Raw genomic sequence first — 388,318 nt, 5'->3', positions numbered from 1 at the left:
TGCGATTTTTATAATTTATTGGTTTACAGTACCGATTCGAATTAAAAGGATGGTCCGTTTCGGGACTACGAATATTGAGAAAATTATCAACATTTTAAACAAAAATCTCAAATAAATCGTAACGTACTGATAAGGAATATGGTAGACTGCTTAATCTCAATTTTTTGTGTTGATAACTATTTATTAACATCGGTTTTCCACATTTCCCTCCATTTAACCCCAATATTCTACCTCGTTTAAATCTCCCTTACAAAAGCAAAATCCAAGCCACTATACCAGATTGTTGGGCTATTTGTTATAGTTTTTGTTTTGGAAAAACCAAAAAGCTGACTATCAAAGCAATTATTTTAAAGTAAATAAATTGACATTAAATTTGCCAGCTGAAACGGAATAAATTGTGGTAATATTTCGCTTTTTACAACATTAGCAAAGTAGATTTCTATTTAATATCCGATGCCAGTTTAGTCATAGAATACGTAGTTCCATTTGTAGCGTTATAGCTGTATAATCGAAAACATACAACCAGACCGAAAGCGCTGACTATATAAAAAGCTCTGGTTTAAAAATGAAGCATCTATTGTTAATACTCTCCAAATACTTTGCGCAAGACATTGGCAATTTCTCCTAATGTTGCATATTTTTCAACGGCATCAATAATGAGCGGCATCAAATTTTTCGTACCGCTCGCTGTTTCTTCCAATGCATTCAATGCTTCAGCTACCACATCGTTGTTACGCTCGCTTTTTAAGCGGTGCAGTTTTTCAGTTTGCAACACGCGAATAGAATCATCAATATTAAAAACCTCTGTTAAACCCTCCTCTTGTTGGGTAAATTTATTTACCCCCACCGAAATCCGCTCACCTGTTTCAATTTCTTTTTGATATTGATAAGATGCACTGGCAATCTCATTCTGCATGTAATCACTTTCTATGGCATTTACCGAGCCACCCATCGCATCGATCTTATCAACGTAACTCCAGGCCGCAGCTTCAACTTCATCAGTCAGATTTTCGATAAAGAATGAGCCCGCTAAAGGGTCGACTGTATCGGTTACGCCACTTTCAAATGCTATTATTTGCTGTGTACGCAAAGCGATTTTTGCTGCGGCTTCGGTGGGTAATGAAAGTGCCTCATCATAGCCATTGGTATGAAGCGACTGTGTTCCGCCTAATACCGCAGCCATGGCTTGGTTGGTTACTCTGATTACATTGTTAAGTGGTTGCTGCGCAGTTAACGTTGAGCCACCCGTTTGAGTATGGAAACGCAACATTTGAGCCTTTTCATCGGTAGCGCCCAGGTCTTTCGTTATCTTTGCCCACATTCTTCGGGCTGCCCTAAACTTGGCAATCTCTTCAAAGAAGTTGTTGTGGCAATTAAAGAAAAACGACAAACGTTTTGCAAATACATTAATATCTAAACTCTTATCTATCGCAGCTTTCAAATAGGTTTTGCCATTGGCTAGCGTAAATGCCAATTCTTGTACTGCAGAAGATCCCGCTTCGCGGATATGGTAACCAGAAATAGATATCGTGTTCCATTTTGGCACTTCCTTACTGCAAAACTCAAAAATATCAGTAATTAACCTCATCGATGGCTTTGGAGGATAGATATATGTTCCTCGTGCAGCGTACTCTTTTAAAATATCGTTTTGGATGGTACCAGATATCTGTTTCAAATCTGCTCCCTGTTTTTTAGCTAATGCAATGTACATGGCCAATAAAATTGATGCAGTCGCATTGATCGTCATCGAAGTGGTAATGTTTTTTAATTCAATACCATCGAAAAGAATCTCTATATCTTTAAGTGAATCGATGGCAACACCAACTTTTCCAACCTCTCCATCTGACATTTCATGATCAGAATCGTAACCGATTTGAGTAGGTAAATCGAATGCTACCGACAACCCGGTAGTTCCCTGGGCTAATAAATAATGGTAACGTCTATTTGATTCTTCTGCAGTTGAAAACCCCGCGTATTGACGCATGGTCCATAACCTTCCGCGATACATATCTTTCTGAATTCCTCGGGTAAATGGAAATTCACCAGCCTTTTCTTCCATCGGCTTTGCCGAAGTATAAATCTCCTTAATTTCGATGCCGGAAGTGGTTGTATGTTTGTTATCGCTCATATTCGGTTAGTTCAATAGCCACTTGTTCATTGTTTAACTGATAGCTACTTGTAATATCACTAAATCAATTAATACTTTTTTTAAAATTGATCAACTTCGCAGCTAATCGCTTATCATCAATTTAAAATAGCTTCTGAATATCTTTTTTGACCAACTCTATCGTCAAATCATAGGGATTTTCATCAATGCTGGTCATGTGCTGCAAAATTGCTTTGCTTAGCTCAATACCATTTGCATCAGCAGGTAATCCATGCACAGCATTATTAATCATGGCAATGGTATCATCCTTAAGTTTTCGTACTACATTCCAGGTTACGCTATCTACATAGAGCTGCTGCGAAATGTTGTGTTGATACTCAGACCGTACCTCATTTAAAATTCCGGCTTGCAATGTTCCAATGCCTATCCCCTGCTGGTGGAGGCGTATCAATAAATTAGCAGGATTAATGCGGTCAGTAAAAATGATTAATCGTTCGTGCGCCTGTAAGCGCAACGGTAACAAATGTGCTCTACTTTCCTTATTAAGTTCAATATTTTTTAAGTCGAAAAAACGCTGTATATCGTTCTTTAAAATATAATAAACTCCCATCAAGGCTAAAAAGATACCTGCAAAGAGAATCACTATATCTGTTAAAATCTGTTGAATATTCATACTATTGTTTAAATACGGTAATATTAGCCTACCATTAAAAGCAAAAATGTGCATTATTATTTATATTTGTAACAGATAAAATTTAAATAACATGAGCACAACAGTTGATACATCATTTGCACCAGTTACTTTTTCAGAAGGTGCAGCAAAAGAGTTATATAAATTAAAAGATCAGCAGGAGATTAGTGAGGATTATGGTTTACGTGTAGGCGTTGAAGGTGGTGGCTGCGCTGGAATGAATTACGTTTTAGGCTTCGACCAGAAAAAAGAAGGCGATCAGGAATTTTTTATTGATGGCATTAAGGTTTTTATGAACAAAGCACATCAAATGTACCTCATGGGTATGATGATTGACTGGCAAGATGGTTTAAATTCTCGCGGTTTTACATTTGTTAACCCGAATGCAACAAGTACTTGCGGTTGCGGAACGAGTTTCTCGGCATAAATAAAATATTATTGTAACATATAGTGCGGTCCCTTTGTCTAAACATCGGGACTTTTTTTATTTTTACAGGCTTTGTCCGCCAAACGCTTATCGCAATACTAAATGAACTACAGAGAAAACATCAGACTGGCATTAGAATCTATCAAGGGCAATCGCTTACGCACCATGCTTACTGCCCTAATTATTGCCATAGGTTTAATGGCTCTAGTAGGTATTTTAACCACGCTTGATGCTGTAAAGAAAAGTATGACTGATGCCTTTAGTAGCATGGGCGCTAATTCTTTTACGATTAGAAACCGCGGAACAGGAATTAGAATTGGAAACGGAAAAAGACCAAAACCTTTTAAATCTATCCGTTACGAAGATGCTGTTAAATTTAAAAATGGCCTGAATGCCCCGGCAACAGTTGCTGTAAGTGTTTTTGCAAGCGGTGGCTCAACGGTAAAGTATGGTACATTAAAAACAAATCCGAACATTAACGTTCAGGGTATAGATGAGAATGGCTTAGCTTCTCAAGGCTTGAGTTTATCAGAAGGTAGAAATTTCGGACTTTCAGAAGTCGCCATGGGAAGCAATGTGTGCATTGTTGGAGGAGAAGTTGTAGAACGACTTTTTAAAGATTCTGATCCGATTGATAAGTTGATCAACGTTGGAAACAATCGTTTCAAAATTATCGGCGTTTTAGCAAAAAAAGGTTCTAGCATGGGTTTTAGTGGAGATAGGGCTGTATATGTACCCCTGCTAAAGGCCAAACAGATTAATGCAAATGCTAATCCATCTTACACCATCACCGTTATGGTATCTGATAATAATGATCAGGAAAATGTAATTGGCGAATCGACCGCGTTATTTAGAAATATCCGTAAAGTAAAAATTGGGGAAGGGAATAATTTTGAAATTACCAAGAGCGACGCCGTTGCGCAAACCTTGTTCGAAAACCTAGCTTTTGTTGCCGTTGGCGGCGTAGCTATTGGTATTATCACTTTACTAGGTGCTTCTATTGGTTTGATGAATATTATGCTAGTAAGTGTAACAGAGCGTACACGGGAAATTGGAATTAGAAAAGCCATTGGTGCCAATCCTCAGGTTATTCGTAGACAGTTTTTGATTGAGGCTGTGGTAATTTGCTTAATGGGTGGGGTATTAGGAATATTCTTAGGCATCGTTTTAGGAAATGTGATCTCTTTAGCCATGGGTGGCGCTTTTATTATTCCATGGTTTTTTATTATCGGAGGCTTTGCCCTTTGTGTATTGGTAGGAATCGTTTCCGGATATTATCCAGCAAAAAAAGCCTCAAAATTAGATCCTGTTGAGGCATTGCGATATGAATAAGCCCCAATTTCGGGAGCTGGCTGATTAAATCAACACATTATTTAGCTGATGCTCGCTCAGTAGGCGCTGCATTATTGGAGTATTCAAACTTTCTTCGAGCGCAGCGGCATGTTTTAAATGATGCATGTCGCTTCCAATAAAATCTACCCAATGGTTTTCTGCCATTTCTTCAGCAACTTTTTTGGCTCCAGAACCATAATATCCTGTTAAGGCAATTGAATTCATTTGCAACAAACAACCAGTTTCTTTGATCTGGCTATAATTTTCTAAACTGACGTAGTAGTATGGATACCGCTCGGGATGAGCAAGCACCGGCTTATAGCCTGCATCTTGCATCATTTTTATAGTGTCGAAAAGATTTTGAGGCGCATTGATATAAGAAAGTTCGAAGAGCAAGTAATTACTACCAAAAGTGAGAACTTCTTTTTGCTTAACTTTCTTTTCTAAAGTTTCATCCAGATAATATTCGGCGGCGGCATCAATTTCTAAATCAAGCTGAATTTCTTGTATACCTTTCCTCAAAAGATCTAAATTGCGATTGATGGTATCAGGCGTATTGCGAAAATAATCGGCCATGATATGCGGGGTGGCAATCAGTTTTTTAAATCCTAATGATTTGAATTTTTTAGCCAATAGAATCGAATCGTTTATGGTTTGTGCACCATCATCTATCCCAGGAATAATATGAGAGTGCATATCAGTTCCAATATTTGAAAAGTTAAATTCGGGAACTATTTTTTTCTTCTTAAACAATCCGAACATAGCGATAGATCATGACTTTAACTTAATTCTTTTGGCAAATTCGATGCTTCGGCTGCCGATGCTAATTTAGAAGAATAGATTCTATCGAGCAAATTATTTAAGTTTTCCCTCAAATCAAACTGCAAATCTTCATGCAATTTATTGTACTTGTTAAAGGTTATTGTAACTGTTTTAATGTAAAACGATGAAAACAAAATCATGTAATCTCTATAGCCAAAAATAGATTTACGGTAATCGAAAGGAATGATATTTAAAATGAAAAGCTTGAGTTCTACTTCTCCAATAGGATCTTTTGTAACCTTGTAAAAATGGTTAACCGATGTGATCATTTTCCGCACTTTAACTAAAGCCTCTTTTGCATTCAGTATTTTAAGTTCAGAAACTTGTTCGGTCGCATCGGTTTTGATTTTTTCTTTGCGGTCTTCCAGATCACTTTCGCTTTCTAAAAGTTTGTAGTGGAGATGTTCTGTGAGCACTTTATCTTTGGCTATTAAACGCAATAAGAGCTTATCTTTTTCTTTGATAGGCAAATCTGTAATGGCCGTTTTTAATTCTTTGTGCTCTGATAATTTCATTTAAAAAAGATTAGCCATAATGTATTTTTCCCACTTCCAAGCCGAACGCATCATTTCATTGATATCAAGATTCACTTTCCAGCCTGATTCATTATTTGATTTTTGCACATCGCCAAAAATCTGTACAATATCACCAGCTCTTCTTGGGCCGATTTTATAGTTAAGCTTTTCACTGGTAACATTTTCAAAGGCTGAATAATTTTCCAAACACATCGTTTGCTGTCTAGGATAAAAATGTTCCGGTAACCAACCCTACATATCCGCTACCAATAACGGCTATCTTGATATATTTTTAAGCTTTTTAAATATATTCGTTTTATCTTGGCCACGAAGATAGGAATTTACAACAATGCTTTTGCTTTACAGATTAGGAATTAGAGTTTACCAGGTGATTATTTTGATTTTTTCGCTATTTAATAGCAAAGCGAAATTATTTATAAAAGGCCGTAAAAACCTTTTTAATGAAATAAAAAAACAGGTGGATGCCGGAGAAAAACATGTTTGGTTTCACTTTGCTTCATTGGGAGAATTTGAACAAGGAAGGCCGGTATTAGAAAAACTTTTGGCCCTTTTTCCAGCAAAAAAGATTGTAGTGACGTTTTTTTCTCCTTCGGGATATGAGATTAGAAAAAACTATCCGCTCGCAGATGTTTTTTACCTTCCAATTGACACCGCTCAAAACTCCAAGCGATTCCTGGAATTGATCAATCCAGAGATGGTTATCTTTACCAAATATGAATTCTGGTATTTTTATTTCGAAGAATTAAGAAATCGCAATATTCCACTCTATGTAATCTCGGGAATTTTTAGACCAAACCAAGTTTTTTTCAAATGGTATGGAGGTTTTTATCGCCAGATTTTAAAAGCAGTTTCCTATTTCTTTGTTCAGAATGAGGAAAGTAAAAGACTTTTGATCTCGATTGGATTGGTTAATGCAGTAGTGAGTGGCGATACGCGTTTCGATCGGGTGTATGAAAACGCTAAATCTCCTAAAAAGCTTACTGAAGTAGAAGCTTTCATCGGCGGTTCGCCAACATTAATTTGCGGAAGTACGTGGCTCGAAGACGAAAAATTATTATCGGCTTTACCTGAAAATTATCCTGATTGGAAATTTATTATTGCACCGCATGAAATTCATGAAAGCCATATCGAAAGTATCGAGAAGCAGTTTCCTGTGGGCAGTGTGCGGTTTTCGGTTCTCAATTCCAATAATCGAAGGCCAACCGCCGAATACCAAACGCTAATCGTAGACAACATTGGCATGCTTTCTTCTTTGTATCATTATGGGAAACTGGCTTATATTGGTGGCGGCTTTGGAGCTGGAATACATAATACACTCGAAGCTGCGGCATTTGGTCTACCTGTAATTTTCGGCCCGAAGTATGATAAATTCCAGGAAGCTAAAGATTTGATTGTACTCGGTGCGGCAAAAAGTATTTCTTCTGGTGAAGAGTTACTAACTGCATTCGAATTGTTTGCAGCAAACGAAACTGCTTCGATTGCTGCTAAAAAATATGTAGATGATCAAAAAGGAGCTACAGAAATTATCATTCAGCACATTTTATGAAAACCAAATTTATTGCATTTATCGGGCTTCTATTTGTCTTTCACACCAGCTTCGCTCAACGAATCGAATACACAAAAATTGCACTTGACAGCGTAATGATCGTCACGCCAATAGTGGATGCAGCTAAAAGGGACTATAGTGATTCTAACGTATTTATGCCGAATTAAGTTCAAAAATATCTAAAATGTTGTTCAATGTCATAAGAGAAAAACTTCCAAATACACGGTATGAGCAGGTATCTCATCTTGAAACACTTCCACAGAAAGAATATGTCAACATTACTCATAATTATCTCGCCTGGGCCAGATTGAAAAAAGCAAAAGATTTTTTCGATGCTCCAGCAAGTTTAATTCAACCCAATAGTAGGCATACACTTCACATCGCTTTCTCGGGCTACTATGGACCATCTTCGGAAAATGAAATTTTCGCCAATCTCTTCATATTAGATAACAAAATGAGGAAAATAATCTACTGTGACCTACTAAGCAGGAGCTTTACCGAAATCACAGATCAAAAAGCCGTGACGAAAGCAACCATTGAACTTATTGATAAGTACCTCGCTTATAAGGAAAACTAAACCAAATCAGCCTGAACAATATCATCCACAATTTCTGAAATTTCCTTATCTATAGAGACAATAAACACATCCTTTTCATCGGCTTGCGGTTCTTCCAAAGTATCAAACTGGCTTTGCAGTAAACTACTAGGCATATATTGGTGTGAGCGTTTTGAAATCCTATCAAAGATTAGCTCATAACTTCCCTTCAAATAGATGAAACCCATTTTCGGATTGGTTGTTCTTAGAATATCACGGTATTTACGTTTCAATGCCGAGCACGCAATAATACAAGTGGTTCCATGTTCGGCATGATCATGACCAACCTTTGCGATAAGATCTAACCAATCCAACCGATCTTCATCAGTAAGCGGAATGCCGGCAGCCATTTTATCTACATTTCGTTGAGTATGCAAATTATCACCGTCAATAAATTCAGCGTTGAGGTTTGGGGCAAGGGATTTACCAATAACCGTTTTGCCACTACCAGAAACCCCCATTAAAATGATAAATCTTGCCATTCTTAATTTATTTAATCATCCCGGCAAGTGCCTCAATAAATACCGGACTATCATTTAAACTTTCTACCAACTGAACATGTTCGCCACCTAAAGCTTTAAATTCTTCCTGGTATTCCACTGTAATCTCGTAGAGTGTTTCTAAGCAATCGGCTACAAAAGCAGGACTGAAAACAAGTAAACGTTTTTTTCCCTCAGCGGCTAATTTCTTTAAAACATCGGTTGTGTAAGGCTGCACCCAAGGTTCTTTACCTAAACGAGATTGAAAACAAACAGTATATTTTTCTTTTGGCAAGTTCAATTCGGCCGCAATTAATCGCGCGGTATCATGGCCTTGTGCTGAGTAACAAAATTTATTTGTATCGTTTAATGTCTTGCAGCAATCATCGCTTTTTAAGCAATAGTTTCCGGTATGATCACATTTAAGCAATTGTCTTTCCGGTAGTCCATGAAAACTAAATAATACATGATCATAATTTGCTACTCCATGACTACGGGCATTTTCTGCGAAAAGTTTAATCATCAGCTCATTATCGTGAAATGAATTAACAAAAGATATTGGTGGTACAGTTTGCCACTTGCTTACCAGCTCCATCACCAGTTGGATAACGGAACCAGAACTCGCTGAAGCATATTGAGGAAACATTGGGATCACTTGAATGCTTTCTACCAAACCCGCCTTCAAGTTTCCCAGCGCCGAAGATATGGAAGGACTTTGATAACGCATGGCTAACTCCACATGGTAATCATCACCTAATCTATCTTGCAACATTTTTGCCTGCAAGCGACTATAATACAACAGTGGGGAACCATTTTCATTCCAAATTTCCTTGTATAATTTGGCTGTTTTAGGGCTACGGAACGGAACAATAATGCCTTTCACCAATAATGTTCTATTCAACTTAGGAATATCAATTACCCTTTCGTCCATCAAAAATTGATCGAGATATTTTCTAACATCTGCGGTTTGTGGACTATCAGGCGTTCCTAAATTTACCAGTAAAATTCCCTTCTTGCTCATTTAATTATAGAATATGTTTTGTGCCGCAAATATCGCTTTTTTAGCGTCAAATATGGTGTTGTAAGTATCAAGATTTGGTAAAAACCTTTGCTGAATTTATTTGGTTTTGTACAATTGCCACCAAGGCAAATGCGGCTTCTGATGATGTTCTAAATGATAACCGAAAAAATAGCAGGTAATAAAAGCTATAGAATGATTTTTTTGCAAGGTTGATGCATGATGCTCGTTGTCATGTTCACCTTTATGAGGTACGTAAGTACCGAAATAGAAAAGTTGAAAGGTGCTGAGTAACGATGGCAATACCCAAAAAAGCAGCAAATTTTCTTGTTTCACCCAGATTTGAAGAACATTGAAAGCAACAGCCATGATAACCAATTGAATAATGGTAACGTAGTTCATCATGAAGCTAAAATACCATTTCCAAAAACCATGAGGTGCAAAATCAGGATCATTGACCGTGTGAACGTGATTATGATGATTGTGGTGTTTTGAGTAGAGTCTATTGTAGAAAAAACCTGCGTAAAGAAATACCGATAAATAGCCGAAAAAATTATTGATGTTTTTATTTGCAGATATAGTACCATGCATTGCATCATGAGCCGTGATAAACAAACCGGTGTATAAGTGCATTTGTGCAAAAATCATTATATAGACTAATGGATTGTTCCAATTGAAATCCCACCTCAAAAGAAAACACAACGAAATAAACCAGCATAAAATTACGATAGAAGCTACTATTACACCAAGAAACGAGCTTTGATTTTTTCCCACGAGGATACCTTTAGTATGATTTATAGCTGAACTGCAATAATTTAAACAGTTAACATTCAAAAAGGTTATCTAAAAATTTGAATTAGTAGTGCTCCAATGCAACCTTTACCTTTTCCATTAACCACATTGGAGTTGATGTAGCGCCACAAATCCCCACTTTATTATTTGCTGCAAACCAGTTTTGATCCACCTCCTCTACATTGGAAACGAAATAGGAATTATCATTATACTTTTTGCAAACATCATAAAGCACCTTTCCGTTGGATGATTTTTTACCCGAAACAAAAACGATTTTATCATAATTACTTACAAAATTTTCCAACTCTTCGTAACGGTTAGATACTTGTCTGCAAATGGTATCATTTGCTTTAACTTCATAACCTCTGGATATGAGTTCATCTTTAATATGATAGAACTTATCAGTACTCTTTGTAGTTTGGCTATAAAGGGTAAATTTTGAAGGCAGATCTACCTGATCAAGTTCTGCTAAATCCTGGAAAACAATTGCTTTTCCATCCGTCTGGCCTTGCAGACCAATCACTTCAGCATGACCGTGTTTCCCAAAAATCAAAACTTGTTCGTCATCATCATGAGAGTTTTTAATCCTGTTTTGTAGTTTTAATACAACCGGACAAGAAGCATCGATAAGGGTCAGGTTATTTTCTAAAGCCAATTGGTACGTTGAAGGTGCCTCGCCATGCGCCCTAATTAAAACTTTCTCATTTTTAAGGTTTTTCAAAACATCATGATCGATGATTTTCAACCCTTTTTTAGTTAACCTTTCAACTTCTTCGTCGTTATGGACAATATCGCCAAGGCAATACAGATAGCCTTCACTTTCTAAAATATCTTCGGCCATTTCTATGGCGTAAACCACGCCGAAGCAAAAGCCTGATGATTTATCGATATTGACCTGTAAGTTTAAATTGCTCATTTTATCTCAGGATTAGTTATTTATCGTGGTAATGTCCTCTAGCAGAAATTACAAATACAGTAATAATCTCTTCATCGATTCTATAGACTAACCTATCTTTTTATTTATTTGTCTTGACCAATAGCCAGAAACTTCAAATTTTAATTTTTCAGGTTTATCTACACCTGATGCTGGATGAATACTTAATTCTATAAAAATTTTCTGGATTTTTTAATGGCAGCTTTATCTCCTTATTTAAGTATCTCAGTTAATTGCTTTTAGCTTGATCTGTAATGTCTACAAAATACTTTCCCATATATTTTGAACATTCTTAACCCTGGTTAGACGTCCATTTTTTATATCCTCTTCCCCTTTGGCTATTTCAATTATAAATTCAGGACTATAGCTGTTCTCTTTTTTAAAAGTTACATTCAATGCTTGTAACACGCCTCAATAGCCAAAAGCTGCTTTTTATTCTTAGGCTGTACGATTAGTGTTTCCATAATATAAAATTACTTAAATAACTTCACAAAATTAAGCAAAAATATTTGTTCCGGTTGTCATGTATAAAACAACAAAAAAAATTAATTGCGAAGCAAACATAGTAACACCAATATATTTCTGTTGTTTTAAACCTAAGGCATAGTAAAACTTAAGCAATATCACCGAAACGATAAACCAAGCCACAAAGTTCTGTCCCGGAATTTCGTGCAGGTCCCAGTGCCAATAATCAAATTTCATGGCTACGGGTTCAATAAAATAATCGAGTGTTACCAGCGCCACAGCACCAAGTAATGATGCGATAATGGTATTTCTAACCTTAAAGTTTTTCATCATCTGGCCGATGCTGAAAATTAAAATCACCCAGTTAACTCCCATCAATAGTGGAACTGCTGCAATTTTATAGCCTAATGTATCTCCGTAATAGTAGCTTCCGAAAATTTTACCCGTGTGTACGCCTAAAACTTCTACTAAATAGCCACTGAGGAAAACGCCTGAAACGAATAGCAGTAAACGTTTGACATCTGCATTGTAAGAAAAAATAATCACAGCAAACATCAACAACAAATGGAACGGAACCAATCGAGTAAAATAGGGTTGGGTAGCTGGAATCAGAAAGCCAATCATCCCTACCAAATGGAATATAACAATAATAGCAACTGCAATTCTTTTAATTTTTAAATCGCTTTGATCGTTCTGCCCTTCCATGTGCCTTGTTTAAGAATGTGTTTTTTTATAGAGATTAGTGATATTACCAAAAACAATAACATCTGTAAAGGATGTAAAATCAAATTTATAAAAACATTTTGTCCTGATAAATAAGAGATCATCATTCTACTTAAAATGATTAATGTTATTGGCAAGGCAAGCAGATCAAAGTTAAAGTTAAACAACAATATGATTGGCCCTACAATTACCAAAAGCTGGTAAATTAATAATATTAAAATGTTATTACCAAAACCTGCAAGCAAATTTTTACTAAAGCCGGAAAGGCACTCAGCAAGGTTTTTATACATGCGGCAATGAATCAGCTGGTTACCTAAGAGTGCTTCTGCTGTGTAATTTGATTGTTTCACCAATTTTATGATCTCTACATCCTCTACAACCTGTTTCTTTACCTTTTCATGCCACTGATTTTCGTGGTAGTTTTTAGCATTGAAAAACATGCATTGTCCACTTGCCGCGGCAAAAGCCGGATTGGCAGAGAATTTAACCAGCCGCAGTGGGAGTAAGTTTAACAGGATAAAATGCATTAATGGAACGGTTAGTTTTTCGCCAAGTGTTTTCATTACCTGATTGGTAAAAACACTCAGCAATGCTAGTTGGCCAACCTCCATTCGTTCAATTAAGCTATTGATCAATCCACGTTTTATTGATTCATCTGCATCGAGGAAAAAAAAATATTTTCCAGTAGCTAATTCAGCCAACTGATAGCAAGCGTAGTTTTTTCCCAGCCATCCCGTTGGAAGCACTTTGCCCTTAACAACCCTGAAATTTTGATTCTTATTGGCGAAGTTTTCAACTAAGTTGTAGGTATCGTCGGTACTATCGTCATCAAGAACAATTACCTCATAATTTTTATAATCCTGGTTGCGAATAGATTCTAGCAAAAGAACTATATTTTCAGCTTCATTTCTTGCAGGAATGAGCATCGAAACCTTATCGTGATAGTGCTTAACTGTTCGTTGCAGCTTCGGATTAGACAAAAAGTTGAATACCGTGACCGAAAACCTAATCACCAGGAAAATTAAAACTGCGTAAATAAAAATTGTCATTCAGTAATTTGTGTTTGTTTAACAAGCGACTGATAGTAATGTTTATTGTATTCGCTTTTTAATAACTGCAAGCTTACATACTCTTCGTTAGTCCAATTTTGCAGATAAGTATAAGCAGAAGGTTTTCGTTTTGAAAAATAGTCAATAAATGTTGCGGCGAACACAACGTTAAGCTTCTTTTTACTGGCATTGATTACCTGCATCACTCCTTTTTCAAATTTGACAGTCTTTTCATGATTCGAATGTAATTTCCCCTGCGGAAAAATAAGAACCAAATTCTGTGGATCATCTAGCAGTTTACCAGCATAATCAAGTGTGGCCAATACATCTTTACCCCTCGTTTCTGGCGCAAAGGCTCCGAGGTATTTTAAAAACCCAACTTTTTTATAGTTATCAGCATTAACCAACACATAAAATTGTTTCTTGAAAACTTTCTTATTGAGATAAAATATAAAAAAACCATCCCACCAACTGAAATGATTACTCAGAATTAGAATAGAAGACGCTGTATCCAATGCTGCTTCATCATATTTAAATGCGGCAAAATCTTTCCTGATGATGAATTGAATATACCAGGAAAAAAAATTAAAAATGATTGTATTCTTTTTGGGCTGATACATGCATGAAAGTTGCAAAAAATTGAGGTGAATTGCAAACTGGAGTGTGAGATATTAATGATTAAAGAGAATATGAAAGGGATAAAGATTAACTTAAGTAAACCCGATCCTCTTCGCCTTCTACATCCATTACCACATCTACATGTTCTTTTAAAATCGTAGCTAATTCTAAGCCAACAAAATCAGTTGCTATCGGGAAAATTTTATGACTTCTATCTACTAAAACTACCGTACGAATTTTTTTATGTGGCGTATTGAGGAATACACCAAGGCCATAGGCCAGTGTTTTACCACTATTGAGCACATCATCAACAATAATTACCACCTTATTTTTCCAATAACTTTCATCCAAATCGGTACTGGCAATTAGCCTACTGCTCTCTTTCTGTAAATCAATACGTAACAAAGTCAGCTTAAAAGGGGAAATTTTCTTCAAAACCTTTTCTAAACGAAGCGCAAGTTTATATCCCCGATCCCAAATTCCAGCCAGTACAATCTCTTTTTCGTTCAAATTATCTTCTAAAATTTGGTAAGCGATACGATCTATCTTTTGTTGGATTTGTTTTTTATTAAGAATAAGTAGTTGCGATGCCATTGTATAAAAAGGTTGAATACAAAAAGAACGATTTTAAGGCTGAAATTCAAACTATTTGAAAAATAATTTCGATTGCTTGCAACGTTTTGGCTATGGATGCGTCTAATCAATAACCAAAAACAAAACCCATGAAGTCATTAATTAAATCATCCGCCTTTTTGTTCATTATAGTGATGAGCTATATGGCAAAGGCACAAGAGTCAAAAAATTATCCCGTAAAAAACTTTAACAGTGTCAGAGTAAGTAGTGGCATAGATTTGTATTTAACTCAAGGCGGTAGTGAAGCAGTTACCATAAAATCGGATGCAGAAACCCTGAAAGATCTTATTGTTGAACAAAACGGCAGTAACATTTCTATCAAATTTAAGGATGGGATTAACTGGAGCGGGATGTTTAAAAACCGAATAATTAAGGCTTATGTGAATTATAAAACCTTAAACGCTTTAGCGGCTTCAGGTGGATCTGATGTTTTCACTCAAAATCAGCTAAAAACCGATAAGTTGGCTATCCAATCTTCTGGCGGATCAGATTTGAAGCTGAATGTAGTTTGTAAGGATTTAACCATCCAATCTAGCGGTGGTAGCGATATCGATTTAACAGGAAAAGCTGAAAATATGAGCATTCAATCAAGCGGCGGAAGCGACATTGATGCTTACGAATTTGTTACGGATTATGCCAAGGTACAAGCCTCAGGGGGTTCTGACGTAAACTTATATGTAAATAAAGGTTTAGAAGCTTCAGCCAGCGGCGGTGGCGATGTGAGTTATAAAGGAAATGCTTCTTTGAAGAAAACCTCAAAGTCAAAAAGTGGCGATGTACACCACGTCAATTAAGAACTTAGTTTAGTTAATGATAAAATTAGCCGCTTTGTGGATGCAAAGCGGCTCTTTTTTAAAACTGATTTTAGATTTTAATTCAACACATCTATAATAATCCTTACACCTTAACCCTCTACCCCTTTTTATAAGGATAATAGATAAAATTAGCGCCTTCGGGTACCACTACAAATACGCACATAAAATCTTCAGGCTTTTTGTAAACCTTTAAAAAAGCTTCCTTTTTATCTTTCTTAATGATCCCTTTTTCTACGAATTCTTCCAAAGTAGAGGCTTGTATTGTCCAATCTGTATTCAACTCTTCTTTATTTAGAATTAACTCTCCAATATTAACCTCATGTTGATGTGCAATAAAAATTGGATGCGCAGAAATTCCCTCCACCATAATTTCTATTGAAACTTCTTTAATGGCATCAGCATAAAATTCAAGGTCCTTTTCTAAACTTACCAGAGGACTCTCCTGCTTTTTCTGCGGTTGTCCACTATCTTCTGGTGTTGCACTTAATAATTCTTCTCTATCCATTTTTAATGTTGAATTTTGAATGTTTGATTGAATGAATTTTAACAAGCAATCTTCACATTCAGTCATTTATCATACACCAATTCTATCCTTTTAATTTCAACAGAACTACATTTTCTACGTGTTGCGTATGTGGAAACATATCAACGGGCTTGATTCGGGCAACGTCATATTTAGCGCTTAACAGCTCCAAATCTCGGGCCTGGGTTGCTGCATTGCAACTTACATATACAATTTTTTCCGATTCCATCTCCAGCAAGCGCTGCACCACATCTGCATGCATCCCTGCCCTTGGCGGATCGGTAATCACTACATCAGGTTTACCATGAGTCAAGATAAATTCTGAAGTTAAAATGTCTTTCATATCGCCAGCGTAAAAAATGCTATTATCAATTCCATTCAATTGCGCATTGAATTTAGCATCCTCGATGGCTGTTGGCACATATTCTACCCCAACCACTTGTTTTACATGTTTAGCAATGAAGTTAGCAATGGTTCCGGCTCCGGTATATAAATCGTAAACCAGTTCATCGCCTTTAAACCCTGCAAAATCTCTTGTAATCTTATACAATTCGAAAGCTTGTTCCGAGTTGGTCTGGTAAAAAGATTTCACCCCAATTTTGAAGCGGATAGCTTCCTCTCCTGGCAAACCAGAAGGCATTTCTTCGAAAATATGATCGCGACCAGCAAAAACATTGACGTTCTGATCAAAAATAGTATCATTTTTCTTCTGGTTGATGATATACAGAAGTGAGGTAATTTGAGGAAATTCTGTTTTCAGGAAGTTCATTAAGCCATCAATCTGCTCTTGTTCAGGATAAGCAAATACCACTGCAACCATCACCTCTCCTGTGCTAGAAGTACGAATGATCAGATTTCTTAAAACCCCTTCATGATTACGTAAATCATAAAACGATAATCCTTTTTCTAAAGCAAATTTACGTACGGAATTCCTGATGGAATTTGATGGTTCATCTTGCAGATAACAATGTTGAATATCCAAAATTTTATCAAACCGCAAAGGAACGTGAAAACCCAGTGCATTCATATCAAAATCTTCATCCCGCTCCACATCGGTTCTTTCTAACCAACGTTTATTTGAAAAAGTAAATTCTAACTTATTGCGGTAATATCTATTTTTAACAGAACCTAAAATAGGCTCAGCATTGGAAGTATCTATCTTACCAAGTCGCTGTAAAGCTGCCTCCACATTTTTCTGCTTAAACTTCAATTGCGAATCGTAACCCATGTGTTGCCATTTGCAACCGCCGCAAGTTCCGAAATGAGGACAAAAAGGATCGGTGCGCAATGCTGATTTCTCATGCAATTGATCAATAACTGCTTCAGCAAAATTCTTTTTCTTTTTAGTTAAACGAACGTCGACCACATCGCCTGGAACGGCTTTATCAACAAATATAACCAACTCATCGGCTTTGCCTACACCTTTTCCTTCTTCAGCAATATCAATTATATGTACGTTTGGAACTATTGTTACCGTACCTGGTTTTCTTCTACTCATTATTTTGCAAAGATAGAAAAAAGAGGCTAAAGGTTGAAGATAGAAAGGTCAAAGCCAGAAAAACCTAGACACAGGGGTGCAACATTCCACTTGAACAGGAACTGTTACTTTAGAAAATTTGATTTGAAAAAATTATTTCCCAAAAATTTTAAATGCGGTTTCCCAGAAACCTTCAAGCCAATTAAATTTTAGGTCGAACTTTTCATCTACCAATACAGAAAACTCTAATATTTCTTTGCTCATGATAAAAAACCTATCTATTTACACAATAATACAAAATTCATACCGAAAACCATAACGGTATTAGTTAACTTTATGTTAATTTTACATCAGTTGGTTAAAAGTTTATTTGTGCTTCAGATTTTATTCATGTGGCAGGCCTTTAGCTGCAAAGCGGAGAACAATTTAGTCACAACTGAATATTCTTAGTATATTTCACCTTTTAATTCGAAATGAAAATAAGGATACTTTTCGCTCTTCTTCTTGCGGGATTGGCAGGATTTGCTCAAAATACTACTGACGGCTATTTCATATTAACCAGAAATGGTTTCAAAGAAAAAAACGCTTACGAAACTACAGCTTTTATTGATAAATATTTTCGCGTTCCTGGAAATAGCGGCTTCAATGCAAGTATTTATTATGTAGAGAACATTCTTAAAAAAGCGGGATTTGTTGCAGAAACACAAAACGAATTAGAGGCACCCCTGACCTACCGAATTGAAAAGCGACCGCTCAAAAACAATACCTGGGAACCTATAGATGCGAGTGTAGAAATTGTTGGAGAACAGCAGCCGTTAATTTCTTTTAAAACCAACCGGAACATGATTCCTATAAACTGCAAATCTACATCTCTTGGTGGCGTTACGGCAGATGTGATATTGGTAAATAATTTAAAACCGGCTGAGTTAGAAAAGCTGGATCTTCAAGGGAAAATTATTTTTTCTGAGAATCATCCAGGGCGATTATTGGCTATTGCAACAAAAGCAGGCGCAATTGGTGTTCTTGGCTATTCCATGCCGAAATATACGCAACCAGAAGTACATCAAACCTCCATACAATTTGGGAGTATGAAGGCCGATAGTGAAGTTTGGACTTTACTTTTATCTTATGCTGCCAAAGAGAAACTTAAGGCGGCTTGTTTAAAAGGTTCGACAAAGTTGAAAGTTAATATTCAAACCAAAATCTATCCTTCGGAAGAATTAACAATTGTAGCAAATGTAAGAGGCGCAGTGAAAGCTAATGAACGATTCGTTTTCAGTGCGCATGTGCAAGAACCTGGTGCTAACGACAATGCGAGTGGCGTAGGCACATTAGCCGAAATGGCCAGACTAACAGCCGAACTTTATCAAACGAAAAAACTTATACCACAACGAACCCTAACTTTTTTATGGGGCGATGAAATTGTATCGACAAAGCGATACATTGTTGAAGATACCACCCGGGCAAAAGGCATTATGTGGGGAATGAGTTTAGATATGGTTGGCGAGGATACCAAAAAAACAGGCGGATCATTCTTGATCGAAAAAATGCCTGACCCATCAGCCATTTGGACGAGAGGAGTAGATAAACATACTGAATGGGGCGCTGGCGAAGTTTCGGAGAAGAACCTGTTTCCACATTATTTCAACGATTTTATTTTTGATATCTGCAAAGCTCAAGGAAAATTTGCCAACTGGACGGTAAATTACAATCCTTTTGAAGGAGGAAGTGATCACACCCCATTTCTTCAAAACAAAATTCCAGGATTGCTGATGTGGCACTTCACCGATGTATTTTACCATACAGATAATGACCGATTAGACAAAGTTTCTCCAACGGAAATGAAAAACGTAGGCATTAGCGGATTAACCGCAGCTTACACCCTAATTTCTGCAGATGAAAATACCGCTCTAACCACCGTTAAACAAGTTAAATCTGATGCATTGATTCGTTTAAAAACGGAATTCGAACTCAGTAAAAAAGCAATAACTGAAGGAAAATCGGCAGCCGATGAAAAACACATTTTAGAAGTATGGAGCAAATGGTACGTTGACGCCTTGGCCACTATTAATAAAATGCCAGTTAAAGCTGAAACCACCCGTGTAGGTTCGACAATAAAGTTTGCAACGAATGAAATTGAGAACCAAACAAAAGTTTATCTCGAAGAGTTGAAGTAAGATGCCTGAGCAAAAAGCCATTGTTATTGGAGCAGGAATTGCAGGAATAGCTTCTGCAATTAGATATGCTGTAAAAGGTTTTGATGTAGAGGTTTTCGAAGCCAATGCTTATGCTGGTGGAAAACTCGCTGAAATCAATTTTCAAGGTTTTAGGTTTGATGCCGGTCCGAGTTTGTTTACCATGCCACAATATGTGGATGAACTTTTCCAGCTGGCCGGGAAAAACCCGAAAGATTATTTTGAATACGAACGCCTGGATGAAGTTTGCAGATATTTTTATGAAGATGGTTTACGGCTAACTGCGCATACTGACGCAAATAAATTCGCCGCGGAAATTGAAGCGAAAACAAAATCTGATGCCAAAGAAATCCATCAGTTTCTTAGAAAAAGTAAAACCATTTATGAAGTCACGAATAAAGTATTTTTACAAAGATCACTTCATAAGATCAAAAGTTATTTGCACTGGGATACGCTTAAATCGGTTTTTCGTTTCGGACAAATCGATGCTTTTAGAACCCAGGCAAAGGCAAACCAAAGCTTTTTTAAAGATGAGCGAATTGTACAGCTTTTTAACAGATACGCTACTTACAACGGTTCAAACCCGTATCGGGCACCTGCGACTTTAAATGTGATACCGCATTTCGAATATCATTTCGGCGCTTTTATTCCAAAAAAAGGAATGTACAGCATTACGACTTCATTGGTAAAGCTAGCAGAAGATCTGGGTGTTAAATTTCATTTTAACTCCAAAGTAAGCGAAGTTGTTTATACCAAAAAGAATGGAACGTTAGTGGTTGAAGGCATCATTTGCAACGAACAAAAAAGTGCTGCGAGAGTGGTTATTTCTAACCTCGACGTTTGGTTTACCTATCGGAACTTACTAAAGAATTTTCCAGCGCCGGAAAAATTATTAATTCAGGAACGGAGCAGTTCTGCCTTAATTTTTTACTTGGGAGTTAAAGGGAGTTACCCAGAACTGGATTTGCACAATATCCTTTTCGCGGGAGACTACAAAGCTGAGTTTGATACCATTTGGAAAGACAAGACCATTTACGCTGACCCAACAATTTACATCAATATCACTTCAAAATACATTAAAACGGATGCTCCTGATGGCTGTGAAAATTGGTTTGTGATGATTAATGTTCCTGCAAACGTTGGCCAAAACTGGGAGGAGTTGATCGCTACTGCCAGGCGAAATATCACCGATAAAATAAAGAGGATTTTAAAAGTTGATATTGGTGAGCTCATCGTAGCTGAGCAAATCCTGGACCCAAGAAGCATAGAATCCAAAACCGGATCTTATCAGGGATCTTTATATGGAAATAGCTCAAATAACCAGTTTGCTGCATTTCTGCGGCATGCAAATTTTAGTTCTACAATAAAGGGGCTTTATTTTTGCGGCGGTAGTGTTCACCCAGGAGGTGGAATTCCGTTGGCACTACTTTCGGCTAAAATAATAGATCAGGATTTAACGAATTAGCTAATTAATAAATAAGCCAATTAGCTAATTTTATTTTTTATTGTTTCTTCCAATTGCTCAGCATCCAGATCAAAAGCATCGACAATTATTCTAGCCTTCATGTAAAAAGGGTTGCGCTCTTCTAATTTTACTTCAATAAAAGCTAAAAGCTCTTCATCGTTCAAATCTTTAATCAATGGTCGTTTTTGGCGGTTATGTAGTCGTGAAACCAGAGCTGCAGGTTCCATTTGGAGGTAAACCGTTGTTCCGTTGGCATTCATCCAATCCATATTATCGAAAAAGCAAGGCAAGCCGCCACCTGTTGCAACCACACAAGTCTTAGGATAATCAAAAGTTTTAAGCATCTCACTTTCAAAATTCCTAAACCCACTTTCGCCAAATTCTATAAAATATTCGGCGATCGTTTTGCCTGATTTGCTTACAATTTCAGCATCCAGATCAACAACAGGACATTCTAACCGATGCGCCAACTGTTTTGCTTTGGTACTTTTACCGCAACCCATATATCCAATGAGGAAAATTAATCCCTCAGCCCTTAAATGGGAATTTGAATTGCTAAGCACTAAATCCCCTAAAGGGGACTTCTCCTTTTTATCGTACCCTGAATTTTCATCAGCCATATATAATGTTTAATTTTTTATTTCTTTTTTATGTTGTCGCTATTTCCATCTCGCCTGCGGTCCCCCTTCGGGGGGTTGGGCGCTAAGCCAATTTTACTCTTGGATCAACGTAAGCATAAAGTATATCTACCAGAATATTGATTACCACAAACACAAAAGCGATAAATAAGATAGAGCCCATGACTACTGGAAAATCTGACATTTCTAACGCAGTTACAGTAGTTCTGCCTAAACCATTATAGCCAAAAATATATTCTACAAAGAAAGAACCGGCAAGCAATGAAGCAAACCAACCCGAAATCGCGGTAATTACCGGATTCATAGCATTCTTTAAAGCATGTTTGTAAATGATTGCGTTTTTACTTAGTCCTTTGGCTCTTGCTGTTCTGATATAATCCTGTGCTAAAACATCAAGCATAGCGCTTCTGGTAAGCTGTACAATGATGGCAAGTGGCCTCAAACCCAGCGTAATCATTGGTAACCAAAGATTTCTTAGTGTTAAAATTTCTCCACTAAAAGGATCGTAAGAATACAGGCTTCCGCTCATTTTCAAACCCGTATAGTCGCTTAATACGAAACCAAAAAGCCAGGCTATGATGATTCCGGCAAAGAAAGAGGGTGCCGAAATACCCAGAATGGCGAAAGCATTGGCAGCTTTATCAATCCATGAATCTTTGTAAACGGCAGACAATACGCCTAAAAACACACCAATAATGGTCGCAAAAATCATTGCGGTAAGCGCTAATACAAAGGTATTTGGAACGGTTTCTGATAAAATTGCCGTTACATCGCGTTTAGTCTGGTAAGAGCTTCGCAGATAAGGCCACTTTAATACCATTGCTTTTTGATCGAATCCGATTAATTTGGCGTAATGATATTTGGCTTGAGTTACACTATCATTGTCCAAAATGCTTATCGGTGAAAGATCATTTACATAAAGTACAAATTGCATGGGTTTTGAACGATCTAAACCAAATTCCTTTCTCACTGCTTCCAGCGATTGAACATCAGCTCGCTGACCCATCGTCATCCGGGCCGGATCGCCCGGCAAAATATTAAAGAGTACAAAAACAACCAATACTACGCCCGCCATTACCAGCAAGCCATACATCAGTTTTTTTATAGCATATGCAATCATTATCTATCGAAATATTTTCGGCTCAGTTGATCAAAGGTAGGCACATTGTGATAGTGCCATTTGTTAATCACTACGCCATTTTTGAGTAACAGAATTCCTGGGTTTGCCCGCACCATGCTTTTCAATGGAACAGCATCAGCGTAAAAAACCTCTGAGAAAAGGTTATTCTTTTTAATAAACGCTTCTGCATCCTGAGCTGAATTTGCCGTTAATAAAACCGTGCGAATATTAAACTGTTGCGTCGCATTTATTGCCAGTGCATTGAGCTTTCCAACTGCAGCCTGGTTGGCATTTTTTAAATCATAAGCAACGAAAATCAAAGTATAGTATGGATTTTCAATGAGCTCTTTTGTATAATCGGTGCCGGAAGCATCAGTAATTTTTAAATCTTTTATCTTCGGCTCATAGCCTTTTTTAACCAGGCGCTGCACCGGCTCACCAACGATTTCCCAATTATTATCTTTCCAAATTTCGGTTTTTAGATAGGCTTTATCGCTCATATCCTTCTCTTCTTTGGTTTTCTTATTTACCAGATGATACATAATTTCATACTCATCTGGTTTTTCGCCTGGCGGAATAATCATTTGAGACGGGATGTGCACTCCCACTTTATACGGCAAAAAATCTATTATCGGTAAAACGTTATAAGTGAAAATTCCAAAACCTAAAGCCACGAGCATGATGAGGATCGCAATATTTCGCTGAATAGCTGGCTTGGTAAAAACTGGTTTAATTTGGTGTTTATTGAAGAAAATAACCAATATCAAAGCGAGCAAAATTAAATCTTTACTGAACGACTGCCACGGTGTAAGCGGTATGGCATCGCCAAAGCAACCGCAACTGGTAACCACCTTAAATGCAGCTGATACGAAAGTAAGTAAGGTAAAAAAAATGATAAGGACAAGTAAACCCCAGGCCACTTTTCTGCTCCAGAAACCTAAAAGAAGCAGTGCGCCAAGTATAATCTCAAGTGTGCAGAGCAAAATCGCAATCCCTGTTGCTGCACCACTCAAAAAATTTAGATGGAAAACTTCAAAATACTCCTGCAACTTATAGCCGAAACCCAATGGATCGTTAGCCTTTATTAGACCTGAAAATATAAAGAGAACACCAACGAAAATTCTTGAAATATTTAAGATTATATTCTTCATCTACTTTACGCCTAGTTTAATTAATGCAAACACGGAGTAGTTTAGCATATCCTGATAGTTTGCTTTTACACCTTCTGAAGCAAGTGTTTGGCCTTCGTTGTCTTCAATTTGCTTTACGCGAAAAACCTTCATCAATATTAAATCAGTTAAAGAACTGATCCGCATGTCTCTCCAGGCTTCGCCATAATCATGGTTTTTTGCAAACATCAGGTTTTTGGTTTCCTCAATCTTTGCATCGAATTGGAGTTCAACCTCGCCGTAAGGCATTTCATTTGGGTCAGTTTCCGATAACTCCATTTGCATCATCGCAATAACGCAATAATTTACAATTCCAATATATTCAGAGATGATGCCTTCGCCTACCAGACTAACTTTTTTCTCCTCTAAAGTGCGGATGCGTTGTGCTTTGATAAAAATCTGATCAGTGATTGAACTTAACCTTAAAATACGCCAGGCCGTTCCATAATCCTTTGTTTTTTTTAGAAATAAAGATCTGCAAACCGCGATCACTTCATCAAATTCTTCAGCAGTATTTGTTTGTATCAAAATCAATAAATTATTAGTTTTAGTGTATTTTTGTCTAGATTGAACAAAAGCTAAAGATACATTTTTATAGCGAAACCCAAATCCCGAAAGGGTTTATTATGTCAGAAAAAAACTTTTTAGAAGCCCAGCAAAGTATAAACGCTAAGGGACGAATAATTGATTTAAGTGAGCCTAAAGTGATGGGGATACTAAACATTACCCCAGATTCTTTTTTCGGTGAAAGCAGAACCAAATCAATTCATGAAGCGCTTTCCAAAGCAGAAAAATTTTTGAAAGAAGGCGCTACGTTTATTGATATTGGCGGATATTCATCGAGACCCGGAGCTGCTGATGTATCAATTGAAGAAGAGTTATATCGCACTGTTTCAGTAGTTGAGGCCATTTCAACCATGCTTCCGGAAGCAGTTATTTCTATCGATACTTTTAGAGCCAAAGTGGCCGAAGAAACTGTTTATGCTGGGGCACACATTGTCAATGATATTTCTGCTGGCGATCTGGACGAGGGAATGTTCGAAATGGTAGCCACGCTAAAAGTTCCATACATGATGATGCATATGCAGGGCACACCACAAACCATGCATCAAAACCCTCATTACGAAAATGTAACCTTAGAAGTCGTAGATTATCTGGCTAAGAAAGTGGCCCAACTTCGAGCACTTAAGATACACGACGTAATTATTGACCCAGGTTTTGGTTTTGGAAAAACACTCGAACACAATTATCAATTGCTTAAGGAAATGGAAGCTTTCAAACTATTTAAACTCCCGGTTTTAGTTGGTTTCTCAAGGAAGGGTATGATTCATAAAGTATTGGGGACAACTGCAGCGGATGCATTAAACGGCACCACGGTTTTAAATACCATTGCTTTGCAAAAAGGAGCTAAAATATTAAGGGTTCATGATGTAAAGGAAGCTGTTGAATGTGTGAAATTGGTCGAAAGGCTTCAGGGTTAATCTCACATATCATACTGAAAATTGTAAACTGATAACTGTTTTAGTATCTTGTGACTGATGAAAGGTTTTGATTTTGATTTTCTTAAGGTATCGCCAACAGATGTAGTAGACATTGTACTTGTTGCAATATTGATTTACTACGTTTACACACTGATACGCAATACGTTGGCGGTAAACTTATTGGTCGGCATGTTTATTATCACAGTTTTTTACTGGATAGTAAAGGCCCTTCACATGGAATTACTCACTACCATCATAGAGAAATTTATGAGCGTTGGGATCATTGCGCTGATTGTTATTTTTCACCCTGAAATCAGACGTTTTCTTTTGCTTATCGGCAAAAATGCATTTCTGCAAAAAAATAAAGCTTGGTGGGGTTACTTATTTGGCCGCAAGGAAATTGAGCGGAATAATTTAACCCGGATAAAACCCATTATCGATGCCTGTAAAACAATGAAAAAAACTCGTACAGGGGCGTTGATTGTGTTTGTAAAATTTTACGACGAACAATTTTTTGCCAATAGCTGTGAGGTTGTTGATGCGAAAATTTCGAAAAGGCTCCTGGAAAGTATTTTCCAAAAAAACAGTCCGTTGCATGATGGCGCTGTTGTGATTTCGGAAAATAAAATTAAAAGTGCCAGTTGTATTTTGCCTTTAACAGATAACGACCAACTGCCTTCTCAATTTGGGTTAAGACACCGGGCTGGTATTGGTGTGTCTGAAACTACTGACGCAGTAGCGGTAATTATTTCAGAGGAGACAGGAGAAATTTCTTATGCCAAACAAGGACGAGTGAGAATGAATGTTTCTTTCGGAGAGCTGGAGAAATTGCTTAATAAAGATTTTTAAGAGAAAAGAACAAAAATTAAAGAGCAAGGAACAAAGAACAAAGATCCAAAAGCTAAAAAAGCTGGTAAAATAAAAGAGCAAGGATTTATAGACATTGAATCTTTAATCCTTACTCTTTTATCCTTGTTCCTAACTAGCAATATCGTTCAAAAGCGCCAATCAGGTTATCTGCAATCATTTGTGCAGGGCGACCTTCAATTTGATGACGCTCGATCATATGAACCAATTTACCATCTTTAAATAAGGCCATTGCAGGAGATGACGGAGGAAAAGGCATCATGTAATTTCTAGCCTGATCTACAGCTTCTTTTTCCATTCCGGCAAAAACTGTTACCAATTTATCTGGATGTTTTTCGTGAGCTGCTGCTGCTCTTGCTGCAGGCCGGGCATTAGCCGCGGCACAACCGCAAACCGAATTCACTACAACCAACACAGTGCCCTCGCCTTTAATGGCTTGGTCAACATCTTCTGCGTTTTTTAACTCTTGAAAACCTACGTTAGTTAATTCCTTACGCATTGGTTCTACTAAATATTCTGGATACATTATCGTTAGTTTTTATTTACAATTTGAATGGTACAAAAATAAGAAAATCGGATGGTATGCACCATCCAATTTATATTTTTAAGGTAAAATTAGCACCTAGTTAAATCCTTTGAAAAATCTATCGTAAGCCTCTGGGTGGGTAATGGCACCAGCTATAATTAACACGAAGAAGATAATAAAAAGTAAACTCAATATCGTCGCAATCATCCCGCAGATTTTACCTGCTTTAGCATTTTTAAATGATGATTCAGTATACATGGTTGGGTTTAAATGATATTTTTTTACATCGCTACCACCAAGTGCCCAGGCAATGATACCAAATATTAGACCGAAAATGCCATAGAAACAACATGCCGGAAGCGCCAAAATCCCTAAAACTAAAGCTACCGTAGCATTTGGAAGATTTTGCTGACCGCCCATTCCACCAAATTGACCAAATGGAGGTGGTTGCTGAAAAGGTGGTGGAGTTATTGGTCCAAAACCAGAAGGAGGAGTGTTAGGTTGTTCTGGTTTATTTAAATCAATTGGATTATTTTGTGGCCGATTTTGCTGTTCGTCTGACATAGTTAAGCGATAAGTTGATGGGTATATATTTTGTAAATGTAGTTGATAAACACAATTGCTGCAATACCTAAAAATGCGAATTTTATTACAGAAGCCCCCAATTTAAAATCGAATTTTAAATGAAATGCGGTAAAAATGATGATGAAAATTAAAGGAATGGTGGCCGGATAATACTTAAATGAAGCAAGGAAATCGCCTTCCAGAAGTGAAACTATAGACCGCTGCAAACCACAACCCGGGCAATCATAACCGAAATAGCTTTTGAAAGGGCAAGCTAAAAGATGGTGGCTTAGCCAATCGATAAAACTAAGTTGTTGAAGGATCATCTAATTTGCCGATAACTTTCAGTTGAGCATCTTTCCATATTTTGTACTTTTCCAGGTCTTTTAAAACTTGTTTATATACTAAATTAAGTACAAAAATATCGTCCATAAAACCTAAAAGTGGAACAAAATCCGGAACGATATCCAAAGGAGAAAGAAAATATATAATTCCTCCCAAAATAGCAACGATAGATCTTTTTGGGATTTCGGTATAGTCGCCGTTTACATAATCTTTTGCCACGCCAAATAGCAAAACCATTTTAGTCCAAACCCCATCAAGATCGCTTTTATTATTTATGGCTTTGCCCAAAGCATCTTTAATTGTGCCACTTGCTTTAGATTTGTCGTTCAAAATCAACGTTGCTCTGTTTTCAGATTTCTTAAAAAAATCTAAAACTCTCTTCCTGTTAAATCTCATAAATAATGCTTTACAAATTAACGTCCAAAAAAGTTAAACCATATGCTATTTAAATAAATAGTCAGCTTCAATTATTTTTGATCAAACAAAAAAAGCAATTTTTTATCGAAGGAAATCGGCACCAGCTTATCATTTGCAGTGTCTTCCTCAAATAACTGCCTTTTTACAGGATCAAAGATGAATCTGGCAATGATGGGCATCCGGTCACGATAGCTTTCGTGTAAGTTAAAATCATAGGTTTTGGAATAGCTTTGGGAAGGATCTGTTTTAGGATTTGGGCTAGATTCTAACATTACACCATAAGATGTTCCTCCATTTTTCTTTATCCTTTCGAACAAGCCTTTAGTAAGTTGTTTACATCTGGGCGAGGTTTCTACAATTTTATAAGCGACTTTTGCTTTCTTACTCTCACTAATCTGGGCAAATGTTTTTAAACCTAAAGAGGCCAGAAAAAACAAACTCAATATCAGTTGTTTAGCACTCATCATATTTTAAGCTGCTGATGCGTTCATCATCTCAAGAATATCATCAATATATTTTCGCTCATTGGCCAAACGCGGAACCTTATGCTGGCCGCCCAATTTATCCCGGCTTTTTAACCAATTGTAAAAGGTGTTGGCTGGTGCGTTATGCACTGTAGGCCTACACAAAGCCATATCTTTAAATCGTTTGGCATCATAATCAGAATTTACCTCACGCAAAGTACTATCCATTACATCGATAAACTTTTCAAAGTCGCTTGGTTGTTTGTCAAACTCGATAATCCATTCATGTCCTCCGGCTTTCTCACCTTCAAAATAAATCGGACCGGCAGTGTAATCCTTAATTTCGGCACCAGTGGCAAGGCAAGCCTTTGTTAAGGCCTGTTCAGCATTATCTATAATTACTTCTTCGCCAAAAGCATTTATAAAATGTTTCGTACGACCAGTAATTTTTATCCGATAAGGAGAAAGTGAGGTGAACTGAATAGTGTCGCCAATCATATAGCGCCATAAACCACCATTCGTTGAGATTATAATCGCGTAATTTTTATGCAATTCAACTTCACCCAATAAAAGTGCTTTTGGATTATCTTCTCCAATGTTTTCCAGCGGAACAAACTCATAGAAAATACCATAATCAAGCATTAATAGCATTTCATCAGAATCATCCTGATCCTGGATTCCAAAAAATCCTTCAGAAGCATTGTAGGTTTCCAGGTAGTACATTTCGTTGGATGGAATGAGCTGTTTAAACTGCTCACGATATGGGGCAAAATTTACGGCGCCGTGGATATAAACTTCCAGATTTGGCCATACTTCCAATAAATTATTTTTGCCGGTAAGTTCTAAAACCTTCTTTGCCAAAACAATGGTCCAGGTTGGTACGCCTGAAATACTGGTTACATTTTCATGAATAGTAGCCTCTGCCATCCTATCCATTTTTACTTCATAGTTATCCATCAATGCGATAGACATATCGGGAGTGCGGTAAAACTCAGCCCAGATGGGCAGGTTTTTAATCAATACTGCTGATAAATCGCCATAAAAACAGTCTTCATTGAGTTGATTCACCTGATGGCTACCACCAAGCACTAAACCTTTTCCGGTAAACATTTGATTGTCTGGGCGATTATTGCAGTAGATGGAAAGCATGTCTTTACCACCTTTGAAGTGGCACTCTTCCAAACTTTCTGCCGAAACCGGAATGAATTTACTTCTATCGCTTGTAGTTCCTGATGACTTGGCAAACCATTTGATATCTGATGGCCACAAAATATTTTGTTCGCCAGCCAGCATTCTTTCAATAAATGGCTTTAATGTATCATAGTTTTGAATGGGAACCCGTTCCTGGTATTGTTGCGGGGTTAAAATAGATTTGTAATCATATAACTTACCCCATTCTGTATTTTCTGCACTATCAATTAAAGTATGAAACCACTCTTGTTGAACATCGTGTGGATATTTCATAAAAAGCTCGATCTGATGGATCCGCTTTTTCATTAACCAGGTAAAAATTGAATTTACGATTGCCATGCTTTATTTTTTTCCACAGATAAACACAGATCTGGCAATGAACCAGATTTATCATCAATTCTCAAAATACTCCTATTTACGTTCATTTTTTTTTCAATGGGATTTCAAATATTAAAAATGTGTCTATCCTATATCTCTGCAGTTAATATTTAAACATCAAATTTCTTGCGTTTCAATACGAAGTTAGATCCTAAATATACTTTCCTTACCATTTCGTTTTCTGCCAAAACCTCCGGAACACCTTGCTCTAAAATTTTTCCTTCGAAAAGCAAATAAGCCCTATCAGTAATGGAAAGCGTTTCCTGTACATTATGGTCGGTTATTAGTATACCAATATTTTTATGTTTTAGTTTTGCAACAATGCTTTGAATTTCTTCCACAGCAATTGGATCTACCCCGGCAAATGGTTCATCTAAGAGAATAAAGTTCGGGTTTGCCGCTAAAGCACGGGCAATTTCGGTTCTTCTACGCTCTCCGCCTGATAATAAATCGCCTCGGTTTTTCCGAACCTTGTGTAAGCTAAACTCATTGATCAATTCTTCAAGCTTGTCTCTCTGTTCTTCTTTGGTCAGGTTACTCATTTCTAGAATGGCAAGAATATTATCCTCAACGGTTAGCTTTCTAAAAACAGAAGCTTCCTGGGCCAAATAGCCGATACCTTTCTGTGCCCTGCGGTACATGGCATCTTCCGTAATATCTTCATCCTCCAAGAAAATGCGACCTTCATTTGGCTTAATCAAACCTACAATCATGTAAAAAGAAGTCGTTTTACCGGCGCCATTCGGGCCAAGCAAACCCACAATTTCCCCTTGACTCACATTAAATGAAACATCGTTTACAACAGTGCGTTGCTTATATTTTTTTACCAGATTTTCGGCTCTTAATATCATTCTTTATCAATTTTTAGATAAAAGAACAAAGATCAATGAATAAAGATTGGGCTGTTCATTCCTCAGTCTTAAGTCTTGTCTTTTCTCTTTGATCTTTACTTTTTATTCTTTACGCTTTGCTCCTTTGTCCTTGCTCTTTTATCCTTGTTCTTTCATCCCTGCTCCTTTATCTTTATCCCTTTAATATTGAGCTGCAATCGCTTTTTATCTCGCCACACATTTTCTTCAATAGTATAACAAACAGAAAATGGCACTTTTGGTTGTAAGAGATTTTGAAATTCAGCCAGACCAAAACCAATGCCTTCAAAAATAAGTGAATTTTGTTGCTTTATATTTATTTTAAGGTGGTTTGCACCTACTGCCATTGCGGCCCGATCTAAGTATACGTTATGTGTAATAAAAATCGGAGCCATGTTTTCAGGTCCGAATGGACCCATTTGCGCCAATACGCGATAAAATTTACCATCAATTTGAGCAAGATCTATTTCTGCATCAATTTTTATCATCGGTGTTAACAATTCATCAGTGATACTTGAAGAAACAATTTCCTCAAATTTATCGGCAAAAGCATTAACGTTTTGCTCCTGCATGGTTAAACCAGCCGCAAATTTATGACCGCCATATTGGTCGAGTAAATCAGCGCAGCCACTTAACGCTTCATACAAATCGAAGCCTACAACTGATCGGCAAGAACCTGCCACATGACCGTTTGATTTAGTCAAAACGATTGTTGGGCGGTAATATTTTTCTGTTAACCGCGAAGCTACAATGCCAATAACACCCTTGTGCCAATTTTCGTTAAATACAACAGTGGTTTTTCGGTGAATAAGCACTTCGCTTTCCCCTATTAAAGCCAATGCTTCCCGGGTAATATCCTGATCGTATGTTTTGCGCTCTGTATTTTTCAGGTTAATTAGTTCACTCTGCTCTGAAGAATTTCCATCTACCTGGCAAAGCAACATCGCTACGGCATGTTTTGCATGGTCTATACGGCCTGCGGCATTTATCCGCGGACCCAAAGTAAAAACCACATCCGTGATGGTGTAATTTTCAGTTTTACCCGAAACCTCCATTAAAGCCCTTAAGCCCTCACATGGATTGGTATTTAATTTTTTTAACCCATAATAAGCTAAAATTCTATTTTCGCCAACTACCGGAACAATATCTGCGGCAATGCTTACCATTACCAAATCGAGATACTGCAGGTAGGTTTCTGTTGGAAGATGATGTTTTTGAGCATAGGCTTGTGCCAGTTTGAAGCCTATTCCGCAGCCTGCCAATTCTTTAAACGGATACTCACAATCCAATCTTTTTGGATCTAAAACCGCTATTGCCTTTGGCAATTCATCACCAGGTAAATGGTGATCACAAATGATAAAATCGATTCCTAAGCCATTTGCATAATCAACCTTATCGATGGATTTTATACCACAATCTAAAGCAATAATCAGAGAAAATCCGTTCTCATTTGCATAATCGATACCCGCGGTAGAAATTCCATATCCTTCCTGGTACCTATCCGGAATATAGTATTCGATGTTTTTTGTAAGTTGAGAAAAAAAACTAAAAGCCAATGCTACCGATGTGGTTCCATCAACATCATAATCACCGTAGATCAGAATTTTTTCGTGAGTTGCTAATGCATTTTCGATTCTTTCTATGGCTTTATCCATATCTTTCATCAAGAATGGATCGTGAAGATGATTTAAATCAGGCCTGAAAAAATACTTTGCCTGGTCAAAATCACAAACATTGCGTTGAACTAAAATTTGTGAAAGCGATTGATCTATATTGAGTTGTTCTGCTAATTTCTTTACCGTGTCATCATTACAATTTGATGTCAGCACCCATCTTTTTTCCATTATATTTGTTTCCGAACAGTAAATATACTTTTTTAATTTAAATCTCTACATTTTGCAAGTTCATACCTTATTCGAAGGCACCTATTCTGTAGATGCCTCAAAAAAATTCATACCGTTTGATTCATCCATTCACAACTATAAAGATCGCCCGGCTTCGTTGTTTATCAACGTCCAACCTTTTCTGGTAGAACTTAAGAATGATTTAGTCCTTTTTGATACTGGTTTAGGTTTCAGTGATGACCATGGCGAACTGATTTTACACAAAAACATCCGGAATGCTGGGTTTGACCCAACAGATGTTACCAAGGTTTTGATGTCGCATTTGCACTACGATCACTCTGGTGGAATGATTCACAAATTAGGCGATCAAACAGAGCTCAGTTTCCCGGATGCAGAATATGTAATCAATCGTGGCGAATGGGAAACGGCATTTAGCAGTACATCAAGCTCTTACCACACCGATATTTTCGAATACCTGCAACGTAATGCACAGCTGAAATTTGTAGAAGGCGATGGAAATCTGGATGAAACCATTGCATTTGAATTTACAGGTGCCCATTGCCCAAACCACCAGGTTTTTCTATTAACTGAGGGGAATCAGAAAGTTTTTTTTGGAGGCGATGTATTGCCAGAACCTGGAGAACTGATTAAAAACTTCATTGCCAAATACGATTTCGATGGCCGCAAAGCAATGGAATTACGAAAGGAATTTGGAAAAAGAGCTGCTGCTGAAAACTGGGAATGTTTATTTTACCACAGCAAAGATCAGGCTACGGGTTTTGTTGATGAAATTGACGGCGGGTTTAGAATAAGATAATTGAATTGTTATCCGTTGGCTGAAGCCAACGGCAATGAAATGCAAGTCGAAAAAACTAGTCACAGGAAAAGCTTAAAGACCAAAGCTGAAAGCTTAAAAGCTAAAGTAAAAGGATTAAAGCCGGCAAAACCGCTTGGCAATAATTCATTGCCGTCAGTTTCAACTGACGGAAAATAAACAAAGCAAGCAAGGCTTTAGCCAAATCCTGCAATTTGAAAATCTTTGTTTCTTGTAGCTCATTAAGTACCTAAACCCGACAGCAGCGAAAATACTTTTGATTAAACCTATAAGGTTTTAAAAAGATTGTAGCGAATGGCGGGAATAAACTTTAATAATTATACCGCAATTGCTTTCCAGAACCAAGATAGAATTCATAAAAAGTCTACTACAGGCGTGCAAGGATTGCTTCGTAACTCGCTATGAGGATACAAAAAAAGGTCCCGATAAGATCGAGACCTTTCTTTTTAAAGTCCTCACTTTCAGAGGAGGTTTGGGAGGTTTTATTTCTTAGCTACTAATTTCACGCCGATTTCGAAGTTATCATCAATTGCTTTGTCGCCAATGCTATCGAAGAAAGATTTTGAACCGTAACGAATGTCATATTTAGTTCTATCCACTAAGATTTTACCAGCTAAAGCAGAAACAGTTCCATCTGCATTTACAGAAATAGTTGCAGGGAAAGTTACTGGTTTGGTAATACCTTTAATGGTTAAGTTACCTGTTACATTGTTTCCAGCAACTTTGGTAATTACGAAAGTTGAAGTTGGATATTTCGCCGTTCCGAAGAAATCGTCTGCTTTTAAGTGACCTTCTAATTTCGCACTGCCATCAGCATCTTTAATAGAATTCATATCGATTGTGAAAGTACCACCTGTTACTTTTTTGCCATCAACATTTAAAGTTCCTGATTGCAAAGCGATAGTTCCGTTGTGAGAACCTGTTACTTTTTTACCAATCCAGGTGATGGTTGATTTTGCTGCATCTACAGTGTAAGTAACTGGTTTAATAGTTGTAAAAGCTGATAATGACACAACTGCAACTAACAAAAGGATGGAAGAGATTTTTAATTTCATGTTTGATTTTTTAATTTATTTTGCAAATATAAGTTTAAGATAGATTGTTTGTTATTGATGTATGTTAACTTTTTCAAAAACGATCGATTTATCTGAAAGCACTCTATTGACTAAGGATTGCACTCGAGGTTTAATTAGTTTATTTTAATTTAAAGTTTTTATGGGATAATAATTTAAAAAAATATTGTATTCGGCTTAAAACACATAAGAAAGAAATTTTTCCCTATATAAAAAGAAATAATTCCGTATATTTAAAACAAACATTTGCATATATGTCGATCGCAACTTTAGATAAAAGACAACAGAAAATTTTAGAGGAGATTCCGACTTTAAATGATTTTTCAAAAATTTATTTCTACACCGTACAAAGTAAATTTGATAATGATTTTGTCAAAACTTTAGATAGTATGATCGGACTTAATGATACTATCTTATCTGATTGGTTAAGCATTACACCAAGAACATTTAGGAATTATAAAAAAAATACCGATTTAATACTAAAAGGCAATATTAAAGAACACATTGTATTAATTATTTCATTATATAAACACGGCATAGAGGTATTTGGAGATACCGATAATTTCGAGAAGTGGCTCTCTATGAAAAACCACTTATTGGATAATAAAGCTCCAACTTCATTTCTAGATACTGTTTCAGGGATAAAATTTATTGATAACAGATTGTCGGCTCTTGAATATGGTGAAAATGTTTAACTATGTTAATTTATAACATTAGAAAAGAAAAATACGCCAATAGGTTGGTTGCGTCTGGTATTGCAAACAGATGGAATAGAGATGATGAGTTTATAATCTATACAGGCAGTTCCATAGCATTATCTGCATTAGAATTGATTGCTCATCGAAGCGCAATTAATATTGATCATCAATACAAACTCTTATCGATTAAGGTAAATGCAGATAAAAGTGATGTTTCAGAAATCCAATTAAAGAATTTACCCACAGATTGGAAGAGCGTGAAATCTTATCCTCGACTACAGGAGATTGGGTCTGATTGGTACAAAAATAATAAGAGCTTATTATTGAAAGTTCCATCCGCATTGGTTCAAAACGAGTACAATTATTTAATAAATACCAAACACCCTGATTTTTCAAATAAGGTAGCTATATATTCAATTGAAAATTTTGAATGGGATAATATATTACTTTAGTTTAAACTTCGTTTGAGGCCGTCAATTAAATATCAAAATAAAACCATGAATCACAGCGCAAAATCACTTCGACCATTTATTGGAGCTAAAAATTTCGAAACGTCAAGAAAATTCTACCGCGATCTTGGTTTTGAAGAAGTAACTCTGGGCGAAAGCATGTCGGTTTTCAAAAGCGGCAACCTCGCTTTTTATCTACAAAATGCCTACGTTAAAGATTGGATAGATAACACCATGATTTTTATGGAGGTGGATAACGTGAATCAGTTTTACAATGAACTTTCAGCGCTTGATTTACCTGCGAAATATGAAAATGTAAAGCTAAGTCCAATCAGAATTGAAAGCTGGGGAAGTGAATGTTTCCTCCACGATCCATCGGGGATTCTTTGGCATTTTGGGGAGTTTAGTTAACTTTTTTATTTCACAATCAAAAGTCGTCTTTTCGACTGAACGTAGTGAAATGGAGAAATCTTTTCACATAGGTTTAATTACAAAGATTTCTCGCCTTCACTCGAAATGACGGGCAAAAAAAAATCTGCAAGCTGTATGAAAATAAATTCATAAAACTTGCAGATGATTTATCTAATTAGATTGCCACGTCGGCTGAAAAAGCCTCCTCGCAATGACGAATAGTGAGCGTTACGGCACTATTTCTTCCAAATAACTTTCTACCGGTGGGCACGCACAAATTAATGATCTATCGCCATGGCTATCATTTACACGACCAACTGATGGCCAGAACTTGCGTTCCAACACATAAGGAAGTGGAAAAGCTGCTGTTTGGCGGCTGTAAGCGTGTCCCCAATCGTTGGCGGTAATTATAGCAACAGTATGAGGTGCGTTTTTCAATGGATTATCAACCTTATCAAAAGTTAAATTTTCAACCTGATCTATTTCTTTTTTAATCGCGATCAGTGCATCACAAAAACGATCTAATTCATGTTTAGGCTCCGATTCTGTAGGTTCAACCATTAACGTACCTGCAACCGGGAATGAAACCGTTGGGGCGTGGAAACCATAATCCATTAAACGTTTGGCGATATCAGTAACTTCAATTCCGAAAGCTTTGAATGAACGACAATCTAAAATCATCTCGTGTGCACAACGACCCTGAGCACCTGAATAAAGTACTGGGTAGTGTTGCTCTAAACGAGCTTTCATGTAATTGGCGTTTAAAATCGCATATTTAGTCGCATTGGTTAATCCCTCAGCACCCATCATAGCGATGTAAGCATGAGAAATAATCAAGATCGAAGCTGAACCCCAAGGTGCAGAAGAAACCGCAGAAATCGATTTTCCTTTGTCGATATCAACCACAGCATGACCAGGAAGATAAGGAACCAAGTGTTTCGCCACACCAATTGGGCCCATACCTGGACCGCCACCACCGTGAGGGATACAGAAAGTTTTGTGCAAGTTTAAATGGCAAACATCGGCACCAATATTAGCTGGGCTAGTTAAACCAACCTGTGCATTCATGTTTGCACCATCCATATAAACTTGTCCGCCGTTAGCGTGGATCGTTTCACAAATTTCGATGATGCTCTCTTCGAATACACCATGAGTTGATGGATAAGTCACCATCAAACAAGATAAATTGTCTTTATGTAACTCTGCTTTTGCTTTTAAATCTTCAACATCAATGTTACCATTTTCTAAAGATTTCACAACAACGATTTTCATATCAGCCATTGCTGCAGAAGCAGGATTTGTACCGTGAGCAGATGCAGGAATTAGCGCAACGTTACGGTGGAAATCGCCTCTATCGTGGTGATAAGCACGAATAACCATTAAACCTGCATATTCACCTTGAGCACCAGCGTTTGGCTGTAAACTCATCGCAGCAAAACCGGTAATCTCACTTAACCATTTATCAAGCTCGTTAAAAACCGAATAGTAACCCAAAACCTGATCTGCTGGAGCGAATGGGTGAATACGACCAAAGTGAGACCAGGTTACCGGAATCATTTCTGCAGTAGCATTCAATTTCATGGTACAACTTCCCAAAGCAATCATCGAGTGGCAAAGCGATAAATCTTTCGCCTCTAATGATTTGATGTAACGCAACATTTCATGCTCTGAATGGTGCGAATTGAAAATTGGGTGACTTAAGTACGCTGAAGTACGTTGTAAAGCTGATGGAATTACGGATTCAACATTTTCTACTACCTCAACCTGATCAGCAGCAACTGCTTTTACTTTAGCGAAAATTTTAGCAATTAATGCAACATCTTCAAAAGCAGTGGTTTCATCGATAGAGATGGTAGCCACGTTACCCACATAATTCAAGTTGATTTCGTTATCTAAACAACCTGAATGAATGCCACCTTTTAAGTCGCCTAAATCGAAACGAATGGTATCGAAATAAGCTGAATTTAATTGCTCGTAACCTAAACTTTTTAACGTTGATGCTAAACTAACCGCCAAACCATGCGTACGTTCTGCAATGGCTTTTAATCCTTTCGGGCCGTGATAAGCTGCATAGAAGCCAGCCATAATCGCCAATAATGCTTGCGCCGTACAAATGTTCGAAGTTGCTTTATCTCTACGGATGTGTTGCTCGCGGGTTTGCAAAGCCATACGTAAAGCATAATCGCCGTGGCTATCGATGGTTACACCAATAATACGACCTGGGATTGAGCGTTTATATTCTTCTTTAGTTGCGAAAAATGCTGCGTGTGGACCGCCAAAACCCATCGGAATACCGAAACGTTGCGTTGTACCTACCACGATATCAGCACCCCATTCGCCTGGAGGCGCTAATAAGGTTAAGCTTAAAATATCAGCTGCAACCGTTAATTTAATATTTTTATTGTGTAATTCAGAAGCAAAGTTTTTGTAATCGAAAACTTCTCCATTACCTGCGGGATATTGAACAATCGCACCAAAGAAATCTTCGGTAGCTACGAAATCCAAATGATGGCCGATGACTAATTCAATACCGTAAGGATTAGCTCGGGTTTTTAAAATATCTATCGTTTGAGGAAAAACTAAATCTGAAACGAAATACTTCTTTGCAGCTTGATTTTTACGCGTACTGTATTGCATAAACATCGCCTCTGCCGCAGCCGTACCTTCGTCTAAAAGTGACGCATTGGCAATTTCCATTCCGGTTAAATCGATTACCATCGTTTGGAAATTTAATAACGCCTGTAAACGACCTTGTGCAATTTCGGCCTGGTATGGTGTATATTGCGTATACCATCCTGGATTTTCAAATACGTTACGTAAAATTACACCCGGGGTAATGGTATCATAATAACCCTGTCCAATAAAGCTCTTGAAAACTTTATTTAACAATGAGGTTTGTTTTAAAGCACCCAAATATTCAGTTTCTGACTTCGCCGCAGGCAGATTTAATGGTTGTTTTAACCTAATTGCCGTAGGAACAGTTTGTTCAATCAGTTCATCAATAGAATTTACGCCAACAGCTTGCAACATTTCAGCAGTATCTGCCTCATTTGGTGCAATATGACGATTTTGAAAATCTTCCTTGTAGTGGATATTTAAGCTCATGCAGGTATGAATAATAATTTGCTGCAAAGGTAGGAAAAACGATATTGTATTTTGCTATATATCAGTGTAAAAAAGGTGTCTTATTTACGCTTAAAGGCGACAAAATTGGTAGATTTTAAATTTGTATTTAAAGACAAACGTTTGTTCATTCAAGAAGAAATTTCATTTAGTTGGAAAGCAGTAACGCTACAAAATTAAAGCTTGTTGCCGCCATTTGCTACAATCTTTTTTCAGGTTTTCTGTTATGCTGAGGCACGAAGCATCCCTGCCTACCGCAAGCAGGTGTTTCATCGCTTGCAGATGCTTCGTACCTGCCATTGACGTTTTTAACTTTCCGTCTTTGATTGCCTGCGGCAGGCAGGCGATCCCGATTCTTTATCGGGAGAAGCTCCCGAGGAATGCCTTTGGCACAATCTAATTTCTGGAGTTATTTTCTTAAATGAGATTGCTTCGTGCCTCGCAAGGACGACCGTCAGCAAGTCCGGAAAGCTCGCGAGCCGAGTTTATCAGGCAAAACAGAGGCTGAAATAAATTCAGCATGACGACTTATAATTCATTTCCTTACTTCTGCACTTTCCAACCTTCATCTTTACTCAACTTCAACTTGTAAGTCTTCGTAATGAAGTTGCTGTTTTTATTGGCGTCTTTATCAAAAGGTTCAAAATCGGTAGTCACCATTTTTAAGGAAACGGTAACCTTAGCTGTGCTCGAATTTACCTGTTCAAAATTTACCGGCTTTTCATCTGCTAAAACATAGGTAACGGCTTTAACAGTAGCTTTATCGGCATCTTGTTTCAAAACCAGCGGACTAGCTTTATCAGTTAAAGTTATTTGATATACGAAACTGCTATCTTTAGAAAGGAACTTCTTTTTCGCTTCTTTTAAATTCAAAGTTACCAATCCTTTACTTGCTAATGATTTGTATTTCCCTAACTCAAACATGTCATTCGTGCTGTTAAACTTAATTTGTCCAAAGTTGAAACGAATGGTTTTATACTCAGGGTTGGCTTTTAAGTAATCTGTAATCACTTCTCCCGCCTCATCCTGATTGATGGTTGTTTTAGTTTTACATCCGGCGAAGCCGATAATTAGAAAAGAGAGAATATAAAGAATTTGCTTTTTCATGTTTTTGTTTTTGCTTTTTAAAGGTATTTATTTTTTATTCTAACCGCAAAGAACACTAAGTTTTTCGCAAAGGAAGAGAAGTAAAAATTTGAGCACCCAGATTTGTAATCTTTGCACCTTGTCTTTGCGTCCTTTACGGTAAAACATCAACGTCTCTTCAAATACTTCAAATTGGGCAACACCATTGCCGACAAGATGACACACACGCCTACCCAACGGAATAATGAAACCTGTTCTTGCAGCACAAAGCCAGCCATCATTACCGCAACAGGCAATTCTGCTGCACTTAAAATTGAGCTCAACGCTGTTCCAATGCGGGGAACACCTTCAGCATAAAATAACGGTGGAATTACTGTTCCGAAAACGGCAATAATTAGCCCCCATTGAAGCAGAGTTCCGTTTAATGCGCCATTAAACAGAAACGCAGGTGGAAACAGGATAAAGATCAAAATACATGCTCCAGTAATCATTAATGCACTTTTCTGCAGTGGTGGATACTCGTTTCCGATTCTTCCGCTTAACATTAAAAAGCCCGCATAACATACTGCAGCGAGCAAACCAAAGCCGATACCTTTGTAGCTCAAACTTGAAATAGTTGTTTCTAACATACCACTTGCTAAAACTGTTCCACCCAAAACCAAAAGGATCGCTAAAAACTGTAATCCCGTCGGCTTCTTTTTGTAGATGATAAACTCCAGTAAAATACTCATCCAAATAAATTGCATAAGCAAAATGATAGCCACTGAGTTTGGCACAAGTTTAACTGACTGATAATAGAAAATACTTACCAAACCTGTACAAGTTCCAGCTAGAATCATCTTCCATTTAGGTGTAATTAGCTTTATTTCTTGTGCCTTATACTTTGAAGTCCTGCTTTGAAAGAAAAATAAAACCCAAAGAATTACTGCACCAAAAAATGCCTGCGCACCGGTAACATCTCCGAGAGAATATCCATCGTGATAGGCCAATTTTACAAAAGTAGAAAGGATACCGAAACTGCAGGCACCAAAAAAAACAAGGAGAATTCCTTTTAACATGTTACGGGTTTAGAAATAATTTTGAGTGAAGGTTTAATTTGTCAGGTGTTTTTTTTTGCCAAGCCAGCCAACTCAAAACCTTTAACTCGTAACTAAGCGAGTTGTTGTAAATATTTTTGAACTGTAGTTTCTAAACCCAAATAAAGCGCATCGCTAATTAAAGCGTGACCAATGGAAACTTCCAATAAACCAGGAATGCTTTGGGCAAAGTAATGAAGGTTGTGCAAATCTAAATCATGACCAGCATTTATTCCTAAACCTAATCTATTTGCGTGGTGTGCAGCGGCAATGTAGTTAACAATTGCTTTTTCTCTATCAGCGTAATAATTATGAGCATAAGCCTCGGTGTATAATTCGATTCGATCTGTACCTGTTTCTGCAGCTCCCTCAACCATTTCAACTACCGGATCAACAAAAATGGAAACCCGAATGCCTTCTTTTTGAAAAACCGAAACCATCTCTTTTAAATACTCTCTATGTTTTATCGTATCCCAACCGTGGTTAGAAGTAATTTGTCCTTCGGCATCGGGCACTAATGTAACTTGTGCCGGTTTATTAGCCAAAACAAGATCAACAAATTTATCTTCACGGCAATTGCCTTCAATATTAAATTCAGTGGCAATAACGGCTTTCAAATCGTAAACATCCTGGTAACGAATATGGCGTTCATCTGGGCGTGGATGCACCGTAATTCCTTGTGCACCGAAACGTTCACAATCTAAGGCAACTTTCACTAAGTCAGGATTATTACCTCCACGACTGTTCCTTAAGGTAGCAATTTTATTGATGTTTACCGATAACTTTGTCATGCAACAAAGATAAGGCTTTGGCTTTGTTAATCTTTAAAGGTTCAAAAAAATTGACTTATTTTTACTCATATTTGCTTTCAGTAAATGAAATCGAAAGACATCACTCTATATAAAATTCTAATCGGAATTATTACTGTAATCAGTTCGCTGGCACTCTTTGGTGGGATTATGGAACCGGATTCTGCGCTATATGCATCAATAGCCAAAAATATGGTTTTGCGTGATGATTGGATTAACATCTACGTTCGTGGTGCAGATTGGCTTGACAAACCGCATTTAACTTTTTGGCTGGCAGCAGCCTCTTTCAAAATTTTCGGCATCAATGCCTTTGCTTATAAACTGCCTTCGTTTTTGTTTGGGTTGCTCGGAGCAGGTTATCTCTATAAGTTGGCGAAAGACATTTATAACCATAAAACGGGCTTGATAAGTGCGGTAATCTTTCTAAGTTCATTACACATCTTAATATCAACTTTTGATGTAAGGGCCGAAGTTTACATTACAACATTTACTTTGGCAGCGATTTACCATTACTACAAAGCACATTTAGGGTCTTTCTGGCATATCGTTTTTGGTTCACTCTTCGCTGCATGCGCCATCATGATCAAAGGAATCTTTGTTTTGATTCCGGTTTTTGGTGGTTTTATCCTTTATTGGCTCATCACCAAACAATATAAAGAGTTATTAAAACTGAAATGGTGGCTTGCGATAGTGCTAATTCTAGTTTTCATCATTCCCGAACTTTACACCTTGTATGTGCAGTTTGATTTACATCCAGAAAAAATTGTATTTGGAAAAACGGGAGTTTCGGGATTAAAATTCTTTTTCTGGGACAGTCAGTTTGGTCGCTTTTTTAATAACGGACCAATAAAAGGCAAAGGCGATATCTCATTTTTCTTACACACCACCATTTGGGCTTTTTTACCTTGGTCTATCTTACTTTATACTGCGGTAATTAATCTTTTCAAAAAGAAAAACAGAGTTTCTTTGCCCCCCGAAAGTATTATAATCTGGACAAGTGCCGCCATCACTTTTCTGCTTTTTTCACTGTCCAAATTTCAATTGCCACATTATATATTGATTGTTTTGCCACAATTTGCCATGATCACGGCCTTGTATTTACAGAAACTAGAAGGAAAGAGTCTGAAAATATTTCTCGCCGCTCAAACGGTTTTGGCAGTTTTAATTGTAGCGATATTAATCTGCGTTTCGATATTTTTCAAATTCGATTACTTCTTCGTTGCAAACGCCCTGCTAGTCGTTTTGCTATTTTTATCTGTATTGTTTTTTCGAGGATTAAAAATTGAAACCATCATTGCCAGAAGTAGCGTGATCTCCATTGGCTTGATGATTTTTCTTTCAGGTTTTTTTTATCCTGCTTTACTCAAATATGAATCTGGAATGGAAGCAGGCATTTGGTTAAAGGAAAACTACCCGAATGCTAAACCTGCAGTATTGATGTATCCTGATGCTTATTCTTTTGATTTCTATGCAAATGGAGAACCTCAGTATTTTTGGGATTTTGAGACATTGAACAAACATAGGACAGATAAGAACATGGTCATTTATGTTTGGGAGCCGGAAATGGAGCGATTGAAAAAGGATTACAATACGCAAATCCTCAAATCATTTGAATACTTTCACATCACAAAACTGACGGGAAAGTTTATTAATTCTAAAACACGCCCTCAGGTTTTAGAACGTTTTTATCTGGTAAGAATACAATAGCATGGAGTTATTTTTTCGCATTCTGAAATTTGGTATAACGGGCTTGCTTGGAATGGCAATTGATTTCGGCGTGACCTGGCTTTGCAAAGAGAAAATTAAAATAAATAAATACGTGGCCAATGCGCTAGGCTTCATTTTCGCTGTCACTAACAATTATCTAATTAATCGCGTTTGGACTTTTCAAAGCACCAACATCCACTGGGGAACCGAGTTTAGCAAATTTATTGTGGTAAGTGTAATTGGATTGGCATTAAACACCGTTATTATATATCTTTTCCACCAACGTAAAAACGGCACAAACTTTTATGTGGCTAAGTTTTTTGCTATCGCGATTGTTTTTGTTTGGAACTTTATCGCCAACCTGATGTTTACTTTTAGGTAACGTTTTTGCCGATAAAATAGAATACCACCAACCAGATTAATCCTTTTATCAGGAAGAATAAAAACCCGATTAAGCCCACACGCTTAAACCATAATTTTAGTTTTTCTTTGTTCATGGCGATGTGGTAAAGATAAAATTTTTGCCTTAAATTAGAAAGATTTTAAATAAGCAAAAGATGAAATGCTCCAGGTTCTTTTATTTTATTATTTCTATTCTTCTTCTCAGTACCAGTTCGAGTTTGGGTCAAACTTTTAAATCTATTAAGAAATACAAGATGGAATATTTTGTAGCGAATAAGGGTACTGAAAAACTAATCGGTATTCGAAGTTTCGCGAATGATGGGCGACGATATTTATTGCTTATTAATCCGCAGACGCTTGATAGCAAAGTTGACCTCGCTTCAAATTATGTTATAAGTAAAACATCATGGACACAGATCTTAACCGAATTTAAAACCAGCCCATACATAAAATCTTTAACTGCAGCTGCCGCAAAAGATTTTCAAATACAAGATGCAGGCATCGATAATGCTATACCAGAAGAACAAGGAATAACATTAACGATTGATCTTTGCCCCTCTCACAAACCCTTAGAAAGAATTATTTTTCAATCGGTATTCGATGAATTTAAAAAGATAGAGCAGCCAGCGCCTCTAGCCATTTCGCTTTCGGGAAAATGGATGCTTAAACACCAGAACGACCTAAATTGGCTAAAAAGTTTGGTCAACAAAAAAGACTTAGATATCACCTGGATAAATCATTCTTATAATCATGAGGTAAACAATCTGCCTCTGGCCGAAAATTTTTTACTAGCACCTGGCACCAACCTGGATACAGAGGTTTTAGAAAACGAAAAACTAATGCTCAAAAATGGGCTGACACCTTCTATTTTTTTCCGTTTTCCAGGTTTAGTTTCCGATAGAAGTATTGTGCAAAAAATTGAAGCTTATGGCTTAATCCCAATTGGAAGCGATGCCTGGTTAGCAAAAGGACAACAAGCAAATAATGGAAGTATTGTGCTTATCCATGGTAATGGAAATGAAGAGCTTGGTGTTAAAGACTTTCTGGAGTTATTGAAAACGAAAAAGGAAGAAGTTATCAGCAAACAATGGCTGTTGTTTGATTTGAGAAAAGGATTGCAAAAAGTATATGAGTAAACGCTATTTATGAAAAGTATCTAAAAACAAATCTTCAACTTTTTTACGAGCCCAAGGCATTCTACGCAAAAAGTTGAGGCTTGATTTAATGCTTTGATTGTTGTTAAAACAGTCGATTCTAATTAGCGACCCTAACTGCTCCCACCCATAATGCGCTTGCAAATCAGTAACGATTTTCTCAAGAGTGATTCCATGAAGAGGATTATTTTTCTGTTGATCGGCCATGCACAAAGCTAAATAAATTATAAAACTATTGCGGATTAAATTGTGAGAGCCAAACCGTTGCATTGCCGCACGAAGGATCATTTACGGTTTGATTTAAAATTTTAAATTGGTTTTTAACCAGCAAGTTGTGGTATTCGTCGGTATCAAGCGAAGCATGGAAAAGATTTTCGCCACCATTTATTCCCCACGCCTCTCCTCTTTTGGTGCCCGAGGTAAATAAAATTATTCCATTTGGAAGGAGATGATTGGCAAATATCTCAAACATTTTCGGCTGATCCTCCGTGGGTAAATGAAAAAAACTATGCCAGGCAATGATTGCATTAAATTTGGTTTCAAGTTTAAGCTTGCGCATATCTTGCAAGAGAAATTCTTCTGACGGAAAATTTTGTTTAGCCAGTGTCAACATTTTTTCACTTGCATCAACACCTGTTACCATAAACCCTGATTGCAGGAAATATTCCATAATAGGTTTTCCGTTCCCACAGCCTAAATCTAACAGGCTTGCACCCTTTGGTATTAACTCAATAACTGTATCCAAATAACGTTTCTCCATTAAATTACGAGGCCTGTTTTCCGCAAACCAATCGGCAATTTCATTATAAACTTGAAAAACGTTCTTTTTTTCATTCATCACCATAAAAATAAAAGCCCTTAAATTTGCATTTAAGGGCTTTGAAAAACTGAATATTACTTTCCTGCGATCCAGGTATTATTGTCAGGATTCGAATCTGGTAAAACCTTATTTGGATCTAAGGTAACTGATACTATTTCTTCAGTGGTTGGGAAACGCACCAACCAGGAGGTATTTTTCATCCAAACATCAACAGGTACTTTTACAATACTTTTTTTACCACTTTTAGTTTCTACCTGAAGGATAATTGGCATTGGCATTTTTTCCAAATTATTTACACGGATAGAATATCCTGATAAGTTTCCATCTTGTCTAATTTCCTCAACCGAACCAATGGCCTGATCCATTTTCCAGCTATTTAAAAACCAACTTCTCCAAAACCACGCTAAATCCTCACCTGCTGCATTTTCCATCGAGCGGAAAAAATCATAAGGAGTTGGGTGTTTGTAAGCCCAGTTTTTGATGTATTGACGAAACGCATAATCGAATCGGTCCTCACCTAAAATTTCATTTCTCAAAATATCTAGTCCCCAGCCTGGTTTAGAGTATAAGTTAATGCCAATATTTGCCTCCGTCATTCCATCAGGCATTTGCATAATGTTTTCATACTTAGGATTACCGATATAGTTTTTGCCTATAAAGTTCATGTTGGTTGGGCGACCAATATATTCTCCATTATTGAAGTTTTTAGCCGAAATGCCGTTGATAAATGTATTGAAACCTTCATCCATCCAACCGAATTTGCGTTCGTTCGAACCCACAATCATTGGGAACCAGGTGTGACCAAATTCGTGATCGATCACGCCCCAGGCACTGCCTTTTTTAGCCTTCCAACCACAAAAAACAATCCCTGGATACTCCATACCACCAATATTTGTAGCAACGTTAACTGCCATTGGATAAGGATATTCGAACCATTGTTTGGAATAATGTTCGATACTGGCTTTAACATATTCTACCCCGCGGCCATAACCATCAGCTCCATTACTTTCTACAGGTTGCGCAGAAACCGCTAATGATTTTTTTCCACTTGGTAAGTTGATGCGAGCAGCATCTAAAACAAAAGCTTTCGATGAAGCCCAAGCCGCATCGCGGGCATTTAAAATTTTAAACTTCCAGGTTAATTTATCTTTCGCCGGACGAGATTTAGGATCGGTAACCTCCGCCTCAGAACGGATGTGAACTGTTGCATCGCTATTTTTAGCAGCATTCCATCTTTGCAATTGTTGTGCAGTAAAAACTTCTTGTGGGTTTAAGAGTTCTCCAGAGGCCATTAAAATATGGGTTGCTGGTGCTGTTAAAGCCATAGTAATATCGCCATATTCGCAGTAAAACTCTCCACCGCCCCAATACGGTAAAGTATTCCAGCCAATTACATCATCGTAAACACACATGCGTGGAAACCATTGTGCAATGGCATAAATTTCGCCGTTTTTAGTAGTTAAATGACCAGTTCTATCCGATCCTTCTTTAGGAACAGTATAAGAATAGTCGATTTTAATAGTTACTACATCGCCATTGGCAGCCATCGGCTGATCCAAACGAATCTGCATACGGGTGTCTTCAACAATAGAAGTGAATTTTACTGCCGCAGCTTTTTGAGATACACTTACATTTTGAATTTTGTAACCTCCATCAAATTTTTCGCCTTGCGCACCATAACGACTGCGGGCTGGAGTAACTTGTTTGCCACGAGAATCTTCCTTAAATGTATTTTGATCTAGTTGTAACCATAAATACGGTAACTTATCCGGGCTGTTATTTTTATAGGTTATGGTAACTGTTCCGGTAACCAAACTTTTTGCTTCATCCAAATTGGCTGTAATGTTATAATCAACACGATTTTGCCAATACTTTGGCCCTGGGATTCCCATTGCTGAACGAAACTCGTTTCCGTTTTGAGTGTAAAACAAAGGCCCGAAAGCTTCAGCAGGATTGTAATTTGTAGCAGGAGCGGTTTGCTGAGCATTTGCCGAAATAACAAAAGCGCAACAAACAACACACAAAGTGAATAATTTATTAATTTTCATGAGTTTAATAAGTTGTTATTTGATCGTAAAGATAAAAAATAACCACATATAGCGCTATATGTGGTTACAATATTGATACATGAAAGTTTTAGTTACCTAATTTGGCTTTAACTTCGGCAAATCTTGTAGTTTTCTTTGCTGAGGAGTTAATTTTTGCCAAGCAACAAAGGCTTTTGAGATGTGATAATCATATCTGAAAGGTCTTTCTGCTTTGACCGACTCTATTGACGGCCTATAAATGATCATAAAATGTTTGAGATCTTCGCCTTTAAGCTTTGTTAAATCGATAATAGTTTTCTCACTAAAACCAGCGTCAATTTCTTCCTGGTACATTTCTTTTTCTTCTAGCTCGGCTTCTTTTCTTTGCTCCCGCTTGTATTTTCCGTAACCAAGATTCAGGTTTAAACCACCAACTTTATCTTTCATGCGCTTTCTACCTAAATTACCGCCGGTATTAAGTAGCGTGTATTTTTCTGCCAATGGGTCTTTTGCATCTGTAATCTGGCTATTCATTCTCACCCCTTTTACATCAACATCCATCAGGCTGGTCGATTTTACCGGAAGATAAATGCTTCTATTCAATAAGCTGGTTAAGTAAAGCGTATCGGTATGGTAACCAACGGCAGAAAACTCAATTAAATCTCCTACAGAAGCAGGAATGGTGTACTTACCTGTACTTGAGGTGGTGGTTACCTTTTTGCTATTTAAATTTCTGACAGAGACACCTGGTAACGTGAGCGATTTTTTATTGTAATCGAATACAGTACCAGTGGTAACTGTTTGCGCAAAAACACCAACAGGAAGGGCAATTAAAAGAAAAATAATCAGCTTATACATAAATCAAAAGTAAGTATTAAAATGTTCCAAAGCTGTAATTAACAAACTTTAACACTATAACAACTGGATCAGCCAAGTGTTTGCGTATAGCGATCCTCATCAAAAGAAATTAATATTGCTTTACCATCTTTCTCTATAATCGGGCGTTTAATTGCGCTGGTATTTTCCATCAGATAGGCGATCGCCTTATCTTGTGTATCAATCGCAGCTTGTTCTTCTTTCGACAATTTTTTCCAGGTTAATCCTTTTCTATTCAACACCGTTTCCCAACCGAAAACTTTGCTCCAAGAGTTTAGCTTTTCGGCAGTGATTCCTTTCTTTTTGAAATCATGAAATTCGAAATCAATTTGATGAGCCTTTAACCAATCGAGTGATTTTTTTACTGTATTACAATTTGGGATTCCGTAAACGATCATTTGTGTTCTAAATTTTAAGTGAAGTTGGAATGCCGAAGATAATAAAGTGTTGTAAGTTGTACATAATAAGTTTTAGGTTTAAGAGCCAAGTCGCCCAACTTAAAACGTATAACGTATAACTTTCCAAGTAAAAAGTACAACATAAATAGTTCATCACATTTTTACCCCCATCCATCACATTTTAAAAAATTGAAGTGAGAAGAGTTAGTAACATTGTGGTATAAACTACAACACATTATGATTATTCTTTCTGGCGAAGACCCGACAATGAAAACTAAAAGCATCAATCAACTGGAATTTTGGATTTCGACAGCACTTTACGTTCTGGCACTAATTGGCATATGTACGTCTACGAGTTATGGCACCGCAAACGCTTATCGTTTTATCGAAAATCATTTAGAATACAGCAGATTAACTAATTTCTTTCTGCCAGAAATTTTTAAAATAAGCATTCTTTATATCAGCTTCTTACTGATTAACTTTTGCTTTATGCCACAGCTAGCGAGAAAGAACAATGTAGTTTTAAATATCATTCTTACTGTAATGGTCACCGGAGTTTCCGTAATCATTTGGATGGTTGCAAATACCTATTCTCAAGCCGATCGATTGATTGAAGAGGCCGATATTAATCATGCTTACGCTATTTTATTTGGAGAAGCTTTCACCTATATTTTTTTACTCTATTTACTGTTCAACATTTATGCTTATTTCAACGAGAGAGGAATATCATTATTGGAGAAGATTCCATTTTTGAAACGTTTCAAGACAGATATTCTGCTGGAAATTTTCACATCGGCTAAGATATGGCTAATTACGCTAATGGTGTTTGCGGTTGTTTTTTCTCCAACACGCGATTATGAATTTGTGGTGATCTGGCTAATTGCTCCGCCTGTAAATATCTTATTGGCCTTCTATTCAATTTATGAGATCATTCCAGGCCTCCGGAAAAAGGGAAAAAGATTTGGCCGATATTTTTGGGGGAATGTTGTTCTTTCCATACTAATCGTTTTATTACTCTTGATCATGCTTGCAGCCTTCATGAGAAATGGCGATGCATTACCTATAGCACTAATTTTTACTTCTATTAGTCTTGTCTGCATTACTACGCCATTGGCATGGTACATTTATAAACATAAATTTGAGAAACAAACGGAAATCCAAATGCTCAAAACTGAGCTAGGAAAATCGGATGCAAGTTTAAATTTTCTTAAATCACAGATTAACCCACACTTTCTATTTAATGCATTAAATACGCTATTCGGTACGGCACTTCAAGAAAATGCAGAAAGAACGGGTGAAGGCATTCAAAAACTGGGCGACATGATGCGGTTTATGTTGCATGAAAATACACAAGATAAAATTTCATTGACCAGGGAAGTTGAATACCTGAACAACTACATCGACTTGCAAAAACTCAGAACATCGCGTTCTGGCGATATAAGAATTGAAGCGCATATTGAAGAACAACTGAATAGTTTGCAGATTACACCGATGTTATTAATTCCATTTATCGAGAATGCTTTTAAACACGGCATTAGTTTACAGCAACCATCATACATCAAAATGACTTTGCAAACAAAAGAGAGAACGTTATTTTTCGATGTGAGCAACAGCATTTACATTAAGGCAGACAACGATCCGGAAAAATTGAAAAGTGGCATCGGTTTAGAAAACGTAAAGCAGCGATTGGCTTTGCTGTATCCAGAAAAACACGAATTAATTATCCGCGAAAGTGCAAATGAGTTCTTTGTGCATTTAACTTTGCACTTGGATTGATCCTTCGACTACGCTCAAGATGATTTAAAGGTTAAATCGAGAATATGTTTTGATTTGTTTTTTCGTACGGAGGTCACCCTGAGCGTAGTCGAAGCGCCTTTTCTTTAATCAACAAACAGAAACTATAGCAATTATTATTTCAATAAAGGTTTGTATCTTCATTACCAAACAACTCTAAAAGTGGAGCAATACACCGTATATATTTTAGCTTGTTCTGACAAATCGTATTACACTGGCGTTACCAATGATGTCGATAGAAGACTCTATGAACACCAAAATGCAATCAATCCTGAAAGTTACACTGCTAAAAGAAGACCACTAATTTTAGTATTTTGCGAACATTTTAAGGATATAAACGACCCAATAGCTTTTGAAAAACAAATAAAAGGCTGGTCAAGAAAAAAGAAGGAAACGCTCATTAGTTCAAATTGGGAACAATTAAAAGAATTATCCCATTGCACAAATATGAGCAGCCATAAAAACTACCAAAAACATTAGGCTTCGACTAAGCTCCGCCTGACAAACGCAAAAACTATGATTGCCATTGCTATAGATGATGAACCCATTGCACTTGAGATTATAAGCTCCCATGCATCAAAAGTTCCTTTTGTAGACTTACAGCAAACTTTTACTGATGCTTTTGAGGCAATTGGATATCTCCAAAAAAACAAAGTCGATTTAATTTTTCTGGATATTAAAATGCCCGACATCAGCGGGATAGATTTTTTGAAGAGTTTGAGCAATCCGCCGATGGTTATTTTTACAACCGCCTACACGGAACATGCGATCCAGAGTTTTGAACTTGATGCTGTTGATTATTTGTTAAAACCTTTTTCTCTTTCGAGGTTTTTAAAGGCCTGCAACAAGGCACATGAATTATATAATCTGCGTGGACAGAAACAGGGAGCAAAAAATGAATATATTTTTGTGAAGGATGGTTATGAACAAATTAAAGTTGAACTAGATGAAATCCTGTATGTGGAAGCTTCAGGAAATTACACCCAGATTCAATTAAAAGACAAGCTTTTGAGCTCAAGGATTACCATTAATGATTTGGCAGAGCTACTTCCAAAAACTGATTTCATTCGTTGCCATCGGGCATTCATTGTAGCTAAAAACAAAATATCCAAATTTGACCGCAGCCAAATTTGGATAGGAGAAAAAATCATCCCGATTGGGGCAACTTACTCCGGTATTCAACTGCTGTAGTTAAGGTTCAACTGTTACCCTAATCCCTGCAGAATGCGTAGTAAATTCTGGTGCATACATGCTTTGCAACGTCGTAATTCCGTTAGAAAAGTTGCCGGCATGCGTAACCCTGAGTGGGTATTCAAAAACATAAGTTCCTTTGCGTAAATAACTGATAAAGAAATTGGTTGAAGCATCTTTCGTACTTTCATAATAACCTAAACCATCCTGATATTTGAATTGAGAAATCACATTAACCGGCTCAAAACCAGATGATCGCATATCTTTTAGATGAACATATTCCATATCTCTATCACAAAAAATTTCAATCCTCACTTTTAATAAATCGCCTGGAGCTAATTTATTTGAATTTGTTAGTGGGGTAAGCAAATTTCCTTTATCGGTTTGTTTTTGGAGGAATAATTGTTTATTTATTTTCACCCCCGTTGCAGCGGATGTGATTTTATCCAACTGCTCGAAATATTGCCAATAATATGCACCCCAGGCCATACTTTTATTGTTGTTTGTAATTTCTACCTTAGCCATTTCGGGTTTAACATTTTGCCCGGCAATGGTTATTTTTTGATAGCCTGTTCCTGCTTCTCTTTCGGAGTCTGCAATGCCCATTTCGGGGAATGATTTACCGCCGATCACAATCTCCGGTGCTGCTGATTCATTTAATAAATCGTATCCCCGCATCAGTAAAGCATAACTTGCAGCAGCCGTTGCTTTTGTAGTTTTCCAGTCATTGGTCTGCTTATTTTTTAGCAACCAAATTTTCATTTCTTCCACGGAGTGCGTATCTTTTGCCACCTCGTCGAAGGCTTCTATTAACAAAGCTTGCGTTTCAATGGCACTTTGATACCAAAAATATCCGTTGCTATTATCTGCCCAATACATACCCAGTTCATCATGATGCTGTGCCGTTTGTTTGAGTAGTCCTATCACTTTTAGTGCCTCAGCTTCACGCCCATTTCTATAGAGAACTATGGCTGCCTGTGCTTGCTGATAGGGATCTAAATATTTCCATTTCGAAGTAAGTATTTTTAAGAAATAGTTAACTGATCTAATATAACTAGGATCATCATTTTTCTGCTTTGCATAACTGCGGGCATATAAATAGTGCAGGGTTAAATAATTAAATCCTTGTCTTTTAAGCTTAAGATCTAAAGTATAATCTTCAATCAATTTAGCATCCAAATAGCCGATAACTTTCGAAAGCATCTGATTCAATTTTGGAAAAGCTTTTTCATCGATTAATTTAAGGTGTTTCAGTTGCCCCATACCCATTGCAATGTGTTGGGTGATGTATCGATCTTCCTGCATTCCTGTAAACCATGGAAATGCACCATTGCTAAACTGCATGCTCTCCAATTTCTCGAAATTCGCTTTAAGCTCATAAGTCATCCTGTTCAAATCAAACAAAGTAGCTAAGCGTTTCTTCCGCTCGGTTTCATTACTAGCTTGTCGCACCCATGGCGTTTCTTCCAATAAAATTGATTTTAAAGCTGGGTTTTTCTCCAAATTGAATACTAAAGCTTCGCCATTGTTGATTTGTTGCCAGGATTGGAAAACCGTCTTTATTTTGGGCGATGAATTGATGATGCCTGTTGCAAAACTGTTGGCGTAAAACCTGCTGAATGTTTGCTCGGCACATTCATAAGGATATTCCATTAGATATGGTAGAGCCTGCACCGCATACCAGATCGGATTTGAAGTAAACTCAAAAGTTAAGGCTTGGTTTCTTAATGTTTTCGAATCTCCCGCATGCAGTAATTTATCCATAGTGAAGGTTTTTTTAACACCCCCACGAACGTTTATCTGCATACTTTCAGTTACCAACATAGAATTTGGTAAAACCGGGATGGTCATTTCTTCTCCATCAGCATAATTTTCTGATTGAGCGGTAAGTTTATAAGTAATCGCTCCAATGCCTGGAGGAATGATCAGTGACCATTTTAATGCCTGGTTCCCGTTATTTTTCAATTGAAATTTTTGCTGAACCGCATCCTTATTGCTTACAATCGAGATCTTTTTCCCTGTAATGGCATCTGTCAAATCTAGAATGGCAAAACCACCAATCGGTTTACCAGAGAGGTTATTGAGCTTAGCGCTAAACAAAATAGTATCTCCTTCACGAAAAAAACGTGGTGTATTTGCCGAAATGGAAAGCTTTTTCTGCGTAACCAATTCTTTGGTAATGATTTTTGTTTTGAAATCTTTGGTATGCGCAAAACCCATCATTTTATACCGCGTTAACGATTGTGGAATTGTAAATTCTACTTCAATTTGCCCTGACTGATCGGTTTTCAACTGCGGATAAAAGAAAGCGGTTTCAGTAAAATTGGTACGTGGAATAACTTTAGGCTTTTTAACAGGCTTACCATTAACGATGTAGGTATCCGTCTTCGGATCGTAGCCTTCGATACTCACAAAATCGTAAACTTTATTATCATCAACAGCAATGGCCACTCTCAGCATTTCAGGGGCGGGAGCTCCAGCCCGATCATACGCCACGCTGGTTGTTCCCCGTAATTTGATCGTTGTTACAGGGCCGCTTCCGGCCAACACTTCAACCTCTTCCCTTAAACTGGATACACTACCGGTTACATTTTTCTTTTGTTGGGCTCCGTAGCCTGTAACAACAATCTCATTTAATCCTTGTCTATCCTCCATCAATTTAAAGTCGATTCTTTTAGCTGTTTTAACTATCGCTGTTGCTCGGTGATATCCAATATAACTCACAGTTAATTCATCTCCGCTTTTAGCATCAACACTATAAATGCCATAGGCATCAGTAATTACCCCTTTTTTACCAACTCTTACGGCAACTCCGGGCACGCCATAACCATACTGATCGGTTACAATACCATATACCAAACCAGATACCTTTAACGAAGCAAGTTTTTTGGTTGCCACTTCGCTGTTAGATTTTCGATTATTAGCCTCTACTCCAGCCAAATATTGCGTGTAATTATATTTTAAATTGTAGCTATTGAAATCGAAGCCGTAATAATTTATCGCTTCGTATTCTCGCTTCCTTATGTCGTAATAACCACGATATCGGTCTTTGTGCCAGATCTCATTCCCCATTTGTATCGCAGTGAGATTATAGCCCCAGCTGTAAATATTGTAGTTGTATTTAGGCGAAACGATTTTATTCCAGCTCATGGTTTTTAAATCATCCAACGATGCATCATATAAAGACACCACCATTTCAGCCATTTGTTTCTCGCCCTTTTTATCAGTGATTTTTAATTTCCATATATCCTTTTCACCTGGCTGTAGTTTATCTCTGAAACTTGTAAAATTAATATCTAACTCTTTACTTTCATCCACAATGGTGATTACATTCATAGATTGGAATATTCTACCATTTTGAATTAAGGTAAATTGAACAGCGAAGCCTTCTACAAATTGAGCTTCTGGCTTGATATTTATTACTTCCTGTTTATGGGTTAAATTAAACCAAACCTTCTTTATAACCTGGTCTTTGTAATACACTTCATAGTAAGCCCTGGCATTTGGCAAAATACTGGCAAACCTAAAAACAGCTGATTCATCAGGTGTCACAACGGTCTTCTCCGCTACAAGCCACTCTTTTGCCAGTAAAATTTTCTCGCTTGGACTTTCGTAAATTCGTACAATTTTCTCAACAATGATAGAATCCAGATTCTCATTAAGTGCTTTAAACTTCACCTTATAATATCCCGAAGGAAGTTTAACGCCCTTCATTTCTAAAGTACCAGTACCCTGTTCTACTTTTTGATGCTGGACAAAACTGGTTTTACCTGTCATCCAACTTTCAGGAGTTCCATCATTCTCATATTCATCGTAAGGAAATTGCTTAACAAATTCGGCCCTGCTCAGGTTGTATTTTTCTACTTTACCTAAGGTATTTGGATAAACCACTCTACCCGGATATTCCAGTTTGTACCACTCTACAGTTAATTTGCCATTAATTGGCGCCTTATTTAAATTGGTAATTTCGAAAGCTAGGTTATCCCTCCAGTTGGCAGTAAAGATATTTGCAGGCATATCCACGTTAAGTAAAATATCACTTTTGCCAGCATTAATAAACTGTGATTTGCTTCTTGTTTCGCCATTCACATCAGTGATATCGACATTGATTTGATAGGAATATGCATTAATGCTGGTATTCTCTGCCGCAGCAAAAAAGCGAATGTCAAAAACACCCCCGGCTTTCGTTTCAGTTGTGCCAATAGCTATTTGCTTACTCGGACTGTAACCATAAACACGATCATTGGACGAGAGGATATTTCTGGTAATAACATACTTAACTTTTGCACCAGAAACGGCATAACCCGTAAAACCAATTGCCTTTCCCTGTACAAGTATCGAATCGTTCAACTTGTATTTTTCATTCAATGGATTAAATGATACCTCGAAAGTAGGTCGCTTATACTCCTCTACCTGAACATCAACATTACCATAAGCTGTATTTATGCTCATCCTGCCGTTTAATTTACCCATTGGAATAGTAAACGAACCGTGGAAAGTGCCAAACTCATTCGTAATTTTTGAAGTTTTTTCAATCTCCTTTCTGTTGGCATCATTAAAGGTGATTTCGATAGTTGATTCTTTTAAGATCCGGTTCTTGTCATCCTCAAATTCAAAATAAATTCCTTTATAATAAACGGTTTGTCCTGGCCGGTAAATTGGCCGATCGGTAAATAAAACCACTTTCGACTTAGCAGACATATATTTATAAAAACGCTGGTTAATATCCATTATAACCGTATCATTGCCATAGATGGTTTCAATACGGTTTACCGATGCATTTAGCGAACTCTCTGCAAATCCATTTTTATCTGTGTTTAAAGTTCCCCTGGGTTTATATACATATTTTCCATCCTCATATTCATTATTTTCCTCATTTATAATTGCATTTATTATAGCCTCTCCCGTGGAGCTATTGGAAACAAAATATTGATGATTAAGGATTTCTGTGATTCGATTGGTTACAGCCAGATCGGTAACTTGAAAGGTTAGGTAGTTAAAAACCGCATTATTGCCGGTAGTATTGGCGATGATAACATATTGGCCTTTCTCCAAACCATCCAATTTGTCTATTAAAGTGTGCTCCTGATAATCATCAGTTTCAGGCAAGCTTACCATCCATTCTTTTTGGATTTTATTTGTAGCGATGAATTTCTCATAATCTTCCAGATTGCCAAGGTGAAAACGGTTGGTAATTCTGCTTACCTTAAAAAGCTGTAATGAAATTGCATTCGTATTTTTATACCTAAAACGTATCTGTGCTGGTTTTTTTGGGACTAGAAATTGACTCATCTTAATTTCCAGCATTTTACTTTTTATATCAGCAGTTAACTTTTCGAAGTTTTTGGCACCAGTACTTTTCGGGTAGGCTTTAATAGCCAGGTTGCCCATCGCTAGCAACTCCTTTAAATCTATATCCTGTTTTGGAATTTGAAGATTTCGCATCTCGTATTTTTTCGATGCAAGTTCAAAAAGTACATCGGCATACAGTTCTGATGATTTGGAGAAATTGGCAAGTTTTTGGATCGCTGCATCATAAAGCGCCATTTTATCTTCGCGGGTGCTTCTGGAATAAACGTAATTTAACCGTTTCAGATCCACATCAACTAAAGCACCGATATTATTACTTTCTTGATGGCTGCGGATAAGTTTTTGGAAAATGGCTAATGCCATTGATGCGAATGAAGTCGAATCGTTAGTTGGAAGCTCAATTTTTAAAAATGCCTTATCATCGTCAAACCATTTCACATCATTAAAATCGATTGCATCATCATTTTTGGTAATTTCTATTTGTGCATTTACCAAAACATCTATAGCTCTATGTGCCAGCAAATCATAAAGTGTAGGCCTTAAAAACCTATTTTGTTCATTGCCAATCATCATTTCGCTCAGACTATCAATTTTTGTGTTTTGCAAAATTTTACTTTCTGCAATTGATGCTAAATAATTTTTAGCAGTTTCCTCTAAAAATTTACTGGCTGGCCAGGTTTTTATATCATCACTCAGTTTTAATTCGACATTGGTGCGATTAAGCAGCTGGAATCGATTCTGATCGTAATATTTCCAATAACTTTCGGCTAGTAATGATTGTAAAATACTTTTGGCGGGCTGGTGGGCAGTAAGAACATCCTGTTGTAGCTCTTTATTTATTTTTCCAAACGCATTTTCTTCCAGGTAACCCTGAAATAACATTCGATACATGGTTGCCTTAATGATGACAGCTGTTTCTTGATCTTTTCGGGCTTTTTCGATTAACTTATTTAAGATTGGGATGGCTTCCTTCGGCTTTGTTGCGAGAGCGAGAGAATCTATAGTTTTAAAAGCTGACTGATAATAAGTTTGCTTCTTTTGGGAAAAAACGGATTCGGAATAAAAGCAAAAAGAAATGATTAGCAATAAGATTGGTAGCGTTTTTTTCATAACCGGGGATTTAGACCTTAGATGGAATATTAAAATGGATTCCATAAATTATTTAAACATATATCTGATGAGTTACTAAACTAAACAATTTTGCACTTCCCACTTGACCAAGTTTCGCCGAAAAGCGTAAAGAGAATTTTGAACAAGCACTTGAAAATATTTAAGCGAAACTTTGGCAGTTTGCTTTCGAAGGCTTAAATAGTAGCAAAGCATTAAGCATTTTAAACCTGATCGTAGTGAACACGAAACCCGATTTTTCTATCGGGTGAGTAAAACGGAGAGCGGGACGAACATTTAATTGAAATACTGGTTTTGCTTTCCAAATCAATCAAAATATTTCTTTCTCTGCTTTAAAATGATTTCACGTAGCTCCTTAACGAAAAATCTAGGTTTAAAATCAACTTGCCTTAAATTAAAGTTACAACATTTAAACATTAAGCGCTTTCAACATTAAACGCTTAGCATTATATTTGCCACATGTCTACACAACTAAAAAATCTTTCTGATTTCTCTCATACCACTGTTCCGAATGGAGCGAACTATAAATTTGGAATCATCGTTGCAGAGTGGAATGCCGAAATTACTGGCGCTTTGTACAATGGTGCATTAAAAACTTTGTTGGATAACGGCGTAGCCGAAGAAAACATTGTTTCGTTACCAGTGCCTGGGAGTTTTGAATTAACTGGCGGAGCGGAAATTCTGCTAAGCAAAAGAAGCGATATTGATGCCGTAATTTGCTTGGGTTGTGTTATTCAAGGGGATACAAAACATTTCGATTTTATTTGCGATGCTGTTGCACAGGGCGTGACTAATGTGGGCATTAAATATAGCAAACCTGTTATTTTTGGTGTTTTAACTACCAATAATTTGGAGCAGGCACAAGATCGTGCTGGAGGGAAACATGGTAATAAAGGCGATGAAGCGGCCATTACTGCAATTAAAATGGCCGACTTTTCTGCCAATATTTAAAATTGTGTTTTAATAAACTATTTGTACCTTAGCGCTTTAATCTCCCTATCTAATGAAAAAAGTTGCCATCTTATTATTGGCGGTGTTTTGCACCATTACCATTTTAGAGTCATGCTCTTCAAAACTTTGTCCTGCTTACAGCTCTTACCCTGAAGGTAAACGCAGAAGAAACTAAGATTAAAACATCAAAATTTCATTTTACAGTCATCTGCAGAACTTTATTTAGCTGCCTGTGTTTACGTATAAAACAATATTATTATGACTTGGGTTAACTTAACTTCGATAGATCAGCTTAATGAAATAAAATCAGCAAGCGGATACAGCCTTATTTTTAAGCACAGTACACGGTGCTCAATTAGTTCGATGGCCAAAAGAAATTTTGAATTTAGCTGGGATGTTATCCCGGAGGATACCAAACTTTATTTTCTGGATTTAATCGCCTACCGGGAAATTTCTGCTGAGGTTGCCCATCTTTTTCAGGTTACACACCAGTCGCCACAAATTTTATTAATTAAAGATGGAGATTGTGTTTTGGAAGCCTCACACAGTGATATCTCTGCAGAAGAAGTAGCTGAGGTAATTGTTGCAGCATAATCAAAAAATATTTAGCAAAAAGGGGCGCAACTTTAAAATTTGCGCCCCTTTTTTATTGTTTCCTATCTTAAAAATGTGTTATTTCCAATTTAGAAAGGATAACAAATTTTAGCTAGCTTTTTCTATTTCTAAAACTCTTGATGTTCTCGCTCTGGTTTCTTTGCAAAGTTGAGGATTGTTAGCCAGCTCTTTACCGAAAGTAGGGATCATTTCTTTCATTTTAGCCTGCCATTCATCAGTTGCCAAATCGTCTTTGAAACAACGACTCAGTAATTCGATCATAATTGATACCGCCGTTGATGCTCCTGGAGAAGCGCCCAGTAATGCCGCTATAGAACCATCGCCAGCACTTACTACTTCAGTACCAAATTCTAAAATACCCCCTTGTTTTTCATCCTTTTTGATTACCTGAACACGTTGGCCAGCATATTCCAGTTCCCAATCTTTCAATTGGGCTGTTGGTAAATATTCTTTTAAAGCTTCTAATCTATCTTCAGGAGATTGCCTTACCTGTTCAATTAAATATTTAGTTAAATCGAGATTGTGCAAACCTGCAGATAACATCGGGCGGATGTTATTGAATTTGATCGATTTTGGTAAATCTAAAAACGATCCATTTTTTAAAAATTTGGTAGAAAAACCAGCGTAAGGACCGAACAACAAGGCCTGTTTACCATTAATCATCCTGGTATCTAAATGCGGTACCGACATTGGTGGAGCGCCAACTGCGGCTTTACCATATACTTTAGCATGATGTTGTTTAATGATCTTTTCGTTAGTACATTTTAACCATTGGCCACTTACCGGGAAACCACCAAACCCCTTTCCTTCCGGGATATCAGATTTTTCGAGCAATGGCAATGAACCGCCACCAGCACCAATGAAAACAAATTTAGCAACGCGTTTGCGTTTCTCTTTTGTTTCTAAATCCTTAACTTTTATAACCCAGTTACCTTCTTTGTTCTTCTGCAAATCACGAATCTCATGATTGAAATAAAGACTCACATTGGATTGCTCTTTAAGATGATTAAACATGTCGCGGGTTAGTGAGCCGAAATTAACGTCGGTACCTAAATCCATTTTTGTGGCGGCAATTTTATCACTCTTTTTACGGCCATCCATAATTAATGGTGCCCAATTTTTCACCACTTCCGGATCTTCGGTATATTCCATGTCGCTAAACAAATCACATTGCTGCAAAGCGTCGTAGCGTTTCTTTAAATAATCTACATTCTTTTTGCCCCATACAAAACTCATGTGTGGAATTTTCCGGATAAAATTCTCGGGGTTGGAGATTAATCCTTTTTCGATAAGATAAGACCAGAATTGTTTTGAAACCTCAAAATGTTCGGCAATTTGAACCGCCTTTTTAGTTTCAACCGTTCCATCTTTTTTTTCAGGCGTATAATTTAGTTCGCAAAAGGCAGAATGTCCGGTACCGGCATTATTCCAGGCATCCGAGCTCTCTGCTGCTGCAATATCCAATCTTTCATATATTTCAATACTTAAATTGGGTTCTAATTCTTTTAATAAAACACCAAGTGTTGCGCTCATAATTCCAGCGCCAATTAAAATCACATCTGCGTCAGTTTTACCAACTGTCTTTATCTTTTTTGTCATCTTATTTTAAAGGAGTTACAAATTTAGGATCATTTTAAACATGAAACGAATTTTCGCATATGAAAACTAAAAAATTGCTAAAAAATGTATTTTTATTTGAAACCGGTAGCATTAATTAGCATAATTAAATTGAAACGTAAATTTTTATAGCTAAATTATTAAATCTTCATTAGGATTATATTAGAAATCATAACCCGATAAACAATTGATTTGTTTTTGCCCATCAAACAATGGGTTCTGCATCTATCACACACGAATAATAAAATAAATGCAGCAGAAATTTAGATATTGTAGGCGAATAGTCATCCGAAAAAAACATCCCACTTCAAAAGTATATTTTTATTTAGTTGAAGCGTTTGCTTCTTTTAACGGAGTGTTTAAGATGAAAAATTTAATTCTACTGATTTGCATCATTGTATTTACCGGCTGTTCCGGAGAAAAAACCGACGAGGTTTTACTTCAATTGGATAAAGAAAAGCTTAAGGAAAATATCAATTACGACAAGATCGTGTTTTACAAGTTTGCCAAAATAGCGGTACGTTCAAATGCCGTACTCGATACCAATATGGTGGAATACCAAAAGTTTTCATCACAAACCCGAAACATTTTAAAAACGATGGATCAGCTCGATACCAATAAAAAAAGTATCTCTGTGATGGAGGCGCTGCGACTTTATAATGATTATCGTAAAGTAAAAAAACTGGTCAAAAATACCGACGAAGATGTATTTCCTAGCCTAGTACAAGGTTTTAACATAATGTATGGAGCACCAAAAGTTGACATGAATACTGTTGATCCCAAAGAGAAAACACGCGTTCAGAATATCGAACACGCGATTCTAAGCATGGCGGTTTTAACCACAAGAGACTTAGGTCAGCCGTTTGCCTTGTATGAATGTTCAAAAACACAACCAGAGCTTTTGGACGATTCGGAGATTAAAACGCTTTTAGAGTTTGTTCGAGGCTTCCTTTTCTTTGGCAACAACCTTTATTACTTATCCGAAGATGGTTTATCTCGCAATATTAAATGGCTTGATAAAAATGAAACTATTCCCATGCCATATACTAAAGCTTTTTTTGGCTGGAGAAATTTGAGCGATGCACAAGCACATACCGCTTTCCATGGAATGAACTACCTTTTTAGAGGGTTTGATAGAATGCGAATGGAAAGAAAAGTTGATGAAGAAAGATCTTTGGAGGATTTTGACTCTTTCGTTAAGGATATGAACAAACTTGGCTTAGAAACTGAATTAGTTTGGTTGGTGGATGCCTATCTGAATTTGAAAAGAGAAAAGCCGGAGAAGGCAATTCCGGCTTTAGAAAAATTAAAAACGAGTCCTTTATTTTCTGACAGTGAACGTGAGGCCATCCAAAAAACCATCGATTATGTTAAAGATCGTGAGCCGGATGCTGCTTTGAAAGGCGTTTATGACAAAGCATTTATGGCCAGGCTGGCTTCAAAGTATATGATTTCAGTATTAGCGAAAATTAATTGGGAGAAAGTGATGAGAGAAAACAATGTTCCACACACAAAAGAAATCTTTGCAAACATCAATAAATTCAAAGAAATGTCTAATGCGGTAAGCCAATATACTCAACCCTCTACTATTGAAAACGGCAAAAAGGAAATCACTAAAAAGGGCAGCGAGTTATTGGATAAGGCAAAGTCCGTATGGTAAAACAATTTTTAAAAGGACGTTTTCAAGTGCTGAATTCTAAAAATTTAATTATCAACAGCTAAACCTTTCCTGAATTGCTCGCTTTGCAACCAAACATTACAACAGAACAACATTTCGATATTACAACATTTCAATCCTAATCCTTAACTTTGCGATATGATTGATTTACCGGTAGTACCTGCTGTAACTGAAGTTAAACGTAAACCCGATTGGTTGCGTGTAAAATTGCCTGTTGGAAAAGAATATGCACAAGTTCGCAGTTTGGTAGATACACATAAGTTGCACACCATTTGCGAAAGCGGAAATTGTCCTAATATGGGTGAGTGTTGGGGAGCTGGCACAGCAACTTTCATGATTTTAGGTAACATTTGTACCCGAAGCTGCTCGTTTTGCGCAGTTGCAACCGGCCGTCCTTTAGCGGTTGATGTTGATGAACCTAACCGTGTAGCCAATTCTGTAAAACTAATGGGCGTAAAACATTGCGTTATCACATCAGTAGATCGCGATGATTTAAAAGATGGTGGCTCAATTATCTGGGCAGAAACATTACAGGCCATCCGTGAGGAAAGCCCGATTACAACGCTAGAAACATTAATTCCTGATTTTAAAGGTCAGTGGGATAATTTATACCGGGTATTGGAAGAACGCCCTGAAGTGGTGTCGCACAATATGGAAACTGTAAAGCGCTTAACGCGACAAGTGCGTATTCAAGCGAAATATGATAGAAGTTTAGAAGCACTGAAACGAATTTCAGAATTCGGTTTAAGAACAAAAACAGGCATCATGCTTGGGCTAGGTGAAACTGAGGAAGACATCTTTGAGGCCATGGATGATTTAGTTGCTAATGGTGTTCATATTTTAACACTAGGTCAATATTTGCAACCAACCCGCAACCATCACCCGGTTGTTGATTGGATTCACCCTGATACTTTTGCCATGTATAAAGAAGTTGGTTTATCTAAAGGTTTAAAGTATGTAGAAAGCGGCCCGTTGGTACGTTCATCATATCATGCTGAAAAACATCTTTTCCCAATTGAAGGAATTGCTTAGTATCCAGTTTTTGCCAGGCTCAAAAATGTTTCCAAAATAGCATTCCTTGCGGGAATTGATTATAAAAACATTTTTTTGGTTTTGCTGTTGTGTATTGTATCTTAGTAACCAATAGTGACTGCATATAAAAAATTAACCCTAACCGAGCCTGAACTTGTTCTCGCCCTGCATTCGAAAGATCCTGCGGTGTTGAAGACCTTGTATAGCATGTATTCCTCTGCACTTTACGGTGTTATTTCACGCATTATTACCCATACTGAGTTAGCGGAAGATGTTTTACAAGAAACTTTTGTGAAGATATGGCAATCTGCAGCACACTACGACAATACCAAAGGACGTTTGTTTACCTGGATGATGAATATCGCCAGAAATTTATCTATTGATAAACTCCGTTCTAAAGACTTTAAGAATTCACTTAAAAACCAAGATATAGAAAATAACGTAAGTTTCGTTGATGAGCAAAACAAGGTGACTTTTAACCCGGACATACTTGGAGTAAAGCAACTTGTAGAGAACCTGAAACCAGACTTACAAGCAGTTCTCAATTTAGTTTATTATAAAGGCTACACGCATGTGGAAGCCGCAGAAAAGTTAAATTTGCCATTAGGTACGGTGAAAACCCGTATTCGCCTGGCTATTATTGAATTGAGAAGGAGTTTTAATTGAACGTGGAAAATTTAAAAGCATATATCGAATCTGGAGTACTTGAATTGTACGTTTTAGGTGATTTATCGCCTGAGGAAGCGTTACAGGTAGAGGAAATGGCAGCTCAATATCCTGAGGTTAAAAGTGAGTTAACCGCCATTGAGATTGCCATGGAAAGTTATGCTATGGAAAATGCTGTAGCGCCATCTGCAGATATAGAAACCAAACTATTTGAAAAATTAGGATTAGGAAAAAATGAAGGAGTAGAGGCAATGTCTACAATCCCAGCCTACACTGAAGAAGCCAAAGTAGTTAAATTGGATAACAGTGATAGTAAAGTTAGAACATTACGTTTTGCATTGGTTGCTTGTGTTGCGTTATTGATTATTAGCACTGGAGCACTTTTCATCACCTATAATAAATTAAATGCTGCTCACGATCAAATAGCCAGCTTAAATCTCGATAAAGAAAAATTTGCCGGGGTAGTGAGTAAGCTTGAGTTTGAGAACAAAGGTTTGGATAATATGGTGGCCATGAACGACAGTAAAGAATGGGCAATCATTCGAATGTCTGGACAGGCTTTTAGTCCTAAATCTAAAATGAATGTTTATTGGAACAAAAAGGATAAAAGTGTATTGATAAACTATGTTGCTATGGATTTACCAAAAGCCGACGCTGAACACGAATATCAGCTTTGGGCATTAGTAAATGGCAAGCCAGTTAGCTTAGGCGTATTTGGAAAAACAGATTCTACTTCAACAGAAGCCTTAAAGAAAATGCAGGCCATACAAGAAGCTCAAGCCTTTGCTGTAACACTTGAACCAATGGGCGGAAGCGTTAACCCAACTATGGAAAAACTAGCCGTAATGGGTGGAGTATAAGTAAATCTGGTTACAAAATATATAAATCCCGGCAATCAAAAATTGTCGGGATTTTTTTTATTACTTACGATTTTTGAGCATACTTTACTTCTTCGTAAGGCTGTACCAAAACCCAACCTTCACCAAAAAATTCTAGCTGAAACGATTCTCCACTTCCCCTCCCGATAAAAGAACCAAAAGTTAAATTCGTTTTAATATTAGGTGATAAATTTTCTGACCAAGCTACCGTTGCATTCGGATCGGTGTATACAGGTTGATTAGCACTTACACGCAACAAAATTGGTTCGCCATGTGTGGTAATTGCAATATAACCACTTCCAGATAATTTGACCTGGAAAAGGCCTCCACTCATCATCCCTGCCACACTTTTCAGCATTTTAATCTCATTTTTGATGGTATCTTCCAAGGCTAAAACATCGTTGCCATTCACAAAAATCGACTCGTTTTGAAGTTTAATGATCTTCACTTTTTTGCCCTCATCAGCCAAATAAAGTTTGCCTGTACCGGCTGCATGCATCAATGATGTACCTTCTCCAGAAATGGCTTTCTTTAATAATCCACCAAGCCCTTTACTTAACAAACCTTCGCGTTTAAAATCTACATTCCCAATATAGGCCACCATGGAGCCTGCCTTGGCCATAATTTTTTGATTTTTTAAGTTTACCTCCAGCATTGCTGGCTTTTCCAATTCGAAAAAATCATTTTCATTTGGGTTCTCTGCTGATTCTTGTATAAGTTCATTAAGGGTGTATTCTCTTTTTTCCATTGGTGATTAGATTTATTTATTTTGATCATTCGGTTATTTTTAGAATTAGTCAATTCTTAAGCCAAAGGATGATAATTATAACAGCAGCGATTTTATTTCTTTAGGCACTTGCATGGCCACCTGCGAGGCGGTAACTACAATCCTTGAATGAGCTAAACTGCTTCCCGCCAAACCGTGAACGTAGCAGGCCAAAACTGCGGCATCGGCAGATGTGTATTTTTGAGAAATAAAAGCTACAGTAATCCCTGTTAAAATATCGCCCATACCACCTTGTGCCATAGCAGAATCGCCGGTTGGATTAATATAAATTTTGCCATCGGGAAGGCAAATAAATGTAAACTGATTTTTGAGTACGATGATTATCTTACCTTTTTGCGCTCTATTTTTAGCTGCTTCTATACGTTCCCACCAAGTTTCGTGATCTCCAAATAGCCGATCGAACTCTTTCATATGAGGAGTCAAAATACTATTTTCAGGCAGCTTTTCTATCAAATCAGGCCTTTCACCTAAAATATTCAAGGCATCAGCATCTATAACTAAAGGCTGATTACTGGCCATTAAACTTTCCAGCAGCCGTTCGTTTTCTGTAGAAATACCTAAGCCTGGTCCAATTGCAATGGCCTGGTATTTAGCCGGGTTTTCAATTCGTGTATATTCATCTCTTGGCAAAGCCATTACTTCTGGCAATACCGTATTAAGGGCTATCAATCCGCTTTGCGGAATACATGCAGTAGTTAAACCCGCTCCGGCATACAAACAAGCCATTGATGAAAGTATGGCTGCACCCATTGTGTTAACATTCCCGGCAATAATTAGCGCATGTCCGTAAGTGCCTTTATGACTGAATGATTTCCTTGGCTTAACAATTGCCCGGATATCTTTCTCTTCCAACAAATGTAAATCAGAATCTTGGCCCTGAATAAAACCCTCATCCAACCCAATATCAACAACCTCATATTTTTCTGTAGCTAAAGCCGATTCTGGGAAAAAGAAATTGATTTTTGGCCGCTGAAAACAAATGGTTTTATAAGCCTTGATCCCCCGGTAATCGGCTGAAATTTTCCCCTCTGCCGGAAAGCCTGTAGGAACATCAACAGCATAGATTTTTTTATTAAGTTTATTAATACTCTTAGCCAGTTCGGCATATTCTCCCTCCAAAGGTTTGTTTAAGCCAGAACCTAAAATGGCATCAACGATAATATCAGCTTTCACATTTCCTAGACCGCCCGCAGTGTTGATGATTGTTTTCCTACATTTCGATTCATCTAAACGCTGTAGGTTGATTGCATAATCATGGCTTTGCTTACTGCTAAAGTTAACAATATAAACACGCACATTTTCGCAGCCGTTGTTGCAAAGCAAATGGGCTATCGCCAGTCCATCACCTCCATTATTACCCTTACCACAAAATACGGCGATACTTTTATTGGCATCAAACTCGTCCCTTAAAAAGGTTTGAACGAAAGCACGAGCAGCTTTCTCCATTAAATCAATCGATGCTATTGGCAACTTGGCAATGGTGAATTCATCAGCCTTGCGCATTTGGGCAGAAGTAAGCAGTGTTTGCATATGACTAATATACCATTATAAGCGCTAATGAAAAAGTTTAAGCTTTGATTGATTATTTAAAAACATGGCGAAAAGATAATTACAGGCTCATATACCTTTTATCAAACTTTAGCGTTTTCCATTGAATTAAATTAAACTCTAATCAAATGAATCAAAAACCATCGAATGCATTTGTGGCTGCGGCCTGGATTGCATTGGGCATTGGAATGATAGGCTTTATTGTTGGCCTATGGCGTTCTGACATGCTTCTTAATGAAAAAGGATATTATTTTACTGTCTTGATGTTTGGTCTTTTCGCCGTAATCTCATTACAAAAAGCTGTTCGCGATAAATTGGAAGGTATTCCGGTAACGGAAATCTACTATGGTTTAAGCTGGTTTTCAACATTATTAACCATTACCTTATTGGTAATTGGATTATGGAATGCCACACTTTTACCCAGCGAGAAAGGATTTTATGCCTTTGCCTTTCTACTTTCGCTATTTGGTGCCATCACGGTACAGAAAAACACGAGAGATAGCCAAATTTTTAACAAAAGTCAGGATTTGCATTAACTCATTAACAGCGCCGATACCTGAAAAGATCGGCGCTTTTTAATTTAAGTTAAAACCGGAGCACCCAATTGGCCTTCAAATTCCAACAGCTTCTTTTTCGCCTTAAACTGAATGTCGGTAATCACGTCAGCATAATCAGCCATCGCCTGGAATAGTACTTTGAGCTCCTCGTCGAAATATAAATCTGCACCAAAATACTTGTAATCATACTTCAAATATTCTTCAAAGCGAAGTTTCACTTCCTCACTTAAACCTTCATAATCTTCATCAGCAAGAATGGAAAGTATGCTCTCCTTAAATTTCTTTTCTTCTTTTTTTACCACAACCATATTTTTTTTAATCACATTAAACGGTGTGGTGCTGTGCATAAATGAGGTTGCATTTACCAAATCAGCATAAACAACTTGTTGGAGTTTGAACTTTTCGGCTATTCTTTGATAGCACATTGCTAAAACCTGGAATTCAGGAGCGAGCTTTTGCCTAAAAGACGCATGGCGGAAAAACTCGAAAATTTTCATATCCAAATTCTCTAGTTCTATCTTCTTATTTTCAATCTCCGAATTCAAATAATCAATCATAGCCCTACAATCAGCTTTCGAATATTTTTGGCCATTGTAATTGAAGGTCTTTATATCAATCAAACCAGAATCTATTCTATCAATTGTATTCCAATCAGCTTCAAGGGCATTCAATTCATAAATTAAAGTCAAACTCTTATCTCCAAACAGGAGATCAAAGCCTAAATCAGTATCAGGTATTGATTTTTCAAAATCACTTTCGGTGTACTTTATATAGGGATTTCTATAATCGAAGTACTCATTAAATAAATCTGGGAAAGAATTTTGTTTGGTTTGGCTTATAAAATCTTGCTCAAAATCTTCCTTTTCCTGATCAATAGGCTCTTCCAAATAATTCACATTAACAAACATTTTATCGGTTAGCTGAGCCGATATCTGGTCTTTGTTTACCAGCAAATTTATCGCAAGGCCAGTTTGGCTATTCTTTAACTGACCGTTAATTTGTGCCAGTTTAACTACTCGGTCTTCAGTTTCTGGATGCGACGAATACAAGTGACTAAAACTGAGTTTTGATTTATTAAACCTATTGTAGTAACGAAGATTTACTTCTGGGAATTCGTTTTTAACGGGCAATTTATTCACTTTCGCCAAAAAATTCATTGCAAGTATTTGCTGCGGAAATACATTAGTTGTTTTAATATTTGCCTCGATTTTTCTATCATAGTAACTTAATACCATATCCAGCGCTTGATTGGCCAACTGCATACGCAACAATGAATCAATTAAGGGTTTCGAACCCACAACATGAGCGGCTATGGCATCTGCGTGATATTCCATCTCATGAGAAAGTTTAGAGTAATTTGCGTTAAGTACGCCATAAACCCAAACTAAAATTTGCTGCATTAAGCCAACAATTTTATCAGATAGCAAAACAAATATCCCAAAATACGAGGTTGAATCAGCTATCCTTCTGGCCACCTGGTTATAACTTTCATTGTCATATAAGATATCATGAATAATGCGATTCACATTATAAACATAGCTTCCAATCTTTAGACTTTTTTGCGAAAAATGACCAAACTCGTGTGCTAATATAGCCCTCAATTCATCTACAGTTGTTGTATTAATTAAACCGACACCGATTTGCAGGTTTTTTCGAATTGGAAAAAACATGCTCCAGAAGTTAGAGTCGTAGAAAACTGCTGCATTTACTTCGCTTGATAGATATACCTTTTTCGGAAAATCAGTATGGACATCCTCTACTATTTCATCAATCATTTTAAATAACTGCGGCTCTTCATCTCGAGTGATTTCCACCAAATGCGATCGATCCATTTTATTGCTCTTAAACATAAATTTGATTAAGAAAAACAATATTAAGAAGCCAAAACCAATCATGCCTAATCCTAACATTAGCGTAAAGATATTTACATAAAACTCAATCAATTTTACCCCTAAATAACCGCAAACTATGGTGAGCGCTATAGAAATAAAAATTAAGAAAGCATAGGTAAATACAAATAAGGCGATTGCCCAAACTGATCTTACAGCTGATTTTCTGAAATTTTCAGAGGGTTTGAGTGCGTATTCCAACATGAAATATATTTTGATGCCTGCAATATAATCAATTGAAATAAATGCTAAAATTTCTTTAACTGCATAGTGCTTTGTCTTTATTAAACGGATATCTCTTTAAACAAACACTGATATATTCTGAACCTTTTTTTTGAGTCCAATCTTGATTTTAAAAAATAAAAATTGCTACATTAACCGATTCCACTATTGATTATTATTCCCTTTATTTTGTGGTAAAAAAATATTTATGTCTGATAAAATAATTATAGGCGTTACAGATTGTAGCAAATTCGATATTTACAGCGACTGGGTTTTATCCTACAATGAAAATGTTCAAGTCATCCAGCTGGGTTATAAATTGAATAATTTTGAGGAAATAGAAAAATGCCACGGCATTGTACTAACCGGCGGTGAAGATGTTCATCCGAGGTTTTACAACATGCCAGAGTATTTCCCGTATTGTTACGAAGATGATATTGATGAGAAACGCGATGAGTTTGAATTTAAGGTTTTGGAATACACCGAAAAAAACGGTATTCCAGTTCTAGGAATTTGCCGCGGAATGCAGGTTGGAAACGTATTTTTTGGCGGAAATTTAATTCCGGATATCCCAACGTGGGGAAAATTTAACCATTCGAAAATGCCTGATAAAAGCGACCGTTATCATGAAGTCATCGTTAACCCCTCCTCATGGTTAAGTGGCATTATAAATACTGATAAAGGTTTGGTAAATAGCAATCACCACCAAAGTACCGATCGCACAGGAAAGGGCTTAGTTGTTAGCGCGATATCTCCTGATGGTGTTACAGAAGCCATGGAAAGATTTGATCCCGAAGCAAAATCATTTCTTCTCTTTGTACAATGGCATCCCGAAAGATTAAAAGATCAGCAAAGTCCTTTCAGCAAAAATTTACATGAGGCATTCATTAATGCGATTAGAATAAATATTAACCACAAATAACCAAAAGGGTACCATTTGAGAGGACAGCGTATAAATTGTATTAAATAATACTGCTTGTAAAAATCTTTTTTAATAAATTGCGGATTAACACTTATTCGGTTAAACTGCAATTTAATATTAATGAAAAAGATATTCCTTATCGTTTCCGCCATCGTTTTTGCAACAAATATATACGCTCAGAGTATTATAGGTGAACCTGAGGTTTCTGAGGGCGATAGTCCGATTTTACAGGCTCAAATCGCCATTATTCCTGAACCAGTTTCTTTGATGAAAAAGGCAGGAACCTTTACACTACCGGAAAACGTCAGCATTTTAGCATCAAAAAGCGAAGGTTTGCAACAATCTATTGCTTTATTATCAAAAAGAATTGAAACTGCTACCGGCAAGTTTGTCAGCAATGTCACCACGGCAAATCATCCTACCATTAAGTTAATTCTAAATACCGAAAATGAAAATCAACTCGGAACTGAAGGCTATAAGCTGAATGTTAATCCAACTCAAATTGTGATTACGGCCAATAAACCTGCGGGTATATTTTGGGGTGTTCAATCTCTAATTCAACTTTTCCCTGTTGAAATTGAAAGCAAGGAATTGACGAAAAATATAAAGTGGAAACTACCCTGTGTTGATGTTGTTGACTATCCAAAATTAGGCTGGCGAGGCCTGATGTTTGATGTAGCCCGTCACTTTTTCACCAAAGATGAAGTGAAGCAGTTTATCGATCAAATGGTTCGTTATAAATTCAATTTGCTGCATTTTCATTTAACGGATGATGAGGGCTGGAGAATCGAAATTAAGGGTTTACCAAAATTAACAGAAATTGGGGCCTGGAGTGTTCAGAAAACTGGCACTTTTGGCGATTTCATTCCACCAGCGGCAAATGAACCGCGAACTTATGGTGGCTTCTACACCCAGGAAGATATTAAAGAACTGGTTCAATATGCACAAGATCGATTTGTAAATATTATGCCCGAAATAGATGTTCCAGGGCACAGTTTAGCAGCAATTGCTTCTTATCCTGACCTTTCTTGCACGCCTGATGCAGTGAATTATAAAGTGCGATCCGGAGAAAAAATAATGGATTGGAGTCGCGGCGCACCCCCAACGGCTTTAGTAGACAATACACTTTGCCCTGCAAACGAAAAAGTTTATGTTTTTCTCGATTCGGTGATTACGCAAATTGCAAAACTTTTCCCCTTTGAATATATCCACTTGGGAGGAGACGAAGCCCCTCATAATTTTTGGGAAAAGAACGACCAGGTGAAAGCATTAATGCAGCGTGAAGGCTTAAAAACCATTCCACAAGTTCAGGCGTATTTTGAAAAACGAGTAGAGCAAATTGTAGTTTCAAAAGGCAAAAAATTTATGGGCTGGGATGAAATTTTAGAGGGTGGTGTTTCGCCAACAGCCTCGGTTATGAGCTGGAGAGGCTTAAAATATGGTATAGAAGCCTCAAAAGATAAACACAATGTAGTGATGAGCCCAACAGATTTTGCTTATCTGGATTACATGCAGGCAGATCAAATTACCGAACCGAAAGTTTATGCTTCTTTAAGGTTAAACAAGGCTTACCAATTCAACCCTATTCCTGCCGGAGCCGATCCTAAATACATTATTGGTGGGCAAGCAAACCTGTGGACGGAACAGATTTTTAATTTCCGCCAAGTGCAGTATATGCTGTGGCCACGTGCTTTTGCAATCTCAGAATCAATTTGGAGCCCGATTGAAAAGAAAAACTGGACAAATTTCATCTACCGTACTGAAGAACACTTCAAGCGCCTTGATCTTGCAGAAATCAAATACTCTCCTGCCATTTATGATCCTGCCTTTACAGTGAAACGAAGTGCTGATAAACAACTGATTATTGAGCTTACCCCAGAAATCGACGGTCTGGACATTTACTACAGTTTTGATAACTCGAGCCCCGATCGCTTCTATCCAAAATACACTGGAGCTTTAACCCCACCAAAAGATGCCAGTATGCTTCGAATTATTACCTACAAAGGTAAGGAGCCAGTGGGTAGGTTAATTAGCATGCCAATCGCCGAATTGCAAAAAAGGAGCAGATAATGGGCAGAGAAATTGAAAGAAAATTCCTGATTAAGGCGTCTGAATGGGCCAAGCTTGACAAGCCAGGTGGGAAACATTTGAGACAAGGCTATTTGGTTAGCGCTCCCAATAAAACCATTCGGGTACGTACCACTGACGACAAAGCGTGGATAACTATTAAGGGCATTTCTGTCGGTGCCTCCAGATTAGAATACGAATACGAAATTCCATTAGGTGAAGGATTGGAACTACTGGATAATTTCGCCGAAGCAGAACTTGAAAAAATAAGATATGAAATTCATCACCAGGCCAAACTTTGGGAAGTTGATGTATTTTTAGGCGACAACAATGGATTAATTGTGGCGGAGATCGAATTAGATTCAGAAGACGAGAAATTCGAATTACCAGAATGGGTAGCTGAAGAAGTTACCGAGGAAAAAAAATATTACAATTCAAATCTAACTAAACACCCATTTAAACTCTGGAAAATTAATGTTCAAAAATAAAATCCATAATTCCTCTTTCAATTAAACGCTATTCCTATATTCGTTTTTACAAAATCATCCTTGTTTAATTTCAGAAGCCGGACATCCCAAATTTCCGGTTTCAACGGTAAAAAATATTAAACATAATAATAAAAAAAGGATGAAAACAACTAAATTTTTTGATGAGTATGGTTATCGCCGCTACATTGTTTTTTGTAGCGTGTAAGCCAAAAGATGCAGATTTACAGGCTGAAATTCAAGCCAAAGAAGCTGCCGGCATCATTGTGACTGTAGCAAAAGGCGATGTAACTTTAACAGGCGAGGTTGCTGATGATGCTGCAAAAGCAGAAGAGATTGCCAAAGTAGAAAAGGTATTAAATCGGTAATCAATAGCTTAACAATTAAACAAGAAAAGCCTGTTATAATTGGTGAAGATCCAATTTTAACTAAAATTGTTGCTGATGCCACAAAAGATTTTCCAACAGTTAAAGATGGCGTGGTTTTGCTTACAGGCGAAATCAAAAAGGCTTCACTTATTACATTAATGCAGCACCTAAGCGCATTAAAGCCTAAAAAACGACAAAAAATTAACTGTAAAATAATTCTACCATCGGCATTAGAAGATAAATATAAAGCATTAACCGACGCTGCAACTGCAGCTGGTATAACTGATTTGGCTGTTCGCGAACAAGATGGAATCTTATGCATCAATGGAACAGCAGCTGATGGCGCTACAAAAGATCATTTATGGGAAGTGTACAACGAAATCAATCCTAATTTTACATCCGGTGATTTGGTTTTGAACGTAAATGTCAGCATAGATGCAGCAGTTACGCATGCAAAAGTGATCACACAGATTAGCAATTTAAATATACGCAAAGAGCCTGAAACAAACCAACCAATTGTTGAAAAGCGGCACATGATGAAATTATTACAATTGTTAAACATAAGTAAGGATTTGTGGTGGCTTGTACGAACCAAAAATGGTGAAGAAGGCTATTGTTACGCACAATATTTAGAAGCTCAGACCTAAATTTCAAGTTTAAAAAGAAAATCCGCAGCATGTAAATGTTGCGGATTTTTTCGTTTTATCTCGTAATAGATTCAAACGATCTTGATGCATGATCTATCTGGAAAGTGGCACCGATGAAATTCCATTATTAGGCTTAATTATTGATTTTAACTCTACATCAAAAACTAATGGTGTAAAGGGATTTATAGACCCGCCTCCGTTTTCGCCATAGCCTAATTTAGATGGGATAATTAACTTTATTTTACCGCCCACGCCAATTAGCTTAATACCTTCAGCGAAACCAACAGGTAATTGATGTAGCACCAAAGGCCGAGCAGCATATTGTGCCGAAGGAGAATAAATTCCAGCATCTTTCGCAATTCTAGCATTCGAAGTATCAAAAACATTGAGTTTACCATCTGCTTTTTTATTTGTAAACTCACCGGTATAATCTACTAAAATAGTATCAGATGGCGCTGCCCTTTCTGCATTTCCAGGTCTCTCAATCAGATAGCTTAATCCAGACGGCGTTGTGTTCATTTTCAAATCATTATCTGCAATATATGTTGCAATTTTTGCTGATTCATTTTCTTTATTTCGCTTAACCAAGCCTTCGTATTCCGCTTTGTAAAACGCTCTTTTTTTATCTTCAAAAACCGAATCAGTTTCATTAGCAACCTTATGCAAAACCTTTTCAATTTTCACCGTAATGGTTGCATAATTGTTTTGAGCTGCTAATGGCTTGGGTTGGTCGTTGTATTTGGCTAATGAATCTAAATTTAATTTAAACGAAGCACTATCTCCTTCGCCCAAAAGCTTTAGCGCAGCTACTAAATCTCCCTTAAATTTAGATTTTGTGACCGTAAAAAACGGCGGACGCTCATTATCATAAGTATTTACCAAAGTAGAATCGCCATCCTTCGTATCAATCATTTGGATAACGTTGAACTTTACTAAATCCCCTTCCTCAATTTTGGGCTTTCCTTCATTTTTATAAATTTTATAGGTCATGTCACCCTCGCCCTTTTCAAATTTATTGCAAGCAGACAAAGCTAAAACGGCTGCAAATAAAATCACTAATCCTTTTTTCATTGCTATATTAAATTGATGTTGCCAATGCAACCTTCCCTTAGTTTTGATATCGCGTTTAAACACAAAAATCTTGCCCAATATCATGAGCAAGATTTTTATGAATAATAAATTTTATAAATTCTTATTGAGCTGCAGGCATTGCTGGTGCACTTGGTGCCGGAGCGGTACCTTTTTTAATATCAGTAATTTCGATTTCGAAAACAATTGGGCTGTAAGGCATAATACCAACTTGTGGTGCACCTTGTTCGCCATAACCTAATTTCGAAGGAATGATAGCCATGATTTTTCCACCTTTACCAATCAATTGAATCGCTTCAGTAAAACCTGGAATTGTGGATCCGATAGCCATTTTAGTTGGACCATATGGTCTACCTGCCTGGAATTTACCTTCTTCTTTAGCTGTTTTTTCGTCACTTGTATCGAAGATTGGATATTTACCTTTGCTATTTTTCTTTGTTACTCTACCAGTATAGTTTAAGGTAACAGTATCCCCTAGAGCAGCTCTTTCAGCGTTTCCTGGTGCTTTGATAATATATTGCAGGCCACTTGCAGATGTAGTAGTTTTTAAGTTATTATCAGCGATGTAAGATTTTAATTTACCTTCCTCAGCATTTTTCTTTCTATCAGCATTTGCTTTGAAGTCAGCCTGAAAAAATTCACCAGCTCTTTTGTTGAAAGTAGAATCAGCTTCACCAGCTTTTTTAGCAAATACTTTTTCGATTTTTACTGTAAAAGTAAGGTATTTATCATTTTTGAATTGTTCTGGCTTAGGCTGTTTGCTATAAAAAGCCATAGTATCCAAATTCACTTTAAACGTTGCGCTATCACCTTCACCGAACATGGTTAAAACATCATTCATGTCACCCGCGTACATTTTTTTCTGTACAGGAAAAACCTGAGGATTCTCCATGTCATAAGTACTACCTAAAACTGAATCTTTATCGTTTTTCTGAATAAAATTCATTTTAACGATATCACCTTCCTTAATTTTTTCTTTTCCTTCAGAATCGTGAATAGTGTATAATAAACCACCCGCACCCTTTTTTTCTTTGTTACAAGCCGCTAAACCTAGAGTTGCTGCTAAAAGAACAATTATTCCTTTTTTCATTTTTATAATTAAACTTGTTTTTATTTGGTTTCTTGCTTTATGCAATTAATTGATTTTTATATTCTTCTAATATCGACTTGAACTCATTTACCACTTCGTTCAAAGGTTTTTCTGAAGCACCGCCAGCAGCATTTCTATGTCCGCCGCCATTGAAATATTTCTTGCAAATTTCATTGGCCGGAAAATCGCCGGTTGATCTTACTGACAATTTTACCTTATCTGATCTTTCAACTATTAAAGCAGCCAGGCGAACGCCATTTATCGATAACGCATAATTTACTACGCCTTCCGTATCGCCAGTTTCGCTTTTAAAACGCGACAACTCTTCTTTAGTAACCGAGATGATTGCGGTATTGTATTCTCTAATTACTTCTAATTTATTTGATAAGCAATAACCCAGAAAACGTAAGCGATCTTCACTTGCATTATCATATACTGCCTGATGAATTTTCCAATGTTCGGCCCCAAGGTCGATCAGATCTGCTGCAATGCGATAAACATTTGATGTTGCCGATTCAAAACGAAATGAACCAGAATCTGTCATTATGCCTGTGTATAAACACGAAGCCACATCTTTATTAATCCCCGCTTTATCTTCCAGTTGATTGACGATAAAATCGTAAACCAGTTGTGCAGCAGCGCAAGCATTGATATCCCAATGACGGTAATCGTCGAAATCTTCAGGCTCTAAGTGATGATCAATCATTACCTTTTTAGCTCCTGCAGCCCGAACTAATTCGCCAAGTTCGTTAATGCGACTTAACGTATTAAAGTCAAGACAAAAAATGATGGAAGCTTCATCTACCAATTTAGCGGCCTTTTCCTGCTCTTCGGTAAAAATAATTACATCGCCATTATTTGGCATCCAATGCAAAAAAGTTGGATAATCTGTTGGAGTAATTACTGTAACATGGTGTCCTTTTTGAATCAAATATCCATATAAACCTAATGATGAGCCCATCGCATCGCCGTCAGGTTTGTGATGTGTTGTAATCACAATTCGTTGTGGCGTAGCCAACAGGGATTTTACTTCAGTTAATGTTAACATATATTTTTTGCGATGCAAAGCTAAGTAAAAATTAATATTAATATCGGGTATTTAACGTTATCCTTTTAATATTCATCAATTAAAACGTATTTTTGCAGAAAATTTCATATCAATACAATGAGCACTAACAGAACTTTTACAATGATCAAGCCTGATGCTGTTGCTAACGGCCACATCGGATCGATCATAAATGACATTACCAATGCAGGTTTCAAAATCATCGCATTAAAATATACTAAGTTAACTGATGAAACTGCTGGCCAGTTTTATGCCGTTCACGCTGAACGTCCGTTTTACAAAGATTTGGTAACCTTTATGTCTTCAGGCCCTATCGTTGCTGCTATTTTAGAAAAAGATAATGCAATTGAAGATTTTAGAAAGTTAATTGGCGCTACTAATCCAGCTGAAGCGGCTGAAGGAACTATCCGTCAAAAATATGCTAAATCAATTGATGCAAATGCAGTTCATGGGTCGGATTCTGATGAGAACGCAGAAATTGAAGGTAACTTCTTCTTCAAGGCAGACGAGCGTTTCTAGTCTTTAAAAAAAAGAAAACTATAATGAAACCTCGATTTTCGGGGTTTTATTGTTTTATCTATTTTGTATCTTTCAGCCTTAAAATAATCCATCCAACTCAGCGTTGGGATATTAACACTATTTTCATAATGAAAAAATTTTTATTGGCGGTATGTATTTCTGGTATCGCTATTTCGGCAAATGCGCAAACCAAAGCTGTAGCAAAGAAGCCTGTAGCTAAAAAAACCATAGCCACTTCGAAAACCCTTCCAGGTACAATAGCATTAAAATCTGGTTTAGATTCTACCAGTTATGCTTTTGGAACATCAATGGGCACTAGTTTAAAATCTACCGGTTTGTCAACCCTAAACTACGAAGCCTTGTTAAAAGGTTTGAAAGACGCTTTTGCAGGCGGCAAAGTGGCATTAACGCAACAACAAGCGCAGCAATGTATTAATGATGCGATCACAAGAGCATCAGCAGTAAAAACAAAGGCAGAAAATGAAGCTAACAAAATTAAATTTGCACCCATGATAAAAGAAGGACAAGAGTTTTTAGAAGAAAACAAGAAACGTGCTGGCGTTCAAACAACTGCCAGTGGTTTACAGTACGAAGTTTTAACTGCCGGAACCGGCGTAAAACCTACAGCTACCGATTCAGTTTTAGTTCATTATAAAGGAACCTTATTAAACGGTAAACAATTTGATAGTTCTTACGATAGAGGTGAACCAATTAGCTTTCCTTTAAACAGAGTTATCCCGGGGTGGACTGAAGGTGTTCAATTAATGCCTGCTGGTTCGAAATATAAGTTCTTCATTCCTTATCACCTGGCTTATGGCGAACGTGGTGCAGGAGCCGATATCCCACCTTATAGCGCTTTAATTTTTGAGGTAGAGTTGTTAAAAGTTAATGGTAAATAGCCTTAATTAAAACTTTATGTAATGATTGATGTTAGGATATACATAATTAACATCAATATGAAAAAGATATTACCTATAGCACTAATCGCATTTTTATGCACTACCTTAAGCAGTTGTGAACTTGTTGGAGGTATATTTAAAGCCGGCGTTTGGTCGGGTGTCATTATAGTTGTAGTAGTTGTTGCACTACTCATCTGGATACTTGCCAAAATATTTGGCGGCGGAAGGAGCTAGTTTTCAGTCTTGAGTCTGAAGTCCAGAGGCCTAAGTCAAAGCTTAATAATGAGGGCTGGTAAATTAAATTTGCCAGCCCTTTTTGCTACATTGTGATTATGAAAATTTTCGATCTCCAACCTATTACCATTACAGAGTATATTTTTAATGAGCAACATTTAGCAGATAGCTACAATAGCCAAAGCGGCTCCTACGGATTTGATTTTCAATGTATGGTTGTTGATTCTCAAAAAAAAATGATTATTACTTTTGAAATTCTTCATTCGATAGGTGATGTTGAATATGAAGAAGAAATTTTCCTGACGGATGACCCAAACGAGCTCCTTATTGTGGGATCCTCAACTGTTGGAGAGGGTGCAGGAGAAGTGTTAATGTCATACAAGAGCTCCTGTCAGTTTAACCTTGAAAATGAGGGTTATGATGCAGACGTGTTATCATTAACAGAACTTTTAACCGAGTATTATGCACATACTCAAAAATTCCTAGACGAGTATGGCTTCAAATCCCTGAGATTACAGAGAGAGGCTTTATTGCCTCATGATATAGAATCGAACGCTAGGTGCGCAATTGAAAATTTAAAGGGAAATAATATGTATGAATTTTGATGTAGTAAGTTCTCCAATAAAAGTGGCAATATTTATTAATTGCTGTTCCTATAGAAAAACCATTTCGGTAATCACTTGACTACCTGCATGCTCGTTCAATTTTTGAATTATTCCTTGGCGCACCATTACCAACTCATTTTTGATTACCGATGATTCGATTCTAATAAAAAGTTTCTTATCATGAATATAAATCTGAGTAGTTCTATTGGCAATAGCAGTTCCCATAATTTCAGGCCAAATAGCTAAAATAGAGGTTTCGTCAAACTTACGGCGTAAGCGATACACGTCGAGCATTTTGCTAACGGCATCTTTCATAGTTAAATCATTAGGTTTACGCATTTTTTATTTGTCCCTCCTCCACTTCAAACAAAGTTACATCAACATCTATGTTTTCAAAAATCGATTTTACCCTTTCTTTACCCGTATCGGTAATAAATATTTGACCAAAATCGTGGTGAGAAACCATTTGCATCAATTTTTGTACCCGGCTATCATCCAATTTATCAAAGATATCGTCCAGCAGAAGCAAAGGTTTAAAACCTTTATTTTTTGCCAGATAAGCGTATTGTGCAAGCTTTAAAGCAATCAAAAAAGATTTCTGCTGCCCTTGCGAACCGAATTTTTTCAGGGGCATCCCGCTGATTACGAAAGCCAATTCATCTTTATGAATTCCAGTAGTAGTTCTTTCTAAAACCCGATCTTTTTCTACTGATTTTGCCAACAACTCGTTAAAACTGGAATCGTTTAGTTGCGACTGATAATTAAGTTCTACAGTTTCCTTATTTTCTGTAAGGTAGATATAATATTGATTAAATAGCGGAATAAACTGATCCATAAATGCTTTACGGATAGCAAAAATTTTATTGCCTGCCATTACCAGTTGTTCGTCTAAAATCTCCAACAAAGCTGGATCGTACTTGCGGCTGATGGCTATCTGCTTTAAAAATGCATTCCGATTTAAAAGAATTCGATTATAAGAGATAAGCTGATCCAAATAATGTGAATCGGTTTGAGAAATTACATTGTCGATAAATTTCCTCCGTTCCTCGCTCCCTTCCATAATCAGGTTTACATCATAAGGTGATACCATCACCACTGGAAAAAGGCCAATGTGATCAGCTAGCTTATCATATTCCTTTTTATTACGTTTAAACTGCTTTTTCTGATTGCGTTTTACTCCGCAAGAAATCTTTTCATTTTTGCTGCTTCGATCAAAATCTCCCTGAATCATGAAAATTTCCTGGCCAGTTTTGATCTGTTGCCCATCAATTGGATTAAAGTAGCTTTTGCATAGGCACAGATAATGAATTGCATCGAGCATATTCGTTTTGCCTGAGCCATTGTTACCTGTGAAAACGTTTACCGTATCCGAAAATTGGATATCGGCATCGTTATAGTTTTTAAAATTTAGAAGCGTAATATTCTTTAACCACATAAATATAGCGCAATTTACCGTTTTTTACCCTCTAAATAACTAATGTTTAATTAAATACTTCAAAATAAAGATTGATTCTTTGATTGAAAAATGTATTTTTGCAATCTTAAATTTTTTAAACAAACATGTCTACAACAGATAACCAGACAATTCAACCTATTAAAAAAGGTTCATTTTTACAGGAAAACACTAAGAGCTTATTATTTATAGCAGGTGCTGTAGTTTTATTAATCTTAGTATATCTTTGGTACCAAGGTGTGTATTTAAAAGACCGTGCTGAAGAAGCTGCAAGCAAAATGTTTAAAGCTGAACAATTTATCGGTGTAGATTCTTTATCAAACAAAGCGATTAAAGGTGAAGGTGGATATCCAGGTTTAGAACAAATCGCAAAAGAATACGACAACACAAAATCGGCTAATTTAGCCAATTTATACCTAGGTGGAATTTATTTGCGCAAAGGCGATTACAAACAAGCTATTGAATCGTTAAGCAAATATAGCTCTACTGGCAGCCCAGTTGCAGATCCATTGGCTTTAGGATTACTTGGAGATGCTTATAGCGAATTGAAAGATTATAAACAGGCTACTACTTACTATAAGAAGGCTTCAGATAAAGCAAGCAAGTTTACTTCTCCAATGTTCCTTAAAAAATTAGGACTGGTTTCAGAAAATCAAAAAGACTTTAAGGGTGCTATTGATGCTTACACAAAAATCAAAACACAATATCCTGAAAGCGCTGAATCACAAATGATTGACGCTTATATTGCCAGAGCTCAGGGACAAGTGAAGTAATCATTCACCAAAAACATATCAAAAAGACCATCTTTCGATGGTCTTTTTTTTTTAGGAAAAATCCGCCTTCATCCTCATAATAACTATAGAGCAATACTATTACTGGAATCTGGCCAGAGAAATTATTTAAGGAATCGGGTAACTAATTGATTCCATTCCTCTTCCAAAGAGATATCTGGACGAGTTTCTTTGGCTCGTGCATACCAGTAATCTGCATTCCAGATGTCACCTTCTTTTCGATGCAAATATGCGTGTACCAAAGATGCTGAAGCACTATTAAGATGATCTACTTGTTTATGTGCATTATCCCAATCTCCCTTCCCATCGTACCAGAGTGCTTTCAACTCAACATTAAGTTGCGCTGGCGGCTGACCGGTTTTTAGAGATTGTTTAAATTCAGAAAGCGTCATAAGAATTTTTTATTCTATTTATTAAAAGCAGTCATCGTGTGAGCAGGCCCAATAGTAACAAAACTCTTAATCAAGTCTACACTTTTATCTATTAAGGCTGGGAGTTCGAGCTGCTCATTTTTATCGAACAAACCCAGCACAAAATCAACCTGGCGACCCTTTGGGTAATCGCTACCGATTCCAAACCGAAGGCGGGCATAATTTTGTCCGCCACAAACTTCTTCAATACTTTTTAGCCCATTGTGGCCAGCACTCGAACCTTGAAGTTTAAGTCGTAATTTTCCTAACGGAAGCGCAAGATCATCCACGATCACCAAAACATTTTCTGGAGTAATCTTCAACTCTTTCATCCAATAGTTTACAGCCTTCCCACTCAAATTCATAAACGTAGTGGGTTTGATTACATAAAGTTTTTTTCCTTTGAAACTTACTTCCGAATAATAAGCTAAACGGATGTTGTCAAAGCTACCATTTAAGCTCTTCACCAATTCATCGGCAATATCAAAACCTATATTGTGACGAGTATGAGCATATTCTGGTCCGATATTTCCTAAGCCAACGATGAGATATTTCATGTGTGCAAATGTAAAAGCTTAAAGCTGAAAGACCAAAGATAAATACAGGATGTATGATATTTAGCGGAATAAAGGAAATGGACAGTGGGAAATGGAGAATAGAGGCAACAAAATAGCAGCATATTTAAAAATTTTGAATAAAAAAAACGGCTCGATTTGCATCGAGCCGTTTCTTAAAATCAAGAGAACTTGATTATTTTTTACCTTTAGCAGCTTCAGTTTCTGCTTGTTTTAATGCTCTAGACATTGCAACAGAAACGATAGTATCTTCAGGAGTGTTAGTAATTACGAATCCGTCAACTTTTAAGTCGCGAACACGGAATAAACTACCAACTTCTAATTTATCTAAGCTTACTTCAACGTTTTGTGGCATGTTAGCTGGTAAAGCTTTAACGCGAAGTTTACGTAATTTCTGAATTAATTTACCCCCCATTTTAACACCTGGAGAAGTTCCTGTTAATTTAACTGGAATTTCCATCACGATTTCTTTCTCGTCGAATAACTGAAGAAAATCGATGTGCATTAACACGTCGGTAAGTGGGTGGTATTGAGTGTCTTTAACGATAGCTTTAGTTTTAGCACCGTTCACATCAATTTCCACAAAATTTACTTCCGGGGTATAAATAACATCTCTTAAATCAGCAATAACTACAGCTAAGTGTTGTTGCTCTTTTCCACCATACAATACCGCCGGAACCTTACCTTCGTAACGAAGTTCCTTGGCATCGCGTTTCCCTACGTTCTCTCTTGGAGAACCGCTAATTGCGATTGTTTTCATTTTATTTATTTAATTAGTAGTAAGTATTTAGTATCAAGTATCAAGACCTTAAGCCTTCAACCCTCTACCTTTTTATTAATTAGTATAGGTATCGAGTATTAAAACTTAAGCCTTAAACCCTCTCTACCTTTTACCTATTTTTAAACTCTAAACAAGTCACTAATCGAGCCATGTTCGTTTACATTAGCAATTGCTCTTGCAAATAAACTTGCTGTACTTAGCACTCTAATTTTCGGACTTTCAATTCTTAAAGGAATAGTATCCGTAACAATTAATTCAGTTAACACCGAATTTTCAACCGTTTCTACTGCTTTGCCTGAAAGTACAGCATGTGTACAAACCGCTCTCACACTTGCAGCACCATTTTCCATAATCAAAGCCGCAGCTTTTGATAAGGTTCCGGCGGTATCGCAAATATCATCAATCAACACTACATCCTGCCCGGTTACATCTCCAATAATCGACATTGATTCGATCTCATTGGCACGTTTACGGCGTTTATCGCAAATAATTACCTCTGCATTAAAAAACTTTGCAAAAGTACGGGCCCGGTAGGAACCACCCATATCTGGCGACGCAATAGTTAAATTAGGTAGATTTAAACTTTTGATATAAGGAACAAAAATTACCGATCCATCCAGGTGATCCACCGGAATATCGAAGAAGCCTTGTATTTGTGCCGCATGTAAATCCATCGTCATGATGCGGTGGATACCTGCAGATTTTAATAAGTTAGCTACCAATTTCGCACCGATTGCTACACGAGGTTTATCCTTTCTATCCTGACGGGCTAAACCATAATAAGGAACAACTGCAGTAATATAATGTGCTGAAGCTCTTTTAGCGGCATCAACCATTAGCAAAAGTTCCATTAAATTATCGCTGGGCTGATAAGTAGATTGGATTAAAAAAACATCGCAGCCGCGGATAGATTCATCAAAAGAAGGTTGAAATTCGCCATCACTGAATTTGTGAATGGTAACATCACCAAGTGGTTTGCCGTAACTTTCAGCAATTTTAAGTGATAGTCCTCTTGAACCTGTTCCGGAAAATAACTTTACCGGGTTAAACTGCAATGGCATGATCCGTGTAGTTTACGGTTAAAAAAAATCGGATCATGTCATTTTACAAACACGATCCGACATTAAAATTTTCGTTGTCCGACCTGGATTCGAACCAAGACAAACGGTACCAAAAACCGTTGTACTACCCTTATACTATCGGACAATCTTTCTCGAGAACGAATCCTCGAAAGGGAATGCAAATGTAGGAACCTTATTTTAATTTTGCAAGAGTGATTTTAAAATATTTTTAATTTCTCTCCTACTGTTCCTTCTTGCGTTGCAAAGATAAAAAAATCATCATATCGCATGCAACATTTTATTTTTTTATACGACTTTTTTTAAGTGAGGACCACTTAAATCATTTATTATCAAAGACTAAATTTTACTATGAACTACGCTAAAATTAACACCATTACGGGTTGGCTATGCTTTTTAGTTGCCGCTACAGCCTACATTCTAACTTTAGATCAATCGGTAAGCTTTTGGGATTGTGGCGAATTCATCGCCTCTGCCTTCCGGATGCAGGTGGTTCATCAACCTGGCGCTCCTCTCGTTTCCATGGTTCAACGGCTATTTTCTACTCTCGCTTTCGGCGATAAAACGATGGTTGCATACTTCATGAATTTAGCATCTGCATTAGCAAGCGCTGGCACCATTTTATTTTTATTCTGGACAATTACTGCCTTGGCCAAAAAAACCATCATGAAAAACGGCGAAGAAATCAATACATCAAAAACCATCAGCATTATTGGCGCTGGCTTAGTTGGCGCTTTAGCCTATGCATTTTCAGATAGTTTCTGGTTTTCGGCAGTAGAGGCTGAGGTTTATGCCATGTCATCGCTATGCACAGCGATAGTTTTTTGGGGAATTCTGAAATGGGAATCGCAAGCCCAGGACGCCAAAGCAGATAGGTGGTTGCTTTTCGTGGCGTATATCATGGGCCTATCTATTGGTGTGCACTTGTTAAATCTATTAGCCATTCCGGCTTTAATCTTCGCGTATTACTTCAAGAAATATCCAAAACCAAGCTGGCAAGGCATTCTCAAAGTTTTCATGATATCAATTGGTACTTTGGCCTTTGTTCAGTTCGGAATTATTCAATACCTGATCTCCTCTGCTGCAAACTTCGATTATTTCTTTGTGAACAACCTCGGTTTAGGTTTTGGAACAGGTATTTTGTTTTTCGCTATTTTGGTTATTGGTAGTTTAAGCTATGGGATAATTTACTCTATCCGCAAGCATAAAAGAGCAATGAACTTAATTGTGCTTTTTACCACGCTGTTGATTTTTGGCTACAGTTCATTTGCCATTTTAATCATTAGAGCACATGCGAAACCAAACCTTAACAACACCAATCCAGAAAATGCTTTTAACTTTTTGAGTTATGTAAACCGATCCCAATACGGCGATCGTCCGCTACTTTACGGCGAAAATTACAACTCTGAGAAAATCGACATCAAAGAAACTGGGCAGCTTTACAGAAAAGGAAAAGATAAATATGAATCTGCCGGCACTAAATCAGAATATGTTTTTGCTGATAAAACATTGGCTCCGCGGATGTATAGCGATAAAGCTGAACATGCTAATTTCTACAAAAACTACATGGGTTTTGATGATTCCCATAAGCCAACTTTGAGCGATAACTTAAGTTATATGTTCTCTTTTCAAACCGGCCAAATGTACATGCGTTATTTTATGTGGAATTTTGTGGGTAGACAAGATAATGAAGACGGACAGTTGGGCGGGCGAAACGGTGCCTGGTTAAGCGGCGTTAAACCACTCGATGCATTAAGATTGGGTAATCAAACCAATTTGCCACCATCTATTACCGAAAACAAAGCCTACAACAGGTTTTTCTTTTTACCATTGATTATTGGTTTAATCGGAGCCATTTGGCATTTCAAACGTAACCAGAAAGATGCAGGTATTATCGGATTGCTTTTCGTTTTCACAGGCGTGGCCATTGTAATTTACCTCAACTCGGTGCCTATCGAACCACGTGAAAGAGATTATGCCTATGTAGGCTCATTCTACGCTTTCGCAATTTGGATCGGACTCGGCGTATTTGGTTTGAAAGATTGGGTTTTCCAGAAGCTTTCCCCAACCAAGGCAAGCATTTTCGCTTCTTTAATTGCCCTTTTATCCGTTCCTGTACTCATGGCCTCACAAGGCTGGGACGACCACGATCGTTCTGAAAGCCACCTAGCACATGATATGGCTGTGAATTACTTAAAATCATGTGCTCCAAACGCTATTCTTTTTACCTATGGCGATAACGATACCTATCCAGTTTGGTATGCTCAGGAAGTCGAAAATGTTCGTCCCGATGTACGGGTAGTAAATTTAAGTTTGTTTACTGCCGACTGGTATATCGATGGAATGAAACGGAAGCAAAACCAATCTGCACCGCTGCCGTTAACTATAAAACCTGAACAATATGTAGCCGGAACGCGGGATGTGATGTATTACCAAGATTATAAAATTGCACAACCAGTAGAACTGAAAGATATTTTGGAAGTTTTGCTCTCTGATAATGATCAAGACAAGGCAACCATGAGCGACGGTTCGAAATACAATATATTGCCTACAAAAAACTTAAAACTAACTGTTAATCCGAAGCAGGTTTTAGATACTGGAACAGTGCCAAAAGAAGATGCGGGTAGAATCGCGAGCGCCATGGAGTGGACTTATGAGGGTAATTATGTAAGTAAAGGCACTTTGGCTCTATTCGATCTTTTAACGCACAACAATTGGAAACGGCCGATTTATTTTACAAGTGCCATGCCGAAAGATCAATACCTTGGTTTAGACAAATACCTTTACACCGAAGGGCTCAATAAGCGATTGCTTCCGTTAAAACCAGATCATTTGGAAACTGAAAATGATGAATTAATCAATCCAAAGCCAATGTTTCATAATTTAATGAGCGTTTATGGCTATGGAAACATTAAACACGCCAACCACCTGGATAGACAATCGGCAGATGATGTTACTTATGTTTCGAATATGTTTGGTGGATTAGCAAGCACACTGATTAATCAAGGCAAAACCATCGAAGGCAAACAAGTGGTGAACAAATATTTTGAGGTCATTCCAGAAAAATTTTATACCATGCGCCAGGTAGTAAGTTCATTTTATATTACTGAAAGCCTTTATCGATTAAACGATTTGAACAGAGCTAACCAAATGATAAATAAATCAGCAAGCCACATTGATAAGGAGCTTACTTATTTGGCTGATGTTTCTGAAAGCAAAAGCCAACTAGTATCTGAGCAAAATGTCCGCATTTACCTTACCTATCTTGCCCAGATGGTGCGGTTGACAGAAACATTTAAACAAAAAGAATTAAGCAAAAAACTGGAAGATCAATATAATAATCTAATCGGTCGCTTCAGTCCATTTGCTTCAAGTTAGGTTATCATCTTTCAAAAATGAACTCCGTAAACAAGATTTTCAATCTAGTTTACGGGGTTTTGTATTTATTGAAATTAAAAGTTGATTAAAATAGTGAATGCAAATGATAGTTAAGCCGTTGAAATTTGTTAAATCAATCCAATAATTTACCTGTTTTATCGACTAGAATAGTTAATTTCGGCAGCATTTTTATGTGAAAACATTTTTTAATATCATCAAACAACCCAATGAATTATTCAAAAGTCAATAATATAGTCGGCTGGATCTGCTTTTTAATTGCCACAATAACTTACGTTTTAACTCTTGAACCATCAGCAAGTTTCTGGGATTGCGGCGAATTTATCGCCTCAGCATTTAGAATGCAGGTTGTTCACCAACCAGGAGCACCATTATTTTTGATGATTCAACGCTTCTTTTCTGTTTTCGCCGCAGGAGATTTAACCAGAATTGCTTACTGGATGAATATTGGCTCGGCTATTTCCAGTGCCGCCACCATCCTATTCTTATTCTGGACCATCACCGCTTTGGCCAAAAAAACAGTTTTCAAGGCTGGAGATGAACTGACCACTGGGAAACTGATCAGTATTATGGGTGCTGGTGCTGTAGGGGCCTTGGCTTATACGTTTTCTGATAGTTTTTGGTTTTCAGCAGTTGAATCTGAAGTTTACGCGCAATCTTCATTGTTTACAGCAATCGTTTTTTGGGCAATTTTGAAGTGGGAAGCCCATGCAGATGAACCAAAAGCCGACCGTTGGCTACTTTTCATAGCCTATATCATGGGTTTATCAATCGGAATTCACTTACTAAACTTACTTACCATACCAGCCTTAGCTTTTATTTATTACTTTAAAAGAACAGGCAAAGCCACAACTTCGGGAATTGTAAAAACTCTAGCAGCTGGTATTTTAATTTTGGCGGTGATCCAATACGGAATTATCCAGTACCTGGTTTCATTTGGTGCTTACTTCGATTTGTTCTTTGTGAATACTTTAGGATTAGGCTTCGGAACCGGTGTTTTATTTTTCGCTGTTCTAGTGATTTCAGCCTTGGTTTGGGGGATTCGTTACTCCATTAAACACCAAAAGAAGTTATTAAACTTAGGCTTAATTTCTACTGTATTAATCATTTTCGGTTACGCTTCTTTCTCAATGATTATCATCAGAGCCAAGGCAGACCCGAACTTAAATAACAGTGCTCCGAAAGATGCATTCTCCTTTTTGAGTTATCTAAATCGTGAGCAATATGGCGAAAGACCTTTAGCTTATGGTCCAAATTATAATTCGGAACGCACTGGAATTAAAGAAGGTGGAAAGACAATCTGGAGAAAAGGAAACGAAAAATACGAGAAAGCTGGAGTAAAAACCGATTACGAGTACAATAACAACACTTTATTGCCGCGTATGTATAGCGACGATGCTAGACATGCTGCCTTTTATAAAGAATGGATGCGTTTAGATGATGCCAAAGTTCCAAACTTGGTTGATAACGTAGGCTTTTTATTCAGTTATCAAATTGGTTATATGTATATGCGTTATTTCATGTGGAATTTCGCTGGTCGCCAAAACGATGAACAAGGCCAAGGCAGTGGCCACGAAGGAACCTGGATTAGTGGGATTAAGCCAATTGATGCCATCTTGAGGGGCGATCAAACTAATTTGCCACCATCTACAGTGGATAACAATGCTTATAACCGTTTCTTCTTTTTACCATTAATTATGGGAATTATTGGAGCATTATGGCACTTCAAACGCAACCAAAAGGATGCTGGCGTAGTGGCATTATTGTTCTTCTTTACAGGCATTGCCATTGTTTTATATCTAAATCAGAAACCTTTAGAACCTCGTGAACGCGATTACGCCTACGTAGGATCGTTCTATGCTTTTGCCATTTGGATCGGTTTGGGTGCCTTGGCCATAAAAGAATGGGTATTTAAAAAGCTATCAGCAACAAATGGCGCTGTGGCGGCAACCGTAATTGGGTTATTGGCCGCTCCGGTAATTATGGCGCAACAAGGTTGGGATGATCATGATCGTTCTACCAAGATGGTTCCGCATGATATTGCCTTAGATTACTTAGAATCTTGCGCACCAAATGCCATCCTGTTTACTTATGGCGATAATGATACTTATCCGCTTTGGTATATTCAGGAAGTAGAAAATGTGCGCCCGGATATTCGTATAGTTAACTTAAGTTTGTTTGATACCGATTGGTACATCAATGGAGCCAGAAAGAAACAAAATGAATCTGCACCGCTTCCAATTACAATGAAACCAGAGCAATATGTTCAAGGTGAGCGTGATGTAATGCCATACGATGACTATAAAATTGCTGGTGCGGTAGAATTGAAAAACATTGTGGATCTATTATTATCAAATGATGATAATGATAAGGTTGCCATGCAGGATGGCACTAAATCAAATTTCTTGCCTACTAAAAACTTCAAAATTACAATTGATCCTAAACAAGTGTTAAGAACAGGTACAGTTAGCGCAGCCAATGCTTCGAAAATTGTTCCTGAAATGACCTGGACTTTCAACAAAGGTTACGTTACAAAAGGTACACTGGCGATGCTTGATATTTTGGCGCATAATGATTGGAAACGTCCAATTTATTTTGCTTCAACCGTTCCTTCTGAACAATACAATGGTTTAGATAAATACTTGTATAGTGAAGGTTTAGCATTACGTTTAATGCCTTTACAACCTGATACAACAACATCTGAAGAGAGAGCAGAACAATTAAATACACCTGTATTGTACAACAACGTAATGACTAAATTTAAATGGGGTAACATGAAAAATGCTACTTATTTAGATCCACAATCATCTGACGACACCTTTATCTTCACTAATATTTTCAGTAACCTAGCCGGAAGTTTGATTAAAGAAGGTAAAACTACTGAAGCTAAAAAAGTGGTAGATAAGTATTACGAAGTAATGCCTCAAAAATTTTATGGCATTCGTACGGTGGTTGTTAAATTCTACATGGCTGAAAACTTGTACAAGCTTGGTGAAACCGCAAGGGCCAATGAAATCCTAACTCAATCTGGCGATTATATCAATAAAGAGTTGACCTATCTGGCGGATCTTTCTGCATCGAAAGGTTTGACAGGATCACAAAATGTGCAAACTGGACTGTACTATCTGGATAGAATGATTCGAACGGCTAAAGCGAATGGGCAAACCAAAGTAAGCACACAGCTGGAGAAAATATTTACTGGTTTAGAGGCAAAGTTCTCAGCCTATTATTCGCAGCAAGGGCCACAGTAAATTAGTTTACAAAATACACTCAAGCAGCTGCATTTCTTTGTAGCTGCTTTTTTATGGATTATCGAGTGGTTTCGAGGCCTGCGTTCATTTCTAATGAGCGCATTATAGCTTTACGATTCTATCGTAAAATACGATTAGCTATTTACACGCTGGTTTGGAAACGAGCGTAGGAGTGTATGAACGGGGCAAACAAAACGAAGGTGTCCATGAAACCAATAATCCAAAAAAAATCCCGTTGAGCGATGCCAAACGGGATTTAAAATTTATTTTTTAATGATTATTCATTAACAACGCCCATTTCACAGAATTTTTCAATTCTTTGCTCAATCATTTTATCGGTTTTCAACTTACCTAAAGCAGCCAAATCTTTTATAAGGTATTCTTTCAGCGTTTGCCCCATTAATTCAGGATCTTGATGAGCACCTCCAAGTGGTTCTGGAATAATTCCGTCGATTAATTTGTTGCCAAACATATCATCAGAAGTTAACTTCAAACATTCAGCAGCTTTTTCTTTAAAATCCCAGCTTCTCCAAAGAATTGATGAGCAAGACTCTGGTGAAATAACCGAATACCAGGTATGCTCAAGCATATAAACTCTATCGCCAATACCAATACCTAAAGCGCCGCCAGATGCACCTTCGCCAACAACAATACAAATAATGGGCACACGAAGCACCGACATTTCTAATAAGTTGCGGGCAATTGCTTCACCCTGACCACGTTCTTCAGCTTCCAAACCAGGATATGCACCCATCGTATCGATAAAAGAAACTACAGGTTTGTTAAACTTCTCTGCCAGGCGCATTAAACGTAGAGCTTTGCGGTAGCCTTCGGGGTTAGCCATACCGAAATTACGAAACTGGCGTTCTTTGGTGTTTTTACCCTTTTGGTGCCCGATAACCATCACGGTTTGACCGTTTATGGTAGCAAAACCCCCGATAATGGCCTTATCATCTTTAACTGTCCTATCTCCATGTAGCTCAATAAAATCATCACAAATCATACTGATGTAATCGAGTGTTTGCGGACGATCGGGATGGCGGCTCATTTGAACCTTATTCCAACCAGTTAAATTTTTATATAAATTATTCGTCGTTTCTTCTAATTTGCCATCAAGCTCGTCTAACGTGGCAGACATGTCTACCTTAGTTTTATCGGCAACTTGTTTAACCTTTTCTATCTGCTGAACTAAATCGGCAATAGGTTTCTCAAAATCGAATGATGTTTTTATTTGCTGCATAATTGAACCACAAAAATAAGTAATTATTTTTAGTTTGCGGTCAACAGTTTTTCTTTACCATTCAATGGGTCTAGAAAACGAGTATAAACAATTGAATTGATTTGAAAAGCAAGGGCGCCAAAGAATAGCAGAGGTCCCGCCCTGCTCTATCTTCTACCCATAAAGAATCGATATCTGGCCGATCGGGTTGAGGTTGCAACACCTGAATAAAGATTGACGAAGATCATAAAACGTTCCTAACGGAACAAAATAATTATCACACCTAATTTGCGGTCCATAGACTTAGCGTTAAAACAAGAAAAAAAGTGAATTGGTTATCTAATTTGTAAGCCATCTTTGGTAAGATTGATAATTAATATCGCTGGGTTCTATTCCTGGAATCTGGACAATTATTGCTCAAACTTTCTTAGGCTTGATTGCAGCGAAAATACTTTTTTGATGATTTCTGATTTTCCACAACAATTACACAAAAAAGATTGAAGCGCAAAGCAGGACCAACATGAATAGCTATACTGGCTTGGTGCTTCAAATAATTTTATTGTAGACCGATTAAACCCCTGCACATTGATCTTAAAATCCCTAAATCCTAAAAAATCCCGGTTAAAACTTTGCCGCTTCACCTGCTTTTGGTAATGCTTTTTTGATGAACTCCCGAATGTGATTATTGGAATTTTTCAAGTCCTCTTTACGCAGGTACATCATGTGTCCGCTACGGTAGCCTTCCCAACTCATGCGATCTTGAAATTTGCCTGCAGCATCTAATTGCCACATGCTGTATTTTGCATTGAAATAGTCGCAAGCACCATCGTAATAACCCGATTGCACCAATAAATGTAAATAAGGGTTTTGCGCCATCGCCTGACGAAGGTTGTCACCGGTTTGGTCGCCACTTCGATCCCATGGATAAACCGAGCCAAACATGTTATACTTTAAATCGGTTTTGTAATTCAGCTCGTTGCGGATGTACATGTTAATTGCAGGCGTGAAAGAATGTAGCCACGAAGTAAGCTCAGCATTATAATCCGGACCCTCACCTGCACTCATTTTATCGATTCCGCGATAGCGCGAATCTAAACGGCCAACAGTAAAACCCTTGTCTCTCATCAGTTCTTTCCAGAAAAAATTTGTTGGCACATTTAAGTTATAGTCTATTATTACTTTTTCTGATAAGCCAGAATAGCGAGCCATTTTCGCTGCTATAGCTTTCTTTTTTTCAGCACTCAACATGCTGCCTTGAGAAATTGCGGGAATCACCTCATTAATAGTGAAGCTTTCTACTTCGGGTAACATGGCTGTTAAATCTTTTGATTGCAAATCCTGAGGCAACAATTTGTGGTACCAGGCGGTCGCCGCGAAGTAAGGCAAACGTAAAGCCGCTTCAACTGGCCCGCCACGCTCTATTCCCAGTTCTGTTGGAGAAACCAAAACTACCCCATTTAGATACATCCACTGGTTATTTTGAAGCTCTAGAGCCAAACCTGAAACACGGGTGGTTCCGTAGCTTTCACCAATTAAGAATTTCGGAGATGCCCAGCGGTTGTTTCTGGTTACAAAAGTATTGATCCATTCTGCCAGATATTTGATATCGGCTTTTACACCAAAAAATTTATTGGTTGGAATATCCTTACTTACTGCTCGAGAGTAACCCGTGTTTACCGGATCGATGTAAACGATATCTGCAACATCCAAAATAGAGTAAGGATTTTCCTTGTAGCCATATGGCTGAACCGGGTAACCTTCATCATCGATGTTTAACACCACTGGGCCAGTGTAAGCAATGTGCATCCAAACTGAAGCAGAGCCTGGACCACCATTGAAGGAGATTACCAGCGGTCTTTTATCGCGGTTAGAAACATCACTTCTTTCGTAATAGGTATAAAATAAGCCAGCTATGGGTTTTCCATCCTCATCCCAAACAGGAAGGGTGCCAGTAGTTGCTTTGTAGGGAACTGCCTTCCCATCGATATTTACAGAATGATTGGTAATCACCGAACTTTCGACCTTTATAGTCCGTTCACTAGCTATTGATTTCGGCTCTTCTTTTACGGTAACCTGGGTTGAGGTAATGGTTTCTTTTGACTGGTTTCTTTTTGGGTTTTGCTGAGCATAAGTAGCTATGCCTGCAAGTAAAAACATGCTTAGTAAAAATCTGGATTTCATTTAGTTGAGTTTGGTTCATAAATATCAAGTTAAACTGCCGTTAATCAAAAACCTCATTAGAAATGTTACTCAAAAAAAAACCGGTGCCAAAATAAATGACACCGGTTTTCAAAGCTTTAAGTCTGTTTATTTATCCCACCAAACTCTTCCAACCAATTTATCGCCACCCGGAACCGCTGCTGACGCTGTTTTGTAATTCGCAGCATTAGATACGCCTTCTATTAAAGGATAAGGGAACCTTCGTGGAATTGAGCCGCCTGTATTGGTGTTTGGGTAAACAATTGGAACCAGTGCAGGTAATCCAGTTCTTCTCCAGTTCGACCACGTTTCGTAAAAATCCAACATGGTAATGGTGTGCGCCCAATATTGCGTTGAAATCATTTCTAAGCCATTAGCTGCAACATAGGGATGAGCATTTAAATAGGTAGCAGCATCGCCGGCAGTTAAAGCCATCGATGGATCAAACTGAGATAGATAAGTCATTGCGGCGGTAACGCCAGCATTATAGTGTGCAGCTGCCGAGCCACCAATATTGAAGCGTTGTGCGGCTTCTGCCCAAAGTAATTCAGTTTCGGCATAGGTAAGAATAATGGTATTTCCATCTCTTTTTAACATGCCTGGATTAGGAGAAGAATAATCGGTAAAATCGGTATAAGAAGCATCCTGACGGACATCTCTGCCTGCAATACCACTTAAATCTTTACCATTTGGCATCCCTTTTTGAACCGATGCAGTTGTAATAAAAGCAGGATTCATGTTTGGCTCTCCCTTTAAATCATCTCTTAAAAATAATTTTGTAACAGCTACCTTGCTTAGCCTAGGATCGTTATTAGTTTTTAAGTAATTGATAAAAGTACTGCTCCATCGAGTATAATAGTGCTCCTGACCACCATCGCCCAACAACACCTGTGCAGCTCTATTTTGAGTTACCCGGCCACCGTTAGCATCATGTTTAAATAAGGCGTTATCGGCATCGCCAGTCATGGTTTTACCAACAGCTTTTGTAATATAGCTTTGTGCTAAAGTTGCATCAGCTTTCGTTAACCTCATCGCCATGCGCAACATTAAACTGGCAGCAAAACGCTTCCATTTGTTTACATCACCACCATAAACCAAATCGCCCGTTACTGCATCACCACCAACTGTAAGCGCTGTTCCTGCTTCATCAACTTCTTTTAAAAGATCGGCATAAATAGCCTGCTGTGAATCATATTTTGGATATAAATTTCCGGTGTAATATCCTTTCCCAGCATCGAAATACGGTATATCGCCATACAAATCTGTCAACCGTTGAAACATTAGCGCTTTCCAGATTCTACCAATTTGATGTACGTTGTTGTACTGCGCTTTCCCTTTGGTAAACTCAACCAAGTCTGCTGCATATTTTATTTGATCAGGATAAGCTTTTTCCCAATAGGCGGCGGTGTAGCCCTCATTCAGCATGTATTTATCACCAGCCCAGTACCCAATTACTGATGACATGCCCTGCATCATTGTTGAGGCATAAATCAGGTTGCCACGCCAGGTTTCATAAGCAAAATCTACACTGCCCGTATAATTCAATTGGGCTGTTGATAATAAATAATTTGGGTTAAACTGTTCTTGATTTACCGATAAAGGGTCGGTATTAATTTTCTCGAAGTTTTTAGTACAGCTTGTTATTAGCGCCAGGCCTGATAAAAGAAGTGGTACGTATAATTTTATGATCGTTTTCATTTTCAATTCTTTTTAAAGATTATAACTTAACACTTAAATTTAAACCATAGGTACGCACCGGCGGAACGCCCCCGAGTTCCATCCCAGGAATGGTTGCGTTATAGCTGGATTCGGGATCGATATTATCGGTTTTCTTCATTAAGATGAACAGATTACGCCCTACAAAACTTACGTTTAAGCCTTTAATTCTGTTATTAAAAACCTTTGCTGGAAAGTTATATCCCAATATAAATTGACGGAACTTGATGAAACTGGCATCTTGCACAAACTGTTTGGAAACATTGTTGGCGTAAGTGCTGTAATAATTTGCTGCACCAATACCCAATTGATCACGGTTTTCCAATGTGGCTTGGTGTAAACCAAAAACATAGCCATAATAATCTGTTGCTGAGAAGATTTTACCACCCCATTTCCCATCGATTAAGAAAGAAAGATTTACGCCTTTATAATTAAATTCGTTATTCCAGCCGGCAGTCCATTTATGATATGCAGAACCATAGTCTTTTAATTCTCCTCGTTGTGGAACACCATTAGTATCTCTTACAATGTTTCCATTTGCATCGTACTGAAAATCGTAAGCCATGATTTGTGCAATAGGCTTACCTTCTAGATTTTGAAGAAAACCCACGTTACTCCGTGACGTTGCCAAACCCTGCGATGCCGTTCCAGGAGCAAGCGTGAGTACCATATTATTATTACGAGATCCGTTGATGCTTGATGTCCAGCTAAAATCCTGATTTTTTAATATCACCCCAGAAACCAATGCTTCAATACCCCGATTTCTTAACTGACCAATGTTTAATACCGCCCCATTGTATCCTGTTGTGGTAGAAGTGGGCACATCGATAATTTCATCTTTTGATTTTTTGTTGTACCAGGTGAAATCAACATTTAACCGATCTCCGAAAAATCTCAACTCCGTTCCAACTTCTAACTCGGTTGCACTTGATGCAAATAAAGAAGCGTTCGGAATTGCGCCGTTGACAATATTACCCAGTGGATTATTGTTGATGGACTCGCTACGTAAATTGTAATACAATTGCGTTTGGAAAGGACTAGTAGCCTGACCAACTCCAGCGTATCCTGCTCTCAACTTACCAAAGCTTAAGAAAGATGGTTTCCACAATTCTGAGAAAACAAATGATCCGCTAACTGCAGGATAGATTGTATATAATTTATTGTCTCTTCCAGGAGTTGCCAATGTAGAAAACCAATCACTGCGGGCACTTCCTGTTAAGTATAAAATATCCTTATAAGTAACTTCCAGAGTACCATAGATGGATTGTGTTTCCTGATCTTGTTTATAGGCAGAAACAGATTTTCCACCCGTATTGGCCAAAGTATAAATTCCGAAAAGCTGGAAATTCGCACCACTATTGGTTATCCCTTCACTATGTGTTCTACGGTAACTAGCGCCAATATTGGGCGTGATAGAGATATCATCAATTTTGAATGATTTACCCATTAACCCATCCACATTGATATCAGAAAATTTACTGCTCTGTTCGGTATATCCTCCGTCAGCATCATAGGCGGTGCCAGATGGCGTAACTGCAATGTACGTATCCTTATAAGAATCTCTTCCGGCTCTGGCTTGCAAAAACAATCCATTATCAAAAGTATATTTAGCACTTACCGAACTTAACAAACGTTCTCTATTGGTATCATGAATAAAATCGTTTGCAGCGAACCAAGGATTTGTAGCATACGGATTGCCTGTATTGTAAGAAAGTTCATTTCCATCGGGCTTTTTGCCTGGCTGTAATGTGGCTATGTTTACACTCGTTGGCAAAAATGCTGCATTATAATTGGCGTTACCTGCCCCATCTGATAACATCGGGCGGTTTTTTGCCTGCTCCAAAATGTAGTTGACACGGGCATCAATCACCAGGTTTTTAATCGGATCGAATGTGCTCGACAACGTAAAGTTTTGTCTGTTTAAGCCTGAATTTGGCACCACCGAACGATTCGTTAAATCACTTGCAGATAAACGAATTACTCCACCTGTAAACGATTTGTTCAAAGCCAAAGTGTTTGTCCAGCTGCCACCAGTTCTGTAAAAGTCTTCGATATTATCTTGCTGTGCTGAATACGGCCTGCTTACCCCATCAAACTGAATTACGCTTGATCCATCAAGAGGTGCACCCCAACTCGAACTTCCTGTAGAAGCCGCAGCCAATTGTGTGGTAGGTTTCTGTCCGTTTACCCCCTGACCGTAAACATATTGCCAGTTGGTTCTGTCCATTACCTGCTCTGCAACATAATTACTGCTAAACTCAATGCTGTTTCCTTTACCACTTTTCGTGGTGATCAAGATTACCCCTGCTTTCGCCCGGTTGCCATATAACGCTGATGCTGCAGCTCCTTTTAATACTGAAATGCTCTCGATATCGTCAGGATTGATGTTGCTAATGGCATCTCCCAAATCTGGTGCGTTATCGTATTGTCCCCCATTGTTTCCAATACCGATGGTACTTTTATATCCTACCGGCGAGTTTTCCATCGGTATCCCGTTAACCACATAAAGCGGCTGACTTGATGGACCCATGCTTGAAACGCCACGAATAGTGACATTGGTAGCTGCTCCCGCTCCTCCTGAAGTTCCGGCAATATCTAAACCCGCAACTTTGCCTACTAACGAATTGGTGATGTTATTTTCTCTGGCTTGTGTTAAAGTTTCGCCGGAAAGCTGCGTAACCGAATAACCAAGTGCCCTTCTTTCTTTCTTAATACCCAGTGCAGTTACCACTACATCAGTAAGTTGTTTGGTATCTTCAACCAATGTAATACTGATCGTCGTCTGGCTTCCGATAGAAACTTCTTTGGTTTGAAAACCCGCATAAGAAACGACTAAAACAGCGTTTTCTGGTGCATTTAAAGCAAATTTGCCATTAATATCGGTAGAGGTTCCAATTCCTGTTCCTTTAACGCGAACGCTTGCACCCGGCAATGCACCTCCTGAGGCATCTTTGATTGTGCCAGTAATTGGTACTTCTTTATTCCTGCTAATGACGATCAAACCACCATCAGAAACAGAATATTTCAGGTTCGTTCTGTTTAAAATAGCGGCTAAAACATCAGTAACCAAAGTATTGGTTACGGTAATGCTTACATCTTTATTTACCGGGACATAAGAAGCGCTATACACAAAGTGGTAGCTGCTCTGCTGTTCGATAATCTGTAAAACCTTACCTAATTTCGTTTTCTTTACATCAAGTGATATTTTTTCCTGGGAAAACACCGATGCAGAAACATTCAGGCAAGTAATGAAAACCATAATACAGGCCAATTTCATTAGCAAAATGAATTTTAAGAGCTTCCGGCGAAGCGGATGCTCTTGCAGTAAGTAATAATAAATCATATTTTTGTTTTTTTGGTTGCATAAGTTCTTGGCAGCAATCTGTTTGCGCATAAACTGCCATTAATTAATCAAAGAAGAAATATTAAGGGCGGTGCTCCAACACCGTCCTTTTTTATCCTTATTTTGAGATGACCACCTCATTTCCTTTTATCTCATATTTAAAATATTCTACGTTTTGTAATGCTGAAAGAACTTGTTGAATGGTTTCGTTGCTGAATGTAGCAGTGAAACGATATTTTTCAACTTCGTTGTTGGTAAACTTGATTTTGACATTGTACCATTTTTCCAAAACAGCTTTGATTTCCTCAAAATCCTGATCGTAAATTTCAATGCGATTTTTAGTCCAGGCGGTTTCTACAATTGTGCTGTCTTTTATAACGGTATAATGGTTTATTGCGATTTCTGGTCGTGCCAGCGACGGCTTTGATAACTTGGCTTTTTTTATCGATGGTTGGGTTTTGTAAAACGTTACCTTTTGGCTTGGTTTCAAAGTAATTGTACCTCCATTGCCATTTGCGGCTTCCATTGTAATCAACCCGCGGATCAAAGTCGCTTCGGAGGTGATTTCATCTGGATAAGATTTAACGTTAAATGCTGTACCCAAAACATTGATATCAAAATCGGAAGTATGTACTTTAAAAGGTTTTTCTTTATTATGAACGACATCAAAAAAAGCTTCGCCAACAAGGTTTACTTCTCTTTTATCATGATTAAATCCTTTAAGAATTGAAAGTGTACTTTTTGCATTTAGCAGAACTACCGTTCCATCCTGTAGCTTGATTTTTTTTCTTTCGCCGCTTTTTGTTGCCCAGGTGAACACTTCCTGTGTGGATTCGCCGCTCTTAAAATTAAGATAGCTTAAATAAAGTAAAGTGGCAGCTAAAGCTACCACAATGGCCGATGCAATTTTTAGCCATAAAAAAGACCTTATTTTAGCACTCGTCTCCTGTTGTGGAAACATCTCTTGCTTAAAAGACTCTACTTTTAAATTTAACTGGCGTTTGTTTCCGCTCAAAATCACATATAATTTCTTCGCTTCGGCAATTACTTCCGCCTGCTCCGGGTGGGCATTAATGTACTTCTCCCAATATCCAACACAAAGTTTGTCGGTTCCAGCGCAATATTGCTGAAATGTAGAATCGACAAGAAAATCTTCTGCGTTGAATTTACTTCTATCAACCATTGTTGTTTGCCTTTTATATATCAGTGCCTAAAAGTTTAATTTTTTCCTAAAGAAATTTTAACTTTTTTATAAAATTCAGAATAATTGGCCTCTGCAGGCTTGAAAACAGGAAATAAAATTGCGGGATAAAGTGATTCTTCGATAATTTTTATTATTATCAAACGATGAAATCTTGGAACGCTGTGAAATGATCAGAAAAGTTCTCTCCACTACGTTGCGCTTCGGTCGAGATGACGGACAGAGGAATACCTGTCGAGATGATGGACGGTTGAGCGCTTCTTGAGAAGACCAGCGGCGGGCTTTCATTGAAATGCAGCAGGTTAATCTTTGGTTGAGGAACTGCGACGAAGCTAAGCTTGGCTTAATATGCGAAGTAGCAATCTTATTTATCCCTTAAACTCTTTCCTCAATATTTTTAGCGCATCATAAATGGTGTTGTAAGCCGTTTTAATACTTTGGCTCGTTTGTTCAGCAATCTGCTCGTAGCTTAAACCCTCAAAAAACTTTAAATGAATCAGTTGTTTCTGACGAAAAGTGAGTTTCTCAAGCGCGTTTTTGAGTTGGTGTTTAACCAGTTCATCGCTTTGCATCTTTACCATAAACTCCTCATAACTCATTTCCATCCAATCTCCATCGGCACCAGCGTTCGAAAGTGCGTCGTTAATTTTACGTTTTCGCTCGAGGATTCGCAAGAGTTTGCGTTTTAAAAAGGTTCGAAGATATGCCTCTACATTATCTACCCGATTGAGTGTTTCATGCTTTTCCCAAATGGTGGTAAAAACCAGATCCGTAGCTTCGCTGGAAGTATCTGCATCGGCACAAACCCGAATTCCAAAATTTACGAGTGGATAATAAAGAGTTCGGTAAAGATCAAAAAACGCATCTCTGTCGCCAGAACGAAGTCGTTCCCATAACAGGTGATGCGTTAATTTTTCGTTCATTTAGGATGAGTTGTTGTTAAAACAATATTAACTAAAAACATCAAGATTATTAAGACAGAAGCCGCAGATTTACAGATATAATCGAATTAAAGTGCAAAACGGCAGCTTCGAAATGAAATTATAAAAGCGCTATTTCAACACACTTTTACTGAAAATATGATATTCGCCTGGAGCCAAAGTCGCCGTGTAAGCGTTAGAAGACAAGTTAATGTTGCTACCAACTGCATCAAACCACGATCCGGAAGATCCGAAATCAATGTTTGCAGTTTGATTAACTACATCAAAGTTGCCAACAACAATTACCGTATTCGAATCCTCTATAAGCTTGATATATTTAGTCCCTCCAGCTAAACTATAACTTGAATTTGCCGTATTAAAAATAGAATTGTTCTGTTTCAAACGTATAAATTTTGCATAGGCATCAAACAGCGTCTTCCGGCTAGGATCGGCGAAATATTCCCATCTAATGGGTTTTTCGCCAGTTCTTCCATTGAAATCGATACTGACATCGTAGCCCAATTCACCGAATTGCCACACCATTTTGGGCCCGGGAATAGCCAATAGAAAAGCTGCCGCCATTTCTTCTCTTTTTAAAGAGATAGCTAAATTGCCTTTGATTGAATAAGCACCAGCGGCATTTCCATAGGTGAAATTTTTAAAATTTAAGCGCTCTTCATCGTGACTTTCACCATAGGTAACCAGGTTCTCTGATTTTGAAAAACCATGATTGGCATAAAATCCCCATTGGAAATTGGAATTCCCTAACCAGCCCATGGTGGCTTCATTTATGTTGTAGTTTATGTTGTTCCAAAGCATCATCCCATCGTCAGCCAACACTTTTTCTTCTGTCGCATCAGCAAAATGTTCCAAAATAACATAGAAATTATTGGGGTCGATGCTTTTGATATAGTTATTGTATTCTTTCCAAATCGCAATTCTGCTTGCATCATAAGCACTCATGTTAGCATCATCTGTAGAAATTTTTTGGGTGAAGCCTTTTGACAAATCAAATCTAAATCCATCAATTTTGTATTGCTGCATCCAGAATTTCATCACATCTTTCGAAAACTTTTTGGTTGCTGCACTTTCATGATTAAAGTCGTACCCTACATTATACGGATGTTTCGCATCAACATTAAACCATGGGCTATTTAAAGTAGGTTTCGAATTATCAAAATACATTTGTACCATTGGCGATTGACCAAAAGAATGATTCAAAACGAGGTCTAAAATCACAGCAATTCCTTTTCCATGACACTCGTCGATAAAGTTTTGCAATGCCGTTTTGCTTCCATAATATTTATCCGCAGCAAAGTAAAACGAAGGATTGTAACCCCAGCTTAAATTTCCTTCGAACTCGTTTACCGGCATTAATTCGATGGCATTGATGCCTAAAGTTAATAAGTAGTCGAGTTTGGTTAACGTAGAAGCATAGCTGTGATCAGTTGTAAAATCGCGGATCAGCAGTTCATAAATAACCAAATTGTTTTTTTCGGGTCTAGAAAAGCTTGCGTTTTTCCAGGTGTAAACCGGTTGATTAGCCTGCATCACACTCACAATTCCCGTAGTTTTTCCTACCGGATAAGCTTTCAGATTTGGATAAACAGTTGCAGATATATACTTGTCATTATCCGGATCAAGCACTTTTTCGCTGTAAGGATCGGCAACCTTTAATTTGCCATCAATAAAAAATTGATAAGCATACTCGGTATTCGGATTTAGGTTGTCTACCTGAATCCACCAGGTGTTACCATCTGCAGTTTTTTTCATCACCGAAGCCGTTGCAGACCAATCATTAAATTCACCAATAAGTGAAACTGAATTTTTCCCAGGCGCATAAAGCGTTACAATTGCCGAAGTTCCGTTGTTAATGAAAGCGGCACCATCTTTTGCGCCCGCAGGTAAATCTACCGAGGGTTGGGTCGGAATTTCTGTTCCGCTCTCTGTTGAAGATTTTTTGCACGAGGTATTAAATGCTGTAACCAGCAGTAACAGGTAAATAATTTTTTTCATTTGGTTAGGGATTAAGGGAGTTTTACCATCGAGCACACAGAGCGTTTAACAGAGTAAACAGAGCAAAATATTCAACTCTGCTTACTTTGTGAATTTTCTTTTTGTTCTCTGTGGTTACAAATTATTTGCAGAGTTATTAGACCGATCTATTTTCTTCAATAGCCAGTTCTGAAGCTAATGTTTCATCTGTTTTCTTAGGCTCTCTGATAAATAGATAACAAATAATAGCGGCTAAAATCATTAATACGCCACCCAACTGAACCGCTAAAAGCCTATCATTATTTAAAACATTACGCATTAACCAGCCGAAACCCAGTGATGCAATGATCTCAGGCAAAACGATGAAGAAATTAAAGATCCCCATGTAAATACCGATTTTATCTTTTGGTAAAGAACCACTGAGCATGGCATAAGGCATTGAAAGAATACTTGCCCAAGCGATACCAACACCAGTCATACATAGGTAAAGCATATTTTTATCATGTACCCAAGCCACGCTGATTAGTCCAAGTGCGCCACAAAGCAAACAAATGGCATGAGTTGTTTTTCTGCCCAATGCATCAGCAATTTTAGGTAACACCAATGCAAAGAGGAAGGTAATAACGCTGTAATAGGCAAGGGTTAAACTACCAAAATCTGCTCCCTGGGCATATACAGGATCGGCAGCATCTTTGCCACCAAAAACATTTACCGCCACTGCTGTAGTGTAATAAAACCACATTAGAAATAAGCCTGGCCAGGTAAAAAATTGTACAAGAGAAACAATTTGCATACGCTTAGGCATGTTGCTTAACGCATGAAAGATCTCTTTTGCACCACCTAAAAAACCACTGCTGTTTTCCTTCAACTTCTCTTTAAAATCGGGATCTCGTGGTGGATATTCTTTGGTGGTAAAAACCGTCCACAATACTGCGGCGAAAAAGAAAAACGCACCGATATAAAAAGAGAATTTTACATTCTCGGGAATCTGACCTTGAGCCGCTGTATTCTGTAAATCAAAAACATTGTTCATCAACCAAGGTAAGGCCGAAGCTACACTTCCACCTAAACCGATCATCATGCTTTGCATAATAAAACCGCGATTTACCTGGCTATCTGGCAATTTATCGGTAACAAAAGCACGGAAAGGTTCCATCGCAATATTGCCAAATACATCTAAAACCCAAAGTAAGCCCGCAGCCATCCACAAAGCGCTGCTGTGTGGCATAAAAATTAAAGCGATACTGCTTACAATTGCCCCAATCATAAAATAAGGCCTTCTTCTCCCCCATTTCGGGTGCCAGGTTCTATCACTTAGATAACCAATTATAGGCTGAACCAACAAACCCGTTAACGGGGCAGCTAAAAATAATAGCGGAACCTGATCGGGGTTTGCGCCCAGGTTTTCGTAAATACGCCCCATGTTGGCACGCTGCAAATCCCAGCCAAACTGAATTCCGAAAAACCCGACACTCATATTGATAATTTGTGCAAGCGTTAGTTTCGGGTTCTCGAATATTGTTTTTAAGCTCATTATATTTGGTTTTTATTTAACCGCAAAGTACGCTAAGTGAATAACGCAAAGGCGCAAATTTTTTTATTGCAATTCCTCGGTATGCGTCCTCACAGACCGAAATGTAAATTTACAATGGTCTGTGAGACATGGTCCATCAAACTCATCATTCTAAAATTCTATTACTTGTGACGAAACTGGTGCAAGTTTAACGGGTATAGTTGTTCCTGCTGGTATGTTCAGTTTTGTATCCGTTAATAATTCCGTAACCGGAGAGGAATTCTTAACTTTCAATACCTCTTCAGGGATTTGGATATTGGTCTCCAACGTTAAATTTCTATCGAAATTTGCCACTACCAACAAACGTTGCCTACCAGAGTAACGAATGAAAGCATACATCCGGTTATTCATGTTTCCGCTTTGAGGAATCTCATAGATTTCGCCGTTCAATACTGCATCACTTGCCGATGTGACTTTCAAAAGCTGTTTGTAATAAGCTCTTAAATGTTGCTGGGCAGCATTAAGTTTATGTCCATCAAACAAGCCACCATTCATCCATTTTTGATGATTTGGAACACCCCAATAATCAAAGATAGTGGTGCGGTTGTCATCTCCGCCATAACCTTCTTTACCTTTTCCCGGTTCTCCAACTTCCTGTCCGAAATACAACATTACCGGACCAGCACCTAAGGTAGCCGAAACCACCATTGCAGGTAGCGCAAGTTCGGCCTTGCCCGCAAAGCCTGTAGATGCAATCCGTTCTTCATCGTGGTTCTCTAAAAAGCGCAACATTTTTTTTCCAAAGCCAGCGCTTTCTTTCTGCCACACGTAACGAATAGCCGACACATCTGCCTCGGGTTCATTTCTAATCAGCTTTTTTAAGCCATCGTATAAACCCACTTTATCGTATAGGTAATCAAATTTTCCTTCGTCTAAATATTGTTTATAAACCTGAGGATTGTAAGCTTCACCTAAGAAAATCAAATTAGGATTAACTTTTTTAACCTGTGGAATAACCCAATTCCAAAATGCAATAGGAATCATTTCGGCCATATCGCACCTGAATCCGTCAACACCTTTATCCGTCCAAAAAACTAAGATATCTCGCATCTTCGTCCAAACCGGAGGGATGGGATTAAAATATTCTTTTCTTCCGTTTAAATAATCCACGCCATAGTTCAGCTTAACGGTTTCGTACCAATCGTCGTATTTTGGAGCAGCAGTAAACGCATCATTGCCAGTAGCCTTTGCCGGGTTTTCGTCGAATTTTCCATCTTGAAGAATAGAAAGCGGCGTCTCTTGTCCGTTCGTAGGCACTACAAGTGGCTGACCAGGGATGTAATAAAAATCATTTTTTGTGCTGAAAGCTTTAGTTACCTCGTCATTAGCGCCAAAGTCGATAACTTTTTCTGGTTTGGAATAAGAATGGTAACCTCTGGCTACATGGTTTGGAACAAAGTCGATAATGACCTTTAAATTCTTTGCATGTGTTCTTTTCACCAACGCTTCAAATTCCTGCATCCGGTTTTTTACATCCACCGCTAAATCAGGATTTACATCATAATAATCGCGGATTGCATAAGGCGAACCAGCTCTTCCTTTCACCACGTCAGCATCATCAACCTTAATTCCATAATTCGAATAATCGGTTAGGCTTGCATGTGCAATAATGCCCGTGTACCAAACGTAATTTACATGCAACTCTTTGATCCCATCTAGCGCCCTATCTGTGATATCTTTAAACTTGCCAGAACCATTTTGCTCAATGGTTCCGTATGGGATGTTGGTGGTATTCTTGTTTCCGAATAAACGGGGCAATAACTGATATATAACGATTTGCTTATCGTTCATACTTTTACTCTTTTTTTGTGCAAAGGATGATTGTGAAATTAATAAAAGGGAAACCGCAATTATACAAGCTATCGCATTAAGATTGCTTCGTTCCTCACAATAACGAGGAGTCGAAAACAATTTCAATACATTTTCCATTTTATATTTTACCTCTACAATCATACCAACTCCGCATTATTTACTTCGATTTTTGCGTTTCCAGACAGTTTATAAAACTGATTTCTGATTCCGATTTCTAAATCAACAGCGTTATTATTTTTAATATTGATGCCGTTTTCAGTGATATTTATTTTTAAAGTTGCTCCTCTGAAACCAATGGTAAACGAGAACGATTTCCACTGCTTTGGTAAGAAAGGATTAAACTGCAATTTGCCATCGCGAACACGCATACCGGCGAAACCTTCTACTACACTCATCCAGGTTCCGGCCATCGATGTAATGTGTAAGCCATCTTCCGTATCGTTGTTGTAATCGTCCAAATCTAAACGGGCAGTACGTAAGTAGAATTCGTAAGCACGAGCTTCATCATTTAATTTAGCGGCCAAAATACTGTGTACGCAAGGCGATAATGAACTTTCGTGAACGGTACGTGGCTCATAAAAATCGAAGTTTCTTCTGATAGTTTCCAGGTCGTAATCCTCTTCGAAGAAATACAGTCCTTGCAAAACATCTGCTTGTTTAATAAATGGAGAACGCAAAATCCTATCCCAACTCCATTTCTGGTTAATTGGTCGTTCACTTGCTGGTAAATCCTTAACTAAAGTTTGCTCTTTGTCCAAATAACCATCTTGCTGCAAGAAAATGCCTGAATTTTTATCCTCCGGATAATACATTTTCTCGATGATATCTGCCCAATCAGCAAATTCCTGAGCATCGAAATTTAAGCTTTTTAATAAGCTGTTATATTTTTCTGGTTGCTGATTTTTCACAATTTCCGAAGCTTGTGTTGCATACTTCATGCACCAGGTTGCTAATAAATTGGTATACCAGTTGTTGTTTACGTTGTTCTCATACTCGTTCGGACCAGTAACACCAAGCATTACATATTGCTGTTTTTCGCCGCTCCAGTTAACACGCTGTCTCCAGAAACGGGCGATGCCGATGAGCACTTCCAAGCCAAAATCTGATAAATAACTTTCATCTCCAGTATAGCGGATGTAGTTGTAAATTGCGAATGCAATAGCTCCATTGCGGTGGATTTCCTCGAAAGTGATTTCCCACTCATTGTGGCATTCTTCGCCATTCATGGTAACCATCGGATACAATGCAGCGCCATCTTTAAAACCCAATTTCGCCGCATTTTCAATGGCTTTGCCCAATTGTTTGTGGCGATAAACCAATAGGTTTTTGCTTACTTCTTGCGGAGCAGTGGCTAAGTAAAAAGGTACACAATACGCTTCGGTATCCCAATAAGTAGAACCGCCGTATTTCTCACCGGTAAAACCCTTCGGACCAATATTCAACCGATCATCTTTACCTGTATAGGTTTGGAACAACTGGAAAATATTAAAACGAATGGCCTGTTGCGCCGAAACATCACCTTCAATAATGATATCGCTTTCCTCCCATTTCGTGGCCCAGGCTTCAGTTTGTTCTTTTAATAACGTATCGAAACCTTTAGCTGCAGCTTTTGCAACAACTGCTTTCGCCTCTTTCAAAAGCGATTCTTTTGCATAATTTTCTGAAGATAAATTCGCTGCGATCTTAATCAAAGTGATTTCCTCATTCGCTTTTACCTGAACAGAAAAAGTTTGCCCAACGAATTTTTCTTTCCGAACAGCTTCCGGATTGATTGCCACTTTTTCAGCATTCTTATACAATTCAATATGGCTTCCGGTGCAAACTTCAAATTCAGTTTTCTTTGTTCTTAGTTTGATATAGGCCTCTGAGTCGGTAATTTCATCAGAAACCAAAGTCCAGAATTTCTCATCATAGTTGCTGTCCTGATTTTTGATATCGCCATCGATGAAAGGCATTAACGTGATTTTGCCCTCAAAGTTTACAGGCGTAATGCTGTAACGGATCGCTCCGACTTCATCATCGGCAATGCTACAGAAACGAGTTGATTTCACTTTAACAATTTTTCCACTTTTAAGTTTTGCTGTGAAAGTACGCTCCAAAACCCCGGCATGCATATTCAAAACACGTTTGAACTCGCTTACTTCGGCTGTTGCTAAATCCAAAATTTCATCATCTAATTTCACTTCGATACCTACCCAATTTGCCGCATTTAAAACTTTAGCAAAATATTCTGGATAGCCATTTTTCCACCAACCCACGCGGGTTTTATCAGGATAATAAACGCCTGCAACGTAATTCCCCAAAAGAGTTTCTCCAGAATAAGTTTCTTCAAAATTGGCACGCTGGCCCATACGACCATTACCCAAGCTGAAAATACTTTCTGAAATTTTATTTAAATGTGGATCAAAGCCTTCTTCGATAATACTCCACTCGTCTGCTTTAATGTAATTCTTCATCTTTTATACTTTCATCATTGCGAGGCAAGAAGCAATCTCCTATAGAGTGTACGTCCTCACAATTTTATTGAATTCCTTTATAGAGATTGCTTCGTGCCTTGCAATGACGGCACTTGCCATTTTATAACTTTTCTAAATCTTCAACCGTTAATTTATCTAACCCACTTACTACAAGGTCTGCCTCTGTAAGCACGCTTTTTTCGCCAATTCCTATGGCCTTCATTCCGCCACGTTTTGCAGCCTCAACGCCTGCAACAGCATCTTCAAAAACCACGCATTCATCAGGTTTGAAACCTAAAAGTTCTGCTCCTTTCAAAAATACCTCTGGATCTGGTTTTGATTTAGTAACCATATTTCCATCTACAATTTCATCAAAGAAATGAGCAAGATTGGTACGTTCTAAAATGATTCCTGAATTTTTACTGGCTGAACCCAAAGCCAGTTTATAGCCCGCCTGGTGAATAGCCGTTAAAAAATCAACCGTTCCAGGCAACACTTCAGCAGGATTCATTTTGGTAATCATATCTACATACCAGCTATTTTTCAAACTGGCAAGTTCTTCCTTCTCCGCATCGGTTTTTTGTACGCTACCCCAGGCCAAAATTTTATTTAAACTTTCTACACGACTTACGCCCTTAAGCTGCTCATTTTGTTCTTCTGTAAAATCGAAACCCATGGTATTGGCCAGGCGTTTCCAGGCTTGGTAATGGTAAACTGCTGTATCTACCAATACACCATCCAAATCAAAGAGACAGGCTTTAATTGAGGTTGAGGGTAGTATGTTTGATGTGTTTTGCATTGCTATTATAAAAATCCGTTGGCTAAAGCCGAACGGCAATGAATGAATATTAATTTAATTCTAAAACTAAGGTTGTTTTTGCTGGCATTTTAATTTCTTTGATTTGGATGCTTTCTCCCGAAATCACATTTTTGGCAGTAGTAATTCCAGTTGTTCTTTCTGCAAATCTCTCTGTATTGAGCGTTTTCTCTTTATCTGTATTATTCACGATAACCATTACCGTACCTTTTGCAGTAGCATTGTATCTAAAATAAACATACATATCATCTTCAGGTACAAACTGCATTAATTTACCAGTTTGTAAAGCTGGGCTATTTTTGCGGTAGTTGGCCAAAGTCTTCACAAAATTGAAAGCTTCGTTTTCTTTGTTTGTTCTACCATCGGCGATAAACTTATCTTTTTTATCCCCTTGCCATCCGCCAGGAAAATCAGAACGAACCAGACCATCAGGGGCAGAGAAATTTTTCATCAAAATTTCTGTCCCATAATACATCTGAGGGATACCACGCATAGTCAAAAGCATGGCTAAACCCATTTTATATTTATCAAAATCTTCATTCACTACAGAATAAAAACGACTCATGTCATGATTATCTAAAGCGATACAATTTAATGTGGGGTCTTTGTAAAGAAAATCATGGGCTACCACATCATACAATCGGTTAATACCATCTGTCCAGCCGTTTTTGCCATTCAAAGCCTCGTAAATCCCTTCTTTAACGGCCATGTCGGTAATGCCCGGCAAGTGCGTATCGAAACCACGATTAACGGTATTTCCACCCGTGAAGTAAGCTTGGTTGGCTACACCTGAAACAAATGTTTCGCCAAAAATGGATAAAGTCGGAAACTCAGCTCTCAGTTTAATTGCCCAATCAGCCATGTATGCCGGATCGTTATAGGGATAAGTATCTAAACGTAAACCGTCAATTCCCGCATATTCAATCCACCAAATATGGTTTTGCGTTAAATAATTTTGAACATAAGGATTGGTCTGATCAAGATCGGGCATGGATGGAACAAACCAACCATCTAACATTTTTTTACGATCAGCAGCAGATGCGTGAGTATCCATCACGGTTTGATCGCGATAACTGGTTTGTGTATATTTTGGCCATTGGTGTACCCAGCTTTTCATGGGCAAATCTTTGAAAAACCAATGACCCGTACCGATGTGATTATGGACCACATCTTTAATTACCTTCATGCCTTTTGCATGAGCAGCTTCTACATATTTTTTGTAAAGTTCGTTTGTTCCGTAACGGGGATCAATTTTGTAATGATCTGTTACCGCGTAACCATGATAAGAAGCCTTTTCCATATCATTTTCGATTTCTGGAGTCATCCAAACCGTGGTGATTCCTAAATCCTTAAGGTAGTCTAAATGATTAATTACTCCTTGAATATCTCCCCCATGGCGATAATACATACTATCACGGTTGAGTGCTGTTTCTGCTAAGCCTTTAACAACGTCATTACTTTCGTCGCCATTCGAAAAACGATCTGGCATTAATAAGTAAATAAAATCTTTTTGCGATACCCCCTGAATTCTGTCTGCGTTTTTATTGCGGTTCTTTAATTCGTAGTTGTAACTTAATATTTTTTTTCCTTTAACTGTGAAATTAATCGGGAACGTTCCCGATTTTACTGCTGAAGAAAGTTCTAAATCCAAAAATAGATAATTTGGATTTTCAACTTTGTTTACCTTAACCAGCTTTACACCTGGGTAAGTTAATGAGATCGTACTGGCAGCAATGTTTTCTCCATGAACAAGCAGTTGGAGTTTCGGATTGTGCATTCCTGCATACCAGAACAATGGTTCTATGCGCTCTACTTTTTGAGCAAAGAGGTTTGCACTTGAAAGAATTAAAAAAGAAAGTGCTATTAATTTTATTCTGGCAAAACGCCAATTATTGGAACGAGCATTAGAAAAGATAGGACGCTGAAGGATAGGTTGGGTTTTGATCATGCTAAAACTTTGAAAGATTGAAAAAGTCCCGTGGCGTTTACCACGGGACAAATTTTATAGATTAGTTTTTAACAATAGTGTAAATACCACCAGTTACTTTATCTCCTGTTTTAATAACAGTAAGCGTAATGGTGTAGTTACCAGCAGCGGTAACTTTGATGTTATCGCCACCTGTAGTAAGTGTTGCGCCACCACCTAAATTCACATCCCATGCATGACCGAAGCGGAATTTAAACTCGCCTACGCCTAATGTGGTTTTGATAGAATAAACTGTAAATTTCCCATCGTTCACACCTTTCATATCGGTATCGTTGTTCCATCCACCTGGTGTAGCATCACCTATAATTGACCACTCATTTGGTGTACCAAAAACGATTGTGTTTTTATTTAAGTCAACAGTTACCTGTTTCACAATTGCATCAGGAGATTTTAGGTTATCGCCGGCGCTTGAGCTAATTTTACCGCCACCAGCATCTCCATAAGCTACATCCCATTTCTTTGCAGGAGTAATTTTGAATTCTAAATTACCAGTAGTATAAGCGATCATACCAGTATAAACACCATTGCTTGACAGAGAAATTAAACTATCTGCAGTTGATGGATTCCAACCCTGGTAAGCGCCCGGAGCATAAATCCATGCAGATGCCAAATAAGGCGTAGCCGTTAATGTTACCACATTAGAGTATGTCAAATCGTTTACCGCAGCTCCTGATTTTAATCTCACCTCAACTTCTGCAGGTTTACCCACTAACCCGCCAAAAGCAAGGATCATATTATTCACTTCTGTAATAGTTGGGGCATAGCTTTTGGTGGTTACTACCACCTCTTTAGGCGTAGCAAAATTAGTTCCTTTTAAAGCGAACTGTAGCGTTGTATTTACTGGAACCACATAACCAGAAGAGGTAGCCAAGGGATAAGTTAATGTTGTTGCCGGTAACGCTCCGTTAGCTTGAATTAAATTTAATGCGATAGTTGAAGCGGTAAGCGTACCCGCCGCTGTAACATTAGAAACCGTTCTGGTTTCTTCTTTTTTACACGACCAAAGCGATACTGCAATTAAGCCTAAAGCTAAGGTTTTGAATAATTTTGATTTCATATCTTTCTATCGATAAAGATTAATAGCCTGGGTTTTGAACCAAATTCGGATTGGCAATCAAATCTGCATTTGGAATTGGGTATAAGTTGCGATAAGCAGGCACACTCGTTCCAGCTTTTACGCCGCCTTTAAATGGCCACAGGTAAGTAGAACCTGTAAATTTGCCATAACGTATTAAATCTGTACGGCGATGACCTTCCCAATATAATTCGCGACCACGCTCATCTAAATAAAAATCAGTAGTAAGGGCAGCGGCACTCACATTTCCTGAGGTATTGCCATAAGCCCTAGATCGTAAAGCGTTTACATAAGTTAAAGCTTGTGCAACGCTACCGCCAGAACCACCACGGGCAACTGCTTCCCCGTAAATTAAATATTGTTCAGCCAAACGAAATAGCGCAAAATCTAATGAACTGAACGTTCCATTTAAAGATGGTGGAGTGGTGTTAGTTGAAGTTATATTTTTAAATTTAGTAACTTTCAAGCCATCATTTGGTGCATCAATTGCATCGATTACGGCTTTAGTTCCGGCAAAAATTCCACGTTTATCTAAAGTACCATTTGGATCAGGGAATAAAGCCGGAAGATTTTGACGTGTACGATTACCTGCCCATCCGCCGTTAGGAACGCCGTAAGCAGTTGAAACCATACCAGCAGCATCTGGCGCTGTGTAAACCATTGCATTAATTAAAAAAGTTGTTCCGCCATAGTTTGTTCCATTAACCCCATCATAATTAATAGTTAAGATGTTTTCCGTATTGTTAATATTGTTATCAGCTAAAAACAAATCTCTATAGTTTGGTTTTAAAGAATAACTTGACGCAATTACCTTACTCGAGTAAGTAATGGCTTCCGTATATTTCGCAGTTCCGGTGTAAACTTGTGCATTTAAATATAATCTTGCTAATAATGCCCAATCCGCACCTTTATTTGCCCGTCCGTATTCACTTTCGGCACTTCCTGGATTGGCTAAATCACCTTCAATAGCTTTTAATTCAGATTCTACATATGCAAATAATGCAGCTTTGGTAGTTTGCTTAGGATTTACCTTTCCAATTAAATCATTTTCAGTTAAAAAAGGTGGGTTACCAAAAGCATCTAATAAAACCCAGTATTGAAAAGCACGTAAAAAACGGGCTTCAGCACGATAGCGTACAACATTTGTAGCATCTGCACCTGTAATGTTGCGACTAGCCAATTGTTCTGGTGTACTTTGACGAAGATATTCGTTAACTAAAGTAATTTGCGAAATACTTCTTGAGTATAATCCCCTTAAAAACTGGTTATCGGTTGACCAGGTAGAGTTATCCAGTTCAGGAATACCAGTATCGCCCCAATTACAAATTGCTTCATCCGTGGTTAACTCTTGACTGGTCCAGAATAGCCTTAAAAAATCTGCAAATCCTGCGTTTAAACCACCAACATCGCTGTTATCAGACCCTGAAGGACTAGTTAAAGCATAATTTGCATATAATCTAGCCAACCCTTGTTTGTATCCTGCTGGTGTAGCATAAACTACACTTTCTGTTACATCATTAGTTGGAAGTACGTTTAATGACTCTTTTTTACAAGAGTTTAACGACAGCAATACTACTGCCGAGGTTAATATTGTTTTAAATGAGTTTTTCATTTTTATATCTTAATTAAAAGCCAACGTTTAAGCCTAAAGTATATGTTCTTGGTCTAGGATAAAGATTATAATCAATACCTGTTACTAACTCTGGATCAAGCCCTTTGTATTGAGATACGACAAAAACATTTTGGCAGTTTGCTGAAATACGCATTGTGGTATTTCCGTTTTTAGATAATTTACCAACATTATACGCCAGCCCCAAATTATCCATTTTAAGAAACGATGCGTTTCTAATATAATAATCACTTAGAAATTGCGTAGCAGTGAAACCTGTATTTAACAAATCGGTGCTTGCATTATTTATTACACCTACCGAAGTAAGAATATTAGATCTCACACCATAATTTGATGCCACGTTATCATAAACATAATTACCAATATTAGCTCTTAACACGGTATTGATTGTCCATTTTTTATAACTAAACGAAGTATTGAAGCCAAAGGTAAAATCTGGATTAGGGGATTTATAAAAATACTGATCATCTGGTGTAATTGCGCCATCACCATTCAAATCTTCAAAAACACCTTCCAGTGGTTTTCCGTTGGCATTATAAACTTGTTTGTAAACAAAATATGAACCCGGAATTTGATTAACTGCGTTGTATTTTAAGTGAACACCAGTACCTCCAGTAATATCTCCTGCATCGATTTTAAAACCAGAATTTGGATTTAAAGTTAAGTTAGTAACCTTTCTTCTGTTATAAGCAGCGTTAATTCCAAAATCCCAATTGATATCATCAGATTTAATTGCTACAAAGTTTAAACTAGCTTCAGCACCTCTTACATCCATATTTCCAACATTCGTTGTTAATACATTGCTAAAGTTTGTTCCCACAGGTATAGTTACTGTGCTTAATAAGTCTTTGGTTTTTTTGTAGTAAACATCTACACTACCGTACAATCTTCCTTGTAAAAAACCATAATCTAAGCCAGCATTATAGGTGGTTGTTGATTCCCATTTCAAATCTGGATCATAACCTGCAGGTGCGTAATAGTTATAAAAAGTGTTGCCAATTTGGTATTGACCAGTATTGGTATTGGCATAATATTTAGATAGGTAATCGTAGTTACCGATCCCATCTTTGTTACCCGTTTCACCGTAACTTAATCTTAGTTTTAAATCAGATATTACTTTGCTATCCTTTAAGAAATTTTCACCAATAATTCTCCAGGTAAAACCTGCTGATGGGAAATAACCCCAACGGTTATTTTCAGCAAATTTTGAAGATGCATCAGCTCTCATTGTACCAGAAAGAATATATTTATCAGCTAAGGTATAAACTAACCTTCCATAGTAGGAAAGTAGCTTGTTTCGTTCAACAGAAAAGGGAAATACTGGAGTTACAAGCGGAACACCTGTGCCTGTATAATTTGTAAAATTGTAGCCTGTAGTTGAGATATCATAATACCCATAACCAGCAGTTGCGTCGAATCTACTTTTAATGCTTTCTACAGTATGAGCATAGTTTAAATAAAACTCAGAAAACTTATCGTTCCCAGTTCTTAATGCCCGAGAGAAAGATCCTTGAGTTGAAGCACTTTGAGCAGCAAATGTTGGAACTCTGATTGAGCCATAACCTTTAGATACATCATAACCTAAGTTTAAGTTGGCATGCAATTCTGGCAAGAAATGGAAAGAATAATCAAACTTAACATTACCAACACTTCTAGCGGCATGGCCATTGTTGTCCTGTAATCTGATTAAACCAACAGGGTTACGAGGTGAATTTGGATTTGGAACCATATCAGCACCCGTACCTTGTGTCCACTCGTAGTAATTGCCGTAGCTGTTATTCACATTTACAGGCTGCGTTGGATCAAATTGAATGGCGTTCGCAATTGCACCGCCATTTGCAAAATGAGAATCAGTTAATGAACCTTTCACGTTCAAGTCGATTTTTAAATGATCGTTAAACAATCTCGGTGACAAAGTAATTGAACCTGTTCCACGCTTAAGTTTATCGGTAATTAACAATCCATCCTGATCTAAATATCCAGCCGAAACACGATAAGGAACACCCTTGAATGAACCTGCAATACTTAAATTGTTATCAGTTGTAAAGGCTCTTTGATAAATTTCATCTTGCCAATTTGTGTTTGCAGTGCCCAATAATGCTTTTTGAGAGGCACTACCATTGGCATTTACATAAGCACGGACTTGATCAGCAGAAAGTACATCAACATTTTTAATTACTGTCGCAATAGAATTGTTGGTACTAAAATTAATTACCGGAGCACCAGCACTACCTTTTTTAGTGGTAATTAAAATAACTCCATTTGATGCTCTTGAACCATAAATAGCCGTCGCATTTGCATCTTTTAATACTGTAAATGTTTCAATATCATTAGGATTAATTAATGATAAAGGACTTGGCGCATTGTCGATTGTGTTTCCACTGAATGGAACTCCATCGATCACTACTAACGGATCATTACTGGCGTTAAGTGATGCCCCGCCACGGATACGAATTGTACTTCCAACACCAGGCTGACCGCTGTTTGAGATTACATTTACACCTGCAACTTTACCTTGAATTAATTGTTCTGGTGTAGTAATTGCACCCTTTTGGAAGTCTTTTGAACTTACTGTAGTGATTGAACCAGTCAAGTTTTTCTTTTCGGCAGTACCGTAACCGATTACAACAACCTCATTCAATTTTTGTGCATCGGGCACCAATTGGAAATTAACAGTGGCATTAGCTGAAACAGTAACTGGCTTATCAAGCGTTTGATAGCCAATGAAGCTTGCAGATAAAGTTACAGCACCATTGCTTAAGCCTGCTAATTTAAAAACACCATTAACATCGGTTGAGGTACTTCTTGTTGTTCCTTTTACAACAATAGAAGCACCGGGTAAAGGTTGGCCGGTTTCATCAAGCACCTTTCCGGATACCGATCCGGTTTGTGCTTTTACGATTAATGCTGAAAAAACTAACAGCACTAAAAGCCCCTGTTTTAACAGGTAAAATACTTTCATATTCGAAGCTCTTTTAAGTATATAATTTGGTTAAATATTATAGTGATTTACACATAGGCCTAATTTACAGCACTTAATGAGATTTCAAAATTTATTTAAAAAATATATTTTAAGCGATAAAAAATAAAGGGAAAACTTAACATAAATTTTATTTTTGATTAATAAACGAACACAAATTATCGCGATTTATAAAATTTAAACGTCTATAAATCAAATGTTTAAAAAATTAATTTGATAAATTTTAGTGTACTTTTTACACTAAGTTGTTTTCAAGAGGTTTTTCGGGAACGTTCCCGAAAATGAAGGAGAAAAACACTGGTCGTTTTCGGGAACGTTCCCGAAAATCATGCCGAATTCTGCTTATTTTACACTAAGTGAAGAAAAAAATTGAAAATTTCAGACCAAAATTAAGCGCTGTTTTTTAGCTTTTTTTGCTCCCAATTGCTGTAGAATTTCTTTTGATAATTTTCGATTCCAAAACAACTTCTGTAAAGAGATTTTTATCCTGGTTATCATCCAATATTTTGAAAAGCAACTTGGCCGCCTGCTCCCCTATTTCTGTTGCAGGTTGTGTAATCGTTGTTAAAGATGGGTTTAGTAATGGTGCGATTTCCAGACTAGAAAAGCTGATTACTTTTAAATCGTTTGGGATACTAATATTCAAATCGTAACAAGCATAGTAGGTAGCAAATGCTAAACGCTCTACCGAGGTAAAAACACCATCTGGTTGCAATTGCTGCAACGCATTTTTGATGATCACACTGTTTTCTTCGTAGCTGTTGCTACAATCTACAATCAAATTTTCTTCAAACGGAATTTGGTATCTGGCAAGGGCGTCAATGTAGCCCTGCATCCTGGTTTTTCCGATAGACAAACTTTTGTTTACCACCAAATAGGCAATCCGTTTGCAACCTTGCTCAATTAAATGCTCAGTAGCCAAAAAGCTACTGTTATAATCGTTGGTGATTACTCTTGGCGTTTCGATATCTTCATAAATTCTATCAAAGAAAACCAGAGGTAGCCTTTGCGCACCGAATTTATTGAGGTAATTATGATCGTTGGCTTCACCAGAAACCGACATCACTATGCCATCTGCCCGGCCATTATGTAGGTGGCGAATAAAATTGACTTCTTTTTTATAATCATCATCGGTAACATAAATTAAGATATGATAACCGTTTTCCCTAGCCACCCGCTCAATACCATGTATGGCTTGAGAGAAATAATTATTAGCTAATTCGGGAACAATTACTGCAATGGTTTTGCTTCTTTGCTCTCTTAGATTGCTTGCATAATGGTTAGGTTGATAATTCAGTTCTTTGGCTTTTGCCAAAATACGTTCTTTGGTAGCAATGCTGATGTCACTATTATCTCTAAACGCCCTAGAAATAGTCGAAGTAGATAAATTTAAAGCCTCAGCTAACTTCTTAATATTAATGCTATCCATTTTGGCTACTCACCTATGTAATTGAATTTTCGTTGTAAATATAATCTATAATATATCGAAATAGATAAATGAAACTGCTCAAAACTTCTAGTTTCTTATTCTGATAAGCGTATAAAAACATTTGAGCAATAAAAAACCAATTTGTTACGATGTGGGTGAACTAATCTAAAATTATCGATAACCAGGCTAATCTATATCAAAATAAATTGCGATTTTTGAAAACAAAAACCTCTAATTCAGTATTAATACTATACTTAATTATCATCTTTATCCTCACATTTAAATAAATCACTATAGCAAAAATTTACGTCAATGGGAACTAAGAAAATACTCATCGCCGATGATGATGAAGGGATTGTAGATGCAGTGACGATGATATTAGAAGTAATGGGTTATGAGGTAGAATTTACTTACGATGGCGGAGCAGTTTTCGAGGCCGTTAAAAATAAACCAGACTTAATTCTGTTGGATATTTGGATGAGTGGACATGATGGCCGCGATATCTGCAAATTGCTTAAAAGTGATCCTCAATATCAAAAAATACCCATTTTAATGATTTCAGCAAGTAGAGACATCCGTCAATCTGCTTTGGATGCCGGCGCCAACGATTTCATGGAAAAACCGTTTGAAATGGATTCGCTGCTCAATAAGGTTGACTTCCTATTGAACTAAAGTCATACCTTAAGGTGAACTAGAATTGCCAGATTACGCGCTCCAGAAATATGCTGTTATCAAGTTTAAATTTCCGAAATTTAGGCATTACATGTCTGATCAAAATCTATCTCTTTTAAGAAAAATAATCCATATTGATATGGATGCATTTTATGCTTCCGTAGAGCAACGAGATGTTCCGGAATATAGAGGCAAGCCTATTGTGGTGGGCGGCAAACCCGACAGCCGTGGCGTTGTTGCAACTGCCAGTTACGAAGCTCGTCAGTTCGGAATTAAATCTGCTATGTCTTGCAGCAAAGCCTATCAGCTTTGTCCTACTGCGATTTTTGTGTACCCCCGTTTTGATGCTTATGCAGCCGCATCGAAAGCCATCCGAGAAATATTTAGCCGATACACCGACATTATTGAGCCTTTATCTTTAGATGAAGCCTATCTTGATGTTACCGAAGATAAGCTCGGAATAGGCTCTGCAATTGACATTGCAAAATCAATAAAAGACGCCATAAAAAATGAATTGAATTTAACCGCATCGGCGGGTGTTTCGGTAAGTAAATTTGTGGCGAAGGTTGCTTCAGACATGAACAAACCAGATGGATTGACTTTTATCGGTCCGTCGAAAATTAAAGCTTTTATGGAGAAGTTACCTGTAGAAAAGTTTTTTGGCGTGGGTAAAGTAACGGCTGCTAAGATGAAAGCAATGCAAATCAATATCGGTGCTGATTTAAAAAAGCTAAGTGAGGCGCAACTAATAGCCCAATTTGGGAAATCGGGCAGGTTCTATTATAAAATTGTAAGGGGAATTGATGATCGTCCGGTAAGAGCAAATCGGGAAACAAAGTCTGTAGGTGCCGAAGATACTTTATCTGAAGATACCAATGATGATGCGGTAATGCATGATTTACTTCGACAGATTAGCGAAACCGTAGCGAAGCGATTAGAAAAATATCAGCTAAAAGGCAAAACTGTTACACTAAAAATTAAGTTTGAAGACTTTAAAATTATTACCAGAAGCAGGTCTTTTCCTGCCTCAATTAATAAAGCGGAAACCATTTACAACGAAGCCATCAACTTATTAAATGAGGCCAATATTGGCTTTGCAAAGATAAGACTCCTGGGAATTACGCTATCTCGATTTTATGATGACATGGCGGAAGAAAAACTAGAAAATAGTCAGCTAGAATTCGATTTCTAATTATTTCTCCCTAGCGATTTTATAACGAGGATCATCGATGATGTTGACTTCAATAATATCTTCAGCATTTTTAAGTAACCGTTTACAATCTTCGCTTAAAAACTGCAAATGAAGTTTTTTATTTGCATTCCGATATTTTTCAGTCAGTTTGTTTAATGCGTCGATTCCAGACATATCATAAATTCTACTGCCTTTAAAATCGATTACTACATACTCAGGATCATTAGACACTTCAAAGAGATCGTTAAAATTTGCTACGGAACCAAAAAATAAAGGACCATAAATTTCATAATGTTTAACACCATCTTCATCTTTAAATTGATTAGCCCTTATCCGTTTTGCACTCTGCCAGGCAAATACCAAAGCAGAAATAATAACGCCAATTAATACGGCCAAGGCTAAATTGTGGAGCCAAACCGTAATCACTGCCACAGAGATTCCTATAAAAATATCTTGTTTTGGCATTTTATTGATCACCTTAAAGCTCATCCACTCAAATGTGCCAATGGCAACCATCATCATTACGCCAACCAATGCTGCCATTGGTACTCGCTCAATAACCGGCGCACCGATAAGAATAATAAGTAAAATCGTTAATGCTGCAATAGTGCCCGAAAGTCTTGCCCTTGCTCCGGCAGATAGATTTACAAGCGTTTGTGCAATCATCGGGCATCCGCCCATACCTGTAAAAAAGCCATTGGTAATGTTAGCAATTCCCTGAGCAATACTTTCCCTGTTTCCATTGCCTTTGGTTTCCGTAATTTCATCAACTAAATTTAGAGTCAGCAAACCTTCTGTTAAACCTACACCAGCCATAATTAATCCGTAAGGAAAGATGATTTTCAAAGTATCTAAATCAAAAGGGATTTTAGGAATGTGAAAAGGTGGAACCCCCCCGCTTACCGAAGCAATATTTTTAACCAGTTTGGTATCTATATTGAAAACGAGAACGATAACAAATACAACAATAATAGCGACTAGCGAGGATGGAACTGCCTTAGTAAATTTTGGCAAGACAATAACAATAAGCACCGTTAGGGCAACTAAACCCAACATGGTGTAAAGTGCCGGTCCGCTCAACCAAGTAGTGTTGCCGCCGACAATTGTTTTAAACTGCTCTAGCTGCGACATAAAAATAATTACGGCCAGCCCATTTACGAAGCCAAACATTACAGGCTGAGGAACGAGTCTTACAAATTTACCAAGTTTAAAAAGGCCAACCAAGATCTGTACTACTCCCGCAAAAGCAACAGCAGCAAATACATATTCTATGCCATGGGTCTTCATTAAAGCTATGAGTACAATTACGGTTGCTCCGGCCCCTCCTGATACCAAGCCCGGCCTACCGCCAAAAACTGCGGTAACTAGCCCCATAATAAAGGCTGCATACAAGCCTGTTAAAGGTGGGAAACCTGCTAAGATGGCGAATGACAAAGATTCGGGAATCATCGTCATCGCAACAGTAAGTCCTGCTAAAATCTCTGTTTTATAATTTATTTTTTTAGAGAAGTCGAATAGCTGCAGGTAGGGTTTCATTGCTGTTTTTTGAAGCTACAAATATCAGCTTTTATCTTGAAATCGATAATAATAAATGATATTGCTTAATTGATTTGCTTCAACCCTTCCTTGCAAATCCTTTTCGAACGCGACCAGAAGAAAGTACTATAAATTATCCCGATATGGCCCCAAACAAAAAGATTGTAAATACCGTTAATACAACTTTGCGTTGATTTTAAGCCTCTAAACTTATGTAGTGGGCTGTAAACAAATGTTTATCATCACCTATTATTAATGATTTTTTAACCATCCAAGTCGTCTCTGATCTGGCAAATGTTTAACCTTAAACGCTTCAAATTTTGCTTCAAAACCATTGCCATCCGGGCTGGCAGCCATTAATCCAACCATAACAGGGGTGTTATCTTGTAATGGTGCATTTCTGGTCATGATATAATTTTTATCATCAAGGGAGTAAAAAATCTCAACAGCATCGAGCCTTCTTACTGCCTTAACCCAAATAAATGGAGGTACTTTTTCAAGTGGTAGAACACTCCAGTCGCTTTTTTGGTGAGTGACTACAGTGCTCACGTTAAACTTTCCATCTACAAACTCCACTCCTGTTTTGATATAATTTTGATGATCAATGCGAATCATTAAACCCATCTGATCAAAACGAGCTTTATAATCTCCCGTTAATTTTACTTTTACCTCAAATTCACCACCATAAGTGCCGTAGTAGAACGGAGCATCATCTACAGTGAAACCATAATGCGAAATGCGCCAATAATCGCTTTGAGGAGTTACCTGCATCATTAAGCTATTATCTTTCACTGACCACTTCTCAGGCTCATTAAACCATTGCATATTATTTAAATTTTGGGCTTGTAATTTATTTAGGCTTACCAACATACAGATGGCTAATAGTATCTTTTTCATTCTTAATCTTATCATTTTTAAGGTTGCATCTAAACCTGAGTCTATCCAACCGGAAGCTCAAAGTTATCTATGATTTCCCTATCGCTCAATGGTGAAAAATAACCATTACCTTTGAGAAGCAATGAGAAATTTACTTGACATAAAACTGTTAGGGCAAACCTTTAAAGGTAATGCAAGTGAGAATTTACAAATTGAGCAGGCTAAGGCAATTGCTGAAATGTACAGTAAACTTGAGAACGGGATTAGCGTATTAAGCGATTTGAAGAGCAGGAAAAGTTATATTTTTTATAATTCCATTGCTAAAGACCTCGGCCTTTCCGAGCAAAAAGATGAAATCAATTCCATTTGGGAAGATGAACTATTAAGCAAAGTTCATCCGGAAGATTTGACTAAAAAATACCAGTTAGAATTTCAATTCTTTAGGATGATTCAGTCCGTTAGCCTGGACGAAAGGCACCATTATGAAGTAATTACCAGGTTAAGAGCAAAAAATAGGGAGGGAAAATATGTGATGCTGAAGCACCGGCTAATTTATATCGCAAACGCCACTGATGGTAATGTTTGGCTGGCGCTATGTCTTTACAACTTAATATATGACCATCCGGAATGTAGTATTCCGAGTGGTTTAATCGTGAATAAACAAACGGGAAAAGTGATAGACAACGAGATCAGGAATCTTTCCAACCTACTCTCCAGCAGGGAGCAGGAAATTCTAAAATTGATTAAACACGGAAAACGAAGTAAAGAAATTGCCGATAAACTTTCATTGAGCATTAATACGATAAACCGCCACCGCCAAAATATTTTTCAAAAACTAAACGTGACGAGTGCCTTGGAAGCTTGCAGAGTTGCAGAAACGCTTGAATTATTTTGAGACTGCTGGCTTTTTACTGAACAGACCGATTAGCTTTTTGCCCACCATCATTACAGGAACAGCAATTAAACCACCCACTATCCCCGCTCCAAATTCTTTTATCGTAGATTGAAGGTTTGGCAGAACATGGTGCATAAATTCAATATTATGAACAAAAATCCCTCCTGCAACCAGAATCAAAGCAATGGTACCCACTACAGCTAACGTTTTTATAATGATTGGCAAAGCTTTAACCAATAAATGCCCCAGAGATGCCCAAAAACCTTTATCGTTGGAGCGTTTTATTAATTTATGGCCAGCATCATCCATGCGGACGATTAAAGCAACAATGCCATAAACTCCAATGGTTGCCAATATCGCTACAACTGACACCGTCAGAATTTGTATCGCCAATGATTTATCTAAAACACTTCCAAGCGCAATAATCACGATTTCTATCGAAAGGATAAAATCTGTTAATACCGCCGATTTAACCTTCGCCTTTTCTGCTTCAGCATCGTTTTGTCTAACTTCAGCAGCAGCCACCGGTGCTGGCTTTGATCGATGAAAAAAGAATTCGATAATTTTTTCTACTCCTTCATAAGCTAAGTAAAAGCCACCTAAAACCAAGATCACTTTGATGGCAACCGGAAAAAATGCCTGAAGCAATAACGCAATAGGAACAATGATCAGCTTATTCAAAAATGATCCTTTTGTAATGGCCCACAGTACCGGAATTTCTCTCGACGCCAAGAAACCAGTGGCTTTTTCAGCGTTAACAGCCAAATCATCCCCTAATATGCCTGCGGTTTTGCGGGTTGCCAACTTGCTAGCCATGGCCACATCATCCATTAAAGCACCTATATCATCTAAAATTGCAAAAAAACCTGAAGCCATTTGTATCTAATAATTATGCCGCAAAATAGAAATTCGTTTCGGAATTGAGCGAATATACTGTACAACATTAATCCGAATACTTAAACTAAATTATGGAGCGATAGTTTTATAATCTTTCGTAATACATCTAAATTTATGTCATCAAGCTTATTAATGTAAAGGCAACCTGCTCCGGCTTTGTGCTTTCCAAGTTCTTTCATCAGATCCAAATGTTTTTCATAATTCACAGTAAGGTACAACGATAAATTTGCCTTACGTGGCGAAAACCCAATCCGCAGCCAGTTTACTGTTCTTCCCGTTGCCGCACTGGTAACTTGTTTATTCCCAAACCCAATAATCGCACTGCTCCACAATACCGGCTCTTCACCACTGGCATCCTTCATCATTTGCGAAATAGTAAAGCTGTCTTCACGTTTTTGCTCATCATCGATGCTGTTAATAAATTCATCCACACTGGCTTGTGTTGGTTTTGTTTTAATTTCTGCAAGCTTTTTTTTCCGAGCCATGTTTATATTTACAGGTAATAGTTTCCAAAAGTATTGTAAAAGAAATGGGGCAATTTATTCGCCCCATTCTAATGCTAAAATAACTTTTCGGCAGGCGGAGTTGCACCAGCCAAACGAATGTAAACAGTTCCCTGTCCTCTGTGATGCGTTTGGTGCTCGAAACATTTGTTCAGTGCATCTTCCCGGGTCATTTCGAATTTCCCAAAAAGTTTTACTTTTTCTGATAGCTTCTCGGCGGACATTTTTTTAATACCAGCAATGACGAAGTCGTAGCTTGCTAAAACATCTTTTGTTACCGTTGCTTTCGATTTATCGGTGCCTTTCTCTAAACCACCCATCGCTACCGGACTCTTTTCATCCGTAGCTGCCGATGCGAATGCGTAGTTTGCATCAGCAAGGTGAAAAAACTGATCGGCAAAAGACCGCATTTGAGGCGTGGGTTTCAAAGAAAAAGAGCCTTCAGGCATGGCATCTAAATATTCTTTTGTGTAAGTTTTGGCTCGTTCCCAATCGGCAACGGTTTTTTCAAGAGCAGTTTGCGCTTTAGCTGTTACGATGGAAAACATCAACAGCACTAGCAAAGAGGATTGTTTAATTATTTTCATTTTGTCGAATTTATACTCAAACATATGGAGTATTGATGGAATAAAAGAATTAAATCAATGAGCCAACTGATGCTGCTTAAACAATTCCCTTGTGATCAACTTCACATTGGTCGCGAGTTGATCATAGGTGCAATGTTTGGCATTAATCGGAAAAGGGATGCCTCTTTCCCATTTAATAAAATCAATTAACATAATAGACTCTTTTGTGATGTTTTCGGTTCCTTCCAACATGTTAAACAATTCCTTTGCAAAAAGCTCATTGGCACCAACCTGAAAGCATCCGTATTCTTCAATACCTTTACACAGTTTGAACTTTAATGATATTTCGAACTTAGTTTCCATATCAAAATAAAAGAGCCGCCATTACAGGCAGCTCTAAACTGATTATTAAGTGCTAATTATTGAATTTCGATTTTTCTGGTAACCATTTTAGCTTCTTCTCTTTTTGGAATATCAATATTTAAAATTCCGCTATCGTATTTCGCCTGAATCTGATCAGCGTTTGCACTTTCTGGTAAGGTGAAGCTTCTCACAAACGAACTATAGCTATACTCCCGCTTTGCATAACTTCTTTCCTGCCTTTGATCTTGGTGACTTTGCTCTACCGAGATAGACAAAACATCGCCTTCAAGTTTCAGTTTGAAATCTTCTTTGGCGAGGCCAGGCACAGCAAGTTCGATGTGAAAGTGATCTGCAGACTCGCTAACATTTGCAGCAGGCACTCTTGTAACCATTCGATCAGAGAAGAATGTATCGTTAAAGATCGAATCAAAAACATTGTTAAAGGCCGGCATTGAATTGGTCTTTTTGTTGTTTTCCGAATTAAATTTAACCAGTGTCATAGGTTTTTCCTCCTTAAATTTATTAATGACTAAAAAACTAAATAATTAATTAAACTCTTGAGCTAAATGCTCAGACTACATTAAACAACTCAAATGCCAAACCTTTTCTGCCCGGGTTTAGCTGAAAAATTTTCATAAAAAGTGAAAAATTTTCAGTCGCAATGCCAAAAATGCATTTAGGCTAGCTATTAAAAGGCATATCGAGTCTCTTCGCTCAATAATATAGAGTGGTACTAAAACGCAGAAGCCTCTTCTAAAGAAAAGGCTTCTGCAACAAATTTTAAATAGTGATTTTTGAAACTTAAGCTTCGATGGTAAATGCGCTCAACTCCACAAACTGTTGTATTCTTGCTGCCACTTCTTCTTCTGTTAAATTCAATAATTTTTCGGTACCAAATTTTTCTACACAAAATGATGCAAGGGCAGAGCCATAAATAATAGCATTTTTCATATTGTTGAAATTGATGGTACCAACTTTAGCGAGATAGCCAATAAAACCGCCTGCAAATGTATCTCCCGCACCTGTTGGATCGAATACTTCTGCCAATGGTAATGCAGGTGCAGAGAAAATCTGATCTTCATGGAATAATAATGCACCATGCTCTCCTTTTTTAATAATCAGGTACTTTGGACCCATAGCCAAAATTTTCTTGGCAGCCTTAACCAGAGAATATTCTCCAGACAATTGACGGGCTTCTGCATCATTAATCGTTAGAACATCAACTAATTTAATGGTTTCCAGCAAGTCATCCATCATAATATCCATCCAAAAGTTCATGGTGTCCATCACGATTAATTTCGGGCGATTCCTTAAACGTTTGATTACCGTTTGCTGAACTTGCGGCGTTAAATTGCCCAACATTAGGTAGTCGCAATCCTGATAACTCTCCGGAATAATTGGATCGAAATTTTCCAATACGTTCAGCTCAGTAATTAAGGTATCCCTGCTGTTCATATCGTTATGATATTTTCCAGACCAGAAAAACGACTTTTCACCCGCTTTTACCTGTAAGCCTTCGGTATCAATACCATGTTCCTTGAAACTATCTATATCAGATTGTGGAAAGTCATTACCTACTACTGCAACAATTTTCGCCTTATTATAGAAGTAAGATGCAGCTAAACTTGCGTACGTTGCGGCGCCACCAACAATTTTATCTGTTTTTCCAAATGGAGTTTCAATAGCATCGAAAGCTACAGTACCTATGATTATCAGGCTCATATATTTTATTTTGAATTTTTTTAAAAATTTTTCACTGCAAATATTGCATAAATAATTTAAAAGCCCTAATATTGCATTCCCAAAACGAACAAGGCCTGATAAGCTGCAAAGCATAAAGAACCTCGTTTTAGGAAACAACCAGCACTCCTTCTTAGCTCAGCTGGTTAGAGCATCTGACTGTTAATCAGAGGGTCGCTGGTTCGAGCCCAGCAGAGGGAGCCAACATCCTCACAGCAATGTGGGGATTTTTTATGAAATGATTGCCAAAGGATTTTGGCAAATTGAATACAAAAAGAATAATATTCCTTCTTAGCTCAGCTGGTTAGAGCATCTGACTGTTAATCAGAGGGTCGCTGGTTCGAGCCCAGCAGAGGGAGCCAATATCAAGAACAAGCCTTACCATGCCCGGTGAGGCTTTCTTGTTTTAGAAATTCTAATAATCAAGCGGCTGTTGAAGGCGCTTGAAATAAGTTAATATTGGCAATAAATATTTCTATGAAAAAAATAGGACTGGTTGGCGGAATAAGCTGGGTATCAACAATGGATTATTACAAACTCATTAACGAGGGGGTAAATGCCAGGCTTGGCCGCTTGAACTTTGCAGAATGCATCATCTATTCCTTGAATTTTGGCGACATTCAATCCGCAGGCTGGGATAATTCTTATGAATTATTAATAGGTGCCTGCAAAAGCTTAAAAAATACCGGGGTGGAAAGTATTGTTTTATGTGCAAATACGGCCCATCTTTTTGCAGATAAACTTCAGGATACAATCGGACTGCCTATCATCCACATTGGAGAAGAAACTGCAAAAGCGATTAATAAAACTGGGTACAAAAAAGTAGGCCTATTGGCTACAAAGTTCACAATGGAAATGAACTTCTACAGAGACAAACTAGAAACGTATGGACTGGAGGTTCTCATACCTAAAAAGCAGGAAACCAGAGATTACATTCAACGAACCTTAAAAGAAGAGTTAGGGATAGGTTTTATCAATCCGGAAACAAAAATCAATTACATCTCTATTATAAAAGAACTTGTAGACAGTGGCGCTGAATGTATCATATTAGGGTGTACAGAAATCCCTATGCTTATCAATCAGGACGACTTTGATATCCCCATGTTTGATACTACAAAAATACATTCGCAAGCAATTGTTGATTATATCGTTTCGTAAAACCATAAGGCTGTCGGTTTTGATATCAATCAGCCTTCTCTTGTTCAGATCGAGGTTTGGTAGCTTTTGCTTTCGTTGAGTATTCGGTATTGTAGCATTTACCAAAATTGTTTTGAAGATTTTTTTGAAATGGAGAACATGTACCCTGAATGGAATTGAGCCTTTTTGGCCTCATTTGCATATCCACTGATAACATCATAAGATCTGAAATTACACAAACCAATCTGCCAGGCGTAGCTTTTGCAATTATGGTAGAACTATTCTTTACTTCCACTAAACTGATATCCATGGTTAGAATATAGATAGGCCGCAAGTTGATAATTTGCAATTGCTTCTTCTGTCAACCAGTTTTCTGAAGGAATAGATATAGCATTTCCAGTTCTAAAATCAGGAATAAATGTGGTTACTTTTTTATTGGGATCTAAAATTACAAGCTTATTATTTTTGATGTAACCTAAACTCTGATATGTACTTATAAACGCTCTTTGTTGATCATCTTTCATTTTGAAAACATCCTGCCCGAAAAATTTGCTGTGATAGTTGAAGTTTAATAACCCAAGGATGGATGGACCAATATCAATTTGAGCCGTCAATTTCTCAAACTTACCAGGTTTAATAATCGCCGGAGAGAACATGATCATCGGGATATGATATTTATCTACCGGAAGCTCTACCTTGCCCGCACTTGATGCACAATGATCTGCAACGATAACAAATAACGTATTTTTGAACCAGGGTTTAAGTTTTGCCTCATTGATAAATTTCCCGATTGCATAATCTGTATATTTAACTGCACCTTCCCTTCCTGTATGCGATGGAATATCTATTTTTCCGCCTGGATATGTATATGGCCGATGGTTTGAAACGGTCATAATGTGTGCAAAGAAATGTTTTCCGCTCCTATAATCTTTGTCCAATTCATGCATGGAAAGCGTAAATAAATCTTCATCGGCTACGCCCCAGGTATTTTCATAATGGATTTCTTCTTTACGCAACGCATTTCTATCAGAAACCTCATAGCCATCCTGAGAGAAAAACTCGTTCATGTTATCAAAATAACCATAACCGCCATAAATAAACCTGCTGCTATAGCCCTTCGATTTAAATAGACTTCCGAGTGTGAAAAGATTTTTATTATTTGGCCGTTTAATAATAGATTGCCCGGGAGTTGGTGGAATACAAAGTGATAATGCCTCTAAGCCACGTACAGTTCGTGTTCCGGAAGCATAAAGATTGGTAAATAAAAGTCCGTGTTTGGCTATTGAATCGAGATTTGGTGTAATACCTTGCGTATTGCCAAAACAGCCTAGAAACTCGGCGCTTAAACTCTCTACGCTGATTAAAACCACATTCATCTTTTTTTCTGCGGAAAAAGATTTTATAGCTCTCGACGTATTAAGCTCTCTTGTACTTACTGGTATAAATGCCAGGTCTTTGCCAACAATGTTTAACGCCTTTTTAATAGAAACTGTTTTGTAAAAAGTATTGTATTCTAATTGATTATGCCAGAAAGCAAACCCAAACTCATACATGCCATTTCCCGAAAGTTCATTAACATATTGATTACGACTTTGATTTTTCCAATTATGACTAACTAGAAAATAAGCAGAGAGTGGCGCTATCAAAAATAAAAGGAGAAATTTCGAACGCTTTGCAAAACGCATTGGAACATTTGTCGAAGCCCATATTTTTGTTCTTAAAAGATAGGTTACGGCTAAAGATAGAATTAAAAGTACAGCGACGATGGTGTTTATTGGATACGATTGCCTGATGTTTCCGATCACTTCGGTAGTGTATACCAAATAATCAACGGCAATAAAGTTATAACGCACAGAAAATTCTTCCCAAAAGAACCATTCCGAAATGGCATTGAAAAACAGTGTTGTCACCACAATAAAAAAATAGCTGATCAGCAATACGCGATTCAACCCTTTGCTATACCAGCGAGATGGAAATAGCCATAGATAAAGCACCAACGGAATAATTGCATAAGATCCGGCAGCCAAATCGTAGAGTAGGCCAATTACAAACACTTTTATCAGATTGAATGCGGTCCACTCAAAAGATGCCGCGGAAGCTACTAAAAGAACAAGTCTCGTCAGTAGTGAAGCAGCGCAAAGCATAATAAGGGATATTAGTATGGGTCCATAGCGGTATTGAAATAAGGTATTTATTTTTTTAAAAATAGTCGGCTTTGGGGGCATTTGTTTGGTTATTTAACCAAAGCTAACTTTAAAGTGTGAAGAAATACTGAATTTTAATTTAGCCAACTTTTCCAATAGGAGTAAATTTTTCGAAGACGGCATCGGTATGTGGTGCATCAGGTAATTCGTCGGTTAAATCTTGCCCAGCCCAATGCTCGTAATGTTTACCGTTTCGCCATAACCGACTGTCAGTCATGTCGTAAATCAAACCTTTGTATGCAACCCAAATCTGCGGCTTATCTTGCCCGTTCTTTAACGCTAATTGTTGTTTCGTATAAATCGGTAGCTCCATCAATTTGTGTACATTTCGAGGTTGTCTGTAGTTTTGTTCTTGCACAAGCCCTTGTTTTTTAACCCGACAAAAGCGTCAGCCTCCGGCCTTCCCGGAGCTATAGCGTATGGAGGGACGATCTGACCCAAGATGTAAAAAAATTTCATTTCCTAAACGTATCATCCCGTTTGTAAGGCTTTACTTTTAAATCGCTCGTATAAATAAATGTTCATTAACAACAAACCCATTAAATAAAAATGATCTTCAAAAGGAATAGTGCCAACGCGGAAATTTAAATTTTCATTGTTATTATAAATCACCACCGGGATGGATGTTAAAAAACCGTTCACAATATAAAAAGGGATCAGCGCAACTAAATAGGCCCGATAAAATTTGAACATGAACCTGTATTTTTGGTTGACGTACTCTACTGCGAACAATAAAACGAATAGAAAACCGAAATTGATTAACGTATACCATTTGGTGTAACCGAAAAATAAAAATGCAAAGCAGATACCCAACACGGCATGGCTTACCGCCAAACTATATTTTTGCAGGTTGTTATTAGGAAAATACGCGTTAAGGCATTCGTAGATAAATACGCAGGCGTAAGGAACGGTGAGAAAGAACAATATTTCTTCCAGTGGCAGGCCCCATAAATAAATACCCACGAGGTAATCTGGATTGAAAGACCAAACATCAAGCTTCACAAACAACAGATCCCAGATTAAAAAAACAACCCCGGTAATGAGGATAGCGGGTATGATAAATTTCCATTTGCTATAGAAATGAACCTTTTTATCAAAAGACAAGGCAAGGGGAAATAAAATTACTCCGATATTGATGAGTAGGTAAACGTAATTCATTATATGTATTTCTGTAATGTTTTAACTTCTTCGGCGGTACAACGCTTACTATCAATCATAAACCGGGCTACATTTTTTATTAAGGCGTCATCTGCAACACCAAAATTACGATTCTGGTAATGCTTAACAATTTCTTTCCTATCGGTGTTTAGATTTTTACTAAGCCCTAAAAAGCCTGGGGTGAAGTGCTCAATCGAAAAGCGCATAAAACGGATTTCCAGATTTTCTTTGTCCATATTTACTGCTTTTTGCATGGTTTTCAGGGAACCTTTAACATATTTAATTTTATTATAGGGGTTCCAGGTATGTTTAGCTTTCAACGCTTCTAAAGTACCCGCATAGGCAACGGTTAACGCGGTTTTATTCGGTAACCGGTTGAGTTTTTTAAACAGCGAATCCGTTAATGCTTCATTCTCTACTGCTTTAACCAAATCGGTTTTTAAAACTGCAATCTCTTTTGGAGAAAGCTGTGCTTTTGCAACGTTTATCAATGCAAAACAGGTTAGAAAAAAAAATCGCAGTTTTATCATGTATAAGCAAAGGTAAGAAAAGCGAATGGTTTTATACTTTCGTATTTTTGTTGACTATCGACAAGGGAAAAGCATGCTGATCAAAACAAAATCATTAAAAATCGCTTTATTTACACCATGGATAAAAAACCAAAGGTAACCGTGATCGGTGCCGGTTTCGCAGGAATATCTGCCGCAGCATTATTGGCTAAAGATGGTTGCGATGTTACTGTTATTGAAAAAAATGAAATGGCCGGGGGCCGAGCCAGAACCTGGAGTAAAGATGGTTTCTTATTTGACATGGGGCCTAGCTGGTACTGGATGCCTGACGTTTTTGAAAATTTCTATCAAATATTCGGCAAGAAAACTGACGATTTCTATGAGCTTAAAAGGCTGAATCCATCTTACCGCATCTATTTTGGCAAAGAAGAAACTATAGATGTACCTGCTACTCTTGAAGAGTTATATGAGCTTTTTGAAAAATTCGAACCTGGGAGTTCTAAAAACCTCGATTCTTTTTTAGCACAGGCCAAGTACAAATATGATGTAGGAATGAATGAATATGTATTCAAACCTTCACACAGTGTGATGGAATATTTTGATCCGCGTTTGGCAATTAGCGGGATTAAACTGCAGCTTTTAGGTAATATGCGCAAACACGTGCATCAGCTTTTTAAAAATGAGCAGCTTCGGAAGCTTTTGGAGTTTCCTGTACTATTTTTAGGTGCTACTCCACAAAACACTCCAGCATTGTATAGTTTAATGAACTACGCTGATTTAGTTTTGGGTACCTGGTATCCAATTGGTGGCATGCATAAAATTGTTGAAGCAATGCAAAGCATAGCGGAGCAACAAGGTGTGAAATTCCTGTTCAATACCGAAGTAAATAAAATTAGCGTAGAGAATGGAATTGCAAAGGAACTTTTAACCAATCAAGGCAACTTTACTACTGATTTTGTAGTTGGCAACGCTGATTATCATCATATAGATCAAAAATTATTGGACAAGGCTTATCGCAACTATGATGAAAAATATTGGCAATCGAGAACAATGGCTCCTTCTTGCCTGCTTTTTTATATTGGCTTAAATAAGAAATTAAACAATATCGTTCACCATAATTTATTTTTCGATGAGGATTTTGATGCACATGCTGAAGAAATTTATACGAAACCAAAGTGGCCCGCAAAACCTTTGTTTTATGCTTGTTGTCCTTCGATAACTGATGCAAGCGTTGCTCCTACTGACTTTGAGAATCTATTTTTCCTTATCCCCATTGCACCCGACCTGGAAGACAGTGACAATAAGCGTGAGGAGTATTTTAATTTATTGTTAGAACGATTTAAGGTTTTAACAGGTAATGACATCAAAGAAAACATCTTGTTTAAGCGAAGTTATGCCATGAATGATTTTGTTGAAGATTACCACGCATTTAAAGGCAACGCTTATGGCTTAGCAAACACTTTGAAACAAACAGCATTTTTAAAACCTAAAATGAAGAGCAAAGTAACAAACATGTTATACACCGGGCAATTGACGGTTCCAGGCCCTGGAGTGCCACCTGCAATCATATCTGGCCAAGTGGCAGCAAAAGAAATAATAAAAAAGTTAAAAAAAGCTTGACAAACTTAAAATTTCCCTTATCTTTATATCCACAAAACAAAAACACTGCAAATAACCTTTTAAACGCAATATTGTTTGAGGTTTGCATTTGTTTCGAATAGAGAGAGAAGGCAAATTGTTGAAAGCAACCATAAGAATCAACTAACCAAATATATGATAAGCAATAAGGCCTGGATATTTTCCGGGCCTTTTGCTTTTACAAAAAATCGTTCGAACAGCAATAATTTCTACACTTTTAACGTCTGCAACTCCTGCCAATAGCAGTTCATTTTAAACATTAACCCCTGTTGTAAGAGAAGCTCAGAGCTGTGCTTGTGACGGTGTAGTGGAAAAAGCGAGGACTTGTACGGAAAGCGGGGACTCACTTACAAAAGAGTTCTAATTGTTGCGCTCCAAAAAACTGGACAAAAAAAAGTCTCAGCTTTCGGTGAGACTTGTAATTCTTTTCAGAAAAATATCAGTTATGCCATTTCTGCAATAGCAATATTTTTAGAATACGTTTTTAAATATTTTTTCAAAATTCCTCTCGCCACGTGAATACGGGTTTTTACAGTACCAATCGGAATCTGCAACATATCGGCAATTTCGTGGTATTTGTAACCTTCGAAATAACGAATGAAAGGAACGTAATATTCTTCTGGTAATTGAGCAAGTGCTTTATCAATATCACCAAGTACGAATTTACTTTCTGCCTGGTTTTTGGTTGCGCTATAAGAAAGGTTAGCCGAAGAAATATCTTCACTTTGTGTAATTAAAGTATTTGTTTTTACTAAACGACGATAGTTGTTAATGAAAGTATTTTTCATGATCGTAAACAACCATCCTTTTAAATTTGTTCCTTCTTTAAACTTGTTGTAGTAAGTGATGGCTTTGAGCATCGTATCTTGAACAAGATCATTTGCATCTTCGGCATCTTTGGTAAAATTTAAAGCATAAGATCTAAGTGAAACTGAGTGATGGTTAACCAGATGATTGAATTCAAATTTTGTCATGATATTTAGCTTTAGGTAAGATTTAAAACAAATGAATTGATGTTCATTGTTTTTTACTAAACAAACTTAATACCAAGTTTTTTTGGCACGGAACTAAAACAGCAAAACCGTGCTAAAGGTTGCTTCCGTCACAGAATATTTACTTCTCTTTCCAGAGTGACTCCAAAAGTAGACTTTACACTGTCTATTATTTGTTCAGAAAAATTATACACTTCCGAACCTGTTGCATTTCCATGATTAACCAATACCAGGGCCTGATTTTTCCAGGTGCCGGTTTGGCCAACTACTTTGCCTCTCCAGCCACATTGCTCTATCAACCAGCCCGCAGCAAGTTTGATTTTGTTATCGGGTGTTGGATAGTGCACCACATCCGGATGTCTGGCCACCACATCGGCAAATTCATACTTCTCAATTACCGGGTTTTTAAAAAAGCTACCGGCATTGCCAATCGTAGACGGATCGGGAAGTTTACTAACCCGAATATGTGAAACCGCTGAAGAAACATCGGCAATGGTTGGATTTTCTATCGCCCTCTTTTGAAGCTCAACCTTGATAGCGCCATAAGAGGTATTTATTTTTGGTTGTGCAGATAAGCGGAAAGTTACTGAGGTAATAATAAACTGACCTTTTAACTCCGCCTTGAAAATACTTTCGCGATAACCGAAATGGCAATCACTGAAATTAAAGGTTTTGATTTCGCCGGTTTTGATTTCGAATGCGGTACAACTTTCAAAAACATCCTTAAGTTCTACCCCATAAGCGCCAATATTCTGAATGGGCGAAGCGCCAACCGTTCCAGGAATTAAGCTTAGGTTCTCTACTCCTGCAAAGTTATTTTCTATGCAATAGTTTACAAAATCGTTCCATACTTCGCCAGCACCAGCAGTAACGAGTATATTATCGCCATCGGCTGTTGATTCGATTCCTTTAATGCTGATCTTGATCACTAAACCCAGATAATCTTGCGTGAAAAGCACATTGCTCCCACCACCGATGATTAATAATTTCTGCAATTTACTAAGCTCGTTCTCGAATAAGGCTTTTAAATCTGCTTCAGAAAAAATCTCCGCAAAATAGTCTGCCTTAACATCGATACTGAAAGAGTTGTATGGCTTAAGCGAAATATTTTCTTGAATGTGAAGCATATCTAATTTGTATTTGCCACAAAAGTAAAATAAAAAGGGATGAAATTTTAAAATGGATTAAAAGCAGTTTTTTTTACTCCACGATGTGAGTGATCGCTTTATCAAAATTGAAACTGATGCTTTCTCTGTCTAAACCTTCGATTTTTACACGCGATAGCGTCCAGCCTAGAAACTTTGGTTTATTTTTTGCCAATTCGAGCAACCGATAACGTTGTTTTGTCAGCGCTGCACTTACTAAACCCACGCTATCTGACTCGGCTTGAGGTAAATGCTCAATCTCAGTTTCCAAAACTGCCAATGTGGAATCTAATTGATGGCCTTTACTTAGGCTATCAGCGTAAGCTTTTGGCGAGATATTGTAAAGGCTATCTAGCTTTGCATTTTTAAAATTCAGTTTCTGTTCAGCGTTTTCATATTTTGATTCAACCAAATCTATGGCTCGATCTTTATCTGTTTTTTTTGTACAGGAAAATATTAGTATTGAAATTGCAAAGAGGCGGAATATATTTTTCATAAAAGAAGTTTACAAGTTGGAAACAAGCACCTTGCCAAAATTTATCAGCTATTTAATAGCCCCTTCCTCACAAACAGTAGCCCAAAGGCTCTGCTTTTTTCTTTGCCTTGATTTTTGTGATGAATTTTATGCGCTTTTCTTACTGCTTTTAGATAGCCATTATCACTCTTAAACGTTTTAAATCTTCTATGTACAAACCAATCGTGGATGATAAAATAGATTACGCCGTACACACTAATTCCTAACCCAATAAAGAAACGATAGCCAAAAACATCTTTATCAATAAACATTAAGTAAAGTGACAGGCCCGCAAAAAGCAAGGCAAATAAATCGTTCCATTCGAAAAATGAGTGTGATTTTTGGTGATGACTTTTATGCACAAACCATAGCGGACCGTGAAATAGGTATTTATGGATGCACCACGAAACACATTCCATTACAACGATGGTACAGATTACTATCAAGATGCTTAAAAATACAGTCATTCTAAAGCTTAGCTAAGAATTGCAAATTATCCAATAAATCATTTAAAAACACTTTTAAGTGTCATAACATTGTAACATAATATTCAATTTTTAATCAAATGATTAACATTTAAAAATATTGATCTATTTTTGACTAAAATATTAAAAAAGTCAGAAAGTAGAAAAGTAAAATGGTTGTAGCTGATAAAAAGAGAGAACAGATTATTGAGGGTGCTATAAAAAGATTTAGTCATTTCGGTATTGGAAAAACCACTATGAACGATATTGCTGATGACCTTTCGGTTTCCAAACCCTCTCTTTATTATTATTTCCCTGATAAGAAACACTTGATTCTTGGTGTGATTGAGAAGATTTTTAACGAATTTTTTGAGGCCATACAAAAAAAGTACAATCCCGAACTGGGATTAGAGACCATACTGGTAAATACAATAGATGTTAGAAATACCTTTTTCCAAAAATATTACATGTTAAAAATTGCGGAGGGTGTTCCAGATTTATTAAACGATGAATCGATTAAAACCAAGCTGAATGAATTAAAAGATATTGAAAAAGATTTTTTCGCAAAGGTTTTCGGTAGTGCAAAAGAAAAAGGTGAAATAGACCATGAAGACGTAGCTCATATTGCAGAGCTATACTTAGAAAGCTTGATGGGTTTAACCACCATGTGTGTGATGGAAACGGCTAAAGATATTTTCCCTGATAAGAAAGCATTAAATAAGATGAGCCAAAAGCAGAAAGATCTTTCGTCAATTTTCACAAAAGGATTGAAGTGCTAAAAGAATAAGGAGTAAAGAACAACGAGTGTAGAGTAAGGAGCAAAGAACAAATATTTCGATTGCCAAGTATGAAAAACTGGAATTACGTATTGACACTTTATAATAATTACTCGATACTAAAAATAAGAACCCAAAAAACAAAATCAATATATTATGCTTAGAGTAAAAATGGTAAAATTAATGCTCATCCTGTTAATAGGCATGGCTTTACCTGAACTGGTAACTGCACAACAGCAAGTTACCTTAAAAGATGCGCTAACCTACGCGCTTCAAAATAATGCCCGTGTTCGCAAAGCGAAACTCGACATTGAAGGTGGACGATACAAAGTACAAGAAGTAAGGGCACAGGCTTTACCTCAACTTACTGGTACTGCTGGCTTAACCTACAACCCAATCATTGGGCAATTAGTTGCCGATTTCGGTGGTCAGGCACAAGCTATAAAGTTAGGACAAAACTGGAATTCTAATGCTGGCGTACAACTTTCGCAACAATTGTTTAACCAACAGGTTTTTACAGGCTTGCAAGCGGCTCGTTCCAGCGAAGAGTATTACAACCTCACCTCACAGTTAACCGAAGAACAGATAATTGAATTGGTTGCCAATAACTATTATCAGGTTTTGGTGAACAGACAACAATTAAATGTATTAGATACCAACATCAAAAATGTTAAAACAGTTGAGAAAGTAATCTCCAACCAGTTTAAAAATGGGTTGGCACGAAAAATTGATGTAGATCGGATCAGTGTAAATTTAACCAACTTAAATACCCAAAGAGAGCAAGTGGTTAACGCGATTGTTCAATTGGAAAATCAGCTTAAATTTTCGATGGGGATGCCAGTAAGCACACCTATCCAATTGCCGGTAACCGAGTTAACACAGGTTACACAATTGCCGGTTTTTACTGATTCAGTTGATTTGGCAAACAGAACAGAGGTTAAATTGCTCAACACCCAGGATAAACTACTTAGCTTGCAGCGTAAAGCTTATCTGGCAGAATATTATCCTTCGTTGGCATTAACAGGCAACTATACTTATTCCAGTCAGAGTGATGGTTTTGATTTTTTGAGCTCGAATGCTGCAGCTATTGGCTACGGAGCATCGGCAATAGGTTTGACATTACGTGTTCCAATTTTTAACGGTTTTTTAACGCGTTCAAAAGTTCGCCAGGCAAATGTTGAGATTTTAAAAGCAAAAGAAGACAGAAAGGAATCGGTAAACTCATTGAACCTGGCTTACGAAAATGCTAAAATTCAACTTCGCAATAACTTGAATACCATCAACTCACAACGTAAAAACGTAGAGTTGGCACAAGAAATTTACAAAAGCACTCAAAATAACTATAACAACGGGTTGGCTTCTTTAACTGATTTATTGGACACAGAAAATTCACTTACATCATCTCAAAACAGTTATACCCAGGCTTTATTAAACTATAAAATAGCCGAAATACAATTAATAAAATCAAACGGAAATATTAAATCGCTAGTACAATAAAAATGAAAAGAATAATTATCATCATTGTTGTAGTTATTGTTGCCCTTGGCGCAATTGCTTATGTTTTAACAAACAACAAGAAAAAGGCAGAAGAAACCACAGCATTTATCGCGAAGGGCAGCGGCGCTGTTGCTGTTAAAACCGCTACAGTTGAGCGGAAAGAAATTAACCTGGATTTTACGGCGAATGGTACTTTCGCTGCTAATCAAGAGTTAAACTTTATGGCAGAAAACTCTGGTCGTGTAAGCAAAATTTTTGTAGAAGAAGGTAGCCGTGTAAGCAAAGGAACAGTGTTGGCTAGAATTGATGCTGAGATTTTAAATACGGATAGAGAAACCGCCGAAGCTACTTATCAAAACGCTCAGAAAGACTTACAACGTTATGAAAGCTCTTTCAAAACAGGTGGTGTTACTCAACAACAGGTAGATCAGGCACGTTTAACTGCTCAGAATGCTAAAATTCGTTTACAGCAACAACAACGTAAGTTAAATGATGCTAACATTAGATCATCAATTAACGGTATTGTAAACAAAAAAATGATCGAAGTTGGCGCTGTTGTAGCACCAGGAACTCAATTATTTGAACTCGTAGATGTTTCAAAGTTAAAGTTGAAAGTGAACGTTAATGAAAGCCAGGTGGCTAACTTAAAAATTGGCGATGCAGTTCAAATTCAATCTTCTGTCTTTCCACAGGATAAATTTACAGGTAAAGTAACTTTCATTGCTGCTAAAGCTGATGAAACTTTAAACTTTCCTATCGAAGTTGAAGTAACAAACAATGTTAAAAATAGCTTAAGAGCCGGCATGTATGGTTCAGCGGTTTTTAAATTCCCTAAACAAGCGCCAGCTATTTTGGTACCGCGTACAGCTTTCGTAGGTAGCGTAAGTAGCAATGAAGTATATATTTTAAATAAAGCTAAAAATACAGCTCAAACTCGTAAAGTAGTTTCAGGGCGTATTTTGGGTGAAAACGTAGAGGTGATAGATGGCTTAAAAGAAGGTGAAACGGTAATTACCAGTGGCCAAATTAACTTGAACGAGGGCACACCAGTTACGGTTATTAAGTAAAACATCGAAAGTAAAAAGTAAAAAGCTCCGGGCTTAAACGCTGGGCGCTAAAACCGGCCAGCGCTAATCGCTGTACGCCAAACGCAATACCAAGAAAAATGAAAATCACTGACATATCAATAAAAAGACCTTCATTGGTTATTGTGGTATTTACCGCACTAACGCTGATGGGTTTATTGAGTTATTTCTCGCTGGGATACGAACTTTTACCAAAGTTCTCTTCTAACGTAGTATCTATCTCAACCATCTACCCTGGTGCTTCACCTAATGAGGTAGAAAGTACCGTTACCAAAAAAATTGAGGATGCGGTTTCCTCAATGGAAAACATCAAAAAAATCAACGCCAACTCTTATGAGAGTTTATCTGTAGTAATTATTACTCTTACCGATAAAGCAGAGATAGATATTGCCTTAAATGATGCACAAAGAAAGGTAAATGCGATTTTAGCCGATTTACCGGACGATGTAAAACAACCATCTTTAAGTAAGTTCTCTTTGGATGACTTTCCGGTAATCACGATGTCTGCATCAGGCAACATGGACGATATTTCGTTCTACGATTTGATGGACAAACGTATTGCACCAATTATTTCGCGTGTACCAGGTGTGGCACAGGTAAATTTAATTGGTGGTTCTGAGCGTGAAATTAAAGTAGCAATGGACGCAAAAAAACTGCAAGGTTACGGTTTATCAGTTCCTGCAATTCAGCAAGCTATCTTATCTTCTAACTTAGATTTCCCTACCGGAAGTGTTAAAACAAGAGCGCAAGACATTTTAGTACGTTTATCTGGTAAATACGCCAGTGTAGAAGACATGCGTAACCTAGTGGTGAGTACCAGTAAAGACGGCGCGCAAATTCGCTTAGGTGATATAGCCGACGTTCAGGATACGCAAAAAGAAACTGAAAAAATTGCCCGTATTAATAGAGCAAACTCTATTGCGGTTCAAATTATTAAACAAAGTGATGCCAACGCTGTAACGGTAAGTGAGGGTACAAAGCAAACCATCGAAAAACTTAAAGCCGATTACAAAAATGTTGGTTTAGATATTAAAATCGTAAACGATAGTTCGGTCTATACGCTAGAATCTGCCGATGCGGTAATCCACGATTTAATGCTGGCTGTTGTGTTGGTAGCAATCGTAATGCTTTTCTTCTTACACAGTCTTCGTAACGCCGTAATCGTAATGATTTCGATTCCTGCATCGCTAATTGCAACATTTATCGGTATTGCTTTATTTGGCTATACCTTAAACTTAATGTCGCTACTGGGTCTATCACTCGTGGTAGGGATCCTGGTCGATGATGCGATTGTGGTTTTGGAGAACATTCAGCGCCACATGGAGATGGGCAAAAACAGGGTCAGAGCAGCTTCTGATGCAACCCGTGAAATTGGTTTTACCGTAGTTTCCATCACCTTCGTAATTGTGGTAGTGTTCTTCCCAATTGCAGTGAGTACCGGTATGGTGGCTAACATTTTACGTCAGTTTTGTGTGGTGGTAATCATTTCAACATTGCTTTCGTTGGTAGCATCATTTACTATCGTACCATTAATTTTCTCCCGTTTTGGTAAATTAGAACGTATTGAAGGAAAAAATATCTTCGGGAAATTTATCCTTTGGTTTGAAAAACAATTGCGCAAGTTTACCCAGTGGATTACAAACCTATTAATATGGACCTTAGGTCATAAGGCACTCACATTAATAATTATGTTTGTAATGTTTATCTCATCATGCGGTTTATTGGCAGGTGGATATATTGGTTTTGAGTTTTTCCCTAAATCAGATAAAGGCGAATTCTTATTACAAATAGAAATGCCTAAAGATGTTTCTTTGGAACAAACCAACTTCTACACGCAAAAAGCTGAGGATTATTTAAGCAAACAGAAAGATGTAATTCAAACCATTGCTACGGTTGGTCAATCGAGTGAAGGCATGGGTGCAAGTCAGTCTACGGCTTATAAATCGGAAATCAACGTAAAATTAAAGGAAAAAGAAGAGAGAGGAAATGTTTCGTCGGATATCATTTCCACTACCTACACCCGCGAATTAGAGAAAGTATTGGTGGGTGCCAAAATCAAAACCGTTCCGATTGGTATTTTGGGAACTGCCGATGATGCACCAATCCAATTGGTAGTGATGGGTTCTGAACTGGATAGCGTTTTAGCATTTGCACAAAAGGCACAAAATGTTCTTGCAAAAATTCCTGGAGCTACACAAACTAAATTATCTGTAGAAAAAGGAACACCAGAGATTAACGTAAAGGTTGATCGCGATAAAATGTCGGCCTTAGGCCTTACGCTGCAAACAGTAGGTGCAACGATGCAAACTGCTTTTGCTGGTAATACTGATGGAAAATTCCGTCAGGGAGAATATGAGTATGATATAAACATTCAATATCAGGATTTCGACAGAAAAGATATTGATGATGTTCGTAATTTGATTTTCACCAACCAAGCCGGGCAACAAATCAAGCTTTCTCAGTTTGCCGATATTAAAGAAGGTTCTGGTCCAAGTTTATTGGAGCGTTTAAATAAATCTACTTCAGTAACCGTAAAAGCTCAAACAGTTGGTGTGCCAACAGGTACAGTTGTTACCAATTTCCAGACTGAACTGGATAAATTGAAAAAACCAGCTGGAATTAGTTTCTATTGGGCCGGTGACCAAGAAAACCAAAGTGAAGGATTTGGTACTTTAGGTATCGCCTTACTTGCAGCGATTGTATTGGTTTATCTAATCATGGTAGCCTTATACGATAGTTTTGTTTATCCGTTGGTAGTAATGTTCTCGTTACCTCTTGCCTTAATTGGTGCCTTGCTTGCCCTGGCATTAACCAATAATGCATTGGGTATCTTCACTATTTTAGGTTTCATTATGCTGATGGGTTTGGTGGCAAAAAATGCGATTATCCTCGTCGATTTTACCAACCAAATGAAAGCACAAGGAAAGTCTACTCACGAAGCTCTTATTTTAGCTAACCATGCCCGTTTACGCCCGATTTTGATGACAACCATTGCCATGGTAATTGGTATGTTGCCTATCGCGTTGGCCAGTGGTGCTGGTGCCGATTGGAAAAACGGTTTGGCTTGGGTTATTATCGGTGGTTTAACAAGTTCGCTCTTCTTAACATTGGTCGTTGTACCAGTGATGTATCAAATTTTCGACAATATGTTGCACAAATTTGGTTATGATAAAAAGGGTCAAACTATTGAGGATTTAATGGTTGAGCCTTACGATCACAAAGACGTAAATGAATATGACTTAGATCACGGTCATTAAAATATTAATTCATCCACATTAACAATCAATCAGGTCGCCTCCCAAAGGCGACCTTTTTTTTGCAATCTGTTTTAGAAATACGCCACTTGCAAACAAAATATTATGCAACGTTGTATATTAGTGATATGTTTAAAATTGCTTCAACTCTCATTTTAATCATCGCTTCACTGTTAGCAAAGGCTCAACATCCCCCTGTTTTTCCAGCGATGACCACAGATTCATCATTTATCAAGATTGCTGATCTAAATATCAATTTAGTTAAATACTCATACAAACCCAATGGCGTAAGGTTTTTAGTGGTTCATGATAATGAAGATACCGGCGTAAAGGCTGGTTTTGATTATATCCGCTGGAGTGGTGGAGAGCTAATCGATAGCCAGTACGGTGGCGTACGTGATTATGTTTTCACTCACATGGACGATCAATACCGAATAGATCCAAATGCAATTTATACACAACGGGGTGTAAATAGCAGACTTAAAAAAGATTATTTTAGCTCTAACGAGATAGAAAAACTAATTCTGGATGCAGGCAAACAAATTGTTGATTTCTACGATCCAAAATCAACTGGCTACATTTTAACATTACACAATAATGCTGATGGCGGTTTTGGCATTTCTTCTTATTTGCCTGGTTACGATTTATCAAGCACCGCTGATTCTGTATTTATAAATTTTGAAATGGATGGCGATGATTTACTTTACGTAACTGAACCAAGATTATTTACTAGCTTGAAAAAAGCAAATGTAAACGTAATTCTGCAATCGAAATTTGCCGAAAATGATGGATCACTTTCAGTATATGCCATGCAGAACAATATTCCTTATATTAATGTAGAAGTGCAACATGGCCATCAGTATGAAAACCTCAGGTTGATTGAATTGGCGATCGCTACGTTGAAGGAGCACGGCTTGATTAAAAAAGAAAGCTCAAGTATTCAAAAAGATCGTGCAGGCAAATCCTCTACTCAATAGCTTTTATCTTGGTTACCAAAAAGCTCACCAATAATCCAAACAGCCCAATTACGGCATAAGAGTATTGAAGGCTGGATAATGCAGAAATATAACCAATGAGCGGCGGCCCCATCAAAAAGCCTAAGTAACTCACACTAGAAACCATAGCGATAGCCATACCTGCCGACATCTTTCCATTTTTGCCGGCAACGCTGTAAACTGTAGGAACGATACTCGATACACCTATACCGACCAACATAAAACCGATAGTCGCTGGAATAATATAAGGCAGAAAAACAGAAAGAAACATTCCGGAAGATATAATCAAACCACTAATTTGAATGGTTTGTTTTCTTCCCAGGCTAGCAATAATTCGATCACCTACAAACCTTCCGGTGGCCATCATGACCATAAAAGAAGCGTAACCTAAAATCACTAAAGAAGAAGGTGCTTTAACAATTTCCTTGAAATAAACCCCGCTCCAATCGAACATTGCGCCTTCCGTTGCCATGCTACAAAAACCAATAATGCCCAACTGTAAAAGAACGCCCTCAGGCTTTACAAAAAGCTTTCCTTTTCGTTCAGTTCTGGTTCCTTTGCCAGGAACCAAGTGTTTATAATTGAAAAATACGTTTATAAAAATTAAAGCGACAATAATCCAAAAGTGATGATAAGGAACGATATGGAGATTAACCATTAATAAACCAACCAATGCACCTGTGAAACCTGCAATACTCCAGGCGCCGTGAAAAGATGTCATAATAGGTCGACCGAATAATTTTTCCGCTTCTGAACCTTGCGTATTCACGGCAATGTTGCACATATTTCCTATTATACCAAAGAGAAAGAGAAACGCGGCTAAATGCCAGGAAGCGGTAGCCAGCCCCAAATTACTTAAGGCCAAAACATACAACGGAGCCGTGATGGTAAGAATAGCTTTACTGCCATATTTAGTAACTAACCCACCTGAAATTGGCATAGTAACCAATTGCCCCAACGGAAGCGCCAACAAAATACTACCAAGTTCGCCATCTGATAAATTTAAGCTGTGTTTAATATCAGGAATTCTACTGGCCCAGGAAGCAAATGCGATGCCTTGGCCGAAATAAAACAATGAAACCGCTAAACGAATCCGGTTTGAAGAACTTTGGATTTGAACAGGTTTAACTTCTGCCTGATTTAAAACTTCCTGATGCGTACTATTCTCTTCCAAAACTTGATTTTTAATATCCCGGGGATTTGGATGCAAAGTTCTTCAAATCAAACGGCAATTAAAAGATGTATTTATCATTTTAACCTAATAAAGTTAGGTAGCATAATTAATTTAATTCGACCTACTGTTAGAAATAAAAAAACCGCCAAAAAGGCGGTCTAATCATAGGTAAAAGTGGTATTTATATTTTATTTGGCTGGAAAAATTTTACTACACCATCGCCCTCGCTGGCAACAATAAGTAAACTTCTTCCATTCGGACTATCTTTTGGTTTTACAAATAATAGACCTTCAGGGGCATCTCCTGTACCAAACAATTGGACAAATTTAGGGGCAGAAGGGGTGCTCACATCATAAACCGCAATCATATCTACTCGCTCCATACCGATAAAAGCCAGGGTTCTGCCATTTACCTCTGCCACTGTAACACCTTCAACTTCCACTCCTTTGTTATCCGATCGGGTATCATCGTATTTGCCAGCGTCGATAACCTGCTGTTCCAGATCCTTACCTACGTTTGCAATTAGTGCGCCAGTATTTGCATTGATAATGCTCATACTTCTTCCGCCAGTAGCATAAAGTTCATCGTAATCTCCATCCCCGTCATTATCGCCGAAGGCTTTCGTTACCGTTAATCTACCCAGGTTTGCATCTAATTGTAAAGTTGCCGCTGTCGGAAATTTTGTAGGGTCTAACTTTAAACTCTTCACTCTTGCTTCTTCATCGTAACCTTTCCATGCTCTCGTATCACCTTCATTCGCTAATGCCAGATAAGAAGTACCGCCAGTGCTGAAATACGAAATAGCATCCGGTAAGTAGAAAGCTTTAATTGGCCAGTTTTCTAACTGAATCTTCTTTCCGCTTTTTTCGTCGTCGCTTACATCCCATGCATTTTCGGCTAAGCTTATATCTCTTGTTCCTAGCGGAGTAATTTTAGTAATCGTTCCGGCAATGATATCAACTTCGGCAACACCATTGTTTTCCTGCAAGGTTACATAAGCTTTCTTGGAATCAGAACTTACTGCAATGTATTCCGGTTCAATGTCTTGAGCAAAACTTGCTTTCGGGCCATATATTCTAAAACCGCCCGCCACCAAAGTTGCTCTTTGCGATTCGAAAGCCGAAAAATCTAAAGTTTTAACTGAATAATTATCTTTTATACTAATCACTGATACCGTCCCTATTGGATCAACAGTATATTCATCATTCGGTTCACCTTCGTTTGCAGAAAGAATATAGTTTCCATCAGGGCTAAAAGTGACCATATCGGGCATGGCGCCAACAGTCACTTTTTTTACTTCTGATAAATCTGATGTTTTCAATATTACTACATCTCCATTACCTTGTTTATTTGCGCCATCTAAGGCAATAGCCAATAAACCATTGTTCACTGCAACACTGTTAATCCCTGCGTTACTGGCATATAAAAGTGTTTTTATTTTGGTAACTGTAGGATAACTGGCTAAATCCAATACTTCAACTTTAGCACCACCATCGTTGCTCACCACAAAAAGCTTCTTAGTTGAAGAATCGTAAGCGGTGATTTCTGCTGCAGTTTCGCCGCCCAAATCTACTGAGGCTGTTTCCTTAAAACTCGCAATATCTTCGGCCACAATCGGCTCTTCTGTATCTATCGGTTCTGATGCTTTTTTACAGGCGCTGAAAGCCATCGTTGCAACTAATAAGGCAACGAAAAGTTTTTTACAATTCATGGTTTATTTAATATCTGAAACGCAAAAATAAATTTGAACAACGCTTTTTTTCAGTCTGTACTTGTTATCATTTTGTTAAGGAATTGCGCTAAAAGGAGTAAGGAGCAAAGATTAAAGAACAAGTAGCAAAAATTTAGAAGTAGGGAGTGTAGAGTGTAGCGTAAGGAGCTAATTAACGAGCGGATGATATGCTATGGGTTTTGCATGAGGGATAGCAGAGGAAATCCTTTTTGTTGTCATCCTGAACGTAGTCGAAGGACAATAAAAAGATTGGAACGAATAGCCTGACCCTTGCCTAGCTTGGGCATGCCCAAAATTTTAAGAAATCTTTGAGAGATCTCCCGCTTGCAGTGAAAATGACTACAATTAAAAAAACAAGTTTCGCAAAAGAGGCCGATAATTTCTTATCGGCCTCTTTATATAATTGACCTGTGAAGACACAGACCACGACAATTAAATATGTATCGCTCTGTTTTCAGTTGCAGCCATTGCCGCTTCTTTCAATGCCTCAGTATAAGTTGGGTGAGCGTGACAGGTACGGGCAATATCTTCAGCAGAAGCACGAAATTCCATCGCGATAACGGCCTCAGCAATCATATCTGCAGCACGTGGACCAATCATATGCACACCTAAAACTTCATCTGTTGCAGCATCTGCCAAAACCTTGATAAAGCCATCGGTATCCATACTGGCTTTTGCACGTCCGCTAGCTTTAAACGGAAATGAACCTGCTTTATATTTTGTACCTTTTTCTTTCAATTGCTCTTCTGTTAAACCAACAGATGCAACTTCTGGCCAGGTATAAACCACCCCTGGAATGAGGTTATAATTGATGTGTGGTTTTTGTCCGGCAATAGTTTCAGCTACATAAATTCCTTCATCTTCGGCTTTGTGGGCCAACATTGCACCCGTAATTACATCGCCAATAGCATAAACTCCGGGTACCGAAGTTTCTAAATGCTCGTTTACCGGAACTTTCTTACCTCTTTCTTCAATAGTGATTCCAATTTTCTCTAAGCCTAAACCTTCAGTATAAGCTGTACGGCCAACCGCTACGATACAATAATCGGCATCTAGAGAAATAGTTTCGCCTTTGGGATTTTCAGCAGTTACCGTAACTGTTTTACCTTTTGTGGTTGCGCCGGTAACTTTATGGCCCATGTAAAATTCCATGCCTAAGTTTTTCTTCAATACACGTTGAAGTTCTTTACCCAAACTTGCATCCATGGTTGCAATAATAGACGGCAAAAATTCAACCACGGAAACTTTTGTTCCTAAACGGGCATAAACCGAACCTAATTCTAAACCAATAACTCCACCCCCGATAACCACCATCGATTTTGGAACTTCTTTGATATTTAAAGCCTCAGTTGAGGTAATGATACGTTTTTTATCAATTGGCAAAAATGGTAACGTAGTAGGTTTTGAACCCGTTGCTATAATAACGTTTTTGGCTGTTAACGTTTCAGTAGAACCATCTGCCTTAGTGATTAAAACAGTGTTTTTATCTATAAAAGAACCCACCCCTTCATAAGAATCAATTTTGTTTTTCTTGAATAAATAAGTGATCCCGGCAGTATTCTGTGCAACAACATCGTCTTTACGAGCGATCATTTGAGGCATATTTACTTTCAGGTTTTTTAAATCGATACCATGAGTGGTAAAAGTATGAGCAGCGTTGTGGTAATGCTCTGAAGAATCTAATAAAGCTTTCGATGGAATACAGCCAACGTTAAGGCAAGTACCTCCAAAAGTTTTGTATTTTTCTATAACGGCAGTTTTTAACCCTAACTGAGCACAACGGATTGCGCCAACATAACCGCCCGGCCCTGAACCGATAACAACGACATCGTATTGCATAATTTCTTGAGAATTTTGATTAGTCAAAGGTAGGGAAAAAAGGCGGAAAGCTGAAAGTCAAAAGCGCTAAGCTGCAATGCAAAAAGCACAATTTTACAATGAAAAAGGATTGAAAAAGACAATCTAAAATGCACAATAATGCTTCCTACAAAAGGAAGTGTAAAAAACGTTAATTATAGATATGTATTAATAAATCACGAAATAATCGTCGATTGGCTCTTTTTGAAGGTTAAAAGCTAAAATATAATAACCGATTTCAAAATCGTCTTTAATAATTAAGCTCTTGATAAAAATTGATTCCTGATCTTTTATTTCAAAAGAAAGGTTATCAACATCCAAATAAATATCATTTGTGGAAACGTCCAAATCAAAATTGGTATTATTATCGATTAAATATTGGAAGCTTTTAGTTATCTGCTCTTTTATCTCTCTCGAATCAATAAAGCTTTTAATTTCTGATTCTTTCATACTCCTTATTAAACTTATCTTAAAACACTACAAAATTCCATGCTCCAGGATATAAGTTTTTACATGAGCGAAATTTAGAAATAGTTGATCGGCGATTTTTAATTTTTGGTGAGCCCTAACATTATTTTGAACGGCATAGGTCGTTATTCCAGCTGCCATTGCCGATTTTACACCATTTATAGTATCTTCGAATACGATACATTCCTCTTTCTGGAGCCCGAGTTTTTGAACACAAATATTGTAACTTTCAGGATCAGGTTTGCTTTTCGTTACATCGGTTCGGGTGACAAATAATGTAAAATATTTAGCTAATCCATTTCTCGCAAAAACCGCATCTACGTCTATTTTCGGACTTGCAGTAACCACTGCCAGGGTAAATCCTTTATCGTAGAAATACTGAACAAAATCTAATGCAAATGGCATTAGGGCAATATCTTTTGTTCTAAATCCATCGAAGGTAAGTTGCTCTCTTCGCTCGATAAAGTCATCCAGATCTGCATCTATTTTATACTTGCTGATAATCGTTTTTGCATTTTGGGGCAAAGGAATACCAGCATAACTGCTCAGCCAATCCTTAAAATCAAGCACCACATGATATGGGGAAAGAAACTCATTCCAACAATCAAAGTGAAACTTTTCGGAATCAATTAATGTTCCATCTAAATCAAATAGTAGCGCTTTTATTTTACTCATATCTTCTAAGGGTTGATTGCATAGATTTATCTTTTGGATAGTTACACAGATTAATAGATTTCAAAGATTAATTTGTTTTCCCGCCTGGCATCTAACTTCCGACTCGGCTTTTAGACTCTAACCTACGGACTTTCAGATTACCTGATCACTTCAAAAAGAAAAAACTGTTGAACTTGTGCTTTACCAAAATTATTATCTACACAAAAAACTAATGTATTATTTCCATTTGGCAATTTCGGGCCAAAAGTAATTCCTTCAATATTATCAATATGCATATTCAAAGAATCAAAATCGAAAAGTATTGTTTTTTTTAATGGTTTAGGCGGATTCGCGATAAAAGAAGGATTGTTGATTACATTTTCAGCGCCATCCAAATCCACCAAATAGAGCTTCACAAAGGAGTGATCGTCGCGTCCTTTTGCCCAGGCCCTTTCCATCACCAACAGGGTATGATTATTTATAGTCAGAATTTCGGAAATACCGTTCAAATTCCAATCACTTTCTGCTGTCGGCTTAATTGGCAAAGCATCTAATCTGTATGCATATTGTGCTGTATTTTGTTTTTTATCTACATCAAATTTCACAATTCTTGTTAAGGCTTGATTAAATTCAAAATGCGACTGCTCACCGTCTTGATATAAGGGTTCCTCTAAACTGGCATATAAAGTTTTGAAATTATCTGCATAACTTAAACCTTCAAAAAAGGCATTTTTACGAACGCCAAACTTCTGTTTGGTGATGTGAAAACCAGCGGGCAACGGAATGGTATCTAAATATTTTCCTGTTGTAGATAGGAATGTTAGCGCAGGCTGAACAATGGTTGTATCCGTTTTTCTGTAAAGCCGTTCGCCCTCGTTGCTCCAAACAAAAGTTTGTTTTAAAGGATTATAGCGAACCGACTCTCCATCAGCTTTTGAATTTTTACCGTATTGATATTTCGGATATTCCGTTCCATCGTTTTGCAGAATAAAGGTAACTCCTGTCAACCTAACCGTATCTATTTTATCTTCTTTGATATCAATTTCTGCGGTGTAAATCCTCGCCGGACTAAACTGCGATGGATCGTCGCTAATCATATAATATTGATTTTTTTTTCTATCATAATCAATACCAGATAAACCACCCACCAATGTATTCTGGAAGGTTCCATTAAGCGGCATAATGTATTCGCTCAAAAATTTTATTGATGAAATTGAATTTTCCTTATTTCTATCAACAACATTTTTTGTTGTGGAACACGAAGAAAACAATAGGATAGCAACAAAATTGAAAAGGGAGATTTTCGAGAATATTTTTTTCAAATCGAAATGTTTTGGTGGCAAAAGTATAGAATTTGATGAAATAAATAAGCCGTTCCAATTTAATATCGAAACGGCTAATTTTTTATCCAATGAATGGTTTAAAACAACTTGCCAATGATGCGATAAGAAATCTTATCTCCATCAACAACTTCTTCGTAATAAACATCGGTAGGAGAAACAAAATACTTTTCGTTTTTAATGGTTACTTCTCGACATCCATCTGGCAACTGTGTAATAATTTCACCAATTTGATGGGTATCAACCGGGCCATCAGTTGTATTTAACACGCCATCTTTTCCAGCAACAATATAAACCGTAGCGCCATCTGCATTTTGGCCCTGAGTATAGTAAACACCTTTATATTCATAATAGTCTACCCCATCAATAGTGACTAGATTTGCATCTTGTGGCAAGCTTGGTACTTCTGCCCCAACTGGAGGTACTACTACCTCATATTGGTTATTATTTTGCTGATAAAATAATCCCCCGGAATAATAAAACTGGTTCGGACCATAATTAAATGGGTAATAACCATATGGTAAAACGCCAATTCTAAAACCTAAAAACGGCCTGTAAAAATTATAATAGCTGTAATATGGCCGATAGTATGGCCTTCCAAAACCTGGGCGATACCCATAACCCGGCCGGTAATTTCCTCCTGGGCGAAATCCCGGTCTGTTATAACCTGGTCTGTTGTAACTATACCCAGGGCGTTCAGGCCTGCCCGAATTAGAGCGACTAAATCCTGGATCTATTGACCTATTTGAACCTCTATTTGGAACCTGCGACATCCTATTATTTGATGGAGCCTGCATAGAAGGTTGCCTCGATAAACTACCCCTTGATGGTGAAATGGAGCTTGACCTACCGCCTCCAGCACTTGATGAACCCCCGCCACCTCTACTTGGGCGTTGAGCTGAAACACGCTCGATAGTCAAAGTTGTCATCATCACTGCCGCAGCCAAAACAACTATTCCTTTATTTAATAACCTTTTCATGTTTGTGTTTAATTTAATTATAAATATGACGATGAAAGCGTTCGAAAGATTAATCATTAACATTATTTAACTTAATTCTGATAGAGCAATGACGATCGCCTCTAAGGCAGCTAACAAACCTTTTACGGGATGTTTTTTCTAATCAATTTCTAATCACCTATATTTAAATTTTATTACTAAAAACCAAACCTGAATGAACTTTTCAAGATTTTTAAATCTCCTATTTTGTTTATTTATTTCCACTTCACTATGGGCTCAGCAACCTGATTCGGCTTATGTTAGAGAAAACTACACTAAAATAGAACGCAAAATACCCATGCGAGATGGAGTTAAACTCTTCACTTCCATTTACATACCCAAAAATCAATCCAAAAAACATCCATTTTTGATTAACCGAACGCCTTACACAGTTGCTCCATATGGTGCCGATAATTATAAAGTAAGCCTGGGAAATTTCCCTGGCATGGCTCGTGAGGGGTTTATCTTCGTTTATCAGGATGTACGCGGACGTTGGATGAGTGAGGGTACTTTTGAAGATATTCGACCACAAACTAACAAAAGAGGTAAAACGGCTATTGATGAAAGTACCGATACCTATGATACCATAGATTGGTTAATAAAAAACGTGAAAGACAATAATGGCAAAGCAGGCATATATGGAATTTCATATCCTGGATTTTATTCCACTACTTCTCTTCCAAATGCGCACCCAGCGCTAAAAGCTGTTTCGCCACAGGCTCCCGTTACCGATTGGTTTATGGGTGATGATTTCCACCACCGTGGCACTTTGTTTTTAATGGACGCTTTCAGTTTCATGAGCAGTTTCGGAGTTCCACGTCCAAAACCAATTACACCAGATAAAGGGCCAAAAGGTTTCCAATTTCCTATTCAGGATAATTATCGCTTTTATTTGGAATCAGGCTCGATAAAGAACTTAAAGGAAAAGTATTTTGCTGATAGCATTAAATTTTGGAATGATTTATTTAAACATCCAAACTTAGATACCTTTTGGAAAGCACGATTGATTACCCCACACTTGAAAAATGTTAAACCAGCTGTGATGGTGGTTGGTGGTTTCTTCGATGCCGAAGATGCTTATGGAACTTTCGACACTTACAAAGCCATTGAAAAACAAAATCCAGGAGCTACCAATATTCTAGTGGCTGGACCGTGGTTTCATGGCGGCTGGGTACGAGGTGATGGTTCATCTTTTGGCGATATTCAGTTTGGAGCTAAAACAAGTATCGATTATCAACAAGAGTTTGAACTTCCTTTTTTTAAACACTACTTAAAAGGTGAAGGAGATTTTAACGCTGCCGAAGCGAACATTTTTGTCACGGGATCTAACGAATGGAAAAAATTTGCAAGCTGGCCACCTCAAGAAATAGAAACTAAAAATCTATACCTGCAACCTAACGGAAAATTGAGCTTTGAAAAAGTGGGCAGAACCGATAGCTGGGACGAATATGTGAGCGATCCGAATAATCCTATACCTTATCAGGATGGCGTTCAGGCAAGAAGAACCCGAGAATACATGATCGATGATCAACGTTTCGCTGCCAGAAGACCTGATGTAAAAACATACCAAACGGATGCTTTAACAGAGGACATTACCCTAACCGGACCAGTATTGGCGAATCTGGTCGTTTCTACTACCGGAACAGATGCTGACTATGTGGTTAAATTAATTGATGTTTATCCGGAGGATGAACCAAATCCGAATCCGAATCCTGAAAACATTATCATGGGAGGATATGAAATGCTGGTTCGTGGCGAGATTATGCGTGGCAAATACCGCAACAGTTTCGAAAAGCCCGAAGCCTTTACTCCTGGTGCTATTACTAAAGTGAATTATCCACTACCAGACGTGGCACATACTTTCAAAAAAGGACACAAAATCATGATTCAAATTCAGAATTCATGGTTTCCTTTAGCTGATCGTAATCCACAAAAATTCATGGATATCTACCAGGCTGAACCTGGTGACTTTCAAAAAGCAACGCACAAAATTTATCACGATGTAAAAAACAGTTCCTTTATAACGGTTTCGGTTTTGAAGTAACTTCAAGCAATAACTAAAGCAATCGTCATTGCGAGGCACGAAGCAATCTCATTTTGATTGCATCTCAAGTTTTTGTGAGATTATTTCATACCTCGCAATGACGCAAAGAAATATTAAAAATGAAAAAAATACTCACCCTTATCTCCATTGCATTAAGCATTGCAAGCGTTCAGGCTCAGATGCTTGGCAAAAATCAAGTAAACTCAAGAGCCGATAGTTTACGTGGAACGCTTACACCATTACGAACTTGTTACGACATTAATTACTATCACTTAGATGTTAAAATTGATATCGACCAAAAATCAGTTGCAGGAAGCAATGAATTTGCTTTCACGGCTATGGAGGATTTTAACAAACTGCAATTTGATCTTTTCGATAATCTGAAGGTTGAAAAAGTAGTTTATAATAACACAGCGTTGAAATTTTCAAGAGAATATAATGCGGTTTTTGTAACCTTCCCTAAAACAATTAAAAAAGGAAGCAAAGACAAATTTACCGTTTTTTATTCTGGGAACCCGAGGGTAGCTAAAAATGCTCCTTGGGATGGTGGCTTTATCTTTAAGAAAGATTCTGCAGGGAATCCATTTATTTCGGTAGCGTGCCAGGGTTTGGGAGCGAGTGTATGGTGGCCAAATAAAGATCATCAAAGCGATGAAGTTGATAGCATGCTCATCAGCATCAGCGTTCCCAATACACTGCAAGAAATATCAAATGGAAGACTAAGAAATACTGTTGACAAACCTGATGGTTTCAAACAGTACAATTGGTTTGTTAGTAACCCAATCAACAACTATGATGTAAGTTTCTATATCGGAAAATACGCCCATTGGACAGATAGTTATGATGGCGAAAACGGAAAATTATCGATTGACTATTGGGCACTTCAGGTGGATAGTGCAAAAGCCCGTCCACATTGGGATGCTGACGTAAAACCGATGCTAAAATGTTTCGAATATTGGTTTGGGCCTTATCCATGGTATAAAGATGGCTACAAATTGGTTCAGGCGCCGCACTTAGGCATGGAGCACCAGAGCGCTGTGGCATATGGAAATCAATTTAAAAAAGGCTACTTGGGTCGAGATTTAAGCGGAACGGGACACGGTCTAAAATGGGATTTTATCACCGTTCACGAAAGTGGCCACGAATGGTTTGGAAATAATATTACCACCAAAGATCTTGCAGACATGTGGGTGCATGAAGGCTTTACTAATTACTCTGAAACGCTGTTTACAGAATGCACCGATAGTAAGGCATCAGGTAGCGAATATTTAATTGGTATTCGCAGTGGGATCAGCAATGATATTCCGATTATTGGCCCTTATGACGTGAATAAAGAAGGTTCTGGTGACATGTACCCAAAAGGTGCAAATCTTATTCACAACATCCGTCAATTAATTAATAATGATGAAAAGTTCAGACAGATTTTACGTGGCTTAAATAAAACCTTCTACCACAAAACGGTAACCACAGCGCAAATAGAGAACTACATTGCCCAGCAAAGTGGATTGAAATTAGATAAAGTTTTCGATCAATATCTTCGCCACACCAACATACCATTACTGGAATATAAAATTGAAAACGGAACACTTTCCTATCGGTGGATAACGGATGTTAAAGGTTTTGACATGCCGGTTCGCGTAACACTAAAAGATGGAGTTTATAGTTTGATAAAACCTACTAATAATTGGAAAACTATAAAAGTTGATGCCAGCATTACTGCGGAAAACTTCAAAAATGATCCTGCATTTTATATTAATATTAAAAAAGGATAGCAACAATTGAAAGGTATCCAAAACAAAGCCCATTGCATAACGCATTGGGCTTTGTTGTTAAATGGATGGTAACAACCCTGCGATTAATAAAAAGAAAGGAGAACTGCTCGACACCTCATTATTCTATTTGACGGAACAATGATTAGAATCATTTTTTATACCTATGGCCCACCTACTCACCGAGAAAATTGAATTAGTTTTAATAAGCTATGCAACTTTTTGATAAAATGATCGTCTTATAAGAAAACCGTATTCATCAACCAATTGAGGCCATCTCCATTGGCTATAAAACTTTTATCAATAATGAAAAAACTATTTGCCCTATTATTCGCCGCATTTACCTTAACAACAGCCATCAGCGCAATTGCCAAAGAACAAATTAATATTAAATCATCGAAGCTTAATGATGATGAAAGAGAGGTTGGCAATTTCAATGGCATCGCTTCCGCCGGACCGATAAATGTTGTGGTTACCTTGGGCAGCAAAGAAAGTTGCCGTTTAGAAGGTGATGCTGAAGCGATTTCATCGATCATCACTGAAGTGAAGGGCAATGTGTTAATTATTCGTCCTCAAAACAGCATCACCAGTTGGTCTAGAAAATATGAGGGTAAAAAGATAACCGCTTACGTATCGGCTAGAGAATTGGCCAGCTTAACCATGAGCGGTTCTGGTAGCATGGTTGTAAATGGAAAAATCAGCATGACTGACTTAACCACCACCTTAAGTGGTTCGGGTAGCATCAAAGCTTCGGCAGATGTTGATCACTACAACGGAGTAATTAGCGGTTCTGGTTCGCTGAACATTACAGGCAGCGCCGATCGTGCGAAGATTGTTATAAGCAGTTCGGGATCTTTCGAAGGAAAAAGTTTTGCAGTAAGTGCATTAACGACTACCATAAGTGGTTCTGGAACTGTTCACATCAAAGCAGATGAATCAATTAAAGCATTTATCAGCGGTTCTGGAAGTTTAAGTTATTCTGGCGATGCAAGGGTTGATAAAACCATCATCGGCTCAGGTAGGGTAAGAAAAATTTAAAAAGTATAAACCTTTTAGTTCTAACGTCTCAATGAAATTTGAGACGTTTTTTTATATGAAGTGAATTTAAAATTTGATTCTCACATCACACTCCTTAGTTCAATTTTCATACGATGAAATCACAAAGCTTTCTCACTACGCGATGCTCATCAATTTAATTAGATAAAAGCGCCCGTTTCCAGTAAGATACCTCCGTTTTGTTAGGCTGAATTTTAGCATTTAAAACTGAAAACCTATCACCGTTAAATTTTCGATATAATTTATTTTCTGACTAGCCTTATCAAATTCATCCCACCCAGTAGTGTGTACCCGGGTTAAGTTAGTTGCTCCAAATTTGGTGCTGTTTTGTAGATAAACATTTTTCCAGACATAGAATTTTAATCCAACTTTAGCCGAAATGCCATAACCTGATATACTGAAGTGGTTATTTCTACCCAATCCAAAAAGATGAGCTTCCGTTCGTGGAACCATCAAGCCAGCTCCTAAACCTGTTTCCAAAGTCAACGATGTGTTTCCACCTGGAGCTACCCAGATATCATCATAACGCTCTACTTCAACATTTGCATAGTTAAAGCCATCAGTATGTTCGTAGGTCAACATGCTTTCCTTCACATTAATCATTTGCCCATTATAAGTGCCAGCAAGAGCACCGGTTGGGGTATTTTCTGGAGTAATGTTCGCACCGATTTTGCCCGTAATAGCTACCGTTTGCGGAATATCCATTACGTATTTCATGTGATCCCAGCCAATGGAAATGCTATAATTATCTTTGATGAAATAACCAACACGAATATTGTATTGGGGAACGGTGATTAAACTTGGATTTAAATAATCCCATCCCAGTCTTGATTGCCTATCGTGAGCGACAACATCGTGCAGCTTGAAATCGTAATTTGGGCCTTGGAATTGAATATCGCTTTTACCATACCATGAATTGTTATACCCCCAATGAAAATAAAAATCTCCTTTACGGGAAAAATTCCTTTTATGCTCTGGATTAAATAAACTTTTGGAAGTTGGTGTACGATTAACAGAAGACGTTTTCAACTCTTGTGCTTGCATCCGCTTGCCAAACAAGAGCGCAAAAAATAAGATAGACAATTTTTTCACGCGGCAAATTGAGTGAAAACGATGACCAATTACAACACCTTTAACATTTTGTAATCCATCTCAAGCAAAATATGACTTTAAAACATTAAAACCATATTAAAACCTGGTATATACCGCAAATTGAACAATGCTGTTATTCGTGTGGTTAGTAAAATTCTTAACCGCCTGATTCATATAGCCAACTTCCAAATCTACTTTCTTTGAAAAACGATATCCACCAGCCAAGTAAAGTCTGTTTTGATCGAAAACACTATTGTTGATTTTTTCCTTATTTTGAAAGTTTAAAAAAACCTCATTTTGCAAAACCACAAACATACCTTTATCAAAACTTTCCGCTGTTTTTTGCAAAGGCTGAATTAGGCGAAAAAAATACCTGAAACGTTGCGAAAAAACGTCTTCCTTGGCCCGCCCAATAAATCGCTGCTCTACCCTTACTCTATGGCTTGCAAATATGGAACTTAACTTATGGCTGAAGATATATTGCTCAAAAATACGGTGTTCATGCAAAAATGTATTCGAAACACCTTCAGCCTTATTTTGAGTAGTTTGCCATAAATAACCTAGCGCTACATTATGATCTTTATTGATGAAATATTGCAATGCTGGTCTAACTAAAGTATTTCTAACATAGCCCCAATCATCTGCAGAACGTACCTGTACATCGAAGTGCAGACCCCATTTCTGATTAAATTTGGTATTATTCACAAACATAAACCAGCCCGAATTTTGATATTGGGTTTGTGCGCATAAGGTGCCCGAGGTAGCCAACAATATAATAAAAGGGAATAGTAATTTTCTCATAAAGGTATTTGATATTTAAGTAGAAATCGTAACGCTGCGCTAAAATAGCAGAATTTTGATAAAGCCTTTCGATAACATTAAATTAATATAAGCTTAACAACTTCGAAGTTAAAATTGTTGATGCAAATTGTCTTTATTTAAAATTCATTTAGCCGAAAGGAATTAAAAATTTATCTTCGTTAAAGATTTGGCTTTGTACCATTTGGATTAAAGCCATTTTAACATTACGAAACGTAAAAAAGAACAAAATGATTATTGAACCGAGAATGAGGGGCTTTATCTGTTTAACAGCGCATCCAGATGGTTGTGCTCAAAACGTAAAGAACCAAATTGAATATGTAAAATCAAAGGGTGCCATCAATGGGGCTAAAAAAGTATTGGTAATTGGTGCATCTACAGGCTTTGGCTTGGCCTCTCGTATTGCTGCTGCCTACGGTTCTGATGCGGCTACAATTGGTGTTTTTTTCGAAAAAGCACCATCAGCAGGCAAAACCGCATCTCCAGGTTGGTACAATAGCGCTGCTTTCGAAAAAGAAGCCCATGAAGCTGGTTTATACGCAAAAAGTATAAACGGCGATGCTTTCTCTAAAGAAATCAAAGCAAAAACTATTGAGTTAATTAAAGCCGACTTAGGTAAGGTAGATTTAGTAATCTACAGTTTAGCTTCTCCGGTTCGTAAACACCCAGATACAGAAGTTTTACATCGTTCTACTTTAAAACCAATTGGCGGAACTTACACCAACAAAACCGTAGATTTCCATACAGGTAATGTTACAGAAATTTCAATAGACCCTGCAACTGAAGAAGATATTAAGAATACTGTGGCCGTAATGGGTGGAGAAGACTGGGCAATGTGGATTGATGCATTAAAAGCAGAAAACTTATTGGCTGAGGGCGCTACAACAGTTGCCTACTCCTATATTGGCCCTAAACTGACAGAGCCAGTTTATCGCAAAGGAACTATCGGCCGTGCAAAAGATGATTTAGAGGCTACTGCTTTTACGATTGCTGATAAGTTAAAAGATATAGACGGTAAAGCTTACGTTTCGGTAAACAAAGCTTTGGTTACACAAGCAAGTTCGGCTATTCCTGTTATTCCATTATATATTTCATTGTTGTACAAAATAATGAAAGAGGAAGGTATTCACGAGGGTACGATTGAACAAATTCAACGTTTATACGCAGAGCGTTTATACACTGGTGGAGATATTCCTGTTGATGAAAAAGGAAGAATCAGAATTGATGATTTGGAAATGCGTGACGATGTACAAGCTAAAGTGGCAAAGCTTTGGGAAGAAGCCACTACCGAAACATTACCTGCAATCGGCGATTTACCAGGTTACCGTTCAGACTTTTTAAGCTTATTTGGTTTTGAGATTGATAAAGTTGATTATCAAAAAGAAGCAAATGAACTGGTAGAAATTGAAGGATTAGTAGAATAATTATCAAATTAAGCCTTGTCAAAATGCGTTCACCCGTTCTTAGACAAGCTCAGAACGACATTAAAAATTAGGCTCGCTTCTAACGAGTGCATAGCTAATCGATTGTTTCGTTAACATTTTAGGCGGCTGACCTGTAGTCAGCCGTTTTTATAACCCCATCATATGCACTTCGACCTACAACCTACACTAGAAAACGATTTGATTGAAGTGGTTCCTTTAAAAGCTGAAGACTTCGAAAAACTTTTCGAGGTAGCTACCGATCCACTAATTTGGGAACAACATCCAAATAAAGACCGCTATAAAAGGGAAGTTTTTGAGAACTTTTTTAAAGGCGCATTAGAATCAAACGGCGCTTTTATTGTTTATGATAAAGCTAGAGGTGGTGTTGTCGGCAGTTCCCGGTTTTACGACTTGGATGAAGAAAACAATTCGGTTGTTGTAGGATATACCTTTATTGGGCGTAGTTTTTGGGGTAAAGGACATAATGCCACATTAAAAAAGTTGATGTTTGATTATGCTTTCCAGTTTGTAGATAAAGTTATTCTTCACATCGGTGCAACAAACTTCCGCTCTCAAAAAGCTACAGAAAAACTAGGTGCTAAAAAAATTGGCGAACTTGAGGTAGCTTACTATGGTGAACCTGTAAAATGGAATTTCGTTTATCAAATGGAAAAAGCGAAATGGGAAGAGCAGAATTTAGGCGACCGCAGATTCTAAGATTATTCTAGACTTAAAGCTTTAGAAAGATACAATTCGATAAATCTGTGTTCTGATGGCAATATCTTTAGTAAAAGATTAAATCTGCTAATCTGTGGCTAAAAAAATTATATCCTGTATTTGCGTAACGCATAATTGAATAAAATCGTGTTTTCGTTTTAGTATTGTTATATTTGTATAAATCTCTGTTTCCACTCACCTTAAAAACACAAAACAATTAAATATATATGGCTAAATCTCAGGCAACATACAGTAAAAAAGAGAACGAAAAAAAACGATTAAAAAAACAAAAAGACAAACAAGAGAAAAAAGAAGAGCGTCAATCTAATGCTAAAAAAGGCTTAGCGCTTGAAGAAATGTTTGCATACGTTGATGAAAACGGTAACATTTCCTCTACTCCACCAGATCCGAAAAAGAAAAAAGTTTTCAATATTGAGGATGTTCAAATTGGCATTACAAGACAAGAAGACATTATCGATGAAAATCCGGTTAAAAAAGGAACAGTAACTTTCTTTAACGATAGCAAAGGTTACGGTTTTATTAAAAACACTGAAACTCAGGATAGTATTTTTGTGCACGCGAACGGTTGCGTAACGCAAATTAAAGAAGGCGATAAAGTAACTTTTGAGGTAGAAATGGGTCAAAAAGGACCAACTGCTGTTAAAGTTTCGAAAGTTTAGTTCTCACTCAGGCCCATACTCGGGCATTGTAAAAATTCTGCAGATCAATTTCTGCTGCGCAAGGTTTTATAAAATATATAATTCCGTCTATTTAAGCATAAAACCTAGCGCATATTTTTTCCTTTCAACAGCTTATAATGTCAGGAACTAGCATTTACTTCGCTAATGCTATCGCGTACACTATATTTTTTTAACAATAATATCGATAAACATAAAATAAACGGACGGCAGTTCTTATTTTTATCGCGACGAATTTTAAAGGAACCTTTTTCAGCATTATCTAAATAGTAGTTGAAAATCTAAAAATAATAAAATGAACTTTAAAGATTTAGCTAACAAAACCTTAATTTGTGATAACGATTTAGACTGGCAAGAATTAGGTGCCGGTGTTAGGCGTAAAGTAATGCCCTTTGATGATAATCTGATGCTGGTGAAGGTCGAATTTGAGAAGGATGCCGTTGGTTCGCTTCATAATCATCCGCATTTGCAACTTAGTTATGTAGCAAAAGGAAGTTTTGAAGTTACCATGGGTGATGAAAAAAAGATTCTTAATGAAGGCGATGTATTCTTCGCACCATCAAATGTTTTTCATGGTGTAGTTTGCTTAGAAGCTGGTTTATTAATCGATGTTTTTAATCCACACCGTGAAGATTTCTTATAAACGAACTTCATACTGGGTTTACTCAAAAGTTAACCTTACATTCTTGTAACCCAATCCCTCAATTATTGGTTTTAGCACATTTGTCGCATTGGTTTTGGTCTGCTTTAAAATATCCGATTTTTTCACTTCAGCAGTGATCTGTTTTTCCGCAGCTTTGTAAGCCTCATCCACTAAACGTGCTTCTCTAAAAAAGGCCATCTTGGTATCGTATACCCTTGAATTTTTGTGGTCAATTTTTACATAGCAAATCTCTGGCTGTGGTAAATTTACTACAGCTGTATCTGCTGTCACTTCAATATCGTCCTTTGTTATTTTTGTAAGGTCGATACAACCAACAGCCTCTGCTTTAACAATAAGCAACACACTTGCTTCAGGTAAAAAATCTGTTTTGTTTTTGTGTTCGAGTACGTCGCTAATTTGATAACGAACCAGTTCTAATTTACCTATGGCCTCTATTTTATCTACTAAAAGCTGATGTTTGCTTTCTACGGATGTACTGATGCTGAACTTTTTTGAGATGAAGAAGTAACCTGCAATTAATAAAATCAACCAGGGTAAAACTCTAAAAAATACTCTCATTGCGGCGATGTTTTAATTCAATTTTCGATGTTGTGCATTACCCTTTAAACAATTATTAATCCACATTGTGTTTTCCAGCATTTTTGGCAGTTGTTTTGTATTACGCAAAGCACACACAAATAAAACTGATCAAAATGAAAAAATTTACTATCCTCATGCTATGCATTGTCACACTAGGTTTGGCATCTTGCAAGAAAGACACAATTGTTGAGAACACTCCAAACATTACATTGTACAAAACCATTCAACCAAATCAGTGGCAAAGTAATAATGATAATGGAATTTATTATTATGTAGACATTACTGATAGTAGAATAGAGCAGTACGAGGACGATGGTATCATATTATCTTTCGCCCGTTTCAATGATGATGGTTACGATGCCTTACCATTTAATTACGGTCCTGATTCATACAGTTACAGTTCTTTCCCAAGCAGAATAAGAGTATATCTGCAAAACAATAACAATAAAAATTTAGAACCAACTAGGCCCACAGCGAGCATAACTGCAAGAATTGTTTTGGTTGCATCATCTTCAGAATAATAATCTTTTTAAAACTCTAAAAAACGACTAATGTTCAACTGAACGTAGTCGTTTTTTTTATGCTCACCTCTATTCAATTGTATTGCTCTAACAGTAACACCATTTCTTTCCAATAGCAGTTCATCATAAAAACCTTTATAGTAAACATCCTTTACCTCAAAGCGTCTGCTACTCCAGTTACTGTTAATTTCTGCCCATTCGGGATAAAAAACAATATTTCCGGAAAAGGTTTTCAATCCGAGTTTCTCCGCGTCGCCTCGAGATAAGACAACAGCATTTCCTAAGATTTGAGCTGTATAAATGTGTTTCGGGTGCTGATAGATTTCGGAGGGCTTACCGGTTTGAAGCAGCGCCCCGTTACGTAAAATTAAGAGTTGATCGGCCAGAAACAAACCATCCGCAGGATCATGGGAAACTAAGATCACGGTAACACCAGTTTCTGCTGCCACACGCTTAATATCGGCCCTTAACTGGTTTTTTAGTAAAGCATCAACCTGACTAAAAGGTTCATCCAAAAGCAAAACTTTGGTATCTGCTACCATTGCCTTGGCAATGGCTACACGCTGCTGCTCGCCACCGCTGAGTTCAATAATCTTTTTATTTTGCAGTGGAAGGATCCGGAGATGTTCCATGATAGCCAAAGTTTTTTCGGCCTTTGTTTTTAAGTCAGTATTCGATAGTTGTGAGGCAATATTATCATAAACCTTGGCGTAAATATTGAGCGAAAAGTCCTGAGTAACCATTTTCATCTGCTTATGACCCGGAATTAGTTGTTCATCTGGGCCTTTTACTTTTTCGCCATCGAAGAAAATCTCTCCTTCATCAGTTTTCAGCAAACCGTAAATCGATTTTAATAACGTCGATTTCCCACTTCCGCTTTCGCCAATAATCGCTACTACATCTCCCCTGTTGATATTAAAACTGATGTCTTTAATACCACTTGCTTGTTCTGCCTGATACTGCTTTGTTAAATTTTTAACGCTTATTATATTATCGCTCACCTGGTAAAGATAAAGCTTAAAGCTTAAAGAGAAATGTTTTTACGCAAAAAATCCTGTTCCGCCTAACCGAAACAGGATCTAATTTGTGTGTTGCTATTTTTTAATTTAAACCGAAGGTAATACCGAAACTCATGTTTTTTAAACCAGCTTGTGCAGGGGTATCAAACATATCGTTGAAGTAATATTTGGTAAATAAACCTAAGCCGCCATATCCAAATCTGAATGAACCACCGTAACGTACCGATTGAAAATGGTAATTATCATATTGCTTTTGTTTTCCAAATTCATCACTTATTTGTTTTACTTTCCCTCCAAGTAAGAAACTAACCTCCGGACCTAAAACAAAGTAAAAACGTTTGCCTTTGTCATTTTCTTTAGTGCGGATCTCGAAGTTCAAAGGAATGTGTACATAACTGCTTGAGAAACGATTTTTAGAGAATTCAACACTTTCAGGAAGCGCAGTTAGCGTTGGCAAGTTCTTTTGGATGGTAACATTATCTCTTAATCTGATTAAGGTCCAGTCGAAACCACCAGCCAAATAAACTTTAAAGTTTGAATTAAAGCGATATCCGAATTGCAAAACATCGAAAGAGAATGTACTTGTTTTACCGCCTCTATAATCTAAAAACTCGTTAGCGGGAGATAAGTTAAAACTTCCATTATCTATTAACCTGGAGAAGCCTAAATCTACTCTGGTAAAAGTTATCCCCCCTACAAAACGACCTTTTTTTTGATTATTCGTAGAATCTGTACTTTTAGTTATTAAGTTACCTCCACCTATCGTTAATGTGTACTTGCTTTTCTTTTTAATAACAGTGTCTTTTATTACTGTATCTTGCTGAGAGAAAGCACTTGGAGCCATAACACCGGCAAGCCCGCTTACCAAAAGTGTTGTAAAAATTAGATGTTTCATATGTGTTGCGTGTGTTTTTTAATGATTAACTGAGAGAGTGATTGAATGAGAGCACTATAAGACCTGATCTTGCATTCTTTAAATCCTCACCAATCCTGGTTTATTTTTTCTTTTTACCAAACTTAAACGGACCAATATTAATTGCTGAAATTGAAGAGTCATCATCATCAGTACGGAATTGGATAAACTTATCTTTTCTCTTGTCTACTTTATTTACAATCAAGTTTACCACGTCGCCTACATTACGGATCCCTTTATTATCAGTTTGATCGTCTCCTCCAGCTACCTCATCAGCTTTTATTGCAGCTACGTTCGAAGCGAGTATCGGTTTTTCCTGTTCTAAAATGGCAGCATCAATCTTCTCTTTAAGATCTTGTTTAGCGGGTTCATTTTTAGCTAGAACAACCTCCTGTTTTTGCATTTGAAGCGCCGTAACTATCTTCTGTTTTTCTACAGACTTGATTGTTTCCTTAACTTTAGTTTTTGCAATTGCTGTGGAGGGTTGAGTTATAGTTGGTGAAACTTGCCCAATTTCTTTTTCCTGCGTGATAACTACTATTGAAGAATCTTGAAGAGGTTGCCTTTCAACAACTGGCTTTGTAACTTTTAATTCAAGCCTGCTTGCAAATTGTTTTGGTTTTTCCTGCTGTTGGTAAACTAAAAACCCAACTGCTGTAATTAGTAAAACTGCTGCTGCAGCCAACCAATAAATCGGAAAAACCCTTTTTCTCTTTGTTTCAATTTCACTTTCAATGCTACTCCATAAATCTTTCGATGGCGTTACTTCGGCATCTTCGAAAGCATTTTTAAACAACTGATCAAAATCCTTATCCTGTATAGGTTGCATAACCAAATCCCTCCATTTTTATAATTTCTTCTTTTAATATTGCCCTAGCTCTCGATAATTGCGACTTACTTGCGCCTTCCGAAATGCCGAGTGTTTCTCCAATTTCTTTGTGTGAATAACCTTCAATTGCATACATATTGAAAACCATTCGATAACCATCGGCAAGCTTTTGTATCACTTTCATTAAATCCTGCATACCTAGTGTTCCAAAATCGAACCCTGTTGAAGGCTGCTCGTATGCCTCGTCAATCTCAACTACATTTAAACTGCGCAGATTTTTGCGATAGCTTTCTATAGCGGTATTCACCATCACTCTTCTAATCCAACCTTCAAAAGAACCCTCTCCTCTGTATTCTTTAATCTTTTGGAAAACCTTAATGTATCCCATTTGCAATACATCTTCAGCTTCCATCCTATCTTTGGCGTAACGCATACATACGGCCAACATCTTCGATGCAGTTTGCTTGTAGAGCAACTCTTGCATCTTCCGGTCGCCAGCCTTGCAGCCTTCCATCAAATCGTTTATCGTATAGCTTCGCGTCAATTTCATTGTGTGTTTGTATATAGAAGATGGCAGTTTACAAACATTGGTTGCATGAGTGGTAAGAAAAAGTTAAATAAAAGTTAAAATTTATTTTTAGCACCTGATTATCAATTAGATAAATGTTAATAAATGTTTAGAAAAATATAGTTTTTTGATTTAAGAAGCAATGTCAGGGGCTTTTCTGAGGTGTTAGTCTCCCTATCTGCTCCAAAGCCTAGGTTCATTTCCCTACCGTCGAGTTTTTCACTCATATCGAGTTTAGCTAGCAGAAATTTTGAAGCTTAAATAGGAGTAAAGCGGTGTGGAACTTGGGAATTCTATAAAACATAAACCCCCTTGGTTTTAAAACCTAAGGGGTTGATACCTTATGAAAATCAATCACCCTCGACCTTTCTAGTTTCTACCTTCCATCCTTTTTAACCTTAAACAATCTGAAATCCTGCTTATAAGTTAAGAAAAAAGAGTGGTTAAATTGAAGTTGTTTATCTGTATTGTCCAAATCAACATGTGGTTCAAAACGAACATCAAGATATAAATGTGGAATCAGTTCCTTTTGATAAGCATAACGCAACGACACAATATTCCTGCCGCTTTGCTTTAAGCCATTTGTATATAAATTATTCGAAACCGATTCATACAAAGGCATTCCTTTTATCGAAATGAAGTTATTTCCTTTCCAATAAGAGGCTACTAAACTTCCCCACTTACTTTCCACACCGGCATTTAACCACAAGCCAAAACCACCTTGGTAGGCTCTCCTTTTATCAGGCGATAAATCTTTATAAACAGCGATATAGTTATCGGTATAAACTTGAGTAATATTAGTACCAATCTCTTTGTGCAATTTCAATCCAGCGGCACCATTCAAAACTGTACTAATCGGAATCTCTTTTAAAACATCTATTTGTCCGCCTTGATGAAAAGCTAAAAATTGTGCAGGGAAGCTCAGTTTCCATCCATTGCTTTCTGCCAATGTAGTTTCAGTAGATAAACCACCTACAATTTCCTCTTTGGCTGCTTCGCCTTTATCAATCATTTTTTGCCAAGCAATCCAGGCATCTAAATTAAATTTCTTGCGCTCCACCAATAGCTGTGTTCCATATTCAATTGGATTAGTAATTGTTCTTTCGAAATTATAAATCGGCTCAATGTATTTATGCTGAATGCCTCCTTCAAGACTACCAAAAATTAAAGTGAGGTTGCGCTTGTGATACTTTAAACTGAATAAGGGTTTCGCATCTGTAACTCCATTTCTACCAAAATCTTTACGAATAAACGCACCAGCAGCGATGGCCAGGTTTGGATGCGCATAATAAACAATTTGAGGTTGCAACTGTGTTCCATACAGCGTATAACCATCGTGAAAATCGTTTGTGTACTCGTAATTACGCACGTAATTGAAATTGTAGAAATTGAAGTGAACTTCGTTCGTTAAGCTGCTATCCGGACGGATTCTGTTTTCCAAAGCAGTTTGATTAAACTGTGCCGAGGCGAAATAAGAACTAAAAAAAAATGATATCAGAAGTAAGGTTTTTTTCATCTAATGGAAATATACTTCCAAAAGTACAGCTTTAATTTCAGGTAATATTCAATGCAAAAAAAGCTTTGACAATTCCATTATTATATTCAATTAGTATCCCATGAATGGAACCAAGAACATACCGATCTCTCAAACACCCAGTTGTTTCTAACCTTTTTGTAAAGTTTAGCAACTCCAATCTCCCCACTATCGCTATAATTTGCTTCATAATAAATACAAAAGCTGTAGTTTTCAAAAAACACGGGACTTGATATGACGTAATAACTTGAACTTATATCCTTCTTAAAAGCTACCCAATTAAAGGCATTATTTAATTTATTAAATTCTTTTAAATTGCCAGATGAAATGAATTTAATTTTATAAGGCCAAACCTCTTCCCATGATTTAACACGCTGACTTTTAAGCTGCTCGTTTAGTTTATTTTTCTCAGAAATAGAAAATAAAGAATCAGATGCCGCAAGTTTTTCACAAGTAACCTCTATCTGGGGTTCGTTTAACAAAACATATGTAGAATCTTTCAATCGGTCTTTGTGAATATATCGAATAAACGCTCGAACTTCTTTAAGATATATTCTCTCGTCTTGATTGGATTTCTGTTTTCGGGAAGTAAAATCTTGTCCGTATGAAGACAGACTTAAAAACACAAGAAATATTGAGAGGGCTTTATACATAATTTTTTTTTAAAAAATGATGTAGATTATATCTCTATTCCATATTTGCTAGTAAAATTACCTTCTTAACCTATAATTTTTATAAAGCTTTACTGCGATCATAATCGCCATGGCAATTCCCATGATACCAATCAAACCATAAATCCAGTTAATTGCACTTTTGAGAATAACCACAAACACAATCGCAATCATGAAGATCGTAGCCAGTTCACGCCATAAACGCAACTGAAAGCTATTCATTTTGAATACATCGTTTTTAAGTTGCTTTACAATGTTTTGGCAGATAAAATGATAAATAAGAAGGCCTATTACAAAAGCAAGCTTTACCCACATCCAATCCATTTGTAACAGGCCGCTGTTGAGCATAAGCATCCCGGCACCAGCCAGAACAGAAATAATCATGGCTGGAGTAGCGATTATTTTCCACAAGGTAGCCTCCATTTTAACAAATTGTTTTTGCAGAATACCTCTTTCAGGCTCCTCTTTTTCGTTGGCTTCTGTATGGTAGATAAACAGACTTAATATATAGAATAACCCCGCCATCCAGCTAATCACAAATACGATATGAACAGCTTTAAAATATTGATAATATGGCTGAAGAATTTCTATCATTATAGGATTAAAGAAATAGATTTTTGATCTAAAATAAATCAGAATGAGTGAATAACCTTAACAAGATGATCATAATCTTCTGTAATCTCGAACCAAATTATTAGTAGATCAGGTTTAATATGAGCCTCCCAATTACCTTTGTAGTTTCCAGCAAGCTTGTGGGGCCAGATGTTTTTTTTCAATGCCGAAGAAAGCCTCAATCAAGTCTAAGTTTTGAGATGCTCTTTTAATTGCTTTTTTTGCATCCGTTTTGAATTGATTTGTAAGTTTTAAAGTAAACATTATAAAGAACCTAAAAATGATTTTATTTCCTGTATGGGTTCTCCAACTCCAATCCCATTATGTGCATCTTCAATGGTTTTGCGTGTAAGTTTATTCGGAATTCTAGCTTTTTGATCACTATCTCATGAATAGTAACGCCAAGTTCTTTCAAAAGACTTTTGACCAATGAACTTTTGTTTTCAAGAATATCGATAATTAATGTCTCCATACTCAAATATAATCAATTTTGTTCCGCTGTCAAATTCCGATATAAAGGATTTAGTACCTAAACTCCTTCACTACATCAATCGCGTACTTCACATTATCGAAAGGAATATCTGGCATAATACCGTGACCCAGGTTGAAAATAAATCCTTCTGTTCCACGCATGCGCTCAAACAGTTTATGAATTTGTGCTTTAATTACCGATTGATCAGCGTATAGAATATGTGGATCTAAATTTCCCTGGACAGCGATACCTTGTGGCAAAACATTTTTAATATTCAATAAATCGGCATTCCAATCAACTGAAATTACATCTGGTTTTGCTTCTGCCATCATTGGCGCAAATACAGAACTTCCTTTACAGAAAGAAATCACTGGGATATCTTTTCTATTTAAGTTCGAAATAATTTCCTGGATATAACGGTGAGAAAATTCCTGATAATCGTTCCATGATAAGGCAAGAGCCCAACTATCGAAAATCTGAACCGCGTTAACACCCGCAGCAATTTGAAGGTTCAAATAATCTGCCGTAACCTTAGCTATTTTAGCCAAAAGCTTATGCGCTAATTCTGGTTGATTATGTATAAACAGCTTCGTTAACTTGAAATCTTTAGATGACCCACCCTCAATTAAGTAACTCATTACTGTAAAAGGAGCACCAGCGAAACCAATTAGTGGAATATTGCCATCTAATCGCTGCTGAATCACTTTAATAGCATCAGCTACATATTGTAACTCATCCAAACAATTTACGTTAAGGTTTTCAACATCTTGTGCCGAACGTACCGGATTAGCAAACTTAGGGCCAACACCTTGAGTAAAGCTTAAGTCGCCACCCATGGCTTCGCCCGTTACTAAAATATCACAGAATAAAATCGCTGCATCAATTCCTAATAAATCTACAGGCAACATGGTTACATCGGCAGCAATTTCAGGAGTTTTACACATCTCTAAAAAAGAGTATTTGTTTTTGATCTCCCAATATTGCGGCATAAAACGACCAGCCTGACGCATCATCCATACCGGTGGACGTTCTGTTTGTTTCGAAAATGCAGCGTCTAAAAATAAATTATTCTTCATGATTTGTAGTTACTATCCCTTTAATCGTCATGCTGAATTTAATTTTAGCATCTTCTTAGCAATGAGATCCTGAAGTAAATTCAGGATGACGCGTGGATAAAAATTTAATTGCGCAAAGGTATGAAATAAAAAAAAACGAAGAACCTTTTTATTCCTAAAGCGGTGCCTCGTTTCTCAAAATGACAATACGAATATTATAATTTGCTTATTTCTTTTTCAATTTTAACGATAATGTCTTTAGAGCGTGATGATTCAGAAAGTTCTTTGGCCTTGGCAACATAAACTTCTGCCCGTTCTTTATCTTTTCTTCGTAAAGCGAGGTTGGCCAAATGGATCAATACATAAGATTTCTCATTTTTTCCGCCAACGGGAAAACGACTGGCCAACTGGAAATGATATTCAGCTTTTTCGTAATCTTCCTCTTTCAAAGCCATATTGCCTTGCATGAATTCATAATACCCTCTACGATTCTTTGATAATCGCTCAGGATTTGGAACTTCAGCAAGCATCAGCTTTGCTTTTCCAAACTCATTGTTTTTAAAATACCTGGAAGCCATTAAAACAGAGCTGTGCCTGAAATGACTCCAAATCAAAAAGAGCAATAAACACCCCGCCACTGCTGCCAACTCGTATTGATCGTAAACGATACAAACCAAAGCAGCCAACAAGAAAACGGCCATTAAAACATACCGGCCTAAACTATTGTACATTAATGACTATCAGTGAATTTATAACCTACACCACGAATAGAGTGGAAATAAACTGGATTTTTTTGATCTGGTTCGAAATACTTACGGAAAGTTAAAATGAAGTTATCAATCGTTCTTGTTGAAGGATAAACATCATAATTCCACACTGTTTCCAAAATCTGTTCACGAGAAACTGCGTCGTTTTTGCGCTCAATTAAAAGCTTTAACAACATCGTTTCTTTTTTTGTCAATGGAGTAATGGTGCCATCATCATGTTTCAATTCAAAAGAATTAAAATAGATGGTTTTATCGCCAATTTTGTAAGAATTTAATTCTTTCAAATCATCAGATTTCAAACTGCGTTTAACCAAAATTCCAACACGAAGAATTAACTCCTCTAAATTGAAAGGTTTAACTAAATAATCGTCAGCACCCTTTTTCAAGCCTAAAACACGATCTTCTGAAGTGTTTTTAGCTGTTAAAAACATAATCGGAACTTCTGCATTCTCTAAACGGATTGTTTCGCAAACCTGGAAACCATCCATTTCTGGTAGCATCACATCCAGGATGATTAAATTGAAACGTTCTTCTTTAAATATTTTAAGAGCGGTTTTGCCATCTTTAACGGCATGAACTTTATAACCCTCAAGTTCTAGGTTTAATTTGATAGCATCTAACAAGTGATCCTCGTCTTCTACCAATAGAATTCTTAATTTTTGTGACATAATTGAGATTAACTAAATGTTACTTCAAAAATACTTCCTTGAGGCAAATTGTCTTTTACTGTAATATCTGCATCATGGTATTGTAAAACCTCTTTCACAATAAACAAGCCTAAACCTGTTCCCTTCGCTTTCCTGACATTCTCATTACCAACGCGGTAAAATTTATCAAATATCAACATTTTTTCGGCATCTGAAATCCCTGGGCCTTTATCTACTACACTCAACTGAATATGCCCTTCCACCTTATCTAAATAGACATTTATCTCATCGCACGGACTAGAATATTTAACAGCATTCTCAATTAAATTGGTAACTACTGACGATAAGGCAAATTTGTCACCCAATATCTGCAAATTTGGCTGAATATGCGCATTAATAAGCTGTTCGTTTCCACACGAGTGCACCTGTAGCCTGTCTGTAATTTTATAAACCAACTCCGAAAAATTAAATTCCTCCTTTGGAAAGGTATACGAGCGGTTTTCAATTTTGGTTGCAAGCAACATATTTTCAACCAAATCATCCAAACGCTCAATATCTTTCAACGAGTTATTTAACAATGAAACCTGCCGGGCTTTATCTAAATCTCTTTTAACAATGGTTTGAATGGAAAGTTTGATGGCGGCCAATGGCGATTTCAACTCATGCGTGATAGACATTAGGAAATTTTGCTGTTGCTCCCTCAATTTATCCTCCCGTTTCAAGGATTGATGCAGGAAATATCCACCAATGCAAAGCAAAAACAGAAATACGGATCCTTCACCCATAATCATTGTCATGCGGCTTGGCTGTAAACGCACCACCAAAGTGCCCCAGGAAATGAGTTGGATTAATGCGTAAAGTAATAATGCGTAAAATATGATAATGGATTTCTTCATCTGTCTTTACCAGGATTGTTATGATTTAAGGATATTAAGATTTTTCTCAGATAACTAAATTATTATTGGAAAGCAATTTTCTGTACATTTCGGTCCCGCTTTCGGTTGCAATCCTTTTGCGATTGTCACTGCTCCATTTTTGTCACTGAGAGGAGAGACGACCTGGCAATCTTTATAGTCAATAACATCAAAAAGTATTTTCACTTCAATCGGGTTAGATAACTTTGATTTGTGCATCAAACTTACAACCATCCCCAACCCCTCCTTGAAAATAAGGAGGGGAGTCGCCCTCATAGTTTTGATCCTTCTTAAACCAACATGAGCCTATATTTCTTATATGTCTCATAAAGTTAAAAATTTACTTCTGTAGTGTAAATTCTACTTCTTAAACACTAGATCCAGGGCTTCAAAAATCGCTCTCTTCGCTTTCTCCAACTCAATTTTAGTATGTGCCGCTGAAACAAAACCCACTTCATATCCCGATGGACCTAGATAAATGCCACGGTTTAATAGTTCACGGTGCATAATCTTGAATTTATCCATGCTACTTGCATCAATATCATCCGCCGATTGGATTTTGTCCTTATCCGTAAAAGCAAACCAAAAGATAGAACCAACCGTAAACACCTTAAATTTATAATTTCTCGCCGTCGCAAAACGCTGAATACTGGCTACAAAATCCTGCGTTTTGTTATTTAAGTCTTTATAGAAACCAGATTTATTTAATTCCGTTAAAGTTGCGATTCCCGCAGCCATCGCCACTGGATTTCCCGACAAAGTACCGGCTTGATAAACACCGCCGTCCGGAGAAATGTGCGCCATAATTTCAGCCCTTGCACCGTACATACCAACAGGTAAACCACCACCAATAATTTTTCCATAAGTGAGAATATCAGGTGTGATGCCATAATAAGCCGCAGCACCTTCAAAGCCAACTCTAAAACCGGTAATGACTTCATCGAAAATTAAAAGTGAATTATTTTCCTTACAGATTTTACTCAAGAATTGAATGTATTCCTCATCCTGCATAATCAAGCCATTATTGGCAGGAATACCCTCAATAATTACCGCGGCGATTTGGTCTTTAAATTGATTAAAAGCTTGTTCAATTGCAGTCTTATCATTTAAAGGAATCACAATTGTTTCTTCAGCAAAAGATTTTGGAACACCAGCCGAAGAAGTTTCGCCAAAAGTAACTAAACCCGAACCTGCTTTTACCAGAAGTGAATCGCTATGACCGTGATAGCAACCTTCGAACTTTAGAATTTTATCTCTTCCGGTAAAACCTCTGGCTAAACGAATGGCCGACATCACCGCTTCTGTACCAGAACTTGTAAAACGGATTTTCTCTACAAAACGATTGTTTTTGATAATCAATTCTGCAAGTTCATTTTCTAAAGCAGTCGGTGCACCGAAGCTCATTCCGTTTTGCATTACCTCAGTAACTTTCTCGCGAATTTTAGAATGGTTGTGGCCCAAAATTAATGGCCCCCAACTTCCGCAAAAATCAATAAACTGATTTCCATCGGCATCCCAGATATAGCAACCATCACCTTTTTCGATAAAAAGTGGTGTTCCGTATACTGATTTAAAAGCCCTAACCGGGGAATTTACACCCCCAGGGAAATAAGTTTTTGATTTCTCATATAACTCCGCAGACTTTACTCTTGAAATATCAGGCTTACTTCCTGAATTTACTGGAACATCGGCCTCGTTGCCTGAAAACATTTTCTTCAATGAATCTAACATCTTATAAAGTTTTAAGTTGCACGTATTAAGTTTTAAGTATCCGAAAAAACGTATAACTTATAGCCTACAACTTTTATTAAAATGTAAATATCAAGTTTTAATTATACGCCAGAAGTACAACTTATAACTTAAACTTACAACTTTTAAATCCAATCGTTATTTAAAATATCTTTAATGTGGTAAGTGGTTATAATACTCGCTCCTGCTCTGGCAAAAGCGTGCATGGTTTCCATTACTACCTTTTGCTCATCGATCCATCCACGTTCTGCAGCTGCTTTCACCATCGAGTATTCTCCTGAAACATTGTAAACAGCAATAGGCAAGTTTGTATCTTGTTTCAAGCGCTGAATAATGTCCAGATAAGCCAAGCCTGGTTTTACCATCAAAACATCTGCTCCCTCCTGTTCGTCTAATTGTGCTTCACGCAAAGCCTCTAATGGGTTTCTGAAATCCATTTGGTATGCTTTTCTATCACCTTTGCTTGGCGCACAATCGGCAGCTTCTCTAAACGGACCATAGTAAGCCGATGCAAACTTTGTGGCGTGACTCATAATGGCTGCATTTACAAAACCATTTTCGTCTAACAGATTACGCATCGCTTCAATTCTCCCATCCATCATATCAGAAGGGGCAAACATATCGGCTCCTGCTTGCGCATGCGTCAAAGCCATTTTAGCAATCACATCAACTGTTTTATCGTTTTGAACATAATCGTTCTCCATAATTCCACAGTGACCGTGAGTGGTATAGGAACAAACGCAAACATCTGTGATCGCATATAAATCTTCACCGAATTGTTTTTTTAGCTCGCGAACTGCAGTTGGAACCAGTGAATGATCATGATAAGCTGATTTTGCATCAGCAGATTTTTCGTCGCCTACGCCAAAGAGCATGATTTTGTTCAAGCCTTTTTTCATTCCCGCTTCCACATCCTTCACCAAAGTATCAACCGAATAATGGTTTACACCTGGCATGGCATCAATTGCATGCGTAACATTCGTTCCTGGCACCACAAAATAAGGGTACACAAACATATCTTTCGATAGTCGGGTTTCGGCTACCATCTCTCTAACCAACGGGTTTTTCCTTAATCTTCTCGGACGATGTAACATTTTATTAGTATTAAAGCCCCACCAAACCTCCCCGGAAGGGGGTGGCCTTAGCGAGTGTATTAGCATTTAGAATCAAGCTCGCCTGCCGCTTAGGCAGGTATCAAGACTTGTATATATATATATATATATTACGTTTTCGAGCAGTGAGTTGTTTACGGTCATCATTGCGAGGTAAGAAGTCTGCCTACCGCAGGCAAGCAATCCTAATGCATTGCAATGAAGATCTTTCGCAGTAAGATTGCTTCGTGCCTCGCAATGACGATGTGCTCTTGCTTATCGCTTTAGTCTTTATGCTTTAGTCTTTCAGCATCCAAACACTCAACCTTAAACCCTTAAACTCTATTTAATTTCTATTCCAAAAACCGCTTCCGCCAATCCAATTTCATCAGGCGAATAAGGCAAAGCATATTTTACGCCCATTTCGTCAAACTTCTTGCCTGTAGAATTTCCAATTGCAATAACCTGTTGGCCAGGTTCCAATAAATTATCAGCGAAGTAAGCATCAACATTTGATGGACTGGTAAAAATTAAAACATCAGCATAACTCTGATCGATATTTTCTTCGATTACTGTTTCGTAGATTGGCAAGTCGATAATTTTTGCATCAGCAGGTAAAGACTTCTGAATGGATTGTAAAGAATCCTGCGCTCTCGGAAATAAAACATTTTTTCCGGAAACCAGTTTCGCAAAATCTTCTGCAACTTCGGAAATGTCGCCGCTTGTACCCACAAAATCGGCAAAATGATTAAACTTGCGCAAAGCATCTTCCGAGCCTCTTCCTACTACACCAAACTGTGTTTTCTTTGGCAATTGCGGTTTTAAATTAAAGAAATACTCCACACTGTTTCTACTACTGAAGAAAATCCAATCGATGTTTTTTAATATAAACTGATCTAAAACAGTTACAATAGGAAACGTACGGATTAACGAACGACCCTCAATTTCTATATTGTTATTCTCTAAAGCTTTGCGAAAATAACTGTGCTCACCAATTTCACGAGAGATGAAAACCTTTGCCGGCTTTTTTCTTTCTTTTGAAAATTTAGCTACGATTTTTTCTGCTAAACCCTCTGTGGTTTCAGAACGTAAGAACAAACGCTCAGGAAAATCATCGGCTGTTTCCGCTTTTGAAGTCCACACTTCGAAGGCGCCATCTTCATTTTTACAATAGCAACCCAAAGGCATATGGCAGCCGCCTTCAAAGATATTAAGCACTTTCCGTTCTACACCAACCTCTTCTGCTGTCGCGGGATCATGCAATTTTTGAAGTTCATCGAAAAGTTCAGTATCATTTTCCCTGATTTGAATAGCTAGCGCACCTTGAGCCGGAGCAGGCACAAATTCTGTTGGCTCCAATTCTTCTACATGGAACTCACTTACATCTAAGCCCAGGCGTTTGATACCTGCTTTCGCCAGCATAATCGCATCATAATCTTCATCTCTGAGTTTTTGAATCCGGGTTGGAACGTTTCCACGTAAATCCTCGATTTCCAAGTCAGAGCGTAAACCCAAAAGTTGGGCTTTCCTTCTGTTTGATGAAGTACCAACCATTGCGCCTTTTTTCAGAGACAACTTTTGAGAAACATCAACACAATCTTTTAAAATCAAAAGATATTCGGTTGCTTCTTCTCGTGGGGGAATTGCAGCAATAGTTAAACCAGCAGGATGGTTGGTTGGTAAATCTTTAAGGCAATGTACAGCCAAATCGATTGTTCCGCCCAAAAGTTCTTCTTCCAGCTCTTTGGTAAAAAAGCCTTTGCCTTCTAATTTATCCAGACGTAAATTCAGGATTTTATCGCCCTGCGTTTTAATAACCTTGATTTCTGCTTCAATACCGATTGTTGCTAACTCACTTTGAATGTGATTAGCCTGCCACAATGCAAGTTCGCTACCGCGTGTTCCGATGATTAATTTCTTCACTATAAACTTTTAATGAACTGCAAATTTAACGTTAATTTGCTTTATACCATGAATTGTTTAAAAATGAGACAGTGCCGTTACAGAGCAAATGTTTTGTGGGTTTTTACTGACAAATTAAAAACTAACGGATTGTTATCAGCACAGATTTCCCTCAATAAACCCCGCAGTAGTGGAAAGCCGCATTCCAATAATTCATTGGAAGATGACTTGTAACGAATAACAGAAATGGTTTTTCCGATTAGTACTGACTCACATTTTCAAAATATTTTGATAAAATTAAATCTCGGTGTGGAATTTGTACACAAGGCACATCATAACAACACACACAAAGAAAACAGAATTATGAAACCTGCATAAGCAAACAAAAGCTAAATAAAAGAGCTTATGCAAGCTTCATTACAATTAAAAACACTAAAGATTATGAAAAAGTTAATAGCAGTTGCACTAGTTGCATTTTTAGGCCTTTCATCGGCAATGGCTCAGCAAACAGATTTACGTAGGAAAATTAGCGTAAGCGGAACTTCTGAGACAGAGGTTACTCCAGACATCATTTACATTGGGATTTCGTTGAAGGAATATTTGAACGGAAAAAAGAAAGTAGACATCACGGAGTTGGAAAAACAACTTTTTGCTGCTGTACAGAAAGCAGGAATTGCAAAGGAAAATTTGACCATTAGCAACCTGAGCAGCTGGAATTATGCTACGGAGAAAAAGAAAAATCCTGATTTTTTAGCGAGCAAACAATATCGTTTAAAAGTAAGCGACCTTAATAAATTCGACGCCATTTTGGAAGCTATTGATCCAAAAGGAATTGCCAATACCAACATTGAAAGCTACGATTATTCGAAAATAGAAACCCTTAAAAAAGATTTAAAGATTAAGGCGTTATTAGCCGCAAAAGAAAAAGCAGCTTATATGGTTGAGGCCCTGGGCGATAAATTAGGTAGTGTTATAGAGATACAGGATGGCGGCGACAATATTATACAGCCTGTTTATAGAAATTATATGATGAAATCTGCAATGGCTGAATCTGCAGACGCAGCACCAGAAATCGACTTTAAGAAGATTAAATTAAATTTCACTGTGAATGTAGTCTTCGAGATTAAATAATCCATTTTAGCGCTGAGAGATTCGCATTTTAAAACCTACCAAGAACATTTTGGTAGGTTTTTTGTTACGTACAAATCGAAACACTAAAAAAATAGAAATTATGAAAAAATTCATTTACACACTAGCACTTATTTTCTCTTTAGGTATCAGCTTCAACTCTGTTCAAGCGGCTAACAAACCTGCTAAAAACCCTACAGAATTAACGGCTGAACAATCTGCACAGTTAGAAAGAATTAAAACTCGTGTCGAAGAAATTAGGGATATGGATAAATCTAATTTAACAAGAGCAGAACGTAAGGCATTACGCAGCGAATTAAGAGAATTGAAAGGTCAGGCCCGTGCAGTTTCTGGAGGCGTTTATCTTTCAGTTGGTGCAATTATCATCATCATCTTATTATTGATTTTGATTCTATAATCAGAAAAACAATTACATCTATCTATAAAAAAAGAAAAGCTTTGCAGTGATGCAAAGCTTTTTTTGTGCCTATTTATTTTCCGTCATTGCGAGGTACGAAGCAATCTCTTTTGCTGTTAGATTGCTTCGTACCTCGCAATGACGACTTGTGGAAAACCTAATCAATCATATCAAATCCTGTGTATTTTACCAGTGCTTCTGGAATTTTAATTCCGTTTTCAGTTTGATAGTTTTCTAAAATTGATGCTACGATTCTAGGTAATGCCAATGCGCTTCCATTTAATGTATGTGCCAATTGCGCTTTGCCCTCTTTACCTTTAAAGCGAAGTTTTAAACGGTTGGCCTGATAGGTTTCGAAGTTGGAAACTGAAGAAACCTCTAACCAGCGTTCTTGTGCTGCACTCCATACTTCCATATCGTAAGTCATGGCAGAAGTGAAGCCCATATCTCCACCACATAAACGCAAAACACGGTAATGCAGGCCAAGCTCCTGTAACAAAGACTGTACATAGTGACTCATGTCTTCCAACGTTTGGTAAGATTTTTCAGGATGTGTAATCTGAACCACCTCGACTTTATCAAACTGATGCAAACGATTTAAACCACGAACATGCGCCCCATAAGAACCAGCCTCTCTACGAAAGCAAGGTGTGTAAGCTGTGTTTTTTATCGGCAAATCTTCTTCCTTAATAATTACATCGCGGTATAAATTGGTAACCGGAACTTCTGCCGTAGGAATTAGATATAAATCATCAACAGTTGAATGATACATTTGTCCTTCTTTATCTGGCAACTGACCAGTACCAAAACCAGATGCAGCATTTACCAAATGGGGCACCTGCATTTCTTTATAGCCCGCAGCAGTTGCATGATCTAAAAAGAAATTAATCAAAGCACGTTGTAACCTCGCTCCTTTTCCTTTATAAACCGGAAAACCTGCACCCGTAATTTTAACCCCTAATTCAAAATCGATAATATCGTATTTAGCCGCCAGTTCCCAGTGTGGTAACGCTTTGGTTGGCAATTCTGCCGGTGCGCCATGCTCATAAACCACCTCATTTTCTTCGGCAGTAGAGCCAGTTGTCACTAAATGGTAAGGTAAATTCGGCAACTGAACGACCGCATTAAACTGAGCAGTTTCCAGCTCGTTTAATCTTTCGGTGAGGCTTTTAATATTTTCCTTGTGAGAAGTGGTTTGTGCTTTAATAGCTTCGGCCTCTTCCTTTTTACCTGTACGCATTAAATCGCCAATTTGTTTGGCTGCTGCATTTGCTTCTGCGGAAATTTGATCAAGGGAGGTTTGGGTAGCACGACGATCTTCATCAATTTTGATAATTTCATCTACTAACTCTGGTTGTTTAAAGTTACGTACACTCAAACGTTCTAAAACTTTCTCTCTATTTTCGCGGATATAGTTAACTTGCAGCATTATTTAATTTTTTTACAAAGATAGGATTGAATTACGAATTACGAGTTACGATTTTGGATTTTTATACCCGTGGTCAATTAGATCCGCAAATCAAAATTTCAAGTATAGTTACCCGTCAACCAATCGTCACTCGGAAAACTAAAATCTAAAATCAAATGGGCAAACTGTTCCTCGTACCTACGCCGATTGGCAATTTGGAAGACATGACCTTTCGGGCAATTCGGATTTTAAAAGAGTGCGATTTAATTTTAGCAGAAGATACCCGCACAAGTGCACCCATGCTTAAACACTTTGGCATTGATAAACGGGTATTTTCCCACCACCAGCACAACGAACATAAGGCGACTTCGGAGATCATCAAATTTTTACAGGAAGGACAAAAAATTGCGTTGATCTCAGATGCTGGAACGCCGGCTATTTCAGACCCAGGCTTTTTTCTTGTCCGCGAAGCGATAAAAAACGAAATTGATGTAGAATGCTTGCCAGGTGCAACGGCGTTTGTGCCTGCATTGGTAAATTCCGGTTTACCTGCTGAGGCCTTTTGTTTTGAAGGGTTTCTGCCCGTAAAAAAGGGCCGTCAAACTAAATTTAAAAAACTTGCCGAAGAAGATCGAACCATCATACTTTATGAAAGTCCACACCGCCTATTAAAAACCTTGGAAGAGTTTGCCCAGTATTTGGGGGCGGATAGACAGGCGTCCGTAAGTAGAGAACTTACCAAAATGTTCGAAGAAACCGTTAGAGGCACATTATTAGAAATAAAATCACATTTCGAGAACAATACTTTAAAGGGAGAATTCGTAATTTGCATTGCAGGGAAAGATATGAGTAAGGATAAAAGAACAAAGAGCATGGATAAATACAACGATGCCGAAGATTGATTGATTTAATTAAAGATTATGGAAAGTTTAATTTTGAATCATCTACCTCAAATAAAATTGCTCTTTAAAAAATACGATGTTAATGAGGCTTGCTTATTTGGTAGCGCAGTTAAAAATAACCTCAAAGAAGACAGCGATATAGATTTTTTGGTAAACTTCTCAAATAAAACAGATTTCGAGCGTTAGGGAGAAAATTATTTTAATCTACTTTATGGACTGCAGGATTTGTTAAACAGAGATGTCGAGTTGGTTGCTGAGGAAACGTTGAGTAATCCATATCTTATAGAAAGTATCAATGAGAGTAAAATACAGTTGATATGAGTTTATTAGAGGAGAAAAAGCTACTAACTGACGTTTGGAAAACAACCTTGATTTTGAAGTTTACAAGGCTAATAAAACAAAGCGAAGAGCTGTTGAACGTGAACTGGAAATAATTGGCGAAGCAATTAACAAATTGATCAAAATAAATCAGCAAATTAAAATCTCTTATTCAAGGCAGATCGTTGATTTAAGAAATAAAATAATCCATTCCTACGATAACGTTAATGATATCGTTATTTGGAAAATTATTATAAAAGATATACCCGTTTTAAAAAATGAGATATTAAATTATCTTAGTTAAAAAATAACCATTATGATTAGCATAGATAGATTTTTAAGCGACGAACAAGACCCAAAAGCGGTTGAAAAAGTTATCGGAAAGCTTAATGACCTTTTAACAACAGGCGAAGAAATTTTATACCTCGCCGTGCAAAAAAAACCTGCTGTAAACTTGTTGCCAGATAGCATTGCAGTAACTAATAAACGCATTTTTTATTGCGAGCCGGGAAATTTAGGGTTGACCATGAACTTTAAAGACATTTCGCTTAAAAACATCAAAGAGGTTTCATTTAAGGAAGAATTGTTTGGTTCAAAATTTATTTGTGTGCCGCAAACTGGCGAAAACATCGTTACAGAGTTTATACCTAAAACGCAGGCCAGAAAGTTGTACCAAACGGCAAATGAGCAGCTAGAAGATCATAAGGAATCTTTAAGACAGCAGAAACTGGAAGAAGATCGGGCAGCTGCACCTATTCAGCCAGCGCCTCAACCTTTCGCAGATTTTACACCTATTGAATCTCATACTCCAGAACCTGAGCCAATTCAAATTGCGGAAGTAGTAGAAGAGCCGGAAGATGAGACTACATTAAAACTTCGTAAGCTGAAAACGCTTTATGATAAACACTTGATTACTCAGGAAGAATACGAAGCTAAAAAAGCAGCAATTTTAGATAGTTTTTAAATTCAGGAAATAGGGAATGGAGAATAGTGAAGCAGACACAAAGTCAACCAACTAATCCATTTCCTATTGCCCATTTCCCAAAAAAATGAAAAAAAGCTATCTATTAGCCATATTAAGCGCCTTCTTACTTTGGCTGGCCTGGCCACCTATGCCCTTTACAACTCCGCTGTTGCTTATTGCATTAGTGCCTTTATTTATTGCACTTGATTCGATTTTTAATAGCGACCGAAAAAAGAAAGGCAAAAAAGTTTTTTTAACCGCGGGGCTTACTTTTCTAATTTGGAACACAGCCTCTATCTATTGGGTATATAATGCCATTAGTGCCTACAATGGCACCGCCGTTGCTATTCCAGTTTCCATAATTCCTTACGGACTGGGAGCATTTTTAATGACTACCGCTTTCTGGCTTTTTTATCGCTTAAGTACATATACCAATAAAGTGATTGCCTATTTAGGCTTGATCTCATTTTACATTGCACTTGAATATTTACAACAAACCTGGGATCTGGCTTTCCCATGGATGACTTTAGGAAATGGCCTGGCAGGTATGCACCAGCTTGCGCAGTGGTATGATTATACCGGTATTTATGGCGGTTCGTTATGGATTTTGTTAAGCAATATTTTCGCCTTCGAAGCTTACAAAACATTCAAATCAACAACCGGATATGCGAAATTTAAACCAGCGGGTATTTGGGCTTTAGTCGTACTTGTTCCAGCGACAATTTCGTTAGTAAAATACTCTAATGCCGAACAACAAGGTACCCCCAGCAATGTGGTAGTCGTTCAACCCAATATTGATCCTTACAAGAAGCTAAGTGAAATTCCTCCTGAAGAGCAAATTCAGATATTGACTCATTTATCTGATTCCCTTGCACAACCGAATACCGAATATTTTATCTGGCCGGAAACTGCTGTGCCCATTTATGCCGATGAGGATCAAATTAGGATATATCCTGAAGTTATTACTCTACAGAACTTTTTAAGTAAGTATAGAAACGGCACTTTAATTACCGGAATGGAAACCGTAAAAATTTATGCGGATAAAAAGACAATATCTGCAAAACTTGACGAGCGCAGCGGGCGGTATTACGATAATTTTAACACGGCAATGCAGTTGGAAAATTCAGCCAATGTTCAATTTTACCATAAATCGAAACTTGTTCCAGGAGCAGAAAAAATGCCTTTTCCAAAAATATTCTCATTTTTAGACGGCGTTTTTTCTGAACTAGGCGGAAGTGTTAGTGGATGGGGCTGGCAAGAAAAACCCAGTGTTTTATATGCACAAAGTGGCATTGGTGCCGCACCTGTAGTGTGTTATGAAAGCTTATGGGGCGATTGGATAGGACAACAAGTTAAAGATGGCGCACAGTTTATTGCCATTATTACCAACGATGGCTGGTGGGGAAATACATCAGGCAAAGACCAGCATGAAATGTATGCCAAACTACGGGCCATCGAAAACCGCAGAGACATAGCCCGATCGGCAAACACTGGTATCTCTTGCTTTATCAATCAACGTGGCGATATTACTCAAAGTACAAAATGGTGGACAAGAACCGCCCTAAAAGGTGATATCAACCTCAATGATGAACTGACATTTTACACCAAAAATGGCGACATCATTGCAAAAGCGCTTTCTATATTAGCTTTAATCCTGGCGCTGATTATTCCTTATAAAAAGTGGATTAAAAAGTAATTTTATGCTGAAACAACAATATGAATTCGTTTTGTTTTCCAGAGAAACCATTTTAGATTACATTAAAACCATATCTCACGAAGACTTTATTTGCAATAACAGTGCTTTTGGCAAAGGTTCTATCCGTAATCTGTTGGTTCACATTTGCGATACTTACTCCTCATGGATTGCTGAGCGCGGATTAGGTTTACCATCAACATATCCCGCTTTCGACAATTACTCAACATTGAATGATTGTATTGAATACTTTAACCGGGTTAATCTTTTCATCGATCAATTTTTAAATCAGTTTGAAGGAAACTATCAAAAAGAGATTCAGAGTGTTCGCAATGGCACAACAACAAAGATTAGTGTCTTGCAATTATTTACACACGTGATTACGCATGAGTTTCACCACAAAGGACAAATCATGTCGTTGAGCAGAATCTTGGGCTACACACCCGTTGATGCTGACATTATTCGCTAAAATTCAAAGAAATGCAATACCATAAAAATTACACCTGGTTTTTCCTTCTGATTGTTTTGAGTTTAAACATCGCCCTTGATCAAATTTCAAAATTCGTCGTTCGAAATGAGATTTCTGATTACGAACATATTGTGTTGATTAAAAATTTTTTCACCCTAACTAAAGTGGAGAACAGTGGGGCTTTCTTAAGTTTAGGCGACAATATGCCTTATATTTTTCGTCTCATCATTTTAACAGGTCTACCCGTTATATTTCTAGGTTACGGCCTATATTATTTATTTTCAAAAAAGAATTTACCGAGCACCATGCAAATTGCGCTTTGCTTTTTAATTGGCGGTGGAATAGGTAATTTGTACGACCGGATTCTTCACGGTTCGGTTACTGATTTCATGCACATGGATTTTCAAATCTTCCAAACCGGTGTTTTTAATATTGCCGATATATCAATAATGATTGGCGTCGGAATCTTACTCATCCAATCATTAAGAATGAAGACAACACCTACAGGAGATCCATCTAACGTACAAAAAGAAGATTAAAACTTTATGAAATGTTAACGAAATAATTGCGTTTGCTAAACAAATATTAGATTATATTTATTGTTAGAATCTTATCTCAAAAAAAATAATTCAACATGAAAAGAAATGCAACAGCCGTATGGCAAGGCTCTATTAAAGAAGGTGCCGGTAAACTGACCACACAAAGCACTACATTAAATGACACACAATACTCTTTCAATTCTCGTTTTGCAGAAGGAGTCGGTACCAACCCTGAAGAATTAATTGCCGCTGCGCATGCAGGATGTTTTACCATGAAGCTTTCTGCTAATTTAGCTGAAGCAGGTTTTACCGCCACTAAATTGGAAACGAAATGTGAAATTAACTTAGATCCTTCAAAGGGAGAAATTGTAGAATCGCATTTGACTTTAACTGCGGAGGTTCCAGAGCTTTCTCAAGAAAAATTCGATGAATTAGTAGCAGATGCGGAGAAAAACTGCCCGATCTCAAAATTATTAAATACTTCAATCACCGTTGAGGCAACGTTGGCATAACTCAAAAAAAGCTTGTTGATTATTCGTCAACAAGCTTTTCAACATCCTTAAATCTACTAGATCTGGTGTTTACCTACAATGGGCATTCGTCTACCCATACCGAAGGCTTTAGGCGAAACTCTTAAAATTGGAGGAGTTTGATAACGCTTAAACTCAGCTACGTTAACCATTTTGATTATCTTTTTGACAAGTTCTTCATCAAAACCTTGCTCAATAATTGCTTTTGATCCTTTTTTTCTTTCGATGTGTTGATATAAGATGCGATCGAGCGTGTCGTAGTCGGGTAACGAATCAGAATCTTTTTGATCTGGCCTTAACTCTGCCGAAGGTGGTTTAACAATCGTGTTTACTGGTATAATTTCTTTTTCTTTATTGATGTATCTCGCCAATTCAAACACCTGGGTTTTATACACATCGCCAATTACCCCGATTGCCCCACACATATCGCCATACAAGGTTCCATAACCAACAGCGCACTCACTTTTATTGGATGTATTAAGTAAAATATAGCCAAATTTGTTACTCATGGCCATATTTATCACCCCACGAATACGGGCCTGGATATTTTCTTCAGTCAAATTGAGAGGCAGACCTTCAAAAGCTGGTGCTAAAATGTGATCAAAAGCTTCCGCTACTTCCTTTATAGCAATGATCTCATGCTGGCATCCAATATTTTTTACCAAATCTAAAGCATCCTGAATGGAATGATCTGAAGAAAACTTAGAAGGCATTAAAACCGACATTACATTTTCAGCACCCAAAGCACGACAAGCCAGCGCACAGACCACTGCAGAATCAATGCCGCCCGATAATCCTAAAACCGCCCTTTTAAAGCCTGATTTTTCAAAATAATCTTTAATGCCCAAGATTAATGCATCATGAATTTGCTCTATATCGGTTAACCGTTCGGGCTGTGGGTATTTATTTTTAACATTTTCAACTTCGTTTAAATCAAATACTTGAAGGTCTTCTTCAAAATACTTCATTTCAGCTTTCATGGCGCCATCGGCATCAAAAACGAGTGAGCCACCATCGAATATAATTTCCGTTTGCGCACCCACCTGGTTTACATAAAAAACCGACAAATTGTATTTCTTTGCATTATCGGCCAATACTTTAATCCGTTCATCATCATGCGTATAAGAAAAAGGAGAAGCCGCAATATTGATCATTAAATCGGGTTGCTCCTTAATCAATTCATCCATTGGGTTTGAAACATATAATGGGTTATCATTAATGTTCCACAAATCTTCACAAATGGTTAGCGCAATCTTTTTCCCTTTGAAATCAATACACGTGAAGCTTGAAGCAGGTTCGAAATAACGGTATTCATCAAATACATCATAAGTGGGCAGCAATGCTTTCTTTGTTATGGCTTTTACCTTACCATTTTCGATAAAATAAGCCGCATTGAACAAATCCTTACCATCGAGGATGTCGTTTTTAACCGGCAAGCCAATAATACAGGCAATATCCATACAGCTCTTTGCAATTTTTTGAGCCGCATCTTCGCAAAGGGCTATAAACTCATCAAACTCCAGATAATCTCGCGGTGGATAACCACAAACAGCCAACTCTGCAAAAACAACCAGATCAGCACCTTTACTTTTTGCAAGCTGAATGTGCTCTACAATCTTGTTCGTATTGTTTTCGAAATTACCAATGTGGTAGTTGAGTTGGGCCAGCGCTATTTTCATTTTGAAGAATTAAGTATCGAATATTAAAAAAAATGTAAAATGCAAATTAAAAAAATACACCAAAATTAAGTGCAAGATAATGGTTTCTCACGTCTCGATTTTTATCGGTTGTGATATTAGTAAAACCATTATTATAAGTTAAACCAGCCAAAATGCTTGCGTTACCAGAAATATCGAATTCACCTCCAGCTCCGAGTATTAAACCCGCCCGGTAGAATTTCGTAAAATCTGATATTTTTTGATTATCGCCAACAGTACTAGCACCACTTACTGCATCTTGCTTGGCGCTAATGTTAAATCCGTTGGATAAACCAAACTGCCCATACCAACGTTTGCCATCAGCTTTTAGCGTTTTAAGCTTCACCGTTAAGGGCAACTCAATATATTGCATCTTATATTTCAAATCGTAAGCCACAGGAATACTACTATTTGCATTTGCATAATAAGGCGAAACGTTTACCTCAGTACTTTTTCCGTTGATAGTTGTAATGGTTAAACCCGTTGAAAAACTGTAGTTCGGGGCAAAATTAAAATCTCCTATCAATCCATAAGAAAACCCAAGTGCAACGCTGTTTGTTTTTCCAGGTTCAGGTTTTATCCAACCGATAGTTGGTGTTGCGGTTAGGCCTAATCTGAAACCATAACTGGTTAGAGGAGAATTTTGGGCATAGGCGATAAAACCCAAAAAAGATAAAATTAAAATAGTCGTTATTTTTTTCATGCTTTATGTGATTATATTTGTTGTACATGATGTATAACGTAAAACACAGGCAAATTTATCTAATTTTTCTTTTTGCTGCCGCATTTATTTCCTGCAAACAAAGCAAACGCCCTGATGTAAGCAACATTAAGCTCGATATAAAAATTGAACGATTTGATAAAGAGTTGTTTGCCTCGAAAGATAAAAATGTAACCGCTACCAATACCTTTCTTTCAAAAAAGTATGGTTTTTTTTATGATGATTACATTCATAAAATGATCGGCTCTCCTGATTACAGCAATGAAGAAATATTGAATACCCTATTTAATGATAAAGCTTACAGTGATTTAACAAAGGAAGTTGATAGTGTTTACCCTAATTTAAAAATTCAGGAAGCGGGTTTAACGGAAACGTTTAAATACATCAAGTACTATTATCCGAAGGCCAAAGTACCAAAATTAATATCATTTGTTTCTGGTTTTGCTTACCAGATGCCCGTTGGAGACAATTATTTGGGTATAGGTTTAGATATGTTTTTAGGTAAAGACAGCAAGTTTTATGGTGCCATAGTCCAAAGTGTTCCGTTATATCTATCGCGAAGATTTACTCCCGAATATATTGTGCCTCGAGTGGCTGAAACCTATGCTCATGAGGACTTATTTCCAGAACCGGATGAGAACCGAACATTGTTATCCAAGATGATTTTCCAGGGAAAAATTCTTTACTTTCTGGATCAGGTATTACCGGAAAATATGGCCGACTCGACCAAAATTGGCTACACACAACAACAATTACAATGGACCCAAGATTTCGAAGGTGATATTTGGGCTTACTTTTTGGAAAACAACTTCCTTTATGAAACCGACTACCACAAAATCCAGGTTTTCCTTTCTGAAGGACCATTTACACCAGCATTGGGCGACCAAAAGTCGGCACCAAAATTAGGCGTATGGACAGGTTGGCAAATTGTGAGGAAGTACATGGCCGAAAATCCAAAAATAACGCTACAGCAACTCATGGCAGATAACGATGCACAAAAAATTCTCAATCAATCTAAATATAAACCAAAACAGAAGTAAACGTTGGCAATTGGAACGGCCCAACCAGCAAACAAATTAGGCGGTTCTTCAGTTTAAACATCAAGTATTTGTAAATGAGAGTAGGTATCGTATTATCAGGAGGAGGAATTAGAGGGATAGCGCACCTTGGCATTCTTAAGGCATTTAAGAATTTGGGAATTACCTTCAGCCACATCAGCGGAACAAGTGCGGGAGCAATTGCAGGCGCTTTTTTTGCAGCAGGAATTGATCCCGAAGAAGGACTAAGCATTTTCTTAAAAACTAAACTCTGGCGCTTTATTCGCCCGGCCGTTGGCTCACTGGGGTTGATAAATATTGAAAATACCGCACAGATACTTAGAGAATATTTTCCTGAAGATAGCATCGAAAAACTGAAAATACCATTTACAATTGCGGCTGTAAACTTTAGTGAAGGCCGCTTGGTATATTTTACCAAAGGACCATTGATCAGGGCCATACAAGCGTCAAGTTGCATTCCGGGTATTTTTAAACCCATAATGATTGATGGGCAGATGTACGTTGATGGAGGAATTCTGAATAATTTCCCAGTCGAGCCTTTAATGGAAGAATGCGATTTCATTATTGGTTCATCTTGCAATCATTTAAAACCTGTAGATAAAATTACAGGCATTACCAATTTAATGGGACGAGCAGGAATTATGTCGATAAACCATGATATGGAGCGTAAAGCTAAGTTCTGTAATGTGATGATTGAACCAAAAGGTTTAGGTGCTATCAGTACTTTCGATATGAAACGGGCGGAAGATATTTATTGGCTGGCACACGAAGAGGCCTTAATTACCATTAAAAACACCCCAGAAATCAGGGAACTTATCACGCCAGTCCGCTAAAAGTGAATTTGCCCGCCCACAAGTAAGACCAGCTGTAGGATTCTAAAGCAAAATTATAGCTAGAGACTTCGCATGCCAAGGGGTCAGGCAAATTAAAAGATTTTCACCTTCCCCTATTTCCATCATGCTTTTAAAGCCCCCTTCAGGGGGTTTGGGGGTTTAGGCTAACCAATCTTTCCCCGTCCAAAACCGGAATAGCCTTACAAACATTTAACTGCAAACAAAACACCACATCATCCTCAATATCTAATTGTGCTAAACGGTGACTGTGAGAAGATTTATGTAGATATTTCCTTAAATCGTCTTTTGCAAGCAGGTATAGATCCTCAGCTGCAACGCTGGAATCATCGAAGTGTTGAAAATTTTTGCGCAATTGATTTACAACTGCACCAGCAAACAAGGTATCTTCCAGGTTAAATTGGTCTTTCCATCCAGCGCAAAGTAGCAGCACATTCTTATCCCGGCTTGCCAGGTAATTACAAAGCGAATCTAAATTTAAAAATGAACCAATCACCACCTGATAAGCCCGTTTATTGGCCAAATGCAATGCCTTAGTTCCGTTTGTGGTAGTAAGAACAATTGTTTTTCCTGCCACTTTTTCTTTAGTATAAGAAAATGGCGAATTCCCAAAGTCATAACCTACCACAACTTCACCATTCCGCTCCGCAGCTAATAAATAACCTTTATCGCTGTAGTTTAAGCAATCATCTACATTGGCAACCGGAATAATGGCTTCTGCACCATTTTCAATTCCGTAAGTTATCGACGAGGTAGCCCTTAAAATATCAATAACAACCACAATACTTTGCTCAATATCATACAGATCGATCAAAGCAGGGGTTAAACAAACTTCTATTTTTTTTGACATCTTTGAAGTTATGGGTTATAAGTTATAGGTTATAAGTCTTAAAACGTACAACCTATAACTTACTACTTATCTATTTATAAAATGGAAACTTGACAACTTTAGCCTTAATCGGGGTATTGCGAATGTTGATGAAAATTTCCGTTCCTTCTTGCGAAAATTCTTTAGCTACATAGCCCATACCAATTGCTTTCTGTAACGAAGGTGCCTGAGTTCCAGAAGTTACCTTACCAATAATATTTCCATTGGCATCAGCGATTTCATAATCATGTCGAGGAATTCCTCTGTCAATCATTTCAAAACCAATTAATTTCTTTTGAATGCCAGCTTCTTTTTGTGCTTGTAGTGCATCAGAGTTTGTAAACGGTTTTGAAAACTTGGTAATCCAGCCTAAACCAGCTTCAATTGGCGAAGTAGTATCATCAATATCATTTCCATACAAACAGAAACCCATTTCTAAACGCAACGTATCACGGGCACCTAAGCCTATTGGCTTGATATTATAAGCTGCACCAGCCTCAAAAATTGCATCCCAGATTTTATCTGCATGCTCATTATCAAAATAAATTTCAAATCCTCCTGCACCAGTATAACCCGTAGCCGAAATAACGACATTATCAACGCCTGCAAATGTTCCCTTAACGAATGTATAATACTCCATCGAAGCCAGATTAACATCTGTTAAACTCTGCAAAGCATCAGCCGCTTTTGGTCCCTGAATTGCCAACAAAGAGGTTTTCTCAGAGATGTTGTGCATCTCCACGTTTTGATTGTTAAACTGTTTAATCCAGTTCCAATCCTTTTCAATGTTCGATGCATTAACAACCAACATATAGGTTTTTTCATCTATACGGTAAACCAAAAGGTCATCAACAATTCCCCCATCTTGATTAGGTAAACACGAATATTGAACTTTGCCATCATATAATTTTGAGGCATCGTTACTGGTTACCCGTTGAATTAAATCTAGAGCATTTTCACCTTTCAGTATAAATTCACCCATGTGGCTCACATCAAATACACCTACACCATTACGCACCGTTGCATGTTCAGCGTTTATACCCTCGTAAGTAACAGGCATATTATAACCTGCAAATGGAACCATTTTAGCGCCTAAAGCGATGTGTTTTTCTGTTAATGCGGTGTTTCTCATGAGTAAATTTTAGTTGCGCAAAAGTAATAAGAAAACCGGAATGTTTAAGCCTTAAATTTTTGGCTTTTTAATTGGATATGGAAAAGAATGCAAGCGTTTCATCGCACTTTCAGTCCTGCTTACCGCCTTATTTACCCGATGAAAAACCGGGACTCGTCTTCGTTCCAATCAGGTTTACATTAACTAATTTGTACTTAAAATTTAAGTTGTAATAAAGGTAGTGAGTTGATATGTTAGTTAAAGCAGTTGCGAAATATGTAAATTAGAAAATTAAATCACTAACCGAATAAACATACAATGGCAACAAAAATAATAAGTACCACGCCAGAATCAGAAATTCTAAGCACAAAAAACTTTGATGCTCCTCGAGAACTCCTTTATAAAGCATAGACAGATCCAGCACATTTGAAAGACTGGTGTGGACCAAAAGGTTTCACCAATACCTTCAATATTTTCGACTTTCGCGTAGGAGGCAGGTGAAGCTTTATTGTGCAAGGCCCAGATAAGGGTAACTATCCTAACGAATGTGAATTTACAAAAATCGAAGTGCCATCGCTAATACCCTGGAAAAGACATTCAAAACCTCACTTTCAAGTTTTGGCCACTGTTGAAGAAACCGCTAAAAACGAAACGCAGGTTGGTTTTTAAAATGCTGTTCAGTTCTCCAGAAGAGTATAATAAACTCAAGCCTTCGTAGTGGATAAAAAGAGGAAATTCTAATCGATTGGAATAGATTGAATAAGATGGAATAAGTGAAACCAATTTATGCTAAATTACAAACTTTAAGAAACACCAGATCATGACTAAAATTCGCTTCCAATTGCTCATCTGCTTCCTTATTTTTTCAACGAGCCAGGTTATTGGACAAAGCAAAATCACTAGAAAAGAACTAAAACCTTTTATCGGGAATTGGAAGGGAAGACTTACTTATATCGATTATTCTTCAGGTAAATCCTATACCATGCCTGCCAATATCGAGATTAAGAAGGGTTTAAACGCTAACGAACTGTTGATCTCTAATATCTATCCTAACGAACCCAAGGCCAATTCAGTTGATACCCTAATTATTTCTGCAAATGGAAATAGCTTTGATGGAGCAGCTGTAAAATCGATTTTAAGATTAAGTGACGGAAGTACTCGAATTATAACGGAAAGTAACGGTACGGATGGAAATGAAAAGAAACCGGCGCTGATTAGACATACTTATACGATCAGTAAAACGAATTATTCAAACACAAAAGAGGTACAGTTTTTCGGGGAAACAAAATGGTTGAAGAGACACGAATACAGCTACTTAAAAAGCATTTAATGATTCACGCTGTGATTAATCCTTCATAAATCTCCAGCATTTTACCAGCAATCAATTTTATCCCGTGGTCATTCTCCACTGTTTTTCGGGCATTCTCTCCTATCTCCATCCAGCGCTTCGGATTAATAATACATTGCAAAATGTAGCGGTAAAATTCGTCGGCAGAATCTGCTATTAGAATATCATGCCCATGTCGGCAATTAATTCCTTCAGCTGCGGTAGTGGTAGCGATAATACATTTTTTCATTGCCATGCCTTCAATAATTTTCACCCGCATGCCTGTTCCAGAAATAAGTGGCACAATCATAATCGCTTTCGAATTCATAAATTCAATCGCATCAAAAACTTCTCCCTCAACAATTAGATTATCCGAATCATATTCAAAAAAATGTTTCTGCATATTTTTACCGGCGATGTAGAAACGAAGGTCTTTATTCAATTTTTCAATATCTGGCCAAATATCATCAAGAAACCACTCCAACCCTTCCTGATTTGGACGCCAGTCCATTGCCCCCAGATGAAATAGCGTAGGGAAACTCGTTTTCGTTTTATCAACTTTATACTTTTCTAAATCAATGGCTACGGGGAAAACTGTCATCGGCACTTCGCAACCAAACCTGATAATAATTTGCCTGTCGGGTTCGCTAATGGCAAATATTTGATGGAAACGGTTAATTTGATCCGTTTCATAAGCTTTTAACCGTTGAGCTAAAAAGGCTAAATACTTTCTTCTGATTAAAAAACTTTCAGAGTGAGACAGTCGTTCCCACATCGTAAACTCGATATTATGGGCCCGGTAAATGAGCTTAGCATTGCTATTTGCTTTCACAATATCCAAGTAAGGCACTACAAATAATCCTTCGAACTGGATGACATCAAAGACATTTTCCCGCAGAATATTTTCGAGTTGCCGTGCTGCATCCTCACTAAAATATCTGGAAACGTTATACGATTCATTGGTGAAAATGTTAAAAAAAGCAGACCATACATTTACTTCGGTGTCAAGATCTACCGTATGATACTTGATCTTTTCGAAAATCGGATCGTAAACATCCTCCATATCAATCCGCCCTTTCATAGGGTTTAAGCTAAACAAAGTAATGTCTGCACCAAGTTGCAGCAACCCTTTCATGGTATTATAAACCACAATTGGATAACCACTATTTGGCGGGAAGGGGATCCGCTTAGTAATTAACAGAATTTTCACAATGTGGTGAATTTAACTAATTTAAGCACTCTTTTAAAATTTATTAGTCACGGAGAGCAACAAATTTTTTGTTCAATACATCGAGTTTTCTTACTCTTCCTATTTTATTCTCGTACACGCTAAATTTACCCTCGGACTCTGTTCTAATGTCATCATAGGTTGGATTGATTATCCAGTTACCTCTCGCATCTACAATGCCATATTTTTTGTTTTTTGAATCTTTAGCTACAAAATGGCCTTTATTGAACCATTCCCGATCATCTTTATGGAGCTTCAAAGTCACTTTTTTAACTACATTTTCCGGCTTAGCATTCTCAACATAAATCATTATATAATCTACAGGGCCGGAATAAAAAGTTGTAGCGAAGGTTTTTGTGTCCTTTTCGACTGGCTTTTGTTGAAGATTTTTAGCTAAATAATCATCCACTTCCTGTTTCGATTTTAGTTCTTGTTTATCCATTAGATCAATTGCTTTTTGGTAAATGGGCAATGATTTTTTCGCCCATTCTAACACAGTTATCGAGGGGATTGAATAACTTGTACGCCCTGAACTTTTTAGCATTTTGCCGTTTTTATAAAAGCCGAATGTTTCGCCAATGCGATTATCAATAGCTTTGGGATAGCTTACTTTTACCTCTCCGTTTTGATTGCCTCGCCATTCAATTTGAGCACCGTCAGTCTTGACTATTCTGTTCACACTATCCAATCGATACCCTGTAAAGCTTTTATGCCTAAATTTCACATCAAAATCTACCATCTTAACGGGTTTATCGCTTGGAATTAAAAATTCATTGTAACCCAGTTGGCTGCCATCTGCATTCTCCTCATCTAGCTTAGCAGTATCTAGGGTTTTATAATTTCCGTTTACGGCCAAAGTGGTTCCGTCCCAAAAATGTAGGCTTGTTGGAATAAACGTTGGGTCATTTGCAATAAGCGAATTGTCTTCAATCTCCAAACCTAACATGTCTTTCAAATCGATAACATCAACAGAGACCTTAATTAGGTTGTTTGGTTTGATCACTTCGGCATCAATTTGTTCATTTTTTTGAATGTAGGATGCGAATTGATCAACGGTGAAATACTTTACTTGATCTACAGTAAAATTATTTTCATCTTTTTCATCAAAATCATTCTTTCCAGACTGATTGGAAGGTTTTATGCTTAAACTCGTTAAATCAATAATGTTTTCAATTTCATCGACATGCGCCTGTAACTCATCTCTTGTTTTGCGCAAATCGTTATCAACATTGCATGCTGAGAGAAGGGTAAAAAAGCAACAAATTAGTGTGAATAATTTAACCTTATAAAAGTGATTTGTTTGAGAGCACGTCATAAAAATTTTATTTTTAAAAATGAATTGATTTATCAGACAAGATAAAAATGAATTTTAATAAAGCGAATTATATCGCCTTTGAAAACAAGTCGAGTTGAGGATCGCTTACATTAAAAGTTTTGCGATGAAAAGGCGATAAACCTATCTCAATGACTGCTTTACGGTGGGCAATGGTTGGGTAGCCTTTGTTTGATAGCCAATTATAATGTGGAAAATCGAGATGAAGGTTGCTCATGTACTCATCGCGATGGGTTTTTGCCAGAATAGAAGCTGCAGCAATATTCAGATACTTTCCGTCGCCTTTTATAATGCAGCTGTGTGGAATTTCCGGATAAGCTTTGAACCGATTTCCATCGATAACAAGGTAACCAGGCCTAGTGTGAAGCTTCTCAACTGCTCTATGCATCGCCAGAAAAGAAGCATTAAGAATGTTGATTCGATCGATTTCTTCATGATCACACGAAGCTACCGCCCAGGCCAAAGCTTCCCTTTCAATTATCGGGCGCAGTAAATCTCGCTGTTCGTGTGTTAATTGTTTTGAATCGTTTAAGCCTTCTAACACAAAACCTTTTGGTAAAATTACCGCCGCGGCAAACACCGGACCCGCTAAACAGCCTCTTCCAGCCTCATCGCAACCGGCCTCTAAAAATTCTTCCTGATAACAAGCTAATAACATCATGCAAATTTAAAGAATAACGATTAAAATTTGTGACCAGGATAAGAAAGGGTTAAATTAGTTTTAAACAACTTTTAATGAAGAGGCTAAAATTACTACTTATACTTCTATCTTTTTGTAGTAGTGTTTTAGCTCAAGGCAACAAAAAAGCACGCATATATCCACCCACTGAAGAAGAAGGCAGTATTCTTGAACAAAGATGGGATTGCATGTTAAGGAATAATTATACTGTTAGCGAAAGGTTGAAAATATTTCCATTTAGCACGTATAAAAAAGTTGTTTTGGTTTCTTTCGAACCGCAGGAACCAACTCTAGATACTATTGCAGATGTAGATGGAAATCCTTTGTTAGATGATAATATCAAGCAAGATTCTATTGGTTATTTTCCTGTAAAGAACAAGAGATTCTACAAAACTAAAGCTCTTGAGATAAAAATTTTGACAGGAAAAGAGATTGCTAAATTGACACACATCCTTTACAACATTGGCGTTAAATCAAACAAAAGTTATCATGGCCTTAAAAATTTTGAGAAAGGCGCTAACTGTTACAATCCTAGAAATGCAATTTTATTTTTTGATGACAAAGGTAGTGTTCCAGAATACATAGAGTTTTGCTTTGAGTGCAAAAGACGAAAAGTGAGTTCAGAAAAAGTTAAATTGAATGTATTTTGCAACCAGAAATATGATATTATTAAAGCATTCTTTATATCTACGGGAATTAAGTATGTTGAAGAAAACAATAATTAGCCAATGAGATACAATGAAGTCCTTGCTAACCGTGTACGCGAAAAATTAATGCTTTTACCAGATGTAGAAGAGAAGGAAATGTTTGGTGGGTTGGTTTTTATGGTAAATGATAAAATGTGTATCGGAGTGATGAAAGAAAAATTGATGCTTAGGATTAATCCTGGAATCTTAGCATCACTGGCTAGCCAAGATGGATGGGAGCAAATGATGATGAGTAAAACTGTTATGAAGGGTTATATTTTAGTTTCAGAAGATGTGCTAAATAGAAAAGATGAACTCAGTTTTTGGGTAGACACAGCCTTAGCGTTTAATCCCTTTGCTAAAGCATCAAAGAAAAGAAAAAGTTAAACCGTAGTATTCTGCCCCTTTACATCAAAAGCATCCCTTAAACCAATTGCTAAAACATTGAAAGCATAAACGGTGAGCATAATTGCCAAACCAGGTAAAACTGCTAGATAAGCGGCATCCATAATGATATAGCCATAATGTTCTTTGATCATGCTTCCCCAGCTTGGCATTGGCGGCTGCGCACCGAAACCCAAGAAACTCAGTCCAGTTTCCAACAAAATAGCTGATGCAAAATTAGAGGAGGCAACAACTAAAATTGGTCCCGCAATATTAGGTAAAATGTGTTTAATGATGGTTCTTGAGGTGCTAAAGCCCAAAGCTCTTGCGGCCTCTACAAACTCCACTTCTTTCAAAGCCATTACTTGCCCACGTACCAAACGGGCCACATCTACCCATGTAGACAAACCAACAGCAATAAAAATTTGCCAAAAGCCTTTTCCAAGCGCAAATGAAATCGCAATAACCAATAGCAGCGATGGTAATGACCATACTACATTCATAAACCAACTGATTGCAGCATCAGTTTTCCCACCAAAATAGCCTGCAATTGCGCCTAAGCTAACTCCAATAAATAACGAAATTAAAACAGCCATTAAACCAACAGATAGGGAAACACGAATCCCCAGAATCATTCGGCTTAATAAATCACGCCCGTAGATATCTGTACCTAGCCAATACGTTTTTTCGTGAACATTATATTGTTCAAATAATGTAGCGGGTGTACCAAGCTTAGAATATGGCGTACACTTGGGACAAAGTTCTCTTAAACTATACTTTATTTCTGAAGCTTTCTCTTCGTCACCGATGTATGGCGTTATAAAGACATCCTTATCTTCAATCCGATAAGACACAATTGGAATACTTGTAATACCCGACTTCTGTCCATTTAGCATTTTCCTAAAAAAACCATCCTCTTTTATATTAGGGTTTTTATTGAGAATGACAAATTTAAATGTACTTCCAGGCTGTTTCTTATTAAGGGGTAATATTTGCGTATTGGCATCAGGTGTACTATCGGGCGTAATGATATAACCTAAAATACCCATCAATACCAAGAGTAAAATAAAAATGAGACCGCCAAAAGCGAGCTTATTTCTTTTAAACTTTAACCAGACTTTTCTAGATGGGCTATTATCCATTATTTAACCATTCTGCCTTTCCAATTGTACTTACCGCTGTTTCCGGCAATACCAATGTAAACGATGTAAAGTATATGCAAAACATTTAAAACTGGGATTAATACGAGTAGTCTCCGCTTATTTGCGAAGCCGGTCACATCCCATAAAAATAATGTTTCTAAAATCATTTTAACGATCAATTGGTAAATTGTTATGGTTAAAAATCCCGAAATAAATAATCCTGTAATGAAGTTTGCTAAAATACTTAAATTGAATACCCAAACGAAAACACCTAAAACGATGATAGCTTTATTTTTATAACGTGTGCTTTTGGAAGCCCACCTTTTCCGTTGTTGGATAAATGATTTTAAGTTTTCCTTCGCCTGGGTATAAACAATAGCTGATCTGTTTTTCAGAAACCCTATTTTATCTGGATACTTTGCAGCGATTTTATGCAACAAAAGTTCGTCATCGCCAGAGGCCAAATCATCTATCCCCTTAAAACCGCCCACCTCATAAAACGTAGCTTTCTCATAAGCCAAGTTGGCGCCGTTACATGTAGATGGCTTTTTATTCCCAATTGTGGATGCACCTAAGCCAATTAGATATAGAAACTCTAAGGATTGTAACCGTTCAAAATAATTTTTCTCTTCAAAATAAGAGACAGGCGAAGAAATCATCTTATATCCCTTATCCTGATAAAATTCTACCACCGAAGTAAGCCACTTTGTACCCATCACACAATCGGCATCTGTAGTGATAATTAAATCGCCACTGCAAGAGCCAATGGCTGTTTGAATCGCCTTTTTCTTATAGGAATTTAAAGCCAGATTCTCGTTTAGCTTGATAAGTTTAACACCACGATTAGCATAAGAAGCAACAATTTCTGCGGTGTTATCGGTAGAATGATCATCGATAAAAATGATTTCTGTTAATTCCTTTGGATAATTCTGGGCAATTAATGCTTCTATTGTTCGCCCGATATTCAACTCCTCATCACGTGCAGCAACAATAACAGAAACTTTGGTAGATGGAGTGATGATACTTTTTTTATATCCATTCAGGCTATACCAGCCTTTGATAAAAGTAAGCACAAGTAAACCATAAACAATGGTTAAAGCAGCGGATAGTAGACTAACTAGTTTTAGGATTTCCAAAAAAATTGAGTTTAAAGACGAAATATGTGCCTAAGATAGCAGGAATAATAATATTTATTAGCCAAATACTGGCTGTACAGGCAATAACCGCAACGTGTTGATTGGTTACATGTTTAAATAATTCTACCGCGGTTACACTTCTGATGCCTACATCGAAGAGATCCAATGATGGCAGTGCAGATTGAATCAGGAACAAAAGGCAAGTCATCATTACGATATCCAGATACTGCAAACCAGGGATCAGCCATACAAATAAAATGAAGTATTGAAAACTAAAAACCAGATACCGGGCCAAACAGAAAAGCATGATTTTAAAAAGTTCTTTTTTTCTATATCGACCTAGAATGCTGTAAAATTTTTTGTATTTACGGGTGAATTTAAAAGAAAGCAGAATGCCATTAAGCCATTGAATATTGAAATAAAATACAATGAAAAATAAGCAGATTCCCATAGCCAAAATCACAACAGCTAGAAAAACAAGATGATCGATCGGTACAAATCTGTAAACAAAAAAGCAGGCTGCTATAGCGCCGAAAACGTTTGTCAACACCAGTTGACCAATGTTACCAACCGTCATAGCAACAATGCCCACTATTCTACGTTTTGGGGAAAGAAAAAAAACTCTTCCTCCATATTCGCCTAACCGGTTTGGGGTAAATATCGCTAATGTTAAACCGCAAAAAACAGATTCGATTGCCCTGTAAAAACTGATGCGTTCGATGTGACTCATTAATCTTTTCCACTTTGCGGCTTCCAGAAACCAGTTTAAAAACATGAGCAAGACCACGAACCCTATAATGCCAAAAATTTCGACTTGTGGAATATCTTTCAAAAGTGTTGCAAAATTCTCAAGATTTTTATTGGCAACAAGCTTATGATAAATGAACCAAAAAGCAAATACTACAATTGCAGCTTTGATTAATATTGATAATATATTTTTATTCTTGCCTGTCAAGATTATCATTTTAGTTTGCAAATATGCTTAATATTGCTGTAATGTTGAATGAAAAAAAAGAGCGGATAATTATGGGCATCGACCCCGGCACTGCAGTAATGGGCTATGGCATAATTTTAGAGAAGGGAAATAAAACAGAACTGATTAGTTTAGGGGTAGTTAAGATGACACACCTTGATGACCCATTCTTAAAACTGCAACGCATTTTCGAAAAAACAGTGGTGCTAATTGATCAATACAAACCAGATGTTTTAGCGATTGAAGCACCTTTTTATGGAAAAAACATTCAGGTACTCTTAAAATTAGGAAGAGCGCAAGGCATCGCAATTGCAGCAGCACTTTCCAGAAATATTTCGGTAACAGAATACGCTCCGAGAAAAATCAAACAATCCATCACCGGCAACGGAAACGCAACTAAAGAGCAAGTTGCTTCGATGTTACAAAGGTTATTGAATTTTAAAGAAACACCAGAGTTTTTAGATGCAACCGATGGTTTAGCCGTTGCTGTTTGCCACTCTTTTCAAAAAATCACCTCAACGGGCAAATCGAAAACTTATTCTGGGTGGGAGTCTTTCGTGAGCGATAACAAAACGAAAGTGAAGGGTCTGGCTGTGAAAGTGAAGAAATAATCGGTCAGTGAAACACCGACCGCCTGATTAGACACCTTTTTCGTCATTGAGAGAAATGATTCCTCCTATCATTTCGTGGCCGTCTTAATCAAAAATAAAACACTTATTGTCTTGTTATTAAGTTCTGTTTAACTTGCTTGCGGAGGCAGACCGATACTAATATCTGGTAAAACTTCAGTGTTCTGATCCAACTTCTCTTGTAATATGACGGTATAAGATGTAAGAATATCTACTGAAATTACCATAAAAACCAGACTATGCCTATCATCATCATACCGAAGGAAGCTTGATGTAGCTTTTTGATCTTCGTGTATCAAAATATAACCCAAATTAACCTTCGCATAGTTGATAAACGTGAGATAGTTTTGTTCATCCATGGTTTTATAATTAAGCTGAACTATATCATCACCTAATAAGCTGATCATCAAGGCCTCATTTCTTCCTTTATATAGTTTAAAAGGATCTTCATTGCTTTGAGAAATAAACCCCAAGCGACGCAGATAATCATCTACTTCCTCAAAATGATCAAAGTCGTATAAATACCAGAGTGCTTCCGGTTTAATAAGCATAGAGTTCATTTGCTAAAAATATAAATTTTAATAATGAAGTCACAGCGAAGTCGAAGCTTATTAAGCTAATAGCATCATCTAAAATACCTATAGAACCGGACAGAAGCTTTCCTAGAATAACATTTAGAAAAAGAAAAAACAGAATGCACCAGACATATAAATACCTTAAGTTAATAGCATTGGTGTCCTCGCCGACCAACTTACTTAAACGCGGATACCTTCTGTCCTATCGGTTAGTACCTCCCCCATGCTCGGGAGAAAAACTCTTCTATCATTCCGTGGCAATCTCATGATGAAAATGAAATTCTATTGCCTATTTTCCATCATGTTCCTGGTTGCCCTTTCCATGGCCACCTTATTTTTTCTCACAAAATATCTAACGGTAAAGAAGGCTGCGATGCCAACAAGAACCAACATCCATAAGTTAGCAAGGGCGAGGATAATCTCTTTAAAAATAGTCCAGCCGTTTACGATGTTTAACCACAAACGGTTACCAAATGCCGGCCGATAATCGTAGAGATTGTCATTTGCAACGATCATTGTTTTAACCGTATTATCCTGGTAGAAGTTCAGCGTAATAGTGCTAAACTTCACCTTGGCATCAATACTCATGTTATCTATTTTCCGGTCGATAGATTCATCACTTAAATTCATAGAAGTTGTGATGTTAGCTGTTTTTTTGCTCGGAATTTCCCCAATTTGCTTAGAAGCATCTATCCTATTCTGGCCTTTTAACTGATTAGCCAGATAATTTATACTTTGATCATCAAGTTTTAAAGAAGAACTATTTACAAAAACAGCCATTTTCGCAATTGCGTTGGTAAACTCATCCAAGCCTTGTGCTGGGATCTTAGCTACCAAAATACCATCGGTTCGATAGGAAGTAATTTCCTTCGACGAGTCGGCTGTTAATTTAAATTTGTCGGTTTCTTGTATGGTACTATTGATAGAAAATTCGGCAACTGTTCCTCCTTCTGATCTAATAATCTGACTCAGCTTTTCTTTGGTATTTTGAACATCCTTCACACGGAAGCGCATGTCGGCAGTTTTAATAATTTTATCTGCAATTACCGTATCTGGTATTTGTATTTCTTTGGCTTCGGCAGCACTATCTGTAACGTATCCTTCTTTTTTGCTATTGCAGCCAAAAATTATTAAAATAATGGCAGCAGCAATGATATTCCTTTTCATGATTCTGGGGTTCTAATAAATTAATCATTTTAAATATTTGCTTCAAATGGCCATTAGAAGTTAGACGTTTTTGGTTAGGTTAAGTCGTCATATTTCCCCTTTATACTAAAAATAGAAATAGGTAACCCAACCTTAAAAACGTTTAAGTTTAGATGCAATAGGACTGATTTTTCCATAAAAGGAAAGGACAGTAAATAAAAAAGCCGATGATACTGGTATATCATCGGCTCTGTATTTAGAGAGAAATATTTTATGCGTCTAAAATTTTGAATACTCCTTTAATGCTGATGATGGCACCAATAAAAAGGATAATCCATGAAACCAATGATAACACCCAAGAATCGAATGCAAAACGAGCGTAAGTACCAACCATACAAATCAATACACCAAAAATCATTAATTTATATATCCCTGGCTGATTAGCCGTTTTCATACTTTCTGTATTGTGCTTTAATTCGCTGTTCTCCATAATGTTTATTTTTATGATGCAGCAAAAGTAATACTTATTGCTGAATATTTATATATGTTTAGTAACTTTTTAATCGTTCTAAACGCTGTTTTGCTTTGTCTTCATCGTTTAGTTTTTCACCGGTGTACAATGGTTTTTCCCAATCGCCATACATGGGGTTTGGTAACACAATAAATTTGATCCCGAAAAGGTTTTGATTTGCCTTTACCTGATCGAAAGTAATCTTTTGTTCACGGTAAAAAATGTTAGAAAAATCGCTCAAATTATCGCCACAAAACAAGAGTATATCATGAGTTTCAGCGATTTTTTGGCGTCGAGGTTCTTTATTCGAAGTTCCTTTTGCAACTAATAAATGTGCATCATCTGCATAAGGAAAACCAAAAGCTTGTAAATTTTTAAGCGTTGCGGCATAATCCTTTTCATCGCGATTGCTGAGGTAAAAAGTTTCAATATTTTTTGAAGCTGCAAACCTCAAAAATGCCAATGCTCCTGGTACGGTATCGGCTTTCGCCAGGCTGGTCCACGCTGTCCAATCGGCAGGATTATAACTCAAGCCTTTTTTAATTTCGTGTCCTTGAAATGGAGAATTATCCAAAACGGTTTCATCTATGTCTACAATAACGCAGTTCGGTTTTTTGCTGGTATCAGCCCACATTGCTTCTTTTAGTGACAAGCGAGCGAAGTTATAAGCCTGAAAACATAACGCCCGATATTCGCCACTGGTTTGTTGCCAAAGTACGGCATTGGTGTAATCTCTGGCTGGATTTTGAGCTGACGCAAAAAAAGGGAGGAGCGATAGAATGATGAAGATGTGTTTTTTCATAACTGGAAATCATTGACAAAATAGAATTAGAGATCCAATAAAAACATAATCATTCTGGATTTCATTCCAGAATAATCATAATAATTTTGGATTATAATTAAATCTGTTTTAAAACTATATGTATCTATATCTAATTTAAATTAAACACAAAAGTAACAATAGCCTTTACCAAAGCACATAAAGACTAATTATTTGTTTTCTTTGCCCCTTTGGCGGCAACCTCAAACGCTCAGCATAAAAAAGCCCATTTCAATTAAGAAATGGGCTTATAATATTAAAATGAGTCTTGACTCCAGACTAAACTTATCCGTTCAACGCTGCTGCACCACTTACAATCTCCGTTAACTCAGTTGTAATTGCTGCCTGACGAGCTTGGTTATAAGAAAGTTTCAAGGCCTTCAACAACTCGCCAGCGTTTTCAGTTGCTTTATCCATTGACGTCATACGGGCACCGTGCTCAGATGCGTGAGAATCTAACACAGCTTTGTATAACTGAATTTTAATAGACTTAGGGATTAATTGCTCTACAATTTCTTCCTGAGAAGGCTCTAAAATATAATCAACATTTGCTGCCTTTTTCTCTTCTTTAGTTTCTGCAACTGCTTCTACTTTTGGAAGAGGCAATAATTGTTCAGTAGTAATAAACTGTACGGCTGCGTTTCTAAAACGATTGTAAACTACTTCCACTTTATCAAACTCGCCCTTTAAAAAGCCAGCCATAATGGCATCTGTAATCTTAGTTACATTTTCAAAAGTTAAAGCAGAATACACTTCATTATTGTTGCCAATAACATTGTATTTACGTTTTTCGTAAAAATCTTGAGTTTTCTTACCGATAGAAATAATGCTTACGTTACCGTTTTTAAACTGTTCGCTATATTTTTCTGCAATTAAATTATTGGCCGCTTTAATTACGTTCATGTTAAAAGCACCAGCCAAACCACGGTTTGATGATACCGTCACAATTAAAACCTTATTAGGTTCACGCTCTTGGATAAAAGGCGATGAAGAACCTTCCAAACTTGCAGAAAGATTTCCTAAAATCTCTTTCAGTTTCGTTGCATAAGGACGTAAAGCGATAATTGCATTTGTAGCACGTTTCAACTTCGCCGCCGAAACCATTTTCATAGCTTTGGTAATTTGCTGTGTTGATTGTACCGATGCAATCCGGTTTCTTACTTCTTTTAAATTAGCCATTCTTTATAATAGTCTTCAGTCTTTAGTCTTAAGTCTATAGTCGACTAACGACTGTGGACTTAAGACTGTTGACTAAATTTAGTATTTACTTGAAATCTCTTTTGCTACTGTATCTAAAACGCCAGTAATGGTATCATCAAATTTACCAGCCTTTAAAGCCGCTAAAGTTTCTGGATGACGCATTTCTAATTGAGTTAAATATTCAGTTTCAAATTCTTTAACCTTGTTAACAGGGACGCTACGCATTAAATTTTTAGTACCTGCATAAACGATTGCAACTTGTTTCTCTACCGTAAATGGAGAAAACTGCGCTTGTTTTAACATCTCTACGTTACGGGCACCTTTATCTAAAACTGATTTCGTTGCAGCATCTAAGTCAGAGCCGAATTTAGAGAAAGCCTCTAACTCGCGGTATTGAGCCTGATCTAACTTTAAAGTACCTGCTACTTTTTTCATCGATTTAATTTGAGCATTACCACCCACACGTGATACCGAAATACCTACGTTAATAGCCGGACGGATACCCGAGTTAAACAAGTTCGACTCTAAGAAAATCTGACCATCAGTAATCGAAATTACGTTAGTTGGAATATATGCAGAAACGTCACCCGCTTGAGTTTCGATAATTGGTAAAGCTGTTAATGAACCACCACCTTTAACGATATGTCTAATCGAATCTGGTAAATCATTCATGTCTTTAGCGATATCATCATTCGCATTGATTTTCGCAGCTCTTTCTAACAAACGACTGTGTAAATAGAAAACGTCACCTGGATAAGCCTCACGACCCGGTGGACGACGAAGTAATAATGACACCTCACGGTAAGCAACTGCCTGTTTAGATAAATCATCATAAACAATTAGAGCTGGTCTACCTGTATCGCGGAAAAACTCGCCAATTGCAGCACCAGCAAAAGGAGCATAAAACTGCATTGGAGCAGGATCAGCAGCCGAAGCAGCAACAACAACAGTATATGGTAAAGCGCCATTTTCTTCCAGTGTGCGTACAATGTTAGCAACGGTAGAGTTTTTCTGACCGATAGCTACATAAATACAAAACACAGGCTGGCCTGCTTCATAAAATTCTTTTTGGTTAATAATAGTATCGATACAAACAGCAGTTTTACCAATCTGACGATCGCCAATAACCAACTCACGTTGACCACGACCAATTGGAATCATTGCATCAATTGCTTTAATACCCGTTTGTAAAGGCTCATTTACCGGCTGACGATAAATTACACCTGGTGCTTTACGCTCTAAAGGCATCTCGTAAGTTTCACCTAAGATTGGACCTTTACCATCTAAAGGCTCACCCAAAGTGTTCACTACGCGGCCAAGCATACCTTCACCAACTTTAATAGAGGCAATTTTTTTGGTACGTTTAATGGTATCACCTTCTTTAATCTCGTCAGATGCACCCAAAAGTACCACACCAACGTTATCTTCTTCAAGGTTTAATACAATGCCTTGCAGGCCGTTTGCAAATTCAACCAACTCACCCGATTGAACTTTAGTTAAACCGTAAACACGGGCAATACCGTCGCCCACTTGCAACACGGTACCAACTTCTTCCAGTTCGGTTTCTGATTTGAAGCCCGCCAATTGCTGTCTGATAATTGCCGAAACTTCGTCTGGTCTTACCTCTACCATAGTTTTAATTATATCTTTTTGTAAATGTAAATCTTGTAGTTCTTTTGTTATTCTAGTCCCACTTCTGCTTAACTTTTGTCCTTCAACTACGCTCTGGATGACAAAAATACCGCTGTCAATCGGGTTTATATATTATTGTGCTATAGCCCTTTGTTATTTCAGTCTCCCTCAAAGTTTAACAAAGTCAGTCTTGATACTCAATACTAAATACTTTATACTTCTAAGCAGCAAATTCTTTTTTAAGTTTACTTAAACCACTGGCAATACTTGCATCAAATTGCTTATCACCTACTTTTAAAATAAACCCACCAATCAGCTTCTCATCAATTTTTTCTTTAACGATAACTTCATTGGCACCTAATTCTCTTTTTACAATGGCAATAATCTCCTGCTTAGCAGTTGGGCTTAAAGTAGTTGCTGTAGTTACATCAGCAGTTACAATACCTTTAATTTTATTATACTGTTGAATAAATTGTTTTGCAGTAGCAAATAAAATAGCCGAACGGCCTTTATTAACAACAATTTTAAAAAAAGCAAGGGTCAACTTACCTAGTTTATCAGCAAAAATTCCATTCAATATGCCAATCTTTTTATCTAAAGGCACAATTGGGTTCTTCAATATCGCTTCTAGTTCAGGAGTTTCATCAACCACTTTTTCAAATAAAACCATATCATTATAAGATTCAGCCAGGCCGTTATTTTCAACAGCTAAGTCGATTAATGATTTGGCATATCTGCCTGCTACTTTAATTTCTGACATATATTTGAGTTGAAAGTTGAAAGTTGAAAGTTGAAAGTTTAACCCAGAGATTGAAACTTTGAACTTTGCACTTTAAACCTTATACTTTGAAACTTAATTTAATTCAACGTCTTTTAACAAATTAGCTACTAAAGCTTCTTGTTTTGTTTTATCATCCAATTGGTTACGCAAAACACGTTCAGCAATCTCTAATGATAAAGTAGAAACCTGATCTTTCACTTCAGCCAAAGCCACTTTCTTTTGGTTTTCAATCTCGATTTTTGCTTTCTCGATCAATTTAGAACCTTCTACTTGTGCTTGTTTTTTAGCCTCGTTTAAAATACTATCTTTTAGCGTTTTGGCTTCTTTCAAAATCTCATCGCGTTCAGCACGTGCTTGTTGCATCAAATCTTGATTTTGAGCAGTTAAACGAGCCATTTCTTGCTTAGCTAACTCCGCTTTGTTTAAAGCCTCATCAATACTTTGCTCACGCTCATGAATAGCTCCTAAAATTGGCTTCCATGCAAGTTTTCTAAGTAATAGTAATAGGAAAATAAAAGCTAAAGCTGTCCAGAAAACCAATCCAATACTTGGGGTAACTAATTCCATTTTTTATATTTTTTTATTGACTTTTTCGTTAAAATCGGGAAAACAACCAATCGTCGAATTCCCGATTAATAATTCTAAATTGCTATTAAACGCCTAAGCCTAATAATGCAACTACCACACCGAATAATGCAGCACCCTCAATAAGGGCAGCAGCAATAATCATTGCAGTTTGAATTTTTGATGCAGCCTCAGGCTGACGAGCAATACCTTCCATTGCTTTACCACCTACATGACCGATACCGATACCGGCACCAATTACTGCTAAACCGGCACCAATTGCCGCGATTGAACCTACCATAACTAATTTAATTATATAATTTGTAAAAAATAGTTTTCTGTTAATGATGCTCTTCTACTGCCATTCCGATAAACAGCGCAGATAACAATGTAAAAATAAACGCTTGTAAAAATGCTACCAATAATTCCAAAACATCCATAAATAAAACGAATGCAACTGAAACAGGAGCGATAGCTAATGTTTTGAAAATAAAAATAAGCGAGATTAAACTCAACACAATGATGTGACCAGCGGTAATGTTTGCGAACAAACGAACCATTAAAGCGAACGGCTTTGAAATAATACCAATAAGCTCTACAGGTATCATGATTGGATATAGCCACCAAGGCACATCTGGAGTAAGAATGTGTTTCCAGTAATATTTGTTACCGTTTAAGTTAACTACTAACATGGTAGCTGTTGCCATCACAAAAGTTAAAGCAATATTACCGGTTACGTTTGCACTACCAGGGAAAACTGGAAATAAACCTAATAAGTTATTAAATAGGATGAAAAAGAATATTGTTAACAAGTAGGGCATAAACTTTGCGTATTTATGTCCGATGTTTGGTTTTGCGATATCATCTCTCACAAATATGATCACCGGCTCCAAGAAAGACTGTAATCCTTTTGGAGCTTTCCCAATTCTCTTTCTGTAGCTGGCAGCTATTGAACCGAAAATAACCACAATCAAAAGAATGGAAATGAACATCGCAGCTACATTTTTTGTAATTGAGAAATCAATTACTGTATCAGATGCTGCTTCATCAATTTGGCCGTCAGCACCAACTACTTTAATGTTCTTGTTGAACATATCTTTAGTCATGCTTTGTTTTAAACCTGTTACCAAACGGTATTTATTGTATTTACCTTGATAATCTTGCTCACCATGATGAAAATGTGCTGAAGAAAAAACTTCCAGACCACCAGCAGTATATAGAATTACTGGAAGAGGAATCGAGGTGTGTCCCCATAAATGCCACACATGCGAATCTGCGATGTGTTCCATAATCACTTTAGTTGGCTCGAACTTCTCTTCACCGTGTTCTGTTGCTCCGTGCTCGCCGGAAACTGCATGAGCAGATTCAGCAACAACACTATCAGGAGAAGCAATAGTACTATCAGCCTGGGCGAAAGTATTATTTCTGATAGATAAAAACGCGATTAAAAGCGTAAAAACAAAGATTACCTTCTTAACTTTCGACACAAAAACTTGGTTACAATCCATTTATTGGCAGTTTTTTACTTTAAATTTTGGTGGCGCAAGTTACGCAACAAACAGTATATTTCAAAGGCTGTAAACAATAAATACACAGAAAAAAAATTTAGTGCAAAAAGTAGCCCGTTTCCCTTTGCTTTTATACTGTAAACCAGCACAAAAGCCATACAAAAAATCATCTTCACTGCAATTGATCCCATGATCGCCATCACGCCTACCTCAGGATCACGTTTTATACCGATATCAACCAGCATATATGCGATGTAGGTGATGCCAGCCATAAAGCCAAAAATTACCCAAAAATTCTTAACCAAAATCTGCTTTTCAGGAAAAATGTCGGGTAACACAGCGATTATAGCTATCAGTATTCCAACAAAAATGAAGTAGATGCTTGTAAACTTGGTTAGCGTCAAAGGAATAATTCTTTACAATTAAAAACTTTGGCAAAGATAAGATTTAAGGATGAAATATTGTTAAATTGTTTGATTTCTAATTAGTTTACCATCAAATTAAATAGCAATGAAGCGATTTAAGATGGGCACGGTTTATCGTGTAGCTTGCTTTATAGCCTGATATAATGCAATGCCCACACCAGCAAGTGCAAATGCAGCCGTTATTAACTTTGTTTTACTATTTCGATGTTCATCTATTTTATAGCCTATAAAAGTTAACAATCCAATAGTGGCAATCATTTGAAAGCCTATGGCTGAATATTTTGCCGCTGCATTTACTTTTTTTGATGTATCTTCTTCTTTAGGATTTTCCATTTATAAATGCAATAATTAAGTTAACTTTGAATATTAAGTTTTGCCAACAAAGAAAATATTCTTGCTAAAATTTTGTTTGTTGTATATTCACTAACGCGACTGATTATACTTGAAAAAATACTCCAACCAGACCTTCAATCCCCTCATCATTCTTTTCAGCCTGCTTTTTGCTTATGGCTGTGTAGCAAATAAAGATACTGCTATCGACCGTAAGTTTCAAAACTTGACGGCACGCTATAACTATATCTATAATTCTAAGGTACTGCTCACCGAATATAATGACGGTTTACTGCAAAGTTACCCTGATAATTACGAAAAAACATTACCTGTTTATCTTGATCCAGAACCACAGGTTAATTTAGTGCTTACTCCAGGTGCTCCAAATAAACAACTTGATGAGGTAATTACAAAAGGACAAACTATCATTAACGATAAAAGTTTCAGTAATTATATAGATGATGCTTACATGCTTTTAGGCAAAGCGAACTATTTAAAAGGAAACTATTTCATTGCATCCGAATATTTTGATTATGTGGCTAAAGCTTACGACAAAGATCTACAGACCTTTATTATGGCCATGAACTGGAAAGCACGCAGCCAAATGGAATTAAATAATATGGTGGTGGCTGAGAAAATTCTAGATACCATGCTTCGTGCTGCCGATAATCTAAAGAAAGATATCGCCGAACCTTTGGCTACAACCGCCCAAATGAGGATATATCAAAAAAGAAATAAAGAGGCAATCCTGCTGCTCGAAAACGCTGTTCGGTCAAGCGATGAAAAACAATTCCGTATCCGATGGCGGTATATTTTAGCGCAACTGCAAGAACAGGAGAACGACCTTCAAAATGCATTTATTAATTACACAAAAGTTGAAAACAGTAATGCACCATTTGAAATGTATTTCCATGCCAATTTGCAACGCATAAAGCTAAGGGCATTGATTAGCGGCTACAAAGTCGATGAAGACAAGGCGTTGTTGGCGTTACTAAAAGACGATAAAAATTTCGACTATACCGATCAAATATATTATCAGGTTGGCGAGCTTTTCTCGAAGGAAGGCAAATTTGTGAAAGCAGAAGAAAACTATCAAAAATCAGTTCAGAAGAGCACAAAAAATCAAAACCAAAAAGCATTATCTTATTTAAAAATTGCCGATTTAAATTTTAAGGAGCTTAACAACTACATCAAGGCAAAACTATACTATGATAGCACGGTGTTGATTATGCCAAAAAACTTTCCTGATTATGATAAAATTGTTAAAAAGGCAGATAATCTTCAGTATTTAACAGATCGTTACACGATAATTTCGAAAGAAGACACAGCTCAAATGATTGCGAAGTTACCAGCAACGGATCGCGAGGCAAAAGTGAAAGCGTATTTAACTCAGAAAATTGAAGTAGCAACTATTCCGATTGCAAATAATCAAAGCCTTAATAATCCCGATTTTCCGAACCAGACTTTAAATTCACCTCAAACTGGTTCTGGTAATACCTTCTATTTTAACAACAATGCAGCAATAAGTACTGGTTTTGCCGATTTTAAAAAGCGCTGGGGCAACAGACAATTAGAAGATAACTGGCGTCAAAGCCAGCGCTCATCTGCTCAGGAAAATGCACAGGTAATGTCTGGCGGAAACGTAGCCAACACCATCGCCCCTGCAAATGGAACAACTGCCGCAACAACAGCAGATCAAACTTCGATAGAGAAACAATATCTGGACGCATTGCCAGTTACACCAGAACTGCTTATTACTTCAGATCAGAAAATTATAGATGCTTATTTTGAAATCGCTAGTTTCTATCAGCAAGAGCTGAACGACAAAAAAGAAGCTAATAAAATTTACGATGAACTTTTAAGAAGATATCCAAACAATAACCACCTCGCTGCCATTTATTACAGCTTATACCTAAACAACAAAGGTGTTGATGAGAATAGATCAAATGAGCTTAAGCAGTTAGTGCTAACAAAATACCCTGAATCGAATTACGCCAAAACGATTTTAGATCCATCATTTTCTGCCAAACAGAGTGCGATGGAAAACATGGCAAATAAAAACTACAACGTGGCTTTTGAGGCCTACGCTAAAAAGGATTATCCAAGCGTAATTAAACAAGCCAATGATAATGTAAACGCGTTTCCTGATGACGATCTGGCCCCACAATATGCCTACTTAAAGGCAATTGCCGTTGGCCGTACCTCGAAACTAGATCCATTATTGGCCGAGTTTAATTCCATTACCGCCCAATACCCAAACGATTTAATTGTTACGCCATTAGTGCGCGATCATTTAAAGTATATCGAAGCAAACCTGGCTGAGTTTAAGCAGCGCCCTGTTGCCTTGATCGACTTTGATTCAAACGAGCCTCGTTTCCTGAGCCAGGTAAAACCAATTGCTTTACCTACAAAGCCGCTGAATACAGATATTAATGCTGCCGCAGAAGTGAAACCAGTAGAAACCGCTGTAAAACCAATGGAGAAACCCAAGGAAGTTAAACCTGTTGACGTAGTAAAACCCACCAGCATTTTTAGCGCAGCCACATCTAACGAGTATTATTATGTTATCGATGTAGCCGATGCTACATTAACTTTAAGTTCGTCACGCTTCGGGATTGGTCAGTTTAACCGTGGAAATTATCCAGATAATGATCTCGCGCACAAATTGGTTGAGCTGGATAATAACCAATTGATTTATATTACCAGTTTTATCGATTTAGAAGATGCGAAGATTTACGAATCGAGCATTGCTGGTCAGTTAAAAAACATAATGAAAGTTCCGGCAAATCTTTACAGAGGATTTATTATCAGCAAAGAGAATTTCGAAAAGCTGAATAGCAGAGATCGCGTTAATGAATATTTGGAATTTTTAAAAGACAACTATAAATAGGCATATAACTGCCTAAAAAAAGGCCGAAAAAAGAGTTCATCAAAATTTTAATAAATTTGTGGCCAAAATGGCTTCCAATTTGCTAGGCCTTTGCATTAATTACAACACAAAATGAATAAATCCCTTTCTGCACAAGAAACAAAAAGTTATAGTTTAATCATCTGGAAAATCTTGGTAGGCGGAATAGCGCTTTTTGCCATTTTTATATCTATGATCGGACTTGGTCTTTTTGGCGAATTACCTTCTTTCAGAGATATTGAACACCCAAAAAGTAACCAGGCATCAGAAATTATTGCGGAAGATGGACGCCCTCTGGGAACCTATTTTGTACAAAACAGATCCAATGTTACCTATAAAGATATTTCCGAAAATGTGATCAATGGCTTAATTGCAACTGAGGATACCCGTTTCAAAGATCACTCAGGAATCGATTTCAAACGTACCTTCACCATCATCGGCTATAATTTAATCGGCAAAAAACAAGGTGCAAGTACAATTACTCAACAGTTGGCCAAAAATCTATTTCCGCGAGAATCCAACCTGAATTTTTTCTCTTTGGTACTCACCAAATTTAAAGAGTGGATAGTTGCAGTAAAGTTAGAGCGTAATTACACAAAGGAAGAGATCATCACGATGTACCTCAATACTGTAGATTTCGGTAATCAGGCTTATGGAATTAAATCAGCAGCAAGAGTTTATTTTAATACCACTCCCGATAAACTAACTTTAACCCAGGCGGCAACTTTGGTTGGCATGCAAAAGGGGATTACGATGTACTCGCCTACCCGACATCCGGAGCGTTCGAGAAACCGGAGAAATACTGTTATGGCTATGATGGTAAAATCTGATTTGTTAACCCAAAAAGATTTTAACGAAGAAAAAGAAAAACCTTTAGGTTTGAAATTTAACGCTGCAACTGTCAATGATGGCATTGCACCGTATTTTAGATCAGTTTTGAAAAACGATATCAAAACAATCTTCCAGGAGCAGGGAATAGTAAAGCCAGATGGTACACCATATGATTTGGACCGTGATGGATTGAAAATCTACACCACCTTAAATTTCGACATGCAGAAATATGCCGAAGAAGCCCAAAAAGAGTATATGAAGGTTTTGCAGGCCCAGTTTATCAGTAGTTGGAAAGGGAGAAATCCATTTAAAGGAAAAGAATTACAAATTGAGCAAGGTGTAAAAAGGTCAGATCGGTATAAAGCCTTAAAACTGGAGGGTAAATCTGACGAGGAAATAAAAGAAAATTTCAACACTAAAGCAGAGATGACCATTTTTACCTGGAAGGGTGACATTGATACCGTTATGAAACCCATTGATTCGGTTCGCTATTATAAAATGTTATTGCGTAATGCGATGATGACGATGGATCCAACAAACGGCCATGTGAAGGCCTGGGTTGGGGGAATTGACTATGAGCATTTTAAATATGATCAGGTTAAAATGGGAACCAGACAAGTAGGGTCAACAGCTAAACCATTTACTTACGCCGTTGCTATTGAAAATGGATATTCGCCTTGTTATACCGTTTCTAACACACCGGTAACGATTGAAGGTTACGGAGAAAACTGGACGCCGAGGAACTCAGGAAAACCACTTCCTGGCGCCATAACACTACAAAAAGCACTAGCTTATTCTCAAAATTATGTGACGGCATTTTTGATGAAACAGGTTGGACCAGTAGCAGTTTCCAATTTGGCAACCAAAATGGGTATTCCAAATGTTCCTGCTTATCCTTCCATTTGCCTTGGAACCTTCGATTCATCTATCTATAACATGGTGGGTGCTTATGGTGCATTCGCAAATAAAGGCGTTTATACAAAACCAATTTACTTGCTGAAGATTGAAGATAAAAATGGGGTTGTGCTTTTCTCGCAAAAAGAGATTCCAAAACCGATCATGAGCGAAGAGGTGGCCTACGTAATGACCAGAATGCTGAAAGGGGTTGTCTCAAATGGAACAGGCTCCAGATTGAATTATAAGTACAAAGTTAACGCACCAATCGGCGCAAAAACAGGCACCACACAAAATAACTCTGATGGTTGGTTTATGGCCATTACACCCCAGTTAGTAACCGGTATCTGGACCGGTTGCGAAGATCGGGCATTCCACTTTATCAGTACCAATCAGGGAGAGGGTGCAAATACGGCGCTTCCTATTTTTGCAGGCTTTATTAAACGGGTTTACGCAAACCCGGCGTTAAAAATAAGTCATGCTGATTTTGAAGCCCCGAAAGCAGGCGTATCCATTACCTACGATTGTAACCAATATCAGCAACAGGAAGAGGAAACCAACCCTGAACTCGATGAGAAATTAGGCTTTTAATCCAAGCATGGATAGTCTGAATCTTTGCGTAGCTTATGGACGAGCCGAAATTCTTTTACACAACATTGAATCCTTATCGGTTTAGATAGCGGTTTCGCATTTGAATACTATTTTTGTAATTAATGAGCACTTTTGACCATAAAACCGCACTGACCGCAATTCCGCATAAACCTGGTGTTTATCAATATTGGGATGCAGATGGAAAGTTGATGTATATTGGTAAAGCAAAAGACCTTCGCAACCGCGTTGGCTCTTATTTCAATAGCGATAAGCAACAATTTAACGGCAAAACCAGAGTGCTGGTTTCCAAAATCAGGAAGATAACTTTTACTATTGTTGATACAGAGATTGATGCCTGGTTGCTTGAAAATAGTTTGATCAAAAAGCATCAGCCTAAATTTAATATCAATTTAAAGGACGATAAAACCTACCCATGGATAATCGTTAAAAACGAACCCTATCCACGCATTTATTGGACTAGAAAAGTAATCAAAGATGGATCAACCTATTTCGGCCCTTATGGCTCCATTGGCATGATGCACACTATCTTAGATCTAATTAAGGAAACATATCCTCTACGAACTTGTTCGCTGCCATTAAATGATAAAAATATTGCTGACGGCAAGTTTAAAGTATGTCTGGAATTTCAGATTGGAAATTGTAAAGGCCCATGTCAGGCCTACCAAACAGAAAGTGATTACAACCAGAATATTGTTGAGATTAAAGAGATTTTAAACGGCAAAATTGGTAATGTGATTAGGGATGTCAAGGGCATTATCAAAACTGCTTCAGAAGAATTGAACTTCGAACTGGCACATCAATATTCGCGAAAACTTCAGGTTTTAGAGAAATATCAAAGTAAGTCGACCGTGGTTAATAGTGCCATTACCAATGTTGATGTGGTGAGCATTGCTTCTGATGAGCGTTATGCTTTTGTGAACTACCTGAAAGTGATGAACGGAACTATCATTCAAACGCAAACTATTGAAATTAAAAAGCAATTGGATGAAAGTGATGATGAACTTTTGATCACAGCGATGTTGGAGTTCAGAACAAAGTTCAACAGTACATCAAAAGAAATAATTATTCCATTTGAACCCTCTTTGGAAGATGAAACGTTAAAATTTACGGTTCCAAAACTCGGTGAAAAAAAGAAACTTTTAGAGCTGTCGCAGAAAAACGTATTGTTTTTCAAAAAAGAAAAACTAAATCAATACGAAAAGTTAAATCCTGATTTAAGGACAGATCGCATTTTAACAACCATGCAAAAAGATTTGCGACTAACGCAATTGCCGAAGCATATTGAATGTTTTGATAACTCCAACTTTCAAGGCAAATACCCTGTCTCGGCAATTGTTGTTTTTAAAGATGCCAAACCTTCCAAGAAAGATTATCGCCACTTCAACGTGAAAACAGTTGAAGGTCCAAATGATTTCGCGACCATGGAGGAGGCTGTGTTTAGACGTTATAGGCGCATGCTTGACGAAGACCAGCCTTTGCCTCAACTAATTATTATTGATGGCGGTAAAGGGCAGCTTTCATCGGCCATGAAAAGCTTGAAGTTGCTTGGCATCGAAAATCGTGTAACGGTTATTGGTATTGCGAAACGATTGGAAGAACTTTTCTATCCAGGTGATTCGTTTCCGCTTTATCTCGATAAAAAATCAGAAACGTTAAAAGTAATTCAACAACTCCGTGACGAAGCGCACAGGTTTGGTATTACCTTTCACCGCAAAAAGCGTGATCAAGGAACTTTAAAAACCGAATTGGAACAAATTGAAGGCATTGGTAAAACTACAGCCGACAAATTGCTAAAACATTTTAAATCGGTTAAGAAAATAAGAGAAGCTACAGAAAAAGAATTAAGCGAGGTGCTTAATAAGAAGCAGATGATAACTTTGCAGGATTATTTTACCCCGCAGCCCCCTGAAAAGGGATTTGAAAATCCATCCTAATAGTTTAGGTGCACATCAATTTTTAGTAATAGAAATTAGTCAATTGCGTGCATGCGGTAAGAAGGCTTCATACCTCGCAATGACGATCTGTTTAACTGATGGGGAGCTAAAAATAAAAAAGCTCCGATGAAAATCGAAGCTTTTCCTTTAGTATTCCCAAAGTCCCTGTTCGTAATCAAGAACCGACTTTTTAATTCTTTCTGATTCGTATAGTCGTTGTCTAGGATCAGCAATAATATCTCTTAACTTATTATCTCCAGGATTTGATTCCTTAACAATATAACTGCTAAACAGACGGCGTATAAAAAAATCATCAAAGCTTAACGATGAAGCATCATTGTTGGTATTGATTAAACGTTTCTTTGTCAATATTTCCCTTGCTTCTGGATAATATACCCAAAAAACAGGTTGCCATTGCTTTGAAACCTCATTGTATTTCATTGGTGCAATACCTACAATACGTGGCTCAAAAATAGAACGTTTAACATCAAAAATCCAGTCTTCTTTAATTCTAAACTTTAAAAAAGATTCAGGGTTAAGATCATTTGCAACAGTTTTTACAGTACCTGCTTTAGCATCTGTAACTTCTACGGTTCCGGCGGCTGCCATCATTGCAGAATCTTTCGTCATTGGTGTATTGAAAGCATCATCTTCGTTCAGCACACTATCAATAGGCGCATAAGCAGTTAATTCTTCGGCTTTAACAGCAGCTAAGATCACATCAATTAATCTTGATTTCGGAGACTTTAGCGATGAATTCACGGTATCCCTTAAGTCAATTTCTCTCCAGATACGCTTTGCATAAAATACATCTTCCTCTCTAACATCAGCCAAAGGCACCATTTCCGTACTATCAATATCCTTACGGGCATAAAAACCATCCTTCGGTGGAACCTTAAGCTTTTTCTTGGCTACTTTAACTGGCGCTGCAACGGTATCGGCGACAGGTGCTGGTGCAACTGCAACTTTTTTTGGAGCCAATTTACTTGGCTTTTTCTGTGCGAAAGCCAACGTAGTAAATAAAGCCAAGGCAATGATGCTTACAATCCTTTTCATCTTCTTCTTATTTAACACTGAATGCTAATGAAGGTAAAACATTCTGGCGGCCATCAGGACCAACAGAAACGATATCTTCAAAAAATACTCTGGTACCTGGGGTTACAGAATTAATTGCCGCTTTGACAGCGCCAGCAAAATTACCACCACTACCAGAAATAGTAACCGCGTCTGAACGTGGTTTTATAACCGTTAATTTATAACGTTGAATTCTGAACTTTACATCGAAAGGGAAATCATCAAGATCTGCTTCGATTTCTGATTCACTTTTCAATTGAACAGAAGCGATGTCACCACCAGCTCTTCCACCAACTTTAGCTACTGGCTTTGGAATTGCTTTTACTCTAAATTTCTGTGCGCCTAAACTCACTGTTTTACCAGCATTGCTTGCACTTACGTTTATAGAAACTTCGCTCCCCACCTGTCCCCCAGAAACGTTTACACTGTAGTTTCCATTTGAACCAGACATTGATCCGGCCGATATAGAAGCACGAACACTTTCTAACGGAAAACCGGCAGCAGAAACCGTGAATGGGTTTGGAATACCAGCATAAATTACATTCATCTTTGTAGATGAAACGGTAGCAGATGGCTTTGCTACCTGATATTTTTGAGGCTGCGTTTTGTATTCCTTAACTTGTCCATCAGTTTGGCGAACACGAATAGTACCTACCCAAGTAAATTCACCAACGCTGCTTGTACCACCCGTGTAAGTTCCTTTACCTTCTTTAATGGATAATTTATTCCCGTTGACGGTAATATCAGGAGTTGATCTTGAATCACTAGCTGTCAAGAATACCTCAGCGGTATAAGGCTGTCCTTGAATAACATAAGATGTGGGTGCTACTGCTACGGCTGCAAACTGATCTAAGTTAACCTGAGCTTTATCCATATTTCCGAATAACTTTTTAACTACCTCTGCCTCGGCATTTTTAGTATCTGTTTGCAGTTTTGTCAAAATGGTCATCGCAGCTGTTAACGGTGTTCCCTCACCAAAGTAAGTTTCTTGCCAGTTGCCTTTTCTCTTTCTAACCGGATCTTTGGCCTCTAGTGAAAAAGCAACAGTTGCTCTATCAGCTGGATCTAGTAAGGAAATCAGCTTCTCACGCGTAGCGTTAATTCTTTTCTTTAATTCATCAGCTTTCTTTTGGTTGATCATGATATTCTGAGCAATATCCTGATTAGATCTGTTTACCAAATCATCAGTTTCGGGATCTATACCATCTCCAGCTGTAGTAAATTCTTTCTTTAAACTCTCAATGTAGTTATTCAGATTATCTGCAGCTGCCTGTGCTTGTTTAGCCTTCTCGTAAATCGGTTGTGCACGAGCCGGCTCTTCTTTCAGTTTCGAATTTTCGAAAGCAGAAAATAGCTGATTGATACTGGTGTTTACATTGTTTTTAGAGGTATCCAAACTATCGTTTATATTTTTGAATGCATCTAAAATTGTATCTGATACGTTTAAGGCAAGCATAGCCAACAATACCAAATACATGATATTGATCATCCGCTGCCTTGTTGTTTCTTTTCCTCCTGCCATGTGTTATGTAGCTTTTTTTTTAAAAAATTAAAAACTAGATAATTTATACACGTGGGCCATTCATAGCCGATAACATATTGCCATAAATCGAATTAAGCGATGCCAGGTTCTTCGCTAACTTATTCACTTCTTCTTTAAACTGTTTCGAATCTTCCATCGATTCGTTAAAGTTTTGCATAGTTAAAGATAAGTTCGAATAGAATTTATTCATCGATTTTAAATGTGCGCTTGAATCCTGTAGTTCCAATTCATACACTGCATTTAAAGCAGATAAGTTTTTAGCCAAGTTGTTAACCTGATCGTGATAAGCTTGAGAATCCACATTGCTCTCACCCATTGCTTTTAAGTTAGCTGTGGCTTTTTCAAAAGATGCGCTTAAATTATCAAAACCAGCAGACGCTGTTTTTACTTTGCTTGTAAATTCGTTTGTAGCAGTTGATGCATCAGCAACATTTGAAATCGTTGCAACTTTATCACCAAATGTGCGCAAACCAGAACCTAAACTCTCTATCAATTCCGGTCCAATTTTAGCGTCTGATAACATTTTATCGAATGCTGCTGTATTTCCTGCTGAAACAGGTGCCGCAACCGATCTTGCAGAAGCTGTTGGCAATTCACCTTTAAAATCTTCTCTTAATTCTGGATAAACCCTCTCCCATGCTGGTTCTGGTTCTGGTGGGAAAAACCCTGTTAGAAAGAATAATATTGCTTCTACGCCTAGACCTATACCAATCATATAGTTACCCACGATACCGCCAATGTGAAGAATTTTAAATAATGCTCCTACAATTACGATACTTGCTCCCCATGAAATTGCTACGTGTAACCAGCCTGGTTGTTTCTTTGCTGCCATAAAATTTTGATGTTTTTCTTAGTTTTTAGTTGTTTGGTTTGTTTTTTAATTTCTTAAATCAGTTCCTGGGTAAGAGGAAACGCATCTAAAGCCAATATATGATCTTTGTGTATCCTGATATTCATATGTTGAAACTGCATTTTGAAGGAAATATCCTGTATCCTTCCAAGAGCCACCTTTAATGATTTTACGTTTTTTATACTTGCTATCTCCAGCATTTGCATCGTAAGTAAAGTTTGGACTTAAATCATGTAATAATGGGGCTGCACCTTTATTATAAGCAGTAATTGTCCACTCAGAGACGTTCCCGGCCATGTTATACAAACCGTAATCGTTAGGAAAGTATGATCTTACACCAACCGTATAAATACCACCATCGCTAGAATAATCTCCGCGGCCAGGCTTAAAGTTAGCTTGTAAGCACCCTTTTGTATTTCTGATGTATGGGCCTCCCCAAGGATATTTTGTTTTGGTATTACCACCTCTGGCTGCATATTCAAACTCGGTTTCCGCTGGTAATCTGTAATCAGATCGCGAGCCTACAGGCATTCTCCTTGCCTGCGCAACACCATCATATAATCTTGTTCTCCACTGACCGAATGCTTTTGCCTGCTCCCAACTTACTCCCACCACAGGATAGTCATCATAAGAAGGGTGGCTATAGTAAGCACGAACCATTGGATCATTCATCGAGTATGAGTAATCTGTTTTCCAAACCATTGTATCAGGATAGATAGCAATGGTATAACGATCTATATAATCCTGACGTTTGCTATTCGGATTTTTATGTCCTAAAGCCGCTTTATCCATGTTAAGCTCCGCATACGAATACTCCAATTTGCGTACATCTATTTCCTTTTTTCCTGGTAAGGCATCTAATCCTGAATAGTACATGCCGTCCAATTGACTAACTTGAGCACCACTGGCACCTTTCCCTTTGTTCCGCCAAATATTTACACCATTGTTGCCTACTTTTTTCCAATCGATGTATTTTTCACCACCGAGTGCATTAGCTGCGTTTCCTTTTGAAGTAATCATAAACTGCTGTGGATTACCCATCATGGCAATTGCAATCGAATCTCTAACCCAATTGGTAAACTGACGATACTCAGCGTTTGAAATTTCAGTTTGATCCATAAAAAAGGCAGGAATAGTAGTCATCCTACTAGGACCATTCTGCGAGAAAGTAATATCTTCATCGGATCCGCCGAGTGGTGTATGCCCTGGGGGGATGTAAACCATACCCAAAGGGATTCTGTTGTTTTTGAATTTCCGGTTATAAGCCCCCACTAGCTCGCCCTGACCCCCATGGCCACAACTTGCTAGCAAAACAGTTATACCCGCAATAGCTAGAAGGTAGATTTTCTTCATATTTTTTATAATGTGCCAAGCACGATTAGGAGCAATTTTATCAAAAATCATCGAAATAATCAACAATTGCAAATATTTTAAGTTAAATCGTTTGTTTAAAACAAATTGGGCTAGTTAAACCCTGTTTGCCTAATTGTTTGTTACAAATAAAAGCGTAACCCTGTTATAACAGCAAAGTTACGCTTTTATTGTGTTGAATAAGAATAGATTGTCGAGTGTATTATTTATTAGATACTTTAATATAATTTTCAATGGCCATTGTCATTGAGGGAACACCTGGGGTTGGCGCTGCAATATCAACAGTCAGATCCATATCAGTACACGCTTTACTTGTATTTACGCCAAAGGCAGCAATACGGGTATTATTCTGTTTAAAATCAGGGAAATTTTTGAATAGCGATTGAATACTAGATGGGCTGAAAAAGGCAATTACATCATAAAAAACTTCGGCAAGATCAGATAAATCACTAACTACGGTTCTAAAGAGCACAGCAGGTGTAAAATTATAACCAGTCTTTTCCAAAAACTTCATGGTATCTTCTGTTGCTACATCAGAACAAGGGTATAAAAACTTTTCGTTCGCGTGTTTTTTTAGCACTTCAGCCAAATCTGCAGCGGTTTGTTTACCAAAGAAAATCTTACGCTTTCTGTACTGAATGTATTTCTGAAGATACAAGGCGATGGTTTCAGACAAGCAAAAATATTTCAATTCTGCAGGAACATCATAACGCATTTCTTCACAAATTCTGAAAAAATGATCGGCAGCATTCCTACTGGTAAAAATAACAGCCGTAAAATCGGCTAGGTTAATTTTGTCTTTTCTAAAGTCTCTTGCTGGCACTCCTTCAACATGAATGAACGACCTAAAGTCAACCTTTAAATTGTGCTTTTTGGCCAAATCGTAGTAAGGAGATTTTTCTGTTTCAGGTTTTGGTAAAGTAACCAAAATACTTTTCACTTTGCGAATTCTGGAGTCGTTCTTTTCTTGCATTTTCCTTTTTCCTGCTACAATCCTATCGTTTTAATTAGTATTAAAATAGGACATATTTCGAGGGCGCAAAAGTACAAAAATAAATGCATTTTGGAAAACTTATTGTTAGAAAGTATAGTAACCCCAGCCCTAAGCAATTGAAACGCAAAAATTACCCCTAACAATAAGACCGCCAATATGATATATACTTCTCCATATTTTAAAGGTGATAAAGCAAACGATACCACTAAAGGGATAAAGAGCAGGGAGGCGTTAAAGTAACTAAGATACAATATGGAGATGTACTCACCTACGGGTTTTTGAACATTAAATAAAAATCCCAAAAACCTTAACACGACTAATTTTAAGGCATAGAACAGTATAATCGTGATCGAAATCGTGAAGAAAAACTTAAATCCATCCTTCGCTTGATACATATCTCTCCACTGGGCAACCAAAAAGAAAAACATTCCAAAAACGAAACCAAACTGAACAAATAAAAGCAGAAATGGCCATGAACTGAAAAGGTTATCTTCTTTGTTGATATTATTTAAAATCCGGTTACTAAAAAATGATTGTACAATTGCCGAGAGCTGTTTAGAAAAGGCGTTTTTCAAAATCGCAAAAATCACCAGCATCGCAAATATAAAACCAAGTAAGCCTACGTTACCTTTTGGAATTTGCGAGCCCAGTTGGTATGGATTTGCTTTTCGCTTAAGGTGTGCATATTTTTTCTGCCAGGCAATTATATCGAGTGATGGGAAGAGAAAATCCTTTTCAACACTATCTAGAAGGATGGTTTTGTCTAATAAACTATCGGGCAGCACCCAGGTATGTTTAACAATGGAGTCGGTAACAAATTTTTGCCGGGCAAGTGCAGCCGAATCCAAACGGTATCTCCTGAATTGATATTTCACCACCGCTGTTGAATCGGTATTCGCGGAAATCTGCTGTGCGACCAAGAAGTTGGATGACAACAAAAAAGCGAATAAAACGACAATGAACTTTGGCATGCTGCAAATAAAAATTAAGAAAGCAAAAGTAATCGATTAATCATTGTTTACCTAAAGAAAATAAATGGATATGGAATATGCTGTATCTTTGTGGTCAATGTCCGGTATCTATATTCATATTCCTTTCTGTAAAAAAGCTTGCCACTATTGCGATTTTCATTTCAGTACCTCATTAAAATATGCCGATGAAATGGTTGAATCCATTTGCAAGGAAATCAAAATGAAAAGGGATAGGATTTCGGGGCAAGTTGGAAGCATTTATTTTGGAGGTGGAACACCTTCCATATTATCGCAAGCCGCTTTGCAGAAAATATTTGATACCATTAACCATACTTTTTCTGTTGATACCGATGCTGAAATTACCATTGAAACCAACCCTGATGATTTAACTTCTCAAAAATTAAAGGAGTTAAAACAGCTACCTGTTAACCGGTTTAGCGTTGGGGTACAATCTTTTTACAATGAAGATTTAATCTGGATGAACCGGGCGCATAATGCTGATGAAGCCGAAAATTGTATAAAGAGAAGTCAGGATGCTGGTTTTGAAAATTTGACTCTCGATCTAATTTATGGTTATCCGCTTTTAACAGATGCAAAGTGGTTAAGCAATATTAACAGAGCAATTGAGTTAGCTGTGCCACACCTTTCTGCCTACGCTTTAACTGTTGAGCCGAGAACAGCTTTGGCCCATGCCATAAAAAACAAGCAGCAAACTCCAGTGAGCGATGGCCAAAGTGCTGCCCAGTTTGTAATTTTGATGGAAAAGTTACTGGCTTCGGGCTTCGATCACTATGAAATATCAAATTTTGCTAAGCCAGATCGTTATGCCGTTCATAATACCAATTACTGGAAGGGCGTAAATTATATTGGTATTGGCCCATCGGCACATGGTTTTGATGGACAAAACAGGTATATGAATCCGGCAAACAATGCACTTTACCTGGAGACAATTGAAAGCAATAAACTGCCAGAAGTTATAGAGCTGCTTAGCGTGAATGACAGATTCAACGAATATATCATGACATCATTAAGAACAATGTGGGGAACGGACTTGCAAAAAATAAAGGATGATTTTGGAAAGGATTTTCTGGAACAAACCAAGCACAATATTTTAGGTTTAAATGATAAGGACTGGCTTACCTACGATGGGGATAAAGTAAAGTTGAGCGAACAAGGAAAGTTATTTGCAGATCATATTGCATCGGAGTTGTTTATAATAGAATAGAAAATAGTGAATGTTTGAATTTTGAAGGAGTGAATTTTATATTTTATTCAATCCCCCACTCATTCAATAATTAAAATAGTATGTCGAAAATTGTTTGGATAACAGGTGCATCTTCAGGAATTGGAGAAGCCTTGGTTTACGAGTATTTTAAAGCTGGAGATAAACTGATCATTTCGGGTCGCAACCGTGATGAGTTGTTTCGAGTAAAGGGAAACTGCCAAAATTCATTTAATGTACATGTTTTACCTTTCGACTTAAGCGAAACTTCAGAATTAGATAGCAAGGCGAAAGATGCCATTAAAATTTTTGGCAAAATTGATTTACTCATCAATAGCGGGGGTGTAAGTCAGCGGAGCCTGGCTTTGGAAACCGACATAAAAACTGAGCATCAAATTATGAACACCAATTTTTGGGGAACTGTTGTTTTAAGCAAGGCAGTTTTACCAACAATGATAGCAAACGGCGGCGGCCAAATCGTTGTGGTCAGCAGTCTGGTTGGAAAATTCGGAACGAAGTTAAGGTCAGCGTATTCCGCTTCCAAACATGCTTTACATGGCTATTTTGATTCTCTTCGATCAGAAGTGTTTGACCAAAACATAGATGTTACTATCATTTGTCCCGGATTTATTAAAACGAATGTAACTTATAATGCCTTAACAGGCGATGGGAAATCATTGAACATCATGGGTGATGCACATGATAAAGCCATGTCTCCAGCCGAATGCGCCAAACAGATGATAAAAGCTATTCAGACAAAAAAAGAAGAGGTTTACATTGGAGGAAAAGAAACGAAAGCGGTTTGGCTGAAACGTTTCTTTCCAAAGGTTTTCTCCAAAAAAGTCCGTACAGCGACCGTAATCTAATAAATAGCAATATCATTTGATAGTGATCAAGGCTATTTTCAGGTATAAGTACTTCAGTTATTACTTGAAAATATACTTAAAGTGAAATCACCAAATGCGACCGAACTATTTAAATCATAAATTGGACTAAGCATTTAGCTGGAAAGTGATGAACTGCACTTTCCCTCAGAATCAGCGGATAATACAACCCAAACAGACCTAATTCCGCCATCGATTGAAAGATTTATGGCGGAGTTAACCTTGTTTTTTCTTGTGTGATGAAATCATGTTATATCTTATCCATTTCGAATGGCAACACAAATTAAGAAGCTGTCCTTTCTCTTGGCTTCGTTTTCAGTTAAGTTCGTTAAGTCTCTATCTATTCTTATATATCTCAATCATCGCGTCACTTTTATGTCAACAGCGTTTCAAGTTTTGTTGATTATACAGATTGAACCTACTAAGTCATTAACTTTGGCCTAATAACTAAAAGCTAGCCGCAAATAGAAATAGACTTGGCATTATACAACTGAACATGCATCCCAATATTCTAAAAATACAAAATAATATAGCGCCTTTGAGGCAGCAAATTATTAATCACAAAGTTTATTCCTCAATAAGTGATCTTGAAGATCTGCAGACATTTATGGAACACCACATTTATGCAGTTTGGGATTTTATGTCGCTGCTTAAAGCATTACAAATAAATTTAACGTGTACAACTCTACCTTGGTTTCCTGTTGGAGATGCCCTTACCAGGCAACTGATCAACGAAATAGTTGCCGGTGAAGAAAGTGATGTAGGTGCAGATGGAGAAATTAAAAGTCATTTCGAGCTATACCTGGAAGCGATGGTTCAATGCGGCGCAAATGTTAAGCCCATCAATCAATTTCTGTTGTCTTTACAGAAAGGTCGTGATTTCGACATGGCTTTTGAGTTAGCTCAAGTTCCGCCTTCAGCAAGAGCGTTTGTTGATTCGACGTTTAAGACAATAAAGAGTGGAAAAGCCCACCTGCAGGCAGCTAGTTTTACTTTTGGCCGTGAAGATCTAATCCCAAATATGTTCTTTAATATGGTTAACGATTTGAATAGCAAGCAACCAGATCAGGTTTCAACTTTTAAATATTATCTAGAACGCCACATCGAAGTTGATGGAGATCATCATAGTCACTTAGCATTAGCTATGACAGAAAAACTTTGCGAAAAAGACGAAAGTTTTTGGGCAGAAGCAGAAGAGGCAACGATAGAAGCCCTGCAAAAAAGAATTGATTTATGGGATGCCGCTTATGCAGAAATTGTGGGCAGAAAAGTTTTGGCTTAGCGTTAACAAAACATCAAGCTAATGCTAATTCTGAATTAAGTAAATTGCGTCACATTTGATTAGAGATATATTATTTGTAAAATAAAATTTACACATTTGTTGTTCGGCAACAAATAACCGATTTAAAACGCATGAGTTTCATATTAAAACCTGTAGATATCGTCGAGAATATTTCTCCCGAAGATTTCAAAAAAAATTATTTGAAAACAAAAAAACCATTGGTAATTAGGGGCTTAACAAAAGATTGGCCAGCTAGAGAAAAATGGACAACTGAATATTTAAAAGAGATTGGTGGCGACTTGGAAGTGCCTTTGTACGACAACTCAAAAGCAGATCCTTCTAAACCAATTAATGCAGCTACAGCACACATGAAATTCGGCGATTATTTGGATTTAATTAAACGCGAACCCACTGAATTGAGAATATTTTTCTTCAATTTATTTAAGAAAGTGCCAAGCTTAATTAACGATGTAAAAATACCAAAGGATTTAATGGGTGGCTTTATTGAAAGTATGCCTGCCATGTTTTTTGGCGGCTCCAATTCAGTAACATTTTTACATTACGACATCGATTTACCGCACATTTTTCATACTCATTTTGGTGGAAGAAAACATATTGTACTTTTCGACAATAAATGGAAAGATAGATTGTATTGTCTTCCAAATGCCACTTATGCTTTGGAAGATTATGATGTAGCTAATCCAGATTTCGAAAAGTTTCCTGCTTTAAAAGGCGTGGAAGGCTACGAAGTGTTTTTAGAACATGGAGATACCTTATTTATGCCAACTGGAATGTGGCATTGGATGAAATACCTTGATGGCTCATTCTCTTTAAGTTTACGTGCCTGGGATCAATCTGTTACGCGTAAAGTAGCAAGTGTTTGGAGTTTATTTACCCATGGCGCCATTGATAGCTTGATTAAAATGACTTTTAAGGAAAAATATGCACATTGGAGAGAAAAGAAAGCTGTTAAAATTGCCGAAAAAGCAATGAGAAACGGTAATCCGAGATAAATATAAATCTAAAGGGTCTTTGATTGAGGATTCAAAAAAAGCGAATAAATCGGGGCATAGGAAACGATAGTCCCGTTTTTTTTTGTTTCTGCTTTCGCAAAATCTTCATTTTCGCGAGAAAGAAAGATGAAAGCATTGCATAATCTTTATTAAATAAACGAATATCAGAATATTAATGGAACACGAAATACTTACCGAAAAACAGAAAATGCTGGCTGGCAAAGCCTACCAAGCCGGAGGGAAAGAATTATCGCAAGAAAGACTCAAAGCCCGTGAAATTGTTTATGAGTTTAATAACCTCGCTCCAAAATTTATTAAACAACGAAAAGAGTTGCTTAAAAGATTATTCGGTAAAACGGAGAAGATGTTTTACGTAGAGCCTCCTTTTCGCTGCGATTATGGTTACAATATCGAAATTGGCGATAATTTTTATGCTAACTTCAATTTAACTATTTTAGACTGCGCAAAAGTGAGCATTGGCAATAGCGTTTTCATTGCCCCAAATGTATCCATTTACACCGCCGGCCACCCGATACATGCACACCTACGCGATCAGGAATATGAATGGGCGCAAGAAGTGACGATTGGCAACAGCGTTTGGATCGGAGGAAACGTGGTAATCAACCCAGGAGTAAAAATTGGTTCAAATGTGGTGATCGGTTCGGGCAGTATTGTTACGAGAGATATTCCGGACCATGTTTTTGCAGCAGGAAATCCTTGCAGGGTAATCCGCCACCTCACTGATGCAGACAAAGATTTTTACTACAAGGATTTCAAGTTAGAGTTGTAATCCACTAGCTAAATATAGAGAGTGACTGTGGCTTTATGGATTTTTACAGCTATATTTCCGCTAAGGTAATTTTCAGAAGATATGCCCAAAAGCTTTACGTTCAAAAGTCAAATTAAAACAGGTTTATATGCTGCTGCGGTAGTTTTCCTGGCTTATACGATGATTTTTGGCTTCAGAAAGACATTTACAGTCGCTACTTTTGACGGATTAACCATAGCTGGATATAGCTACAAAACCATTTTAGTAATTTGCCAAATGCTTGGCTATTTACTCGCCAAATTTTATGGCATTAAATATATTTCCGAACTTAAACGCACAGGCCGAGGAAAAATTATTATCGTCCTAACAACCATAGCGTGGTTAAGCTGGCTATTATTTGCCCTCGTTCCCGTACCCTATAACATCGTTTTTCTTTTCATTAACGGCTTTCCGCTCGGCATGCTTTGGGGCGTTGTATTCTCCTACGTAGAAGGCAGACGAAGCACCGATTTCATTGGTGCAACTTTAGCCGTAAGCTTCATTTTTGCTTCAGGATTTGTAAAATCGGTTGGCTCATGGTTAAGTATAACCTTTAATTTAACTGAATTTTGGATACCATTTTATGCTGGCTTAGTCTTCATGGTTCCGCTTTTGATTTTCGTTTTCTTAATGGAGAAAATACCTCCACCCAATGATGAAGACATCAAAGACAGAGCCGATAGAATACCAATGACTGAGCAGGACAGAAAGCTGTTTGTAAAAGAATTTTTTGCTGGCTTGGTTGCCTGTGTAATTATTTATTGCTTCGCCACAATTTTTAGAGATATCAGAGATAATTTTAGTGCCGAAATGTGGAATGAAATGGGTTTTGCGAACCAACCCGCCATTTTTGCCAAAACAGAAACACCAATTACATTAATTGTTTTGCTATTAATTGGCAGCATGGTGCTGATTAAAAATAATTTTACAGCCCTTAAAACAGCCCATTATTTTATCCTAGCGGGATTTATTTTAGCGGGTACATGTACACTACTTTTTAAAGCAAATCTACTCCAACCCATTTGGTGGATGACTTTGGTTGGCCTTGGGCTCTACATGGTTTACATCCCATTTAACGCAGTATTTTTCGATCGGTTAATATCAACATTTAAGTACGTCAGCAACGTAGGTTTTTTAATTTACATCGCCGATTCGTTTGGTTATGTAGGGAGTATTGGCGTTTTATTGAGTAAAGAAATATTTAAAGTAAAATTAAACTGGGTAACATTTTTTTCTAACAGCGTAATCATTTTATCTATCATTGGCTGCCTGCTTACTGTTTACTCACTCCTGTATTTTTCGAGGAAATTTATTTCACATTCAAAGATTTGATTACCGAATCAACCACATTGAAATTCTCCTTTTTATCTTTAACATCAACACTGAATACAAATGAAAAGGTTTTGCCTTTCCAATTGAAGACGCTAAAACTTCCCTTATTTCGATTTGTAATTACCTTTGTTTCAAAATCAGCCCTTAAAACCTTTTGCTTCCCAACCATAATTTCCTTTGGTTCGTTTAGCATCCCAAATTCAATCTTTCTTTTATGGTAACTTGCTCTTGATTGTTTGATCAGATTTTCCAGGTTCTTTTCTACACTTACCGAATCAATTGCGGTTATGATGAGGTAAGCGTCTTTAGAAAAGGGCTCGTCATCGCTCGCAGAAATAAACCGGCTATTTGGAACGCCTTCAATAGGGCGGTCCTTTTTAACCTTCCAATATTTAGGTAAACTGAAACTCCAACCTCCTTTACGGTATAAAACAAATTCTTTCTTTTTTGTGGATGAATAATTGCAAGCTGTTAGCAGCAGTATCAGAGCCAACGCCAAGAGAAGAGTTGTTTTCATTTTTAAGAGCTATGGTCTACTATTATTTTCCAAACACCCTCAGTCTTTTTAAAAAGTAAAGTATAATAGCCTTGTGGTTCGTCATTTTCGCGTTTTAAATGCCAGCTACCCAAAACGAAAGCCACATCGTTATTTAAGAAATCGATTTTCTTAATCCCGAAAGTCAATTGGCCCATTCCAGCTTCTCCTGAATAAGTTTTTTTGTAATTATCCAACGTTTTCTGCCAACCATAAGTGGGTCCGCTTTTGCCTACAAAAAGTAAACTATCACTTTTAACATAACCCTGCATAAATGTTTCCAGGTCGCCTTTGTTCCAGGCTAATCTTTGCTTTTCAAGCACGTCAAGAATAGCTTTTTTATCTGCTGATGTTTGTGCTGCAGCAGAAAAAGTAATCAGGCAAAAGAGTATTGCAAAAATTGATTTCATCATATTAATTTTAATTTTTTTGGGACCATTAATTTCCGTTAGGTATGAATGTAGAAATACATCCTCAACTAAAATACTAAAAAGCTTTTAAATTTAAATAATATCGTATTTTAATCATGGAATAAGATTTGTGACCTGTTTTCAATTAATTTCGAGTACCAAAACAAAGTAAACCTATGAATGACTTTTACGAGAAGTTTCGCGACCTAACTTTTTTTGATAACCACCCAGAAGCGATCGCCAATCACCTTGATAATTTTTATACATCCGAAGAAATCACGGTTTTCCATGAAATGGTATCACCCGATTTTCATCTGGATGTCTACTTTATCAATTCTGAGAAGCACAGCTTTAACATTTTATTAACTTCTGGGATGAGTTTGCTGGAAATGACCGTGCCGGAGCGTGTAGAAAATCCTGAGCAATACAAGTTCGCCGAGCTCATGATTCTGCTACCAAAAGAAATTGAGTTTGGAAAGGTTTTTCCAAGTGAAAACGAGAACGATTGGATTTTGGGCATGTTAAAAGAAACTGCTCGTTTTCCGCACCATTATGATACCTGGTTAACCATTGGCCATACCTTACAAGCCACTTCAGATATGGAACCTTATGACCAAGAAACTGATTATGTTGGTTTGGTTGTTCTACCCTCGGTAACGTTCGACGAAGAATTTACCGAGATAAAAGTAGATAACGAAGTAATAAACATTTTGTCTATTTTCCCATTGTACAAGAATGAACTGGACTATAAAATTGCAAATGGCTACAATGCTTTGCTAGATCGTTTGATTGAAAAAGATGAGAAAGAAGTTTTTAGTAACCAAAGAGGAAACTTATTAGATTAATGAAAGCAATCTATAAAATATTATCGGGAGGAATATTACTGTTCGTCATCATTAATTGGGCAACTGCAAGCCTAAATTACAATGCTGATGGTGCAGACCAATATGGATTTCCACTAAACTTTTATACCAAAGTAAGTGGCTATGATGTGATAACAAAAGAAGGAAGAACCAGTACAAATTTTAATTTTTTTGCGTTTTTAGCCGATGTAACATTCGCTTTAGCAAGTAGCTGGCTCATCTTTACTTTTATAGATAGGTTCAAGAAAAAAGCCAATGTTTAACGTAACAAATAAGAGCAGCAGAACCGAAACTTCAATCTTTATCCGGATAACATCGCAAAAAGCTGAAATACACTACATTTATTAAATCTGGAAATGGAATAGCGTTGATAGAAGTAAATATAACCGACAATTAACAGACCTGAAAATTGCTACCTTGCAAAACATAAAATTTATCATGACAAAAAAAGTTGTAGCCATTGGCGAAATATTGTGGGATGTTTTTCCCGAAGGAAAAAAGGCAGGTGGATCTAGTATGAATGTGGCGCTTAACTTGCACAAACAGGGTATAAAGAGCCAATTTATTAGCGCCATTGGCGATGATGAAAACGGAAAAGAACTTTTAACCTTTTTATCCTCAAATCATTTCCCAATTCACCTCATCCAAACAAACAACTTACCAACAAGTACAGTAGAAGTTCAATTAGATGCGCAGCATCAGGCTACTTATACTATTGTGGCACCAGTTGCCTGGGATGCGATTCAACTTACTGAAGAAAATGTTGCTGCTGTGAAAAACGCTGACGCCTTTGTGTATTGCAGTTTGACTTGTAGAAATGAAAGCAGCCGAAACACCATTTTATCTTTATTAAAGGAAGCCAAGCTTAAAGTATTTGATATCAATCTTCGCCCACCATTTTACACCATAGAAACTTTAAAGGTGCTACTTTCTGTAGCCGATATTTTAAAAGTAAACGAGCACGAATTATTTTATTTGAAAAACGAACTCGGATTAACCGGCAATACAGATGAACAATTGCTAAAACAATTGAGCAACACTTTCAACATCAACATGATTTGCTTGACCGTTGGCGAAAAGGGTGCATATGTATTACAGGAAAACAAACTTTACCAACATAAAGGCTACCGGGTGGAAGTGGCCGATACCGTTGGGGCAGGTGACTCTTTCTTGGCCACTTTTATTGCCAGCTACTTAAAGGGCTACCCCATTGACACAGTTTTGGATAGAGCTTGCAAGGTTGGCAGTTTCGTGGCTTCACAAGCTGGAGCAAACCCTGATTATGGAGAAGAAGTTTTTCATTAGAATGCTAATGTTTTAATTCATTAATATCCTCCTCTAAAGAAGGCATTTATTTAAATACAACCTCCGTAGCTCCATAACCGAACTTTTCTTTTCGAGCATCCATGTAGGTTTTAATATGAGGATTTTTACTAATTAGTTTATGAATTTTATCTCTCAACGTTCCGTTTCCTGAACCATGTATGAAAACCATTTTGTCAAAGTGATGCACTACTGCAGCATCTAAAGCATTTTGAAAATGATTCAGCTGAATTTGGAGAATTTCATCAGCCTCTAAAAAATGGTGATCGTCTCTTAATTTCTCAATATGAAGATCTATTTCTCTTGCAGGAGCATCAACAGTCCGTTTTTCAGCAGGCGATTTGAAGAAACTTTCTTTCAGCTTTTGTGCATCGATAATAATAGGTACCAGATCATCCAAACGGATTAACCAACCTTTGAGATTAGATTGTGGCAGTTCTTTTTGTTCGGTCGAAAAATCCTTTGCCCTGAATTTTTTGCGAATCACCAAAGGATCAGTCGGTTTAATATCAGCTTTGCTAAAAACCAAAATCTGAAAAGTAAATTCGGGCCAGATATCCAAATCTGCTAATGATGCCGAATAAATCAAACTTGATTGATAAGATTCAATCACACCATGAAATAAGCCTGAGTATTTCTCTTTCTTCTCTGAGGTTAGACTCACCAACAACACATTAGGTGATTGGTTTTGAAGATAAAAATGAACCACATTACCGGCTTTATTATCTGTAGCAACGGCGACATAAATTCCATTTTCAATTTTGCTTATCGATGGAACGTTTACCTGAATGGGTTTGGGCGCATCGATTTCTTCTGCAACTACACCATGCCCGTGCACCGAAGTTAAATTGCTTACGGCAACCGGAATTTCAAAACCATCCTCATCGGTAACTCCCAAAGTTTGTGCATCGATAATTCTGGTTACATAACCCTCCCGTTTTTCATCAACAAAACGAACAAAATCTCCTAATTTAAATTTCATAACTTATTTTTACAGCAAAGACACAAAGTACATGAATCTAGTCTTTAAGCTTTTCTTTAATGCCTTGTATCGTTATTATGGTAAATACTTAAATAGCTTTCATAACGTGACACAGCAATACCACCCTCATTCACCGCTTCGATTACGGCACATCCAGGTTCATTTATATGGCGACAGTTATTGAACCTACATTGGTGTGAAGTTTTAAAAATCTCCCTAAAAAAATGACCTAACTCCTCTTTTTCAATATCAATTACACCCAATTCTCTAATTCCTGGCGTATCTACAATAAAACCACCTTGTGGTAATTCGAACATCTCAGCAAAAGTTGTGGTATGCTGACCTTTATCGCTCCAATCTGATACCTCCCCTGTTTTCAAATCTCTATCAGGCAGCAAAGCATTTATTAAACTGGATTTACCGACGCCGGAATGCCCGGAAATTAAGGTAATTTTATTTGTAATTAACTCCTGAATAACTGGAATATTGATCCCTTTTAAAGCCGAAACTTCATAACAGGGATAACCAATATTTTCATAAATACTTTTGAATTCCTGTAATATTTCCAGACCCTCTTTACTAAATAAATCAAGCTTGTTGAATACCAAAACGGCAGGTACATCGTAGGCCTCAGCGGTAACCAAAAACCGATCAATAAAGCCCAATGATGTTCTCGGTGAAGCAAGTGTAACCAGCAAAATGGCCATATCCAAATTTGCAGCCAGAATTTGCGCCTGCTTGCTTAAGTTAATCGATTTGCGGATAATGTAATTTTTTCGAGGCAGCAACTCGTTTATTAAGCCTTGATTACTGTCTTTCTCCAGGTCGAATTTCACCCGATCGCCCACAGCAATTGGATTGGTAGTTTTAATTCCTTTAATCCTGAATTTACCAATAATACGACAGTCGTAACGCTTGCCAGTATCAGCCAAAACGCTATACCAACTTCCCGTAGATTTAATAATTAAGCCCTGCATAGTTGAAAACAAAGGTATGAAAAGGATGGAAGATGTGGGTGGGAAAAATTACTTGTAGCTCATCATTTCGACCATAGCATAGCAAAGTCGAGAAATCTTTTAACCATAACGTTCTTTATGATACAGGAATTCTCTGCTGCGCTCGAAATGACGGATATCTTTAAGATTTTAAATATTAACTTCGCCAAAAACCTACAAATGGAAAACTTCAAAATTATTGGCATCTCAACAGAAACCAGCAATCAAAACAATCAGGCAGCAGCAGATTTAGGAAAACTGTGGCAAAGATTTTTCGCTGAAGAAACAGCTTCGAAAATTCCCAATAAAGAAAATGAAGATATTTATGCCATTTACACCGATTATGAAAGCGACTACACTGGCAGATACACCACGATTATCGGGCAACAGGTAAGCACATTAGATAACATTCCAGATGGTTTTGTGGGTAGAGAAATTAAAAATGAGAGGCTCATTAAATACAAAGCAAAGGGAGAAATGCCACATGCTGTTGTAGATACGTGGCAGGAAATATGGGCAAACGACATTGCTTTATATAGAACCTACAATGCCGACTTTGAAGTTTACGGAGAAAAATCTCAGCAGGGGTCAGATTCGGAAGTAGAGATTTATATTGGGGTGAGGAGTTAGATTAGCCTTTTTTAAGATAGGGTTTTAAGCGATTAAATTCCCTTCTTGAGTCTGCATTCTTTATAGTTACCACAATAACACCATTTGCTGCCCTGACACCATAGATCGCAGTAGCAGCCGCATCTTTTAACACTTCTACCTTTTCAATTGTATTCGGGTTTATCATTGTTGAAGAGGGATCATTTAAAATATAACTCTTCTTTTTAAAGACAACTACCCAAAGCGGAGGATTATCCGAAATCGTTGAAGAACACCTTAATCTTATTGTTGGTTGAGTTTGTGAATAAGCATTGAAACTAAAAGCTGTGCATAGCAGAATAAAGAAAAGAGATTTCATAAAGATGTTTTAATGATGATTCTTACTGGATGGAAATTCCATAAAATAGTAAAGGCAGTATAGCGCTCGAACATTCTACATCACGATTTTTTAAAACATACCAGCAACAAACTCAAATAGTACCTTAAACTAGCTTAGCTAAACCTGACAGCAGCGGAAATTTTGTTGCATTGACTAAATAGATTGCCACGTCGTTCCTCCTCGCAATGGCGGAAATGGGAAAGGCAGAGGAATCCGCAAAAAAGATTGTAGCGAATGGCAGGATTGCTTTAGCATAAGAATTACTGAATCTGCTTTTTCAACAAAATAAAATAATCATTTATTAACCACCCCGCCCTGCGGGCACCCCTCCTTATAATAAGGAGGGGAGATGAAAACCCAGAGCATTAAGATTCTTGCGTCGATCATCTTCGAAATAACGATTTCTATTTTAGTTTTCGGTTCAAAAAATGCCGCTATTTCATTTGATTAAACGTTTTATTAAAAGTTTTTCAAATAAATTTCAAAATTGTTTGCAATTAAGAAAAATAATCTGCTACTTTACGGTGTACAAAATACACCAACAGAAATGATTTTCAATACTTCAATTATTACAACCATTATTATTACCACCGGGATAAACCAGCGGGGCTAATTTGTTGTAAGTTGAATTAACATAAAACACAGAAAGCGTCCCGACACAAATCGGGGCGCTTTTTTTTTAAACCAAAACCATTGAAAACTGCACAAACTAATTAACAAGCAAGCGTGCAAGGTTCATTAAAACTAAAAACTAATGAAAGTATTAAAATTCGGCGGCACATCCGTAGGTTCGGCCGAGAACATCAAAACGTTACTGAGCATAGTAGCCAAAGAAAAATTACAGAGCAATCCGGTAGTTGTATTATCGGCAATGAGTGGCGTAACCAATTTGCTAACCGATATGGCCGAAAAAGCCGAACGTGGCGAAGATTATGACACTGGTTTAAAAGAAATTGAGGCCAAACACTTTGCAGTGATTCGTTCGCTTTTACCGGCAGCGGCCCAAAACCCCGTGTTTACGCGTTTGAAAATCTTCTTTAACGAGCTGGAAGATCTATTGCAGGCCGTAACCAACCTTCGCGAATTGAGTTTGCAAACCAAAGACCAGATTTTAAGTTATGGTGAACGTTGCTCTTCTTTCATGATTGCACACATCGCCTCACAGCAATTTGCTGAAGCTTTGTATGTAAATGGTTCGGAATTTATAAAAACCGATAGCAATTTCGGACAAGCAAAGGTTGATACCGAGCTGACTGGAATGTTGATTAATGATTTCTACCTAGCCAATAAAAATAAGATATTGTTTGTTACGGGTTTCATTGCCAGCAATGCGACCGGCAGAGTAACTACTTTAGGTCGTGGCGGTTCTGATTATACCGCAGCAGTTTGGGGTGCTGCTTTAAATGCTGAAGAAATTGAAATTTGGACTGACGTAAACGGGATGATGACTGCCGATCCACGTATTGTGAAAAAGGCTTTTTCATTACCTGAGTTGAGTTATACGGAAGCAATGGAATTGAGTTATTTCGGAGCCAAGGTAATTTACCCACCAACAATGATTCCGGCTTTCATGAAGAAAATTCCGCTGGTAATCAAGAATACATTTGAGCCTGATTTCTCTGGAACCTATATCAAAAGTGATGTTAAAGCGTCAACCCTGCCGATAAAAGGCATTTCATCTATCGACCATATCAGCATTATCAATCTTACCGGTAGCGGCATGGTAGGCAAAGCAGGTTTCAGCGGAAGATTATTTTCTTTATTATCTCGCGAGCAGATTAACGTTGTGCTGATTACGCAATCTTCATCAGAGCACAGCATTACTTTTGCGGTTAAGCCCACTGATGCGGGTCAGGCGATTGCTTTAATTAAAAAAGAATTTGAACTGGAGCTCGATGCCAACAAACTGGCTCTACCAGAGGTTGAAAACAATCTAGCCGTTTTGGCCATTGTTGGCGAGAATATGAAACGTACGCCTGGCATGAGCGGAAGGTTGTTTAACGCATTGGGTAGAAACGGAATTAATGTTAGAGCAATTGCCCAGGGTTCATCCGAATACAATATCTCAGTAATTATCAGCGCAGCTGATTTATCAAAAGCGGTAAATGCCGTTCACGATGCTTTCTTTACCGACTTAAAACGCACATTAAACATCTTCTGTTTGGGAACAGGAAACATTGGTAAAACCTTGTTCAACCAGCTGAAAGAGCAAATGCCATTCTTAGCCGCAAACAATGATTTGCAAGTTAAGGTTGCCGGAATTAGCAATACCCGCAAGATGATTTTCAATGCCGATGGTTTATCACTTGAAAATTGGGAAAGTAACTTGGATACAAATGGTGAGCAGGCAGACTTAGCGGGTTTTGTAGAACGCATGAAAGCATTAAACTTACCCAACTGCGTTTTTGTGGATAATACCGCAGCAGAATCGCCGATTGAATATTATCAGGGCATTTTTGAAAACAGTATTTCTGTTGTTACTTGCAATAAAAAGGGAAATTCAGCAGACTTTGCTCAATACAAATCGTTCAAAGATACTGCCCGAAAATTTGGTGTTGATTTCTACTACGAAACCAATGTTGGTGCAGGCTTGCCAATCATCCGTACTTTAAGAGAGTTGATGATGAGCGGCGATAAAGTTGCTCGTATCGAGGCAATTTTATCTGGAACAATTTCTTACATCTTTAACAACTTTAAAGGAGATGCCGGATTTTATGAAACGGTTAAAGAAGCGCAGGAATTGGGTTATACCGAACCCGATCCACGTGATGATTTGAACGGAAAAGATTTCATGCGCAAAATGTTAATCCTGGCTCGTGATGCAGGCTATCCATTAGAAGCAGCTGATGTTAAAATTGATAACATTTTACCAGAATCTTGTTTAAAGGCAACTTCTGTAGAAGATTTCTATGTTGAACTACAAAAAAATGCATCCTACTTTGAAGATTTGAAAACTAAAGCTGCAAACGATAAGAAAGTGTTGCGCTACATTGGTAAACTCGAAGATGGAAATGTAGAAATCAGTTTGCAAATGGTTGATGACAGTCATCCTTTTTATATGCTTTCGGGGAGTGATAACATCATTTCATTTACGACAGATCGATACAAATCTCGCCCACTAGTGGTTAAAGGCCCTGGTGCAGGAGCAGAGGTTACCGCGGCAGGTGTTTTTGCAGATATTATAAATGTTGGAAGCAATTAGACAGCGATAAATCAAAAACAAAATATATAAATATAAATGAGTTGGAGTCTAGGCCTATAATTTTAGCTCCTTCATCATTATTCAAATTATGAAAGAAATAAAAGTTTTCGCACCTGCAACCGTTGCAAACGTAGTATGTGGCTTCGATGTTTTGGGTTTTGCTGTTAATGAACCCGGCGATGAAGTTGAAATGCGTCTAAAAGATATACCCGGTGTGGTAATCAAAAGAATTACTGGCGATGATGGTCGGTTGCCTTTGGATTCGACTAAAAACACGGTTAGTGCAAGTGTTCAGCATTATTTGCAACACATCAATCGGGTAGATGTAGGCGTCGAAATCGAGCTACATAAGAAGATGCCAATTGGTAGCGGATTAGGTTCAAGCTCGGCAAGTACCGTTGCAGGTTTATTCGCCATAAATAAATTGATGGGCGATTTACTAACGCCTAAAGAACTTGTTCCTTTTGCCATGAAAGGCGAAGAACTAGCTTGTGGTTATGGCCATGCCGATAATGTTGCACCAGCCATTCTTGGTGGGTTTGTATTAGTTAGAAGTTACCATCCTTTGGATGTAATTTCATTACCTACTCCTGCAGGGATGTATGCAGCGATTGTTTATCCTGAGGTGGATGTACCCACAAAAGATGCCCGTCAAATGATTCGCAGCAAAGTATTGTTGAAAGATGCGGTTACCCAATGGGGCAATGTTGCTGGTTTGGTTAGTGGCTTATTTATGAATGATTTTGACTTAATTGGCCGCAGCATGAAAGATGTTTTGGTAGAACCAACCCGATCGATTTTAATTCCAGGTTTTGAAGAAATGAGAGCAATAGCCATGGAAAACGGCGCTATCGGTTTCGGAATTTCAGGCTCAGGCCCATCGGTTTTTGCTTTAGCAAAAGATGAAGAAACTGCCAAAAGAATAACAAAAGCACAGCAACAACATTTACATAAAATAAATATCAACAGCAAAGCTTATGTTTCTTCGGTTAATGCCGAAGGACCTAGAGTAATTTAAGTAATAATTTTTTACTGAAAAGTTAGCCTGTGCGAACTTATAACGTAAAAATTAGAACCTAAAACTTAAACCATGAAACTATACTCAACCAACAATAAAGATTTACGTGTTTCTTTCAAAGAAGCCGTTTTTAACAGCATGCCTCAAGATAAAGGTTTGTATATGCCTTTGGAAATCCCTCAATTGGATGCAGACTTTTTAGCTAACATCGAACAGTATGCTTTGCCAGAGATTGCTTATAAAGTAGCTTCAACTTTATTAAAAGATGAAATCCCTGCGGAAGATTTAAAAGCTTTGATTGAAGATGCCATTAACTTTGAAGCACCAGCGGTAAAACTAGACCAAAAAACCTTTGTACTTGAACTTTTCCACGGACCATCCTTAGCTTTTAAAGATTTTGGCGCCCGCTTCATGAGCAGGGTGATGGCTTATTTCTTAAAGGATGGCGAGCAACTTTTAGACGTTTTAGTTGCTACTTCCGGAGATACCGGTGGTGCAGTTGCTTTAGGTTTTTTAGGTGTACCCAACACCCGCGTAACTATTCTTTATCCCGAGGGGAAAGTAAGTCCGATACAGGAATTGCAATTAACCACCAACGGACAAAACATTAGAGCAGTTGAGGTAAAAGGCACTTTTGATGATTGCCAGGCTTTAGTTAAACAAGCTTTTGCAGATGAAGAGTTGAATGCAAATTTCCGTCTAACATCAGCCAATTCGATAAATATCTCGAGGTTAATTCCGCAAACGTTTTATTATTTTAACACTTACGCACAGCTAAAAAAACAAGGGTTAAATGATTTAATATTTTCCGTTCCGAGTGGAAATTTTGGCAATATCGGGGCAGGTTTATTGGCCTTTAAACTAGGTTTGCCGGTTAAGCAATTTATTGCTGCTACTAACATAAACGACACTGTTCCACGCTTCCTGGAATCAGGTATTTACGAAACGAAACCGTCTACTCAAACTTATTCAAATGCGATGGATGTCGGTGCGCCAAGTAACTGGGTTCGCATCATGGATTTATTTGGCGAAGATGTAAATGCCTTGAAAAAGGTGGTTACATCGTATCGGTTTAATGATGAAGAAACGCTTGCTGGAATCAAAGAAATCGACTCAAAATTTGATTATGTTGCCTGTCCGCATACAGCGATTGCTTATCTTGCAATTGAAAAATACAGGCAGGAAAATCCGGAAGATGAGAGCGCAGCAATCTTTTTATCAACCGCTCATGCTTGTAAGTTCCCGGATATTTTCCCTTTAGATATTGCAGCAAAAATTGAAATTCCCGAGCAGGTTAATGTATTAGAAAGCCTGCCTCGATATGCAGATAAACTAGGTGTAGATTTTGAAGCTTTTAAAAATTATTTGTTGAAAAGCCATGAAGAATCTAGATTGTAAATCAGCATTATAGGAGTTGAAATAAATCTCTCGAATAAACCCAAGTTAATTAGGTTACTCGGCCAACTGAAATTTACTTAAAATAACATCGATGGCTGATTTAATTCATGCCTAGTTTGGAACTTTTGCATTAATAAGCTTTGCTTCTCGAGTTTCGAGCAAAAAATGAAGTCTAAAGTAAATAAAGCAAATGGAATTTTGCAGGGTAAAAAAAGATGATATAATCATAAATAATCTAGTTAGTAAACTACAAACAAAAAAGGCTGAAATTAAAAACTCCAACCTTTTGAACTATAAAACTAAACCTAACTATTTCGATGCTTGCGACTTTAGTGAATGCAATTCGCGTTTCAACTCGTCAATTTGCTGTTGCTGTTCTTTAATACTACCCACCAAAAGCGGAATCAAGCTTTCATAATCAACTTTGGTTATTGTAGCTGAGTTGTAGGCATTTTTGCCTGCCGGATATTGCTTGGCTTGTACAGTAACCACACTTGGAACAGCACTTTTAGCCTCAGCTCCCACAAAACCATATTGGGAGGTGGCTGGAAGTTTTAATTTTTCAGCCCAGGTTTTGTCGTAATTAAAGCTTACTGGCTGAAGTTTTGAAACCATCTCTAAAGAGTTACTTACTGGTTTTACATTAGCTTGCGTCACTTCTTGTGCGCTAACTTTTAATGATGCGGAAATTGCAAATACCGCAAAACAGAATGAAATTGCTCGTTTCATATTCTTTATAAATTAATAGAAATAAATACTGGATATTGCCCGACAAAGGGTTTGTTTAGAAACTAGTTACTAAACGGAGGGCGGAGGGGTTAAAACATCCGCGAAGTAGGGAGGGTGATCAAGACATGCTGGAATAGCTATCTTTTGTTTCATTGCAAGGGGAAGATTGCAAAGTTCTTCAGCAATAAAATTTTGCATAAAGTACTCTGTTTCAACTTTTTTTTCTTCTTTCTCAGTCGCATCATCATTTGACACGATATTTTCAATATAGGAAGACGAATAGCTTAAATACGACAATACATTGCCAACCTTTAAAAAAAGAGTGATGGCGATGCATAAAACCAAAAAGTATTTAAGTGTTAAAAACTTCATCCTTACAAATATAAGCTGTACAGTTAAATTAACAAAAATAGACAGTTAAAGTTCTGTAAAATAAAAATCCGCTCTCCCAAATGAAGCGGATTTTGTGTCAAAGTTAAAATATAGCCTTCGCGATGGCTTTGGTTTGCTGCGGTTTTCCCATGGTATAAAAATGGAGCACTGGTACTCCGAAGTCGATTAACTCTTTGCATTGTTTAATCATGGCTTCGGTTCCAATTTCTTTAGCTTCAGCGTTGCTTTTTGCATAAGATAATGCGTCTGTTAACTCATCAGGCAAATCAATATGGAAAATTTTTGGCAAGACATTTAGTTGAGTAAGTGTGCTTATAGGTTTTAAGCCAGGAATAATGGGCACATTGATATCATTCTCCCTACACTTTTTCACAAAGTCAAAATATTTCTGGTTATCAAAAAACATTTGCGTAACGATAAACTCTGCACCCATATCAACTTTCTTTTTTAGGTATTTGAAGTCGGCATTTAGATTGGGTGCTTCAAAGTGCTTTTCGGGATATCCGGCAACACCTATACAGAAATCGCTTTTGAAAGTTTCTACATCTTCATGCAGAAATTTACCATCGTTATGATTTTTGATATGCTGAATTAAATCAGTTGCGTAGCAGTGTCCCCCTTTAGTTGGAACAAAAGAATGATCGGCTGCACGCGCATCACCACGTAAGGCCAATACGTTATCTATCCCTAAAAACTGCAAATCGATTAAAGCGTTCTCAGTTTCCTCTTTGGTAAAACCACCACAAATTAAATGAGGAACTGCATCTATCTTATATTTGTGAATAATTGCAGCGCAGATCGCGATTGTACCTGGACGCTTGCGGTACGACACCTTTTGCAACAATCCGTTTTCCTGCTCTTTGTAAATATAATCTTCCCTTAAGGAGGTTACATCAATAAAAGGAGGATTAAACTCCAGCAAAGGATCGATGGCATCGTAAATCCATTGGATACTTTGTCCCTTAATAGGCGGCAGAAGCTCAAACGAGAATAGGGTTTTGCCCTTTGAATTATTTATATGGTCTGTAATTTTCAATTGTAGTTAAAAGTTATGGGTTAAAGGTTATAAGGCTGGATGCTTATTTAATCAGCTTCTGATAATAATTTATAAATCCGTTAAGTAGTTTTCTAGTTGTTTCAATTTTAAGCACTAGCGTTTTTAAGTCTATTTCTTCGATAAATCCCGAATCAAACGCAAGAGATAGTTGAGTTTCGACCTCATAAACGGAACCCCTTGCGACAAAAAAAAATGAATGCTGTCTTTGGACGATTTCTACCACAACCCTCAGCAATGTCCGATGGAATAGATACAGCGGCTTTTCTAATCTGGCTTATCAACCCGATTTTTTTGTCAATTGGAAAATTTGAAGATACTAAATATACTTCCTTAGACAAAATTCGGTCTTGTTTCCAAACATCCACATCAGTATAATTTTCCTTTTCCTGGTCCATGTTATCTGCAATTTGACTTGTAACATTTAACTCATAACTGGCAACTGCTAGTACGCCAAATTAGGCGAGAGCCATTTCTCCGCTTCTTCTATAGTCATACCTTTTCTGATTGCGTAATCTTCCACCTGATCTTTTGTGATTTTTCCCAAGCCGAAATATCTTGATTCGGGATGGGCAAAGTAAAAACCACTTACCGCAGCTGTTGGATACATGGCGTAACTTTCTGTTAAGTGTAAGCCTATTTTGTTTTCCGCATCAAGCAAGCTAAACAAAGTTCCTTTTTCCGTGTGCTCCGGACAAGCTGGATAACCCGGTGCCGGGCGAATACCGGCATATTCTTCCTTGATCAATTCCTGATTGCTTAAATTTTCGTCCTTTGCATAACCCCAGTATTCTTTACGAACCCGCTCGTGCATGCGTTCGGCAAAAGCTTCAGCCAGACGATCCGCTAATGCTTTGGCCATGATGCTATTATAATCATCATGATTGGCCTCAAATTCTGCTACCAACTCATCAATCCCTATTCCTGCAGTTAGAGCGAAACACCCAAAATAATCTTGAATACCAGATTCTTTAGGAGCAATGAAATCTGACAAAGCATAATACGGCTGTCCATCAACCTTTTCGGCCTGTTGGCGGAGGGTATGGATAGTAACCAGTCTTGAGTCTTCAGTCTTAAGTCCAGAGTCGACATTCAGACTTCTGACTGCAGACTTCAGACTTTCGACTTCTAAATGAATATCGTCTCCAACGGAGTTTGCTGGCCAAAATCCAATTACCGCTCTAGCAGTTAACAATTTTTCGTCTAATATCCGTTTCAATAATGCCTGCGCATCATCAAAAAGTTTTTTTGCTTCACTCCCTACATTTCTATCATCAAATATTTTCGGGTAGCTTCCGCGAAGTTCCCAGGTATGAAAAAAAGGAGTCCAATCGATATATGGAACTAATTCATTCAAAGGATAATGATCAAAAACTCTGGTTCCGGTAAATTCAGGAACTGGTAAATTTTGATCGAAATCTATCTTAAATTTATTTTTCCGTGCCTCTTCAATGGTTTTGAAACGCTTGTCAGAACGCTTGTTCAAATGCGCTTCCCTGGCTTTTTCATACTCTGCTTTTATGCCTGCAACGTAGTCGGCTTTTGTTTCAGGATTCATCAGCGTACTGCAAACGGTAACACTTCGCGATGCATCTAAAACATGGATAGCCGGACCAGAATAATTCGGGGCAACTTTTACAGCAGCATGAATCCTTGACGTGGTCGCTCCACCTATAATTAATGGAATGGTAAAGCCTTCTCGTTCCATTTCTTTGGCAAAGTGGACCATTTCATCAAGTGATGGCGTAATTAAGCCACTTAAGCCAATAATATCAGCATTTATTTCTCTAGCTTTTTTGATGATCTCCTGAGCAGGAACCATCACGCCCATATCTACAATTTCAAAGTTATTACAAGCCAAAACTACCCCCACAATGTTCTTCCCGATGTCGTGAACATCACCTTTAACAGTAGCCATCAATACCTTACCTGCCGAGGAATTCTGATCCTGATCTGGATTGTCTAATTTCTCCTGCTCGATAAACGGAAGCAAATAAGCCACGGCTTTTTTCATCACCCTAGCCGACTTTACCACCTGAGGCAAAAACATCTTTCCAGCACCAAATAAATCACCAACAATGTTCATTCCGTCCATCAAGGGTCCTTCAATTACTTGTATTGGGCGGGCATATTTTTGACGAGCCTCTTCAACATCATCGTCAAGATACTCTACAATTCCTTTTACCAGGGAGTGAGAAAGGCGTTCTTCAACGGATCCTTTCCTCCATTCTTCATCTTTTACAATTTCTTTCCCTTTTGATTTTACCGTATCAGCATATTCAACCAATCGCTCCGTAGCATCATCCCGTCGGTTCAAAAGTACATCTTCTACCCTTTCCAAAAGCTCGGGTGGAATTTCCTGATACACCTCAAGCATACCTGCATTTACAATCCCCATATCTAACCCGGCCTGAATGGCATGGTAAAGAAATGCAGAGTGCATCGCTTCGCGAACAACATTATTTCCTCTAAATGAAAAGGAAATATTTGATACACCCCCACTTACTTTTGCATGTGGTAGGTTTTCTTTGATCCAACGGGTCGCATTAATAAAATCGACCGCGTAGTTATTGTGTTCTTCTAAACCTGTGGCTACGGTAAGGATATTCGGATCGAAAATAATGTCTTCTGGAGGAAAACCGATTTCATGTACAAGAATATCGTAGCTTCGTTTACAAATCTCTTTTCTACGCTCGTAGTTATCGGCCTGGCCTTGTTCATCAAAAGCCATTACAACAACGGCAGCGCCATATTGCATAATTTTGCGGGCGCTTTCACGGAATTTATCTTCGCCTTCTTTAAGTGAAATAGAATTAACGATACCTTTCCCTTGCAAACACTTCAATCCATTTTCTATCACCGACCACTTAGAGGAATCGACCATGATAGGCAATTTGGCGATATCCGGTTCGGAGGCAATCAGATTCAAAAACTTCGTCATCGCAGCTTCAGAATCGAGCATGCCCTCATCCATGTTCACATCAATAATCTGCGCTCCACCTTCTACCTGTTGTAGGGCCACAGCTAAGGCCGCTTCGTAGTCGCCACCTAAAATTAACTTCGAGAATTTTGGAGATCCGGTGATGTTTGTCCTTTCGCCAACGTTTACAAAAATACTCTCTGGCGTTATCGTTACAGGCTCCAATCCACTCAATCGCATAAAAGGCTCAATGGTTGGCAATTTCCGTGGCGAAGCTTTTTTAGCATTCTTTGCAATGCAGCCAATATGATCAGGAGTGGTGCCGCAACAGCCACCCACAATATTTACAAATCCAGATTTAATAAAATCGTCGACCAGATGAGCCGTTTCGTGCGGTTGTTCATCATAAGCACCAAACTCATTCGGGAGGCCGGCATTTGGGTAAGCAGAAACATAACATCCCGCTTTTGTAGCCAGTTCTTCGATGTGCGGACGCATTTCTTTAGCCCCTAAAGCGCAGTTAAAACCAATACTCAAAGGTTTTGCATGCATCACCGAATTTAAGAAAGCTTCTGCTGTTTGACCGGAAAGCGTTCTTCCAGAAGCGTCGGTAATGGTTCCCGAAATCATAATTTCGAGCTTACGACCGATTACTTCCTCATATTTTTTGATGGCCACAATGGCCACTTTTGCGTTTAGTGTATCGAAGATGGTTTCGATGAGAAGCACATCAGAACCTCCATCTACCAAACCGCGAACCTGTTCATAATATGCCGCTTCAAGTTCGTCAAAATAAACCGCCCTAAAACCTGGGTCGTTTACATTTGGTGACATAGAAAGGGTTCTGTTGGTTGGCCCGATTGCGCCTGCAACAAAACATTTCCGATCAGGATTAGCAGCCATAAATTCAGTAGCAGCCTCTTTTGCCACCTTCGCACCTTCAAAGCTTAACTCATAAGAAAGATCTTCCATCTGGTAATCAGCCATAGAAATTCTTTGTGTACTGAAGGTATTGGTTTCAATAATATCCGCACCAGCGGCTAAATATTCAAGATGTATGGCTTTAATAATATCAGGCCGAGTGATGTTGAGCAAATCGTTATTGCCTTTTACATCACATGGATGATTTTTAAAACGTTCCCCTCTAAAATCCTCTTCAGTTAAAGTATAACGTTGAATCATGGTACCCATCGCACCATCAATTACCAAAATACGCTTTTCTAATTCTTCTCTTATGCTCATTCTGTAGTTAGATGTGAGATTGGAGATGTGAGCTATGAGAAATTCAGTCTTGCGTACCAAGTCTCAAATCTCACATCTATAATCTAAAATCTCAAAAAGCTTATTTAAAAAGTTGGTACGAGAATCGTAATCCTAAACTTATCTGTTTCTGCCAGTTGCAGAATAGAATTTAGCACCTTGTAGGTTACAGGTTGCTAAGACTTCGTTGGGTCTAATCCCTCCGTCTTTCTTAATAAGCGTACAAAAATGCAACAAAGCAACATCAATTCCAAAAATTATCGCTCCGCTACCAAATAAAATTACAAAGGCCATGCAAATTTGCACAGCCTTAAGAATATTGTTTTGTATGAGGGCTTTAAACAACCTCTCTTTTTATAAATCTTTTGTTGTAGTAGGTAATCAAATATCCCATCCAAAATGCACTAGGCAAACAACTAAAAAATACATGATCTGTAATATAAGTTACAGTAATTGCCTCAATTATGCCGCCAACTAAAATGAAAAACATGATTACCAAAAACTTGCTCATTATTTTCTACTTCCGAAAATACGTAGCAAGAAAAGGAAGATATTAATAAAATCAAGGTATAGCGATAAAGCTGCCATTATAGCTAATTTCTTTGTATCAGCAGATGGAATTGATTCTCCGCTTTCTTCAATTCCCATTCCAATTCTTTTAATTTTTTGAACATCGTATGCAGTAAGTGCTGTAAAAACAGCTATACCAACAAATGCCATAATTAAGCTAAACTGTTCGCTTTTGATAAACATGTTTGCAATACTGGCTATAAATAAACCGGCAACACCAACCATTAAAATTGGGCCAAACTTACTCAAATCTATATTTGTTGTATAGCCCATTACAGCCATTATACCAAAAATACCTGCGGCGGCAGCAAAACAAGTTATAATCGATGTGCCAGTGTAAATTAAGAGAATGAAACTCAAACTTACGCCCAGCAGCACAGAAAACAGCACAAACACACCTAACAAGGCGCCATAAGATAGTCTCGAAAAGCCAGCTCCCATTACTAAAACTAGCCCAAGTGGCGCAAACATGGCCACATAACCTAACGCAGTTCTTCTTCCAGTTTCAAAGTCTATTAAAGATCTTAATGCCGACTCCGTGTTTGAAATATAAAAAGCAGATAGAGTTGATAAAGCCAACGCTACAAACATCCACAGGAATACGTTTGCAAAAAACTTTTTCGATACAGAGTTTTCCTGTACAAAGACACTATCGGTTTGATAATTATAATTTTGTTGTTCCATTTTAATTTTGCGTATTTAAATAATTTTAAAAATAACAATTTAGTTTAATCTTTTTGTCAGCAGTTCTTCAACTTTTTTAAAGAACTGTAGCGGTTTAAGTGTACGCCAAGGCAGATTATCAAAAGCTCCTCCGAAATTGATATAGTAATCTATATTATTGTCTTTAAATTCGGAAATAACGTGTTCTTGAAAATTCACACCAACAATCCATCCATCTTCCACTTCCTGAAACCACTCTTCATAATAGCTATCATCAGATGCGTGAAAATTTAAAACGTTCTCGCCAATAAGAATAAATTTGGTAATGCCTTCGTCCATCATCAATTCTAAAATATCACGCTTAAGTAACATGATATCATTATTGATCGCATCATTCCATTCGCCGATAAATTCGATAATGGCATAACTGCGATCATAATCGGCATACAAAACCTTCATGTAAAGGGTGTTCGATCCAAATTCGTCCCACTGCGGATGCAGCAAGAAATTATAAATCTGCTTGTCGAAATAAATTTCCGAATACTCGGTATTGAAAAATGGCGAGCGCTCATCTTCTGCCGAAACATAATCATCTCTCCACTGGTAATAAGGCTCGATTTCGTGCATTTTAATATCTAATTTTTTTGAGTGAGTGAACTTTGAATGACTGAATCTAGCGGCGATGCTAACTCTATCATTCACTCATTATATCATTCATTCATTTACTGTGGTTGTCGTTGTCCCGCCTCTACCGCTTTACGTACGCTTCCATATTTTGCAAGTAAATCTGCCGCTTCATCATAGCCTATGCTTAATTCATCGGCCACCATCTGCGTTCCGCGATCAACTAATTTGTTATTGGTTAACTGCATATCTACCATTTTGTTTCCAACTACACGTCCTAATTGAACCATCACGGTGGTACTCAACATGTTTAAAACCAATTTCTGTGCAGTACCAGATTTCATTCGTGTAGAACCAGTGATAAATTCCGGGCCAACAACAACCTCAACCGGAAAATCAGATTCAGCAGCGATTGGTCCACCAGTATTACAAACAATACAACCGGTTAAAACACCGTGTTTACGAGCAGTATTTAAACCACCAACTACATAAGGTGTGGTTCCAGATGCTGCTAAACCCACTAAACAATCTTTTTCGTTGATGTCGAATTCTTCCAAATCTTTCCAGGCTTGTTCGGCATCGTCTTCCGCAAATTCTACCGCCCTTCTAATCGCCGTATCGCCACCGGCAATAATTCCAACAACCCAATCGAAAGGAACCCCATAAGTTGGTGGGCATTCAGAGGCATCAACTACACCTAAACGACCGCTTGTACCTGCGCCAATATAAAATAAGCGGCCGCCTTTTTTCATTCTTTCGGCAACTGCCGAAGTTAGTTTTTCTATCTGAGGCAAAGATTTTTCGACAGCAAAAGCAACCGTCTTATCTTCGTTATTAATGCCCTGCAAAACCTCCAATACCGACATCTTGTCGATGTTATCATAATTAGATTCCTGCTCGGTAACTCTGTTCATAAATTTAATTTTGATAAAATTCGGTAAATTCTTTTTAAAAAGTGGCGTAAAAACTTAAAAATATATCTTCCAGTCGCTGTAAGAAGAATTACATCCGTTAATTTATGTTAAATATTAGAAACAAAAGACACGAAAATGTAGTTAAAAAACATAGTAACCCGCTAAATTTCATAAATTTGCAAAACGCCAATGAAAAAAAATACCCGAAACAACCTACTGATTGCAATAAGCTATTCTGTAATTTTAATAGTAGGTATGATTTTGGGGATAAAATTCATAAAAGACCAGGGTTTTGGCGTTCAGCGAAGTCCGCAGTTGGCTGTAAATAGTGACGGCAAACTTGAAGAGATTCTGCACATTATCAATAAAAACTACGTTGATGAAATCAATACGGATTCTTTACAGAATCTTCCTATAGATAGCGTTCTACATCAACTAGATCCTCATAGTGTTTATTTGCCTCCTACCGATGCGCAAGATATGACCAACAGTTTGGAAGGCAACTTTGAAGGTGTTGGCATTGAGTATTATATGCTCAATGATACGATGATGGTTACTGGAGTAGTCAAAGACGGGCCTGCCTACCAGGCCGGAATAAAACTGGGAGATAAAATTTTGAGTATTGATACCGCAGTTGTAAGCGGGCGAAACTTACCAAAAGAGCAGTTAACCGGACGCTTTCGAGGTAAAGCCGGAAGCGGCGTTAGCGTTGTTTTAATGCATAATGGAACACAGGTACAAAGTAGGTTAATGGTTACCCGTGGCAAGGTAAACATTAGTAGCATTGATGCTTCTTATATGATTGGTCCTGAAACTGGATATGTAAGAATTAGTAAGTTCGGAGCAAATACCGATAATGATTTCGCTAGTGCTGCTAATAGTTTAAAAGCCAAAGGCATGAAGAAGCTCATTCTGGATCTCCGCGATAATGGTGGAGGGTATTTTTCTGCTGCTACGGGTCTAGCTGATCAGTTTTTACCAGAAAATAAACTTATTGTTTACACTCAGGGTAAACACGAACCTCGTACCGATTATTTTTCAACAGGGACCGGTGCATTTCAAAATGGCAAATTAGCAGTATTGATCAACGAGAATACTGCATCTGCAAGTGAGATTGTTGCAGGTGCTATTCAAGATTTAGGTAGAGGGGTGATTATAGGCAGGCGATCTTTTGGCAAAGGGTTGGTTCAAGAACAGTTTTCTTTTGGTGATGGATCTGCTTTAAACTTAACCATTGCTCGATATTATACCCCATCGGGACGAAGCATTCAGAAATCGTACAAAAAAGGTTATGATGCTTACAAACATGAGTTGGATGAGAGAATGATGGATGGAGAACTGACCGGAGATCGCACATCTTTTCAGGACTCGATAGAAAAAGCAGAAGGTGTAGCCATACAAAATGTAAAAAGACAAAAGCCTAGTGGAGGCATACAGCCAGATGTTTTTGTTAAACTGGATACCGTTGGTTACAATAAATTTTATGCAACCCTGGTAAGCAAAAAGATTCTATCAGATTATGTTTTTAATGTATTAACAAACAAATATAACGCTGGCTTTGTAGAGCAAAACATTAATTCTTTCGCGTTAGGAGATAATGATTTCAAAGATTTCATAGGTTATATTCAACGCAAAAACGTACAGATCGATCGTTTTCAACTGTACAATGCCAAGCCTGTAATTTTGAGTGATTTGAAAGCATTGTTATGCCGTTATTACCTTGGCGATGTGGGCTACTACCGGTCAATAAATCAGACCGATAACGCGGTAAAGCAAGCCTTGATAAACCTTCAATAGTTATCTCCAGTCCCAAACCACCACATTCCACTCGGTGCTCATTTGATCTGTGTAGGTATCAATCGTTTTGAAGCCAATACGCTCATGCGCTTTCATTGAGCGTAAATTTATAGTGGCAATTTCAGTTATTGCGAATTCAAATTTATCTTCGAAAAAATTCTTATAAGCCTGATAGCATTGATCAAATAAGCCTTTCCCACGGTAATCTTTATCAACACAAACCTGGCCCACAACAATATATTGATACTCAGCCACCGATTTTCCATGATATTGAATGTGATCGAAACTCTCGTACATTTCTACTAATCGGGGAATATCGTTTTTCGATTGCTCCGTCATCCCTAGTACATAAGCGATTACCCTTTCACCATCCTTAGCAATGATGTTCGGTTCATGCTGATGCATTTTTTCCAAATCATCAAGCGTGTGCGATACCGTTACGAAACCCTGCTGTTCAATTTCTTCTGGAGATAAATCTGCTCTTAGATTCTTTTTTTGAAGCGTAATAATACCTTCTAAATCCCGTACTGTTTGTGATGTTGAAATTTCAATCATGAGTATGCTTTAAACTAATCGCCGAATATAAGAAATTCAGTTTTTCATCCATCTTTTACTTCGGCACATTTATTATCTTTGCGACATGCTTTTATATAACGTTACCCTAATTTTAGATGATGCTGCAGCTGAAGAATGGTTGCAATGGATGCAGGAAACCCATATTCCAGAAGTGATGGCTACAGGAATGTTTGTATCCAATCGCTTATTAAAGGTGCTTGATTCGCCAAATGAAGGCGTAACTTATTGCGCACAATATGTTGCCGAAACTTTAGAAAATTACAACGAATACCAAAGCACATTTGCTCCAGAGCTACAAGAGAGATTAAACAGCAAGTTTAAAAACCGCTTTGTGGCCTACAGAACTTTAATGGAGTTTGTGCCACCAACCTCCTAAAGATGGCTTTTGAAAGACTAAGCCGATTTCGACACATAAAAACAAATGTGAGTAGCGCTTATTTAAGTCATGACTCTTGACTAAAGACTTAAGACTTATTTTAGCTTCTCGTTGTTATTATGTCTGTCTGCATCGCGAATGGTTTTCTTTTCGAGATTTTTCTGAAAGGCGTCGGTTAAGTCAATACCTGTTTGATTGGCCAAACAGATCAGCACGAACATCACATCGGCCATTTCATCGGCAAGGTTTACCACTTCATCACTCTTTTTAAATGACTGCTCACCGTATCTCCGAGCCATAATCCGAGCTACCTCCCCCACTTCTTCCATTAAAATAGCAGTATTGGTTAACTCGTTAAAATACCTGATACCTGTAGTTCTGATCCACTGATCTACTGTTTCCTGTGCTTCATTAATGGTCATCGTGTTAGCTTTTATATTTCGCTGATTACTTCTTTAAACTAAAATCTCCTTTAAAAGATTGCAGTGACGAGGAATATAGGTTTTTTACTCTTTATTCTTCGTATCAATTAAAATTGTAGTTGGCCCATCATTTACCAAAGCAATTTTCATATCCGCTCCAAAAATCCCTGTCTGAACTTTCCTGCCCATTAAAGTCGACAACTTTTCGATCATTTTTTCGTAAAGCGGAATAGCGGTGTCTGGCCTTGCGGCTCGGGTGAAACCTGGGCGGTTACCTTTTTTTGTAGATGCAAATAAGGTAAACTGGCTAATCAACAAAATATCTCCATTAACATCAGCCAACGCTTTATTCATTAAGCCATTTTCATCACCAAACACCCGCATATTAACAATTTTCTGAGCAAGCCAATCCAAATCATCGGCTGTATCGGCATCTTCAATACCTAAAAGCACCAAAAATCCGGTTTTAATCTCGCCCGTAATTGTGCCTTCAACTGTGCAACTTGCTTGTGTAACTCTTTGTAAAACTGCTCGCATTTTATCTTACTTTTGATCAATAAAATTGATATGCGCAAGATAAGTATTTTAGTGATTTCTATATTTTTCTTATTCGGTTGTAAGCAAAAGTCAATCGTTCACCCCACTTTTTATTTTTGGCGAACAAACTATAAAAACAAAAAAGTTGAAACTGATTACCTCGAGAAATTTAAGTCAAAATCGCTTTACGTTCGCATTATGGATGTAGATTTTAATCCCGACTTTCAACAGGATGTTCCTATTTCTCCTATAAAGTTCTCCGATCCGCTTCCAAAAACAATCGGCATCATTCCTGTGGTTTTTCTTGTTAACCATATGTTTAAGGACATAGATTCGAGCAGAATAAAATCGCTAGCCACTAGAATTGCAATATTCGTTGATGCCAAAGTTAAGCAGGCCGGAAAGACGGATTATTCTGAACTTCAAATAGACTGCGATTGGACTAAAACCACTAGAGACAAGTATTTCAATTTTCTAAATCAACTGCAAGCTCAGCCGCTTTTGAAGAACAAAACAATTTCCGTCACCTTAAGATTACATCAGGTAAAAAACAAGTCGACCAGTGGTATTCCCCCGGTAAAAAAGGCCATGCTGATGTGTTACAACATGGGGAATCTGCGTAAGTATGGCGAGCAAAATTCCATTCTTGATCAAAGAGAAATAGATATCTATTTAAAAGATTACCTCCGCAATTACCCATTAAAGCTTGATGTTGCCTTACCAATTTTTGAGTGGGCAGTCGTATTCAGGAATAAAGAATATGCTGGAATTTCTAAACGAATTACCAAAGATCAAATTAATGACAAAAACCTATTTAAGCAAAAAGGCCATTCCATTTTATACGATCTCTTAATCGATAATCCAGCGGCGGGCTTAAAACGTGGTGACGTGATTAGGTGGGAAGAAATCTCAGCCGGAGATTTATTTACAACATCTAATTTTTTATCCCGATATTTAAAACCTGAAGAGCGAAATCTCGTTTTTTATCATCTGGATACCGACCTTTTAAAACATTTTACAGATGAAGACTTTCAAAAAGTTATCGCTAATTTTTAGCGTTTTTCTTGTTACTTTCTTTGGCGAAATCGCGGTAAATATCGCGTGTGGCGGCGAAATTGACCCCTACGATTATTATATTTCCTATTTCCACAACAATGTTGAGGGTGATGAGTATACGCCTTTTGCTTATAACCAAATGGCCTATTTGAACAACGAGGAAGATGTAGAAAGCGAATCGCAAATTAATAGCCGAGAATGGGCGAAATATTTAGATGTTAAGGAACAGGATATTCATGAGATTATGTACAATGTAGATAGTGCAACAAGTCACAAGCTTGCACATTTCGACGGAAAGCTTTCAGATTTGGCAGATAGTTTGCAAAACAACACTTTCGTACAAGGATTGAGTAAAAACAAATCCGCCTTGAAATATTATACTTTCGCTAAAAGCTGTGAGCCCTATGCTAATATTAACTTCGATCTTTGGGATCCAATACCTCGAGATAGCACACAAATGGATGTGCTTGCGAAAGAAGCCCTCAAATCAACAGAATTGGAGAAAGATGATTTCTTAAGATTGCGTTATGCTTATCAGGCAGAGCGGATGTTTCATTATGCAGGCCTGCATACCGATAGCAAAAGCGTTTACGAAAAATTTATCAAAACTAATAAAACCAATAGTGCTGTTAAAGGATGGGCTTTGGCACTTTATGCCGGTTCTATTCGCCGATTGGGAAATCCAGCAGAATCTGCATTTTTATTTTCAAAAGTATTTGCAACCAACCCGGAAAGGAGAGTGCAGGCTTATAAGAATTATTATTACAACAGCGCTCCTATAGACGGGGCCTTGAAATATGCTAAAACCAATAGTGAAAAAGCCAACATTTGGGCAATTAACGGCTTTGGAAATCCAGATTTCAATATTGAAAGTTTATATAAAGTATATCAATACGAACCTAAAAGTGAGCTTAACGGGGCGCTATTGGTTAGAGAAGTTAACAAACTGGAGCAGGCATTGATTGAGGCGAATGATATTGCAAAAATATCCTATAGCTATTATTTCTCTCAGAGTAACCCGCGACGAAGGGATAGTGTTAAAAACTTGAACTTAAAACAGCTAAACCTGGTTAGAGATTTTGCAGTTAAATTAGCAACCGAAAAGAAATATCCGCAGCCAGAATTGGGTACTTTAACAGCTGCTTATTTATCGTGGCTGGAAAATAAAGATGCAGTTGCCACCAATTACTTAAGTACACTGAATCCTGAAAAACTTCCTGAAAAATTGCGTGATCAATACCGAATTACTGATTTATTGATTAAAGCTAAAAATATTAAGAAAGGAAATCCATTTAACGAAAATGAACTATTGCCGACACTGAAATGGCTAGACGAAAAAAGATTTGCCGAAAATAAATCGCATCCTGGAGATAAATATTATGATTGGGCAGATGCAGAAAGCAAACATTTTAGCAGAACCACAAGAAACTTCTATCAGCAGCTATTAGCACCTGCATATTTAAAATTAGGCGATACAGCCAAAGCTGCCCTGGCAATGGTTAAAGGGGATTTGGAATACAAGATCGTAAAAGATAACTCTCTTTTCAAAAATATGAGCTATCAAACGACTGCTTTCTGGCAACAATTTTTAAGTCCGAAAAGTATGCAAGGTTTGCTAAATTATAAAAAGAAAGCAGTTGGAAGCGATGTAACGGCTTTGCTTTCGAAGGCTTTAAATCAACTTAAGAATGATGATTTCTATGAGCTATTTGGAACCACTTATTTGAGAACGCATCAGTATGAAAAAGCGGTTCAAATGTTTGCAAAGGTATCGCCGGATTATAATTATTTCAATCCCGAAAACTGGTACGCTGATGATGCCCATTCGAAGCTTTATGCAAATCCATTTATTCAAACCATTAATGATTTCCCTAAAAAATATGTAGCGGCAAAAGCTTCTATTACGAAGAAAACTTTTGCGGCGGAAATGCTTCGGTTACAACGACTGATTGTTAGTGAACAGAAGAATGCTTCCCTGTATTATTACAAAATGGCGAACGCCGTTTATCAAACTGGCTATTACGGAAATAGCTGGTTTTTGATTAGCTACGATTGGTCGACTTATGACAATGCCAGCCCGGCAAAGTACGGTTATGATGTAGACTATAAAAAAGCTCAAACTGCCAAAAGCTGGTATTTGAAAGCTAGAGCGCTGAGTACAAATGCAGATTTTAAGGCAAAATGTACATTCATGCTCGCCAAATGTGCTCAAAAGCAGATCATTTTGAACGCCAAAATAAATTCATTTAGTTACTGGGATAAAGATGATGTGAAATATCAAAATTTCATCAATGCAAATTACAACAATCCGTATTTCAAAGAATTGAAATTGAAATACAGCAAAACGCCGTTTTATCAGGTGGCAGCTGGAGAATGTAGTTATTTAGGGGATTTTATAGCGAGGAATTAAAGGTTGAAAAGCTGTTAGACCTGGGACAAAAATTGAAATGGCACTGATAAAAGTATTTGGAGTTTCGTTGATCCTGCTCGGATTTTTTCTGGCTTATGGATTGATAGGTTCGTATCGCCCATTACTATTCGGAACAAAAACCGAAGCTACAATTGTTGCTGTTGAACGGGTGAACAATAAAAGGTTTACATATATATATTATCCCGTGTTTCAATTCAAACATAAGAACAAATTGGTTAAAGCGGTAGATAGAAGCCGTGATATTGAGGAAAATAGCATCGGAATAAAGGAATTTATATTTTATAACGAAAGCTATGGCATTAGTAGGAGGCTTGCATCAACCACTATAGTTTTTTCCTGCATTAGTGCTTGCTTCACCTTATTTGGCTTCGTTGCGCTATTTTATAAAGGAAGGATTTAAACTTCAAATAGATAATAAATTTTACTGTTCTAAACAAAATGACGTTGAGGACATTAGTCTTAAGCTTCAATACCCTCAACCTTTTACCTCAAGTTACCACCTGATTAGCGCACTTGCCCAGGTAAAACCTGATCCAAATGCGGCAAGGCAAACTAAATCACCATCTTTAATTTTTCCGGCTTCCCAGGCTTCGCACAAAGCAATAGGGACAGATGCTGCTGTGGTATTTCCGTATTTTTGAATATTATTAAATACCTGATCATCGCTCAAGCCTAACAAGTTTTGTACGTATTGGCTGATCCGTAGATTTGCCTGATGTGGCACAAGCATATCAATGTCCTTTTCCGTTAAGTTGTTTGCAACCAAAGCTTCTTTAATCACCTCTGGAAATTTTACTACTGCTTTTTTGAAAACCGAAGGTCCATCCATGTAGGGCAGTGCGGCACCACTTTCTAAAATTTCAGGCGTCATAAACAATCCGCCTAATTCCTGATCAGGAAAAGCAGGTTTATCCTTCATCCATTTATTTGCATGAGAACCTGGATAATACATGGCTAAAATCTCTGCATCAGCACCATCACTGTGTAAATGAGTGCTCAAAATCCCTTTACCTTTCTCATCGGTAGGTTGTAAAATGACAGCACCTGCACCATCGCCAAAAATTACTGAAACATTACGACTGCGAGTTTCGAAATCCATAGCAAACGAATGTTTTTCGCTACCGACCACCAAAACATTTTTATACATACCGGTTTTCACAAACTGATCGGCAACCGAAAGTGCATAAACGAATCCTGAACATTGATTGCGAATATCCAGGGCACCGATTTCGCCCATCCCCATTTCGCGTTGTAGCAAAACACCACATCCCGGAAAATAATAATCAGGGCTTAAGGTAGCAAAAATAATAAAGTCGACATCTTTTGTGGTGATACCAGCACGCTCGATAGCAATTTTTGCTGCTTCAATTCCCATTGTGGTGGTAGTTTCTTCATTACGATCGGCGAAACGACGCTCCTTAATCCCGGTTCGTTCCCGAATCCACTCATCGTTGGTATCCATAAAACGACTTAAGTCGGTATTGGTATAAACATTTTTTGGAACGTAGTAACCTATTCCTGCTATTTTGGATTGATGCATGCTCATATATTTGATTAGGTAAATGTAATTATTTTATAAAGATATGAGATGAGGGAGAGATAGGAAACGCATATCCTCTGACTTGTCAAATCAAATATCTCAAATCTTCTAATTATTGTTTATTTTTGCAACCATGTCTACAGAAACCAAAGAAGAGACCTTTACGCTCGAAGAAATTTTAACTTCCCTGAAAACTGTGCATCGCCTTATTTTGTGGAATGATGATGTAAATACTTTTGATCATGTGATTTACTGCATGATGAAGTATTTGGATTATAACGAATCTCAGGCGGAAAAAATTGCGTGGAAAGTACATAATGACGGAAAGTGCCCAGTTTTGGAAGGTTCTTTTACTGAAATGGAAGTTTACCGTAAAATTTTACAGCAAGAAGGATTAACGGTTTCAGTTGATTAGATTTTGGATAAAGTTTTTGTTCAAATAATGCATGAAAAGTATTGATAAAAAAAGTTTGGAGAATGCATTCCATTTATTCGAGCGTGGTATATCTATGAAATAGAAATTGGCATTACGAAAACCTTACAAGATATACACCTCTATCTTTTTAAAGACTTGTTTGATTTTGCAGGCAAAATACGAACATTAAATATTTCTAAAGGTGGTTTTCGATTTGTTGCAGCTTTATATCTAAATGAGATTTTGGTAAAAGTAGAACAGATGCCAGAAAGCACTTTTGAAGAAATTGTAGCTAAATATGTAGAAATGAATATTGCACACCCTTTTATGGAAGGGGACGGCAGAACAATGCGAATCTGGCTTGATATGATCTTGAAAGAACGCCTAACGAGATTGGTTAATTGGCAGTTTATTGATAAGACATTGTATTTACAAGCGATGGAACGCAGTCCTATAAATGATTTAGAGTTAAAAACCCTACTTGCGGCTCACCTCACAGATGATGTAGATAATAGAGAAGTAATCTTCAAAGGAATTGAGCAATCATACTACTATGAAGGCTACGAAAAAGATAGTGAAGAAAATTAGTTATTTAGTTCTAATCCTCTCAAAAGCACATTTAACTCTGCTTGTGTTGTTTGTGTTTTATCTTTAGCATACCAGCTGTGAAGTTTCTCTGCCAGAACAGGCATTTCAGTTGTTTCTTTTCTCCACTCTTTAAGCAATTCTTGCAAAACCTGTGGACGTGGTGCCCACGTTGCTAAAACTTGATCTGCATTTTCATTCAACACAATCAAAACCGGTATTGCTCTCCCTCCGTTAGTCAAATGCGCATCTATCAATGGAAGATTCTTATCACGAAGTACAAATCTTAAATCAACTTTGCCTAAAGACGCTGTGGCTATTTTATTAAAAATAGGAATAATTTGAGCCGCATCTCCGCACCAACCTTCTGTAATTACCAAAAATTTGTAGTTGGCTTTAAAATTATCGATAGCAGCAATTAATTCATCAGTCAAACTTGCGGTTTTATCAACTCGGTTCATACGTTGCACATTCATTTTTGTATAGTGCAAATCGTAAGTAACATCGCCGGTAGCCTTCCCTTCCAGCAAAAGCTGATCTACCAGCGCACGGTACGTTTGATAATCCATTCCCTGCTCATTGAAAATTTCGCTATAGTTAACCATGATGTTTTTAATTGATGTGACAAAGAAAAGGAGAAAGTTGATAATTTAAATCATCGGTTTGCAATTTGATTGTTCTATAATTAATCAAATTATTAAACCTATTAAAACGCTGAAACTGCTGAAACAACTTTAGCTTTATGATCAAAAATCCTGACAATAGGTTTGATAGTCTTTTTAGATACATTTAAAATCTCCAGATGATTTCCAGCCGGAATAGATAGCGAAACTTTATCATTAACGATAACCTGATCCTGATTATTCGGTTGTTTAATGATCAAGGTATCTTTAGTTGGATTTTGTATATCCACATTAAATGCGCTTGTATCTGCCAAATTCACCGTTAATTTCTTTTTAGCTTCTAAAGGAATCATAAGTGTCCATGACTTTGGATCCGTTCTTAGCGTTGCGCAAGAAGATATTAACAGGATAGACAATAGATAAGTAACAGAAGCAAATTTGTTTTTCATATTTTTTAGTTTGTTATTTATCAGACGAAAATTTGTAAATTTTAGTTGCATGGACAAGCAAGAAAATTTAGCTCTTAAATTCGCTCGTTTTATGGAAATCGATATCCGGGTAATCTTGCTTCGTTAAATTAATCATATAGTCACTGTCTGATAGATAAACTGGGTTTGCCTCTTTATCGAAACCAATGTGCTGCTGTTTACGCTTCACAAATTCATCAAGCTTTTTCCTATCTGTTGAAGTTACCCAGCTCGAGCGTGTGTAACTTAATGTACGGAAACGACATTTAGCACCATATTCGTGTTCTAAACGGAAATTAATCACCTCAAATTGAAGTTCTCCTACTGCACCGATCACCTTTCTATTTCCGGGCTGCATCACAAATAATTGCGCAACCCCCTCATCAGTTAATTGTTCAATACCTTTCTCCAGCTGTTTAGTACGCATCGGATCCATGTTTTCTACCTCTTTAAAAATAGATGGCGAGAAACTTGGAATACCTTTAAATTGCAGTTTTTCGCCCTCAGTTAAAGTATCGCCAATTTTGAAGTTGCCACTATCATATAAACCAACCACATCACCTGGCCAGGCTTCTTCAACAATACTTTTCTCATTCGCCATAAAATCCATCGGGTTCGAAAACTTTAATTTCTTATCCTGACGGGTATGGTAATAAAATTTGTTACGTTCAAATTTCCCTGAACAAATCCGTAAAAACGCAATTCTATCACGGTGTTTTGGATCTAAGTTGGCATGGATTTTAAATACGAAACCACTAAAGTTTTTCTCCTCTACCAATACATCACGCTCTTCGGCTTCTCTATGGCGGGGACTTGGCGCAATATCAATGAATGTATCTAAAAGCTCCTTAATACCGAAGTTGTTAATGGCACTTCCAAAAAATACTGGCGCCACCAAACCCTCGGTATATAAATCTTTATCAATGTTTCCATAAATACCATCAACCAATTCAACATCATCTTTCAGGTTGTTAATTTCGTTTTCTTTTAGGTAGTTCAACAAAGAAGGATCATTCAAATCATTTGCCGCCACCACAGAATCGGTTACTTTGGTTTTATCAGAATTGAATAGGTTTAAATGTTTGTTATAAATGCTGTAAACACCTTTAAAGGTATGGCCCTGACCAATTGGCCACGAAAGCGGGCACAGGCTGATGTTTAGTTTTTCTTCAATTTCATCCAGCAAATCGTAGGCTTCTTTACCCTCACGATCCATTTTATTGATAAATATAATTACCGGGGTGTTACGCATCCTACAAACCGACATCAGTTTTTCGGTTTGTTCCTCCACTCCTTTTACACAGTCTACCACCAAGATAACGCTATCCACAGCAGAAAGCGTTCGGTAAGTATCCTCAGCAAAATCTTTGTGACCAGGGGTATCCAAAATATTAATTCGCTTGCCGCTGTATTCGAAACCCATAACCGAAGTAGCTACCGAGATTCCACGTTGCTTCTCAATTTCCATAAAATCGGAAGTATTGCTTTGGTTCGCTTTATTCCGTTTTACCGCACCAGCTGTGTTAATGGCGCCACCAAACAACAGAAATTTTTCTGTCAATGTGGTTTTGCCCGCATCGGGGTGACTAATAATGGCAAAGGTTTTACGTTTTTCTATTTCAGGGTTAAGCATAATAAATTTGGGGTAAAAATGGCGATGAAACCGGGTTAAAGAAATTTAACAGCGATAAGATTTGAATAATTTTGTTTCATCAGGCTGCAAAGATAAGAAAATTGGTTAACTGTTTGAACTGGTTAATGGTTTAATCTTTAATAGGGTTACCCGTTCAAATCTTAAATCACGTTTAGAAAAGCAACTGCAGTAGTTCATCGGTAAAAGCAGTCCCGCCATTCATTACAATCTCTTTTAACTTCTGTCATTCTGATGGTTAATTTATTTCACAAAAATCAATATGAATGACGCTAAGGGCGGTCGTCATTGCCTGCCTACGGCAAGCAGGCGAGGCACGAAGCAATCTCATTTGATAGCGCAATACCACCAATGATATTGTTCCAAAGGCACTCCTCTGGAGCTTCTCCCGATGAAAAATCGATTTCGAAATGACGGAAAAAATAATATCGTCAATGGTAAGAATCTGTTTCATCGCTTGCAGATGCTTCGTTCCTCAGCATGAACTGTATTTTCACGGTTAGTGCAATATTTAACCACATTTGCCCCTTCTAGATTCGGAAGAGAGTAGGGTTTGCTATTTCAAAATTGTGCCAGTTTTGAAGTGTATGCTTTTAACCAAACGGCAAATTCTGTTAAATTTTAATATTAGCACCGTACAGCTCCCCTCCTTATTTTCCAGGAGAGGCAAGGAGTGGTTTTCTTCTCAAAAGCGGTAACCCCTTGTTAAATAAACCTAATGGAGCGGGCATCCCGATTTTTTCGTCGGGATAAAGCAAACAACAGGACTACCATTCCCGATGAAAAACTGAACATTCATTTCCAGATATTTAACTTTGATTACCTAAATTATTAACTGAAAACTAAAAATCATACCTATTTTTGTACTAAAATTGTTAGCTTTAATCATCCCTCCAACTAGAGCAAACCAAAATCTTACTGCCGATGCCACAACTGGAAGAAACTTCTATGCCCGCAGAAATTGCTGCAAAGTTTGTCAATTACACCTCAAAACATGTTTTCTTAACTGGAAAAGCAGGAACAGGTAAAACTACTTTCCTGCGGAAATTGATTTCGCTTACGCACAAGAAGGCGCTGATTTGTGCCCCAACGGGTATTGCTGCAATTAATGCTGCCGGTGTAACCATTCACTCTTTATTTCAATTGCCTTTCGGAGCATTTTTTCCTGATGCGGCGGGTAATATGATCAATCAAAACATCACTTTTAATTTTAATACGCCGCGAACCATTGTTAAGCACCTGAATATGCAGGGCAACAAAAAGCGTATGATTCAGGAGCTTGAATTGCTGGTGATTGATGAAGTGAGTATGCTCCGAGCCGACATGCTCGACGCGATTGACTTCTCGTTAAGGTATATCCGGAGAAATAGAAATGTGCCTTTTGGCGGTGTGCAGTTGCTATTTATTGGCGACTTACACCAGTTGCCCCCGGTAGTAAAAAACGACGAATGGCGGGTGATGGCTGGTTTCTACAAGAGCATTTATTTTTTTGATGCACTGGCTTTACAAAATAATCCGCCAGTATATATCGAGCTGGATAAAATTTACCGTCAGGATGATGCAGTGTTTATTGATTTGTTAAATAACCTGCGGAATAATAAGATTACGCCCGAAGATACCGCTTTACTGCGCCAGCATTTTAAACAAGATTTTAAGCCTGCGGCTGATGAGAACTATATCACTTTAACCACTCATAACAATAAGGCTGATACCATTAACCGTGAAAGGCTCACGCAGTTGAAAACAAAGTCGTATTTTTTTGATGCGAAAGTTACCGGCGAGTTCAATGAATACGCTTACCCTAATGAAAAAAATTTAGAGCTGAAAGTCGGCGCTCAGGTCATGTTTATCAAAAATGATATGACTGCCGAAAAGCGCTATTATAATGGAAAAATCGGGGTTGTGCATCACATTGAAAAGGATATTATCGAAATAGAACTTCCCGAAGAGCGCACAGTAATTGCCGTTTCGCCCTATACCTGGGAAAATGTAAAGTACAAACTCAACGAAGCTACAAATGAAATTGCAGAAAATGTGGCGGGCTCATTTGTCCAATATCCACTAAAATTAGCCTGGGCAATTACGGTTCATAAAAGCCAAGGTTTAACTTTTGATAAAGCGATTATCGATATCGGGGATGCCTTTGCCCCGGGTCAGGCTTACGTAGCGCTATCGCGTTTGCGCTCGCTGAAAGGTTTGGTACTTACTTCGCATTTGCGAGAGAATGGTTTGCAGCAAGATCAGAACATTCACTATTTCTCTAGCACAAAACAACCTGCAGAGATCTTAACCCAACAAATAAGCGTTGAGAGTTACGATTTTATCAGAAGTTATTTACTGGCTACATTCGACTTGAACCTGGTTCGATACTATATGAAAGAGCATGTGGAGACTTTCGATAAAAGCGAGGCAAAATCTACCAAACAGCGGTACGATGGCTGGACGATGGACTTGTACAAGGAATTTCAGAAAACTACTGCCACAGCTGATACATTTCTAAATCAACTGAAGGGCTTATTCGCCGAACAAACCGAGCATACCTTATTTAATGTTTCTAAAAGAGTTGAAGCTGCACTAAAATATTTCAATCCGCTTATTAAAGCTGTATCCGACAAACTGTTAGCACAAATTGAATCCATTAAGGAAGAGAAGGGAATCAAAACTTACTTAACCGAATTGCTTGAACTGGAAATTTTAGTTTATGAACAATTGAAAAAAATGCACAAAAGCAAAGCATTGCTCAATGCGATTATTAATGGAAAAGAATTTAGCAAAGCCGATACTGACAAACTGTTGAATCTGGCTGAACGAAATGAGCAATTGCAGAAGGCCATTCAACTTAAAGGCCAGGTTTTAAAAGTGAAATCGGCTGTTGAGAAGAAAAAGAAAGAGCCGAAAGTTGATACAAAATTAATCAGTTTTGAGCTTTACGAGCAAGGCAAAACATTGGAGGAAATTGCAAAAGAAAGAGGTTTTTCTGTTGGTACAATTGAGGGCCACCTGGCTTATTATGTGTCTACGCAGCAAATAGATGTGTCGAAGTTGGTTAAGCCTAACAAAATTAGAACTATTGCTGAGGCGGTGGAGAGCCAGAAAACAAAATCGATGGCTACGATCAGAGATTTTTTAGGAAAAGATTATTCATTTGGGGAGATTAAACTGGTGTTGGCTTCTTTGTTTCCATCAGAGGAGTAGGTTTTTATTTAACCATAAAACGGTCTTCATTGCGAGGCACGAAGCAATCTTATTACTATGGGTTTTATAGCGACCGCATTAGGATTGCTTCGTACCTTGCAACGACGAATTGGCAAATTAGTGTGTATTGAAAACCCGGTGCACTCTGTGGTTAATTACTTCGTTAACTCTGTGTAAATCTTTGTATCCTCTGTGGTTGAATGTTTGGCAATTTCTTACCTTAGCATTCGTGGAGAAAGTTGATTTGTTAGCGCAATATATGCCTGCCGAGGCGGCGCCGCTAATTGCAAAGTGGATAGATTATTTTCAATGCGAATTTAAAATCGCTAAAACCCGTTCTACAAAACTTGGCGATTACCGCCACCCTTACCGCGACAAAGGCCATCGCATTTCTGTAAATTTTAATTTAAATCATTATGCTTTCCTGGTTACCACGGTTCATGAATTTGCGCATTTACTCACCTGGAATGATTTCAAAAACAAAGTAAAACCTCATGGTTTGGAGTGGAAAAAAAACTTCCAAAGAATGATGGTTCCATTTTTTGACATGAATATTTTCCCTACTGATATTCATCAGGCTATTGACAACTACATGTCTAACCCTGCTGCGTCGAGCTGTTCAGATTTGCATTTATCAAGAGCTTTGAAGAAGTACGACTCTAATACCGTTGAAACGCTGCATTTAGAACAACTCTCGGTCAACACAATCTTTAAAATAAAAGACGGTCGTCGGTTTACTAAAGGCGAACGCATACGGAAACGCTATCGCTGTGTATGTTTAGATGATAAAAGAATCTATCTTTTTAATCCTTTGGCAGAAGTTTTTGTGGTTTAGTTGCTTAAACAAGTTCGAATTTATCACCATCAAACAGACCTTTATCGCTTAACTTTAAACGTGGAATAACCAGCAAAGCCATAAAAGAAAGTGTCATAAATGGCGCAAGCAAAGTAGAGCCTAATTCTTTCGCGAATTTATCAATAGAGGTATAGCTTTCTGCGACTTTGTATCCATTTTGATTGCTCATTAAACCCGCTACTGGCAAAGTCAATAATTCTAACCTTCCCTTTCCAAGTGCAACTACGCCACCAGTTTTTTCAATAACATGGTTTACAGCTTCACAAATACTTTTATCATCTACCCCTACAGCAATAATGTTGTGACTATCGTGAGCAACGCTTGATGCAATCGCACCATTTTTGAGTCCGAAATTCTTGACGAATGATATTGCAACAGGTGCATCGTGATAGCGATTCACCACCACCATTTTCAATACATCGTTTTCTAAATTACTAACAATACTACCATTAGACACTTTAGGTTGGGCAGCAATCCGATTGGTAATTAATTGTCCATCCAGTGCTTCAATTACCGCAAGTTCTTCCTCTCCTTTGAAAGGATAAATAAAATCTTTCTCTTTTTTCGGGCTGCAAGCAAAATGATTGACAGATTTTGCATCTTCAATATGTGTTACCCAATTACCCACTGTTCTGCCGTTTTCGGCAAGTAAATCGCCATTAATATAAGTTTGCCTCACGTTGAAGCTTATCAAATCTTTAATAACGATAAAATCTGCCGCATCGCCAATTTGCAAAGTGCCTACATCAAGTTTATAGTGAAGAATAGGATTGATACAAGCAGCCTGAAGAACTTTAAATACATCAACCCCTTTGGCAACTGCTCTGGCACAAAGTGCATTGATATGATTTTCAACCAAGCTATCCGGATGTTTATCATCACTACAAAACATCATCATCTCGGGCCAATCGTTTAGCAAATCGATCAACGCTTCGAAATTTTTAGCAGCACTGCCCTCACGGATGAGGATTTTCATTCCGCGTTGCAATTTATCTAAAGCCTCCTCTGCAGTGAAACATTCATGATCGGTAGAAATCCCTGCATCAATATATTGCTGAACGGTATCACCCCTTAAACCTGGTGCATGTCCATCAACAGGTTTACCCAACTCATGTGCAGCAGCAATCTTCTTTAAAACCTCATCATCTTTGTAAAGCACACCAGGAAAATTCATCATTTCACTGAGGTATTTTATTTCTGGTCGCTCCAAAAGTGACCAAACATCATCGTGGTTCAATTCTGCCCCAGCGGTCTCAAAAATAGTTGCCGGAACGCAGCTCGGAGCACCGAAATTAAACTTGAAAGGAACAGTATTACCATTCTCAATCATAAATTCTACACCTTCCAAACCGCAGACATTAGCTATTTCGTGTGGATCGCTGATGGTAGATACCGTTCCGTGAACGACAGCCAACCTTGCAAACTCACTCGGAATTAGCATGCTACTTTCTATGTGGACATGGCTATCAATGAATCCCGGGAGGATAAAATGAGCATCACTTTTGGCTTCAGAAACTTTGCTTATGTTCCTTATTTTGCCTTCTTCAACTTCAACTTCGCCAAAGAAAATATTTCGCTTTGTGATGTCAACTATATTTCCCTTGACTTTAAAATTGCTCATTTCTGTTATAACTTATTTGAAGTTGTGATTATTTTAGGATTGACCTTTGTAAGTTCTATAACAAAGCGTTCAACTTCTTTGGGGCTTATATAAATTTCATTCCATTTATTATATTTTACAATAATTCCGTTGCATGCCAAAGCCGGTTTAAAACCTACAAAAGTCTTTGCATTTAATTGTAACTCCCTAATCTCATCAATTTTTATTTGTCCAAAAAAAGGACCAGACCTATATTTTAAAACTTTATTTTGAATGGTATATTTTGTACTAAATAATAACCATAGCAGTAATGTACCCACTAATGTTGATATGATAAATGTATATAAAATTGAGAAACCATCGGTATATCTTATCAAAGTATAAATCGATACGCTGATTAATAACAAGATTGTTATCACAACGATAATAAGGTAAAATAAGTCGACTTTACTTTTGAATGTCATATTAGTATAAAAGCAATTTTTCAACGGTTTCGGCCAATCTTGCCTTTGCCAAAAATTCATCCTCCAACGCTTTATTCATCGGGATTGCAGTATCTAAACTTGCGCAACGCATTACCGGCGCATCTAAGTCCTGAAAACAATGTTCACCAATCCATGCTGAAATTTCTGCCCCAAAACCGTTGGTTAGTGTATCTTCGTGTAATATCAAAACCCTTCCGGTCGCTTTTACTGCTGCTCGCACGGTTTCTTTATCCCATGGTTGAAGTGTACGTAAATCAATTAATTCCGCATCACTTTCTGGATTGTTTTTTAGATAATCTAAAGCCCAATGAACCCCTAAACCATAAGTAATGATTACAAATTTATTTCCTTTTTTTAAGGTTAAAGCTTTGCCAATTTTGGTGGTGTAATAACCATCAGGAATGGGAGCGGATAAACTTCTGTATAAATATTTATGCTCAAAATACATTACTGGATTTGGTTCTTCAATTGCAGCTAAGAGCAAACCTTTAGCATCTTGTGGAAACGCAGGGTAAACCACCTTTAATCCTGGAGTTTTTGTAAACCAGGCCTCGTTGCTTTGTGAGTGGAATGGACCGGCGCCCGTTCCTGCACCAGTTGGCATCCGAACCACAACATCTGCTTTTTCGCCCCAACGGTAATGTGTTTTGGCCAAGTTATTTACAATCTGGTTAAAACCAACCGTTACAAAATCTGCAAACTGCATTTCTACAACTGCCTTGTAACCGTTAATAGACAAACCCAAACCCGTGCCGACAATTGCAGATTCACAAATTGGTGTATTGCGAACTCGGCCCTTGCCATACTTGTCGGTAAACCCATCGGTTATTTTGAAAGCGCCGCCATAATCAGCAATATCCTGCCCCATTAAAACGAGGTTTTGATGTTTCTGCATGGCTAAATCTAATGCATCAGTTATAGCATCTAAATATCTTTTTTCTGTGGAGGATTGACTTGGCGCAACAACAGTTTGTTGGTATGGAAAATACATATCAAGCTCTTCCTGTTCAGCATTCGCTTCAGGCTCCGGCTCATTAAAGGCTTCTTCTACTTCTAGCTCTATACTTCTTTTAATTTGAATTTTAATGTCGATCGCTGCATCGGTATTTAACACACCTTGTTCAATCAAATACGATTCATAATTGCTCAACGGATCTTTCTTTTCCCATTCATCAAATAACTCCTGAGGAACATATTTAGTGCCTGATGCCTCTTCGTGTCCACGCATTCTGAAGGTCAAACACTCCACCAAAACAGGACGAGGGTCTTTTCTAAGCTCATTAGCCAGTTGATTAATGGTATCGTAAACTTCTAGAATATTGTTTCCATCTATCTGAACGCCTTCAATGCCATAGCCAATCGCTTTATCAACCAAATTTTTACACTTAAACTGTTCAGATTTTGGTGTGGATAAACCGTAGCCATTATTTTCTATCAGGAAGATAACCGGCAAATTCCAGACTGATGCAACATTAACGGCTTCATGAAAGTCGCCCTCACTTGTGGCACCTTCTCCAGTGTAAACCAACGTTACTTTTTGTTTCTTGTCTAAAATATCTGCCAGTGCAATACCATCAGCTAAGGCCATCTGCGGCCCAAGATGGGAGATCATTCCAATGATTTTATAATCTTGTGTCCCAAAGTGAAAGGAGCGATCTCGGCCTTTGGTAAAACCAGTCATTTTGCCTTGCCATTGCGCCATCAGTTTTTTTAAGGGAATATCTCTTGAGGTGAAAACACCCAAATTGCGGTGCATTGGCAAAATATATTCATCTTGCTGCATGGCTAGTGTACTGCCAACAGCAATGGCTTCCTGCCCAATTCCTGAGAACCATTTGCCAATTCTACCTTGCCGCAAAAGTTTAAGCATCTTTTCCTCAACCATTCGAGGATAAAGCAATCTTTTATATAAATTCAGTAAGAATTTGTCGTCTTTATCGCGGCGGTTGAAGTGCATATGAATTTTGAAAGACCTGGTTATTTTTTCTAAAATTGATTCATGAGGTGTAAATTAAAAAAAACCTCCAAAGCTCAAATCCTCATCAAGCTCCACCCAATGTATTCCAAATGGCGAAAGTGTAAAATTTTCTAGTGAAGATTTTGATGCCATTTGCAACCTTGGAAACCAACTCAGTGGATGACCTCTTACTTCATCGGTATTTGTTTTAATGAAAATGTTCCCATCATCAAACCAAACTCTAACTACATCAATGTCCATGATATTCATTCCATTTATTGGTGATAATTTCTTTATTCTCTTCATTTAAAGCAATCGCCAAACTCACATCTTTATTCTTTAAGCCTTTATTTGAAATCAATTTAACTTTTTCAACCTCGAATTTAGCTTCACCGCCAGCATTTTTAACATGAACATGAACAAGTAAGTGCTCATTAGAATAGAAGAAAAATTTAAATCCAAAGACGATGAAAAGTGTGGGCATTTACTCGACTTTAATAGTGAATTTACGAATTCGATAGGAAAAGCGGTAAGGATAGTTAACGTTTTTATTGATCTTCCTTATTCTTCTTCAATTCCTCCCACTGTTTTGCAAAAGACTTATCGGCCACTTTGGGCATTTCACGGTATTTTCCCCAACTTTTTCTGAAGAATGATTTTAGCATAAAGTTCTTGAATTTCCCCCCGAAAAAATCCATCCACTTACGTTTTTGCATCATTCGGTTAAACATTCCCCAACCCATTTCTTCTACTTTGCCATTTTCATGTGTAGCAGCCGCGTCTCTGCGGTTAAGGAGTAACATTTTGTGAATATCAATTTTAACAGGACAAACTTCAGAGCACTTTCCGCATAAACTAGAGGCGTAACTTAAGTGTTTAAACTCCTCCATGCCTTTTAAATGCGGAGTAATCACCGAGCCGATGGGACCGCTGTAAGTGGTGTTGTAAGTATGGCCACCAATATTTTTATATACCGGACAGGCATTTAAACAAGCACCACAGCGAATGCAATACAAGCCCTGACGCTGGTCTTTTTGAGCCAACAAATTTGTTCGGCCATTATCTAACAGGATCACATACATTTCTTCTGGACCGTCCGTTTCGTTTGGTTGGCGCGGGCCGCTTAAAATGGTATTGTAAACCGTTAAGTTTTGTCCAGTTCCATGTGAAGCTAATAATGGCCAAAACAAATCCAAATCAGCCATGGAGGGAATTATTTTTTCGATCCCTACAATTGCAATATGAATTTTTGGAAATGTGGTGCTTAATCTGGCATTCCCTTCATTTTCCGTAATGGCAATGCTCCCTGTATCGGCAATCAGAAAATTACCGCCACTAATCCCAATATCAGCGTTTAAATATTTATCACGGAGCAATTCCCTAGCTTTTTGAACCAGCTGAGGTGGAGTAGCATCTACTGGTGTATCAAATTTATCATGAAACAACTGTGCGATGTCAGTAGCACTTAAGTGCATGGCTGGCGTTACAATATGGTAAGGAGCTTGACCCAGTAACTGAACTATATACTCTCCCAAATCACTTTCTAGCGACTCGATTCCGTTTTCGGCAAGAAAATCGTTGATGTGGATTTCTTCGGTGGTCATCGATTTTGATTTGATAACCGATTTACCGCCATTCCGTTTGATGATATTTAAGATCTCTTGCTGTGCCTCTGCCGCATCATTCGCCCATATCACCTTGCCCCCCCGACGTTGGAAATTGGATTCGAACTCCGGCAGATATTTATCAAGATTTTCCATCACACGCCATTTGATAACATGTGCTTTTCTTTTTGATGCCTCCAGGTTTTCGAATTTAGATAAACCGCGTTCTACCGCAGTATTATATTTACCAATATTAAAATTAATGGTTTTACGATGCGGTAGATCGAACGCTTTCTTATCAGATTTCTCTAAAAATTCATCGGCAGTTTTCATCATATTTCAAAGATAGGAATTTCTATTGCCACCAAAAGTATTGTGCATAAAAAAGCCCCGATTCGTAAATCGGGGCTTAAAATTTCAATTTTCTATTTTTTTGGATTTCCTTTTCCGTCTCTATCGATAGCAGGACGCTTTGGGCGGTTCGCCAATTCCCAAGCGGTGAAATAGGTAAGTTTAGCTCTCTTAGTCAATAGCGGAAAGTTAATTTTGCTTACTTCATCACCAGGTCGGTGATAATCCTGTTCCAACATTCCATCATAATAGAAAATAATCGGAATCCCCAACTTCGCAAAGTTATAGTGATCAGAACGGTAATAGATCCGGTCTGTATCATTAGGATCATCATATTTATAATCCAATTTCATTTTGGTATAAGTGGCATTTACCTGCTCGCTTAGGGTTCCCAAATCACTGCTCAACATATTTGAACCTACAGAATAAATATAGTTCGCTGAATCTGGTGTACCTAAATATTTCTCGCCGGTACGACCAATCATATCCGTGTTTAAGTTAGCGATGGTATTTTCTACCGGGAATACAGGATGCTGAGAATACCAATCAGAACCCCACAAACCTTTCTCCTCACCAACAACAGTCATGAAAAGAATGCTACGTTTAGATCCTTTTCCGGCTTTTTTGGCATCTGTGAACGCTTTGGCCATTAAAAGAACACCGGTGGTACCAGAACCATCGTCATCTGCACCGTTATTGATTTTGTCTGGTCCTTCAACTTCTGGCGTAATGCCAATGTGATCGTAGTGGCCTGTTAATACCAAAACTTCTTTCTTCAATTTTGGATCCGTTCCCTCAAGGAAACCTAACACATTTTCTCCGCGGACATCAGTGCCTTTTTTCATTGCACTTGCAGAAATGGCTAAACTAATGGTTTGCGAGGCAGGTTTATTTGTTTCGGCCACTTTTGCTTGAAAAGCATCGATAGAGGTATTTGCAGCCTTTAAAATTTCGTCTCCGGTAGCGGTAGAAACGCTGATGACGGTAAATGGATTTTGCTTTTTCATGCGCTCCACCACTTCTTCGGTTCTCATTACCACCTGGCCAGCTTCTAAAGATGCTTTACGTTCTGCAGAAATATTGTCAACAGACGGGTCGATTAATATAACTGCTTTGGCTTTATTCTGAGCCAGATAACCCAATTTCTTCTGCCTTGCCATCATTGCAGCACGTCTATCTGCTTTATCAGTTGCTTTCATTGTCGGATCGCCAACTGCAAAAATGACAACTACTTTTCCTTCTACACTGATACCGTCGTATTCATTGAAACCGTCTTTAGAAATGCCATAGCCAGCAAAAACAACCTCATCAGCACTAAAAGTAAAGCCGTTTAAACCTACAGCATTACTGGTGATTAAGTAATCTTTGTATGCCTGTTTCGGTTGACCGTTTATAGTGAGCATACTTTCACTAATCGCGTAAGTTGCCAGGTCAATTTTCTGGAAATAACCACCATCAACCGGTCCTTTTAATCCAATGGATTTAAAATAGTCGCGAATATAATCTGCAGCCATCCACGCACCTTTTTTACCTGTTTCACGACCTTCATATTCATCAGAAGCCAAAACAGAAAGGTGTTTAAATGCGTTTTCAGGATTGATCGCTTTGCTAAACCTAATTGCATCCTTATTTGGCGCTAAAGGTTTAACTTGTGCGAAGCAGCCAACACTTAATATCGAGGCCAAGCCTAGGGTTAAAAATTTTTTATTCATTATGGGTAATAGTTAGTTTAGTTTGATAGGGTTAACATGAAATTTTATCAACACGGGTTTGATGGCGACCGCCTTCAAATTCGGTATCTAAAAAAGTTGATGTAATTTCTTTTGCCAATTCTTCTGAAACAAATCTGGCCGGAATACACAATACATTAGCATTATTATGTTTTCTTACTAGTGATGCTACTTCATTCTCCCAGCATAAACCTGCTCTTATACCTGCATGTTTGTTGGCGGCTATGGCTACCCCATTTGCCGATCCACACAATAAAATGCCATAAAGGAACTCGCCACTTTCGACAGCAGCTGCTACCGGATGGGCAAAATCAGGATAATCGACAGAATCTAACGAATAGGTACCAAAATCCTTTACGTCATAATTGGCAAGAAAATCTTTTAACAATTCTTTATATTCAAAACCAGCGTGATCTCCACCAATCGCTATTCTTATTCTAGTTTCAGACATGTCCAAATTTATATAGAATTATAAAATCTATTCGTAATGTTTTTGTTAGTTAGCGTAGAATGCTGCCTCATCTTTTTTCTTTTTCCTTTCGATGAAAGCAGAAACGAAAATACTTAATTCATAAAGCAAAAATAGTGGTGTCGCTACAATCAACATCGTCATAATATCTGGTGTAGGCGTAACGATGGCTGCTATAATTAAAATAATTACCGCTGCATATCTTCTGCTCGACCTCATTAACTTTGGCGTCATCAATCCAAGCTTCGATAGAATAAAAATAATTACAGGAAGCTCGAAGATAATTCCGGTACCCAACGTTAAAGTAGCTACGGATGATAAGTATGAATCAACCGTAAATGTATTTTTAATCTCTTCACTTACCGTATATCCTGTCAAAAAGTTAACCGAAAGCGGGCAAACAATGAAATATCCAAATAGAATACCAATAACAAAAAGCACTGATGCAAAAAACACAAAACCGCTGGCAGATTTACGCTCATTTTCATGCAAAGCAGGTTTAATAAATCGCCAGATTTCCCATAGCAAATAAGGAAATCCTACCACGATACCGCACATCACGCAAACATTTAATTGAAGATTAAACTGCCCTGCCATTTCGGTATTGATAATTTCACCATTAATTTTGGTGATACACATATCTGCTCCAAGTGAAGGAAATTTCTCTACCAACTTGCACATCATGCGATACGTCCAGAAATCGGGTTTCTTTGGTCCAAAAATAATCTTATCCAGGATAAATTCGTTGAAATAGAAAGCGATACCAGTAAAACCGGCAATGGCAATTACAGCTCTGATTAAGTGTTTACGGAGAACGTCAAGGTGATCGAAGAAAGACATTTCTGCCTCTAAGGTTGTACTCTTTTGTCCTATAGCTTTTGTAAGGGAAGTTTTTTTAGTGTCGCTCATGTTGAAAACAAAAATACCATTCTAATTGAATAGAATGGTATCTACGTGTTAAATATAGAAATAGTTTAGATAATTATGAGAAATGCATATAAAAATTGATTTTACATGTTTCCTACTTTATTATTTCACTTTAATTAAACTCATCTGTTTCAAATTAGAAGCATTGCTATAATTAAATTGGTAAACGCCGTCTTCTCCGGTAACAATTAGCGATTTCGGACCTGCAATTACATCGAAACTCTTTACCGTCTGCAGATGCTGTAACATGTTACTTCCAATAGCCTTGTTATCAGAAATATTGAAGCTTTTGATGCCGAAATTACCTTCGCACAAAAACAAATTATTCCCGCTAATACTTAAGCCGTGTGGGTTCTGCATCTGGTAAAGCGCTACCTGCTTCGGTTTTGTTGGGTCTTCGATATCTACCACTTCCAGCTGATTAACGGTTTGTCTGCAAAACGTTCCTGTTCTTAAAGTAACATAGGCATACTTCCCTTGCACCACAACCGGGTCGCAGGCAAAAACATGACTGTAAGTAGATAGTTTTACCGGATTTGCAGCATCAACAGCATTAAAAATATGCATACCTGTATTGGTACCGATGAATAATTTATTATCATAAGGAAAAATGGTTTCAACTCCCCAACCCAGGTTGATTGATTTGACATAAGATGGACTCGAAGCATCTTTTACATCAAATAAACCCAGCTCATACATGCCTACAGTATACAGGTAATCATTCATCAATGTAAACCTTGCCATGGAACCGCCCTGACCAGATGAGCCACTTTGAGAAGATGAACTGGAGTATGCAGAAATGTCATTTACAACACCTGTGTACCTTTGTTTTTTAACCACTGTATCTTTGGTGTAGTATAAATATTTTTGAACCCCAGTAGAATAAACCTGCTTAAAAACGTCGTTTAGTCGTTTAACTTGCTTAATACTGCTCATATTCGAAATATCGAATGCAAGCAAATCGATGAAACTATCTGCGTAGAGAATATTGTTACGAACAGCAAGATCGACGTTTCCAGGAATTTTTAAAAAAGCAATATTTACCGGTGAACTGGGATTTGCATTATTGTAAATATGAATGCCTTCATAAGGCTCATTAATTAAAAGGTAATCGTTGTAAATGTAGATTTTTCCAGTTTTTTTGGCTTCGATAGCTTTGCTAACTCCTACTGGCAAGGCTCTCATTGCCTCAACAGAAATCATTTTTGTGATTTTGATGACTTCATATTCATCTTTTTTGCATTGTGTAAACAATACTCCAACAAAAAGAAGCAGAAATACGTTAAGTAGATTTTTTTTCATGGTTTGAGGGTTTTAATTTAGAAACGAGCGTAATTACTTAAACGCTACAAGGTTAAGGATTTATCTTTGATATCAGTTGAGATTGATGTTTAACACTCAACCAAATTGCCACAAAAAAAAAGCCAGATTTGAAAAAAACCTGGCTTCTTAAATATTTGAATTTTCAGTTATTCAGAATCTATAAATTCAAACGTTTCCATAAATTTTGTAGTGAAGTTACCTGCTCTAAAGTTAGGGTCTTTCATCAACTGTAAATGGAAAGGAATAGTGGTTTTAACACCTTCGATCACAAATTCTCCTAAAGCACGTTCCATAGTACAAATGGCCTCTTCGCGGGTTTGTGCCACGCAAATTAGCTTTGCAATCATCGAATCGTAGTTCGATGGAATTGAATAACCTGCATATACATGTGTATCTACACGAACTCCATGACCACCCGGAGAGTGGAAATTCGTGATTTTTCCTGGTGAAGGACGGAAATTATTCGCCGGATCTTCAGCATTGATACGACATTCAATCGCATGCATATCAGGGAAATAATTCTTACCCGAAATCGGAATTCCGGCAGCTACTTTGATTTGCTCCTTAATTAAATCGAAATTGATTACTTCTTCAGTAACTGGATGTTCTACCTGAATACGCGTATTCATTTCCATAAAATAGAAATTGCGGTGTTTATCAACCAAAAATTCGATTGTACCAGCGCCTTCATAGTTTACTGCTTGAGCACCTTTAATAGCAGCCTCACCCATTCTCACACGAAGTTCTTCAGTCATAAATGGTGAAGGAGATTCTTCTACCAACTTTTGGTGACGACGTTGAATAGAACAATCACGCTCGGATAAATGGCAGGCTTTACCAAACTGATCTCCAATAATTTGAATTTCAATGTGACGTGGATCTTCGATGTATTTCTCTAAATATAGACCATCGTTACCGAAAGCAGCACCAGATTCCTGACGGGCGCTATCCCAGGCATTTTCAAAATCTTCATCTTTCCAAACTACACGCATTCCACGGCCCCCACCACCGGCAGTTGCTTTAAGGATTACAGGGTAACCCATTTCATTGGCAATTGTAATACCATCTTTTACGCTGGTAAGCAGACCTTCTGAACCTGGAATAGTAGGTACACCCGCAATTTTCATGGTTTCTTTAGCAGAGGCTTTATCGCCCATGCCATTAATTTGCTCGGGAGTTGCACCAATAAATTTGATACCGTATTCGCGGCAAATGTTAGAAAACTTAGCGTTTTCTGATAAGAAACCATAACCTGGATGTATGGCATCAGCATTAGTTAATTCTGCTGCTGAAATAATATTTGGGATATTTAAATAAGAATCTTTACTTGGAGGAGGACCAATACAAACAGCCTCATCAGCAAAACGTACATGTAAACTTTCGCGATCGGCGGTAGAGTAAACAGCAACTGTTTTGATGCCCATTTCCTTACAGGTGCGGATGATACGCAAAGCGATTTCTCCCCTGTTGGCAATCAGTATTTTTTTAAACATATATTGTAAATTAGCTAATTGGCTAATCAGTTAATGATCTAATTAGATAGGTTCTACTAAAAACAACGGCTGATCGTATTCAACTGGCGATGCATTATCAACCAAAATTTTAACGATACGACCTGAAACTTCACTTTCAATTTCGTTAAATAGTTTCATTGCTTCAATAATACAAACTACTTTACCGGTGCTGATTTCATCGCCAACGTTTACAAACATCGGTTTATCCGGACTAGAAGAACGGTAGAATGTACCAATCATTGGAGATTTGATAGTAATATATTTTGATGTATCTTCTGCAGCTGGTACCGCAGGTGTAGCCGCAACCGGAGCTGTAGGAGCTGTAGCAACTGGCGCAGCAGCCTGCACAAGTGGTGCTTGCGGCACGGTAGCATGCACAACTGTTGGTGCCTGGTTTGTTTTAATCGTGATCTTGAAGTTTTCCTGCTCAATAGCAACTTCGTTTACTCCAGAACGAGAAACAAATTTAATCAGTTCCTGTATTTGTTTGATATCCATTTTTTAAGCCTTGTTATGTAAAAAATAGTGTATAAATGAATTAACTAAGTTATACTTTTTTTGTTTGTAATTATATGGGAAATAGGGAATAGCGCTGACCCAAGAGGACATCCATCTATTTCTATTTACAATTTTCCGTTCTTTAATTTGTATCGTATGCCCATTTAAGGTAAACAGAACCCCAGGTAAAGCCTCCTCCAAAAGCAGCTAACACAATGTTATCTCCTTTTTTCAGTCTACTTTCCCATTCCCATAAGCACAATGGAATAGTTCCGTTTGTCGTATTGCCATAACGCTCAATGTTGATCATTACTTTATCAGTAGTTACCCCCATACGGTTAGCAGTAGCATCGATAATGCGTTTGTTAGCCTGGTGAGGCACCAACCATGCAACATCATCAGCAGTTAAGCCGTTGCGTTCCATAATTTCTGCTGCGACATCTGCCATGTTAGTTACCGCAAATTTAAATACCGTAGGACCTTCCTGATGTGCGAAATGCTCTCTGGCATCAATGCTTTCGTGAGTTGCTGGCTTAACAGAACCTCCGGCTTTCATTCCTAAGAAATCTCTTCCTGAACCATCAGTTCTCAAAATCGAATCTTGAATGCCTAAACCCTCTTCATTTGGCTCTAATAAAGCACAACCACAACCATCACCAAAGATGATACAGGTTGTACGGTCTTCATAATTGATAATAGATGACATTTTATCGCCACCAACAACTAAAACTTTTTTATGTCTTCCTGATTCAATGAAAGATGCCCCGGTGGCTAAACCGAAAATAAACCCCGAGCAAGCAGCTTGTAAATCGTAACCCCAGGCATTTGTTGCGCCAACTTTATCGGCTAAAACATTTGCCGTTGCAGGGAATGTAAAATCCGGAGTAGTGGTGCAAAAGATAATCAGCTCAATTTCTTTTGCATCAATACCTCTCTTTTTAAGTAACCCGTTTACAGCATGCACAGCCATATCAGAGGTACCTAAACCTTCGCCCTTTAAAATCCTACGCTCTTTAATGCCCGTTCTGCTGGTAATCCATTCATCAGACGTATCAACAATGGTTTCTAACTCTGCATTCGTTAACACATAGTCAGGGACGTAACCATTTACTGCAGTAATAGCAGCATGAATTTTACTCATTTTAAAAATTTTAATAAATTATTTAAATGCCATTCTAATCTTTTCTACCAACCCAGTGGTAATCATTTCTCTGGATTGAAGAACCATATTTTTAACAGCCAGCGGACTAGAAATTCCATGTCCGATAACAACGGGAGCGTTAACGCCTAAAACCGGACTTCCACCGTATTGCTCGTAGTTGAAACGATCGAAAAACTCATCTTTCAAGCCCTTTTTAATGGTAATTACATAAAATGATTCTGCTAATTTTAGCATTACATTTCCAGTAAAACCATCGCAAACGATTACATCCGATTTATCATTGAATAAATCTCTACCCTCAACATTCCCAACAAAATTAAAAAGACTGGTATCCTTCATCAATGGAAAAGTAGCCATGCTTAACATGTTTCCTTTTTCATCCTCTTCACCAATATTCATTAAAGCTACCCGAGGGTTTTCTATCTGCAATAAATTTTCGGCATATAAGCTTCCCAAAACGCCAAACTGAAGTAAAATATCTGGTTTGCAATCAGCATTTGCACCTACATCTAATAACAGACCGGTACCACCTTTAAGTTTTGGAAGAATAGAGCAAAGGCAAGGGCGAATAATGCCAGGAATAGTTTTAACGCTGAAAACAGCGCCAACCAGCATAGCACCAGAGTTACCAGCACTTGCAAAAGAATCGATTTTACCTTCTTTTAAAAGGTTAAAGCCAACCGCAATGCTCGAATTTGGTTTCTGAACAATAGCTTTGGTAGGATGCTCGCCCATACCAATAACTTCATCAGTATGAACGTATTCAAAATGATCCGGACTAAAGCCCTCTTCTGCAAGAATGGGTTTAATCTGTTCGGTATCGCCGATAAGAACTAAATGTTCTCCAGCGTTTAGCGATTGATGAGCTGCTATTGCTCCCAAAACGATCGCTTTGGGAGCATAGTCTCCGCCCATTATGTCGAGGCCTATTTTCATAGAAAAAATCTGTTTGTGTTAGATTAGGTAAAATCCTAAAATTATCAGTCGACTAAGGTATGACTAAAGCCGCTGAAAACACAAACAATTTTTTAAGAAAATTACCCGATTTGAGTATTTTCGATAACCAATTTACCGTTATAGTATAAGTTACCATCAACGTTGTATGCACGGTGAGGTACGTGGATAGCACCTGTTGCTGCGCAAGTTGCTAAAGAAGGAGTCACTGCTTTATAGTGTGTTCTTCTTTTATTTTTTCTCTGTTTCGAGATTTTCCGTTTTGGATGTGCCATTGGTGTATAATCTAATTATTTTTTTAACTTATTAAGGGCTTCCCAACGTGGGTCGCTTGTTTGTTCGTTTTCTTCTGCTTGCTTATCAATAGAGAGCTGCTCTAACCGGTCAATCATTTCCTGGTCACACTCTTTATCTGCCTGCTCGCAGTTTTTGATATAAGGTACAGCTACGTTAATCATTTCGTACAAAGGCGCCGATATATCAATCTCGGTATCTTTGCGGTTTAGCGTAATAATTTCCTCATCATCGCTTTCCAACTCATCCTCAGCAAATTTTACAATCTGTCTTTCGTATAGGTTTACCGGGTAGGCAAACTCCGATAAACATTTATCGCAGTCTAAATTTACTGTTCCAATAACTTTAAATTTTAAAAGCAACATGGTCTCTTGTTTCTCAAGTTCCAGCTCTACTTTTAAATCTCCGCTTTTAATCAATGAATATTCAAACGCATTAAAAAAGCGGTCATCAAGCTCATAATCAAAGTGATGAACTCCCAATTTTAATCCGGTAAACGGTATAGAAAATTGTTTTAATGGCTTCAAAGTACTGTAAAATTTTAGCCTGCAAATGTAGGGATAAAATAGTTATATAAAAAATGTTTTTTAAAAATTGTTATTGTTCTCGAAGTGAGATTTTAGAATGTTAGCCTAAATCATAATTTTTTCAAAATCAGTTTCGTTGATAAGCAGTTACGAAAGTTTCGTCTTTTATTTAATCTTTTTATTGGAAAGCTACTAACTCTAACATGCACCCTGCGCATCAGAGTTGGTAACTTTAAAAAACAACAAAAGGATTTGTAAGCTAATCGCCTACCTGCCGCGGGCAGGGCTTATTTATAACTTCCTTTAGAAGAATCAAAGATCACTGTTTGGCTAATACCATTTCCTTATTGTTTCTACTCCATTCACTCCATGAGCCCACATACAATTTAGCAATAGCCAAACCGGCATAATCCATTGCTAAAAGCGTATGGCAAGCAGTAATACCCGAGCCGCAATGAACAATAACATTTTCAGGCTCAACTTTTTCTAAAGCCCGGGTATAATTTTTTCTTAAAACCTCTGGATTTAAAAATCTGCCGTCCGAATCCAAATTTTCTGTAAAAGGAATGTTTATTGCACCTGGAATATGGCCAGCTATCGTATCTATAGGCTCTGTTAAGCCTGCAAAACGATTTACATCCCTTACATCGATTACCAGATGATCATCTGCCTTAGAAACTCTTTCCACTTCACCTATATCAGACAGAGGCAAATTCCATGAACCAACTTCGTATTGACCAACAGCTCTTGGAATCTCAACTTTATTTGTTGTCGGGAAATTTACTTTTACCGCCGCTTGAAAACCTCCATCAATTACCTGAACTTTTTCGTGACCAACAGATCTCAGCATCCACCAGAGTCTGGCAGCAGCATTACCACCGTTTTTATCATCGTAAATGATCACATGACTGTGTTTTGTAATGCCAAGTTTTTGCAACGTATTGGCAAATTGCTCCAAGCCCGGCAATGGATGGCGACCACCTACTGCAAAGTCGCCGATATTAGCTAAATCATCGTTTACATCGACAAAAATTGCACCTGCCAAGTGTTGCTCATCATAACGAACTTTCGAGCCCGCACTAGCATCTACAATTACGATTTCATTCTTTTGATTTAACCAGGTTAAATCTTCGGGCTTGATAATTGGGGAAATTTTGCTCATTTCATTTTTATTTGATACACAATTTTAACCAAAATAAACCTGATAGCAGTGAAAATCTCCCGATTCTTCATCCTACCGTGTGGACGCAAATAATTTTTATTTTTGTTGAAGTCATTTCAAAAAGGTTTTATTGATTGTTTTTCGGATAAGCGGCTGGATTATCGCTGTGGCGAGGTGATCAGTAATTTATTCTTCAAAGGAGTACACTCCATTCGTCAACTTTCCAACACCGGTTCACAGGCCAAGGGCTTCTATAGGTTTTTGAAGAATGAGCGGGTTGAAGAGGAAAGTATTATTTCAGATATTTCATCACGTTGTGGACTGAGCTGTAAAGGAAAGACTGTTCTATGCATTCAAGATCGTACAGAGGTAAATATGTACAATCATCGGAATCGGCTAAAAAGTGATGGTAGTTTAGGGACCACCAATGCCAAGATTGGGGGATTAGGTTTTTTACTTCATCCCTTACTAGTTGTAGATGCCCAGACCTGTATCCCTTACGGGTTTTCCCATATCAGGATATGGAAGAGGCCTGAGGTGCGGATAAACAAGCATATCCGTAACTATGGTAAGCTTCCCATACAGGAGAAAGAATCATACAGTCTGATAAAGATATTGGAAGGGAAAACTGAGAAACAAAAAAATATCCACAAAGGGCAAAGCCTAAAAACGCATGTGTGGACAATAGCAAGATTAGGGGCTGGAAGGGCTATTCAAGTGAAAGACCACCAGGAATAACAACACTATGGATAGGTTTACAGAAATTCTTTGATATAAATATATGATGGAAAATAAATAACCTAGAAACAATCAATAAGATCTTATTGGAATAAGATATAGCAAATTAGCAAAAAGATATCTCCACACGGTAGGAACAAAAATCGGGGAGCCTTGACTTTGTTAAACTTTGTGTCAAGACAAAGTTTAGAGCCACTCGGCGGCGGCGAGCCGAGGCAAGGTCGTGTTAGTGAAAAGGGTCAGGTTGATCGAGATTTATAATCTCGTCCTACCGTATGCTTCTTCTAAAGAGGTTTATTAATATAGCAGTTAATTTTGAGGAATACTTATCCGAAAAGTCCATATTACATTGCTTGGAGCACTGATCTTGTAAACATAAAGTAGACAACTAAGCCTTTCACCATATCCAAAAACTGGTAACTACCTGTTAGTCGAGATTTGTAATCTCGTCTTGCCGTATGCTTGTTCTAATGACAGTTATTGGCTTGGCCACCATGCTATTTGCACCATACTTTCCGGCCTAGGGGATGATCGTATGGGAAACCACCAAAAGCTTTCACTATAAATTTCCTTTACACGAAAAAGCGGCAGCGCGTATCTGCCGAATTAACAAGTAACCTCGGGAATCATCGGCACTTGTGCTACCGTAAAAAGCATTGGTCGGTTTATTCAAGATCAGGGATACTTGTCCCAATTTTACATCAGGTAGTCTTGATTTTTGCTCCACTTTTTATCAAGAAAAAGTAGAAAGCCGCTCGGTGGCAAACCGAGGGAAGCCTTTGCAGCAACCGAAACTCAATCTCGCTGTAAAGAAATAAACTACCAAACAAGAGGAACCCCTATTGATTAGGCGTTATCGGTATACTGGTTTTAAGCCCAATCATCCCCTCTGTATTTTTATTAGCGATATCTCTCGTCCATTTATAATAAACTCCAATATTGATTTTTGCAGCATAATAATAAACTCCCGAAGCAAAACTATAATCATTACCAACAACTAATTTCGTTTGATCATCCTTACTTAAAAGGTTGTAGTCACCAAAAACATTAACAGCGACAGATCTTACTGGTGAAGCCACAACTTCAAATGCCGGTGTGAAAGTATTATACTCTTTGAATATTCCGGTGTAGGCATTCTGGCTCTTTAAGGTCTGCCTAGTGATAGAGCCATTGGTCTGTGTGGTGCTAATGTCATTCACTGTAGTTTTCTTCATCTTGTTAATATTGTTGCCCAAACCATATTGAAGGGAAACATTTGCATAAACAAAATTCAGCCTGTAAGCACTCCAATGTAGTTCCGCTTTATTCCAGTACCAATAAGTATTCAATGTCGCTTTGGCTGTCCAAGGTGTATAATGTGGTTCTGAGAACTGTTTATCAAATGCTTGTGAAGCATCATAAAAACTGTATTTGCTATTTTCATATTTGCCTGTGATACTCACCCACGTAAACCGCTTCATAGTATACACCTTAGCTTGGTCATCACCATTTTTGATTTTCTCGATTGTACTCCTTCTAAAGGTGAAACGATTATCCCAGCTTGTATCATTTTCGTCAGCAATATTAGCCCTTAATGTTTTATAATCTGCACTATAAAACCATCGGCTAGCAGCCCCAGCAATCAATAAATGATAAGTTAGTGAACCCGAAAAAGACGGTAAAGTTTTGCTGTCAAATAGATTAGATAAGTTTGTGGTAGTTCCAACAGAACCTTTCAATTGGAGAATTGATGTACTCGGCTTGTTTAGGCTGAAACCTCCTGCCCCCTCGAGAACAGTTTTTTCACTACTGTAACTCACAGCTATGCCCTCTTGGATACCTACCCCTAATAATTTTGAAAACTCAGTTTTTCTTGCATCGAGAAAGTTAGCTTGCACTTTTTGTTCATTGTTTTGTGCTTTAACTGAAAATGAGTTGAAGCCAATAAAGATTCCAATAGCCAACAACTTTATAATGTAAATATGGTGATGATTTTGGTGCCTCACGGTGCGATTGCCTTGACCGCCTTGGTGATAAAGAATGGAGTACATGAGTGCTGTGTTTTTTAGATGAAAAATAAATTTAGGCATTTATTTTTCAATTCCCATAAGTTGTATAACAAATACCCATTTGTACGTATAAACAAAAAGACGGGTGTATATTCCTGTACACCCTTCCTAAATAAAACAAATAACTTCAACTATTTACCTTTCAGCTCCTTTTAGTCGAGATTTGTAATCTCGTCTTGCCGTATGCTTGTTCTAAGAGGCATATTTAATCTAGTAGTTAATTTAAAGAAATACTTCTCTAGTAAGTCCATCCTACATCCATCAAGAAATAAAATCTAAACAAATTAAATGTCTAAGAAGATTTTAATTCAGGTGCCATATTCTTGGGCAGAATCACCATTTCTATTGTCGTGGTGCTCGCCTACGGTTTGCTCGTTTTACAAAAAATGTGAGTAGTGTTGCACCCGCTCATTCTTCAAAAACCTATAGAAGCCCTTGGCCTGTGAACCGGTGTTGGAAAGTTGACGAATGGAGTGTACTCCTTTGGAGAATAAATTACTGATCACCTCGCCACAGCGATAATCCAGCCGCTTATCCGAAAAACAATCGATAAAACCTTTTTGAAATGACTTCAACAAAAATAAAAATTATTTGCGTCCACACGGTAGGATGAAGAATCGGGAATTGGAACGAATAACAGGACTTTCGCAACGATAAGACACAGAACCTGCTTTAAAAATTAAGATTTAAGCCTTACGAAGCATCGTCCTTAATATCGAACTGTGTTTCCACAACCTTTCCACCGCCGCGTAATTGAGTACTTAACATTTCTTCCTGCTCTCTGCGGTTTTTAACGATGTGTATGGCTGAAAATAATGCCTCGGTAAATGAAGTAGAATCGGCCAAATCTTTACCGGCGATATCATAACCCGTTCCATGATCTGGCGATGTGCGAACGAAATTTAAACCTGCCGTAAAATTTACACCATTGTGGAAAGCCAAAGTTTTAAAGGGAATTAAACCCTGATCGTGGTACATAGCCAACACTGCATCGAATTGTTTGTAGCTTCCATTTCCAAAAAATCCATCGGCAGGGTAAGGACCAAAAACCATTAAGCCTTTATCGTAAGCCTCTTGAATGGCTGGTGTAATAATTTCGGCCTCTTCAGCACCCAATAAACCATTATCACTGGCATGAGGATTTAACCCCAAAACAGCGATTTTTGGTTTTTCGATCCAGAAATCTTTTTTCAAGCTATCATTAATCAGTTTTAATTTACTAATAATTTTCTCTTTAGTAATAGCTGTCGGAACATCCTTAACAGGAATGTGGCCGGTAACTACCCCAACACGTAAATTCTCGCTTATCAAAAACATCAGCACATCTTTACTTCCGCTTTTTTCCTGCAAATATTCGGTATGACCAGGAAACGAAAAGGTTTCTGATTGAATGTTGTGTTTGTTGATCGGAGCCGTAACCAAAGCATCGATGTCGCCCGCAACTAAATCAGCCGTTGCTCTTTCGAGCGATAAAAGCGCATATTTTCCACCTGTTTCAGTTACCTGCCCAAGCTCGATTTTTACATCTTCTTCCCAGCAATTAATCATATTTGCTTTTTTGAGCTGCGCTTGATTAGCATGATTAATAACGTTAAAACTGAAATCGCCCAGATTATTTGCCTTTCTATGGAAAGAGGAAACCTTGGTATGACCATAAACAATTGGTATACAATAATTTAAAATAGCCGGATTTGATAACGTTTTGATGATTACCTCCAAACCTATGCCATTCACGTCGCCTATACTGATACCAATCTTAAGTTTATTGCTCATAATTACTGGAATATTTTAGCGCAAATTACTGATTTTCGTTTAAAGACTTTAAAAAAAATGAAACCGCAAAGAACACGAAGCTATTCTCAAAGAAATATTAAGACTATCTTTGTTAACAATTTTAATTTTTAAAAGTCTCGAATCTCCGGGATTAATGGTATGAGTTTAGTAAAAGCGAAAAAACATTTAGGTCAGCATTTTTTAACCGATAAGGGCATTGCCAACCGTATTGTAGAAAGCTTGGTGAATACTGAAAAGTACAACCAGGTTTTGGAAGTTGGGCCAGGAATGGGAATTTTGTCTGATTTTTTGCTACAACGCGAAGACTTACAAACTTATCTAATCGATATTGACGCTGAATCTTTCCATTTTCTCAATGAAAAATATCCGCAATTGGGCGATCGCTTAATTAATGGAGACTTTTTAAAACTAGATTTCGACGCCATTTTCCCGGATAAATTTGCCATCATCGGGAATTTCCCCTATAATATTTCATCACAAATTCTATTTAAAATTTTAGATAACCGGCATAAAGTGGTAGAAATGGTGGGCATGTTTCAGAAAGAGGTGGCGCAACGTTGTGCTGCGCCAGCAGGCAATAAAGAGTATGGAATTTTGAGTGTTTTTCTTCAGGCTTATTACAAAATCGAATATTTGTTTACCGTAAAACCAGGCACTTTTAATCCACCACCAAAAGTGCACTCTGCAGTGATTCGTTTAACGCGAAATGAAGTTGAAACTTTAGATTGTGATGAAAAACTCTTTTGGCGTGTGGTTAAAGCAGGTTTTAATCAACGTAGAAAGACCTTGCGCAACGCCGTTTCTGCCGTAATGCCAAAAGATAAAATGGACAATCACATCTATTTCGAGAAACGTGCTGAACAGTTAACCGTGGATGATTTTGTAAAGTTAACACAGCATGTAAGCGATTTGATGCAACAAGAGTAAGGTTGGTATGTTATGATTTTTTGTCGCCGTTATCTTCGTACTGGTAATAAGATTGCTGCAACCGCCTTTTAATTTTTGAAATCAAGAAACGTGGCGACAGCACTTTAACGCATTCTCCAAAGCCTAAAATCTCTCTTTCAAGTTCGAAATTTAAAACCACATCAATTCTAAAAGTTGTTGTTTTTTCAGTTTTTGTTAACACCACCTGAGAAGAATGTAAAGGCTTAGTTACTACATAGGGTGCATGATCGTTTGTAAATTCTAAAACTACTTTTTGCGCTCGGTCTCTGTCATTTTTTGTCACTCCGATCAAGTCATCATAATACCGATCGAAATCTACGCCCTGATGAGTTACAAATTCTTCGTTGGGTAATTCCTGAAAATCAATTATTCTATCTAAAGCCAAGTTCAAAATTCCAGGTCTTTTTTTTGCTTTGCAGATTAAAAACCACCTATTTCTGTATTCCTTCAATAAATAAGGATAGTAAATTCCTTGCTGCCCTTGTTGTGCTTTGAATGATTTATATTCAATTAACAACGATCGCTTATTTAAAACTGCCTGATACAATGGAGGAATACACTCTAATCCTTTTACCAACTTATTTCCTTCTAACTGGATGTTATTTCCGCTTTGTTTTGTGCTTTTATAAAGATTATTTTCCAGGCGGGCAATCATATCGCTCATTTCATCGAAATAGTTAAAGGCATTAAATTCTTTTAACACGCCAACAATTTCTTTCATTTTATCAACGTCAGCATTATTTATTGGAGCTTTAGTAATGCTGTAACTCGAGTCCGAATAGGCGTAGAATCGTTTATCTTGAACCACAATGGGCGCATTATAACCTAACTTGTCACTTCGCATTAATTGAATATCGGCTTGTATCGTTCGCTTACTTACACCAGAAGTTATTCCCTCCAATTCGTAAAGCGTGTGTGCAACTTTTTCTATGATATCTTCAAGCGTCCATTTTCGGAAACGATTTTTCAGACAATCGTCAATGGTTTTGTATCGAATGAGCGCTAATTTATTAATGGCCATATTTAGACTTTAATGAACTTTCACAGAAACTATTGAAAATTAATTGTTTAAATATAGCATTATTCAATCTATCTACGCAATACAACTGCGCAATGGGTTAATGACAAAGTAACCAACGAAAATTTTATAATTCATTATCAAACACTTGAGTGTTATTTCTAAAATATTTTCTATTGCGCAAATCTGCTGCGCAGTTGGGTAACAACTTTGTATTGTCGCCCGGCGATAGAGTTCTTTGATTACATATAGAAATAGATATAAAGATATTCCGGTGTAAAAATCGGGATGGCAATATACAGAGGTATCTATCCACAGTTGCGGGTTTTAAATAGCCCCAAAGTATGAGTGCCGTTGCATTTCATATTCTGATAGAGAGGAAAATGTATTGTCTAAACACGTTGTGTGTCGTGGGTTCGAGTCCCACTTTCAGGAAACCGAAATAGCTCAGGGGTAGAGTAACAACACCAAATATGCAGGTTCGAATCCTGCTTCCAAGTGATTGGAATAGCAAAAGGGTAATGCAATGGATTAGGGTTCCATCTAAAAAGAAGAGATACTTTAAACTTCTCAAACCAAAAGTGTTGCGAAATGCGTTCGGCTCAAAAGATTTCATAAATCTCAATAGCAAATTTGCTTTTTGCTTTGCAAGTAAAACGAAAAGGGTGCTGATTTAAAAATCAAATCTTCTAGCTGTAGAAAGCCATATTCAACAGAATATCGCCAAAGCTAAAAGTAGATTTCATTCTTAAAAACAACCAGAAGCAATTTACTTCCGCAGAAAACAAATGAATGTTATCGCAATGCTTTTTAAAAGAATAAACAATTGAATAATTATAAATTTTAAACATCAAAAACATGAGAAAAATAACAATTAACACCAATTATGTTGCATTGGTGTTTAAAAAAGGAGAATTAAAAAGAGTATTAACAGCAGGTAGTTATTGGTTGAGCTTTGGCGAGACCATCACTTTGTACGACATGAGCAAAGATTATGAGTTCTCTGTTGCTGAATTAGATAGGTATTTATTAAATGCCGACTTTGCCAAATTAGTTTATTTGGTAAGCGTAGCTGATAACGAGTTGGCCTTGGTTTATCAAAACAGAAATTTTAAAAACGTTTTAAGAGCGGGCAGATATACCATCTGGAAAGGTTTGTCGGAATACAGCTTTGTTAAAGTCGATATCAGCAAAATAGAAATTGAGGAAAACATCGATAGAAATTTGTTTGAAAAAGTTGCTTTGATCAACTATATCAGGGCCTATAAAATTGAAGCTTACGAAACAGGTTTGTTATTTATTGATGGCAAGTTTGAAAAAGTGTTATTAGCAGGAAACTATGTTTACTGGAAAAATAACATCACTATCCAAGTTTTGAAAACTGATATGAGGCAATTGAACATGGAGATTATCGGTCAAGAGATTTTAACAAAAGACAAAGCGCAATTGAGAATGAACTTTACAGTTCAATACAAAGTGGAGGATGTTGTTAAAGCATTGTTGGTCAATAAAGATTTCGAAAAGCAATTATATATTACTATGCAATTGGCTTTGAGAGAAGCTGTAGGTTTATTAACTTTTGATGAATTGATGGAAAGTAAAAAAAAAATCGGAACATCTGTTTTGGAAAGCACCATTAACAAAGCAGAAGAGTTGGGCGTAAAACTGGCAAATGGTGGTGTAAAAGACATCATTTTATCTGGTGAGATTAAAGATATCATGAACCAAGTTTTGATTGCGGAGAAAAAAGCGCAAGCCAACATGATTACCAGAAGAGAAGAAACTGCATCGACCAGGAGTTTGTTGAATACCGCAAAATTAATGGAAGACAATTCCATGTTGTACAAATTGAAAGAGATGGAATACGTGGAGAAAATTGCAGAGAAAATCAACACCATCAGTTTATCCGGCAGCGGGCAAATTGTTGACCAATTGAAACAAATCTTTGTGAAGTAAATTGGTCTCTCGTCATTGCGAGCTTCGCGAAGCAATCTTACAACTATCGCTAGTTGTTTTAAGTATTCGCTTTAAGATTGCTTCGTACCTCGCAATGACGGATTTACTGTAAAAAAAAATCAATTTTAGAAACCCTCGGCTAGGTGAACGATGCCTGCCGAGGTTTAGTTAGGAATAAAATGAAAACAGAAATAACAGGTAAAACCCTAAAGGCATTAGGTTATACCGAAGGAAAAATATTAGGCTTGGCATTGGAAATCTTGAAGGATAACTTTAAGGACGTGGAAGCTAATGAAGTACAAAAATTATTGAAAAAAGTAAAAAATTATCCAGAGAGCTTTTTGGATGATGAAGTATTAGGTGTTTTAGCAACGGCATTAATTGAAGAAGCCACACCGAAAAATGATGATACAATTGGGCTAGTTGAAAATGCCAAAAGCTATACTGTATTTGGCGAAGCTTATATTGAAGATGGTGCGAAAGAACAAATGAATATTGCTATGAAGTTGCCTGTTACCGAAGCTGGGGCGTTAATGCCAGATGCGCACCAAGGTTATGGTTTGCCAACTGGCGGCGTTTTAGCCACACGAAATGCGATTATTCCTTATGGAGTTGGTGTTGATATCGGTTGCCGAATGGCTTTGAGTATTTTCGATATTCCGGAGAAATATTATTTCGGGAAGGATGCGGTGTACAAACGAGAATTAATTGCACATACTAAATTTGGCGCTGGGCAAAATTATAAAGGAGATGAAAGAGCAGACCATGAGGTTTTAGAAAACGAAGATTTTAATGCTACGCCTTTCTTAAAAAACTTACACGGCAAAGCTTGGGCGCAATTGGGAACTTCGGGTGGCGGTAATCATTTTGTAGAATGGGGAATTATAGATTTTGCAGAGCGAGATGAGGTTTTAAACATCGATAAGGGACGTTACGTGGCTTTGTTAACTCACTCTGGTTCTCGTGGATTTGGCGCAACTATAGCGGGTCATTATACCAAACTGGCTAAAGACATTTGCAAGTTGCCTAGAGAAGCTGTAAATCTTGCCTATTTAGATCTGAACACAGCTGAAGGCCAAGAATATTGGATTGCCATGAACTTAGCCGGCGATTATGCTTCCGCTTGTCATGAGGTAATCCATAAAAGATTGACCAAGGCCATTGGCGCTAAAGTTTTAGCGAAGGTAGAAAATCATCATAATTTTGCATGGAAAGAAACCCTCAATGGCGAGGAAGTTATCGTTCATAGAAAAGGAGCAACGCCAGCGGGCGAAGGTGTGATGGGTATTATTCCCGGAAGCATGACAGCACCAGGGTTTTTAGTTAGGGGAAAAGGTGAAACAAGTTCAATCAATTCAGCTTCTCATGGCGCAGGACGATTGATGAGCCGTACAAAAGCCATTCAGTCGATTACCAAATCTGACATGAAAGCAATTTTAAAAGACCACAATGTAACGTTAATCGGTGCAGGTTTAGATGAGGCGCCAATGGCTTATAAAGACATCAATAAAGTAATGGCCGCACAAACTGATTTAGTTGATGTGATTGCGAAGTTTGAACCAAAAATGGTGCGCATGGCGGATGATGGAAGTCGGGAAGATTGATTTTAGGAGGAATGAATCCAAAGTTGTCAGTCAGGCATTTATAAAACCGCCCTATTCTCAATAAATGAAAATAGGGCGTTTATTTTTTTTATATTTTTCTGCTACAACATCACACTAAATATTTGCGTTCTGTAGCGGATAAAATTCAATAATATTATTCATTTTTTTGTCTTTCGCTTTCCCTGTCGGGTTAGAGACATTCAAAATACTAATGTACTTTACCGGATCGCCATTTGATTCGTACACAACCACCTCCGAGTAATTCTGCTCATTGATTAATGATGGATCATCACTCAAAACCGCAAAATTTTTATTATTTAATTCATTCAAGATTAAATTTTTATCATGTACCAAAGGAATTCGGTTCTGTAATTTACGTTTTTTCATCCATTGATCGTTTATTTCCGAATAAGGTTTACCCACCTGACCATTGAAAACAGTAAATATGATTCCACCTATAATCACAATAAACTCTCCTGCCCAGATCAACCATAAGACCAGACCGCTTACCGTACCCATGCTCTTGATCTGAAAAGAACCTACTGCATTTAGGTTTACAATTTCTTGAAAAAGTATGTGAGGATGCGTGAACAGAAAAAAGAAATCGCTAGCTAAAATTTTTAAATCAGCGCTGGTCAAATTAAAGGTGAATCCTTTAGCGCTGTAAATTAATGCATCGAAAAAAACCCATTGAACATAGAAGGCCAGTAATCCGCAAAAAATCGCGATGGATACAACTATTTTTTTATTTCGGAGTTTGCCGATTTTTACGCCAAAATCAATACAAAAACCTAAGCTGATACCAAGAAGTAGCGCAATGATAGCGATAAACCAGATGTTAGGAATTAGCCTTCCAAGGATAATATAGAGGAGCGGTAAGATGAAAGCTGATAAAATACCAATGACAAGAGTGATAAGGATTGCTGAGGGCGAAGCATATCCCTGAGGAGTGTATTTGTTTTCCATAAAAGCGTTTAGATGAGATTTTTTATTTGAACACCCGAGCCAACTAATTGTTTGCCCGGGTGTTCAAATGTTTTATTTTAACTTGCTTAAAGCTGTTTTAATCCGGGGTAGCATGTCTTTTATATCCTGCAGGGTGCAAGCACCAACCGATGCCCTGAACCAAGGCATGCTGTGTTCGTTTCCAAAGGCTGAAAATGGAACCAATGCGGCTCCAGCCTCTTTAATTAAGTAGAAGTTTACATCCGCACTATCCTTTAAAAGCTGACCATCTTCAGTGGTTTTTCCGATGTAGTCGATTTTAATGGTGAGATAAATTGCACCCATTGGCTCAACCGCATCAACATTAAAACCTTCGTTTTTCAATTCATTAAAGCCATTGTAAAGCGAATTTAAGCTATCTTGAATTTGACCTTTAAAACTGGTTAAAAATGTATCGACCTGCGTTTTATCATTAAAATAATTAGACATTGCAACCTGCTCGGCTTTTGGTGCCCAAGCACCCATGTGCCCAACCAATGCCTTCATTCTGTTAACAATATCTTCAGGGCCAAAACCCCAACCTACACGCACACCTGTTGCAGCTAAACATTTCGAAGAACCATCTACGAAAACCGTAAATTCACGCATTGCCGGGCGTAATGAAACCGGATTTACATGTTCCTTGCCAAAAGTTAAAAGTGAATAAATCTGATCGTACATTAAATACAATGGTTTTTCATCCGCTCCGCGTGATGCATTTTCTTCTAAAATAACATCACATATCTCCGCTAAAGAATCCGCATCAAACATGGTTCCTGTCGGATTCAATGGCGAACAAAGGGCTAATAATGTTGCACCTTTTAAATGTGGTTTCAATTGTCCTGCAGTTGGCATAAAGTTATGCGCTGCATCAGTTTCTACCGCAATGGCCTTCGCCGATGTTAAGTGACAGTAGTGATTGTTATTCCATGAAGGTGCAGGGAAAACAACTGTATCACCTGGATCTATCAAAGCTAAATAAGTAGCATAAATCAATGGTCGAGAGCCGCCTGAAACCAGAATACTATTGGTGTTGTACTCCAAACCGAATCTATCTTTCAATAGTTCAGAAACGGTTTGTCTCAATGGCAAAACACCGTCGGCAGGCGGGTAATTTGTTTGATTTGCATGATAGGCATCTACGATTCCGGCTTTTAATTCCGCTGGAATGGGATAGATGTTTGAATCAAAATCGCCGATGGTTAGATTGGCGATTGAAGCGCCTTTGCGTTTCATTTCATTAACCTCGTTACCAATTTTTATAATTTCTGAGCCTATTAATGAACTGGCTAATACTGAAACTTTCATATATTTGAATTGATTGCTGACATCAGCAAATTATAATGCTTTTATTATATTTTGGAGTTCTTTTTTATCAATACTACTTTCTTCTGATTTGTCATAAAGAGTCAACATATTGATAACAATTCCATTTAGGTTGTTTGATACTAAATAAGTTATTATCCTAAAACCTCCACTTTTGCCCTTACTTTACTTTTAACAGCTAGACGAACTTTGAAAAGACCGCCACCCAAATCGTTCCCTTGTTGAGGGTTCTTCGAAAGACTTTCTTCTAAACTGTAAAGGTCTTCTACTAACGATTGGTGCTTCTTCTTATAGATTTTTGCTTTTTTGATGAAAACTGCAGAATAGATAATGTTGGTAACCACTAAATATCCTTTAAGGACAAAGATTTGCGATCACCTTGCTGCATCTCTTTAATTTCTTTTAAAGCTTGTGCGATTTCTTGAGTAATTTGACTTGTTGGTTCTGCTTTGACCTTAGCGCCAATCTTGCTAAGAAATTCTTTCACGAATCCAGCATCTTTATCTTTAATTTCAATTGTTAAAGTCGTCATATTTACAAAATTAGCAAAAATTATTTAACCAAATCTTCTATTGCTTTATTCACTTTCTCAAAGCCAAATTGTGACAAAACTGCCTGCATTCCTGCAGAAATTTGCTCATTACAAAGATTGCCGATACTTCCTTCGTGTGTATGATTTATTTGGCCCGATGGTGCAAAAGTACCATTTTCTATCTGCTCGCCAACTATTTTGTAGGCTTCTCTAAAAGGAACCCCTTGCAACGCCAAGTCGTTAACCACCTCAACACTAAACAAGTAATCATATTTCTTATCCTGTAAAATATCATCCTTTATGGTGATGTTCTGGAACATGAAGGTCGCAATTTCCAAACATTCGTTTAATGAGGTAATCGCTGGAAATAGATTTTCTTTCAACAACTGTAAATCGCGATGATAGCCAGATGGAAGATTGGTAATCATCATTGCAATCTCGTTTGGCAACGCCTGTATTTTATTGCAACGTGAGCGAATCAATTCAAAAACATCAGGATTTTTCTTATGTGGCATAATACTCGAACCGGTTGTCAGTTCAGGAGGGAAGCTGATAAATCCAAAATTCTGGTTGATAAACAGACAAATATCCATCGCCATTTTGGCTAGCGTTGCGGCAACAGCGCTCATTGCCTGCGCTAAAATCCTTTCCGTTTTCCCTCTACCCATTTGTGCATAAACCACATTGTAATTTAAGCTTTCAAAACCTAGTAATTCGGTGGTTAATGTTCTGTTTAAAGGAAATGATGATCCATAACCTGCTGCAGAACCTAAAGGATTTTTATTGGTGATTTTCCATGCAGCAAGCATCAATTCCATATCATCGGCAAGGCTTTCGGCATAAGCACCAAACCATAAACCAAAAGATGACGGCATCGCGATTTGCAAATGCGTATAACCTGGCATCAACTTATCCCTGTGAGTATTGCTTAATTTGATGAGCAGATTAAACAAGGTTGATGTTTGGTTAACCATATCTTCAATGCAGGCACGGAAAAACAACTTCAAATCAACCAAAACCTGATCGTTACGCGAACGGCCACTGTGTATCTTTTTGCCCGCTTCGCCGATACGTTGCGTTAGCAACCATTCTACCTGCGAATGCACATCCTCAACGGTAGCTTCAATAGTAAAATTCCCGGTTTCAATTTCAGCGTAAATATTTTTAAGTTCCTGTTGAACCGTTTTCAATTCTTCAGCGGTAAGCAGGTTAATAGTTTCCAACATTTGTGTATGCGCTAAAGAGCCCAAAACATCAAACTTTGCCATTTGCAAATCCAATTCGCGGTCTTTACCAACCGTAAAAGTTTCCACGAATTTATTTACATCTATATTTTTTTGCCAAATTTTCATAATCAAACTTCGTCATTGCGAGGCACGAAGCAATCCCCTTTGTATGAAACTAAAAACACCTTACGATTCCTCTGCAATTAAGATTGCTTCGTGCCTCGCAGTGACGGATCTAGTGTATCACTGGTTTCAACATATTTACATATCCTTCAACACCTTCAGCAACCTCTCTAACGTATAAAAACTCATCTGCCATGTGCGAGCGACCAGAAAACCCCGGTCCACATTTTACTGATGGGATATCTAATAGCGCTTGATCTGATGTGGTTGGCGAGCCATAAGTGGTTTTGCCCAAAGCAATACCAGCTTGAACTACCGGGTGGTTTTTATCTATCGACGATGGTTTCAAACGAATGGAACGAGGTGTAACATCGCAATCTACATTTGCTCTGATGATTTCTAAAACTTCCTCATTTGTGTAAGCATCGGTTACGCGAACATCAACTGTAAAAGTACAATTTGCCGGCACCACATTGTGCTGAGAACCTGCATTGATAATGGTAACCGTCATTTTCAGCGGACCGAAAACTTCCGATACTTTAGGAAACTGATAATTCCTGAACCACTCAATATCTTTCAGCGCTTTGTAAATTGCGTTTTCTCCCTCTTCCCTAGCAGCGTGACCAGCTTTACCATGAGAAACGCAATCGATTACCAACAACCCTCGTTCTGCAATGGCTAAATTCATTTCTGTTGGCTCTCCAACAATCCCAAATTCTAACTCACCTAAATCGGGTAAAACCAGTTCCAAGCCATTATTACCAGAAATTTCTTCTTCTGCCGTTGCGGCCAAACAGATGTTATATTTTAAATTCTCCTGCTCGTAATAATACAAAAACGTACCAATTAACGAAACCAGGCACCCACCAGCGTCATTACTTCCTAAGCCGAATAATTTATCGCCTTCAATGGCAGCATCATAAGGGTCACGAGTATAGCCCGAGTTTGGTTTAACGGTATCATGATGCGAGTTCAGTAACACCGTAGGTTTACTTGCATCAAAATACTTATTATAAGCCCAAACGTTATTCATTTTGCGTTGGGTTTTAATTCCTCGCTCTTCTAAAAATTGAGCAATTAAATTCGCTGTTCTGTCTTCTTCTTTGCTAAAAGACTGAATGCGGATTAACTGTCGCAACAAATCCAGACTTTCTTTTTGTATATTTTCTAACCACATAGTATCAAGTATTTAGTATTAAGTATCAAGATGTGGAGCCTAAACCCTAAACCTTTTACCATACACCTTTAACCTTCTTTAGTGTACAAATTTCCAGCTTTTAAAGCCGATAATTTTATACCTTTTATTAATGATGAACTAAAGCCATTATGCTCCATTTCGTTTAAGCCCGCAATAGTACAACCTTTCGGCGAAGTTACTTTATCTATTTCTGATTCTGGGTGTGTGCCATGTAATAACAGCAAATCAGCTGCTCCCTTAGCTGTTTGCACCGCCATTTTAAGTGCTTCATCTGCATGGAAACCAATTTCGACCCCACCTTGGGATGCGGCTCTTATTGCTCTTAAAAAGAACGCAATACCACAAGCACAAAGCGCCGTTGCCGAAGTCATTAAATCTTCGTTAATCTTCACAACAGAACCAACCGTTTCAAACATTTTGGTTACCTCGGCAATATTTTCGGCAGATGCGTTGTCGCTAGCCATACAAGTCATGGATTGCCCGATGGCAATGGCTGTATTTGGCATTACCCGAATCACCTCTATATCGTCGCCCAATTTTTCTCTAACCGCAGCACAACTCACACCCGAAATCACCGAAATTACAAGGTGTTTAGCTGAATTTATCGAGGACTTGATTTCGTCTAAAACCGTATTTAACTGTTGAGGCAAAACGGCAAGAATTACAACATCTGCACTTGCAACCGCTTGGTTATTATCGTTTGAAACTTCAAAGCCTGCTGAGGCGAAAGACTGCAAGTGGTCGATATTTCTTCTGGTAAGCGTTATGTCGCCAGCTTTAGCGAAGTCGGCTTTGACCAAGCCTTTTGCTAAAGATAACCCGATATTTCCGCTACCAATTATGGCTATTTTTTTCATGTGGTTCGTTTTATTTGGTCCAGTTACTTAAACTGATTTTTATATTTCTTGAAAAGCAATTGCAGTTCTTCAATTAATGTCAGTCCTGCTATTCACTTCTCCCGATGAAAAATCGGGACCCGTTTCTATCAGGTTTATTTCACATCCGTCATTGCAAGGTACGAAGCAATCCTAATGCACTATACTAATAGCTATAGCTTTAAGATTGCTTCGTACCTCGCAATGACGAAACTTAACCTCCCCTTTTTAGCGGATTTAGAGGTTCATTTTCGTCCCGAAAGTCCCATTCGCAAGTTCTCCCAATTCATTAGCTTTCCCTATATAAACCGCAGACACACCTTTTTTGATCGCCTCAAAAGCATTGTGCAATTTCGGAATCATTCCACCCTGTACTGTTCCGTCAGCTTTTAAACCCTCAAATTCATCCGCTTTGATTTCTCTGACAACTGAATCATCATCATTTACATCTTTCAAAACGCCCTTTTTTTCAAAGCAATATACCAAACGCGTTTCATATAAAGCCGACATTGCAACTGCAACAGCTGAGGCAATGGTATCCGCATTGGTATTTAATAACTGTGTATCTCCATCGTGTGTAATTGCACATAAAACCGGCGTTAATCCAGCTTTTAACAAACTATCCAATGTAGTTGCAGAAACAGAATTTTCATCTAAATCGCCAACAAAGCCATAATCGATAACTTCTCCAGCTAATGGGCCCGGAGCTGCTCCATGTGTTTTTGTAACTACAGGACGCTTTTTAGCTTTGATGATGTTGCCATCCGCTCCCGATAATCCAATTGCATTGCTGCCCTTAGCTTGTAATTGGGCTACCATATTTTTATTGATCAACCCTGCATAAACCATCGTAACGATCCGCAAAGTTTCAATATCTGTAATCCGACGGCCTTCAACCATTTTAGCTTCAATGCCTAAGCTTTCGCCCAGTTCGGTTGCAATTTTGCCCCCACCATGAACCAAAATTTTATCTCCAGGTAAGGCTGTAAAATCTAATAAAAACTGATGCAGATTCGCCGAATTATCAATTACATTTCCGCCTATTTTTATGATGGTAAGTTGTTTCATATATGTGTTATGAGTTGTGGGTTGCCAGTTACATGTTTAGGCACTTAGACCGGCAACATGTAACCGGCAACTCACAACAGATTATTTCATTTCTTCCAACATCGCTTTAATTACCGCTTGCGCTGCCCATAAACGATTACCTGCTTCATGAATTACCAATGAATTTGGTCCATCTAAAATCTCAGAAGATAATTCCAAATCGCGACGAACAGGCAAACAGTGCATTACTTTGGCGTCGTTAGTGAACTTCAGTTTTTCATTGTTCATCATCCAGCCATCAGGATAAGTTAAAACTTTACCATATTCTTTATAACTACTCCAGTTTTTCACATAAACATAGTCAGCGCCAGCCAAAGCTTCTTCTATGTTATATTGAATTTCTGCACCAGGCGTAAATTCTTCGGCCAATTCGTATCCTTCTGGCTGTGCTATGGTGAAATCAATCATTCCCTCTGCTTGTGCCTTGCACATCCATTCTGCAAATGAATTGGGAACAGCCTGAGGCAATGCCTTCACATGAGGTGCCCAAGCCAAAACTACCTTTGGTTTACGTCCATCTGGTTTTTTATTCCAGGTTTCATGGATGGTAATGATATCTGCGAAACTTTGTAACGGGTGACGCGTAGCACTTTCTAAACTCACTACAGGTACAGCGCAGTATTTTACAAACTTGTTAAAAAAGTCTTCGCTATAATCTTCCTCGCGATTGGTTAATTTCGGAAAAGAACGCAAGCCTAAAATATCGCAATATTGACCCATCACGGCTGCCGCTTCACGGATATGTTCGACAGTAGAACCGTTCATTACCACACCATCCTGTGTTTCTAAAGCCCAACCTTCTTTATCCAAATTCATCACCATCACGTTCATACCCAAATTTAAGGCAGCCTTTTGGGTGCTTAAACGTGTACGCAAACTTGGGTTCATAAAAACCAATCCTAAAGTTTTGTTTTTACCCAAGCTTTGATGGGCATAAGGATTTGCCTTTAATTCAAGTGCATCTTTTACAAATTGTTTGATGCTCGGAACATCGTGTACGGAAGTAAATAACTTCATATTTTTTAGGGTTTAAGGTTTGAGGTATAGGGTTTAAGGTTTTCCTGCACCACCTCTTAAAAATTTCAAAAACGAAGTTAGTTTGCACCCACTTCGTCTTCGTCCGTCATTGCGAGGTACGAAGCAATCTTAAAGCAATTGCTAAGTATTTTTAGCGATGTAAGATTGCTTCGTACCTCGCAATGACGAGTGTATTATTTCACCAACTTGGTAAACGCCGCTAAAAACTCGTCAGCATTTTCTTTTGTTAAATTCAAAGCTGGCAACAAACGAATTACGTTTGGCTTGGCTTCGCCGGTGAAAATATGATGTGTAAATAATAATTCTTTTTTAACGTGGGCAAGTGCTTCTGGTAATTCAATTCCAATCATCAACCCACGACCACGAACTTCTACAACTTGCTCGAATTTCTTTAGTTCGGTAATTAAATAATTTCCAATCTCCTGGGCATTCTCGATTAGATTGTCTCTTTCCATCACCTCCAAAACAGCTAAACCTGCAGCACAAGCCAGGTGATTGCCGCCAAAAGTGGTTCCCAATTCTCCATGCCAAGGTTTAAATTTCGGCGCAATGGAGATTCCTGCTACTGGAAATCCGTTACCCATTCCTTTCGCCATCGTGTAAACATCTGCTTCAACGCCCGAATAATCATGCGAATAAAACAATCCTGTTCTACCATAACCGCACTGAACTGAATCGGCGATATAAACTGAATTGTACTCATCGCAAAGAGAACGGATTTTCTGCAGGAAACTTTTTGAGGCTTCCTTAATTCCGCCAACACCTTGAATACCTTCAATAATTACAGCCGAAATTTCATCGCCCTGCGCTTTAAAAGTTTCTTCAAGTGCAACCTCATTATTAAAAGGCAAAAATATGACATTCTCGGTTTGATTAACAGGCGCCACAATTTTCGGATTATCAGTTACCGCCACTGCCAAAGAGGTACGTCCGTGGAAAGCGCCAGTGAAAGCAATCACTTTTTTTCTACCATTATAAAACGAGGCAAGTTTCAAGGCATTTTCATTGGCTTCTGCACCAGAATTAACCAAAAACAACTGGAAATCTTTTTTGCCTGAAACCTGGCCTAATTTCTCAGCCAATTGAGTTTGCAAAGGGATTTTAACCGAATTAGAGTAAAAACCAACTTTGTTTAATTGATCAGTTAAGCGACTTACATAATGCGGATTGGTATGTCCAATTGAAATCACTGCGTGACCTCCGTATAAATCTAAATATTTTTGTTCGTTAGCATCCCAAACATTGCTGCCAGATGCTTTTGCAATTTCTATATCATTAAGAGGGTAAACGTCGAATAGTTGCATGTTGCTGTATTATAAGTTATACGTTTTAAGTTATAGGTTTGGGTGCTTAGCTCTCACCTGGAGATTAAATTAATAAGCATTGCCTTAACTTCATTAATACTATTAGATTAAGTTGTGAACAGTTCTTCAGTTAGCTAATCTAAATTTCTTGATCAAATCAAAAAGTATTCAGTTTCATTAGCCGAACCTAAAGAAATCTTTAAAAAATTAGCCAAGCCTGCTTGTGAATTTTTACCACGACCTTCGGCAATATTTGCTCGTATTGATGCCGATGCCCGCCGAAGTTGATTGGTTAAACTATAAATATCTTCCTTTAGAAACCTGGCGCTTGTTTTATAAATACTCAGTGTAAGCTGATGAGCTTTCTCCCAAACCTTTAATTCTTTAAAATTTTGCATACACTTAGAACCCTCCTGCCTTCAATCTCAGCCCCGCTGTTTCTTCCAAGCCAAACATTAAATTCATATTCTGAACTGCTTGTCCGCTGGCTCCTTTTAGTAGGTTATCAATAATGCTGATGATAAATAATTTATTTCCATGTTTTTCTACGTGAACCAGCGCTTTGTTGGTATTTACAACCTGCTTTAAATCGATGTTTTTCAGACTCAGGTGGGTAAAAGGATGAGCACTATAATATTCTTCGTAAATATTTTGTGCTTCTTCTAAAGTCAAATCACTTTCTAAATACATGGAGGCTAAAATCCCTCTGGTAAAAGCGCCTCGTTGTGGGATGAAACTCAGAGCCTCGGAAAGTGTTGGTTGCAATTGCAATAAACTTTCTCCAATCTCATTTAAGTGTTGATGCTCAAAAGCCTTGTAAATGGAAAGATTATTATTTCTCCAGCTAAAATGCGAAGTAGCTGATAAACTTTGTCCGGCACCTGTTGAACCGGTTGTTGCGTTGATGTGAACCTCGCTTTTGATTAAATTTTTGGCTGCCAAAGGCAATAAACCTAACTGGATACAGGTTGCAAAACAACCTGGATTAGCGATATTCTTAGCTGTTTTAATTTTATCACGATTTAACTCTGGAAGACCGTAAGTGAAGTCTTTAGTCTTAAGTCCAGAGTCTGGAGTCGAAAAACCAGCATTTGCTGAAAGTCTAAAATCCTGAGATAAATCGATGATTTTAATGTTATCGTTAATCGGGTTCGCTGCTAGAAACTTTTTCGCATCACCGTGACCAACGCAAAGAAAAAGTACATCGATATCCTGAGGAATATCGCTTGTAAATTTCAAATCCGTATCGCCGATTAAGTCAGTATGTACATCAGAAATTAAATTCCCTGCATTGCTGGTACTATTTACGAAAGCAATTTCAACATTTGGATGATTGACCAGGATACGGAGCATTTCGCCACCTGTGTATCCCGCACCACCAATTATTCCTGCTTTTATTTTACTATTCATAGTCTATATAACTTTAATCCTTCGACAAGCTACCGATGTAAATCCGATAGCTATCGGATCGGCTCGGGTAAAGATGCCAAAATTAAGGAGATTGCTTCCTCGTGTCTCCTCGCAATGACGAGAGGCGAGGGAACCTTCCGCCTTCAACCTTTTAGCCCTCTACCTCGTTATTTACTTTGTGCCAAATCATTACCTGGTTACCGAAGATTTTAGAGAAACCTTTAACGTCTTCGCCACTCCAGGCATTGTTCATTTCGCCGTAGCTGCCAAACTTGTTGCTCATCAAATCATGGTTCGATTCAATCCCGATTATCTGGAAACGATATGGCAATAATTCTACAAACACTTTCCCACTCACCACTTTTTGCGTATCTGCTAAGAAAGCCTCAATATTCCGCATAATTGGGTCGTGGAACTGACCTTCATGCAACCAGTTGCCGTAAAAAGAAGACAACTGCTCTTTCCAGCTCAGTTGCCATTTGGTTAAAGTATGTTTTTCTAAAGTATGGTGTGCTTTAATGATTAAAACAGGGGCTGCAGCTTCGAAACCCACACGGCCTTTAATGCCGATAATCGTATCACCCACATGGATATCTCTGCCAATACCATAAGGTTGCGCAATGGCTTGTAATTTTTGAATCGCTCTAACAGGATCCAAAGTTTCGCCATCAATAGCAACAAGCTCCCCTTTTTCAAAGCTTAATTCTATCCTGCGAGATTCTGTTTCACTCACCTGCGTTGGCCAAGCACTTTCTGGTAAAGTTTCGTTTGAGGTTAAGGTTTCTTTACCACCTACTGAAGTTCCCCATAAACCTTTGTTAATTGAATATTGTGCTTTTGCTGCGCTGTATTCAACGCCATGTTCAGCCAGGTATTCTATTTCCGATTCGCGGGATAATTTCAAATCTCTGATTGGCGTAATGATTTCAACCTCTGGAATTAAGATATTAAAAATCATGTCGAAACGCACCTGATCGTTTCCGGCACCGGTACTTCCATGAGCGACATAATCAGCTCCGATTTTTTTAACGTAGTTCGCAATTGCCGTTGCCTGACTCACACGTTCCGCACTTACAGAAAGTGGGTAAGTAGCGTTTTTTAATACGTTTCCGAAGATTAAATATTTGATGCAATCGTTATAATAACTTTCCGTTTCATCTACCACAGCATGAGATTTCACGCCTAAAGCATAAGCTCTTTTCTCTATTTCTTGTAATTCTTCATCAGAAAAACCACCAGTATTTACAATTACCGAGTGAACTTCCAAGTCGCGATCTTGAGCGAGATATATACAACAAAATGAGGTATCTAAACCTCCGCTAAAAGCTAAAACTACTTTTTTCTTCATTACTTATTAGTTAACAGGGTAAATAAAAACATCAATACTTTGAAGCCAGATTTAGGCTTCGGTTTTACAACTAAACGTTGCTTGATGCGCATAAAACGCTCATATAATTTGGGTTTCTTCTGTAATTCTTCGGCGAATTTCTTTGCAGCATCGTGCTTTTGAGTTGCCGGATCGTAAAGCATGGCAGTACACATGCAGTTTTTACGTTCCTTCATTTTCAAGATTTCGAAATTGACGCAGCTCTGGCAGCCTTTCCAAAATTCCTCATCCTGGGTTAATTCAGAATAAGTAACTGGTTCGTAACCCAAATCTGAATTAATCTTCATTACAGCCAAACCAGTGGTTAAGCCAAAAATCTTTGCTTTAGGGTATAAAGCTCTCGATAATTCGAAAACCTTCTCTTTAATGGCGTGTGCTAAACCTGCTTTTCTAAATTCAGGAGATACAATTAGGCCGGAGTTGGCCACAAACTGACCGTGGCTCCAGGTTTCGATATAGCAAAAGCCAGCCCAAGTACCATCTTTATGGAACGCAATAACAGCTTTGCCTTCTTGCATTTTATTGGCAACGTAATCAGGAGAACGTTTTGCAATGCCCGTACCACGTGCTTTAGCAGATTCGGCCATCTCGGTTACGATTTGTTCTGCAAATACACGATGTTCAGGAAGTGCGACCTGCACTATAAATTCGTTAATATCCATTCGTTTTCTAACGAAAAATTATAAGTATTCTTGTTAATTGGGTTTTTAGAGAGGATCAATTCCTCGTTACGTTTAGTGGAGTACTAAATACGTGGAGTGAAATTTTGCCGGCTTGTGGGATAATAAAATACGGGCTGAAAACGATTAATAAATAAACTTTCACCAGCAACCAGGTGGGCTGTGAAACTAGAAAGTTTATGTAAAAATTGTTTAATCATTTCTTGCGTATTAAAACGGCTTTAACTCTATTGAGGTGCAAAGGTTTAAATAATAATTGAGTTCCACAATTTTTTTTAACTTTTTTACATTTTTTTACTAATCAGTGCAAACAAAAAATCCCGAAGATTCGGGATTTTATTTTTATTCTTTCATGATTCCTACTGAAACTCTTGTTCCATCTAAGAAGAAATTGAGCTTCGATGGATTCGCATTTGCGGGCACCTGAAACTTCCATACCGCTTCGCTTGAAGCTTCGGCATCTGGTTCGGTACTTCCACTTTCTTTACTTCCCGGAATCGATGTGCCATTGTCAAGTTGTAATCTCGCATCAGATGCTGGAATTGAAAAATACTTTTTGGCATCGAGGGTACTCTTGTTAGTCACCAATAGCTTTACAGTAAGCTCTGCCCCGGTCGATTTTCCTTCTGCATCTTGCAAATTAACAGCACTTGCCTCCACAACTTTAACAAGCGCTTCTTTCGCCTTTCCTAAAACCGCAGTATCTGGCGAAGCGGTGTAAGCAATCGTTTCAGGACCGTTTTCTGCTTTATCACCATGCTTAATAATGGTTTCGCTTTTGGTGATGGTTGTGTCTGCATCAGCAGCCTTATCTTTTGAAGTACCGCCACACGACGAAAGCGCAATCGTTCCTAAGGAGATTAGCGCAAATTTTGAGATGTTTTTAATCATTGTTTTAAGATTTGATGGTTAGACGAAATTATAATCGCAATAAGTATTTAATGTTAAGATTATTAAATGGTTAAATAAACTTTAGATGAACAACCACATCGATTTTTTGTTTTCGAGGCATTTAATATCAAACCCTATGATTTCACAAAAATTAACATTGTTAAAATCTATAGGGAAAGTTTAACAAGCATTAACACCATTTAACAACCACAGAAGCCATTAACTTCAATCTTTGCATTGGCTGTAGCGAATTGGTTTTCGATGCCGTTTAAATAGTAATCGCTTATATAATTTAAAACCTCAAAAAATTGATGAAAACATTTTCCCTATCCTCCTTCAGAACATTAGCCTTCGCTCCCATTATTTTTCTATTGATTTTAACAACCTTTAGTGCTTGCAAAAAAGAAGAAACAGCCAGTTCCGTGAGTTATATTCGGGTAGTTAACGCAGCACCAACTTTAGCCACCTACTATCCTTTTTTAAATAGTGCATCACTGAGTTCCGCAGCACTGCCCTATGGTGGATCCACTGCTTTCGGACCGGTATCGGCTGGTGTCAGCAATTTAAAATTTACAACTGAAAACAATGCTGAAAGTGTACTAACCAAAAGTTTTTCGCTTACTGCAAGCACCTACAATAGTTTTTACTTAATTAACAAACCTGGTTCGTTGGATGGTTTACTGATCGCTGACGATTTAAGTTTACCATCGGCAGATAAAGCTTATGTCCGTTTCATTAATTTGTCGCCTGATGCACCAGCACTCGACCTGGCTAAAACCGGCGAAACCGCTATTTTAACCAGCAATAAAACATATAAAACTGCAAGTGGGTTTATAGCAGTTTCTCCAGGCACCTTTACTTTCGATGCAAAGGAAACTGCAACTGGTAAAACGAAAGTTGTTTCAGAAAATACAACTTTACTCGCCGGCTACCATTATGATATTATTTGTGGCGGTTTAGCAAGTCCGGCAAATGATACTGAGCGCTCACTTAATTTATTCTTATTAACCATCAAGTAAAGATTTTTACCCAAAAAACCATCGTTCAAAGGATTGTCGGCTAGCTGACAGTCCTTTTTTATTTTTGTATGATGCACCAGTTAACTTACTTCAGATCAAAAAACTAGTGCCTACTAAATGTTAAAACTCGCTGCCCTTATTTAGAATTGTTCAAAATAATTTGGAAAATAAATTTTTGTGCTGTTATTTTGCGGCTGTTTAGAATTAATCCAAATAAATTTAAGATGCGCAAAATTGAACTTTTCGTTTTAACGTTTTTACTCACTACACTCTCACTAACATCCTACGCTCAACAATTTGGCACTATTAAAGGTCTGGTAACCACTTCAAATGGTAATCCTGCCGCCTATATCTCAGTTGGACTTACAGGTAAAGGACAAGGAACAATCACCGACGAAAGCGGAAAATATACCATAAACCGTGTGAAGGCGGGCAGTTACACCATTAAAGCTTCCGCAATAGGCATTACCCCTGCCCAAAAAACAGTGAATGTTGTAGCCGGAGAAACTGTTTCAGTTGATTTTTCTTTGCAAGAAAATGATCAGGCCCTGGAAGAGGTAACGATTGCTGGCATCAACAAAAAATACAAAATAAGTTTGCCCTCCGCTACTTTAAGGCTGAATGAGCCTTTGCTGGAAGCCCCTCAAAACATCCAGGTGGTGAGTAATCAAGCTATAAAAGATCAGCAGCTGATTAGCATGAGTGATGGGGTATTGAGGAATGTAAGTGGCGCTGTTCGTTTAGAGCATTGGGGAGATTTATACACTAACATTACCATGCGTGGCTCTCAAATTCAAGCCATGCGTAATGGATTTAATATTGTTTCTTCCTACTGGGGCCCATTAACTGAAGACATGAGCTTTGTTGATCACATTGAGTTTGTTAAAGGTCCTGCTGGTTTTATGCTGGGCAATGGAGATCCGAGTGGATTGTATAATGTGGTGACTAAAAAGCCTACGGGTTTAAATCAGGGTGAAGTTTCGTTTACAGCTGGCAGCTACGATTTATTCAGAACAACTGTTGATTTAGACCACAAACTCACTTCGGATGGTAAATTTTTATTCAGGTTAAATGCGGCTGCACAAAGCAAAGGTTCATTTAGGCCATACGAAGAAAACAACCGCTTCAGTTTTGCCCCGGTTTTAAGCTATCAAATTACACCTAGCACGAAAATAACAGCAGAATATACTTTGCAAAACGCAAAAATGACTGAAGTTGGTTCATACTATTTATTTAATACCACTGGCTATGCAACCTTGCCAAGAGATTTTACCCTCACGCAACCCGGCGTACAGCCCACCCGCATTAATGATCATAGCTTAACCTTAAACCTACAGCAACAATTAGGTCAGAATTGGAAATTAACAGCACAGGCTGCCTATTATAAATACTTACAAACGGGCTCGAGCTCCTGGCCATCAGCCGTTTATCCTAACGGAACATTGATTAGAAATGTAGGAATCTGGGATGCATCAAGCTCAATGAAACTGGCTCAGGTATTTGTAAACGGAACAGTGAAAACCGGAGGTATCGTTCATAGAATTCTTGCAGGCTTCGATGGAGGTAAAAAGGGATACATGGCAGATTTCGGTCAGTCACATGATTTAGACCTTCCAGGTTCGCCATTCAGTCTGGCAAATCCTAATTATGGATTTCCATCAAATGGATATCCGGATTTCGACAGAAACACCAGTCTTGAGGAAAGAGCAATAGCTGGCGGAGGTTTAATTGATCAAAAATATTTAAGCGGGTACGTTCAGGATGAGTTGGGTTTTTGGGAAAACAGAATTCGGTTAACACTTGCTGGCCGTTATACTTATGTAAGTCAATCGGCCTGGGGTGCTGCGCCAGATAAAGCCAAACATGTTACGCCAAGAGTGGGCTTAAGTGTTTCGGTTGATAAAAACACTTCCGTTTATGCCGTTTATGACGAGGCTTTTACGCCACAATCTGGTTTGTTGCGTGATGCATCGACACCAAAACCGATCACCGGAAACAACAAAGAAATCGGGATTAAAAAAGACTGGCTTGATGGCCGTTGGAATACTACGCTATCTGCATACCGAATTACCAAACAAAATGAACTTGCTGCCGATCCCTTTAACCAGGCAGGAGAAAACTATAGTATTGTTGTTGGCGAAAAACAAGCCCAAGGGATTGAATTTGATGTTCGTGGAGAATTGACAAAAGGATTAAACCTGATTGCGAATTATGCTTATACCGATGGTAAAGTAACCGAGGTAGCCGAAGGCGCTGTAACGGATGTTCTTTTCGTAGGACAAGTGGTACCGGGTTTTGCAAAACATACCGCTAACGCCTGGTTAACCTATACTTTACAAAATGGAGCATTAAAAGGTTTCGGGATCTCCGGAGGTTTTACCTATCTGGCTGATCGGGCTACGGCGAATTTTAGCCCTACCAATCCTGAGCAAAACCTACCTGATTATTTCAAATTGGATGGAGGTTTATTCTGGGGAAACAGGAAGTTGAAAATCAACGCCAATGTTTTTAACATTCTTGACAAATATTTGTACAGCGGTTCCTACTACACAGGCTACTGGAATGCGCCAGATTATAATCAGCCAGCTTATTCATGGCAAGCTGAAGCACCAAGAAATTTCAGAGTTAGCGTAGCCTATAAATTTTAATCAGCATACATGTCTGAAAAGAAAAAAAATAAAACCTTCAAATATTGGGTGGGAAGAATACACTTATGGCTCGGATTAATTTCCGGGCTGTTTGTTTGTTTCCTTGGAATTACAGGCTGCATTTTGGCCTTTGAACGAGAAATTGAAAATGTGACCCAACCCTACCGCAATCTGGCGGTTCAAAACAAACCCTTACTTCCACCTACCGCATTAAAAAAGATTGCAGATCAAGCCTTGCCAAACAAGCATGCCCACAGCATTACTTATCAACCGGGCAAAAGTGCACAAGTTGTTTACTACAATTTCGATCCGGAATACTATTATATCGTTTTCGTAAACCAATACACGGGCAAAGTAATTAAAGTTAAAAACATGAGCGACGATTTTTTCAGAATCGTGATCATGGGGCATTATTATTTATGGCTGCCACCAGAAATTGGCCAACCAGTACTCACTACAGCTACCTTAATGTTTGTAGTTTTATTGTTTTCTGGTTTGATATTGTGGTGGCCGAAAAACAAAGCGGCTTCAAAACGACGTTTTACCATTAAGTGGAATGCAAAATGGCGTCGCGTTAATTATGACTTTCATAACGTGTTGGGCTTTTACATCACCTGGATCATCATTTTTATTGCACTTTCGGGGATGGTGATGGGCTTCCAATGGTTTGCCAAATCCGTTTACTTTGTAAGTTCGGGCGGCAAAACGCTCAATCAGTTCGAAGAAACCTATTCTGATACCACCCGGAATGCGAAGCTGCAACTAAATGCTTCAGCTGCTGATCAACTTTGGAAATCTTATCTGGATGCCGATCCAAAATTTAACGGAAGTCTTGATGTGCATGTTCCCGAAAACGAAAAAGCATCAATCGAAATTGCAAAAAACCCGGATCCGGAGACCTATTGGAAAGCTGACTACAGCTATTTTGATCAGCACACCTTGAAAGAGATTGAAGTGAAACATGTTTTCGGAAAGTTAAAAAACGCAACTGTTGCCGATAAAATCATGCGGATGAATTACGACATCCACGTAGGTTCTATAGCGGGATTACCTGGAAAAATCATCGCATTTTTCGCCAGCTTAATTGCAGCAAGTATGCCAATTACAGGTGTTCTCATCTGGATTGGAAGAAACAAGAAAAAGAAAAAATCTGCCCCTGCAGCTCAGTAAACGATAACAACTTAAACTATGAAAATTTTAAACCTCCTTCTGGCTATAACCGTATTTTTTACGTTTAGCGCTAATGCTCAAGACAAATTAGAGCAAGATAGAAAAGCCATCAAATCATTGTCCGGATTTTATAAAGTAAACTTCAACTATGGCGAAGTGACCTCACCTGATCCAAATTATACCTTTAGCAAGCCATACAGAAGCCATGGAAATGAATGGGCTGAAGTAATTGTTGATGAGCCTAAAAAGATCGTCATTCAGCACATGTTGGCGATTAATGATTCGACCGTAATAAAACATTGGCGCCAGGATTGGACTTACGAAGACCCTGAAATTATGCTTTATACTCAAGATAATGCATGGAGAAAGGTTACCTTAAATGCTGCTGAGGTTAAGGGTAAATGGACGCAAAAAGTTTATCAGGTTGATGATAGTCCACGTTATCAGGGTTACGGAACCTGGAGCCATGTTGGTGGCCGCGATGCGTGGCAGAGTGAAACCGATTCTCCACTTCCTAGAAGAGAATCTACCGTACGTAAAGATTACAATGTTTTAAACCGCGGCAGTAGAATTACCATTACCAAAGAGGGTTGGATGTTTGAGCAAGACAATAAAAAAGTTGTTAGAACACCCCAGGGTGATAAACTCATTGCTGTTGAAAAGGGTTATGAGGAATTTACGAAAATAGATCCGGCTAAATTTGCCTATGCCCAAAAATGGTGGGATAGCCAAAAAACATATTGGGCAGATGTACGCGACGTTTGGGCAGATTTAGCCAAAACTTCAAATACAAATTTTAAAGTTCAAACCAATGTAAATGGCAAATTGCTTTATGAAACATTGTTTACTTTAGGCGATCAATCTATTAAAGAAAAATGGACTGCCAGCCAGAATAAGGAGAAAATAAAAACAGCTTTGCAACCCTATTTAGTTAAGTAGATTTATTCAAATCATATTTAGGTCGGTTGATTTTCAACCGACCTTTTTTTTGATTGCAAATTAAGTTTCTGTAGTTATATTAGCTTATAAAATTAATCGCCTTATAAAATGAAGCTTATCAACTTTTCAAAACACTTTTTCCTGGCATCTGGTGTAATCTGGACATTATGTGCACTTTCGATCTTATTATTCCAATTAAATTTTCAGCGTCAGGAAATCATTATCACGCTAATACTGCCTCTGGCTTATGCCGTAATTAAAACATTAGAAAAACCTAAAGTGGCAGAATTGCAACAATGATTTTATAGCATCTTCGCTTGAGTACTTTATAAATAAATAGCGAAATATTTCTGTGATTTAACAATCGATAGAAAAAACTTGCATCAACATTGGTAAATTACAAGCATGAAAAACTTGTTGCTTGTAGTCGCCTTATTTTATTCTTCTGCTTGTCCTGCTCAAGATTCTGCCTACACCAGAAAAATGGTAAATAAACTTACCGCAAAAGAATTTTGGGGCCGAGGTTACACAAAAGACGGAATGAAAAAGGCTGCAGATTTCATTGCTGAAGAATATAAGGAGCTGGGTTTAATTCCCTTCGGAACAGGTTACAAACAGGATTTTAATTTCCCGGTTAACACTTTTCCTGGAAAAATGATGGTAGAAGTTGATGGGAAAAAGCTATTTCCAGGGAAAGATTTCATCATCAATAACGAAAGCCCTACTGTTAAGCTAAAAGCAGCCTTAAAGCAAATTGATAGTTTAAATTTTCAGGCAAGCCCAATATTAAAAGTTTCGTTAAAAGATAAACTCACCTGGTCGGTGGCTACTGAAGTTGGTGAGACGACACAAATTCAAATCAACGAAAAAGCTTTAACTGCTACTCCGGAGCGAATAAATGTTGCTATTGAAAACAAATTTATTACCAACTTCCAGGCTTCTAATATTTGCGGTTTAGTTAAGGGTACCAAATACCCCGATTCGATTTTAATGATTACCGCCCATTACGATCATTTGGGTGGCATGGGCAAAGACACATATTTCCCTGGCGCAAATGATAACGCTGCCGGTGTTGCTACACTTTTAAGTTTGGCGAAATATTATGCTTCAAATCCTCAGCCTTACTCCATTGGTTTTATTTGTTTCGCAGCCGAAGAGGCAGGCTTATTGGGCTCAAGATACTATACCGAAAATCCACTTCTGCCGCTGAATAAAATTAAATTCCTCATTAATCTCGATTTAGTGGGCACAGGCGAAGCTGGTATGACAGTGGTTAATGCGTCTGTTTATCCAAAAGCATTTTCCTTATTAAAGGAAATCAATGATCAGCATCGATATATCTCAAAAATAAATTCAAGAGGCAAAGCTGCAAATAGTGATCATTATTTTTTCTCCGAAAAAGGGGTTCCTGCGTTTTTTATTTATACTCAGGGTGGGCCTTCTGCCTATCACGATGTGTTTGATCAAGCAGATACTTTACCATTAAATGAGTATAATGATCTTTTCAAATTGCTGGTCAGCTTCCATAAAAAGTTAATGAAATAGCTTCAATTCTGGGATGAATTACCTCAAATTTTATATCAACGCCATCCATGTACTGACGAATTGTTGATTAAGCTTTAAACCCTATTGGGATAAAATTTAAAGTCGTTGGGATAATTAAATAGCGGGGCAGAGTTGTTCTCCTCATATTTGAATCAACAAAAAAAAAGAGATTCATTATGAAAACCATCCTAAACTTCAGCTTCGCATTGCTACTATTATTCGGCATATCTGTTAATAGCAAGGCCCAAAATCAAATAGAAATTGTAATCGTGGCCTCTTCTCACGATAACTCAAATCCGACACAAAATTTTCAGGCAATAATTGACAAGCTTAAAAACTTTAAACCGGACATGGTTTTCGGAGAGTATCTGCCAGCAACAGATTATGCTACGCTAAGTGATGACCATTGGGCTAAACAAGGGTTTGCAAAAAAGGTCAACTACATTACCAGATTGAATCCAGAACCACTGAAAAACAGTGCTGCTTCGATTAAGAAAAGACAGAAAGCGTTAAGCTCTTTTCCATACTACCACAAAACAAGAATGGATTTAGCTGTTGAATATGCTAAAAATTGGGACAGGGGTAATTTCGACTATCAGATGTTTGTACTAGAAAATCAAATGAAGACTAGATTTGGAAAGCAAGAGCAAGCAACCTATGCTAAAATGTTTGGAAGCCTGGATTCGCTAAAAAAACTTGGGATCATCAGACCAGGAAGCGAGTATAGCAAAATATATTTTCCGTTGATTTATCAACTCGGTCAGAACCAAATTTACAATATGGATTGCCAAACTTACGATAAACCTTGGGGTGAAGCTTGGAGTAAAATGGATTCTGCCTATAAAGTAATGGCCCAAAAAGCTAAAGCAGATTCATTATCACCAGAAGGAAGAACAATGACTGCGATAAACAAATATTGGGTTTACAGTAATGAAGAAGAAAAGAAGTTTTCTGCTGATGAATATGCAGGAATGGCTACAGCCAAATACGGAGAATTAATTGAAGCCTGGAACTTTTATGGCGGTCGTAAATTTTATGGCTATGCAGGTTTCCCTACCGAAACTTTAAAGGACATGGTGGCACAATGGACAAACAGAAACGAAGGTATGTGCAAAAACGTGATCGAACAGGCTAGAGCTAAAAATGCGAAGCGGGTAGTGGTTGGTGTAGGAGCAGCGCATAGGGTTTGGATGGAAGAAATTTTAGCAAAAAACTCCGGTGTAAAAATCATTGATTACAACGACTTGAAATAAATTTTTCACTTCAGCTTTAAATCCTCTTGATTAATTTCTTGGGGATTTTGCTTTGCCTAATATAATTCCTTTGTCGAAACTAACTCCTGTCCATTTAAAAGATAAGATCTTCATCTGTTATTGTAATTTTTTCGATTGGAATTGTAAATGCTCATGAACACAGTTATATTTAACTAAATATTTAGTTAATCAGTTTTTATTGCAACACTTTCGAATAGTGGGCGTCTTGCATTAAACAAACCTGTTCGTCACATTTTTACACTTGCTCATCCCATTTTTAAAAACCAAACTTCAAGCAACTATAAATTAGCAATTCCATTATTACGATATATATATGAAGAAACTAGTACTATCAATCGCTTTTTGCCTTGCCTTTTTAAATCTTTTTGCTCAAAAAAATGGAAGTATTATTGGTGTTTTAGCCGATAGCGCCAACCACAAAACCACTTTAAATTATTCAACAGTTTCGGTTTATAAAGTTGGTGACAGCGTTCTTAATAGCTACAAGCTATCGGATGACAAGGGAACCTTTAAAATTAACAACTTACAGATTGGCATCAAATACCGTTTAGTTATTACTGCGTGGCAATATGGAACCTACCGAAAAGAAGTATCCATCACCGCTGAAAATCCAAATATTAACCTGGGCACACTTTATCTATCAACGCAGTCAAATGATTTGAATGAAGTTAATATTGTGGCAGAAAGGCCGCCGGTAATTGTAAGAAAAGACACTATTGAATTTAATGCTGAATCATTTAAGACCTTACCTTCGGCTGTAGTGGAAGATTTATTGAAGAAACTACCGGGTGTACAAATTGCCGAAGATGGATCGATTATGGTTAATGGGAAAGCAGTAAGTAAAATTCTGGTTGATGGAAAGGAATTTTTTGGAGGCGACCAGCAAATCGCCACTAAAAATTTACCCGCTAACATTATCGATAAGGTTCAGGTGGTGGATGATAAGCAGGCCAAAAGAAGAGACCCTGATTTAACCGCGGCAGAAATCCCTCAAATCATCAATTTGAAATTGAAAAAAGCCATTAAAAAAGGGGCTTTCGGCAAGTTGTATGCTGGTGGCGGCATCAAAGAGCTTTATCAAGCCGGGGGTTTAATGAATTTTTTTCGCGATACGACACAGGTGAGTATTTTGGCTTATGGAAACAACATCAACCAGCCGGGCTTTAATCCAAATGATGTTCAACGTATTGGTGGTTTTAACCGAAGTGGTGTCAACTCGATGATGATGAGTTCTGGTGGCTATTTTGAGTTTAATGGAATTAGTTTTGGTGGGAGCTTTAGCGGTATACAAACCTCATCGGGCGGCGGCTTTAACTTTAACACCCTCACAAAAAAAGGCATTAAGCTAAATACACAATATTTTTTCGGCCGTAATGATAATTTACTGGAACGACTAACCAATACCAACCAAACGCTGGGCAATGATCGGTTGATTACCAATGCAAATGAAAACACAAGAGCATTGACACTTAAACATAATATTGCAGGGAAATTAGATTGGCAAATCGATTCATTAACACAACTTACCATTGAGCCTTTTATCGTTTTAAATTCGAACAACGCTATCAGCACCAATCGCTCCACAAACACAAATGCTGCTGGTCAGCTGGTTAATAACTTGCAGAATATAAACGACCGAAATTCATCAAGTAATAAATATCAGCTGGTAGCCGATTTAAGTAAAGATTTTAAGAAAGCGGGCAGATCATTCAATATCGGTTTTGATATTTCGACTACCCCAAATCCAACCTTAAATTATAACCGCAGCATCAGCAACTTCTTCATTACCCCATCAACTTCAGAAATAGATCAGCTGCGGAATAATCAGATAGAGAATTTTCGATCGTACATCTATGCCAATTATAGCGAACCCATCAGTAAAAAGTTAAGCTTTAAAATTGATTTAAGCGGAAATATTTTAAACAACGAAAATGCGTTGAGCACATTTTACAGAAACCCTGCAAACCAACTGTACGATATTGTGATCCCTAGTTTAAGCCAAACTGTAGAGCAGGCTGGCTTTAAAACGAACACGAATATTAGTTTGAAATACCGAATAACCAAAGATTTTAATATCCAACCTGGAATTGTACACAACTACATTTCATTAAATAACCGCTTTAGCAATAGCGCCAACATCGATCAGCGATATCATTTCATTTGGCCTTCGTTTCAACTGGTGTATAAAATTTTCAGGTTGAATTATGATGCCCGGTTTACAGAGCCAAATGTAAGTTATTTGCAACCTGTAGCCGATAATACCAATGCCCTTTACATTAGAAATGGTAACCCTAATTTGTTGCCAGCCAGAACGCAAAGATTAACTTTAAACTTGTACAAATACGATCCGAAGTTGTTAGTTAATTATAATTTGTATGGTTACGGAAATTTCACCAAAAACGGCATTGTAAATACCACAACAATTAGCAATGGTGTGCAAACAATTACGCCAATTAACGTGAGTGGCATTTATAACTTTAGTGGTGGTGCAAATGGTTCGAAGGATTTCAAAATCAACAAAACTACTTTAAAAGTAGGCTTGGGTGTTTGGGCAAACTTCAATCATACGCCTGTCATCATTAATAATATTAGAAGTGATGCAAACGTTTTTTATGTTGGGCCAAATGGAAATGTGCGATTAAATTTTAATGATATTGTTGAACTTAATCAAGGCTATTCCATTAACTTAAATCGCAGTCGCTATCAGGATGATTTCTATACCGACCTGAGCTACAACACACAGAACGCAACCTCAGAATTAATTATTCGATACCCAAAAAAGGTAGTTTTTGAAACCAGTTTTGCAATAACGGCTAACACACAACAAATTGCTGGATACAACAATAACATTAAACTGTGGAATGCAGCAGTAACCTATCTCTTCATGAAAAATGACAGGCTACAATTGAAATTAGCGGTGAATGATATTTTGCAAAGTAATGTGAGGCGCTCTGTGGAGATTACCGGGAATAGCGTAATCGATTATCAAACAAATAATTTAGGTAGGTATGGAATGGTAACGCTGACTTACAATATCCAAAATTTTGGGCAGAAAGTAGGCGGAAGACAAACGTTTTTTAGCTTTTAAACTTAGTCAGATCGTCATTGCCTGCAGCAGGCAGGCAATGACGAATTTATGCCAAGGTCAGCTTCACCAAATACTGGTCTTCTCCATCGTCAAAGATCATCTCACAATTCCAGCCGGTTTCTTTCGCGATGGCTTTAATGGTTTCTTCATCTACATAAACCCAGTTAAACCAATTTCCCTTATCTCCTTTGTATTCATATTGATAAGAAACTTCACCGTAATATTGATCTTGGGGCTTTCGCAAATCCTCATATAAATAAGAAATATCAGATGAATCGAAAATTACCTGTCCGCCTGGATGGAGTAGATCTTTAATTTTGATTAAAAAATCTTTGAAACCGGCCAACGTTCCGGTTAAGCCAATGCCATTCATCAACATTAAGATGGTGTCGAACCTTTCCTGATAGGTAAAGACATCTTGCAGCAAAGCTTTTTTCACTCCACGGTCTTTCATAATGTTAACCGCAGCTTCAGAAACATCAATAGCGGTTACATCAATATTGAAGGCTTGCAAAAGCAAAGCGTGACTGCCGACACCTGCTCCGACATCCAGAACTTTCCCGTGACAAAGGTGCAAGGCCTGAAGTTCCAAAACGGGCATATCTTCATCATCACGGAAGAAAAATTCTAAGGGCATTTCTTCAGGCTCACCATAAGAATTGTGCAACCAAAGTGTATCGGCTTCGCCGGTTTTGTAAATATCAGTAAGCGCTTTGCCAAAAACATCCATGGAAGCAAAGATAGAAAATTGGAAGATGGAATTGGAGGATAAGAATCAATTGGCACCGCCCTTTCGACTGGATCAAAGTCCGTAATATTCGGGAGAGAAATCTTTGAAGCATATTTGCTGGTCAAAGATTTCTCCTTTCGATCGAAATGGGCGGGTTACTAAAAACTACCCCAATTCAAACTCCTGATGATATTCTGGAATAGCCACATGTTTAAATCCATGTTCTTTTAATCGCGTTGCGAAATGCTGCTGAACTTCATATTCTCCATGCACAAGAAAAAGTTGCTTTACGTACGCTGGGTCCTGACAAGACAGAAACTGCAATAAATCTTCGTAATCACCATGCGCACTCATCGATTTTATTGCTTGCACTTCCGCCTTCACATCATATTCATCGCGGAAAATTTCCACAACTTTTTTACCAGCAACCAATTGCCCACCCAGAGAATTCGGTTCGCAATAACCCACCATTAAAATGGTATTTTTCTGGTTTCCGATATTGTTTCTGATGTGATGTTTCACCCGGCCAGCATCTGCCATGCCCGATGCAGAAATAATTACACAAGGACGCGGATCATCGTTCAGTTTTTTTGATTCTTCTACACTTTCGATGAAACGCAAGCCTTTAAATCCAAAAATGTCGTGGTCAACTTTTAGAACTTGTTTTACACCATTATTGTAAACTTCAGGGTGGTTACGCAAAATTTCGGTAGCCTTTGAGGATAGCGGACTATCAACATAAAATGGAACATCTGGCAATTTTCCTTTTAACTCCAACCCGTTTAATGCATACAGTAACTCTTGCGTTCTCCCAACCGCAAATGCCGGTATAATTACTTTACCTTTTTTTGAGATACAGGTGTGATTAATAATTTCGTAAAGCATTTCTTCAATCGGATCGAGGTCTTTGTGAAGTGAATCGCCATAGGTAGATTCCATCAAAATGTAATCAGCCTGATCGAATTGCTGAGGACTTTTCAAAAGTAAATCTTCATAGCGACCAACATCGCCAGAAAAGGTAATCCTCTTGGTATCTCCTTCTTCGGTAATAGTTAAATGAACCGCCGAGCTACCCAAAATGTGTCCGGCATCAGTAAGTTTTAAACGGATGTGTTCATCAATTTCGAAATCTTCCTCATATTCCACAATTTTCATCTGACTCAAAGTCTGGGTTACATCTTCCTCTGTGTAGAGCGCCTCTTCCATTTCTTCACCTTCACGACGATGCTTATTCGAAAAATCAGCGTCCTGCATCTGGATCTTCGCTGAGTCCATCATTAAGATGCGAGAAAGATCCATTGTGGCGGACGTACAGAAGATTTTTCCGCTAAAGCCATCGGCTACCAGTTTAGGCAACAAACCGCAATGATCAATGTGGGCATGAGATAAAATGAGATAAGTAATTTTCTTGGGATCGAAACCAAAATAGTCATTTAGTTTATCGGTAACACGACCCATTCCCTGAAACAGTCCACAATCTAGTAATATCTGAGTGTTATTTTTTAGGGTAATAAGGTGCTTACTTCCCGTAACTGTACGGGCAGCACCATGAAAGGCAATCTTCATTAGATGGTTAGAATTAATGTAGCATAAAAATGCCGGATATTTCCGGCATTTTCAATTTCTTTAAGCGTGAACTTCTGAGATTTTATCTTTAACTCTCTCTGCTACCCCAGAGGCTTTGTCTGCTAAACCTGATGCCTTATCTGCTAATCCAGCTAACTTATCTTTTGAAGCATCTAAAAGATCAGCAAAAAAATCTGAAACCTTACCTTTTAAATCACTAGATGAATCTGATGATAATGCTAATGCAATTGTTGCACCTAATGCTGCTCCGGCTAAAACGCCCACTATAATTTTTGTCTCTTTTTTCATGGTTTTCGTTATTTAGTTATTAAACATATTAACCCTTAAGGTGTTTTAACTTTTTTTACCTTGCAAAAACCAAACCACAATGAAACAAGTATTTTTTATCGATTTAGATAACACGATTTACTTTACCAAACCGAATGAAGATGTTTTGATGAAAAGACTGTATGATTTGCTTGAGCGGCAAGATTTAAAACTCACTGACGAACAATATATGGCCGCAAAAGCGGAAATGCTAAGAACACCATTCTTAAAAGTTGCCGAAAAATACGAATTTCCAAAAGAGGTAACCGATCGTTTAATTGATTATTTATCGAATAGAGAAGTAACTCAGGCACTAATTCCGAGTGATGATTATCATTATATAAAAAGTTTAAAGGGCAGAAAGTTTATCGTTACCGCCGGTTTTCCTAAACAACAGTATTCAAAGGTGAAAATGTTAGGAATTGCGGATGATTTCGAAGATGTTCAAGTTGTTGATGTAGCTGCTAGCAATAAAAAACAGGCATTCCTGAGTTTAATTGAAAAATTTAAGCTAAATACTGAGGATATCCTGATCATTGGCGATGATGCAGAATCGGAAATTAAATATGGGTTGGAACTCGGTATCGAAACTTTTTTGCTGGATCCTGAAAATCTTCATCCAAACGCCAAAAGCACCTATATTGGAAAAAATTTAAGTCAGCTTCACCAGGCTGCGGGGCAATAATTACCAAAAAAAAGTCCCGGTGAAAACCGGGACTTTTCATTAATCTATCCTCTGCCACCTCTTGATGGCCTGCCTTCAGCGCCACTTCTTTCGACACCACCTCTTTGTTGTTGAGGGGCCGATTCAGTTCTTCTTTGTTCCTGGCGTTGTTGCATTTGTTGCTGTTGTTGAGCTCTTTGCTGTTGCTGTTGCGCATCGCGTTGCGCCCTTTGTTGCTCTGCCTGCTGACTGCGTTGCTGCTGCATCTGCTGATCACGTTGCGCTCTTTGCTGTTCTGCCTGCTGAGAACGTTGCTGCTGATCACGTTGAGCTCTTTGTTGCTCCGCCTGCTGAGAACGTTGTTGTTGCATTTGCCGATCACGTTGAGCCCTTTGTTGCTCCGCCTGCTGACTGCGCTGTTGCTGCATCTGTTCGTTGCGTTGTGCATTTTGTTGTGCTGCCTGCTCGGAACGTTGTTGTCTTTGTGCATCTCCTGAGCGGTCAATATTTCCTCTCGTCTCATTTTGAGCACGTTGCTGATCTTGACTCATGCGATCTTGCTGATTACGTTGCTGACGCATTTGGTTTGTCCGTTCCTGATCTTGACCTCTATTTACGTTGCCATCATTGTTACGTTGGTCAATTCCATTTGAATTGCCTCTGCTCGTACGGCCATTTGCGTTTCTATCGTAAGCTTGACCCCTATTATTTGGTTGATTATTGTCACGACCGGCGTTAGCTTCATTTCCTCTATTCGGTTGGCCACCACGGTTATCGTTTCTGTTTCCAAAGCGGTTATCATTATTTCCCCTTTGATCATTATCGTTGCGATTGCCGTTGTTATCTCTACCAGGTTGATTACGGTTTGCGTAACCTTCATTTCTTCCACCTCTGCTTATCCCTGCATTTCCCTGCTCAAATTTTCTTGGCGCTGCATTGCGGTTATCGGCATTACGCTCTGGTCTTGGTCTGTAAATCGAAACCTCTCTTCCACCAACTCTACTTGCACCTGGGCGGTTACTTTGCGCATACCTGTAAACCGTTACATCACGATTAGTTGCCCTTCTGATATCATCAATCCTCGGACCGCCATAATAAGACCTTCTGTTGTAAACGTAAGTATTATTGATGATCGTAGTATTGCGGATGTAAACATTGTTACGACCATAATCGTACCTTGGAAAAGTGTTTATATAAATATTACGCTGAGGAATAAAATTCCAGCAGAACTCGGGAACTGAATAACGCCTTCCAAAGCTTAAATTAATGCTGATGCTTGGTGCCATTGGTGCCCAACCATAGTATCCATCGCCACTTCTCCAGTCCACCCATGCTGGTCCCCAGTTTGTATCTGGCAACCAAATCCACTGGCGGTAGCTGTTAATTACCCAACGCCCATAGTGAAACGGAGCCCAACCCCAATCGTAGTTCGAAACCCAGGTATTTCCATATTCTGTCATTGCCCAGCGGCCATTGGTATAATATGGGCGAAATTCGTTTTGATCAACATCAGGCCTCCAAACATAACCGTATTGCGGATCTTGAATCCAGGTACCGTAAGGAGAAAGTTCATCATAAAAGGTTTGCATAGAAACATTCCCTGTGCTATAACCATCATTCTGGTAATTGTCTTGATAGTCTTGTGCCCTGACTAAGGTGGTGGTTCCGGCAAGGAGCCCAAAAAGCCCCAGCACAATTGCCGATTTTTTCAGTGTTTTCATTTGTGTGTTTATTTAATAACCTAACCTGTGTGTATCAATTAGAGAACCAAAATTCATCAGGGTTTAATATGCTTGCATAGTTTTTCGCTTTTTGGCCTGATATTCCCTCTGAAGGCATATTTAACTAATATTTAACGTTTTAAGCGAAGGTTAATTGTGCAGAAAACAAGTCAGCCAGAAATAATATTTGCTACACCACTGTTTAGAAAATAGATTATATCGCATTAACACAAAACTTTAAAACTAAAATTCTGTTTATTGTGCCTATTTTTGCAACATGCAAAACGGCACCTTATATCTTATTCCTGTTCCTCTGGCAGAAGAAGTTTCACACAAAACTTTTACTCCTTATTTGGTTGATACCATCAATCAGATTGACACTTACATTGTGGAGAATAGCAAAACAGCCCGTCGCTTTTTAAAAGAGGCCGGATTAAAAACACCACAAAAAGACCTTATTGTACACGATTATGGCAAACATAACCGCACAGATTTAGGACAGTTTTTTAACGAACTAAAGGAAGGAAAAGACGTTGGCCTGATGAGTGAAGCAGGTTGCCCGGGCATTGCAGATCCAGGTGCAGAAATCGTTGCTGAAGCACACAAACGTGGCATTAAGGTAGTTCCTTTGGTTGGCCCAAGTTCGATCTTGTTGGCTTTAATGGCTTCAGGCTTTAATGGACAAAGTTTTGCTTTTTGGGGATATTTACCCATAGATAAAGAACAGCGCACCAAACGGATTAAAGACTTAGATTTATCAGCAAGTCGCTATAAACAAACACAAATTTTTATCGAAACGCCTTTTCGTAACAATCAGCTTTTTGAAGAGGTGTTAAAAAGTTGTAAACCCAACACGCAGATTTGCGTGGCCAGCAACCTCACTGCTGAAGACGAATTTATCAAAACTCAAAGCGTTTACAATTGGCGCAAAGAAGAAATTGATCTTCATAAAAAACCTACTATATTTTTGATGTATTAAAACAAATGGCCTGTGACGAACAGGCTTTTTATTTACTGTATCCCGTCGGCTGAAGGCTGACGGCAATAAAGGGTGTATGTGCAGTGAAAAAATTTTAACGCCTCGGTCTGGTCCTCATAGACCGAAACAGTAACAAACAAGTAATAGCCTATGTCCAATCGGCTGAAGCTGGACGGAAATAGAATAGAAAAATCATTGGTATGGGATGTCTTTACGATTCGAGATAACGCCTCGGTCTTTGTCCTCACAGGCCGAAACAATAAATCGAGATCAATGAAAGGTATCTCCAATGAAAAAAATTTGATGAGATTTATTTTTAAAATGTAAACATTTCAAGGTTAATCGATATCATGATGATGCAATTAGAATTTGCGCAAAAGGCAAAAGAAATATTTTCAAAAAATGAAAACGTAATTGGTTTAGCTGTAGGTGGATCCTGGCTAAGCAACCAAATGGATGAATTTTCTGATTTGGATTTGATTGTGGTAACAGCAGAAAAAATTACCGATGGTAAAACTTTGATGATGCAATATGCCAAAAGTTTGGGTAATTTTTTATCGGGCTTTACTGGTGAACATGTTGGCGAACCCAGAGTTTTAATATGCCTTTACGATAATCCGTTGCTACATGTAGATTTAAAATTTGTTACGACGGAAGAATTTCATGTCCGGGTGGAAACGCCTCATATACTTTTCGATAGAGATGGCCAACTCAAAAGGAGCTTAGATAATTCGGAAGCCAAATTTCCTTTTCCAGGTTACCAGTGGATTGAAGATCGGTTTTGGACCTGGATACATTACGCATTGTTGAAACTTGGACGAGGTGAATATCTGGAAGCTTATGATTTCTTAGGTTTTTTAAGAATGGTTGTATTTGGTCCGCTGCTGCATATCAAAAACGAAAAGTTGCCCCGAGGCGTAAGAAAAGCTGAAATGGACTTAATTCCAAAAGATTTCGAGAGTTTAATTAGCACGGTTTCGAACTACGAGAAAGCCTCAATACTGATTAGTTTGAAAAATGGGGTTGAATTGTATAGGCAACTTAGAACATCTCTTTATAACAATGCAGTTGACATCAATCAAACTGCAGAGCAGAAGGTGATGGAATATTTCGAATATATTGAAAAAAGACAGCATAACGATACTACAAATCTCGACTAGCGTCGTTTAATATCAAATTGAACAGACCTCTAATAAGTTTGAGAGGAAGAAAATGTTAATGGGGGCACGGCCTGAAAGAGCTGATAAGTCCGACCGTATTTTGTGTTAATCAACCTGGCTTGTACCTTAGGCGGTGGTCTGTATCCCGATAGACCACTTCAGTTAATTTCCCTTTCGGTCAGATGAGAAAAACGCAAGCAGTAGCCATTCCTCAGGGCCTTAGAAAGATGAGACGCTTTGCCACTGCAAATAGCTGAACTTACTTAAATTAGATTGCAGCGGTATCGCCCGATTTTTCATGGAGGATTTAGCAAAAACCAGACGTACGTTTAAATCAACAACTTTCTTTGCTTTCCAATCCTCACTATTAGTTAATCAACGAACAAACCGGCCATCGATCTGTAAATAAACATTAATTTCTTCACATTTTCTGGTGGAAAACTTGATTTTAAAAATCGTAAAATACGGCAAATCCTAATTAGCTTTGCTGCCTTTAATATTGAATACATTATATGCTAGCTCATCATAAAATAATTGCTGCAGAATTAAAAGTTGCAGAAAAACAAGTGACCGCCACCGTAAGTCTATTGGATGAAGGTGCAACTGTGCCTTTCATTTCACGTTACCGTAAAGAATTAACAGGAAGTTTAGATGAAGTTGAAGTAGCTGCAATTCGCGATCGTATTACACAATTAAGAGATTTGGACAAACGCCGGGAAGCGATTCTAAAATCGATGAACGATCTTGGCAAACTAACGCCCGAGTTGGAACAAAAAATTATCGCGGCTGAAACCATCTCCCTACTTGAAGACATTTACCTCCCTTACAAACCTAAGCGTAAAACAAGAGCGTCGGTTGCAAAGGAAAAAGGTCTGGAACCTTTGGCTTTACAAATATTCGATCAGAAAAACTTCGATTTAGATGGAGCGGCTGATCAATTTTTAAATGCTGAAAAGGGCGTCAATTCTTTGGAGGAAGTCCTGGCTGGATCACGCGATATCATTGCGGAAATGATTTCGGAAAATGCAGAGGCCCGAGCCAAGATGCGCAGTTATTTTCAGGAAAAGGCTGTTTTCAAATCAGAAGTGATCAAGGGAAAAGAAGAAGAAGGAATTAAGTATAAAGATTATTTCGAGTGGAATGAGCCTGTTAAAACGGCGGCATCACACCGTGTTTTAGCGATGCGCCGGGGTGAAAAAGAATTGATTTTGAGACTTGATGCTTTACCACCGGCAGAAGGCGCCATTGAACTACTTCAAAATCAGTTCGTATTGGGTCATAATGAGGCTTCGAAACAAGTACAACAGGCTTTGGAAGATGGTTACAAGCGCTTACTGGAACCGGCAATGGAGACTGAGCTTCGGGTACTAACCAAACAAAAGGCAGATGAAGAAGCGATCCGGGTTTTTGCCGAAAATGCCCGCCAGTTGTTATTGGCAGCACCAATGGGACAAAAAAACGTACTAGCTATTGACCCGGGTTTTCGTACTGGTTGCAAAGTAGTTTGTTTGGATAGCCAAGGTCAACTATTAGAGAACACCGCCATTTATCCGCATACCGGACAAGGAAATGTTAAAAATGCTGAAATTACCATCAAACAACTCTGTGAAAAGCACAAGGTTGAAGCGATTGCGATTGGCAATGGAACTGCAGGAAGAGAAACAGAAGCCTTTATTCGTGGGTTGAACTTACCCAATATTACCATTATAATGGTTAATGAAAGTGGTGCATCCATCTACTCTGCATCAGAAGCTGCCCGAGAAGAATTCCCTACACAAGATATTACCGTTCGTGGTGCCGTTTCGATTGGTCGCCGGCTTATGGATCCTTTGGCGGAGTTGGTAAAAATCGATCCAAAATCAATCGGTGTTGGGCAATACCAACACGATGTTGACCAAAATAAACTGCAAGCCAGTTTAGATGATACCGTAGTGAGTGCGGTAAATGCCGTTGGAGTAGAATTGAATACCGCATCGAAACAAATTCTTGCTTACGTTTCTGGCTTAGGCCCAACGTTAGCCCAAAATATTGTTGATTACAGAAATACTCATGGTGCGTTTAAAAACCGTGAAAGCCTTAAAAAAGTGCCCCGTTTAGGCGATAAGGCCTATGAGCAGGCTGCGGGTTTCTTGAGGATTCGTAATGCCGAAAATGTTTTAGATACCAGTGGCGTTCATCCTGAACGATATGCTGTAGTTGATAAAATGGCCAAAGATTTAGGTACAACAATTTCTACTTTGATGAAGGATAGCCGGCTACAAAAGCAAATTAAACCGCAGCAATATGTAACCAACGATATTGGTTTACCTACCCTAAATGATATTTTAAAGGAGCTGGCCAAGCCAGGTCGCGATCCAAGAGAACAGTTTGAAACTTTTAGCTTTACAGATGGCGTAAATGAAATTAGTGATTTAAGAATTGGTATGAAACTACCTGGAATCGTAACCAACATCACCAATTTTGGTGCCTTCGTAGATATTGGCGTTCATCAAGATGGTTTGGTTCACACCAGTCAGTTGGCTAACCGTTTTGTGGCAAACCCGAACGATATTGTTAAAGTACATCAAAAAGTAGAAGTTACTGTGATGGAGGTTGATGCCGCTCGTAAAAGGATATCTTTATCGATGAAGAGTGAGGTTAGTGCAAAGCCTAATGGGGTAAAGGGCAAAGAACAAGGATTGGAGAAAAAAGAACAAGGAGCAAGAAACAAAGGCCAAGGCACGAAAAGTTTTGCACAGAAAACTCAGCCAGTAAAAAAAGATGCTGATGGTGATTTACAAGAGAAATTGGCGAAGCTAAAAGGGATGTTTAAGTAATAATTGTATAGCTGGTAAGAAAAGATAAATCACAAAGTGCATAAAAAAGGCTTTCTTGTTTTAATAAGAAAGCCTTTTGCATAAATATATTTCGAATTAATTATTGGAATACATAAGTTGAAGAAACATCAGTTAAAGTATTTCCACTACCAGTTTTCTTATCGACACTTTTACCGTCAACAAAAATTTCACAATCAATTGTACCACCAGTGTGTGAGGTTCCGCTGATCAATAAAGCATCAAATTGTTTAACTGTCATATCAAATTTATACGAATAAGGGAGTGCCTGATTACTATATAATTCAGTAGCGCCAGTTGCATTTCTTCTAACAATGCTGTATAAACTTGTAAGGCCAGATGGAGAGGTGATTCTATATTCTACAGACACCTTTCTAGGATAGGTATTTTGTTCTGTAGGTGAAGGCTCGTCCTTTTTACAAGAAAACATAAGTGTTGTAAATAAAATAAGGGATAGGGAAAATAATACTTTGATTTTTTTCATAGTAAATGCTTTTAATTAAATGTTTTTCTTCAAAAACAACAATTATACCAATGGAACTGAATTTCAAGCCATTTTTATCAAGTCAATCCGCAACTAAAAGTTAACTCACAGATTATCAAAACAAAACTATATGGAATAAAAACGTAATTTTAAAATTACAAATTAATGGGAATGTACATCTAGTGATTTAATCCCAGTACAATCAAATGAATAATGCTAAAGATTTTGAAACTTATCTTTATGTTCGATTCTTGTTTTTGGTAAACTTTCGGGATAATTATTTTGAATAAAGGTAATCATCGATTCACGGACGTAACACCTTAAATCGAAAGCCCTTGAAGAGTTGGAAGCACTCATTAAAAATCGAATTTCAATAGAGCCATCTTTGTTTGTGTCGGTAACCTGAACTACATTAACTCTTTTATCCCAAAGGGGATTATCAGTTAAAAGCCGGGTTAGCTCCTGGCGCAAGGGTTCAATTGGGATGGTATAATCCATATAGAGGAAAACCGTTCCAAGTAAATCCGCAGATACACGCGTCCAGTTTTGAAAAGGCTTTTCAATGAAGTAGGTAATTGGCAAAATCAGTCGCCGTTGATCCCAAATACTCACCACCACATAGGTTAAAGTGATTTCTTCTACCCTTCCCCATTCACCCTCAACAATTAAAACATCGTCGATTCTTATCGGTTGTGTAAAAGCAATTTGAAAACCTGCCAATAAGTTTCCCAATGATTTTTGTGCGGCAAAACCGATGATAATTCCACCGATCCCGACACCAGTAAGCAAACCTGCACCAATTTTTCGCATGCTTTCAAAGCTGAGCAAAATAATGGCAGCTGTAATGATAATGATTAATGAAACGATAAATTTTCTAACAAACTGTAGCTGGGTACGTATTTTTCTCTCTTTGAGATTATTTTCTTTATTAAGATCATATTTAAGATAAAAGAAATCTTCTAATACGTTTATCAACCGGATGAGAATAAGCGCAAATACTGCGGTTAATGCAATTTCTATCGCTTTATCAATATGCAGACGAGCAGAAGAAGACATCACCATCAAATCCAAAGAAGAATTTAATATCAATAAGGGAATGAATACCCCGATAGGTTGCCGAAGATGTTTAATCGTGGATTTAATAATAATGAAATCCCACCAACGCGAAAGCAAGAGGAAGGTTTTATGGACAAGGTATTTAACAAGCAAGCCAACCAAAATGGCTATAATACCGATAATTAAGTTTTTAACAAAAATAGGAATGGGATAACCAAAAAAGTGGTCAAGGTACTGCATAAACGAAATTTGTTGGTTAAATAATAGAGATTACTCCTATGTTTAACAACAGCGTTTATGGTTTGTTTGCGAAAGAATTTTATGAGGTAGAATACCTGCAGACTGCAACAAAATCCCTTGCGGCAATTAGTCAAAGCAAATGATTGATCTATTCGATATAAGAATGGTCACCTCGAGCTAGTCGAAATACAGAAGAAGGGTCTTCGACAGGCCCATACTGATAAAATTCAAGAAGATCGTTTCAAATTTCCGCGACAAATTCTCTAATCGAGGCCCCAGGATCATCAGTCTTCATAAAATTTTCTCCAATTAAAAACCCGTTGAAGCCCACTGCTTTAAGCTCTTTTATGGTTTGCGGATTACTAATGGCACTTTCCGAAATTTTTAAAAATTCATCTGGAATTTTGTTCACCAAATCAAATGAAGTTTGGATATCAACCGTAAAATCGGCGAGATTTCTGTTGTTTACACCAATGGCATCCAGGTTAGGGCAAATGCTTCTTTCCAGTTCTTCGAGGTTGTGCACCTCTAACAATACGTTCAGCCCCAAATCTTTTGCAAATTTCCCATAATCGCTGATTTGCTTTGGAGTTAGAATTGCAGCGATTAACAAAATAATATCTGCGCCCCAAGCTTTGGCTTCCAAAATCTGATATTCATCAATAATAAAGTCTTTGCGAAGAATGGGAATAGTGTTGACTGCTCTTACGGCCAATAAATCATCGGCTTTCCCACCAAAAAAATCTACATCAGTTAGCACAGAAATTGCAGATGCACCAGCATTATTATAAGCAAGTGTAACCTCAGCAGCATCGGCTATACCATTTATTAATCCCTTTGATGGCGAACGGCGCTTGAACTCGGCAATGATTCCGGTCCTATCTTTTGCCAACAAAAAGTCTTTAAAGGAATAAGGTGTACGCTTAAAGTAATCAGCTTTTTTCAAATCCTGTATAGTGATCAGTCGCTTTGCATCAGCAACTTCTTCTTTTTTACGTAATACGATTTTATCTAAAATATTCATATCATTCATTAACTGTCATTGCTGGGCACGAAGCAATCCTACAATTTAACTGTCAAACCCAAAGCATTAAGATTGCCTCGTACCTGGCAATGACGACTTGATTATTAATTCGTTAACCAGTTCTCCATCATTTGCTTTCCGTGCTCTGTTAATACACTTTCAGGGTGAAACTGTACCCCGCGAACATCCAAACTTTCGTGTCTCAAAGCCATAATTTCGCTCTTGTGGTCTCTGGCAGTGATTTTTAAACAGGATGGAAAATTTTCTTTACTCACCACCCAACTGTGGTATCTGCCCACATTTATCGTTTGAGGGCACTCCCAAAACAAAGGTTCATCGCCATCTACCACAGTAACTGGCGTGGCAATTCCATGCATAGGTCTGCCCAGGTTTAACAGCGTACCGCCAAAAGCTTCGGCTATAGCCTGCTGACCTAAACACACCCCAAAAATACTCTTTGTTGGCGCATAAGTTTTAATTACATCCAATAATAATCCAGCCTCTTCCGGAATACCAGGACCAGGAGAAAGCAATATTTTATCGTATTGTGCCACATCAGCCAATTCGAATTTATCATTTCTCCAAACTACCGCTTCGTAGCCTACTTCGTTAATTAAATGAACGAGATTATAAGTAAAACTATCATAGTTATCAATCACTAGAACAGTCTTTTTGTCTTTATTTTCCATTGATAATCCTTCTTTTATAAACACATCATCTATTTTCATCTTCCTTAAATGCCTTCGGCCATTTGCAAAGCTTTGCGCAAAGCCGCAATCTTATTATTCACTTCCTGCATCTCCATTTCCGGAACAGAATCTGCCACTATTCCCGCACCGGCCCGGTAGTGCAGTTCGTTATTCTTACTCATGAAAGTCCTGATCATTATGGCATGGTTAAAATCTTCGTTAAAGCCCATAAAGCCAATTGCGCCGGCATAAAAATTACGTCCAAGCTTTTCATTTTCATCGATCAGCTGCATGGCCTTATATTTTGGGGCACCGCTTAAAGTTCCTGCGGGATAAGTATCTGCCACCACTTTAAACGCACTCACGTCCTCCTGCAAATGTCCGCTTACTTTACTCACCAGGTGAATCAAATGGGAGTAATATTGTACTTCCTTAAACGATTTTACTTCTACGCGATTACAGTGACGACTTAGATCATTTCTGGCCAAATCAACCAACATCACATGTTCTGCGCTTTCCTTTGGATCTTGCTCTAACTTTTTCGCTTGCTCTGCATCTTCGATATCATTACCACTGCGCTTAAAGGTTCCGGCAATTGGAAAAATATTGGCGGTATTATTTTTAATTGTAATCTGGGCCTCTGGAGATGAACCAAAAAGTTTGAAGTTACCATAATCAAAATAAAACAAATATGGCGATGGGTTAATGGAACGCAAGCAACGATAAACGTTAAATTCATCACCAGAAAACGCTTGTTTGAACGCCCTGGAGGGAACAATTTGAAAAACATCACCTCTGTAAATATGCTTCTGTAGTTTCTCTACCAAGTCCATAAAACCCTGATCAGTTAGGTTTGAGCTTTCCTCTCCCCGCAGCTGAAATTTGTATTCCGGATAATTTTTATTCTGGATGAGATACTCCATTTTTTCCAATCCACCTTCTTCTTCTCCCTCAAAAGTATTTTTGAAAAGGGTGATTTCATTTTTGAAGTGATCAATTGCAATGATGTAGCGATACAAATGATACTGCATTTCGGGAATTTCCTCTCCCTCCGGAGTTTTAGAAATGAATTTAATATCTTCAAAATGCTGAACGGCATTCCACGTAAAATACCCGAATAAGCCACTTGAAATAAATTTAATTTCAGGCAATTCTGTTTCTTTAAACTGATCTTTGAAATCGGCTATTTCATCAATTAAATTTCTGCTTTCTTTAATCGCCACCGTCCCGTCCGGAAAATAAGTTTCCAAACGACTACCTTTTAAAACAATCCCGGCTACGGGTTCTGCACAAACGAAACTCATTGAGTTTTCCCGACTATGATAATCAGAACTTTCTAACAATATGCTGTTGGGGTACACATCGCGTAAGCGTAAATAAATGCTCACAGGCGTGGTAGTATCGGCAAGCATTTTTTTGTAAGTGGTATTAATTTTAAACATTTTCTATCTTCATTGCGAGGAGGAACAACGAAGCAATCTCCTCTCTGTAATTTTTTTTTAAAAAAACAAAAGCCCGGCGTGTGGTTCTACGCCGGGCTTTAATGGTTCAATTAGGTTTAGGTTGATAAAAATATTTTCCTCATACGCAGCCGGCGCAATTCTGTTGTGAATTACTTTGCCAAAGCCAGGTATGTATATTGTTAATCATGTGGGACAAAAATATAAAGAATTTTGAATAATGGAAATATTTGTGAAATTTCCTATAAACATTAACCTAATATAAAAGGGAAACTCATTTTTGAATTGAATTTTCTTTATCGAATTGGAAATTTAGTTACTCAATCTTTATTGAAACAATAATATGCTATCAATAAAGTACTAGTTTTTAAGAGATCCCGAAAAATGATCTTCCAGGAACATTTTTCGTCATTATTAAAATCGAAACGATAATCAATAGCAAAGCCAGTCCAAAGAAAATAGAGATTGTACGGTGTTTGGCTACAGCATCTGCCACTTTTTTAGATCTCGCATTTCCAACGGTGATCAAAATGATAGCAATAAGCATCATGGAAGTGTGTTCTACCTTGAAGTATCTTCCTATCGCATCGCTCATTGGCAATTTTGTTAAAGGGCTAAAAAAGAACAGTACCAATCCGATAAGAAATTGAATATGAGCACTAATTAAAGTGAATACATTTAACTTCCGGTTGCCTTCTGTATAAGTTTTATTGCCAAACCACCCCGATAAAGCGTTAACAACGGCAACAACTAATAAAATTAATACGATGTAGCGCCATCCAGAGTGCGCAGATTTTAAAATATTGTACATTTTGATCTAATATGTTTCTTCAAAAATAGGGAATAATTGTAAAAAATAGGATATTCAGTGCAACCAACGTTAATTTATATTAGTTTTAAACAAAATAAACCCCTAAACTTATTATGAAGAAAATTTTACTCGCTATCGCGATGGCATTTTCTACTACAATCTTATTTGCGCAGCAAACAACTTTCCCGGTAAACGGATCTTTTGATACCCGGCCTGGTATGTTTGCTTTTACAAATGCAACAATTGTGGTAAATGCGAACCAAACTTTATCAAATGCTACGCTTCTAATTAAAGGACAAACTATTCAGGCTGTTGGAGCTGGAATGGCTGCGCCAAAAGGATATGTTGTGGTCGATTTGAAAGGCAAATTTATTTATCCATCAATGGTAGATGCTTTTTCAAGCTATGGAATTACTGAAGCACCTGCACAAGTAAGAGGATTTGGCGGGCAGCGTCAGTCTATTTTTATCTCTACAAAAAAAGGTGCTTATGGCTGGAACGAAGCCATCAGACCTGAAACGTATGTGAAAAACATTTTCTCGGTTGATACCAAAAAAGCAGACGAATTACGTAAGGCAGGCTTTGGAAGTGTGAATGTAATCAGTCGTGATGGAATTGCCCGGGGCGTTTCTGCAGCAGTAAGCTTAAATGAAGGCGCTGATAACGCCGTAATTTTGAAAGATCAAACCGCAGCTAATTATTCCTTCAACAAAGGAACCTCATCAAACGATTACCCCACTTCCTTAATGGGTTCCATTGCTTTGTTGCGCCAAACCTACTACGATGCGCAGTGGTATGGCAAACAGAAAGACGAATACAATATTTCGTTAGATGAATTTGGCAAGCAACAAAACATGCCACAAATTTTTGAAGTTGACGGATGGCAAAATGTACTTCGTGCCGATAAAATCGGCAAAGAATTTGGCAAGAAATTTATTATCAAATCTGGTGGCGATGAATATCAACGAATCAATGAAGTAAAAGCAACAGGCGCTAGTTTAATTATCCCTCTATCTTTCCCTAAAGCTTATGATGTGGAAGATCCGGCAGAAGCCAGAAATGTAACGCTATCGCAAATGAAAGGTTGGGAGTTAGCTCCAACTAATCCAGCTGCTTTAGAAAAGGCCGGAATTAATTTCGCTCTAACTGCTTTCGGATTAGAAAACAGTCGCGACTTCTGGGCGAATATCCGCACTGCGGTTGAAAACGGCTTAACTGAAAAACAGGCGCTTCAATCGGTAACATCCATCCCTGCTGAACTTCTGGGGATAAATGATAAAGTGGGCACACTTGAAAAAGGTAAAATTGCCAACTTTTTAATATCATCAGATAACTTATTTAAAAACGGCAACATCATTTTCGAAAACTGGGTTCAGGGAAAACGTTTTATTGTAAATAAAATGGACGTGAGTGATGTGCGTGGAACTTATAATTTAAATGTGGATGGCATTGGTGCTTTAACACTTAAAATTACGGGAACAGGTGGCGGCTCAACTGCAGCCATCGAAAGAGCTGGAGTGGATAGCGTTAAAACTACTGCAACTTTTACCAGAAATGGCGATTGGGTAAGTATCAACTTCAATCTAAAGAAAACCCCTAAAGGTGATGTTCGTTTGAGTGGATACATTACCTCTGCTAATCCAATTACGATAAAAGGCGAATCTGCATTGGCAGATGGAACTTCCGGGAAATTTACAGCTACCTACAAAGAAGCTGCTAAAGAATCGCCTAAGAAAGAAGATCCTAAACCTACACTTGCGGTGGGTTCTCTGATTTATCCTTTTACTGCCTTCGGCGCCGCGGAATTGCCAAAGGTAGAGACCGTTTTGATTAAAAACGGCACCGTTTGGACAAATGAAAAAGACGGTATCCTTCAAAATGCTGATGTACTTCTAGAAAACGGCAAAATTAAGGCTGTTGGAAAAAATCTTTCAGCTGGTGGTGCCAAGGTAATCGATGCCACTGGCAAACACATTACCGCTGGCATTATTGATGAACACTCTCACATCGCTGGTAGCGGCGGTATTAATGAGGGGGCGCAATCGGTTTCTGCCGAAGTTCGTATCGCGGACATTATCAACTCCGAAGATGTAAACATTTATCGCCAATTGGCGGGAGGTGTAACGACTTCGCATATTTTACACGGTTCAGCAAACCCGGTTGGCGGTCAATCGCAATTAATTAAACTGCGCTGGGGTAAATCGCCGGAAGAATTGAAGTTTGCTGGTGCTGATGGTTTCATCAAATTTGCACTGGGAGAAAACGTAAAGCAAAGTAATTTCGGTACAGGTGCCCGCTTTCCGGTTACACGTATGGGTGTAGAGCAAACTTTTGTTGATGAGTTTACCCGGGCCAAAGAGTATGAGAAAGCGATGAAAGTGAAAGGCAATAGCGTTCGAAGAGATTTAGAACTGGATGCCATTGTTGAGATTTTAAACAACAAACGTTTCATCACTTGTCACTCGTATGTGCAAAGCGAAATCAATATGTTAATTCACGTTGCCGACAGCCTTGGATTCAAAATCAATACTTTTACCCACATTTTAGAAGGATACAAAGTAGCAGACAAAATGAAAGCACATGGCATTGCCGGTTCTACTTTTTCTGATTGGTGGGCTTACAAAAACGAGGTTGCAGAAGCGATTCCGTATAACGGCAAAATTATGCACAATGTGGGTGTAACCACTGCCTTTAACTCTGATGATGCAGAAATGGCTCGTCACCTAAACCAGGAAGCAGGAAAGTCGGTGCTTTATGGTAACGTTCCGGAAGAAGATGCACTAAAGTTTGTGACTTTGAACCCGGCACGCATGCTACACATCGATGATAAAGTGGGCAGTTTAAAACCTGGAAAAGATGCTGATGTGGTAATCTGGACTGCCAATCCGCTTTCGATATACGCAAAAGCAGAAAAAACATTTGTGGATGGCGTCGCTTATTGGGACATTGAAAAAGACGCTCAGGTAATTAAGGCACAACAAGCTGAAAAAGCCCGTTTGATTCAAAAAATGTTGGAAAGCAAAAGTAAAGGTGGCAGAATGCAACGCCCAATGGGTGATGCTCCACGCCTGTACAATTGCGAAACTCTAGAAAACTATTCAGCAGAATTAACCGAAAAAGAACATGCACACTAACATGAAAACCTATTTAATGAGTCTGGCTTTTTCGGCATCAAGCCTGATGTGTTTTGCACAAGCAAACATATCGCCAGCAAAAAAACAAACTAAAACCATTGCCATTAGCGGAGCTACTGTACACGTGGGCAATGGAACAGTAATTGAAAACGGAACTATTCTTTTTAGCAACGGAAAAATTATTTCTGTTATGGCCAATGATCAGGTACCACAAGATGATGTAACCAGGATTGTAGCTAAAGGGAAACACATTTACCCGGGTTTTATTGCAGCGACAACAAACTTAGGGTTAGCAGAAACTGAGTCGATCAAAGCTACGCTGGATTTCCAGGAAATTGGCGATTTCAACTCCCACATCCGTTCGATCGTAGCCTACAATACCGATTCGAAAGTGCCGGCAACATTGCGAAGTAATGGTGTATTAATGGCACAACCTACTCCACAAGGCGGAACGGTATCCGGAAGTTCTTCTGTAGTACAATTGGATGCCTGGAACTGGGAAGATGCAGCAATTAAAACGGATGATGCCATGCACATGAGCTGGCCTGTAACGCCACGTTTTAGAGGTGGCTTTGGTGGTTTCGGCAGGCCACAAATGTCGGCCGAGGCTTTAGCAGAAAGAACACAAGCTGCCATCGCACAATTGACCTCGTTTTTTGCAGAAGCTAAGGCTTATTCGGAAATGGGCAAACCGGAGGTAATTAACACCCGTTTTGAGGCCATGAAAAAAGTTTTTTCTGGGCAGGAGAAATTGTTCATTTCAGCGGATAGCCAAAAGGACATTGTTGCCGCGGTAAACTTTGCCAAAAAATTCGGTATCACGCCTGTAATCACTGGCGCTGATGAGGCTTATTTGGTGATCGATTTCTTAAAAGAAAACAACATCAGTTTAGTGGTAAAACAGCCTCATGCTTTGCCAAATAATAATGATGACGATGTAAATATGCCCTATAAAAACGCAGCTGTATTAGCTAACGCTGGCTTAAATGTGGTGTTAAGTATCGATGGTTATTGGCAGCAACGCAACCTGCCTTTTATGGCCGGAACGGTTACCGCATGGGGTTTGGACAAAGAGAAGGCCTTGTCTACCATCACGCTAAATGCTGCAAAAGTAATGGGCGTTGATAAAACTACTGGAAGTATTGAGGCGGGAAAAGATGCCACTTTCTTCATCTCTGCAGGCGATGCTTTGGATATGAGAACCAACAAAGTGGAACAGGCATTTATCCAGGGAAGAGATATCAATCTGGATAATTTGCACAAACAACTGGACAAGAAGTTTAGCGATAAATATACCGCTGAAAAGAAGTAAGCAAACACTAATTTAACAGAAACGGCCAATATTAACTTATTGGCCGTTTTTTATTTTAACACTAGCCAATAAATAACATCATTTCTAAACGATTTCATAATATAAAATAGAAACCATCTTAACACAACTCGTAGAATTTTGCATCATAAAAAATCAAAACTAATCATGCTGAAATGCTTTTGAACAGCAGCCTAAATTCAGGCGGCTTGATAAAGGCTTCACAACCCATTAAAAATCCAACGATGATGAAAAATCTACTAGTCGCAGTAATGCTACTACTGTCTTTTGCAACCCGACCTGCAATGGCACAAACAACACAAGCATCCATATCCGGTATTGTAACCGATGAACAAAAGAAACCCATTCCAGGTGTTTCCATTGAAATTAAAAATAACTCTACCGGTTTTACTACCAGAACTTCAACCAATGCCCAGGGAGAATATACATTCAAAGAGCTTCCTTTGGGCGGTCCTTATACTATAAAAGCTGTATACGTAGGTTTTGGCGAACAAACTAGAACAGGCTATATGTTAAACTTTGGCGATGTTGCCAGAGTTGGCATCACCATGCAAGAGGCCGCACAAAATCTGGAGGCCGTTCAGGTCGTGGCTTCGGGTTTAAGAAATAAAGTGCAGAATTTTGGCGCCTCAACCGAGATTTCTGCCAAGACGATGAACCAGTTGCCTGTTAACGGCCGTAACTTCTCCAACTTGATGGATTTGTCTCCGTTAAGTCGTGGTGGTGGTATTGCTGGTCAGTTAGGTTCATCTACCAACTACACCATTGATGGTATGAACGCAAAAAACCCTACTTCGGCAGGAAGCACAACCAGCCGTAGTGGTGCGCCATATTCAATTTCCATTGAGGCAGTTCGGGAATTTAAAGTAGTGACTAATCAATATGATGTTACTTTAGGAAGAGCCGGCGGCGGTACGGTAACAGCGGTAACCAAATCAGGAACGAATACAGTTAGCGGTAGTGCTTTTATGTATGGAAGAGCAGATTGGTTAGCTTCTCCATACGATATCAGAGGTGTAAAACGTGATAACGATTTCTCGACTTATCAATATGGCTTTACCTTGGGTGGACCGATCATTAAAGACAAATTACATTATTTTGTGGGATGGGATCACCAAAGAGATGCCCGTCCGCTTATTATTGCAGATATTAACGGTCCTGCCGATGAGGCAAGATTTAGAATAACCAATAGCACCTTAGAGGAATTTGCCGGAGTTGCACGTGCTAAATACGGCGTGGCTAGTGGCGATCAGTATGGTTCATTTGATAAAAAGCGTGGAACAGATGCAGCTTTCGCCCGTTTAGATTGGCAAATCAATGAGAAAAACCTGTTAACTATTCGCGATAATTATACCAACGATAGAAATCCACTAGGGCTGGCAGACAATACGGCCATAAATTTCTTCGAAAGTTATGGTAATGACAAAAATGTTGATAACAGTTTATTGGCAACTTTACGCTCAACCGTAAATAGTAAAGTAACTAACGAATTGAAAGTTCAACACCTATACACCTTTCAGGCAAGCACACAAAATGACCAGTTGGAATATGCGATACCAAGAGCAATTGTTCGTAACGTCACTTCAACACTAGCTGATGGAACAACAGGAAATACAGCAATTCAAATTGGTGGTCATCGTTTTGGCCAGGAAGGTTTCACCAATAACGTACTTCAATTGGTAGACAACTTCTACTACAATACCGACAAAGTGAAATACACTTTCGGTGTTGATGTAATGTATACTCATGCCAAGTCGCTTTACGGAAGTGAAGTAAACGGACGTTTTGAATATACAAACGGAGGTGCCACGGCTATCCAAAACTTCAACAATCTTGCTCCATATCTTTACTATCGTGAAGCCCCTTTGGTGGAAGACCCAACAGTTAAGGCCGGAATCTGGAACATGGCATTATATGGTCAAATGCAAACTAAGTTAGCTAAAGGCTTAGAGTTTGTCGGAGGTTTGCGTATGGACTACAGCTCATATCCAAAGTCGCCGTTAAACCAACAATTGTTTGATGCCATAGGTGTTAGAACTGACCATGAACTGAAACAGTTTCTTATTCAGCCAAGAATTCAGTTTAACTGGGATATCAATGAAAACAGAACAGATTTTGTTCGTTTCGGCGCAGGTATCTTTGGTTCAGACATTAACAATTACATGACTATTAATAACCTAACTTTCGACGGAAAGCATTTTGCTACCGTGGATGTTCAAGGGGCTGATGTGCCAAGACCAGATTTTATCGGTTACAGAAATGGGGTGGCTGCACCAACCTTAACAGCTTTACAGGTACCAACTATCAATACTTATGCTGAAGATGCTAAAGTACCCGTAATCTACAAAGCCAATTTATCATACAGTAAATTAATTACGGATAAATTTAAAGTTGGAATTACAGGTTACGCAAGTTTAGGTCGAAACAACTACATGTATGTAGATAGAAATATGGTAGCTAATCCTTTCTTTACCATTTCAAATGAAGATAATAGAGGTGTTTTCGTTCCTACTATCAATGCCTCAAACGGTGTTGTAGACTGGAAAGCGGGCCGCTTATCAAATCAGTTCGGACGCGTATTGGAAATGAACAGTAAAGGTAAAGTAAATCAGTTTGCAGTGGTATTAGATGCAACCTGGAATTACTTTAAAGATGGAGAAATTACAGCAAGCTATACCTGGAATGACGCAAAAGACAATACTTCTTACAATGGTAACGTAGCGAATACCGCAACATTATCACTTCCGGTAAAAGATGATCCGAGAGATTTAAGCAGAATGTCGTATTCAGATAATCACTTCCGCAACAAAGTAGTGGTTTACGGTACGCTTCCAACCTTTTACGGCGTAACCATTGGAGTTCGGTATTCAGGCATTGGCGGTACTCGCTATAGCTTGTTATCTGGAACAAACACCAATGGTGACTTCGTGGCCACTAACGATTTAGCTTTTATTTTCGACAGAAATAACCCTGCAGTCTCCCAAACAGTTCGCACCGGCTTACAAGCGATTATGGATAATCCATTGGCCAGCCAAAGTTTAAAAGATTACATCAATAAATATTCAGGACAAATGGCCGAAAGGAATGGTGGAGAAAATGGCTTTTATGGAATTGTAGATTTAAGAATCAGTAAAAAATTCAAGCTTTATAAAACTCACACACTTGAAATTTCTGGTGATATCTTCAACTTCGCCAACCTGCTGAATAAGAAATGGGGTGTGAATGAGACCTTGGGTACGCAAGCGCTTTACGCTTTAAACGGACGTGCGGCTGTACCTGCAACAGGCACTACACCTGCCGTTCCTGCAATACCTGCTTATTTTTCAGATAGCAGAACTTTCAATTACCGTGTAAATAATGCCGGTATTGTTAACCCAAGTGGCAATCCTTACCAGTTTCAAATCGGTTTGAGATACGGATTTTAGTCATTGAAAGATAGACTGTATCTTTCCAAAAAGTCATAAAAAAAGGGAATGGATTTTTATCCGTTCCCTTTTTTTATGTTTGCATTACAAACAACAAAACGTTAATGGGATTATTATTAGACTACCTGAAAAACCACAAGTGGATTGTGGCTTTAGCACTATTGCTTGCAGGTTTAAATATTGGCTTTTCACTTTTAGATCCATATATCACCGGAAGAATTTTAGACAAATTCATCAATCAAAAAGATAAATTAACTTATAGCCAATACCTATGGGGTTCGCTCGGATTAATTGGCCTGGCGATTGGCGCAGCAATGGTTTCGCGTATCGCTAAAAACTTCCAGGATTACTTCACTAGTGTCATTGTTCAAAAAGTTGGTGCAAAAATGTATGCTGACGGCTTACAGCACTCTCTAAAACTACCTTACCAGGTTTTCGAAGATCAGCGCAGTGGAGAAACATTGGGCATTCTACAAAAAGTACGTTTAGACTCCGAGAAATTTATTACCTCTTTCATCAGTATTTTGTTTGTGAGTTTGATCGGCATGATTTTCGTCATTGTTTACTCCGTTTCCATCAGCTACAAAGTAACACTGGTTTATTTTACGGCTATTCCAATTATCAGTTTTGTAAGCTGGTTTTTAAGCCGCAAAATAAAGACCATCCAGCGCTCCATTGTTGGTGAGACAACCGCTTTGGCGGGTTCTACAACAGAATCATTAAGAAACATAGAACTGGTAAAAAGTTTGGGTCTGGCCGATCAGGAAATTGAACGTTTGAATAAAACCACCTACAAAATTTTAGGTCTGGAGTTGAAGAAAGTAAAGTATGTCCGCAGTATGAGCTTTGTTCAAGGCACCACTGTAAACCTGGTTCGCAGCACGATGATCTTGGTTTTATTGTTGCTTATTTTCGATAATGCCATTACAGCTGGCCAGTATTTAACTTTCCTGTTCTATTCGTTTTTCCTCTTTGGCCCATTGCAAGAACTTGGAAACGTAATTCTGGCCTGGCGTGAAGCAGAGGTTTCACTGGGTAATTTCAAAAAAATATTAAGTACGCCAATTGATAAAAAGCCAGAGAACCCCATTTCCATCAATAAAATTAAAGATTTAACTTTCAGCAATGTTGGCTTCAAACACCAAACTGCAAATAGAAATGCTTTAGAAAACATTTCGTTTAAAACGCAAAGTGGGCAAACCATCGCTTTCGTTGGTCCATCAGGAGCAGGAAAGTCAACTCTGGTAAAACTGTTAGTTGGCCTTTATCCAGCTAAAGAAGGGGAGATTTTATACAATGGCACACCAAGTAATGATATTGATTTAGATGCGCTAAGAGAAAAAATCGGTTTTGTAACACAAGACACGCAGCTGTTCTCAGGCACCATCAGAGAGAATTTACTATTCGTAAATCCGACTGCTACCGATGAAGAGTGTTACAAGGTATTAAACCAGGCAGCTTGTCAAACTTTGCTTGCCAGAGCAGACAAAGGTTTGGATTCGTTAATTGGTGAAGGAGGTGTTAAAGTTTCAGGAGGCGAAAAACAGCGGTTATCTATTGCCCGGGCTTTGCTTCGCCGACCAGATATCTTAGTTTTTGATGAAGCTACATCCTCATTGGATTCTATCACAGAAGAAGAAATTACCAAAACCATTCGCTCTGTTTCCGACTTAACAGACCACATTACAATCTTGATTGCCCACCGTTTATCAACCATCAAACATGCTGATGTAATCTACGTTTTGGAGAAAGGACATATCATCGAGCAAGGATCTCACGAAGCGTTGATCGCTCAAAACGGGTTGTATCAAGCCATGTGGCGACAACAAATTGGTGAAAGAATTGTTGAAGTATAATAAAACTTCATCCTATGTTAGTAGCACAAATTGAAAGCAACGAAATTGGCATAATCATTATAATTGGCGCCATTTTATGGTTGGCGCTAATTTTAACCGCACTTTATCATATCTCGAGGAACAAAGGAATGCTGTTCCCGGTAAAAGCGCTATGGTTTGTTATCATATTACTGGCTCCATTTTTAGGGTCAATTATTTATTTAATTTGGGGTAAGAATAGAAAGTTTTAGGCTTTTTGCTTTATCCAGGGTTGATAAAATAAAAATTTAGTAAGAAATACTTCAGTTTGTATCTACCCCGCTGTATCTCCAAGCGCTATGAGAAATAGCGGCTTTCCGTCCCGTCCATTAGGTTCAATTTGCAATAGATTTCGTTTTGTTGAAAGTCTTTTACACTTGCGCTCATCTTTATAATTCACACCTGCGCTGGTTTCTAACAATTGCAATATAGCTTAACGGTTCCTGTCGTTTATTAGCATTTACCTTACTCACTACGCTCGTGTTAATGAGTGCAAAGAGCTCGTTTCCAATTATTAAAATGCAGAATATGCTCTAAGCTAAACCTAAGTGTACTAAAATCCGTTTTGTTTTTGGTTATTAATCGAATCGGCACAACCAGCGCAGAAAGATTGCGGAAAAGGCAGGCTCCAGCTCAATAGAGGCAGCGATGCCAGTTTTATTATATTTTATACTAACCTTTAGCAGTTTGCTCATTAATATCCTGTAAACTCAATTTGGTAAGAGATTTAGTTTTTAACCAGGTAATAAAAGCAATTGCGATGGTCATACTGCCGCCAAAAACTACCGCAGGAACTAGTTTCATATATTTTGCCGTTAAACCTGACTCAAACTCCCCAATCTCATTTGATGAGCCGATGAACATGCTATTTACCGCAGAAACGCGACCCCGCATATGATCTGGCGTGAGGAGCTGCATGATGGTTTGGCGTATAATTACGCTGACACTATCAAAAGACCCTTCTAAAAACAAAAAGAAAAGCGTGAGATAGAAGTTTTTGGATAAACCATAACAAATAATACTGAGCCCAAAACCGGTCACAGCAATGAGCAAATTTCTCCACGGCTTGCCCATAGGAGAAAATCGCGTCATCAAAAGCATCGTAATCACTGCCCCAGATGAGGCTGCTCCACGCATCATACCCAAACCAAATGAACCTAAGTGAAAAACATCTTTCGCAAAAATGGGAAGCAGTGCCACTGCACCGCCAAAAAAAACAGAAAAAAGGTCTAAACTCATTGCCCAAACCATCATTTTGGTTTTAAAGACAAATTGAATTCCTTCTTTTAAACTGTGAAAGATATTTTGTGTTGGCGCAAAGGTAGCTGGATGTTTTTTAAATGTGAAAATGCAGACGAGTGACACTGAAACTAGAAAAACGATAACGCTATAGGCAGCGGTGATTCCCCAAAGCCAATTAATTAATCCACCAAGTAGCGGACCAATAATGGTGGCCAGCTGCCAGCTGCTGCTACTCCAAGTGCTCGAATTCGGGTAGAGTTCCTTCGGGATGATATTGGCCATCAATGAAAAGGTCGCTGGCCCGAAAAAGCCACGAGCCAAACCGATACAGAAAACTAAGCCGTACATGATCAGTACAATTAAATCCTCTTTCAGGTTTAAATATTTACTGGTGATAATAAGCATGAGCACCGAAGCAAGCCATACACCCGAAAATATTTTAATCAGCAAGCCCCGTTTTTCACTTTTATCGGCGATGTATCCTCCATAGAGTGCAATTCCGATCGCAGGGATTGCTTCACACAAACCCACCAAACCAAGCTTCAATGCATCGTGGGTTAAATCGTAAATGTGATATCCGATAACCACAGCCTGCATTTGATAGGCCAACGTAAAGAAAAAACGCATTCCTAAAAAAGAACGAAATTCTTTAAAACGCAATGCTGCGAATGGATCCTGTTTAACTATAATGGGGTTGGAATCTGAATCTGCCACGAGAAAATATTTCCTACAAAACTAATGTTTGAAAAATTAAAAATCGCAAATGAATTAAACTCGGATTAGAATTGTTACCAGAAACCGATACTAAGAGATTTTATCAAATGAAATGCCTCTCTCTAGTTTTTGCAAATGCAGTTTCAAAACTTTATTCTCTGGTTTTTCCAATTGTGGATCATCTGAAAAAAGTTCTATAACTGTATTTCTAGCTTCAGATAGAATAATCTGATCCTTTGCCAAATCTGCCAGCTTCAAATCAAGGACACCACTTTGTTGGGTTCCAGAAATATCCCCAGGACCACGAAGCTGCAAGTCAATTTCCGAAATTTCAAAACCGTTATTGGTTCGCACCATGGTTTCTAAACGTACTTTACCTTCTTTACTGAGTTTGTTTCCGCTCATTAAAATGCAAAAGGACTGCTCCGCCCCCCTACCTACTCTACCGCGCAACTGGTGCAATTGGGAAAGCCCAAAGCGTTCAGAATTCTCAATTACCATAACAGATGCATTGGGAACATTCACACCGACCTCAATCACCGTAGTAGCTACCATGATCTGGCTTTTTCCATCAATAAACTGTTGCATCTCAAATCGTTTATCTGCATTTGGCATCTGCCCATGCACAATGCTAATTTGATAATCAGGGCGAGGAAACTGGTAACTCAACTGCTCTACACCGGCTTCAAGGTGTAAAAGATCCAACTTTTCGCTTTCTTTTATCAATGGGTAAACGATGTAAACTTGTCGGCCTTTAGCAATCTCTTGTTTCATGAACCCGAACATCCTTAATCGTTGTCCTTCAAACAAATGCCGCGTTTCGATAGGTTTTCTTCCTGCAGGCAGTTCATCGATAATGGAAACATCAAGATCGCCATAGAGTGTCATCGCCAGCGTCCGTGGAATCGGCGTTGCGGTCATCACTAAAATATGTGGCGGAATGATGTTCTTCCGCCAAAGCTTCGCGCGCTGCTCTACCCCGAAGCGATGCTGTTCATCAATAACTACTAAACCGAGATTTTTGAACTTTACCTTATCCTCAATCAAGGCATGGGTTCCTATAAGAATATCTATTTCTCCATTTTCCAGTTGCTCATGCAGGATTGTCCTCTCTTTTTTCTTGGTGCTTCCGGTGAGGATTGCAACTTTAACCAAATCATCAGTTACCAATTCTGTAATTGAGGCGAAATGTTGTCGAGCCAAAATTTCTGTAGGAGCCATCATACACGCCTGGTAACCGTTATCGTTTGCTAAAAGCATACTCATCAAGGCTACAGCGGTTTTGCCACTACCTACATCGCCCTGAACAAGCCTGTTCATCTGAACTCCACGTTGTGTATCAATTCTAATTTCTTTAATAACACGCTTCTGAGCATTGGTTAGTTCAAACGGTAAAAACTCCTTATAAAATCGAGTGACCTTTTCGCCCACCTTATCAAAAGTCACCCCTTTAAATTTCAGTTGTCTCAATTGTTTGTTATGCAACAATTGAAGCTGAATAAAAAAAAGTTCTTCAAACTTCAATCTTCTCTCCGCAGCGTTCAAATCCTGTTGATTTTTTGGAAAATGAATACTCAGCAAAGCCCTTCTTTTATCTGGCAACTGATATTTATCAATAATATACTGAGGCAAGTTTTCAGGAACTTCTGTGATAACTTGATCTAGCAAACCAGCAATTAACCTTTGAATCCCCTTTGAATCCAAAGTAAACTTTTTTAGTTTTTCAGTAGAATTATAAACAGGCTGTAAAGTTAAATTGCCCCTCCCTACAAGTTTGTTTTGGTACAGTTCCATTTCTGGATGAGAGATACTGAACGTTCCGTTAAATAAATTCGGTTTGCCGAAAGCCACATAAGCTGTTCCAACGGTAATATGATCATCTACCCATTTCAAACTTTGAAACCAAACCAGCTCCATCATACCCGTCTCATCTTTAAAAACAGCCACAATCCGCTTCGTTCTTTTATCGCCAATAACCTTTTTGCTGATTACACGACCAATAATCTGAATATATTGCGAATCGGGATTGATTTCATTGATTTTAAAATACTTTGTACGGTCGATATAGCGAAAAGGATAGTGCGCTAACATGTCTTGAAAAGTAAAAAGACCTAAATCCTTTTTCAAAACATCAGCACGACTTGGTCCTACGCCTTTTATAAATTCAATTGGTGTATCTAAAATCGAATGAAACAAATTTCTAAGCTTTTTTGTAAACAATGCTTTTTAGCAACTGCGCATTAAAAATAACAATCGACAACAGCAATAGCAAATAGGCGAAAAGCTGATGCACATCTATCGGTTCCTTAAAATAGAAGAATGCAACTGCGAAAGCAACGATAGGATTTAGATAAATTAGAATACCTAACGCCGATGATGGCATTCCTAGTAAAGCATAAGAATTTAAAAAGAGTGGGATAATGGTAAACACCGCAGCAATTAAAAATATATGCGACCAAAAAAAATTATCTACAGGAAATGTGTTTGGGGTAAACAAATACATGGGCAACATCATCAGACCTGATAAAATTAACTGAACGCCTAAGAAATTGAACTTATCAATACCCTTAATTATTTTGAGCACAATAACATAAAGTGCATAAAATGATGCGATAAGTATTGCCCATAAAACCTCACGTAAAGACCCTGTGGCTAACAATGCAATGCTCATAGATGCAATAATCAGCGCAATTACTTTAGTCCTGGTAAGTTGCTCCTTAAGGATAACGAACCCACACAATGCGGTTAGAAGAGGACAGACCATATAAGCAAAAGCGGCAGCCCTTAGACTTACGCTGTTTACTGTATAGATGTATGTAAACCAATTCCCTGTTATTAAAAAGGCAGAAAGAAGGGTTAATAACAAGAACTTGGTCTTCTTAGGTGATATTAAATTCTTAAAGAAATTGAAATCATTTTTTAAGGCATCTTTCCTGAAAAGTAGAATAATTGTCCATACCATTATGATAGAAACAAATATTCTATAATAAAGAATTTCTTGAGGAGGAAAACCCTTGATGTTCCGTAGCGGAATTGACATTGTACCCCAGATAATGTAGGGAATAATGCCAGCTACAAAGTATTTCGCTCTAGCGGTTGCCAAAACTATTGAACGATCGCAATTACAGAAATCTCTACGTTCACATTTTTAGGCAGTACAGAAACCTGAACGGTTTCACGGGCTGGAAAATCAGCTGTAAAGTACTGACCATAAATTTCATTTACTTGTGAAAAGGTACCCATATCCGAGAGAAAAATAGTTGATTTTACAACGTTATCGAAAGATAATCCCGCCTCTAAAAGCACCGCTTTCAAGTTGCGCATAACCTGATGAGTTTCTTCTTCGATATTAACCAAATTTAGCTCTCCATTTTCTGGATTAATAGCTACCTGACCTGAAACAAATAAAAAATTGCCGGCTTGTACCGCCTGGCTATACGGCCCAATCGGAGCTGGAGCATTTGTAGTTGTAATGATTTTTTTCATAAAATTTATTTAGAAAGCCATTGAACGACTTTATAGGTTATACCTGCAAGAAAGATAATGATCACCAATGCATTGATGAAATGCATAATTTTGATGTTGATGTTATTTGGCCTGTTAGGATCCTTTTTCCTGAAGAAATACATAATGCAAACTTAGATAAAAAGCCTTATACACAAAATTAAAAGGCATAAAAAAAGTCCCGATCTACATCGGGACTTTTCTATTAAACTTTATATTGAAATACTAGTTTCTAGAAGTTTCAACACGACGGTTTTGGATGCGACCTTCTTCAGTATCGTTAGAAGCAATTGGATTAGCTTCACCCATTCCTTTAGTAGCAACTTGACTAGCGTTAACACCAGAGTTTACTAAGTAAGTTTTAACAGAATTAGCTCTGTCTTTAGATAATTTCATGTTATATGCAGCAGTACCTTCGCTTGAAGCGTAACCGTTTACAGTTACTTTACCACCGTTTTCACGTAACACTGAAGATAATTTATCTAAAGTTGGATAAGCTTCAGTTTTTAAAACTGATGAGTTGAAATCAAAACTGATTTTTTCGAAACCTGTTACGTTACCAGTTGAAGTCGAATCAGCTTGAAATTTAGGAAGTGGACATCCTGAACCATCAACAGCAGTACCTGCAGGAGTTCCTGGGCATTTGTCGAATTGATCAGCAACACCATCACCATCAGTATCTTTTTTCAAATCTTCAACAGATTTTTCTACGTTAGATACACGGTTTTTCAAAGCTTCAACTTCCTGACGTAAAGTAGGATCTTTTAACTCATCATACATTGTAGCTAATGGGTTAGACCACTCTAAACTTGGTTTTGCAGAAGAACCTAAAGAAAATTCTAATCCAGCATATCCGTAAGAGAATTTATCTTGTGAAGTGCCTTTTGCATAAGTTCCGTCTAAGTTATCAGCATCAACAAAGTTCATCGTATAACCTAAGTTAAAATTAACACGCTCAGATACTTTGAACTTAACACCAGCACCTACTGGAATGTAGAAACCTTTAACGTAGTCATTTCTTTCACCTGTCTTAACAACGCTGTTACCATTTCCGTCATTACCACCAGCGTTACCTTTCCAATCAATAACGGTACCGTTATTCAAAGTAACCTTTGGTGCATAAGCCATATAACCGTAACCAGCAGTTAAAAAGAAACCAACTGAATTCTCACGACGTAAGAAGTCGATAGATCCCAAGTTTACAACACCGCGTAAATCTACCGCATATTGTAATTCAGTTTCAAATTCTCTGTTTGTAGAACCAGCACCTGTGAATGCAGCGTCATTTGAACCAGAGATTTTACCACGTGTACCATTCAATTCTAAGGCAAAAGAATGACCTAATTGTTTACGGATATTCAAACCGTAACCTAGATTAACATCCCATTTGTTGTAATCATTAGTACTGCTGATTGGAGCGATTGGCATCAAAACACCACCGTTCAAACCAATTGACCAAGTTCTGTACTGACCTCTGCCACCAAATGCCTTGGTACCAGAAGTTGTTGCAGGTGCATCTTGAGCGACAGCAAGAGTAGCAACTCCTGTTAAGGCCACTAAAGAAAGCGCAACACTTTTCTTTAAAGTAGAATAATTCATAATCTTTTTTTCTTTTTAAGGGTAAACAATCTAATTGATTAATTTTTTAGTAATCGCAAAATTAAACAAAAATTTAAATTTTCAAACTTTTATACAAACTCCGTTCCAAACTTCTCTCTATTTAATCATTTTCTTACATTTGGCCATTACCTGATTAAAACTGTAATAACTATGAAATATCCCCAAATTGATCAATCACTTTTTATATTAAACAGAAAAAACTACACTAAACAACTAAAGAACAATTCGTTAGCTATATTCAATGCAGCTGATGAGTTCCCTAGAAGTGGTGATCAAAATTTTATCTTTAAACAAAATCCAGATTTATTTTATTTATCAGGAATTGATCAAGAGCAAACAATATTACTCCTATATCCTAATTGTCCTAATCCTTTGTACAGAGAAGTCCTGTTTTTAAGACAGACCAACGATTATATTAAGGTATGGGAAGGATATAAATATACAAAAGAGCAAGCAAGAGCCGCTTCTGGCATAGAAAATATATATTGGTTAGAGGATTTCGATAACGTACTGCACAGCATTGTACATTATGCAGATCATATTTATCTCAATACAAATGAAAATGATAGGTATTCACATTCAGTTCCATATCGCGATGTTCGATTTATTGAACAGATGCGCTCAAAATATCCATTGCACCATTATGAGCGATCTGCTCCAATTATGCGTGGTTTAAGGGCTGTAAAATCTGAGCTGGAAATTGAACTGACTAGAAAAGCTTGTGCCATTACACGGGATGCTTTTGTAAGGGTGTTAAAATTTACTAAACCTGGAGTAAAGGAATATGAGATTGAAGCTGAAATTATCCATGAATTTATAAGGCAGGGCGGAACAGGACATGCTTATACACCAATTATTGCTTCGGGCCACAATGCAAACATTCTTCATTATAATGACAACAATCAGGAGTGTAAAGACGGCGATGTGATTCTTTTCGATTTTGGGGCTGAATATGCTAATTACAATGCAGATATGAGCCGGTCAATTCCTGTAAACGGAAAATTTACCCCCAGACAAAAAGAAGTTTATAATGCAGTTTTACATGTAATGAAGGAAGCTACTAAACTCATTGTCGCCAATACCGTTTGGAACACTTATCATGAACAGGTTGGAGAGATCATGTCGGAGCAACTCATTAATTTAGGTTTAATCTCGACAACTGAGGTTAAAAACCAAAATCCAAACTATCCTGCCTACAAAAAATACTTTATGCATGGTACATCCCATCATTTGGGAATAGATGTACACGATTTTGCTGGGAGATACACGCCGTTTGCCGAGGGAAATATATTAACCGTAGAGCCCGGTATTTATATTCCTGAAGAAGGACTGGGGATTCGATTAGAAAACAACATTTTAATCAATGGCAGCGGCAATATCGATTTAATGGCTGATATTCCGGTAGAGGCTGATGAAATTGAAAGTATTATGAATAGTTAAAATAAATCTGAAGTCGATAGTCTGAAGTGCCAAGTCCCACTAGCCAAAATTGAAATGGCTAACTTTTCTTCGCGAAATCTGCTGCAAACTGATAAACATTAAAATCTGCTTTTATTAAGGCTGCCTGAATATCTTCTCGCAGCCTTTTTTTATCCACATCCATCATTTTATGATTTTGAATAAGTCGCCAAGCTTTCTCGGCAAAAAGATATTCCTTGCGCTGATTGGAAAGTTTAATGGGTTCTAAAATCCATCTACATAATTCATCAACGCCAAAGTTTTTATCCGCGACGGTTTTAATGATAGGCAATGTCTTGATGCCTTGATGAACAATCTTTTTCAAGTTATTGGCAAAAGTATCAGCTCCTTCCCTATCGGCTTTATTAATCACAAAGCAATCGGCAATTTCCATCAAACCTGATTTAATATTTTGCACCTCATCGCCCGATTCTGGAACCAATACTACAATTGTTTTGTCTGCAAGTCCGGCAATTTCGACTTCCGATTGACCTACCCCAACCGTTTCAACAATAATCAGGTCAAAATTCGAAACTTTTAGCACATCAACCATTTCAATGGTTTTAGCCGAAATACCTCCCAAAGCACCTCTGGTTGCAAGCGAACGAATAAAAACATTTGGATTGTTAAATTGTGAGGCCATCCTAATTCGATCGCCCAGTAAAGAGCCAAAATTAAACGGCGAGGTAGGATCGATCGCCAGGATCGCTACACGTTGGCTTTTAGCGGTGAAATGATTTGTAATTGCATTAACCAGGGTACTTTTACCCGCACCAGGTGGGCCGGTAATACCAACCACAACTTTAGCCGACTGGCTATCCAGATTTTTGAGAATTAAATCAGCAGGCGCAATATCATTTTCAACGAGCGTCAATGCCCTCGCCAATGTCTTGTAATTACCGGCCTTTACTTCGCTTAAAATGGATATATGGGTATTCATCAATAAAACTATCTTTGTACAAATTAACAAAATAATTAGCCACCAAGCGCAAAAACCAATATCCCGAATGAAAGTAACTGGATTTACCTTCTTAAGAAATGCGATTGCAAATGATTATCCTGCTAAAGAAGCGATACTTTCTGTACTGCCGTTGTGTGACGAATTTATCATTGCGCTGGGCGATTCTAGTGACACAACCGCTGAGTTGGTGAGCAACATTGATCCAAAAATCAGAATTATCAACACCGTTTGGGATGAATCTATCCGCGAAGGCGGAAGAGTTTTTGCAGAAGAGACCAACAAAGCCATTGCAGCCATATCTCCAGATACCGATTGGATGATGTACATACAGGGTGATGAAGCCATTCATGAAGATTACCTACCATTGATCAAAACGGAGATGGAGCAAGAGTGGAAGAACAATGACGTTGAAGCACTTTTGTTAAAATACAAACACTTTTACGCTTCTTACGATTACCTGGCCGAATCAAGACGCTGGTACCGAAGAGAGGTTAGAATTATTAAAAATTTGCCCGGAGTTCGCTCTTACCGGGATGCGCAAGGCTTTCGAATTAACGATCGTAAACTGAGAGTGAAGTTGATTGATGCCTATATTTATCATTACGGCTGGGTAAAACCGCCCAAAGGTTTGCAGGGAAAAGTGAGAAACTTCAATCAATTTTATCAAACGGAAGAATGGATTGAAGAAAACTATCCCGTGCAGGAAACTTTCGACATGCATAATGCCGATCGGCTAGTTCACTTTAAAGGGACACATCCGAAGGTGATGGCCACAAGAATTGCAGCAGCAAACTGGAAATTCGATAAAGACCTCACTAAAGAGACGCCGAGAATGACTTTCAGAAGAAAGCTGCTGCAAAAAATTGAAGATCGGACCGGGTGGCGTTTGTTTGAGTATCGAAACTATAAAATTGTAAAGTAAGCGGTAATTTAAACTACCTATATTTGCCTTACCTTTAATAAAAAAAATCTTCTTTAATGAAAAAACCTCATGTTTTAGTCACTTTTGATTCTATGAAAGATGCCAACTGTGGCTATTTTTCTTTCGGAAAGGGACTCGGAGATGCGCTAATTAAACAAAATAAAGGAAAGTTTGAGCTAAAATTTTATCTATTTAAAAAAACTCAATATTTATTTGATGGCTTGGTTAATATTATTTATCTGTCCAGATTAGATCGGTTATTTTTTAAAGGTAGAAATGATTTTGACGTTGTTCATCTTTCTGACCAAACGTGTAGGTTGCGGCCAAGTAAAGTAAATGCAAAAAAAATAATGACTGTTCATGATATGAACAAGGTTCATTTGAAATTCAGCCGGCCTCATCGCATTAAAGTTTATCTCAAAAAACTTGGTAAATTGATATCTCAATGTGATGAAATTGTATGTATTTCGCAATTTGTAGCTAACGATGTTAAACACTATTTCCCCGAAGCGGCGTCAAAGATACAAGTGATTTACAATGGTGCCGATAAGTTGGTAGCTAATGCCCAACATCAACCAGGTTTCAGCCCGAAGAAAAATTTTCTTTTCACTATCGGACTTTTATCAGTTCAAAAAGGATTCCACTTATTACCTTCATTATTAGAAAATAACGATTTTGAGCTGGTAATTGCTGGCCGTGAAACCCCGCATAAGCAACGGATTTTAGAAGAGGCAGAAAAATATAACTGTACAGACCGGGTACATATCATCGGCCAGATTAGCGATGAAGATAAGGCCTGGTATTATAAAAACTGTAGTGCATTCTTGTTTCCGTCTGTTGCTGAAGGATTTGGTTTGCCAATTATTGAGGCGATGCATTTTGGCAAACCAGTATTCTTATCGAAGTTTACATCATTGCCTGAAGTTGGAGGAGATGCCGCCTACTATTTCGACAACTTCGAGCCCGCGCACATGCAAAGTGTTTTCACCAACGGCATGAAAGATTTTATTGAGCGGGACAGAGCTAATGAAATGGTAAAGCAAGCCGAAAAATTTACCTGGGATATTGCTGCCAACCAATATTTAAGTTTGTACCAGAAATGCCTTGAAGAGTAAACATTTGTTATCAAGTTTATTAAATTGAAAAAAGTTGCCGTAGTAATTCCATTTTATCAAGATAAACTATCTGCTTATGAGGAGATAGCACTACAGCAATGCGAAAAAGTATTAGCCAATCACGACAAGATTGCAATAAAACCCATAGATTTCAACCTTCCGGCAGCAGCAGCAGGTACAGTAAACTTTCACCAAATAGTTAGTTTTGACAATCATTATTTTACAAGCATCTCCGGCTATAACAAGCTTATGCTCTCCGCCCAGTTTTATAAAGCATTCCTAGATTATGAATATATTCTAATCTATCAAATGGATTGCTTTGTTTTCTCAGATCAGTTGAATTTTTGGTGTAGCCAGAAATGGGATTATATCGGCGCACCCTGGATTAAGAAAACGTATCACAAAAGCACCCTGTCTTTACAGTTTTTAAAAATCAAGCATATTATTACCTCTCGGTTCAATAGAGCAGACAATACGCAGCCCAATCAATATCAATTACATAATCAGGTAGGCAATGGAGGATTTTCATTAAGAAACGTGAAAAAATTCTATGATTTAAGTTTACTTCTGCGCCCAACAATAGAAAAATATCTTTCTTTTGGAGGGAATTTATATAACGAGGATGTTTTCTGGAGCATTGAGGTAAATAGGGAAAATAGATTGCTGAATATTCCAGATTGTGAAACTGCCCTAAAATTTGCAATTGAAGTTCCACCTATTAAGTTAAGAAAGTTAAAAATTGCAGATTTACCATTTGGATGCCATGACTGGGATCATTACTTAGATTATTGGAAACCTGTATTTCAAAAACTCGGCTATACCATTTAAGAAGTATCCATTAATGTGCTGAAAATTCAACATCATTGTAATATTAAAAGAATGCGATGTTTGATTTTAAGCAGGTTTATTTGAAAAGCGTACATTTGCGAAGTTGTTATTTAGCGTTCTTAGAGCGCAAATTTTAGATTTTCTAATTAATATATATCCATTTTCATATAATGAAGATTTATTTTCGCCTATTATCATTTGCCAAGCCAATTGAGAAATTCGCTATTCCATATGTTATCGCTACGCTATTCGCAATTATTTTTAATACGTTTCTTTTTACCCTACTTGGCCCTTTAATGCAGGCTTTATTTTTAGGGAAAGTTATAGAAACGGATAAGGTAGCGGAAACCAAGGGCACATTCGATTTTCTGGGGCAGTTCAACAACTTCATGAACGAGGTAATTGCTGATGATAAAATCCATGCTTTGAAAGTAATTTGTGCCGTCATTGTAGTAACTGTAATCTTGTCTAATTTTTTTCGTTATTTTTCTCAGCGCTTTATGGAAGATTTACGTGTTCACACATTACTGAATTTAAGGAAAACCGTTTTCAATAATGTCATGAATCTTCATGTTGGTTTTTTCAACAATGAACGTAAAGGTGATATTATTTCAAAAGTCGCTTCAGACGTTCAAGTGGTCCAGTTTACGGTAACCAATACGCTCCAGGTCGTATTCAAAGAACCCGTACAGCTTTTATTCTATATCGGCGTGTTAGTTTCTATTTCATTAAAACTAACGCTTTTTTCGCTATTGGTAATTCCAGTTTCTGGATTTATTATTAGTAAAATAGTAAAAAGATTAAAGCAGCAGGCTACACAATCACATGAATCTTTTGCGAAAATGATTAGCTTTCTAGATGAGTCGCTTAGCGGCATTAAAATTATAAAGGCATTCAATGCAACTTCAAGAGTTACTCAAAAATTTGATGAAGAAAATAAATTCTATTCTTTTTTAAATAGAAAGATGGCTAGACGACAACAATCTGCATCTCCGGTTTCGCAAACACTGGGCGTAATTGTGGTGGTCTTTATCCTTTTGTATGGCGGAACAATGATTTTAAGTGGTAAAGGAGATTTGGAAGCAGCCGAGTTTGTTGTTTATTTAGCGACATTTTCTCAGGTTATGCAGCCTATTAAAGCTATAACTGATTCTTTCAGTGGTATTCATTCGGGCATTTCAGCAGGTGAACGGGTTCTAGACTTAATAGATACGAAACCGGAATTAATTGATAAGCTTGATGCTATAGAACTTCAAAAATTTAATCAAGCGCTGACTTTTAGTAACGTATCTTTTCTCTATGGGGATAAGCAGGTACTCAAAAATATCAATATTGAGATTGAAAAAGGGAAAACTGTTGCGCTCGTTGGGCCCTCAGGTGGGGGTAAGAGTACTTTAATGGACTTAATCCCTCGCTTCCATGATCCAAAAACCGGCACATTAAAGATAGACGGCCAGGATTATAAAGATTTGAAGGTAGAGAGTATCAGGTCTAAAATGGGAACGGTAAATCAAGAATCTTTTTTATTTAACGATACTATTTTTAACAATATTGCTTTTGCTAAACCAAATGCCACTGAGGCCGAAGTAATAGCGGCTGCAAAAATTGCAAATGCCCACGATTTTATATTGAATACCGAAAATGGTTATCAATCTACAGTTGGAGACAGGGGCAATAAATTATCTGGCGGGCAAAGACAACGCGTTTGCATCGCAAGGGCCGTATTGGCAAACCCTCCAATCATGTTGCTTGATGAAGCTACATCAGCGTTGGATACAGAATCTGAAAAATTGGTTCAGGAAGCTTTGAATAATCTGATGAAAAACCGCACCTCGATTGTTATTGCACATCGTTTAAGCACCATTCAACATGCGGATAAAATCGTTGTGATTGATAAAGGTGAGGTAGTAGAAACAGGAAGCCATGCGGAATTGATGATGCAAAAGGGGCTTTATCGCAGATTGATTGATATGCAGGCGTTTAATGATTAATAATGGAGAAGCCGCTTGTTTCAATTGCAATCTGCACCTATAACGGAGAGAAGTTCCTGAAGGAGCAGTTGGATTCTATTGTAAATCAAACTTACCCAAACATCGAAATTATTGTCGTAGATGATCAATCGTCAGATAAGACCCCTGAAATCCTAAAATTGTTTGAAGTATCTTACAAAAACATTTTTGTTCATGAAAATGAAAGTAATCTTGGCTACATAAAAAACTTTGAGAAAGCTATATCTCTGTGTCATGGTGAATACATTGCGTTATCAGACCAGGATGATATTTGGAGCTTGAATAAAATTGAATTGCAAGTCAACTTTATTCAAGATAATTTGATGGTTTATCACGACTCGGAACTAGTTAACGAAGATGGCAGCTCATTAAATAAAAAAATGACTGACTTTAGAAATTTTTATAATGGTAACGATTCTAGATATTTGTTGTTGGAAAATTGCGTTTCTGGACACTCGATATTTTTTAAACGCCAACTCATTAATTATTTACTTCCATTTCCTAATGAAATCTTTCATGATTGGTGGATTGCCTTTGTTGCAACAAATCATGGTAATATCAACTTTCAAGACAAAAGCTTGGTAAAATATCGTCAACACTTAAGTACTAGTACCGATATTCAACAAAAAAAAAAATCTAATAGCAAGAAAAGATTAGAAAGGTTGGTCGATCTTGAGAAGCAATTAACCGTATTTAACGATTATCACTCGAATAAACACCGTAGCTTTACTAGTAGGCTGTTAAAACTATTGCAAGAACATACTTATGCACTTTCTCTGTTTGTCTGGAAGCACCGTTTAGTATTATTATTTATCCAGAAAAAAAATAGTTGGAGTAAGTTTAACTTCTGCAGAAAATTAAGGACTTAATCCCCTTTAAAGCCGATCAAATAATACTTTAACAGATACAAATGAAGCTTATAATAAAGGCTTTTTTTCAGCTTTCCTACTTTGTATACATTTTCAATTATTTGTTTTGAAAATGCGTAAGAATAATCCATCTCTTTGAGTTTTTTGAATAACATTTTGAAAGCTCTTTTTTCTATATTGTCTTTCTCTTGATCATCAATAGCTATCGTGGATACAGGTAGTATAGACTGCCACTTTTTATGTAGTGATATCGTATCTTCCATCCAAGACCTGTTATAAGAGCCCTCAGAAAAATGTTCCATGAGAATATCAAAGATTACTCCCACTTTAAACTTTCCACCTACATTTAAACAAAAATCTATATCATAGCAATGGAAGCCAGTTAGGAGTATTTCATCAAAAGGATGGGACAGGGCAATTGATTTCCTCGTACAAAACCACATACCATCAACGCAAGCCACCTGGTTAATTTTATCACCTGATGGATTAACGCTAATAAGATGTGCTGGCTTTACCTCATGCTTGTAATGCTGTATGTAGTTCGAAAAATAAACATTGTTCATAGCGCTCGCTGCGCCCCAACCAGAAGGTGCTAACGGTTTGTAGCTACTACCGACCACGCCAATAATTCCTAAGTCAGTGTTATTTTCAAAATGACTATTAACATTCAAACCCCAGTTTTCGGTCAATAACCTTAAATCTTCATGCATGAAGCATAGTATGTCAAATTTTGCTTTTTTAGCTCCGTCATTATAAATTTCACAAATTCCCCTTTGCCCATTGCTATTATCGGAAGCTATTATTTCATAAGGAACGCCAATAGTTTGCTCAACATTCTGATAAATGGCTTGTAAATAGGAGTTATTTGCGGAAGATATAATAATTGAAATCATAATTTAAAACAATTATTCAAAGATACCAAAATGTTTAACTTCAGTTCAAGGTGTAATTATTTCATCCCGCTTATTTATGAAAATACATATATTATAATTCTTCCCTCATTCACTCAACAATTGTTTATTTTTGACACCATTGAAAAAAAGTATTCATGCAGTTAAAATCATCCTCTAAAATTTACATATTTTGCCCAGCAAACTTCGCAACAGGTGGCCCTGAAGCACTTCATCAGCTTGGAAATCGGTTAAAATCGCTAGGATATGATGCTAACATGTACTATTTTTTCTGTACACAAAATAATCCCGTACATGAAAGTTACAGGAAATATAATGTACCCTATTCAAGCGAAATCGTTAATAACAGCGATAATTTTATCATTATTCCCGAAACCTATTTAGTGCCTGTTTTTGATGAAAGGTATTCCTCGGTTACCAAAATAATTTGGTGGCTAAGTGTCACAAATTTTCATATCACTATTAGTTATCTCAAAGATGAAGTAAAGCATAAAAAGTTCTATGCACTGAAGTCTTTATTAAACCCTAAAAAGTATAAACCATTACCAACTATTTCAGCACTTAAGCGTAAAGGTGTTTTAAATATTGCACACTCCTATTTCTCACTGGATTTTTTGAGAAAAAACAATATGACGGTTGCTGGAAAGATATCCGACTATATGAGTGATTCTTTTTATACAAAAATTGCAAATAATGTTGTTAAGGAAGATATAGTTCTATATAATCCTAAGAAAAACGGGGAATATTTGGAGCGTATTAAAGCTCTCTCCAAAACCTTAAATTGGAAAGCGATAGTAGATATGTCACCAGAAGAGGTAGCGTATTGGATGAATAAAAGTAAACTATATGTAGACTTTGGCTACCATCCGGGACAGGAAAGAATGCCGAGAGAAGCCGTTTTAATGGGTTGCTGTGTAATAACGGGCATTAAAGGATCGGCAGCATATGATGATGATGTTCCGCTTCCTGAAGGTTATAAATTTAATGAAGAAGCTGATTCACCAGAGAAAGTAATTGACAGAATACAAACTACGCTAATTAATTTTCACACAGCTATTATACAGTTTGATAATTATAAGAGAAGGATAATAGCTGAAAGAGAAACTTTTGATGCTGCAGTGCAACAAGTATTTGGTAGTGCAATAAAAATAAAAAATGACTAACATAAAAAGCCATAAAATTAATTACGATTTTATTGATTCTTTAAGATTTATCTCCATGTTTGGAATTGTAATGGAACATAGTTCCTTTTTTTTCGGAGCTAAGTTTAAGTCTTTTGATGAAAAAATAGTACAGATTTTTAGTCTGCAATTCTTCAAATTTGGTACCATTATATTTTTTCTTCTAGCAGGGTTTCTGATTGGTGACAAATTTAATACCTACAGCACCAAAGAATATTTAACAAGACGGCTGGATAATACAGTAAAACCTTGGCTTTTTTGGGTACTTATCTTATTTTTACTTAACTATGCAGATGTTGCCGTACGAAACATTAAATCTGGAGAATCCATCTTTAGAGGTAAGACTATTGAAATCTTTTTAAGAGATATTGGAGAGATCGTTTTCAATACTAGTTTCTGGTTTATACCCAATTTTCTCATTTGCATAGCCATATTATTACTTTTCAGAAAGTATCTCTACAATATTTTTTTCGGAGGATTTCTTCTCTTATTATCTTTATCATATTCCATAAATCTTTATTTGAATATTTTTCCAACTTCCCATACAACAGCGTTATTAGGTTTTATTTTCTATTTATGGCTTGGCGTTCAAATCAATAAACACTATGAAAAATTTAAAGTTATAATCCAAAATACGTCCATTTCCCTTTTAGCAGTATTAACCTTCATTACATTTATGCTATCCAGCTTGGAGAGTTACTATCTGCTCATCGAACTTCCAAATGATCCTTTTAATACACTCAGAATATCAAATATTATCTACTCATTAGTTTGTTTTGCTTTACTATATAAGTTGGGCGACAAAATTTCTTTAAGGAGGTTTAAGCCCAGTATATTTACTTTTGGCATCTATTTAGTTCACCAAATACTTGTATTCAGGCTCATGCCATTAATCTTTAGGCCACTTCAAATTAGTTTCGAAAACAAGTCGGCATATTACTTTCTATCCATTCAACTCTTAACATTTGCAGTTGTATATAGTGGATCGATTTTAATAGTGTATGCTATTAATAAAATTCCAAAGATAAGATGGATTGTTGGACGATAATTTCTGCAAGATAGATTAAACCCTATAGCTAACAACTAAGCCTATCTGATTCCATGCTACTTACCTAAAGCAAATAACTCTGATTGAGTTCATAGCTAGAGAATACTCATGGTTGTTGAAAAAATCTATTGAAATAAAAGCCGAAATTTATTGAGGCCTTATTAATTATATTTTAATTGTTTAACCTTTCCTATCCACTTCTACTTTTTGGTAAGCTTGTACGATATACTTCGATGTTGTTAAGATTTGAATATTCAAACCACACTCACATAGCTTACCGTCTTTTTAACTCATTATAACGATACCAAATCACCTTATTTAGACTTACAAAAATAACAACTAAAAAAAGTTTGACAACTTTTATGCGAGTTACGTGTTAACTTGTCAAAACTAAATCGCAATTATATCGCGTTTAGAACCTGATTGCCTTTATGCTATCACTTTTACTAATTTCCTTACTAATGCAGCTTAATGTAAACGTGGGATAAGCCTATAAGAATTTTCTTGTATTTACTTGGCTTATACTGAATATCGTTGTATTTAACTTCATAAGCTTTTCCAATATCCAATCTTTCTTCAACGATAAAATCTACTACATTTACATCTGCTGTATGCCAAAAATACAATTTATCTGCACCATGCAAATGCTGCAAGCAGTTGCAAATGTAATTTTCTAGCGATGCTCCTTTATCTGCCCGATCATTAATCTTGATAAAGTTTTTAAGATTAAAACTGATAAACAAAAAAAGTGGCCTCTGGAGGCCACTTAAAATGAATTATACGAGAAATATTACAATTTCCTAGCTACTTCTACTTGTTCGTAAGCTTCAACGATATCGCCAACTTCGATGTTGTTAAAGTTTTGAATGTTTAAACCACACTCATAACCTTTATTCACTTCTTTCACATCATCTTTAAAGCGTTTTAGTGATGCTAACTCACCTGTGTAAACCACAACACCATCTCTAACGATACGGATTTTGCTGTTACGGGTAATCTTACCATCCAATACCATACAACCTGCAATGGTACCCACTTTTGTGATTTTGAACGTTTCGCGAATTTCTACGTTAGCCACAATTTTCTCTTCAAATTCTGGATCCAACATACCTTCCATTGCCGATTTGATCTCATTGATCGCATCATAAATGATAGAATATAAACGGATATCGATTTGTTCAGCCTCAGCTAACTTACGTGCACCTGTGGATGGACGAACCTGGAAACCGATGATGATCGCGTCCGAAGCAGATGCTAACAATACATCAGATTCTGAAATCTGACCAACACCTTTACTAATGATATTTATTTGGATTTGTTCGGTTGAAAGCTTCAATAATGAATCGGCCAATGCTTCAATCGAACCATCCACATCACCTTTAACAATGATATTAAGCTCTTTAAAGTTACCGATAGCCAAACGACGGCCAATCTCATCCAAGGTAATGTGTTTCTGAGTGCGTAATCCTTGCTCACGTTGTAACTGCATCCGTTTGTTTGCAATATCACGTGCCTCAGTTTCACTTTCTAAAGCATTGAAACGGTCACCCGCTGTTGGCGCTCCTTGCATACCCAAAACCTGTACTGGTTGCGATGGACCTGCAGATTCTACCTTCATACCGCGTTCGTTAGTTAATGCTTTTACACGTCCGCTGTAACTACCTGCTAAAATTGGATCCCCAACTCTTAACGTGCCCGCCTGAACCAGTACTGTAGTCACAATACCACGACCTTTATCTAATGCTGATTCAATTACTGAACCTGTTGCTCTCTTATTCGGATTAGCTTTAAGTTCTAATAATTCAGCTTCTAATAGTACTTTATCTAAAAGTAAATCTACATTTAAACCGCTTTTGCTTGAGATTTCTTGTGATTGATATTTACCACCCCAATCTTCAACCAAAATATTCATTACCGATAACTGTTCACGCACTTTATCTGCGTTAGCCCCTGGTTTATCCACTTTTGTGAAAGCAAACACCAACGGAACTCCTGCTGCTTGTGCGTGGTTGATGGCCTCCTTTGTTTGAGGCATTACAGCATCATCCGCAGCAATAACGATAATGGCAATATCTGCAACTTTAGCACCACGGGCACGCATCGCTGTAAAGGCTTCGTGACCAGGCGTATCTAAGAAAGTTACTTTTTTGCCTGAAGGAGTTGTTACCATGTATGCACCAATGTGCTGCGTGATACCACCTGCCTCACCAGCAACCACATTTGCTTTACGGATATAATCCAGCAATGAAGTTTTACCATGATCGACGTGACCCATAATTGTAACAACTGGGGCTCTTTCGATTAAGTCTGCTTCGTTATCAACTTCTTCAATTACGTTTTCTTCGTCTTCATCTGGTTTAACAAATTGGATTTCGTAACCAAACTCATCAGCAACGATGGTTAAAGTTTCAGCATCTAAACGTTGATTGATTGATACGAACATGCCAAGACTCATACAAGTACCAATAATTTTGGTTACCTGAACATCCATCATGCTGGCCAACTCATTCGCCGTAACAAATTCTGTTACCTTTAATATTTTCGATTGAGATTCAAGCTCATTTGCTGCTTCTTCTGCATTATAAGCTACATCATCACGTTTCTGACGACGTAATTTAGCACGTTGAGCAAATTTACCAGACTTACCAGCTCCACTTAAACGGGCAAGCGTTGCTTTAATCTGATCTTGAATTTCTTTCTCAGTAGGTTCTTCCTTAGGTCCGCTAGGTGTAGCGTTTCTATTTTGGAAACCTGGTCTGTTGTTATTTCTGTTTCCTTGATAAGGAGTTCCGCCTTGTCCGGCCGGTCTGTTACCTTGGTAAGGTGTGCCACTCGCTGGTCTGTTACCTTGATAAGGTTGACGTGGTTGCCCTGGCGCACCACCCTGGCCTTGGCCTGCAGGGTTTTGCCCTTGTTGGCCTTGACCACCATGTTGCCCTGGCTGACCGGGAGCTCCGGGAGTTTTTTTACGTTTACGTTTACGTTTTGCAGCTTCACTATCGCTAGATGAGGCTACAGGACCATTTCTTCTATCTGGCGTAGTCGGTAAAACAATTTTACCAATTATATTAGGACCAGTTAATTTAACAGTACGTGCTTTTATAACTTCAGGCTCATTACTTACCGGTTTAACCTCAGCAGGTTTTTCTTCCGCTTTAGGTTGTTCAACTGGTTTAGCTGGCTCTGGTGTTTTAACTTCTGGAGTAACTGGAGCTGATGGAGCAGGCTGAGCTACCGGAGCTTCTTCCTTTTTAACCTCTACAGGTTTTTCTTCTGCTTTTGGTTGCTCAACTGGTTTAGCTGGCTCCTCTGCTTTAGCGGCTGGAGCAGGTGGAGCAACAGGTGCTTCTTCCTTTTTAGAAGGACGCGTTTTCGAGTTAAGATCATTTAAATCGATCCTTCCTACAATTTTCACGCCTGGCAAACCGGTTTCCTCAGCTTTATCTTCAACCTTGGTTTCTTTCACTGGTTCTGCTGCCGCAGGAGCAGGAGTTTCTGTCTGAGGTGCTGGTGTTTCAGCAACCTTAGGTTTCTCTGCCGGAGGATTAAATGTCTGAGCATTCTTAATCAGAATCTCATCGCTTTTTTCAAAGTCGGTATTTTTCTTCGGTGCTTCTACTGGCTTTTCAGTCTCAGGCTCGTCACGACGTATTTTACCAATCACTATTTGTTTGGCTTCTTCTCTTACGATCTTATCTCCCTGATACTCTTTCAATAAGGCATTATACATGTCTCCCGTAAGTTTAAACATAGGGCTTTTCTCGGCAGAGAATCCCTTTTTGTTTAAAAACTCAACGGCCGTACCCATGCCTATATTAAGTTCTTTAATAGCTTTAATTAAAATGATTGGTTTGTCGTCTGACATTTAGCTCCTGTTATTTTATTCTTAATAATACAAAAGTAGTGTTTATTTGGCAATTACACCACTTATTCAAATTCTGACTGTAAAATCTGAACCACTTCTTTAATGGTTTCTTCTTCTAAGTCGGTGCGTTTTACCAAATCTTCTACTGTTAGTGCTAACACACTTTTAGCAGTATCGCAACCGATAGCCTTTAATTCATCAATAATCCAGCTATCAATCTCATCTGAGAATTCTTCTAGATCCACATCTTCGTCGCTTTCTTCACCAGCTTCACGATACACATCAATTTCATAACCGGTTAATTTACCAGCCAGTTTAATGTTGTGTCCGCCACGTCCGATTGCCAATGAAACCTGATCTGGTTTTAAGTAAACCGATGCATGTTTAGTTTCATCATCCAATTTAATAGAAGTGATTTTTGCCGGGCTTAAAGCACGGGTAATATATAATGAAATGTTATTTGTGAAGTTAATCACATCAATATTTTCGTTTTTCAATTCGCGTACGATACCATGGATACGGGATCCCTTCATACCTACGCAAGCACCTACCGGATCAATACGATCATCGTAAGATTCTACCGCAACTTTAGCACGTTCACCTGGTTCACGAACAATTTTCTTAATGGTAATTAAACCGTCGAAAATCTCCGGAACTTCCAATTCGAACAAACGTTGTAAAAATTCTGGTGCTGTTCTTGAAATGATAATTTTTGGATTCGCGTTAATCATTTCTACTTTCGAGATTACAGCTCTCACAGAATCACCCTTTTTGAAATAATCCGCGGGAATCTGCTCAGTTTTAGGCATTAAAAGCTCGTTACCTTCATCATCTAAAACCAAAGTTTCTTTCTTCCAAACCTGATAAACTTCGCCGGTGATAATTTCACCTACACGATCTTTATATTTTTTGAAGATTTCGTCTTTCTCTAACTCCAATACTTTTGAAACCAATGTTTGGCGTGCAGCTAAAATGGCTCTGCGACCAAAACTCTCTAAGGTAATTTGCTCGATATAATCATCACCAACTTCTAAAGTAGTGTCTAATTTAGAAACCTCTGCAAGTTCAATTTCGAGATCATCATCTTCAGAAAACCCATCCTCCATTACCTTTCTCGTTCTCCAGATTTCCAAATCCCCATTGTCCGGATTCACAATTACGTCACAGTTTTCGTCTGTTCCGTATTTTTTACGCAACATACTACGAAAAACTTCTTCCAACACACTGATCACCGTAGGGCGATCTATATTTTTAAAATCCTTAAACTCCTGAAAAGAGTCGATCAAATTAATTGTTGTAGTACTCATTTTTATTTAAATGAAATTAACACACTTGTTTCTAATATATCATTAAACGGCACTTCTGTTTGTACGGTAGCCGCTTTTTTTCCTTTTTCTTTAACCGATTCTTCAATTATTAGGTTATCTTCTGTAACCGATAAAAGTTTTCCCTCTTTTTTAAGTCCACCGTTTAATTTAATACTTAAAGTGCGTCCGATATTTTTAACATATTGGCGATTTAACTTCAAAGGCTCGCCAACACCCGGCGAAGAAACTTCTAAATTATAAGCTTGCTCGATTACGTTTTCTTCTTCCAAATGAAAACCAACATGCCTGCTTATGGCTACACAATCCTGTATGCTAATACCTTCGTCACCATCAACATGAATAATTAATTTATTGTTTGGCAACATTTTCACCTCAACCAGAAAAAGCTCTGGCCGATCTGCAATTTTTTCCTCTACAAGGGCTGCAACTCTCTTTTCTACCTGCATATTTTAACCTGATTTCATAGAAAAAGGGGACACGGTCCCCTTCTCTTTTCTTCGATTACGATGCAAATGTAAGAAAATTATATGTAAAATCAAACATCGCCCTTAATTATTCTGCTGATTCTTACCGCTTAAGTAGTTCTTTTTGTGGTTGTAGATTATAATTTGCCTTGCCTGTAATCAATTTCCCGGCATTGCCAAATTGCACATCAATATAACTCTCTACGATGTAGGTGCTACCTTCGCTAAAAGGCTCACCGGGCAAAAAAACAATGGAGTCTCCTGCGAATTTAAATTTCCCCGAAACCAGAATATCATCTTGTAAACTATCCAATTCTCCAGCCTGTTTGAACACAGATACCAACTTATTCGAATCGGCATCATTTAAATATGCATTTCTAACCTGCAACAGGCTCGACTCATCAAAATTTTTAATTATAATTGACGTACTATCACTAGAAAACTTAATTGATGGTTTGTTGTTTGAACCAGAACATGAAACAATAAACGATGTTATTACAACAGTAGCCAAAAATTTAAATAAGCTTTTAAACATTCACAAAATTAAACATTATGAGATTAATTATCGAAATCCTTTTAATGGGATTAGCCTTTTTTATCGGCGCAAAACTGGTACCTGGAGTCGAGGTATCTGGCTATACAAGTGCGCTTATTGCCGCAATTTTAATAGCCCTGGCAAATGCTACTATCGGTTTTATTTTAAGATTGCTGACTTTTCCGATAAACTTTTTAACCTTGGGCTTAGTCTCTTTCATCATTACCGTTTTGATGATTCTTTTGGTAGATAATATGATGACCTCTTTCAATACATCGGGTTTTCTGGCAGCTGCTTTCCTAGCTATTATTGTTGCCTTAATTAAAGCTATTTTCGGCGCAATAGCAGGAGATAAAGATTAGTACTTAGGCCTGAGTCTGTAGTCTTCAATCGATTTAGACTCTGGACTATAGACTCTGGACTGAGGACTCTGGACTGAGGACTATCTAATCACTTCCCTCGAAATCACCATTTTCTGAATTTCTGAAGTTCCTTCGTAAATCTGGGTAATTTTAGCATCACGCATCAAACGTTCTACGTGATATTCTTTTACGAAACCGTAACCACCATGAACCTGTACCGCTTCAATGGTTACATCCATGGCCACTTTAGAAGCAAATAACTTCGCCATAGAACCTGCCTGCGTGTAAGGCAAACCTTGATCTTTTAACCATGCCGCCTTATAAACCAATAACCTGGCGGCTTCAATCTGCGTCGCCATATCCGCTAATTTAAAAGCAATAGCTTGATGCTCGGAAATTGGCTTACCGAAAGATTTACGTTCTTTTGAATACTGAGTAGCCAATTCAAAAGCACCTTGAGCAATACCTAAAGCTTGCGCAGCAATACCAATCCTTCCGCCTTCCAAAGTTTTCATTGCAAACTTAAATCCGAAGCCATCTTCCCCTATCCTATTTTCTTTAGGCACTTTAACATCGTTGAACATTAAAGAATGGGTATCAGACCCCCGAATCCCGAGTTTATTTTCCTTGGGACCAATTGTAAATCCCTCCATTCCTTTTTCTACGATAAAAGCATTGATTCCTTTATGTCTTAATTCGGGATGGGTTTGCGCAATGACCAGATATGTTGATGCAGTACCACCGTTAGTAATCCAGTTTTTGGTTCCGTTTAACAAATAATAGTCGCCTTTATCTTCGGCAGTTGTTTTTTGAGAGGTAGCATCAGATCCGGCCTCAGGCTCTGATAAACAGAAAGCACCGATTTTTTCTCCTGTAGCCAAAGGCTTCAAATATTTTTCCTTTTGTTCTTCACTTGCATAAGCCTCCAAACCGTAACAGACCAACGAATTGTTTACAGAAACCACCACCGATGCAGAAGCATCAATCTTGGAAAGCTCTTCCATCACCAACACATAGGAGATGGCATCAAGTCCGCTTCCGTTATATTTTTCACTCACCATCATCCCTAAAAAACCAAGTTCTCCCAGTTTTTTAACTTGTTCGGTAGGAAATTTTTGATGCTCATCTCTTTCGATTACACCAGGCTTCAATTCTTGCTGCGCAAAATCGCGGGCGGCCTGCTGGATCATTAACTGTTCTTCACTTAATTCGAAATGCATAACATTTATGTATAAAAGGTTAGTAAACAAATGTAACATTTCAAATCAGAATTACTATGGCTGCATAGTAATATTTTTAACAACTTACATCCGCTGGGTTTTTCTTTAAGCAGCATCCTTCTTGGCTGTTCTGCTGAGCGTAGTTGAAGCACAGCCGAAAAGACATATCAAACAGCGTGTAAAAACGCCCAAATATTTATTTGATTTTGGCTTCCTTACTTAAAACAATTAATAAACTGATGCTTCCAAGAAAAAGAATAAGTAGAACCTGCGAAGAGTGAATAATGGTTGCATAAGCTAAGCCATCTTTAAATGATACGCCGTATAATATTAATGCCTGGGCAACAACCCAATGAAAAACCCCAATTCCACCCTGAACAGGTGCAGCCATGGCAAAACCCGAAAATACAACCGCTGTAAAGGCGGCGTCAAAATGCAGGCCTGATGTGGATGGAATAGCCGAAAATGCAAAATACATAGACAATAAGTAAAACGTCCAAATACCAAGCGTGTAAACCAGGAACAAACCTTTTTGCTTCAATTTCCTGTAGGAACCGAAGCCTTGGCGAAGATTTACAAAAATCCGCAGCAGCTTTTTGCTAAACTTTTGCCGAAGAAAATAGATGGAAATAAAAACAACACCAACCAATAAAATGGCTATGCCTATAAGCCAAAGAAAACTTATACTTGAAATTTTATTAAGAAGATTGAGGTAACTGGTATCGTGTAAAAAACCGGAAACCAGATCATATTGAAATATGACCATAACTGCAGCTGTGAGCAGAAGCACAAGTACATCGAAAATCCGCTCGGTTATTACTGTGCCTACTGAAGCAAACATGGGCACACTTTCTACTTTTTGCATCACCGAACAACGCCCGATTTCACCGAAACGAGGCAAGGCTAAATTAGCCAAATAACCAATAATTACTGCGTGATAGGTGTTCCAAAAAGTAACATTGAACTGGATGGATTTGTAGAGCATTTGCCACCTCAATGCTCTTAAAACATGTGCTATTAAAACAGAAATAGCAGAGGTAGCAACCCAAAAATAGTTTGCTGTTTTAATCTCAAGCCATATTCTTGCTAAATCCTGACCTCGAAATGCTAAGTACAAAACCCCCATTCCTATTAAAAACAGGATGATATACTTAAGCGCTGTTTTTAGGTCAAGTGTCACAAAGTTATTTTAGCAAATGGTTGTTATCATCAGGAAATACAAGTATCGGATTATATTTTTTAGCCTCTTCAATTGGGAGAGCGCCATACGACATTATGATTAGTACATCACCTAATTGGGCCAAACGAGCTGTTGCGCCGTTTAAACAAATTGTTCCGGTACCGCGTTCGCCTTTTATTACGTATGTTTCAAATCGGGCTCCGTTGTTATTATTTACAATCTGCACCTTTTCATTGGCAATAATGTTTGCTGCATCCATTAAATCTTCATCCATCGTAATACTACCAACGTAATTCAATTCGGCCTGCGTTACTTTAACACGGTGTATTTTCGATTTTAATATTGTGATAATCATTTGGCAAAGTTAGTAATAAAGCTTTGTAGAAAAAACACATATAAGCCATGAGAATTTTTACATAAAGTTAAAATATCAACTAGGAAAAGTTTTTATCTTAACTATTAGGACTGAAGAAAGGAAATCACAACTGATTAAACTGTATCTTTGATTCACACAATAGCCTAAAGGGTTTAAATAAAAAACGAGTCAATCATGAGAAAAATCTATTTTTTTATTTTATTATTTATAAGTGCAAATTTGACAGCACTTGCAACGTCAGTAAACACTGATGTTAAAATTCACGGAACCAATTTTCAAATTATTTCTCCGCCTTTAATAGAAGGTTACCTGTATAGAGATAATAGTACAGGCAAAGTTTACTGGTTAGTGTCAGGTATTTTGCATCATATAGTGGATCATTCAACATATACAAGATTATTCAGTGGCGACCCTACTCAATACACATTTAATGTAGATAATTTTCAAGCATTCATAGCAAAGCCAATACCATCAGTTGGAACTATAGTTGGAACGGACCTAACTGATTACGCTGTTTTAGGTCAAAATTCTGGCACTGTATATTTAAGACTATTCGGCGGTACAGGAACTCACTACAAAATCCCTAACCCACAAACAATGAATACATATCATCTTAAATGGGAGTCAATTGTTACATGGCCTTATAATCCGATGACATTCGATTCAGAAAACCTTCGCATCTTTCCTTCAACTTTTTAACTAAAACATTTAATACCAACCTAAATAGGTTATTGTGCAATTTCAATTAAAATCAGAATCAATATGCAATAAAACATTATCTATCAGTCGGGTGTCGCCAACCCTGGCAGCAACTAAAGCTACCAAGCTTTCTTCATCTTTCGATTTTGCCGGTTCTAACGTATCGCCATTCGCAATGGTGAAATAATCTAATTCCACACCATTAAGGTTTTGATAAAATAATTTGGCCCTGTTTTTGAGTTCCGTTAACGAAAGCTTTTCAAAATTATCGATCACAAATTGAAGTGACTTACTCAAGACTAACGAGTTCTCACGATCGATAGCAGTTAAATGGATATTGCGGCTACTCATGGCAAGCCCGTCCTCTTCCCTAATAATCGGGCAAGTGATGAGGGCAATGGGCAAGCCAAAATGAGCCACCATATTTTTGATCATGAGCACTTGTTGAAAATCTTTTTGGCCGAACATGGCTACATCGGGTTCAACGGCATCAAAAAGTTTTTTCACGATTTGAGTTACGCCTTGATAGTGACCTTTTCTAAAAGCACCTTCTAACAAAAACTCTGCATTTCCTAAATCAATATGCCAATTTTCATCAGCACCTTGCGGATACATTTCTTCTACCTTGGGCATAAAAACACCATGGCAACCCGCCTTGTTCAACATGGCTAAATCATGTTCTATGGGGCGAGGATATTTCTCTAAATCCTTGGGATCAGTAAATTGGGTAGGGTTTATAAAAATGCTACAGATAATAATATCGGCATTTTCTTTGGCCAAATCAATTAAAGAAATATGGCCATGATGCAAAGCACCCATTGTAGGTACAAGTGCTATTTTTTTACGCGATGCTTTTAAAGGATTTAAGAAAGCCTTAAGCGCTGATTTGGTTTTAAATATTTCCAATTGGACAATCTAAGTTAAAGCAGTAAAGGTGTAAAATAATCTAAACGAAAGCAAACAAATGCTTGCCTATATTGATAAATAGTATTATTATGCTTACCTTTGCAGCTCATTATCTTTTATTTAACTTAATATTTTCTTAGAATATGGAGATGGCAAAAACGAAGCTGCTGATTGTTACACACGAGATGTCGCCTTTCCTCGAGCTTACTAAAATTTCTGAAATCACACGTCAATTACCACAGGCGATGCAAGAAAAAGGATTCGAAATCCGCATCTTGATGCCAAAGTTCGGTAACATTAACGAAAGAAGAAATCGTCTACACGAAGTAATCCGCTTATCGGGAATGAACATCATTATTGATGACAACGATAACCCCTTAATTATTAAAGTAGCATCCATCCCAGCTGCACGCATGCAGGTTTATTTTTTAGACAACGAAGAGTATTTCCAACGCAAACAAGTATTTAGAGATGCGAGTGGAAAATTCTTTGACGACAATGATGAACGTACCATTTTCTTTTGCAAAGGCGCTTTAGAAACCGTTAAAAAATTAGGTTGGGCTCCGGATATCGTTCACTGCCACGGCTGGATGAGTTCTTTAGTTCCTGCTTACATTAAAACTACTTACAAAAACGATCCAACGTTTAAAAATTCTAAAGTTGTTTACTCGGTTTATGAGGATTCATTTGAAGAAAAATTGAACGCTAATTTCGCCAAGAAAGCAGTAATGGCTAACATGACTGAAGAGGATACAAAAGCTTTCTTACCTTCTGATTGCAATAGCATGCACATTGGAGCGGTAACTCACTCTGATGCAGTAGTATTAGCAGATGAAAACTTAGATGCAGCTGTGTTAAAATTTGTTAAAGATTCTACTAAACCAACATTAGCTTTTAACTTAACCGAGAATTTTGAAAACTTTTATAATTTTTATGAAGAAATTTCAAATGACGAATTGGTTTCTCTTGCTTAATTAAGGTATTATTATTTAAATATGAAATTTACAAAACAAGACTTATTAACCCTGTTGATAGGTCTTTTTCTTTTTGCATCGTGTAAAAACCCTGATGGTGTGGGTTTAGATGTGGATCCTAGCACTGCTATTACCGGAACATTGGTCAATAATGAGCCGATCAAATCGCAGACTATTAAAGAGGGCGATGTGAACACATCAGGCTTAACGGGCTATCCCTTAGGATACATGGTTGATCCTATTTTGGGTAAAACGGAGTCTAGTGTTGCAATGACTGTTGTTCCCGATTCACTTAACAAAAACTTTGGAACAGCCCCGGTTTTAGATTCTGCCATATTGGTGCTAAACCTTGGAGGCCAGTTTTATGGAGACACAGCAACAACTAAATACAGTATTGATGTTTATCAGCTGACGAATAAAATCACCAAGTACAAGAGTTCGGATGTGCAGGCGCATAATGTTCAATTACTAGGCAATTTTAACAGTAAAATTTTCCCGAAAACAAAGATCAAAGTATTTGATATTGTTCGCGGAAAGGCAGATACGTTGAAAACTGTACCCGCACAAATCAGGATTAAACTGGATAAAGATTTTATACAAGCTGCAATCCTGAACTTAGCTCCTGCTGCAACCTCTACCGAAGCTAAGTTTGTTGACTATTTCAAAGGATTATATGCTGAGGTAAACAAACAAAACACTACAGGTTCTGGCGGCGTAGCATTTTTAAACTTTGCAAGTACAAGTTCGTATCTGCAATTGGTTTATAAAAAAACAAATACCTCAAATGGTAAAGATACAGTATCCGTAAATTTCCCATTAGCGGCAACCAATGCTGCAGCTAACATTAAACATGATTATACCGGAACTGAGGTAGCTACACAATTGCTTCCAGCAAATGCAAATACGCAGTATAACGTTACCTACCTACAAGGTTTAGCGGGCTTAAAAACGAAGATTTCTTTCCCGACACTCGCTAACTTTACCAACACTTATGGCAAGGCCCTGGTAAATAAAGCAGAGCTGGTTATTGATTTAAGCGCTGGTACTTTCGCCAATCCATTTGCACCTGCACAGCGGCTTTCACTATATCGTTGGGATATTGCCGAGCAGCCAACATTTTTACCAGATAATAATCCTAATGATCCCCGGTCATCTATTACTGGGCCTTATTTCGATGGATATTTTGATTCATTAAAGAATAGATATGTATTTATTGTAACATCGTACGTACAAGATCTTATCGATAAAAAATTAACCGATTATGGTACGTTCTTGGCTCCAACATCATTGATAACACCTGCATCACCAACAAATGCCTATGTTTTGCCTGATGTTACATCGGCAGGCAGATCGGTAATAGGATCTGCAGGAAACGCCACTAACAAAATCAAACTCAATATTTATTATACCAAAATAAATTAAGAATTCAACATTCTGAAAGCGTTGCAACGATGATAAATGGTTGCAGCGCTTTTTTTTGCGATGTAAATTTTTGTTTACAATACTAAACAAACGTTTGTTTAGTATATTCGTGCAATTTATTATACTCAAATTATGTGTGGAATTGTAGGCTACATAGGCTATAGAGAAGCTTGGCCAATAGTGCTTAAAGGCTTAAAAAGACTGGAATACCGAGGTTATGATAGTGCGGGTATCGCACTTATGAACCAAAGCGGACAACATATTTATAAAAAAGCTGGCAAGGTTGCTATATTAGAAGAATTCGCTGGAGATCAAGATCGTACTGGCTCAATAGGCATGGGGCATACCAGATGGGCAACCCATGGTGTCCCATCCGATCGAAATTCTCATCCGCATACTTCGAATAATGGCAAACTTTCAATCATCCATAACGGAATCATTGAAAACTACGCCACGCTTAAGGAAGAACTAACAGGCCGTGGGCATGAGTTCAAAAGTGATACCGATACAGAGGTTTTGATTCATTTGATCGAGGAGATTCAAAAAATAGAACAAATCGATCTATTGGAAGCTGTTCGTTTATCGCTACACCAGGTTAGCGGAGCTTACGCTATTGTTATCATGGATAAAGAGAACCCAGACCGCTTAATCGCAGCCAGAAAAGGAAGCCCGATGGTAATTGGCGTTGGCAAGGGTGAATATTTTATTGCCTCTGATGCTACTCCAATCATAGAATATACAAAAAATGTGATCTACCTAAAGGACAATGAAATTGCATTGATCACTAAAAATGATCTTTTAGTTAAGCAATTGGATAATGTTGTTCAAACACCTCTTATTCAAGAGTTAGAGCTTAAGCTAGAAATGCTTGAGAAAGGCGGCTTTGACCATTTCATGCTAAAAGAAATTTACGAGCAACCTAGATCTATAAAAGATTGTATGCGCGGCCGCATTTATCCGGAGGAAGGAAAAGTTCAATTGGGCGGGATAAAAGAATTTGCGGAGAAATTAAAAAATATAGACCGAATAATCATCGTGGCCTGTGGTACCTCTTGGCATGCTGGTTTGGTTGGGGAATATTTGATTGAAGAATACGCACGGATCCCTGTTGAAGTTGAATATGCTTCAGAATTTAGGTACCGTAATCCAATCATCACAGAGAAAGATGTAGTAATTGCCATTTCGCAATCTGGCGAAACAGCAGATACCATGGCTGCCATTGAAATGGCCAAAGAACGTGGAGCCACTATATTCGGCATCTGTAACGTGGCCGGTGCCTCAATTCCAAGACTATCACATGCTGGTGTGTATACTCACGCCGGACCAGAGATTGGTGTAGCATCAACTAAAGCTTTTACGGCCCAGGTCACTGTACTTACATTGATGGCTTTTTACATGGCGCAGCAAAGAGGCACGATTACCACGTCAAAAATGATCGAGCTGCTTACCGAGCTTGATAATATTCCAGAGAAAATCCAAAAGGCCCTTGAGTCTAACGATATCATCAAACAAGTGGCGGAAAAAATAAAAGACTCTACAAATTGTTTATTTTTAGGTAGAGGAAGTGGTTTCCCAGTTGCATTAGAAGGTGCGTTAAAGCTTAAAGAAATTTCTTACATTCACGCAGAAGGCTATCCTGCGGCCGAAATGAAGCACGGCCCAATCGCTTTAATCGATGAGGAGATGCCGGTAGTGTTTATTGCAACACAAAATTCATCATACGAGAAGGTAATCAGCAATATTCAGGAGGTTAAAGCCAGGAAAGGAAAAGTAATTGCAATCGTAACCGAAGGTGATACTGAAGTGAAAAAAATGGCAGATTATTGCATCGAAATTCCTGATGCGAATGAAGCTTTCTTACCATTATTGGCCACTATACCTTTACAACTATTATCCTATCATATTGCGGTAATGAGAGGTTGTAATGTAGATCAACCAAGAAATCTGGCAAAATCAGTTACTGTAGAATAAAATCATTAGACCTGCTCTTGAAAATTGAGCAGGTCTAATCATAAAGTTTCTCATATTTCAAGACCTTCTTATTATCCCATTTAATCGTCAAGGCTCTATTGTCGATCTGTAAAATCCGCGCTTCCCGGTTTAATTTAGGGTAGGTAATGATAACCGTACTATCCCGAATTTCATATTTCGCTAGTTCACTATCTGGATCTAAATCATAATAATATTTTTCCCTAATTTCAAATGTATGCTGATTTTTGGAAGATGATACTGTTTTCCACCTGCCATATATTTTGAAGGGCTTCAAATTTTCAGAAGGTTTCTTCCCAATTGTAAGGCTCCAGGATGAGGAAAACTCAGTGCTTTTTTCTTCGTTATAACCTATCGTGGCTTCCTTCAAAAAAAGTTCTTTATCATAAGCTTTAATTTGTTTCCCTAAACTATCTGTAAGTGTAATTTTAAAACCTGCCGGAAACTGTAAACTATCTACTTGAATAATTGGCGTAATAAATCTTTCGCTTCTACCTGGGAGTAGCATTACGGTATCAATACGATTAAACTCATTGTTTAAGCTACTATCCTGAATAATGCTTGCATTGGAATATCTAAAATCAACAATGGCAATAAGTTTTGTATCTCCCTGATTATAGATATCAATTGATTTAAAACCATCCTCATAGCTGGGCGCGTCTCTCCTTTGAGTTGTTGCAACAAAACCAAAAAGAGAAGCGAACAGCAATGACTTCGATAGCACGGCCTTAGCTTCAAATCGATCTGGCCGATTAAGACACAGGTAAGAAAAAAGTACACTTGTTAACGCAATATAGTCTGTGTAATCTACGGTTCTAAAAGTTTTAAAACCAAGTAATTTATAAAATCAATTACAGGCTGTGCACATTCCGCTTTCCAAAAACAAAAAAGCACTGCTGTGCCAATATGTACTTGTTTTGCCCTATCTGGAAAAACAACACTCCAAAAAAATGGGAAAGCAAACAGACCAACAAAATCTGATAGCTTCCCCGTAAAGGTATTGTGAAAAATATACTTAAGATAAAAATCGTTGATAATTAAAAGTGAAATTGATAATACAAAAAGTGGATGTACCAATTTGTTTTTATTACCCATAAAGACCTTTAGAAAGGTAAATCTCCATTTTCATCTGATGGGCCAAGGGTAAACTCATCCTGAATCTTCGACTCTGTACTTTGCGGCACCGCGGTAGTAGGACTTTGCTCAAAGTCACTTTTTCTACCTAACATCGTGAAATTTTCCGCAACAATTTCGGTAACATATTTCTTTACCTTCTCTTTGTCTTCAAAAGAACGTGTTCTGAGTTTGCCTTCAATATAGACCAATTTTCCTTTTTGAAGATATTTTGATGCTACCTCTGCAAGGCCACGCCACAATACAATATTATGCCATTCGGTTTGTTCAACTCTTTTTCCATCCTTGTTATAGGTTTCTGATGTAGCTAAAGGAAAACTGGCTACAGTTACGCCGCCATCTAAATGACGTACTTCCGGGTCTTTGCCTAAGTGGCCTACTAAAATAACTTTGTTGATGCCAGACATAAATATTTTGGTTAGTTTTTTTTTATAAATAATGAAATCCCCCCAATGGTCAGTTACTCCATTTTATTTCTCCTAAAGATATTCTTTTATAAAATCATGAATTACTTTCGGTTGTGGCAGATCATCCAGTTCACTTAAGGAAACCCAATAGAGTTCCTTTTGTTTACTAAAGTTAAATATATAATTTTTTAATGCAAAAAAACGTAAATGGATAATTTGGTGTGATAATATATGTTTTTTCGTAGCGATAAATGATACCTCAGCTCCTGATCCAAATGTAGATTTTAGTTTTTCTTCAAAAGAAATGTCTGTCCAAGGGATCTGCTCCTCCACGTCAATGCTGGGAAAATCATACAAATGCTGCCAGATATCACCAGCCTGACGTTCCCTAATCAAAACCTTCTCATCTGATTGGCAAACAAAATAGTCTAAAAAACGATGTTTTTGCGCTGCCTTTTTAATCTTAACAGGTAAGGCATTAACCAGGTTATTTTTCAGCGCATAGCAACTTTGATTTAATGGGCAAACGTTACAGTTGGGAGATTTCGGCTTGCATTGTATTGCCCCAAATTCCATAATCGCCTGGTTGTACAAAGCAGGATCTCCC

Annotated in this window: 357 protein-coding genes, 2 tRNA genes, 1 pseudogene and 1 riboswitch (1 of these 361 running past the window's edge); of the genes and pseudogenes, 132 read left to right on the top strand and 228 right to left on the bottom strand. The window is 37.7% G+C overall.

Annotation, left to right across the window (positions count from 1 at the left end):
• Positions 1-580 precede the first annotated feature (580 nt).
• The gene (locus tag AC3ITD_RS23650; protein ID WP_489363026.1) at positions 581-2,128 is read right to left on the bottom strand and encodes an acyl-CoA mutase large subunit family protein; all 1,548 of its coding nucleotides are present in this window, start codon (positions 2,126-2,128) and stop codon (positions 581-583) included.
• Positions 2,129-2,249: 121 nt separating this feature from the next.
• On the bottom strand, positions 2,250-2,780 hold the full coding sequence (locus AC3ITD_RS23645) for a DUF7935 family protein (protein WP_489363025.1): 531 nt from the start codon (positions 2,778-2,780) through the stop codon (positions 2,250-2,252).
• 91 nt (positions 2,781-2,871) lie between these two features.
• Between AC3ITD_RS23645 and AC3ITD_RS23640 the strand changes: the two genes are divergently transcribed.
• Together AC3ITD_RS23640 and AC3ITD_RS23635 are read left to right on the top strand one after the other, a co-directional pair.
• Positions 2,872-3,225 carry a HesB/IscA family protein gene (locus AC3ITD_RS23640; protein WP_010601380.1) on the top strand — a complete coding sequence of 118 codons (354 nt, stop codon included), beginning with the start codon at positions 2,872-2,874 and terminating at the stop codon, positions 3,223-3,225.
• A gap of 102 nt (positions 3,226-3,327) precedes the next feature.
• Positions 3,328-4,557 carry an ABC transporter permease gene (locus tag AC3ITD_RS23635; RefSeq protein ID WP_489363024.1) on the top strand — a complete coding sequence of 410 codons (1,230 nt, stop codon included), beginning with the start codon at positions 3,328-3,330 and terminating at the stop codon, positions 4,555-4,557.
• Between the two features lie 24 nt (positions 4,558-4,581).
• On the opposite strand, the gene AC3ITD_RS23630 is transcribed toward AC3ITD_RS23635, so the two are convergent.
• The 3 genes from AC3ITD_RS23630 to AC3ITD_RS23620 are packed head-to-tail and all read right to left on the bottom strand — an operon-like array spanning position 4,582 to position 6,101.
• Positions 4,582-5,319 carry a tyrosine-protein phosphatase gene (locus tag AC3ITD_RS23630; protein WP_265799931.1) on the bottom strand — a complete coding sequence of 246 codons (738 nt, stop codon included), beginning with the start codon at positions 5,317-5,319 and terminating at the stop codon, positions 4,582-4,584.
• A gap of 17 nt (positions 5,320-5,336) precedes the next feature.
• Positions 5,337-5,894, bottom strand: a complete 558-nt coding sequence (locus tag AC3ITD_RS23625) for a hypothetical protein (protein WP_489363023.1) — start codon at positions 5,892-5,894, stop codon at positions 5,337-5,339.
• Positions 5,895-6,101 (bottom strand): hypothetical protein, encoded by a 207-nt coding sequence (locus AC3ITD_RS23620; protein WP_265799933.1) that lies wholly within the window; start codon positions 6,099-6,101, stop codon positions 5,895-5,897.
• A gap of 142 nt (positions 6,102-6,243) precedes the next feature.
• Here AC3ITD_RS23620 and AC3ITD_RS23615 point away from each other — a divergent pair, with 142 nt between their 5' ends.
• Both AC3ITD_RS23615 and AC3ITD_RS23610 read left to right on the top strand, forming a co-directional pair.
• Positions 6,244-7,461 (top strand): 3-deoxy-D-manno-octulosonic acid transferase, encoded by a 1,218-nt coding sequence (locus AC3ITD_RS23615; protein ID WP_489363022.1) that lies wholly within the window; start codon positions 6,244-6,246, stop codon positions 7,459-7,461.
• A 184-nt stretch (positions 7,462-7,645) separates the two neighbouring features.
• Positions 7,646-8,038, top strand: a complete 393-nt coding sequence (locus AC3ITD_RS23610) for a hypothetical protein (RefSeq protein WP_265799938.1) — start codon at positions 7,646-7,648, stop codon at positions 8,036-8,038.
• Here the strand turns inward: AC3ITD_RS23610 and AC3ITD_RS23605 are convergent.
• The 10 genes from AC3ITD_RS23605 to AC3ITD_RS23560 all read right to left on the bottom strand — a co-directional run bounded on the left by AC3ITD_RS23605 (position 8,035) and on the right by AC3ITD_RS23560 (position 14,728).
• Positions 8,035-8,538, bottom strand: coding sequence for a gluconokinase (locus tag AC3ITD_RS23605; protein WP_489363021.1), 504 nt, complete (start codon positions 8,536-8,538; stop codon positions 8,035-8,037). The two genes, AC3ITD_RS23610 and AC3ITD_RS23605, sit on opposite strands and share 4 nt — an antisense overlap.
• Before the next feature lie 7 nt (positions 8,539-8,545).
• A complete protein-coding gene (gene hemH / locus AC3ITD_RS23600; protein WP_489363020.1) occupies positions 8,546-9,556 on the bottom strand; it encodes a ferrochelatase in 1,011 nt (336 codons plus the stop codon).
• Between the two features lie 96 nt (positions 9,557-9,652).
• On the bottom strand, positions 9,653-10,327 hold the full coding sequence (locus AC3ITD_RS23595; RefSeq protein WP_489363019.1) for a fatty acid desaturase: 675 nt from the start codon (positions 10,325-10,327) through the stop codon (positions 9,653-9,655).
• An 82-nt stretch (positions 10,328-10,409) separates the two neighbouring features.
• Positions 10,410-11,261 carry a 4-hydroxy-3-methylbut-2-enyl diphosphate reductase gene (locus AC3ITD_RS23590; protein WP_265799942.1) on the bottom strand — a complete coding sequence of 284 codons (852 nt, stop codon included), beginning with the start codon at positions 11,259-11,261 and terminating at the stop codon, positions 10,410-10,412.
• Positions 11,262-11,348: 87 nt separating this feature from the next.
• Positions 11,349-11,441, bottom strand: a complete 93-nt coding sequence (locus tag AC3ITD_RS23585) for a type II toxin-antitoxin system YoeB family toxin (protein WP_489366740.1) — start codon at positions 11,439-11,441, stop codon at positions 11,349-11,351.
• Positions 11,442-11,537: 96 nt separating this feature from the next.
• Positions 11,538-11,687: a DUF2683 family protein gene (locus AC3ITD_RS23580; protein ID WP_489363018.1), complete on the bottom strand. Its 150-nt coding sequence runs from the start codon at positions 11,685-11,687 to the stop codon at positions 11,538-11,540.
• Between the two features lie 87 nt (positions 11,688-11,774).
• Positions 11,775-12,449 carry a carotenoid biosynthesis protein gene (locus AC3ITD_RS23575; protein ID WP_489363017.1) on the bottom strand — a complete coding sequence of 225 codons (675 nt, stop codon included), beginning with the start codon at positions 12,447-12,449 and terminating at the stop codon, positions 11,775-11,777.
• Positions 12,419-13,516 (bottom strand): glycosyltransferase, encoded by a 1,098-nt coding sequence (locus AC3ITD_RS23570; RefSeq protein ID WP_489363016.1) that lies wholly within the window; start codon positions 13,514-13,516, stop codon positions 12,419-12,421. Before AC3ITD_RS23570 ends, AC3ITD_RS23575 begins: the two co-directional genes overlap by 31 nt.
• On the bottom strand, positions 13,513-14,136 hold the full coding sequence (locus AC3ITD_RS23565; protein WP_265799945.1) for a 1-acyl-sn-glycerol-3-phosphate acyltransferase: 624 nt from the start codon (positions 14,134-14,136) through the stop codon (positions 13,513-13,515). The genes AC3ITD_RS23570 and AC3ITD_RS23565 overlap by 4 nt, the downstream gene beginning before the upstream one ends.
• An 85-nt stretch (positions 14,137-14,221) precedes the next feature.
• Positions 14,222-14,728 (bottom strand): phosphoribosyltransferase family protein, encoded by a 507-nt coding sequence (locus tag AC3ITD_RS23560; RefSeq protein ID WP_265799947.1) that lies wholly within the window; start codon positions 14,726-14,728, stop codon positions 14,222-14,224.
• 128 nt (positions 14,729-14,856) lie between these two features.
• Between AC3ITD_RS23560 and AC3ITD_RS23555 the strand changes: the two genes are divergently transcribed.
• Positions 14,857-15,561: a head GIN domain-containing protein gene (locus AC3ITD_RS23555; RefSeq protein ID WP_489363015.1), complete on the top strand. Its 705-nt coding sequence runs from the start codon at positions 14,857-14,859 to the stop codon at positions 15,559-15,561.
• Positions 15,562-15,679: 118 nt separating this feature from the next.
• Here AC3ITD_RS23555 and AC3ITD_RS23550 read toward each other — a convergent pair whose 3' ends face one another.
• The 3 genes from AC3ITD_RS23550 to AC3ITD_RS23540 form a co-directional block, all read right to left on the bottom strand.
• On the bottom strand, positions 15,680-16,087 hold the full coding sequence (locus tag AC3ITD_RS23550; protein WP_489363014.1) for a hypothetical protein: 408 nt from the start codon (positions 16,085-16,087) through the stop codon (positions 15,680-15,682).
• Positions 16,088-16,169: 82 nt separating this feature from the next.
• On the bottom strand, positions 16,170-17,603 hold the full coding sequence (rlmD, locus tag AC3ITD_RS23545; RefSeq protein WP_489363013.1) for a 23S rRNA (uracil(1939)-C(5))-methyltransferase RlmD: 1,434 nt from the start codon (positions 17,601-17,603) through the stop codon (positions 16,170-16,172).
• A 132-nt stretch (positions 17,604-17,735) separates the two neighbouring features.
• Positions 17,736-17,846, bottom strand: coding sequence for a hypothetical protein (locus AC3ITD_RS23540; RefSeq protein WP_056851986.1), 111 nt, complete (start codon positions 17,844-17,846; stop codon positions 17,736-17,738).
• A gap of 209 nt (positions 17,847-18,055) precedes the next feature.
• On the opposite strand from AC3ITD_RS23540, the gene AC3ITD_RS23535 reads away from it, so the two are divergent.
• Entirely contained in the window at positions 18,056-19,759 is a 1,704-nt protein-coding gene (locus AC3ITD_RS23535; protein WP_489363012.1) for a M28 family peptidase, read from the top strand.
• Position 19,760: 1 nt separating this feature from the next.
• Entirely contained in the window at positions 19,761-21,242 is a 1,482-nt protein-coding gene (crtD, locus tag AC3ITD_RS23530) for a 1-hydroxycarotenoid 3,4-desaturase CrtD (protein ID WP_265799956.1), read from the top strand.
• 20 nt (positions 21,243-21,262) lie between these two features.
• On the opposite strand, the gene AC3ITD_RS23525 is transcribed toward crtD, so the two are convergent.
• The 4 genes from AC3ITD_RS23525 to AC3ITD_RS23510 form a co-directional block, all read right to left on the bottom strand.
• Positions 21,263-21,862: a shikimate kinase gene (locus AC3ITD_RS23525; RefSeq protein ID WP_489363011.1), complete on the bottom strand. Its 600-nt coding sequence runs from the start codon at positions 21,860-21,862 to the stop codon at positions 21,263-21,265.
• Positions 21,863-21,944: 82 nt separating this feature from the next.
• Entirely contained in the window at positions 21,945-23,000 is a 1,056-nt protein-coding gene (locus AC3ITD_RS23520) for an ABC transporter permease (protein WP_265799959.1), read from the bottom strand.
• The gene (locus tag AC3ITD_RS23515; RefSeq protein ID WP_265799960.1) at positions 23,000-24,151 is read right to left on the bottom strand and encodes a BT_3928 family protein; all 1,152 of its coding nucleotides are present in this window, start codon (positions 24,149-24,151) and stop codon (positions 23,000-23,002) included. The genes AC3ITD_RS23520 and AC3ITD_RS23515 overlap by 1 nt, the downstream gene beginning before the upstream one ends.
• Entirely contained in the window at positions 24,152-24,694 is a 543-nt protein-coding gene (locus AC3ITD_RS23510) for a DUF1599 domain-containing protein (protein ID WP_265800071.1), read from the bottom strand.
• 101 nt (positions 24,695-24,795) lie between these two features.
• On the opposite strand from AC3ITD_RS23510, the gene folP reads away from it, so the two are divergent.
• Together folP and cdaA are read left to right on the top strand one after the other, a co-directional pair.
• On the top strand, positions 24,796-25,650 hold the full coding sequence (folP, locus tag AC3ITD_RS23505) for a dihydropteroate synthase (protein ID WP_489363010.1): 855 nt from the start codon (positions 24,796-24,798) through the stop codon (positions 25,648-25,650).
• A 57-nt stretch (positions 25,651-25,707) separates the two neighbouring features.
• Positions 25,708-26,499: a diadenylate cyclase CdaA gene (gene cdaA, locus AC3ITD_RS23500; protein ID WP_010602775.1), complete on the top strand. Its 792-nt coding sequence runs from the start codon at positions 25,708-25,710 to the stop codon at positions 26,497-26,499.
• 133 nt (positions 26,500-26,632) lie between these two features.
• Here the strand turns inward: cdaA and AC3ITD_RS23495 are convergent, their stop codons facing one another.
• The 8 genes from AC3ITD_RS23495 to recJ all read right to left on the bottom strand — a co-directional run bounded on the left by AC3ITD_RS23495 (position 26,633) and on the right by recJ (position 33,115).
• Positions 26,633-27,043 (bottom strand): BrxA/BrxB family bacilliredoxin, encoded by a 411-nt coding sequence (locus AC3ITD_RS23495; RefSeq protein WP_489363009.1) that lies wholly within the window; start codon positions 27,041-27,043, stop codon positions 26,633-26,635.
• A 96-nt stretch (positions 27,044-27,139) separates the two neighbouring features.
• Entirely contained in the window at positions 27,140-27,607 is a 468-nt protein-coding gene (locus AC3ITD_RS23490) for a CCC motif membrane protein (protein WP_489363008.1), read from the bottom strand.
• A 2-nt stretch (positions 27,608-27,609) separates the two neighbouring features.
• On the bottom strand, positions 27,610-27,933 hold the full coding sequence (locus AC3ITD_RS23485) for a DUF2752 domain-containing protein (RefSeq protein WP_265799966.1): 324 nt from the start codon (positions 27,931-27,933) through the stop codon (positions 27,610-27,612).
• Positions 27,914-28,348 carry a YkvA family protein gene (locus AC3ITD_RS23480; protein WP_265799967.1) on the bottom strand — a complete coding sequence of 145 codons (435 nt, stop codon included), beginning with the start codon at positions 28,346-28,348 and terminating at the stop codon, positions 27,914-27,916. The genes AC3ITD_RS23485 and AC3ITD_RS23480 overlap by 20 nt, the downstream gene beginning before the upstream one ends.
• Before the next feature lie 71 nt (positions 28,349-28,419).
• A complete protein-coding gene (locus AC3ITD_RS23475; RefSeq protein ID WP_489363007.1) occupies positions 28,420-28,836 on the bottom strand; it encodes a hypothetical protein in 417 nt (138 codons plus the stop codon).
• A 3-nt stretch (positions 28,837-28,839) separates the two neighbouring features.
• Positions 28,840-30,363: a GH3 auxin-responsive promoter family protein gene (locus AC3ITD_RS23470; protein ID WP_489363006.1), complete on the bottom strand. Its 1,524-nt coding sequence runs from the start codon at positions 30,361-30,363 to the stop codon at positions 28,840-28,842.
• 149 nt (positions 30,364-30,512) lie between these two features.
• The gene (gene lptB / locus AC3ITD_RS23465; protein ID WP_056851974.1) at positions 30,513-31,253 is read right to left on the bottom strand and encodes an LPS export ABC transporter ATP-binding protein; all 741 of its coding nucleotides are present in this window, start codon (positions 31,251-31,253) and stop codon (positions 30,513-30,515) included.
• Positions 31,254-31,405: 152 nt separating this feature from the next.
• Complete coding sequence (gene recJ / locus AC3ITD_RS23460) at positions 31,406-33,115, bottom strand: single-stranded-DNA-specific exonuclease RecJ (RefSeq protein ID WP_489363005.1); 1,710 nt, start codon at positions 33,113-33,115, stop codon at positions 31,406-31,408.
• A gap of 52 nt (positions 33,116-33,167) precedes the next feature.
• Between recJ and AC3ITD_RS23455 the strand changes: the two genes are divergently transcribed.
• On the top strand, positions 33,168-33,932 hold the full coding sequence (locus tag AC3ITD_RS23455) for an MBL fold metallo-hydrolase (protein WP_265799972.1): 765 nt from the start codon (positions 33,168-33,170) through the stop codon (positions 33,930-33,932).
• Positions 33,933-34,432: 500 nt separating this feature from the next.
• Here the strand turns inward: AC3ITD_RS23455 and AC3ITD_RS23450 are convergent, their stop codons facing one another.
• Positions 34,433-35,005 (bottom strand): YceI family protein, encoded by a 573-nt coding sequence (locus AC3ITD_RS23450; RefSeq protein ID WP_265799974.1) that lies wholly within the window; start codon positions 35,003-35,005, stop codon positions 34,433-34,435.
• A gap of 272 nt (positions 35,006-35,277) precedes the next feature.
• On the opposite strand from AC3ITD_RS23450, the gene AC3ITD_RS23445 reads away from it, so the two are divergent.
• Genes AC3ITD_RS23445 through AC3ITD_RS23435 form a run of 3 tightly spaced genes read left to right on the top strand, consistent with a single transcriptional unit; the run spans position 35,278 to position 36,581 of the window.
• Entirely contained in the window at positions 35,278-35,718 is a 441-nt protein-coding gene (locus AC3ITD_RS23445; protein ID WP_265799976.1) for an Xre family toxin-antitoxin system antitoxin, read from the top strand.
• Between the two features lie 2 nt (positions 35,719-35,720).
• Positions 35,721-36,173 carry an RES family NAD+ phosphorylase gene (locus tag AC3ITD_RS23440; RefSeq protein ID WP_489363004.1) on the top strand — a complete coding sequence of 151 codons (453 nt, stop codon included), beginning with the start codon at positions 35,721-35,723 and terminating at the stop codon, positions 36,171-36,173.
• 45 nt (positions 36,174-36,218) lie between these two features.
• Positions 36,219-36,581, top strand: coding sequence for a VOC family protein (locus tag AC3ITD_RS23435; protein ID WP_489363003.1), 363 nt, complete (start codon positions 36,219-36,221; stop codon positions 36,579-36,581).
• A 228-nt stretch (positions 36,582-36,809) separates the two neighbouring features.
• Here the strand turns inward: AC3ITD_RS23435 and gcvP are convergent, their stop codons facing one another.
• From gcvP to AC3ITD_RS23415, 4 genes are all read right to left on the bottom strand, one after another.
• Positions 36,810-39,686, bottom strand: a complete 2,877-nt coding sequence (gene gcvP, locus AC3ITD_RS23430; protein ID WP_489363002.1) for an aminomethyl-transferring glycine dehydrogenase — start codon at positions 39,684-39,686, stop codon at positions 36,810-36,812.
• A gap of 561 nt (positions 39,687-40,247) precedes the next feature.
• The gene (locus tag AC3ITD_RS23425) at positions 40,248-40,811 is read right to left on the bottom strand and encodes a hypothetical protein (RefSeq protein WP_265799981.1); all 564 of its coding nucleotides are present in this window, start codon (positions 40,809-40,811) and stop codon (positions 40,248-40,250) included.
• Between the two features lie 146 nt (positions 40,812-40,957).
• Positions 40,958-41,848: an EamA family transporter gene (locus AC3ITD_RS23420; protein ID WP_489363001.1), complete on the bottom strand. Its 891-nt coding sequence runs from the start codon at positions 41,846-41,848 to the stop codon at positions 40,958-40,960.
• A 92-nt stretch (positions 41,849-41,940) separates the two neighbouring features.
• Complete coding sequence (locus AC3ITD_RS23415) at positions 41,941-42,657, bottom strand: pyridoxine 5'-phosphate synthase (RefSeq protein WP_489363000.1); 717 nt, start codon at positions 42,655-42,657, stop codon at positions 41,941-41,943.
• 84 nt (positions 42,658-42,741) lie between these two features.
• Between AC3ITD_RS23415 and AC3ITD_RS23410 the strand changes: the two genes are divergently transcribed.
• Both AC3ITD_RS23410 and AC3ITD_RS23405 read left to right on the top strand, forming a co-directional pair.
• Complete coding sequence (locus AC3ITD_RS23410) at positions 42,742-44,382, top strand: ArnT family glycosyltransferase (protein WP_489362999.1); 1,641 nt, start codon at positions 42,742-42,744, stop codon at positions 44,380-44,382.
• A 1-nt stretch (position 44,383) separates the two neighbouring features.
• Positions 44,384-44,764: a GtrA family protein gene (locus AC3ITD_RS23405; protein WP_265799986.1), complete on the top strand. Its 381-nt coding sequence runs from the start codon at positions 44,384-44,386 to the stop codon at positions 44,762-44,764.
• Here AC3ITD_RS23405 and AC3ITD_RS23400 read toward each other — a convergent pair.
• Positions 44,757-44,879, bottom strand: coding sequence for a hypothetical protein (locus AC3ITD_RS23400; protein ID WP_260300610.1), 123 nt, complete (start codon positions 44,877-44,879; stop codon positions 44,757-44,759). The two genes, AC3ITD_RS23405 and AC3ITD_RS23400, sit on opposite strands and share 8 nt — an antisense overlap.
• A gap of 159 nt (positions 44,880-45,038) precedes the next feature.
• Between AC3ITD_RS23400 and AC3ITD_RS23395 the strand changes: the two genes are divergently transcribed.
• Positions 45,039-45,920: a polysaccharide deacetylase family protein gene (locus AC3ITD_RS23395; RefSeq protein ID WP_489362998.1), complete on the top strand. Its 882-nt coding sequence runs from the start codon at positions 45,039-45,041 to the stop codon at positions 45,918-45,920.
• Positions 45,921-45,923: 3 nt separating this feature from the next.
• Here AC3ITD_RS23395 and AC3ITD_RS23390 read toward each other — a convergent pair whose 3' ends face one another.
• From AC3ITD_RS23390 to AC3ITD_RS23370, 5 genes are all read right to left on the bottom strand, one after another.
• Complete coding sequence (locus AC3ITD_RS23390; RefSeq protein WP_265799988.1) at positions 45,924-46,145, bottom strand: VF530 family protein; 222 nt, start codon at positions 46,143-46,145, stop codon at positions 45,924-45,926.
• Between the two features lie 25 nt (positions 46,146-46,170).
• A complete protein-coding gene (locus tag AC3ITD_RS23385) occupies positions 46,171-46,776 on the bottom strand; it encodes a class I SAM-dependent DNA methyltransferase (RefSeq protein WP_489362997.1) in 606 nt (201 codons plus the stop codon).
• 56 nt (positions 46,777-46,832) lie between these two features.
• On the bottom strand, positions 46,833-48,806 hold the full coding sequence (locus AC3ITD_RS23380; RefSeq protein ID WP_489362996.1) for a M1 family metallopeptidase: 1,974 nt from the start codon (positions 48,804-48,806) through the stop codon (positions 46,833-46,835).
• A 96-nt stretch (positions 48,807-48,902) separates the two neighbouring features.
• Positions 48,903-49,643 carry a peptidase associated/transthyretin-like domain-containing protein gene (locus AC3ITD_RS23375; RefSeq protein WP_489362995.1) on the bottom strand — a complete coding sequence of 247 codons (741 nt, stop codon included), beginning with the start codon at positions 49,641-49,643 and terminating at the stop codon, positions 48,903-48,905.
• A 68-nt stretch (positions 49,644-49,711) separates the two neighbouring features.
• Complete coding sequence (locus AC3ITD_RS23370) at positions 49,712-50,059, bottom strand: Spx/MgsR family RNA polymerase-binding regulatory protein (RefSeq protein ID WP_265799994.1); 348 nt, start codon at positions 50,057-50,059, stop codon at positions 49,712-49,714.
• A gap of 237 nt (positions 50,060-50,296) precedes the next feature.
• On the opposite strand from AC3ITD_RS23370, the gene AC3ITD_RS23365 reads away from it, so the two are divergent.
• The 3 genes from AC3ITD_RS23365 to AC3ITD_RS23355 all read left to right on the top strand — a co-directional run bounded on the left by AC3ITD_RS23365 (position 50,297) and on the right by AC3ITD_RS23355 (position 53,044).
• A complete protein-coding gene (locus tag AC3ITD_RS23365; RefSeq protein ID WP_265799996.1) occupies positions 50,297-51,835 on the top strand; it encodes a sensor histidine kinase in 1,539 nt (512 codons plus the stop codon).
• A 180-nt stretch (positions 51,836-52,015) separates the two neighbouring features.
• A complete protein-coding gene (locus tag AC3ITD_RS23360; RefSeq protein ID WP_489362994.1) occupies positions 52,016-52,333 on the top strand; it encodes a GIY-YIG nuclease family protein in 318 nt (105 codons plus the stop codon).
• 36 nt (positions 52,334-52,369) lie between these two features.
• Complete coding sequence (locus AC3ITD_RS23355) at positions 52,370-53,044, top strand: LytR/AlgR family response regulator transcription factor (protein ID WP_489362993.1); 675 nt, start codon at positions 52,370-52,372, stop codon at positions 53,042-53,044.
• On the opposite strand, the gene AC3ITD_RS23350 is transcribed toward AC3ITD_RS23355, so the two are convergent.
• The gene (locus tag AC3ITD_RS23350) at positions 53,045-59,464 is read right to left on the bottom strand and encodes an alpha-2-macroglobulin family protein (protein WP_489362992.1); all 6,420 of its coding nucleotides are present in this window, start codon (positions 59,462-59,464) and stop codon (positions 53,045-53,047) included.
• Between the two features lie 477 nt (positions 59,465-59,941).
• On the opposite strand from AC3ITD_RS23350, the gene ribH reads away from it, so the two are divergent.
• Positions 59,942-60,433, top strand: coding sequence for a 6,7-dimethyl-8-ribityllumazine synthase (gene ribH / locus AC3ITD_RS23345; protein WP_265800004.1), 492 nt, complete (start codon positions 59,942-59,944; stop codon positions 60,431-60,433).
• A 258-nt stretch (positions 60,434-60,691) separates the two neighbouring features.
• Positions 60,692-61,027, top strand: a complete 336-nt coding sequence (ytxJ, locus tag AC3ITD_RS23340) for a bacillithiol system redox-active protein YtxJ (protein ID WP_265800005.1) — start codon at positions 60,692-60,694, stop codon at positions 61,025-61,027.
• A 108-nt stretch (positions 61,028-61,135) separates the two neighbouring features.
• On the opposite strand, the gene AC3ITD_RS23335 is transcribed toward ytxJ, so the two are convergent.
• A complete protein-coding gene (locus AC3ITD_RS23335) occupies positions 61,136-62,647 on the bottom strand; it encodes a malate:quinone oxidoreductase (protein WP_489362991.1) in 1,512 nt (503 codons plus the stop codon).
• Positions 62,648-63,029: 382 nt separating this feature from the next.
• On the opposite strand from AC3ITD_RS23335, the gene AC3ITD_RS23330 reads away from it, so the two are divergent.
• From AC3ITD_RS23330 to AC3ITD_RS23315, 4 genes are all read left to right on the top strand, one after another.
• Positions 63,030-64,325, top strand: a complete 1,296-nt coding sequence (locus AC3ITD_RS23330; protein WP_489362990.1) for a hypothetical protein — start codon at positions 63,030-63,032, stop codon at positions 64,323-64,325.
• Positions 64,326-64,481: 156 nt separating this feature from the next.
• Positions 64,482-65,375 carry a lipoyl synthase gene (gene lipA, locus AC3ITD_RS23325; RefSeq protein ID WP_489362989.1) on the top strand — a complete coding sequence of 298 codons (894 nt, stop codon included), beginning with the start codon at positions 64,482-64,484 and terminating at the stop codon, positions 65,373-65,375.
• 114 nt (positions 65,376-65,489) lie between these two features.
• On the top strand, positions 65,490-66,041 hold the full coding sequence (locus AC3ITD_RS23320) for an RNA polymerase sigma factor (protein ID WP_489362988.1): 552 nt from the start codon (positions 65,490-65,492) through the stop codon (positions 66,039-66,041).
• A gap of 2 nt (positions 66,042-66,043) precedes the next feature.
• Entirely contained in the window at positions 66,044-66,901 is an 858-nt protein-coding gene (locus AC3ITD_RS23315) for an anti-sigma factor (protein WP_489362987.1), read from the top strand.
• 64 nt (positions 66,902-66,965) lie between these two features.
• Here the strand turns inward: AC3ITD_RS23315 and AC3ITD_RS23310 are convergent, their stop codons facing one another.
• Both AC3ITD_RS23310 and AC3ITD_RS23305 read right to left on the bottom strand, forming a co-directional pair.
• Positions 66,966-67,667 (bottom strand): AIM24 family protein, encoded by a 702-nt coding sequence (locus AC3ITD_RS23310; RefSeq protein ID WP_463483979.1) that lies wholly within the window; start codon positions 67,665-67,667, stop codon positions 66,966-66,968.
• A gap of 75 nt (positions 67,668-67,742) precedes the next feature.
• Positions 67,743-69,236, bottom strand: a complete 1,494-nt coding sequence (locus tag AC3ITD_RS23305) for an NAD(P)H-hydrate dehydratase (RefSeq protein ID WP_489362986.1) — start codon at positions 69,234-69,236, stop codon at positions 67,743-67,745.
• Positions 69,237-69,382: 146 nt separating this feature from the next.
• Between AC3ITD_RS23305 and yiaA the strand changes: the two genes are divergently transcribed.
• A complete protein-coding gene (yiaA, locus tag AC3ITD_RS23300; protein WP_463483981.1) occupies positions 69,383-69,790 on the top strand; it encodes an inner membrane protein YiaA in 408 nt (135 codons plus the stop codon).
• A 44-nt stretch (positions 69,791-69,834) separates the two neighbouring features.
• Here yiaA and AC3ITD_RS23295 read toward each other — a convergent pair whose 3' ends face one another.
• Entirely contained in the window at positions 69,835-71,904 is a 2,070-nt protein-coding gene (locus AC3ITD_RS23295; RefSeq protein ID WP_489362985.1) for a M48 family metallopeptidase, read from the bottom strand.
• A gap of 226 nt (positions 71,905-72,130) precedes the next feature.
• Between AC3ITD_RS23295 and AC3ITD_RS23290 the strand changes: the two genes are divergently transcribed.
• From AC3ITD_RS23290 to AC3ITD_RS23270, 5 genes are all read left to right on the top strand, one after another.
• On the top strand, positions 72,131-72,844 hold the full coding sequence (locus AC3ITD_RS23290; RefSeq protein ID WP_489362984.1) for a gamma-glutamyl-gamma-aminobutyrate hydrolase family protein: 714 nt from the start codon (positions 72,131-72,133) through the stop codon (positions 72,842-72,844).
• 120 nt (positions 72,845-72,964) lie between these two features.
• The gene (locus AC3ITD_RS23285; protein ID WP_489362983.1) at positions 72,965-74,914 is read left to right on the top strand and encodes a beta-N-acetylhexosaminidase; all 1,950 of its coding nucleotides are present in this window, start codon (positions 72,965-72,967) and stop codon (positions 74,912-74,914) included.
• Positions 74,914-75,399 (top strand): CYTH domain-containing protein, encoded by a 486-nt coding sequence (locus tag AC3ITD_RS23280; RefSeq protein WP_489362982.1) that lies wholly within the window; start codon positions 74,914-74,916, stop codon positions 75,397-75,399. Before AC3ITD_RS23285 ends, AC3ITD_RS23280 begins: the two co-directional genes overlap by 1 nt.
• Before the next feature lie 161 nt (positions 75,400-75,560).
• Entirely contained in the window at positions 75,561-75,764 is a 204-nt protein-coding gene (locus tag AC3ITD_RS23275) for a BON domain-containing protein (RefSeq protein WP_489362981.1), read from the top strand.
• A 116-nt stretch (positions 75,765-75,880) separates the two neighbouring features.
• A complete protein-coding gene (locus AC3ITD_RS23270; protein ID WP_489362980.1) occupies positions 75,881-76,411 on the top strand; it encodes an SH3 domain-containing protein in 531 nt (176 codons plus the stop codon).
• Between the two features lie 93 nt (positions 76,412-76,504).
• Here AC3ITD_RS23270 and AC3ITD_RS23265 read toward each other — a convergent pair whose 3' ends face one another.
• The 3 genes from AC3ITD_RS23265 to AC3ITD_RS23255 all read right to left on the bottom strand — a co-directional run bounded on the left by AC3ITD_RS23265 (position 76,505) and on the right by AC3ITD_RS23255 (position 79,638).
• The gene (locus tag AC3ITD_RS23265) at positions 76,505-77,482 is read right to left on the bottom strand and encodes an FKBP-type peptidyl-prolyl cis-trans isomerase (protein ID WP_489362979.1); all 978 of its coding nucleotides are present in this window, start codon (positions 77,480-77,482) and stop codon (positions 76,505-76,507) included.
• Positions 77,483-77,603: 121 nt separating this feature from the next.
• Entirely contained in the window at positions 77,604-78,590 is a 987-nt protein-coding gene (locus AC3ITD_RS23260) for an FKBP-type peptidyl-prolyl cis-trans isomerase (protein ID WP_489362978.1), read from the bottom strand.
• A gap of 37 nt (positions 78,591-78,627) precedes the next feature.
• Positions 78,628-79,638, bottom strand: coding sequence for a DHH family phosphoesterase (locus AC3ITD_RS23255; RefSeq protein WP_489362977.1), 1,011 nt, complete (start codon positions 79,636-79,638; stop codon positions 78,628-78,630).
• A gap of 117 nt (positions 79,639-79,755) precedes the next feature.
• Between AC3ITD_RS23255 and AC3ITD_RS23250 the strand changes: the two genes are divergently transcribed.
• The 3 genes from AC3ITD_RS23250 to AC3ITD_RS23240 all read left to right on the top strand — a co-directional run bounded on the left by AC3ITD_RS23250 (position 79,756) and on the right by AC3ITD_RS23240 (position 81,913).
• Positions 79,756-80,175, top strand: coding sequence for a nucleoside-diphosphate kinase (locus AC3ITD_RS23250; RefSeq protein ID WP_265800026.1), 420 nt, complete (start codon positions 79,756-79,758; stop codon positions 80,173-80,175).
• Positions 80,176-80,303: 128 nt separating this feature from the next.
• On the top strand, positions 80,304-81,074 hold the full coding sequence (gene bamJ, locus AC3ITD_RS23245) for a BamJ family beta-barrel-assembly machinery protein (protein ID WP_489362976.1): 771 nt from the start codon (positions 80,304-80,306) through the stop codon (positions 81,072-81,074).
• Positions 81,075-81,406: 332 nt separating this feature from the next.
• Complete coding sequence (locus AC3ITD_RS23240; RefSeq protein WP_489362975.1) at positions 81,407-81,913, top strand: hypothetical protein; 507 nt, start codon at positions 81,407-81,409, stop codon at positions 81,911-81,913.
• A 48-nt stretch (positions 81,914-81,961) separates the two neighbouring features.
• On the opposite strand, the gene AC3ITD_RS23235 is transcribed toward AC3ITD_RS23240, so the two are convergent.
• A complete protein-coding gene (locus AC3ITD_RS23235) occupies positions 81,962-82,252 on the bottom strand; it encodes a DciA family protein (protein ID WP_265800029.1) in 291 nt (96 codons plus the stop codon).
• Entirely contained in the window at positions 82,245-83,348 is a 1,104-nt protein-coding gene (gene recF / locus AC3ITD_RS23230) for a DNA replication/repair protein RecF (protein ID WP_265800030.1), read from the bottom strand. The genes AC3ITD_RS23235 and recF overlap by 8 nt, the downstream gene beginning before the upstream one ends.
• A 125-nt stretch (positions 83,349-83,473) precedes the next feature.
• Here recF and AC3ITD_RS23225 point away from each other — a divergent pair, with 125 nt between their 5' ends.
• Complete coding sequence (locus AC3ITD_RS23225; RefSeq protein WP_489362974.1) at positions 83,474-84,139, top strand: tetratricopeptide repeat protein; 666 nt, start codon at positions 83,474-83,476, stop codon at positions 84,137-84,139.
• A 122-nt stretch (positions 84,140-84,261) separates the two neighbouring features.
• Here AC3ITD_RS23225 and AC3ITD_RS23220 read toward each other — a convergent pair whose 3' ends face one another.
• From AC3ITD_RS23220 to AC3ITD_RS23205, 4 genes are all read right to left on the bottom strand, one after another.
• Complete coding sequence (locus tag AC3ITD_RS23220; protein ID WP_265800032.1) at positions 84,262-84,549, bottom strand: hypothetical protein; 288 nt, start codon at positions 84,547-84,549, stop codon at positions 84,262-84,264.
• Between the two features lie 14 nt (positions 84,550-84,563).
• Positions 84,564-85,124 (bottom strand): aminoacyl-tRNA hydrolase, encoded by a 561-nt coding sequence (pth, locus tag AC3ITD_RS23215; RefSeq protein ID WP_489362973.1) that lies wholly within the window; start codon positions 85,122-85,124, stop codon positions 84,564-84,566.
• A 193-nt stretch (positions 85,125-85,317) separates the two neighbouring features.
• Positions 85,318-85,902, bottom strand: coding sequence for a 50S ribosomal protein L25/general stress protein Ctc (locus tag AC3ITD_RS23210; RefSeq protein ID WP_056851931.1), 585 nt, complete (start codon positions 85,900-85,902; stop codon positions 85,318-85,320).
• 140 nt (positions 85,903-86,042) lie between these two features.
• Positions 86,043-86,984 (bottom strand): ribose-phosphate pyrophosphokinase, encoded by a 942-nt coding sequence (locus AC3ITD_RS23205; RefSeq protein WP_056851930.1) that lies wholly within the window; start codon positions 86,982-86,984, stop codon positions 86,043-86,045.
• A gap of 369 nt (positions 86,985-87,353) precedes the next feature.
• Between AC3ITD_RS23205 and AC3ITD_RS23200 the strand changes: the two genes are divergently transcribed.
• Both AC3ITD_RS23200 and AC3ITD_RS23195 read left to right on the top strand, forming a co-directional pair.
• Positions 87,354-90,380 (top strand): glycosyltransferase family 117 protein, encoded by a 3,027-nt coding sequence (locus AC3ITD_RS23200; protein WP_489362972.1) that lies wholly within the window; start codon positions 87,354-87,356, stop codon positions 90,378-90,380.
• Positions 90,381-90,607: 227 nt separating this feature from the next.
• Entirely contained in the window at positions 90,608-93,649 is a 3,042-nt protein-coding gene (locus tag AC3ITD_RS23195) for a glycosyltransferase family 117 protein (protein WP_489362971.1), read from the top strand.
• A 277-nt stretch (positions 93,650-93,926) separates the two neighbouring features.
• Here the strand turns inward: AC3ITD_RS23195 and AC3ITD_RS23190 are convergent, their stop codons facing one another.
• The 16 genes from AC3ITD_RS23190 to AC3ITD_RS23115 all read right to left on the bottom strand — a co-directional run bounded on the left by AC3ITD_RS23190 (position 93,927) and on the right by AC3ITD_RS23115 (position 122,001).
• Positions 93,927-94,889, bottom strand: coding sequence for an acetyl-CoA carboxylase carboxyltransferase subunit alpha (locus AC3ITD_RS23190; protein WP_265800036.1), 963 nt, complete (start codon positions 94,887-94,889; stop codon positions 93,927-93,929).
• A gap of 600 nt (positions 94,890-95,489) precedes the next feature.
• Positions 95,490-97,049: a S10 family peptidase gene (locus AC3ITD_RS23185; protein ID WP_489362970.1), complete on the bottom strand. Its 1,560-nt coding sequence runs from the start codon at positions 97,047-97,049 to the stop codon at positions 95,490-95,492.
• A gap of 126 nt (positions 97,050-97,175) precedes the next feature.
• The gene (locus AC3ITD_RS23180) at positions 97,176-98,765 is read right to left on the bottom strand and encodes a SusD/RagB family nutrient-binding outer membrane lipoprotein (protein ID WP_489362969.1); all 1,590 of its coding nucleotides are present in this window, start codon (positions 98,763-98,765) and stop codon (positions 97,176-97,178) included.
• A 19-nt stretch (positions 98,766-98,784) separates the two neighbouring features.
• Positions 98,785-102,126, bottom strand: coding sequence for a SusC/RagA family TonB-linked outer membrane protein (locus tag AC3ITD_RS23175; protein ID WP_489362968.1), 3,342 nt, complete (start codon positions 102,124-102,126; stop codon positions 98,785-98,787).
• 118 nt (positions 102,127-102,244) lie between these two features.
• Positions 102,245-103,309, bottom strand: a complete 1,065-nt coding sequence (locus AC3ITD_RS23170) for a FecR family protein (protein WP_489362967.1) — start codon at positions 103,307-103,309, stop codon at positions 102,245-102,247.
• A 386-nt stretch (positions 103,310-103,695) separates the two neighbouring features.
• Positions 103,696-104,250: an RNA polymerase sigma factor gene (locus tag AC3ITD_RS23165; protein ID WP_265800044.1), complete on the bottom strand. Its 555-nt coding sequence runs from the start codon at positions 104,248-104,250 to the stop codon at positions 103,696-103,698.
• A 129-nt stretch (positions 104,251-104,379) separates the two neighbouring features.
• Entirely contained in the window at positions 104,380-106,263 is a 1,884-nt protein-coding gene (locus tag AC3ITD_RS23160) for an alpha-amylase family glycosyl hydrolase (RefSeq protein WP_489362966.1), read from the bottom strand.
• Between the two features lie 136 nt (positions 106,264-106,399).
• A complete protein-coding gene (locus AC3ITD_RS23155) occupies positions 106,400-107,776 on the bottom strand; it encodes an MFS transporter (protein WP_265800046.1) in 1,377 nt (458 codons plus the stop codon).
• A gap of 150 nt (positions 107,777-107,926) precedes the next feature.
• On the bottom strand, positions 107,927-109,606 hold the full coding sequence (locus AC3ITD_RS23150; protein ID WP_489362965.1) for an alpha-amylase family protein: 1,680 nt from the start codon (positions 109,604-109,606) through the stop codon (positions 107,927-107,929).
• A 158-nt stretch (positions 109,607-109,764) separates the two neighbouring features.
• On the bottom strand, positions 109,765-112,083 hold the full coding sequence (locus AC3ITD_RS23145) for a glycoside hydrolase family 65 protein (RefSeq protein WP_489362964.1): 2,319 nt from the start codon (positions 112,081-112,083) through the stop codon (positions 109,765-109,767).
• A gap of 121 nt (positions 112,084-112,204) precedes the next feature.
• A complete protein-coding gene (gene pgmB / locus AC3ITD_RS23140) occupies positions 112,205-112,882 on the bottom strand; it encodes a beta-phosphoglucomutase (protein ID WP_489362963.1) in 678 nt (225 codons plus the stop codon).
• 49 nt (positions 112,883-112,931) lie between these two features.
• On the bottom strand, positions 112,932-114,848 hold the full coding sequence (locus tag AC3ITD_RS23135; RefSeq protein WP_489362962.1) for a glycoside hydrolase family 13 protein: 1,917 nt from the start codon (positions 114,846-114,848) through the stop codon (positions 112,932-112,934).
• A 61-nt stretch (positions 114,849-114,909) separates the two neighbouring features.
• Positions 114,910-115,944 (bottom strand): SusE domain-containing protein, encoded by a 1,035-nt coding sequence (locus AC3ITD_RS23130; RefSeq protein WP_265800052.1) that lies wholly within the window; start codon positions 115,942-115,944, stop codon positions 114,910-114,912.
• Positions 115,945-115,963: 19 nt separating this feature from the next.
• Positions 115,964-117,574, bottom strand: coding sequence for a RagB/SusD family nutrient uptake outer membrane protein (locus AC3ITD_RS23125; RefSeq protein WP_489362961.1), 1,611 nt, complete (start codon positions 117,572-117,574; stop codon positions 115,964-115,966).
• A 13-nt stretch (positions 117,575-117,587) separates the two neighbouring features.
• Entirely contained in the window at positions 117,588-120,554 is a 2,967-nt protein-coding gene (locus tag AC3ITD_RS23120) for a SusC/RagA family TonB-linked outer membrane protein (protein WP_489362960.1), read from the bottom strand.
• 421 nt (positions 120,555-120,975) lie between these two features.
• Positions 120,976-122,001 (bottom strand): LacI family DNA-binding transcriptional regulator, encoded by a 1,026-nt coding sequence (locus AC3ITD_RS23115; RefSeq protein WP_489362959.1) that lies wholly within the window; start codon positions 121,999-122,001, stop codon positions 120,976-120,978.
• Between the two features lie 312 nt (positions 122,002-122,313).
• Here AC3ITD_RS23115 and AC3ITD_RS23110 point away from each other — a divergent pair, with 312 nt between their 5' ends.
• Together AC3ITD_RS23110 and dinB are read left to right on the top strand one after the other, a co-directional pair.
• A complete protein-coding gene (locus AC3ITD_RS23110; protein ID WP_265800056.1) occupies positions 122,314-122,673 on the top strand; it encodes a response regulator in 360 nt (119 codons plus the stop codon).
• Between the two features lie 91 nt (positions 122,674-122,764).
• On the top strand, positions 122,765-123,865 hold the full coding sequence (dinB, locus tag AC3ITD_RS23105; RefSeq protein ID WP_489362958.1) for a DNA polymerase IV: 1,101 nt from the start codon (positions 122,765-122,767) through the stop codon (positions 123,863-123,865).
• On the opposite strand, the gene AC3ITD_RS23100 is transcribed toward dinB, so the two are convergent.
• Complete coding sequence (locus tag AC3ITD_RS23100; RefSeq protein WP_489362957.1) at positions 123,866-125,401, bottom strand: SulP family inorganic anion transporter; 1,536 nt, start codon at positions 125,399-125,401, stop codon at positions 123,866-123,868.
• Positions 125,402-125,653: 252 nt separating this feature from the next.
• A complete protein-coding gene (locus AC3ITD_RS23095; protein ID WP_489362956.1) occupies positions 125,654-126,298 on the bottom strand; it encodes a DUF1349 domain-containing protein in 645 nt (214 codons plus the stop codon).
• A gap of 121 nt (positions 126,299-126,419) precedes the next feature.
• Between AC3ITD_RS23095 and AC3ITD_RS23090 the strand changes: the two genes are divergently transcribed.
• Complete coding sequence (locus AC3ITD_RS23090) at positions 126,420-127,172, top strand: response regulator transcription factor (RefSeq protein WP_489362955.1); 753 nt, start codon at positions 126,420-126,422, stop codon at positions 127,170-127,172.
• On the opposite strand, the gene AC3ITD_RS23085 is transcribed toward AC3ITD_RS23090, so the two are convergent.
• The 6 genes from AC3ITD_RS23085 to AC3ITD_RS23060 form a co-directional block, all read right to left on the bottom strand.
• The gene (locus AC3ITD_RS23085) at positions 127,164-128,048 is read right to left on the bottom strand and encodes a DUF808 domain-containing protein (protein ID WP_265800061.1); all 885 of its coding nucleotides are present in this window, start codon (positions 128,046-128,048) and stop codon (positions 127,164-127,166) included. The genes AC3ITD_RS23090 and AC3ITD_RS23085 overlap by 9 nt on opposite strands.
• 80 nt (positions 128,049-128,128) lie before the next feature.
• The gene (locus AC3ITD_RS23080; protein WP_489362954.1) at positions 128,129-128,554 is read right to left on the bottom strand and encodes a DUF1801 domain-containing protein; all 426 of its coding nucleotides are present in this window, start codon (positions 128,552-128,554) and stop codon (positions 128,129-128,131) included.
• A gap of 74 nt (positions 128,555-128,628) precedes the next feature.
• Positions 128,629-129,159 (bottom strand): DinB family protein, encoded by a 531-nt coding sequence (locus tag AC3ITD_RS23075; protein WP_489362953.1) that lies wholly within the window; start codon positions 129,157-129,159, stop codon positions 128,629-128,631.
• A 54-nt stretch (positions 129,160-129,213) separates the two neighbouring features.
• Positions 129,214-129,501 (bottom strand): hypothetical protein, encoded by a 288-nt coding sequence (locus tag AC3ITD_RS23070; protein WP_489362952.1) that lies wholly within the window; start codon positions 129,499-129,501, stop codon positions 129,214-129,216.
• Between the two features lie 56 nt (positions 129,502-129,557).
• Positions 129,558-130,001, bottom strand: a complete 444-nt coding sequence (locus tag AC3ITD_RS23065) for an Hsp20/alpha crystallin family protein (RefSeq protein ID WP_489362951.1) — start codon at positions 129,999-130,001, stop codon at positions 129,558-129,560.
• 301 nt (positions 130,002-130,302) lie between these two features.
• Positions 130,303-131,223: a PfkB family carbohydrate kinase gene (locus AC3ITD_RS23060; protein WP_265800068.1), complete on the bottom strand. Its 921-nt coding sequence runs from the start codon at positions 131,221-131,223 to the stop codon at positions 130,303-130,305.
• A 145-nt stretch (positions 131,224-131,368) separates the two neighbouring features.
• On the opposite strand from AC3ITD_RS23060, the gene AC3ITD_RS23055 reads away from it, so the two are divergent.
• The 3 genes from AC3ITD_RS23055 (at position 131,369) to AC3ITD_RS23045 (ending at position 132,399) form a co-directional block, all read left to right on the top strand.
• Positions 131,369-131,445: transfer RNA gene (locus tag AC3ITD_RS23055), tRNA-Asn, on the top strand.
• A gap of 81 nt (positions 131,446-131,526) precedes the next feature.
• A tRNA-Asn gene (locus AC3ITD_RS23050) sits at positions 131,527-131,603 on the top strand.
• 115 nt (positions 131,604-131,718) lie between these two features.
• Complete coding sequence (locus AC3ITD_RS23045) at positions 131,719-132,399, top strand: aspartate/glutamate racemase family protein (RefSeq protein WP_489362950.1); 681 nt, start codon at positions 131,719-131,721, stop codon at positions 132,397-132,399.
• A gap of 257 nt (positions 132,400-132,656) precedes the next feature.
• On the opposite strand, the gene AC3ITD_RS23040 is transcribed toward AC3ITD_RS23045, so the two are convergent.
• The 4 genes from AC3ITD_RS23040 to AC3ITD_RS23025 form a co-directional block, all read right to left on the bottom strand.
• Positions 132,657-134,522, bottom strand: a complete 1,866-nt coding sequence (locus AC3ITD_RS23040; protein ID WP_489362949.1) for an LTA synthase family protein — start codon at positions 134,520-134,522, stop codon at positions 132,657-132,659.
• A 139-nt stretch (positions 134,523-134,661) separates the two neighbouring features.
• Complete coding sequence (locus tag AC3ITD_RS23035; protein ID WP_489366738.1) at positions 134,662-134,895, bottom strand: cytochrome b5 domain-containing protein; 234 nt, start codon at positions 134,893-134,895, stop codon at positions 134,662-134,664.
• 158 nt (positions 134,896-135,053) lie between these two features.
• Positions 135,054-135,740 carry a lycopene cyclase domain-containing protein gene (locus AC3ITD_RS23030; protein ID WP_489362948.1) on the bottom strand — a complete coding sequence of 229 codons (687 nt, stop codon included), beginning with the start codon at positions 135,738-135,740 and terminating at the stop codon, positions 135,054-135,056.
• The gene (locus AC3ITD_RS23025) at positions 135,740-136,231 is read right to left on the bottom strand and encodes a hypothetical protein (RefSeq protein ID WP_265799305.1); all 492 of its coding nucleotides are present in this window, start codon (positions 136,229-136,231) and stop codon (positions 135,740-135,742) included. The genes AC3ITD_RS23030 and AC3ITD_RS23025 overlap by 1 nt, the downstream gene beginning before the upstream one ends.
• Positions 136,232-136,387: 156 nt before the next feature.
• On the opposite strand from AC3ITD_RS23025, the gene AC3ITD_RS23020 reads away from it, so the two are divergent.
• Positions 136,388-137,869 (top strand): phytoene desaturase family protein, encoded by a 1,482-nt coding sequence (locus AC3ITD_RS23020; protein WP_489362947.1) that lies wholly within the window; start codon positions 136,388-136,390, stop codon positions 137,867-137,869.
• A 461-nt stretch (positions 137,870-138,330) separates the two neighbouring features.
• On the opposite strand, the gene AC3ITD_RS23015 is transcribed toward AC3ITD_RS23020, so the two are convergent.
• The 4 genes from AC3ITD_RS23015 to AC3ITD_RS23000 all read right to left on the bottom strand — a co-directional run bounded on the left by AC3ITD_RS23015 (position 138,331) and on the right by AC3ITD_RS23000 (position 141,005).
• Entirely contained in the window at positions 138,331-138,861 is a 531-nt protein-coding gene (locus AC3ITD_RS23015; protein WP_265799307.1) for an RNA polymerase sigma factor, read from the bottom strand.
• A gap of 128 nt (positions 138,862-138,989) precedes the next feature.
• A complete protein-coding gene (gene murB / locus AC3ITD_RS23010) occupies positions 138,990-140,006 on the bottom strand; it encodes a UDP-N-acetylmuramate dehydrogenase (RefSeq protein WP_489362946.1) in 1,017 nt (338 codons plus the stop codon).
• A gap of 73 nt (positions 140,007-140,079) precedes the next feature.
• Positions 140,080-140,520 (bottom strand): hypothetical protein, encoded by a 441-nt coding sequence (locus tag AC3ITD_RS23005; RefSeq protein WP_489362945.1) that lies wholly within the window; start codon positions 140,518-140,520, stop codon positions 140,080-140,082.
• A 44-nt stretch (positions 140,521-140,564) separates the two neighbouring features.
• The gene (locus AC3ITD_RS23000; RefSeq protein WP_489362944.1) at positions 140,565-141,005 is read right to left on the bottom strand and encodes a sterol desaturase family protein; all 441 of its coding nucleotides are present in this window, start codon (positions 141,003-141,005) and stop codon (positions 140,565-140,567) included.
• Positions 141,006-141,175: 170 nt separating this feature from the next.
• Here AC3ITD_RS23000 and AC3ITD_RS22995 point away from each other — a divergent pair, with 170 nt between their 5' ends.
• The 5 genes from AC3ITD_RS22995 to AC3ITD_RS22975 all read left to right on the top strand — a co-directional run bounded on the left by AC3ITD_RS22995 (position 141,176) and on the right by AC3ITD_RS22975 (position 148,591).
• Positions 141,176-141,781: a TetR/AcrR family transcriptional regulator gene (locus AC3ITD_RS22995; protein ID WP_489362943.1), complete on the top strand. Its 606-nt coding sequence runs from the start codon at positions 141,176-141,178 to the stop codon at positions 141,779-141,781.
• Positions 141,782-141,934: 153 nt separating this feature from the next.
• Positions 141,935-143,275 (top strand): TolC family protein, encoded by a 1,341-nt coding sequence (locus AC3ITD_RS22990; RefSeq protein ID WP_265799312.1) that lies wholly within the window; start codon positions 141,935-141,937, stop codon positions 143,273-143,275.
• A gap of 2 nt (positions 143,276-143,277) precedes the next feature.
• Entirely contained in the window at positions 143,278-144,342 is a 1,065-nt protein-coding gene (locus tag AC3ITD_RS22985; protein ID WP_489362942.1) for an efflux RND transporter periplasmic adaptor subunit, read from the top strand.
• A gap of 98 nt (positions 144,343-144,440) precedes the next feature.
• A complete protein-coding gene (locus tag AC3ITD_RS22980; protein ID WP_265799313.1) occupies positions 144,441-147,617 on the top strand; it encodes an efflux RND transporter permease subunit in 3,177 nt (1,058 codons plus the stop codon).
• Positions 147,618-147,703: 86 nt separating this feature from the next.
• Positions 147,704-148,591 carry a hypothetical protein gene (locus AC3ITD_RS22975; protein ID WP_489362941.1) on the top strand — a complete coding sequence of 296 codons (888 nt, stop codon included), beginning with the start codon at positions 147,704-147,706 and terminating at the stop codon, positions 148,589-148,591.
• Here AC3ITD_RS22975 and AC3ITD_RS22970 read toward each other — a convergent pair.
• The 7 genes from AC3ITD_RS22970 to AC3ITD_RS22940 all read right to left on the bottom strand — a co-directional run bounded on the left by AC3ITD_RS22970 (position 148,581) and on the right by AC3ITD_RS22940 (position 156,814).
• Entirely contained in the window at positions 148,581-149,783 is a 1,203-nt protein-coding gene (locus AC3ITD_RS22970; protein ID WP_489362940.1) for an MFS transporter, read from the bottom strand. The genes AC3ITD_RS22975 and AC3ITD_RS22970 overlap by 11 nt on opposite strands.
• 181 nt (positions 149,784-149,964) lie before the next feature.
• Entirely contained in the window at positions 149,965-151,494 is a 1,530-nt protein-coding gene (locus AC3ITD_RS22965; RefSeq protein ID WP_489362939.1) for a choice-of-anchor I family protein, read from the bottom strand.
• 453 nt (positions 151,495-151,947) lie between these two features.
• On the bottom strand, positions 151,948-153,354 hold the full coding sequence (lpdA, locus tag AC3ITD_RS22960; RefSeq protein ID WP_265799317.1) for a dihydrolipoyl dehydrogenase: 1,407 nt from the start codon (positions 153,352-153,354) through the stop codon (positions 151,948-151,950).
• Positions 153,355-153,540: 186 nt separating this feature from the next.
• Positions 153,541-153,822 carry a hypothetical protein gene (locus AC3ITD_RS22955; RefSeq protein ID WP_489362938.1) on the bottom strand — a complete coding sequence of 94 codons (282 nt, stop codon included), beginning with the start codon at positions 153,820-153,822 and terminating at the stop codon, positions 153,541-153,543.
• A gap of 27 nt (positions 153,823-153,849) precedes the next feature.
• A complete protein-coding gene (locus tag AC3ITD_RS22950) occupies positions 153,850-154,515 on the bottom strand; it encodes an HAD family hydrolase (protein ID WP_265799319.1) in 666 nt (221 codons plus the stop codon).
• 137 nt (positions 154,516-154,652) lie between these two features.
• Complete coding sequence (locus AC3ITD_RS22945) at positions 154,653-155,816, bottom strand: esterase-like activity of phytase family protein (RefSeq protein WP_265799320.1); 1,164 nt, start codon at positions 155,814-155,816, stop codon at positions 154,653-154,655.
• 98 nt (positions 155,817-155,914) lie between these two features.
• A complete protein-coding gene (locus AC3ITD_RS22940; protein WP_489362937.1) occupies positions 155,915-156,814 on the bottom strand; it encodes a DUF6515 family protein in 900 nt (299 codons plus the stop codon).
• Between the two features lie 193 nt (positions 156,815-157,007).
• Here AC3ITD_RS22940 and AC3ITD_RS22935 point away from each other — a divergent pair, with 193 nt between their 5' ends.
• The 3 genes from AC3ITD_RS22935 (at position 157,008) to AC3ITD_RS22925 (ending at position 161,683) form a co-directional block, all read left to right on the top strand.
• Entirely contained in the window at positions 157,008-158,876 is a 1,869-nt protein-coding gene (locus AC3ITD_RS22935; protein WP_489362936.1) for a CocE/NonD family hydrolase, read from the top strand.
• Between the two features lie 119 nt (positions 158,877-158,995).
• Complete coding sequence (locus AC3ITD_RS22930) at positions 158,996-160,648, top strand: M1 family metallopeptidase (RefSeq protein ID WP_489362935.1); 1,653 nt, start codon at positions 158,996-158,998, stop codon at positions 160,646-160,648.
• Between the two features lie 303 nt (positions 160,649-160,951).
• The gene (locus tag AC3ITD_RS22925; protein ID WP_265799324.1) at positions 160,952-161,683 is read left to right on the top strand and encodes a head GIN domain-containing protein; all 732 of its coding nucleotides are present in this window, start codon (positions 160,952-160,954) and stop codon (positions 161,681-161,683) included.
• 219 nt (positions 161,684-161,902) lie between these two features.
• On the opposite strand, the gene AC3ITD_RS22920 is transcribed toward AC3ITD_RS22925, so the two are convergent.
• Positions 161,903-162,793, bottom strand: a complete 891-nt coding sequence (locus AC3ITD_RS22920; protein WP_265799325.1) for a hypothetical protein — start codon at positions 162,791-162,793, stop codon at positions 161,903-161,905.
• Positions 162,794-162,889: 96 nt separating this feature from the next.
• Positions 162,890-163,594, bottom strand: coding sequence for a DUF2490 domain-containing protein (locus AC3ITD_RS22915; RefSeq protein WP_265799326.1), 705 nt, complete (start codon positions 163,592-163,594; stop codon positions 162,890-162,892).
• Positions 163,595-163,842: 248 nt separating this feature from the next.
• Between AC3ITD_RS22915 and fabV the strand changes: the two genes are divergently transcribed.
• From fabV to AC3ITD_RS22895, 4 genes are all read left to right on the top strand, one after another.
• A complete protein-coding gene (gene fabV, locus AC3ITD_RS22910; RefSeq protein ID WP_489362934.1) occupies positions 163,843-165,036 on the top strand; it encodes an enoyl-ACP reductase FabV in 1,194 nt (397 codons plus the stop codon).
• Positions 165,037-165,198: 162 nt separating this feature from the next.
• Positions 165,199-165,753, top strand: coding sequence for a GNAT family N-acetyltransferase (locus tag AC3ITD_RS22905; RefSeq protein WP_489362933.1), 555 nt, complete (start codon positions 165,199-165,201; stop codon positions 165,751-165,753).
• A 227-nt stretch (positions 165,754-165,980) separates the two neighbouring features.
• Complete coding sequence (locus tag AC3ITD_RS22900; RefSeq protein WP_056850953.1) at positions 165,981-166,433, top strand: cold-shock protein; 453 nt, start codon at positions 165,981-165,983, stop codon at positions 166,431-166,433.
• A 313-nt stretch (positions 166,434-166,746) separates the two neighbouring features.
• The gene (locus AC3ITD_RS22895) at positions 166,747-167,094 is read left to right on the top strand and encodes a cupin domain-containing protein (RefSeq protein WP_489362932.1); all 348 of its coding nucleotides are present in this window, start codon (positions 166,747-166,749) and stop codon (positions 167,092-167,094) included.
• 18 nt (positions 167,095-167,112) lie between these two features.
• Here AC3ITD_RS22895 and AC3ITD_RS22890 read toward each other — a convergent pair whose 3' ends face one another.
• Complete coding sequence (locus tag AC3ITD_RS22890; protein ID WP_265799330.1) at positions 167,113-167,673, bottom strand: DUF4230 domain-containing protein; 561 nt, start codon at positions 167,671-167,673, stop codon at positions 167,113-167,115.
• Between the two features lie 134 nt (positions 167,674-167,807).
• Between AC3ITD_RS22890 and AC3ITD_RS22885 the strand changes: the two genes are divergently transcribed.
• Complete coding sequence (locus AC3ITD_RS22885; protein ID WP_265799331.1) at positions 167,808-168,215, top strand: hypothetical protein; 408 nt, start codon at positions 167,808-167,810, stop codon at positions 168,213-168,215.
• 8 nt (positions 168,216-168,223) lie between these two features.
• On the opposite strand, the gene AC3ITD_RS22880 is transcribed toward AC3ITD_RS22885, so the two are convergent.
• From AC3ITD_RS22880 to hemC, 15 genes are all read right to left on the bottom strand, one after another.
• Entirely contained in the window at positions 168,224-169,216 is a 993-nt protein-coding gene (locus AC3ITD_RS22880; protein ID WP_265799332.1) for an ABC transporter ATP-binding protein, read from the bottom strand.
• 100 nt (positions 169,217-169,316) lie between these two features.
• Positions 169,317-170,129 (bottom strand): outer membrane beta-barrel protein, encoded by an 813-nt coding sequence (locus AC3ITD_RS22875; RefSeq protein WP_489362931.1) that lies wholly within the window; start codon positions 170,127-170,129, stop codon positions 169,317-169,319.
• 100 nt (positions 170,130-170,229) lie between these two features.
• Positions 170,230-170,976: a hypothetical protein gene (locus tag AC3ITD_RS22870; protein ID WP_489362930.1), complete on the bottom strand. Its 747-nt coding sequence runs from the start codon at positions 170,974-170,976 to the stop codon at positions 170,230-170,232.
• Entirely contained in the window at positions 170,957-171,526 is a 570-nt protein-coding gene (locus AC3ITD_RS22865; RefSeq protein ID WP_010601060.1) for an RNA polymerase sigma factor, read from the bottom strand. Before AC3ITD_RS22865 ends, AC3ITD_RS22870 begins: the two co-directional genes overlap by 20 nt.
• Positions 171,527-171,920: 394 nt before the next feature.
• Positions 171,921-173,060 carry a hypothetical protein gene (locus tag AC3ITD_RS22860; RefSeq protein WP_489362929.1) on the bottom strand — a complete coding sequence of 380 codons (1,140 nt, stop codon included), beginning with the start codon at positions 173,058-173,060 and terminating at the stop codon, positions 171,921-171,923.
• Between the two features lie 86 nt (positions 173,061-173,146).
• On the bottom strand, positions 173,147-173,731 hold the full coding sequence (locus AC3ITD_RS22855; RefSeq protein WP_489362928.1) for a hypothetical protein: 585 nt from the start codon (positions 173,729-173,731) through the stop codon (positions 173,147-173,149).
• Positions 173,732-173,788: 57 nt separating this feature from the next.
• The gene (locus AC3ITD_RS22850) at positions 173,789-174,343 is read right to left on the bottom strand and encodes a CopD family protein (RefSeq protein ID WP_489362927.1); all 555 of its coding nucleotides are present in this window, start codon (positions 174,341-174,343) and stop codon (positions 173,789-173,791) included.
• A gap of 38 nt (positions 174,344-174,381) precedes the next feature.
• Positions 174,382-174,525: a type II toxin-antitoxin system YafQ family toxin gene (locus AC3ITD_RS22845; protein ID WP_489366736.1), complete on the bottom strand. Its 144-nt coding sequence runs from the start codon at positions 174,523-174,525 to the stop codon at positions 174,382-174,384.
• 358 nt (positions 174,526-174,883) lie between these two features.
• Positions 174,884-175,909: a uroporphyrinogen decarboxylase gene (gene hemE / locus AC3ITD_RS22840; protein ID WP_489362926.1), complete on the bottom strand. Its 1,026-nt coding sequence runs from the start codon at positions 175,907-175,909 to the stop codon at positions 174,884-174,886.
• 194 nt (positions 175,910-176,103) lie between these two features.
• The gene (locus AC3ITD_RS22835; protein ID WP_489362925.1) at positions 176,104-176,619 is read right to left on the bottom strand and encodes a hypothetical protein; all 516 of its coding nucleotides are present in this window, start codon (positions 176,617-176,619) and stop codon (positions 176,104-176,106) included.
• The gene (locus tag AC3ITD_RS22830) at positions 176,619-177,323 is read right to left on the bottom strand and encodes a response regulator transcription factor (RefSeq protein WP_025146905.1); all 705 of its coding nucleotides are present in this window, start codon (positions 177,321-177,323) and stop codon (positions 176,619-176,621) included. Before AC3ITD_RS22830 ends, AC3ITD_RS22835 begins: the two co-directional genes overlap by 1 nt.
• Positions 177,324-177,331: 8 nt before the next feature.
• Positions 177,332-178,198 carry a sensor histidine kinase gene (locus AC3ITD_RS22825; RefSeq protein WP_265799342.1) on the bottom strand — a complete coding sequence of 289 codons (867 nt, stop codon included), beginning with the start codon at positions 178,196-178,198 and terminating at the stop codon, positions 177,332-177,334.
• A gap of 378 nt (positions 178,199-178,576) precedes the next feature.
• Entirely contained in the window at positions 178,577-179,947 is a 1,371-nt protein-coding gene (gene hemL / locus AC3ITD_RS22820) for a glutamate-1-semialdehyde 2,1-aminomutase (RefSeq protein WP_265799343.1), read from the bottom strand.
• A 143-nt stretch (positions 179,948-180,090) separates the two neighbouring features.
• Complete coding sequence (hemB, locus tag AC3ITD_RS22815) at positions 180,091-181,059, bottom strand: porphobilinogen synthase (protein WP_489362924.1); 969 nt, start codon at positions 181,057-181,059, stop codon at positions 180,091-180,093.
• Positions 181,060-181,398: 339 nt separating this feature from the next.
• Complete coding sequence (gene hemC, locus AC3ITD_RS22810; RefSeq protein WP_265799345.1) at positions 181,399-182,979, bottom strand: hydroxymethylbilane synthase; 1,581 nt, start codon at positions 182,977-182,979, stop codon at positions 181,399-181,401.
• Positions 182,980-183,399: 420 nt separating this feature from the next.
• Between hemC and AC3ITD_RS22805 the strand changes: the two genes are divergently transcribed.
• Both AC3ITD_RS22805 and AC3ITD_RS22800 read left to right on the top strand, forming a co-directional pair.
• Positions 183,400-184,089, top strand: a complete 690-nt coding sequence (locus AC3ITD_RS22805; protein WP_489362923.1) for an SIMPL domain-containing protein — start codon at positions 183,400-183,402, stop codon at positions 184,087-184,089.
• Positions 184,090-184,189: 100 nt separating this feature from the next.
• Positions 184,190-184,504: a hypothetical protein gene (locus AC3ITD_RS22800; protein WP_265799347.1), complete on the top strand. Its 315-nt coding sequence runs from the start codon at positions 184,190-184,192 to the stop codon at positions 184,502-184,504.
• Between the two features lie 157 nt (positions 184,505-184,661).
• Here AC3ITD_RS22800 and serS read toward each other — a convergent pair whose 3' ends face one another.
• Positions 184,662-185,933, bottom strand: coding sequence for a serine--tRNA ligase (gene serS, locus AC3ITD_RS22795; RefSeq protein WP_489362922.1), 1,272 nt, complete (start codon positions 185,931-185,933; stop codon positions 184,662-184,664).
• 155 nt (positions 185,934-186,088) lie between these two features.
• Between serS and rsmI the strand changes: the two genes are divergently transcribed.
• The 8 genes from rsmI to AC3ITD_RS22755 all read left to right on the top strand — a co-directional run bounded on the left by rsmI (position 186,089) and on the right by AC3ITD_RS22755 (position 191,309).
• Complete coding sequence (gene rsmI, locus AC3ITD_RS22790; protein WP_489362921.1) at positions 186,089-186,814, top strand: 16S rRNA (cytidine(1402)-2'-O)-methyltransferase; 726 nt, start codon at positions 186,089-186,091, stop codon at positions 186,812-186,814.
• An 18-nt stretch (positions 186,815-186,832) separates the two neighbouring features.
• On the top strand, positions 186,833-187,000 hold the full coding sequence (locus tag AC3ITD_RS22785; protein WP_489362920.1) for a nucleotidyltransferase family protein: 168 nt from the start codon (positions 186,833-186,835) through the stop codon (positions 186,998-187,000).
• Between the two features lie 169 nt (positions 187,001-187,169).
• Positions 187,170-187,436 (top strand): HepT-like ribonuclease domain-containing protein, encoded by a 267-nt coding sequence (locus tag AC3ITD_RS22780; RefSeq protein WP_489362919.1) that lies wholly within the window; start codon positions 187,170-187,172, stop codon positions 187,434-187,436.
• Between the two features lie 12 nt (positions 187,437-187,448).
• A complete protein-coding gene (locus AC3ITD_RS22775; protein WP_489362918.1) occupies positions 187,449-188,096 on the top strand; it encodes a PH domain-containing protein in 648 nt (215 codons plus the stop codon).
• An 85-nt stretch (positions 188,097-188,181) separates the two neighbouring features.
• The gene (gene lnt, locus AC3ITD_RS22770) at positions 188,182-189,792 is read left to right on the top strand and encodes an apolipoprotein N-acyltransferase (RefSeq protein WP_265799353.1); all 1,611 of its coding nucleotides are present in this window, start codon (positions 188,182-188,184) and stop codon (positions 189,790-189,792) included.
• 4 nt (positions 189,793-189,796) lie between these two features.
• Positions 189,797-190,258 carry a DinB family protein gene (locus tag AC3ITD_RS22765; protein WP_489362917.1) on the top strand — a complete coding sequence of 154 codons (462 nt, stop codon included), beginning with the start codon at positions 189,797-189,799 and terminating at the stop codon, positions 190,256-190,258.
• Positions 190,259-190,269: 11 nt separating this feature from the next.
• On the top strand, positions 190,270-190,797 hold the full coding sequence (lspA, locus tag AC3ITD_RS22760) for a signal peptidase II (RefSeq protein WP_489362916.1): 528 nt from the start codon (positions 190,270-190,272) through the stop codon (positions 190,795-190,797).
• A 95-nt stretch (positions 190,798-190,892) separates the two neighbouring features.
• Complete coding sequence (locus tag AC3ITD_RS22755; protein WP_489362915.1) at positions 190,893-191,309, top strand: OsmC family protein; 417 nt, start codon at positions 190,893-190,895, stop codon at positions 191,307-191,309.
• A gap of 56 nt (positions 191,310-191,365) precedes the next feature.
• On the opposite strand, the gene AC3ITD_RS22750 is transcribed toward AC3ITD_RS22755, so the two are convergent.
• Both AC3ITD_RS22750 and AC3ITD_RS22745 read right to left on the bottom strand, forming a co-directional pair.
• Positions 191,366-193,006: an NAD+ synthase gene (locus tag AC3ITD_RS22750; protein WP_489362914.1), complete on the bottom strand. Its 1,641-nt coding sequence runs from the start codon at positions 193,004-193,006 to the stop codon at positions 191,366-191,368.
• A gap of 46 nt (positions 193,007-193,052) precedes the next feature.
• A complete protein-coding gene (locus AC3ITD_RS22745; protein WP_489362913.1) occupies positions 193,053-193,727 on the bottom strand; it encodes a porin family protein in 675 nt (224 codons plus the stop codon).
• Between the two features lie 26 nt (positions 193,728-193,753).
• Here AC3ITD_RS22745 and gldB point away from each other — a divergent pair, with 26 nt between their 5' ends.
• Positions 193,754-194,785: a gliding motility lipoprotein GldB gene (gene gldB, locus AC3ITD_RS22740; RefSeq protein WP_489362912.1), complete on the top strand. Its 1,032-nt coding sequence runs from the start codon at positions 193,754-193,756 to the stop codon at positions 194,783-194,785.
• A gap of 74 nt (positions 194,786-194,859) precedes the next feature.
• Complete coding sequence (locus tag AC3ITD_RS22735; protein WP_489362911.1) at positions 194,860-195,636, top strand: patatin-like phospholipase family protein; 777 nt, start codon at positions 194,860-194,862, stop codon at positions 195,634-195,636.
• A 142-nt stretch (positions 195,637-195,778) separates the two neighbouring features.
• Here the strand turns inward: AC3ITD_RS22735 and AC3ITD_RS22730 are convergent, their stop codons facing one another.
• On the bottom strand, positions 195,779-196,504 hold the full coding sequence (locus AC3ITD_RS22730) for a 2-phosphosulfolactate phosphatase (protein WP_489362910.1): 726 nt from the start codon (positions 196,502-196,504) through the stop codon (positions 195,779-195,781).
• A gap of 70 nt (positions 196,505-196,574) precedes the next feature.
• Positions 196,575-197,654: a glycine cleavage system aminomethyltransferase GcvT gene (gene gcvT, locus AC3ITD_RS22725; protein ID WP_489362909.1), complete on the bottom strand. Its 1,080-nt coding sequence runs from the start codon at positions 197,652-197,654 to the stop codon at positions 196,575-196,577.
• Between the two features lie 799 nt (positions 197,655-198,453).
• Here gcvT and AC3ITD_RS22720 point away from each other — a divergent pair.
• The gene (locus AC3ITD_RS22720; protein WP_489362908.1) at positions 198,454-198,963 is read left to right on the top strand and encodes a hypothetical protein; all 510 of its coding nucleotides are present in this window, start codon (positions 198,454-198,456) and stop codon (positions 198,961-198,963) included.
• A gap of 4 nt (positions 198,964-198,967) precedes the next feature.
• Here AC3ITD_RS22720 and AC3ITD_RS22715 read toward each other — a convergent pair whose 3' ends face one another.
• The 3 genes from AC3ITD_RS22715 to rnhB all read right to left on the bottom strand — a co-directional run bounded on the left by AC3ITD_RS22715 (position 198,968) and on the right by rnhB (position 202,179).
• Entirely contained in the window at positions 198,968-200,170 is a 1,203-nt protein-coding gene (locus AC3ITD_RS22715) for a glycosyltransferase family 4 protein (RefSeq protein ID WP_489362907.1), read from the bottom strand.
• Positions 200,171-200,213: 43 nt separating this feature from the next.
• Positions 200,214-201,404 carry a WG repeat-containing protein gene (locus tag AC3ITD_RS22710; protein WP_489362906.1) on the bottom strand — a complete coding sequence of 397 codons (1,191 nt, stop codon included), beginning with the start codon at positions 201,402-201,404 and terminating at the stop codon, positions 200,214-200,216.
• A gap of 166 nt (positions 201,405-201,570) precedes the next feature.
• The gene (rnhB, locus tag AC3ITD_RS22705; RefSeq protein WP_265799476.1) at positions 201,571-202,179 is read right to left on the bottom strand and encodes a ribonuclease HII; all 609 of its coding nucleotides are present in this window, start codon (positions 202,177-202,179) and stop codon (positions 201,571-201,573) included.
• A gap of 77 nt (positions 202,180-202,256) precedes the next feature.
• Between rnhB and AC3ITD_RS22700 the strand changes: the two genes are divergently transcribed.
• Together AC3ITD_RS22700 and AC3ITD_RS22695 are read left to right on the top strand one after the other, a co-directional pair.
• On the top strand, positions 202,257-202,925 hold the full coding sequence (locus AC3ITD_RS22700; RefSeq protein ID WP_489362905.1) for a hypothetical protein: 669 nt from the start codon (positions 202,257-202,259) through the stop codon (positions 202,923-202,925).
• A 3-nt stretch (positions 202,926-202,928) separates the two neighbouring features.
• Positions 202,929-203,273 (top strand): TfoX/Sxy family protein, encoded by a 345-nt coding sequence (locus AC3ITD_RS22695; RefSeq protein WP_489362904.1) that lies wholly within the window; start codon positions 202,929-202,931, stop codon positions 203,271-203,273.
• Here the strand turns inward: AC3ITD_RS22695 and AC3ITD_RS22690 are convergent.
• From AC3ITD_RS22690 to AC3ITD_RS22680, 3 genes are read right to left on the bottom strand one after another with little or no spacing between them, the layout of a single operon-like run.
• On the bottom strand, positions 203,270-204,412 hold the full coding sequence (locus tag AC3ITD_RS22690) for an ABC transporter permease (protein WP_489362903.1): 1,143 nt from the start codon (positions 204,410-204,412) through the stop codon (positions 203,270-203,272). The genes AC3ITD_RS22695 and AC3ITD_RS22690 overlap by 4 nt on opposite strands.
• A complete protein-coding gene (locus AC3ITD_RS22685) occupies positions 204,412-205,548 on the bottom strand; it encodes a glycosyltransferase family 2 protein (protein WP_489362902.1) in 1,137 nt (378 codons plus the stop codon). Before AC3ITD_RS22685 ends, AC3ITD_RS22690 begins: the two co-directional genes overlap by 1 nt.
• Positions 205,526-206,503, bottom strand: a complete 978-nt coding sequence (locus tag AC3ITD_RS22680) for a hypothetical protein (protein WP_489362901.1) — start codon at positions 206,501-206,503, stop codon at positions 205,526-205,528. Before AC3ITD_RS22680 ends, AC3ITD_RS22685 begins: the two co-directional genes overlap by 23 nt.
• Positions 206,504-206,544: 41 nt before the next feature.
• Between AC3ITD_RS22680 and ruvC the strand changes: the two genes are divergently transcribed.
• On the top strand, positions 206,545-207,132 hold the full coding sequence (ruvC, locus tag AC3ITD_RS22675; protein ID WP_489362900.1) for a crossover junction endodeoxyribonuclease RuvC: 588 nt from the start codon (positions 206,545-206,547) through the stop codon (positions 207,130-207,132).
• A gap of 128 nt (positions 207,133-207,260) precedes the next feature.
• On the opposite strand, the gene AC3ITD_RS22670 is transcribed toward ruvC, so the two are convergent.
• The 12 genes from AC3ITD_RS22670 to AC3ITD_RS22615 all read right to left on the bottom strand — a co-directional run bounded on the left by AC3ITD_RS22670 (position 207,261) and on the right by AC3ITD_RS22615 (position 216,645).
• Complete coding sequence (locus tag AC3ITD_RS22670; RefSeq protein ID WP_489362899.1) at positions 207,261-207,701, bottom strand: hypothetical protein; 441 nt, start codon at positions 207,699-207,701, stop codon at positions 207,261-207,263.
• Positions 207,702-208,007: 306 nt separating this feature from the next.
• Complete coding sequence (locus tag AC3ITD_RS22665) at positions 208,008-208,892, bottom strand: DUF4349 domain-containing protein (protein WP_489362898.1); 885 nt, start codon at positions 208,890-208,892, stop codon at positions 208,008-208,010.
• A gap of 250 nt (positions 208,893-209,142) precedes the next feature.
• Positions 209,143-209,361, bottom strand: coding sequence for a hypothetical protein (locus AC3ITD_RS22660; protein WP_056850995.1), 219 nt, complete (start codon positions 209,359-209,361; stop codon positions 209,143-209,145).
• A 58-nt stretch (positions 209,362-209,419) separates the two neighbouring features.
• Positions 209,420-210,184 carry a 5'-nucleotidase, lipoprotein e(P4) family gene (locus AC3ITD_RS22655; protein ID WP_489362897.1) on the bottom strand — a complete coding sequence of 255 codons (765 nt, stop codon included), beginning with the start codon at positions 210,182-210,184 and terminating at the stop codon, positions 209,420-209,422.
• Between the two features lie 303 nt (positions 210,185-210,487).
• On the bottom strand, positions 210,488-211,381 hold the full coding sequence (gene atpG / locus AC3ITD_RS22650) for an ATP synthase F1 subunit gamma (RefSeq protein ID WP_056850998.1): 894 nt from the start codon (positions 211,379-211,381) through the stop codon (positions 210,488-210,490).
• 78 nt (positions 211,382-211,459) lie between these two features.
• On the bottom strand, positions 211,460-213,034 hold the full coding sequence (gene atpA, locus AC3ITD_RS22645; protein ID WP_265799375.1) for a F0F1 ATP synthase subunit alpha: 1,575 nt from the start codon (positions 213,032-213,034) through the stop codon (positions 211,460-211,462).
• A 220-nt stretch (positions 213,035-213,254) separates the two neighbouring features.
• Positions 213,255-213,794: an ATP synthase F1 subunit delta gene (gene atpH / locus AC3ITD_RS22640; protein ID WP_265799376.1), complete on the bottom strand. Its 540-nt coding sequence runs from the start codon at positions 213,792-213,794 to the stop codon at positions 213,255-213,257.
• A gap of 93 nt (positions 213,795-213,887) precedes the next feature.
• Positions 213,888-214,382 (bottom strand): F0F1 ATP synthase subunit B, encoded by a 495-nt coding sequence (gene atpF, locus AC3ITD_RS22635; RefSeq protein WP_265799377.1) that lies wholly within the window; start codon positions 214,380-214,382, stop codon positions 213,888-213,890.
• Positions 214,383-214,467: 85 nt separating this feature from the next.
• The gene (gene atpE, locus AC3ITD_RS22630) at positions 214,468-214,680 is read right to left on the bottom strand and encodes an ATP synthase F0 subunit C (RefSeq protein ID WP_029287406.1); all 213 of its coding nucleotides are present in this window, start codon (positions 214,678-214,680) and stop codon (positions 214,468-214,470) included.
• Between the two features lie 40 nt (positions 214,681-214,720).
• Complete coding sequence (atpB, locus tag AC3ITD_RS22625) at positions 214,721-215,887, bottom strand: F0F1 ATP synthase subunit A (protein WP_265799378.1); 1,167 nt, start codon at positions 215,885-215,887, stop codon at positions 214,721-214,723.
• Between the two features lie 14 nt (positions 215,888-215,901).
• Complete coding sequence (locus tag AC3ITD_RS22620) at positions 215,902-216,225, bottom strand: hypothetical protein (RefSeq protein ID WP_489362896.1); 324 nt, start codon at positions 216,223-216,225, stop codon at positions 215,902-215,904.
• 198 nt (positions 216,226-216,423) lie between these two features.
• A complete protein-coding gene (locus AC3ITD_RS22615) occupies positions 216,424-216,645 on the bottom strand; it encodes an AtpZ/AtpI family protein (RefSeq protein ID WP_265799380.1) in 222 nt (73 codons plus the stop codon).
• A 109-nt stretch (positions 216,646-216,754) separates the two neighbouring features.
• On the opposite strand from AC3ITD_RS22615, the gene porW reads away from it, so the two are divergent.
• From porW to uvrC, 3 genes are all read left to right on the top strand, one after another.
• Positions 216,755-219,532 (top strand): type IX secretion system periplasmic lipoprotein PorW/SprE, encoded by a 2,778-nt coding sequence (porW, locus tag AC3ITD_RS22610; RefSeq protein ID WP_489362895.1) that lies wholly within the window; start codon positions 216,755-216,757, stop codon positions 219,530-219,532.
• 111 nt (positions 219,533-219,643) lie between these two features.
• Positions 219,644-221,866 (top strand): transglycosylase domain-containing protein, encoded by a 2,223-nt coding sequence (locus AC3ITD_RS22605; protein WP_489362894.1) that lies wholly within the window; start codon positions 219,644-219,646, stop codon positions 221,864-221,866.
• A 122-nt stretch (positions 221,867-221,988) separates the two neighbouring features.
• Positions 221,989-223,821 carry an excinuclease ABC subunit UvrC gene (gene uvrC / locus AC3ITD_RS22600; RefSeq protein ID WP_489362893.1) on the top strand — a complete coding sequence of 611 codons (1,833 nt, stop codon included), beginning with the start codon at positions 221,989-221,991 and terminating at the stop codon, positions 223,819-223,821.
• 147 nt (positions 223,822-223,968) lie between these two features.
• On the opposite strand, the gene porN is transcribed toward uvrC, so the two are convergent.
• The 6 genes from porN to AC3ITD_RS22570 form a co-directional block, all read right to left on the bottom strand.
• A complete protein-coding gene (porN, locus tag AC3ITD_RS22595) occupies positions 223,969-224,877 on the bottom strand; it encodes a type IX secretion system ring subunit PorN/GldN (RefSeq protein ID WP_489362892.1) in 909 nt (302 codons plus the stop codon).
• Positions 224,878-224,884: 7 nt separating this feature from the next.
• Positions 224,885-226,417, bottom strand: a complete 1,533-nt coding sequence (gene porM, locus AC3ITD_RS22590; RefSeq protein ID WP_265799385.1) for a type IX secretion system motor protein PorM/GldM — start codon at positions 226,415-226,417, stop codon at positions 224,885-224,887.
• A gap of 43 nt (positions 226,418-226,460) precedes the next feature.
• Entirely contained in the window at positions 226,461-227,270 is an 810-nt protein-coding gene (porL, locus tag AC3ITD_RS22585) for a type IX secretion system motor protein PorL/GldL (protein ID WP_489362891.1), read from the bottom strand.
• A 45-nt stretch (positions 227,271-227,315) separates the two neighbouring features.
• Positions 227,316-228,641 (bottom strand): T9SS ring complex lipoprotein PorK/GldK, encoded by a 1,326-nt coding sequence (gene porK, locus AC3ITD_RS22580; RefSeq protein WP_489362890.1) that lies wholly within the window; start codon positions 228,639-228,641, stop codon positions 227,316-227,318.
• A 220-nt stretch (positions 228,642-228,861) separates the two neighbouring features.
• A complete protein-coding gene (locus AC3ITD_RS22575; protein WP_265799388.1) occupies positions 228,862-229,632 on the bottom strand; it encodes a uroporphyrinogen-III synthase in 771 nt (256 codons plus the stop codon).
• Positions 229,633-229,646: 14 nt separating this feature from the next.
• Positions 229,647-230,624, bottom strand: coding sequence for a DUF4271 domain-containing protein (locus tag AC3ITD_RS22570; protein ID WP_265799389.1), 978 nt, complete (start codon positions 230,622-230,624; stop codon positions 229,647-229,649).
• A 97-nt stretch (positions 230,625-230,721) separates the two neighbouring features.
• Between AC3ITD_RS22570 and hemW the strand changes: the two genes are divergently transcribed.
• From hemW to AC3ITD_RS22540, 6 genes are all read left to right on the top strand, one after another.
• Entirely contained in the window at positions 230,722-231,849 is a 1,128-nt protein-coding gene (hemW, locus tag AC3ITD_RS22565) for a radical SAM family heme chaperone HemW (RefSeq protein WP_489366733.1), read from the top strand.
• 80 nt (positions 231,850-231,929) lie between these two features.
• Complete coding sequence (locus tag AC3ITD_RS22560) at positions 231,930-232,712, top strand: SDR family oxidoreductase (protein WP_489362889.1); 783 nt, start codon at positions 231,930-231,932, stop codon at positions 232,710-232,712.
• 514 nt (positions 232,713-233,226) lie between these two features.
• Positions 233,227-234,012 carry a DUF3050 domain-containing protein gene (locus AC3ITD_RS22555; RefSeq protein WP_489362888.1) on the top strand — a complete coding sequence of 262 codons (786 nt, stop codon included), beginning with the start codon at positions 233,227-233,229 and terminating at the stop codon, positions 234,010-234,012.
• Positions 234,013-234,143: 131 nt separating this feature from the next.
• On the top strand, positions 234,144-235,025 hold the full coding sequence (locus AC3ITD_RS22550; RefSeq protein WP_489362887.1) for a cupin-like domain-containing protein: 882 nt from the start codon (positions 234,144-234,146) through the stop codon (positions 235,023-235,025).
• 175 nt (positions 235,026-235,200) lie between these two features.
• The gene (locus AC3ITD_RS22545) at positions 235,201-235,815 is read left to right on the top strand and encodes a sugar O-acetyltransferase (RefSeq protein WP_265799393.1); all 615 of its coding nucleotides are present in this window, start codon (positions 235,201-235,203) and stop codon (positions 235,813-235,815) included.
• Positions 235,816-235,896: 81 nt separating this feature from the next.
• The gene (locus tag AC3ITD_RS22540) at positions 235,897-237,165 is read left to right on the top strand and encodes a DUF5690 family protein (RefSeq protein WP_489362886.1); all 1,269 of its coding nucleotides are present in this window, start codon (positions 235,897-235,899) and stop codon (positions 237,163-237,165) included.
• On the opposite strand, the gene AC3ITD_RS22535 is transcribed toward AC3ITD_RS22540, so the two are convergent.
• Positions 237,143-237,682: a hypothetical protein gene (locus AC3ITD_RS22535; RefSeq protein WP_489362885.1), complete on the bottom strand. Its 540-nt coding sequence runs from the start codon at positions 237,680-237,682 to the stop codon at positions 237,143-237,145. The genes AC3ITD_RS22540 and AC3ITD_RS22535 overlap by 23 nt on opposite strands.
• A 2-nt stretch (positions 237,683-237,684) precedes the next feature.
• Entirely contained in the window at positions 237,685-238,113 is a 429-nt protein-coding gene (locus tag AC3ITD_RS22530; RefSeq protein WP_489362884.1) for a YybH family protein, read from the bottom strand.
• A gap of 173 nt (positions 238,114-238,286) precedes the next feature.
• Here AC3ITD_RS22530 and AC3ITD_RS22525 point away from each other — a divergent pair, with 173 nt between their 5' ends.
• The 3 genes from AC3ITD_RS22525 (at position 238,287) to AC3ITD_RS22515 (ending at position 240,278) form a co-directional block, all read left to right on the top strand.
• A complete protein-coding gene (locus tag AC3ITD_RS22525; RefSeq protein ID WP_489362883.1) occupies positions 238,287-238,955 on the top strand; it encodes a suppressor of fused domain protein in 669 nt (222 codons plus the stop codon).
• Positions 238,955-239,236, top strand: coding sequence for a hypothetical protein (locus AC3ITD_RS22520; RefSeq protein WP_489362882.1), 282 nt, complete (start codon positions 238,955-238,957; stop codon positions 239,234-239,236). The genes AC3ITD_RS22525 and AC3ITD_RS22520 overlap by 1 nt, the downstream gene beginning before the upstream one ends.
• Positions 239,237-239,411: 175 nt before the next feature.
• On the top strand, positions 239,412-240,278 hold the full coding sequence (locus tag AC3ITD_RS22515; protein ID WP_489362881.1) for a carbohydrate kinase family protein: 867 nt from the start codon (positions 239,412-239,414) through the stop codon (positions 240,276-240,278).
• A gap of 46 nt (positions 240,279-240,324) precedes the next feature.
• Here the strand turns inward: AC3ITD_RS22515 and AC3ITD_RS22510 are convergent, their stop codons facing one another.
• Both AC3ITD_RS22510 and rsgA read right to left on the bottom strand, forming a co-directional pair.
• A complete protein-coding gene (locus AC3ITD_RS22510) occupies positions 240,325-241,278 on the bottom strand; it encodes a Smr/MutS family protein (RefSeq protein WP_489362880.1) in 954 nt (317 codons plus the stop codon).
• A 56-nt stretch (positions 241,279-241,334) separates the two neighbouring features.
• Positions 241,335-242,255: a ribosome small subunit-dependent GTPase A gene (gene rsgA, locus AC3ITD_RS22505; protein ID WP_489362879.1), complete on the bottom strand. Its 921-nt coding sequence runs from the start codon at positions 242,253-242,255 to the stop codon at positions 241,335-241,337.
• Positions 242,256-242,372: 117 nt separating this feature from the next.
• Here rsgA and AC3ITD_RS22500 point away from each other — a divergent pair, with 117 nt between their 5' ends.
• A complete protein-coding gene (locus AC3ITD_RS22500) occupies positions 242,373-242,903 on the top strand; it encodes a GyrI-like domain-containing protein (protein WP_265799402.1) in 531 nt (176 codons plus the stop codon).
• A 1-nt stretch (position 242,904) separates the two neighbouring features.
• Here the strand turns inward: AC3ITD_RS22500 and AC3ITD_RS22495 are convergent, their stop codons facing one another.
• Positions 242,905-243,240 (bottom strand): TonB-dependent receptor plug domain-containing protein, encoded by a 336-nt coding sequence (locus tag AC3ITD_RS22495; protein ID WP_489362878.1) that lies wholly within the window; start codon positions 243,238-243,240, stop codon positions 242,905-242,907.
• 775 nt (positions 243,241-244,015) lie between these two features.
• On the opposite strand from AC3ITD_RS22495, the gene thrA reads away from it, so the two are divergent.
• From thrA to thrC, 3 genes are all read left to right on the top strand, one after another.
• On the top strand, positions 244,016-246,463 hold the full coding sequence (gene thrA / locus AC3ITD_RS22490; RefSeq protein WP_265799404.1) for a bifunctional aspartate kinase/homoserine dehydrogenase I: 2,448 nt from the start codon (positions 244,016-244,018) through the stop codon (positions 246,461-246,463).
• 88 nt (positions 246,464-246,551) lie between these two features.
• Positions 246,552-247,481 (top strand): homoserine kinase, encoded by a 930-nt coding sequence (locus AC3ITD_RS22485; RefSeq protein WP_489362877.1) that lies wholly within the window; start codon positions 246,552-246,554, stop codon positions 247,479-247,481.
• A gap of 72 nt (positions 247,482-247,553) precedes the next feature.
• Positions 247,554-248,879, top strand: coding sequence for a threonine synthase (thrC, locus tag AC3ITD_RS22480; protein ID WP_489362876.1), 1,326 nt, complete (start codon positions 247,554-247,556; stop codon positions 248,877-248,879).
• Positions 248,880-249,188: 309 nt separating this feature from the next.
• Here thrC and AC3ITD_RS22475 read toward each other — a convergent pair whose 3' ends face one another.
• The 8 genes and pseudogenes from AC3ITD_RS22475 to murQ all read right to left on the bottom strand — a co-directional run bounded on the left by AC3ITD_RS22475 (position 249,189) and on the right by murQ (position 258,006).
• A complete protein-coding gene (locus tag AC3ITD_RS22475; protein WP_489362875.1) occupies positions 249,189-249,608 on the bottom strand; it encodes a tail fiber domain-containing protein in 420 nt (139 codons plus the stop codon).
• A gap of 69 nt (positions 249,609-249,677) precedes the next feature.
• On the bottom strand, positions 249,678-249,980 hold the full coding sequence (locus AC3ITD_RS22470; RefSeq protein WP_265799408.1) for a hypothetical protein: 303 nt from the start codon (positions 249,978-249,980) through the stop codon (positions 249,678-249,680).
• A gap of 103 nt (positions 249,981-250,083) precedes the next feature.
• Positions 250,084-251,037 (bottom strand): methylenetetrahydrofolate reductase, encoded by a 954-nt coding sequence (locus AC3ITD_RS22465; protein ID WP_265799409.1) that lies wholly within the window; start codon positions 251,035-251,037, stop codon positions 250,084-250,086.
• Positions 251,038-251,080: 43 nt separating this feature from the next.
• Positions 251,081-251,453 (bottom strand): annotated as a pseudogene (locus tag AC3ITD_RS22460) (four helix bundle protein).
• A 47-nt stretch (positions 251,454-251,500) separates the two neighbouring features.
• Positions 251,501-255,217: a methionine synthase gene (metH, locus tag AC3ITD_RS22455; RefSeq protein ID WP_489362874.1), complete on the bottom strand. Its 3,717-nt coding sequence runs from the start codon at positions 255,215-255,217 to the stop codon at positions 251,501-251,503.
• A 135-nt stretch (positions 255,218-255,352) separates the two neighbouring features.
• A riboswitch (SAM riboswitch) is annotated at positions 255,353-255,456 on the bottom strand.
• A gap of 289 nt (positions 255,457-255,745) precedes the next feature.
• Positions 255,746-256,489: a Bax inhibitor-1/YccA family protein gene (locus AC3ITD_RS22450; protein WP_265799413.1), complete on the bottom strand. Its 744-nt coding sequence runs from the start codon at positions 256,487-256,489 to the stop codon at positions 255,746-255,748.
• A 39-nt stretch (positions 256,490-256,528) separates the two neighbouring features.
• On the bottom strand, positions 256,529-257,095 hold the full coding sequence (locus tag AC3ITD_RS22445) for a hypothetical protein (protein WP_489362873.1): 567 nt from the start codon (positions 257,093-257,095) through the stop codon (positions 256,529-256,531).
• 95 nt (positions 257,096-257,190) lie between these two features.
• Positions 257,191-258,006 (bottom strand): N-acetylmuramic acid 6-phosphate etherase, encoded by an 816-nt coding sequence (gene murQ / locus AC3ITD_RS22440; protein ID WP_489362872.1) that lies wholly within the window; start codon positions 258,004-258,006, stop codon positions 257,191-257,193.
• Positions 258,007-258,195: 189 nt separating this feature from the next.
• Here murQ and AC3ITD_RS22435 point away from each other — a divergent pair, with 189 nt between their 5' ends.
• A complete protein-coding gene (locus AC3ITD_RS22435; RefSeq protein WP_265799416.1) occupies positions 258,196-259,803 on the top strand; it encodes a S41 family peptidase in 1,608 nt (535 codons plus the stop codon).
• Here the strand turns inward: AC3ITD_RS22435 and AC3ITD_RS22430 are convergent, their stop codons facing one another.
• Positions 259,804-260,358, bottom strand: a complete 555-nt coding sequence (locus AC3ITD_RS22430) for a GNAT family N-acetyltransferase (RefSeq protein ID WP_265799417.1) — start codon at positions 260,356-260,358, stop codon at positions 259,804-259,806.
• An 85-nt stretch (positions 260,359-260,443) separates the two neighbouring features.
• Here AC3ITD_RS22430 and AC3ITD_RS22425 point away from each other — a divergent pair, with 85 nt between their 5' ends.
• Positions 260,444-260,755 carry a DUF4286 family protein gene (locus tag AC3ITD_RS22425; RefSeq protein WP_265799418.1) on the top strand — a complete coding sequence of 104 codons (312 nt, stop codon included), beginning with the start codon at positions 260,444-260,446 and terminating at the stop codon, positions 260,753-260,755.
• Positions 260,756-260,850: 95 nt separating this feature from the next.
• Here the strand turns inward: AC3ITD_RS22425 and AC3ITD_RS22420 are convergent, their stop codons facing one another.
• Both AC3ITD_RS22420 and dtd read right to left on the bottom strand, forming a co-directional pair.
• Entirely contained in the window at positions 260,851-261,177 is a 327-nt protein-coding gene (locus AC3ITD_RS22420) for a nucleotide pyrophosphohydrolase (RefSeq protein WP_489362871.1), read from the bottom strand.
• A gap of 84 nt (positions 261,178-261,261) precedes the next feature.
• Entirely contained in the window at positions 261,262-261,714 is a 453-nt protein-coding gene (gene dtd, locus AC3ITD_RS22415) for a D-aminoacyl-tRNA deacylase (protein WP_489362870.1), read from the bottom strand.
• 30 nt (positions 261,715-261,744) lie between these two features.
• Here dtd and AC3ITD_RS22410 point away from each other — a divergent pair, with 30 nt between their 5' ends.
• The 3 genes from AC3ITD_RS22410 to AC3ITD_RS22400 are packed head-to-tail and all read left to right on the top strand — an operon-like array spanning position 261,745 to position 265,601.
• A complete protein-coding gene (locus tag AC3ITD_RS22410; RefSeq protein ID WP_489362869.1) occupies positions 261,745-262,770 on the top strand; it encodes a hypothetical protein in 1,026 nt (341 codons plus the stop codon).
• The gene (locus AC3ITD_RS22405; RefSeq protein WP_489362868.1) at positions 262,736-265,180 is read left to right on the top strand and encodes a hypothetical protein; all 2,445 of its coding nucleotides are present in this window, start codon (positions 262,736-262,738) and stop codon (positions 265,178-265,180) included. Before AC3ITD_RS22410 ends, AC3ITD_RS22405 begins: the two co-directional genes overlap by 35 nt.
• 37 nt (positions 265,181-265,217) lie before the next feature.
• Positions 265,218-265,601: a hypothetical protein gene (locus AC3ITD_RS22400; protein WP_489362867.1), complete on the top strand. Its 384-nt coding sequence runs from the start codon at positions 265,218-265,220 to the stop codon at positions 265,599-265,601.
• 93 nt (positions 265,602-265,694) lie between these two features.
• Here the strand turns inward: AC3ITD_RS22400 and AC3ITD_RS22395 are convergent, their stop codons facing one another.
• Positions 265,695-266,741: a 3-oxoacyl-ACP synthase III family protein gene (locus AC3ITD_RS22395; protein ID WP_489362866.1), complete on the bottom strand. Its 1,047-nt coding sequence runs from the start codon at positions 266,739-266,741 to the stop codon at positions 265,695-265,697.
• A gap of 133 nt (positions 266,742-266,874) precedes the next feature.
• Here AC3ITD_RS22395 and AC3ITD_RS22390 point away from each other — a divergent pair, with 133 nt between their 5' ends.
• Positions 266,875-267,156 (top strand): ATP-dependent Clp protease adaptor ClpS, encoded by a 282-nt coding sequence (locus tag AC3ITD_RS22390; RefSeq protein WP_010599054.1) that lies wholly within the window; start codon positions 266,875-266,877, stop codon positions 267,154-267,156.
• A 66-nt stretch (positions 267,157-267,222) separates the two neighbouring features.
• Positions 267,223-267,744 (top strand): protein adenylyltransferase Fic, encoded by a 522-nt coding sequence (gene fic, locus AC3ITD_RS22385; protein ID WP_489366731.1) that lies wholly within the window; start codon positions 267,223-267,225, stop codon positions 267,742-267,744.
• Here fic and AC3ITD_RS22380 read toward each other — a convergent pair.
• From AC3ITD_RS22380 to AC3ITD_RS22370, 3 genes are all read right to left on the bottom strand, one after another.
• The gene (locus AC3ITD_RS22380; protein WP_489362865.1) at positions 267,741-268,346 is read right to left on the bottom strand and encodes a thioredoxin family protein; all 606 of its coding nucleotides are present in this window, start codon (positions 268,344-268,346) and stop codon (positions 267,741-267,743) included. The genes fic and AC3ITD_RS22380 overlap by 4 nt on opposite strands.
• Positions 268,347-268,447: 101 nt before the next feature.
• The gene (locus tag AC3ITD_RS22375) at positions 268,448-268,813 is read right to left on the bottom strand and encodes a hypothetical protein (RefSeq protein ID WP_489362864.1); all 366 of its coding nucleotides are present in this window, start codon (positions 268,811-268,813) and stop codon (positions 268,448-268,450) included.
• Positions 268,814-268,880: 67 nt separating this feature from the next.
• Positions 268,881-270,464 (bottom strand): peptide chain release factor 3, encoded by a 1,584-nt coding sequence (locus AC3ITD_RS22370; protein ID WP_265799427.1) that lies wholly within the window; start codon positions 270,462-270,464, stop codon positions 268,881-268,883.
• A 942-nt stretch (positions 270,465-271,406) separates the two neighbouring features.
• On the opposite strand from AC3ITD_RS22370, the gene AC3ITD_RS22365 reads away from it, so the two are divergent.
• Together AC3ITD_RS22365 and AC3ITD_RS22360 are read left to right on the top strand one after the other, a co-directional pair.
• Positions 271,407-273,677, top strand: a complete 2,271-nt coding sequence (locus tag AC3ITD_RS22365; protein WP_489362863.1) for a helix-turn-helix domain-containing protein — start codon at positions 271,407-271,409, stop codon at positions 273,675-273,677.
• 229 nt (positions 273,678-273,906) lie between these two features.
• Complete coding sequence (locus AC3ITD_RS22360) at positions 273,907-274,512, top strand: SprT-like domain-containing protein (protein WP_489362862.1); 606 nt, start codon at positions 273,907-273,909, stop codon at positions 274,510-274,512.
• A 4-nt stretch (positions 274,513-274,516) separates the two neighbouring features.
• Here AC3ITD_RS22360 and ade read toward each other — a convergent pair whose 3' ends face one another.
• The 17 genes from ade to AC3ITD_RS22275 all read right to left on the bottom strand — a co-directional run bounded on the left by ade (position 274,517) and on the right by AC3ITD_RS22275 (position 291,090).
• Entirely contained in the window at positions 274,517-276,154 is a 1,638-nt protein-coding gene (ade, locus tag AC3ITD_RS22355; RefSeq protein WP_489362861.1) for an adenine deaminase, read from the bottom strand.
• A 5-nt stretch (positions 276,155-276,159) separates the two neighbouring features.
• Positions 276,160-276,453, bottom strand: a complete 294-nt coding sequence (locus AC3ITD_RS22350) for a PH domain-containing protein (RefSeq protein WP_489362860.1) — start codon at positions 276,451-276,453, stop codon at positions 276,160-276,162.
• A gap of 145 nt (positions 276,454-276,598) precedes the next feature.
• Complete coding sequence (locus AC3ITD_RS22345; RefSeq protein ID WP_489362859.1) at positions 276,599-278,575, bottom strand: alpha-ketoacid dehydrogenase subunit alpha/beta; 1,977 nt, start codon at positions 278,573-278,575, stop codon at positions 276,599-276,601.
• A 54-nt stretch (positions 278,576-278,629) separates the two neighbouring features.
• Positions 278,630-278,881 (bottom strand): DUF2442 domain-containing protein, encoded by a 252-nt coding sequence (locus AC3ITD_RS22340; RefSeq protein WP_489362858.1) that lies wholly within the window; start codon positions 278,879-278,881, stop codon positions 278,630-278,632.
• Positions 278,826-279,059 (bottom strand): DUF4160 domain-containing protein, encoded by a 234-nt coding sequence (locus tag AC3ITD_RS22335; RefSeq protein ID WP_489362857.1) that lies wholly within the window; start codon positions 279,057-279,059, stop codon positions 278,826-278,828. Before AC3ITD_RS22335 ends, AC3ITD_RS22340 begins: the two co-directional genes overlap by 56 nt.
• Before the next feature lie 64 nt (positions 279,060-279,123).
• On the bottom strand, positions 279,124-280,515 hold the full coding sequence (locus tag AC3ITD_RS22330) for a LutB/LldF family L-lactate oxidation iron-sulfur protein (protein WP_489362856.1): 1,392 nt from the start codon (positions 280,513-280,515) through the stop codon (positions 279,124-279,126).
• Positions 280,516-280,604: 89 nt separating this feature from the next.
• The gene (locus AC3ITD_RS22325) at positions 280,605-282,242 is read right to left on the bottom strand and encodes a M28 family peptidase (RefSeq protein ID WP_489362855.1); all 1,638 of its coding nucleotides are present in this window, start codon (positions 282,240-282,242) and stop codon (positions 280,605-280,607) included.
• Between the two features lie 31 nt (positions 282,243-282,273).
• Positions 282,274-282,711: a ribose 5-phosphate isomerase B gene (gene rpiB / locus AC3ITD_RS22320; RefSeq protein ID WP_489362854.1), complete on the bottom strand. Its 438-nt coding sequence runs from the start codon at positions 282,709-282,711 to the stop codon at positions 282,274-282,276.
• A 45-nt stretch (positions 282,712-282,756) separates the two neighbouring features.
• The gene (gene tatC / locus AC3ITD_RS22315; RefSeq protein WP_265799436.1) at positions 282,757-283,638 is read right to left on the bottom strand and encodes a twin-arginine translocase subunit TatC; all 882 of its coding nucleotides are present in this window, start codon (positions 283,636-283,638) and stop codon (positions 282,757-282,759) included.
• Positions 283,639-283,758: 120 nt separating this feature from the next.
• Entirely contained in the window at positions 283,759-284,958 is a 1,200-nt protein-coding gene (locus AC3ITD_RS22310) for an LVIVD repeat-containing protein (RefSeq protein WP_489362853.1), read from the bottom strand.
• Positions 284,959-285,125: 167 nt separating this feature from the next.
• Entirely contained in the window at positions 285,126-286,472 is a 1,347-nt protein-coding gene (gene accC, locus AC3ITD_RS22305; protein WP_489362852.1) for an acetyl-CoA carboxylase biotin carboxylase subunit, read from the bottom strand.
• Between the two features lie 42 nt (positions 286,473-286,514).
• Positions 286,515-286,991, bottom strand: coding sequence for an acetyl-CoA carboxylase biotin carboxyl carrier protein (gene accB / locus AC3ITD_RS22300; RefSeq protein ID WP_265799439.1), 477 nt, complete (start codon positions 286,989-286,991; stop codon positions 286,515-286,517).
• Between the two features lie 142 nt (positions 286,992-287,133).
• On the bottom strand, positions 287,134-288,132 hold the full coding sequence (locus tag AC3ITD_RS22295) for a beta-ketoacyl-ACP synthase III (RefSeq protein ID WP_265799440.1): 999 nt from the start codon (positions 288,130-288,132) through the stop codon (positions 287,134-287,136).
• Positions 288,133-288,150: 18 nt separating this feature from the next.
• Complete coding sequence (plsX, locus tag AC3ITD_RS22290) at positions 288,151-289,089, bottom strand: phosphate acyltransferase PlsX (RefSeq protein ID WP_265799441.1); 939 nt, start codon at positions 289,087-289,089, stop codon at positions 288,151-288,153.
• A gap of 101 nt (positions 289,090-289,190) precedes the next feature.
• Positions 289,191-289,382 carry a 50S ribosomal protein L32 gene (gene rpmF / locus AC3ITD_RS22285; RefSeq protein ID WP_010600130.1) on the bottom strand — a complete coding sequence of 64 codons (192 nt, stop codon included), beginning with the start codon at positions 289,380-289,382 and terminating at the stop codon, positions 289,191-289,193.
• A 15-nt stretch (positions 289,383-289,397) separates the two neighbouring features.
• Complete coding sequence (locus AC3ITD_RS22280) at positions 289,398-289,928, bottom strand: YceD family protein (protein ID WP_056851063.1); 531 nt, start codon at positions 289,926-289,928, stop codon at positions 289,398-289,400.
• Between the two features lie 319 nt (positions 289,929-290,247).
• Positions 290,248-291,090, bottom strand: a complete 843-nt coding sequence (locus AC3ITD_RS22275) for a sulfurtransferase (RefSeq protein WP_489362851.1) — start codon at positions 291,088-291,090, stop codon at positions 290,248-290,250.
• Positions 291,091-291,192: 102 nt separating this feature from the next.
• Between AC3ITD_RS22275 and AC3ITD_RS22270 the strand changes: the two genes are divergently transcribed.
• Positions 291,193-291,828, top strand: a complete 636-nt coding sequence (locus AC3ITD_RS22270) for a transposase DNA-binding-containing protein (protein ID WP_489362850.1) — start codon at positions 291,193-291,195, stop codon at positions 291,826-291,828.
• A gap of 839 nt (positions 291,829-292,667) precedes the next feature.
• Here AC3ITD_RS22270 and AC3ITD_RS22265 read toward each other — a convergent pair.
• The 3 genes from AC3ITD_RS22265 to pdxA form a co-directional block, all read right to left on the bottom strand.
• Positions 292,668-293,858, bottom strand: coding sequence for a hypothetical protein (locus AC3ITD_RS22265; RefSeq protein ID WP_489362849.1), 1,191 nt, complete (start codon positions 293,856-293,858; stop codon positions 292,668-292,670).
• A gap of 395 nt (positions 293,859-294,253) precedes the next feature.
• A complete protein-coding gene (locus AC3ITD_RS22260) occupies positions 294,254-294,451 on the bottom strand; it encodes a transposase DNA-binding-containing protein (RefSeq protein ID WP_489366729.1) in 198 nt (65 codons plus the stop codon).
• A 118-nt stretch (positions 294,452-294,569) separates the two neighbouring features.
• A complete protein-coding gene (gene pdxA, locus AC3ITD_RS22255; RefSeq protein WP_265799443.1) occupies positions 294,570-295,649 on the bottom strand; it encodes a 4-hydroxythreonine-4-phosphate dehydrogenase PdxA in 1,080 nt (359 codons plus the stop codon).
• 159 nt (positions 295,650-295,808) lie between these two features.
• Here pdxA and rsmA point away from each other — a divergent pair, with 159 nt between their 5' ends.
• Positions 295,809-296,597 (top strand): 16S rRNA (adenine(1518)-N(6)/adenine(1519)-N(6))-dimethyltransferase RsmA, encoded by a 789-nt coding sequence (gene rsmA / locus AC3ITD_RS22250; protein WP_489362848.1) that lies wholly within the window; start codon positions 295,809-295,811, stop codon positions 296,595-296,597.
• A gap of 10 nt (positions 296,598-296,607) precedes the next feature.
• Here rsmA and AC3ITD_RS22245 read toward each other — a convergent pair whose 3' ends face one another.
• Complete coding sequence (locus AC3ITD_RS22245) at positions 296,608-297,639, bottom strand: helix-turn-helix transcriptional regulator (protein WP_489362847.1); 1,032 nt, start codon at positions 297,637-297,639, stop codon at positions 296,608-296,610.
• 855 nt (positions 297,640-298,494) lie between these two features.
• Here AC3ITD_RS22245 and AC3ITD_RS22240 point away from each other — a divergent pair.
• Together AC3ITD_RS22240 and AC3ITD_RS22235 are read left to right on the top strand one after the other, a co-directional pair.
• Positions 298,495-299,592: a slipin family protein gene (locus tag AC3ITD_RS22240; protein WP_489362846.1), complete on the top strand. Its 1,098-nt coding sequence runs from the start codon at positions 298,495-298,497 to the stop codon at positions 299,590-299,592.
• A 179-nt stretch (positions 299,593-299,771) separates the two neighbouring features.
• Entirely contained in the window at positions 299,772-301,196 is a 1,425-nt protein-coding gene (locus AC3ITD_RS22235; RefSeq protein ID WP_489362845.1) for an RtcB family protein, read from the top strand.
• Between the two features lie 114 nt (positions 301,197-301,310).
• Here AC3ITD_RS22235 and AC3ITD_RS22230 read toward each other — a convergent pair whose 3' ends face one another.
• The 15 genes from AC3ITD_RS22230 to AC3ITD_RS22160 all read right to left on the bottom strand — a co-directional run bounded on the left by AC3ITD_RS22230 (position 301,311) and on the right by AC3ITD_RS22160 (position 315,277).
• The gene (locus AC3ITD_RS22230; RefSeq protein ID WP_489362844.1) at positions 301,311-302,162 is read right to left on the bottom strand and encodes a hypothetical protein; all 852 of its coding nucleotides are present in this window, start codon (positions 302,160-302,162) and stop codon (positions 301,311-301,313) included.
• A gap of 72 nt (positions 302,163-302,234) precedes the next feature.
• Complete coding sequence (locus AC3ITD_RS22225) at positions 302,235-303,488, bottom strand: pyridoxal phosphate-dependent aminotransferase (RefSeq protein WP_489362843.1); 1,254 nt, start codon at positions 303,486-303,488, stop codon at positions 302,235-302,237.
• Between the two features lie 152 nt (positions 303,489-303,640).
• Positions 303,641-303,850 (bottom strand): hypothetical protein, encoded by a 210-nt coding sequence (locus AC3ITD_RS22220; protein WP_265799450.1) that lies wholly within the window; start codon positions 303,848-303,850, stop codon positions 303,641-303,643.
• On the bottom strand, positions 303,850-304,038 hold the full coding sequence (locus tag AC3ITD_RS22215) for a hypothetical protein (protein WP_265799451.1): 189 nt from the start codon (positions 304,036-304,038) through the stop codon (positions 303,850-303,852). Before AC3ITD_RS22215 ends, AC3ITD_RS22220 begins: the two co-directional genes overlap by 1 nt.
• Before the next feature lie 20 nt (positions 304,039-304,058).
• Positions 304,059-305,390, bottom strand: coding sequence for an argininosuccinate lyase (gene argH, locus AC3ITD_RS22210; RefSeq protein WP_489362842.1), 1,332 nt, complete (start codon positions 305,388-305,390; stop codon positions 304,059-304,061).
• Positions 305,391-305,499: 109 nt separating this feature from the next.
• Complete coding sequence (locus AC3ITD_RS22205; RefSeq protein ID WP_489362841.1) at positions 305,500-306,564, bottom strand: M20 family metallo-hydrolase; 1,065 nt, start codon at positions 306,562-306,564, stop codon at positions 305,500-305,502.
• A 68-nt stretch (positions 306,565-306,632) separates the two neighbouring features.
• Complete coding sequence (gene proC / locus AC3ITD_RS22200) at positions 306,633-307,442, bottom strand: pyrroline-5-carboxylate reductase (protein WP_265799454.1); 810 nt, start codon at positions 307,440-307,442, stop codon at positions 306,633-306,635.
• Positions 307,443-307,697: 255 nt separating this feature from the next.
• Complete coding sequence (gene argB, locus AC3ITD_RS22195; protein ID WP_489362840.1) at positions 307,698-308,528, bottom strand: acetylglutamate kinase; 831 nt, start codon at positions 308,526-308,528, stop codon at positions 307,698-307,700.
• Positions 308,529-308,609: 81 nt separating this feature from the next.
• Positions 308,610-309,584: a Rossmann-fold NAD(P)-binding domain-containing protein gene (locus AC3ITD_RS22190; RefSeq protein WP_489362839.1), complete on the bottom strand. Its 975-nt coding sequence runs from the start codon at positions 309,582-309,584 to the stop codon at positions 308,610-308,612.
• A 194-nt stretch (positions 309,585-309,778) separates the two neighbouring features.
• Positions 309,779-310,909 (bottom strand): aspartate aminotransferase family protein, encoded by a 1,131-nt coding sequence (locus AC3ITD_RS22185; protein ID WP_489362838.1) that lies wholly within the window; start codon positions 310,907-310,909, stop codon positions 309,779-309,781.
• Positions 310,910-311,061: 152 nt separating this feature from the next.
• A complete protein-coding gene (locus AC3ITD_RS22180; protein WP_489362837.1) occupies positions 311,062-311,307 on the bottom strand; it encodes a four helix bundle protein in 246 nt (81 codons plus the stop codon).
• Positions 311,308-311,311: 4 nt separating this feature from the next.
• Positions 311,312-312,319, bottom strand: coding sequence for an N-acetyl-gamma-glutamyl-phosphate reductase (gene argC, locus AC3ITD_RS22175; RefSeq protein ID WP_489362836.1), 1,008 nt, complete (start codon positions 312,317-312,319; stop codon positions 311,312-311,314).
• Positions 312,320-312,470: 151 nt separating this feature from the next.
• A complete protein-coding gene (gene argG / locus AC3ITD_RS22170; protein WP_265799460.1) occupies positions 312,471-313,667 on the bottom strand; it encodes an argininosuccinate synthase in 1,197 nt (398 codons plus the stop codon).
• Positions 313,667-314,368 (bottom strand): GNAT family N-acetyltransferase, encoded by a 702-nt coding sequence (locus tag AC3ITD_RS22165; protein WP_265799461.1) that lies wholly within the window; start codon positions 314,366-314,368, stop codon positions 313,667-313,669. The genes argG and AC3ITD_RS22165 overlap by 1 nt, the downstream gene beginning before the upstream one ends.
• A 360-nt stretch (positions 314,369-314,728) precedes the next feature.
• Complete coding sequence (locus AC3ITD_RS22160; protein ID WP_489362835.1) at positions 314,729-315,277, bottom strand: hypothetical protein; 549 nt, start codon at positions 315,275-315,277, stop codon at positions 314,729-314,731.
• Between the two features lie 311 nt (positions 315,278-315,588).
• Here AC3ITD_RS22160 and AC3ITD_RS22155 point away from each other — a divergent pair, with 311 nt between their 5' ends.
• The 8 genes from AC3ITD_RS22155 to AC3ITD_RS22120 all read left to right on the top strand — a co-directional run bounded on the left by AC3ITD_RS22155 (position 315,589) and on the right by AC3ITD_RS22120 (position 326,960).
• Positions 315,589-316,296, top strand: a complete 708-nt coding sequence (locus AC3ITD_RS22155) for a DUF4397 domain-containing protein (protein WP_489362834.1) — start codon at positions 315,589-315,591, stop codon at positions 316,294-316,296.
• Between the two features lie 224 nt (positions 316,297-316,520).
• Positions 316,521-318,944 carry a TonB-dependent siderophore receptor gene (locus tag AC3ITD_RS22150; protein WP_489362833.1) on the top strand — a complete coding sequence of 808 codons (2,424 nt, stop codon included), beginning with the start codon at positions 316,521-316,523 and terminating at the stop codon, positions 318,942-318,944.
• Between the two features lie 9 nt (positions 318,945-318,953).
• Positions 318,954-320,114: a PepSY-associated TM helix domain-containing protein gene (locus AC3ITD_RS22145; protein ID WP_489362832.1), complete on the top strand. Its 1,161-nt coding sequence runs from the start codon at positions 318,954-318,956 to the stop codon at positions 320,112-320,114.
• Between the two features lie 18 nt (positions 320,115-320,132).
• Positions 320,133-321,053 (top strand): DUF6607 family protein, encoded by a 921-nt coding sequence (locus AC3ITD_RS22140; protein ID WP_489362831.1) that lies wholly within the window; start codon positions 320,133-320,135, stop codon positions 321,051-321,053.
• A gap of 108 nt (positions 321,054-321,161) precedes the next feature.
• A complete protein-coding gene (locus AC3ITD_RS22135) occupies positions 321,162-321,353 on the top strand; it encodes a hypothetical protein (protein ID WP_489362830.1) in 192 nt (63 codons plus the stop codon).
• A 105-nt stretch (positions 321,354-321,458) separates the two neighbouring features.
• Positions 321,459-322,598: a M28 family metallopeptidase gene (locus tag AC3ITD_RS22130; protein WP_489362829.1), complete on the top strand. Its 1,140-nt coding sequence runs from the start codon at positions 321,459-321,461 to the stop codon at positions 322,596-322,598.
• 176 nt (positions 322,599-322,774) lie between these two features.
• Entirely contained in the window at positions 322,775-323,851 is a 1,077-nt protein-coding gene (locus tag AC3ITD_RS22125) for a DUF5694 domain-containing protein (RefSeq protein ID WP_489362828.1), read from the top strand.
• Between the two features lie 334 nt (positions 323,852-324,185).
• The gene (locus AC3ITD_RS22120) at positions 324,186-326,960 is read left to right on the top strand and encodes an outer membrane beta-barrel protein (protein WP_489362827.1); all 2,775 of its coding nucleotides are present in this window, start codon (positions 324,186-324,188) and stop codon (positions 326,958-326,960) included.
• A gap of 46 nt (positions 326,961-327,006) precedes the next feature.
• On the opposite strand, the gene AC3ITD_RS22115 is transcribed toward AC3ITD_RS22120, so the two are convergent.
• The 3 genes from AC3ITD_RS22115 to AC3ITD_RS22105 form a co-directional block, all read right to left on the bottom strand.
• Positions 327,007-327,690 carry a class I SAM-dependent methyltransferase gene (locus AC3ITD_RS22115; protein WP_489362826.1) on the bottom strand — a complete coding sequence of 228 codons (684 nt, stop codon included), beginning with the start codon at positions 327,688-327,690 and terminating at the stop codon, positions 327,007-327,009.
• Positions 327,691-327,855: 165 nt separating this feature from the next.
• A complete protein-coding gene (locus AC3ITD_RS22110) occupies positions 327,856-329,256 on the bottom strand; it encodes an MBL fold metallo-hydrolase RNA specificity domain-containing protein (RefSeq protein WP_489362825.1) in 1,401 nt (466 codons plus the stop codon).
• Between the two features lie 60 nt (positions 329,257-329,316).
• The gene (locus AC3ITD_RS22105; protein ID WP_056851094.1) at positions 329,317-329,565 is read right to left on the bottom strand and encodes a YtxH domain-containing protein; all 249 of its coding nucleotides are present in this window, start codon (positions 329,563-329,565) and stop codon (positions 329,317-329,319) included.
• Between the two features lie 79 nt (positions 329,566-329,644).
• Here AC3ITD_RS22105 and AC3ITD_RS22100 point away from each other — a divergent pair, with 79 nt between their 5' ends.
• Complete coding sequence (locus AC3ITD_RS22100) at positions 329,645-330,268, top strand: HAD family hydrolase (protein WP_489362824.1); 624 nt, start codon at positions 329,645-329,647, stop codon at positions 330,266-330,268.
• A 44-nt stretch (positions 330,269-330,312) separates the two neighbouring features.
• On the opposite strand, the gene AC3ITD_RS22095 is transcribed toward AC3ITD_RS22100, so the two are convergent.
• A complete protein-coding gene (locus tag AC3ITD_RS22095) occupies positions 330,313-331,968 on the bottom strand; it encodes a DUF6600 domain-containing protein (RefSeq protein ID WP_489362823.1) in 1,656 nt (551 codons plus the stop codon).
• A 277-nt stretch (positions 331,969-332,245) separates the two neighbouring features.
• Between AC3ITD_RS22095 and AC3ITD_RS22090 the strand changes: the two genes are divergently transcribed.
• From AC3ITD_RS22090 to AC3ITD_RS22080, 3 genes are all read left to right on the top strand, one after another.
• Positions 332,246-332,947, top strand: a complete 702-nt coding sequence (locus tag AC3ITD_RS22090) for an SAM-dependent methyltransferase (protein ID WP_463484191.1) — start codon at positions 332,246-332,248, stop codon at positions 332,945-332,947.
• A gap of 350 nt (positions 332,948-333,297) precedes the next feature.
• Positions 333,298-334,107 carry a nucleotidyltransferase domain-containing protein gene (locus tag AC3ITD_RS22085; RefSeq protein WP_489362822.1) on the top strand — a complete coding sequence of 270 codons (810 nt, stop codon included), beginning with the start codon at positions 333,298-333,300 and terminating at the stop codon, positions 334,105-334,107.
• Between the two features lie 512 nt (positions 334,108-334,619).
• On the top strand, positions 334,620-336,923 hold the full coding sequence (locus AC3ITD_RS22080) for a Tex family protein (protein ID WP_489362821.1): 2,304 nt from the start codon (positions 334,620-334,622) through the stop codon (positions 336,921-336,923).
• Positions 336,924-337,023: 100 nt separating this feature from the next.
• On the opposite strand, the gene AC3ITD_RS22075 is transcribed toward AC3ITD_RS22080, so the two are convergent.
• The 6 genes from AC3ITD_RS22075 to AC3ITD_RS22050 all read right to left on the bottom strand — a co-directional run bounded on the left by AC3ITD_RS22075 (position 337,024) and on the right by AC3ITD_RS22050 (position 342,705).
• Positions 337,024-337,425 carry a hypothetical protein gene (locus tag AC3ITD_RS22075; protein WP_489362820.1) on the bottom strand — a complete coding sequence of 134 codons (402 nt, stop codon included), beginning with the start codon at positions 337,423-337,425 and terminating at the stop codon, positions 337,024-337,026.
• 216 nt (positions 337,426-337,641) lie between these two features.
• The gene (locus AC3ITD_RS22070; protein ID WP_489362819.1) at positions 337,642-338,721 is read right to left on the bottom strand and encodes a mechanosensitive ion channel family protein; all 1,080 of its coding nucleotides are present in this window, start codon (positions 338,719-338,721) and stop codon (positions 337,642-337,644) included.
• Between the two features lie 241 nt (positions 338,722-338,962).
• Positions 338,963-339,745: an indole-3-glycerol phosphate synthase TrpC gene (gene trpC, locus AC3ITD_RS22065; protein WP_489362818.1), complete on the bottom strand. Its 783-nt coding sequence runs from the start codon at positions 339,743-339,745 to the stop codon at positions 338,963-338,965.
• A 104-nt stretch (positions 339,746-339,849) separates the two neighbouring features.
• A complete protein-coding gene (locus AC3ITD_RS22060; RefSeq protein WP_265800848.1) occupies positions 339,850-340,434 on the bottom strand; it encodes an anthranilate synthase component II in 585 nt (194 codons plus the stop codon).
• A gap of 44 nt (positions 340,435-340,478) precedes the next feature.
• Complete coding sequence (locus tag AC3ITD_RS22055) at positions 340,479-341,876, bottom strand: anthranilate synthase component I family protein (protein ID WP_489362817.1); 1,398 nt, start codon at positions 341,874-341,876, stop codon at positions 340,479-340,481.
• Between the two features lie 385 nt (positions 341,877-342,261).
• Positions 342,262-342,705, bottom strand: a complete 444-nt coding sequence (locus AC3ITD_RS22050; RefSeq protein WP_489362816.1) for a cytochrome B — start codon at positions 342,703-342,705, stop codon at positions 342,262-342,264.
• A gap of 113 nt (positions 342,706-342,818) precedes the next feature.
• On the opposite strand from AC3ITD_RS22050, the gene AC3ITD_RS22045 reads away from it, so the two are divergent.
• From AC3ITD_RS22045 to AC3ITD_RS22025, 5 genes are all read left to right on the top strand, one after another.
• Complete coding sequence (locus AC3ITD_RS22045) at positions 342,819-345,839, top strand: amidohydrolase family protein (protein ID WP_489362815.1); 3,021 nt, start codon at positions 342,819-342,821, stop codon at positions 345,837-345,839.
• A 1-nt stretch (position 345,840) separates the two neighbouring features.
• Positions 345,841-347,151 (top strand): amidohydrolase family protein, encoded by a 1,311-nt coding sequence (locus AC3ITD_RS22040; protein WP_265800843.1) that lies wholly within the window; start codon positions 345,841-345,843, stop codon positions 347,149-347,151.
• 242 nt (positions 347,152-347,393) lie between these two features.
• Positions 347,394-350,594 (top strand): TonB-dependent receptor, encoded by a 3,201-nt coding sequence (locus tag AC3ITD_RS22035; RefSeq protein ID WP_489362814.1) that lies wholly within the window; start codon positions 347,394-347,396, stop codon positions 350,592-350,594.
• A gap of 104 nt (positions 350,595-350,698) precedes the next feature.
• Positions 350,699-352,450 carry an ABC transporter ATP-binding protein gene (locus AC3ITD_RS22030; protein WP_265800841.1) on the top strand — a complete coding sequence of 584 codons (1,752 nt, stop codon included), beginning with the start codon at positions 350,699-350,701 and terminating at the stop codon, positions 352,448-352,450.
• 14 nt (positions 352,451-352,464) lie between these two features.
• Positions 352,465-352,680 (top strand): PLDc N-terminal domain-containing protein, encoded by a 216-nt coding sequence (locus tag AC3ITD_RS22025; RefSeq protein ID WP_056851107.1) that lies wholly within the window; start codon positions 352,465-352,467, stop codon positions 352,678-352,680.
• Between the two features lie 460 nt (positions 352,681-353,140).
• On the opposite strand, the gene AC3ITD_RS22020 is transcribed toward AC3ITD_RS22025, so the two are convergent.
• The 6 genes from AC3ITD_RS22020 to AC3ITD_RS21995 form a co-directional block, all read right to left on the bottom strand.
• Complete coding sequence (locus tag AC3ITD_RS22020; protein ID WP_265800838.1) at positions 353,141-354,424, bottom strand: MFS transporter; 1,284 nt, start codon at positions 354,422-354,424, stop codon at positions 353,141-353,143.
• Positions 354,425-354,514: 90 nt separating this feature from the next.
• Positions 354,515-356,620: an ATP-dependent DNA helicase RecG gene (gene recG, locus AC3ITD_RS22015; protein ID WP_489362813.1), complete on the bottom strand. Its 2,106-nt coding sequence runs from the start codon at positions 356,618-356,620 to the stop codon at positions 354,515-354,517.
• Positions 356,621-356,624: 4 nt separating this feature from the next.
• Positions 356,625-357,527, bottom strand: coding sequence for an EamA family transporter (locus AC3ITD_RS22010; protein ID WP_489362812.1), 903 nt, complete (start codon positions 357,525-357,527; stop codon positions 356,625-356,627).
• Positions 357,528-357,529: 2 nt separating this feature from the next.
• On the bottom strand, positions 357,530-357,910 hold the full coding sequence (locus tag AC3ITD_RS22005; RefSeq protein ID WP_265800835.1) for a RidA family protein: 381 nt from the start codon (positions 357,908-357,910) through the stop codon (positions 357,530-357,532).
• Positions 357,911-357,915: 5 nt separating this feature from the next.
• Positions 357,916-358,053, bottom strand: a complete 138-nt coding sequence (locus AC3ITD_RS22000) for a DUF6728 family protein (RefSeq protein ID WP_489362811.1) — start codon at positions 358,051-358,053, stop codon at positions 357,916-357,918.
• Between the two features lie 100 nt (positions 358,054-358,153).
• Entirely contained in the window at positions 358,154-359,527 is a 1,374-nt protein-coding gene (locus AC3ITD_RS21995) for an OmpA family protein (protein ID WP_265800834.1), read from the bottom strand.
• A 171-nt stretch (positions 359,528-359,698) separates the two neighbouring features.
• On the opposite strand from AC3ITD_RS21995, the gene AC3ITD_RS21990 reads away from it, so the two are divergent.
• Positions 359,699-360,988 (top strand): aminopeptidase P family protein, encoded by a 1,290-nt coding sequence (locus tag AC3ITD_RS21990; RefSeq protein WP_265800833.1) that lies wholly within the window; start codon positions 359,699-359,701, stop codon positions 360,986-360,988.
• Positions 360,989-361,046: 58 nt separating this feature from the next.
• On the opposite strand, the gene meaB is transcribed toward AC3ITD_RS21990, so the two are convergent.
• Entirely contained in the window at positions 361,047-361,946 is a 900-nt protein-coding gene (meaB, locus tag AC3ITD_RS21985; protein WP_489362810.1) for a methylmalonyl Co-A mutase-associated GTPase MeaB, read from the bottom strand.
• 67 nt (positions 361,947-362,013) lie between these two features.
• On the opposite strand from meaB, the gene AC3ITD_RS21980 reads away from it, so the two are divergent.
• The 5 genes from AC3ITD_RS21980 (at position 362,014) to AC3ITD_RS21960 (ending at position 367,710) form a co-directional block, all read left to right on the top strand.
• Positions 362,014-362,889 (top strand): glycosyltransferase family 2 protein, encoded by an 876-nt coding sequence (locus tag AC3ITD_RS21980; protein WP_489362809.1) that lies wholly within the window; start codon positions 362,014-362,016, stop codon positions 362,887-362,889.
• A 56-nt stretch (positions 362,890-362,945) separates the two neighbouring features.
• Positions 362,946-364,004 carry a glycosyltransferase family 4 protein gene (locus AC3ITD_RS21975; protein ID WP_489362808.1) on the top strand — a complete coding sequence of 353 codons (1,059 nt, stop codon included), beginning with the start codon at positions 362,946-362,948 and terminating at the stop codon, positions 364,002-364,004.
• A 24-nt stretch (positions 364,005-364,028) separates the two neighbouring features.
• The gene (locus AC3ITD_RS21970) at positions 364,029-364,832 is read left to right on the top strand and encodes a DUF5672 family protein (protein ID WP_489362807.1); all 804 of its coding nucleotides are present in this window, start codon (positions 364,029-364,031) and stop codon (positions 364,830-364,832) included.
• A gap of 170 nt (positions 364,833-365,002) precedes the next feature.
• On the top strand, positions 365,003-366,823 hold the full coding sequence (locus AC3ITD_RS21965) for an ABC transporter ATP-binding protein (protein ID WP_489362806.1): 1,821 nt from the start codon (positions 365,003-365,005) through the stop codon (positions 366,821-366,823).
• Between the two features lie 2 nt (positions 366,824-366,825).
• Entirely contained in the window at positions 366,826-367,710 is an 885-nt protein-coding gene (locus tag AC3ITD_RS21960) for a glycosyltransferase family 2 protein (protein WP_489362805.1), read from the top strand.
• Here the strand turns inward: AC3ITD_RS21960 and AC3ITD_RS21955 are convergent.
• Positions 367,707-368,603 carry a glycosyltransferase gene (locus AC3ITD_RS21955; RefSeq protein ID WP_489362804.1) on the bottom strand — a complete coding sequence of 299 codons (897 nt, stop codon included), beginning with the start codon at positions 368,601-368,603 and terminating at the stop codon, positions 367,707-367,709. The genes AC3ITD_RS21960 and AC3ITD_RS21955 overlap by 4 nt on opposite strands.
• A gap of 155 nt (positions 368,604-368,758) precedes the next feature.
• Between AC3ITD_RS21955 and AC3ITD_RS21950 the strand changes: the two genes are divergently transcribed.
• On the top strand, positions 368,759-369,784 hold the full coding sequence (locus AC3ITD_RS21950) for a hypothetical protein (protein WP_489362803.1): 1,026 nt from the start codon (positions 368,759-368,761) through the stop codon (positions 369,782-369,784).
• The gene (locus AC3ITD_RS21945; protein ID WP_489362802.1) at positions 369,777-370,850 is read left to right on the top strand and encodes an acyltransferase family protein; all 1,074 of its coding nucleotides are present in this window, start codon (positions 369,777-369,779) and stop codon (positions 370,848-370,850) included. Before AC3ITD_RS21950 ends, AC3ITD_RS21945 begins: the two co-directional genes overlap by 8 nt.
• A gap of 458 nt (positions 370,851-371,308) precedes the next feature.
• On the opposite strand, the gene AC3ITD_RS21940 is transcribed toward AC3ITD_RS21945, so the two are convergent.
• From AC3ITD_RS21940 to AC3ITD_RS21920, 5 genes are all read right to left on the bottom strand, one after another.
• The gene (locus AC3ITD_RS21940) at positions 371,309-371,593 is read right to left on the bottom strand and encodes a hypothetical protein (RefSeq protein WP_489362801.1); all 285 of its coding nucleotides are present in this window, start codon (positions 371,591-371,593) and stop codon (positions 371,309-371,311) included.
• 47 nt (positions 371,594-371,640) lie between these two features.
• Positions 371,641-374,715 (bottom strand): translation initiation factor IF-2, encoded by a 3,075-nt coding sequence (gene infB, locus AC3ITD_RS21935; protein WP_265800815.1) that lies wholly within the window; start codon positions 374,713-374,715, stop codon positions 371,641-371,643.
• A gap of 62 nt (positions 374,716-374,777) precedes the next feature.
• Entirely contained in the window at positions 374,778-376,022 is a 1,245-nt protein-coding gene (nusA, locus tag AC3ITD_RS21930; RefSeq protein WP_265800813.1) for a transcription termination factor NusA, read from the bottom strand.
• A gap of 2 nt (positions 376,023-376,024) precedes the next feature.
• A complete protein-coding gene (gene rimP / locus AC3ITD_RS21925) occupies positions 376,025-376,489 on the bottom strand; it encodes a ribosome assembly cofactor RimP (protein WP_265800811.1) in 465 nt (154 codons plus the stop codon).
• A 121-nt stretch (positions 376,490-376,610) separates the two neighbouring features.
• Positions 376,611-377,042: a hypothetical protein gene (locus AC3ITD_RS21920; protein ID WP_489362800.1), complete on the bottom strand. Its 432-nt coding sequence runs from the start codon at positions 377,040-377,042 to the stop codon at positions 376,611-376,613.
• 17 nt (positions 377,043-377,059) lie between these two features.
• Here AC3ITD_RS21920 and AC3ITD_RS21915 point away from each other — a divergent pair, with 17 nt between their 5' ends.
• Entirely contained in the window at positions 377,060-377,404 is a 345-nt protein-coding gene (locus AC3ITD_RS21915) for a phage holin family protein (RefSeq protein WP_265800808.1), read from the top strand.
• An 80-nt stretch (positions 377,405-377,484) separates the two neighbouring features.
• On the opposite strand, the gene AC3ITD_RS21910 is transcribed toward AC3ITD_RS21915, so the two are convergent.
• The 3 genes from AC3ITD_RS21910 to panD all read right to left on the bottom strand — a co-directional run bounded on the left by AC3ITD_RS21910 (position 377,485) and on the right by panD (position 380,159).
• Positions 377,485-378,624, bottom strand: coding sequence for an acyl-CoA dehydrogenase (locus AC3ITD_RS21910; protein WP_265800807.1), 1,140 nt, complete (start codon positions 378,622-378,624; stop codon positions 377,485-377,487).
• A 196-nt stretch (positions 378,625-378,820) separates the two neighbouring features.
• A complete protein-coding gene (locus AC3ITD_RS21905; RefSeq protein ID WP_489362799.1) occupies positions 378,821-379,804 on the bottom strand; it encodes a lysylphosphatidylglycerol synthase transmembrane domain-containing protein in 984 nt (327 codons plus the stop codon).
• A gap of 4 nt (positions 379,805-379,808) precedes the next feature.
• Positions 379,809-380,159 (bottom strand): aspartate 1-decarboxylase, encoded by a 351-nt coding sequence (gene panD, locus AC3ITD_RS21900; RefSeq protein WP_489362798.1) that lies wholly within the window; start codon positions 380,157-380,159, stop codon positions 379,809-379,811.
• A gap of 195 nt (positions 380,160-380,354) precedes the next feature.
• On the opposite strand from panD, the gene AC3ITD_RS21895 reads away from it, so the two are divergent.
• Entirely contained in the window at positions 380,355-380,879 is a 525-nt protein-coding gene (locus AC3ITD_RS21895; RefSeq protein ID WP_489362797.1) for a hypothetical protein, read from the top strand.
• A 42-nt stretch (positions 380,880-380,921) separates the two neighbouring features.
• Here the strand turns inward: AC3ITD_RS21895 and panC are convergent, their stop codons facing one another.
• Positions 380,922-381,785 carry a pantoate--beta-alanine ligase gene (panC, locus tag AC3ITD_RS21890; protein ID WP_489362796.1) on the bottom strand — a complete coding sequence of 288 codons (864 nt, stop codon included), beginning with the start codon at positions 381,783-381,785 and terminating at the stop codon, positions 380,922-380,924.
• Between the two features lie 149 nt (positions 381,786-381,934).
• Here panC and AC3ITD_RS21885 point away from each other — a divergent pair, with 149 nt between their 5' ends.
• The 3 genes from AC3ITD_RS21885 (at position 381,935) to glmS (ending at position 386,152) form a co-directional block, all read left to right on the top strand.
• Positions 381,935-382,759: a glycogen/starch synthase gene (locus AC3ITD_RS21885; protein ID WP_489362795.1), complete on the top strand. Its 825-nt coding sequence runs from the start codon at positions 381,935-381,937 to the stop codon at positions 382,757-382,759.
• 21 nt (positions 382,760-382,780) lie between these two features.
• Positions 382,781-384,181 carry a DUF4270 domain-containing protein gene (locus AC3ITD_RS21880; RefSeq protein ID WP_489362794.1) on the top strand — a complete coding sequence of 467 codons (1,401 nt, stop codon included), beginning with the start codon at positions 382,781-382,783 and terminating at the stop codon, positions 384,179-384,181.
• Between the two features lie 132 nt (positions 384,182-384,313).
• Complete coding sequence (gene glmS / locus AC3ITD_RS21875; protein WP_489362793.1) at positions 384,314-386,152, top strand: glutamine--fructose-6-phosphate transaminase (isomerizing); 1,839 nt, start codon at positions 384,314-384,316, stop codon at positions 386,150-386,152.
• 34 nt (positions 386,153-386,186) lie between these two features.
• On the opposite strand, the gene AC3ITD_RS21870 is transcribed toward glmS, so the two are convergent.
• The 4 genes from AC3ITD_RS21870 to mutY all read right to left on the bottom strand — a co-directional run.
• Positions 386,187-386,894, bottom strand: coding sequence for a hypothetical protein (locus AC3ITD_RS21870; protein WP_489362792.1), 708 nt, complete (start codon positions 386,892-386,894; stop codon positions 386,187-386,189).
• A gap of 83 nt (positions 386,895-386,977) precedes the next feature.
• Positions 386,978-387,265 carry a hypothetical protein gene (locus AC3ITD_RS21865; protein ID WP_489362791.1) on the bottom strand — a complete coding sequence of 96 codons (288 nt, stop codon included), beginning with the start codon at positions 387,263-387,265 and terminating at the stop codon, positions 386,978-386,980.
• A gap of 8 nt (positions 387,266-387,273) precedes the next feature.
• The gene (locus AC3ITD_RS21860; RefSeq protein WP_489362790.1) at positions 387,274-387,711 is read right to left on the bottom strand and encodes a single-stranded DNA-binding protein; all 438 of its coding nucleotides are present in this window, start codon (positions 387,709-387,711) and stop codon (positions 387,274-387,276) included.
• A 72-nt stretch (positions 387,712-387,783) separates the two neighbouring features.
• Positions 387,784-388,318 carry the 3' portion of an A/G-specific adenine glycosylase gene (mutY, locus tag AC3ITD_RS21855; RefSeq protein WP_489362789.1) on the bottom strand. The gene runs 509 nt beyond the window's last position, so 535 of the gene's 1,044 nt are visible here — the last part of the coding sequence; its start codon lies off the right edge, out of view — the gene reads right to left on this strand; it ends in the stop codon at positions 387,784-387,786.

The sequence above is a fragment of the Pedobacter sp. KH_004 genome (assembly GCF_057840755.1).
This window is presented reverse-complemented; position numbering and strand designations above follow the sequence as displayed.

Bases quoted from the DNA above. Each gene is read 5' to 3' on its own strand.
- AC3ITD_RS23650 (WP_489363026.1), bottom strand. From the start codon at position 2,128: ATGAGCGATAACAAACATACAACCACTTCCGGCATCGAAATTAAGGAG.
- AC3ITD_RS23645 (WP_489363025.1), bottom strand. From the start codon at position 2,780: ATGAATATTCAACAGATTTTAACAGATATAGTGATTCTCTTTGCAGGT.
- AC3ITD_RS23640 (WP_010601380.1), top strand. From the start codon at position 2,872: ATGAGCACAACAGTTGATACATCATTTGCACCAGTTACTTTTTCAGAA.
- AC3ITD_RS23635 (WP_489363024.1), top strand. From the start codon at position 3,328: ATGAACTACAGAGAAAACATCAGACTGGCATTAGAATCTATCAAGGGC.
- AC3ITD_RS23630 (WP_265799931.1), bottom strand. From the start codon at position 5,319: ATGTTCGGATTGTTTAAGAAGAAAAAAATAGTTCCCGAATTTAACTTT.
- AC3ITD_RS23625 (WP_489363023.1), bottom strand. From the start codon at position 5,894: ATGAAATTATCAGAGCACAAAGAATTAAAAACGGCCATTACAGATTTG.
- AC3ITD_RS23615 (WP_489363022.1), top strand. From the start codon at position 6,244: ATGCTTTTGCTTTACAGATTAGGAATTAGAGTTTACCAGGTGATTATT.
- AC3ITD_RS23610 (WP_265799938.1), top strand. From the start codon at position 7,646: ATGTTGTTCAATGTCATAAGAGAAAAACTTCCAAATACACGGTATGAG.
- AC3ITD_RS23605 (WP_489363021.1), bottom strand. From the start codon at position 8,538: ATGGCAAGATTTATCATTTTAATGGGGGTTTCTGGTAGTGGCAAAACG.
- hemH (WP_489363020.1), bottom strand. From the start codon at position 9,556: ATGAGCAAGAAGGGAATTTTACTGGTAAATTTAGGAACGCCTGATAGT.
- AC3ITD_RS23590 (WP_265799942.1), bottom strand. From the start codon at position 11,261: ATGAGCAATTTAAACTTACAGGTCAATATCGATAAATCATCAGGCTTT.
- AC3ITD_RS23575 (WP_489363017.1), bottom strand. From the start codon at position 12,449: ATGGAAGGGCAGAACGATCAAAGCGATTTAAAAATTAAAAGAATTGCA.
- AC3ITD_RS23570 (WP_489363016.1), bottom strand. From the start codon at position 13,516: ATGACAATTTTTATTTACGCAGTTTTAATTTTCCTGGTGATTAGGTTT.
- AC3ITD_RS23565 (WP_265799945.1), bottom strand. From the start codon at position 14,136: ATGTATCAGCCCAAAAAGAATACAATCATTTTTAATTTTTTTTCCTGG.
- AC3ITD_RS23560 (WP_265799947.1), bottom strand. From the start codon at position 14,728: ATGGCATCGCAACTACTTATTCTTAATAAAAAACAAATCCAACAAAAG.
- AC3ITD_RS23555 (WP_489363015.1), top strand. From the start codon at position 14,857: ATGAAGTCATTAATTAAATCATCCGCCTTTTTGTTCATTATAGTGATG.
- AC3ITD_RS23550 (WP_489363014.1), bottom strand. From the start codon at position 16,087: ATGGATAGAGAAGAATTATTAAGTGCAACACCAGAAGATAGTGGACAA.
- rlmD (WP_489363013.1), bottom strand. From the start codon at position 17,603: ATGAGTAGAAGAAAACCAGGTACGGTAACAATAGTTCCAAACGTACAT.
- AC3ITD_RS23540 (WP_056851986.1), bottom strand. From the start codon at position 17,846: ATGAGCAAAGAAATATTAGAGTTTTCTGTATTGGTAGATGAAAAGTTC.
- AC3ITD_RS23535 (WP_489363012.1), top strand. From the start codon at position 18,056: ATGAAAATAAGGATACTTTTCGCTCTTCTTCTTGCGGGATTGGCAGGA.
- crtD (WP_265799956.1), top strand. From the start codon at position 19,761: ATGCCTGAGCAAAAAGCCATTGTTATTGGAGCAGGAATTGCAGGAATA.
- AC3ITD_RS23525 (WP_489363011.1), bottom strand. From the start codon at position 21,862: ATGGCTGATGAAAATTCAGGGTACGATAAAAAGGAGAAGTCCCCTTTA.
- AC3ITD_RS23520 (WP_265799959.1), bottom strand. From the start codon at position 23,000: ATGATTGCATATGCTATAAAAAAACTGATGTATGGCTTGCTGGTAATG.
- AC3ITD_RS23515 (WP_265799960.1), bottom strand. From the start codon at position 24,151: ATGAAGAATATAATCTTAAATATTTCAAGAATTTTCGTTGGTGTTCTC.
- folP (WP_489363010.1), top strand. From the start codon at position 24,796: ATGTCAGAAAAAAACTTTTTAGAAGCCCAGCAAAGTATAAACGCTAAG.
- cdaA (WP_010602775.1), top strand. From the start codon at position 25,708: ATGAAAGGTTTTGATTTTGATTTTCTTAAGGTATCGCCAACAGATGTA.
- AC3ITD_RS23495 (WP_489363009.1), bottom strand. From the start codon at position 27,043: ATGTATCCAGAATATTTAGTAGAACCAATGCGTAAGGAATTAACTAAC.
- AC3ITD_RS23490 (WP_489363008.1), bottom strand. From the start codon at position 27,607: ATGTCAGACGAACAGCAAAATCGGCCACAAAATAATCCAATTGATTTA.
- AC3ITD_RS23485 (WP_265799966.1), bottom strand. From the start codon at position 27,933: ATGATCCTTCAACAACTTAGTTTTATCGATTGGCTAAGCCACCATCTT.
- AC3ITD_RS23480 (WP_265799967.1), bottom strand. From the start codon at position 28,348: ATGAGATTTAACAGGAAGAGAGTTTTAGATTTTTTTAAGAAATCTGAA.
- AC3ITD_RS23475 (WP_489363007.1), bottom strand. From the start codon at position 28,836: ATGATGAGTGCTAAACAACTGATATTGAGTTTGTTTTTTCTGGCCTCT.
- AC3ITD_RS23470 (WP_489363006.1), bottom strand. From the start codon at position 30,363: ATGGCAATCGTAAATTCAATTTTTACCTGGTTAATGAAAAAGCGGATC.
- lptB (WP_056851974.1), bottom strand. From the start codon at position 31,253: ATGATATTAAGAGCCGAAAATCTGGTAAAAAAATATAAGCAACGCACT.
- recJ (WP_489363005.1), bottom strand. From the start codon at position 33,115: ATGGAAAAAAGATGGGTGCTGACATCAAATTGTAATGATGACACGGTA.
- AC3ITD_RS23450 (WP_265799974.1), bottom strand. From the start codon at position 35,005: ATGAAATTAAAAATCTCTTCCATCCTTTTGTTAGTTGCAGTTGTGTCA.
- AC3ITD_RS23445 (WP_265799976.1), top strand. From the start codon at position 35,278: ATGTCGATCGCAACTTTAGATAAAAGACAACAGAAAATTTTAGAGGAG.
- AC3ITD_RS23440 (WP_489363004.1), top strand. From the start codon at position 35,721: ATGTTAATTTATAACATTAGAAAAGAAAAATACGCCAATAGGTTGGTT.
- AC3ITD_RS23435 (WP_489363003.1), top strand. From the start codon at position 36,219: ATGAATCACAGCGCAAAATCACTTCGACCATTTATTGGAGCTAAAAAT.
- gcvP (WP_489363002.1), bottom strand. From the start codon at position 39,686: ATGAGCTTAAATATCCACTACAAGGAAGATTTTCAAAATCGTCATATT.
- AC3ITD_RS23425 (WP_265799981.1), bottom strand. From the start codon at position 40,811: ATGAAAAAGCAAATTCTTTATATTCTCTCTTTTCTAATTATCGGCTTC.
- AC3ITD_RS23420 (WP_489363001.1), bottom strand. From the start codon at position 41,848: ATGTTAAAAGGAATTCTCCTTGTTTTTTTTGGTGCCTGCAGTTTCGGT.
- AC3ITD_RS23415 (WP_489363000.1), bottom strand. From the start codon at position 42,657: ATGACAAAGTTATCGGTAAACATCAATAAAATTGCTACCTTAAGGAAC.
- AC3ITD_RS23410 (WP_489362999.1), top strand. From the start codon at position 42,742: ATGAAATCGAAAGACATCACTCTATATAAAATTCTAATCGGAATTATT.
- AC3ITD_RS23405 (WP_265799986.1), top strand. From the start codon at position 44,384: ATGGAGTTATTTTTTCGCATTCTGAAATTTGGTATAACGGGCTTGCTT.
- AC3ITD_RS23400 (WP_260300610.1), bottom strand. From the start codon at position 44,879: ATGAACAAAGAAAAACTAAAATTATGGTTTAAGCGTGTGGGCTTAATC.
- AC3ITD_RS23395 (WP_489362998.1), top strand. From the start codon at position 45,039: ATGGAATATTTTGTAGCGAATAAGGGTACTGAAAAACTAATCGGTATT.
- AC3ITD_RS23390 (WP_265799988.1), bottom strand. From the start codon at position 46,145: ATGGCCGATCAACAGAAAAATAATCCTCTTCATGGAATCACTCTTGAG.
- AC3ITD_RS23385 (WP_489362997.1), bottom strand. From the start codon at position 46,776: ATGAATGAAAAAAAGAACGTTTTTCAAGTTTATAATGAAATTGCCGAT.
- AC3ITD_RS23380 (WP_489362996.1), bottom strand. From the start codon at position 48,806: ATGAAAATTAATAAATTATTCACTTTGTGTGTTGTTTGTTGCGCTTTT.
- AC3ITD_RS23375 (WP_489362995.1), bottom strand. From the start codon at position 49,643: ATGTATAAGCTGATTATTTTTCTTTTAATTGCCCTTCCTGTTGGTGTT.
- AC3ITD_RS23370 (WP_265799994.1), bottom strand. From the start codon at position 50,059: ATGATCGTTTACGGAATCCCAAATTGTAATACAGTAAAAAAATCACTC.
- AC3ITD_RS23365 (WP_265799996.1), top strand. From the start codon at position 50,297: ATGATTATTCTTTCTGGCGAAGACCCGACAATGAAAACTAAAAGCATC.
- AC3ITD_RS23355 (WP_489362993.1), top strand. From the start codon at position 52,370: ATGATTGCCATTGCTATAGATGATGAACCCATTGCACTTGAGATTATA.
- AC3ITD_RS23350 (WP_489362992.1), bottom strand. From the start codon at position 59,464: ATGAAAAAAACGCTACCAATCTTATTGCTAATCATTTCTTTTTGCTTT.
- ribH (WP_265800004.1), top strand. From the start codon at position 59,942: ATGTCTACACAACTAAAAAATCTTTCTGATTTCTCTCATACCACTGTT.
- ytxJ (WP_265800005.1), top strand. From the start codon at position 60,692: ATGACTTGGGTTAACTTAACTTCGATAGATCAGCTTAATGAAATAAAA.
- AC3ITD_RS23335 (WP_489362991.1), bottom strand. From the start codon at position 62,647: ATGACAAAAAAGATAAAGACAGTTGGTAAAACTGACGCAGATGTGATT.
- AC3ITD_RS23330 (WP_489362990.1), top strand. From the start codon at position 63,030: ATGAAAAATTTAATTCTACTGATTTGCATCATTGTATTTACCGGCTGT.
- lipA (WP_489362989.1), top strand. From the start codon at position 64,482: ATGATTGATTTACCGGTAGTACCTGCTGTAACTGAAGTTAAACGTAAA.
- AC3ITD_RS23310 (WP_463483979.1), bottom strand. From the start codon at position 67,667: ATGGAAAAAAGAGAATACACCCTTAATGAACTTATACAAGAATCAGCA.
- AC3ITD_RS23305 (WP_489362986.1), bottom strand. From the start codon at position 69,236: ATGCAAACACTGCTTACTTCTGCCCAAATGCGCAAGGCTGATGAATTC.
- yiaA (WP_463483981.1), top strand. From the start codon at position 69,383: ATGAATCAAAAACCATCGAATGCATTTGTGGCTGCGGCCTGGATTGCA.
- AC3ITD_RS23295 (WP_489362985.1), bottom strand. From the start codon at position 71,904: ATGTTGGAATACGCACTCAAACCCTCTGAAAATTTCAGAAAATCAGCT.
- AC3ITD_RS23290 (WP_489362984.1), top strand. From the start codon at position 72,131: ATGTCTGATAAAATAATTATAGGCGTTACAGATTGTAGCAAATTCGAT.
- AC3ITD_RS23285 (WP_489362983.1), top strand. From the start codon at position 72,965: ATGAAAAAGATATTCCTTATCGTTTCCGCCATCGTTTTTGCAACAAAT.
- AC3ITD_RS23280 (WP_489362982.1), top strand. From the start codon at position 74,914: ATGGGCAGAGAAATTGAAAGAAAATTCCTGATTAAGGCGTCTGAATGG.
- AC3ITD_RS23275 (WP_489362981.1), top strand. From the start codon at position 75,561: ATGAGTATGGTTATCGCCGCTACATTGTTTTTTGTAGCGTGTAAGCCA.
- AC3ITD_RS23265 (WP_489362979.1), bottom strand. From the start codon at position 77,482: ATGAAAAAAGGATTAGTGATTTTATTTGCAGCCGTTTTAGCTTTGTCT.
- AC3ITD_RS23260 (WP_489362978.1), bottom strand. From the start codon at position 78,590: ATGAAAAAAGGAATAATTGTTCTTTTAGCAGCAACTCTAGGTTTAGCG.
- AC3ITD_RS23255 (WP_489362977.1), bottom strand. From the start codon at position 79,638: ATGTTAACATTAACTGAAGTAAAATCCCTGTTGGCTACGCCACAACGA.
- AC3ITD_RS23250 (WP_265800026.1), top strand. From the start codon at position 79,756: ATGAGCACTAACAGAACTTTTACAATGATCAAGCCTGATGCTGTTGCT.
- bamJ (WP_489362976.1), top strand. From the start codon at position 80,304: ATGAAAAAATTTTTATTGGCGGTATGTATTTCTGGTATCGCTATTTCG.
- AC3ITD_RS23240 (WP_489362975.1), top strand. From the start codon at position 81,407: ATGAAAATTTTCGATCTCCAACCTATTACCATTACAGAGTATATTTTT.
- AC3ITD_RS23235 (WP_265800029.1), bottom strand. From the start codon at position 82,252: ATGCGTAAACCTAATGATTTAACTATGAAAGATGCCGTTAGCAAAATG.
- recF (WP_265800030.1), bottom strand. From the start codon at position 83,348: ATGTGGTTAAAGAATATTACGCTTCTAAATTTTAAAAACTATAACGAT.
- AC3ITD_RS23225 (WP_489362974.1), top strand. From the start codon at position 83,474: ATGTCTACAACAGATAACCAGACAATTCAACCTATTAAAAAAGGTTCA.
- AC3ITD_RS23220 (WP_265800032.1), bottom strand. From the start codon at position 84,549: ATGACGCTTTCTGAATTTAAACAATCTCTAAAAACCGGTCAGCCGCCA.
- pth (WP_489362973.1), bottom strand. From the start codon at position 85,124: ATGAAATATCTCATCGTTGGCTTAGGAAATATCGGACCAGAATATGCT.
- AC3ITD_RS23210 (WP_056851931.1), bottom strand. From the start codon at position 85,902: ATGAAAACAATCGCAATTAGCGGTTCTCCAAGAGAGAACGTAGGGAAA.
- AC3ITD_RS23205 (WP_056851930.1), bottom strand. From the start codon at position 86,984: ATGCCATTGCAGTTTAACCCGGTAAAGTTATTTTCCGGAACAGGTTCA.
- AC3ITD_RS23200 (WP_489362972.1), top strand. From the start codon at position 87,354: ATGAACTACGCTAAAATTAACACCATTACGGGTTGGCTATGCTTTTTA.
- AC3ITD_RS23195 (WP_489362971.1), top strand. From the start codon at position 90,608: ATGAATTATTCAAAAGTCAATAATATAGTCGGCTGGATCTGCTTTTTA.
- AC3ITD_RS23190 (WP_265800036.1), bottom strand. From the start codon at position 94,889: ATGCAGCAAATAAAAACATCATTCGATTTTGAGAAACCTATTGCCGAT.
- AC3ITD_RS23185 (WP_489362970.1), bottom strand. From the start codon at position 97,049: ATGAAATCCAGATTTTTACTAAGCATGTTTTTACTTGCAGGCATAGCT.
- AC3ITD_RS23180 (WP_489362969.1), bottom strand. From the start codon at position 98,765: ATGAAAACGATCATAAAATTATACGTACCACTTCTTTTATCAGGCCTG.
- AC3ITD_RS23175 (WP_489362968.1), bottom strand. From the start codon at position 102,126: ATGATTTATTATTACTTACTGCAAGAGCATCCGCTTCGCCGGAAGCTC.
- AC3ITD_RS23170 (WP_489362967.1), bottom strand. From the start codon at position 103,309: ATGGTTGATAGAAGTAAATTCAACGCAGAAGATTTTCTTGTCGATTCT.
- AC3ITD_RS23165 (WP_265800044.1), bottom strand. From the start codon at position 104,250: ATGAACGAAAAATTAACGCATCACCTGTTATGGGAACGACTTCGTTCT.
- AC3ITD_RS23160 (WP_489362966.1), bottom strand. From the start codon at position 106,263: ATGAAAAAAATTATTTACCTGTTACTGCTGGTTACAGCATTTAATACC.
- AC3ITD_RS23155 (WP_265800046.1), bottom strand. From the start codon at position 107,776: ATGAGCTTAAAAACAATATTCGAGAACCCGAAACTAACGCTTGCACAA.
- AC3ITD_RS23150 (WP_489362965.1), bottom strand. From the start codon at position 109,606: ATGAACGATAAGCAAATCGTTATATATCAGTTATTGCCCCGTTTATTC.
- AC3ITD_RS23145 (WP_489362964.1), bottom strand. From the start codon at position 112,083: ATGAAGAATTACATTAAAGCAGACGAGTGGAGTATTATCGAAGAAGGC.
- pgmB (WP_489362963.1), bottom strand. From the start codon at position 112,882: ATGCAAAACACATCAAACATACTACCCTCAACCTCAATTAAAGCCTGT.
- AC3ITD_RS23135 (WP_489362962.1), bottom strand. From the start codon at position 114,848: ATGATCAAAACCCAACCTATCCTTCAGCGTCCTATCTTTTCTAATGCT.
- AC3ITD_RS23130 (WP_265800052.1), bottom strand. From the start codon at position 115,944: ATGAAATCAAAATTATTCAAAACCTTAGCTTTAGGCTTAATTGCAGTA.
- AC3ITD_RS23125 (WP_489362961.1), bottom strand. From the start codon at position 117,574: ATGAAAAACTCATTTAAAACAATATTAACCTCGGCAGTAGTATTGCTG.
- AC3ITD_RS23120 (WP_489362960.1), bottom strand. From the start codon at position 120,554: ATGAAAGTATTTTACCTGTTAAAACAGGGGCTTTTAGTGCTGTTAGTT.
- AC3ITD_RS23115 (WP_489362959.1), bottom strand. From the start codon at position 122,001: ATGGATAGCATTAATATTAAGAAGTTAGCTGAGGCTTTAAATTTATCT.
- AC3ITD_RS23110 (WP_265800056.1), top strand. From the start codon at position 122,314: ATGGGAACTAAGAAAATACTCATCGCCGATGATGATGAAGGGATTGTA.
- dinB (WP_489362958.1), top strand. From the start codon at position 122,765: ATGTCTGATCAAAATCTATCTCTTTTAAGAAAAATAATCCATATTGAT.
- AC3ITD_RS23100 (WP_489362957.1), bottom strand. From the start codon at position 125,401: ATGAAACCCTACCTGCAGCTATTCGACTTCTCTAAAAAAATAAATTAT.
- AC3ITD_RS23095 (WP_489362956.1), bottom strand. From the start codon at position 126,298: ATGAAAAAGATACTATTAGCCATCTGTATGTTGGTAAGCCTAAATAAA.
- AC3ITD_RS23090 (WP_489362955.1), top strand. From the start codon at position 126,420: ATGAGAAATTTACTTGACATAAAACTGTTAGGGCAAACCTTTAAAGGT.
- AC3ITD_RS23085 (WP_265800061.1), bottom strand. From the start codon at position 128,048: ATGGCTTCAGGTTTTTTTGCAATTTTAGATGATATAGGTGCTTTAATG.
- AC3ITD_RS23080 (WP_489362954.1), bottom strand. From the start codon at position 128,554: ATGGCTCGGAAAAAAAAGCTTGCAGAAATTAAAACAAAACCAACACAA.
- AC3ITD_RS23075 (WP_489362953.1), bottom strand. From the start codon at position 129,159: ATGAAAATAATTAAACAATCCTCTTTGCTAGTGCTGTTGATGTTTTCC.
- AC3ITD_RS23070 (WP_489362952.1), bottom strand. From the start codon at position 129,501: ATGGAAACTAAGTTCGAAATATCATTAAAGTTCAAACTGTGTAAAGGT.
- AC3ITD_RS23065 (WP_489362951.1), bottom strand. From the start codon at position 130,001: ATGACACTGGTTAAATTTAATTCGGAAAACAACAAAAAGACCAATTCA.
- AC3ITD_RS23060 (WP_265800068.1), bottom strand. From the start codon at position 131,223: ATGAGCCTGATAATCATAGGTACTGTAGCTTTCGATGCTATTGAAACT.
- AC3ITD_RS23045 (WP_489362950.1), top strand. From the start codon at position 131,719: ATGAAAAAAATAGGACTGGTTGGCGGAATAAGCTGGGTATCAACAATG.
- AC3ITD_RS23040 (WP_489362949.1), bottom strand. From the start codon at position 134,522: ATGCTTTGCGCTGCTTCACTACTGACGAGACTTGTTCTTTTAGTAGCT.
- AC3ITD_RS23035 (WP_489366738.1), bottom strand. From the start codon at position 134,895: ATGGAGCTACCGATTTATACGAAACAACAATTAGCGTTAAAGAACGGG.
- AC3ITD_RS23030 (WP_489362948.1), bottom strand. From the start codon at position 135,740: ATGAATTACGTTTACCTACTCATCAATATCGGAGTAATTTTATTTCCC.
- AC3ITD_RS23020 (WP_489362947.1), top strand. From the start codon at position 136,388: ATGGATAAAAAACCAAAGGTAACCGTGATCGGTGCCGGTTTCGCAGGA.
- AC3ITD_RS23015 (WP_265799307.1), bottom strand. From the start codon at position 138,861: ATGACAAAATTTGAATTCAATCATCTGGTTAACCATCACTCAGTTTCA.
- murB (WP_489362946.1), bottom strand. From the start codon at position 140,006: ATGCTTCACATTCAAGAAAATATTTCGCTTAAGCCATACAACTCTTTC.
- AC3ITD_RS23005 (WP_489362945.1), bottom strand. From the start codon at position 140,520: ATGAAAAATATATTCCGCCTCTTTGCAATTTCAATACTAATATTTTCC.
- AC3ITD_RS23000 (WP_489362944.1), bottom strand. From the start codon at position 141,005: ATGACTGTATTTTTAAGCATCTTGATAGTAATCTGTACCATCGTTGTA.
- AC3ITD_RS22995 (WP_489362943.1), top strand. From the start codon at position 141,176: ATGGTTGTAGCTGATAAAAAGAGAGAACAGATTATTGAGGGTGCTATA.
- AC3ITD_RS22990 (WP_265799312.1), top strand. From the start codon at position 141,935: ATGCTTAGAGTAAAAATGGTAAAATTAATGCTCATCCTGTTAATAGGC.
- AC3ITD_RS22985 (WP_489362942.1), top strand. From the start codon at position 143,278: ATGAAAAGAATAATTATCATCATTGTTGTAGTTATTGTTGCCCTTGGC.
- AC3ITD_RS22980 (WP_265799313.1), top strand. From the start codon at position 144,441: ATGAAAATCACTGACATATCAATAAAAAGACCTTCATTGGTTATTGTG.
- AC3ITD_RS22965 (WP_489362939.1), bottom strand. From the start codon at position 151,494: ATGAATTGTAAAAAACTTTTCGTTGCCTTATTAGTTGCAACGATGGCT.
- lpdA (WP_265799317.1), bottom strand. From the start codon at position 153,354: ATGCAATACGATGTCGTTGTTATCGGTTCAGGGCCGGGCGGTTATGTT.
- AC3ITD_RS22955 (WP_489362938.1), bottom strand. From the start codon at position 153,822: ATGAAAGAATCAGAAATTAAAAGCTTTATTGATTCGAGAGAGATAAAA.
- AC3ITD_RS22950 (WP_265799319.1), bottom strand. From the start codon at position 154,515: ATGAGTAAAATAAAAGCGCTACTATTTGATTTAGATGGAACATTAATT.
- AC3ITD_RS22940 (WP_489362937.1), bottom strand. From the start codon at position 156,814: ATGAAAAGGTTATTAAATAAAGGAATAGTTGTTTTGGCTGCGGCAGTG.
- AC3ITD_RS22935 (WP_489362936.1), top strand. From the start codon at position 157,008: ATGAACTTTTCAAGATTTTTAAATCTCCTATTTTGTTTATTTATTTCC.
- AC3ITD_RS22930 (WP_489362935.1), top strand. From the start codon at position 158,996: ATGAAAAAAATACTCACCCTTATCTCCATTGCATTAAGCATTGCAAGC.
- AC3ITD_RS22925 (WP_265799324.1), top strand. From the start codon at position 160,952: ATGAAAAAACTATTTGCCCTATTATTCGCCGCATTTACCTTAACAACA.
- AC3ITD_RS22915 (WP_265799326.1), bottom strand. From the start codon at position 163,594: ATGAGAAAATTACTATTCCCTTTTATTATATTGTTGGCTACCTCGGGC.
- fabV (WP_489362934.1), top strand. From the start codon at position 163,843: ATGATTATTGAACCGAGAATGAGGGGCTTTATCTGTTTAACAGCGCAT.
- AC3ITD_RS22905 (WP_489362933.1), top strand. From the start codon at position 165,199: ATGCACTTCGACCTACAACCTACACTAGAAAACGATTTGATTGAAGTG.
- AC3ITD_RS22900 (WP_056850953.1), top strand. From the start codon at position 165,981: ATGGCTAAATCTCAGGCAACATACAGTAAAAAAGAGAACGAAAAAAAA.
- AC3ITD_RS22895 (WP_489362932.1), top strand. From the start codon at position 166,747: ATGAACTTTAAAGATTTAGCTAACAAAACCTTAATTTGTGATAACGAT.
- AC3ITD_RS22890 (WP_265799330.1), bottom strand. From the start codon at position 167,673: ATGAGAGTATTTTTTAGAGTTTTACCCTGGTTGATTTTATTAATTGCA.
- AC3ITD_RS22885 (WP_265799331.1), top strand. From the start codon at position 167,808: ATGAAAAAATTTACTATCCTCATGCTATGCATTGTCACACTAGGTTTG.
- AC3ITD_RS22875 (WP_489362931.1), bottom strand. From the start codon at position 170,129: ATGAAACATCTAATTTTTACAACACTTTTGGTAAGCGGGCTTGCCGGT.
- AC3ITD_RS22870 (WP_489362930.1), bottom strand. From the start codon at position 170,976: ATGCAACCTATACAGGATAAGGATTTTGATCAGTTGTTTAAAAATGCT.
- AC3ITD_RS22865 (WP_010601060.1), bottom strand. From the start codon at position 171,526: ATGAAATTGACGCGAAGCTATACGATAAACGATTTGATGGAAGGCTGC.
- AC3ITD_RS22860 (WP_489362929.1), bottom strand. From the start codon at position 173,060: ATGAAAAAAACCTTACTTCTGATATCATTTTTTTTTAGTTCTTATTTC.
- AC3ITD_RS22855 (WP_489362928.1), bottom strand. From the start codon at position 173,731: ATGTATAAAGCCCTCTCAATATTTCTTGTGTTTTTAAGTCTGTCTTCA.
- AC3ITD_RS22850 (WP_489362927.1), bottom strand. From the start codon at position 174,343: ATGATAGAAATTCTTCAGCCATATTATCAATATTTTAAAGCTGTTCAT.
- hemE (WP_489362926.1), bottom strand. From the start codon at position 175,909: ATGAAGAATAATTTATTTTTAGACGCTGCATTTTCGAAACAAACAGAA.
- AC3ITD_RS22835 (WP_489362925.1), bottom strand. From the start codon at position 176,619: ATGTACAATAGTTTAGGCCGGTATGTTTTAATGGCCGTTTTCTTGTTG.
- AC3ITD_RS22830 (WP_025146905.1), bottom strand. From the start codon at position 177,323: ATGTCACAAAAATTAAGAATTCTATTGGTAGAAGACGAGGATCACTTG.
- AC3ITD_RS22825 (WP_265799342.1), bottom strand. From the start codon at position 178,198: ATGAAGAAATCCATTATCATATTTTACGCATTATTACTTTACGCATTA.
- hemL (WP_265799343.1), bottom strand. From the start codon at position 179,947: ATGTTAGATTCATTGAAGAAAATGTTTTCAGGCAACGAGGCCGATGTT.
- hemB (WP_489362924.1), bottom strand. From the start codon at position 181,059: ATGTTACATCGTCCGAGAAGATTAAGGAAAAACCCGTTGGTTAGAGAG.
- AC3ITD_RS22805 (WP_489362923.1), top strand. From the start codon at position 183,400: ATGAAAAAGTTAATAGCAGTTGCACTAGTTGCATTTTTAGGCCTTTCA.
- AC3ITD_RS22800 (WP_265799347.1), top strand. From the start codon at position 184,190: ATGAAAAAATTCATTTACACACTAGCACTTATTTTCTCTTTAGGTATC.
- serS (WP_489362922.1), bottom strand. From the start codon at position 185,933: ATGCTGCAAGTTAACTATATCCGCGAAAATAGAGAGAAAGTTTTAGAA.
- rsmI (WP_489362921.1), top strand. From the start codon at position 186,089: ATGGGCAAACTGTTCCTCGTACCTACGCCGATTGGCAATTTGGAAGAC.
- AC3ITD_RS22785 (WP_489362920.1), top strand. From the start codon at position 186,833: ATGGAAAGTTTAATTTTGAATCATCTACCTCAAATAAAATTGCTCTTT.
- AC3ITD_RS22775 (WP_489362918.1), top strand. From the start codon at position 187,449: ATGATTAGCATAGATAGATTTTTAAGCGACGAACAAGACCCAAAAGCG.
- lnt (WP_265799353.1), top strand. From the start codon at position 188,182: ATGAAAAAAAGCTATCTATTAGCCATATTAAGCGCCTTCTTACTTTGG.
- AC3ITD_RS22765 (WP_489362917.1), top strand. From the start codon at position 189,797: ATGCTGAAACAACAATATGAATTCGTTTTGTTTTCCAGAGAAACCATT.
- lspA (WP_489362916.1), top strand. From the start codon at position 190,270: ATGCAATACCATAAAAATTACACCTGGTTTTTCCTTCTGATTGTTTTG.
- AC3ITD_RS22755 (WP_489362915.1), top strand. From the start codon at position 190,893: ATGAAAAGAAATGCAACAGCCGTATGGCAAGGCTCTATTAAAGAAGGT.
- AC3ITD_RS22750 (WP_489362914.1), bottom strand. From the start codon at position 193,006: ATGAAAATAGCGCTGGCCCAACTCAACTACCACATTGGTAATTTCGAA.
- AC3ITD_RS22745 (WP_489362913.1), bottom strand. From the start codon at position 193,727: ATGAAAAAAATAACGACTATTTTAATTTTATCTTTTTTGGGTTTTATC.
- gldB (WP_489362912.1), top strand. From the start codon at position 193,754: ATGATGTATAACGTAAAACACAGGCAAATTTATCTAATTTTTCTTTTT.
- AC3ITD_RS22735 (WP_489362911.1), top strand. From the start codon at position 194,860: ATGAGAGTAGGTATCGTATTATCAGGAGGAGGAATTAGAGGGATAGCG.
- AC3ITD_RS22730 (WP_489362910.1), bottom strand. From the start codon at position 196,504: ATGTCAAAAAAAATAGAAGTTTGTTTAACCCCTGCTTTGATCGATCTG.
- gcvT (WP_489362909.1), bottom strand. From the start codon at position 197,654: ATGAGAAACACCGCATTAACAGAAAAACACATCGCTTTAGGCGCTAAA.
- AC3ITD_RS22720 (WP_489362908.1), top strand. From the start codon at position 198,454: ATGACTAAAATTCGCTTCCAATTGCTCATCTGCTTCCTTATTTTTTCA.
- rnhB (WP_265799476.1), bottom strand. From the start codon at position 202,179: ATGTTATTAGCTTGTTATCAGGAAGAATTTTTAGAGGCCGGTTGCGAT.
- AC3ITD_RS22700 (WP_489362905.1), top strand. From the start codon at position 202,257: ATGAAGAGGCTAAAATTACTACTTATACTTCTATCTTTTTGTAGTAGT.
- AC3ITD_RS22695 (WP_489362904.1), top strand. From the start codon at position 202,929: ATGAGATACAATGAAGTCCTTGCTAACCGTGTACGCGAAAAATTAATG.
- AC3ITD_RS22690 (WP_489362903.1), bottom strand. From the start codon at position 204,412: ATGGATAATAGCCCATCTAGAAAAGTCTGGTTAAAGTTTAAAAGAAAT.
- ruvC (WP_489362900.1), top strand. From the start codon at position 206,545: ATGTTGAATGAAAAAAAAGAGCGGATAATTATGGGCATCGACCCCGGC.
- AC3ITD_RS22670 (WP_489362899.1), bottom strand. From the start codon at position 207,701: ATGCTTATTAAACCGGAAGCACTCTGGTATTTATACGACTTTGATCAT.
- AC3ITD_RS22665 (WP_489362898.1), bottom strand. From the start codon at position 208,892: ATGAAAAGGAATATCATTGCTGCTGCCATTATTTTAATAATTTTTGGC.
- AC3ITD_RS22660 (WP_056850995.1), bottom strand. From the start codon at position 209,361: ATGGAGAACAGCGAATTAAAGCACAATACAGAAAGTATGAAAACGGCT.
- AC3ITD_RS22655 (WP_489362897.1), bottom strand. From the start codon at position 210,184: ATGAAAAAACACATCTTCATCATTCTATCGCTCCTCCCTTTTTTTGCG.
- atpG (WP_056850998.1), bottom strand. From the start codon at position 211,381: ATGGCTAATTTAAAAGAAGTAAGAAACCGGATTGCATCGGTACAATCA.
- atpA (WP_265799375.1), bottom strand. From the start codon at position 213,034: ATGGTAGAGGTAAGACCAGACGAAGTTTCGGCAATTATCAGACAGCAA.
- atpH (WP_265799376.1), bottom strand. From the start codon at position 213,794: ATGTCAGAAATTAAAGTAGCAGGCAGATATGCCAAATCATTAATCGAC.
- atpF (WP_265799377.1), bottom strand. From the start codon at position 214,382: ATGGAATTAGTTACCCCAAGTATTGGATTGGTTTTCTGGACAGCTTTA.
- atpE (WP_029287406.1), bottom strand. From the start codon at position 214,680: ATGGTAGGTTCAATCGCGGCAATTGGTGCCGGTTTAGCAGTAATTGGT.
- atpB (WP_265799378.1), bottom strand. From the start codon at position 215,887: ATGGATTGTAACCAAGTTTTTGTGTCGAAAGTTAAGAAGGTAATCTTT.
- AC3ITD_RS22615 (WP_265799380.1), bottom strand. From the start codon at position 216,645: ATGGAAAATCCTAAAGAAGAAGATACATCAAAAAAAGTAAATGCAGCG.
- AC3ITD_RS22605 (WP_489362894.1), top strand. From the start codon at position 219,644: ATGAATAAATCCCTTTCTGCACAAGAAACAAAAAGTTATAGTTTAATC.
- uvrC (WP_489362893.1), top strand. From the start codon at position 221,989: ATGAGCACTTTTGACCATAAAACCGCACTGACCGCAATTCCGCATAAA.
- porN (WP_489362892.1), bottom strand. From the start codon at position 224,877: ATGAAAAGGATTGTAAGCATCATTGCCTTGGCTTTATTTACTACGTTG.
- porM (WP_265799385.1), bottom strand. From the start codon at position 226,417: ATGGCAGGAGGAAAAGAAACAACAAGGCAGCGGATGATCAATATCATG.
- porL (WP_489362891.1), bottom strand. From the start codon at position 227,270: ATGGCAGCAAAGAAACAACCAGGCTGGTTACACGTAGCAATTTCATGG.
- porK (WP_489362890.1), bottom strand. From the start codon at position 228,641: ATGAAGAAAATCTACCTTCTAGCTATTGCGGGTATAACTGTTTTGCTA.
- AC3ITD_RS22575 (WP_265799388.1), bottom strand. From the start codon at position 229,632: ATGCAAGAAAAGAACGACTCCAGAATTCGCAAAGTGAAAAGTATTTTG.
- AC3ITD_RS22570 (WP_265799389.1), bottom strand. From the start codon at position 230,624: ATGCCAAAGTTCATTGTCGTTTTATTCGCTTTTTTGTTGTCATCCAAC.
- hemW (WP_489366733.1), top strand. From the start codon at position 230,722: ATGTCCGGTATCTATATTCATATTCCTTTCTGTAAAAAAGCTTGCCAC.
- AC3ITD_RS22560 (WP_489362889.1), top strand. From the start codon at position 231,930: ATGTCGAAAATTGTTTGGATAACAGGTGCATCTTCAGGAATTGGAGAA.
- AC3ITD_RS22555 (WP_489362888.1), top strand. From the start codon at position 233,227: ATGCATCCCAATATTCTAAAAATACAAAATAATATAGCGCCTTTGAGG.
- AC3ITD_RS22550 (WP_489362887.1), top strand. From the start codon at position 234,144: ATGAGTTTCATATTAAAACCTGTAGATATCGTCGAGAATATTTCTCCC.
- AC3ITD_RS22545 (WP_265799393.1), top strand. From the start codon at position 235,201: ATGGAACACGAAATACTTACCGAAAAACAGAAAATGCTGGCTGGCAAA.
- AC3ITD_RS22540 (WP_489362886.1), top strand. From the start codon at position 235,897: ATGCCCAAAAGCTTTACGTTCAAAAGTCAAATTAAAACAGGTTTATAT.
- AC3ITD_RS22535 (WP_489362885.1), bottom strand. From the start codon at position 237,682: ATGAAAACAACTCTTCTCTTGGCGTTGGCTCTGATACTGCTGCTAACA.
- AC3ITD_RS22530 (WP_489362884.1), bottom strand. From the start codon at position 238,113: ATGATGAAATCAATTTTTGCAATACTCTTTTGCCTGATTACTTTTTCT.
- AC3ITD_RS22525 (WP_489362883.1), top strand. From the start codon at position 238,287: ATGAATGACTTTTACGAGAAGTTTCGCGACCTAACTTTTTTTGATAAC.
- AC3ITD_RS22520 (WP_489362882.1), top strand. From the start codon at position 238,955: ATGAAAGCAATCTATAAAATATTATCGGGAGGAATATTACTGTTCGTC.
- AC3ITD_RS22515 (WP_489362881.1), top strand. From the start codon at position 239,412: ATGACAAAAAAAGTTGTAGCCATTGGCGAAATATTGTGGGATGTTTTT.
- AC3ITD_RS22510 (WP_489362880.1), bottom strand. From the start codon at position 241,278: ATGAAATTTAAATTAGGAGATTTTGTTCGTTTTGTTGATGAAAAACGG.
- rsgA (WP_489362879.1), bottom strand. From the start codon at position 242,255: ATGCAGGGCTTAATTATTAAATCTACGGGAAGTTGGTATAGCGTTTTG.
- AC3ITD_RS22500 (WP_265799402.1), top strand. From the start codon at position 242,373: ATGATACAGGAATTCTCTGCTGCGCTCGAAATGACGGATATCTTTAAG.
- AC3ITD_RS22495 (WP_489362878.1), bottom strand. From the start codon at position 243,240: ATGAAATCTCTTTTCTTTATTCTGCTATGCACAGCTTTTAGTTTCAAT.
- thrA (WP_265799404.1), top strand. From the start codon at position 244,016: ATGAAAGTATTAAAATTCGGCGGCACATCCGTAGGTTCGGCCGAGAAC.
- AC3ITD_RS22485 (WP_489362877.1), top strand. From the start codon at position 246,552: ATGAAAGAAATAAAAGTTTTCGCACCTGCAACCGTTGCAAACGTAGTA.
- thrC (WP_489362876.1), top strand. From the start codon at position 247,554: ATGAAACTATACTCAACCAACAATAAAGATTTACGTGTTTCTTTCAAA.
- AC3ITD_RS22475 (WP_489362875.1), bottom strand. From the start codon at position 249,608: ATGAAACGAGCAATTTCATTCTGTTTTGCGGTATTTGCAATTTCCGCA.
- AC3ITD_RS22470 (WP_265799408.1), bottom strand. From the start codon at position 249,980: ATGAAGTTTTTAACACTTAAATACTTTTTGGTTTTATGCATCGCCATC.
- metH (WP_489362874.1), bottom strand. From the start codon at position 255,217: ATGAGCATAAGAGAAGAATTAGAAAAGCGTATTTTGGTAATTGATGGT.
- AC3ITD_RS22450 (WP_265799413.1), bottom strand. From the start codon at position 256,489: ATGGAACAACAAAATTATAATTATCAAACCGATAGTGTCTTTGTACAG.
- AC3ITD_RS22445 (WP_489362873.1), bottom strand. From the start codon at position 257,095: ATGCACGAAATCGAGCCTTATTACCAGTGGAGAGATGATTATGTTTCG.
- murQ (WP_489362872.1), bottom strand. From the start codon at position 258,006: ATGAACAGAGTTACCGAGCAGGAATCTAATTATGATAACATCGACAAG.
- AC3ITD_RS22435 (WP_265799416.1), top strand. From the start codon at position 258,196: ATGAAAAAAAATACCCGAAACAACCTACTGATTGCAATAAGCTATTCT.
- AC3ITD_RS22430 (WP_265799417.1), bottom strand. From the start codon at position 260,358: ATGATTGAAATTTCAACATCACAAACAGTACGGGATTTAGAAGGTATT.
- AC3ITD_RS22425 (WP_265799418.1), top strand. From the start codon at position 260,444: ATGCTTTTATATAACGTTACCCTAATTTTAGATGATGCTGCAGCTGAA.
- AC3ITD_RS22420 (WP_489362871.1), bottom strand. From the start codon at position 261,177: ATGACCATTAATGAAGCACAGGAAACAGTAGATCAGTGGATCAGAACT.
- dtd (WP_489362870.1), bottom strand. From the start codon at position 261,714: ATGCGAGCAGTTTTACAAAGAGTTACACAAGCAAGTTGCACAGTTGAA.
- AC3ITD_RS22410 (WP_489362869.1), top strand. From the start codon at position 261,745: ATGCGCAAGATAAGTATTTTAGTGATTTCTATATTTTTCTTATTCGGT.
- AC3ITD_RS22405 (WP_489362868.1), top strand. From the start codon at position 262,736: ATGAAGACTTTCAAAAAGTTATCGCTAATTTTTAGCGTTTTTCTTGTT.
- AC3ITD_RS22400 (WP_489362867.1), top strand. From the start codon at position 265,218: ATGGCACTGATAAAAGTATTTGGAGTTTCGTTGATCCTGCTCGGATTT.
- AC3ITD_RS22395 (WP_489362866.1), bottom strand. From the start codon at position 266,741: ATGCATCAATCCAAAATAGCAGGAATAGGTTACTACGTTCCAAAAAAT.
- AC3ITD_RS22390 (WP_010599054.1), top strand. From the start codon at position 266,875: ATGTCTACAGAAACCAAAGAAGAGACCTTTACGCTCGAAGAAATTTTA.
- AC3ITD_RS22380 (WP_489362865.1), bottom strand. From the start codon at position 268,346: ATGGTTAACTATAGCGAAATTTTCAATGAGCAGGGAATGGATTATCAA.
- AC3ITD_RS22375 (WP_489362864.1), bottom strand. From the start codon at position 268,813: ATGAAAAACAAATTTGCTTCTGTTACTTATCTATTGTCTATCCTGTTA.
- AC3ITD_RS22370 (WP_265799427.1), bottom strand. From the start codon at position 270,464: ATGCTTAACCCTGAAATAGAAAAACGTAAAACCTTTGCCATTATTAGT.
- AC3ITD_RS22365 (WP_489362863.1), top strand. From the start codon at position 271,407: ATGCCACAACTGGAAGAAACTTCTATGCCCGCAGAAATTGCTGCAAAG.
- ade (WP_489362861.1), bottom strand. From the start codon at position 276,154: ATGAGCAATTTTAAAGTCAAGGGAAATATAGTTGACATCACAAAGCGA.
- AC3ITD_RS22345 (WP_489362859.1), bottom strand. From the start codon at position 278,575: ATGCACTTCAACCGCCGCGATAAAGACGACAAATTCTTACTGAATTTA.
- AC3ITD_RS22340 (WP_489362858.1), bottom strand. From the start codon at position 278,881: ATGAAGAGAATAAAGAAATTATCACCAATAAATGGAATGAATATCATG.
- AC3ITD_RS22335 (WP_489362857.1), bottom strand. From the start codon at position 279,059: ATGCCCACACTTTTCATCGTCTTTGGATTTAAATTTTTCTTCTATTCT.
- AC3ITD_RS22330 (WP_489362856.1), bottom strand. From the start codon at position 280,515: ATGATGAAAACTGCCGATGAATTTTTAGAGAAATCTGATAAGAAAGCG.
- AC3ITD_RS22325 (WP_489362855.1), bottom strand. From the start codon at position 282,242: ATGAATAAAAAATTTTTAACCCTAGGCTTGGCCTCGATATTAAGTGTT.
- rpiB (WP_489362854.1), bottom strand. From the start codon at position 282,711: ATGTCTGAAACTAGAATAAGAATAGCGATTGGTGGAGATCACGCTGGT.
- tatC (WP_265799436.1), bottom strand. From the start codon at position 283,638: ATGAGCGACACTAAAAAAACTTCCCTTACAAAAGCTATAGGACAAAAG.
- AC3ITD_RS22310 (WP_489362853.1), bottom strand. From the start codon at position 284,958: ATGAAAAAAAATCTACTTAACGTATTTCTGCTTCTTTTTGTTGGAGTA.
- accC (WP_489362852.1), bottom strand. From the start codon at position 286,472: ATGTTTAAAAAAATACTGATTGCCAACAGGGGAGAAATCGCTTTGCGT.
- accB (WP_265799439.1), bottom strand. From the start codon at position 286,991: ATGGATATCAAACAAATACAGGAACTGATTAAATTTGTTTCTCGTTCT.
- AC3ITD_RS22295 (WP_265799440.1), bottom strand. From the start codon at position 288,132: ATGAGTAAAATTCATGCTGCTATTACTGCAGTAAATGGTTACGTCCCT.
- plsX (WP_265799441.1), bottom strand. From the start codon at position 289,089: ATGAAAATAGGCCTCGACATAATGGGCGGAGACTATGCTCCCAAAGCG.
- rpmF (WP_010600130.1), bottom strand. From the start codon at position 289,382: ATGGCACATCCAAAACGGAAAATCTCGAAACAGAGAAAAAATAAAAGA.
- AC3ITD_RS22275 (WP_489362851.1), bottom strand. From the start codon at position 291,090: ATGAGCAAAATTTCCCCAATTATCAAGCCCGAAGATTTAACCTGGTTA.
- AC3ITD_RS22265 (WP_489362849.1), bottom strand. From the start codon at position 293,858: ATGTACTCCATTCTTTATCACCAAGGCGGTCAAGGCAATCGCACCGTG.
- pdxA (WP_265799443.1), bottom strand. From the start codon at position 295,649: ATGAGCAATAAACTTAAGATTGGTATCAGTATAGGCGACGTGAATGGC.
- rsmA (WP_489362848.1), top strand. From the start codon at position 295,809: ATGAGTTTAGTAAAAGCGAAAAAACATTTAGGTCAGCATTTTTTAACC.
- AC3ITD_RS22245 (WP_489362847.1), bottom strand. From the start codon at position 297,639: ATGGCCATTAATAAATTAGCGCTCATTCGATACAAAACCATTGACGAT.
- AC3ITD_RS22240 (WP_489362846.1), top strand. From the start codon at position 298,495: ATGAGAAAAATAACAATTAACACCAATTATGTTGCATTGGTGTTTAAA.
- AC3ITD_RS22235 (WP_489362845.1), top strand. From the start codon at position 299,772: ATGAAAACAGAAATAACAGGTAAAACCCTAAAGGCATTAGGTTATACC.
- AC3ITD_RS22230 (WP_489362844.1), bottom strand. From the start codon at position 302,162: ATGGAAAACAAATACACTCCTCAGGGATATGCTTCGCCCTCAGCAATC.
- AC3ITD_RS22225 (WP_489362843.1), bottom strand. From the start codon at position 303,488: ATGAAAGTTTCAGTATTAGCCAGTTCATTAATAGGCTCAGAAATTATA.
- AC3ITD_RS22215 (WP_265799451.1), bottom strand. From the start codon at position 304,038: ATGACGACTTTAACAATTGAAATTAAAGATAAAGATGCTGGATTCGTG.
- argH (WP_489362842.1), bottom strand. From the start codon at position 305,390: ATGAAAATTTGGCAAAAAAATATAGATGTAAATAAATTCGTGGAAACT.
- AC3ITD_RS22205 (WP_489362841.1), bottom strand. From the start codon at position 306,564: ATGTGGTTAGAAAATATACAAAAAGAAAGTCTGGATTTGTTGCGACAG.
- proC (WP_265799454.1), bottom strand. From the start codon at position 307,442: ATGAAAAAAATAGCCATAATTGGTAGCGGAAATATCGGGTTATCTTTA.
- argB (WP_489362840.1), bottom strand. From the start codon at position 308,528: ATGAAACAACTTACCATCATAAAAATAGGCGGAAATGTAATTGATAAT.
- AC3ITD_RS22190 (WP_489362839.1), bottom strand. From the start codon at position 309,584: ATGAAGTTATTTACTTCCGTACACGATGTTCCGAGCATCAAACAATTT.
- AC3ITD_RS22185 (WP_489362838.1), bottom strand. From the start codon at position 310,909: ATGCAACTATTCGACGTTTACCCTCTTAATGATATAGAAATTGCAAAA.
- AC3ITD_RS22180 (WP_489362837.1), bottom strand. From the start codon at position 311,307: ATGCAAAATTTTAAAGAATTAAAGGTTTGGGAGAAAGCTCATCAGCTT.
- argC (WP_489362836.1), bottom strand. From the start codon at position 312,319: ATGAATAGTAAAATAAAAGCAGGAATAATTGGTGGTGCGGGATACACA.
- argG (WP_265799460.1), bottom strand. From the start codon at position 313,667: ATGAAGAAAAAAGTAGTTTTAGCTTTTAGCGGAGGTTTAGATACCTCA.
- AC3ITD_RS22165 (WP_265799461.1), bottom strand. From the start codon at position 314,368: ATGGATATTAACGAATTTATAGTGCAGGTCGCACTTCCTGAACATCGT.
- AC3ITD_RS22160 (WP_489362835.1), bottom strand. From the start codon at position 315,277: ATGATTAAAAACATCTCAAAATTTGCGCTAATCTCCTTAGGAACGATT.
- AC3ITD_RS22155 (WP_489362834.1), top strand. From the start codon at position 315,589: ATGAAAACATTTTCCCTATCCTCCTTCAGAACATTAGCCTTCGCTCCC.
- AC3ITD_RS22150 (WP_489362833.1), top strand. From the start codon at position 316,521: ATGCGCAAAATTGAACTTTTCGTTTTAACGTTTTTACTCACTACACTC.
- AC3ITD_RS22145 (WP_489362832.1), top strand. From the start codon at position 318,954: ATGTCTGAAAAGAAAAAAAATAAAACCTTCAAATATTGGGTGGGAAGA.
- AC3ITD_RS22140 (WP_489362831.1), top strand. From the start codon at position 320,133: ATGAAAATTTTAAACCTCCTTCTGGCTATAACCGTATTTTTTACGTTT.
- AC3ITD_RS22135 (WP_489362830.1), top strand. From the start codon at position 321,162: ATGAAGCTTATCAACTTTTCAAAACACTTTTTCCTGGCATCTGGTGTA.
- AC3ITD_RS22130 (WP_489362829.1), top strand. From the start codon at position 321,459: ATGAAAAACTTGTTGCTTGTAGTCGCCTTATTTTATTCTTCTGCTTGT.
- AC3ITD_RS22125 (WP_489362828.1), top strand. From the start codon at position 322,775: ATGAAAACCATCCTAAACTTCAGCTTCGCATTGCTACTATTATTCGGC.
- AC3ITD_RS22120 (WP_489362827.1), top strand. From the start codon at position 324,186: ATGAAGAAACTAGTACTATCAATCGCTTTTTGCCTTGCCTTTTTAAAT.
- AC3ITD_RS22115 (WP_489362826.1), bottom strand. From the start codon at position 327,690: ATGGATGTTTTTGGCAAAGCGCTTACTGATATTTACAAAACCGGCGAA.
- AC3ITD_RS22110 (WP_489362825.1), bottom strand. From the start codon at position 329,256: ATGAAGATTGCCTTTCATGGTGCTGCCCGTACAGTTACGGGAAGTAAG.
- AC3ITD_RS22105 (WP_056851094.1), bottom strand. From the start codon at position 329,565: ATGAAAAAAGAGACAAAAATTATAGTGGGCGTTTTAGCCGGAGCAGCA.
- AC3ITD_RS22100 (WP_489362824.1), top strand. From the start codon at position 329,645: ATGAAACAAGTATTTTTTATCGATTTAGATAACACGATTTACTTTACC.
- AC3ITD_RS22095 (WP_489362823.1), bottom strand. From the start codon at position 331,968: ATGAAAACACTGAAAAAATCGGCAATTGTGCTGGGGCTTTTTGGGCTC.
- AC3ITD_RS22090 (WP_463484191.1), top strand. From the start codon at position 332,246: ATGCAAAACGGCACCTTATATCTTATTCCTGTTCCTCTGGCAGAAGAA.
- AC3ITD_RS22085 (WP_489362822.1), top strand. From the start codon at position 333,298: ATGATGATGCAATTAGAATTTGCGCAAAAGGCAAAAGAAATATTTTCA.
- AC3ITD_RS22080 (WP_489362821.1), top strand. From the start codon at position 334,620: ATGCTAGCTCATCATAAAATAATTGCTGCAGAATTAAAAGTTGCAGAA.
- AC3ITD_RS22075 (WP_489362820.1), bottom strand. From the start codon at position 337,425: ATGAAAAAAATCAAAGTATTATTTTCCCTATCCCTTATTTTATTTACA.
- AC3ITD_RS22070 (WP_489362819.1), bottom strand. From the start codon at position 338,721: ATGCAGTACCTTGACCACTTTTTTGGTTATCCCATTCCTATTTTTGTT.
- trpC (WP_489362818.1), bottom strand. From the start codon at position 339,745: ATGAATATTTTAGATAAAATCGTATTACGTAAAAAAGAAGAAGTTGCT.
- AC3ITD_RS22060 (WP_265800848.1), bottom strand. From the start codon at position 340,434: ATGGAAAATAAAGACAAAAAGACTGTTCTAGTGATTGATAACTATGAT.
- AC3ITD_RS22055 (WP_489362817.1), bottom strand. From the start codon at position 341,876: ATGTTTAAAATTAATACCACTTACAAAAAAATGCTTGCCGATACTACC.
- AC3ITD_RS22050 (WP_489362816.1), bottom strand. From the start codon at position 342,705: ATGTACAATATTTTAAAATCTGCGCACTCTGGATGGCGCTACATCGTA.
- AC3ITD_RS22045 (WP_489362815.1), top strand. From the start codon at position 342,819: ATGAAGAAAATTTTACTCGCTATCGCGATGGCATTTTCTACTACAATC.
- AC3ITD_RS22040 (WP_265800843.1), top strand. From the start codon at position 345,841: ATGAAAACCTATTTAATGAGTCTGGCTTTTTCGGCATCAAGCCTGATG.
- AC3ITD_RS22035 (WP_489362814.1), top strand. From the start codon at position 347,394: ATGATGAAAAATCTACTAGTCGCAGTAATGCTACTACTGTCTTTTGCA.
- AC3ITD_RS22030 (WP_265800841.1), top strand. From the start codon at position 350,699: ATGGGATTATTATTAGACTACCTGAAAAACCACAAGTGGATTGTGGCT.
- AC3ITD_RS22025 (WP_056851107.1), top strand. From the start codon at position 352,465: ATGTTAGTAGCACAAATTGAAAGCAACGAAATTGGCATAATCATTATA.
- AC3ITD_RS22005 (WP_265800835.1), bottom strand. From the start codon at position 357,910: ATGAAAAAAATCATTACAACTACAAATGCTCCAGCTCCGATTGGGCCG.
- AC3ITD_RS22000 (WP_489362811.1), bottom strand. From the start codon at position 358,053: ATGTATTTCTTCAGGAAAAAGGATCCTAACAGGCCAAATAACATCAAC.
- AC3ITD_RS21995 (WP_265800834.1), bottom strand. From the start codon at position 359,527: ATGAATTATTCTACTTTAAAGAAAAGTGTTGCGCTTTCTTTAGTGGCC.
- AC3ITD_RS21990 (WP_265800833.1), top strand. From the start codon at position 359,699: ATGAAATATCCCCAAATTGATCAATCACTTTTTATATTAAACAGAAAA.
- meaB (WP_489362810.1), bottom strand. From the start codon at position 361,946: ATGAATACCCATATATCCATTTTAAGCGAAGTAAAGGCCGGTAATTAC.
- AC3ITD_RS21980 (WP_489362809.1), top strand. From the start codon at position 362,014: ATGAAAGTAACTGGATTTACCTTCTTAAGAAATGCGATTGCAAATGAT.
- AC3ITD_RS21975 (WP_489362808.1), top strand. From the start codon at position 362,946: ATGAAAAAACCTCATGTTTTAGTCACTTTTGATTCTATGAAAGATGCC.
- AC3ITD_RS21965 (WP_489362806.1), top strand. From the start codon at position 365,003: ATGAAGATTTATTTTCGCCTATTATCATTTGCCAAGCCAATTGAGAAA.
- AC3ITD_RS21960 (WP_489362805.1), top strand. From the start codon at position 366,826: ATGGAGAAGCCGCTTGTTTCAATTGCAATCTGCACCTATAACGGAGAG.
- AC3ITD_RS21955 (WP_489362804.1), bottom strand. From the start codon at position 368,603: ATGATTTCAATTATTATATCTTCCGCAAATAACTCCTATTTACAAGCC.
- AC3ITD_RS21950 (WP_489362803.1), top strand. From the start codon at position 368,759: ATGCAGTTAAAATCATCCTCTAAAATTTACATATTTTGCCCAGCAAAC.
- AC3ITD_RS21945 (WP_489362802.1), top strand. From the start codon at position 369,777: ATGACTAACATAAAAAGCCATAAAATTAATTACGATTTTATTGATTCT.
- infB (WP_265800815.1), bottom strand. From the start codon at position 374,715: ATGTCAGACGACAAACCAATCATTTTAATTAAAGCTATTAAAGAACTT.
- nusA (WP_265800813.1), bottom strand. From the start codon at position 376,022: ATGAGTACTACAACAATTAATTTGATCGACTCTTTTCAGGAGTTTAAG.
- rimP (WP_265800811.1), bottom strand. From the start codon at position 376,489: ATGCAGGTAGAAAAGAGAGTTGCAGCCCTTGTAGAGGAAAAAATTGCA.
- AC3ITD_RS21920 (WP_489362800.1), bottom strand. From the start codon at position 377,042: ATGTTTAAAAGCTTATTTAAATTTTTGGCTACTGTTGTAATAACATCG.
- AC3ITD_RS21915 (WP_265800808.1), top strand. From the start codon at position 377,060: ATGAGATTAATTATCGAAATCCTTTTAATGGGATTAGCCTTTTTTATC.
- AC3ITD_RS21910 (WP_265800807.1), bottom strand. From the start codon at position 378,624: ATGCATTTCGAATTAAGTGAAGAACAGTTAATGATCCAGCAGGCCGCC.
- panD (WP_489362798.1), bottom strand. From the start codon at position 380,159: ATGATTATCACAATATTAAAATCGAAAATACACCGTGTTAAAGTAACG.
- AC3ITD_RS21895 (WP_489362797.1), top strand. From the start codon at position 380,355: ATGAGAAAAATCTATTTTTTTATTTTATTATTTATAAGTGCAAATTTG.
- AC3ITD_RS21885 (WP_489362795.1), top strand. From the start codon at position 381,935: ATGGCAAAAACGAAGCTGCTGATTGTTACACACGAGATGTCGCCTTTC.
- AC3ITD_RS21880 (WP_489362794.1), top strand. From the start codon at position 382,781: ATGAAATTTACAAAACAAGACTTATTAACCCTGTTGATAGGTCTTTTT.
- glmS (WP_489362793.1), top strand. From the start codon at position 384,314: ATGTGTGGAATTGTAGGCTACATAGGCTATAGAGAAGCTTGGCCAATA.
- AC3ITD_RS21865 (WP_489362791.1), bottom strand. From the start codon at position 387,265: ATGGGTAATAAAAACAAATTGGTACATCCACTTTTTGTATTATCAATT.
- AC3ITD_RS21860 (WP_489362790.1), bottom strand. From the start codon at position 387,711: ATGTCTGGCATCAACAAAGTTATTTTAGTAGGCCACTTAGGCAAAGAC.